We start from the raw sequence: 456,032 nt of genomic DNA on the forward strand, positions 1-456,032 counted from the left end.
CTTCATGAGCGGTTTCCGCGTGCTCGTGGGCATCGGCGCGCGTGAGGAGGCGGTGCGGCGCTACATCGCCGCGAGCGACACCTCACGCCGCGCCGCGACGGCGGCCGGTCGATCCCTCGCCTCGTACGAGGCGATCAGCAGCACGCTGGCCGCGGTCGCGACGACCGCGCTCGCGGGCATGTCGGCCTGGTTCGCTGCCGAGGGCCGCATCAGCATCGGCGAGCTGGTCACGGTGCTCGGCCTCGCCCAGTTCATCAGCGGCTACCTCGCCTACGCGGGCTCGTTCCCCTCGAACTGGATCCACAAGCTCGCCTCGGCCAAGCGGCTCGCCGAGGTCATCGATGCCGAAGACCTTCTCGGCGGCCCGGTCGCGCACGAGGGTCGCGCAGACCCGGCGGATGACGTCGTGCTGGCCTTCCGTGCGGGCGCGGCGTACGAGTCGCTCGTGGAGGTGCGGGAGGGGGAGCTGCTCGGCATCCGCCCCGCCGACAGCGACAGCGCACGGGCCCTCTCCCGGGTTCTCGGCCTGCGCACGCCGCCTGAGCGCGGCAGGGTCCAGCTCGCCGTCGACGGTGAGCGCCGGGATCTGACGGAGTGGGATCCGGTCGAGTACCGCCGCCGCGTCGTCGCCCCGCCCCACGGGCAGACGATCGTGAGCGGAACCCTGCGCGAGGCCGTGCGCGGGCACGGTATCGACGGATCGCCCCACCCCGCCCTCGTCGACATGGCAGCCCTTCAGGACACCGTCGTGCAGGTCGGCGGTTGGGAGTCGGAGGTGGGTGAAGCCGGCCGGCGCCTCTCGGGCGGACAGCGCCAGCGCATCGGGATCGCGCGGGCGCTGCACGCCGACGCCGACGTGCTCGTGCTGGATGAGCCGACCTCGGCGGTCGACGCCGTGACCGAGGCGCACATCGCCCGTTCGCTCGCGGAGCACACCGACACCGTCATCGTGATCACCACCTCCCCTGTTCTCCTCGGCGCCTGCGACCGTGTCATCGAACTCCCCTCCCCTGGATCGGATGCTCGCCATGAGTGACGCCATCGACACCACCACCCCCCTGTTGCCGATCGCCTCCGGTGCCCGCGTGCGCGCCGCGGTCGGGGCGCTGCTGCGGCAGCATCCGGGCAGGGCGATCGGGGTCGCCGTGCTGTTCCTCGCCGCATCCGCTCTGGGCATCGTGATGCCCGCGTGCCTGGGGCGCATCGTCGACGCCGTGTCGTCCGACGCGGGGTTCGCGACCATCACGGGCTGGGTCGTCGGCGCCGGGGCCGGCGCGATCGGCGCTGCCGTCGTGATGCTGTGGGCCGTGCGGGTACTCACCGGTCTCGTGCAGGACATGCTCGCCAGCCTGCGCGAAGACGTGTTCACCTCGGCCATGCGCCTGCCGGTGAGCGCGGTCGACGACGGGGAGAGCGCCGACCTGCTCTCCCGCGTCACAGGTGATGTCGACGCCGTGGCGGAGGCCGGAGGGAACGTCGCGCCGACCCTGTTGTCGGCCGCCTTCGCGATCGCCGTCTCGGTGGTCGCGCTGACCGCGCTCGACCCGTGGCTCGCGCTCGCGGGCATCGCCTCTGCCCCCTTCTACGTGCTCGGCACCCGCGCGTTCCTGCGGAGGTCGCGCGTGGTGTTCCGCGAGGTGCGCGTGCGCGAGGCGGCGCGCAGTCAGGCCGTGCTCGATGCGGTCGAGGGCATCGACACCCTCACCGCTTTCAACGAGCAGGACCACGCGCTCGCCCGCGTCTCCGCGCGCGCAGAGGCATCGATCCAGATGCAGATCGAAGGCGTGCGCGTGACGAACCGGCTGTTCCGGTGGATCAACGGCGGCGAACTGGTCGGTCTCGCCGCGATCCTCGGCACCGGCTTCCTGCTGCAGTCCGCCGGCGCGATCACCGTCGGCATGGTGACGACCGCCGCGCTGCTCTTCCACCGCCTGTTCGGCCCGGTCGGTCAGCTGATCTTCGGTCTCGACGACATCCAGCGCGCGGCGATCGGGCTCGCGCGCCTGGTGGGCGTCATCGACCTCGCCCCTGCGATCGCGAGCACACGGGGCGCGGATGCGGATGCGGCACCGACCGCATCTGCGGGCATCGAGGTGCGCGACCTGACGTTCTACTACCCGACGACCGGCCGCGGCATCAGCGACGTGAACCTGCGGGTCGCGGCCGGCACGACCACTGCGCTGGTCGGCACCTCGGGGTCGGGCAAGAGCACCCTCGCCCGGGTGATCGCCGGCCACCACCCGCCGACCTCGGGCGGCGTGCACCTGGCCGCGACCACGGATGCGCCCTACTACCTGTCGCAGGAGCTGCATCAGTTCCGCGGCACGATCGCCGACAACCTGCGACTGGTCGCGCCGGAGGCGAGCCACGACCAGATGGTCGCCGCACTGCGGGCGGTCGGCGCGGAGTGGGCCGTCGACGCGCTGAACCGCGGGGCCGGCGACGCAGACTCGTCAGACGAGCCCGCAGTGCCGATGGACGAAGGCCGCATCCAGCAGCTCGCGGTCGCTCGGGCGTTCCTGGCCGACCCCTCCGTGGTGATCCTCGACGAGGCGACCGCCGACGTCGGACTGCATCACCGCGACGCGGTGGAGGACGCCATCGCCGCACTGCGCAGAGGCCGCACGGCGCTGCTCATCGCGCATCGGCTAGAGCAGGCCGTCACGGCCGAGCAGATCGTCGTCTTCGCCGACGGTCGACCGACGCAGCGCGGCACGCACGAGGAGCTCCTCGCCGCCGAGGGTCTCTACCGCGACGCCTGGCTCGCCCAGACCGCGCACGCCCCGACCTCCCCCGCTCACTCCCCCACCCCGAACGAAGAGACGGAGATTCCGTGAACATCCACCGCGGCATCGTCAGCAGCACGGCCACCCTCACCCCGAATCTGGTACGCATCACCCTCGGCGGTGAGGGCGTCGCCGACTTCCTCAGCACCGGCGTCGGCGACGAGTACGTGCGCGTGTTCTTCCCGCACGGCGACGACCCCACCGACGTCTCACTGCCCGTGCCCGCGGGCGACTGGTGGGAGACCCCGGAGGGCGCGCCGGAGGCTCCGATGCGCACGTACACGATCAGCGGCGTGCGTCCGGATGCCGGTGAGCTCGACATCGACTTCGTGACGCATGAGGCGGGGGTCGCGGGCCCGTGGGCGCTCCGCGCCGAGCCCGGCCACGTGCTCGGGTTGAACGCGCCGACCGGTCTGTACGCACCCCCGGCCGACATCACCTGGCAGGTGCTCGTGGCCGACCTGACCGGCCTGCCCGCCGTCGCACGCATCGCCGCGGATGCCCCGGAGGGCGTGCGCACCCGCGTCGTGCTGGAGGTGCCCACCGCGCACGATCAGGTCGCGTTCGCGGTCGGCCCCGACGTCGAGGTCACCTGGGTCGTCGGCGGCAACGGGCACGGGCCGAGCGCTCTCGGTCAGCTGGTGCGCGGCATCGTCGATGAACGTCTCGCCCTCGATGAGGGATACGTCTGGGTGGCGGGCGAGACCGTGGCCCTGCGCGATGTGCGCAAGTACCTGCGCAAGGAGCTCGGCCTCCCCGCGACGCGCTTCAAGGTCGTCGGCTACTGGACCCCGATCGCCGCCTGGGATGAGAAGTTCGCCGCCCTGCCCGAGTCGGTGCAGAAGGAGCTCGACGCGATCTGGACCGAGATCGAAGACGACGAACCGGAAGACGTGCAGGTGCGGTTCGAGGAGAGGCTCGACCAGCTCGGGCTCTGACGGTGCGGGGGGTCCGCGCCGGCAACTGTTGCCGAGCGCGGAACCTTCGCCGTACGGTTGTCGCACACACGACAAGCCCCCTTGGAGATGACATGTCCCTCGTCCGCGTGCACAACTTCTCGGTCTCGCTGGACGGCTTCGGTGCCGGCGCAGGGCAGACCCTCGAGGCGCCGTTCGGCCACGCCGACATGCGCCTGATGCAGTGGGCGTTCGGCACGCGCACGTTCCGCGAGATGGGGCTGCCGGGTCCGACCCCGGGGTCCACCGGCGTCGACGATGCCTTCGCCCGCCAGTGGGGTCCCGGCATCGGTGCGGAGATCATGGGGCGCAACAAGTTCGGCCCGCAGCGCGGTGCCTGGGAGGCCGAGGAGTGGAAGGGGTGGTGGGGCGATGAGCCCGTCTTCCGCACCCCGGTCGTGGTGCTGACGCATCACCCGCGACCGACGCTCGAGATGGCCGGGGGCACCACGTTCCACTTCGTCGACGCCGACCCCGTCGACGCCCTGGCGCAGGCCCGCGCTCTGGCCGGCGATCGTGACATCCGCATCGGCGGCGGCGTGGACACGGTGCGGCAGTTCCTCGCCGCCGATCTGATCGACCACTTGCACATCGTGCTCGTGCCGATCGTGCTCGGCCGCGGCGAGCGCCTGTGGGACGGCTTGGAAGGGCTTGAGGAGCGCTTCGACATCGAGGCGACGCCGTCACCTTCCGGCGTGGTGCACCTGGTGTTCACACGGCGCGATGTGGAGTGACGACCTGACGACCGGGAGGGGTCGTCAGGTCGCGAGGCGTCACGCCACCCGTGGGTGGTCGCGGTGACGCTGCGACCACCCACGGAACGGGGTCGGGCCCGTTCGCGCGGGCCCCGCCGGGTCAGGCCGTCACAGCCTTGGAGCTGTGAGAGCCGACAGACTCGACCTGGATCTTGCGCGGCTTGGCACGCTCAGCGATCGGGATCACCACGCTGAGCACGCCGTTGTCATAAGCGGCGCTGATGCCCTGCGCGTCTACGTCGTCACCGATCGTGAAGCGGCGGACATAGGAACCGAACGGACGCTCCTGTGCCAGCCACCGCGAGTTGTCACGGTTCGCCTCGGTGCGTTCTGCGCGGATCGTCAGGAGGTGACCATCGACGTCGACATCGACCGATCCGGGGTCCACCCCGGGGAGGTCGGCGTTGAGGACGTAGCGGTCGCCTTCACGGAACAGGTCCACCGGCATCAGGCGCGGTTGCCGACTGGTGTCGAAGACGCTCTGGGCGATTCGGTCCAGCTGGCTGAAAGGATCAAATGACATCGACATGGTGAAAGATTCTCCTTCCAATGGAGGACGGCGTCAGGAGCCGTCCTGTCGTAGCGGGTGATGAGAACGGCCGCGCGCGGCGGCCCCACGCGGAGGCGCCCGCACACGTTCGGAGAGCGCTCGGACCCACAGGTCGACGAAAGGAACGGTCCGGGGGCTTCGGAGAACGCCGTGATCCGCGGCGGGACGCGGCACGGTGGCCGTTGCGGTGGACTCGGTCATGAGCACGGCCACGATCTGCGCGAACTCCGACGCGACCCACTCCGCATCCGCGGACACGATGTCCGCGAACTCCTCCTGCGCAGCATCCGCCTGCGAGCTATCCGCCTGGCACATCGCCGCCATCCGCGATCACCTCCATACCTGTCGTCGCCTGCTGTCGCGGTGCCGTGCGTCGTGGTACCGCGACCCGGAAAGATCTGGATCAACTGATGCATATTTTCTACACCCAGGTTTGACGAAATGCAAGCCCGTGGGGGAAGCTCTCTCCATGGACCCGACTTCCCGCACCGTGCCGGTGTACACCATGAGCGTTGCGGCCGAACTCCTCGACCTGCCTCCTGCGACGCTGCGGCTGTACGAGCGGAAGGGTCTGGTCCTCCCGGCGCGCACCGACGGCGGAACCCGGCGATACAGCGCTGATGACATCGACCGCATGCGCCGCATCGCCGATCACCAGACCGACGGCATCAATCTGGCCGGCATCAGAACGGTCATGGGCCTCGAGGACGAGAACGCGGAGCTCAGGGCGACGCTCGACCGGCGCGATCCCGACCCCGACACGTTCGAAAAGGACGACGCGGCACCCGAGGCTCACGGCCGGAGACGGTAGCCGGTCGATTCGTCAGGGCCGGATGGGCAACCGACGTCGCGCCGCCAGCGCGATCGCCACGATGCCCAGCACCACGGCGGCGATCAGGAGAGCCACCCCTCCTCCGAGCCGGTGAGCGGCGGCCCCCACCACCGCTCCGCCCGCGAGCGAGCCCCACAACAACAGGGGGCGCTGCCACGCAGTACGGGAGCGCCCGGTCACCAGTGCCGCGAGCGCCAGCCCGAGGCTCACCAGCGTGCCGGTGGCATAGGTGATCGCGACCCGCGCGCGCCCTTCCGAGAGGTACAGGGTGTTCAGCGCGCCCATCGCCGCCGCGAGCAGCAGAAACCGCCACGGTCCGTCGGGCTGCAGGAACGAGAGCCCCGCGCTGATCGCGACGGCAGCGGCGGATGCGGCAACGGCCCAGGCCCGCCGTTGCCCCTGCCGACCGAGAAGAGCCCCGGCGGTGACCCCGGCGACGAAGGCCGCGACGAGTGACAGCGGCAAGATCACCGCCGTCGCTCCCTGTTCGATGGCCTCGACACCGGCCTGGGTGGAGTTGCCGCTCATGAACGAGACGAACAGGCCGCCCGTCTCGATGAAGCCGATCGCGTCGACATAGCCGGCGACACCTCCGAGCAACAACGAGAGCAGCAGGCCGCGACGCGTCACGTCTCTCATGCCAGGAGCCTCATGCTGCGAGTCTAGGAGCGCGAGCCACCCGTCGACCCTGCTCGTAGGCTGTGTGACATGCAGTCCCAGACGCACGACCTCCGTTTCACCGACACGGAGGTGCGGAAGAGGTTCCTCAGCTGGGCTGACGGGGAGGCAGACCGCGAGTGGAGATGCCTCCGCGTCATCGCAGAACAGGCGCCGGGGATCGCGCCGCGACCGTTGCGGCAGGAGACCGCAGACGGCCACCCTGTCGTGGTCATGGAGCGGCTCGCCGGAGAGCCCCTCGGGGGCACGCCGCTCACGGCCGCGCAGACGGCATCCCTCGGACGCACGTTGCGACGCCTCTACGACATCCCTCACGAGCACATCACCGCGGCAGGGATCGGCGAGCGACGCTTCGGCCCGTCGACGCTTCCGCCCGCACTCAGCCACTGGCTGGACGAACCGCACGACCTGTCCCCCTGCCAGGACCCCGCGCAGGTGCGAGCCGCGATCGACGCGACGCGGGAGTGGCTGGCTCGGCCCGATGCGCTTCTGGCAACGCGACTCGTCGCGCTCGGGATAGCCGACCTCAACCCCGCGAACATCCTCTGGGATGGCCGGACGTGCCGGCTCGTGGATTTCGAGGACGGGGGCCTCACCGATCCGGCCTACGATCTGGCCGATCATGTCGAGCACCTCGCCGGTCGCCTCACCGGCGTCTTCGACCCCGCGGCGCTCTCCGCCGCCGTCGGACTGTCCGAAGACGAGCGGGAGCGGATGGATGCCTACCGCCCGCTCTGGGCGGCGTTCTGGCTCGTGATGCTCCTGCCAGGCAACGGCGGCTTCCGCCGAAACCCAGCCGGCACGACGGAGGCCCAAGCCGCACACCTGCTGACCCTCATCCGCTGAAGGTCGCGGCCCCCGGCGACCGTCACGTCGCTCCGCGCCTCGCGCCTCGCGCCGGGAAACGGCTCGGCTGAACGGCGAAGCCCCGCCGGCCCTGAACCATCAGGACGAGCGGGGCTTCCGAAGTGGACGCGACGGCGGGAGTCGAACCCGCAACGCCAACAGGTATGAGCTGAGGCCCGGGACCGCCCGGATCGCCGCGATGAGAACGACGTTACCGGGCCGTGATCTGCAAAGCCAGGGACGGCACCTGAAATAACGCCATGAGTCGACGGATGACACCAGGTGTCATCCGTCGGACCTCACTCGGCGACCGTGATCACGGTCTTGCCGCGGCTCCCTCCCCCGGCGAGCCCGGCCAGCGCTTCCGGCAGTCGCGCGAACGGATACGTCTGCGCGACCACCGGCCGCAGCGCGCCCTGATCGACGAGGGCGGCGATCTCTCCGAGTTGCGCACCGTCGGCCCGCATGAACAGGAACTCGTACGTCACCCCGAGCTTCTTCGCCTGCCGACGGATCCTGCGGCTGAGCGCGGCGATCGCCAGGCGCAGGAACGCGTTCATGCCCCGTGCGGCCGCGAACGCGGGATCGGGCGGACCGGAGATGCCGATCGCCGTACCGCCCGGCTTCAGCACGCGCAGCGACTTCTCGAGGTTCTCGCCACCGAGGCTGTCGAGCACGAGGTCGTAGCCCGACAGCTCCTCCGCGAAGTCCTGCGCGCGATAGTCGATCACGACGTCGGCGCCGAGCTCGCGCACGAAGTCGGCGTTCGCTGCACTCGCCGTGGTGGCCACCGTCGCCCCCAAGTGCGCGGCGAGCTGGATCGCGATCGAACCGACTCCCCCAGCGCCCGCGTGGATGAGCACCTTCTGCCCCGGCCCGATCTTGCCCCGCTCCACCAGCGCCTGCCATGCCGTGAGCGCGACCAAGGGCAGCGAGCCCGCCTCGACCATCGAGATGCTCGTGGGCATGAGGGCGAGGTCGGCCTCAGCGACCGCGATCCGCTCGGCGAACGCCCCGATGCGGGAGTCGTCGGGCCGCGCGAAGACACCGTCGCCCGGCTGGAAGCGCCGCACCAGCCGTCCGACACGGATCACTGTCCCTGCCACGTCGTTGCCCAGGATCAGAGGCAGCCCGTAGGGGAGGATCTGCGCGAACTCGCCGCTGCGGATCTTCTCGTCCAGCTGGTTGAGCCCCGCCGCTTCGATCCGCACCAGCACGTCCCGCTCCCCCACGACGGGTTCCGGAACGTCTCTGAGGACCAGCGGCTGCTTGTACTTCTCTACGACGAATGCGCGCATGACTCCGTGCTCTCCTGTGCTCGATCGACGTTCGCGGATCAGGCCGATGCAGCCCGAAGCTGCGGGTAGAGCGCCTCCAGCGGCGCACTCAGGCCCGCCTTGACCTGTACCGAGGTCTCGTCGGCGAGCACTTCGTACTCGCCGCGCTCGGTCGCGTCCAGGACGGCACGCACCAGATCGGCGGGGTCGGTCTTCGGGTCGTCGACGTGCGCGGCCATCGCGGTGTCGACGTAGCCGACGTGCACTCCGACGACGTGCACGCCCGCCGGCGCCAGCTCGAGCCGCAGCGAGTTCGTCACCGACCACAGCGCCGCCTTCGTGGCGCTGTAGATCCCGCCCACCGCGAACCACGAGAGCGCGGAGTGGATGTCGATGATCGTGGCACCGGGGCGACCGGCGAGGAGCGGGGCGTACGCACGAGCGAGGAACAGCGGGCCGAGGAAGTTGGTCTCGACGTTGCTGCGGATGTCGTCATCCGAATGGGTCAGGATGCCGGCCGTGGGCACGGATGCTCCCGCGTTGTTGATCAGCACGGTCACATCGGGCGCGGCCTCCACGACGGCGCTGATCGATGCGGGGTCGGTGACGTCGAGGACGAGAGGGACCACGCGCTCGTCATCCCAGGTCCGCGGCGTACGGGCCGTCGCGTAGACCTTGGCGGCACCGCGCGCGAGCACCTCGGCGACGAACTGCGTGCCGATGCCTCCGTTCGCTCCGGTGATGAGGACGACGGCTCCGGTGAGTGAAGGCATGGACTGTTCTCTCTTCTTTGCGACAATGGATATCTGAGTGCGCACGTAAGCGACTTCACTCATAACTGAGCGCACTCAGTTTCTATTCCCGGGGGTTCCATGTCGACTGCAGCAGCCGTCACACGCCGTGAGCGGAACAAGCAGCAGAAGCTCGAGCGGATCACCGCGGCAGCCGCCGAACTCTTCGCGGAGCGCGGCATCGACGATGTCACGACGCAGCAGATCGCCGAACGGGCGGATGTCGGCACCGGCACGCTGTTCCTCTACGCCAAGACCAAGGGCGAGCTCCTGCTGCTCGTGCAGAACGCCCACTACGCTGCCGCGCTCGAGTCGGGCATCGCGACGGCCGCGCGCATCTCGGACACTCTCGATGCGCTCATGGCGCTGCTGCGTCCGATCTTCGAGTGCAACCGCGTGCAGATCGACAACGGTCGCGTCTACGTGCGCGAGATGGTGTTCGGCGATCCCACGGATGCGCACCACGCCGAAGCGCTGCGCATAGTCGCGGAGACGGAGGAGGCGGCTGCCGCCATCCTGCATCGCGATCCCGCGATCGCCGAGGACGACGCCGCCTCGCTGGCGCGGATCGTCTCGGCGATCATGTTCCTGACGATGGGTGCGAGCATCAACGTCGGCCTGAGCATCGACGAACTCGCCGACGACGTGCGCCGACAGATCGGCGCCCTGCTCGCCCGCTAGTACCTACCGCCGGATCGAGTCCTGGAACGGGTTCGGCTCGAGCGTGTAGTCGGTTGAGGCGTCGGACCAGGTCCCCCCGTCGGCCGGCAGGCGTCGGCGGCGCAGCGCGGCGAGCGCTCCGGTGACCGGAACGCCGAGCACACTCGAAGGGTGCTGCTCGACGACTCTCCTGAGTGCAGACCATAACGTCCGTGACCCCGTGGACTGAGTCGCGCCGGACGCCCCGGAGCGCATCGACGGCCGACGGCTGCCACCCAGTCCGCGAGCACTAGTTGAGCGGGACCCGACTGCGATAGTCCTGGAATACTCTGTCCTCCTCCGGATACTTATCCGAGGCGTATCGAGCACTTGCGATAGCGAGGCCCGTACGAGCTAGACCTATAGGGGAAAACAAGTAGAGCCCATCGTCCTCACTTTGGCCAGGCGGGTACTCGGACTCATACTCGTATGCGAGAGCGAGGACGGGCGTAAGCAGATCATCGAGCTGCTCGACCGTCTCAACACCGAGCTCGCTGATCTCCTCTACAAGGTCAGATACCGCCCATTCCTCGACCGGCCTTATCGCTTGACGCTCTCGCATCTTCAAGACGAGATAGGCCTGCACAGTAGAGCGATCAATGGGCATGTCAATCCACAGAGAAGCAGAACTCGACGTCTCAGTGATGAGGATGGCCGCCTCCTCATCCGCGCGACGTGACCGTTCAGCGAGGATCTCGAAGTGCGAGTCGGCGATGTGGAACAACGCGGCCAACGCATGGAAATCGCGCTTCAATGCCCTCGGAATACTCGCTTCACCTTTATAGGCGAGATGGTGAGAGACATTCGCCCACGCATCCATCAAGATGGTCCGGCATTGTATTTCGAACGCAAGTCCGTGAAGTCCCTCATACCTCGGACCGGCGCTCGTCGCGGGTAGACGACAGACGTAGTGGACTGACATATAGCCGAACGCCTCGCTTGGCCCGGAGTTGACTTTGTCCTCATGTTCGATCACTTCGAACAGAGACTCTACGACTTCGCCAAGCTTCGGCAGATCGGAGGCATAAAGGCACACGATTCTCGCCCCGACGAGGTCTTGCACCTCGCTCTGCGGATCGTTGTAGTTCTTGCGAGCGATCTTCTCCAGATAACTGGTCTGATCCTTCACTCGGACGGTCACTCCGTGCAGCTTGATACCTGAACTGCTCAACGCGTGGGCCAGCGCGAATTGCACTTCTGTCGCAAGCCGCTCGAGCGATGGAAGCTGGTTTTTGTAGTGCTGCTCGGCGTCAAAGGGCACGCGTTCGCCTGCGCTTTTACCATTCGATGTCACCCCTGAACCCTATCGGGCGACGAGTGCGGGACGGGTTTGGTCGCAGCGCCCACGCGCGCTACCGCCGGATCGAGTCCTGGAACGGGTTCGGCTCGAGCGTGTAGTCGGTGGAGGCGTCGGACCAGGTCCCCCCGTCGGCCGGCTGGCGTCGCCGCCGCACCGCGGCGAGCGCACCCGTGAACGGAACACCGACCGCGAGCGCCGCCACTCCCTGCACCGTGCGATCTTCGGCGCCGAGCACGCTCGCGCGATGCCAGGCGTCATGCAGCGCGCCGCCGCGTGCCGCCGGTAGGCGCTTCGGCGGCAGCGCCCCGGCCCGGCGCAGGGCGACGAGCTGCTCGACTCGCTCCCACCACGTCGACTCGGATTCGGGGTGGAAGTAGTTGTCGCGCAGCCAGTCCGGATGCGGATGCCGGAACCGCCCGGCGACGACCTCGCTCCGCCCGCCGAGGAGCCCACTGCCGACGAACACGGTGTTCAGCAGGCTCTTGCTCACGCCGAACGAGTCGAGCGCGATCACAGGGATGCCGAGCGCAGTCGCCTCGATCGCCGCCGTGGAGCTCACGGTGACGAGCCCTGCCGCGCTGTCGAGTGCCGATGCCATCGACTCGTAGGAGAAGACCAGGTTCTCGGGCCGCCGCTCCGGCAGCAGCTCCGCATACGGCGCGCGCTCGAGGTGCGTCTCGGACTCGCCCGGCCGGGAGCGCAGCTTCACGACCACGCGCCTTCCCGGATCGGCCTCGGCCGCGCGCACCAGCATCGCCGCGATCTCGGCACGTTCCTCGCGCTCGACCGGGACGAGGGCCTGCGCGGCGAACACGATGTCGGTGGCCGGGGGTCGCACCGCGACCGGCGTCGGCGGACGTTCGGCCACCACGACCGCGCCCTGGCTCCGCGCCACGGCATCCACACGCACGTGCTCCGGCTTCAGCATCCGCTGTCGCCGCCGCGCAAAAGGCAGCGTCGCGAGCGCCGTGGGAAGGGGGACGCCGATGCGCCGCCCGAGCTCCGCGAAAGCACGCTCCTCGCGGTGGGAGTGCAGGATGAGCAGGTCGGTGTGCCGGCGATACTCCAGGGCGCCGCGCTGCGCGGGTACGGCCATGCCCGGCAGCCCGGAGATCGTGACGGGTCGGTGCGTGAGGGTGTCGATCACTCGACCCAGCAGCCGCACGAACGGCCCGCGTCCGGCGAGCAGCACGACATCAGGCCGCTGCCCTTCCAACCAGGCCTGCACCTCGGTGAAGCGCACCCGAGTGACCGCATCCGCCGCCAGGCCGGTGCCGGCGAGTGCCGTGCGCTGCTGATCGACGCTCGCCGTCAACGGTGTGCGCACCAGCAGCAGGTGCGCACGGATGCCCGGCACCGAGCCGAGCAAGGAGGCGGACCACTTCACGAAGGAGTCTGCGTCGGCGATCGCGACGACCCGCAGACCGTCGCGGTCCAGGCGGCCGCTCGTCATGGATTCCCCGCTCATGGATTCTCCGCTCATGCGGTGACGCGACGCAGCTTCGCCATGGGGGCGCGCTCGCTGTCGAAGACGCGCTTGACGCCGTCCCCCAGAGCGGTCTCGATGACCCGGATGTCGCGCACGAGGTGCTCGAGCCCCGTCGGCTCCAGCGAGGCCGCGTGATCGGAGCCCCACATCGTGCGGTCGAGCGTGATGTGCCGCTCGACCGCGACCGCGCCGATGGCCACGGCTGCCAGCGAGATCTGCAGTCCGCGCTCGTGCCCCGAGTAGCCGATCGGGATACCGGGGTAGCGGTCACGCAGCGTGGCGATCGCCCGGAGGTTCGCCTCCTCCGGCTCCAGCGGATACGTGGAGGTCGCGTGCATGAGCACCACCCGGTCGGTGCCGAGCGTCTCGAGCGCGCGGTCGATCTGCGCGATCGTCGACATGCCGGTGGAGAGGATCACGGGCTTGCCGGTCGCCCGCAGCGCCTGCAGCAGCTCGGTGTCGGTGAGGCTGGCCGAGGCGACCTTGTGAGCGACCACGTTCAGGTCTTCCAGGAAGTCGACGCTCGGCACGTCCCACGGCGAGGCGAACCAGTCGAGCCCCTGCAGCGTGGCGTGGTCGCCGATCGCGACATACTCGTCACGCCCGAATTCCACCCGGCGGCGGTAGTCCAGGTAGCTCATCGTGCCCCACGGCGTCTCGCGCGGCACGTCGCGCATGTGCTCCGGCGTGGAGATCTCGGGGGTGCGCTTCTGGAACTTCACCGCATCGGCGCCTGCACGCGCGGCGACGTCGATCAGACGCTTGGCGATGTCGACATCACCGTTGTGATTCAGTCCGATCTCGGCGATGACGTAGGCGGGATGACCGCCTCCGATGACGCGCGATCCGATGCTGACAGTCATGATTCCTCCGGTCGTCGAGCGGTCTGAAATCCCCGCCCCTCCTGGCTACGCCTCGCGGGTGAACACCATGCGACCGGGGAGTTACCGGCACCGGTCAGCTCGACAACACCCGCTCGATGAGCTCCCGCACGGCCCCATGCCCTCCGCGCCGGGTGAGCACCGCACGCGCTTCCTCGAGCACGAGCGGATGCGCGTCGGCGACGGCCACCGGCCACCCCACGATCCGCATCGCAGGAAGGTCGTTGACGTCGTTGCCGAGGTAGGCGATGTCGGCCAGCGCGACGCCGACCTCCTCGGCCCATCCGCGCAGCGCCGACTCCTTGTCGTCGATGCCGTGCAGCACGGGCACCCGCAGCTTCTCGGCCCGCGACCGCACCACCGGGTTCACCTCGGTGGAGAGGATCAGCATCGGCAGCCCGGCCCGGCGCAGCAGCGCGACCCCCATCCCGTCCTCGCGGCTCACCCGCACGCGCTCGCGCCCGTCCGCATCGACGAGGGCGGTGTCATCGGTGTGCACGCCATCGAAGTCGGTCACGACCGCCTGCACGTTCATCCGCTCGACCGCATCATGCCGCACAGCGAGCGCCCTGGCGATCCCGAGCTGCTGGTCATCGTCGATCTCGATCGCCGACCACTCCGGGACCTCGGCGATGCGGATCCGGCCGAAGAAACGATGCCGGCTCTGGCGGAATCCCGCGACACGGAACACATAGAACGCGCCGGTCTCGAGGTGGTGCGGCTCCCGATCCTGACGCCGGGGACGATGGGCGGCCTCGTGGTTGACCGCGACCGCCACCTCGTCCGCATCCTGACGCCAGAGGAAGCCGTAGGTCTCGTACGCCGAGAACACGCTGTCGGCACGATCCGCCGCGACCTCGGCGACGGCGGCGGCGAGCGCGTCGCTCGGGATGAACGGGGACGTCGCCTGCAGGAAGGCCACGATGTCGTAGTGCTCGCCGGCGCTCTCCAGCTCGTCGAGCGCGTGCAGGATCGCGCTCTCGGACGACGCCGTGTCACCCGAGAGCTCGGCGGGGCGGTGGATCACCCGTGCTCCCGCGGATGCCGCGACGCCTGCGATCTCGTCGTCGTCGGTCGACACGACGACCAGCTCGACGCCCGCCGCTGCAGCCGCTCTGACCGCGCGCGCGACCAGAGCCACGCCGCCCACGCGCTGCAGGTTCTTGCGCGGCACGCCCTTCGACCCTCCACGGGCCGGGATGATCGCCACGGTCCTCGGGGGTGCATCGGCCTGCGGGGACGCATCCGTCGTCACGTGCTCGTCGATCTCGGTCATCATCGTCCTCGCATCACTCGCCACACTCGTCCTGCGCGGTTGCGCGCTCCGAGAGCCGTCAGCCGCCACTGCTCCACCCGTCCCGCTCCCCCGGCGGAGCGCAGCATCCGTCGTACCGGGCCCTCCACCGGCGCACCGGGCAGACGCAGGAGCGACAGACGTTCGGGGGCGAAGTAGCGGTCGCGCTCAGACGCGTCCAGCGTGCGCAGCAGCAGTTCGGCACGCGGTCGCAGGTGTACCGCGATCTCCGGCTGCATCGTGTGACCGACCGCGTCGATCAGCAGCTGGAGGCGTGCGGGATCCGCGTGCGCAGAGTCGTCGCGGGTGAGCGCATCGACCAGGACCAGGGGCACGCGGTTGCTGTTCTCGAACGGCGCCAGACCCGCGAGGAGGCGCGCCGTCCCCGCCGACCCCACGGGAATGCCGAGGGTCGCGCGCACCGTCGGCAGCGCGGTCGAGAACCCCGCCACCACGGCCACCGCATCGATCCGCTCTGCGAGCACCTCGGCGGGCAGCGCTCCGCGGTATTCGGCGTACTCGAGCCCGAGCGAGAGCGCCCGTTCCCGCACGGCGTCGGACTGCAGCGGCGGCGCTGCGGGGTGCGGCTTGAACACGACCCTCTGCGGCGACCAGGTCATCGCGCGATCGATCAGGTCACGGTGCAGGGCCGCCTCCTCGCGCACGGTCAGCAGCCCGAGCGCCGACAGGTACTGGCCCAGCACGAGCGCGGTCGGCACCGTGTCGTCCAGCGCCGCACCCGAGGCATCGACCACCGGGGCGCCGGAATCGCTCTCGCGCAGCACCTGCTGGAAGCGCGCCGGCGGCACCGGGAGCGGGGTCGCGAAAGGCGATCCGACCAGCGGTCGCACTCCCGGCACCACGTCGGCGTAGACGACCTGCCCGATCCGCGCGGCGACCGATCGGCCGAGCGCGACCCGCATCGGCGAGTACGTCATCAGTCCGTCACCGATGATCGACAGCCGTGCGCGAGGGAAGATCGACATCAGGGTGCGCGCCGGCGCGACCTGGGGACTCTGCACGAACAGCTCCAGGTCGTCGGGGTCGATGCCCCAGGCCCGTATGAACAGTCTCTCCAGCAGGGGCAGATCCGCGTCGGCCGGCTGCCAGTCGCTCGGATGCAGGGCTCCCAGCAGCGCCCCGAGGTCTTCGACGCGGTCGAATCGCCCACGCAGCGACTCCAGTGACGGGTCGACACCGATGCCGACGACGGTCTCGGGCACCCGGGCCGACACGAAGGGCACGAGCACGCGGTCTGCGGAGTCGCCGAGGAGACCTTCGTCGATCGCCGCGGCGGCGGTCGCGAGTCCGTAGGCACTGTGCAGCGCGAACATCTGGGTCATCGCGTGTGCCCCGCTCTGCGGAGGCTGGAGGCCAGCACACGCCGACGAGGGCCATCGAGCCGAGCAACGGCGGCCACCACCTCCGCGTGCGGCAGACGCTCGAGCAGACCGCGGATGGCTGCGCGCATCTCGAGGCGCAGGGCGCGGGGCATCCGTCGCGATCTCACCAGGTGATGCGAGCTGAGGGCGAGCGCCGTCCACACCGCCTTGGGGAGGAACCGCTCGGCCTCCGGATCGATCTCGACGAGGTCGACGACCTCCGACATCGCCCGCGCGAAATCCAGCTGCCGTCGATCGCGCACCTGGGTGAGGGAGGTCGAGACACCGCGACGATAGAGCAGAGCCGGGGCGTCCACCACCGCGAAGGACTGTGCCTGCAGGTGCAGGCGCCAGATCCAGGGCCGGTCCTCCGCCGTGAACAGCCCTGGCGAGAACGCCGCCAGGCCATGGTCGATCATCCGGCGATGGAAGATCCCGGCCCAGGCGAAGGGGTAGTCGACCATCGTCGTCTCCGCATCCGGGAGGATCGCCTCGCGCGGCGGCACCACCTGCTCGCGCCACGGATGCGGGGCCCGCACGAGCGTGCGCGCCCCATCCCGCACCGTCACATGGTCGGTACGGAGGAAATCGGCGTCCAGCTCCCGCAACCGCGACGACAGCACCGGCAGTCGCCCCGGCTGCATCCAGTCGTCGCCGTCCACGAAGCAGAACGTCTCGGCCTCCACGAGCGCGAGGCCCTGGTTGCGCGCGCTCGCGAGCCCGCGCGGCGAAGCGTTGACGATCACGTCGGCGTTCGGGAACCGAGCGGCGTACCGGCGCATGAGGTCGCCGGTCCCGTCGCGGGAACCGTCGTCGATCGCGACCAGCTGCAGCGCCGAGGGGTCGTCGAACTGCCGCAACAGGGTCTCCAGCGTCGTCGCGATGTAGGCGCCGGCGTCCTTTGCGGGCAGGATGACGGTGACGAGCGGTCTGCGCACGGAACTCCCGAGGTGGACGGTGCCCGCATGATCGCAGCTGCGCATTGCCGGATGCCGACGCCGCGGTGAACGCGGGGTGTCCTGGTCACGGGACCCGCGCGGATCGGCGACGATGGACAGATGTTCTGGTCTCGGCACTCGCACGGACGCCCGATGCGCCGACGCGTGCGCGAGACGGACGAGTTCCGCTGGTTCACGGCCCGCGCCTGGACCACCCGCTGGTATCCGCAGGGCGTCGATGTCGGCTCCTGGCGCGGTCGGCGCACCCTCGCGGTGAGCTGGTTCCGGCAGGACAGGAGCGGCAGTCACCTCGCCTCGCGCGTCGTGCTGATCGATCTGCAGCGCTCCCGCCACATCGACATCGCCCTCGCGATCGAGGAGGACGGCGAACTGCAGCCCGCCCGCATCCACACCGGCGGGATCGCCTGGTTCGGCGATCGGCTGTTCGCCGCCGCGACGGGGCAGGGCATCTGGGAGTTCGACCTCGGCGAGGTGTGCGAGGTGCGCGGCGCCGTCGCCCGCCGCCTTCGCGGGATCTCCGGGCGTCGCCCCGGGGCGAGGTCGCTCGTGGCCGTGCGGACGCAGGTGCATCCGGTCGCCCTGCGCTGCTCGTTCCTTGGCCGCCTGTACGACGAGGACGGCACCCCCCTGCCGCGGGTGCTGATCGGCGAGTTCCGTGCCGACGACCGCGGCCGCATCGGCGAGTTCGCGCTGCCGGAGGGAGAGGGCGGCCGCTTCGAGGAGAGGGACCGCTTCGCGCCGGGCATCGGTCACATGCAGGGCGCCGTGCGCTGGGGCGACCGTGTCTTCGTGTCGCAGTCCGACGGCATGAGACCCGGCACGCTGTGGTCGGGTCCGGTCGGAGCTCTGGCCCCGCACCCGACTGCGCTGCCCGTCGGCTGCGAGGATCTGGCGCTCGACCCGGAGGCGAGGATGCTGTGGTCGCTCGGGGAGCATCCGCGGCGACGCGTGGTCCGGGGGATCCCCTTCGCGCGGATCGGGCTCGAAGGCTGAGCGGCGGCGGCGCGTTTAGACTGGTGGAGTGAAGCCTGCACCCCTCCTCGTCTACACCGTGTTGCGGCTGCTGGCGTTCCTCGTCCCCCTCGCGATCATGTGGTTCTTCTTCCCGATCTTCCGGGAGTTCTGGTGGCTCGCCGCGATCTTCGCCGCGCTCATCGGCACCAGCATCTCGATGCTCTTCCTGCGCGCGCCGCTCTCGAAGGCGTCCGCCGAGCTGCACGAGCGTCGTGAGGGACGCACCTCGGGCCGTCAGGCCGACGCCGAAGCGGAAGACGCCGCCGTGGAGGATGCGGCATCCGAAGGTGCGGCATCCGAAGGCGCGACCGCGCAGGATGGCGCCACCCCGCGCGACTGACTGGTCGCACATCGTCGCATCCGCACCCGCGAAGCGACAACATGCGCCCATCTGCGCGCCTCGGTGACGGAGGATGACGCCGCCACAACGCGCGTCAGCCGGCGAACGCCCAGAACAGTGCGCCGGCGTAGAGCAGCGACGTCAGCGAGGTCAGCGCGAGGGCGATCACGAGTTCGCGCGGCTGCCGGTACGTCCAGACGATCAGCACCGCGGGCAGTCCGGCGAGCAGCGCGAGCAGCGCGATCCACGCGATCGGGAACACGAGCGCGAGGAACACAGCGATCGCGAAGGGCACCAGCATGAACAGCGTGAACAGCACCTGGGTCGCGCGGCGGCCGATCAGCACGGTCAGGGTGCGCTTGCCGACCTCGCGGTCCTGATCGATGTCGCGCAGGTTGTTGGCCAGCAGCACGGCACAGGCGAACAGGCCGGCAGCGACCGCCCCGAGCCAGGCCTGCTGCGGCAGCTGGAACACCTGCACCCAGGTGGTGCCGAGTGTGGCGACGAGGCCGAAGAACACGAAGACGAAGACCTCGCCGAGGCCCGCGTAGCCATAGGGCCGCTTGCCGCCGGTGTAGAACCACGCGGCGACGATGCACACGGCGCCGACCGCCAGCATCCACCACTGCTCGGTGCGTACGACGATCGCGAGGCCGACGAGAGCCGCGAGCGCGAAGAAGCTCAGCCCGATGATCAGCACGGTGCGGGGCTTCACGCGCCCGGAAGCGGTCAGGCGCGCCGGCCCGACGCGCACGGCGTCGGTGCCGCGGATGCCGTCGCTGTAGTCGTTCGTGAAGTTCACGCCGATCTGCAGCAGCACCGCGACCGCCAGGCACGCGAGCGCGATCACCCAGTGGAACTCCGGGCCCGTGCTGCGGGCCGCGCCGGAGCCGATGATGACCGGAGCCGCGGCGAGCGGCAGCGTGCGCAGTCGTGCAGCGCCGATCCAGTCCCCCACCGTGACCGGGCCGGCCTCGACGATGGGGCGTCGGGCCGGGTTGCCGCTGGTGCGACTCGGGGTACGCGGGGTGCTCTTGGTGCGCGCAGAACTCTTGCGCTTCGACGATGCTGCCACGCTCGGAATCCTACTGGGCGCGCTGATGACGGCCGTCGACGCCGTCGGGGATTCGCGCGTGGAACTCGCGCGACGTCTCACGCGTCGGGGTTGGAGTCCTTGCCTTCGAGCCAGAGCGTGTCACTCTTGTCGCCGTGCGCACCGGGCTTGCCGACGTGCTTGTCGCCGATCTTCGGCCCCTTGGTGATGACGTGCACCAGTGCCATCGCGTGGCCCTGGCCCAGCTGGTACTCCTCTTTCAGCCACGCGACGATGGGGGTGGCCTTGGTCGTCTCGTCGAACCCCCTCTCCTTGGCGAGTTCGATGAACTGGCGCGGGGTGAGGCCGGTCTTGGTCTCGATGTTGTCGAGGTAAGCCTGGAAGGACATGAGGTCTCCTGTGTCGAGCGGTGCGAGAGCCATCATGGCCGAGCGCGCAGCGGATGACAATGCTGCAGGTCGACAACGCTGCCGGATCACGCGGAGCGGTCGTCAGCCCTCGATCGCGTCCTCCGTGCCCAGCGGCAGGATCGGCCGGTGCTCATAGTAGGTCTGCAGCACGACGGTCGTACGGGTGCTGACGGATGCCGCCGTGCGGATGTCGCGGACGAGTTCCTCCAGCGCGCGGGGCGAGGCCACACGCACGAAGAGCATGTAGCTGGCATCACCGGCGATGGAGTGGCAGGCCTCGATCGCGTCGAGGTGCTCCAGCAGCTCGGGGGCGTTGTCGGGCTGCGCGGGGTCGAGCGGGGTGATCTCGATGAAGGCGGAGAGGGGCGTGCCCACCAGCTCGGGGTCGAGGATCGCTCGGTAGCCGGTGATCACGCCGCGGGTCTCGAGCCGCCGGAGCCGCGACTGCACGGCCGACACCGAGAGGCCGACGGCATCCGAGAGCTGGGAGAGCGTCGCGCGTCCGTCACGAGCGATCTCCGCGACGATCGCGCGGTCGACAGAATCATCCACGGATGTAAGATTATCGTCAGTATCCCGTTATGACCGGAAAGTTTCCGGCATGCCGCATGATCGGAGGTCCCGATGTCCATCATTTCCGCCCACAGCTCTGCTGCACAGGCCATCGTCGGCGAACCCGAGGTCGTCGAGGATGGGTCCCTGAGCCTCCCCGATGGGTCCCTGAGCCTGTCGAAGGGCGTGGAGAACTCCCCTGCTTGGGCCCAGCTCAAGGATGCCGCGATCGCGATCCGTGAGTTCCAGATCAAGGACGGCTCGATCCCGGATGCCGCGCACCACGCCACCGCGCGTGACCTCGTGAGCGCCATCACCGGAGCGATCCGCGCTCTCGCTCCTGCCTTCCCTCACGACGCGGAGTACCTGGCCGCCTCGATCGTCGACTTCGACCGCTGGGTCGCCTCGGGCTTCGGCGTGCCGGACTTCCTCGACTCGCTCGTGGCCTTCCAGCCGCAGCAGCACCGTGTCGACGGCATCCGCCACCTCGTCGTCTTCCCGATGTACACGCAGAACGGCTCGAGCGATCGCCTGGTCGAGGCGCTGATCGTGGAGACGATCTGGCCGGAGTTCATCGCTGCGCTCGAGGCCGGCGACTACGGCAACAAGCTGTTCGTCTCGCTGCGCCTGGTCGACTTCACGCCCGGCTACGACACCAACTCCGCCGTGCTGTTCCCCGAGACCGTCGCGATGCGCGAGATCCCGACCTTCACGTGGGGCGCGATCTTCCAGGACCGCGAGGCCGCCCGGTACCGCCGCGTCACCCGCGCCGCTGCCGAGATCACCAACCTCGACCTGCCGGAGCGCGCCGCCGCGATGCTCGACGACCAGCAGGTGGCCGAGAAGACCTTCGTGATGTGGGACATCATCCACGACCGCACCCACATGCGCGGCGATCTGCCGTTCGACCCGTTCATGATCAAGCAGCGCATGCCGTTCTTCCTCTACTCGCTCGAGGAGATGCGCTGCGACATGACGGCGTTCCGCGAATCGGTGAAGATCGAGCGTGCCCTCGCCGCGCGCATCGCGGCCGGCGAAGTGCTCACCGACACCGAGCAGGAGATGCACGACTACGCGCACCTCGTGCAGTACGCGGTGATCTTCGACCGGATCTTCCGTTTCTCGATCACAGGCACCCGCACGCGCAACTACGACGCGGTCGGCGGTCAGCTGCTGTTCGCGTGGCTGCACCAGCGCGGTGTGCTGCACTGGACCGACACCGCTCTCGCCTTCGACTGGGACAACGTGCCGGATGCCGTCGTGGCACTGGGCGACGCGATCGACGACCTGTACTGGCACTCGATCGACCGCCCCAAGGTCGCGCACTGGCTGGCGGCGTACGAGCTCGTCCGCGGCACCCTCACCCCGCACCCGGCGTCGCAGTGGGCGCGCGGTCTGTCCGACGAGATCCTCGCCGGCGCGCCGAAGGGCTACACGGATGCGGTGATGGACGACGAATTCCCGCTGTCGATGTTCTTCGAGACCCTCGACAAGAAGATGAAGCCCGTCATCGAGTCGACGGTCGGCATCCGCGGCACCGACGACTGACCGGCACGCGCCTGAGGCGCGTACGGATACGGCGCTGGGGCGCATTGCTTCTGCGGCCAGAACCACTTTCTGCGGATCACTCCGCCGGTTCTGGCCGCAGAAGTGTCTTCCATCCGCGAAAGTGAGAGACATGACCGATCACCAGGACATCTCCGGCCGCACGGTTCTGCTCGCCGGAGCGACGAGCGCCGCAGGCCTCGCCGCGACCCGTACGCTGCGGTCTGCCGGCGCTCAGGTCATCGCGACCGGGCGCTCGACCGAACGGCTGCAGGAGTTGGCGGATGCCGGCGCGCAGATCGAGGTCGCCGATGCGACCTCCCTCGCCGAGATGACGGATCTGGCAGCCCGCATCGGCCGCGTGGATGCCGTCGTGCCCCTGGTCGGCGGATGGCGCGGTGGTGGCGGGCTCGCCGGGCAGAGCGACGAGGACTTCGCCGCGCTGCTCCCCGCGCTCGAGGCGGTGCGCGCGACCAGCCGCGCGTTCGACGCGGCACTGCAGGCGTCGGATGCCGGACGTTTCGCGATCGTGTCGTCCACCGCTGTCGCCCGCCCGCTCGCCGGTGGCGCGAACTATGCCGCGATCAAGGCCGCGAGCGAGGCGTGGGCCCGGGCGGTCGCGCAGGGCTTCGCGAAGGCAGCCCGCGAGTCCGGCGAACCGCTGCGCGCGGCATCCGTCGTGTACCGGGCGAAGTCCCTCGACCCGCAGAGTCTCGCCAGCCGCATCCGCGCCTTGTGGGACATGGATGCTGCGGACCTCAACGACCGTGTGATCGACCTCGCCTGACGCGCCCCCGGCGCACCCCGCAATCTTCAGGCGCCATCAACACGCGCCGTCATCCTGCGCCCTGCCATCACCAGACGTCGTCACCAGACGTCGTCACCAGACGTCGTCGCCGGCCGTCACCGTGCGTCAGGCGGCATCCCTGGAACGATCGGCGGGGCGTCAAACCTCCTGGCGCCGTCGCGCGACTCCCGGCCCGACGACACGGCATCCGGCAGCTCACCCTCTGCGGCGACCGACTCGGGGTCGTTCCCGGCATCCCTCTCGCCCTCTTGTTCAGGCACCGGATCCGGGGCGTTCGTGTACAGCTCGGTGAGCTGACGGTATGACTTCGTGAAGAACGCGAGCGTGCCGACCACGACCATGATCAGTCCCGCGAACAGGCAGATCAGCGCGATGCCGCGGGCCTCACCTTCACCGAGGAGCCACCCCCACTGCTGCTGCCCCTCCCGCGTCTTCATGTACGGGATGATCAGGAACTCGGCGATCGGCGCGATCAGGAATGCGGTGATCGGGGCTGCGGCCGCCTCCATCGCCGCAGCGACGCCGAACACGCGCCCCTGACGCTCGAACGGCACGACCTTCTGGATCACCGTCTGCTCCGCCGCCTCCACCGGGGGCACCAGCGCCATGTAGACCCACATGCCCAGCACATACAGCGGCCACCACTCGCGCAGCATGAAGACGGACCCCAGGAGCCCCATCGCGATCACGACGAGGAGCATCGTGCGCATCGGCTTCGCACCGAGACCGAACTTCGCCACCAGGAGTCCACCGATCAGGAACCCCGTCGAGGCGAAGGCCAGAGCGAAACCCCACATCTGCGCGTTGAACAGCGTGAGTCCGTAGGGATCCATGAGCGCCATGTAGACGCCGCCGATGAGGTTGTTGAAGGTCGAGAAGATGATCAGGGCGAACAGACCGGGCGCCAACCGGATCGCGCGCACGCTCCCGCGGAAGTCCAGGGCACTCTTCGCCTCGGGGTCGGCTTCGGGGGTGCCCTCGGGAATACGGATGAAGAGCAGGTGCACGAAGGTGAACCCCATCGCGACGATCGCGATCGCGAGGGTCCACCCCATGCCGAGGAACCCGATCGAGAGTCCCGAGAAGACGCTCGTCACCAGGAAGGCGAGACCCTGCACGGTGCCGACGAGACCGTTGGCGTTCGCACGCTTGTCTTCAGGCACGAGCAGCGTGACCGTGGTCGACAGGGCGATGTTGCGCAGCTGCTCGATCACGCCGCCGAAGAGGATGACCGCTGAGAACAGCCAGAACCACGGTCCGCCGAGGTCGAGCAGCGCGCTCTCGGGCTGCCACACGTACAGCACGCCGGCCAGCAGGAACGCGATGGCCGAGATGACGCTCGAGAGCAGCATGACGGTGTGTTTGCGGTGCCGATCGACGATCGTGCCGAAGAACATCGCGAAGAACGCGACCATCAACATGTACGCGCCGCCGATGATTCCGGTGGCCAGCACGGACTGCGTCTCGATGTACACCCAGAACGTGAGCGCGAACCACAGGAAGCTCGTCGTGACGTTGGCGATCAACGTGTTGACGAGGACATTCGCGAAGGCCGTCTTCGCTGCGGTGCGCTGCATGTTCCGAGGGTAGAGCGCACCTCCGACATCCGGAACCCCTCTCCCCCGGACCGACGGTTCACGGACCTGTCGGAGCCGACGGTTCACGGAGACCACGATGATCGGCGGAGGTTCTCCCGTCGATCGGTCCGTGTTCCGTCCATTCGTCCGTGATCCGTCGGCAGCTCGAAGAATCCGCCCCCTGGACAGGGGGAATCAGAGGCCCGCACGCCGGTCGCCGCGGGCCAGGGCCTTAGGCTGTATCGGTGAGCATCCAGCATGACCCCGCGATCCGGGGCTTCGCCAGCGACAACTATTCCGGCATCCACCCCGAGGTCCTCGCGGCCATCGCGGAGGCCAACGACGGGCACCAGGGTGCGTACGGCAGCGACGTCTACACGGCTCGGCTGCAGGAGGTCTTCCAGGAGCAGTTCGGCGACGGCGTCGAGGCGTTCCCCGTGTTCAACGGAACCGGAGCGAACGTCACAGGACTCCAGTCGATGCTGCCGCGCTGGGGCGCCGTGATCGCGGCCTCCACGGCCCACATCAACGTCGACGAGGGTGGCGCCCCCGAGAAGATCGGCGGCTTCAAGCTGCTCACGGTCCCGACCGAGGACGGCAAGCTCACCCCCGAGCTCATCGACCGCGAGGCGTGGGGCTGGGGCGACGAGCACCGGGCACAGCCGCTGGTCGTGTCGATCACGCAGTCGACCGAGCTCGGCACGCTGTACACCGCAGAAGAGATCCGTGCGATCGCCGACCACGCCCATGAGCGCGGTATGAAGCTGCACCTCGACGGTGCGCGACTGTCGAATGCCGCCGCCGCACTCGACCTGCCGCTGCGCGCCTTCACGCGCGACGCCGGCGTCGACGTGCTGAGCTTCGGCGGCACCAAGAACGGCGCCATGCTCGGCGAGGCGGTCGTGGTGCTGAACCCCGCGGCATCCGATGGACTCGTCTACTCCCGCAAGTTCAACATGCAGCTGTCGTCGAAGATGCGCTTCGTCTCGGCACAGCTGATCGCGCTGCTCGAGGGCGACCTGTGGCTGCGCAACGCCCGGCACGCGAACGCCATGGCCGCACGACTGCGCGGCGAGATCGAGGCCGGCATCGCGGCAGGCTCCATCAACGGCGTCTCGTTCACCCAGCCGACGCAGTCCAACGGCGTCTTCGCAACTGTCCCCGATGGTGTCGCCGATGCCCTGCGCGAGTCGTTCCGCTTCTACGACTGGGATGCGGCGCGCAATGAGGTGCGCTGGATGTGCAGCTTCGACACGCACGAGTCCGACGTCGACGCGTTCGTCACCGAGCTGTCGCGCCTCACCGCACCCTGACCCGCCCTCGGGCCGCGAATCGTGGGCGCCGAGTGCACGGCCTCGCGTCGAGTGCACGAGGTGCGTGCGTCACGACGTCGTGCACTCGGCAGCATCCCGTGCACTCGGCAGCAGCCACCGCGCACGGCGGGCCGTCAGCGCAGCAGGCCCAGGTTCGCGAGGGCCTGTCGGATCAGCGTGCCCCTGCCGCCCTCCATCTCGGCAGCGACCGCGTCGGATCCGGCGGCCTCCGGCGAGAACCAGGTGACCTCGAGAGCGTCCTGACGCGGCTCGCACGTGCCGGTGACGGGCACGACGAAGGCCAGCGAGACCGCGTGCTGACGGTCGTCGTGATAGGCGCTGACGCCGGGGATGGGGAAGTACTCGGCGACCGTGAAGGGAAGCGGCTGCGGCGGCAGCAGCGGGAACGCCATGGGTCCGAGGTCGTTCTCGACGTGGCGGAAGAGCGCATCGCGGATGGTCTCGCCGAAGCGCACGCGGCCGGAGACGATCGTCCGCGTCATCTCGCCCATCGGTGTGGACCGCAGCAGGATGCCGATCTCGATCACCTGACCCGAGCCGTCGGTGCGTACGGGGATCGCCTCGACGTAGAGCATCGGCAGGTGCCGACGCGCCTCCGCGAGTTCGAACTCGCTCAGCCAGCCGGGGTTGGAGTCTCGGGTGGGCTGCTGCCCGTCGCCGTAAGCTCCGAGGCCGTCGTCGGGCTCAGGATCGGGATCAGGTGTGCGAACGGCCATGCGTCCTTTCTACCAGCCGCACCTCTCCGTCGACACAGTGTGGACGTCGGAGGGCCCTGGCAGGATGAAGGAGTGAGCGAGAAACTGACGATCGACGACGCCGCGACGCGCTGGTCGACGCCCGACCGCGCCGGGATGCCGCTGGTGGTGCTGCTGCACGGCTACGGCGCCGACGAGCACGACCTGTTCGGGCTCGTCCCCCACCTGCCCGAGGGCATCGCCGCCGCATCCGTGGCCGCGCCGCTCACACCGCCATGGCCCATGCCCGGCCGCTCCTGGTACCCGATCGAGGGCCTCGACGGGCGCAGTGCAGATGCGGTGACCGCCGCCGCCGACGCCTTCCTCCGGTGGCTCGACACCGCGGCGACCGGGGCATCCTCCGTCGCCCTGCTGGGATTCTCGCAGGGTGCAGCAGTGGCGCTGCAGGCCCTACGGCTGGCTCCGGAGCGCTTCGGCGCCGTGGCAGCCCTCAGTGGCTATGCGGCGCCGGGTGAGCTGCCGCACGACGACGATCTGAAGGAGCTGCGGCCGCCGGTGTTCTGGGGACGCGGTTCGCACGACGACGTCATCCCTCCGGCACTGATCGATCACACCGCGCAGTGGCTGCCCGAGCACTCCGAGCTGTCCGGCCGTGTCTACATCGGCCTCACCCACAGCATCTCCGAGGAGGAGCTCGTCGACGTGCGGCTGTTCCTGACCAAGTGGGTCGAGGGCATCACGCCCTGAGACCCGCCGTCTCCGGTCAGGAACGAAACGACACGCCCGAGGGTTGCGAAGCGCGACACGCCCGGGTATCGTCGGGGAGTCCTGTCCGCCGTGTCTGGAAGTCCTTTGATCTGATCCGTCGCCTCCGCGCCTCTCTTTCCGCGCGCTGACCCGACGATCGCCGACTCACACGGCCCGCACCGCCCTTCGAGGGCGTCGACTCTCGACGACCCCGCCGGTGCTCCGGTGTCAGTGCACCCTCGCACTCGACAGGAGACCTCATGTCCACCCCTACCCTTCACGCCTCGGTCACTCTGGACCGACTCACCTTCACCTGGCCCGACGGCTCGATCGCGCTGGATCAGGTGTCCGGCTCATTCGGCGCCGGTCGCACGGGCCTCGTCGGCCGCAACGGCTCCGGCAAGTCCACGCTGCTGCGCCTGATGGCGGGCGAGCTGACACCGACCGCCGGCGCGCTCAGCAGCAGCGGAGAGGTCGCCTACCTGCCGCAGCGGCTCACGCTCGACGTCGATCGCCGGGTCGCCGATCTCCTCGGCGTCGCGCCGGCGCTCGATGCAGTGCGTGCGATCACCGCGGGCGACGTCGACCCTGTGCACTTCGACACGGTCGGCGACGACTGGGACATCGAGGCGCGCGCGGAGGTGTCGCTCGCCGAGGCCGGCCTCGCCCCGGACTTCCTCGACCGTCGTGTCGGCGAGCTCTCGGGCGGCGAGGCCGTGCTGGTGGCGATCGCCGGCATCCGCCTGCGTCGCGCACCCATCACGCTGCTCGATGAACCGACCAACAACCTCGACCGCGACGCGCGCGCGAAGCTCGCCGCCATGGTCGCGGCCTGGAAGGGCACCCTGATCGTGGTGAGCCACGATGTCTCGTTGCTGGAGCTGATGGACGACACCGCCGAGCTGTACGCGCACACGCTGAGCGTGTTCGGCGGACCGTACTCGCAGTGGCGCGCCTGGCTGGACGCCGAGCAGGATGCCGCGAAGCAGGCGGAGCGCGAAGCGGCGCAGTCCGTGCGCAAGGAGAAGCGGCAGCGCATCGAGGCCGAGACCAAGCTCGCGCATCGGGCACGCACGGCGAAGAAGGCCGAGCGGGAGAAGCGTGTGCCGAAGATCGTGGCGCATGGTCGCAAGATGGCCGCGGAGGTGTCGGCAGGCAAGCTGCGCACCGAGGTCGGGGCGAAGGAGGATGCCGCCCGTGCCGCACACGACGAGGCCGGCCGCCGCATCCGCTCCGACGCCTCGATGAAGATCGAGCTCCCGGACCCACAGGTGTCCCGCACCCGACGCATCGCGACGATCGGCGACGGCGAGCGGTCGTGGGTGGTCCAGGGACCGGAGCGGGTGGCGCTGGTCGGGCGCAACGGCGCAGGGAAGACGACGCTGTTGGAGCGCCTGGTGGCGAGTGCGGGTGTCGTCGCCGACGGCGCGCGCGTTCATGACTCAGGAGAAACGGGGCTTCCGAGCCTCGAAACACCCGATTCCGCCGAAGATGGCCTGGATTTCCTGAGCTGCGAACGGCCGCCGTTGCAGGCGCGCGCACACACCGCGCTGGTCGCCTACCTGCCGCAGCGCGTGGACGGGCTCGAGGAAGGCCGCTCGGTGTTCGAGAACATCGCCGCGGCGGCGCCGCACGTACCGGAGAAGGAGCTGCGCAACCGGCTCGCGCGGTTCCTGATCCGCGGCGCGACGGCCGATCGGCCGATCGACTCGCTGTCGGGAGGCGAGCGGTTCCGGGTGGCGCTGGCGACGCTGCTCCTCGCGGATCCGGCGCCGCACCTCGTGGTGCTCGACGAACCGACCAACAACCTCGACATCGACACGGTCGACCAGCTCATCGAGGCGCTGCGCGCCTATCGCGGAGCAGTGCTGATCGTGAGCCACGACGACGCGTTCCTCGCGCGGCTCGACCTGGATCTACGGCTGGAGATCGACGCCGACGGCGCGCTGCGGGAGGCGGACGCGAGCTGAGGTGGTCCGCACCGGGCGACGGTGTGGCGGGTCAGTACGGCGCCGGCGAAACTGCCGGCTCCCTGGTGACACCCGTCACACCGTCCCCCGCGTCAGTGCGGAGAGGGCGGCCCGATTCGAGTCGAACTCGACGACGCCGTCCAACAGATCGAACCGTGCGAACCGCTCTCGCAACCCCGGACGCAGACGCGACACAGCGATCGTGATGCCGGCACCACGCAGCGACCGCTCAATCCCCCGCAGCGCCTCCGCCCCTGTGACATCGACGTCCGTGATGCCCTCCGCGTCGATCACGACCGCGTGCAGACCGGGCCCCGCAGCGTGCACGATCTCGGCAACGCGGTCGACGAGCACGGCACCGTTCGCGAAGAACAGTGGCGCCGCGAAGCGGATCACGAGGACGCCGGCCACACCGGCCGTCGGCACTCCGACGACAGGTGTCTGCTGCGGATCCTCGGACGCGTGGAGCACGTCGATCTCCGGATTCGACGCTCTGCGCGCCAGGTTGACGAGCGCCAAGAAGAAGGCGAGGAACAGGCCGCCGAGCGGTCCGATGATCAGCACCCCGAGCAGGCAGGCCACGGCGATGCCGAACTCGTAGCGCGAGAGCCGGAAGAAAGCGCGCAGCTCTCCCAGCCCGATCAGCTTGATCACGGCCACGGCGACGACCGCACCGATCACCGGGGACGGTATCTGGGCGAGAAGTTCGGTGCCGACCAGCAGCAGTATCAGCGATCCACCCGCCAGGACAAGGCTCGGCAGCTGCGTGCGCGAGCCGAGTTGATCCATCGCCGCCGTCCGTGAGGTCGAGGACCCCATCGAGAAGGACATCGACATCCCCGCCGCGACATTCGCCGCGCCGAAGGCAAGCAGATCGCGATCGGCGGACACTGGATACCCGCGTTTGTCCGCATACGACCGCGATATCAGCACGCCCTCCGCCATCGTGATCATGGCCAGCGCAAGGGCAGAAGGGACGAGCGCCAGCCATTGCGCCCATCCCAGTGCGGGGAACGCGAACTCCGGCGGACCTCCGTCGATGACGCCGAGCACAGCGACTCCTGCCTCGTCGAGGCGCAGTGCGACGGTGAGGACCGTGGCTCCCACCAGTACGACGAGCGCACCGGGAACGGACGGCACGAACCGTCGTCCGAGAAGCAGCAACGTGACGGCCGCCGCGCTCATCGCCAGGGAGACCCATGACGTCTCCCCGATCCGTAGAGCCAGATCGAGCGCCTGCGCGAAGAACTCCTCGTCAGCCGCGAGACGGATGCCGAGCATCTTGGCGACCTGGCTGAGGAGCACCTCCAGCGCCAGACCCGAGACGAAACCGACCAGGATGGGCCGCGAGAGGAAGTTCGCGAGGAACCCCAGACGCAGCACCGACGCTGCGACCAGGAAGACGCCGCACAGGATCGCCTGTGCGGCCGCCATCGAGGCGAAGTCATCACCGGCGATGCCGAGCCCGGTCAAGGATGCGAATACGAGAGCGGCAGCCGCGGCGTCCGGCGATGCCACGACCTGTCTCGATGAGACCAGCAGGGCGTAGACGATCGTCGGGACGACGAGGGCGTAGAGCCCGGCGACCGGGGCCAGCCCGGCGATCTGTGCGTAGCCGATGTTCAACGGAACGGCGATCGCGAGCAACGTCACGCCCGCGAGCGCTTCTCGCACGAAGTTCTCTCGTGTCACACCGGGCAGGGGGGTCCGCATCGGCTGCGCCTCCTCAGAAAAACGACGGGCCGCCGGTCGCGTTCCCCCTCCACATTGCTCCGCGGGGACCGTGACCCGGAAGAATCGAGAGCCGATCTCATCACCTAAGGATGAGGGCATCGGTGTCGCGGCTCGTCCCCGTCCGCCCCTCGACCGACCGCACATCGATATCATGTGGCTCTATGGATGGCTACCCCGCGACCCTTCGGGCACCGTCTCCGTGGTTCCTCACCTCCCCACCGCAGACCACGGCGGGGACCATCGCGCGCACGCGGCTGCTTTCCCTGCTGTCCGATTCTCTCGCCACCAGTCAGGTCACTCTGCTGGCGGCACCCTCCGGATACGGAAAGACCGTCCTGCTCGCGGAATGGGCAAGCCACCACCCGTCCACGACGGCCTGGCTCACGCTGACCCCGCACGATCACGGGGATGACACGCTGGTGCTCTCCGGCATCCTGAGCGCGATGCGACGACTCGCCGAGCTCGCCCCCGACGCCGCCGTCCGAGGAATGCCGGCACCGGATGCGGATGCCCGCGCCATCATCGGTCGGATCGCAGAGACCATGGGCGCACTCGATGAGACGATCGTCGTCGTGATCGATGACGCACATCACGCCGGCCCCTCGCTCGCCGGCGGCGTGGTCGACGTGCTGACCGCACTGACGGCAGGACGGCTCCGATTCGCTCTCGCCGGCACGCCCGAACTGTCGAGCTGGTTCTCGCGGTCGCTCGTGAGCCGGGAGGCCGCTGTCCTGACCGGTGCCGACCTCGCCCTGACCGCGGCCGACATCGCGCAGGACGCCCCGTCTGCCATCGATGAGGCCGATGCGGAAGCCCTGCTCGACGCGACAGGAGGCTGGCCGATCGCGGTGCAGCTTCGCCGGCTCGCCGGCCACGCCGGCCCCGCTCTGATCGGTTCCGATGTGCTGCTGACCGACTACATCGCCGGGAACGTGCTACCCCGCCTGCGCCCGGACCTGGAACGGTTCGTGCTCGCCACGAGCGTATGCTCCCGGCTGACGCCCGCTCTCGCCCGCGCGCTCAGCGGTGTCGATGAGAGCGAGTCACTCCTCGAAGAATGCATCGCACAAGGGCTCTTCCTCGACCGCTACCTCGACCCCGACGGCGCCCGCGTGTACCGCTGGCATGATGAGTTCGCCGCGCGCTGCCGGGAGATCCTGACACGCGCGAGCGGGGCGCGTCGACGCGCTCTGGAGGTCATCGCGGCGCGCTGGATGGCACCGTATTATCCCGCGGAGGCTGTCGGCCACGCCCTGCGGGCTGACGAGCCCGCCCTGGCGATCGACATCATCCGTTCGTCCTGGCTCCGGGTGATCGTCGACGACGGGGCGAAGGCGCTGCGCACCCTGTGCGTCGCACTGCCACCGCATCTCGCCGAACATCCGGAGATCCTGCTGATCCGCGCCTGTTGCCTGGATCAGCTCGACGACCGGACCGGCGCTGCCCTGCTCGCCTCGAAAGCGGCCACGCTCGGGGCACTCGCTCCCGCCCATGAGGCGACCAACGCGTTCGCGGCGCTGTTCCTCGCACACGAGCACACCGCGCTGTCCGCGGCGGCCGACAGCGCCCGCGCAGTGCTCGAGCGCGGTGACATTCCGGCGTCGATGCAGGCGTACTCCCTGTTCCTCCTCGGCTGGGCCGAGTTGCGCCTGCGCCGCGACCCGCCGCGCGCCGTCCGACTGCTCGAATCCGCGAAGCAGGAGGCGATCGCCACCCGCCGCGCCGTCCTCGCCAGACGCGCATCGACCAATCTGCTCTTCTCCCTCAGCTACGGCGGCTCCCTCTCCGCCGCACGACGGCTGATCGAGGACCATCGCGCGCGCGACGACGATGCCGACGACTGGCAGTACTACGACGGCGGCATCGAGCTGTTCGCCCGTGCATTCACCGACTATTGGCAGGACCGGATGGCGGATGCCGAGGCCGGTTTCGGCGTGCTGGTCGCCGAGGGCGGGCACGACGCGTCGTACACCGCCCTCGCCCGGGTCTACCTCGCGTTCTGCGCCGCACGGGAGGGGAGCCCCGCAGCACTGAGCGCGGCACGAAAACTGATCTCGCGCGTGAGCACGCGGGAGACGCGCGGCGTGCCGTGGCCCGCCTACCGGAGCATCGCGAACGCCGCGCTGCTCGCGTCCGCCGGGGATTTCGACCGCGCGATGACGGCGATCGAACCCCTCCGTCCGCTGAAGAACATCCCCGGCGTTCGCATCGAGGCGGCCGAGATCGCTCGTCGTGCCGGCCGTATCGCCGATGCCACCGAATTGCTCGCCGCACTCACCGCTCCGGAACTGTCGATCTCGTATGTGGCCGCGTCGGCCCGGGTCACGGCCGCGCTCATCGCCGACGAGCGCGGCGACCCGCGTCAGGCGCACCGGCGGATCGAGAGCGCTCTCGACGCCGGTGCCGCCGACGGCGTGGTCCTGCCCTTCTCCCGGAACGACGGGCGCCTGAGGGAGCTCCTGGTCCGGCACGCCGCCACCGGCACCGCTCACGAGGCCTTCCTCGCCGCGCGTGTCGCCGAAGATGACCGGCGAGCGCCTGCGGCTCTCGATCTCGGGACCATGCTCTCGGCACGCGAGTGGGAGATCTACGCGTATCTGGGCACCACGATGACGGCGATCGAGATCGGTGCTGCGTTGTTCGTATCGGTCAACACGATCCGCACCCACCAGCGGTCGATCTACCGCAAGCTCGGGGTGGCGAACCGCCGTGAAGCCGTCCGTCTGCGACTGCGCGAGGGCATCACTGCGCGCGCAGCGGCACCCTGACGTCGCCGCCGGCCTCTTCGGTGATACGGGCCCCCATCTGCACGAACGTCGGCTCGGAGATGAACCCGCCGGCGAACAGCGCCTGCCCCTGCGCGAAACCGGAGGAGCGACGGATGGCTTCATCCGACGCGAACCCGAACACGTCGGCGATCTCCGCGAGGTCACGCGGCGCGTTCACCCGCATCAGGGCGAGGTTGTCGCACTGGGAGAGCACGTTCGGGTGGATCTTGGTCGGACGTTGGGTCGACAGGAGCAGCCAGAGGCCGAACTTCCGGCCCTCCGCGGCGATCTGCACGAGCTGCGCGGTGAGAGCGCGCTCGACAGCGGTCTGCGGGTTCGGCGAGCAGATGTTGTGGGCCTCGTCGATGACGATCAGCACGGGACGGCGCTCCTCACGGCGCGCCCAGAGGTGCTCGAGCACCGCGAGGGCAGCGACCTTCGGCTCGACGGGATGCGCGAACCCGCCCAGGTCGAGGACGGTGGCATGAGGACGTTCGTCGATGGCCTCGAGCACGGTCGACGCACCGCGGGCCCACAGATCCCACTCCAGCACCTGGAGATTCTCCATCCGGTTCGCGAGTCGCGCCTGCCCCGGATCACCCGAGGCGCGCAGTCGCGACAGCAGATGCCCGGGGTCGAAGTCCTGGGCGTCGGCGCCGGCGTGCAGCAGCACGTTGTACTCATCGGCATCCGCGATCGGGTCCAGCTGGAGCACCGCCGCCTTCGACGCCACGGAGAGCTCGGTGTAGCGCACGTGCAGGGGCTCGCCACCGGAAGGCCCGGAGCGGAACACGCGGATGTCCCGCTCGGAGATCGTCGATGCATCGTCGCCCTGCGCCGATGGACGTGTCTCGCGCAGCCGGGTGTAGTCGCCGTTCGGGTCGAGGATGAGCAGCGGCAGCTCCGTCTTCAGCAGGAGCTGTTCCAGCACGACGCCCAGCGCATATGTCTTGCCGCTGCCGCTCTGGCCGCACCAGAAGGTGTGCCGGTTGAATCGTCGGGCGTCGAGGTGGACGGGGATCTCGGGGTCGCCGAAGGCACTCCCGATCGTGAGATTCGTCATCGTGCGATGTGCCTTTCGTTCGCGCTGCGCACCCCAGTACATCCCGTGCGACTGCGCACTCACCAATTCTCCTGATCGAGATCATCCTCGTTTGATGATGCGCACGCCACTGCGGATACCCCAGGATGGTCGCACACCCGACGAAAGGCCGCCATGTCCGACTCCTCCGTCCACGTCACGTTCGAGAACTTCGTCCGCGTCGAGAGTGCCCGCATGTTCGCCGGCATCGCCGCCGCGGCCGGCGGATCGAACATCTGGAACCACTACCGGACGCCGACGCCGATCGACCAGCAGACCGTCATCCGCATGAATCGCGACACGCTCTACAGCGCGGCCATCATCGATGTGTCCCAGGGCGCGACCATCACGATCCCGGATGCCGGTGAGCGCTACATCTCGGTCATGTTCGTGAACGAGGACCACTACATCAACCTCGTGCTGCACTCCGGCGGCACGTACGACCTGACCGCCGACGCGCTCGGCAGCGACTTCGTGCTCGCGGCCGCGCGGGTGCTGGTCGACCCGGAGGATCCGGCGGATGTCGCGGCCGTGAACGCGCTGCAGGATCAGCTGGCGCTCTCCTCTGTCGCGGGCGGTCAGTTCGCCCCTGCCCCATATGACGAGGCCTCCTTCGCGGCGACGCGCGGCGCGATCCTCGAGCTCGCGAAGGGACTGGGAGGATTCGACCGCGCCTTCGGCAGGAAGGAGGACGTCGACCCGATCCGCCACCTCCTCGGTGCCGCGGCAGGATGGGGCGGCCTGCCGGAGACCGAGGCGTTCTACATCAACGTCAACCCGGAGCTGCCGGTCGGCGAGTACACGCTGACGATCGGAGATGTCCCGGTCGACGGCTTCTGGTCGATCTCGCTGTACAACGCCGACGGCTACTTCGAGGCGAACCCATCCGGCGCCTACAGCGTGAACAACATCACGGGGCAGCGCGAGGACGACGGCACGATCACGGTGCACTTCGGCGGCGATCCGTCGGCGCCCAATGCGCTGCCGATCACGGAGGGCTGGAACTACCTGGTGCGGTTGTATCGCCCGCGCCCCGAGGTGCTGAACGGCTCCTGGACCTTCCCTGGCATCGCGGGAGCCGGATCATGACGTCATCCGGGTTCGCCTATGGTCCGATCGAGGTGTATGTCGTGGAGTTCGAGGGAGAGGGCCTCGCCCCCGCCGTCCTCGATGCGCTCCTGACGCTGTCGGCATCCGGCACAGTACGCGTGGTCGACCTCGTCGTGGTCGCCCGGCGCGCGGACGGATCGGTCCACCTCACCGAACTCCGGGAGGATGCCGCGCACGCGCTCTCGGGGATAGGACTCGAGCTGGAGATCGAAGGCCTCATCGGCGAGGACGACATCGCGGAGTCCATCGCGCACACCGCGCCCGGTTTCGGTGTGGCCATCGCCGCGATCGAGATGCGCTGGGCAACGGAACTCGCCTCCCGACTCGCCTCCGAGGGCGGGCGAGTGGTGCGCACGGAGAGAGTGCCCGCGCCATTGGTGAACGAGCTCGTATCGGCCGCCCTGGTCGCCACCGGAGAGGACATCTGACATGCCATTGATGCGAAGAGGAGGCCGCCCCGGTCTCCTGGGGATGGCCGCACGGACAGCCGTGGTCGCCGGAACCGCGACAGCCGTGAGCGGTGCCGTCGCCCAGCGCCAGCACGCCAGAGCCGCCGAGCAGCAGGCACTCCAGCACCAGCAGCAGGCCGCATACGCACAGCAGGCGGCCGCCGCTCCCCTGGCCCCACCCGCACCGGCACCCGCTGCCGCAGCCGCTGCTCCGATCGACCTCGTCGCGCGGCTCCAGCAGCTCGCCGAACTCCAGCAGCAGGGCCTGCTGTCCGCGGACGAGTTCGCTCTGGCGAAGCGTCAGCTTCTCGGCTCCTGAGCAGAGCGGACAGAAGATGCTGGATGTCCTGGGCACTACGCTGCCCTCTGCGGTCGCGATCGCGATCAGCCCCCTCCCGATCATCGCCGTGATCCTGATGCTGATGTCCCCTCGGTCGAAGCAGCTGGGACTCGGCTTCCTGCTCGGCTGGATCGTCGGTGTACTCGTCGCGACGACGACGTTCGTGCTGCTCGCCGGCGCCGTGCCGGAGCCGGACGCATCGGGAGGATCGGAGCCGGTCATCGGGACGTTCCAGCTGGTCCTGGGCGCGCTGCTCCTCCTGCTCGCGGTGCGCCAGTGGCGGTCGCGTCCCGCTCCGGGCCTCACCGCGGAGCTGCCCTCGTGGATGTCGAAGATCGACTCGATGAAGCCGCTCGCCGCGATCGGTCTCGGCTTCGCGCTCGCCGCCGTGAATCCGAAGAACCTGATGATGGCGGCTGCAGCCGGAGCCACCATCGGACGAGGCTCGCTCGATGCCGGCGCGATGGCACTCACCACCGTGGTCTTCACGGTGATCGCCGCGCTCAGCGTGACCGTGCCCGTCCTCACCGCGGTCGCGGCTCCCGCACGAGCAGCCACCGTGCTCGCCGGCATCCGCATCTGGCTCACCGCGAACAACGCGACCATCATGACGATCCTGTTCATCGTGCTCGGCGCGCAGTTGCTGGGCAAGGGCATCGCCAGCTTCTGAGTCCCCGACCACCCGGATGTCGGTGGGAGGCGTGATGATGGAGGGATGAGCGACGTGCTCGACCGCTTCACCCCCGCCACGCAGGACTGGTTCCGGGGGGCGTTCCCCGCGCCCACTCCCGCGCAGGCCGGCGCATGGACGGCGATCTCGGCCGGCAAGCACGCCCTCGTGGTCGCTCCGACCGGTTCGGGAAAGACGCTCTCGGCGTTCCTCTGGGCGATCGACAGCGTGTTCCGCGAGCGCACGAGCGCGACAGAAGCTCCCGCGAAGAGCGAGCCCCGCACGCGCATCCTCTACATCTCGCCGCTGAAGGCACTGGGCGTCGACGTCGAGCGCAACCTGCGCTCTCCCCTGATCGGCATCGGTCAGTCCGCCCGTCGCCTGGGCATCCCTGCTCCTGCCGTCACGGTGGGGGTGCGCTCCGGCGACACGACATCGAGCGATCGGCGCAAGCTGGTCTCCGATCCGCCCGACATCCTGATCACCACGCCCGAATCGCTGTATCTGATGCTCACCAGCCGCGCCGGCGAGACCCTGCGCGGGGTGCACACCGTCATCATCGACGAGGTGCACGCCGTGGCTGCGACCAAGCGCGGTGCCCACCTGGCCGTGAGCCTGGAGCGTCTGGACGCGCTGCGTCGCTCACATGCCCTTCAACAGGCTCAGGAACCCAGCGAGTTCACGGCGGCCCAGCGCATCGGGCTGTCGGCGACGGTGCGCCCCATCGACGAGGTCGCCCGGTTCCTCGGCGGATCGGCGCCGGTCGAGATCGTCGCGCCGCCTGCGTCGAAGACCTTCGAGCTCTCGGTGGTCGTGCCGATGGACGACATGACCAATCCGCCTCCGCCTCCCGGCCCGTCGACGGGCTCAGGGACCCCACCGCATGCGGGAGACGCGGAGTACACCGAGGTCACCGGCTCGGTGTGGCCGCATGTCGAGGAGGCGATCGTCGACCGCATCCTGCAGAACAACTCGACCATCGTGTTCTCGAACTCGCGGCGCCTGGCCGAGCGATTGACCGGTCGCCTGAACGAGATCTACTCCGAGCGCATCGGCGCCCCGCTCCCCGAGACCACCGTGCCCGCACAGATGATGGCGCAGGCAGGGGCGACGGCCGGTGCCGACCCCGTGCTGGCGAAAGCCCACCACGGATCGGTGTCGAAGGAACAGCGCGCCCTCGTCGAGGAGGAGCTCAAATCGGGTGTGCTGCGGTGCGTGGTGGCGACCAGCAGCCTCGAGCTCGGCATCGACATGGGCGCGGTCGACCTCGTGATCCAGGTCGAGGCGCCGCCGTCGGCCGCATCAGGGCTGCAACGAGTGGGACGTGCCGGTCACCAGGTCGGCGAGATCAGCCGCGCCGCGCTGTTCCCCAAGCACCGCGGCGATGTGCTGCACACCGCGATCGTCACCGAGCGGATGCTGGCCGGCAAGATCGAGGCGATCCAGGTGCCGCGCAATCCGCTCGACATCCTCGCCCAGCAGACCGTGGCCGCCAGTGCTCTCGGGGCGATCAGCGTCGAGGAGTGGTTCGAGACGGTGCGCCGTTCTGCGCCTTTCCAGTCGCTGCCGCGCTCGGCGTATGAGGCCACGCTCGATCTGCTGGCCGGACGCTTCCCCTCCGACGAGTTCGCCGAACTCCGCCCCCGACTGGTGTGGGACCGCGACGCCGGAACGCTCACCGGCCGCCCCGGCGCCCAGCGCATCGCCGTGACGAGCGGTGGCACCATCCCCGACCGCGGTCTCTTCGGCGTCTTCGTGGCGGGCGAGACCACCGGCGCCCGGGTGGGCGAGCTCGACGAGGAGATGGTCTACGAATCGCGCGTGGGCGACGTGTTCACGCTCGGTACCACGAGCTGGCGGATCGCCGAGATCACGCACGACCGCGTCAACGTGATCCCCGCGTACGGCCAGCCGGGCAAGGTGCCGTTCTGGCACGGCGACGGCATCGGGCGTCCGTTCGAACTCGGAGAGGCGCTCGGCAGGTTCTCGCGCGAGGTCTCGACGGCGACCCCGGAGAAGGCCACGCAGCGCCTGATCGAGGCGGGACTGGACGAGCAGGCCCGCACGAACCTCCTGGCGCATCTGAGCGAGCAGCGCGAGGCCACTGGCACACTCCCCACCGACCGCACGCTGACGGTCGAGCGCGGGCGCGACGAGGTCGGCGACTGGCGTGTGATCCTGCATTCCCCCTACGGCATGAAGGTGCACGCACCGTGGGCGCTGGCGATCAACGCCCGGGTGCGCGAACGCCTCGGGGTCGAGGGGTCGGCGGTCGCGAGCGACGACGGCATCATCGTGCGCATCCCGGATGCCGAGGCCGAGCCTCCCGGCGCGGAGCTGTTCGTGTTCGACCCGGATGAGCTCGAACACCTCGTCACGGAGGAGGTCGGCGGGTCCGCGCTGTTCGCCTCGCGGTTCCGCGAGTGCGCCGCCCGCGCGCTGCTGATGCCGCGCACCAACCCGAACCGTCGATCCCCGCTGTGGCAGCAGCGGCAGCGCTCTGCGCAGTTGCTCGAGGTCGCGCGCCGGCATCCCACCTTCCCGGTCATCCTGGAGACGTTGCGCGAGGTGCTGCAAGACGTCTACGACCTCCCCTCCCTGCGGCGTCTGGCGACCTCGATCGCCGACCGCCGGGTGCGCCTGGTCGAGACGCAGCCCGCCCAGCCCTCCCCTTATGCGCGCGATCTGCTGTTCGGATACGTCGGCGCATTCATGTACGAGGGCGACTCTCCGCTGGCCGAACGGCGGGCGGCGGCGCTCTCAGTCGACCCCGCGCTGCTCGGCGAGCTGCTGGGCACCGTCGAGCTGCGTGAGCTGCTCGACCCCGAAGTGATCGCGCAGTTCGAGCGCGAGGCTCAGCGTCTGGACCCCGAGCGTCGCGCCAGAGGGCTGGAAGGCGTCGCGGACCTCCTGCGCATGCTCGGACCGCTCGACGCCGTCGAAGTCGCCGCCCGACTCTCCCCTGAGAACGAGGCCGATGCCGACGTCGTGCGCATCGAGACCGCCGCCGCGCACCTCGATGCGCTCATCGCCGCACGGCGAGCGATCCCCGTCACGATCGCGGGCACGACCCGCGTCGCGGCGATCGAGGATGCGGGGCGCCTGCGCGATGCGCTCGGGGTCGCGCTGCCCACCGGCATCCCCGTCGCCTTCCTCGAACCGCTCGCCGACCCGCTGGGCGATCTCGTCGCTCGGCACGCCCGCACGCACGGCCCCTTCACGACGGATGCCATCGCGACCCGCTTCGGCATCGGCGCGGCGGTCGCACGGCACACGTTGCAACGGCTCGAGGCCGCAGGGCGCCTGACGAGCGGGTACTTCCTGCCCGAAGCGGCCGGCTCCGGCTCCGACATCGAGTGGTGCGACACCGAGGTCCTGCGGCGACTGCGGATGCGGTCGCTCGCGGCGATCCGGGGCAGCGTCGAGCCGGTATCGCCGGAGGCGTATGCGCGCTTCCTGCCCGACTGGCAGCATCTGGGCCGTCCGCTCGACGGCCTCGACGGTGTGATCAGCGTGATTGAGCAGTTCGCCGGTGTGCCGATCCCCGCGAGCGCGTGGGAGTCGTTGGTGCTCCCTTCGCGCGTGCGCGACTACTCCCCCGCGATGCTCGACGAGCTCACCGCGGCCGGCGAGGTCATCTGGTCGGGGCACGGCACGCTGCCGGGACGTGACGGCTGGGTATCGCTGCACCCCGCCGACCTCGCTCCGTTCACCCTCCCCGAACCGGATGCCGAGGTCGCCGCCGACTCTCTCGAGGCACGACTGCTCACGGCGCTGCAGGCGGGAGGCGCGTACTTCGCCGCCCAGCTGAAGGAGATGGCGGCGGCCGAGAACGAGCAGTCCGTGCTGGAGGCGCTGTGGTCGCTGACCTGGTCGGGGCACGTCACGAACGACACCTTCGCACCGATCCGCTCGCTGCTCGCCGGGGGTTCCCAGGCGCATCGCGTGACCCGCAAGGCGCCGCGCACGCGCACGTACCGCGGCATGTCGCTGACGCGCACGGCCCCGCGCCCGACCTCGATCGGCGGCCGATGGTCGCTGCTGCCGACCGTCGAGACCGACGCCGCGCGGCGCGCCACCGTCACCGCAGGGCTGCTGCTCGACCGCTACGGCGTCGTCACCCGCGGCGCCGTGCAGGCGGAGGGCGTGCCGGGCGGTTTCGCTCAGGCCTATCGTGTGCTCGCGGGCTTCGAGGAAGCCGGCCACTGTCGCCGCGGCTACGTGATCGAGAAGCTGGGTGCTGCGCAGTTCGCGGCATCGGCCACGGTCGACCGTCTGCGCACCTTCGCCGGACTCGCCGACCCCGCACCCCGCACGGCAGTGACCCTCGCGGCCACCGACCCCGCGAACCCGTACGGCGCCGCGCTCGGGTGGCCCAAGCTCGACGAGGTGTCGCATCGCCCTGGGCGCAAGGCGGGTGGCCTGGTCGTGCTGGTCGACGGTGCCCTCGTGCTCTACCTCGAACGGGGCGGACGCACCGTGCTCTCGTTCAGTGACGATGGCGAGGTGCTGCGCGCCGCGGCCACCGACCTGGCCGCCACCGCTCGGGGTCGGCGCCTCGACACGCTCACGGTCGAGAAGGTCAACGGCGAAGGCGTCTACGGCACCGAACTCGCCCTCGCCCTGCAGGAAGCCGGATTCGTCGTCACTCCCCGCGGCTACACCCTGCGCAAGGCGGTCTGACCCTGCGCACTCCGATCCCGTCGGAGGCGCCGGCCACCGCGACGTCGGCCTCCCCGTCTCCTACGCTGAGAGTCATGATCCGAGAGTTCAGCACCGGCGTGCGTCTCCTGCTGCGCGGCTTCGGGCTCTGGCGTACGCGGCCGGGTCTGATGGCCCTCGGCCTGATCCCCGCAGTCATCGCGGTCATCGTGCTCGCCGCCGGGCTGGTGCCCCTCGTGCTCGGGACCGGGTCGATCTCGACCTGGATCACCCCGTTCGCCGACGGCTGGATCGAGCCGTGGCGCGGGCTGCTGCGCGGCGCGGTCAGTCTCGTCATCATCGCCGCGGGTCTCGCACTCGCCGGCGCCGTCTTCACCGCACTCACCCTCACGATCGGCGACCCGTTCTACCAGCGCATCTGGCATGCCGTGGAACGCGACCTCGGCGAGGCACCTCCAGCCGACGGCGGCAGCTTCTGGACGACGGTCGGCGAAGGCCTCCGGCTCGTGCTGCTGGGTCTGCTGATCGCGATCCTCGTGCTGTTCCTCGGGCTGGTCCCGCTGATCGGCGGCGCCCTCGGCCCCGTGGCCGGCATCGTGCTCTCCGGGCGGATGCTGGCACGCGAGCTCACCGGTCGCGCATTCGACGCCCGCGACTTCAGTCCTGCCGTCCGCGCTGCGCTGTTCGGCGGCAGCAGGGCGCGGGTGCTCGGCTTCGGCGTGGCGACCCAGCTGTGCTTCCTCATCCCCGGCGGCGCGGTCGCGGTGATGCCGGCTGCGGTCGCCGGCGCCACGATGCTCGCCCGCACCATGACGGAGCGCACGCCGGCCCCGGTCCCCACCACTTCGACAGGCTCAGGGACCCACCTCCCCGCCCCTTCGGCAGGCTCAGGGACCCACGAACCACCGACCGGACTCCGCTGATGCCCGAGGGCGACACCGTCTTCCGCACGGCCCGGCTTCTCGACGAAGCACTGGCCGGGGCGACGGCCACCCGCTTCGACCTGCGCGTCCCTCAGGCCGCCACGGTCGATCTGACCGGTCAGCCGATCCACGGCGTGGCGGCCCGCGGCAAGCACCTGCTGCTGCGGATCGGCGACAGCACTCTGCATTCGCACCTGCGCATGGACGGCGCCTGGTTCGTCTACCGGCCGGGCGAGAAATGGCGGCATCCGGCCTTCAAGGTGCGCGCGATCGTCGGCACCGCTGAGCGTGAGGCGGTCGGGGTCGACATCGCCGAGATCGAGGTCGTGCCCACGCGCGACGAGAGTCAGCTGGTGGGTCATCTGGGCCCCGATCCATTGGCTCCGGACTGGGACGCGGCCGAAGCGGTACGCCGTCTCAGCGCCGACACCCGCAGCATCCACGTGGCGCTCCTCGACCAGCGCAACGTCGCGGGCTTCGGCAACGAGTACGCCGCAGAACTCCTGTTCCTCCGCGGAATCCTGCCCACCACGCCGACGCCCGAGGTCGACACCGCGGCTCTGATCGACCTGGGCGTGCGCACCATCCGCGCCAACCGCGACCGCACAGGACGCACGTTCACCGGCATCGATCGCCCCGGCCAGGCCACGTGGGTCTACGGACGCGCCGGGCGGCCATGCCGGCGCTGCGGAACCCGTATCCGGCGAGGCGAGCAGGGCGCCGATCCGACGCGCGAACGGATCACTTTCTGGTGCCCCTCGTGCCAGCGGTGAACAGCATCCCTGCGAGGGAATGAATTCACCAGTCCCATGGTTGTGCATATATCCGGGGAATCTCCGGAGCACGGGAGGAATCGTGGGCAAGAACTACATCGACATCGAGAACGACCAGGGCGCCACGCTGCGATACCGCAAGCACGCGAACGGTCGAGGTCTCGTCGCGCACGGCGCGAAGGTGCACCCCAAGGCGCACATCGAAGCCGGCGCCTACATCGAACCGGGCGCGCGCATCGGCGCCGGTGCGACGATCGCACGAGGTGCGTGGATCGAACCGGATGCCGTGATCGGCGAAGGGGCGCACATCGAGGCGCACGCGCACATCGGTCAGGGCGCGGCGATCGGCGACAACGCGTATGTCGGAGTCCGCACCGAGGTCGGCGCTGGCGCACGCATCGTTCGAGGAGCCCGCATCGGCGACGACGAGACGGTCGCGGCCGGTCTCACGGTGGCCACGAACCCCAAGGGTCTCTGGCTCGCCGCCTGATCCGTTCCGGCACTGCCGTGGCGGCCTCACGGGCACGGCGCTCTAGAGCAGCCGTCGCTCCGAGGCCCACACCGTCAGCTCATGTCGTGAGGAGAGCTGCAGTTTGCGCAGCACGGCGGAGACGTGCGTCTCGACCGTCTTGATCGAGATGAACAGCTCTGCGGCGACCTCTTTGTAGGCGTACCCGCGGGCGATGAGCCGCATGACCTCCTGCTCGCGCGCCGAGAGGCGGTCCAGCTCGTCGTTCGCGGTCGCGGTCTCGCCCGACACCGCACCGAATGCGTCGAGGACGAACCCGGCCAGCCGCGGCGAGAACACCGCATCACCGCCGGCCACCGCATGCACGGCGCTGCTGACCTCGACGCCGGACGACCCCTTGGTGATATACCCGCGCGCCCCGGCCCGGATGACCCTGACCACGTCGGATGCCGCATCCGAGACACTCAGTGCCAGGAACTTCGACGTCGTGGGCGCGCTGCCGCGGATCACGGCCTCTCCGCCGCTCGCGTCATCACCGCCCCCACCCGGAAGGTGCACGTCGAGCAGCACGATGTCGGGCGCCGTCTCGCGGATCACAGCGATCGCTGAGGGCACGTCGGCCGCTTCCCCCACGACGTCGACGCTGTCGTCGAGATCGGCGCGGAGGCCGGAGCGGAAGATCGAATGATCGTCGACGATCACCACGCGCACGCGGTCAGACACGGTTCTCCCCCGTCGTCGTGAAGGTCAGGTGCACCTCGGTGCCTGTGGCGGTGCTGCGCACGGTGGCGCTGCCGCCGGCGCGGCGCATGCGCCCGATGATCGACTGCCTGACACCGAGCCGATCGCTCGGAACCGCGTCGAGGTCGAACCCGGTGCCGCGGTCGCGGATGAACACGTCGACTCCTGAGACGCTGCCCTCGATGTAGACCGAGATCTCACCACCCGCATGCCGCGCGGCGTTCACCATCGCCTCGCGTGCGGCAGCGGCCAGCTCCCCGCTCGCGCGCTCCGCAGACAGCCCGGCGGAGACCACATCGATCCGCACCGGATAGTCGAGCTCCAGCGCGCCTGCGTAGTCGCGCAGGTCGGTGGGCAGGTCGCTGTCGGCGGGCGCATCGCCGTCGTACAGCCAGGCGCGGAGCTCGCGCTCCTGCGCCCTGGCCAGGCGAGCCGCCTCGCTCGAGGCTCCGGCCCGGTTCTGGATGAGTGCGAGCGTCTGCAGCACCGAGTCATGCAGATGCGCGGCCATCTCGCTGCGCTGCTCCTCCCGGATGCGACGGGTGCGCTCTCCGGCGAGCTCCCGCCAGCGATGGATGAGCGTCGATGAGGCGACAGCCAGAATGCCGGCCAGCGGCAGCAGCGCGATCAGGAACTCGATACCCCCGGCGGCGCGGGACAGCAGCACGAAGAAGAGCACCACGAGCAGGGCGACGGAAAGTATGCGGACCACGGCGGTGTGGCGGGGGCCGCGGGCGGTGTCCGTACGGTCGATCAGCGTCGCCCACAGCCCTGCGGCCGTCGCGAGAGCCACCGATGCCGTCGCCGTCAGCACAGCCGGTGCCTGCGAGAGCACACTGTCGGTGGGACTCCCGCCCACCGACCACGATGCGAGGATCAGCACCCCGAGCGCGGCCGGCGCGAGCAGGATCCAGGCCACCGGCACCCGTCGAGACGGGGCGGATCCGCCGTCGGTGGCTGCCTCACCCGTGGGCTCGACCTCGGTCCACGGCGTGAACACCCAGCACCACGCGTAGAGCAGCACACCCGCACCGCCGCACAGCGTGAGCGCGACGAACAGCGCGCGGATCATCCAGACCGGCGCCCCCAGGTGACGAGCCAGGCCCGCGCTGACACCCGACACCAGGCACTCGCGGTCCCTGGTGAGCGCCGGACGCGGGGGCGCGGCGACTCGGGGAGGGCGCGCGGAGGCGGGCGGCGCGGAAGAGGACATGTCGCCCATCCAATCACCCGCCGCCGCCCTGAGGGGATTCCCGCGGACAAGATCAGGGGTCGCTCAGGGGTTCACCCCATGGCCGGAGCACCCCCGCGGCGGACAGTATCGAAGCATGACGATTCCGACAGCGCCCCCGCCTGCCGCCGACGCGACCGATCCGGCCGCCGACAGCCGCACGACGCACGCCACATCTCCCTCTGCCGAGCGCTTCTTCCTCTGGTGCGCCGGTCTCGGTATCGCGCGCTCCGACGGCTGGCTCGGCGGCATCGCAGCGGGCATCGCCGCCCGTCTGCGCATCGATCCGCTGATCGTCCGCGGCGTGCTGGTGATCGCCGCCCTCTTCGGGCTGCCGGTGATCTTCCTGTATGCGCTTGCCTGGGCGCTGCTGCCGGATGCCGACGGGCGGATCCACGCCCGCGATCTGCTCAACCGGGACTTCCAGCCCGTGCAGCTCGGCATCCTCGGCATGGCGGTCGTCGGTCTCATCCCGACGGCACCACTGAGCGGTCGCCTGTTCGGCCTCGGCTACGAGAGCTGGTCGGCCCTGTCGGTCTTCGGTTGGATCGCCGGACTGATCCTGGTCGGTGGCCTGCTCTTCCTGATCGTGCGCGCTGCGAGCCGCACCCCGGATGTCTCCGCGTCGAGTGGGCAGGCTTCGCCCGGCTCCGCGGCTCCGGGAGCATCCGCGACCCTCGGCGATTCGGGTACTGCCGAGGGCGCGGGTGCGACATCCCCGCTCCCCTTCGTGCCTTCTCCCGCGGCCGACGCCGCCGACGCCGCCGGAGGACACGCATTCCCCGCCGCCGGGCGACCGGCCGTACCCGTCCTCCTCGCCGAGAACGCGCAGAACCCGGAAGAGCTCGCTGCGTGGCGCACGCAGCATGCGGCCTGGCGAGAGCAGGATCAGGCCTGGCGCCGACAGCAGCAGGATGCCGAGCGTGCCGCCCGTGACCAGATGCGTCGGGAGCGCCAGGCGGCCGCCGCGACCTTCGCGACCGAAGCCTCGGAACGCCGCCGCATCCGCCGCGCATCGAACCCGCGGGCGAGCTTCGCTTTCGTCGCCTCCGCGATGGGGCTGGCCCTGGCGGTCGGCGCGGCCGTCGGACTCACCGGCGGCCCCACGGCAGGCGCACTGGGCCTGCTGTCCGCGGCACTCGTGCTCGCGGTAGGCATGATCGTCGCCGGCCTGTTCTGCCGTCGCAGCGGCTTCCTCGCCTTCCTCACCATGCTCACCCTGGCCGGAGGAGTGACGGCGGGGTCCGTCGCCACCTTCGACGACCTGACGCTCGGCTGGGCCTCGGTGTCGAACGTCGAGTCGACGCACGTGCGCCAGCCGTTCGGCGATCTGAACGTCACGCTCCTGCCTCATGACGATGCGCCGCGTCCGATCGTGATCGACAAGGGAACCGGTCAGACATGGATCGACGTGCAGCCAGGGGTGGAGCTCGAACTCAGCGCGACCTTCGGAACAGGAGACGTGTCCTGGGTGCGGGTCGACGCTGAAACCGGGGCGACCCTCGACCACGGCACCTGGCCCCTGGTCAGCCAGAACGACGGGACCTTCACCGCCTCCGAACGTGCGGCGGCAGAGAACACCCCCGTGGTCACCCGGCAGCCCGTCACGATCACCCAGACCTCCGGCAACGTCGAGGTCACCATCTACGAGAGCGCGGAGGAAGAACGATGAGCACCGAGAACACCCCGGACGCATCCGCGGACGACACGACGGCTGCGATGCCCGAGCCGATCGAGCATGCCTCAGCCTCCGCGTCCTCCACACGGGGCGACGACCAGGCGGAGTACACACCGCCTCTCCCCTCGCTGGAAGCGGCACCTCCCGTCCCCGTCGCCGCCACGGCGGCGGTGTCATCCGCTGCTGCCGAACCTGCCGCCGCATCCGCGGCTCCCGCAGAGCCGACAGCTCCCCGCACGCGCGGAGCCGCGATCGTGTGGGGACTGCTGTTCGCCGCGATCGCCGCGTTCGGGATCTGGACCCTCACCGATGACGACCGTCGCGAGAGCACGGCCGGATGGATCACCACCCTGACTCCGAACACGGTCTACTCGCTTGTGCTCCTGACGATCGGTGTGCTGATCCTGGTGAGCGGCGCGATCGGTCTGATCCGCCACGCCCAGCGCCGGGCTGCTCCACAGCGTTGACGCGGATGCGCCGCCCGGCGCCCGATACTCTGGATCGCATGGCGACTCAGGGACGGCGACCGGCGCGGCGCACCGGCGGAGCGACGCCTGCGCGTCGCGGCAAGGCGGGGGCCGCGCAGAAGCCCTCCTCGAAATCCCGCAAGGCGGCACAGGACAAGGTCGTGTTCGACGCGCCACGGAGCACTCCGGAGGAGCCGCGGATCTTCCGGCTCGGTGCCGTGCCCGGCGCGACGCCCGGCCGATGGATCGACGCGTGGAAGCAGCGAATGCCCCACGTGCGACTCGAGCTCGTCCCGATCTCGGCCGCGCAGCAGCGCGAGGCACTCGCAGATCTCGATGCGGCGCTGGTCCGGCTGCCGCTGGTCGACCCGACGCTGCACATCATCCCGCTCTACGACGAGGTTCCCGTAGTGGTCGCCGGCACGGACTCGCACCTCTTGGCGGTCGACGAGCTCTCCACGACCGATCTCTCCGGCGAGGTCGTGATCATCCCCGGCGACGACGTACTCGGCCTGCAGGAGCTCCCCGGCACCGTCACCCCGAACTTCCCCACCCTCGCGACCACGGCAGATGCCATCGCGACCGCGGCCTCGGGAGCCGGCATCGTGATCGTGCCGATGTCGCTGGCACGTCTGCACCACCGCAAGGACGCCGACCACCGCCCGCTGATCGACGGACCGACGTCGACCGTGGCCCTGGTCTGGCCGCGCGACCGGACGACCGACGACGTCGAGACCTTCGTGGGCATCGTCCGCGGCCGCACGGCGAACTCCTCGCGCTGACCGGGCGTTCGCAACTCGGCCATCCAGAACTCGGCCGTTCACCACTCAGGAGATCCGCGCCGGATCGGCGTCCGCACGGCAGGAAAGCGCCCCGAGCGCTCGGTTCTTCCTGAGCAATGGACGCGGTGCGGACGTCACCGCGTTCTCGGCAGCGCTCTCCGCTCGTTAGAATCGCCGGATGGCTTCGCTTCTCTATGTCTGCGTGCGTCCGGAGCGCGGGGCGGCGGATGCCGAACATGCGTCCTTCCGTCGTGCGCTCGGTGTCGAGGTGGTGGATCGGCTCGATCTGCTGGAAGAAGCCCTCGACCCTGCACGTCTGGCGCGCTACCGGGGCGTCGTCGTCGGCGGCTCTCCGTTCAACGTCACCGACTCCGACAAGGACGCCGTGCAGTTGCGGGTCGAGTCCGATCTGCGACGCATCGCGCATCGGGCGATCGACGGTGACGTCGCCGCGTTCTTCACGTGCTTCAGCATCGGTGTCGTGACGCAGATGCTGGGCGGCGAGGTGACCACCGCGACACCCGAGGCCGCGAGTGCCACGGTGATCCGCACAACGGCCGACGGCGCTGTCGATCCGGTCTTCGGTCCCAGCTCCCCTGCGCTCACCGTCTTCACCGCCCACAAGGAGAGCGCGGTCGCACTGCCCGCCGGCGCCACCCTGCTCGCGACGAACGAGTCCTGCCCCGTGCAGGCGTACCGCGTGGGAACGCACCTGTACACGGCGCAGTTCCACCCGGAGCCCACCCCGCGCGACTTCGCCGACCGGATGACGTTCTACCGCACGACCGGGTACTTCGACCCCGAGGAGTTCGACCGTGTGCAGGACCAGGTGCTGTCGGCATCCGTGACCGAAGGTGCCGCGCTGCTGCGCCGGTTCGCCGACACCTTCGCCTGAGACCGAGCCCCGGCTCCGTCCGCAGTCCCGGTCTCAGACCACGGGACCCCGCAGCAGCTCGACCCGTTCACGCAGGTATGCCTCCAGCGGCATGTACCCGCCTGCGGTGCTCCAACGCACCTTCGGCACACCGTCGATCAGCGCGAGCGGACCGGAGGATCCACCGGCGTCCACCGCGTCGACATCGATGATGCTCCAGCCGACGTGCACGACCTCGCCCTGGTCGAAGCCTCCCCGCAGCGCCTCCTCGCGACGTGCCGCGCGCTCCCGCGCCGACTCAGCGGTGTAACCCCGACGACCGGGGTCCGCTGCGCGCAGCACCTCTGCGGTCGCAAGGGCGTGCGTCTCGGTGAGCAGCAGCACGCCCAGGTGCCATGCCGCCCCGACGCGCACGATGCGGCGACCGCGCCACCGGGATTCGCGTTCTTCGCCCAGCCCTTCCTGCGGGGCGCCGGCGAGATCGTGGACTGCCTGCGTCAGCAGAGCGGATGCCGTCATCACAGTTCTCCTTGCGGAAGTTCATCGGCGGGACGCGGGCCGGCGATCCGGTCGCGGTCTCCGCGCAGCAGCATCCCGAGCACCGGGAAGAACAGCACCGACAGCATGCCGGCGCCGACGAGGGCGGCCGCGGTGCCCGTGTCGATCATCTTCTCATCCACGCCGATCGCGGTGACGGCGACGATGATCGGCAGACCGGTCGCGGTGAGCAGCCCGAGAGCGGCGCGGTCTCGACCGGTCGCGCCGGCCGGAGCCGAGAGCTGTGCGGCAGAGCCGCGAATGACCAGCAGCGCGATCAGGAACAGCGGCACCAGCGCCATCGAGGCCGGCGAGGTCAGCAGCGCCTGCAGATCGAAGTTCACGCCGGTGTACAGGAAGAAGATCGGCACGAGGAAGCCGAAGGCGATCCCTTCGAGCTTGCTCTCCACCGCCTCCGCGTCCTTCTTCGGGGCGCGTGCCATGATGATCCGCCACACGGCGCCGGCGACGAAGGCACCGAGCAGCATGTCGAGGTCGAGCATCACGCTGAGGCCGACGAGCGCCGCGATCAGCAGCAGCACGAACCGCACGCCGAACTGATCCGAGGTGTGCAGCGTGGCGCGCACGATCGCGTGCAGGCGTCCGTGTGACACCCGATGGGCAGCCACGACCGCCAGCACCGCGAGCAGCACGAAGGAGAGCAGGACGATGGCGGCGATCATCGTCGTGCGGGTGCTGAGGAAGATCGAGATCGCGATCAGCGGCAGGAACTCCCCGACGGCCCCGATGGCCGTGAGCGCCTTGCCGAACGGCGTGTCGAGCTCGCGGGCATCCCGCAGGATCGGCATCAAAGTGCCGAGTGCAGTGGAACTCAGCGCGATGCCGATCACCACCATGCCCTCGCCCGGGGCGAAGAAGAACCCGACACCGATGCCGAGCGCGACGCTCATCACCCAGCCGAGCGACGCGCGCACCACGGGTCGTCCGGCCACGGCCCGGAAGTCGATCTCGGAGCCGGCGATGAAGAACAGCATCGCCAGGCCGAAGTCGCTGAGCTTCTCGAGCAGGGCGTGCGGCTCGACCCAGCCGAGCACGGCGGGTCCGACGAGGATGCCGAGCACGAGCTCGAACACGATGATCGGGACCCGCACGATCGGTCTGACACCGCGTGCCAGCAGGGGTGCGGCGACCGCGAGCAAGGGAATCAGCACCAGTCCTACGTCGCCCGCGTTCACGGACTCAGAGTATCGACTCGGTCGCGATTCGCCCGGTGGCGCGCATCCACGGCAGAATCGAGGGACACCCCCGAGGAGCGTTCATGTCACAGCCCGATACCGCCCGCCTCCTGATCGCCTGCGACGACCAGCCCGGCATCGTCGCAGCCGTGGCCGGCGTGCTCTCCGCGCACGGCGCGAACATCATCTCGCTCGACCAGCACTCGACCGACTCCGAAGGCGGGCGCTTCTTCCAGCGCACCGTCATCCACCTCGAGGGCTTGTCGGCCGCGCGCCCCGCTCTCGAGGCGGACATCGCCCAGGTCGCCGAGCGCTTCGGCATGGAGTGGTCGCTGCACGACACCGCCCGTCGCAAGCGGGTGGCGATCTTCGTCTCGAAGTACGACCACTGCCTGATGGAGCTGCTGTGGCGCACGCAGCGGGGCCAGCTCGACATCGACATCACGATGGTGGTGTCCAACCACCCCGACCTCGCCGAGTCCGTGCGGTCGTTCGGGGTGCCGTTCGTGCACATCCCCTCGGGCGACAAGCAGTCCATGGAGCAGCGTCAGCTCGAGCTCCTGCGCGGCAACGTCGATCTGGTCGTGCTCGCGCGCTACATGCAGATCCTCACCGACGACTTCATCCGCGAGCTCGATGCCCCGGTCATCAACATCCACCACTCGTTCCTCCCCGCGTTCATCGGGGCGAACCCCTACGCACGGGCCAAGGAGCGCGGTGTCAAGCTGATCGGCGCCACCGCGCACTACGCGACCGCCGACCTCGACGAGGGGCCGATCATCGAGCAGGACGTGACGCGCGTCACGCACTCCGACTCGGCCGCCCAGCTGCAGAGCCGCGGCGCCGACGTCGAGCGTCTCGTGCTCGCCCGCGCCGTGCAGTGGCACGCGGAGGACCGCGTGATCGTGCACGGCAAATCGACCGTCATCCTCTGACGACGACCGACCCACACGGTCACCGGGCGGGAACGCCCTCCACGAGCTCGGCGAACGCCTCGGTAGCCGTGCCGTAGCGTGCGAGCGGCGCGGCCTGCCCCATCCACAGCGACTGCAGCTCGCCCAGGTTCTGCTGCCCCGCTGCGGCGCGGAACTTCCCGGTGAGCCAGTTCTGCATCGGGAACGGCGCGATCGTGCCGCTCGCCTCGATCGCCCGCACCGTGCGATTGCGAGCCCCGCGGGCGAGGCGTCCGCTCATCGCCCTGGTCAGCACCGTCTCATCGGCGGACGTGCGGCGGATCGCCTCGCGGTGCGCGTCGGTGATCGCGGACTCCGCGGTGGCGAGGAAGGCCGTGCCGACCTGAGCGCCCTGCGCACCGAGGGCGAAGGCCGCGGCCACACCGCGCCGGTCGGAGATGCCGCCGGCAGCGATGACCGGCACATCGACCGCGTCGGCCACCTGCGGTACGAGCGGGAAGGTGCCGACCAGCGATTCCTCGGCGGCGCGCAGGAACGAGACCCGATGACCGGCAGCCTCCGCGCCCGTGGCCACGACGGCATCCACTCCCCCCTCGGCGAGCGCCACCGCCTCTGCGACCGTGGTCGCCGTGCCGATGACCCGGATGCCGCGGTCATGCGCCTCCGCAATCAGGGCCTCGGACGGCACCCCGAACACCACGCTGAGCACGGCGGGCGCCACGTCCCAGATGGCCTCCAGCTGTTCGTCGAGCGAGGGCAGGTACGCCTCCGGCCGTGCGGGGAGCTCTTGCCCCACCGCCTCGAAGAACGGCTGCAGGGCCTGAGCGAAGATCGCGTGCTGCGCGTTCGGCGCGACCTCGTCACCCACCGGGAGCCAGATGTTCAGCGCGAAAGGCCGCGATGTCGCCGCCCGGAGCTCGGCTCCGGTCTGCCGGATGCGATCGCCGTCGTACCCGTACAGCCCGAAGGACCCCAGGCCGCCGGCCTCGCTCACGGCCGCCGTCAGCGACACGGAAGACAGGCCGCCGAAGGGGCCGAGGACGATCGGATGCTCGACACCGACCAGGGCACGCAGATCACTCATGCCTCGAGGCTACGCCGCGCTGTGCGCCGGGGCTCCGACTGCGGCACCTTCTGTGGCAGCGCGGCATCCCGCGCCGGCATCCCGCACCCGGTGCTACCCTCGCAGCAGAGGGGAGAGCGCACATGAGCGAGTGGTTCGGACAGATGCTGAGCATCGTCCTTACGGCGCTCGGCCTGGTCTCCGTTCCGGATGCCGCCGCTCTCGGCCTCGCGATCGCCCTCATCGCGGTGACCGCTCTCACGCTCGCCCTGGTGCTGAGCCTGCAGCAAGCCACGGGCCGCACCGCGCCGCACCCCTGGCGCGCCATCGACGTCTCCACCCTTCTCTCGCAGAGCGATCCGGATGCCGCGGGGCACCCGCGTCCGCGAGCGCCGGGAGTCGCGACCGCCGCGTAGTCCGTTCCGACCGGGACCGCGCGGCTTTCGCCGACCCTTCCCGACCTCTCGAACGGACACTTCATGGACTTCTTCGCCTTCCCACCTCTCGCTGCCCTCCTGGACGCCGCCTACGGTGCCCTCGCCGGGCTCTCCTCCCTGCTCGAACCCCTCGCCGGTGGCGCCGCATCCGCTGCCGCCGTGATCCTCGTCACCCTCCTGGTGCGCGCCCTGCTGATCCCCGTCGGCATCTCGCAGGCCAAGGCTGAGCAGACCAGGGCGCGCCTCGCGCCGAAGCTGCGCGAGATCCAGCGCCGCCACAAGAAGAACCCGGAACGGCTCCAGCGCGAGACGCTCGCGCTCTACCGCGCCGAGAACACCTCGCCGTTCGCGGGGATGCTGCCCGTGCTGGCGCAGGCCCCGGTGGTCGGCATCCTGTACACGCTGTTCATCCGCCCCGACATCGCGGGGCACCCGAACGAGCTCCTCACCCACGACCTGTTCGGTGCCCCGCTCGGCACGAGCCTGGTGTCCGCGATCTTCGGCGGCACCGCGACACCTGCCACGTTCCTGGTGTTCGGCGTGCTGCTGGCGATCATGATCGTGGTCGCCGAGGTCACCAGACGGGTCTTCCGTCCGGCGCCGGTCGAGGGCGACTCGCCGCTCAACTCCCCGGCGATGCTGCGGATGATGAGCGCGCTGCACTATCTGACCGCGGTGTTCGCGGCGTTCGTGCCGCTGGCGGCCGCGCTGTACCTCACGGTCACGGTCGTGTGGACGCTCACGCAGCGGGCGATCCTGCGTCGCCGCTACCCGCTCCCGGTGGCGACACAGAAGCTCAGTCGGGCAGGGGAATCGGCCCGGTGAAGACGGCGGGCGGATCGTCCTCACCACGGGACTCCGCGCGGGTCTCCTCGGCAGCCGCTCGGGTGCGCCGGCGGATGCCGAGGGTGGCCCCCGCACTCGCAGCGACGACCAGGGCGATGGCGAGCATCCGCAGCGGCGTCGCACTCTGGCCGAGGATCAACCATCCGGCGAGTGTCGCGAAGGCCGGCTCCAAGCTGAGCAGCACCCCGAACACGCGCTGCGGCAGCCGGCGCAGCGCCGCGAGCTCGAAGGTGTACGGGATCACCGAGGAGAGCACCGCCGTGACCGCGGCGAGAAGCAGCAGCTGCATGTCGCCCGACACCGTGACCGCGGCGGGAACGCCAACCGGCATGAGCAGCAACGCCGCGACGAGGAGCCCCATCGCCAGGCCGCCGCTGCCAGGGATCAGAGACCCCACGCGCGCGCTCATACGGATGTACATGGCCCAGAATCCGGCGGCGATCAGGATGAACACGACGCCGAGCGGGTCGAGCGGCTCTGCTCCGATCAGTCCATCGACACCGAGCAGCACCATCCCGACCAGCGCCACCCCGACCCAGGCGGCATCAGCGAGCCGACGGGTGAGGACGGCGGCGAGGATGAGCGGTCCGAGGAACTCGATCGCGACCGCCGGCCCGAGGGGGATGCGGTCGATCGCGGCATAGAAGAACCCGTTCATCGCGGCGAGCGAGACGCCGAAGAGGACGGCGGCCGTCCACTGCTGCCGCGTCCAGCGACGCGGGCGCGGACGCACGATGACGAGCAGCAGGAGTGCGGCGATCGCGACGCGCAGCGAGGTCACGCCCCACGGGCCGAGCACCGGGAAGAGCTGAGCGGCGACTGCCGCGCCGAAGGGCAGCGACAGGCAGGATCCGACGACGAGAGCGACGCCGACGAGAGGACGGGACGACGCTGACTGCTGCACGTACTCCAGCGTGGGGCATCGGCGTCGCCCGCGTCCACTCGACACTCAGAGGTGCTTGCCTCCTGTGACGGGGAGCACGGCGCCGGACACGTACATCGACTCGTCCGAGGCGAGGTAGACATAGGCTCCGGCGAGCTCGGCGGGCTGGCCCGCACGCCCCAGCGGGGTGTCCTGACCGAAGGTCGCCAGCCGCTCGGCATCCCATCCGGTGGCCGGGATCAACGGCGTCCAGATGGGCCCTGGGGCCACAGCGTTCACGCGGATGCCGCGCGGACCGGCCTCCTCGGCGAGCGCCTGCACGAAGGCCACCTGGGCGGCCTTTGTCATGGCGTAGTCGATGAGCCCCGGCGAGGGGTTGTAGGCCTGAACGGATGCCGTCACGATGATGCTCGCCCCTGCGGCGAGATCCGGATAAGCGGCGCGGGCGGTCTGCACGAGACCTGTGAGGTTGGTGTCGAAGACCCGCCGCATGTCCTCGGTCTTCAGAGTGCCGAAGCCGTCGATGTCGTGCTGGTAGCCGGCGTTGAGCACGAGGATGTCGAGCCCGCCGAGAGCAGCCCTGGTCTGCGCCACGATGCCGGTCGCGAAGCCTTCGTCTCGCAGGTCGCCCGACAGGCTGAGGGCTGTGCGCCCCGCGTCGCGGATGTGCGCGATCGTCTCGTCGGCGTCGTCCTGTTCCTCGGGCATGTGCGCGATCGCGACATCGGCACCCTCCCGCGCGAAGGCGATCGCGACGGCCCGTCCGATCCCGGAGTCTCCCCCGGTGATCAGTGCACGACGGCCGCTCAGCCGGTCGTGCCCGCGATACGTGGATTCGCCGTGGTCCGGCGTGGGACTGGTCTGTGCGGTGAGACCGGGCTGATCCTGGCGCTGATCGGGGAACCCGTCGGGGCGATGGGCATGGCGGGGGTCGATGGGGGTGTCGGTCATCGGGATCTCCTTCATCGAGGTGTCTTCCGACTCTCGACGAGGTCGCCGTCACCGCCCAGGGGGTTGACAGTCTCCGCTCATCCCGGCGACGATCGTCGCGCGCCCGACGTTCCGGTGCGTCAGCCGGGCAGGGAGACCGGGGTCTCGCTGGTCTTCGGCGCCTCGCCCGACTCGGACGGCTCCGGCACGAGGTAGAGGCCGGAAGGCGCGTTCGAGGTGAACGCGAGAGCTTCGATCCAGGCCCGGTTGATGGAGGGCTGGCGGCTGCCGAAGTACTTGAACACCAGGGAGCTGCCCGGATGGATCCACACCGTGGTGCGTCCGCCGCCGACGCTGGAGTCTTCTCGCCAGCTGAACGGGAACGGCTCTCCACGACGGAGCTTCGCCGTGATCACGAGCTGCAGATGCGTGAGGGCCCGATCTTCGATCTCGGTCTTCACGCCGCCTTCGTAGATGAACTTGCCCATGCGGAATGATCTCTTTCTCTGCCAGGACGGTCTCGGTCGGTCTGACACTTTCCCTCTGCGTAGCGTAAGTCCTCCTGGGCGATGCTGCACTACGCGCGGGGAACCGCGCGCGTCGCCCCCGCGCCGTGCCGGGGCAGCAATGGGCCTGCGACGCCACGAAGTCAACCCCCTCCATCCTTGTCTTCTCTGCGCCTAGAGTCGGTGATCCACCAGCCGAGGAGGCGATGAGGATGAGCGATCCGCAGACACCCGAGCAGGGTTACACCCCGACCACCACCCATGCGGAGTGGGGCGCAGGAGAACCGCGCCTGCGTATCTCCCGCGACGAGGAGCGCACCGAGTACCTGCTCGATGCGGATGTCGTGCGCATCGGCTCCGCCGAGGGCAACGAGCTGCGGCTCGCCGACACCGACCCGGTGCACGCGACCATCACCCACGACGAGCGCGACGAGTATGTGCTCACGCTGCACGGCGACGGCGAGACCAGCGCCAGCGCCGGCACGGACGGCACGCACCAGGGCAAGGACTCGCAGACGTTGCGCACCGGCGCACAGTTCAGCGCCGGCCCCTGGACGTTCGTGTTCGCCCGCGAGGAGTTCGCCGACCACGGCCGCCCGTTCGGCGGACGCAAGGGCGGCGAGTACGACGACCAGGAGTTGCAGCCGCCACGGCCCGACTACAGCGACGACGCGAACGCCTCGGCAGCGGACGACCGCACCACCTGAGTCGGACTCCGGGGTCTTCTTCCTGCCTACGACTCGTGGGAGGGGAAGACCGCCGGACGTCGCTCGGCGAACGCGGCGAGCCCCTCGCGGGCATCCGCACTCGTGAACGCCGCCTGGCCGAGAACGGCCTCCCGGCGGAACGCCTCGTCCTCGGGGAGGTCGGCGAGCGCGCGGACGGCGCTCTTGATGGTCGCCACCGCGGTCCAGCTGCGCGAGAGCAGGTCCTCAGCCACGGCGAGCGCGGAGGACTGCAGGTCACCTGCGGGAACGACCCGGTTGAGGATGCCGTAGCGCAGCGCCGTCGCGGCGTCGATCTTCGTGCCTCGGAGCATCAGATCCATGGCCCAGGCATAGGGGATCTGCCGGATCAGCCGCACGAGCGTTCCCCCCGCGGGGACCACCCCCACGCCGGTCTCGGGCAGCGCGAACTCCGCGTCCGCTGACGCGAGACGGATGTCGGTCGAGAGCAGGATCTCGAAGCCGCCCCCGAGGCACAGTCCGTTCACAGCGGCGACGACGGGCTTGTCGAGGGTCGTGTGCTTCTGATGTGCGGCATCCCACTCGCTGATGTCGAAGCGCCCCTCGGTGAGGGCGGGGATCGACTCTCCCAGGTCGGCGCCCACGCAGAACGCCCGCTCCCCTGCACCGGTGAGGATCGCCGCACCGATGCGGTCGTCGTCGCGCACCTCGGCGAACGCCTCGCCCAACTGCTCGTACATCGCGAGGGTGAGGGCGTTGAGCTTCTCGGGGCGGTCGATCGTGATGACCGCGAGCGCGCCGTCACGGTCGAGACGGATGCGGCCCATCAGATCGTCCCGGCGGCGCGGAGATCCTCGATCTCCTCGGGCGTGTAGCCCAGGAGGTCGCGGAAGATCGCGGCGGTGTGTTCGCCGGTGTCCGGGGCGATGCCCCGGGCGCGTGGTGGGGTGCGGTCGAGCTTGACCGGGGAACCGAAGGTGCGCAGCGACCCGTATCCCGCGTACTCGGCATCCACCACCATGTCCCTGGCGGCGATCTGCGGGTCTGCCACCACCTCGGCGATGTCCTTGACCCCGCTCAACGGCACGAGATCGCCGGCGAGCGCTTCGAGTTCCGCCTTGGTGCGTCCGGCGAACCAGCGCTCGACCATGGGCTTGACCCGTTCCGCGTAGACGGCCTCGTCGAACCGGACGCCCATCGTGTGCAGGTCGGGGTTGTCGTCGAACTCGCCGGGTGCTCCGAAGATCTCGCAGGAGATCTTCCAGAACTTGTCGGTGTATCCCCCGAAGAAGACGAACCCGTCCTGGCACGCGAACAGCTCGTATGGGCGCACGAACGGATGCTGGTTGCCCAGTGGCTCCGGCACGATCCCCTCTGTCGTGTAGGAGACGACGGCGTTCTCGGTGAGCGTCAGCACGGAGTCCTGCTGCGACACATCGACGAGCTGGCCTTCGCCGGTGCGCTCGGCATGCCGCACCGCCGCGAGCACCCCGATCACGCCGTACAGGCTCGCGGCGAGGTCGCCGATGATCGTGCCGACGCGGGTGGGTGGTCCGCCCGCCGGGCCGTTCATCGACCAGAGTCCCCCGGTGGCCTGCGCGCTGTTGTCGTAGGCGGGGCGGCCACGATAAGGGCCTGACTGCCCGTAGCCGCTGAGCGCCGCGTAGACGAGACGCGGATTGACCTCGCGCAGCCGCTCATGCCCCAGCCCGAGGCGGTCCATGGTGCCAGGACGGAAGTTCTCGACCAGCACATCGGCCTGCGCGACCAGTCGCTCCAGCGCGATCTTGCCTTCGGGGTGACGCAGGTTCAGCGTGACGCCGAGCTTGTTGCGGTTGTATTGCGCGAAGAAGCCGCTGAACGCGTCGGCACCGTCGCGCTCCAGCATCGGCGGGAAGGTGCGCGTGTAGTCGGGGTCGTCCGGGTGCTCGACCTTGATCACCGTGGCGCCCAGGTCGGCGAGGATCATCGAGCAGTACGGACCGGCGACCACGCGCGTCACGTCGATCACGACCACACCGGCGAGAGAACCCGGGCCGGCATCCAGCCCTCCGAGAGATTCCAGTCGTGCGCGGAGCTCGTCGTCGATCATCGTGTGGTCCCTTCTGCGACGCACGCTCCGGCCTCGACGGTGGAGCGGCGGGTACGGCCGTCCGCCCAGCTTCTCAGCGCGGCTACCGGAGGGATATGTGACAACCACACACAGCGCACCGCGACTTCCGGGTCGATGCGACCATATCGCGGCTCTGACGACGTCGGAACCGGCGCGCGCTCAGCGGCCGGGCACCAGTCCGATCCGCAGAGGTGCTCCCGGCGCCGCCGCCGCGAGCAGCGCCTCGTCGATCTCAGCGAGCGCGCGCACCGCTCCCACCGCATCGCCGAACGGGTAGGCGCGACCGCGGCCGGCCAGGAAGCCGACGGCGGCGGCCAACTCGGCGCCGGTGTAGTTGTGGACCCCGGCGATCGTGACCAGGCGTCGCACGATGCTCTCGGCGTCGAGAGGCACCGGATCGGTCGGGAAGACGCTGCCGACCAGGACCACGGTGCCGCCGACCGCGACGCCGGCGAGCGCCTCGGCGACGGCATGACCCGACGCCTCGATCACGACATCCGGCTCGCGATCGAGAGCGGTCGCCCCGAACCGGGTCGCCAGCGCGCGGCGCTCGGGATTCGGATCGAGCACCTCGACGAGCGCGCCCTGATCCGAAGCGATCGCCGCCGCCGAGAGACCGACCAACCCGGCGCCGTGGATCCGCACCGTCGCCCCCTCGAGCTCCCTGCCCTGCGCTGCCCTGGCCACCGCGGCCCAGGCGGTCGCCGTCGCGCACCCGGCGGGGGCGAGCACCGCGGCCGGCAATGCTTCAGGGACGCGCACGATCGCGGTTCCCGCGCGCAGCTGCATGTGACTGCCGAACGCCCCTGTCAGGTCGCCGTGCACGCCGATGCGGTCGTGGCCGTACTTGCCGAGTTCCCGGCACTTCTGCGGCACCCCGCGCAGGCACCGGTCGCAGCGGTTGCAGGAGATGGTCACCGACCACACCACGCGATCGCCGATGCGCAGCGGGGTGCCGTCGACCGCGAGGGCTCCCTCATCGCCGATCGCGATCACCCGCCCGACGCTCTCATGGCCGAGCACCAGCGGCGTCGGTGCGGAGCGACGGCCCTGCACGGTGTGCACATCCGACCCGCAGATCGTCGACATCTCCACCGCGACCAGCACGTCGGCATCGCCGAGCGCGACACCGGGCACCGCGATCATCTCGTGCCGGTGTCCCTCGCCGATCCACACCATCGCGGTGGCTGCGGGCCGCAGAGCCACGTCCCTGCGGTGTCCGGGTGGCCTGATCAGCAACGTGCCCATGGGATGCTCCCGCTCACGAGGTCGCGACGAGGGGCAGCAGACCACGCTCGGCAAGCGCTCCGCGGAGCCCGGTGACATCGCGGAGCACGGCATCCGCGCCGGCCGCGTCCAGTGCCACGCGGTCGTGTGCCCCCGTGAGCACCCCCGCGACGAACCCTGCACCGGCCCGGCGTCCTGATTCGACATCGCTCACGGTGTCTCCCGCCACGGCCACCGCCGCGACCGAGGAGGTCCGCGTGCGCAGCAGCGCGGCGAGGACCAGGTCGGGAGCAGGACGCCCGCGGCCCGCATCCACCGGTGAGAGGGCGAGATCGACCAGGCCGTTCCAGCCGAGACCGTCCAGCAACGCGTCACGCGTGACCGGGGCGAAACCGGTCGTCAGCACCACGCGCAGCCCCGCATCCTTGAGGGACTGGATCGCATCCGCAGCGCCGGGGATCTCGGTGACCCCCTGCTCCTCCACGATCTCGGCGTATGCACCTTCGAAGGCGGTGGTGGCGCGGGCGGCCGCGGCGACGTCGCCGCCGGCGAGGTGAGTGAAGACGTCGATCTTCGACTGGCCCATCGTCGCGCGCACATGGTCGAGGGCCTCGGCCCAGGGCATCCGTTCGGCGACGCCGGTGCGCTCGGCGGCGCGCTGGAACGCCTGCTCCACGACGCCGTCGTCGAGCACTGTGGTTCCGGCCATGTCGAGGACGACGAGTTCGAGAGGGGTGGTCATGATGTTCCTTCCATTGCAGGTGCCCACCCGAAGGCGGCGGTGAGATTCTCTTCAGCGAGCCCCAGCCCCGTGGTCATGCCGATACCGGTCGTCGCCGCGAGCACGAGTGCTCCCTCGTCGCCGCGTTCGATCAGGAACTCGGTCGGTCCCTTGGCATAGACGCCCTGCCAGCGCTCCAGCACGCGCGGCGTCGGCATGTCGAACAGTGCTTCGGCTTCGGCGAGGAATGCCGAGAACGCGGCCTCTGGCTGGAACGGCGCGGGCTGCACGGCCGAGGCGTGCGAGTCGCCGATGATCAGCGTGCCGTCGGGCAGCTGCGTGTACATCTGGTTCAGATCGAGCGCGGCGAGGTCGGGGCGCTCGGCGTGCAGCCGCTCACGGAGCCGATCCGCGTGCGGGGTGCCGGCGAACCTGCCGTACCGCACGAGCGACCAGCCGGTCAGGAGCGGGGCCGAGAGCGGATGCGGCACCGACACCGCCGCGCGCATCATGTCGAGGGCGCAGCGCTCGATCGCGTTCCGCTCGGCGATCTCGGGCAGCAGCTGATCGAGGTCGTGGTTCACGGCGACCACCACGTGCGCGGCCGTGATCGCCCCGCGAGTCGTGTCGACGCGTCCGCCGCCGAGCCCGGTGACCGCGGTGCGGAACCGGAAGTCCACGCCGAGGGTCGCGAGATGGCGGACGATGGCGTCCGCGGCCGCACGCGGGTCGGTCTGCAGGTCGGTCGCGATGTGCGCGCCGCCGATGATGGCCTCGCGACGCAGCGGTGCAAGGCGCAGCAGCTCCTTCGCATCCAGCATCCGGATGCCGTCGTCATCGTTCGCGGCAGCGGCGAGCACAGCGATCTCCTCCTCGTGGCGCGCCGCCACGAGCGTGCCCGACTCTCGCAGCCAGAATCCGGCGTCGCGGGACAGGCGCAGCCAGAGCTCACGCGAGGCATCCGCGTAGCGACGGGCCTCACCGCTCTGCGCTCCGATGCAGAGGTGTCCGAAGTTGCGGATCGTCGCACCGACGGGCGACCCCGTGCGGTCGATCACGATCACGCGCAGACCGCGACGCACCGCGGCATAGGCAGCGCCGAGTCCGACGATGCCGGAGCCCACGACCACGACGTCCGCACGGTTGTGGCCGGGAGTCATCGCCCCACCAGTCATCGGAACACCTTCCGCATCCACATCGCGAGCCCTTCGACGACCAGCACCGTGACCAGGATCATCAGCACGATCGCCGTCACGGTCTCGTAGCGCGACCCCTGGCTGGCGTTGAGCAGGTAGTAGCCCACGCCGCCGCCTCCGACGATGCCGAGGATGGTCGCGGCGCGGATGTTCGTGTCGAGCATGTAGAAGCTGTGCCCGATCAGAGCCTGCATCCCCTGCGGCACCGTGGCTGCGGTGTACGTCTGCATCCGTGTCGCGCCGACCGCACGCAGCGCGCGCTCGGGTCCGCGATCGACCTCTTCGAACGAGTCGGCGATCAGCTTGCCGAGCAGGCCGATGCCGCCGATCGCGAGCGCGATCACTCCGGCCTGCGGGCCGAGGCCGGTGATCACCACGAGCACGATCGCCAGGATCAGCTCGGGGATGCCCCGGATGCCCACGAGCAGGAACCGCGCGGTGCCGCGCACTCCCGCACCCGGGGCGACGTTGCGGGCCGCGAGCGACCCCAGCACGATGGAGGGCAGCAGCGTCAGAACGGTCGCGGCGAGGGCGATGGCGACCGTGTCGCGCATCGCATCGATCATGGCGGCGGCGTCGTAGCTGCCGAACGACGGCGGCCAGAACTTCGCCGCCACTTCCGGCAGCTTGGCCCAGAAGGTGACGAAGTCGAGCCAGTTGATGTCGCTGACGAGCACGCTGCCGAGCACGACGAGCACCGCGACCGCGCCGGCCGCCGTGTTGCGCACGCGCTCCGGCGTCCAGGGGCGGCGCACCGCCGTCTGCGGGCTCGCGGCCCACGCAGCACGACGGGTGGACGCCGCAGCCGTGGTCGCGCCGAGGCGGGGGTGGATGAGGCGGTCGATCCAGGAGCGGGTCTGGCGCTCCTGGCCGAGCATCGCCCCACGGACCAGGCTGGAGATGAGCTCCATCGCGACGCAGAGCAGGAAGATGACCAGCGCGATGCCGAGGCCCTTGCCGTAGTTGAGCGATTTGAAGGCGTACGACATCTCGAGCCCCAGCCCGGCGACGCCGACGTAGCCGAGCACGACGCTGCCGCGAAGATTGATGTCGTTGCGGTGCAGCACCGTGGCGACCCAGCTGGGCAGCACCTGCGGCAGGATGCCGGCACTGAACTCCTGCAGCTTCGACCCACCCGCGGCGCGGATCGCCAGCCGCGGCCCCTCGTCGATCTGCTCGATCGCATCCGCGAACATCTTCGAGATCATGCCGATCGAGTGGATGCCGATCGCGAGGATTCCGGGCAGTGTGCCCAGCGAGAACATCAGCACGAACGCCATCGCAAGCACCACATCGGGCAGCGCGCGCGTGAGCACGCCGACGAAGCGCGCCGCGGCACGCCATCCGTTGCCGGGTGTCGTGTTGGAGGCGGCGAGGTAGGCGATCGGCACCGAGAGGACGGCGGCCAGCAGGGTGCCGACCAGCACGAGGCCGACGGTCAGTGCGATCAACCAGAGGAGATCGCCGGGCTCAGGGAACGAGAGTCCGCCGACGCGCGCCATGAAGTCCTCGGCGTTGCCCCAGCTCTGCACCATCGCCGGGATCGAGATGCCGACCTCGTTCACCGCGAGGATGCCGAGCACGACCAGGGCGAGCAGCGTCAGCGAGGCCGCGACGCGCTCCGGGGAGATCGGGTTCTTGGGCGCGCGCTCCGCGACGGTGGACGCCGGGCCACCCCCGCGGGGCCCCGAGCCTCCACCCTGGGCCGCCGAGCCACCACCTTGGGCCGCTGAGCCACCGCCCTGGGCCGCCGAGCCACCACCCTGGGCCGCTGAGCCTGTCGAAGCGCCGCCGAGCAGGGTCATGAGACGGGCGCCTTCACGGGCGCATCCGCCGGTACCGACGCTGCATCGATCACGGCATCCGTCAGTTCCACCTGCACGGCCCTGAGCTCGGCGGTGGTGGTGGCGACGCGGCCGTAGATCTCCATGACCTCGGACTTGGTGAGGTCGGTCGTGGGGGTGTCGAGCACGATCTCGCCGTGGCGGAGGCCGACGATGCGGTCAGCCCAGTTGATGGCCAGATCCACCTGATGCAGGCTGCAGACGACGGTGAGCCCCTCGTCGGCGGCGATCTCGCGGATCAGCGCCATGACCTGGTCGCTGGATTCCGGGTCGAGGGAGGCGACCGGCTCGTCGGCGAGCAGGATGTCGGGCTTCTGCATCAGGGCGCGGGCGATCGCCACGCGCTGCTGCTGTCCGCCGGAGAGCGTGTCGCTGCGCTGGTACGCGCGGTCGAGGAGTCCGACCCGGTCGAGGTGCTCGAGTGCCTGGATCTTCGCGGCCTTCGAGTAGCCCCACAGTCCGAGGCGCGGTCCGCGCACCCGCGAGAGCGATCCGGTGAGCACGTTCTCGAGAACCGTGAGCGAGGGCACCAGCTCGAACTGCTGGAAGATGAAGCCCACCCGGCTGCGCAGTGCGCGCAGCGCCGTGCCACGCAAGCTCGGCACCTGAGCCCCCAGCACCTCGACATCGCCGGAAGTGGGAATCTCGAGGCCGTCGAGGTGCCGCAGCAGCGTCGACTTGCCGGACCCGGAGAGTCCGAGCAGCACGACGATCTCGCCGCGCGAGACCTGGAGCGAGGCATCCTTCAGTGCGGTGGTCGACCCGAAGGTCTTCGTCACACCGGTCAGGCGGATCAGCGCGTCGCGGGCGGGGCTGGTCGGGGCGGGGGCGATCGGGGCGGGGGCGGTCATGGCGCGGGGCTCCTGCGGGTCGAAGGTCGTGGATGTGGGATTCGCCCTTCGTCTCGCCGCGGCCCGCTCAGGATGCGGAGGTTCTCGGTTCCTGAGCGGGTGCAGCGAGACGAAGGGCGGCGGTATGCGGTGTCAGGCGGTCAGGCCTTGCACTGCTCCGCTTCGGTTTCCTTGCAGATGTCGCGGATCAGGTCGTAATACGCGTCGTCGACCGGCTTCGTGGCGTAGAAGACGCTGCGGAAGGAATCCGTGTCGGCGCCCTCGATGCCCGCGGCGATGATGTCGTCGATCGTGATCTCGGACAGGCCGTCGATGAGCTTCTTCGAGATGTCATCCGGGAGGGTGGACGAGTACACCAGCGGGGCGCCGGGGACCATCGTCTCGTCGATGACCTTCACCTTGTCGGACTTCTCGACCTCGGAGTCCTCTGCGAAGCCGACCTCGCACTCGACGCCTTCACCGGTCTTCTGCACGCTCACGTCGTGCTTGCCCGCGAAGACGGGGGTGATGTCGGTCTGGGGGTCGATGCCCGCCTCGAGCAGGTTGTACGACGGGAACAGGTAGCCCGAGGTCGACGACGGGTCGACGAAGCAGACCTTCTTGCCCTTGAAGTCGGCGATGCTCGAGATGTCGCTGTCCGTGGGGACGATCGCCTGCGAGAAGTAGCCCGGCTCCTGGCCTTCCTCGGTGACGATCGAGGAGATCGGGGTGAGCTTCGCGCCGTTGTTGGTCGCGGTCACGTAGGTGAAGCCGGAGAAGGAGGCGACGTCGACCTTGCCGGCGACGGCGGCCTCGATCAGTGCGGCGTAGTCGGTGGACTCGTGGTACTCGACGGTCTTGCCGGTGATCTCGGCGATGTAGTCCATGAGCGGCTGGTAGTTGGTCTCGGTGTCGACCGAGTCCGGCACGACACCGAAGACGAGGGTGTTCTCGTCGACGGCGAACCCGCTGCCGGCGGACGTCTCGTCAGCGCCGGGGGCGCCGGTCGCCTCGGCCGAACCGGAGCATGCAGCGAGACCGAACGCGAGTGCCGCGACACCGACGAGGGCGGGGAGAGCACGAAGCTTCATGAGGACCTTTCAAGGGTGGGAGGGGTGATCCACGGAAGACTCTCTCAGCCGGAGAGCCGAGAAATATACCTAACTCGGAAGAGTTCAACCCTCGTTCACCGAGCATTTCCCTGGATGAACTCTGCGCGAATGCCCCCGGCCGAGCGGAAGTGATCAAGTAATGTACCTATGTGACCGAAGCTGTGTACACCCAGATCGCCGAGGAGCTGCGCGCGCAGATCGCCGCCGGCGCGCTGCGCCCCGGAGACGACGTACCGACCGAAGCGGAGCTCGCCGCGCAGTGGCACACGTCACGCGGGCCGATCCGCAACGCCCTGGCCGCCCTGCGGAGTGAGGGACTCATCGAGACCAGCAGAGGCAGGCCCGCTCGCGTGGTCGCGCGAAAGGCGAATCAGGCCGTGGACGTGTCGGTGCCGTTCACGAGGTGGGCGCGGGATCTGGGCGTCACGCCCGGTGCGCAGACGCAGGAGTTGAGCCTGCGAAGGGCGGGCACGCACGCTGCGGCTTTGGGCGTGGATGCGGATGACACGATCGTGAGCGTGGTGCGGCTGCGGTTGCTCGACGGGCGCCCGACGATGCTGGAGCGACTGTTCTACACCGAGGCGGCGGGACGACGGCTGTTCGAGGTCGATCTCGATGAGGTGTCGATCACCGAGCACCTCGCCGCACAGGGGCATCCGATCGTGAGCCTGCAGCACGTGATCGACGCCGTGGCGGCGGATGACCAGGATGCCGCGCTGCTGCGGGTCCCACAGGGCACGCCGATCCTGCGACTCAGCCGCACGTCCCGCGATGCGGAGGGACGGGTCTTCGAGGCGTCGGAGGACCGGTATCTCAGCGAGGTCGTGCGTTTCACGGTCGCCGCGTCGGGCATCTCGACCGATGGCCACTACATGCGCGCGGTGGGCGGGTAGGCGGCTATGCTCCCCGGATGACGACGACGCGCAAGGACACCCGCAGCCGCGGTCGTGCTGTGGCACTGCTGATGGGTGCGCTCATCCTCGTCGCCGGCCTCTCGGCATTCTTCGTCTGGTTTCGCGCCATCAGCATCCCCCACTGCGGCCAACGATGCGACTTCACGACGCTGTACTGGACACCTCTCGCGTTCGCGATGTTCGCCGTCATCATCATCGCCACCACGATGGCCCTTTCGTGGGTGTTTTCCTCTCGTCGCCGCGTGTGGTGGATCCCACTCGGGGCGATCGTCGTGACTCTCGTGGGCGCGCAGATCGCCCAGATCGTGAGCGATCGCGCACTGCTGTTCTGATGCAGGGATCGAGACTGTTGTGGGGGGGGCGGCGTCCTCGCCGGAGACGTTCTGCGCTGCCGGCGTTTCGGCGTCGCATGCTCGACGTAGAGTCGAAGGGATTCGATACGCATTCGGAGGGACTCTGATGGGGATGCGCGCGGCCTACACACTCGTGGATGAACTGACGCTCGACCGGCTGGTGTCGTTGGCGCCCGAGGTGCTCGTGTCGACACTGGAGGATCTCGAATCGGGCGGCTCGCCGACGGTCTATCTCGACAAGATGTGGGACGGCTTGCACTTCCTGCTCACCGGCGTCTCGGCTGCTTCCCCGCGCGACGACGATCCGCTGAGCGAGTCGGTCGTGGGCGTGCACGTCTTCGGCGGCGAGGACTTCGTCGGCTGCACCGAGAACGACGAGCTGCAGACGATCATCGAGGCGCTGGATTCGCTGGACCGCGACGAGGTGATCGTTGCCGCCGACTTCACGGCATTCGCGAAAGCCGGTATCTACCCGAATATCTGGGACGACGATCCTGACACTCTCCGCCGCGAGCTCACGGCAGCGTGGGATGCCCTGGCTGGCGTGCACCGCAGAGCCGCCGACGAAGGTCATCATCTCGTGATCAGCATCTTCTGACGCGGCGCGGGCGGCAGCGTGCACCGCGGACCTCCACACACGACTGGCCTGCGAGAGCCACCACGCTCTCCGTCGCTGCAGTCGCACCTCGGCACTCGCCGTCTCTTCGTCTCTTCGCTGCAATCGCACGCCGGCACTCGCCGCCTCTTCCCCTCTTCGCTGCAATCGCACGCCGGCACTCACCGTCTCACCGCCTCTTCGCTGCAGTCCCACGCCGCCACTCACGCTCTCACCGGCTCTTCGCTGCGGTGAACGCGGCGGTGAGTGTGGGTCGTGGTGTGCGCCATCGTCGGTGTGGGTCCCACCAGGCGGGTCCGCGGACGGTGGGGAGACCGTTGTCCATGCGGATCTCCCACCCGGAAGTCTCCAAAGTGCGGTGGTGGTGCCAACACAACGCAACACCGTTGTCGGTGTGTGTCGGCCCGCCGCGGGAGTGCTCTTGCACGTGGTGGATCTCGCACCACGAGGCCGGGACGTGACACCCGGGGATCAGGCACTCGGTGTCGCGGAGGGCGATCGCTCGCCGTTGGTGGGTGGTGAAGATGCGGTCGGTGTTACCGATGCCGACGATGCGGCCGTCGGGGTCGAACAACACCCGTTGGATCGTGCCGCCGCAGGCGGTGTGTCGGGCTGCAGCGATCGTGGTCGGGGTATCGATCCCGTCCACCGACGCCCACCCGTGCCCGGTCGCATAGTCTTCCGCGGTCACGGACACGATCAGTGTCGGTGCCGCCCCACCGAGTTTCGGCATCTCGTCATGGCGGGCGGCGATCCCCAGCACCGCCGCCAACGCATCGTGCTGCTTCTGCGCCCGGGTGCGCGGGTCGACCTGCCCGCCCGGATCCCCGGACGGCAACACGTCACCATCCCGATCCGCACGATCCTGCGCATCCCGCGCATCCTCGTCGTCGGAGGGGACGAACTGCACCCCCGGCAGGGGTGGGCCGTCGACTTTCGGGTTCAGATACGCGTCCCAGATCCGCTGCAACTGTCCCGCGGTCTCCGGCAACAGGTCCCCGTGGATGGGGATGAGTCCGTTCTTCGCCCGGCCCAGGATCACCCCGCGACCCCGCATCGCCGCTTCTTCGGCGGGCTCGGCACCATCCGGATCGAGATACGCCGCGATCACTCGGGCGAACACCCGCAGATCTTCCGGAGTCGCCACCGGTGCCGCATCAACGAAGCTGTGGACCCCGGGTTCGTCGTCATCGATCGAGACGCCGCGAGCCAGACGTGCGAGTTCCGCATCGGCCCGCATCCGCACTTCGTCAGCGATTCGACGCCGCCCTTTCTCGAGCGGCCCGATCGCCGCGAGCAGCCCCGCTATTCCGATCGTCCCGTCGAGAAGTGCCTCCCTCAACGCCGGCCAACGCGCAGGCTGCATGCCTCCCGAGGAGATGTTGATCTCACGGTGGACGGCCCTTGCGGCGTGAACGACACGGCTCGCGCCCGTTGCGTCGACCCTCAGCACGCGTTGCAGGAGCTCATGCATCGTGCGGCATCCGAACGTGCCACAGAACGCCGGATCCCCCGACCCCGACGGCCGAGCGGCCACCGAGGCCACGGTCTCGACGACGATGGCTTCCGCCTTCCGGTGCGCCTCTCCTACGAGCCGCAGCAGTCGCATCTTGGCATCATCAGACAGTGCTACGAAGGACCCCTCACCGAGCACCTGTTCCAGGTCGCTGACGACCCGCTCCAGGATCTCCTCGGCGCTGTTCATACCCCTCATTCAATTCGAGGCCACCGACATTCACTGCCCTTTTACTCCTGTTCAGAGCAGTATTCCAGCATGCTCTCTTCATCGACTGCCACTCCACGAGAGTCCAGGAAAACGACTTCTCCGCAGGCACCGGAACTTACGGGCAAATGGGAGCCGGCCCTCGTCAGATGCGCGCACAGTCATCTGCATGCACCTGCACACAGCACCCGTCACCTGCCCTACACCGCCAGCAGCACGATCCCCCCGACCACGACGAGCGACGCCGCGATTCGCCACCCCGGCCGAGACTCCCGCAGCACGAACACCCCGAACAGGCTCACGAGCACGACACTCACCTCGCGCAGGGGAGCGACGAGCGCGACCGGCGCGATCTGGATCGCCGTCAGAACGAGGATGTACGACAGCGGCGAGAGTATCCCGAATGCGACGATGCGACGCCATTGCGCGCGCCCCAGCGCCCAGACCGCGCGCCAGCGACGACGCACTGCGATCGAGTAGAACGGCACCTGCAACAGCGTGGTACCGACCATGAACGCGACCGGAGACAGGTTCCACGTGCGGATGACATGCGCGTCCCAGATCGTGTAGATCGCGATCATCACGCCGGTCAGCAGGCCGAAGACGAGCCCGAGGTCGACGCCCCGTCGCGCGCCTGCCACCCCTCGACCACGGTCGACCAGCCCGATCGCGACCACTCCCGCGATCACGGCCGCGACGCCGACGAGCGCGACAGCCGATGGCCGCTCCCCGAGCACGACCATCGCGATGATGACCGAGAGGAACGGGCCGGTACCACGCGCAGTGGCGTAGACGGTGGAGAGGTTCCCCTCCTGATATCCGCGCTGCAGCACCGCCATGTAGCCGACGTGCAACAGGGCCGAGACGCCCACGCCGAGCGCGAAGGACCCGAGGTCTTCTGCGCCGAGCCCTCCCGTGAACGGGACGGCTCCCGCCCACACCACGGTGCTGCCGACGGCACCCCACCAGAGGAACGGAGCCCCCGCGCGACTGATGCCGTGGGCGACGATGTTCCATGCCGCGTGCGAGACCGCGGCGCCGATGACCAGGATGAAGGCGAGAGACGACATGACGAGACCCTTCCGTTCGGCGCGGGCGCGACGAACAGGGTCCTCCGGGCTTTTGTCCTGTCAGATGACGGTTCCCCTGCGGAGAGGAGCCGTGGCGCCGCTCGGACCAGTCGGGCGCGAACCCCGGAACCCTAGGCGCTATCGCGATCACCCTAACGCGGCCGGATGAACGCCCGGCAAACGACACAGCGCCCGGCCACAGATGCGAACCCGAAGCACTCCGGTCGAGGACCACCTCGCCACCGCGACTACGCTCGAAGAACGCCCGTCTTCAGGAAGGCACAACATGCCCGTCACCCCGGTCGCCCTCTCGCACGCCGAGGACCTCGCCGACTTCATCGCCGCCTCGCCGTCGAGCTACCACGCCGCGGCAGAGCTCGCTCGCCGCCTCGAAGCGGTCGGCTTCACCCGCCTGAACGAGGAGGACGTCTGGCCGTCGCAGGCCGGCGGACGCTACGTCGTCGTCCGCGATGGCGCGGCGATCGCCTGGGTCGTCCCGACCGACGCTGCCGCGACCACACCCGTGCAGATCTTCGGCGCACACACCGACTCGCCCGGCTTCAAGCTCAAGCCGCAGCCCACGACCGGAACCCGCGGCTGGCTGCAGGCCGCCGTCGAGGTGTACGGCGGACCGCTGCTGAACTCGTGGCTCGACCGCGAACTGCGCCTTGCCGGCCGACTGGCGCTCGCCGACGGCCGGGTCGTGCTCGCCGCCACCGGAGCGCTCCTGCGCCTGCCGCAGCTCGCGATCCACCTCGACCGCAGCGCGAACTCCGGGCTCGCTCTCGACAAGCAGGTCGAGACGCAGCCGGTGTGGGGACTCGGCGACCCGACCCAGGCCGACATCCTCGCCGAGCTCGCTCGGTCGGCGGATGTCGCGGCATCCGACATCCGCGGCTACGACGTTCTGATCGCCGACACAGCACGCGGCGCCGTGTTCGGCAAGGACGACGCGTTCTTCGCCGCCGGGCGACTCGACGACCTCGCCTCGGTGCACGCCGGCCTCGTCGCCCTCGAAACGTACGACCCGGCAGCCTGGGCGCCGATCGCCGTGCTCGCCGCCTTCGACCACGAGGAGCTCGGGTCGGCATCCCGCTCCGGTGCGGCCGGCCCGTTCCTGGAGGACGTGCTCGAGCGCGTCTACGCCGAGCTCGGCGCTGACTCCTCCGCACGACGCCAGGCCTACGCCTCGTCGTGGTGCCTGTCCAGCGATGTCGGACACTCGGTGCACCCGAACTATGTCGCCAAGCACGACCCTGTGGTGCAGCCGGTGCTCGGGTCCGGACCGATCCTCAAGCTCAACGCCAACCAGCGCTATGCGACGGATGCCGTCGGCACCGCATCCTGGCGCGCCTGGTGCGAGCGCGCGGGCGTGCACACACAGGAGTTCGTGTCGAACAACGCGGTGCCGTGCGGATCGACGATCGGGCCGATCACGGCAACGCGCCTCGGGATCCGCACGGTCGACGTGGGCATCCCGATCCTCTCGATGCACTCCGCCAGGGAGCTCGCAGGGGTCTCCGACCTGCACGACCTGACCCGCACGGCACAGGCCTTCTTCGCGGGCTGACCCTCCGCGCACGAAGAGCGAACAGCAAACGGACACCCGGACACCCGGACCCCCGGGCACCCGGGGACCCGGACACCGGACACCCGGCGATCACCGACCGGTCGGCGATTTCTGACGCATCACGCGCCGCAGATGCCCTCGGCAGTGCCAGGATGTTGCCATGACGGACATCAAGCCGGCCCTCATCGAGCGTGCGGGCATCGAGATCATCCCCGAATCCGACCGCACCGCCAAGCCCCGCGACCTCTTCTGGCCGTGGTTCGCGGCGAATGTGTCGGTGTTCGGCATGTCGTACGGATCGTTCGTGCTGGGCTTCGGCATCTCGTTCTGGCAGGCGACCATCGTGTCCGTCATCGGCATCGTGGTCTCCTTCCTGCTCTGCGGGCTGATCGCCATCGCCGGCAAGCGCGGTTCCGCACCGACCATGGTGCTCTCGCGCGCCGCGTTCGGGGTGCACGGACAGAAGGTGCCCGGCATCGTCTCCTGGCTGACATCGATCGGGTGGGAGACCTTCCTCGCGATCCTCGCCGTGCTCGCCACCGCGACCGTCATCACCCAACTCGGCGGCGACGGAGACAGCATCGCCCTGAAGATCACCGCCACCGTGATCGTCGCCGCACTCATCGTCGCGGCATCCGTGCTCGGCTACCACACGATCATGAAGCTGCAGTCGGTGCTCACCTGGGTCACCGGCGTCGTCACCGTGCTGTACATCGTGCTCGCCGCCCCCAGCATCGACATCGCCGCCGTGATGGCGCGGCCGGACGGCGGCATCGGCCAGGTCATCGGCGCCCTGGTCATGGTCATGACCGGTTTCGGGCTCGGCTGGATCAACATCGCCGCCGACTGGTCCCGCTACCAGAAGCGCACCGCATCCGACGGGGCGATCGTGGCGTGGAACACGATCGGCGGCTCGATCGCCCCGATCATCCTGGTCGTGTTCGGTCTGCTGCTCGCCGGGTCCAACGAAGACCTCTTCAACGCGGTTCAGGCCGACCCCGTCGGCGCGCTCGCGACGATCCTGCCCGTGTGGGTACTGGTGCCGTTCCTGTTGACCGCCGTCCTCGCGCTGGTCTCCGGTGCGGTACTGGGCATCTACTCGTCGGGCCTCACGCTGCTCAGCCTCGGCATCCGCATCCCGCGCCCCTCTGCTGCCGCGATCGACGGCGTGATCCTCACGATCGGCACGATCTTCGTCGTCTTCTTCGCGACGGACTTCCTCGGGCCCTTCCAGAGCTTCCTGATCACCCTCGGCGTCCCGCTCGCCTCGTGGGCCGGCATCCTGATCGCCGACATCCTGCGCCGTAAGAGGGACTACGACGACGAGGCCCTGTTCGACGAGAACGGTCGCTACGGCGCCTGGGACTGGACATCGATCGGCACCATGATCGTCACCAGCGTGATCGGCTGGGGCCTCGTCGTGAACAACTTCGCGGAGGACGCCGCCTGGAACAACTGGCAGGGGTATCTGCTGTTCCTGATCGGCGGGAAGGACGGCGAGTGGGCCTACGCGAACCTCGGCGTGTTCTTCGCACTCGTGCTGTCGTTCCTCGTGACCTACTTCGCGCGGGCGGGGAAGATCCGTCGGCAGGAGCGAGCGTGACGGACCCTTCGACAGGCTCAGGGACCCACGGCGAGCAGGAAGCGGATGCCTGGCTGATCGTGATCGATCCGCAGGCGATCTTCGCGTCGCCCGATTCCGCGTGGGGTTCTCCGTTCTTCGCCGAGGCGATGCCGCGCATCCGTGCGCTGGCCGCATCCTTCGGCGAGCGCGTGCTCGTGACGCGATGGATGCCGACCGCCGACCGCTCGACGTCGTGGGGCGACTACTTCGCCGCCTGGCCGTTCGCCGACCAGCCGTCGAGCGACGCGCTGTTCGCTCTCGTACCCGAGGCCGCTGCGCTGTCCGCGCATCCCACGCTCGACCTGCCGACCTTCGGCAAATGGGGCCCCGAGATCGAGGCAGTCGTCGGTCGCGGTGCGCACGTCGTGCTCACCGGGGTCTCGACAGACTGTTGCGTGATCTCGACGGCCCTGGCGGCAGCGGATGCCGGCGCGCACGTGACCGTCGCCGCCGACGCGTGCGCGGGGTCCACGGCCGAGAACCACGCCGCCGCCGTGCAGGTCATGGGCCTCTACCCGCCGCAGATCACGATCAGCGACTCCGCGACGGTGCTCGCGGCCCGTTGAATCCCGCGGCGGACCGATAGTCCACACCCGACGATTCGCGGAGCCCACGACGTTCTGCGGAGATTTCTCCGCGAGAAGCTCCGCGAATCGTCACTCGGTCCGTGAATCGTCCACCGGTCAGTCCGCCGCCCGCACGGCAGCGGCGATGTCGGCCGGCGTTCCGCGCCAGGGCGCACCGTGACCGGGCAGCACCCACGACGCCGCGACTCCGGCCAGTCGGTCGAGCGAGGCGCGCGCCTCGCTCGGCTCGTCGGTGAACGGCGCGGGCTGTGCTCCCGTGCGACCGGTGAGGACATGCCGCGTGGTCAGTGCGTCGCCCACGAACACCGCGTCGGCGAGGGGCACATGCACGGCGATGCTGCCCGGGGAGTGCCCCGGCATCCCGATCACGACCGGCGCTCCCGGCAGGTCGAGCACATCCCCGTCTGCCACTTCGGTGACCGCGGTCACGTGGTGGGTGCGCAGCGCGTTCTTGCGGATGCCGTAGGCGAAGAAGCCGAGCGTCGGGCCCAGACGCGCGGGGCCCATCGAGGTCTTGGGCTTCTCCCCTGTGCGCACGCGGTGGGCATCGGCGGCGTGGATGAACACCGGCACTCCGGTCTCTCGCCGCAGGCGCTCCGCGAAGCCGATGTGGTCGCCGTCGCCGTGGGTCAGGACGATGCCGCGGATGTCGGACAGCGGCCGCCCGATCTCGGCGAGTTCGCGCTGCAGATCGTGCCAATGTCCGGGAAGGCCGGCGTCGATCAGGGTGATGCCGTCCGGCAGGTCGACGAGGTAGGAGGCGACGATGTCGTTGCCGAGCCGGTGCAGATGCGGTGCGAGCTTCATGGCGGATCCTCTCAGGATGATTGCGATGGCTACGTTACGTAGCTATCATGGCTATTGTCAATAGCCATCGAGGAGTGCACATGCCGACACCCGAACGCACGTCAGCCGAGGCGATCGTCTCAGCCGGACGCGAGATCCTCGAGATCGCGGGCCCGACCGGGCTCACGATGCAGGCCGTGGCAGAGCGCGTCGGAGTGCGCGCCCCCTCGCTCTACAAGCGCGTGCGCGACCGTGATGCGCTGCATGCCGCCGTGGCCACGGCATCCATCGACGCGCTCACCGCCCGGCTCGACGCCGCGGGCGATGACCTGGCTGACCTCGCGAACACCTATCGCTCCTTCGCGCAGGAGCACCCCGAGGGCTTCCGGATCATGTTCACGGCGGCCTCCCCGCACGATGCGCTCGAGCGCTCGGCGGCACCGCTCATCCGCGCCGCATCCGCTCTGGTCGGCGAGGATGACGCGCTCGACGCCGCCCGCTTGTTCACCGCGTGGGCGACGGGCTTCCTGCAGATGGAACTCTCGGGCGCGTTCCGCCTCGGCGGCGACGTCGACCGCGCCTTCGACTACGGCTTGCAGCGCCTGATCGCCGGCCTGACGCGCTGAGACCGCACCCGGGACTCATCCGCTCGGGGTGACAGATCACGGAGTCGAGGACGTTCTGCGGACGGATCGCCGTCGATGGCTCCGGGATCCGTCATGAGTTCCGCGATCCGTCGGCCGCACACGATCACCAGTTCAGCGGCCGACCGGAATACTGGCACACTGATGCGCAAGGGGGTTCCATGACTACGCTGCCGCACGCCGAAGAGTCCGCCCGGCCCAAGAAGATCCGCCGGCCGTGGCACCGCACGAAAGTCGCCATCGCCTGCGTCGTTGGTGTCACCGCGGTCGTCGCCGTCGTCGGCTCGCTCACCCCGTGGCCCTCGGCGATGATCATCCGCGCGGTGTTCACCAAGGGCGGCGACGAGACGGCCGCCGAGATGGACCGCCACGTCCCCGACACGAAGCTCACCGAGACGCTCGATGTCGCGTACGGCGATGACGGTGCCGACACCACGATGGATGTCTTCACCCCGGCATCCGCCGACGGCCCCCTGCCGACGATCGTGTGGATCCACGGCGGTGCCTGGATCTCGGGCGCCAAGGAGAACGTCGACCCGTATCTGCGCATCCTCGCGGCCGAGGGATACACGACCATCGGCGTCAACTACACGATCGGCCCCGAGGGCGTGTACCCGCTCGCGGTGCACCAGCTGAACGATGCGCTCGCCTACATCGACGCGCACGCCGCGGAGCTGGGCGTCGACCCCACGCAGATCGTGCTCGCGGGAGACTCGGCCGGCGCGCAGCTCGCCAGCCAGATGGCGACCCTCATCACGAACCCCACGTACGCCGAGATCATGGACATCACGCCGTCGATCGACGCCGACCAGCTCACCGCGACCGTGCTCAACTGCGGTGTCTACGACCTCTCGGCCCTCGCGCAGCTCGACGGCATCGCCGGATGGGGCTTCAAATCGGCGATGTGGGCCTACTCGGGCACGAAGACCTGGGCGGAGGACTCGACAGGCGCGACCATGTCGACCGTGGACTGGGTGACGAAAGACTTCCCGACGACCTATATCTCAGGCGGCAACGGCGACGGCCTCACCTGGCTGCAGTCGATCCCGATGGCGCAGCGCCTGGAAGAGCTGGGGGTCGATGTGACCACCCAGTTCTGGCCCGCGCCGCACCAACCGGAGCTCCCCCACGAGTACCAGTTCCACCTCGACATGCCCGATGCGCAGACGGCTCTGCAGAAGACGATCGACTTCCTGGGCGCACACACCACGCGCTGACGACATCCGCTCGTCACCGCGCACCCGGGGGTAGGCGAAAACACGGACGTAGGCCGAATCCGGCTGAATCGCCCTACGCCCGATCCATCGCCGACGCTCGGTCGGTCCGCAGGAACCTGACTACTTCATGGTGTCGAGGATGCCGACCAGGTCGTCGAAGGTGGTGAGCGGGTTCAGGATGGCGAAGCGGGTGTTCGGGCGACCGCCGTGCGAACTGGGCACCACGAACGCCCGCTGCGAATCGAGCAGCGCGGCCGACCAGCGGTCGTAGTCCGCACGCTCCCAGCCGTCGCGCTCGAAGACGACGACCGACAGCTGCGGGTCGCGCACCAACCGCAGCTCGGGTCGACGCGAGATCTCGGCGGCGATCTTCTTGGTCAACGCGATCGTGGCGCTCACGGCATCGCGATACGCCGTCACACCGTACGTCGCGACCGAGAACCACATCGGCAGCCCGCGCGGACGTCGGGTGAGCTGGATCGAGTAGTCCGAGGGGCTGAACTCATCGGCGTCGGTCAGCGTGTCGAGGTATTCGGCGTGCTGCGTGTGCGCCCGGCGGCCGCTGTCGGGGTCGCGGTAGATGAGAGCGCAGCAGTCGAACGGAGCGAACAGCCACTTGTGCGGATCGACGATCACGGAATCAGCCCGCTCGACCCCGGCGAAGATGTGCCGGGCCTCGGGCGCGAGCATCGCGGTGAGGCCGTAGGCGCCGTCGATGTGCAGCCAGAAATCGAACTCATCCTTGAGTGCGGCGATGCTCTCGATGTCGTCGACGATGCCGAAGTTCGTCGAGCCGCCGGTCGCCACGACCGCGCAGATCTCATCGCCGTGCTCGCGCAGCGCCTCACGCACGCCGTCGGCGCGCAGCACGCCGTCGTCGCCCGCCGGGACCAGCAGCACATCGGCGTCCATGACCTTCGCCGCCGATTTGTTCGAGGAGTGCGCTTCGACACTGCAGACGATCTTCCACCGCCGCGGCAGCTCCTTGCCCTGGGCGATCAGTCGCGCCTTGGCGGCCTCGCGCGCCGCGACCAGCGCCGAGAGGTTGCCGATCGTGCCGCCCTGCACGAACACCCCGCCTGCGGTCTCCGGCAGCCCGAACTCGCGCGCGAGCCACGAGAGCACCTCGTTCTCGGCGTGCACGGCGCCCGCGCCTTCGAGCCAGCTGCCACCGTAGAGCCCGGATGCCGACACCACCAGGTCGAACGCGATCGCCGCCATGGTCGGCGCGGTCGGGATGAACGACAGGTACAGCGGGTGGCTCGTGGTCAGGCAGGCCGGCGCCAGGATGTGCTCGAACACGCTCAGCGCCCGCGGCGCACCGAGACCCGCATCCGTGATGGTGGGCCCGACCAGTCGGTGCAGCTCTGCTTCGGTCTGCGGCTTGTCGAGCGGCACGTCAGCGGCGAGCATGCGACGACGCGAGTAGTCGAGCACGGCATCGACGATCGCGGTGGATTCGGGCGAGGCCGCGTGCATGCGCACAGCATCCATGGACGTTTCCTTACTGTCGGGACGAGAGGGATGCGCGCTCCGGCGCACCGGGTGAAGGCAGACCGGGTGAAGGCAGACCGGGAGAAGGCAGACCGAGCGAAGACACACCGGGCGAAGGTGCGGGATCGTCGGGGTGATCGAGGGCGACCGACAGCACCCGTCGCGCGAGATCCGCGCGATCGTGCGGCGCCCACTTCACCAGCGAGTGGGCGTTCATCCCGTCGATCATGGCGAGCAGCATCCAGGCGGCGGTATCGGTGCGCGATGCGGCGATCTCGCCCGCGGCGACGGCACGCGAGAGGTGCTCCTCGATCGCGCTCTGCCAGAGATCCATCTCGGTACGCACCCGCGCGGCGAGCGTCTCGTTGCGCACACCGAGCGCCCACGCCTGCACCCAGACGAGCGTGACATCGTCGCGACTCCCGTCGAGCAGGGTCTCGACCATGCGGAACAGGTCGTCGCGCACCGCACGTTCCTGGCCGAACTCCGCCATGACCTCTTCGCGTTCCGCGCCGACGATCTCGCCGAACACCTCGGCGAGGAACGCGTCCATGACGGGCCGATAGTGCGCGACCAGTGCGGGAGTCACCCCGACGCGCTGGGCGACCGCGCGCACCGTCAGACTCTCGAGTCCGCTCTCGCGCGCGAGACCGACGGCTCCATCGAAGATCACGCGATCGCGCTCCTCCGGCGACATGCGCCGGGGAGTCGCACCTGTTGACGTGGTCTTCATCACGGGCTACCGTAACACCTGTTGATCGCATGTTCAATAGAGCCGACTCGGCAGCGAGGAGATCCCCATGAGCTGGCGCATGCCTGCGGAGACCGCACGTCACGAGCGCACCTGGATGGCGTTCCCCGCGGAGGGCGAGACCCTCGGCGGCACGGATGCCGCCCGCGAGGAGGGCTACGCGACCTGGACAGCCGTAGCCCATGCGGTCGCCGAGTTCGAGCCGGTCACGATGCTGGTCGATCCGAGCGAGATCGCCCGCGCCCGGCGCATGCTGAGCGGGAGCATCGAGATCATCGAAGCCCCCGTCGACGAGTTCTGGATGCGCGATGCCGGACCGACGTTCGTGCTCGACAACGAGCGCCCCGGCACGCTCGGCGCGGTCGACTGGATCTTCAACGGCTGGGGAGCGCCCGAGTGGGCCGAGTGGCGCAAGGCCGCCCAGCATGCGCGCATCATCGCCGACGCCGTCGGGGCCGAGCTCGTGAGCTCGACGCTCGTGAACGAGGGCGGCGGCATCCACGTCGACGGCGAGGGGACCGTGCTGCTCACCGAGACCGTGCAGCTCGATCCGCGCCGCAACCCCTACGCCGATCGACAGCGCGTCGAAGCAGAGATGGCACGCACGATCGGCGCGACGAAGGCCGTCTGGCTGCCCCGCGGACTCACCCGCGACTACGACGACTTCGGCACCAACGGCCACGTCGACATCGTCGCCACGATCGTGTCGCCGGGGCGACTGCTGCTCCACGACCAGCAGAACCCCGATCACCCCGACCACGCCGTCACCCGCGACCTGCGCGCGCTCCTGTCGGAGCAGACGGATGCCGCCGGCCGCCGCTTCGAGATCATCGACCTCCCCGCCCCGGCCACGCTGCGCGACGAGGAGGGGCCGGTGGACTGGAGCTACGTCAACCACCTCGTGACGAACGACGGCGTGGTGGCGTGCGGCTTCGGAGACGAGCAGGCGGATGCCGTGGCGCGAGAGATCCTCACCGGCGCCTACCCCGGGCGTCGCGTGGTGACGGTCGACGCCCGCCCGCTGTTCGACCGCGGCGGCGGCATCCACTGCATCACGCAGCAGCAGCCCGCGCTCTGATCACGACCGGACCGAACCGACCCTGCGACTCGAAGGAGACCCGATGTTCGAGGTGACCGAGGCGACCATCGCCGAGCTGCGCACGGCGCTCGAATCGGGCGCGGCGACGGCGGTCGAGCTGGTCGACGCATATCTCGCCCGCATCGCGGCCTACGACGCCCCCGGCACAGCGACCGCACTGAACGCCGTGATCGTCGCGAACCCGGAGGCCCGCGCCGAGGCGGCGGCATCGGATGCACGACGCGCGCGCGGCGAAACGCACGGCCCGCTCGACGGCATCCCGTACACCGCGAAGGACAGCTACCTGGTGCGCGGGCTCACCGCCGCGGCCGGCAGCCCTGCCTTCGCGGGGCTGGTCGCGCAGCGCGACGCCTTCACCATCGCACGACTGCGCGCGGGAGGGGCGATCTGCCTCGGCCTGACGAACATGCCCCCGATGGCGAACGGCGGCATGCAGCGCGGGGTCTACGGCAGGGCCGAGAGCCCGTACTCGGCCGACTGGCTGACGGCCCCGTTCGCCTCCGGTTCATCCAACGGCTCCGGCACGGCGACGGCCGCGAGCTTCGCGGCCTTCGGCCTCGGCGAGGAGACCTGGTCGTCTGGTCGCGGCCCCGCCACGAACAACGCCCTGTGCGCGTACACGCCCTCGCGCGGGGTGATCTCGGTGCGCGGCAACTGGCCGCTGGTGCCGACCATGGACGTGGTGGTGCCGCACGCCCGCAGCATGGCCGACCTGCTCGAAGTTCTCGATGTGATCGTGGCCGACGACGTCGAGACCCGCGGCGATTTCTGGCGCACGCAGCCCTGGGTCGCGCTGCCGACCGCCTCCTCGGTGCGGCCGGAGTCGTACCCGGCGCTCCAGACCGACGCGGCGAGCGCCCTCGCCGGAGCTCGCATCGGCATCCCTCGCATGTACATCAACGCGGATCCGGATGCGGGAACGGCGGAGCATCCCGGTATCGGCGGACCGACCGGGCAGCGCATCGAGACGCGGGCATCGATCGTGGAGCGCTGGGAGGCCGCGCGGCGCGACCTCGAAGCGGCCGGGGCGACCGTGGTGGAGATCGACTTCCCCGTGGTGTCGAACTACGAAGGCGACCGTCCAGGCGCTCCGACCATCGCGACCCGCGGACTCGTCTCGCCCGAGTACCTGCAACAGGAGATCGTCGACCTCTCGGCGTGGGGGTGGGAGGACTTCCTGCAGGCGAACGGCGACCCTGTGCTGCACACCCTCGCGGACGTGGACGGCGCGGCAATCTTCCCGCATCCGGCGGGCGCGCTGCCCGATCGCTACACCGGATTCGATGACGACATCGCCGAGTATCCGGATTGGGTGCGCAACCACCCCGGCACCGGCATCGAGGACATGCCCGAGCTCGCCGCCGGATTGCGGGGACTGGAGGAGACTCGTCGTCTCGACCTGGAGGCCTGGATGGACCAGCTCGCACTCGACGCAATCGTCTTCCCGGCCGTGGCGGACGTGGGGCCGGCCGACATGGACGTGAACGCGGCATCCGCCGACCTCGGCTGGCGCAACGGCGTCTGGATCGCGAACGGCAACCTCGCGATACGCCACCTCGGTATCCCGACCGTCACGGTGCCGATGGGCGTGATGCGCGACATCGGCATGCCGATCGGACTCACCTTCGCCGGACGGGCCTACGACGACTCCGCACTGCTGCGACTCGCTGCGGGCTTCGAGGCGATCGGTGCTCCGGGCGAGCGGCGCGTACCGCCACCGTGCACGCCGGCGTTGCCGTAGGCCCACTGCGGTCTTGAGCGCAGCGCCCCGGCGCATCGTGGAGGCACCGAGCCACGAACATTTCATACTTCTGACGCTCGACACGATCATGATATGTTCAACGCATGAGCACCGAGCAGCAGAACGAGCGCGCACTCGAAGACGGCATCGTCACCGACATGTCCGGCCGCATGACCTACGGCTCCTACCTGTCGCTCGACCAGCTGCTCACCGCGCAGAACCCGGTCAGCGTTCCCGAGCACCACGATGAGCTGCTGTTCATCATCCAGCACCAGACCACCGAGCTCTGGCTCAAGCAGCTCCTGCACGAGTTGTCCTCCGCCCGCGAGCTCCTGGCCAGTGACGATCTGCGCGAAGCCCTGAAGCGAGTCGCCCGCGTCAAGCGCATTCAGGACGTGATGACGCAGCAATGGGCGATCCTCGCGACCCTCACGCCCACCGAGTACGCGCAGTTCCGCGGTGCGCTCGGCAGCTCCTCCGGGTTCCAGTCGGTGCAGTATCGCGCGGTGGAGTTCGCCCTCGGAAACAAGAACGAGAAGATGCTGAGCGTCTTCCGCGACCACCCCGCCAACCTCGCACTGCTGACAGCCGAGTGGGAGAAGCCCACGCTGTACGACGAGTTCCTGCGCTACGCCTCGCGCCGCGGCCTCCCGATCCCCTCCGAGATCCTCGACCGCGACGTGCGCGAGCCCTATCGGGAGACACCCTCGCTCGTGCCCGCGATCCGTGAGATCTACCAGAACCACCAGGAGAACTGGGATCTCTACGAGGCGTGCGAGGACCTGGTCGACCTCGAGGACAACTTCCAGTTCTGGCGTTTCCGGCACCTGAAGACCGTGGCCCGCACGATCGGCATGAAGGTCGGCACCGGGGGCTCGAGCGGCGTCGGCTTCCTGCAGCGCGCCCTCGACCTCACGTTCTTCCCGGAGCTGTACACGGTGCGCACGGAGATCGGCGGCTGATGTTCGCGGCGACGTTCTTCGACGGCGAGGAATGGCGCGAGGGCGCCATCGGCCTCGTCGACGGGCGACTGCTGCTGCGCGACGAACCCGCCCCCGCCGACGCGCCTCGACTCGACGGCGTGATCGTCGGCGGATACACCGACCACCACGTGCACCTGCAGCTCGTCGACCACACGCTGTTGGCCGGCTCGGCGCTCGGCCGGGTGGTCGACCTCGGCGCGAATCCCGAGGTCGTGGCGCAGCTCGCGGTTCACAACTCCTCAATGAACTCGCCCCGCGCGGGTTCGGGGGCGACCTCCGCCCCCAGAGCCGCTGTTCTTGAGGAGTTACGAACACCACACCGACCAGAGATCGTCTTCGCCGGCGCCTTCCTCACCCCGCCCAGCGGCTACCCGTCCGACCGCGACTGGGCCCCTGGGGGCTCGGTGCGTGAGGTCGGCGACGCCGCGTCAGCCGCCCGAGCCGTGAGGGAGATGGCGGATGCCGGCGCCTCCTGCATCAAGGTCGCGAGCAACGCGCACGCGGGTCTGGTGTTCGACGACGCACTGTTCCGCCTGATCGTCGAGCTCGCTGCGGAGCGCGGCCTCGACGTCACAGCTCATGCCGAAGGCCAGGGCGAGGCGCAGCGCGTCGCCCGCCTGGGTGCCCGTCGCCTCGCGCACGCCCCGTTCACCGAACGCCTCAGCGACGACGAGATCGCCGAGCAGGCGGCATCCGTCTCCTGGATCTCGACGCTCGCGATCCACAGCGGCGCAGACCTGACCGTCGCCATCCACAACGTCCGACGCTTCCACACGGCGGGCGGCACCGTGCGCTACGGCACCGACATGGGCAACGGCCCCACGCCCGTCGGCCTGAACGGTGCCGAGCTCCGGGCACTCCGCGACGCCGGCCTCGATGACGCGGCGCTCCTGCGTGCGCTCGCGCCATGCGACCCCCGCGACGCGTCCGCGCTGCTGCTCCTCCTGCCCGGCCGCTCCCCCGCGACCGCCGACCCCTCGCTCGCCCGCCCGCTCACCCCCGCCGATCTGAAGGTGTGACATGACCGACTCCCTCGACACCCGCCTGCTCGACCGCGCCCGCGCCCTCGACGCCGCCGACCCGCTGCACGCGCATCTCGCGGCCTTCGCCGACGCCCCGGGCGTCACCGCGTACCTCGACGGCAACTCCCTCGGACGACCGCTGCGCGACACCCCCGAGAAGCTCGCCGCCTTCGTGCGCGAAGACTGGGGCACTCGGCTGATCCGCTCGTGGGACGAGCAGTGGATGGCACTGCCCATGGAGCTCGGCGACCGGATCGGCCGGGTCGCCCTCGGAGCCGCGCCCGGCCAGACCGTGGTCGCCGATTCGACCAGCGTGCTGATCTACAAGCTGCTGCGTGCGGCCCTTCGACAGGCTCAGGGACCCACCGGCAGAGCTCAGGGACCCACCGGCGAAGCTCAGGGACCCGACGTCGAGACCTCCCGCACCGAGATCGTGATGGAGGCCGGCAACTTCCCGACCGACCGCTTCCTGGTCGCCGGTGTCGCCGCCGAGACCGGCATGACCGTGCGCTGGCTCGAACCGGACCCGGTGCACGGCGTCACGGTCGACGATGTCGCGGCCGTCGTCTCCGAGCGCACCGCCCTGGTCTCGCTCAGTCACGTCGACTACCGCTCCGGCGCTCTCGCGGATATGCCGGCGATCACGGATGCTGTCCACGCGGCCGGAGCCCTGATGATGTGGGACCTGTGCCATTCCGCGGGCGTGATCCCGATGCAGCTCGACGACTGGGGTGTCGACATGGCCGTGGGCTGCACCTACAAGTATCTGAACGGCGGGCCCGGTTCCCCGGCCTTCGCGTATCTGCGCCGTGATCTGCAGGGCGTGCTGCGCCAGCCGATCCAGGGTTGGTGGAGCGCCGCCGACATCTTCGCCATGGGACCGGAGTACGTGCCGGCCGACGACATCCGTCAGCTGCTCAGCGGCACGCCGCCCGTGACGTCGATGCTCGCGATGCAGGGAATGCTCGACCTGATCGAGCAGTCGTCGATCGCGCAGATCCGCGCCAAATCGGTCTCCCTCACCGACCTCGCCGTCGAGGCCTACGACGAGGTGCTCTCACCGCTGGGCGTGCGGCTGCTGAGTCCTCGTGATGCAGCCCTCCGCGGCGGGCACGTCACGGTCGGGCATCCGGACTTCCGTGCGGTGACGCAGCGGCTGTGGGCGGACGGGATCATCCCCGACTTCCGTTTCCCCGATGGCATCCGACTCGGACTCTCACCCCTGAGCACCTCGCACGTCGAGACCGTGACGGGCGTGCTCGCCATCCGCGACGCTCTGCGCGCATGACCACCGAGGCGCACACGACAGTCGACGCACCGGCGGCACCCGGAGTGCTCGACGACATCGATGCGCGCCCCGGCAGCACCGCATCGCTGCTGCGCACACTCATCGGGCTGTTCCTGCGTCCGCTCGGCGGCTGGATCTCGGCGGCCGACCTCGTCGCGCTCGCGGACGATCTCGGCATCCCCACGGCGCAGGCGCGCACCGGCATCACACGCCTGAAGCAGAAGGGACTCCTGCTCGCGGAGCGCGAAGACGCGATCGGCTACCGCCTGAATCCCGCCGCCGTGCCGATGCTGGAGCGCGGCGACCGACGCATCTTCGCGATGCGCGAGATGCAGGACCAGGATCCGTGGTGCCTGATCTCGTTCTCGATCCCGGAGAGCGCACGCAGCGTGCGTCATCAGCTGCGCCGGCGGCTGCAGTGGATCGGGGCCGGTACCGTCTCGCCGGCGCTGTGGATGTGTCCCGGACACCTGCAGGGCGAGGTCGAGCTGCTCCTCGATGAGTTGGACGCGCGCCGGTGGGTCACGCTGTTCCAGGCCGGCGCTCCGCAGACAGCCGTTCCCCTGGTCGACGCAGCAGCCGAGTGGTGGGATCTGCAGGCGTTGCGCGCCGAGCACCACGTGTTCCAACGCTCACTCGAGGCCCTTCCCGCGGAACCGTTCGCCGCCTACGTGCAGCTGATCGACAGCTGGCGGGTGCTCCCCTACGTCGACCCCGGCCTTCCGCCGTCGATGCTGCCCGCCGACTGGCCGGGACGTCGCAGCTTCGACGAGTTCGCGCGGCTGTCGGCAGCGCTCGCCGCGCCCGCGCTCGCGCACGTGCACGCGGTCACCGACCGCTGAGCCCGCGGGCCTCGTACGACGCCTCGGCCTGCGACATCGCGGGCGAGGGACAGCAGCGTCACGCCGCGCCTGGGCTCGGCGCCGCCGTCGTCGCCCTCACGACCAGGCGCGTCGGCAATGTCACGTGCATCTCCTCGACGGGCTGCCCGGCGAGGAGCGTGAACACCATCTCGGCCGCGACACTCCCCAGCCGGCGCATCGGCTGCTGGATCGTCGTGAGAGGCAGGGCTCGGCGCGACGCTTCGGGCACGTCGTCGAAGCCGATCACGGAGAGGTCTTCCGGCACGCGCAACCCCAGCTCGTGCGCCACCTCGATCACGGCGATGGCCGACAGATCGTTCGCCGCGAAGACGGCCGTCGGGCGCGACGGTCCCGCCAGCAGCAACCGGGCCGAATCCCTCGTCGTCTCGAGCTCGTAACGCCCCGCGCGGATCAGGTCGGGGTCGACGGGGATGCCGGCGTCGGAGAGCGCGCGGCGATACCCGGCGTCACGGAGGCCGGCGGAGCGGAGGTCGGGTCTCCCGCCGAGGAAGCTGATCCGGCGGTGTCCGAGTTCGAGCAGATGCCGGGTCGCGGTCAGTGCACCGCCGAAGCTGTCGGATTCGACGGTCGGCAGATCCGCACGACCCGTGTGCGGATCGATCGCGACGACGGGGATCCCGGTCGACGCGCCGACGACGGTGGGTGTGACCATGATCGCCGCGTCGATGAGCGTGCCGGAGAGCCGGCTGAGCGATCTCCGCTCCCACCCCTCGCCCTGGCCGTGCCGTGACCCGCTGTACGCCAGCAGGTCGACGGCCGTGTCGTTCACCGCGGCTCCGACACCTTTGAGGATCTCGGCGCTGAACGGCTCGAAGCCGGCCAGGAGCACCCCGATGACACCCGTGCGGCGGGCCCTCATGCTGCTGGCGACCAGGCTCGATTCGTAGCCGAGCTCCTGCACGACGTCGAGCACGCGCTTGACCGTCGCATCCGCGATCCCGTAGCGCCCGTTGACGGCCTTCGAGACCGTCGACACCGAGACTCCTGCCGCCTGTGCGACGTCGTGGATCGTGGTTCTCCCGCTCATGATTGCTCAGCGTATCCGCGAGTGTCCTCACAATGGAAACTGTTTTCGAAAACGTTTGACGACTCTCGGCAACGGGATCAGACTGCATCCCGACGCGGTCTCACCTTGCTGCCGCGGCGCCTGCATCGATGCGGCGCACAACTCTCGATGAGGAGAACGATCACATGAACAGCACACGGCGTTCCTTGGTCTCCGCGGCCGCACTCGCAGCCGTCGGGGCACTCGCTCTGAGCGGGTGCACAGCCAGCACCCCGGAAGAGGGCGGGGATTCGGCGATGACCCTCTGGCACAACTCCACCACCGGCCCCGGGGTCAAGTTCTGGGAAGACACGGTCGCCGCCTTCGAGAAGGAGAACCCCGGGGTCACGATCGACATCCAGTCGATCCAGAACGAGGACCTCGACGGCAAGCTCCAGACGGCGCTCAACTCCGGCGACGCTCCCGACATCTTCCTGCAGCGCGGCGGCGGCAAGATGGCGGCCATGGTGAAGGCCGGTCAGCTCAAGGACCTGACCGACGTGATCAGCGGCCCCGCGGCGGAGGAGATCCCCGACGCGGCGTACTCCGCCAACAGCCTCGACGGCAAGCGATACGCGATGCCGGTGGCCGTGCTCCCCGGCGGCCTGTTCTACAGCCAGGATCTGTTCGATGAGGCGGGCATCACCGAGAACCCCGCCACGCTCGACGAGCTCGAGACGGCGACCGAGAAGCTGAAGGCAGCAGGAATCGCGCCGATCGCCCTGGGCGCGAAGGATGCCTGGCCCGCCGCGCACTGGTACTACTGGCTCGCGCTGCGCGAGTGCAGCGAAGACACCCTCGCCAAGGCCGCCGACGAGATGAACTTCGACGACGAGTGCTGGGTGCGCGCGGGAGAAGACCTGCAGGCGTTCGCCGACACCGAGCCGTTCAACGACGGCTTCCTCACCACCACCGCGCAGCAGGGTGCAGGCAGCTCGGCGGGACTCATCGCCAACCACCAGGCCGGCATGGAACTCATGGGCGCTTGGAACCCCGGTGTGATCGGATCGCTGACGCCCGACCAGAAGCCGCTGGCCGACCTGGCCTGGTTCCCGTTCCCCGAGGTCGAGGGCGGCGAAGGCCAGCCCGGATCGATGATGGGCGGCGTCGACGGATACTCGTGCTCGGTCGATGCGCCTGATGCCTGTGTCGACTTCCTGAACTACCTCGGCACGTCAGAGGTGCAGACGGCCTACTACAAGGCCTTCAACGCTCCCCCGGTCAACACCGTCGCGCAGGAGGCCGTGACCGAGCCGTACCTGCAGTCGATCCTCGAGGCGTACAACGCGGCACCGTACGCGTCGCAGTGGCTCGACACCGTCTACGGACAGAACGTGGGCAACGCGCTCAACGTCGCCGTGGTCAACATGCTCGCCGGTCAGGGAACCCCGGAGGACATCGTCAAGGCCGTCCAGGATGCCGCAGCCAAGGCATAAGGCGGCCGCCCGGCTGGAAGTCATCCTTCTGGCCGGGCCCGCCCTCCTGGTCTTCCTCGCCTTCGTCATCTTCCCGGTGCTGATGGCGGCCTACTACGGCTTCTTCAGCTGGCAGGGCTACGGTCCGCCGACGGACTTCGTGGGTCTGAAGAACTATCTGACGATCCTGCAGGATCCGCTGTTCCACGATGCGCTCGCGCACAATGGCTTCATCCTGGTCTTCTCCCTCGTGCTGCAGGGGCCGGCGGCGATCCTGCTGGCACTTCTCCTCAATCGGCGGATGCGCGGGCAGTCGCTCATCCGCGTGCTGATCTTCATCCCGTATGTGATCTCCGAAGTCGTGGTCGGCACGGGGTGGAGCCTGATGCTGCAGACGAGCGGGGCGTTCAACGACCTGCTGAAGAACATGGGACTCGGCTTCCTCGCGAACGACTGGCTGTCGAATCCCGACATCGCCATCTGGACGCTGATGGTGATCATCACCTGGAAGTACGTCGGCTTCGCCGTCATCCTCTTCCTCGCCGGCCTCCAGGGCATTCCCGAGGAGCTGCACGAGGCCGCGGCGATCGACGGCGCCTCATACTGGCAGATCCAGTGGCGCATCACGCTGCCGCTGCTCGCTCCGACGCTGCGCATCTGGGCGTTCCTGTCGATCATCGGCTCGCTGCAGCTGTTCGATCTCGTCTACATCATCTGGGGGCAGTACATCGCCTCCACCGCCGGCACCTCGACCATGGCGACCTACATGGTCTCCGAGGGGCGCAACGCCGGCAACTTCGGATACGGCAACGCGGTCGCGGTGGTGCTGTTCCTCATCTCGCTCGTGGTGGCGCTGATCTATCAGCGCGCTGTGCTCAAGCGCGACACCGACGGCGCTCTCACCGGCGCCCCCGCACGGAAGAAGAGGACCAGGGCATGACCGCCACCTCGCTACTCGTCACGCAACGGCCGGCGCGGCCTGGACGTCCGGACCGACCGGCACGGGCACGACTGCCCTGGGCCAACCCCACCGTGTACTTCGTGGCGCTGATCGTGGTCGGGCTCATGTTGGCCCCGATCGCGTACATCATCATCGGCGGGTTCCGCACGAACGCCCAGATCACGACCGACCCGTCTGGTCTGCCGCAGCCGTGGATCCTGTCGAACTACCTCGACGTCATCACCGGCGGGGTGTTCTGGCGGCAGGTGCTCAACTCCACGATCGTCGCACTCGCCACCACGATCGGCGTGGTCGCACTCGGGCTGATGGCCGCGTATGTGCTGGCCAGGTATCGGTTCGCGGGGCGTGGAGTGCTCTACGCGTTCTTCGCCGCCGGGCTCATGTTCCCGCTGACCGTCGCGATCACCCCGCTGTACATCGTGGTGCGCAACCTCGGCCTGATGAACTCGCTCGGCGGGGTCATCCTGCCGCAGATCGCGTTCGCGCTGCCGACCACGATCATCATCCTGGTGCCGTTCCTGCGCGCCATCCCCGACGAGATCCAGGAGGCGGCCTTCATCGACGGATGCAGCCGGATCGGCTTCTTCTGGCGGATGGTGCTGCCCCTGTCGATCCCCGGAGTGATCACGACCGGCATCCTGGCCTTCATCGGCAGCTGGAACGGGTACCTCCTGCCGCTGTTCGTGCTCAACGACGCCGCGGCGTTCACACTGCCGCTGGGCGTGCAGTCGTTCGCATCGCAGTACTCGGTCGACACGGCGAAGGTGCTGGCGTTCACCTCGCTGTCGATGATCCCTGCGCTGATCTTCTTCAGCCTGTTCGAGCGTCGCATCGTCGGCGGCCTGACCGGCGCCGTCAAGGGTTGAACATGTCGGTCGAATCCCCACAGAAAGAGATGGACGTGTCCTCCACATCCCGACCCCGATTCTCCGACCGCGTCGAGAACCTCCTCGAGCAGATGACGCTGGAGGAGAAGCAGGCGCAGCTGGTCGGCTTCTGGGTCGATCAGGGTGACGACCTCGTCGCCCCGATGGCCGGCGAGAAGAAGACGTCCACGCGCTACGAAGAGGCGACCGCCGACGGGATCGGGCATCTGACCCGCGTGTACGGCACCCGTCCGGTCGATCCGATCGAGCGCGCGCAGTGGCTCTGGAGCGAACAGGCGCGCCTGCAGCGGGAGACCCGCCTCGGCATCCCCGCCCTGGTGCACGAGGAGTGCCTGACCGGGCTCGCCGCGTGGAAGGCGGCCACGTTCCCCACTCCGCTGGCCTGGGGCGCGTCGTTCGATCCCGACCTGGTGGAAGAGGTGGGACGTGCGATCGGATCGTCGATGCGGGAGCTCGGAATCCATCAGGGACTCGCCCCGGTGCTCGACGTCGTCCGCGACCCGCGCTGGGGCCGCGTCGACGAGTGCATCTCGGAGGACCCGCTCGTGGTCGGCACCGTGGGCACCGCCTACGTGCGCGGCATGCAGTCGGAGGGCGTGCATGCGACCCTCAAGCACTTCGTCGGGTACTCGGCATCGCGCGCCGGTCGCAACCACGCCCCGGTGTCCGCGGGTCGCCGCGAGATCGAGGACGTGCTGCTGCCGCCGTTCGAGATGGCGGTGCGCGAAGGCGGGGTGCGCAGCGTCATGAACTCCTACACCGACATCGACGGAGTGCCCGTCGCCGCCGATCCGTACTACCTCGACGAGGTGCTGCGAGAGCGCTGGGGATTCGACGGGGTCGTGGTCTCGGACTACTTCGCCGTGGACTTCCTGCGCAGCATGCACCACGTCGCGGCGGACCCGGCGCAGGCCGCTGCTCTGGCGATCACGGCCGGGATCGACGTCGAACTGCCGTCACCCGACGCGTACACGACCCTCGCCGCGCAGGTGCGCGAGGGGTCGCTCGACCAGGGCATCCTCGACCGCGCCGTCGGACGCGTGCTCGCTCAGAAAGAGGAGCTGGGCCTGCTCGACACGGACTTCACGGCTGCAGACGTCACCGCACCCGATTCGATCGACCTGGACTCCCCCGCCCATCGCGCTCTCGCCCGCCGCCTGGCCGAGGAGTCGATCGTGCTGCTGAGCAACGACGGCGTGCTTCCGCTCGATCCGTCCGGGTCTTCGCGCATCGCCGTGATCGGACCGAACGCCGACAGCGCTGAGGCGCTCATGGGCTGCTACTCCTTCGTGAACCACGTGCTGGCGCACCATCCGGATGTGCCGGCCGGCATCGCACTGCCGAGCCTGCTCGACGGGCTGCGTGCCGAGCTCCCCCTGTCCACGATCACCCACAGCGTGGGGTGCGAGGTCGAGGGCGAGGACCGCAGCGGATTCCCGGCCGCGGTGGCGGATGCCGCTGCGGCCGATGTCGCGCTCGTCGTGATCGGCGACCGCGCGGGACTGTTCGGGCGCGGCACGGTGGGCGAGGGCAACGACGTCGACTCCCTGGAGCTTCCCGGCGTGCAACGCGAGCTGATCGAAGCGGTGGTCGCGACCGGAACGCCGGTCGTGGTCGTCACCCTCACCGGGCGGCCGTACGCCCTGGACTGGACGCTGCCGCACCGCGAGACCACAGCCGGTGCGACCGCGGGGCTCGGTTCGGTGAACTCCCCTGCCGCTGCCGTCGGCCCTGTGCGGACGGAGCGGCTCGTTCCCGCGGCGGTGCTCCAGTCGTTCTTCCCCGGCGAGGAGGGGGGACCGGCGATCGCCGCCGTGCTGAGCGGTCTCGTGTCGCCGTCGGGTCGCCTGCCGGTGTCGCTGCCGCGCTCGGCAGGGGCGCAGCCGTACTCGTACCTGCATCCCGCTCTGGGCGGGCGCACGGATGTGACCAGCGTCGATCCCACGCCGGCGCGGCCGTTCGGCTTCGGGCTCGGGTACACGAGCTTCACGCACGAACGGCTGACGGCCGATGCCTCGGTGCCGGCGGGAGGGGAGTTCCGCGCATCGGTGCTGGTGCGCAACTCCGGCTCGCGAGAGGGAACGGATGTCGTGCAGCTCTACGCCCACGACGAGGTCGCGAGCGTGGCGCGCCCGGTGGCGCAGCTGGTCGGATTCCGGCGCGTGCGCCTGGCGCCCGGCGAGGAACGGCGCGTCGAGTTCGCGGTTCCCACCGAGCGCCTCGCGTTCACCGGCACCGACGGCATCCGTCGAGTGGAGCCGGGGCGGATCCGGCTCTGGGTCGGCGAGGCGTGCGACCACGAGGAGACGGCGACCACCATCGAGATCGTGCCGACAGCCTGACTACTCTCCCTTCGACAGGCTCAGGGACCCAGGGGTTCGACAGGCTCAGCCCTTCGACAGGCTCAGGGACCCAGGGGTTCGACAGGCTCAGCCCTTCGACAGGCTCAGGGACCCCGGGGTTCGACAGGCTCAGCCCTTCGACAGGCTCAGGGACCCAGGGGTTGCTGAGCCCATCGGGGACCCGGAGCTCCTGTCTCAGGCGTCGAGCGCGTGGACGAACGCCCGCACGTGCTCGCCGAGGCGCAGGATGCGCTGGTCCCGCGCGGCCTCACGGTCGAAGCCGGGGTAGGCCAGCGGCGGCAGCCGACGCACGTTCACCGAGCATTCGAAGTTCGCGCACACGAGCGTGCCCACGGTGTCGCCCTTGCGACCGGCGGGACCGCTCTTGCGCGCGGTGAACAGCTGCACGTCGTTGCGCAGCGTCACGTCGTCGCACCACGAGCACTGGGCCCGGGCGATCACGCGCTGCTCCGCCTGCTGCAGCAGGACGCCGGTGAGGATGTCATCGACCTCGACGAGCACGTAGGCGCGTCGGGGCGACTTGGGATCGGACCAGCCGAGGTAGTCCAACCGGCTGAAGTCGATGTCGCGGAAGCCAGCGGGAAGGTTCAGGTCGGAGGCCTCTTTGCGGGAGGCGTTGCGGAAGGAGGCGCGGATGGCGCGCTCGTCGATGGGACGCATGGGATGAGTGCTTTCGTACGATGCTCGCCGAGAAAGGCGAGCGGGATGACAAGGAGAGGACGGCATCCGAACGGACACCGGGTACGACGCGGCTCCGGGGACGGGTGTTCCGCCTCCGGCTGGTCGTCAGCCTCTGCCGCCGGCGCGGGATGCGCCTGCAGCTCCCCTCTGCGCCACACGGGCACTCATCGAAAACAGCACCCGGCGAGTTTACACCCGAGGACACGCCCGGGATTTGTTTCGCCTCGTGTCACGGCGGGTTCCCTCCCGCGAGGAGCCGACCTACTCTTGCGGGAACATCCGCTCACGAAGGAGACCCCGTGTCCACGCCGCTGAATCGCCTCTCACCCACCTCGGTGCGCGAGCGTTCGGCCTGCATGTGCGCGCAGGGACACGGATGCTCGTCCTTCGCCCCCGGGCACGCACTGCACCTGATCCAGGCGCGGATCGCCTCGGCCACGCCGGCCGAGTGGGTGGACGGCATCGTCGAGTCGGCGGATGCCACAGGCGGCGAGCTCGTGGTGCGCACGCTCGACGGAGACGCCCACGCGCTCTGGAACAGCGCGGGCGCTGCTCTCGAGGCTGCCCCGGGCACACCTGTGGCGCTGCACCGCCGCTACGGCGTGCTGTCCGTCGGGCGCACGCAGTTCAACGTCGCCGCGCTCTGATCAGGAAGTGGTGATCGGCTCGGCTCAGGCCGACGCCATCATCATCGACCGCATCGCCATGCAGGCGTCCATGCACGCCTTGCACGCCTGAGCGCATATCCGGCAGACGTCGCTGTCGTCCGCGTGCATCATGCACTCGTCCATGCACGTCTGACACATCGCGATGCAGGCATCGAGCATCGCCATCATCGACGCGGGGGTCATCCCCTGCATCCGCATCATCGAGCGCATCATGGTGTTCGCCATGTCCGCGCAGTTCATGCAGGCCGGCGAGCAGTCCATCATCTGAGTCGAACACACCGTGCACGCCTGTTCGCACGCCGCGCAGGCATCCATGCAGGCCTGCATGACCGACATGTCCATCGCCGCCATGTCGGGCATCGCCTTCATGCTCTTCGACATCTCATCCATCATCATCGAGTCCATCGCACACCGCTTCCCTCGTGGCTTCCGCCTCATGATCGCGGGCCGGACCACCCGCCTGTCGCCAGGGTAGTCCGCTGCGCCACCCACGTCGATGGGCGGGATCACCGCGCTCCGACAGTGCCCCGTGCCCTCGCTGACGCGGGCCCTGTCAGCCGCGCGCGAGACGCCGCCAGGCGAGCTCGGCGAGCACCGTAGCCTGCAGGGCGAGCACGCCGTCGTCGAAGACCGCGTCGTCGGAGTGCAGCGGCACGGATCGCTCGCCGGCAGCGCCGAGGAACACCAGGGTGCCGGGCACCTCCTCCAGAACATAGGAGAAGTCCTCCGACGCCATGTACGGCGCCTCCCGCCGGATGACGCGCTCGACGCCGACGAGCTCGTCGAGCACGGCGATCACCTCGCGCGTCTCTGCGGGGTCGTTGTAGGTGACCGGATACGACGCGATGAAGGTCGTGTCGAGCGTGCAGCCGTTCGCCTCGGCGATGCCGCGCAACAGCGCCGGCAGCTCGTCACGCACGACATCGAGTGTCGCGGTCGAGAGCGTGCGGATGTTCGCTTCCAGGCTCACGCTCGCCGCCAGGATGTTGCTCGCCTCGGAGTCGCTCGACAGCCGCGTGATCGAGATCACGGCCTGGTCCGTGGCCGGAAGCCGCCGTGCGGCGAAGGTCTGCACCGCCAGGATGAGCTGCGCGGCCACGGGCACGGGGTCGATCGCGAGGTGCGGGAAGGCGGCATGGCCTCCGCTGCCGCGCACGACCATCTGCAGCGCGTTGGCGCTGGCCATCATCGCTCCTTCGCGCACCACGAGCTGCCCTGCCGGCACCGCGCTGTCGACGTGGATCGCATAGGCGGCGACCGGTCGCTCACCCGCGGCGTCGAGCACGCCCTCGTCGATCATGAGGCGCGCGCCCGCCTGCCCCTCCTCGCCGGGCTGGAACATGAACACCACCGTGCCGGGGAGCTCGTCACGCTGTGCCGCGAGCAGCCGCGCGGCGCCGAGCAGACCGGCCATGTGCAGGTCATGTCCGCACGCGTGCATCGCCGCGCCCTGCGCCGCGAAGTCGAGTCCGGATGCCTCCGTGATCGGCAGTCCGTCCATGTCCCCGCGCAGCAGCACGACGGGCCCCGGCAGACCGCCCCGGAGCACGGCGGTGACGGACGAGAGCGCGGTGCCGACCGAGATCTCCAGATCGAGGTCGGCGAGCTCCCGCAGGATGATCCGCTGCGTCCGGGGCAGATCGGTGCCGACCTCGACGGCCCCGTGCAGCTCTCGCCGCAATGCGATGAGACGATCCCGCAACGCCGCGGCCGCCGTATCGAACCGGGTCATGAGACACGCTCCCCGCGGATCCAGGTCTCGGCGACGCGCACCCCGGAGATCTCGTCGTCCGGCACCGTGAACACGTCGCGGTCGAGCACCGCGAAGCTGCCGTCGAATCCCGGCGCCAGCTGACCGACCCCCTCCAGCGGCGAGAGCAGTCGCGCGCGCCCCGTATACAACAGCAGAGCCTGCGGCACCGTGATCGCCGCCTCAGGACCGAAGTCGATGCCGTTGTAGGTGCGCCGCCGCACTGCGGCCTCGACCGAGAGCATCACGTCATCCGCTCCACTCCAGGCCGTGGCCGGCCGGTCGGACGACAGCGCGAGCGGGTCGAGACCCGCGTACAGGCGCGCGATCGGATACGCATCCGGCACCTGCTCGGCACGCAGCGCTTTCTCGTATCCGTCGTACTCGGCGAAGAAGAACACGGTGTGCGTGGCGATGCCGAAGCGCATGCGGGCGGAGCGGAGGCGGGCGAGGTAGTCGTCGCTCACGATCGTCGCGTGCTCGATGCGCACCGAGGGGATGCCGTCGAGCCACGGCTCCGCCTCGGCGAAGAGCTCGACCACGCGGTCGAGCGCGCGGTCGCCCATCGCGTGCACCGCGAGCTGCACGTGATTGCGGCGGGCCCAGTCGGCCGCGGCCAGCACGTCGGCGTCGTCGACCAGGCGCAGACCGTGATCGCAGGATTCCGGGTACGCCTCGTGCACCCACGCGGTGCGGTTGGAGTAGGCGCCGTCGAGCACCACCTTCACGCCGGCGACGCGGATCTGGCCTTCGCGATCGCCCTCGACGAGATCCGCGAGAGGTGCGGCGGGGTCCCACCCGGGGTACAGCGCGACGCGGGTGCGCAGGCCGCGCTCGACCGCCGCGCGGAACGTCGCCACCGGGTCGTCGATCCGGCTGGAGAGCAGATCGCACACGGCGACGATGCCGCGCGAGGCGAGCTCCTCGCCGAGGGCGACCACGGCATCGATCTGCGCGTCACGGGTGGGGGCGGGGATGAAGGCGGCCACCGCGCCGACCGCGGCGATCTCGGTGAGCACTCCGTTCGGCCGTCCTTCCGCGTCGCGCTCGAACCGCGACCCCTCCGGATCGACGGTGTCCGCCGTGATGCCGGCGATCTCGAGCGCACGGGTGTTGCACACCGCGGAGTGCGCGTCGCAGCGCCACACCAGCACCGGGCGTGTGGTGCTCACCCGGTCGAGATCCGCGGCGGTCGGCATACGGCGCCCGGGGAACTTGGTGTCGTCGAATCCGCGGCCGAGCACCCAGGCCTCGGGGTCGGCAAGGGCGTCGGCATGAGCGCGCAGCACAGCGACCAGATCGTCCGCCGACGTCACGGCGGGCGGGAAGCACTCCGCCGCCGGTGCGGTCCCGGCGATCAGAGCCGGATGCGTGTGGCTGTCGATGAGGCCGGGCAGCACCGTGCGCCCGCCCAGGTCGATGCCCGCTTCGTCCGAAACCTCACCCGCATCGCCGACCCAGTCGATCAGGCCATCGGTGATGCGGAACGCCGAGGCGAAGCTCGTCTCGGTCTCTCCCGTGAAGACCTTCGCGTTCGTGAACAGCGTGTGTGTCATGCCGGATCTCCCACCCGTTCGTGTCGTGCCAAGAGTGCGCTCCTCAGATCCGGCGCCAGGTGAAGCGCCCGGCGAGCAGCGTCGCCGCCACCGGCATCCCGCGCAGCGCGTCGCGGTCGGCGGCATACGGGTCTCCGTCGCTGAGCACGAGGTCTGCCGGCTGCCCGACCGAGAGGCTGCTGCGCACGGATGCCGCCAGTGCGACGTCCAGCGGCAGGCGCTGCTCCGGATGCCAGGCATCGCGGTCTCCACGGCTGCGCGCCGTCGCCGCGCTCAGCGAGACCCAGGGGTCGAGCGGGGCGACCGGGGCGTCGGAGCCGAGTCGCAGGGCGGCACCGGCCCGGTGCAGAGAGCCGAACGCGAACGCCCGCGCGGTGCGACCCGCCCAGTGGTGATCGGCGACGTCGCGGTCGTCCATCGCGTGCTCGGGCTGCACGCTGGCGATCAGCCCGAGGGCGGCGAAGCGGGCGAAGTCGTCCTCACGCACGAGCTGCGCGTGCTCGATCACCCCGCGCATGTCGAGCGCCTCGAAGGTGTCGAGCACCTCGGAGTTCGCCCGGTCGCCGATCGCGTGCACTGCGGCTTCGACTCCCCCGGCGCGGGCGATGCCGAGCAGACGCCGCAGCTCCTCGACCGGAACGCTCTCCAGGCCGCACGCGTGCGGGTGGCCCGGATCCATGCCGGGGTACGGGTCCCAGCACCACGCGGTACGGGTGTTGAGCGAGCCGTCGACGACGACCTTCAGACGACCGAACTCGATCAGCCCGCGCTCGTCGACGATGTCGCCCGTGCGCAGGCCCTGCGCGATCGCCCCCTCCAGCCGGTCGGGCCACACCGCGATGTCGACGCGGAGGGCGTCGAGGCCCTGCGCGGTGCGCTCGGACCACTCGGCGACGTTGTCGGTGTTCTCGTACTCGACCACGCCGACCACGCCGCGGGCCGCCGCGGCATCCGCCGCCTCCCGGTACGCCGACAGCGACAGCCCCCTGGCCTCGTCGAAGGAGTGCAGCAGCGCGATCCACGGCCCCTCGCGCAGCAGGCCTGTGTCGTCGAGCTCGATGCCGAAGCGCGACTGGGCGGCACGGTTCATCCATCCGCAGTGCAGGTCGCCGCTGACGAGGACCACCGGCACGTCCGACACGGCGGCGTCGAGGGCGGCGACCGAGGCGGGCACAGGCCAGAGCCCGTCGCGGAAGCCGTAGCCCATCAGCACGCCGTCGACGAGAGGCCACTCCTCGGCGCGCGCCCGACGCACGACCTCGAGCACATCGGCTGCGCTGCGCGTCTCGGTGAGATCGACGCGACGACGGCGGATGACGTGCTGCGTGAAGTGCACGTGCGCGTCCCAGAACCCCGGGCCGATCCAGCGGCCGGCGCCGTCGACCGCCTCCCCCTCGGCAGGGGTCCTGCCCGCCGGGGCGATCGCGGCGATCAGTCCGTCACGCACGACCACGTCGACGGGCTCGGCACCGTCGTACGGCCGGACGTTCTGCAGGGTCAGGGCGGAGGCGTGGCTCATGGTGCTCCGTTCAGGCGGCGGGGACGGGGACCGTGGTGAACCCGAACAGGTCCTTGGGGTCCTCGGGGGCGGCGACCAGGTCGATCTCGCGGGAGAGGTCGGTGCCGGCGACGCTGTCGCGCAGGTGCCGCAGCGCCGAGTAGTCCTCGATCGCGAAGCCCACCGAGTCGAAGATCGTGACCTGCTCCGCGGAGGTGCGACCGGGCGCGGCACCGGTGAGCACCCGCCAGAACTCCGTGACCGGGAAATCGGGAGCGACGTTCTGGATCTCGCCCTCCACACGCGTCTGCGGCGTGTACTCGACGAACACCGGCCCGCGCTCGAGGATCCGCGGATCGAGCTCGGTCTTGCCGGGACAGTCGCCGCCGATCGTGTTGATGTGCATGCCGGGGGCGACGTCGGCATCCGTCAGCACCTGCGCGACCGCCTTGTCGGCGGTGCACGTGGTGACGATGTCGGCGCCGGCCGTCGCCTCGGACGCCGAAGCGCACACGACGACCTCGAAGCCGCGCGGCACGAGGTTGCGCACCAGCTTGGCGGAGGCCGCCTCATCGACGTCGAACACACGCAGTCGCCGGATGCCGAGCACCGCGCGGAACGCGAGCGCCTGGAACTCCGCCTGACTGCCCGCGCCGATCATCGCCATCGTGGACGAGTCCGGACGTGCGAGCGCACGGGCGACCATCGCCGACGTGGCGGCGGTGCGCAGCGCGGTGAGCACCGTCATCTCGGCCAGGAACACCGGGTAGCCGTTGTGCACGTCGGCGAGCACCCCGAACGCCGTGACGGTCTGGAAGCCGCGCGCCGGGTTGAACGGATGCCCGTTGACGTACTTGAACGCGTAGAGGTCGGGATCGCTGATCGGCATCAGCTCGATCACGCCGAACGGGGTGTGGTTGGCCACCCGCTCGCTCTTGTCGAACGACTCCCAGCGACGGAAGTCGGACTCGATCGTGTCGGCCATCTCGGCCATGATCCGTTCGGCACCGTGCGTCGCGATCCAGGTCACCATGTCGGCGACGCCCACGAAGGCGGTCATGCCCGGGTCTCCCGTCCGTGCACGCGCACCATGCGCGCCGCGAGCTGCGGATTCTCGTACGGACCCGGTTCCCCGAGTGCGGCGATCACGCGGTCGACCACTTCGGCCGGCTTGTCCTGACTCATCTTCTCTTTCGCTTCGAATCGGTCGACCCGGAGTCGGAACCCGACCGTGCCGTGCACGATCCGCTCCGCGTAGGCGGTGTTCTCCAGTGTCTGGTGCATCAGATAGGGCTCCGGCAGCGGGCTCTCGAAGTGCGCGACCAGACGGTCCAGCACCCGCAGGTTCTCGTCGTCGGACAGGATCTCGGGGGTGCCGTGCAGGTGCGCGACCGCGAAGTTCCAGGTCGGCACGGCGGGCGAGGTGTCGTACCAGCTGGGCGAGACGTACCCCTGCGGCCCGTAGACGATCACCATCACCTCGTGCGCACCGAGCTCGTGCAGCCGCTCATCCGGACGACCGACATGGCTCACGAGCACGATGCCCTCGGCATCCTCCTCGAGCAGGAGCGGGTAGTGCGAGGCGACCAGTCCCTTGCCGGGCACGAAGCTGACGATCGTGCCCCACGGGTTCTCGCGCACCAGGGCACGGATGCCCTCGACGTCGTCGAACACGTAGTCCGGGGTGTGCCTCATGAGTCTCTCCAGGTGATGTCGGCCGTGGCGAGCACGACGTCGGCGGCATCCAACGCGGTGACCACGGTGCGATCCCCGTCGTCGCGCCCCACGACGCGGACGGATCGATCGACCAGGGTCGGGGCGATCGCACGCACATCGAGTCGCGCCGCCTCGCGCTGCGGGTGATGTCTGCGCGCGGCGTCCATGAGCAGGATACGGGTGAGCGGGCCGTGAACGAGCAGATCGGGCAGACCCTCGACGTCGCGCGCCCAGGCGCGGTCGTAGTGGATGAGGTGCGTGTTGAAGGTCAGCGCGGAGAATCGGAACAGCTGTCGCGCATCGAGTGCGACCTCGTCGGACCAGTCTGCAGCGGCGACGGCATCCGCATCCGTGCGCGGCGACCGCACCGGGGCATCGGGGTCGGCTGCCTCCAGGAACACGTCGTGCCACACGCTGCGGATCGCCGGCTCCCCGTCGACCGCATACTCGCGCTCGACATCGACGAAGACCAGTCGTCCGCGCGAGCCGTGCTTCTCGACCACAGACCCGAGCCGCGTGGTCTGCACCACCTCGTCGCCGACGCGCAACGGGCGCAGGAACTCCGTGGTCTCGCCCGCGTACATCCGCCGCGGCAGATCGATCTCGGGAATGATGCCGTCGCGGGCGGGAGTTCCGTCCGGGCGCAGGTCCGCCAGCGGCACCGCGAACGGGAAGAGCACGCCCTCCCAGGCAGCGGGCAGCACGGCGCCGACCTCACGGACCTCCTCCTGCGCGGCGAAGGTGCCGCGGTAGCCCTCGACCACCGAGACGAGCACGGTCTCGGTGCGCACGACACTCACGGCAGCACGCCCGCGCCGCGCAGCTCGGCGATGCGCGCGGCGTCGTAGCCGGCGAGATCGGCGAGCACCTGATCCGCATGCTCGGCCAGGCGGTTCGCGGTGCGGCCGGGAGTGGCGGGCGTCGCCGAGAGCTTGATCGGCTGCCCGAACATGCGCAGCACGCCCAGATCGCCGTAGTCGGCCGTCACGATCATGTCGCGCTCTGCGGTGCCGGGATCGTCGACGACCTCGGCGATCGTCTTCACCGCTGTCAGCGGCACGACGTCGCCGGCGAGCTCCTCCAGCTCGGCCTTGGTGCGATCGGCCAGCCAGGCCGCCACGATGGGCTTGACCCTGCGCTCGTAGACCTCGGCGTCGAACCGCTTGCGCATGGTGTCGATCTCGGGGTCTTCCTTGTGCTCGGGAGTTCCGAACAGATCGCAGCTCGCGTTCCAGAGCTTGTCGGTGTACGCGCCGAAGAACACCTGGCCGTCCGCACAGTCGAACAGCTCGTACGGGCGCACCCAGGCGTGCTCGTTGCCGGCCGGTGCGGCGACCTTGCCCGTCACCGTGTAGTCCACGACGGCGGTCTCGGTCAGGGCCAGGATGCTGTCGACCTGCGCGACGTCGACCAGCTGCCCCTCGCCGGTCGCCTCCGCATGGCGCAGCGCGGCGAGCGTGCCGATCACCGCGAACAGGGTCGCGGAGACGTCGCCGATCGTCACGCCCACGCGCACCGGCGGCTGGTCGGGGTAGCCGTTCATCGACCACAACCCGCCGGCGGCCTGCGCGGTGTTGTCGAAGGCCGGTCGGCGCGTGCGGGAGCCGGAGTGGCCGTAGCCGGAGATCGCCGTGTAGACCAGGCGCGGGTTGATCTCGTGCAGCACGTCCCACCCCACGCCGAGCTTCGCCATGGTGCCGGGGCGGAAGTTCTCCACCAGCACGTCGGCCGAGCGCACCAGGTCCTTGAGCACCTCCACGCCCTCCGGGCTCGCGAGGTCGAGGCCCACGCCGAGCTTCCCGCGGTTGTACTGCGCGTAGTAGGCGCTGAACTCCTCGTCGCCGTGCGTCAGGTACGGCGGGAACCCCCGCGAGACGTCGGGATCGCGCGGGTTCTCGATCTTGATGACCGTCGCGCCCAGGTCGGCGAGCATCTGAGCGGCGTAGGGGCCGGCCAGCACGCGCGACAGGTCGAGCACCGTGACTCCGGTGAGCGCGCCCGGCGCGGGGAGCGTGGGATCGGTCATGGTGTCGGAGCCTCCTGTGCGGTGTCGGGGGTGTCGAGTCCGGCGGCGGCGAGCGCCCGCGCCACGTTCGACGGCGCACGGATACCGCGGACCCGCGAGAGCCACTCGGTCGTCGCCGCGAGGGCGCCGAGGTCGAGGCCGGTCTCGATGCCCAGGCCGTGCAGCATCCACACCAGGTCCTCCGTCGCGAGGTTACCGGTTGCGCCCTTGGCGTAGGGGCAGCGACCCAGGCCGCCGACCGAGGCGTCGAACTCGGCGATGCCCAGCAGCAGCGCGGCATGCACGTTCGCGAGCGACTGGCCGTAGGTGTCATGCAGGTGCAGCGCGATGCCGGAGAGCGGGATGCCGGCGGCGAGGGCCTCGGTCACGACGCGGGTCGTGAGTCCGGGGGTGGCGACGCCGATCGTGTCGCCCAGCGCGATGGTCCTGGCGCCGGCGTCGTGCAGCGCGGTCGCCGCGGAGGTCACCGCTGCCGTGTCGACCTGCCCCTCCCAGGGGTCGCCGAACGCCATCGACACGTAGCCGCGCACGGGGATGCCCTCGGCCGTGGCCGCGGCGATGACCTCGGTCGCCCGGTCGATCGCCCCGCTCCTGGTGGTGTTGAGGTTCGCCTTCGCGAACGACTCCGTGGCGCTGACCACGACCGCGACCTCGCGGATGCCCGCATCGATCGCGCGCTGGAGTCCGCGCAGGTTCGGCACCAGGGCGACGGCACGCGCTCCCTCCGGCACCTCGACCGCCGCCACGACCTCCGCGGCATCCGCGAGCTGCGGAATCCACGTCGGCGGCACGAAGCTCGTCACCTCGAGATCGCGCGACCCCGCGGCGTACAGCCGGCGGCAGAGCTCGGCCTTGACGCCGGCGGGGATGATGTCGGTCTCGGCCTGCAGTCCGTCGCGCGGTCCGACCTCGTACACGGTGACGCGTGCGGGAAGTCCGGGTTGCGGCTGCACGCGCGGCGACGGCTTCGGAGTCATGCGCCGGTCTTCTCTGCCCGCAGCTCGGCCAGCACCTCTCGTGCGTACTCGACGCGGATGCGCCGCTCGGCCACGATGCGCGCCGCGACCTCGCCGATCTCGTCGACCTCGGCGCCGGCGCTCGCGGCGATCGTGCGCGCGTGCAGGGTCATGTGTCCGCGCTGGATGCCCTCGGCGGCGAGCGCCCGGCATGCGGCGAGGTTCTGTGCGAGGCCGACGGCCGCGACGATGCTCGCGAGCTCGCGCGCGGTCTCGACGCCCAGAAGGCGCACCGCGGCCTGCGCGGTGGGGTGCGCTCTGGTCGCTCCTCCCACGAGGCCCACGGCGAGCGGAACCTCGAGGGTGCCGACGAGGTTGCCTGCGGCATCCTGCTCGAACTGCGACAGCGCCGAGTATCCCCCCAGGCGCGCGGCGTGCGAGTGGCATCCGGACTCCACGGCTCTGGTGTCGTTGCCGGTCGCGAGCACGACGGCTGTGATGCCGTTCATGATGCCCTTGTTGTGCGTGGCCGCGCGGTACGGGTCGGCCTCGGCGAAGGCGCTGGCCGCGACGATGTCGGACACCACCTGCGCGCCGCCCAGGAGCTCGGCGTCGAACACGGCGCGGGCACGGGTGAGCCGCAGCTCGGCCTTGTTGGTGAGGATGCGCAGCAGCGTGCGGGTGTCGGCGAGCTCGGCGATGCGAGGAGCGATGGCCTCGGCCATGGTGTTCACGGCGTTCGCGCCCATCGCGTCGCGCACATCGACGTGCAGGTGGACGATCACCTGGGCGCCGACCCGGGTGGGGAGCACGCGCACCGAGATGTCGAAGGCGCCGCCGCCGAGGGAGACGAGCACCGGATCCTGCTCGTTGGCGAGGGCGAGGAGCTCCTCGCGGGCTTCCAGCAGGGCGAAGCGGGTGCCGTGCGGGTCGACCGCGTCGAGCACCTGGATCTGGGCGATCATCACATCGCCGGTGTAGGAGGTGGTGAACCCGCCGTGCACCCGCGCCATCCGGGCCGCGTTGGACGCGGCGGCCACGACGCTGGGCTCCTCGGTGGCCATCGGGATCAGCCGGTCGACACCGTCGACCGTGAAGTTGGTGGCGACGCCGACCGGGATGCCGATGAGCCCGACGACGTTCTCGATCATGTGATCGGCCTGCGCCAGCGACAGGCCGGCGTGCGGCTGCAGCGCTTCCAGGGCCGTCGCGTCGAGTCCCGCTCCGCCGGCGACGAGGGTCAGGCGCTCGTCCGGGGTGTGGTCGCGCAGACCTGAGATTCGGCTGTTGATCGTCATCGGCGACCTTCCTTGATGGGCGGTCGCCGGATCCTCGGCGCCGCGGTTCTAGGACGACACTAGAAGCGGCGTCCGTCGCCGACGATGGGCGGATCACTCAGCGAACGGGTGCCGGTGTATGCGATTGACACACCTGCGTGATCTCCCCCATGCTCGACACTGAAGACCTACGCTCTCCCGCGCCCCCGAACGCCGAAGGAGCTCTCATGAGCCGCGCATCCGACGCGATCTCCACCCTGCTCGATGCCGCCCACGACAGCGATCTGGTCGGCCCCACCGCGGTCAGTGATGCGCTCGCCCAGCTGGGCGCCTCGGAGGGGGATGCGGCCGAGATCGCCGAGCTCGTGCACCGCTCGCAACGTGAGCTCTCGCGGCTGCGTCGCCGCGAGCACGAGCTCTCGGCCCTGTTCTCCAGCGCCCGTGAGCTCGCGGAGCTGCGCGACAGCGATGCCGTGCTCGCCCGGCTCGTGCAGCGGGCCCACACCATGATGGGTGTCGACCTGGCCTACCTGTCGGAGTTCGACCCCGACACCCGCGAGCTGCGGGTGCGCGAGACCAGCGGTTCCGTCAGCGCGTCGTTCCAGACGCTGCGCGTGCCGCCAGGACGGGGGCTGGCGAGCGTGGTGGTCGAGTCGCGGATGCCGCAGTGGGTGTCGGACTACTCGGAGTACGCGAGGGAGCGCCACGACTCGGGAATCGACGACGCCGTATCGGCCGAGGGTCTGGTGTCGCTGCTCGGGGTACCCATGGTGACCTCCGACGACGTGCTCGGCGTGCTGTTCGTGGCCAACAGGGAGGCGCGCAGCTTCACCCCCGACCAGGTCGCGCTGCTCACGGCCGTGGCCGACCACGCGTCGATCATCCTGCAGACCACCCAGACGCTGCGCGACCTGCAGGAGTCGGAGGACGAGAGCCGCACCACTCTGGCCAGCCTCACTGCGCACCTCGTGGAGCGCGACCGCGCCAACACCGTGCACCAGGAGCTGGTGCAGGCCGTGCTCGCCGGCGGCGGATTCGGTCCTGTGGCCGAGACTCTCGCCTCGGCGCTCGGCCGGGCGGTCGCGATCATCGACGCGCAGGAGCAGATCATCGCCGCGGCCGGGCTACCCCTTGCCCCCAGCATGCTGACGCTGCCGGAGCCCGTGCGCGAAGCGATCGCCGAGAGCCGTCGCTCCGGATACTGCGTCGCGGTGCCGGAAGGGGGCGTGCGCGCCGTCGCCGCCCTGTCAGCCGGCAGTCGGCACTTCGGCGCACTGCTGCTCGGCGACGGCGACTTCGAGCTCGGTGCCGTGGATCTGCGCACGATCGAGCGGGCCGCGCAGGTGGGCGCCCTGCTCGAGCTGCAGCAGGAGGCCGCATCGGGAGCCGACCTGCGCATCCGGAGCGAACTGGTCGCCGATCTGCTCGACGACGTACCGGAGCGCCGCGCCGATGTCGAGCGGCGTGCCCGCCGGCTGGGCGTCGATCTGCAGGTGCTCGACTCGCTGATCCTCGTCTCGGTGCCGGGCGACCAGCACACGGCCGCGCTGCGGGAGCTGAGCAGACAGCTCGACGACCGCTCTCTCGTGGGCGAGTACCGCGGGTTCGTCGTCGCCGCGTACAGCGCCGAGCGCACTGTCGTCGAGGTCGAGCGCCTGCGCGCGCACGTCGCCTCCGCGATCCAGCATCCGGTCTCCGTCGTCGTGCCCCGCCCGGCATCCGGCGCCCTGCCGGAGGCCTTCCAGACCGCGATGCGCACGGCCCGACTGATCGCGGCGCTCGAGCTCACCGACATCACCGCACAGGTCGACGACTTCCTCCCGTACTCGGCGATCCTCGACACGGATGTGCGGGCGCTGAGCGCGTTCCTGCGCGACACGATCGGTGCCGTCCGCCGCTACGACGAAGAACGCGGGGCCGATCTGCTCGGCACACTGCGCGCCTTCGTGCGCAACAACGCCAGCCCCACGCGTACGGCCCGCGCACTGAACTTCCACACCAACACGATCCTGCAGCGACTCGACAGGCTCGACCACGTACTCGGCGCATCCTGGCGCGATGACGAGCGGATGTTCCGTATCGGCATCGCCGTGCGGCTCGACGAGCTGCGCGACCGCCTGCAGGCCCGCTGAGGCGCGGCATCCGCTGTTTCGTCCGTGGGAAAACAGAGATGACCCTGCGTCGCTGCGGCGGGTCGGCCCGCGACGCGCCGCACTCACCGCGAATGGTCTCCGTTCCCACCCGGATGCGAGAACGCCCTACGTGCGGTACAGCACCGGCATCGACTCCAGCAGTGTGCGGGTGTACGGATGCTGCGGCGCGTTCATGACCTGCTCGCCGGTACCTTCCTCGACGACCTTGCCCTGGTGCATCACGGCCACGCGGTGCGCGATGTGGTGCACGACCGCGAGGTTGTGGGTGATGAACAGGTAGGTCACGCCTGTGCGCTCCTGCAGACGTACGAGCAGGTTCAGCACCTGCGCCTGCACCGAGACGTCGAGAGCGGATGTCGGCTCGTCGAGCACGATGAACTCGGGGTCTGCGGCCATGGCCCGCGCGATGGCGATGCGCTGGCGTTGACCGCCCGAGAACTCATGCGGGTAGCGGTTCACGGCATCCGCCGGGATGCCCACCTGCTCGAGGGACTCGTACACGCGCATCGTGCGGTCCTTCGGCGGCATGCCCGCCGCGACCAACGGTTCGGCGACCGAGCGGCCGATCGCGAAGCGCGGGTCCAGCGAATCGTTGGGGTCCTGGAACACCATCTGCACGCGCCGCCGGTGGCGCCGCAGCGCCGAGCCACGAAGTCCGGTGACGTCGCCGCCGTCGAACTCGATCGCGCCGGAGGTGGGCTTGCGCATGAGCAGGATGGCCCTGGCGAGCGTGCTCTTGCCGGAGCCGGACTCCCCCACCAGCCCCAGAGTCTCGCCGCGGCGGACGTGCAGGCTCACGTCGTCCAGCGCGACCATGGCGTTGTCGCCGTGGCCGAATCGCTGCGTGACGTTCTTCACGCGCAGCACGTCATCCGGTGCGGCACCGGCCTTCACCGATACGTCACTCACGATGCCCTCACTCACGATGCCTCCTCCAGGACGGCCGGGACCGTGTCGAAGTCGTTGTCTGCCGGGATGACCGCGAGCGCGGAACGAACGGGCACCGACGGACGAGGGATGCTCTCCAGCAGCGCCTTCGTGTACGGATGCTGCGGATCCTCCAGCACGCGCTGCGTCGTGCCGGACTCCACGATGCGCCCGCGGTACATGACAGCGATCCGCTCGCAGAGCTGACCGATGACCCCCAGATCGTGGCTGATGAACAGCACGCCCATCCCGGTCTCGTCGCGCAGGGTACGGATCAGATCGAGGATCTGCGCTTGCACCGTCACATCCAGGGCCGTGGTCGGTTCGTCGGCGACCAACAGCGTCGGGTCTGCGGCCACCGCGATCGCGATGACCACGCGCTGCCGCTGACCCCCGGAGAGCTGGTGCGGGTAGTAGCCCATGCGGCGCTCCGGCTCGGGCATGCGCACGAGCTTGAGGATGTCGAGCGCCTTGGCGCGCGCCGCCTTCTTGTCGGCGAGGCCGTGGATGAGGAGCACCTCCGCGATCTGCGCGCCGATCCGCATGCACGGGTTCAACGCGGACATCGGCTCCTGGAAGACCATGGAGGCGCGGACGCCTCGCACCCCCGCCCAGTCGCGTTCGGCGGCATCCTTCATATCGGACCCCGCGACGGTCATCGTCTGCGCGGTGACCGTCGCGGAGTCGGGCAGCAGCCCCATCATCGCCAGGGCGACGCTGGACTTGCCGCTGCCCGACTCCCCGATGACGCCGACGATCTCCCCCGCGCGGACGCGGAGCGACACCTCGGACACCGAGGGGGCAGCACCCCCGTATGCGATGGACAGGTCTTCGACCCGGAGAGCGTCGACGTCGGTGCTCATTCGGTCAACCAGGCCGAGTCGAGCAGGGAACGGGAGTAGAACGCGTCGCTCTCGTAGCCGTGCAGCTTGTTCGCATCCCAGACCTCGAAGTACACCGGTACGGCGGCGGGCACGATCTCCAGCACCTGCTCCGCGGTCTCCTCGGCCAGCTGGTCGATGAGCTCGTTGTACTCCTCGGGTGTGGCCGCGGCCATGGCCTGCGTCAGCAGCTCACGGGCCTTGTCGGCATCGGGGTTGCCGTCCCAGTGGTTGTACACGCCGCCCTCCAGCAGCACGGGCTGGAGGTAGAAGGCGGCAGATGCGCGAGGGCTTCCCGGGATCGCGACCAGGTCGGTCCAGGACTCACCGGTGGTGAAGATCGGCGCGATCTCCGACAGCGGCGTCGCCTTGAGGTTCAGCGTGATGCCTGCCTCGGCCAGCTGCTGCTGCATCATCTCGTAGACCGGGTGGTGCGACTGCGCCACGTCGCCCATGTAGCTGAGGGTGATCTCGGGGTTCGGCTGTCCGGCCTCTTCGAGGAGCTTCTTGGCCTCGTCGACATCGCGCGTGTAGTAGGGCAGGTCGGCGGCGTCGGGGGCACCCGGGTCGCCGGCCGGCGGCACGAACGAGATACCCGCGTTGCCGAGCATCGCGGTGTCGACCAGCGCCTGGCGGTCGAGGGCGAGCGAGAACGCGCGACGCACGTTCACGTCGGCGAGGGGTCCCGCCTCCGGGTTGATGTAGATCGCGAGGTTCTGGCGGAAAGGCGGGTCGCCGAGCGTGAATCCGGAGGACTCGGCCTGGTTCGCCAGGCTGCCGTCGATGAACGACGCTGCCTGCACGCTGCCCTGCTGCACGGCGGCGAGCAGGGTGCTCTCGTCGGGGTACAGCTCGAAGACGATCGAGTCGAGGTTGGGAGCCTCACCCCAGTAGTTGTCGTTCTTGTCGAGTGTGACACTGACGCCCTGCGACCACTCGGTGACCTGGAAGGCGCCGGTGCCGAAGGTCTGCGTCTGGCGCTCCTCCTCCGTGGCCTTGCCGTAGCCCTCTTCGCTCACGATGAAGAAGGTCTGGCGCGCGGAGACGGCGTCGAGGAACGTGCCGTCGGGCTGAGTGAAGTGGAACGTCACCTCGTGGTCGCCGGTGGCTTCCACGCTCTCCATGTTGGCGAGGTAGGTGGCGTTCGAGCCCCCGTCCTTGCGCGTCTCGAACGAGTAGACGACGTCGGAGGCGTCGAACGGGCTGCCGTCGGCGAAGGTCACGTCGTCGCGGAGCTGGAACACCCAGGTGAGCTCGTCGGGCTGATCCCACTCGGTCGCCAGCGCCGGGTTCACGGTGCCGTCGTTGTCACGTGTGAGCAGGGTGTCGTAGGCGATCGCGTCGATGATCTCGGCCGCGACTGCGGTAGCGACCATCGGGTCGATACCACCGGCGGAGGGTTCTGCGGGGACGCCCCAGGTCAACGTGCCGCCGGCGACGGGCTCGCCCTCCGCGCCGTTGCTCGGGGTCTCGCCTCCGGACGTACAACCGGTGAGCGCCAGGGCGCCGGCGACGATGACCGCCGCGCCGTAGAGGTATGGCTTCTTCATAGCTGACTCTCTTCTGTGTGGGTGGTGCCTCGGGTAGTGCTGTTCTCTCGGGTGGAGCTGTTCTTCGGCGCCCGGCCGGCACGTTTCCGGCCGAGCGAGAAGGCGGGTTCCCGCCGGGGGGCGAGCCAGTCCTGCAGTCCGTCGGCGAGCAGGTTCCACGCGGCGGAGAGCAGGATGATGACCAGTGACGGCAGGATGATCAGGAGCGGCTGCACCTGCATGAATCGCGTGAACTCGCTGATCATGCGACCGGCGGAGGGCTCCGGCGCCTGCACGCCCTGGCCGAGGTAGCTGAGTGCGGCCTCGATCAACACGATCTGCGAGGCGACGGACGCGAACTGCACGAACAGCGGCGTCAGCACGTTCGGCAGCAGGTGCTCCATCACGATGCGCGGACCGCGTACGCCGGACAGACGCGCGGCGAGCACGAAGTCGCGGTCGCGCATGGCGATCACCGGCGCCCGCATGACCCGGGCGAAGCCGGGGGCGAACACCAGACCGAGGGCCAGGATCAGCGGGCCCGCTCCGTTGCCGATCACGACGCCGACGACCAGGGCGACCAGGATGGCCGGCAGCGCGAGCAGTGCGTCGACGATGCGCATGATGACCGCATCCACCCAGCCGCCGACATACCCGGCGATGAGCCCCAGCGTGGTTCCCACGATCGCGCCGAGCAGCGCACCGGCACCGGAGATGATCAGGCTGGTGCGTGCGGCCAGCGCGAGACGGGTGAACGTGTCGCGACCGAGGTTGTCCGTGCCGAGCCAGTTCGTCGCCGAAGGCCCTGACATCGGCGGACCGGCGGTGCCCAGTGGATCGTACGGCGGCCACAGGCTCATCCATCCCGCCAGCAGCAGGATGCCGGCGAGGATGCCGGCTCCGGCCCAGAACGACGGGCCGAGGTGCGGGCGGCGACGACGGCGGCCGGCGGTCGAGGCCAGGGCGAGTTCGCGGGTGACAGTCATCGCGTGTGAACCCTCACTCGGGGGTCGATCAGGGGGTAGATCAGATCGACGATGAAGTTGATGGCGACGTAGACCGCTCCGATCAGCAGAACGGTCGCCTGGATGATGGGGTAGTCCGAACTGCGGATGCCGGTGAGCAGCAGTTGCCCCATTCCGGGGAGTGAGAACACCTGCTCGATCACGACGGTGCCGCCGACCAGGGCGGCCAGCTCGATGCCGACGACCGTGGTCACGGGGATCAGGGCGTTGCGCAGCGCGTGCCGCCCCACCAGGCGCGAGGGCGATGCGCCTTTCGCCCTCGCCGTGCGCACGAAGTCCTGACCGAGCGTGTCGAGCAGTGTGCCGCGCGTGTAGCGGGCGATGATCGCCGCCAGCACGATCCCGATCAGCAGGGCAGGAAGAATCAGCACCCCGAACGCACGCAGCGGGTTGCCCGCCGCGCCCGAGTAGCCCACCAGCGGCAGCTTCAGGGTGAGCGAGTTCACCAGGATCAGCACGGCGCCGAGCACGAACGGCGGCGTCGCGAGGAGCACGAACGAGGTACCGCGCACGATGTGGTCGCTCGGGCGACGCCAGCGGGTCGCGGCGAGGATGCCGGCAGGCAGACCGAGGATGACGCCGAACAGCGTCGCCATCAGGGCGAGCGTGAGGCTGAGCGGCAGGCGGGTCGCGATCATGTCGGAGACCTGGCCGGGGACGGTGATCGCTGCACCGAAGTCCCCGCGCAGCACCCCGCTCAGCCACACGAAGTACTGGGTGATGGCGGGTTGGTCGAGCCCGAGTTCCTGGCGCAGCGCGTCGAGCGCGGCCGGGTCCGGGTTGGCCGGGTCCGCGAAAGACGCGAGCGGATCGCCGGGGATGATGCGGACCATCGAGAAGACGAGGACCGACAGCACGAACAGCACGAACAGGGACGACAGCACCCGCGTGAGTATGTAGCGCGCCATTCAGCAGCCCGTCTTCGGTGACATAGTCGTCACGGTATCGAGACGGCAGCCCGGCGATAACGGTGCTTCGACCCAGCGAACCAGGTGCGTCATGGGTGAAACCTCCATATCAGCGGCTGTCGGGGAGCCGTGGCGGATCAGCGGGTCAGGGCGGGAGGGGCGAACGCGGAGATGTCGTCCGACGTCTCGCCGTCGAGTGCGAGCTCGGACAGGATCCGCCCGAACGCCGGAGTGAACTTGAAGCCGTGTCCTGCCGACAGCGCGACGATGATGTCGGGGTGCGCAGAGAGCGGCCCCAGCACGAAGCGGCGGTCGGGTGTGAGCGCGTACTGGCAGGTCACGGTGCGCAGCTCGGATCCCGCATCGGGGATCAGTCCGCGCACGAATGCCCCCAGCTCGTCGGCGAGCTCCCGCGAGGGGACGAAGGTGCGCTCGGCCGGCGTCATCCGGTTCTCCGACACGTCGCGTGCGGCCTTGACCGTCGGCTCCCCGAAGGTCGGGAACCCGTAGAAGCACTCCTCGTCCTCCCAGATCCACACCGGGAACCGATCGGGTCCGAGCGGCTCCGGGTTCTCCGGGCGGAAGTACGTCACCTGCTCCTGCATGATGTCGAGCGGGATGGCGGCGCCGAGCGGTTCCAGCAGTGTGTTGGTCCACGCGTCGGCGGCGACGATGACCTTGTTCGCGCGGACCGCGCCGTTGGCCGTGCGGACGATCACGCCGTCGCCATCCGGCTCCAGCATCTCGACCGTCGTGCGATCGCGGATGTCGGCGCCGAGCGCCCTGGCCCGCAGCTGCAGCGTGGCGACCGTGCGGGAGGCATGCGCGATGCCGGAGTCGGGCGTATAGACGGTCTCGACGTTCTCGGGGATGCGGAACTGCGGCCAGCGCGCGTGCACCTCAGCGGGAGTGAGGAGTTCGTGCGGCACGTCGCACTCGGTGAGAGCGGAGGTGAAGTCGGAGGCGGAGTAAGGGCCGTCCGTCGGCAGGAAGATCACTCCCCCGGTGACGGTGAGCAGTCGCTCACCGGACTCCTGCTCGAGGTCGGCCCAGTCGCGGTAGGCGGACTGCGCGAGACGCACGTACTCGGGAGCGCCGTAGGAGGTGCGCACGATGCGCGAGGTGTCATGTGAGGCGCCGCGCACGTGCCCGAGCTCGTACTGCTCGAAGGCGACGACACGCGCTCCGCGGCGAGCCAGGTGATACGTGGCCGCGCTGCCCAGCGCGCCCATCCCCACCACTGCCACCTCAAAGGTCCCCATGACGCTCCGTCCTGTCGTGTTGTGTGCGATAGCTCAGTGTGGACAGTCCCGTCACCGCTCAGCCATGGGTCGACAACCCATGCCGGAGGGACATGAATGTGTGGTGCACACGGCAGCGACGACGCACAGGGGTCGGGCGTCGAGCGGCCGGACCGCCTTCGGGGGCGGTGGCTCCCAGTCTCGCGGAACATGAGGGCGGTCGCGCACGACGCACTGTCACGGCGCGCGCCGCTTGTCAATCCCGTGGCCGGGTTCGCGCGGGAATGCGAGGGTGGCAGTCCCATTGATCGTTCGAGGAGAGGAGCACGCCATGAGTGCTGCAGACGACATCAAGAACGCCGCCGAGAAGGCCGCGGGCAAGGTCAAGGAGAACGTCGGGAAGGTCACCGACAACGAGCAGCTCGAGGCCGAGGGCCGAGCAGATCAGGTCAAGGCCTCCGCGAAGCAGGCCGGCCAGGACGTGAAGGATGCCGCCGAGAAGGCCGGCGAGAACGTCCGAGACGCATTCAAGGAGTGAGACCTACGCCGATGGCGGGTCTCACTCCTTGAGTCTCGATTCAGGAGGGGGCCCGCCATCCGGCGGACCCACAGCTGAGGTCAGACCTTGCGGCTGCCGGAGATGCTCCGGATCAACCAAGCGATCACAGCGATCGCCAGCAGGACCAGTCCGACCCAGAGCAGGAACTGCAGCGACTGGACCAGTCCGCCGGTGATCGCGAGGATCACGGCGATGACGATGACGATGATGAGGAGGATGTTCATCGGTCTTCCCTTCTTCCGGGGCTGGGCACCCCGATTGCAGTTCACCACGCTAGGCCCGTCCGACCGATCCGGGGGAGGGGGTTGACGTGGACACCCCCGAGATGCCATTGAGAGGAATCAGAGCATGCCTGGACGTCGTAACAACTCGCTGAAAGACCCGGAGCTGTACGAAGAGCTTCGCGATGACGGTGCGTCGAAGGAGAAGGCCGCGCGCATCTCCAATGCCGCCGCAAGGGACGGACGCAGCACGGTCGGCCGCCGCGGCGGCGAGCACGGCGACTACGAGGACTGGACGGTCGCCGAACTGCGCAGCCGTGCGAAGGAGCTCGGTCTGACCGGGTACAGCCGCAAGCGCAAGGCGGAACTGATCTCCGCGCTCCGGAACCACTAGGCGCCCCTGATGGCGCGGTTCGGGATCGAAGAGGAGTTCGTCCTCCTAGATAGCGAGTCGCTCGTGCCGACCGCGATCACGGCGGAGGCGCGGCGGCGGATGGAGACCTCCCCGCTCGCGGGGCATGTGATGCCCGAGTACCTCACCTGTCAGGTCGAGTGCGCGACGGATCCGCTGAACACACGCGCCGAAGCTCTCGAGCAGTTGCGCGGCCTGCGCAGCGCGATCGCCCACCATGCCGCAACGAGCGGCGCCGTCGCCGCATCCACTGGCACGCCCTTCGCGACCACGGGGACCGTCGAGGTCTCGGCCTCACCGCACTACGACGAGGTCGCCGCGCTGCTGAAGCACATCACGCGAGGCCACGAGGTCAACGGCCTGCACGTGCACGTGGAGGTACCGGACGAGGCCGAACGGGTGCGTGTCCTCAACCGCATCCGCGGCTGGCTCCCTCTCCTTCTCGCTCTCAGCGGGAACAGCCCGTTCGCCGACGGCCTCGACTCGGGTTTCGACAGCTGGCGGAGCATCCTGATCCGACGCCTGCCGTCGTCGTGGTGCCCGCCGGTGTTCCGCGACATCGACGGCTACCGGGCGCACATCGACCAGCTCGTGGCCCTCGGCGCCATCGCCGAGCCCGCGTCGCTGTCGTGGGCCGTGCGGATCTCGGAGCGCTTCCCGACGGTCGAGGTGCGGGTCTTCGATGCGCAGCTCGATCCCGAGGACAGCCTGCTCGCGGCGGCGCTGGTGCGGGCGATCGCCCTCACCGACGACGCCCCATGGTCGAACGTCGACCTCGACGCCATCGACGCGTCACTGTGGACCGCAGCGCGTCACGGCAGGGACGCGCGCATCACGCACCCCGCCTCCGACGACGTCGTGGAAGCGGGAACAGCGGCTTCCCGGCTGCTCGATGCCATCGGGCCCGCGCTCGACGAGTCAGACGATCGGGCGTTCGTGGAGGAGCGGATGGCGCGCATCCGCACCGACGGCACCGGCGCTGCACGCCAGCGGCGGGCCTTCGCCAGAGCCGGGGTCGAGGGACTGCGGGAACTGTACCGTCAGGGCACAGCGGTCGCGCCCGAGTAGCCGACTCTTCATCTGCCCCTGAGGTCGTCGGCCGAGAGTAGGGTCGGGCTGTGGCCTCCTTCGCCCCTCTCCAGCGGCTCGTGATCTCGATCGCCGTGCTCGCCTCGTTCGTCACGTTCCTCGACGGCACGGTCGTCACCGTCGCCCTGCCCGCGATCAGCGAAGAGCTCGGCGGCGGCATCACGACCCAGCAGTGGGTCGTGGACTCGTACCTGATCACGCTGAGTGCGTTGATCCTGCTGGCCGGATCGGTCTCCGACGCCTACGGGCGGGTGGTCGTGATGCGCGTGGGACTGATCTCCTTCGGTATCGCCTCTGTCGCGGTGGCCGCCTCGATCGATCCCCTCATGCTGATCATCTCGCGCGCCGCGCAGGGCGCGGCCGGCGCCCTGCTGGTGCCGAGCTCGCTCGCCCTGATCACCGCGACCATGCGCGCCGGCGTGCAGGCCAGGGCGATCGGTGTGTGGACGGCCTTCACCACCGGCGCGCAACTGGTGGGCCCGCTCCTGGGCGGGCTGTTCGTCGACTACCTCTCCTGGCGCTTCGTCTTCCTGATCAACGTCATCCCGATCGGCATCACTCTGCTGCTGCTCGCCCGGCTGCGTCTGCCGGAGCATCCGCGCGGCGTCAAGGTGGACTGGTGGAGCGGCGCACTGTGCGCGGTCGGGCTGGGTGCGGTCGTGTTCGCGCTCATCGAGCAGCCCAACCTCGGGTGGGGCTCTCCCGCCATCTGGATCCCGGGCATCGGCGGCGCCGCCCTCTTCGTCTGGTTCCTGCTGCGCCAGCGGCGCTCCGCCGAACCGCTCATGCCGCTCTGGCTGTTCCGGGTGCGCGACTTCGGCTGGGGCAACCTGGCGACCCTGTTCGTGTATGCGGCGCTGTCGCTCAGCGGCTTCGTGATCGGCGTCTACCTGCAGCAGGGTGCGGGCCTCTCGGCGACCGCCGCCGGCCTCGCGAGCCTGCCGATGACGATCCTGATGATCCTGCTCAGCGCCCGTGCCGGACAGTGGGCCGGACGCTTCGGCCCCCGCATCTTCATGACCGTCGGCCCCCTGCTGATGGCGGCGGGCGCACTGCTCCTGCTGCTGGTCTCGACCGAGTTCTCTTACTGGTGGCAGGTGCTCCCCGCCATGATCGTGATGGGTCTCGGCCTCTCGCTCACGGTCGCCCCACTGACCGCCGCGATCCTCGGCGCGATCGACGAGTCGCACTCCGGCATCGCCTCGGCCGTGAACAACGCCGTCTCACGCGTCGCCGGCCTGCTCGTGGTCGCGATGCTGTCGACCATCGTCGGAGGCTCACTCGATCTGGACGGCTTCCACAACGCCGCCTGGGTCACCGCCGTGCTGCTCGTGCTCGGCGGCGTGGTGTCGTGGATCGGCATCCGCCGCAACCCCGCCGAAGCCGTCGACGCTCCCGCGACCGCCCCGGGAGGACCCGTACCCGCAGCCCGATGACGGTGCTCGACGCTGCATCCGACCTATGCTCGAGGGATGCTCGAACGAGATCGGCGAACGGGACGAGGCACCCTCGCGGCGCTCGTCACGGTGCTCGTCACCGTCCTCGCGCTCACGGGCTGCACGGTCGGCTCCGCCATGGACCCGCACTCCGAGCACTCCGGCGATGCCCCGGCGGGCGGAGACTGGTCGCTGCCGCCCGCCGGCGCCACACCCGACTACCAGCTCGGCGGAGCGTATGAGCCGGCGGCCGAGGTCGGCATCGTGGGGCGTGATCGGTCAGCGGATCCCGCGGCCGACGCCTACTCGATCTGTTATGTGAACGGCTTCCAGACGCAGCCCGGTGAGCTCGGCAGCTGGGACGCAGATCTGCTGCTGCAGCACGATGGCGCGACGGTGTTCGACCCGGACTGGCCCGACGAGGCCCTGCTCGACACGTCGACCGCCGACCGCCGTGAGCGCATCGCCGCGCAGATCATCCCCTGGATCGAAGGCTGCGCGGATGACGGCTTCGCGGCTGTCGAATTCGACAACCTCGACTCCTACACCCGGTCCGACGATACGCTCTCGCTCGACGACAACCTCGCCCTCGCCACCCTCTTCGTCGATGCCGCCCACGGCGCGGGCCTCGCGGCCGGCCAGAAGAACGCCGCCGAAGACGCCGCGGCACTCCGCGACCGGGCGGGCTTCGACTTCGCGGTGACGGAGGAGTGCGCCGTCTTCGAGGAGTGCGACGTGTACACCGCGGTGTACGGCGCGCACGTGATCGACATCGAGTACAGCGACGAGCTGCCGCGCAGCTTCGCGGAGATGTGCGCGGATGCGGAGTCGCCGGCGTCGATGGTGCTGCGCGACCGCGACCTGGTCACCCCCGACAACCCGGCGTATGTGTTCGAGACCTGCGGCGCGTGAGCGGAGCCAGCGCTCGACCGTGACCGGCGGGGCCGCGACCACGGGTCGCGCACATTGTCAACGGGTGCGCGCGGCGGCGCGGAGTGCGCGAGGCTGAGCATCCGATCGCCCCGATCCGGCGGCGCGGAGCATCCGACCAGAGAGGACAACCATGTCCGACCCCCGTTCATATCCCGAGGACCAGGGACCGTTCGACGCCGCCGCGGAGACGCCGGCCGGCGAGAAGGTCTTCACCGCCGACGACGACACCCACGATGACGACACCGACGACGACGCTGACGGCCTCGACCCGCTCGAACAGGGCGACGAGGCGAACGTCGACCCCGACATGGGGCTCAGCAACTCCACGGAGTGACCCTGACGGCCGCTTCCGGCGCGCGGGTTGCAGGAGGATTCGCGGGTTGCAGGATGACTCGCCGGGAATCCCTCCTGCGACCGGCGGATCTTCCTGCAGGTCGGGCGAGGCGGCCACAGGAGTCGACGGCCGAAAACCGCCGGTGACCCGCTCCGCCCCCTGAGGACGACAGCGGACCACCGGCGCGCGGAACTCACGCGGAGGCCGCACCCTCCCGAAGCCACCGCGGTTCCACGTTCCCGAACCTATGCGTGGGTGCTCGGGCACGACGAGGGGGTTGCCTCGCGGGGCACGGATGCAGTATCCCGCGTCCCCCTGGCTCCGAGTGCACGGTCTGGCGTCGAGTGCACGACATCGCCGCGCACGCACGCCGTGCACTCGGCAGCATCCCGTGCACTCGGCGAGCGCGGGAGCGCGGGAGCGCGGGAGCGCGGGAGAGAATGGATGCATGTCCCCGAAGTCCCCGCGGCGACTGCTCGCCTCCCTCCGCCGGATCGTGCACAGCGACCCCTCGGCCGTGGCCCTCACCGAAGTGATGCCCGTGATCGACGAGGGCATGGTGCCCAAGGTGCTCGACCTGTCGACCCGCATCGGCGAGTCGATGTTCGCCGTCGGGGCGTCGGCGCATGAGGTCACTCTCGCCATCACGCGCGTCTGCGATGCCTACGGACTCCGCGGCGTACAGGTCGATGTGACGTACAACTCGATCACGGTCTCCTTCCACCTCAGCGGCGAGGTGTGGCCGGAGACGCTGGTGCGCGTGGTGCGCGTGGCGGCGCCGGATCACGCCAAGCTCCAGCGCGTGCAGGCGCTGGTCTCCGACATCCGCGGCGGGCTGGACCTGGAGTCCGCGCGCACCGCGTTCCGGGTGATCCGTCGCGTGCCGTTCCGCTACCAGCAGCCCGTGGTCGTGGTCGCCCGCGCGATGCTCGCGGTCGGGGTGAGCATCCTGCTCGGCGCCTCGCCGCTCATCGTGGGCCTGACCTTCATCGCGGCCCTCGCCGCCGCCCTCACCCAGGCCGGACTCGCCCGCCTGCGCGTACCCCTGTTCTTCAGCCAGATCGCCGGAGGCTTCGTCACCACCGTCGTCGCCGTCGTGGTGTCGGCGCTCGGGGCCGCGGGGATCGAACCGTTCGTCGACATCCGGCCATCCATCATCGTCGCCTCGGGCATCGTGCTGATGCTCGCAGGCCTCACCGTCGTCGGTGCGGCGCAGGATGCGATCGATGGGTTCGCCCTGACCGCGGGCGGTCGCATCCTCGATCTCACGATGCAGACCCTGGGCGTCGTGATCGGCATCCTGGTGGGACTCGAACTCGGCACCGTGCTCGGCTTCACTATGGAGCTGCCCGACGACCCTGCGCCGTTCGGTCCGCTGCCGAGCGTGTTCGCGGGCGCGATCATCATCGCGGTCGCCGTGGCCGTGTTCAACGGGGCCGGGATCCGGATCATCCTCGTGAGCGCACTGCTGAGCGCCATCACGATCGCCGGGTACACGCTCGCGACCACCCTGAACGTGCACCCGGCTGCGGCGAGCGCGATCGGCGCCCTGCTCGCGAGCTTCGTCGGGGTGCTGATCGCGCACAACCTGCACGTGCCGTCGGTGGCCGTCACGACCGCGGCGATCGTGCCCCTGGTCCCCGGTGTCGCCGTGTTCCAGGGGCTGCTCGAGATGGTGCACACCGATGGTTCGGCATCGGATGTCGTCGGCGCCGGCGGCTCGCTCATCTACGCCGCGATCATCGGCGTCGGACTTGCCTCGGGCGCATCACTGGGCCTCTACCTGGGCACCCCCGTGCGCGCCACGCTCGGGAGCGTCACGAAGACCCGCGCCCGCGTGCGCCGCTGAGCGCTCAGGCCCCCGCGCGCACCGTCTCGAGCGACGGGTAGTCGGTGTACCCCTCGGCGGTGAAACCGTAGAACAGCTCGGGGCGGGGCTCGTTGAGCTCCGCGTCCTGCAACCAGCGCTCGACGAGGTCGGGGTTGGCGATGACCGGACGCCCGGCGGCGACCGCGTCCGCCCAGCCGTCCTCGACCAGCTCCTCGGCGTCGGTGCGGGTGGTCGGCACGGCGAAGCCGGTGTTGACGATCAGGGGTGCACCGGCAGTGCGGCGGATGTGCTGCACGAGCTCGCTGGTCGGCGCGGCCTGGAGCACGTCGACGAAGGCGAGCCCGAGCGGCGCGAGCCCTTCGGCGACCGCGGTGTAGGTCGCGCGCACATCCGCGTCGTCCTCTTCCAGCACGCCCTGGATGTTGTGCTGCGGCGAGAGCCGGATGCCCGTGCGGTCGGCGCCCACAGCCTCGGCGACCGCCGTGGTGACCTCGATCGCGAAGCGGGCGCGGTTCTCGGGCGATCCGCCGTACTGGTCTTCGCGGATGTTCGACACCGGCGACAGGAACTCGTGCACGAGGTAGCCGTTCGCACCGTGCACCTCGACGCCGTCGAGTCCGGCGGCGATCGCGTTGCGCGCGGCCTGCGCGAACTGCTCGACCACGGCCGGGATCTCCTCGGCGGTCAGGGCGTGCGCGACCGGCAGGTCGGCCTTGCCCTCGGGAGTGCGGGTCTGCCCCGGTGCGGCGAGCGCGCTGGGTGCGACAACCCTCGGCTCCCCCGAGATCGCCGGGTGCCCCACGCGTCCGCCGTGCATGAGCTGCATCACGATCGTGCCGCCGGCCTCATGCACGGCATCCGCGATGCGCCGCCATCCCTCGATCTGCGCGGGGGTGACGATGCCGGGCTGCCCCGGGTACGACTTGCCTTCGGCCGCCGGCCACGTTCCCTCGGTGATGATGAGGCCTACCCCGGCGCGCTGACGGTAGTACTCGACCATCACGTCGGTCGGCACACCGTCTGCGTCGGCACGCGTGCGGGTCAGCGGCGCCATGACGACGCGGTTGGACAGCTGCAGGGCGCCGAAGACGGCTGGCTCGTAAAGACTCACAGTGGGAGGTAAGGCGGGGGCGGGGCGCGGTATTCCCTCGTAGCGGTTACCCGGGTCACTCCCCGTCCAGCATCCGCTCCCTGACCTGCCTCCGCAGCACCTTGCCGATGAGCGAGCGCGGCAGATCATCGACCGCGACGATGCGCTTCGGCACCTTGTACGGGGTGAGCCTGGTGCGACAGAAGTCGCGCAGCGCACTCGCGTCGAGTTCGGCACCCTCGCGCAGCACGACCGCCGCGGCGACCTCTTCGCCGCCACTGGATCGCGGTAGCCCGACTACGGCTGCGGCGACCACATCGGGATGCGCCTCCAGCGCGTCCTCCACCTCGCTGGGCGACACGTTGAAACCGCCGGTGATGATGAGCTCCTTGAGCCGGTCGACGATCGTCACGAATCCATCCGCCGACACTTCGGCGATGTCGCCGGTGCGCAGCCATCCGTCGGAGAGCAGCACATCCGCTGTCTCGCCCCGGCGCCCCCAGTACCCCTGGAACACCTGCGGACCGCGGATGAGCAGCTCGCCGCGCTCGCCGGCCGGCAGATCGACGTCGGTGTCTGCGGGGTCCACGACGCGGATCTCCGTGCTCGGGAAGGGCACGCCGACGGTTCCGGGACGACGGGTCCTACCCATCGGATTGCCCAGCGCGACCGGTGAACTCTCGGTCATGCCGTATCCCTCGACCAGCAGGCCGCCCGTTGCCTCCTCCCAGCGCTGCACGGTCGCGACCGGCAGACTCATCGCGCCGGAGATCGCGAACCGCACCGTCGACAGATCGATGGTCCCGCGGGCGGCCGCGCGGGCGAGCTGATCGTAGATCGGCGGCACTGCGGGAAGGAACGTGGGCGGGCTCGTCCGCGCCGCCGCGGTCACCAGCCCGAGATCGAACGTGGGGAACAGTACAAGCTTCGCGCCGATGCTCATGGCGAAGGTGAGGCAAAGCGTCATGCCGTAGGCGTGGAACAGCGGCAGCACCCCGTAGAACGTCTCCTCGCCGTCGACGAGTCCCGGCACCCATGCACGCCCCTGCATCGCGTTGGCGCGCAGGTTCGCATGGGTCAGGATCGCGCCCTTGGGGACCCCGGTGGTTCCACTCGTGTACTGCAGCAGCGCGGTGTCGCTCAGCGTCGGCCCGGGGACGCGGCGCGACACGCGTCGGTGGTCGAGCAGCGACTTCCAGGAGATCAGGTGTCGCGCCTTCGGGGTGCCGGTCAGCTTCGCTCTCGACTCGCGGGCCTTCGGCACGGGGAGTCGCAGCAGCAGACGCTTCGACAGCGGCATCGCGGCCGTGAGGTCGACGCTCACGATGTGCTCGACGGTGAGGTCGGACGGGAAGCCGGCGACCGTGTCGGCGACCTTATCCCAGACGATCGCGACCCGCGCGCCGTGGTCCTCGAACTGATGCCGCAGTTCCCGCGCGGTGTAGAGCGGGTTGTGCTCGACCACGATGGCGCCGAGACGAAGCGTCGCATAGAACGCCACCACGTGTTGGGGGCAGTTGGGCAGCACGAGTGCGACGCGGTCACCCTTGCCGACGCCGAGCCGGCGCAATCCCTCGGCCGCGCGCTCGATCTGCACTCCGAGCTCTCGGTAGGTGGTGACGGCACCGAAGAACTCGAGCGCGGGGCGCCGCGCGAACGTCTGCACGCTCGCCGCCATCATCTCGGGCAGGGTCTGCGTCGGCTCGTCGATCTCCGCGGGAACGCCGTCCGCATAGGAGCTGAGCCACGGGCGGGAGTCGTACGGATGGGAGGTCATGCCTCCATCCTCCCTCGCGGAGCTATGACCAGCCAGGGGTCGCGTCATCGCCGCATCCGAACGGGGATGCGACTGTTCAGGACCTCTGAGGAAGCGCACCGTGCCGCAGCAGGCCCAGGCCCAGAGACTCAGAGACCCAGCCCTCAGTCACCGAAGGCGGCGAGCAGCTCCGCGAAGTGATCGAGGTCGTCCGCGGACCAGCGCCGGAGCCGTTCAGCCAGGCGCGCCTCGTACCGCGAGCGGGCGAGTGCCACCCGCTCCTGCGCCAGATCGGTGGCGACCAGCACGCGGGCCCGACGGTCCTCCGGGTCGCGGACGCTCTCCACCAGCCCCAGCTCCTCGAGCTGACGAACGTGGCGGCTGACGGCGGACTTGTCGGTCTGCAGTCGTTCGATGATGGCCCCTGCTGAGGTGGCCTTGCCCGTCGCGATCGACGTCAGCACCTGATAGCCCAGCGGCTGCAGATCGGGATGCACGGTGGCCGCGGCCTCGCGCCAACTCACGCGGATCCGGGCGAAGAGACGCCCCAACTCGTGCTCGACGCGGGCGACCGCCTGGTCGAGATCGGGCTTCTCAGCGGCGTCCGGCGCTGCGGATCGGGCGGGGTCGTCGGACGAGGCGCTCATGCTCGCCAGCTTACGGCGAAGCCCCCGCCGACGGAGAGACGGCGGGGGCTTCGATCAGACCTCGGAGAGCAGCCGGAAGACCTTCGACGCGGCATCGATCTCGTCCTGTGTCAGCCCCGCCACGACCGTGCGCAGGCGCGTGGCGTGGTCACGCCGCAGCTGGGCGAGTGCGTCATGTGCTGCGGGCGTCGCCGTCAGCACGCGCTGGCGGCCGTCGCGCTCGTCCGGGCGCGACTCGATCAGACCCAGTTCCTCCAGCATCCGCACCTGGCGGCTGATGACGGACTTGTCCATCTCGAATCGTTCCGCGAGCTCGTGGGCGTTCGCCGTGTCGGCTCGCTCGATGAACGTCAGCAGTTTGTAGCCGCCGACCTGCAATTCCGGATCGATGCGTGCCGCTGACTCCTTCCACAGCGTCCGCGTCCTCGCGAAGATGAGGTTCAGATGTGTCTGCAGGTCACTGAGGGCAGTGTCGACGTCCGAGGACATCGCCGCTTCCGAGGCGACCATGTCAGCGCCCCGACTCCCGGTCTTCGCGCTCAAGCACGGTCACCGATCCGGTGGTCGTCGGCGTGGACTCGGTGCCGGCGATCCGGATGGACCCGGTGGCCAGCGATGCACCGACCTCGGCCTCGGCGACCTCGATCACCGATTCCTCTGCCTGCTCGCGCAGCTGCTCGGCGGCATTCTTGGTCGACAGCGGCTTGTTCTTGATGAACGCGATCGCGATGATCGAGATCACCGCCAGCGGGATCGCGATGATGAAGGCGTCGGCGATGCCGTGACCGTATGCCCCTTCGACGATCGCGCGGATCGTGTCGGGGAGCTGTGCCACCTTCGGCACGTCACCCGAGGCGAGGTGCTGCAGCGCGTCGACCTCGTCCTGCGTGGTCGGGGTGAAGCCCTTGAGCGCGTCGGTCATGTAGGTGGCGACGCTGGTCGAGAGCATGGCGCCCATGACCGTGACGCCGATGGTGCCGGCGATCGTGCGGAAGAAGTTGACGTTCGACGAAGCCGCGCCGAGCTGCCGCGGGGGCGTGTCGTTCTGCACGATGAGGGTGAGGTTCTGCATGACCATGCCGAGACCGGCGCCGAGGACGAACATGTAGACGGCGACCAGCGGGAACGGGGTGTCGTAGCGCAGTGTCGACATCAGGCTGACGCCGATCGTGGTCAGCGTGGCGCCCGTGAGCATCCAGCCCTTCCACTTTCCGAACCGGCTGACGAGCTGGCCGATGATGATCGACGCCCCCATCTGGCCGATGATCATCGGGATCGTCATGAGACCCGACTCGGTGGGTGTGGCACCTCGCGCGAGCTGGAAGTACTGGGCGAGGAACACCGACGTGGCGAACATCGAGACGCCGATGGCGATCGACGCGATCACCGAGAGGGTGAAGGTGCGGTTCCGGAACAGCGACATCGGGACGATCGGTTCCTTGACGAAGAACTCGACCGCGATGAACCCTGCGATCGCGACGCCGGCGGTCGCGGCGAGCATGATGCTCGTCGAGGAGTCCCAGTCGAACTGGCTGCCGCCCATCGACACCCAGATGAGAAGCGTCGAGACGCCGACCGCGAGGAGGACGATGCCGAAGTAGTCGATCGACACCTTGGTGTCACGCTGGGGCTTCGGCAGATGCAGCGTGAACTGCAGCAGCACGAGGGCGAGGATCGCGAACGGCACGCCGACGAAGAAGTTGGAGCGCCAGCCCCACACGTCGGTGAGGAGTCCACCGAGCAGCGGGCCGCCGATGGTGCCGAGGGCCATGATGCCGCCGACGACGCCCATGTACTTGCCACGTTCACGCGGAGAGATGATGAGGGCCACGGCGATCATCACGAGCGACATCAGGCCACCGACGCCGATGCCCTGCACGACGCGCACGGCGATCAGCATGTTCGTGTCGGTCGAGAAGCCGGCGATCACGGTGCCGACCGTGAAGATGATGAGCGACAGCTGCACCAGGATCTTGCGGTCGACGAGGTCGGCGAGCTTGCCCCAGATGGGCGTGGAGACGGCGGTCGCCAGCAGGCTCGCCGTGATGACCCAGGTGTACTGGGACTGGGTGCCGCCGAGGTCGGCGATGATGACCGGCATCGAGGTCGAGACGACGGTGCCCGAGAGCACCGCGACGAACATGCCGACCACGAGGCCGGAGATCGCGGTGAAGACCTCACGAGGCGATCGTGTCGCCTCGGAGATCGAAGAAGAAGAGGGTGTTGTCACGGGGAAGAGCTCCTGCGTAGAAAGTTGATAAGAGTCAACTATACGCCTACTAGTTGCAGAAGTGCAACTATGGACCCCAAGCAACGATCCGGCGGATGCCGACCCTCAGGAAACTCTCAGCAAAAACTCGTGTCCCCCATTTGGGGGACACGGATTTTCGCGCTAGTCTCGATCAACGTAGCTGGGGCTACACGGGCTGAGCGTCTGGGGCGCTGAGCCAAAAAAGCAAGGAACAGAGGCGTCACCCCTTGGTGGCAGTGCCCCTCGAGAATCCGGCTGGGGAGCCGGAGAACTCGAGAGGGGCACCTGTTCCCCGCGACGGTCGGCGCGCACCCGAGCGACACCGATCTCCCATCGCGGAACTCCCCGTTGCGGGCCTCGTCACCCTGGACGAGGCCCGCAAGGGTCAGTCCACGGTGGTAGCGAGCATGCACACTCGCTGACGCCACCCCTCCGGTTCTACGCCTGAGCCCGCAGCGCGATCCAGGCGGCGGCCCGGTCGTCGGGGCTCGACATCGACAGCCCCGTGAGCTGTTCGATCCGGCGCACACGGGCGGCCAGCGTCTGCCGATGCACCCCCAGTCGAGCGGCAGCAGCGCCCCACGCACCGTTCTCGGCCAGGAACCCCCGCAGCGTGTCGATGAGGTCGTCGTCGCGGAGAGGTTCCAGCACCGATGCCAATCGCCGCGCATCGGGCGGAGACAGTCGGTCCAGCACGAGGTCGATGGTCGGCATGCCGCGATAGCGGACCACACCACGCCCCTCGGCTACGGCGACCTCATGGGCGCGACGCGACTCCTCGGCCGAGCCCGCGAGCGCGTCGATGGGGGCGGGCGAACCGAGGCCGAGGTGCAGCGGCACCGAGAACGCCGCCGCCCGCCGCGCGATCTCCTCGATGTGCTCCTCGCGCGCGAAGCCGGTCACCACGCCGTGCGAGGCGGACAGCAGGTGCGGAGCTCCGAGATCTTCCAGCCAATGGATGACGACGCGTTCGGCATCGACGTCGGATGACCGCGCGGAGAGCGCGAACGCCGCGAGGGTGCGATCGCGCACGCCCCATTCCTTCGCCAGCGCGAGGGCGGTGCGCCCGCCTTCTTCGAGGACGCGCATCATCGTGGCTCGACCGAGCCGCTCCGTGCGGCTGCCGTCGTGCGTGCGCAGCAGCAGGTCGAGCAGCGCCGCGGCCTGCGAACTCAGGTCGCGCGCCCGGCTCGTCGATCCGCTCCGCGCGGTCACGACCAGGAATGCCGACATGTCTTCATCCGTGCCCACGGGGTGCACCTGCAGCGCGCGACTGCGCACCCGCACCGGGCGGTTGAACGCCACCGCGACGGCATCCCCCACGTGCAGTGCGCCTGCCCCGGCGGAAGCTATCGGTTGCGCGTCGCGGTCGAGCAGCACCGCCCATCCGTCGAGTCTTCTGGCGAGTTCGGCGACGACGCCGGCGACGCCGCTGCGGCGCGCTGCCAACGCCAGCACCTTGGTGGCGGCCAGCACGGCTCGGTCCTCCGCCGCCGCGTCGGTCGCGAGCAGCGCCTGCAGGGTCGGCAACACCACCGCGGGCTCCATGGCGGGTTCGATGATCGCAGTCACCCCATCGGGCACGGGGTCGAGCACCCCCGTCACGACGACGACGGCGAGCCGGAGCGGAGTGCCGCGCTCGTCGCTGTCGAGGGCGGACACGACATCGGCGGGGTCGCCGACGACGAGGGTCGCGAACTGCGGATGCGGCACGACGGCGAAGTCCGCGAGGGGCACGACGCTCGATACTGCTGCGCGGGCCCCGAGTGCGCCTCCGTCGACAAGGGTCCCGCCCAGCAGGCGGGCGACCGACGCCAGGTCTCGTGCCATACCCGAAGTATAAGGAATGTCGATCACGCCCGCTGAAACTCATCATTTTGATGAATGACACGGAGGTGCGTGCGTTCCTACGATGGGGCCCGACCTACACGAACGAAGGGGGCCACATGCAGGCCATCGTATTCCGCGACACCGACAGCCCGATCGAGCACACCGAGGTGCAGCTCGCGCCCCCGGCTGCCGGCGAGGTGCGCGTGAAGATCGCCGCCGCAGGCGTCTGCCACTCCGACCTGCACGTCAAGCGCGGCGAGTGGACAGCCGCCGCCCCGATGGTCATGGGCCATGAGGGCTCTGGCGTGGTCGTGGAACTGGGCGAGGGCGTGACCTCGCTCGCTGTCGGTGACCACGTCGTGCTCAGCTGGGTGCCGCCGTGTGGCGAGTGCCGGTACTGCCGTTCCGGCCACGAAGCGCGCTGCCAGAAGGTGGCGACGGTCGTCGCCCCGCACGGCGTGCTGTTCGACGGCACCTCGCGCCTGAGCAAGGACGGCGAGACGATCCACCACTACCTCGGCGTCTCCTCGTTCGCAGAGGAAGTCGTGGTTCCCGCCTCCGGCGCCATCAAGGTGCGCGACGACGCCCCGCTCGACGTCATCGCCGTCGTCGGATGCGCGGTCGCGACGGGCGTCGGTGCCGTGATGAACACGGCTGGCGTCGAACCCGGTGCGCTCGTCGCCGTGATCGGATGTGGAGGCGTCGGCCTGAACGTCATCCAGGGCGCACGTCTCGCCGGTGCCGAACGGATCGTGGCGATCGACGTCCGCGAGGACAAGACGCGCCTGGCAGCCCAGTTCGGCGCCACGGACCAGATCGTCGCTCCCGACGGCGACGCGGTCGCGCAGCTGCGCGCACTCCTGCCCGACGGTGTCGACTACGCCTTCGACGCGATCGGCCGCACCATCACCACCGAGCAGTCCATCGAGATGCTCGGACTCGGCGGTGCCGCCGTGATCGTGGGCCTCCCGCCGACCGGCGCGCGGGCGTCGTTCGAGCCCCTCGTGCTGGCCGAGGCCGACCAGCGCATCCTCGGCTCGAACTACGGCTCGGTGCGTCCGGCCATCGACATCCCGGCGCTCGTCGACCGGTACATGGACGGCCAGCTGATCCTCGACCCGCTGATCTCCTCGCGCCGCCCGCTCGCCGAGGCTGCCGAGGCGTTCGCCGAGCTCGAATCCGGCCAGGCGCTGCGCACCCTCCTCATCCCCTGACCCGCACTCCCTACCCTCCCCTATCCGCACTCCGACAAGACCCGATGCGAAGGAGCACCCCTTGACCACGACAGCCCACCAGCAACCGCCCGGCACACCGACCGACGCGGGACTGCGCCGCGGTGTCATGAGCGGCCCGGAGCTGGCCGCCCAGGCGATCGCCAACATCGCCCCGAGTGCGGTGATCGCCTTCACCGCCGCCGCGATCTTCCTCGGCGCCGGCAACGGCACCATCTACGCGTTCGGACTCGCGACGATCGTGATCCTCTGCGTCGGCTACTGCGTGGTGGTGTTCGCCCGCAAGCACGCTTCTGCCGGCTCGCTCTACACCTACGTGTCGAAGGGACTCGGCCCCGCAGGCGCGTACCTGGCCGGTGCGACGCTGCTGATCGGATGCTTCGGCATCGCGGCGGCATCGCTCATGGGGTCGGTCTCGTACATGAGCCAGTTCCTCACCCTCCTCGGCGTGCCCGCGTCCGGCCTCGGCTGGAGCATCGGACTCGCGATCGTGCTCGGCGGTCTCGCGACGCTGTTCACCATCCGCGGCATCCGGCTCTCGGCGCGCGTGTCCCTCGTGCTCGAGCTGCTGTCGGTCGCGATCATCCTGGTGCTGCTGATCTCGGCGCTCGTGTGGGCAGGTCCCGGAGCCTGGGATCCGGCGCAGCTGCTGGCCGAGGGCTCGTCGTTCCAGGGCATCGCCGCCGGCATGGTGCTCGGAATCCTCGGCTTCGTCGGCTTCTCCTCGGCGGATGCGCTCGGACGCGAGGCGAAGAACCCTTACAAGGCCATCCCCCGCGCCATCATGTGGAGCGCCCTCACCGTCGGCATCCTCTACGTCTTCGCGGCGTACACCCAGATCGCCGTTCTCGGCGATGACCTGGCCACCGCGGCGAGCCCGCTGGAGAGCATGTCCGAGCTCATCGGCATGCCGGCCTGGTTCGCACCGGTGCTCACGTTCGGTGTCGCGGCATCGTTCTTCGCCGTGGTCGTCGCCCCGCTCAACGTCATCGGCCGCATCGTCTACGTGATGGGCAAGGAGGGCGTCGTGCACGAGCGGTTCGGCCGCACGCACGAACGTCACCTCACGCCGCACCGCGTACTGCTGGCCGCCGGCGCACTGGCCGTCGTGGTCGACATCGTCTTCCTGGTCGCGGGCGCAGATCCCATGGAGATCCTGGTGTGGGTCAACACCTGGGGCACCTACGGCTACATGGTCGCGTACGCGCTGGTCGCGATCGCGTGCGTGGTCTACACGCAGCGCGCCGGCATGCGGAACGGACTCGTCTGGGTCTGCGCGACGATCGCCGTCGCCACCATGGCATACGTCTTCTTCGCGAACGTGTTCCCGGTTCCGGCATTCCCGTTCAACGTGATCCCCTACGTGTTCATCGTCTGCGTGCTCGCGGCACTCACCCGGTACTGGTACCTCAAGGCCCGCCAGCCCGAAGTGATCGCCCGCATCGGCAACACCGAGACCTCGGCGATGGACGGAGTCGGCTGATACGGCATCCCCCCTCCGTATCAGCGGCTGCGAGACGTGACCCGAATCCTCGTCTCGCAGCGAAGAAGGCCCCGCCTCTCCGGTCCCGGAGCGGCGGGGCCTTCTGGGTGCGCACCGGTCTCTCAGACCGGCGCGGATTCCCCGAATTCACGAAGCTGCGACGTCATGTCTCCACCGGCATCGCCCGTGTTGACCGTGCCCTTCGGCTCGAACAGGATCGCGTGCACCTCTTCGTCTGCGCGGGGGCAGTGCTCGACGCCCCGCGGCACGACGAACACATCGTTCGGACCCAGCACGACGTCGCGATCGCGCAGTTGAATCGTCAGCACGCCTTCGAGGACCATGAAGAGCTCGTCGGTGTCGGGATGCGTGTGCCAGACGAACTCTCCGCGCACCTTGACGACCTTGACGTCGTAGTCGTTGATACTCACCAGCCGGTGCGGCTGCCAGTGCTCGGTGATCGTCCCCAGAGCCGCCTGCACGTTCCGCACATCATCAGTCATGTGCTCCACGATAGGCCGATGCAACCATGATGCGGGGCGCGCGTGCATCCCTCCGCGGGATGATCTCGACTACCCCCAGGGGCCGATGCGCACCGCCTGCGCCCCACCGTACCTTCGAGATCATGGCTTCACTCGCGCTTCCCCGTCGTCTGCTCCTGCCACTCATCACCGTCGGCGCACTCGCGCTCCTGGTGCTCATCGTGCCAGCGCCCGGCAGCCTCAGTGTCGTCGCCACCCGCTCGCTCGCGGGTCTGGGGGCCGGCTTCTCGCACATCGACCTCGTCTCCGAGGTCGGACTGGCGGCGCTGGCGCTCGTGACCGCCGGCGCCATCGTGCTCTCGTGGCTGCGGCATCCTGAGCGCCGGCTGGCGACGGGCGTGGCGGCGTTCGGCGTCGTCATCGCCTACGCCGCCAGCGAGGGGGCCAAGCTGCTCTTCGCCCAGGCCCGCCCGTGCGCCCGGTGGGCCATCGCCGGCGAATGCCCACCGGCGGGCGACTGGTCGCTTCCGTCGAATCACGCCACCCTCGCGTTCGGCGCGATGGTCGTCATCGCCCTCGCCGCAGGCCGATCGTGGATAGTCTGGACGGCTGCCGCTCTCGCTGCCCTCGTCGCCGCCGGCCGGGTCGCGCAGGGCGTGCACTATCTGCACGATGTCGCGCTCGGCGCGATCTTCGGCCTCGTGATCCCGACGGTGCTCGTCGCGATCGCCGTGACGTTCGTGCAGCGCGCGCAGCGCCGGAGCACCACGTAGGCACGCGGTATCCCCATCCGAACGACCCCAGAGGATTCATGAACGACCAGCTCACCACCCTGTCCGTCCTGACCGTACCCACGCTGTCGACCACGCGCCTACGGCTCGAACCGCTGGCCCTGGTCCACCTCGATCACGTGATGGAGGGCCTCACCGATGAGGAGACGCTCCGCCTGACCGGCACCCGCGCGGTGTTCGAACGGGACGCGGTGGCCCGTCATCTCGACTCGCTCCACGCGCGGGCGGATCGTGCGGACTGGGCGATCATCGATCTCGCGACCGGAGGCTACGTCGGCGAAGTCGTGCTGAACGAGCTCGACGAGGAGAACGCGGCGATGAACTTCCGTATCGCGTTGGCTCCGGGGTGGACCGGGCGCGGCTACGGAACGGAAGCCACCGGCGCCGTGCTCGAGCATGCCTTCGACGGCCTCGGGCTGCATCGGATCGCCCTCGACGTGTACTCGTTCAATCCTCGCGCCGCGCGCTCCTACGAGAAGGCCGGGTTCCGCTACGAGGGGCGCCAGCGGCACACCCTGTTCTGGGACGGCGAATGGGTGGACTCCATCCTCATGTCGGTCCTGAGCACGGACGACCGCCCCGGTCACTGACGCGGCCGGCTGAAGCGGATCATTCCGTCATCGACTCCCCCGTCGATCCAGCCGATGCTCTGGAAGAACTGCCGCGCAGCGTGGTTCTCCGGGTCGACGAACGCGCACCAGGAGGTCGTCGGAGGGTGACCGTCCCAGTCCAGTGCGGCGTCCACCGACCGCCGGCCGAGTCCTGAGCGCCGCCGACGGGGGTCCACCGCGATATCGCTGATCACATGCGCCGCGTTCGCCTCGTCCCACACGCAGCCCACGACGGCGATGGGGTGACCACGCTCATCCTGCACGATGAGCTCGACACCGCCGTCGTCGGCGAGCACGTGTGCGAACCACTCGGTGTCGATCGGCCCCAGACGTTGATCGAGCACCGGATCATCGGCCCACTCCGCCAGCCACGACCAATCTGCGTCGACGATCCTGCGTGCACGGTCCCGCATCGGCTCAGACTTCGTACGCGGCATCGGCCAGTCCTCTCAGTCGCGCCCCTCGACAGCGGTGGTCGCGGAACGGATGCTTCATACTCTACAGTGTAGAAATATGAACACGGCGAGGGAAGAACCACGGCTGGAGCTGCGCGGCATCCGCAGATCCTTCGGCGAGCGCGCGGTGCTGCGCGGCGTGGGTCTTCGGGTGGAGCCCGGACAGATCCTGGGCCTGCTCGGGCCCAACGGTGCAGGCAAGTCGACGCTGATCGCCATCGCCGACGGCTCGCTGACCCCCGAGGCCGGTTCGGTGACGGTCGACGGCATCGACCTGCTCGCACATCGGGAGGCCGCCGCATCCGTGATCGGCAGCGCGCCGCAGAGCCTCGGGATCTATCCGACACTGAGCCTGCAGGAGAACGTGTGGGCGTTCGCCCGGCTTCACGGCCTGCGGGGCCGCGGGTTGCGCGTGCGATGCACCGCGGTCATCGAGAGCCTCGGACTCGCATCGAGCGCCCGCCTCACCGCCGAGCATCTGAGCGGGGGCCAGAAGCGGCGCCTGCATCTCGCGATGGCGCTCACTCACGAACCCCGCCTGCTGTTCCTCGACGAGCCGACGGTCGGCGCAGATGTCGAATCGCGACAGCAGATCCTCGACCTCGTGCGCCGGATCGCCGCCGACGGTGCTGCCGTCGTCTACACGACGCACTACCTGAACGAGCTCGAACAGCTCCCCGCCCGCATCGCGCTCCTGCGCGGTGGCCTCCTCGAGGAACTCGGAGCAGTCGACGATGTGGTGCACGCCCAGGGCGGCACCGCACTGCGCGTGCGGGTGCCGGGTGACGAGCGACCTCCGGCCGGGTGGGTGCGCGAGGGTGAGTGGCTGGTCAGTGAGCCGGCACCGAGAACCACGGGAGAGCTCCTCGCCGGCCTCGTCACCGGACTCGGCGAGCGCGCGGACGGCATCACCGATGTGCAGCTCTCCCGTCCGACGCTGGAGAGCGCCTATCTGCGGATCCTCCAAGAAGGCGAGCCCCGATCGACCTCCACCGCGGAGGTGCACGATGCTGCGGCATAGCCTGGCCGTCGCCGCGATCGACGCGCGGATCCTCCTCCGCGACCCGTCGCCGGTCGTGGTCATGACCGTGATCCCCCTCGTCTTCGTTCCGTTCTTCACGCCGGGAGCGCGCGCCCAGCTCGTGGCCGCCGGCTATCCCTCGGCGTCGGGCGTCGAGTACGCCGTGCCCGGCCTGGCAGTGCTGTTCGCCCTGCTGTGCGTGCAGCAGGTCATCACGGCGTTCTTCCGCGAGCACCAGTGGTGCACGTGGGATCGGCTGCGCACATCTCCGGCGCGGGGCACCGACCTCCTGGTCGGGAAGTCCCTGACCGCGTTCGGCGCACAGCTGCTGCAGCTGGTCACGGTGCTCGTCGGAGGCGCACTGCTCTTCGGGTTCCGCCCGACCGGCTCCCTCCCCGCGCTCGCGCTCGTGCTCGTCGCCTTCTCCGCCGCCATGATCGGATTCGGGCTGCTGCTGGTCTCGATATCGCGTTCACTCGAGTTCGCACTGGTCATCGGCAACGTCGTCGCCATGCTCATGGCCGGTGTCGGCGGAGCGTTCGGACCGGTCGACGCCCTGCCGACCTGGATGCAGGCGATCGCGCCCGCGTCGCCGGCGTACTGGGCTCTGCGGGCGATGAGTGCGATCACCCTCGATCGTGCCGGCCTGCTCGAGGTCGTGGGGCCCGTGCTGGCGCTCCTGGCCTTCACCACCTGCTTCGCATTGCTCGCTGCGCTCGCCCTGGCGCTGCGCGCACGGAAAGGAACCTCATGATGACTCCCCGACCCGAGCGGGTGTCCCGCCACGACGTGCTCTCGTCCGCCCGTGAGATCGTCGACGCGCAGGGCCTGGAGCAACTGACGATGCGTCGCCTGGGCACGGCCCTCGGCGCGGACCCGATGACCGCCTACCGGCACTTCGCCGGCAAGGCCGAGATCGCGGCGGCTCTCGCCGACGAGTTCTGGGTGGGGCTCTCCCTCCCCGCAGCTGCGGAGTCCTCGGACTGGCGTGCCTATGCGCTGGCCCTCATGCGCGCGATCCGCTCCGAACTCGCGGCGCACCCCGGCCTCATCCCCATCGTCTCGACGCATCCGATCACCTCACCGGCAGCTCTGACGGTCGCCGACGAGGCCATCGGTGCCCTGCTGGACCTGGGAGCGCCGGTCGACCCGTCGCTCGGCGACCTCGTCAACGTGCTCGTCATGGTGACGGTCGCCTCGGCGATGGGAGAGTTCGCGGCGCCGGCCGGAACCGAGCCGACAGAAGCGGATGCCGCGCATGAGCACCCGGACGGGGACCGCGGGCACGACGATGCCGAGACGGAGCTCCTCGCCGCGCTCCCCCATCTCGGACGCGTGATCGCTGCCGGCTGGTCCCCCTCCCCCGAGCGCCAGTTCGAGGCGGGCGTCGCGGCGATCCTGCACGGGTGGCGCTTCGCGCCGCCGCCCGCACCATGATGGACCTCGCGAGCACGGGACGGATGACGGCCGCCCGCATCCGCCGCAACCCCCTCAGCAGCATCGCGCTGATGCTGCTGATCGCGATCAGCTCTGCGACAGCGGGGGCCGGCGTCTTCGCCCTGGCATCATCGGTCGGCGCGACCGAGCGGCTCTTCCGCCTCGCGCAGGCTCCGGATGCCGTGCAGATGCACGTCGGCGCGATCGACCCGGGAGCGCTGGACTCCTTCGCCGCGGCGAACCCCGACATCGTCCGCGACCATCAGGCCCAGGTCGCGCTGCAGCTCGACAACCTCGCCCTGCGCGTGAACGGGGCATCCGACGTCGCACGGGCGGGGGTCATGGATCTGCTGCTGGTCACGCAGAGCCCGCGGTTCGATCTCCTGCTGGACGCGGAGGGGCGTCCTGTGGCCGTGCGCGACGGCGAGATCGCGGTGCCGAGCTATTACGCCAGCGCGTACGAGCTCGCGCGCGGTGACACTCTCGAGCTCGTCATCGACGGGGCGGTCGAGCCGTTCGTCGTCTCGGACATCGTCCACGACGCACAGATGGGGCCGAGCCTGGTCAACTCCAAACGCTTCGTCATCTCCCCTGACGACTGGCAGCGGCTCTCCGGCAGCCTTTCCGAGGAGCACATCCTCACCTTCCGCCTGGTGGACGGGGCCGGTGAGCGGTTCACCGAGGCCTATCGCCTCGCGCAGCTTCCCGCGAACGGTGCCGCCGTCGACGGCGCTCTGCTGCGGCTGATCACCGCACTGTCCGACGGGCTGGTCGCGATCGTGACCATCCTGGTGGCGCTGATCCTGCTGTCGATCACGCTCCTCTGCCTCCGGATCATGGTGCTCACCGCGCTCGAGGAGGATGCCAGACGGATCGGCGTGCTCCGCGCTATCGGCTTCTCCCACCGCGACGTGCAGGGCACTCTGCTCGTCGGGTACGCCGTGCATGCCGCCGTCGGTCTGATCGTGGCGCTGTTCCTCGTCCGGCCGGTGTCCGCCCTCCTGACGAGCCCTGGGAGCACCACGCTGACGGCTCCGGGGGGCGGAGCCGCCACGGCGGCGATGACCGTCACCGTGGTGATCACCTCCGCCCTCTCGATCGCTCTCGCCGCGCAATTGCTGCGTGGCGTGCGCCGCATCAGCCCGCTGGCGGCGCTGACCCGGCCGCAGCTGTCACCGAAGCCCGGACGCCGCCCGCGACGACTTCGGTGGGATCTCCCGTTTCCGGTCGCCGTGCGCCTCGCCGCCCGTGGCCTGACATCTCGGCCCGGCGCCGCCGTGCTGCTGATCGCCATGGTCGCGTGCGCGGTCATGCTGTCCTCGCTGCCGCTGCGGGTGACCCAGACCATCGCGGCACCCGACTTCGTTGCGGTCATGGGCGTGGGGCAGAGCGACATTCGCGCGTTCGTCCGCGAGGGCTCGGATGAGAGCGCCGCAGGACGACTCGAGCGAGCGCTGACAGACGACACCGACATCGATCGGTTCGCGAGCGTGACGAGTTACCGGGTCGACCTGGTGACCGGGAGCGACCGTGAGAGCATCGCGCTGGAAGTGGGCGATACCTCTCTCTTCCCCGTCGCCTACGTGCAGGGCACAGCACCGAGCCGGCCCGGCGAGATCGCACTGTCGACGCTCGCCGCCGAGAAGGCCGGCGTCGAGGTGGGGCAGTCCGTCGAGGTGAGCTCAGGGGGAGCCACGCATCGCCATCGGGTCACGGCGATCTATCACGACATCACCAACGGCGGGCGGTCCGGAAAGACCGCGTCGTTCGACGAGGGCACGGGAGTGCCCCTGTGGCGGACGGTGCTGATCGACGTGCGCGAAGGAGTCGATCAGCACGCGAAGGCGACGGCGTTGTCGGGAGACCATCCCGCGGCGACCTTCACGGAGCTGGATCGTTTCGTGCAGTACACCCTCGGCGACACGGTCGAGCGGATGCAGGCGGCGTCGATCGTCGCCGGAGGTTCGGCGGCCGCGGTGATGCTCCTGGTGTTCGCGCTCCGGGGGCGACTCGAGTCCGCGCGTGATGCGACGGACCTGCGGCTGCTGCGGCTGCTCGGATGGTCAGGGGGCGCGGTGCGCGCCGTTCCGCTGATCCGTGCCGCGACCGTCGCCGCACTCGGACTCCTCCTCGGAGGGATCGCGACGGAAGCGCTCGGGCCGTCGGTGCTCGGCGCCATGCTCTCGTCGTTCGGCGGCGGGGCGACCGCGCTCACCCCGCCGAACGTCCTGCCCGCCGTGGCCGCGGCGAGCGTGGTGGCGGCCGTACTGGCCGGCACCGTGCTCGCCTCCCTCACCCTCCCGCCCCTCCGCAACGAAAGCTGAGCATCATGACCCGCTCCCCTCTCATCGACGCCCGAGGCGTCACCAAGCAGTTCCCCGCAGGCGGCGACGACAGCACGACGGTGCTGGACGGTGTCGATCTCGCGATCGACGACGGGGACTATGTCGCGCTCACCGGGCCGAGCGGATCGGGCAAGACCACGCTGCTGTCCTGCCTCAGCGGCCTCGACCAGCCCACGTCGGGCTCGGTGCGGCTCGACGGAACCGACCTGGCCACCCTCGACGACCGGCGCCTCGCGCGCACCCGACGCACCACGGTGGGGTTCGTCTTCCAGCGCACGGATCTGCTCGACGAACTGCTCGTGCTCGACAACATCCTGCTCCCCGCGCACCGGCGACGAGGACGGATCCCGGACGAGACGCGGGCGCACACCGCACGGCTGATGGAGCGTCTCGGGATCGGGCACCTCGGCGGCCGCCGCACGCATGAGCTGTCCGGCGGCCAGCGTCAGCGCATCGGCATCTGCCGTGCGCTCGTGAACCGCCCCCGCATCCTGTTCGCCGATGAGCCGACGGGCGCTCTGCACAGTGAGTCCGTCGAGGAGGTGCTCGCCGTGTTCGACGAGCTGAACGCCGAGGGGACGACCCTGGTCGTCGTCACACACGATCTCACCGTGGCGCGGCGCGCACGCAGCCGTTGCCATCTCGTCGACGGACGGATCGTCGACGTCCCGGCGATGGCGTCGGCCCGCTGAGTACCGACAACCCCGCGTCGAACGGAAGAGTCGAGCGAGAGAAGAGGAGTACATTCGGGCCATGTCGACCTCAGAGACGCTGCACGCCGAGCTGCGTGCGTTGGACCCTCAGCGCTGGCCGGAGTTCCTCACCGCCCGCTCGGGACTCCCCGGCCCGCGGGCGAACCTCACGCTGGTGGATGCGGTCGCCCGTATCGCGGATCCCCCGGCCATCGACGCTCTGCTGCGCGACGGCGGGGAGTACCCGATGATGTGCGCAGCTGCGGCGATCGCTCGACATGCGGCCGCGCCGGCCACCGCCGCACAGGCCCGCACGCTGGCGACGGATGAACAGTGGCGCGTGCGCGAGGGCGTCGTCATCGGCCTGCAGCTCCTCGGCGACGAGTCGCCCGACGCACTGATCGAGATCGTGCACGCATGGGCGGATGATCCCGACCTCTATGTGCAGCGCGTGGCCACCGCGGCGATCTGCGAACCGCGGCTGCTGCGCACCCGCGCGGCGGCGGCCACAGCGATCGACATCTGCCGCCGAGCCACTCAACATCTGACCGGCCTTCCCCGTGAGCGCAGGGCCGAGCCGGCGGCCCGGAACCTCCGACAGGCGCTCGGCTACTGCTGGAGCATCGCCGTCGCCGCCGACCCGATTCCGGGCCTCGCCGCCTTCCGCGAGCTCTCGACGGACGACCCCGATGTCGCGTGGATCGTGAAGGAGAATCTGCGCAAGAAGCGGCTGTCGTCGATCATCTGAGGATCGGCCCTTCCCGCCCCTCAGCGCACACGGGTGTACCGCCCCTCGTCGGCGGCGCTCTCCTCGACCGCGGCGAGCACGCGCTGCACCTGAAGAGCTTCCGCGAACGACGGCGACGCCCCGACGCCGTCCAACGATCCGACGAAGTCGACGACCTGGTGGATGAAGGTGTGCTCGTAGCCGAGACCGTGTCCGGTCGGCCACCATGCGGAGGCGTAGGGATGGGTCGGGTCCGTCGCCTGGATCCTGCGGAAGCCGCGCCGGTCAGGAGCGTCGTCTTCGCTGTAGAACTCGAGTTCGTTCATCCGCTCGAAGTCGAAGGCGATCGCGCCACGGTCCCCGTTGATCTCGATGCGGTTCGCGTTGCGCCGCCCGAGCGCCATCCGCGTCGCCTCGAACACCCCGAGGGCTCCGCCCGCGAAGCCGGCGATGAAGGCCGCAGCATCGTCGACGTCGACCGGCACCCGCGCACCGTCCAGATCACCCGTGCCGCCCAGTCCGACTTCCGCGCTGCGGCGAGGACGTGACGACACGAACGTGCGCAGGTGCGCTGATACGCCGTCGATCCGGTCGCCGGTGAGCCATTGCGCGGTGTCGATGCTGTGCGCCCCGATATCGCCGAGCGCGCCGGAACCGGCGGCCGCCCGGTCGAGACGCCAGGTATGCGGGGCATCGGCATCACTCAGCCAGTCCTGGAGGTACTGCGCGCGCACGTGCCGGATGGTGCCGAGCGCACCCTCGTCGATCAGCCTGCGGGCCAGGGCGAGCGCCGGGGTGCGCCGGTAGCTGTAGCCGCACATCGCGATGATCCCCCGTCGCTCTGCGAGCTCCGCCGCCGCGACCATGTCCGCAGCGTCGGCGGGATCGTTCGCGAGTGGCTTCTCGCACAGCACGTGCTTGCCCGCGCGCAGAGCGGCGATCGCGATCTCGGCGTGCGTGTCGCCCGGGGTGCAGATGTCGACCACGTCGATGTCTGCCCGGTCGATCACGGCCGCCCAGTCATCCGACCAACTCTCCCACCCCCAGGTGTGTGCCGCCTGTCGTCCCCGCTCAGCATCACGGGACACGAGCACGGCGAGTTGCGGCTCCCGCGACAGATCGAAGAAGCGGGGCGCCGTGCGCCAGGCATGGGAATGGGCGCGGGCCATGAATCCTGCACCGATCACGGCGACCCGCAGGGGCTGCTTCCGGGTGATCTCGGTCATCGTCATCGCTGCCTCCAGGAAGCCTGCGGGGTGAAGGGAACCAGGGGCGGCCGCCCTGGCGCGGTCGTCAGGTCGATGCGGCGACCGAGGTGCGCCGATTCGCCGAGCGCCGTCATGATCTCGAGCACATGCAGGGCGATCTCCCCGCTCGCTCTCCCGGCCCCGGTGGCGAGGTGATCGAGCACGCCGATACCCCGCCCGGCCTTCTCGTAGCCGGCCCGCTCGGCCACCGGCGACCATACATCGTCACCTGAGCGGCGCACACGCACCTCCCCGTCGAAGAGGTTGGGATCGGGCACGGAGAGCGTTCCCGATTCGCCGTGGATCTCGAGGGGCGACGCCTCGGTCGCGGCGCCGTCGAAGCTGAACGTGACCGTCGACACCGCGCCACCGACGTGTTCGAGCACGCCCGTCACGTGCGTGTCGATCTCCACCGGGATCGTCTCGCCGGCGCGAGGACCGGAGCCGATGGTGCGCGAGCTCCTCGGGCGCGAGGACGCGCCGACGACCCGCGCGACCGGCCCCAGCAGGTGGAACAGCGTCGTCAGATAGTAGGGCCCCATGTCGAGGAGCGGTCCGCCACCCTCTCGGTAGTAGAAGTCCGGATGCGGGTGCCACGACTCGTGCCCGGCCGACACCCAGGTCGCCGAGGCCGCGACGGGTGCGCCGATGCCGCCGGCGTCGATGACCGCCCGCGCCGTCTGCACCCCGGTGCCGAGCACGGTGTCCGGCGCACAGCCGACCCAGACCTGCCCCGCGGCGGCCATCACGCGTCGCGCATCCGGGAGCGTGGCCGCCAGCGGCTTCTCGCCGAAGACGCTCGCCCCCGCGGCAAGCGCGGCGAGAGCCACCTGGGCGTGCGCCGCCGGGATGGTGAGGTTGATCACGGTCTGCACCTCGGGGTCGGCAACCAGTTCGTCGACGCTCAGGGCACGGCATCCGGGGTGCTGTGCGGCGACGGCCTCGGCCCGGACCGCGTCGAGGTCGGCGGTCGCGGCGATCCGCACGCCGGGGTGTGCGCCGAGAGTCTCGAGGTACTGCGCCGAGATGACGCCTAGCCCGACTATTCCGATACCGTGCGGCTCGCCCACAGCATCCCCCTCTCGATGATCGTGCGTACGTTCGTGTCGCGGAGCACCTCGAGGCTGTGACCAGGAGTGGCGACGAAGATGCGCCCACGCCCCCAGAGCCGCGTCCACACCGCCGGGGAGGTGATGGGTCGATGCCAGGGGTGGTAGGGCTGCACCGGGTGGGTGGTCGTGGCCAGCACGTCGTTGAGATCGTCGCTGAGCACCCAGTACTGCTCCGTGCAGAGCGGGAAGTCGTCGATCCTCGCCATGATCTCGTGCGCACGGCCGAGGTCGGTGACTTCGACCGTGTAGCGCAGGAAGTTGTCGGCCTCCCCGCCCTCCCTCGCGTCGGGGTGCAGTGCCGGGTGCGTGGCGAACTGCCCGCCGATGAGTTGCAGGTAGTCGGAGCTGTTGCGGTACGAGTCGGCGATGCCTCCGTGCCAGCCGGCGAGCCCGGTGCCGCGTTCGACCGCACCCCGCAGGCCCTTCAGCGCGTCATCGGAGATCTCCGACATCGTCACGCTCTGCACGATCAGGTCGGTACGATCCATCTCGTCGCGGTCGGCGTAGATCTTCGGGGAGTCCTCCACGCGCACGTCGAATCCGCGTTCGGCGAGGAACGGGAGGAACAGCTCGGTCGCCTCGACGGGGTGGTGGCCTTCCCAGCCTCCGCGCACCACGAGCGCCGTGCGCGCCGTCATGATGAGGTCTCGCGCGAAGCGGGCCGGTGGCAGCCGGATCCTCGCGTGATCGAGGGTGTGAAAGGCATCGGATCTTCCCTCCGCGTCGATGAGCAGGTGCGAACGAGTGTCAGCTTGCCACCGACCTGCGGCACCCCTCCCGAACTTTGCGCAAAAATAGGTGGATGACCGACCGACCACGCGCCACGCTCAACGATGTCGCCGTGAGCGCCGGGGTCAGCGTGGCCACCGTGTCGCGGGCCCTGCGCGACCGGGGAGAGATGTCAGCCGACACCCGTTCACGCGTGCTCGCCGCTGCCGCCGAGCTGGGCTACAGCGCCGCCGGCCAGCGGCGAGGGCGTCCCCGTCGCGGCACCTCGCTCCTGATCGACCTGGTGCTCGGCCGCTTCCACGATCCCTATACCGAGGAGATCACCGTCGGCGCCCGCACCACGGCGTCGGAGCTCGGGTACGACCTGGTGCTGACCGCGGAGCGCGACGACCCCGCCGACGACTGGCCCGCGCGCATCCACTCCCGCGGGTCGGCCGGTGTGATCGTGGGCCTCATCATGCCCACTCGCCCGCAGCTCGCCCTGATGCGACGCGCGTCGATCCCCGTGGTGCTGATCGAGCCCCCGTCCGAAACCTCCCTTCTGCTCCCGAGCCTGCGCACCACCGACAGCGCCGGTGCTGCCGCCGCCGCGCGCCACCTGGTCGAGCGGGGCGCGCGCCGGTTCATCGTGATCGGCGGCGCCCCGTCGTACCGCTACGGACGCGCGCGGGTGGACGGGTTCCTGCGCACCATCGACGAGGTCGCCCCGCGCGCGCCCCGCGTACAGACCAGCGCCGAGTGGAGCGCGTGGGATGCCCGGCGGGCCTGCGCTCGGGCCCTCGCCGAACTCGACGGAGAGGGGCCTATCGGAGTGTTCGCCTGCACGGATGAGATGGCCGCCGGCGCCTATCGGGCCATCGCCGACAGCGGACGCACGATCCCCGCGGATGTGCTGGTCGTGGGCTTCGACGACGTACGAGGCGCACGGTGGCTGCGCCCCTCGCTGACCACGATCCGTCAACCGATCAGGGAGCTCGGTTCCGCCGCGGTGCGGATGCTCGCACAGGCGGCATCCGGAGGCGAGATCTCCACCGAGGCCGTCGTGCTGCCCACCGAGCTCGTCGAGCGCGGCTCGACACGCACGCTCATCGGGGGATGACGGATCGATCCGAGGGCGAGAGGCCGAGCAGGCCGAGCGCATCGCGATGGATGAGCGCATCGATCTCGTCGAGCGACAGCGGCTCGAATCCGCGCGTATCGACGCGAGCGATCCTCTGCAGACCAGCGATCGTATCGTCGACGGTCGTGAAGGGAAAATCGCTGCCGAAAAGCAGTTTGTGCCACACACCGTATTCCTGCACCAGCATGAGCGTGTTCCACAGCTGGAACGGCCGATAGTGCAAGGCGCTGATATCGGCGTAGACGTGCGGATGCTTGCGGATGACGGCGATGCACTCCCCCTCGTACGGGTGGCCCATGTGGGCGAGGATGAGCCGGAGCTCCGGGTGCCGCCTGGCGATGTCATCAGCGATGGCGGGACGCGCATAGGCGAGGACAGCCTGGCTCATGAACGTCGTGCCTGTGTGCATGAGCACGGGGAGCGCGTTGCGTTCTGCGTATTCCCAGAGAGGATCGAACTCTTCCGCCGCCGGATCGAATCCCGCGTACATCGGCATGAGCTTGATCCCGCGCAACCCGAGTTCCTGATGCGCGAACTCCAGTTCCTCTCGCCAGCCGCTCTGCGTCGGATCGAGCGAGAGGAAGCCGACCGCGCGCCCGTTCGTCGAGGAGACGAACTCTGCGACATCGCGATCATCGACCCAGATGCCCGACAGCCTCGCCTTGCCTCCGATGACGAGGGCCACCGTGTCATCCGGTGCCGATTCCCAGTATCCCGACCAGTGCGTTGAAAGATCCACCTCATGGCCGGCGGCTTTGCCCGCCTGGGTGACGAATGTCTCCCCGAGATGGCGGTGTTGATCGAACAGATGGGCGTGCACGTCGACGATCACAGGAGGCTCCTCTTCATCAGGATGATGCCACCACAGGCATCCGCTCAGCCAAAGCTTCGTTCGTCCACTCCGAACGCCGGGTTCACGTTGCCCAGCGCGAAGGAGAGGCGCTTCGCGTGGTCCGCTACTGCCCTCCCCACACGCACGATCTCCTCACTGCGGAGACCGGCCTTCAACCGGGTGACGCTGATCGCACCGGCGGCGCGCCCTGACCGGTCCAGGACCGGAGCCCCGATGCAGACGACGCCGTCTGCATCTTCCTCGTCGTCGATCGAGAATCCACGTTCCCGGACCTTCGCGAGATCCGCGAGCAGCGCGGGCACGGAGGGGATCGTCTGCGCCGTGCGGCGCACCATCGGCGTCAGTGCCACCGTGCGAGCGACCTCCTGATCCGAGAGCGTCGCCAGGATCGCCTTCCCGACTGCGGAGGAATGCAGATACTCCTTCTGCCCCATGTGCAGCTCGAACCGGATCCCGCTGGCACCCTCCACACGACCGACGACGACGACGTAGTTGTCGACGCGCGTCGCCACGCGCGAGGTGAGAGCGACCTCGTCCGTGAGCGCTCGCAGATGCGGCATGGCCAGATCTCTCAGCGTGACCCGCGACAGCGCGATCTCGCCGAGATAGGTCAGGCGCAGGCCGAGCCAGTATCGACGATCCATTCCGGTACCCGCTGAGCGCACGAGGCCCCGTGCGCACAGGGTCTGCAGCGTCGCGAACACCGCGCTCTTCGAGCCCCCTACGCTGGCAGCGACCTCCGTCACCGTTGCGCCACTGGCACAGGCGATCAGAGCGTCGAGGATATCGATGGCTCGTTCGACGCTCTGGACCCGCGAAGCCTTCTTCGGACCTGGTTCGGTCATCGTCTCCCCACCCCACCGTGCTGCTGGAGGCACCATTCGGTCTGACCGCACGGTTGTTGGCTCTGCCTTCCCCCTCTCCCTAGCGTGGCGAGCACCGAAGAGACGACTGTCCCAACGAACAGGAGCAACACGTGTCCGACCAGCTCAGCGGCGTCCTGCCCGTCATCGCCACCCCCTTCGACGAGGAGTGGGAGATCGATGCGACTCAGCTCGAAGAAGAGATCGACTGGCTGTTCGCGAACGGTGCGGACGGCATCGTCGTGGCCATGGTCTCGGAGATCCTGCGCCTGAGCACCCAGGAGCGGATGACGCTCAACGCTCTCGCGGTGAAGTTCGCGGCAGAACGCGGACCGGTCATCGCCAGTGTGGGCGCCGAGAGCACCAAGACCGCACGCGAGATCTCCGCCCACGCGCGGGATGTCGGCGCGACAGCCGTCATGGTCACGCCGCCGCTGCTCGCTGTCGTCAGTGCCGGGCAACTCGAAGAGTATCTCGGAGCAGTGATCGACTCGTGCGACCTGCCTGTGGTGTTGCAAGACGCGAGCGGCTACGTGGGAGCGTCCATCGATGTCGACCTGCAGGCGTCGCTGCTGCGCCGCTACGGCGCGGAACGGCTGCTCCTCAAGCCCGAGGCGGAGCCTCTGGGGCAGCGCGCATCCGAACTGCGCACCGCGACCCGCGACGAAGCGCGCATCTTCGACGGCTCGGGGGGCGTGGCGCTCATGGATACGTTCGCCCGCGGCATCGTCGGCACGATGCCAGGCCCCGATCTCGTCTGGGCGGTGCGAGCACTGTGGACGGCGCTCGAGAACGGCGACACCGCACGCGCTCTCACCATCAGCAACCCGCTGACCGCCCTGATCTCGATGGTGCCCGGCTTGGACGGTTACGTCGCGTTCGAGAAGCGGATGCTCGTCGCACAGGGCGTGTTCACCAGTGCGCGGATGCGGGGACCGGTCGCCTACGCGATCGACCCTCAGACGGAGTCCTTCCTCGATGCGCAGCTTGCGCTGCTGCGACGCGCGGTCGGCTGAGCCCGTCGGACGGCGGGGGCCTCCCCTCTCGAGGAGGGCCCCCGCATCTGCACCACGATCAGTCATCATCGAGCACCAGCACTGCGTCGAGCTCGATCAAGAACCCCAGAAGGTCCGACTGGATGGTGGTGCGAGCCGGATACGGCTGCGGCAGGTACTCGGCCGCGATGGCGTTGAACTCCGCGAAGTCGTCGAGCGAGTTCAGGTAGGCCCCCAGCCGCACGACGGCACCGAGGTCGGTCCCCGCCTCCGCAGCGACCGCCGCCAGGTTCTGGAACGTGCGGTGGGCCTGCTCGGCGAACGTCTCACCGACGAGCGCCCCGGTCTCGTCGAACGGCCCCTGCCCGGCCAGGAAGAGTAGTCCGCCCGCGGCGACGCCCTGCGAGTAGGGCCCGACGGGCGCGGGTGCCTGCGATGTGAAGAAGGTCTGCGTGGTCATGTGTTTCCTCTCTTGGATGCTGTTGTCAGAAGGTCGACGGCGGTCTGCAGCGCCGCGACCCGCGTGGAGATGTCGTCTCCTGCAGGGCGCCAGGATGTCTTGACTCCCCGGTAGGCAGCGCGCAGGACCGCCGGCGTGACCGCCTGCGCTGCCCGATCGCGCGTCAGGATCGAGACAGCCGGATCAGCCGCATCGACCACAGGAGTGTGAGCGTCTGTCCAGGCCGGGCCGTATGGTCCCGCCTCCGATGCGACTCCCGAGAGCATGTAGCCGATGAGGCGATCGCCGGCCATATCCACGTGTGCTGCCGCCCCGGAGGGATCACGCGACTCGATGGCAGATCGGCCCCAGTTGACCGTGATCCCGCACGGGGCATCGCCCACCCCGTCGCTGCGGGAGATCGCCGCGAGTTCGTCTTCGAGGCGCGTGTACCCCTTGTCCGGTCTCCCCGCGCCGGTGTGGGCGTCGCAATGCTCGACGGCGATCCGCACGCCGTTCCACTCCCATGAGCGGATCTCGCGCAGACTCTCGCCGAGGCGCGCATCGGCGTCGTCCCCGCCAGGCGTGCCGCTGGACAACGCGAGCGTCGTGATGTCGCGTCCCTCACCACGCCAGCGCGCGATCGCGTCGCGGAGCTGGGATACCATCTCGACAGCGTCCCGCCTTCCGCCCCGGTCCATCGACGCGAGACCGAACCCCGGCTGGGCGCGCGTACGGACGGCGAGCACAGGAACCGCCGTCACCACGTGTCCGCGTCCTTCAGCCGCCCACTGGAACCACGACGCGTCCGAGGCGAGTCCGAGCGGGATCTCCAACCCGTCGACGCCGTCCATTGCGAGCACGGCGCGCACGAAGGCAGCGGCCGTATCGGGGCCGTCCACGGCCGTGAGCGACGCATAGGCGCCGACGACGACATCACCGCCGGTCATCGACGTGCCTCGATGGGCCACTGGTCGACCACGCGACCTTCTCGTACGACCCAGGCCGAAGAGAACATGTTGACTGTGCCGCACGCATGGTTGGGGAGCACCACGATGCGATCTCCGAGGCGCACGTCCGCGGCACCGCGCAGGAACCCGTGCTCCTCATGCCCGGTGGCGAGGATGCCGGGGCCGTCGAGCCGCGTGCCGATGCGTCCGTCCTTGCGCGCACTGCCGTCGCTGCTCATCGCCTTGATCCCGGCATCGACGATGACGGTCTCGCCACGCTGCACGCTCACGACGGTCGAGTGGACCGTGAGCGCGCATTCGTCGTCATCGACCGCTCCCGTGAACCGCTGGTTGTCGTCTCCGAAGACATAGGTGCCTGGTCGCATCTCGGTGATGCCGTCGACCATCGGTGCGCTGTCTGCGCCCGGTGTCGATCCGACGGATACGGTCGTGAGGACCACTCCACGCGTGCGGGCGCTCTCCGCCACGGCAGCCATGAGCTCCCCCACAGCTCGTCCCGCGGCCCGGCGCGCCACGCGGTCGGTCCCATGCGCGGCAAGCTGTCCCTCGTGCGTGAAGATGCCGTCGATGTGGAGTGCATCGAGTCCGGCGATCTGCTCAAGAACGGCGGGAGCTTCGTTCGGCGTTGCCCCCGTCCGCCCCAGACCGGTGTCGATGTCGAGCCGCACCGTGACCTCCACGCCCCCGTCGACCGCGGCGCGGCTGAGTGCGCGTGCCGATTCGACCGAGTCGAGACCGACCATGAGACGCCCGCGCCTGGTCAGGTCGATCACGGCCTCCACTCGGGCGTCGCCGACGGGCGGGTACGCCCAGAAGACGTCGTACCCCGCGCTCACGAGCACGCGCGCCTCTCGCCCTGTCGCACAGGTGAACCCGACGGCACCTGCAGCAGCCTGGAGGCTCGCGATGTGCAGGCTCTTGCTCGTCTTCCAGTGCGGCCTCAAGGCGACGCCCGCCTCACTCGCGAACTCCGCCATGCGGTGGATGTTGTGTTGCAGAAGACCAAGGTCGATGACGAGCGCGGGCGTCGGGACATCCGCCATCATGATCCCCGCCGGAAGCTCCTCTACGTTCATGCCGATACTCCTTCATCGCTCGTGCTGTCAGGTCGTGTCTCCGGGAAGTGGCAGGCCACGCGCCGCAACGCACCGGCGGCCTTGAGAGCAGGCGTCTGCTCGGCGCAGATGTCCTGGGCTTTCCAGCAACGCGTGCGGAACCGGCACCCGCTCGGGGGACTCAGCGGCGACGGAAGCTCGCCGGACAGGACGATTCGCTCTCGAGCGCCCAGCGCAGAAGGAGTGGCTGACACCAGCGCCCGGGTGTACGGGTGCGCGGGATCGTCGAGGACTTCGGCCACCGGCCCCTCCTCCACGATGACGCCCAGGTACATCACGGCCACACGGTCGGCGGAGTGCTTCACGACCTCGAGATCATGCGTGATCATCAGGAACGCCGCATTCCGCTCGCGCCGGATCTCGCTCAACAGATTGAGCACCTGGGCTTGGACCGACACATCGAGACCCGAGACCGGCTCGTCGAGGATCAGCAGGTCAGGGTCGAGCGCCATCGCGCGCGCCAGACCGATGCGCTGGCGCTGACCACCGGAGAATTCGTGCGGATAGCGGTCGAGCGCGCTCTCGGGAAGGGCGACCAGGTCGAGCATTTGCACCAGGTCCTTGTCCGTCGCGGAGATCCGGTTCGCGATGAGCGGCTCCTTCAAGATCTCCCGCGTCGTGAAGCGCGGGTTCAGCGACGAGTGCGGGTCCTGGAACATGAACTGGATCTCCCGGCGCAGGCGGCGCAGACGCTCGCGATCAGGCGAGGTGACATCGTCCCCGCGCAGAAGGATGCGTCCAGAGGTCGGCTGGTTCACGTGCACGAGCGTCTTGCCCAGTGTCGACTTCCCACATCCGGATTCACCGATGATCCCCACGAATTCCGAGACCCCTACGACGAGGTCCAGTCCGTCGACCGCATGGATGACGCCCCGTCCGCGTCCACCTGCCCGGAAATGCACCTGAAGCTGGTCGACGACGAGCAGTGGATCCCTCATGAACCGACCTCCATCCGGGGATCGTCGCGGAAATGACACGCGCTGACTCTCCCGTCCTGCGAGGGGAGCAAGTGCGGGGTCTCCTCGCGACACCTCTCGGATCGGTGGACGTAACGGCACCGGGGTTCGAAGGGACAGCCGTGAGGGATGAGCCCCGGCTTCGCAGGCTGTCCCGGGATCGTGGGCAGGAGGGTACCCGGTGCTGACGACCCCGGACGACTCGCCAGAAGCGCCCTCGCGTACGGGTGCCTGCTGTCTTCGAAGATCTCGTCCGCCGCAGCGGCCTCCACGACGCGCCCGGCGTACATCACGACCGCGCGATCCGCGATCTGAGCGATGAGGCCAAGATCGTGGCTGATGAACAGCACCGAGACACCGAGCTCGTCCCTCGCGCGCACGAGCACGTCGACGACCTGGGCTTGGATCGTCGCGTCGAGCGCGGTCGTCGCTTCATCCGCGATCACCAGCTCGGGATCATTGGCCAGCGCAATCGCGATCACCGCGCGTTGTCGCATACCGCCGGACCACTGGTGCGGGTACTGCTGCGCGCGCCGCTCCGGCTCGGGAACTCCCACGAGCCGGAGCACCTCCAATGCACGGGCACGTGCCACCGCCCGCCCCTTGCGCGGGTGATGGATCAGATAGGCCTCAGCGATCTGATCCCCTACTCGGAAGAGCGGGTTGAGAGTCGTCATCGGGTCTTGGAAGACCATGCCCATACGGCCACCGCGCAGCGACCGCATCCGCCGCTCCGGCAGGCCCAGCAACTCCGCACCGTCGAAACGGATCGACCCCCTGTGCGTCGCATTTCCGGGCAGCAGACCCATGATCGCAAGCGCGGTGAGACTCTTTCCCGATCCGCTCTCGCCGGCAACACCCACGATCTCGCCACGACCGACGCGGAGATCGACGCCACCGAGCAGTGCGCGGGGGCCGTCGGCGGTGGGCAATGTGACGACCAGGTCGTCGACCCTCAGCAGTTCATCGGTCATCGTCATCGTGCCTTCCTCGGGTCGAGAGCGTCACGGACACCATCACCGATGACCATCGCGGCCAGAACGGTGACGGCGATAGCGAGCCCGGTCGGAATCCAGAGCCAGGGCATCGATGACAGCACGGTGATCGATTGGGCTTCTGTGAGCATGTTCCCCCAGCTGGGGGTGGGAGGCTGGACGCCGACGCCCAGGAACGAGAGCGCGGCTTCCAGCAGGATCGCCTCGGACACCAGGAGCGTGGCGGCGACCGTGACGTGCGGCAGCACGAACGGCACGAGATGGCGGCGAAGGATGAAGAGGTTCCGCGATCCCACGACCTCGGCGGCCTGCATGAACTCCTCCCGTCGCAGCCCGATCACGATGCTGCGGGCGATGCGCGCAGATGACGGCCAGGACAGCCCGGCGATCACACCGATCAGCATCGTGATGTTCGGCCCGAGCACTCCGGCGAGCACGATCGCGACGAGAACGGCCGGCATGACCAGGAACCCGTCGATCACGCGTGTGATGAGGTTGTCCACCCAGCCCCCGAACCAGCCCGCCACGACGCCGATGATGGTGCCCGCCGTCACTGCGATGACGGCGGCGGAGAGGCCGACGACGAGGGACACCCTTCCGCCATAGAGCAGCCGAGTGAGCACGTCGCGCCCGACCGAGTCGGTGCCCAGAAGGTGCTCCGGACCCGGCGCCTGCCGCACTGCCGTCAAGTCGATCTCCTCCGGCGCGTAGGGCGTCAGAAGAGGCGCGGCGATGACCGCGACCGCGATCAGCAAGAGCATCAGGAGACCTGCGACAGCCAAGACGTTCTTGCGGAACCGGCGCCTCGCAAGAGCACCCGGTGAAGTATCCTGCGGCCGTCGGCGGAGAATCCGCTCCACTCGGCGGGGCGAGTCCGCGATGGTCATCTTTGCCTCCGAACGCGGGGGTCGAGGATCACATAGGCGAGGTCGGCGAGGAGATTGCAGACCAGTACGAGCACCGCGACATACAGGCCGAAGCCGATGACGACGGGGTAATCGCGCGCCTGCACCGCCTGGATCGAGAGCTGCCCCATGCCCGGCCATGCGAAGACCTGCTCAACGGCGACTGCGCCTGCCAAGAACACCGGGATGTAGAGCATGAGGACCGTGATGAGCGAGAGCAACGTATTGCGCAGAGCATGTCCGATGGCGCGGATCTGCCCGCCGCCCTTCGCGATGACCGTCCGCACGTAGTCCTTGCTGAGCTCCTCGAGCATCCCTCCGCGCACGAATCTCGTGAACGGCGCCGCGACGGTCAACGACAGCAGAGACACCGGCAGGATGAGGTGGCGGAGCACATCGAGGGCGTCGCCGCCGCCTGACGACACCATTCCGGCGCTCGGGAGCGCACGCAGCTGCACCGCGAAGACGTAGATGCCGAGCATCGCGAGAAAGAACCCGGGGAAGCAGATCGCCAGCACGCTTCCCGTGCTGATCGCGTAGTCGATCGGGGTGTTGCGCTTCGTCGCCGCGAGGATTCCCGCCGGCACGGCGATGAGCGCACCGATGACGAGTGCACTGCCCATCAGCAGGAGTGTGGGACCCAGCCGGTCGGTCAGAACCTGACCGACCGGCTGGCCGGAGGAGTACGAGTAGCCCAGGTCCCCGGAGAACACGCCGGTCATCCACCGGAAGAACTGCACCATGACCGCTTGATCCAGGCCCAGCTCCTTCCGCCGCGCCGCGATGTACGCCTCCCGGTCAGCGCCCGCCAGCTCCGGGGGCACCGTCATCTCGACAGGGTCCCCGGGAGCAGCGTGGACGAGCGCGAACAAGCCGATCGCGATCGCGAGGAAGATCGCGATGCTCGAGAGGAGACGAACGCTCAGTGACCTGATCAACGTGTACTCTCCTACTCGCCCGAGATCGTCCAGTCGGCGGCGTTCCAGAAGCCGTTCGTCGCGTCGCCGTTGGGCACGAAGCCGGACACCCGATCGCTGACGGCCCAGATCGTGTCGGGACGGTTCAACCAGATGTAGGGAACCTCGGCGTTGTCGATGCGCGCGGCGTCGTGGTAGGCGAGGGCTCTGGCGTTCCGATCGCTCGTCGCCGCGCCCGCTGCCGCATGCGCGTCGAGCTGCTCGTCGCAGAAGAACGAGAGGTTGGACCCGGCCGGGAAGCGGGCATCGCACGAGAGCACAGGTGTGGAGCTGGCGGGATCCATCGAGTAGACACCACCGCCGAAGAGCAGCAGATCGAACGACTTCGAATCGAGCAGCGCGGACTGGCCCGCGGCATCCACGGGATTTGCGCTCGCGGCGATGCCGACGGCCTTCAGATTCTCGACGATGACATCGACGGCGAGGTCGCGATCACGCTGACCGTTGATCCACGTGATCTTGACGGGAGTCGTGCTGTCCCATCCGGCGTCCGCGAGCAGCGCCATCGCCCGATCGGGATCGTATGCGTAGTCGTCGAGCCCGTCGGGGAGCGCCCACTCCGAGAGGAACGTGCTGTTCAGTGCTGTCCCCGCTCCGCCCAAGATACCGTCGATGATGCCCTCACGGTCGATTGCCGTGACGATCGCCTGGCGCACGCGCGCATCGCCGAGAAGACCTTTCTCGGTGTTGACGGCCATCCTGGTGAAGCCAGGGGACGGCGCAGACTCGACACTCACGTCTGCGATGCCCTCGACCGCAGCGCGGTCACTCGGCGAGACCTGCACGATGTCGATCTCCCCCGTCGACAGCTGCGACGTGGCGACGTCGCTCGTGACGAGCTTGAGGTACAGCCGGTCGATACCGACCTCGGAGCGGTAGTTCTCATTCGCTGCCAGCACGACCTCCTGGTCTGTCCTGTACTCCTCGAGGGTGTACGGGCCCATGCCTGCTGTGGGAGCCGAGAAGAAGTCGTCCTCCATGATCCGATCTGCGGGCACGTCGCCGAGGATGTGCTCGGGGAGGATGAAGAAGACCGGTCCGTAGCCGATAAGAGAGAGGAACCCGGCGTTCGGGGCATCGAGCTCGATCTGCACCGTGGTGTCGTCGACGGCGCTGACCCCCGCCAGCTCATCAGCCGCGCCGTCCTGATACTCGGAGTATCCGACGACCTGGGACAACCGGGAGGACTGCGCACTCGCCACCGCTGGATCGGCGTAGAGGTTGTAGGTGAAGACGACGTCCTCGGCGTCGAACGGCTCGCCATCGCTCCATTTCAACCCCTCGCGGAGGTGGAACGTGTAGGTCGTCGCGTCATCGTCGACCTCCCAGGACTCGGCCAGGCGCGGGATGTACTCCGAGTCGGGATCCGTCGTGACGAGGTTGTCGTAGAGGAGCGACATCGCGAGCTGCTCGCCACCGGCGAACGGCTTCAGCGGGTTGAAGGACGTCGGTTCCTGGTAGAGATAGACGCTCGCGGAGGTCGGGTCGTTCGAATCGGAATCCGGGGGACTCCCGGCCGAGCAGCCGGCCAGCAGGACGGCGGTCGATGCCGCCAGCAGCATGATGGATTGCTTTCGCATGGGTACCTCTTCTCTCAGATGTCGGGTCGTGCGGGGTACAGGGCGGCGAGCGGCGACCGGGCGGTCAGCCCGCGATGACGGGGGTGCGCAACGGGCCCAGGCCGGCGACCTCGGCGACCATCACGTCGCCTGCCGCGAGGAAGTCGCCCGTCGCGGCGCCGACGCCGGCCGGCGTACCCGTCAGCAGCAGGTCGCCGGGTCGCAGCGTCATCAGTCGCGATGCGAACGACACGAGCTCCGCGACCGAGAAGATCATCGCGGCGGTCGATGAGTGCTGTCGGATCACTCCGTTGACCTCGAGCGTGAGGTCGAGATCCTGCGGATCCGGCACTTCGTCCGACGTGACGAGCCAGGGTCCGATCGGGGCTGATGCGTCGAGCCACTTCCCCGCGAGCCAGTCGAAGAAGACCGTCCATTGCTGGCCGTCCCGCTCGACCCCGAAATCGAAGGAGCGCGCTGAGATGTCGTTGGAGGTGACGTAGCCGAAGACATGCGCCAGAGCGTCGCTCTCCGAGACATCCCTGGCCTCGGTTCCGATCACGACTCCGAGTTCGGCCTCCCAATCGAGGGATGCGGTGATGCCGGGCAGCGGCACCGGGTCGCCGGGGCCCGCCAGAGTCGTGTCTGGTTTGAGGAACAGGCGCGGGGTGCTGAAGGCCTTGACCCGCTCCTCAGCCCCGCCTTCTCTGACGTGCTCCTGATAGTTCGCGGCAACGCCGATGATCTTCCCCGGCCTGGCCAGGGGAGCCCGCAGCCGCACGTCCGCGACCGCGACGTGACCGATGGGTCGGCCTCCGGGGGCGCCCGCGGCGAGATCGAGGTATCCGCGGCCGAGGACGACGATCTCTGCGCCGTCCAGATAGCCGTGGTGCTGTTCCCCGTCGTGATCGAAGCTGACGTATTTCACCGTTGTGTTCCTCGCATTCTCTCGATCTCCCTCACCACTGCGCTCCGACCACTTCGCCGGTCACCGCGCACTCGGATGCGACGTCAAGGAATCGAGAGAGCCCCGCGAGGTCCTGAAGACTCACCTCGAGCTCTGCGCGGGCGTCCGCGTCCGTGAGACCCGCGACGAGCATGTCGACCGATCCGGGACCGTACGGCCGGTCGGTGGAGCCACGTCCGCTACGCACCCGCACATGCGGTGCGGTGAGGTCGACCAGCAGGGAGCCGTGCGAGCCGAGGACGCGCACGCGGCTGGACAGCACCTCGGGGGCGCCATCTGCCGTTCGCGTCACGTGGATTCCTACGACGACCTCACGCTCGCTCTGCGCCAGCAGCGTCCAGCTCTGCTCGTCGCCCTCGGCGCCGTGGGACACGTCCGCGCTCACCCGCAGTTCGGCAGGCCCCACCAGACGCCGCATGAGATCGGTCGGATACACCACCAGGTTGCGCAATTCGCCGCCGTCGGCGGGGCCATCTCCTCGTGCGACGACGAGCTCCGCGTGTACGGCCCGAAGCAGACCGATCTCTCCTCCGCGCACCGCGCGCAGCGCGCGCAGGAACGAGGGGTGAGCGGCGAAGTGATGCCCCGCCAGCAGAGTCATGCCGGGCAGAGAGAGCGCGAGCGCATCGAGTGTGTCGGTGCTGTCGAGTGTCGGTTTGTCCAGCAGCACCGGCACGCCAGCGTCCCGCGCCGCCCGAAGCACGATCTCTCGCCGCGCGCCGCGCTGACAGCAGATGATGCCGTCCACGCCCCGCAGGTCGGGGACGGCATCGCGGACGAGCGCGATCTCCTCGGCAGCGGAGAGCCGCTCGACACGGTCGCTCTCCGCCGCCTCGGCAGCAGGATGAGCCCAGATCGAGACGATGTCGGCCCCGATGCGCCGCGCGGCGGGAAGCCACATGTCGCGCTGGTGGTCCTGGCTGGACAGCCCGTCGCTTCCCGCCAACAGAAGACGAGTCATCTTAGATCTCCGATCGTGACGGAGCAGCCCGTGGCGAGAGACTCCTCTGCGGCCTCTGCCCAGCGGATCACCTCGAGGCTGTCGCGCGCCGGCGGAAACGCCCGACTCGCATCCGCGATCGCGTCGATGAACCGCTCGATCTGCCCGGAGAAGGAACGCGCGACTGCGCCACCCGGCGACCACGCCCCTTGTGCCCGATCGGTCCATGCCAGAAGACCCTCCGAATCCCAGCGGCGTTCGATCGCTCCCGCAGACCCGACCACACGCATCTCGGTGAACGAGGAATCGCGGGGGATCTCCGCGCGACTGATCTCGCACCGCGCGACGGCACCGTTCGCGAAGCGCAGGTCGATGACGAGATAGTCGTGGATGGCCAGCGCGGCGCTCGTGACCTTCTGACCGACGGCACGGACCGCGATGGGACGGTCGTTCATCCACCACGCCGCGAGGTCCATCAGATGCACGCCGTTGTGGAGCGCATGGCCGCCGGACTGCGCCCTGTCGAGCACCCAGGAAGACCATCCGCCCCACAGCCAGCCCCCGTTCATCACGATGTGGATGTAGCGGATCTCGCCGATCTCCTCGCCATGCACCAACTCAGCGATCGCGCGCGCCTGATCGCTGTGCCGATGGGTGTGCCCGACCACGAGCACGCGCCCGAGATCTTCGGCCCGTCGCACGAGCAACTCGGCATCCGCCGATGTCAGCGCGAGCGGCTTCTCGAGGAGCAGGTGCTTGCCCGCCTCGATGATCGCCCGGCCCAGCGGAACGTGCGTGCGATTGGGCGTGCACAGGATTACCGCATCGACGTCCGCATCGGTCAGCACCTCCGAGAACTCCGTCTCCGGGCGCGCGCCGTGCGCGGCCGCCAGCTGCTCGGCTGCACGTGCGTTCGTGTCGCAGACGCTCACCAGGCGCCCCCGCGTCGAGCGTGCGAGCGCACCGGCATGCGAAAGCGCGATGCCGCCCGCTCCGACGATCGCGAATCCCGTCTGCTGCTGTTCACTGCCCACCGGCCGACCTCCTCCTGATGATGCGGCCCGGCCGGGCCGCGGTCTGCACTGCGTGTTCGATCACCGGCTGACCCCCCACGACGACATGAGCGATCCCCGACGACGGCGTCGCCGGAGCCGCATCCGTCGCATGGTCACGGAGCGCGGCCTCGTCGAAGACGACGAGGTCCGCCAGGGCGCCCTCCTCGATCACGGCCCGCGAACCCACCCGCATCGCGGGGTCGTGTGTGCATCGCCGCAGCGCCTGCGCGGGAGTCAGACCGACTTTGCGCATCAGCCGATACGCGCGAGGGAACGTGCCCCATGAACGCGGGTGCGCCGCAGTCGTGGTGTGGGTGGATGCGAGCGCCGCTCCATCGGATGCGATCGAGATCCACGGAGTGCGCATCGCTGTCTCGAGGTTCGCTTCGGTCGAGCCCACGACCGCGACGTCGACCGCGCCGTCGTTCTCCGCGAGGAGTCCGGCCAGCCACCTCCACGGATCGCAGGGGTCGGGTCGACGCCCGACCGCGTCCGGCGTCGACCTCGCCTTCATCACCGTGATGGCATCGGGAGCGAACCCGGAGCGCTCCAGCCCTTCGGCGACCTGCGCCACCGGCAGCACTGCGCATGCACGCTCCCCCGCTGCGCGCAACGCGGAAGGGAGCAGCTGCACGAGGTTGGTGTGGCCGGAGAGGTACGGGTATGCGTCGGCCGCCACGTCGAGATTGCGCCGCGCCGTCTCGATGCGCGTGAGAACGTCGTCGTAGCGTCCGACATCGTCGCCGATCATGCGCAGATGTGACAGCTGCAGGCGTACCCCCGTGGATTCGGCGAGCCCGAGTGCCTCATCGACCGCGCCGAGGAGCCCATCTTCGGAGTAGGAGCGCAAGTGCACCGAGAGCAGGGCGTCCGCTGTCCGCACAGTTTCCGCGACCGCGCGGAGCTCCTCGGGATCGGCTGCCTGGCCCGGTGCGTACATGAGGCCGAGGCTGACGCCCAGGCATCCCGCATCGAGTGCGCGGTGGACAGCTTCGATCAGATCGCGACGATCCACCGTCTCCCCCGATGCATCGTGTGCGACCGCGGCGCGAAGCGTCCCATGACCGATCAGGGCCCCGACGTGCGTGGCTCCCGAACTCCGCTCGAGGGCGTCGAGCCACGACCGCGCGTCCGTCCACTCCCACCGTCCCGCATCGACGACGTCGACGGGCCCGATGACCTCGCGCGTGCGCTCGGCCGTGCCGACCAGCGGCGCCGGAGTCATGCCGCAGTTCCCGACGATCTCTGTCGTGATCCCCTGCGTGATCCGGCTCTCCTGGCCCTCGTAGACGAGTCGGCTCAGGTCTGAGTGCGTGTGGATGTCGACGAACCCCGGGGACACCAGCAGGCCGGTGCAGTCGAGCGTCCTCCGTGCCTGCAGCGGCGATCCCGGTGGGACGATCGCGCTGATCCGTCCCCCGGCGAGCGCGATGTCGGCGGCGCGCAGACCGCCGTCGACGACATCGACGAGTGTCCCTCCATGCAGGAGGAGATCGGCTTCACTGCTCACATGTACTCCCTGGGATCTCGGGCGGTGCGATTCGACCATCAGCATTCGGCGCGGACAACTCAGGTTCGGCACTGCCGAACACGCTCAATAGGTGGCCCGTCCCCCGCTGATGTCGTAGATCGCGCCGGTCGAGAAGCTCACCGCGTCGGAGGCCAGCCAGGACACCAGCTCCGCGACCTCCTCGGGCCGGCCGACGCGCCGCATCGGGATGAGACTGGTGATGTGCGCGAGCACATCCGCTCCCGTGGTCGCGTTCATCGGCGTCGCGATCACCGCGGGGGCGATCGCGTTCACGAGCACACCGGTCGTCGCCAGCTCCTTCCCCGCCGCCTTGGTGAGAGCGATGACCGCGGCCTTGGATGCCGAGTAGACCGACAGCTGGGGGTTACCGTCCTTACCCGCGATGCTCGCGAGGTTGATCACCCTCCCCCAGGCGCGTTCCACCATGCCGGGGATGCATGCCCGCATCATCAGGACCGTGCCGAGCACGTTCACGTCGAACACCGCCCGCCATTGATCGGGCGTGGTCTGCACGAGCGGGAGGTTGGGCCCGACGACACCGGCCGAGTTGACGAGCACATCGACCGGCGGCAAGTGCTCCAGGGCGGCTGCCACGGCGTGGTCATCGGTGATGTCGAGGTGGACGTCGCAGGGTCCGACCACGTCGACCGTCGTCACCCGCATCCCGGCTGCGCGGAGACGCACTGCCGACGCGGCGCCCAGCCCGCTCGCACCTCCGGTCACGATCGCGTGCCGTCTGATCGCCTCACCCCGCGCGCTTCCCTCGGCGTTCATCGGGGTCCCACGACGTTCTGTCGCTGTGCGCCCAGACCGTCGATACCGAGTTCGATCACGTCGCCAGGCTGGAGCCACACCGCGGGCTCATGCCCCATGCCCACTCCCGGCGGTGTTCCGGTATTGATGAGGTCGCCGGGTTCCAGCACCATGAACTGGCTGATGTAATGCACGAGCTCCTCCGGCGGGAAGATCATCGTGGACGTCATGCCCGTCTGCCTGCGCACACCGTTGACGTCGAGCCACATGCGCAGCGCTCGCACATCGGCGAACTCATCCGGCGTGACCAACCAGGGACCCGCGGGGTTGAAGGTCTCAGCCGACTTGCCCTTGAGCCATTGCCCCGATCGCTCGAGCTGGAACGCACGCTCGCTCACGTCGTTGACGAGCACGTATCCGGCGATGTGCTCCCTCGCCTGCTCCGGCGACTCGATGTAGCTGGCGCGTCGTCCGATCACGATGCCGAGTTCGACCTCCCAGTCCGTCTTGGTGCCGCCTCGAGGTATGCGGACGTCGTCGAACGGGCCGATGAGAGTGTTCGGCGACTTGGTGAAGAGGATCGGTTCCTCCGGTATCGCCATGCCGCTCTCCGCCGCGTGGTCGGCGTAGTTCAAACCGACGCAGACGATCTGGTGCGGCCGGGCGATCGGCGCACCGATCCGCTGCTCCCCCAGCGGCAGCGTGCGCCTCTCCGCGAGGCGCTGCGCGACGATCTGCGCGAGAGTCCCGCTCCCACCCGACTCGAAGAACGTCGAGTCGATGTCATCGACGAGGTCGGACACGTCGACGTACTCCTTCTCCCCCACGAGCACAGCAGGGCGCTCCGCGCCCGGGGCGCCGATTCGAGCGATCCTCATCTTCTTCCTTTCCTCAGTGGCACCATCAGGCTTCACGTGTGCTCTGAACGAGTGCGCCGGCGAATACATACGGCACCGATCCTGTGCGGCGGGAGCGAGGGGGCCGAATGCTGTTCGCACCCACCGAATCCGCTCCTCTCCACCCGGAGACCTTGACCGATCAGGGGGTGATCGCGACCGACACGATCCCGGTCGTGTTCCTCGCGGTGTCGTACACGCGATACTGCACAGTCGTTCCGACCGGAACGTCGACGGAGACGCTGCTCACGCCCAACGGCGTCGGCAAGGTCGTCGTGACCCAGCTCGACGCGCCGGAAAGCAGGTAGCCGATCGTCTTGACTCCTGAGAGCGCATCAGAACCCGTGATCGTGAGGCGTCGAGTCGCAGGATCACCGGTCGCTACCATCGCGATGCTCGCCATGGGCGCCGTGCGGTCGACGTTGACGCTGACCGTCCGGACTGTGGAGCTGTTGAGCGCGTCGTCTCTTGTCCGGTAGACGAAGGAGTTGAGCCCCTCGGCGTACCCCGAGGTATCGACGGCGACCGAGGTCGTGCCGGGCTGCCAGCCGCTCCCCGTATCCACTTCCACCGTCGGTGCGGAATCGTGACGATCGTGCGCCGTCAGGACGATCTGCACGGGAACAGAGGAGAACCAGCCGGATGCGGGCTCCACCGGGCTGAGCTGGACGTACGGCGCGACGGTGTCTGTTCCCGGCGCTCTGCGATCGAATCCCGTCGCAGGAGCGCGCAAAGCGACGCCGGCCAGCCCTGCCCATCCCTCGCTCGCGGTGATGGTCACGCGGATCCCTGTCGCGTTCAGGTCGCGTCCGACGCCGAACCAGTCCAGCGCGTCGACCCGAGCATCCTGGTAATCGCGCACTGGCGTCCACACCTGCGCGCTGCCCACCCCTGTCGCCACCTCGATCACCGCGGACTCGCGGTATCCGGGTTTCAGCGCGACTCCGATCTCGCCGACTCTCAGTGGCTCGGCGAAATCGGCCTGCCACACGTGCGGTGTGCCGTGCGTGTTCACGCTGGTGTTCGCGACGGCCATCGTGCCGTAGTCCACGACGCCGTCCACCGGCCCAGACGGCGAGAACCCTGCGGCGGTGTGGTTCATCGTCGTGGTGATCGTGGCGTCGCCCTCCGCGACGAGCGCACCCAACGGGATGTCTTCGGCCTCCAGGTCGAGGAAGGTTCCCCCGATGGTGCCGGCCATCCGGTCGTAGTAGACCGTCAGCACGCCACCATCGGCCAATTGCACGGATCCCGAGTACGCCTGATCGCCGAAATCGCGGGGACCGCGGTAGATGAGTGTCTGCTCGGCACCAGCCCACCCGTGGGCGGGGTCGTAGATCAATCCCGCCGTGGGACGACCCTGCCCCCAGGCTCGCGACCGGTCGCCCCAGGTGAGGAGCACATTGCCGTCGCGCAGACGGAGCAGGTGCGGAGCGTCGCCCTTCAGCCCGGCGATGTCCACCGGCGATGTCCAGGTGTCGCCGTAGTCCGACGAATAGCTCACCCTCATGACGGCATCCTGAGGGTTATAGGACGTACGGGCCACCATCATGATCTCCCCGGCGCCGAGGTCTACCAGCGCAGGCTCGACGTACCAGGTCGCCGGGGTGGTGGTGCCCGGCACGTAGTAGTCGGGACCTGACCACATCACGGTCCGCTCGTCGGCGACATCCCAGGTCGCACCGCCGTCGAAGCTGCGAAGCACGTGCGCCGCGGGGGCGCCCTCGCGGCCCCGGCGATCACGCATCGCTGTGAAGGGCAACAGCAGGTCTCCGTTGTCCAGTTCGATGAGTTCGCCGTTCCCTGCCGCGTATCCGTAAGGGCTGGTGTAGGCCACGGTGGCGGGGACGAGCGGGGAGGACCAGGTCGCACCGTCATCCGTGCTGCGGATGAGGTTGATCGTCCGGTTGTTCGAGCGGTTCGGGTTGTTGAAGTCGTAGTACCAGAGCAGGACGTCGCCGTTGCGAAGCACCGTGACGTTCGGCTCCTTCTCGTCGGGCACGCCCGGAGTGTCGACGATCGTCGTCGCCGACGACCAGGTGCGGCCTTCGTCATCGGACGTCCGCATCGCGATGCGACTGTAGTTCGAATGGCTCGGCGAGTCGGAGTATGCGATCAGGAGCCGTCCGTCGGCGAGCCGTGCAATGGAGGGGAACCATCCGCAGTCCACGACCTCGTTGTCCTCACGGCTCTTCGTCATGTCCCAGGGAAGACAGTCGGAGTTCTCCGGCGACACGATCTCGACGTCCGGCTGTATCGGCAGGTCGACCTGGCTTGCGGCGACGGCCGGGTGTGCGGGCAGCAAGACCACCACAAGCAGCGCAGCGACGACCGCGGCGACGGATCTGACGGATCTACTCATCACTGAGCCTCTCTTCTGTAATGGTCGACGGAACTCACGGACGACGTCGTCCCGCAGTGAAGTACCGACAGGCAAGCACCCGGCGTCGGCGCCGGCCATTCGCGTTCGCACTGTCCGAACGGCAGATCTCCCGCCGACACGTCGGTGTGCGTGGGGAGAGCCTACGAGACGCGCCACCCATTGTCGACAATCGACGATAGAATCATCGAAGAGGTGCCTCGGCTTCGACCGCCACCACCGGAGACAGCGAAGCGGCGCATCCGCCACCTCAGGATCGGACGCATGCATGCAGACCTCCCCGCACCACTGGCATCACCTCGCGGAGCAGGCCGCACGCGGCGCATACTCCGCGGTTCTCTTCGATTGCGACGGAACCCTGGTGGACTCGGAACCGTTGTGCGAGCGGGCATGGAGATCCGTCGCAGACGATCTGGGCCTCCCCCGCACTCCCGACGTCTCGCCTGCGGGCTCCAGCTTCGAACAGAGGATTGGTGCGCTCCGCCGACACCACCCCGGGCTGCCCCCGTCAGCGGACCTCTACCGTGCCTACTGGTCCCGGCTGAGCCGGCTCTATCGAGCAGAGCTCCGGCCGATCGTGCCTGTGTACGACACTGCGGTGCGACTCCGACGATCCGGCGTCCCGGTGGCGGTCGTGAGCAACAGCGAACAGCTCCGGCTCGAGTTCACCATCCTGTGCGCGGCGCCGCGGCTGTCTGCCGAACCGCTGGTGGGGTGGAGCCAGGGTCGTCGCCCCAAGCCCGCGCCCGATCTGTACCTCCTTGCGGCGGATCTGCTCGAGGTGGCGCCGTCGCGGTGCCTTGCCGTGGAAGACAGCCCGATCGGCGCGGAGGCCGCCCTCGCAGCGGGCATGACGGCCACGCTCGTGCGCTGACCCTGGGCACCCGACGTCGATTCACTCCGCCGCTGCACGCCACTCGCCGGGAAGCAGCTCCGCTCCACCCGTCACCGGGTAGGTCGGCACGCTGCGGAAGCCTTCGACGAAATCCCATCGAGTATGCCCGGCTCGGACTTCCGCCTGCTTCCTGGCCTCCGCGATGTAGTCGTCCCCGTACGCGCGCTGCATCCATTCCACCTGGCTCGCGTGCAACCTCAACAGCTCTTCCTTGAGCGCCTGGTGTCGCGAGATGTCGACGAGGAACTCGGGTTCGAACGAGATCCCGCCGAGCGTGTCCATCACGAACAGATGCGGGATCCTGTCCAGCGCCGGGTACCGCGTGCGCACGTGGGGCACAGCGGCAGGGATACGGCTGTCGATCGCGATCTGGCCCGCGATGCGGTGATCGGGGTGGTAGTCGTCGGTGGAGTGCACGAAGACCACGTCGGCTCGCGCCTGACGATACGCGTCGATGAACGCCACTCGGCTCGCGCGGTCATTGAAGAGCATCTCGTCGGGGAAACCCATCCAGATCAAGTCCACCCCCAGACGTGAGGTGGAAGCCTCGGCCTCTTCGAAGCGTTGCGCGGCGATCTTCGCGGGGTCAGCGCCCCCTCCCCCGACTTCGCCGTTGGTGGCGATCGCGAACGTCACCTTCGCTCCCGCTTCGGCGTACAGCGCCATCGTGCCACCGCAGAGGATCTCGATGTCATCCGGGTGGGCCCCGATCGCGAGGACGGACAGGTCGGACAAGTCAGGGGTTCGCGTCGGCATGAGGGTTTCCTTCTCTGAGGAGGTGAACGGGGGCACGCCGAGCATCACTTGAGCCCACTGGAGGCGAAGCTCGCGACGATGTGACGGCGCAGGACGAGGAAGACCAGGATCACCGGGATCGCCGCGAGCATCGAGACGGCGAGCACCTGGCCGTAATCGGTGGCGTTGGACCCGCGGAACTGGGAGAGCCCGAGGGGCACCGTCGTCATCCGGGTGCTTCCCACCACGATGAGTGGCCAGAGGAAGTTGTTCCAGCTCGCGAGGAAGGTGAGCGCCCCCAGCGCAGCCAGCGGCCCCCGCGCCAGGGGCATGACGATCCGCAGGAAGATCCGCAGTTCACCGGCGCCGTCGATGCGTGCGGCCTCGAACAGCGCCTGCGGCAGTCCCGCGAGGAATTGCCGCATCAGGAAGACACCGAACGCACTGACCGCGCCGGGGATGATCAGCCCCGCGAAGCTGTCGAGCCACCCGAGCGTGCGCACCTGGACGAAGAGCGGGATCATGATGGCCTGGAACGGCATCATCATCGCGGCGAGCGTCAGGACGAACAGCACTCGTCTCCCCGGGAACGAGAAGCGCGCGAATCCGTAGCCCGCCGTCACGCTGCCCACCAGCGTGAGAGCCGTGACAGCGATCGCCACGAGGAAGCTGTTCGCGAAGTAGGTCACGAATGGGGACGACTGCCATCCGAGCACGTAGTTGTCGACGGTGAATCGAGTGGGCATCTGGAACAACCCCGTACTCATCACCTCTCCTGTGGGGGTGAAGGACGACTTCACCGCCCAGATCAGCGGCGTCGCGACGAGCAGGGCCGCCCCGACGAGTAGGACGTGCGGGCCGGATCGGCGCAGGATCCGGAGCGAACGGGGGTCAGTCGTCATGCGAACTCCTCAGTGCGCGGAACTGGACGATGGCGAAGAGGATGGCGATGACCAGCAGCACGACGGCCATCGCCGAGGCCTTGCCGACGTTTCCGAACGAGAATCCGACCTGGTAGATGTACAGCGACAGCGTCTGCGTCGCACCGCCGGGCCCTCCCTGAGTCAGCAGGTACGGCTGGACGAACAGTGTCAGGGCCTCCGTCGTCGCGATCACCAGCACGAAGAGGAGGACGGGGCGCAGCAGCGGCACGATGATGTGCACCAATCGCTGCAGGGGCCCAGCGCCGTCCATGCTGGCCGCTTCCAGGATCTCGGCGGGGATGTCCTGGAGACCGGCGAAGACGAGGATGGTGTAGTAGCCGACGTTCGTCCACACCATGAGCATGAGGATCGAGACGAGCGCCCACACCGGGTCCGCGAGCCATTTGATCTGCGTCCCGAGCAGCGTGTTGATCACGCCCTGCCCCAGGTACATGGCCCCCCAGATGATGGACGACACCACGCTCGGGATCACCAGGGGCAGGTAGAACACCGCCTGATAGGCCGCCCGACCCCGCGCGACGTTGCTCATCAGCAGAGCGAGAACCAGTGCCAGGACGGAACCGGGGAGCGCGACGCCGGCGGCGACCTGGAAGGTCACGATGAGCGCCTGCCCGAAGGCCGAATCCTCGAACAGAGCCAGGTAGTTGGCCGCGCCGACGAACTTCGGACTCCCCACGAGGAACCACTCGGTGAAGCTGAGCACGATCGCGGCGACCGACGGACCCAGCACGAAGAACGTGAGCCAGATGAAGGTCGGCGCCACGAACGCGATGCCGACACGTGCTTCGCGGCGAGGGAGAGAGGCGGGGCGTTCGCGTCGATGCGGTGTCACGATCGCCGAGGTTGAGTCATCCATGATTCTCCGTTCCGTCGGGGTGCGGTCGACGCATCGGCCGCACCCCGAGGCCTCAGTTGTCGAGCAGAGGCTCGATCGCGGCGTGCGCTGCGTCGAGTGCGCTCTGCGCGTCGTCGCCGTTGACGACCACTCGCTGGATGGCGCTCTCAAGGATCTGGCTGATCTCGTTGTACTGGCTCAGCGGCGGAAGGAAGTTGCCGCGAGCGAACCCTTCGACGAACACCTCCCAGCTCGGAACATCGGCGGTGGCCTCATCGGTCAACACATCGTTGTCTCCGAGCCAGATCCCGGCCTCCGCGAAGTAGGTCGGAGAGGCATCGGCCAGGTAGCGCGCGAACTCCCACGCCTCCTTCTGGTGAGCGCTCGTCGCCGGCACGTAGAGTCCGTAGCCGTACAGATCCGCTCCCACCGTCTCCCCACCGAACGTGGGGTACTGGCCGACCGTCCATGGGATGTCCGGATAGGTTCCCTCCAACGTCGGGATGAACCAGGAGCCGCCGGTGTTGACCATCGCCGCGGTCCCGTCGCCGAAGAGGGCCTCCGCATTGGTGGATGCGGTCGGCCCGAGCGCGGGGTCGTTGACGCCATGATCGTTCGCCAGGTCACCCCAGGTCTGCAGCGCCCTGACGGCCTCGGGCGAGTTGACGAACGACTCCGAGCCGTCAGGACCGAACAGCATTCCGCCCGCCTGCCTGGTCATGGCGTCGAGCACGAGCACATCCCGCACCTGGTTGTTCAATGACAGCGCGACACCTTCGGCCGGACCGCCCGGCGCATCCTGGATCAGCGCGCCCACGGTCGCCACGTCGGCCCACGTCTTCGGGAAGTCCTTCACCGGATCGAGGCCGGCGTTGGCGAAGTGCTGATCATTGACCCAGAACTGGTACGTGGAGATCTCGTGCGGGATGCCGATGAACTCTCCGTCCGCGGAGAATCCGGCCCCGATCGCCTCGGTGTACTGGGCGGCGAGCTCGTCGGCGGTCATTCCGTACGCCTCGTGGTCGACGGGGGCGAGGTAGCCCTTGGCGATCAGGCCGGCGGCATACGACTGGAAGTAGTTGACGAGGTCGGGTCCGCCGCCTGCCGCGATCGCGGCGTTGAGCTTGGCGGCCATGGTCCCGAACTCGATGGGCAGGTAGTCGATACGGACGCCCGGATGGTCTTTCTCGTACTGAGCGATCAGCTCGCGCTCGACCTCCTGCGCGGGAGCGTTGACGTGCGTCCAGTAGGTGATGGTCGTCGCGCCGTCCGCGGACGGTGATCCCTCCGCCGCGCACCCCGTGACAGCCAGCGCGGCGAGTGCCGCGACGGTGATGCTTGTTCCGCGCCGACCCCAGAGTCGTCGTTCCATAGTGTTCGCGCCTTCCGCCCATTCGGTAGCTGAATGCCGGCAACCCTGCCGACGGATCGGCTCTAGTCGATTGTCGACAATGATCCTCAGACCGTGATCCGTCCGTTATCGAAGGCGTCTCTCCGACCGTTCGAGGCGCCGAGCGGCACCCTCGAACGCGACTCAGAACGTGTTCGCGCTCTTGGCCAGCAGGCCCCCGTCGCACACCAGGTGACTGCCGGTGACATAGGCGCTCTCGTCGCTCAGAAGCCAGAGGACCGCATCCGCGATCTCCTCCGGTCGCGCCATCCGCCCGAGGGGGATCTGACGCTGCGCCGCCTGCGCCAGCTCGGTGCGACGGGCCAGCAGCGCCTCCCCTTCCAGTCCGAAGTAGAGGATGTCCGTATCGGTGGCCCCGGGTACGACCGCGTTCACGCGCACCCCGTCGGGGGCGCCGTCCAGAGCCGCTGCGCGCACGAATGCCGAGATGCCGCCTTTCGATGCACCGTATGCGGTGTTCGCACCTCCGGCGAAGCCCACGAACGCAGACGGCGACGAGACGCACACCAGCGATCCGCCCGATCCCCGCGCGCGCCAGTGGTTCACGGCCGCCCGAGACGTGAGGAATGTTCCGCGGAGGTTCACCGCCATCACACGGTCCCAGGACTCCACGGTGGCGGAGGCGAGAGGCTCGCTGACCTCGATGCCCGCATTGGCAACGACGCCCGAGATCTCGGGCAGCCGATCCACGACCGCCTCGAATGCGGCGTCCACCTCACGCTCATCGCTCACATCGCAGACGAGAGGAAGGGCCGATGCCGCGCCCGCAGCGAGCACAGCGGACGCCGCGTCGGCCAGCGCCCGCTCGTCGATGTCGAGCAGGGCGACGTGCCTTCCCCGCTTCGCCGCTCCGATCGCGATGCCTCGCCCGATCCCGGATGCGGCTCCCGTGACGACGACCGCGCTCACCGGTCGCTCTCCGACACAGCGTCGGAGGAGAAGTGCGTGCGGATGTGCTCCGTGATCGCCTGAAGGCCGTGGTCGCGGTCACCACTCCGCAGCGCACGGACGAGCTCTCGATGCTGCTCTGCCACGGCGTGCGAGTCGCCATAGTAGTTCGCGTCCCGGCGGAAGTACGCGCGGACGCGAGGCTGAATCGTGCGCCAGATCTGCAGGCAGTGCTGCTGGCCGGACAGGATGACGATGGCCTCATGGAACCGGATGTCGTCGTCGGCGAGACGGGTAAGGTCACCTGCGGAGGCAGCCGCGTCCATGCTGTCGATGATGCTCTCCAGACCGGCGATATCGTCGTCTGTCACCACCGACATCGCCTTGTCGAACGCGAAGCGCTCGAGCGCGACACGGATCGGCACGAGCACGTTCTCGATCTCCTCCTGCGAGACGCCGAGGACCTCGGTCCCGCGATACGGGTAGGACACGACAAGTCCTTCCTGCTCGAGCTGGCGCAGAGCCTCGCGGACCGGCGCACGACTCGTGCCCAGTTGCGCTGCCAGCTCCAGCTCGGTCAGCTTCTGCCCCACTTCCAGATCCCCGGTCGTGATGGCCTCGCGAAGAATCTCGGCGACGCGCTCACGACGGGACGCGGCAGGGACAGAGGGGAGGGAGGAGAGAGCGCTCATCATGTCATCGTACCCGCGAATCGGCGATTGTCGACAAAGTCCATTCGCATCTCAGGGAGGCATGGAAGCTCTGGCCGGCGCCCAGTCGTTCCACTGCGTCTGCAGCGATCGCGTCACCCACGCTCAGGCCGGCCGCTGTCGAGGGCTCCCATGCAAGCGTGTCTGCGCGCGGGAGCTCGGCGGCCGCGTAGTTGTACCAGTACAGCCAGTGCGGAAGCGTGCCAGCCTCGTCGCTCAGAGTGATCGTGAGGCTCCGGCCGACGACGGCAGCGGTCGCACCGGCGCTGCCGCGGGCAGCATGCCCTGCGGCGCGGTTCGCGTGTGCGGGCACCGACGCCACCGGCTCGCCGGCGAAGTAGGCGTGGCCCCCGGCGAAGAGGCCGCGCGAGAAGCAGGGATGCTCTCCCCAGGTGAACGATCGCACCTCCGAGCCGGCATTCCGTACGGTGCTCGACACCGTGAGGGCGTCGGGCTCGAGCTCGATGGTCCGAGTCACCTCCGCGACACCTCCGTCGAGGAACGGCCCCTTCGCAGTGCAGACCGCTCTCGTCGCGCTGCGCTCGACCACCGCCCATGCCACGCGGGGCGCCCAGCCGTGCTGTTGCGTCGTCGCGGTGGGAACGCCCGCGCTGGGGAACATCGGGAACCAGCCGCCGATGAGGACATCCTCGTCGAACTCGCGGGCCGACTCCTCACCGACCGTCCCCGACTGCTCGAGCACCCGTGGCCTACGCCCATCGACCCAGAGGAGGTTTCCCTCACCGTGGTCGATCTCCTGGATCACGCAGCCGTGGGCCGGCGCGATCGACACCCGAGCGCCACCCGCCCGCAGCATGAGCACGTGACCCGCGAGAGCCGGGAGGTCCGCACTGCCCGCTCGGCGCGATGAGGGAGTCATCGCGATGCCCCCTCCCCCTCACGCCGTCCTCCGCCCGCGTGCATCTCCTCGAGGGAGCGGCCGTTGGTCTCCCTGACGCAGAAGAACACGAGCAGGAACGACAGTGCCGCCATCACGGCGTACAGGGCGTAGCTGCCGGGAAGCGAGATGTCCCGCAGGCTCGGGAAGGAGAAGTTCAGCGCCACCCCCGCGAACCAGTTCGCCGAGGCGCATACCGACAGCGCGACTCCGCGGATGCGGTTCGGGAACATCTCACCCAGCAGCACCCAGACCACCGGCCCCCAGGAGACGGCGAACGCGACGACGAAGAGGTTCGCGCCGACCAGGGTGATCGGACCCCACACGCCATCCAGCTGCGGCGACCCGTCGACCATGCGCGCCGTCGAGAACCCGATGCTCACGATGACGAGGCTGATGAACATGCCCACCGATCCCGTGAGAAGCAGGGCGCGGCGCCCGACGCGGTCGATGAGCACGATGGCGACCACGGTCGCGGCCACGTTGATGAAGGAGCTGAGCACCGACAGGCCGAACGCCGCGGACTCCTCGAATCCGACCGACTCCCAGAGCGAGGTGGAGTAGTAAAAGATCACGTCGATGCCAACGAGCGCTTGCAGAGCGGCCACTCCGATGCCCACCCAGACCACGGGGAGGAGGCCACGACGCCTGTCCAGCAGATCACGGAACCGACCGGACTCCTTCTGCTGCAGCGTGTCCTCGATCCGGTCGGTGAGGATGCGCGCCTCGGCCGGATCGACCCGCTGCAGCCGGATGAGCACCCGACGGGCCGCCTCCACCCGCCCGCGCGCGACCAGGTACCTCGGGGACTCGGGGACGACCAGCGCGAGCACCAGATAGATCAGTGCGGGGATCACACCCGCGATGAACATCCAGCGCCACGCCGGGAGGCCGAGGAACAACTCGGCATCCGCGCCGCCCAGCGCCCACGCGATGCCGCTGTCGGAGAGGAGAGCCACGAAGATCCCCAGCACGATCGCCATCTGCTGCATCGAGGCCAATCGCCCGCGGGCATGTGCGGGGGCGATCTCCGAGATGTAGAGGGGGCCGAGCACCGTGGCGAACCCGACGGCGACGCCGGTCACGAGTCGCCACGCGGCGAGATCGAACACCCCGTGGGCCATGCCGCATCCGATCGCTGCGATGAAGAACACGATGCCGGCGGCGAGCATCGTGCGGGGGCGCCCGATGCGGTCCGCGATCCACCCCGCGCCGAGCGCACCCAGCGCTGCACCGAGCAGAGTCACCGCGACCACGACACCGAGTCCGACGGCGTCCAAGCCGAGATTGCCCTCGATCGCCGTGACCGCGCCGTTGATCACGGCAGTGTCGAATCCAAAGAGGAAGCCACCGACCGCGGCGGCGATCGCGAACCCGGTCACGGCCGGCGTGAGGCGCCCGCTCTCCCCGGGGCTGTCCGGTTTGTTTCCAGGCGAACGGCCGCTCCGGCGGGTCTGCGCTGGGCTGAGGGTGGGGGGTGCCGTTTCAGGAGACATCTGCTCGTTCCAATCGAGTTCCAGGTCGGTGCATGGTGCGGGCTCCGTTCGTGACCACCGGCGTGCCGTTCACCCAGACATGGCGGGCCGCCGTGGCGTAGCGCTCCGGCATGACGAAGGTGTCCGTGTCGCGCAGCAGTCGCTGATCCCAGAGCACCAGGTCGGCGAACGTCCCATCCACGATGCGTCCCCTGTCGCGGAGGCCGAAGTGCGCCGCGACCGCCCCCGTCATCTTGTGCACGGCGTTCTCGAGCGTCAGCGTCCCCGCCCGCAGAGCATGATGGCTCAGGAAGTGCTGGTATCCGTGGAAGAACAGCGGATGCGGGGTCCGCGCGCCCAGAATGCCGTCGCGGCGGGAGGTGAAACCGTCGACACCGAGCAAGAAGCGGTCATGGCCGACCGCCTCGGCGACGTGATCGGGTTCGAACAGCGCCCCCATGAACTGCACCGCTCCGAGATCGGCGCCGGACGCCACGATGACGTCGAAGTAGGCGTCCCACTCGTCCGTCCCGTTGGCGGCGGCGATCTCTGGGAACGTCAGGCCCTCCCATTCGGGTGTGGCGGGGCTCACCGCGAGACGGACCCGATCCCACTGGCCGCGGTGCACGAATCGCCAGTAGCGATCGGAGTCCGCGCGGACGCGCTCGCGCACTTCCGCATGCCGGAGGGCGTCGGCAGCCGACTGCTCCCCGTCGGAGAGCAGCCAATCGGGCAACAGCCCGGCGGCGAGCCCGATGCCGTCCGGATAGGGGGTCATGTCCGCCAGCACGTCGACGCCGGAACGACGCTCGCGCTCCAGCCGCGACACCGCCTCCGCCCAGGCGCCGTCCGATGCCCCCGTCCGGTGACGGACGTTCAGATGCGACAGCTGTGCGCGCAGCCCTCCGGCGTGCACGACCCGGAAGAACTCCTCCACGGCGTCGGAGAGTGCCGCATCTCGATTGCGGATGTGGCTGGCATACATCGCACCACGTCGGCCCGCCACTCGCGCGAGGGCCTCCAGCTCCGGGGTCTCCGCGTTCCGCCCGGCGCCGTACTCGAGTCCGGAGCTGAAGCCGAGCGCTCCTGCCTCCAACGCCTCCTCCAGGTGCCGCGCCATCGTGCCCACGAGATCACCCCCTTCGCGCTCGGCAGCCCGGCGCAGACCGGTATGGCCGACGAACCACGCCAGGTTCTGTGCGGTGCCTTCACCGTGCACGGCGCTCAGCAACTCGGCGAAGGAATGCCACCGCACCTCGCCCTCGTACCCGAACGCGGCCAGTGCACGACGGGCGGTGTCCTCGTCTCCCTCCGCGATCGGCGCATACGTCACGCCGCAGTTCCCGACGATCTCGGTGGTCACTCCTTGATGCACTGTGCTGAGCGCATCGCGGTTCCCGAGGATCGACCAGTCGCTGTGGCTGTGGGGATCGATCAGGCCGGGGGTGAGCAGGAGTCCCGCGGCATCGATCTCCTGGGCGGCTCTGGCGCCCGGGTCGCGACCGACGAACGCGATGCGCTCACCGGTGATCCCGATGTCCGCCGTGAACGGAGGGGCGCCAGACCCGTCGATCACGCTCGCACCACGGATGAGCACGTCGATCACGAGGTCAGAGCACCTTGCCGAGGAACGCGCGGGCACGCTCCGTCTTCGCGTGGGAGAGCAGCTCCTGCGGTGCGCCGCTCTCGACGATGCGCCCGTCGTCCATGTAGATCACCCGGTCGGCGACCTCGCGCGCGAACCCGATCTCGTGTGTGACGACCACCATCGTCATCCCCTCGGCCGCGAGGTCCTTCATGACCGCGAGAACCTCGCCGACGATCTCGGGGTCCAGCGCCGAAGTCGGCTCATCGAAGAGCATCACGCTCGGCTGCATCGCGAGCGCGCGTGCGATCGCTACTCGCTGCGCCTGTCCCCCCGACAGATTGCCGGGGAACGCGTTCGCCTTCGCGGCGAGCCCGACCTTGGCCAGGAGCCTGTCCGCACGTTCGTCGGCCTCCTGGGCTCCCAGCCCGAGCACCTTGCGTGGAGCGAGCGTGATGTTCTCCCGCGCCGTGAGGTGCGGGAACAGGTTGAACTGCTGGAACACCATGCCGACATCGCGGCGAACGGCGGCGAGATCTGATCGGCGCTCCTTCGAGGTGAGCAGGTGTCCGTTCACCTCGACGCTGCCGTGGCTGGGGGTCTCGAGGCCGTTCATGCAGCGCAGGAGCGTGCTCTTGCCCGAGCCGGACGCCCCGATGATGCAGACCACCTCGCCTTCCGCGACATCGCAGGTGATCCCGTGGAGGACTTCGGTGGAACCGAAGCTGAGTCGCAGGTCGGTGACAGTGATCATTTCGAGTCTCCTCGTGAGGGGGTGAGCGCGTCTTCCACTCGGGGTGCCCGCGCATGAATGGTCAGTCGCCGCTCGTACCGCCGTCCGGCGGTGGAGAGGGCGAAGCAGATGACGAAGTAGACCGCACCGACCACCACGTAGGCGAGGATCGGCTGTCCGGTCTGGGAAGCGACGATGTTGCCCGCTCGGGTGAGCTCGATGAGTCCGATCACCGCGACGAGCGAGCTGTCCTTGATCAGCACCACGAGGAACCCGATGCCCGGAGGCACCATGATGCGCGCGGCCTGCGGCATGACCACGTGGCGCAACTGCTTCGGCCACGACAGCCCCAGGGCCTGTGCCGCTTCGAACTGACCACGGGGAATCGCCTGGATGCTCCCCCGGACGATCTCGCTGATGTAGGCCGAGGCGAAGATCGTGAGGGCGAGCACTGCGGCCCAGTAGTCCGGGATGTTGCTCCCCGGCGACATCAGCGGCAGCGCGAAGTAGACGAAGAAGATGATGAGCAGCACCGGGACGCCCCGTATCGCTCCCACCCAGATCGCGCTGATCCAGCGCAGCGGAGCAGACGGACTCGCGGCGAGGATGCCGGACGCGATGCCCACCACGCCGCCGAGGATCACGGACAGGAAGCAGATCTGCAGCGTCACGAACGCGCCCTGCAGGATGAGCACGAGGTCGGAGAGATCGAAGGACGTGAACATCAGGCCACCTTCCAGCGGATGCCGCGCGTCTCGACGAGACGGGATGCCCCCGCGATGAGGAACGCGACGATGAAGTACAGGAGTCCGCCGACGACGAACGTCTCGATGGTGCGGAAGGTGCTCGTCGTGATGCCCATCATCACGTGCATCAACTCCGGCACGGCGACGATGGAGGCGATCGAGGAGGCGAGGAACAGCAGGATCACCTGGTTCGTCAGCGACGGCAGGACGTTCCGCAGCGCCGGCACCAGTCGGACATGGAAGAACGTGGCCCGCCGTGACAGCCCGAGCGCGTCCGCCGCCTCTATCTGCCCCTTGGGGATCGCCTCGAACCCGGCCCGGTAGATCTCCGCGAGATAGGCGGAATTGTTGACGCTCAGCGCGATGATCCCCGCCGTGATGGGATCGAAGTTGACCCCGACGGAGGGCAGCGCGAAGTAGATGAGGTAGAGCTGGAGCAGCAGCGGGGTGTTGCGGATGACCTCGACGTACGTGCTGCCGACGGCTCGCGCGACGGGATTGCCCGCCGCGCGCAACAGGTAGACGCCGACGCCGAGCGGTGAACCGATGAGCACGGCGGCGACGGTGATGAGCACGCTCACGCCGAGACCGGCGAGCAGCTCGGGAGCGTAAGGGATCAGGTCCCCGAAGAAGAGTTGCATGAAAGGTCCGTTCGGGCTGCCCCGCCATGACGGCGGGGCAGCCGAAAAAGGTCGTCGCTACTTGATCAGGTCGGGGACGTCGGTGCCGAGCCACTCGTTGTACGAGTCGTTCGCGGCGTCGCTGATGTTGTAGTTGAGGATGAAGTTGTCGACGTAGTTGAGCCAGAGCTGGTCGCCCTGCTTCAGCCCCATGGAGACGACGGACGGGCTCAACTGCGGCGCGTCGACGACGGTGAACTCGCCGTCGGAGTCGTCGAGGATCCCCTGTGCGACGGAGTTGCTCTCCATGAGCGCGTCGACCTTGCCGCTGCGCAGCGCCTGGATCGAGTCGGCGACCGCCTCGAACAGGCTCGCGTTCGCCTCAGGGAACCGCGTCTCGAGGATCGTGGCCGGCACGCTGCCGCGCGTGGCCGCCACGGTCCGCCCGGCAAGCGCGTCATACGAGGCGATGTCGCTGCCGGCGGGGACGAGTACGACCTGGCCTTCGGCGGCATACGGCCGCGACATCGCCACCTTCTGTGCGCGTTCGTTCAGGTTTGTGAGGGCCGCGACGATGATGTCGACCTTGCCCGTCTCCAGCAGCGGGATGCGGTTGGCGTTCGTGGTGGAGACGAACTCGATCTTCGCGCCGAGCGAGTCGGCGAGCGCCTGCGCGGCATCGATGTCGAAGCCCTCGTATTCGCCGGAACTGGCCATGACTCCGTACGGAGGCGCATCGGCGAAAACACCGACAACGAGCGTCTTCTTCTCGAGGACCTTCGTCAGGGTGCTCTCCTGCGCTGTCGCCCCTGGGCTCCCGCTCGAGGTGCACGCGGCGAGTGCGAGGGCGCTCGTCGCGGCTACTGCCACGCCGACAAGGATGCGCGTCAACTTCATTGTGATGCCTTTCGGGTTTCGGCCTCCGGCGCTGCCATCGTGCACAACGCTGTGGGTCTGTGGACGCACCGCTGAGGGGTGCAGGAACAGACAATACCTGGAGATTGCCCTGTTGTCGACAATCGACTATCTTCGAATTCTGGCAGCGGGGTTCTCCCGTCCTCATCACGGTTAGAAGGTCTTCATGCAAATCCTCCGAATCGACACGTGCGGCCTGCGGGGTGCGACGCCCGAGGGAGGGTGGTCGCACGAGCTGCAGCCCGACGACATCGTCCACACACTCGTCGCGGTCCACACCGACGACGGCAGGGTGGGCGTCGGCAGCGCGTTCACATCCGAGAGCCTGGTGCGGGGCGCCGTCGATCTGCTGTCCCCCCACCTGATCGGCGAGAACCCCCTCGAGGTGGAGCGCCTCACGGAGACACTGCACCAGACCGCCTTCTGGATGGGACGGGGCGGCTCACTCACACACGCGACCAGCGCGATCGACATCGCCCTGTGGGATATCGCCGGACAGGCATCGTCGCAACCCGTCGGCCGGCTCCTCGGCGGCCGCCACAGAGAACGAGTGCGCCCCTACGCGTCCGTGCTGATGGACGAAGCCGGGCCCATGACCGAGAACCTGGAAGAGCTCGTCGAGACCGGCTTCTCCGCATTCAAGATCGGCTGGTGGAAGTTCGGGCGCGTGGATGCGGCGACCGACGAGGCCACGGTCGCCGCAGCGCGGGCGGCGGTGGGCGACCGCCTGCTCGCCGTGGACGCCGGCGGCTCCGAGGCCTTCTTCCCGGGCGACCTGGCCTGGGCGAAACGCACCGCCCGCATGCTCGCCGACTACGACGTCGCCTGGTTCGAGGAGGCACTCGCCCCCGACGACATCGACGGATTCGCCGAACTCCGCGCATCATCCCCCGTCCGCATCTCCGGCGGCGAAGTGCTCACGCGACGCCAGAGCTTCCAGCCGTACCTCGACAGACATGCTTTCGACATCGTGCAACCGGACACCACGAAGGGCGGCGGGCTGAGCGAGTCGCGCCGGATCGGATGGGCGGCCCAGGACCGCGGCATCCGCCTCATCCCGCACGGGTGGAACACCGGTATCGGGCTCGCGGCGGACCTGCAGCTGGCTTCGGCTCTCGCATCGACCGACCTGGTCGAGTACAAGACCGGATCCGCGTACGTCGACGACCTGATCAGCGGGGGCTGGAGGCTGGATGCCGATGGCTTCCTCGACATCCCGTCGATGCCGGGTCTCGGGGTGACCCTCGACGAGGAAACGCTGGAACGTTACGGCACCCGGCCGGACTTCGCCGCGACCGGCCGATGATGATGAAGCGAGTCGCCGCCCTTTCTGCTCGATCGATATCGAGAGGCGTGACCGATGCGCTCCGTCCCTTCTGAAACACTCATGCGGACAGGGGTGATCGCGGTGCTTCGGGCCGCTGACGCACGGCTGTACGAGCCGGTGGTGAAGGCACTCGCCGAGTCCGGAGTGCTCTGCATCGAGCTCACGATGACCACACCGGGCACCATCGAGATCCTTCCGCAGGTGATCGCCGCGGTGCCGGAGGCGGAGATCGGCGTCGGAACGGTCCTGACGGCGCACGATGCCCGCGCGGCGCTGGGAGCAGGAGCACGCTTCCTCGTCTCACCGACCGTGTCACCCGAGGTCATCGACATCGCGGACTCGTTCGGCGCGGCGATCTATCCCGGTGCGCTCACTCCCACAGAGGTACACGCGGCGTGGGAACGTGGCGCGACGGCGGTGAAGGTCTTCCCCGCAATGTCAGTCGGCTCCGACTACGTGCGCCAGTTGGCCGGCCCTTTGCCGCATCTGCTCACGCTGCCTTCCGGCGGAGTCACGCTCGAAGAGATACCGGAGTGGATCAGGGCCGGATGCATCGCGGTGAGCCTCGGGGGGCCACTCATCGGCGATGCCTTCACCGGCGGAAGCCTCGACGCGTTGAAGGAGCGAGCACGGCGGGCACTCGCTGGCGTCGTGAAGGGCAAGGCCGTATGACGAGGGCACCGTTGCATGTCGTGACAGTCGGCGAGACGATGGGGCTGTTCGCCAACGACCGCCCTGGACCGTTGTCGACGGCACGCACGCATACACTCAGCTTCGGCGGCGCCGAGAGCAACGTGGCGATCGCCCTCGCCCGTCTGGGCGCACGAGCATCGTGGGTCAGCCGGCTCGGCGACGACCCGCTGGGGGAGCTGATCTCCCGCGAGCTGCGCGCGGAACGGGTGGATGTGCATGCATCCCGGCATGCCGAGCTGCCGACCGGGCTCATGCACAAGCACCGTCGCACGACCTCGACGGCCACCGTGCGCTTCTGGCGGACGGGGAGCGCGGCGTCGACGCTGCGTCCGTCGGATGTGCCGGACGAACTGCTGCGCAGCGCCGACATCGTGCACCTGACCGGAATCCTCCCCGGCCTCTCCGCTGACGCCCGCGCCTGCGCGCTGGTCACCGCTCAGCGGGCACGGGCGGCGGGGATCACGGTCTCGTTCGACATCAACCACCGCGAATCGGTGTGGCACGGACGCGACCCTCGTCCGGCGTATTCCGAACTCGTCGAATCGGCGGACCTCGTCTTCGCGGGCGAAGACGAGGCCGCCCTGCTCGTCGGAGACGGGGAACCGGCCGAGCTCGCCCAGCGGCTGCGGGACCTCGGTCCCCGCGAAGTCGTGATCAAGCGGGGTGAGCTCGGAGCCATCGGCCTGGACGGTCGCCAGCACTGTCTGCAGCCACCCTGCGCCGTGGACGTGGTGGACACCGTCGGGGCGGGCGACGCCTTCGTGGCCGGCTACCTGAGTCTCTGGGACGGAGAGTCGACGATGGAGGATCGGCTTCGGCGCGCCGCGGCCGCGGGCGCCTACGCGTGCACGGCGATCGGCGATTGGGAAGGAAGCCCGACGGTTTCAGAGCTCACGCGCATGAGCGCTCGGGAGGGCGTGACGCGCTGATGCCAGGGGCGCCGCCGGTCGCGGATGCGGTCGGCGGCGCCCGAGATCATGTCCTGATGCCGGGGCCCGCGGTTCAGACGCCGCCCGATCCGCTCGCGGCATCCGCGGCGGACGTAGCGAGAGCACTGAGGTGCTCATGCACGAGACGCCACCCGTCGTCTGTCTTCACGAAGGCGTTTGTCGCGCGACCCGATCCCTCGGCCGGAGAGCCCTGCACCGTGCCGCTCCACCGATAGGTGTAGATCGCGACGGCCGCATCATCCCCGTCGACGACCCACTCGATATCCTCGGCCCAGTAGCGCTCATCGGGGATCAGCGCCCAGGTGCGCTCGAAGTAGTCCTGCACGGCGGCCCGTCCGATGCAGGTGGCGTCGCCGAAGAAATAGACCGGTTCCGGCGCCAGGATGCGTGCGACCTGATCGAAGTCGTGCGAGTTCGTGGCGTCGAGGTACTGCTCGAGCGCGTCGACGGGACCGGTCATGGAATGTGTGCTCCTCTGTCTTCTCGGCAGGTGTCCAGAGCCGCGCTCATCTGCCAGATCTGCGGACCCTCCGCGGGCTCGGAATGGGACATGACGCGGAAGCCGTGCCTCTCGTAGAGACGGACGTTCCGCGGATCCGACGTCTCCAACCGCACCTCGCGCGCACCACGCTCGGCGATCGCGGCGAGCGCGAACTCGAGCAGCGCCGCAGCGATGCCCCTGCCCTGGCTCGCAGGCCGCACGCCCAGGGTCTCCAGCCTCCAGGCATCCGCCGGTGACGGGGTCTGATCGAGGCGATCGAGGCGATCGCCGTGCAGTGCGACGATCTGCTCCACCATGTCGTCGTCGGGCTCCGGCGCGTCCGGCGGGAGCAGCGCGATCACGCCATCACAGGCGTCGGTGACGGCCACGACCCCCTGCTCCTGGGCGTACCGCAGATACAGGAGCTGCAGCGCCCGCAGCCGCTCCTCGTAGTCGTCCTCCGGGAGCACGTGACGGGTCCACGCGTAATTCTCGAACGCCTCGGCGAGCGTCTCAGCACCCGCGTCCAGATCCGTCGCCGCGGCACATCTCACCAGAAGAACACCCACCCCAAAAGTCTAGAGCGCCAGCTCGTCAACTCCAGGGAAGAGGCACCTTCCGCAACGCCGCTTCGGCCGCGCGACGTCCTTCGGCGATGAGATGCGGCACGTCACGCATCGTCCACTGCGCGTGCTTCTGCATCTCGGGCTGGATGAGCAGCACCGACTCGTCGGCGGCGAGTGCAGCCGTCCGCGTCACGGTCCTCATCATGCGCACGTTCTCCCACTTGGCGTGCAGTCGCACCACGATGACGCGTTGCGCACCGAGGGCGCGCGCCGCCGCGACCGGCACGTTGTCGACCATCCCGCCGTCGGCGAGCAGCATCCCCTGGTGACGCACCGGCGGCAGCAGTCCCGGCACGGCGATCGTCGATCGCAGTGCCGTGCTCAACGGGCCGCGGTCGAGGATGACGCCCTCGCGTGTGCGCAGGTTCGTCGCGTAGGCGCCGAAGACGCGCGGGAGGTCCTCGATCAGCGGATCCACGCCGAAGATGCGATGCACCACCTCTCTCGTGGCCACGGTGTCGAGGAGCCCCCACCGCGCAGCGCCCGTCCACCGCGCGATGTGTCGCCAGCGGAACGCGCGAGCTGCACGATCGATCGCCTCGACGGAGAACCCGGCGGCATAGGCGGCGGCGACCAGGGCCCCGGAGCTCGCGCCGACGGCGATACCCGGACGGATGCCGCGCTCGGCGAGCACCTGCAGCACACCGACGTGCGCGGCACCGAACGCACCGCCACCGCTGAGCACGAGGCCCAGCCCCGCATCGTCTCCGGGCTCGCCGCGCGTGCCGTCGCGGCTCGCGGCAGATCCTTCCACTGACACCATGACGCTCACCCTACGGCGAGATCCTTGGGGGTTCCACAGAGCTGATCGCAGCAGTGCGGTGCGACGCAACCGGGTGAATGGCGGGTGGCACCCGGGTGACCGATGCGGGTGAATTCGCGCTCTTCCGATGTCGGCGTGCGCGCACTCGCCGAATAATTTCCCCAGAGCCCTTGCCCCGCCGGGGCGGGCGACTCATATCGACGATTGGAAGTACGGCGCTCATGTGCACAAGAGTTGTATGGCCCGATGCCAACGGTGCAGTCATCGTTGGTCGAAACATGGATTTCCACATGGACCTGCTCTCCAACCTCTGGAAGCTTCCGCGCGGTATCGAGCGATCCGACGGGGTCAACGGCAACCTGACCTGGAAGGCGAAATACGGGAGCATCGTCGCCACGGCGTTCGACCTCATCGCGACGGACGGCATGAATGAAGAGGGGTTCGCGGGCCATATCCTCTGGTTGGCGGAGTCCGACTACGGCAAGCCCGACGCCTCCGCGACGCAGCTGAGTCAGGCCATCTGGCTGCAGTACTACCTCGACAACTTCGCCACCGTCGAAGAGGCCGTCGCCTGGACGAACGAGTCGCAGGTGCAGATCGCTCAGCTCTTCGACCCCACCGGTCACCTCGTCCCCACGCTGCACCTGGCGATCAACGATGCGAGCGGTGATTCCGCGATCATCGAATACACCGATGGGAAGCCGAAGGTCTACCACGGCCGGGAGTACCAGGTGATGACCAACTCCCCGACCTTCGACAAGCAGCTCGAACTCGTGAAGGAGGTCGAGGGTCTCGGCGGCGACAAGCCGCTTCCCGGGTCCACGCTGGCCAGCGACCGCTTCGCACGCGCTTCCTTCTACGTCGCGCACCAGAAGCAGCCGAAGACGCAGATCGAGGCCATGGCGGCCATGTTCAGCATCATCCGCAACGCCGCGCAGCCGTTCCGCACACCTGAGGAGGGCAAGCCGGATGCGTCCCAGACCATCTGGCAGGTCGTGCTCGACCTCACGAACAAGCGCTACGCGTTCGAGTCGACCACACGGCCGAACATCGTCTGGGTCGACTTCGATGACATGAGCTTCCACGAGGGCACCAAGGTGCTCAAGCTCGACCTTGTCGGACGGCTGGCGCTGGAGGGTGGGCTGGTCGGCAACGCGAGCCACCACTTCGCCGACGTCGGAGAGCTCGGACAGGCGGTCCTGGCGACGGGTACGGAAGCGCTCGAGTTCGTGGCGCGCAAGCAAGACGAGTTCGCGGCTCTCACGAAAGCCGTCCAGAGCCTGGTCGGCAAGAAGAAATCGAAGCAGTCATGACCTCTGCGTCCTCCCCCACGAAGACGGCCTTCGACGGCATCCGTATCGCTGTCGGCGTCGGCGGGCTTCTGGCCCTCGTCGTCGGCGTGGTGATCCTCGTCTGGCCCGACAAGTCCGCGATGGTCGTCGCTGCGATCGTGGCCGTCTACGCCATCGTCGCCGGTCTCGTCTATGCGGCTATCGGCGGCCTGAGCAAGACGAAGGGCGGATGGGCTCGCATCGGGCACGTGCTGCTCGGTCTGGTCTTCATCGCCGCAGGCGTGATCGCGTTCGCGAACCTCGGTCAGACGGCGGTCTGGCTCGGGGCGTTCCTGGGTATCCTCGTCGGCGTCCTGTGGATCGTGGAGGGTGTCGTGGCGCTCAGCACCCTCTCGGGCACAGGATCCAAGGTGTGGTCGGCACTCTTCGCCATCGTCTCGATCCTGGCCGGCGTGGTGCTGCTGTTCGCGCCGCTGTGGGGCGCCATGGTGCTCTGGCTGCTCATGGGCATCTCGCTCGTCGTCCTCGGTGTGATCAACGTCGTGCGAGCGTTCGCATTCGGCCGTTCCCGCGGCTGATCCCCGACCGATCGCGAGGTCGCACACGCCTTCATCGACGGCGTGTACGACCTCGCGGTCTTCCGGCTCACATCAGGTCAATCGTGAGCGGCTCCGGCCAACAGACGCATCCGGGTCGCGATGCGGATGGCCTCCTCCCTCGTCGAGCATCCGAGCTTGCGATAGATCGATCGCAACTGCGACTTGACCGTGTTCGGCGACACATGGAACGTCGACGCCATGATGGCCGTCGAACGCTGCGCTGGTAGCGCGTTGAGAATCCGGAGCTCGCCCGAGGTGAGCGACGGACGCGCTTGAAGGTCGCCGAACGCGAGGTCCGAGGTCGCCGCCGCGAACTCGACTGCCGCTTCGGCATCGAGCGCATCCTTCACACGATCCACCAGTTGCCGTGGCATGATCTCGAGCAGTCGACGACGGTCGCCGCGCTGAGAGATCCGCGAGATCTGCCGTGCGGATTCCGCATCGATCTCCCCCGTGCGCGCGAGTTCGAGCCACCCGGAGAGCAGCGTGGCTTCCGCGCGCTGGGCAGGTCCGAGCGTCTGATCGGCCGAGAGTGCGCGCAGCTCCTGCGCGGCCGTGTCCAGCCGACCATCGTGCAGTGCCAGGTGAGCCGTCGCGAGCTGGGTGAGCACACCTACTTTGGGGTTGTCCTTGACGATCTGCCAGGCGTAGGCGGTCTCGCCCGTGGCGATGAGAGCTTCGATGGTCGAGGAGGCGACGATGTCGGCGGCGAAGGATCCGCGCTGCGGCGGATGGCCCTCCGACGCCAGCCGGATGGCCTCGAGCGCGTCCTCTGGCCGATGACGGGACAGGTAGGCACGACACCGGGCGAGCAAAGCGAACGGCCAGTTCAGTTCGATGGTGTCGGCAGGACACGCCCGACCCAACAGTTCATCGATCTCACCCGACCTGCGCTCGACAGCGATGAGCGCCTCAGCGATCATCTCCGACGATGACGTCGCGCTCGCGTGCATCGTCGTGACGGACGGCAGCTCCTTCGCCTCTGCGAGCGCCCGCTCGGCGTCGCCGAGGGTTCCGCGCACCGCATGGGCGAGCGCCGCTCGGGAAAGAGCCATGCGGGCGGCGTACGGCTGCGCCGAGAACTCGCCGAGCTGGCGCGCGGTCGCGAATTCCAGGAGCGCGTGACCCGTCTCGCCGGCGGCAAGCAGCGTGGAACCGATCTGATGATGGAGGAACCACAACGGCCCGTCGATGCGGTCTCGTCCCTCGGCGGAGGTCTCGAGCAGGCGATCCTCCAACCTGCGCGCGTAGACCATCGCGGCCGTGACATCGCCGTTGATGCGGAAAGAGACCATCTGCGCCAGCGTCAGGAAGTCGATCTCGTCAGCGCTCATCAGGCGCACATCCTGCGCGTGCGCCACCGGCTTGAACGATCGTGCCCTCCGGGCGAGCACGGGCGTCATCGGGTGAAGGATCCGGAGGATGGGGTGGCGGTCGAGCGAACTGCTCGGCAGTCCGACGATCGCCGCCTTGAGCTCATCCGGGTGCGAGGTGTAGAGCGGCCAGACATTCGTCACGACGGCGCGGGAGATGGTCTCGGGATGGCCGGCACGCACCGCCTTCGCGAGTTCGTCGCGTGCACGGCCCGTGTCGGTGAGATTCATGCCGGACCCACCCACGCCCACCCCGGGGAGCAGCGCGGGGGTCGCACCCCGACGCGGCTCCGAAGTGCTCGATGGACGACGCGCGTACGTACGCAGTCAACGGTGGACGGTCGGATCATCAGTTCCCCCTGATCTGCCGACGCTCTGGGGAAGCGTCCGCTACTCGAGCTCGGAACCCTCCCAGGTCCTCGCTGACTCCTTCCTAATATATTGGCGGCGCCGGGGCGCCGATCACCTCCCGACATCACCCGGGTGATCACCCTGGTGACACCCGGATCACCACCCGGCTGAGGAGGAGGACGCGGGGCCTGAGTCGGGCCGCCGCACTCGACGCCTGCGCTGCGCACCACGCTGCTGAGCGAGGAGCGCCGCGCGGGCCGCGGCAAGCTCCGCCGCGAGCGCACCGGACACGCCGGGAACGGTCTCGGGCTGCGTCGGGCGGCGCCCTGAGGCTGCCGCTTCGGCGAGGTCGCTCAGTGCCGCGCACACCCCGTCGGCATCTCTCCCGGGAGGACGCCTGCCGGATGAGACGGCGTCCGTGGACACCGCAGTGACCGCATCTGCAACCCTCTCGAGAGCGGTGATCTCCGGCAGCCACGAGGCGGTCGCCGCGCTGATCGTGGGCGGCTCGGCCAGCGACTGTGCGACCGTGGTGCGCAGATCGGAGATGCGACGATAGACCTCTCGGCGCATGCGGATGCGGTTCGGGTCGTCAGGACGGCGCAGCGCGAGATCCGCGTACGCTGCGATCGACCGGGCGATCACGGCCACCTGCGCGGCGAGATGCCGCGGCGCGTGCCAGGTCTGCGGCCAGGGCAGGTACCCCAGCGCCAGTACGATCGCGCACCCGAGAAGAGTGTCGAGCAGGCGCACGTCGAGGAGTCCCGCGCTGTCGCTCACGTGCAGCTCCACGAGCACCACGGCCAGCGGTGTCGTGATGATCGAGTACAGCCCGTAATTGCGCGGCATCACGACCGGGATTCCGGCCGCCAGGATCAGCACGACGAGGATCTGCCACTCCCCCCTCGGCACCACCGCCACAGCCAGCGACCCGACCGCGACACCGATCAGGGTGCCGGCTCCGCGCTGCACGGCCCTCCCGAAGATCGATCCGAAGTCGGGCTTCATCACCTGCGCCACCGTCAGCATCACCAGGTAGGGGCGGTCGAGCTGCCAGATGATGCACAACCCCTGAGCGACGGCGAGGCAGAGGATGAGGCGCAGGATCGACCCCCACAACTCCGTGCCGGAGGTGAGGGCTCTTCGCGCAGACCGCAACCGAGCGGCGATCGAGGGCTTCCCCGGCAGGGACACGTCCGCGGCACCGCCGCCCTCCGCATCCGCGGCGAGGCCGTCGATCACGTGGGACACATGACGCACCGCATCCACGAGGGCCCTGTCCGGCCCGCCCCCGGGCGGTGGTGGCGGGATGCGCGGGACGGGCCGCGAGGGGTCTGCCACCCAGGCCTGCACGGCCCGAAGCGAGGCGAGGACGTCAGGCGAGACGGCCCCGCGGTCCTCCGACGAGGCGATCGTGGCGTCGACCACCGGTGCGGAGGCGTTGAGGACGGCGACGAGGCTCTGCCAACGCTGGTCGTGCGCCGCCAGCTCTGTGCGGGCGGCGACCAGGACGTCGTACGCATCATTGAGCGCGCGCGTCAGAGCGACCCCCGCCCTCTCACGCTCGGCGACGCCGTCCGCCACCAGTTGATCGACGATCGCGGAGTAGACGCGGGCGACCGCGGCTCTCTCCGGGGCGAAGGCGCGCCCCTCGTAGGCGGCGGCGAGCACGGTCAGCAGCACCCTCCACGTCGCGCCGACGAAGAAGACGAGTGGCGCAGTCCACGCCGAAGCGAGACCGAAATCAGTGTTGGCCGCCATCACGACGAACATGAGGAAGTAGATCGCCGACTTCGACGCGGTCGCGCTGATCGCTCCCGAGAGTCCCGAGAGGAAGCCGGCAACGATCACCGCGATGAACGTCAGCACGGCATGGCCGTGCACCGCCGTGCCGAGCGCGAAGCCGATCGTGGCGGTGATCGAGACGAAGACCATCCGGTGGACGCGCTCGATGCCCGCGAGGCCGACATCCATCACCGATGCCGCCAGCGCCCCCATCGACGCCAACGCGCCCGCGCCGATCAGCGCATCGTCGTGCGGCGCGAGAGCCAGGCTCAGGGCGACAGGGGAGGTGATCCCCGCGGCGGTCAGGGCGACCCGATCCCATTGCACGCGCGCCGGCGTCGTGCGCGCGAGCGCTCGCGCCCAGGCCGCTACGGCGCTCGCGGCGGGGTGCGTGCGGGTCATTCCGTGCGGCTCTCCTCCTTCGACAGCGCGAACACGCCGCTGATCGCGACGGCACCGGCCGCGGCGAGCGCCAGGAATGCCCACGGCGCCGCGCCGCTCGCCTCTCCCAGGATCGCGATGCCCAGCACGACCGCGACCGCAGGGTCGATGACGGTGAGCCCTGCGACGACGACCTCAGGGCGGTTCGCGGCGTGCGCACGCTGCACGAAGTAGACCGAGAGCGCGCCGGCGACACCGATTCCGACGATGCAGGCGATCGTGAGCAGATGGGCGGCGTCCGGCCGGAAGCCGCCCGCTCGCAACGCCGACTGCACCCGCAGGATCACCGTTTTTCCGAGGGTTGCGACGAACGCGGAGTAGACGCCGCCGAGCAGCACCCAGAGCATCGGCGGCGTGTCGGCACGCCTGCCCAACAACCAGATGGCCCCGGTGGCGATGAGCAGCACGGCCAGCACCACGAGCACCGCGATGAGCTGCCCGTCGGTGATGGCGTGCTGGGTGCTCACGAGCGCCGCGACGGTGACGAACCCGGCAACGCCGATCACGCAGATGGCGATCGCCCGCACCACCGCCCGTGACGGTTTCCTCTTTGTGATCAGCGCGGTCAGCAGCGCCGTGAACACGAGCGCGGCAACGCCGATCGGCTGCACGACCATGAGCGGAGCGAAAGTCAGGCTTCCCATCTGGAGCAGCACGGTGACACCGAGCAGCAGCGCCCCGACGAGCCAGAAGCGGTTGTGGACGAGTCGCGCGGCCTTCGAGCCCTCGACTCCCCTCGCCGCCTCCGCCTCCATCGCCCGCACCCCGCGGGCCTGCAGCAGATTGCCCGCCGCCAGCGCCACCGCGGACCCGAGCGCGAGCGCGATTCCCACCAGAGGGGCTGATTCCAGTTCCATCGTCATCTCTCGCCTTCCAGGTGGAGTTTCACGCTGATCTCGTAGGCATCGAGTTCATCGAGGACATAGCGCAGGGCGGTCGTGCTGTGGCGGCCTGACCGTCCGAGTTCATGCAATCGCGTGCGCATGGCGAGGATCAGGGCGAGCTGGAACTCCAGCGCCTCCGGGGTGTCGGATCCGCCGGTCGGATCGAACGGGGCGATGAAGTTCGCCGCTGGCAAGGCGTAGATCTCCGCCGAGAAGGGCTTCCTATCGCCGTGCCTGAGCTCTCCGCCGGCGATCGCCGACTGCGCGGCCGCGCGCAGCTGCCCGTCGATCTCGCGGATCTCCTCGCGCGGTGGTCCGCTCGCCCCCGTGCGGCGGAGGCCGAGAGCCCTGGCGAGAACGGGAAGAGTCAGGCCCTGAAGGACCAGGCTGCCGGCCGCGACGAGGAAGGCGATGAACACGAGCAGGTCGCGCTGCGGCGTCTCCGGCGGGAGTGTCTGGGCAGCGGCGAGAGTGACCGCGCCGCGCATTCCGGCCCAGACCACGATCACATCGTGTTTCCAGGTCAGCGGTGACGCGTCGAAGTAGTCGATGTCGGCGCGCATCCTTCCGGCGCGCCGCCGATCCTTCGCGGTGTCCTCTTCACGGGCCGACAGCCGACTGCGCACCGATCTCTTCACGCGGCGGGCGTGGGCGCGCAGCATCGGGAAGACGTAGGCGGCACGGACGATCAGCAGGATGACGAGCGCGGAGAGCGCGATCACGGCTCCTTCGAGCAACCCGTTCTCCGCAGCGAGGTTGCTCTCGACGATCCCCCACAGTTCGAGCCCCATGATCAGGAAGACCGCACCCTCGAAGAGGAACTCGATCGTCCGCCAGTTGAGTTTGTCGGATATCCGCTGCTCCGGGGTGAGCCAGCGCACCGCTCCCTGCCCACAGACGACGCCAGCGACGACCGCCGCGACGAGGCCCGATCCGCCGAGCGCTTCGGTGGGCAGGTAGGCGATGTAGGGAACGGTCAGTCCGAGAGCGGTCGTCGCCGTCGCACTCTTCGCCCAGGCGCGCAGGCGCAGCGCCACCCACCCCGTGACAGCGCCGACGACAAGCGCCCACAGCACGGCCCAGGCGAAGGACCCCAGCGTCGTCAGGAAGGAGAACCCGGATGCCGCCGCGACGATCGCCGTACGCAGCAGGACGAGCGCGGTCGCATCGTTGAGAAGGGCCTCCCCCTCGAGCACCGTCACGACACGACGAGGAACCCCGAGCCGCCGGACGATCGTCGTCGCCACAGCATCCGTCGGGCTGAGGATCGCGCCCAGGGCGACCGCGAGCGGGAAGCCGAGCCCGGGGATGGCCCAGAAGAAGAACAGGCCCAGCACCAGGGAGCTCACGATCACGAGCAGCACCGACAGCCCGCCGATCGCGGCGAGATCCCGGCGGAACTCGATCGCCGGGGCCGAGACCGCCGCCGAGAAGAGCAGAGGAGGAAGCACGCCGACCAGGATCAGCTGCGGCGGCACCGACACAGCCCCCACCGCCGGGATGAGGCTGACCCCGACACCGATCGCGACCAGGATCAGCGGTCCCGCCACCCCGGTGCGCGTGGCGAGGGAGTTCGCGAAGACGATGACCAGGACGGCGGCGATGATGAGGGCGAGGAGCTCCACCGTCATCGTGTCTTCTCCCGCCGGAGCACCGGCCGCCTCATGCGAGGCTGCTCTCGGAAGGCGCTGCGGCGGCCGTCGGCTTCGACCCGCGGATCCTCATCGCGATCAACGGCAGCAGCAGTACCGACAGCATCCCGCCGGCGACCAGCACTGAGGCGATCGACGACGACAGCACCCCGCTGGCGACCCCGATCGCGGTCGCCGCGACGATGATCGGCAGCCCTGTCGCCCCGAGCAGGCCGAGCGCGACGCGGTCGCGCCAGGAGGAACCGGCGGGAGCGGCGAGCATCGACGGCACTCCGCGGACCAGCAGCAGCGCCAGCACCGTGACCGGAACGAAGGCGAACAGGATCGGCTGTGCCAGGAGCGCGGAGAGATCGAAGGTCAGCCCTGTGTACAGGAAGAAGACGGGAACGAGGAAGCCGAAGGCCACCGCTTCGACCTTGCTCTCGACGGCCTCGCGGTCGGCTTTCCGCGCGTCGCGCATGAGCAGGCGCCACACGACACCGGCGGTGAAGGCACCGAGCAGCATGTCGAGATCGAGCGCGATGCTCAACGCGAGCAGTGCCGTGAGCACGAAGAACACGATGCGCACGGCGAACTGGCCGGAGGTGTGCAGGGAGGAGCTGACGAAGCGGTACATGGCTCCGCGCGGGAGCGCGATCGACAGCCAGATCGCGATCGCCGCGATCACGCCGAAGAGCACCAGCACCAGCGTCGACGGCCCGGGATCACGCGAGCCGAGGAAGACCGAGACGGCGATCAGCGGCCCGAACTCCCCGACCGCCCCGACAGCCCCCGCCGCGAGTCCGAACGGAGTGCGCAACTCCCCCGCATCCCGCAGGATCGGCAGCAGCGTTCCGAGCGCGGTCGAGCACAGGGCGATGCCGATGATCACGGCCGCATCACCCGGCGCGAACAGCCACCCGATCGCCAGTCCCGCCGCGATGCTGATCATCCAGCCCACGACCGCGCCACGCCCGGTGCGACCGCGGAAAACGCCGAACTCGATCTCGCTCCCGGCGAGGAAGAACAGCATCGCGAGCCCGAGAGCAGCGAGAGTGCTCATGAACGCCGACGGGCCGGCCCAGCCCAGCACACTCGGTCCGACGAGGATACCGAGCAGCAGCTCGAACACGACGATGGGAATGCGGATCCACCGCGAGACCCCGCGCGCGAAGAGCGGAGCGAGCACGGCCAGGGCCGGGATGACGAACAGGACGGGTTCCACCGTTCACCCCGCCAGGTCGGCGACGCCCGCGCCGATGAGCTTGAACCCGAGGATGACGAACAGCACCGTCATGATCACGGCATGGTTGGTGACGAGCCAGGTGCGCATCCCCGAGAGCCGCACCTCGACCTTGCTCGGCGAGACGACGCTGATGAACCACGGGACCGCGATGGCCGTGACACCGATCGCGCCGAAGATCAGGATCACCGCGATCACTTCACCGACCGGGAGGAAGGCCTGCGAGATGCGTCCGCTCGCGGCGACCAGCAGGGGCAGATCCTTGGGTGAGGCTGGACCGGCGAGCAGGATGCCGACGAGGAACGCCTTCCAGACCGTCAACCCGTCCAGGCTCGCCATCCACTTCGGCGGTTCATGCGAGTTGCGACTCTGCCACTGCCGCAATGCGAGGAAGAGCATTGCCAGACCGAGGATGATCTCGATGACGTCGATCGTGATGTGCGGGCCCGAATCGGGTTCGTCCGCGCCCGCGGCCCGCCCGAGGAGCACCAGGATGCCCACGAAGACGATCCCCCACGTGTAGCAGCCGATCAGGAATGCCGTTCCGTTCGTGCGCCCTTTGCCCGAGGTCGCCATCAGGATCACGGCGACGATCGAGAGAGGGCTGATCGCGACGGCGACTCCGAGGGTCAGCAGATCTGCCAGCAGCACGATCATGATCGACCGCCCGTTTGCTCCTCGCGCCCGTGCGGCACGTTCTGCACGTTGCGCAGGAAGAGGATGATCCAGCTGAAGATGAGCAGCGCCGAGACGAGTTCGACGGCGGTGAGGTTGTAGATGCCGGCGGCGAAGAGCAACGACAGCACGACGATGACTCCGACGTAGACGAAGCCCAGCACGGTGAACGCCGTCGGCATGGTCGGCACCAGCCAGGGCAGACCGATCACGAGTACCGCGAAGGCGACGCACATGCCGGTGGCGACCGTGTTGTGCAGCAGGAAGAACCGGTCGACCGGGAAGATCCCCACGCACGCCAGCAGCACCCCGAGGAGGATGAAGAACGCGCGCACCACTGCACGTCTGCGCCGCTCCGTGGTGGTCCAGGCCGGGAGCGACGCTGTACCGAACCGGGCGATCGTGGTGACGATGACGCCCGACACGATGAGTGTCAGGTTGAACGTCAACGCCGAGATGTCATGCGTGATGCCCAGTGCCGACAGGTTCATCTGCCACCACTGCGGATCCGCCGAGCTCAGCATCGCGGTCACCATGCCGACGACCAGGAACACGGCCAGGACGAGCGACAGATGCCGAGGCGAGAGGCCGGCCCCGCTCACGAATGCGAGGTAGGCGCTGAGTGCCGTCGCGGCCGCAGCCAGCACCACCGCGGGAGTGGCGAACACCGTCGCTCCGAGGAAGCTGTGGTTGAGGATCGTCGCGACGCCGATCCACCCGAGCAGCGCGATCGTCCCATACGCTGCCGAGAGCGCGACGAGATCGATCCACCAGAATCTGGTCGCCGTCGCGTGCGGAGCCGATCCCTCGCTGTCGGGGCGCGGTCGGAGCCGCGAGAGGGCGAAGCTGAGGGCGGCTGCCACAGCGCCGGCGATGGCCGTGAAGTCGCCCAGCGACTGCCGCCCGTCGATGGGGACCTCGCGCCCCCAGAACACGAAGACGGCGACGATCGCGCACACCACGAACGCGACCGAGCCGATCAGCAGCGCGAACGACTCGTCGTCCAGAGAGCGCCGAGCAGTGCGGGCGACCGCGGGTGCCGTCACTCCGGGCACGGGTGCCCAGGCCGGGTCGGATTCAGATGTCGTGGTGCTCATGGGCGGACAGTCTCGTCGCCGGCGTCAGCGACGGTCCGGCTCTGCGGGCGCGACCGGGCCCAGAACGGGAGCACGATGAGCGAAGCCAACAGGAAGCAGAGCGCGCCGATGAACGTGCCGTTGTTCGCGAGCGCCCCGTTCATCGCGTCGCCGTTGGGCAGGATGTAGGCACCGACCGCGGAGGCCGCGAATGCGACGCACCCCACGAAGTTGATGAACACCGACCACCACGCGCGGCGTCCGAGATTCCAGCGCCCTGACACGTGGGCGTAGGCGATGAATGCCACGACACCGCTCAGGAGGAACGCGACGGAGCCACCGGCATCCGGGTTCCAGACGAACTTCTCCTGCGCGGTGACAGAGCGCGCATGCAGAGCGCTGGTGGTGCTGACGTTGAACATGATCGTGCCGAACGACTGCGTGGCGGCCGTGAGCCATTCGGCCCGCACCATCCGCCCCGGCGCGTACGACACCGGCACCGACACGGCGCCGCTGAGGAAGAGCTGGATGAGCCCTGCCGTCGTGAAGAACCAGGCGCCGATGAAGAACAGCAGGTTGGATCCGCTGGATCCCAGCACCTCGCTCAGGCCGGGGGCGGATCCGACCGCGAAGAAGGCGGAGCCGATCATGAAACCCCAGCACTGCTTCGTCACACTGGGAACGAAGAGTCTCCGAGGCGGATCGATGCTGATCTCAGCGGCGGTCATGCGCGCTCCTTATGTGTGGGGCTCTGGTTTGTCGGACTCTGCGGAGAGCCGCGGGGAGGACGCGCACGCGCGCCCTCCCCGCGTTCGTCGACTCAGTGGTGGAAGTGCGATCCGTTGGCGCTGTCGGGCAACGGCGTGGTCAACGCGTCGAGGAACTCCACCTCGCCCTTGATGTCGGCCAACAGCGCCGAGGCGAGGTCGCGGCTGAGCCCGACCTTGACCACGATGCGCTGCAGGATGACATCGGCCATGTCGTCGGCCATCGGGTAGGCGGGCACGAGCCAGCCCTTCATGCGCAGACGGTCGGCGAGGTCGTAGAGGGTCCACGTGTCGGTGTGGCCCTCCTTGAGCACCCACGCGAACACCGGGATCGTGTCGCCCTTGCTCACGAGCTCGAACGGACCGATCTTCGCGATCTCGCTCGAGAGGTAGGTCGCGACGTCGATCGAGTTCTGCTGCACCTCGCGGTAGCCCTCGAACCCGAGGCGCAGGAACTGGTAGTACTGCAGCAGCACCTGGGCACCAGGACGCGAGAAGTTCAGCGCGAGCGTCGGCATGTCGCCGCCGAGGTAGCTGACGTGGAAGATCATGCTCTCGGGCAGAACCGCGGTGTTGCGCCAGACGACCCAGCCCACCCCCGGGTAGACCAGGCCGTACTTGTGTCCGGAGGTCGAGATCGAGTTGACCCGGTCGAGCTGGAAGTCCCAGACGAGATCGGGCTGGCAGAACGGCGCCACCATCGCTCCGGATGCGCCGTCGATGTGGATCTTGACGTCGAGGCCGGTCTTCGCCTGGATCTCGTCGAGCTTCTTGGAGATAGCCACCGTGTCGTCGTACAGGCCGGTGAACGTCTGACCGAGGATCGAGACGACGCCGATCGTGTTCTCGTCGACGTAGTCCTCGAGGTTGTAGCCGTCGAGGACGATGTGGTCGGGTGACACCGGCACGTAGCGCGGCTCGACATCCCAGTAGTTGCAGAACTTCTCCCACACGACCTGCACGGCCGCCGACATGATGAGGTTCGGCTTCTCGGTCGACTTGCCCTCCGCCCTGCGCTTCTCCTGCCACAGACGCTTGAGCGCGAGGCCGCCGAGCATGCAGGCCTCCGACGATCCGATCGTCGAGGTGCCGATCGTGTCGTTCTTGTCCGGGATGTTCCACAGGTCGGCGAGGATGCGCCAGCAGCGGTCCTCGATCGCCGCAGTCGCCGGGTACTCGTCCTTGTCGATCATGTTCTTGTCGGCGGCTTCGAGGTACAGCTTCTTGGCCTCGTCATCCATCCAGGTGCCGACGAAGGTCGCGAGGTTGAGACGCGAGTTGCCGTCGAGGATCGACTCGTCGTGCACGATCTGGTACGCGGTCTCCGGCAGGCTCGGACCCGCCGGCAGCGTGAACTTGTCGAACTCGGTCGCTTCGCCAGGACGGACGAAGACGGGGTTGATGCTCAGAGTGGAGTCGAGGTTGTTCGACTGGCGGGCTTTGCTGGTGTTGGTGGTCACTTTTCGCTCCTACGAATGGATCGGACAGATGCAGCGGAGTGGATGTGGGACGTATCGTGCGGCTGACGCCTCCTAGACCTCGACCGGCGGGTAGAGGCGGTCCATGTTGTACTGACGGTTTCGTCGGGCGGCCCAGGTGGAGATCGCGAGGAACACCACCGTGAGCAACGCGATCGTTCCGATCGCCACCCAGAGTCGATAGTCCGCGCCGCCCAGGATCATGAAGCGCAACCCGGTCACGGTCGCCGTCATCGGATCGATCCAGTGGATGTACTGGAACGGCAGGGTCGTCACGGCGACGGGGTATACCCCGCCGGCCGATGTGAGCTGGACCATGAGGAAGGCGAGTGTCAGCACACGTCCGACGGCCGGGCCGAGGACCGCATTGAACATCTGGATCATCGCCATGAACATCGCGACCATGAGCAACATGAACCCGAAGGTGCCCCAGGGATTCGCGTACTCCATCCCGAGACCGAAGCGCACGACCAGGTACAGGATCGTCGCCTGCAGGAAGCCGATCGCGAGAGTCGGCGCGTACGATGCCAGGACCGTGCGGAAGGATCCGAGCCCCTGGGCCAACGGCCGTGCCTGCAGAGGCGTGAAGAGCATCCAGGCGATGATGCCGCCGACGAACAGGGCGAGTCCGAAGAAGAATGGGGCGAATCCGTAGGCGAAGGTCTTCGCCTCGTTGTTCGTGACCTGCTTCATCACTACAGGGTCGGCCAGAGTCTTGATGAAGCTCGACTGCTGATCGCTGTTCCACGTCGGGATCAGCTTCATTCCCGCTTCGACTCCGGTCGCGAGTTCCGCGGTTCCGGCGACGAGACGGGGCATGTTCGCGGTGATCTCGTTCGCTCCGTCGCTGAGCTGCACCAACCCGCTGGCGAGCTGGTCCGCACCGGAGCGAAGCTCGTTCGCCTTCGCGGTGACCTCGTTGAGCGTGCTGTTGATGCCGCCGGACTCGACGGCGCGCAGGATCACGTTCACGCGACTGCTCGGGTTGTCGAACTCGCTGGCGAGGGCGTCGACGTCGCTGCGGAGGCGATCGAAGGCGATCGAGACCTCCTGGCCGACGGCGCTCTGTCTGATCGAACTCTGGACACCTTCCAGCCGGTCGGCGAGCTCCTCGTCTCCAGAGGCTCGCACATCGTCGATCACGACCTGCAGATCGGCCTGCGCCCGCGCGTTCGCGTCGGCGATGCCGCTGAGTGCCCCGTCGACCGCGTCCGTGTTGCTCCGGATCGACGATGCGAACTGCTGCAACTCGGCGGTGGTGAGTCCGTTCGCGTTCACGGCACGTTCGACCTGTCCGACCGCACCGTCCACGGCACCGACGAGCTCGTCGAGCGCACCGGACAGCGTGCCCGCTCCGCCCTTCGCCGTCACGAGTCCGGCGGCGAGCTGATCGGCGCCGGTGCTGAGCTCGTCGACTCCGCTGTTGAGCTGCTCGACGCCCGCAGCAGCCTGGCGGATCTTGGGCAGCTCGCCTTTGATGCCGGTCACGACGGCGAGGAAGACCTGCTCCCCCACCTGCGCCGTGACGTCGTTGATGACCTCGGCGGCGGCATCCTGACCGATCACGGTCGAGAGGTAGTTGTTCGCGTCGTTGTACGTGAAGATGAGATCCGCCTGGCGCGGATCACCGGTGGCTGCCGACGCGATCGACTCGCTGAAGTCCGCAGGGATCGTGATGGTGAACGCGTAGCGTCCGTGAGCCAGGCCTGCGGTGCCTTCCTCCTCGTCCACGACGTGCGTCTCGAGCTGACCCGAGGCGACGATCCCCTTCACGACCTGCGTACCGGCGTCGATGGGCTCTCCCATCGATTCGGTGCCCTCGTCGAGGTTGACGATCGCGACGGGGAGATGGTTCACATTGCCGAAGGGATTCCAGAACGCCCACAGGTACAGCGCGCCGTACAGCAGAGGCATGAGGATGATCACGACGACGGCGAGGCGCGGCATACGCCCGCGGTAGTAGCGCTTGAAGTCACTGCCCGGTGAGAATGCGGCGATCATCGGCCCGTCACCTCTCGCTCCAGGATCGCGAACTCCTGATCAGTGAGGTTCGGGACCTCGATCACGTCGGTGATGCCGTCCTGTTTCTCCACCCCGTTGATGTCCGCCATGATGACGGTCTGCTCGGAGCCGAGCGCGATGAGACGTTCGCGGAGGCGCTGGGATGCTTCGATGCTGGCGAGCGTGTCCACCCCGCCGACGACGAGCAGCGGAGGTTTGCGGATGTTGGCGACCGCGATGCGGAACAACGCCGCGGTGAACTCCGGGAGCTCCTCGACCATCGCATCCATCGTCGGCAACGAGTACTCCCCGAAGACCGGACGGCAGATGCGTTCGAGGTCCTCATCGGTCGACTGCGGCACCCACTGATACCACTTGGCTGCCCAGCGCACCTGTTCCGTCACGATGTCGTGCACACGGATCGTCTGGGGGATGCCGTCGACCTCGTCGATGTTGGCGATCGCCGCTCGATCGAAGAGGTGGTGCGGCTTGTCGACGCGCCCGAAGGCCTCCAGCGTCCCCGTCGTCGGCTTCATCCGGCCGCCCAAGGTCAGCAGGAGCGCTTGGCGTCCTCGTCCTCCTGCGGCCACCAGCACCGTCACCCCGCCGGCACGTATGGTCAGGTCCACCGGTCCATAGATGTGGCCCCACGACGCATCGACGCCGATTCCGGTGGCTGTGATGAGCACCTCACCGAACGCGGCGCGGCGCCCGGCACGGGTGCCGACCTCGCTCTCGGTCAGAATCTCGGTCACGCTCTCGTCCGTCATGACGGCCACGGCCCTTCTCTTCGGTTCATGCGGAGACTTCCGATCCGGCACGCATGTGCTCACAGCGAGTTCTTGATGATCTGGCCGCCCTTGACGATGACCTTGAAGTTCGTGTCGGGGTCGGCGATGAGCGAGATGTCTGCGAGCGGGTCGCCGTCGACGAGGATCAGATCGGCCCACCCGCCCTCGGCGATCACGCCGAGCTTCGCTGCACGGTAGGTATTGCGCTCACCGGCGAGCTCGAAGAGCGCGGCATTGCCCGAGGTGAGCATCTTCAGAGCGTCGACGTTGCTGTAGAACTCCCCGAGTCGCGCAGCCATGGTGCTCTGGCGCGCTGCCGACTGGGGTTCGAGAAGCAGGTCGGTGCCCCACGCAGTCTTGACGCCGTGCTGCTTCGCCCAGCCGTACACCTCATCCGTGCCCTGGCAGATCTCGGTGTTCTTGGCCGCACGAACAGGGTCGGGGTAGTGGTGATCGTCCTCCGCGAACGGCTGCATCGAGAGCCACGCGCCCTTCTCACCGATGAGGCGGACGGTGGCCTCGTCGGCGAGGTGACCGTGCTCGATCGAGCTGACGCCGGCGTCGAGCGCCCGCGCGATCCCGGCCGGCGTGTACACATGCGTCGCGACGTAGGTTCCATAGTCGGTCGCCGCCTGCACGGCGGCGCGGATCTCGTCGGGCGTGTACTGCAGCGTGTTGAGCGGGTCATACATCGACGCCGCTCCCCCACCGAGGGTGAGCTTGATCTGGCTGGCCCCCATCTTGAGCTGCTCCCTGACCGCGGCGAGCACCCGCGGCACCCCGTCTGCCACACGCGTGAAGTGGATGTCCTCCGTGCGGCTGGGCTTGCCCCCGAACTCCTCAGGCACGTCGTAGACGAACGAGAAGTCGGCGTGCCCCGAGGTCTGCGAGATCATCGCTTGGCTGGGGAAGATGCGAGGCCCGTCGAAGACGCCGCGGTCGATGAGCGACTTCACGGGAGCGGTGTCGCCACCCATGTCGCGCACCGTCGTGAAGCCGCGCAGCAGCATCCTCTTGGCCTCGGCGATCGTGTTGCCGTACAGCGCACCCGTCGGCCCCTGCAGGAACTCCACCATGCTGTTCGCGTTGCCCATCAGATGCACGTGCGCGTCGGTGAGACCGGGCATCAGGAAGCGGCCCTTGCCGTCGATCTCCACGACGCCGTCTGAGGCGTCCCCCGCGACCGGGGAGGAGGAGACCGCGACGACATGTGGACCTTCGATCAGGACATCGACATGGTCCTGCGTCTTGTCGCTGACGCCGTCGAACACGCGAACGTCGCGAATGATCATCCTCTGCGGAGCATGTGTTCCTGGGGTCATGGCCGCGAGACTATGCCGACGGCGGAGCCCCTCGACCACGCCCACCGGAGATTTCCCCCGGGGCGTCACTCGGGTGATGATCTGCCCCGTCATCTGTGTTTCACCCGCCTCTCACCCTCTCGTTTTCGAGCCTCCGAAGTGAGTAATGTCCTTGCTGTGACGCCCGCGGCCCCGCGGATGCACGAGGAGGAGAGAGATGTCCAAGACGGAACGCACGGCCGCCGACGGTGTTGATCCGAACGCCACACGCAACGGCGCCAAGGCGATCGTCGCGATCATCATCGCGATCGCCGCCCTGTCCTTCGTGTTCTCGAACGTCGCTCCCGCGACGTTGCGGTTCCTGTTCCTGGAGTTCACGATGCCCGCATGGGGATGGTTCCTCGCCGTCCTGGCCGCGGGAGTCGTGATCGGGTCGCTGTTCCCCTGGTTCCGCCCCCGGAAGAAGTAGCGTCTTCCATGCCTCGGCAGGCATAGAAGACGGACGGGGCCTCCGCCTCCGCGACCGAGCTACGAGAGAGAAGATGCGACGATGTGCACACGAGTGGTCTGGCCCGACGCCGCAGGCGCGGTTCTCGTCGGACGGAACATGGATTACCACCGCGACCTGGGGACCAATCTCTGGATTCAGCCACGGGGGACGCGACGCGACGACGGAGTCGATGGGGTACTCGCGTGGAGCGCGCAGTACGGCAGCATCGTCGCCACCGCGTTCGACATGATCTCGGTCGACGGCATGAACGAGGCGGGACTGGCCGGACACGTGCTCTGGTTGGCGGAGTCGTCGTACGGAGAACACGATCCTTCTCGCCCTGCGCTCAGTCAGGCCGTCTGGCTGCAGTACTTCCTCGACAACTTCGCCACGGTGGCTGCGGCCGTCGAGTGGATCGAGTCGAATCGCGTGCAGGTGGTGCAGCTGACCGATCCCGCGACCGGCGAGGTCCCCACCATCCACCTCGCGCTTGACGACGCCTCCGGCGACTCGGCGATCATCGAATACATCGGCGGCGAGATGACGGTGCACCACAGCCCCGAGTATCACGTGATGACGAACTCCCCTGCATACGATCAGCAACTCGCCCTCCTGGCGCGGATCGACGGCTTCGGCGGCGACGCCCCTCTGCCCGGAACGACCCTCGCCACTGACCGGTTCGCGCGCGCGGCGCACTATGTGCGACGTCTGCCGCAGCCGTCGACACCGCTCGAGGCCATCGCGTCGATGTTCAGCGTGATCCGCAACGCCGCCCAGCCGTTCCGCCTGCCCGATGCCGGAAAACCGGATGCGTCGCAGACGATCTGGCAGGTCGTCGCCGACCTCACCCGGCTGCGCTACGTGTTCGAGTCGACCACGCGCCCCAACATCGTGTGGGTCGATCTCGCGGATGTCGATCTCTCGGAGGGGGCGCCTCAGCTCGTCCTCGACCTCGGCAGCCGGCTCGCGCTCGAGGGCGGCCTCGCGGGAAACGTCTCCACCAAGTTCGAGGATCGCGGCGACCTCCACCTGCTCACTCTCAGCGATCTCCGCCGACTCGCCGCGCACTCGGGCGAAGGCTGAACCGGCGATGCCCTCCGGCTCGCGCACCTCTTCAGAGCGCTCGCAGACTCTGAATCTGACGGATGCCGACAGCGCGATCCAAGAGCTCCGCGACGCTGTGATCGCCGGCCGGTCCGAAGCCATCGCCCGTGCGGCGATGCGCAACATCTGGCCGCTCTACAACGCCCATTTCGACGAACTGACCGCGGCCGTGGAGTCGCTACCAGGTCCGCTCCTGAAGGAGTACCCCGTCCTGCGCATCCTGCACCGCATGACTCCGGTGCTGGCGAGGACGACCGCCCCCTTCAAGCCGCTCGTGAACCCTGCGGACGCGCGCGGAATGAGTCCGGACGAGCTCGACATCCTCCTGCTGGTGCAGATGGTCGCCTTCCGCCTGAGCGGTGATGTCGCGGCGGCCATGATCCACGCGCGCAGACTCCAGGAGCGCATTCTGGAAGACCGCGGCAGATCACACGAGCAGCTCGATGGTCCGCTCTGGTTCTACCACCAGCAGATCGGCACGACCCTGCTCGCCGCAGGCGAATCGTCTCCCGCATTGCGGGAGTTCGCCACGGCCAGGGAGCTGGGGATGCTCTCGCGCCAGCCCGACGCGGCGCGCATGATCCTCGGCCGCACCGCGCTCGCCCACGCGGTCCGAGGATCTCTCGACGAGGCGGAGCGGGCCCTCGACGAGCTCTCGCTGCTCCCGGCGCCGGCTGCCGCACATCGCGCCTCGACGACGATGACGGAACGCAGCGCGCGCGCACTGGTCGATGTGGAGAAGATGGCTCCGGATGTCGAGGCGCTCCTCCCCCAGCTCGAGACCTACGACAGCATCGAGTTGACCTGGCCTTTCGCGCTTCTGGCGCGGACTCGTCATCTGCTCGCACGGCAGCAGGCCGACGAAGCACTCGAGGTCGTCAGACTGGCGAGCGATGCGCATCCGGATCAGCACGGATCGTTCGCCTCCGACGTCATCAACTCACTCTCGGTCGAGGCTCTCTGGGCCTTGGGGGAGCGGAGCGCCGCTCGGCGGTTCGGTGAGTCGACCATTCGTTCCGGACATCTGACGCGATTGGCGATGATCCGCCTGGAGCTTCTCGAGTCGCACCTCGAGGATGCTGCACTCGGTCTCCGCGCACTCGCCGGTGACCGTTCGCTGGGCCCGGGCCCGCGCGCCGAACGGAGCCTGCTGTCGGCATGGTTGGAGTGCGCGCTGACCGACACCGTCGGTGCCGCGACGGCGCTGCAGGTCGCGCGTCTCACGGAGCGCACGGGCACGCGCCGGCTTCTCTCCACGATGCCGCTCCAGCTCATGCGGCACGTGCAGCAGCGCCTCCCTGAGCGGGACGCGGCGATGTTCGAGGCGACAGCAGTCGGCCTCGCCACAGTGGATCGTCCCCGGCCGCCCGCACTCACATCGAGTGAGATCCGCGTGCTCAACGCCCTTCCGCACCACCGGACGACGGCGGAGATCGCCGCATCGCTGTACGTGTCGCCGAACACGATCAAGTCCCAGCTGAGATCCCTGTACCGCAAACTCGACTGTTCCACCCGGGAGGATGCGATCGTCGCCGCATCTCGGCTGCATCTGCTGTCGGGCGACATCGTGCAGGGACCGTGATGCGTCCGATCAGTCGCGCGGGAAAGACTCGCCCCGGCGTCATCGTCCGCGCGCAGAGCGCCCTCCAGGCATTGCGGCCTCACGCCGCATCCGAGCTCCTCCCTTCGGTCGATGCCGGAATACCCACGATGCTCGGGCTTCTCGGGGCCTCTCTGCTGGACTCGTCACAGGCGACCAACGACGTCGAGGAAACGCTCGACGGGCTCGCCGAGCGCTACGACCGCAGCGATCTGCGGGTGTTCGTGCTGCCGACGCTGATCCTGGTCGAGGATCCTCGGAACGCGTCGTCGCAGACCTCCGTCTTCGCCGCGGGCGGTGACGCTCTCCGGCTGGATCAGGTCGACGCCGTGGAGAGACTGGTGCGCAGGGCACGTGAGAACGTGACCTCACCGGATGACGTCGTCGCCCGGCTCGAGGAGATCCGCTCGAGGCGCCCGCGCTTCGGCCCCGTGCTCACGGTCTTCGGGTACACGCTGCTCACGGTCGGTTTCGGCCTCGTACTCAATCCGACCGTCACCGCCCTGCCCGTCTATCTGGTGCTGGGGGTGATCGTCGGATCGATCGTGCTGATCGGCAACCGGATCGCCACGCTCTCGTTGATCCTGCCGGTGCTCACCGCGTTCTCCGTGACCCTGCTGATCTCATTGCTCGTCCGCCCGCTCGTGCACGACGACGTGCTTCGGCTCGTGGCGCCGTCGCTCGTGTCGTTCCTGCCCGGGCTCACGCTCACCATCGCAGCCGTCGAACTCACCTCAGGACAGATGATGGCAGGTGCCAGCCGTCTCGTGTCCGGCATCGCACGGCTCGGTCTGCTCGCCTTCGGTGTGTACGCGGGCATCTCGATCGCGGGTCAGCCGCCTGCACCGACGACCGCGCCGACGCAGCTCGGCAGTTGGGCGCCGTGGGTCGGGATCGCCTTCGTCAGCCTCGGCTACTACCTGTACTCCTCGGCGCCCCGCCGCTCCCTGGTGTGGATCCTCTACGCCCTGGTGGTCGCGTACTCCGCGCAACTGCTGGGCGACGCGCTGGTCGGCGCCGAGATGTCGGGGCTCATCGGCGCGATGATCGTCATCCCCGCAGTCATGCTCGCCGGTCGCCTCCCATCGGCGCCGGCGACCGCGGTGATGCTCACCTGCGCCTACTGGCTCCTGGTTCCTGGGGCCATGGGATTCATCGGTCTGAGCGAGGCCGCATCGGGTACCTCAGGCGCGACGAGCACCATCCTGCGCACCTTCGGCTCGCTCACCGCGATCGCGATCGGCATGCTGCTCGGCGCGGGTTTGAGTCGCGATGTCACGGCCATGTCGCGCGGGTGGCGGCAGGGGCGCTCAGGTTCCCGGGGCGAGCAGACCTGACTCGTATGCCAGGATCACCAGCTGTGCCCGGTCGTGCGCCTGGACTTTGACCATGATCCGGTTCACGTGCGTCTTCGCGGTGTGCGGCGAGATGACGAGCTCATCTGCGATGTCCTGGTTGGAGCGCCCCTGCGCCACCATGAGGAGCACCTCTCGCTCGCGCTCGGTGAGGTGATCCAGCTCCGGACCTACCCGGCGCCGCGGTGCGGGTGCCGACACGAAACGATCGATCAGTGCCCGCGTGGCCACGGGCGAGAGGAGCGCGTCGCCCGCATGGATCGCTCGCACGGCGCGGACGATCTCCTGGGGCTCAGCGCCCTTGCCGACGAACCCGCTCGCGCCCGCACGCAGGGCGGCGACCAGGTTCTCGTCCTCCTCGAAAGTGGTCAGGATCAATACCTTCGTGTCATGCAGTTCCGGCGTGGCGCAGATCTTCTCCGTCGCGGCGATTCCGCCCAGGCCCGGCATCCGGATGTCCATGACGATCACATCGGGCCGGAGCACCGCTGCCACATCGACCGCCTCTTGCCCATCTCCCGCCAGGCCGACGACATCCATATCCTCGTGCGCCGACAGGATGTCTGCCACGGCGTGACGGACCAGCGGTTGATCGTCGACCACGAGCACGGTGGTCATGACGTCTCCCGTGTGAGCGGCATCCTGGCCACCACCTTCCATCCCCCGGGTGCAGGCCCTGCCTCCACTGTTCCACGCACGGATGCCACCCGCTCGCGCACCCCGATCAGGCCCAGCCCTGAGCTCGTCGGCCGGAGCGCAACGGAGCGTTCGGGGCGCAACGGGTTGGTCACGCTGATGGTCAGATCGCTGCCTCCCACTTCGATGAGGACATGCGCACGGCTTCCCGATCCGTGCTTGTGCGCGTTGGTCAACGCCTCCTGAGTGACCCGATAGGCGACGAGTCCGATCGCGCCCGGTATTCGATCGACGTCACCCTCGACACGGGTGGTGACGTCGAGTCCCGCATCCGCGAACTGCGCGACCAGGTCATCCATGTTGTCCACACCGGCCTGCGGTATCGGGGAGTCGTCGTCAGAGTCATCGGCGCGCAGGATCGCGAGCAGGTCGCCGATCTCGCTGAGCACCGTTCGTGCCGCCGTACGGATCGTCGCCATCGACTCCTTCGCCTTGTCGGGGAGCGTGTCGATCGTCGACGACGCCACACCGGCGCTCAGACTGATCACGGCGATCTGGTGGGCGACGGTGTCGTGCAGATCTCGTGCGATACGCAGGCGCTCCTCACTCACACGCCGTCGCGCCTCGGCCTCCCGCGTCTGGACGGCACGCTCAGCGCGATCGTTGATCGCCGTGATGTATGCGATCCGCGACCGTGCCCCGTCGCCGGCTGCCGTGGCGAACGCCACGATCAACCCGAACTGGAAGATTCGCGGATCGATCACGCTCCCGATGGCGGCCGGCAGCGTCAGCAACGGGATCGCCACCACCGCGCAGGCCCCGATGATGAAGCCTCTCCTCCGCGGCCCCCGGAAGGAGACCTGGAACATCGCGACGCCCACGGCGACCGCCACTCCGATCGCGAGGGTCCCCGCGATCGCCGCGAGCCCGAAGATGACGAGAAGCACGATGAGCACGGCAACCGGCCAGCGGTGCCTCCAGGGCAGCACGATGATCGGCGCGAGCATCAGCGCTGTCGTCAGCAGCCCGGTCGATTGGAATCCTGCGAACGGCGGATGGGCGAACGCGAGCACGAGTACGGCGGCACCGACGATGATCTCCGTCACCCATCGGGGGACTTTCGGATGCGGATCCGCAGGGGCATCCGGGAGATCGGTCAGGGTGGCCACTCCCCCAGTGTGCTCCTCTCCGTGTGGCGGTGTCATCCGGTGGGCGTGGTACCTGCAGATACCACGAGCGCAGTACGCAGGTGTCCATGCCTGTGGGATGTGACGGGACCGGTCCGGCGCGATCGTTGAAGGACCAGCCACCACGAACGGAGCATTCCGATGCCGACACCTATCCTCCAGGTCAGGGACGTGCGCAAGTCGTACGGCCGCGGCCAGAACCGGTTCGACGCGCTGAAGGGCGTGTCCTTCGACATCCGTGAGGGCGAATCCGTCGCGATCATCGGCAAGAGTGGCTCCGGGAAGTCGACGCTGATGCACCTGCTCGCGCTTCTGGACGTCGCCGATTCCGGCACCATCGCCTTGGCGGGTGCCGATACGGCAGGTCTACGCGGTTCGCGCTTGAACAGGACTCGCAACAAGACCTTCGGATTCGTCTTCCAACAGTTCTTCCTCACCGGCAACACCAGCGTCCTCGACAACGTGATCCTGCCCCTCAAGATCGCCGGCGTCCCCCGCGGCGAGCGCAGGCGCCGAGGCATGGCCGCTCTCGAGCAGCTCGGGCTCGCCGAGAAGGCGAAGAACAAGGCTGCCAACCTCTCCGGCGGGCAGAAGCAGCGTGTGGTGATCGCCCGCGCGCTCGTGAACGACCCGCGCCTGATCTTCGCCGACGAGCCCACCGGAAATCTCGACACCCAGACCGGCGCCACGGTCGAAGACATCCTGTTCACCCTGAACCGAGAACACGGCATCACCCTCATCGTCGTCACCCACGATGAAGATCTCGCGGCGCGCTGCGATCGCCGCATCGTGATCCGCGACGGCCAGATCATCGAAGACACCACGAAGGAGATCGCCGCATGAGGACCTCAGATCTGATCGCTTCGGCGGTATCGAACACCTTCCGTTCCAAGACACGGATGATCCTCACGATCCTCGCCATCTTCGTCGGTGCATTCACTCTCACCCTGACCAGCGGACTGGGCACAGGCATCAACAACTACATCGATGACACCGTCTCCGGCGTCGGCGCATCCGATGCGATGACTGTCACGAAGAGCAGTGAGAGCGGAACGCTCGCACCGGGCCAACCCAGCACCGAACCCCGCGAGTATGACCCGAATGCCGTCTCCAGCGGCATCCCCGGGATGACCGTCAGCGCGCTGACCCCCGACGACGTCGAAACGATCAAGAGCATCGACGGCGTTCTCCAGGTCGATCCCGTTCGCACCATCACTCCGGACTACATCCAGGCAGGTGACGGCACCCGGCTCGTCGCGTCGATCGGCAGCCTGATCCCGGGGCAGAGCGCCGTCTTCGCCGTAGGAACCGAACCGGACGCCGATTCCGATTCCTTCGAGGTCGCCCTCCCCGCCGCCTACGTCGAGCCCCTCGGGTTCGCAGACCAGGATGACGCGATCGGACAGAGCGTCACCATCGCGATCACCGATGCCGACCGCACCTCGCACACGGTGGAGGCCACCATCGTCGGCATCACCGAAGAAGGTCTGGCCAGCGCAACAGGCTCCAGCATCCTCGTCAACACCTCACTCGACGATGCGCTGTTCGATGCGCAGAGCACCGGTCTCTCCGCAGAGCAGGCCGACCTCTACGCCAGCGCCACGGTCTGGTTCGACCCCGACGCATCCGACGAGGAGATCGCGACGCTGAAGGAGTCGCTGGCCGACGAGGGCTACACCGGCACGACCATCGCCGATCAGCTCGGAATGGTCACCACCGTCATCGACGGCATCGTGCTCGTGCTCAACGCCTTCGCGATCATCGCGCTCCTCGCCGCGGCCTTCGGCATCGTGAACACGCTCTACATGTCCGTGCAAGAACGCACCCGAGAGATCGGGCTCATGAAGGCGATGGGAATGGGGTCAGGTCGCGTCTTCACCCTGTTCAGTCTCGAGGCGGCGTTCCTCGGATTCCTCGGCAGCGCCATCGGCGCCGGCATCGCCATGCTCGCCGGTACCGCGATCAGCAGCGCCCTCGCCGAGGGCTTCCTGGCAGACCTACCAGGGCTCACGCTCATCGCCTTCGACCCTGCGTCGATCGGCGCGATCATCGTGCTCGTCATGGTCATCGCCTTCCTGGCCGGCACGCTCCCGGCAGCCCGGGCAGCCAAGGCCGACCCCGTCGAGTCGCTCCGCTACGAATAGCGGCGCCTGAGACGAGAGCCGCTGCCGCAGCTGATCGTCTCCGCGCCCGGCTAGCTGTGCAACCGCCGCAGCGTGGCGCGGAGACGGCCGCGGACGAACCGTCGAGACATCGCCGCGCCCATGCCCCGATAGCCGCGGGGAACGGCTTCCGCGAGCATGAGCATGCACACGTAGGCGTCGTACAGCGCCAAGCGAGTGCGCTGGTCCTCGTCGAAGGCCCACTCCCGCCCACCGGCGCGGGCGTAGGCGACGTTGAACGCGACGTCCTTCGCCGGGTCGCGGAACAGCGACGTCGACACCAGCTCGGCCAGGGGGTCGCCCCAGAACATCCGCTCGCCGTCGATCAGCCCCGTCAGGCGTGCCGAGTCGCCGTCCTGAGCGGCGAACACATTGCCATCCCAGAGATCGAAGTGCACCAACGCCGGCGCGGACACCTCGTCGAGCAGGGCGCGGTGGCGCCGGACCGTCGAGCGGAGCAGCTCTTCGGTCGGTCCGATGCGCACCCGGTACCGCATGACGTCCGATACGACCGCATCCCACATGCGACCGAACGCCTCACCCCAGGTATCGCCCTGCAGAGAATCGCGATCATCAGGACGGTCGTAGCCGAAGAACTCGCCCCGCACCTCGTGCAGACGCGCGACGGCGGTGCCCAGCTCGGCTCGCACCGTCGCGCGTCCCAGGTCCGTCAGGTCGCGCCCGATGCGCTGGAGCGGTGCGCCGTCGAGGAACGACAGGAAGATCACATCGCGATCGATCAGACGGCGGGTGAAGTCCTCGGCGAGCACCGCCGGAACCGGTGCTCGCCCCGCCGCGTGGGCGTAGTACGACACTTCGGAGCGCATCAGGGCGTCTTCGTAGCCGAGGCGCGGGAGATCATCCGGGGGCGCCACCTTGACCACGACCTGCCCTCCGTTCTGGAGACCGACGCGATAGGCCGCGTTGTACATGCCGTCCGCCAGCTCGTCGACGCCCGCGGCGGACACACCGAGGTGCTGCTCCACCAACGTGGCGACGACGGGGGTCGGGACGGGCACCTTCGTCCTGCTGTGCATGTGGGTGTCCTCCAGATACGTGAGCTGCGGCCCGGCTTCTGTCACTCCGGCGACGAGGCGACGGCTCCGGTGTACCAGGATGTCATCGTCGACGGTCCGCTGCGCTCCCTGGAGACCACGGACGGCGTCGACATCGGAGCAGGGTCACATGTGGGCGCCGCCGTCGATCCGGATCTCGGTTCCGGTGAGGAACGCCCCATCATCGGAGACGAGAGTCGCCACGACGGCCGCGACATCCGCCGGAGTGCCGAACTCTCCCGCCGGCTTGAGCGCCGACGACAGCTTCGCGAACAGGGTCCAGTCGGCATCCGCCGGCAGTAGACCAGGCGTGGCGCCGGTGATCCCGCTCTCGATCCCACCGGGGACGATGTTGACCGCCCGCAGTCCTCTCATCGCGTATTCCAGCGCGATGCTGTGCGTGAAGGAGGCGATCGCGCCCTTGCTCGCCGCATAGGCGGCCATGTACGGATGGGCGAAGAAGGCGGAGGTCGAGCTGAAGTTCACGACCCGCCCTCCGTGCGGCGACTCCAGCAGCGGAGCCAGCGACTCACGGACCATCAGGAAGGTGCCGGTGAGGTTGATCCGCAGGATGCGATTCCACGAGTCGAGTGAGGTCTCGTGCGTGTGGGAGGCGGTGAGGATCCCCGCAGCGTTGACGAGAGCATCCAGTCGGCCCGCGTCTCCGACGATCTCCGCGACACCCTCGACGACGGAGGTCTCGTCGCCGATATCGATCACCCGGGTGCGGAGCCTGTCGGCCGTGTCTGCGGGCGCCTCGGTGGCAAGCCCCTCCAGCGCCTCCCGGTTCACATCGACGGCGTAGACGGATGCCCCCTCCTCCAGCAAGCGGAGGGCTGTGCCCCGTCCGATGCCGGAGGCGGCGCCGGTGACCAGTGCCACGCGGTGGGAGAGTCGGTTCATGGTGTGTTCCTTTCCGGGAGCGGTGCGAGGCTGAGCTCGATCAGCTGCTGCAGTGCCTCGTCGGGGATCTCGACTCCCGGGAATCGCGCGAACTGCCCCATCGGCATAGATTCGACCATGCGCAGCATGTTGCCGTTCTCCTCCGCCGCCGCCTGCTGTTCGGGGGTGGCGTTCGCGGTCATCGCGCCCATGAGCGCCGGGCCGACCACCGGGTGGGCGAACCACTCGCCGACCGTGGAGTCGAGACCGAGCGGCTCGGGTCGATCGACATCGCCGTCCAGCGCGGCATCCGAGGTCGAGATCACATCGGCGGATGAGCGGGCGATCTCGATCCGGTAGGTGCCGGGCTGCACCCACCAGCGCGCCTTCGGGGCATCCCAGAACGCGAACGCGCGGCGTCCGAGCGCGAACTCGACGGTCTGCTCCTCCCCCGGCTCGAGGTGGATCTTGCGGAAGGCCGCGAGCTCTCGCACCGGTCGGCGCACCGATGATGCGGCGGGCGATACGTACACCTGCACGACCTCTGCACCCGCGACGTTCCCGTCGTTGCGGACCGTGACGTGGACGATCGCGGTATCGGCACCCGTCACGACCACCCGCGTGGGTTCGTAACCGAACCGGGTGTAGCTCAGACCATGCCCGAAGGGGTAGCGGACGGGCGCATTCGTCGTGGCGTAGTACCGATATCCGACGAAGATGCCCTCGCCGTAGCGGACCACTTCGTTCTCTCCCGGGAAGGTGAGGAACGACGGGGTGTCCTCCAGCCGATACGGAATCGACTCGGCGAGACGCCCGGACGGAGTGACGGCACCGGTGAGGATGTCAGCGAGAGCCCCGCCGACGGCCTGACCGAGCGCCCACCCCTCCACGATCGCGTCGACGGAGTCGTGCCACGGCTCGAGGGTGACCACACCACCGTTCGAGAGCACGACCACGGTGCGGTTCGCGCGTCCGGCGACGGCATGGATCAGGGCGACCTGGTCGGCGGGGAGGTCGAGCGTCGTCCGGTCGAAGCCCTCGGACTGGTCCTCCTCGTGCAGGCCGACGAAGACCACAGCGACATCGGCTGCGGCCGCCAGGCTCACGGCGTCGGCGCACAGCTCCTCGGCGCGGCCGTCCTCCCCGTAGCCGGGAGCGTAGGTGACGGCCTCCGCCCCCAGCTGCGCACGGAGCTCATCCAACGGAACATCCAGTCTGGTCGGGTTGACGTGCGAACTGCCGCCGCCCTGGTACTGCGGTTCGACGGCCAGCGTTCCGAGCACCGCGACCTTCTGCCCCGCGCGCAGCGGCAGTGCCGCGTTCTCGTTGCGCAGCAGCACGATCGATCCCGCCGCGGCGCGACGGGCCAGCGCGTGGTGCGCGTCCTCGTCGAACGGCTCCGGCTCGGCGGGGAGGGCGGTGCGCTCGACCAGCCGGGCCACGCGCGCGAAGGCCTGCTCCACCACGGCGCGATCGAGGCTCCCGTCGCGAACCGCCGAGAGGATCGCCTGGGTGCCCTCGTCACCTGTTCCGGGCATCTCCAGGTCCAGCCCTGCGCGCAGCGCCTCGACCCGGTCCTTGATCGCACCCCAGTCGGAGACCACGAGACCGTCGAACCCCCATTCGCCGCGGAGCAGATCCGTGAGCAGCCATCTGTTCTCCGACGCGAACACGCCGTTGATCGCGTTGTAGGCGCTCATGACGCTGGTCGGGTCTGCTTCCGTCACGACCCGCTCGAACGCCGGCAGGTAGATCTCGCGAAGGGCACGGTCGTCGACCTCGGCGCTGACGCGCATCCGCTCGGTCTCCTGACTGTTCACCGCGAAGTGCTTGACCGAGGTTCCCACCCCGGTCGACTGCACGCCCTGCACGTATTCGGTCGCGAGCGCCCCGGTCAGATACGGGTCCTCGGAGAAGTATTCGAAGCCGCGCCCACCCAGCGGCGAGCGCTTGATGTTGATCGCCGGCCCGAGGAGCATGTTGACGTTCAGGGCTCTGGCCTCCTCGCCCAGCGCCACACCGACCTCGCGCACGAGATCGGTGTCCCAGCTGGAGCCGAGCGCGACGCCGGGAGGGAAGCAGGTCGAGGGCAGCGACTCGTGGAAGCCGAGGTTGTCGGCGGTTCCGTCCTGACGGCGCACCCCGTGCGGCCCGTCGACCATGACCATCGAGGCGATGTCGCTCGTCACGCGCGTCGACCAGAAGTCGCGGCCGGACAGCAGTGCCGCGCGCTCTTCGAAACCCGGATCCTCCTCCGTCTGCGCGGGGGCGAAGATGTCTGCGGGGATCTCCTCCCCCGCGGACAGGGCGGCGAATCCACGCTCGAGGTCCGCGAGCACGGCGCCGGGATCCGGGAGCATGCCTGTGACCTCCCGCGGTGTCACGTCATCCCGTCCCTGAAGGCCGCCGGACATGTGCTCTGCCGCCCCTGGGATCCACTTGTCGATCACGCCGGTGAGCACCGCGGTCGCTTCGGCGTCGTCGATGATGTCGGCCATGCGCGAGTCGACCGAGAAGGTGCGCTGCGAGATCTCGTCCACCTCGAACGGCTCCGACCACGTGTGCTCACCCGCGCCCACCGGGAAGGATGCGCCAGAAGGGAGCACGACGTCGGCGGTCGCACCGGTGGGCACGGTCGCGTGGATGTGCACCTCACCGTCGGCGAGCACCCAGCCGGCTGCGGCGAGGCCGTACGGCGTGCGCAGCGTCGCCGAGGCCGAATCGAGCCCGCGGCGCGGCGGCTGCGGAGCGATGCGCAGCGTGCGGTACCCCGGAGCGGCAGGCGCGAGACCCGCCACCACACGATGCATCCAGTCACCCACGGCGCCGAAGGCGTAGTGGTTGAACGAGGTCATGCCGCTCGGGTTGACGGTGCCGTCAGGGAGCAGGGAGTCCCAGCGTTCCCAGATGGTCGTGGCCCCCTGCGAGACCGCGTAGAGCCACGAGGGCGCCTCGGTCTGCAGCAGCAGCCGGTAGGCGACGTCCGCATGACCATGCGCACTGAGGGCATCCGTGATGATCGGCGTACCGATGAAGCCGGTGGAGATGCGGTAGCCGTTGCCGGCGACGATCCTGGCCAGTCGGTCGGCGGCGTGCTGCTTCTCGTCGTCGCCGTCGAGGAGGTCGAAGGTCAGCGCGAGGGCGTATGCGGTCGCGGAGTCGGAGAGCACTCGGCCTGTCTTGGACACGTATTCGTCGTGGAAGGCGCGCGCGACCTCCTGCGCGAGCGCGCCGTACCGGGCGGCGTCGTCGGAGCGACCGAGGAGTGCGGCCGAATCGGCGACGATGCGCGCGGACCGGGCGAAGTACGCGGTCGCGACGATCTCGGGGTAGGTCTGCGCCTGCTCCGGACGCTCGGGCGGAGCGGTGGGGTCGAGCCAGTCCCCGAACTGGAAGCCGGCGCTCCAGATCCGGTCCTCCCCTGCCGCCGCCGTGACCTCGTCGACCCAGGCCGTCATGCTGTCGAACTGACGCTCCAGCACACCGAGATCGCCGTAGGCCTGGTACAGCGCCCAGGGCACGACGGTCGCAGCATCGGCCCACCCCGCGGTCGGTCCGGTGTACCCGGTGACGACGGCGGGGACGACCATCGGCGTACCGCCGTACTTCTTCTGCTCGGCGGCCAGGTCCTTCAGCCATGAGGCGAGGAACCCCGCGGAGTCGAACAGGTAGCTCGCGGTGGGGGCGAAGACCTGCAGGTCGCCGGTCCACCCGAGTCGCTCGTCGCGCTGCGGGCAGTCGGTCGGAACGTCGACGAAGTTGCCGCGCATGCCCCAGACCACGTTCTCGTGCAGCCGGTCAACGAGCGGGTGGCTCGTCTCGAACCATCCGGTGCGCTCCATGTCGGAGTGCATCACCTCGGCGACCACGGCCGACGGATCGACGCCGCCCGGCCATCCGGTCACCTCCGCGTACCGGAATCCGTGGAATGTGAACCGCGGTGCCCAGGTCTCCTCACCGTGCCCGGCGAGGACGTAGGTGTCTGTCGCCTTGGCGGCGCGCAACGGCTCGGTGGCGAGTTCCCCGTTCTCGAGGACCTCGGCGTGACGGAGGGTGATCGTCGTGCCGGCCTCACCCGAGACGCGGATGCGCAACCGTCCCACGAGGTTCTGCCCGAAGTCGAGAATCGTCGCGCCGGTGGGAGTGGTCGAGACCTCGCGCACGGGGAGGCTTTCGACGACACGCACCGGGGGACCGTCGGGTGCCACCAGCTCGACATCGCCCAGGGACCGCACGACGACCGGAGACCAGTCCTGGTCGTCGAAGGCGCTCGTGGACCATGCCGGGTCGAAGGCGCGGGCGTCGTAATCCTCGCCGTTGTAGATGTCTGCGGCGATGATCGGGCCGCGGCCCGAGTGCCAATCCGGTCCGGATGCCACGGTCTGAACACTGCCGTCCGCGTACTCGATCTCTATCTGCACGAGCACGCTCAGCGCGGAGCCGTACAGCGCCTTCTTGTCTCCCCACCCGAGGTATCCGCGCCACCAGCCGTCGCCGAGCCAGGCACCGACCACGTTCTGCTCGGCCTGGAGCAGAGCGGTGATGTCGTAGGTGTTGTAGCGCAGACGCGACTCGTAGGCGGTCCATCCCGGTGCGAGCTCGTCGTCGCCGACGCGCTGGCCGTTGACCTCGAGCTGGTAGAGACCGTGTCCGCTCGCATACGCCCGCGCACGGACGATGTCGGTGCCCTTCACCGTGAACGCGCCTCGCACGAGCGGCGAGGCGATCGCGTCATCCGACGGTCCGACGAGATCGGCGACCCACTGGTCGGGCTCGATCAGACCGGCCTCGACGGCCGCCCACTCGCTCCATCCGCTCTCCGCGCCGTTCCCACCATCACCGATCACGCGCACCCGCACCTCCGTGCGCTCTCGCGACGCCAGGTCGGCGAACGGCCACGGCACGAGGACGGAATCCGGGCCCACGACCCGCACCGACTCTCCCCCGCGTCGTTCGAGTTCGTACGCCCCCTGCACCCACCCGTCCGGCGCCTGCGTGGTGATCCACGACAGGCGGGGGCGGGTCTCACCGATGCCGAGGGCGTGGCGGTGGTGCTCGAAGCGGACGGGGGTGACGTGAAGAGACATCGGCGAAGGCGCTTTCGTGTGGCGGTGGTCAGCGGACGGAACGGATGCGCAGGATGAGGCACCCCGCGAGGAGGACGGCAGCGGCGGCGACGATGAAAAGCAACGGGTAGTTGCGGTCCTCTCCGGTGACACCGATCAGGAGGATGCCGGATGCCATGAGCGGCGCCACGGACTGCGGGATCGATGTCGCGAACCCGGTGATGCCCATGAAGCGCCCGGCGTCGGTCTCCCGCTCGGGAAGCACGTCGAGCAGCAGCGCCTGGTCGACCGCGGCGAAGAGTCCAAGGCCCACCGAGGTGGTCAGCGACCCGGCGATGAGGAGAGCGAGGTCCGGGGCGAAGGCCTGCCCGACCATGCCGACGGCCATGATGACCCCGCCGAGCAGCACGAACAGACGACGTCGCTTGAGCCTGTCGGACAGGAAGCCTCCGCCGATCGCCCCTGCCGTGATGGCGAGGATGCCGCCCAGGCTGAGCGACGCGATGATGCCGGTCACGGCCTCGACGGTGATGCCCAGACGGTCGGCGAAGAAGAAGCCCGTGTAGGTCGTGTTGAGGGTGATACCGGTGTAGAAGAGGAAGCGAGCGAGCCAGTTCCAGGAGAAGTCCGGGTACTTGCGCGGGTTGTACAGGTACTTGGAGAGCAGCTGCAGAACCGTCATCGGGTCCTTCGGGAGGGCACGCGAGTCGGCCTCATGCACCAGGGTCACGAAGAGGGTCACGAACAGGACGCCCACCGCACCGGGGACCAGGAACAGCAGCAGCGCATCTCCGGTGAAGAACTGCGCGATGACCACACCGAATACCGGCGCGATCTGGGTGGCGAAGCTGGTGAGCCCCGCGACCTTGCCGCGCTGAGATTCCGGGAGACGATCGGCGGTCGAGATCTGCAGGTTCGAGAGCACGGTGCCCCATCCCCACTGCGCGAGCACCCACCCCGCGCCGACCACGACGACGTTCGGTGCGGTCGCCATGATGATGAGCGAGACGACGCCGATGAGCATCCCTCCGATCATGAAGGGACGACGGCGGCCGATGCGCGTGCGCGTCCGGTCGCTCCAGACCCCCATGAACGGAGAGGTGAGCATCACGAACAATGCACCGGCACCCACGATCAGGCCGAGGTACTCGGGGTGACCGGGGGCGAGGGTGTTCACGCGGATCGTGAGCGAGATCGCGAGAGGGGTGATGAAGGCCATGAAGACGCCGAACTGGGCCAGCACCATGAACCAGATGTAGCGGCTGTTCACCTTGGGCAGCTCCGGCGGAACCTGTGCCGCGTCATCGAGCTGGGTCGCGTTCGCGACGGGGGCGGGGATGTTCGCAGGAAGCGGAGCGATGACCGGTTCGTCGTTGGTCGGCGTCATTCGAGGACTCCATCGTCATGATCGGGTTACTAGCGCGTGCTAGTGCTGTGTCTGGATGCTACGTTACTTCTACTAGCACGCGCAAGTGGTCAGGGGGATCATGTCGAAGGCGAACACCAGAAGAGTGACCGCCTCCGACGTCGCGCGTGCTGTGGGGCTGTCCCGCGCCACGGTCGGATTCGTCCTCAACGACACCCCGGGGCAGACCATCCCCGAAGCGACCCGTGCCCGCGTGCTCGCGGAGGCGAAGCGGCTCGGCTACCGCGCGAACACATCGGCCCGCGCCCTGGCCAGCGGCCGCACCCGCATCATCCTGCTCGTGCTGCCGGACTGGCCGCTCGACTACAGCATGCGCACGCACCTCGACGAGGCCTCGCTGGCGCTGGATGAAGCCGGCTACTCGCTCGTCACCATGACCCCTCACCCCGGCGGCCAGGCGCGACCGCTGTGGGAGACCCTTCGGCCCGACGTCGTCCTGGGCATGGCGTACTTCACGCCGGAGCAGCTCGACGAGATGCGCGCGAGCGGCATCGAGCACATCTTCCCTCCCACACCCGCCGACGAGCAGGAGCCCGCGCAGGAGCTGGGCTTCGTCGAGGGTCCCCGACTGCAGGTGGAGCACCTCCTCTCGCAGAGCCGGCGACGCCTGGCCTTCGCCAGCTCTCCCGACCCGCGCCTCGCCGATCTCGCTCAGCAGCGGCTGGCGCTCGCCTCGGATACGCTCCGCACCGCCACCGGTGCGGACTTCGCGCACGTGGGCGCGATCGACGAGTCCACGGCGGCGCAGCAGGTCGAGAAGTGGCTCGGCGACGGCGTCGATGCGGTGGTGGCCTACAACGACGACATCGCCGCGCTCGTGCTGCAGGCGGCGCTGCGCGCGGGGACGAAGGTGCCACAGGACCTGGCCATCGTCGGGCACGACGACACGCCGCTGGCCCGACTGCTCGTCCCCTCACTCTCCACCATCCGCATCGACAACGCCGGACTCGGCCGGTACCTCGCCGCCCTGGCGCTGAGCGCGGTGAACGGCGAGGACGCTCCCGCAGCGGGGCCGGAGACCGGCGCCACCCTGGTGGTGCGCGAGACGTCGTGATCGCAGCGGGCTCCGACCCGCTGCTCCCTTCAGGACCCCTCGCGCCCGGCGATCCTGCGCAGCATCGGCACGTCGACCTCGGTGAGCGACGCGACCCGATGGACCCCGGGCGGCAGGCTCCGCGCGAGGTCTCCCACGACCACGGTCACGCACCCGGCCGACACGGCCGACCAGGCACCGACGAGGGAGTCCTCGATGGCGACGCAGCGTGCAGCGGGGAGCCCGAGCGCCGCCGCCCCGTCGAGGTACGGATCGGGCGCCGGTTTGGTGCGGGCTGTGTCGTCGGCGGTCACCACAGCGCGGAACGCCGAGAGGTCGACGCGCTGAGCGAATCCGTCGACCCAGTGCCGCGGCGATGAGGTGACGAGGGCGAGTGGCACATCGGCGTCGACGAGAGCACGCAGCAGTTCCGGAGCACCCGGTGTCCAGCTGACCGCATCGGCGTACGCGGCGAGCGCGCGACGGTCGAGATCGGCGGCGATGTCCGCCGGGGCGGCGACGAGGTCGAGCCGCTCGCGCAGCAGCACGGCCGCGCGGTCGAGGTCCAGGCCTTCGGAGGCGGCGGCGAGGCCTGCGGCATCCGTTCCGTCATGATGGAAGACGAACCGTTCCACCACCCGCAACCAGGTGCTCTCGGTGTCGAGCAGGGTGCCGTCCATGTCACTGAGAACTCCCCAGGGGAGCGAGGGGGCATGCGTCATGGTGTCCTCCGGTCACGTCGATCTCGAACGGACCGCTGCCTCCATCACGCCGGGGCGAGGCGGACGGCACCCGGCCCGCGCGCGAACGGCCGGTGAACGCCGGAGGGCCGGCCGGGGAAACCCCGCGGACAGGTGCGTGCAGATGTGCAGGATGCCGGAGACCGCGCGATCAATGGCGCGGGGCCGCGGATACGCTGACGGCGGACCGACCTCACCTCCACCCTGAGGAGGCGCCGCAGAAGGGAACCGCCGCCATGCACCGCTACCGGGAGATCGCCCGCGACCTCACGATCCAGATCGCCGAAGGCGCGTTCGACGCCACAGGGATGCTGCCGCCAGAGGCGCAGCTCGCGATCGCGTTCGAGGTGTCGCGCGGCACGGTCCGCAACGCGCTGGTGCTCATGGCGCGGCAGGGTGCGATCGCTCCTCGGCGCGGTTCGGGCTGGCTGGTGCGGACGACCGTGCAGAGCCAGCGCTTCTCGGAGATGCGCTCGTTCGCGCAGTGGGCGTGGAGTCGCGGTCTGGAGCCGGGCGGGCGCGTCATCGCACAGCAGCGCCGCGCGGCGAGCGCGAGCGAGGTGCGGCTGTTCCGTGGCGGTCGGGGTATCGGGGAAGTGCTGGAGGTCGTCCGCCTGCGGCTCCTCAACGGACGCATCATGATGCTGGAGCGCACCGCGTACCCGTCCTGGATCGCTCCCCTGGTCGAAGCCCTGCCACCCGAGGAGCCGTCCGTCGTCGGCGCTCTGGAGTCCCGCGGCGTGCGCATGGTGCACGGTGAGCACTCGATCGATGCCATCGCAGCCCCCAGCGAGGACGCCCGCCTGCTCGATGTACGGCGATCGAGCCCACTGCTGCGGGTGAAGCGGGTCAGCTATGCCTCGGATGGCCGCGCGATCGAGACGGGCGACGACCGCTACCTCCCCGATGTCATGTCCTTCCAGGTGCAGGCATCGCTGCAGGGGATGTCACTCACACGCCAGACCGGCTGACCTGCGCGAAGGCACGCTTCTGGACAGGTGTGCGTCGTGGGCCCCGGTATTCGGCCCGGTTCGGCTCGACGCCGCCGTTCGGACCTGCCACGTTCACCCTGCGGTCACCTTCCGGCTGTTCTGTCGCGTCGAGGAAGGGCATTCGCGCCTTCCGCCGGCCCCCGGACGGGGCGCCGACCTCGTCTCTGGAAGGAACACCGCAGACATGTCTTCGTCCCCCGCTCTCGGGATGCGCCGGCGCCGGCGCATCCCCCTGCTCACGGCGCTCATCGCCACGGGAGCGCTCATCGCCGCACCCCTGATGCTCGCCTCCCCCGCGGCCGCCGCTGCCGCGGCGTCCGAGATCACCCTCGCCGACGCCGAGGTCTCCGTCGGTGACACGATCGCCGTCGACTTCGCCACGGATCGCCCCAGCGCCAAGAACTGGGTCGCGATCTACCCGGAGTCGAAGCCTGAACCCTGCGACGCCTGCGGCATGGCCTGGGCCTACGCCCCCGGCGCGAGCGGGTCGGTGCAGCTCCCCACGAACGACCGAGCGGGCAACCCGCTTCCCGCGGGGAGCTACCGGGTCGAGTACCTCTACAACGACGGCTACACGCGTGTCAGCGCGCCGGCCGCGTTCACCATCGACGGAGAGCCGGCGGGCGAGGACCCCTACGAGGGACCGGATGTCGACCCGACGAAGCCCATCGACCTTTCGGTCGTGCAGCTGAACGTCTGGGGCAAGACGACCGACGCGGCGATGCTCGAGGAGATCGGCGCCGATCTGATCTTCGTCGAGGAGGCGCAGCGTGCTGCGACCGCCGTGGCGAAGGACCTCAGCTTCGACCACCACTCCACCGGTGGCAGCGCCGGCATCATCTCGCGGTATCCGATCGTCGATGCAGGCGTCGTCACGGTGCCAGGAACGCAGGGCGGCTGGATGAAGGCCATCGTGCAGGTGGGCGACACACAGATCGCCGCGTACAGCGGCCACCTGGAGTACCGCTACTACGCCACCTACCTGCCGCGCGGCTACGCGGGTGACGTGCTCGCCCCTGGCTTCCCGATCGAGTGGCGCGGATGGAACAAGCTGAACGCCCCGGTGACCGATGTGCCGCAGATCCTCGCGGCCAACGAGGCCTCCGGCCGACCCGCTGCCGCGGCGGCGCTGACCGCCGATATGGCCGAGGAGCGCGCGGCCGGGCGTCTCACGATGATGGGCGCTGACATGAACGAGCCGTCGGTGCTGGACTGGACCGAGAGCACCGCGCACCTCTACGACCACAACGGCGTCGTCGCCCCCTGGCAGACGACGAGCATCCTGCGCGACGGCGGACTCGTCGACGCGTACCGGGCGATGTACCCCGATCCCGTGACCCACCCCGGCTTCACCTGGCCGGCGGCCACCCCGAACGTCGATGTCTCGCAGCTCGCCTGGGCGCCGGAGGCGGACGAGCGGGACCGGATCGACTACGTGTTCTTCGCCCCGGACGACCGGCTGAGCCTGACCGGCACGCGGATCGTCGGACCGGTGGGCGACGTCGTGCGCGGCGCCAAGGCTCCTCCGGTCTCCGACGAGGAGATCTTCACCCCGCTCACGCTGTGGACCAGCGACCACAAGGGTCTGCAGGCCGAGTTCGTCGTCTGCGGCGAGGCCTGCCAGGCCGCGCAGGAGCCGGGTGAGCTCGTGGTCGGCACCCCGTCGATCACCGGCACGGCGAAGGCCGGGGAGACGGTCACCGCCGCACCCGGCGAGTGGACGGCCGGCACCGCGTTCACCTTCCAGTGGCTCGCCGACGGGCAGCCCATCGACGGCGCGACGTCCGCCACACTGTCGATCCCGTCGACACTCGCCGGCCACGCGCTCTCCGTGCGAGTCGACGGCGCCCTCGACGGCTACGCGCCGGGGTCGGCGACCAGTGCCGCCGTGACCGTCGCCGGCGACGAGCCCGTGGTGACGGAGCCGACCGTGACGCTCGGAGCGACCACGGTCGTCGCGGGCGGAACTCTGGACGTCAGCGGCACCGGTTTCGCCGCAGGCACCGAGCTACGGCTGGAGCTGCACTCCACCCCCGTGGTCCTCGGCACCGCGACGACCTCGGCGGCGGGCGAGTTCTCCACCACCGTCCGGATCCCGGCATCCGTCTCGGCCGGCGCGCACACGCTCGTCGTGGTCAGCCCGGACGGAACGCCGCTGCGCGTCGCGCTCACCGTGACCGCCGCGCAGGGCGCGGGCGCGGGCGCCGACGACCTGGCGCAGACGGGTGGCGAGCTCCTCGTGCCGGCCGTCTGGATCGCGCTGGCAGCGCTGACGCTCGGAGGGCTCCTGCTCACCCGACGCCGCATGCGTCAGCGGTAACCGCAGCACGAAGGCCCCGACTCCCCCGTCCTCCGGGGAGCCGGGGCCTTCGTCATGCGGCGTACGCCGGCGCACCGAGAACCCCGCCGCTCACATCCGTGCGTAGCGCGCACGCGCGAAGCAGAACACCCCATAGAGAGCGAGCCCGGCGCCCACTGTCCAGAGGATGATCCCGCCGAAGGGCAGCCCGGCCAGACTGCGCAGCGCCGCATCCAGTCCGCCGGCCTTCTCCGGGTCGTGCGTGACGGCGGCGATGACGAAGAGCACCCCGGCCACTGCGACCGCGATCCCCTTCGCGATGTAGCCGGCGACGCCGAAGGCGACGATCCCGGAACTCGCGGCCCCGGCCGGCAGCGCGAGACTCTTCCTGAAGGCGCGGGTGATCCCCCGCACGATGAACGCGACGCCGACGGCGACCACGCCGAGGCCGACCACCACCAGCAGCACGACGCCGGCCGGCACCGCCAGCAGACGCGCACTGAACGACTGCGACGATTCGGATGACTGCGACTGACCGCCGAGGGCGTAGACGAGGGCGGTCGCGCCGATCGCGAGATAGGCGGCGGCAGTGCCGAGGAACTTCGCTCGGTGACCCCACTTCTTCGTGGAGTCCGGGTCGCGCTCAGCCACCGCTTCGGCGATCTGCCAGATCGCGAGCGCCAGCAGTCCGAGCACGATGACCCAGAGCAGGAGCACTCCCGCCGGCGCCTGCTGGATCTGCGCCAGCGCCCCGCCCTGATCGGCGTTGCCTCCGCCCCCGCCGATCGCGATCGAGATGGCGATCGCGCCGATCAGGATGTGCAGGATGCCGAGGACGACGTAGCCGATGCGGGCGAGGGTGCGGAATGCCCGGGAATCCTGGGCAGCCGCGGCGGTGGAGGAAGCCGACGAGGAGATGTTCATGAGGGGCTCACGCTTTCGTTCGAGTGTTCGGGGGACGGGGTGCCGACCGCGCGGAGCGCACGACGGTCGCGGACGGCCTCGACGCAGACCCAGACCACTGTCGCGACGGCGATCCCCTCCAGCAGTCCGGCGACGACGTCGCTCAGCCAGTGCGCGTGCAGGAAAGTGCGGCTCCACATCATCGCGACGACCCACACCGCCCCCACCACCCAGACGTACCAGCGGCGGAGCACGATGCCGAGGACGACGGCCACCGTCGTGGCGACAGCCGTATGACCGGAGGGGAAGGAGGTCGCCACGCTCTCGGCGAGCGAATCCGCAGGGCGCGTACGACCGATGACGGCGGCCATGGTCGCGCCGACGGCGACGACGACCACCATCGCGATCGCCAGCGTCGCGGCATCCGCTCTCCGGCCACGCCACAGCAGGCACGCGATCAGCACGACGCCCACGACGATCATGCCGATCATGCCGCCGACGACGGCCGGCACCCAGGCGACGATGATCCCCACGTCGCCGGTCGTCGCCCGCATGAGGTCGTTCCACCACACGTCGATCCCGAGCGGCTCGTGCCCACCGACCGCGACGATGCCGCGCAGGGCGACGAACGCGACGGTGGCGGCGATGCCCACGAGGAGCGCCGTGTGGCGACGGGCGACGTCGGACACGCGGAGCTCAGGCGAGAGGATCGCTGTTGCGGATGCTCCGGCGCGTGACGCGCTCACCCGTGGCGGGGTCGACCGCGGTGCGCGCGACCGACTCGGTGCGACGGCTGCGCATCACCAGGACGAGACTGATCAGGAAGACCAGGACGCCGGCGCCCATGAGGATGTACCCGATCAGATCGAGGTCGACGAACCCTCCGGTGTCGATGTTGAGCGCGAAGACGAGGATCGCTCCGATGACGATGAGCGCGATGCCGGTTCCGATACCCATGATGCTGCTTCCTCTCCGGGGCCGCGTCTGCGGCCCGCACGGGACACCATAAGGTCAATCGGCGTTGAGTCAATCCTCATGGACATAGGTGCTGCGAGGTGGTAGGGATGGAGTCGATGACCAATCTGGAACGCCGCGCGGGGATCTTCGCCGCACTCGCCGATCAGACGCGCCTGCGCATCGTCGACCTGCTCACGCTCGGCGATCTGTCGTCCTCCGAGATCGGCGCGACCCTCGATCTGCGCTCGAATCTGATCGCGCATCACCTCGGCGTCCTGGAGTCCGCCCAGATCGTCGCCCGCACCCGGTCGGAGTTCGACCGGCGACGCACGTATATCGGGCTGCGCCCCGAGGTCTTCGACACCCTCGCTCCTCCGAGCGTGATCCCCCCGCGGCGCGTCCTCTTCGTCTGCACGGCCAACTCCGCGCGATCCCAGCTCGCCGAGACGATCTGGCGCGATGCGAGCGCGGTCGATGTCGCCTCCGCCGGCACCCGTCCCGCCGAGGAGGTGAACCCCGAGGCCATCGCCGCGGCAGCCCGGCACGGACTCGCCATGCGCCCCGCCCACCCGCCGCAGCACATCGACGACGTCCGCGCGGATGGCGACCTGGTGATCACGGTCTGCGACGACGCCCACGAGCGACTGCGCGACGGAGACGACCTGCACTGGTCGATCCGCGACCCCGCACGCGTCGGCACCGCCGCCTTCGATGCCGCCTTCGACGCCCTCTGCCTGCGCATCCGGGCCTTGTCCTCGCGCCTCGTCGCCGCCTGAGCGCGGCGACGCCCCCGACCATTCTGGTCGGCTTCACAGCCGAATCGGTCGGACCTCGATATAGGCTCACTCGTGGCCGCCCCACGTTGCGGCACGAGTGAGGAGACCGAGATGACGACCGACACCCCGTCCCCCCGAAGCCGCTGGTGGGCCCTCGGCATCCTCACCCTCAGCCAGTTGATGGTCGTGCTCGACGTGACCATCGTGAACATCGCGCTGCCCTCCGCCCAGACCGAGCTCGGATTCGCCGACGAGGGCCGCCACTGGCTGGTCACCGGCTACGCGCTGGCGTTCGGCAGCCTGCTGCTGATCGGCGGTCGCCTGAGCGACTACTTCGGGCGCCGGCGGATGCTGGTGATCGGGCTCGTCGGCTTCGCCCTCGCATCCGCTCTCGGCGGCTTCGCCGACGGACTCCCCGCCCTGCTCTCGGCGCGCGTCCTGCAAGGCGCGTTCGGTGCGCTGCTCGCGCCGGCCGCACTGTCCTTGGTCTCCACGACCTTCGAAGACCGCAGGAGCCGCCTCCGCGCCTTCGCTGTCTTCGGCGCCGTGTCTTCGGCGGGCGGCGCGGTCGGCCTTCTCCTCGGCGGGCTGCTGACCGAGTACCTGTCGTGGCGCTGGTGCATGTGGGTGAACCTCCCGATCGCCGCAGCCGCCCTCGCCGGGATGTGGCTCATCCGCACGCAGCCCGTGCTCGATCGCACCAGGCTCGACCTGCCGGGGGCCGCCACCTCCGTGCTCGGCATGGTCGCGCTCGTCTTCGGCCTGGCGATGGCCGAGCACAACGGATGGGGCAGCATCGCGACGCTCGGCCCGCTGCTCGCCGGGGTGATCCTGATCGCCGTGTTCGTGCTCATCGAGCGGCGGGCCGCGCATCCGCTCCTCCCCCTCCGCGTCATCCTCGACCGCGATCGGGGTGCCGCGAACCTCGTGGGTCTCCTCGTCAACGGCGGACTCTTCGCGGTGTTCCTGTTCAGCACGTACTACCTGACGGAGGGTCTCGGATACTCCCCACTGCAGACGGGGTTGAGCTTCATCCCGGTCGTCGCGGGGATCATCGCGACCTCGACACTCGCCGGGTCCGCTGTCGCCGCCCGGTTCGGCCCCCGATCCGTCATCACGACCGGCAGCGTCATCGCGGCGCTCGGCCTCGTCTGGCAGACGACCGCGGGGCTGGACAGCGCGTTCGTCCCCGACCTGCTTCCGGGGCTGACCCTGTACGGACTCGGACTCGGCCTCGTGTTCGGTCGACTTCAGGAGGCCGCGACCGCCCGCGCCGAGCGCCGCGATGTCGGCGTGGCATCCGCGATGATCAACGCCAGCCAGGAGGTGGGTGGCGCGGCCGGAACAGCGCTCGTCAGCTCGCTCGCCGCCGCCGCAGCCGCCGCATTCGTCGCGACGGCGCCGCCGTCCGCCACACTCAGCGCCTCGGCTACGGTGGAGAGCTACCAGGCCGCACTGTGGGCCGCGTTCGCGCTCTACGTGGTCGCCGCGACCGTCTCGGTGCTCCTGTTCCGCCGGGGCGTGGTCGAGATCGACCCCACCGCCGAACCGATCGCGCACTAGGAAGGACGGATGACGATGATGACCGCGCCCCTGTCAGGACCGATCGACGCCGCAGCTTCGCTGTTCGCACGGCACGGCTTCGCGCGCACCAGCGTGCAGGCCGTGGCCGACGCCGCCGGGTACTCCAAGGCGGGATTGCTCCACCACTTCCCCACCAAGCTCGCCCTCCACGCGGCCGTCGTCGACGCCTGCAGAACGGAGACCGCCCGCGTCCGCGACCGCGTCGCCGAGCTCCCGATCGGCGCGGAACGGGACAGACGGGCGATCGAGCTGCTCGTCGACCTCTCGCTGGCCCGCCCCGGACTCGTCAGCCTCCTCCTCAGCACGATCGTGCCGATGGGCGACGACGACACCGCCCCGCTCGACGACCTCGGAGACCTGCTCTTCGAGGCCTTCGACGACGCTCCCCCTTCGGAGGCCCGCCGCATCCGCGTCACCGGAGCGCTCGTCGCCCTCGGCATCCTCTCCCTCGAAGCCCGCCGGTGCGACAACGCCTCCCCGTGGCGGAACGAGATCATCGCGACGAGCGTCGACGCACTCGGGCACGCGGAGCCGGGGCGCTGAGGAACTCCGGCTTGCCGTCGCGCAGGACCGTCGCAGTCCCGAGGTTGGCGACCGTTCCGTCCGCCGCATAGTCCTCGGCGACGAAGTGGATGTACACCTCGGGTGCTGTCATCTGGCGAGCGTTGCAGAAGCTGAGGACAACTCGGGGACTCTGCTGCGCGACGGCCGTGCCGATGGTCCCGATGGGCGCCCCGACCACAGCAGCCGAGTGAACAACGTGCGCCGCCTGACCGGGCGCGGCCACGGCAGAGCGAGACGAAGCGCCCACCGACACGCTTCGTCCGCATTCGCCCGCTTAGGAACGGATAGCGAAACCACCGGTCCAGGGCACCTCTTCGCGCACCGCGAGGACGAGCTGGAGGAATCCGAGAGCCTCGAGTTCCCGCGCCCGCTTCAACGACCCTGCGTCGGCCACTGAGACGCCGCCGGCCGAGATGATCCCGGTCAACTGCGCTTTGGCCTGGTCGTCGTCACTCGCGACGATCACGGTCGTGGGGACGCCGCCCACCTCGCGCGACCCGAGAGTGGCGGCAAAATTGGTGTTGAAGGCCTTGACGACCTTCGCATCGGGAACCGCTCGCTGGAACTCAGCAGCAGCGGAGGAGTCAGCGGGCACCGTGAGTGCGTCGAACGTGTCGAAATCGACCGGATTGGTGACATCGATGACGATCTTCCCCTGCAGCTGCTCGGCGTACGTCTCGATGACGTCTGCGACCGCAGGGTAAGGAATTGCGAGCACGACGATCTCACCTGCCAGCGCCTCCCCGAAGGCGGCCGCCGTGCCTCCGACTTGCTCTGCCAGGGCGGCAGCTTTCGCCGAGTCCCTCGCGACAGCCTGCACCGACGCGCCACCCTTCGCGACGATGCCCGCGATCGCCGTGCCCATGTTCCCCGTTCCGATGATGGAGATGCTTGCCACGTTTCGTCCTCCTGCTCAATTAGGTTGCAACTACAACTACTTCTGACAATCTACTCTCGACCTCAGCTGTTCCTCTAGGGTTGGTGCGATATGTCCTACAAAGTCCCGCGAATGACCGAGGAGCAATCTCGCGCCTGGTTGGCGCTCGTCTGGACGGCAGAACTGCTCCCCGCAGCGCTCGACGCGCAACTGCAGACGGACTCCGGCCTGACGCACTTCGAGTTCATGGTCATCGGCACACTCCAGCAGGCGAAGAACAGCACTCTGCGCACGAAGGACCTCGCCTCCGCGACGAACTCGACGCTGCCTCGACTGTCGAGAGTCGTCGGCAAGCTCGCGGTTCGCGACCTGGTGGAACGCATCGGAGCAGATGACGACGCCCGCGTCGTGAACGTCAGGCTCACCGCAGCGGGGCGACGTGAACTCATCCGCGCGGTACCCGATCACATCGCTCTCGCCAAGTCGGTCGTCATCGACCGACTGTCCGATGACGACCTCCGAGCATTGACCCGCATTCTTGCACCGCTCGTCGAGCGTCTCGATCCGCTCCACCGCGTCGGGTTCGCTGCGGCCGAGAAATCCTCCTCCCGCTGAGCGGATTCCCGTCTCGACGGCCGTCAGCCCTGTCGGCGTGTGATCTCCGCCATCGCCGACCAGTCGAGCCTGGCGAGCTCTTCATCCTGGAGTGTCTGCTCGAAGATGTCAGTGAGAACCGACGCGGTCGGCAGGGCTGCGCGGAACTCCTGCGCAGCCGACCGTGCCAGATTGAGATCTTTGAGCCCCAACTCCGCCGAGAACCCGACGGGCAGATACCCACGTTCGGCGATCATCTTGCCGTATCCGGTGTAGGCGCTGCCGGTGTAGGCGGCATCGGTCAGGATCTCGACGAAGACCGACCCGTCGACGCCTCCTCGTTCGATCAGGTTGACCGATTCGGCCAGCGCCTGCAGCGTGTGGATGAGGTTGTAGTTGACCCCGATCTTGACCAGATTCGCACGCTCGGGCTGATCTCCCAGGCGCCAGGTGCGCTTGCCGAGAACGCTCAGGAACTCCTCGGCGCGATCCAGGGCCGCCTCGGGGCCGGCGGCGACGATGTTCAGACCGCCGCTGGCCGCCAGGTGCGGACGTCCCAACACGGGGGCCGCGACGTAGTCGACCCCGGCCGCATTGTGCCGCTCGACCAGCTTGCGCACGGTGTCAAGGCTCAGCGTCGACATGTTCACGTGCACCGAGCCGGCCGCAGCGCGGAGCGACTCATCCGTGAAGACCGCGTTGGCGGCCGCATCGTTCGCGAGCATGGAGATCGCGACCCCGGCGCGAAGGGCCTCGGCTGGTGTCTCCGCCGCGCGAGCCCCGGCGGCGACGAGTGGCTCCAGTGGACCGCTCGAGCGGTTCCACACGAGCACGTCATGCCCGGCATCGATGAGCCGGTGAGCCATGCCTGCACCCATGGTGCCGAGGCCGAGGAAACCAACAGTGGTCACGAGAAACTCCGTTCGGTGGTGAGGGGAGAGAGAACAAGCTCAGGGTGAGTATGCGGTCGTCGAGCCGCGCTCGATGAACTCGGGGTCAAGCGTCTGACGGACTTCGGTCGGCCGCACTCCTTCTAGGAGATCGAATGCGATGCGCGCACTGCGACGCCCCAGCTCGAAACCGGGCATACGCACCGTCGTGAGCGGCGGGTTGAGATGGTCGACGAGCGGCGCGTCGTTGTAGCCGACCACCGAGATGTCCTCAGGACAACGCAATCTAGCGGCTCGAATCGCATCGATGGCGCCGATCGCCATCAGGTCGTTGTGCGCGAAGATCGCCGTCGGCCGCCTATCGGGCGGCTGCCGAAGAAGCATCTCGGCCTGACGTCGCCCTTCCTCGACGTTGCTGTCCGGCGCGTGGGCACCGGTCGACACGTCCGCAGCTTCTGGATGCTCACGGAGAGCCTCCTCGAACCCCCGCGCGCGCTCGACGAACGAAGAGATCTGGAACGTACCGGGAATCTGGGCGATGCGCCGGTGGCCCAGGGACAGGAGATGGTCGACCGCCACCCTGGCACCGACGAAGTCATCAGGCAACACTTCGAGATGGCGTCGTTCGATGCCGGACTGCGCCGAGGAACTGAATCCTCGCACCGCCAGCACCACCGGAACACGCCGCTCGAGGTCTGCGACGAAGTCCTCATCGTCGACCTGCGCGGCGCTCAGGATGATGCAGTCCACCTGATTGCGCAGCAGCCGTGTCACGACGCTGCGGAGTATCGCCGGGTCATCGTGGGTTTCGGCGACGAGCGGCGTGTATGTGCCAGTGCGGGCTTCGTGCTCGATCCCCCGCAGCAGGGAGACCACGAAGGAGTTGGCCAAGTCGGCGACGACGACACCGATGGTGCCCGTCCTTCCCCGGCGAAGACTCTGTGCGACCGCGTTGGTGCGGTAGCCGAGCCCCTCGGCGATGGCGACCACCCTCGCCTTGGTCGCATCGCTCACGAGGTGGGACTGGTCATCGCTCAGTGCTCGCGACGCAGTGGCGACATGGACGCCGGCCTCACGGGCGACGTCCTTCAGATTCGGTACTCGAGATTCGGCCATCTTCGCACTGTAACGCCCGTTGATTCGTCCCCGGCGCAGGGAGTCCGCGCTCCGCGTCATGCGGACCGATCCCCTGGGGTCTCGGTCCGCACGATCGACGCCGTCACTCTGACCCACGCTCTCGTGAGATGTTTTCCCTCGCTCAGTACGGGTTGGCGACCATGAGTTCTTCGGCAGGGTACTTCGTGAGGATCACCGGGCCGTCCTCCGTGACGACGACCTCTTCTTCGATGCGCGCGGCAGAGTAACCGTCGCTCGCAGGGCAGTAGGTCTCGACCGCGAACACCATTCCGGTCTTGATCTCGACGGGTTCGCGGTAGCTGTTCAGTCTCGAGATGACCGGTCGTTCGTGGAGTCCGAGCCCGAGGCCGTGGCAGAACTGCAGCCCGAAGGCCGACAACTCGTCATCGAAACCGAGGGACTCCGCCGTGGGGAACAAGGACGCGATCTCGTCCGAGCCCACGCCCGGCTTGATGGCGGCGATGGCGTTGTCCATCCACTCCCTCGCGCGGGAGTAGGCGCTCTTCTGCGCGCCCGTGGCGCGGCCCACGCTGAACGTGCGGTAGTAGCACGTGCGATAGCCGTTGAACGAGTGGATGATGTCGAAGAACGCCTGGTCTCCCGGACGGATGATCCGATCGGTGAAGTTGTGCGGGTGCGGGTTGCATCGCTCGCCGGAGATCGCGTTGATCGCTTCCACCTGGTCAGACCCGTACTCGTAGAGCTTCTTCGCGGCCATGGCGACGATGTCGCTCTCGCGCACGCCAGGCTTCAGCGCCTCGACGATGTCGGTGTACACACCGTCGACCATCGCCGCCGCCTGGTTCAGCAACATGATCTCGTCGGAGCTCTTGATCTCGCGAGCATCGAGCATGTGCTGCTGGGCATCGACCACCGTGAGACCCTGGCGCTGCATCTCGAACAGGAAGGGAGGCTCGACGATGTCGATCCCGACGGGTGCATTGTGCAGACCCATGTCCTTCAAGATGCCCTTGATCTCGGTCACCGCGTCGACCATGAGACCCGCCGTGGGAGCTACCGCGCCTCGGAAGCCGAGGAAACCGGGGTGGTTGTGATCCTGCTTCAACCACGGCGAATAGAGCTGGTGGTGCTTCACCGCGGAACCGAAGTCCCACAGGTGCGGCTCGCCACCTCGTGTGAGCAGGGCGTACCGGATCATCTTGTCGCCCAGAGCGCCGCCCACCCAGGACGACGTGGTGTAGCGGATGTTGTAGAAGTCGAACAACAGGAACGCCCCGCATTCGCTCGCTTCCAGGGCCGCTTGCGCGCGCTGGAGGCGGTAATCCCGCAGGCGGGAGAAGTCGACCCGCATCTCGTAGTCGACACCCATCTGCCCGGGCGTCAGGAGCGGTCGGGGAGTGTTGGCGGCTTCGGCCATCAGTGGCGGCCTCTCTGTCGGGACGGTTGTCGTAATTGACGTTACCGCAAATTCAAACGATTGCATTCATGTGTGGAAGCCGATTCCGGAGGGGGGATCGCCACCGCTTCCTCACGGAGATCACGGGGAAGCCATCTGGCGTCCGACTCGCCACCCGACCGCCGAACGAGGTGGGCTGGACAATGCTGTGACGCGTGGAGCGCAGACAGCGAGCCGCAGGGTGGGCTTCCTTGCTCATGGAGCGAGGAAGCCCACCCTGTCGGCCGTCAGCGCACCGCGGCGATGCCGTCGATCTCGATCGTGGCACCGTTGTAGAGCGAGTGGACACCGATGACGGTGCTCGCGGACGGCGTCGTTGTGTTGATGATACGGTTGCGCGTCTCGCGCCAGGTGTAGAGCTTCTCCTGGTCCAGCTCCGTGATGTACACGTTCACGCGAACCAGGTCGTCGTACGTCACGCCGGCGGCGTTCAGAGCGCGCTCGAACTCGCCGTACGTGAGCTCGATGGCACGGACGAAGTCGGTGGGAACGGACCCGTCCTCTTCGAAGCCGACCTGGCCCGAGATGAAGACCAGCTCGCCCGCGGTGACGCGAGTGCTGTCCGAGATACCGGGAACCACGGGCGCCGGGATGCGGGAGATGCGTTCGTTGGTCATATTCATTGCTCCTTTATATTGCGGATGGCCTGACGGGCTTTACTCGTCGCGTCCGTAGACGACGCAGAACGGGACGGAGGACGCAGGAAGCGAGGATCGATCCGAGAGTGTGTGCCACCGGCGATTGTGATAAACGAGCGGCACGGGCTCCTTGTCGACATCGTCGCCATGCTTCTTGGACTCGATCGCCTCGACGAGGATCAGGGTCGAGCCGTTCGCATCCACACGCTGCACGACCCGGCCGCGCAGCCAGTGCGCCCCCGGATAGTACGGCTCACCGGTGGGGAGCCGTCCCCACTCGACGTCCGGGCCGAATCGGTCGACACCGCGCTGCGCCCCCAGCTTGGCCAGCGCGACCTGATCCGCGGCGAGCATGTGCACGACGACCGTCTCAGCTTTGAGGATCGTCGGCGTGCTCGACGAGAGGGCCGACGCGGAAAACACGAGAGTCGGCGGATCGATGGACACGGACGCGACAGAGCTGACGGTCATCGCGACCGGCCCGTCGCCGGCGTCGGCGGTGACGATCGCGACGCCGGCCGGATGCGACCGGAAGGCGAAGCGGAAGTCGTCGGCGGAGATGGCGGAAGGCGTCTCAGTCATGGTCATTTTCATACCGTTCACTTGGTTGGTTTCGAAGTCGGGTACAGATGGGGACTCATACGACGGGCAAGACGAAACGGGCATCGCCTTCACGGCCCACCATGACCCTGCCCAGAGCCTCGTAGCCGCTCGCAGAGAGGGTGTGCCCGTGTCGGGCCGCCGCTGCCTGGTCGCGCCAGATCCGCTGAAGAACCGACGAATCGGCGAACCCTGCGGAACCGTGCGCCGTCACGAGGTCGCTGATGAGCTGAGTGATCGTATCGATGACCCAGCCCGCCTTCGCGCGCAGGGCGATCCGGTCGGCATACGGCGCATAGTCTCCCCGCTCTGCCGTGCGGTAGATCTCGTCGGCGACCTGTTCTGCCAGCGCTTCGGCCGCGGCAAGCTGCACGGCGGCCTTCGCGAGCGTGTACTGGAAGATCGTGGAATCCGCCTGACGGTCATACCCCGTGAAGGCGATCGACTTCGTTTCCGCCGCCGCTACGACGAAGTCCAATGCCGCGCGTCCCATTCCGAGGTGTGGCCCCACCAGGTTCATGAAGAGAGAGGGCACGAACATCGTCCGGTACGAGGTCCCGTGGTTGCTGCTGATGTACTCGCCCTCGATCGCGGCAGTCAACCGGAAGATGCGATGACTCGGCACGAAGACATCGGTCGCGAGCTGAGTCACGCTCGCGGTCGACTTCATTCCGGCGACGAACCAGTCATCTTCGAACGTGAGGTCCTCGCGCGGGATCAACGCGACACCGGCGTCGACGATCTCGCCCGCACCGTTCTTGAGTGGCACACCGAGGAGCGACCAATCCGCCTCGCGGCTACCCGTGCCGTACGTCCATCGACCGGTGATACGGAATCCCCCGTCGACGGCGACGGCTTCTGACGTGGTGGCCAGCACGATGGAGACGAGGGCGCCCACCTTTCCGCGCTCACCCCAGACGTCTTCCTGTGCCTGATCGCTCATGAGGCTCAGCACCCACGCGCCGGTGTTGTAGATGCCAGCCATCCAGGCGAGACTGCCGTCGCCTGCGCCGATCGCGCTGGTCACAGCCTGCACGTCGCGGGTACTGGCTGCGAGCCCGCCGAACTTCTCCGGTGCAGACACATTGAAGGCACCCGTGGCGCGCACGGCTTCGAAGACACGCTCCGGAACGCGTCGAGAGAGATCTCCTTCACGCCCGCCTTCCGCGAGCTCCGGGCGGAGCCTCGTAACCTGGTCGACGATGTCGGCGGTCGATGGTCGAACAAGTGTGTCAGACATGGGTGTTCCTCCTCGGGGCGGTTGATCGTTTGGAGCGAATGGCGGAGTGCAAACGATTGCTATCGCCTGATGGTAAGCCGAGATTGTTGCGGTGATGTTTCGCGGTCATGGGTGGTCGGCGGCGTCGCTCGCGTTGGGATGCCGCCTTCTGCGCGCTATGCATCGAAGACCTCCGGGTGTCGAGCAAGTTCCAATCGACTGCGGCGGATGTGCCGTCGGAGCACCTGCTCAGCCTCTTCGACATCTCGCCGACGAAGAGCCGTGACGAGCAGATGATGGTCGTGGTGGACCGCATCGTCGCCCTCACGATAGAAGAGACGTGTCGCGGTCCGCCGATAGTGCTGTGTCCGATTCCACAGCCGGAAGACCGTCTCGCCGAGCACGGTGGTCTGCACCGCCTGCAGGCTCGAGTGATGGAACTCGCGGTCCAGGAGCAGGAAGCGCTCGACATCCGACGTGCTCGCCATCGCATCAGCGAGGGCATCCATGCTGTCGATCACCGAGTCCGGGAGGAGGGGGACGTTCAAGCCCAGAAGCAGCGGCTCCAGGCTCTCCCTCATGCGATACATCTCTTCACAGTCCGACACCGTGAGCCTCGACACCCAGGCCCCGGTGTTCGCGACGATCGTCACGAGGCCCTCTGCCTCCAGCATCCGCAACGCCTCGCGGACGGGCAGCCGACTGGCGCCGAGCTGATCGGCGAGTTGGCCCTGACGGATACGCTCGCCCGGCGCGTACTCGCCCAGCAGGATGGCATCGCGCAACGTCGCCGCGATGCGAGCGCCGGTCGCGCCATGAATGAGAGTGCTGTTCGCTATCGACATGCGGGGCTCATCGTTCGGGGTGGGCCGGGTGCCAGAGCAGCCGGTCGGATGACTGTTCGTATGCCTTGCCTTCAGGGAAGCTCACGAGCTCGAACTGCAGACCCCACGGGCTGGTGAAGTAGACCCAGCGCTGGCCTTCCGCGGCCTGGGCGCTGGATGTCGGCGAACCCATGACGTCGACGCCGTTGTCCTTCAGGTAGCGCACCGCCTCGTCGAGCTCATCGACGTAGAACGCGATGTGATATCCGCCGAGGTCACTGTTGCGCGGGTGGGGGGCCTGACCATCGGCAGCCTCGTACAGGAACACCTCGAAGTTGGCCCCGTTGCCCAGGCGGAAGAAGCGGATCTCGCTGATGACGGTGCGCGGATGCACTCCCAGATGGGTGTGCATCCAGTCATCGTCGGACTGCTTCGACCCGAGGGTGTAGACGCGGTCGCAACCGAGGATGTCGACAAGGAAGCGCTCGGCTTCTTCCAGATCCGGGACGGTGAATCCGATGTGATCGGTCCCGCGGATGCCGGGGATACCCCGACTCACGGCGTCAGCCATAGTGGACTCCTCTGTCACTGCAAAATTGGATACACCGTACCCACATCCGGAGTCTACGACGGAGTATCCACTTATGCAATCGTTTGTATTGTATCCGATACTCCGCTACCGTCGACTCAGCGGTCTAGGTGATCGCGCGAGAGGAATGGGCGAAGATGCCGAAGATGAAGCGACTCCAGACCGGCGTCGACTGGTTCCAGCTGACCACCACCGACGCGGATTGGAATGCAGCCGATCCCGCACTTCTGGGGACCATGCTGAGTGAGCTGCATCTGATCCGCGCCTTCGAGGAGACCGTCCTCGAGATCGCCGGCGAGGGTCTCGTCCATGGCCCCGCGCACTCGAGCATCGGACAGGAAGGCGGCGCCGTCGGCTCGATCGTCGGGCTGCGCTCGACGGACGGCGTCAACGGCTCTCACCGCGGGCACCATCAGTTCCTCGCCAAGGCCCTCACTCACGTCAGTGCCGGCACGATCGATCCCGCCGAGCCGGTGAACGATGCCATCCAGACCGTCCTCCAGCGCACACTCGCCGAGATCCTCGGCCTCGCACAGGGGTACTGCCGCGGCCGCGGCGGGTCGATGCACCTGCAGTGGTTCGAAGCCGGCGCACTCGGCACCAACGCGATCGTCGGCGGTGGCGCACCGATGGCCACCGGCAATGCCTGGGCGCAGAAGCACTCGGGCACGACGGATCTCTCCATCAACTACTTCGGTGACGGAGCGGCACAGATCGGTTCCGTCCTGGAGTCGATGAACCTCGCTGCCGCATGGAAGCTGCCCGTCTGTTTCTTCGTCGAGAACAACCTGTATGCCGTGTCGACCCGCGCGGACGAGATCACCGCGGACCCCCGGTTCTCTGTCCGCGGCCAGGGCTTCGGCATTCCCTCGTGGCGCGTCGACGGCATGGACCCGCTCGCGGTGCACCTGGCAACTCTTGAGGCATCCGAGCGGATGCGCTCGGGCGAAGGTCCGACCGTCATCGAGGCCGAGGTCTACCGGTTCTTCCACCAGAACGGCGCGTACCCCGGCAGTGCTTTCGGGTATCGCACAAAGGAAGAGGAGGCGCACTGGCTTGCCCGTGACCCTCTGGACCTCGTTGCCCGGCACATGATCCGCCGTGGACTCATCGACGATGCCGGTGTCACAGCCCTTCGCGAGCGTGTTCAGGCCGCGATGACCGAGGCCACCGCTCAGCTTCTCGAGCCGGACCCGGACCGTCCCGGAAAGCGCCGCATCCGACCGGAGCTGTGGCCGGAGACGAGCTTCGTCAACGTGGGCGTCCGCGGCGACGGCACCGAGTTGCAGGGTCTCCCCGCGCTCGACGAGTCCACTCCCCTACGCCCGGTGAAGTTCATCGACGCCGTCTCCCAGGTGATGGACCGCCGCATGGAGACGGACCCGCGCATCGTCGTGATGGGCGAGGACGTGCACCGCCTCAACGGAGGCACCAACGGCGCCACCAAGGGGCTGCCGAAGAAGTACGGCGAGGAGCGCATCCTGGGCACCCCGATCAGCGAGAACGCGTTCGTCGGCCTCGCCGGTGGCCTCGCCCTGGACGGTCGCTTCCGCCCGGTCGTCGAGTTCATGTACCCCGACTTCATGTGGGTGGCCGCCGACCAGGTCTTCAACCAGATCGGTAAGGCGCGTCACATGTTCGGCGGGGACAATGATGTACCCCTGGTGCTGCGCACCAAGGTCGCGATGGGGTCCGGCTACGGGTCGCAGCACCTGATGGACCCCGCGGGCATCTTCGCGACCAGCCCCGGCTGGCGCATCGTCGCCCCCTCGAACGCGAGGGACTACGTCGGTCTGATGAATGCGGCTCTCGCACTGCAGGACCCCGTGCTCGTGATCGAGCACGTCGACCTCTACGGCACCGCCGACGAGATCCCGGAGGGCGATCTCGACTACATCATCGAGCCAGGCTCGGCCGCGGTGCTTCGCGAAGGCTCCGACGTCACGGTCCTCACCTACCTGTCCATGGTCGCCCACTCCAAGGAGGCCATCGAGCAGACCGGGATCGATGCCGAACTCATCGACCTGCGTTGGCTCGACCGGGCATCCATCGACTGGGACACGATCGGTGAGAGCATCCGCAAGACGAATGCCGTGCTGATCGTCGAACAGGGTTCGCAGGGCACGTCCTACGGCGCATGGCTGTCCGACGAGATCCAGCGGCGGTTCTTCGACTGGCTCGATCAGCCGATCGCCCGCGTCACCGGCGAAGAGGCATCGCCCAGCATCTCTCGCGTGTTGGAGCGGGCAGCCATCGCCCGCACGGAAGAAGTGGTCGCGGGGCTCGAAGCCGTCCGCGCCGGATTCGGATCCTGATCATGGTGGAAATCATCCGTATGCCCGCGATCCTCGCCGGCGCCGAGGAAGCGGCCGTTCAGGCGTGGCTCGTCGCCGCGGGCGAGACCATCGCACAGAATCAGCCGATCGCCGAGATCGAGACCGACAAGGCGAGCGTGGAGATGCTCTCGGAAGTCGCCGGAGTGGTCGGACGACTCCTCGTGCCCCAGGGCGACAGCGTCGCGGTGGGCGATCCGATCTTCGTGATGCTCGCCCCCGGCGACACCGAGAAGGACATCGACACCGCGCTCGCCGCGATCGGGCTGGGGGCGCCGGCATCGCCCCCGCCATCAGAGCCGGAACCGGCGAGCGCCGTCCCGACGGTTGCATCGACGGCATCGTCGGATAAGACGAGCGCGCTCGCCGAGGAGCGGAGCGACGAGCTCGAGACACGCCGGCTCTTCGCAACCCCCATCGTTCGCCGGCTCGCCGCTCAGCACGGCGTGGCGTTGAGCGATGTGCGGGGAACCGGCCCGCACGGCCGGATCGTGCGTCGCGACTTCGAGGCTCATCTTGCACAGCTGACGGCGGCTCCCTCCGCCGCTCCAGCACAGGAACTCTCCGACGCGAACCCCGCAGCGGCAGCGCCGAGCAGTGGAGCGGCTTACGAGGATATCCCCCTCGATCGGATGCGCAAGGCGATCGCCCGCCGCCTCACCGAGAGCAAGTCCACGGTGCCGCACTTCTACCTCGTGGCCGACTGCCGCGTGGACGCGTTGATGGCCCTGCGTGCGACGGTGAATGAGACGGCGAGCCGCAAGATCTCCGTCAACGACTTCGTGGTGAAGGCCGTCGGTGCGGCTCTCATGGAGGTCACGCAGGCGAACGCGACGTGGAACGGCGACAGCATCCGCCAGTTCTCGTCCGCTGATGTGTCGGTCGCGGTCGCCACGGAAGGCGGCCTGACGACCCCGGTCCTGCGCGGCATCGAACGCATGTCCCTGACGGAGGTGAGCGCGACCATCGCCGAGATGGCCGAGCGCGCACGCGCAGGGCGGCTCAAGCAGCACGAGCTTGAAGGAGGCAGCTTCTCCGTCTCCAACCTCGGGATGTACGGCACGTCGCAGTTCACCGCCATCCTCAACCCGCCGCAGGCGGGAATCCTCGCGGTCGGGGCCGCGCGGTCGGTGCCGGTGATCGACGCGGACGGGGCGCTCGCGACCGGGAAGGTCATGACCGTGACCCTCTCGGCTGACCATCGCGTGCTCGACGGGGCGGTCGCGGCCCAGTGGCTCGCCGCCTTCCAGCGACGCATCGAGAACCCTCTCACCATCCTGATCTGATCTGAGGAAAGAAGACAACCATGGCAATCATGCGAAGTGTCAACCCCACCACCGGGGAGGAGCTGGCGACGTTCGAGCACGACAGCGACGATGTCGTCGAGCAGAAGCTGGCCGCCGCCAGCGCCGCCGTGCCCCAGCTCAAAGCGGCAGGGTGGGCACGACGAGCCGAACTCATGAACGCCGCCGCCGATCTACTGGAAGCAGACCTCGAGCAGGTCGCCGCGATGATCACCGACGAGATGGGCAAGCCCATCGCACAATCGCGTGGGGAGGTGACGAAGTCCGTCTACGCCATGCGCTACTACGCGGAGAATGCCGAAGCCTTCCTCAGCGGACGCACCCTCGACGACCCCTCCGCCGTCGGGGCGACCCGGGCCGGAACGCGCTTCGACCCGCTCGGCGTCGTCCTCGCCGTCATGCCGTGGAACTACCCCATCTGGCAGGTCGTCCGCTTCGCCGCACCGGCTCTGATGGCGGGGAACGCCGGCGTCCTGAAGCACGCCTCGAATGTGCCGCAGGCCGCGGTATACCTCGGCCGCCTCTTCACCCGGGCGGGGTTCCCCGAAGGATCCTTCTCGACCCTGCTCATCGGCGCCGGACGGGTTGAGGGCGTGATACGGGACCCGCGCGTGTCCGCCGTCACCCTGACCGGTTCGGAGCCGGCAGGGCGTTCGGTCGCGTCGATCGCGGGAGACGTGTTGAAGAAGGTCGTGCTCGAACTCGGCGGATCCGACCCATTCATCGTGATGCCCTCCGCCGACCTCGATGCCGCCGCGGAGATGGCCGTGAAGGCCCGCACCACCAACAACGGCCAGGCCTGTATCAACGCGAAGCGCTTCATCGTGCACACCGACGCATACGCCGGGTTCTCCGAGAAGTTCGCCCAGAAGATGGCACAGCTGCGGATCGGCGACCCGCAGGACGAGAGCACGGACATTGGCCCCCTGGCCACTTCCTCGGGCCGCAACGACATCGTCGAGCTCGTCGACGATGCCCGGGAGAAGGGCGCGAGCATCATCGTGGGCGGCTCCTTCGACGACAGCGCCGACGGCTGGTTCTACCCGCCGACGGTGATCGCGGGGATCACCCCCGAGATGCGCCTGTTCGAGGAGGAGGCCTTCGGACCGGTCGCGAGCCTGTATGAGGCGGCTTCGCTCGAAGACGCCCTGGCGATCGCCAACAGTCTGGACTTCGGCCTGGGTTCGGCGTTCTGGAGTTCGGACGAAGCGGAGATCGACCACGCCATCAAGACGATCGAGTCCGGCGCCGTCTTCGTCAACGGCATGACGATCTCCTATCCCGAGCTGCCCTTCGGAGGCATCAAGCGCTCCGGGTACGGCCGCGAGCTGTCCGCCGAGGGTATCCGGGAGTTCTGCAATCTCAAGACCGTGTGGGTCGCTTGACCCACCACGCGGCGTAAGGAGCTCACCAGCGAGCGCCCACGCCGCAAGACGGCCCCGTGGAGAAATCCACGGGGCCGTCTTGCGTGTCCCGGACGAAGCATCTCGGCGACACGAGAAGGGCCCTCGCGGCGGTCGACGTCTCCGTCACCGCCCCGAGGGCCTTCCCCTGACGATCAGAAGGGTTGGACGTTGTCCTCGATGCCGAAGAGGAACTTGCCGTAGACCTCGGCGCCGATCTCCGGGTGCACCAGAGCGTGACGGCTCGCCGTCTCGCTGTTGCGCCAGAAACGCTGCAGAGGGTTGATCTCGGCGAAGCTGAAAGCCCCGGCGATGCTGAGGCAGCGGTTGATCGACTTGCGCACGAGCGCTGCCGCCTGGCCGTTGTCCATGCGAGTCCTGGCACGCTCCTCCACCGTCATCGGACGACGGTCGCGGGCGGCGGAATCGATGGTCGCGACACTGCGAGTGACGAGCAGGTACGCCTGGTCGGCCTCGGACTGTGCCTTGGCCAGCTCGATCTGGTGCACGACCGAGTTCTTCGCGTGCTGGTACACGGAGTACGTGATCGGCTTCTCACCGACGCCGCGGGCGATCTCGATGGCTCCGCGCGCCATGCCGATCTGCGCAGCGCTCAGCACGATCTCCGCGACGGGAACGAAGGAGGCGTTGTAGTTGTCCTCCTCGGCCCACTCCCGCGGGTACTGCTCGGTTGCCAGGTCGCCGATCGGCACGATCCGGTGCTCGGGGATGAAGATGTCCTCGACGAAGACAGTGTTCGAGCCCGTTGCGCGCATGCCCGCCACGTACCAGGTGTCCCTGATGTTCGAGTCCGCCCGCGGGATCAGGACGAGCGAGTTCACGGGGAGCCCGTTCTCGTCCTCGCTGGTGCGTACCGGAACGATCGACCAGTCCGCGTGCAGCGAACCGGTGGAGTAGCCCCACTCACCCGTGAGGCGAATGCCGCCTTCGACGTGCTCGACCTTCTTGGTGGAGTTCGCCTGCATGAAGGGGCCGCCGGGCGAGAGGACTGCGGCGACGGATGCGCGGGGGTTCGAACCGAAGACGTCTTCCTGAGCCTGTTCGGGGAAAAGAGTGGCGAACCACGTGGACGAGTTCAGCAGCGCTGAAACCCAACCAGTCGCTCCGTCCGCCTGCCCGACAGCCGCGACGGTGTCGATGAAGGTGCGGAAGTTTCCGCCGAGACCGCCCCAGCGCTTCGGGATCGAGATGTGCAGAAGCCCTGCATCCCGCATCGCCGTGATGACCTCATCCGAGACACGACGGTTCTCCTCACCCTGCTGGGCGTACTCGCGAATCAGAGGCTGCAGTGCCTGCGCCTTCGCGATGATGTCGTAGTCGGGGCCGGGGGCGCCGAAGAAGGCGTCCATGGCCGGTGCTTCTTGTACTGAACTGCTCACTGTCGCTCTCCTTAGGTGACGCTGGCTCGGGTCCTGCGTACGATTGCAATCGTTTGCTTCTGATCCTGATGCTATACGCCCGGCGGCCACTTTTGTGTTTCGGTTTTGAAAACTTCTCCACGAAAGGCACCGGGGCGATGGGAATCTTCTTCAGCGCGGGCGGCCGGATTCTTGTGGACGCCTCCCGCAGGCGCCGCCCCCCTGGGCCCGCATTGCGAATTTAACTTCCATGTAACGAATTCGATACATGCAATCGATTGTATTGACGAGTTGTTCAACCACACCATACGTTGGCGCCGCACGTTCACACCGAATCCGGAACCTCGGCTGTACGCGATCCCTGATGCGAGTGCGACGTCATGCGTCACAAAGCTGTGCCGGCCTGTCGAGCACCCGCTCGAGCCCAGATGTGCTGGCCCGTCCAACGGATCGAGAAAAGCCATGCAATCGTTCTCCGCGTCACGTCGTCTCGCGATCATGACAACCACCGCCATCGCCATCGCCCTGGTTGCGACGGCGTGTTCCCCCGCCGGCTCCGGCGGCTCAGCCAGCTCTTCGTGCGAAGAGGAATACACCATCGGATTCAGCCATCCCGCGAGCGAAGCCTCCGCCGTCAAGGTCGTGAAGGAGGCCGCAGTGGCGCACGCGAAAGAGCTCGGATGCGTGACGGTGCTGCTCGACAACACGAGCGGAATGAACCTCGAAACTCAGCGCTCGACTCTCGAAAGCTGGGTCACACAGAAGGTCGACGCCATCGTCGTACTCCCCGTAGACCCTGCGGCGCTCGAGAACCTGCGCGAGAAGGCGCAGGGCCAGGGCACCAAGTGGCTGACGTACGTGGCCGGCAACCCCGAAGAAGACGGCACAGTCGGGTTCGACAATCAGTCCGCCGGCGAGGACATGGCCGCCTACCTCGAACAGTGGATCGCCGAGAAGCACCCTGAGGGCGACATCTCCGCTGCCGTGACGACAGCCACGCCGCTGCCGTCGATCCAACCGCGCGTGCTGCCGGCGATCGACCTGTTGGAGAAGGCTGGCATCGACGTCGTCTCGCAGCAGGACTGCGCCGCACAAGACTGTGGCCTGCAGCTTGCCGAGGATGCCCTCCGCGCGCACCCCGACCTGCGCGTGTTCATCGGGCTGAACGACGATGCAGCGCTCGGGGCACTACGTGCTTTCCAGAACGCGAAGATCGACCTCGATGAGACGTTCATCGCAGGATTCGACGGAGCTGAAGAAGCCCTCGTCTCACTCCAGGACAAGACCGGCTACACCGCGTCGTCGGCGATCCCGTCGGTCGAACTGGGCGCGTCGGTCGTCGACAACGCCCTCGCTGCGATCACCGGCGACGGCGATGCAGGCAAGCAGACGCCGATGTTCCTCGTCACGCCCGCCGACAGCGACGAGATCGCTGAACTGCTCAAGGCCTACACCACGTTCGGCGGTTGATCGGCGGATCGAGGAAGAGGCGAGAGGAGCGGTCGATGGTTGTCGCGCTGGAGACGAGGAATCTGGAGAAGAGCTTCGGCTCGAACCGAGTACTCAAGGGAATAAGCCTGGAGTTTCGCTCCGGAGAGGTAACGGCGCTGCTAGGAGCGAACGGGGCGGGAAAGTCGACTTTCCTCGGCTGCATCAGCGGCGCCGAGGTGCCCTCGTCCGGGCAGATCCTGATCCACGGGGAGGAACACTCGGGATCAAGCCCCCGGGAGTCGATCGAGGCCGGGGTCGGAATGATCTATCAGCATTTTCAGCTGATCGCTTCTCTCAGCATCGCTGACAACGTCTTCCTCGGTTCCGAAGTGCGCACCGCTCTGGGCGCGACTGATCGTCGCGCCCAGGAGCGGGAGACGCTGAGGTTGTTGTTGTCGCTCGGGCTGACGCTGAATCCCGCTGCAACGGTCGGGAGCCTCAGCGTGGGCCAGCAGCAGGTGGTCGAGATCGTGCGCGCGCTGCGACGTGATCCGAAGGTGCTGATTCTGGACGAACCGACGGCGGCACTCAGCCACAGCGAGGTGACGGCCCTGCTGGAACTGATCTCCACGCTCACACGCACGCGGGATATCGCCGTCATCTACGTCAGTCACATCTTGTCCGAGATCGTTCAGGTTGCCGACCGTGCTGTCGTGTTGCGGGACGGCACCGTCTACGAGGACCGGGTGCGCGGCGAGTTCGAGGTGTCGGATCTCGTCGACTTCATCTCGCCCGACAAACGGTCGTCCTCGGTGCGAGACAGGGGTGATGCGAGTGGCGAGATTGCGTTGCGGCTCTCCTCATTCGGCGGTTCAGCCAGCGGCCCGGTCGATCTCGGAGTGCGCGAAGGCGAGATCATCGGCGTCTTCGGGCTACTGGGATCGGGCCGGACGAACCTGGTCGAGACGTTGGCAGGTGTTCGCCCCACCTACACCGGCACGGCAACGGTGAACGGCACAATTCTAAAGGCACGGACTCCCCGCCATGCCGCTGCGCAAGGAGTCGTGCTCGTGCCCTCAGACCGCAAACTCCAAGCTCTGTTCCCCGACATGACGGCTGTCGACAACGTCGTACTTCCGCACATGAGGAAGCTGGGGAGGTTCGGCGTTCGATCGAAGCGAGCGGAACGCGCCGCTTTCGGCGCCATCGCCGACGCACTTGCCGTGCGCCCACGCGAGCCGGATCACGCAGGCGGTGCTTTCTCCGGCGGCAATGCGCAGAAGCTGATGATCGGGCGATGGACCAATCCGGCCAGCGAGGCCAAGGTGCTGCTCTTCGACGAGCCAACCCAGGGCGTGGATGTCGGCGCCCGAGAGGACATCTACGCCTTCGTCAGGACCTTCGTGGCCGAGCCCGGTCGGTGCGCGATGTTCACGACCAGCGACTACGAAGAGGCTGCCACCCTCGCCGATCGAATCGTGGTGCTGCACGAGGGCGAGGTTCAAGCGATCATCGACTCCTCCGCGAGCGAGGCGGAACTCATGTCACTCGCCTTCGGCGAAGACACGGTTCTCAGCCCCCGATGAACTCCCACACTTCACGTTCCCACAAAGGATCCACCGCATGATGACGACGACAGCAGTAGACACATCGAACGAACAGGCACCATCGCCTGCCACACCGCGCCGGAGCACATGGCAACGGTTCCGCCAAGCCATGGATCTCCAGCTGGTGATCCTGATCATCGCGACTGTGCTGCTGATGGGCTTCTTCGCCGCTGCCTCCCCCATGTTCTTCACAGCGGATAACCTGCTCAACATCGCGAACCAGAATGCCTCGACGTTCATCGTCGCTGCCGCAGCCGGCATGCTTCTCATGGCCGGATACGTCGACATGTCGGTGGGATCGGTCATGGCGCTCGCCGGCGTCTGCGCTGCTTTCGTGTCGATCGACTACGGAACGGTTGCCGGCATCATCTGCGCCGTGCTGGTGGGGACGCTGGTCGGCACGCTCAACGGCATCTTGATCGGCCAGATCGGCATGTCCCCGATCGTCGTGACGCTCGGCGTGCTCGCCGCCGCACGTGGACTCGCACAATTGCTCTCCCCCGGATCGCTTTACGGGCTACCTGAGGATCTCATCGGCATGGGATCCGGTTCCTTCCTCGGAGTCCCCATCCTGGTGTGGATCGCAGGAGTGATCTGCGCGATCTTCTGGTTCGTGTCCGCGCGGATGCCTGCAGGCAAGCACACGCTCGCTGTCGGTGCCAATCCACGCGCAGCGTTCTTGACCGGCATCCCGGTCAAGAAGTTCGTCATGGTGCTGTACATCGTCGTCGGAGTCAGCGTGGGCATCGCGGCGATCATGCAGGTCGCCCGACTCGGCAGCGCCCCCTCCGGCACGCTCGGCCTGGGATTCGAAGTGGTTGTCCTGACCGCGGTGCTCCTGGGAGGCGTGCCCTTCACAGGTGGACGAGGCAGCGTCATCGGGGTGCTCATCGGCGTGTGGCTGATCGCCGTGCTCGGGAACGGACTCACGTTGCTCAACGTTCCGACTGAGATTTCCGGAATCGTCACCGGCGTCGTTCTCGTCCTCGCCGCTGCAAGCTCGTTGAGCGGATTTCAGCGCCGCCGGAGGCGCCCACGCCGGGTGCAGTTGAGCGCCCGAACCGCTGCAGTACGCGTGTCCAAATAGCCGCCATCCCCCCGGCGGACGTGCGTCGTTCGCTTCACCAGAGGAGAATCACATGAACTCACAAGCACCGGTAACCGCAGACGCAGGCGCGTTCCTTGCGATAGTCAAAGACGCCCCGCCTCTTGACACTCAGAGCGCGGCGCAGAACCGTGCCGACCTCGAGCAGGCACTCCCATTGACCGGCGTCGGGGCAGAGGTCGCGCACGTCGAAGATACGGAGATCGCCGGAGTGAAGGTGCGTATCCACGCATACTCCGACGAGCCGAACCAACCGTGCATCGTGTATTTCCACGGCGGCGGCTGGGTCATCGGCGATCCGGACCTCGCGGACTCCACCACTCGTGACCTCGCCGTTCATGCCCAGGCGACGGTCGTCAGCGTCGACTACCGGCGCGCGCCCGAGAATCCGTTCCCCGCCGCGCATGAGGACGCCCTCGCCGTAACGCAGGCGCTGCTCTCAGGCAGCACCGCGCTGCCGATCAATCCGGACGCCGTGGCGGTCGCGGGAGACAGTGCCGGTGGCAATCTGGCAGCAGGCGTAGCGCTGAAGCTACGCCATGCCGACCGCCGACCGGTTCATCAGGTGTTGATCTACCCGAACCTGGATTGGGACATGATCCGCGAGTCCGAGGCGTGGCGCCTCTACGGCGAGGGATACTTCCTCACCGCTCGTGATCTCGAGTACTTCTACGCCAACTACGCGCCGAATGCGGATGGTGCGGATGGTGGTGATCTGCGCCTGAACCCGGGGAAGGCCACAGACCTCGCCGGGCTCCCGAAAGCACTCGTCATCACCGCAGAGTGCGATCCGATCCGCGACAGTGGGGAAGACTACGCGCGACGGCTGAGCGACGCCGGCGTCGAGACGACATGCGTACGTTTTCAGGGACAGGTGCACCCGTTCTTCTTCATGGGCGGGATCATCAAGGATGCGCTTGCCGCACGGCGGTTCGTAGGAGCGGAGCTCCGGGCCACGTTCACCGAGGTGGCGGCGACCACCGGCGCGAAGAGTTGAGCGCGCGCGACGCCGGCCGCCCCCGCCCGCGAGATCGGGCATGAGGAAGGTCGATCGGAAGTTCCCCGTGTGGTTCGCCCTGCTCGGTTCCGGTGTCGCCGGCGTTCTCGTCGCGGTGCAGTCACAGTCCAACGCCGCGTTGAGCGGGGAGATCGGCGACGGCTATCTGGCGTCGTCGATCTCCTTCTGCTCCGGGATGCTCGTCATGCTCACGCTCCTGCTGTTCTCCGCGCGCAGCCGGCAGAGTCTGCGACGCGTTCACGCGCAGGTGAGGGCGGGCGTCCTCCCCGTGTGGACGCTCACCGGCGGGGCATGCGGCGCCTTCTTCGTCCTCGGGCAAGGACTCGCAGCGCCGGCGACGGGACTTGCGCTCTTCACCGTCGGCATCGTCGGCGGACAGGTGCTGGGTGGTTTGCTGATCGACAGGATCGGTATCGGTCCGGGCGGCGTCGTCATGCCGAGCCTTCAGCGAATCATCGGAATGGTCCTGGCCGTCGGCGCAGTAGCCATATCGGTACTGACTGACCCTGGCTCCTTCGATGCTGTCGGCCGACAGGCATGGTTGATTCTCATCCCTATCGCAGCGGGAATCGCCGTCGCGTGGCAGTCAGCGGTCAACGGTCGTTTGCGCATAGCTGCAGATAGCGCTACGACGGCGACGACCGTCAACTTCGCCGTCGGCTCGGCCGTGCTGCTCATCGCGGCCATCGTCTCGGTCAGCCTCCACGGGTGGCCTCAGCATTGGCCGGGCAGCCCGGCTTACTACATCGGCGGGTTCGTCGGCACCCTGTTCATCGGCCTCGCGGCCATCTTCGTACGAACTGTCGGTGTTCTGCTGCTGAGCATGTCGAACGTGGCCGGGCAGCTGTTGGCCGCAATCGTGTTCGAGTCCGCTCTTCCCCTGGCCGGCGGGTCGACACCAGGGCTGCTCGGCGGAGTCGCCGTCGCGCTGTGCGCGGTCACGATCGCCGCGCTGCCCCGCAGAACTGCACGGTGAGCGAGCACTCTGTCTCCGCTGGCGGCGAGGGTGTACCCGTCTTCCTTTCACGGACGTGCAAGGAAGACGGGGCTCAGGCCTGGTCCCGTCCCCAAATCGTGTTCAGGTGCGACTGCGAGTCCCGCTCATTCTTCAACGGTCCACCGACAGCGATGTATCGCGGGCCCGCGATGAGCAACTCTTCGGCCGGGAACTTCGTGATGACCTCGCACCCGGCCGCAGTGACGACGACCTCCTCCTCGATGCGCGCGGCACCCCATCCATCCGCAGATGGCCAGTACGTCTCCAGCGCGAAGACCATGCCCTCCTTCAACTCTTCCGGGTGGTCGAAAGAAGTGAGGCGCGAGAAGATCGGCTTCTCCCAGATCGACAAGCCCACGCCATGGCCGTACTGCAGAGCAAAAGCAGCCTCCTCATCTGCGAATCCGAACTCCTGCGCGGTCGGCCACACCGCGCAGATGTCGGCCGTCGTCGCCCCCGGCTTCACCAGCGCGATCGCGCGATCCATGTACTCCCTCGCGCGCGAATACGCGTCTTTCTGCTGCCTCGAAGCCGACCCGACGGCGAATGTGCGGTAGTAGCAGGTCCGGTAGCCGTTCCAACTGTGCAGGATGTCGAAGAACGCGGGGTCGCCAGGGCGGATGAGACGGTCGCTGAACACGTGGGGATGCGGCGAGCAACGCTCTCCGGAGATCGCGTTCACACCTTCTACGTACTCGGAGCCGAGATCGTACAAGGTCTTGGCGACGAGACCGACGGCCTCGTTCTCGCGCACACCCGGACGAAGGAACCGATAGAGCTCCTCGTAGGCGGCATCCACCATCGAGGCGGCCTGCGTGAGCAACCGGATCTCGTCGTGGGTCTTGATGCGCCGGGCTTCCATGAAGACCTGCTGGCCATCGACGACCGTGATCCCTTCCTTCTGCAGCGCGAAGAGGATAGGTAGCTCGATGACGTCGACTCCCAGCGGCTCGTGAGCAACGCCGAACTTCTCCAACTCCCGCTTGATCTTGCGGGCGACCTCCTCGGCGATTCCCGCATCGGGTGGGAAAGCGCCGCGAAGCGTCGAGATTCCCGCCCTCGCTCCCGATTCCAGGCGCGGCCGCTTCGTGCCCTCATGCGGCGCGTGCGGGTCGGCATCCATCTCAGACGAAGTCACATCGAGCCACGGGTTGTAGAGAGCGTGGTGCTTCGCTGCGCTACCGAAGTCCCACGAGATGGGGTCGGTGTTGCGAGTGAGGAGGCTGAACCGGATCAGCTTGTCCATCGCCCAGGTTCCGATGTGCGTCGATGTCATGTACCGGATATTGGAGAAATCGAATGCCAGCACGGCTCCGAGATCCGAGGACGACAGTTGCTGCTTGAGCCGCCCGAGGCGCTCGTCCCGCAGGCGATCGAAGTCGACGCGCGCCTCCCAGTCGACGCCGTTGGTGCCGGTCGTGCCTGTGCTCTTCATCGAATTTCCTTTTGCGTAGTCGCGATATGCACCACGACCGTGGTTAACCGTAAGTAGACGCGGTTGAGGCCGTCAGACGATCGGAAGGACGAAGCGTGCGTCTTCCTCCCGACCGAAGATCACCTTTCCGAACGCCTCATAGCCGCTCGCTCCGAGGGTGTGACCGTGGCGCGACGCCGTGGCCTGGTCGCGCCAGATCCTCTGGAGCGGAGACACATCAGCGAAGCCGCCAGACCCATGCGCCGTCATGAGGTCGTGGATCATGTCGGTGATGGTCTCGACCACCCACGCGGCCTTGGCGCGCATCTCGATGCGCTCGGCGTACGGTGCGTAGTACCCCGTCTCCGTCGCCTTGTAGATCTCGTCCGCGACCTGCGCGGCGACGAGCTCGGCGGCGACGAGGTCGACCGTCGCCTTGGCGATCGCAGTCTGGAAGAGGACGGAATCCGCCTGCTTCGCGTAGCCCGTGTAGGCGATCGGCTTGGTCTCGGCCTTCTCGATCACGAGGTCGAGAGCCGCGCGCCCCATTCCCAGGTGCGGGCCGATGAGCTTCATGAACAGCGAAGGCACGAAGATCGTCTTGTAGGTGGGCTCCGGATTGTCACCGAGATACCCGCCCTCGACGGCTGCCGTCAGCGGGAAGACCCGGTGCGCGGGAACGAACACGTCGTCGGCGATCTGCATCACGCTCGCCGTCGACTTCATACCGGCGACGAACCAGTTGTCGTCGTAGGTGAGTTCCGACGTCGGGATCAGCGCGAGTCCGGCATCGACGACTTCACCCGCGTCGTTCTTCAGCGGGATGCCGAGCAGCGACCACGTGGCGTGCATGCTGCCGGTGCCGTAGCCCCACTTGCCGGTGACACGGTATCCGCCTTCGACGGGCTCCGCCTCAGAGGTGGTGGCGAGCACGATCGAGATGAACGAATCGAGACCGTCGCCCCATACGTCCTGCTGCGCGCGCTCGTCCATCAGGCTGAGCACCCAGGCACCGGAGTCCAGGATGCCGTCCACCCAGGCCAGGCTTCCGTCACCACGACCGATGGCTCTGGCCACGGCGTGGGCCTCGCGCGTGTTCGCTGCGAGTCCGCCGAACTTCGTCGGCGCCGAGATGCTGAAGGCACCCGTCGCGGCGATTGCCTCGAACACCTCGGGCGAGATGCGGCGGGTCTGATCAGCCTCGCGCCCGCCTGCGACGAGCTGAGGTCGCAACTGGTCGATCTTCTCGACGATCGCTGCGATTTCGGGCCTGATTGCTGTCGTTGCCATGGAGCTCTCCTCGTGGCGTCGCGGTCGGCTGTTCCGGCCTGGCTGATGCGTTCACCAACAATGACCTAAGAGTATTCACATGTCAAGTGTCACTGAACACTTGACAGGTGTCGACCATCCGCCAACGCAATCAACCCGAACACGCAGGGCGCGGCATGAAGGCCGACACCTCGGGCCGCCCTCTTCCTTCGCATTCACGGCCGAGCACGGCACGGGCATCGAGACCGGAGGGGGGTCGGCTGATCGACGATCATGAGCATGGGAGACCCCGCAACCGCATGAGCCCGAGCCGCTCAGCGAACGTGCGAGAGCGATGTGCAGCTCGAAGGCGGGCTCAGACGCTGGTGGTCTCGTGTCTTCCGAGGACGAACCAGACGCCGCGCGCCGTGACCGCCCCCCGGTTGGCCAACAAGTGAGGACGCGAAGATTCGAAGTGAAGCGAGTCGCCGGGCGAGAGCTCGTAGGTGTCGAAATCGAGCTGAAGCGTCAAGACACCTTCCAGCATGTATCCGAATTCGACTCCGGCATGCCGCATCAGCTTTCCCTCGACCGAACTGGCCGCCCCGGGCTCATAAGTGATGAGCAACGCCTCAACCGCGCCCCCCTGTGGCATCGCGAGACGCTCCCAGCGCACGCCGTTCTCCATCTCGATCACCGCGCCATCACCGGCTCGCTGCACATCCAGGCGGGCGAGAGAGGAGGACGCATCTCGCGAATGCCCAGAATTCATGCCGAGCAGCTCATCGGCTGACACTTCGAGCAGATTGGCGAGCGCATACAGCGTTGCCACCGAGGGCTGAGACTTGCCGGTCTCGACCTGTGAGATGAGGCTGGGCGACACTCCGAGAGACTGCGCGACACTTCGGAGGCTCAGACGCCGCGACTGTCGAGCTTGTCGCAGGCGCGTGCCCAGTTCATCGGCAGCCACAATAGATCTCCGTTGCCTCGTTCGTGCGATGAGGCCACACTATCGCCATACGTCTCACAGTCGTGCAACGCCACTGCACAGACTTTCCGTCGATGCAGCCGAGATCTTCGGACTGCCGAGTTCACACGGCAGCTATTGCGTCGATCTCGATCACCGCTCCGCCGTAGAGCGAATGCACACCGACCGCAGTGCTCGCAGGAAGCTGATCCGGATCGAGGATCGAATCACGGACACGTCGGTAGGCCTGCAGCTTCTCCTCGTCGAGATGCTTGATGTAGACGTTCACACGCACCAGGTCCGCAAAGGTCGCGCCGCCTCGGTGCAGAGCCTCTTCCAGCGCTCCGAAGGTCAGCCTGATGGAATGCTCGTCATCTTCGGGATACGGGGCATACACCCCCGACACATACAGGAGCCCCGTGGCCGTGTCCAGAACGCTGTCGGATATCCCCGGGACCACAGGGGCGGGAATCCGTACAAGCCGATCAGTAGGCATCTTCTCTCCACATCCTCAGGGCGACGGCAAGGTCGGGAGGACTCGGCGATTCGGCCCTCTCCTGCGCCGCTGCGTCGACGTTACCGTCTGATTAAAACTATTGCAATCGTTTGTAATTCTGGGTACACCTAGGGGGACTGCTCAATCCGTGCAGCATCGCCCACTCTCGCACGAAGCCCGAACCCGCGAAGGACCCCCATCATGAGCGAACGCAAGACCGACTATTCGATCTACTCCCTCGAGTTCTGCCAGGGCACCATGCCCCACGACTTCTTCGGAGGCTCCGGCCTCTACAGCAACGCGGGAACAGTTCGGATCCCGATGCTCTACACCCTCCTCATCGGCGGAGAGGTCGGCGGCAAGCAGCACGTCGCACTCGTGGACTGCGGCTTCCGCAACGACTACTGGCTCGACCGCTACCCGTTCCAGAGCTGGGAGAGCCCCGCCGAAGTCCTCGCGAAAGTCGACCTCACCCCCGAAGACATCGACGTCATCCTCGTCTCCCACATGCACTTCGACCACATGGGCAACTTCGAAGCATTCCCCAACGCCCAGCTCTACGTCCAGTTCGACGAATACGTCGGCTGGTCCGAAGCCGTGGACCTGGCTAACCAGATGCCGACCGACGCCGACCGTGCATGGATCTTCTCCTCATTCGACCCCACCGACCTGACCCGCGCAGCCAAAGGAATCGCCGACGGACGCATCCGCTTCGTCAACGGCGACGAGGAACTCCTCCCCGGCGTCACCGCACGCCTGGCCCGTGACTCCCACACCTTCGGATCCCAATGGTTCAAGGTCGAGACCCAGAGCGGCCCCTTCGTCGTCGCCGGAGACACCGTCTACTGGTACTCGAACGTCGAGAAGATGTGGACCCCCGGCTACGGCCAGGGCAACGACTTCAACCTCATCAGGCTCTACAAGACCCTCAAAGAAGAACTCAAAGACGAAACCAGCCGCATCATTCCCGGCCACGATATCGACATCGTCCAGCGCTACAAGTCCTGGACCACCGACAGCGGCAACTACGTCATCGAAGTCAACACACGCGAGAACGAAGCCTCCCGCGCACCCGCCAACGCCGGCATCCTCCTGACCTGATCCGACAGATGAGGTAGTCCGCGCTTGCACCCGACAACGTGTGCAAGCGCGGTTCCGTCTTCAGCGTCGAGAGCGTTGCTGAACGCGCGACGCCGCTTTCGATCCGAGGTTTCGGATCAGGTATCCGGAAGAACTTCTCGGCGACATCGATGCGATCCACCCGATGCTCGACACGCTCGACCGCGCCTCAGTCCGACGTGAAGTGCGCGACCTCGTCGGTGAGGCGGTGTCCGCGCTTGGCTGCGTCGCGTCGAGCCTTGATGACGCTCGCCATAGTCGATACTGCCATGGCTGCGACGATGACACCGAGAGATGTCCAGGTGTTGATCTCAGGCGCCCAGTCGATGTGCTCGCCGCCGTTGAGGAATGGGAGCTCGTTGACGTGCATGGCGTGGAAGACGAGCTTGACGCCGATGAAGGCGAGGATGAACGCGATGCCGTATTTGAGGTACTCAAGCCGTTCGAGCAGACCTCCGAGGAGGAAGTACAGCTGGCGCAGACCCATGAGCGCGAAGACGTTGGCGGTGAAGACGATGAACGGGCTCTGCGTGATCCCGAAGATCGCGGGGATGGAATCGAGCGCGAAGAGGAGGTCCGTGGTGCCGATGGCGATGAGGACGATGAGCATCGGCGTGAAGTGCTTGTGGCCGTTCTCGGTCACCTTCAGCTTGATGCCGTTGTACGTGTCGGTGATGCGGATGCGCTTGCGCAGCGCGCGGACGATGAAGCTGTCGGAGTCGTCGTCTTCGTGGTCACGCAACTGCTGGATAGCAGTCCAGACGAGCCATGCGCCGAAGATGTAGAAGATCCAGGAGAAGTTCTCGATGAGCTGTGCGCCGAGGAGGATGAAGATGCCTCGCAGGAGCAGCGCGATGATGATCCCAATCATCAGCACTTCCTGCTGGATCTTCTTCGGTACGGAGAAGCGGGCCATGATGATGACGAAAACGAACAGGTTGTCGATGGAGAGGCTGTACTCGGTCAGCCATCCTGCGAGGAACTGCCCTGCCCACTCCCCGCCCGCGAAGTTGAGCATCAGCAGGGCGAACACGAGCGCAAGACCGACGTAGAGGCTCACCCACAGCGTGGCTTCCTTCATGGAGGGTACGTGCGGGCGTCGAACGACGATGAGCAGGTCGATGATGAGGATCGCGACGAGGGCGACCATCGAACCAATCTCGAAGAGAGGGGGCAGTTCAGGCATCGGAATGCTCCTTGTCTGGTCCGCGCCTATGCGGGGAGGGTCTCGGCCAGCACGCGCTCGCGTGCGGGGATGACGATGGGGTGGATGCCGGCCATGCGTTCGAGGACGCGCACGACCTGGCAGCTGTAGCCGTACTCGTTGTCGTACCAGACGTAGAGGGTGAGGTTGACTCCGTCAGCGATGGTCGCGAGCCCGTCGACGATGCCGGCGCGGTGGGAGCCGACGAAGTCGGTCGACACGATCTCCGGTGATTCGACGTAGTCGATCTGCTGGCGCAAGGGCGAGTGCAATGACACTCGGCGCAGATAGTCGTTGACCTCGTCGCGAGTGACCTCACGCTGCAGGGTGAGGTTGAGGATGGCGAGGGACACATCCGGGGTGGGCACGCGGATGCTGGATCCGGTGAGTTTTCCTTCCAGCTGAGGAAGTGCTTTCGCGGCGGCCTTCGCGGCGCCCGTCCCGGTGATGACCATGTTCAGGACCGCGGAACGTCCTCGTCGGTCGCCCTTATGGAAGTTGTCGATGAGGTTCTGGTCATTGGTGAACGAGTGGACGGTCTCGACGTGTCCCCGTGCGACGCCATAGGCATCGTCGAGTGCTTTCAGCACAGGAGTAATGGCGTTCGTCGTACAGGACGCCGCGGAAAGGATCCGATCCGCAGGCTGAATCGTGTCGTCGTTGATGCCGTGGACGATGTTCTTCAGCGGCGTCTTGCCGGGCGCCGTGAGGAGAACGCGAGACGCGCCGGGACTGGAGAGATGCTGCGCCAGGCCCTCGTCATCACGCCAGCGGCCAGTGTTGTCCACGACGACCGCGTCGTGGATGCCGTAGCTGGTGTAGTCGATGGCGGCGGGGTCGTCGGAGTAGATGACCTGCACGCGCACACCGTTGGCGATGAGGACGCTGGCCTCGTGGTCCACCGAGACGGACCCGGCGAACGGGCCGTGGACGGAGTCGCGCAAGAGGAGGCTGGCGCGCTTGTCGAGGTCGTTGTCCGATCCGCGGCGCACGACGATGGCGCGAAGCCGCAGTCCGTGCCCGTTGCCGGCCTGGGCGATGAGGATGCGAGCGAGCAGTCTGCCGATTCGGCCGAATCCGTAGAGGACAACGTCCGTGCTTCCGGTTTCGGTGGCAGGGATCTCAGCAAACAGCGCACTGAGGACGTCAGTCTCAGACGCCGCGACTGCGGCGGCGACGCGGGCGGTGTCGACCGAGGATGGCGCCGGCGCTGCGGCAAGGAGAGCCTCGAGGACGGAGGCGCTCTGCTCCAGAGCGATGGCGGGGTGCCCCATGCCGGTCGCTCGGTCGTGTGCGGCGATGACGCCAGTCGCCGAGAGGTTGATGAGGTGATGTCCGTGGATGGATGTCACCACTCCGTGGTCCCGGTAGAGCTTGCCGATGAGAGGGATGAGGTTCTCGGCGACCTCTTCGCGACGGACCCAGCTGTTGCGGTGGGATTCGAAGGCGGATTCGGTCACGGCTGTTCTCTCGGTCTGGCGTCAGTCGATGCTGAGGCGGAAGGCGTGTGCGAGTTCGGTGATGCGTTGCGCGCGTCCGAGGCGCGGAAGGTCGCTGCCGTCGCGGACGACACCGCCCCGGCTCTCGAAGTCGGCGAGGAAGCCGCGAGCCCAGACGACATCGGACCGAGATGGGCTGAAGGACTCGTTGACGACGGTGGGCTGTTCATCGAAAAGACAGAGCTTTCCCGTCATCCCCAAGGACACTCCGACGGCGGACTGGTCTCGCAAGAGCGCATGCCCCGGCATGACGGTCGGGCCGTCGATGGGTCCGGGCAATCCGCCGATGCGGGAAGCGACGACCAGGCGAGACCTCGGGTACGCCATAGCGAGGTCGTCGGCACTTGCTCTTGTAGCTGACGGCGATGTCGAAGGCGCTCGTCGGATGGCCTTCCAGCACGTGATTGACGCGCGGGACGAGGCGCTGCGCGCTATCGGCGCGAATCTGGATCGATGAAGCCGTTCGGGCGTCTGTCGCTCGCGTCGCTTCTGCTGCATTCGGCGCTGATCCAGGCCGCCATCTTCCTCATCCGTCCTACCGCTTCGTATCGAGCACTGGAGCTGGGGGCGCCGCCAGCGGCGCTCGGCGCGATCGGGGCAGCGTTCGCCGTGCTCCCTCTCCTCTTCGCCGTACCCGCGGGCCTTCTCGCTGACCGCATCGGCTCTCGGCCGATGATCCTCATGGGATCCGTCGTCACACTTGGTGCGGCAGTGACATTCCTCTTCTGGGGCGGCGACCTCGTTGGCCTGATAGTCGCGACAGCGGTCCTCGGCGCCGGACACCTGGCGTGTATCGTCGGCCAGCAGAGCGCGGTTGCCAACACCTCGCGAGGTGGGCGGCTGGACTCGATGTTCGGCTACTACACGTTCATGGCTTCGCTTGGTCAGGCCGCCGGACCGTTGCTGATCCCGCTTGTCGGGGGCCACGGGCTTACGCCTTCGACGAACGCCCTGCAGCGCGGGAGTGTGCATCGCGGGTGCGCTCGTCGTCTTCGGTGCGCTGATGCGTAACGCGAAGTCCGAGAAGTCCTTGAACCGCGCCACCGACGGCAACACGTGGTCGATCCTCCGAACCCCAGGCGTCGCCCGGGCTATCGGCACGAGCGCGCTCATCGTCGCAGCCGTGGACCTCACCGTGGTCTACATCCCGGCGCTGGGCATCGAACGGGAGATGACCGCCGCATCCGTCGGCGCGTTGCTCACCATCCGGGCGGTCGCGTCGATGCTGTCCAGGCTGTTCCTCGGTCGTGCCGCCGCGCGCATCGGGCGAGCCCGGCTGATGGGGGTGAGCATCGCCATGGCCGCTATCTCGTTCCTGATCCTCGCCACCCCCGTGCCCGAGTGGGCGATCTTCGCCACGATGGTCACTGTCGGCCTCGGCCTCGGGGTCGGACAGCCGCTGACCATGTCCTGGGTGACGGAGCAGGTCCCACCCGGGCGTCGGGGAACAGCCCTTGCGGTGCGCCTGGCCGGGAACCGGTTGAGCCAGGTCGTGCTCCCGTCCGCAGTCGGATCTCTCGGCAGCATCGCGAGCGCCGGCGCCGTGCTGGGAGTGACGGGCCTGCTGTTGGTCGGCACTTTGGTGCTGATCGGGACCGTGCGTTTCGATGAAGACCCCTAGCTCCGCCAGCGTGATGCGTATGCCGCCGGTCAGGGGACCAGGTTGGCCCTTACCCACTCGCGGAGCGTCGTCGTCCTGATTTCCTGACGGGCATTGTAGGTAGTTGCCTTATCCCAGGCAACACCGCGCCCCTGCGCGAAGGCGGCACGATACTTCCGCGTCATATCATGAGGGTCGTCGGCGAGTTCCTCCATGAGCTGAGATTCCGACCACACCCTCAGCGCGAACGGATGTCCGAGCGCGTCCCCGAGCGTCTCGGCGACCTCTCCGTAGGTTACGGTGTCGCCGGCGATGTAGACGATCTCATTCTGAATTCGAGGTTCAGCGAAGAGGATCTCTGCGGTGAGCGCACCGATATCCTCCGGCGTCGTCACGGTGACGGCGGTCTCTGCTGACCCGAGTGCGTTGACGGTGCGACTGGGCAGATCAACCATCCCCGAGCCGGGTTCAAAGAGGTAGTTCATGAACATGCCGGTCGAAATGATCACCCACTCGGTCTCTTCCTGCGACCGCAGGAGGTCTCGGACATCGAGTTGCGAGTCGAAGATATCCTGGGGGCTTCCGCGACCGATGACATCGAAGTCCACGCCGAACTGCCAAGGGAAGTACCGGGGTACTTTCGCCGCCAGTGCCGCGTGGGCGACCTTCATGGGAGCGTCGAGGCCCGCGGTGATCCCCGTGCATCCGATGACGGTGTCGTACCGGGTGAAGATGCTCACAAGCTCGTCGATCGTGTTCTGCACCAGGTCGCCGGGAACAATACCTATCCCCAGATCGCGAATCTCGGCGAGATCGCGCTGCTTCGCCGGTGCCCCGGAATCGATTGTGGCGGGGCGGAGCAGAACGTCCACCGAGGAGCCTGGGACATCGATGGCGCGGCGCATGACGTTCCGCAGCACGGGCATGCCTAGCTCTCCTGCTCCGATTACGAGAATTTTCCTGGACTGGCCGTCCCACTCATGTCCTGACATCAGTGCTCCTTTCCTTGCGTCTCGCGTGTCGAGGCGCCTGCATCCAAAGAGCGTAAACTTTGACACTAGTGTCAAGGTCAAATCGGGATCGGTAGAGGAGAGTGAGCATGAAGATCAGCGAAGCCGCGGCCAAGGTCGGGGCGCCTGCAAGGATGCTCCGCTACTACGAGCAGCAAGGCCTCATCGCGGCCTCGCGCTCAGGGAATGGATATCGCGACTACTCGGAGGAGCAGGTCGAGCATGCCCGCCACGTCCGGGCTCTGGTTGAAGCCGGTCTTTCGACACGCATGATCAAGATCGTCCTGGATATCGAGGCACCGCTCGAACGACAGCAGGCGGTTTCGTGCAGCCGTGCGTCAGCCGAGGACCTGGCCCGGGAGTTGCGTGTGGTCGAGAACCGCATCTCGTGCTTGGAGAAGAGCCGCGATGCCGTGATCCGCTACCTTCGAAGCTCGGAACATTCTGACGTGCTAGCCTCCTTCGCGCGATGAAGGAGATCATCCTGCAGATGCGAGCCGCATGATGCTCTCAGCAGATGTACACCTTGCGCAGGGTCTCGGTGACCGTCCACACGGTGCGTTGCCCTTCGGTCAGATACACGATCGATCCAGGACCGACTTCGATCGCGGTGAGCGGAGGCTCGACGAAGTCGATGCGCGCATGACCGGCCAGCACGACGAAAACTTCGTCGACCTCGATGTCCGATGCCGTGCCGGGCGTCATCTCCCAGATGCCGACCTCGATCTCACCGAGGGCAGCCAGCGCACGCGTGGCGGTCGTCGGCTGACCGAGCACCACCTCGTCGACAGGCAGCGGCTCGTGCACGAGCGGTAGTGCCGCGGCATCCACTCCCGCCCCGGCGGCGAGCAGGCTCACGAGTCGAATCCCATGCCGACGGCGTCGAGCGTCCGGAGGAAGAGGTTGCGCTTTCCCTCGTTGTGATCGGCGCGGTCCATCGCGGCGCGCACGAGGTTGATGCCGATCGCGGCGGCGGGCTCCGGCGGGAACGGGATGGGCTTCTCGCGCACCATCGCCAGCTCCGTGCGTTCGGTCTGCTCTCCCGAGAGTTCGTCGAGCATGACGTCGGCGGCGAACCGGGCGGCGCCGACGCCGAGCCCCGTGAAGCCGGTCGCGTAGGCGACCCGTCCCCGGCGGGCGGTGCCGAAGAAAGCGCAGAACCGGCTCGACGAGTCGATGGCGCCCGCCCAGCGGTGCGTGAAGCGCAGCCCTTCGAGCTGCGGGAACGTCGTGAAGAAGTGCGAGGCGAGTCTGCGGTGGCTCTCCATCCGGTCCTCGTACTCGGGGCGCACCTTGCCGCCGAAGTGATACACGGCGTCGTAGCCGCCGAAGAGGATCCGGTTGTCGGCGGTGAGGCGGTAGTAGTGGAACTGGTTGGCGCTGTCTGCGAGGCCCTGGCGGTTCGACCAGCCGATCGACGTGAGCTGTTCGTCGCTCAGCGGTTCGCTCATCAGCACGTAGTCGTACACGGGGACGGTCATGAGCCGATTGCGCCTGAGGAGCGACGGGAAGACGTTCGTGGCGAGCGCGACGTCGTCGGCGATCACGCGTCCGCCGTCGCGGGTGACGACGGTCATCGGTCCCGTGCCGTCGCCCTCGATGCCTCGCACGAGCGAGTGCTCGAAGATCTCGACGCCCAGGTCGGCGGCGACCCGCGCGAGCTCGAGGCCGAGCTTCGCGGGATGCACGAGCGCCGTGGCATCGCGGTCCCACGCGCCGGCGAGGAAGGTCGGCGAATGCACTTCGGCCTGCACGGCCTCGCGGTCGAGGAAGCCGTCCTCCTCGCGGAGCCAGTCGACCTGATGACGTTCGACGGCGAGCGTGATCGCGCCGGTGCGTTCGAAGTCGGCATCCATCCCGTATCGCTCCACGGTCCGGGCGATGCCGTCGAGGTTCTCGAGTCCGAGCTCCTCGAGTCGGTCAATCTCCTGCGGCCAGCGGGTCAGTCCGTTCTCGTGGCCGTGCGTGAGGCTCGCCTCGCAGAAGCCGCCGTTGCGGCCGGAGGCCGCCCACGCGATGCGCGACGCCTCGAGCAGCACGACCCGGCGCTGCGGGTCGCGCTCCTTCGCACGCACCGCGGTCCACAGTCCTGCGTACCCGCCGCCGACGATCACGAGATCGGCGGACACCGGGCCGGTGAGCGCCGGATGCGTCGGCCGCTCGACGTCGTCGAGCCAGAAGACGCTCAGCGCCGTCCCCTGCAGAGACGCGTCGATGACGGCATCCGAGGGGCGCTGGCGTTCGAAGACGGTGGTTCCCATGAATCTCTCCTTGTTTCCGGGCCGCGCGGTCAGCGCGTACCCCAGTTGTAGAGGTCTTTGTAGAGGCCGGCGTAGAGCAGGCTCTCGGTGTGGATGACGCCGGGGATGGTGCGGATGCGGGTGGCGATGAGGTCGAGCAGATGGGCGTCGCTCTCGCACACCGCTTCGACGAGGATGTCGTAGGTGCCGAGGGTCACGACCACGTAGGCGAGTTCGGTGATCTCGGTCAGCTGCTCCGCGACCGCACGGGGGTCGCCGGTGACGCGGATGCCGATCATCGACATGCGCTTGAAGCCGAGCTGCATCGGGTCGGTGACGGCGACGATCTGGATGATGCCCGCCTCCGTCATCCGCTGCACGCGCTGCCGGGCCGCGGCCTCGCTGAGCCCGACCTCGCGGCCGATCTCGGCGTAGGGGCGCCGGCCGTCCTCCTGCAGCAGCTCGACGATCCGCTTCGAGATGTCATCAAGGACTGGCTGTTTCGTTGCGGCACTCATGTGATGATATTGACAGCATCTTCCAACATTCGCAACCGATTCCATTGCGTAGCCCCCGTAGAACTTCCGTATTCGCAATATTGTGGCTACTATGACCGTCATGACCACAGAATCCCTGCAGAACTTCATCGGCGGTCGACGCGTTCCCGTGAACGGAGCAGGGCGGATGCCGCTGATCGACCCGGCGACGGAGGAGACGTACGGCGAGCTGCCGGTGTCGGACGCCTCCGACGTCGACGCCGCGTACGCCGCGGCCGCCGCCGCGTTCCCCGTCTGGCGCGACACGACCCCGGCCGACCGGCAGCTGGCACTGTTCCGCATCGCCGACGAGATGCAGGCCCGCGCCGAGGAGTTCGCCGACCTGGAGTCGAAGGACACGGGCAAGCCGCGGGCCAGCCTCGTCGCCGACGAGATCCTGCAGTCCATCGACCAGCTGCGGTTCTTCGCCGGCGCCGCCCGCAGCCTCGAGGGTCGCGCCGCCGCCGAGTACCTCGCCGGCCACACCTCGTTCGTGCGCCGCGAGCCGATCGGCGTCATCGGACAGGTCACGCCGTGGAACTACCCGCTCAACATGGCGGTGTGGAAGATCGCACCGGCGCTCGCCGCCGGCAACACCGTGGTGCTGAAGCCCGCCGAGTCGACCCCGCTGACCACGCTGCTGCTCGCCGAGATCGTGGCCGTGCACACGCCCGCCGGCACTCTGAACGTCGTGCTCGGCGACCGCGACACCGGGGTGGCGCTCGTCGAGCATCCGACGCCGCAGATGGTCGCGATCACCGGGTCGGTGCGGGCGGGCATGGCGGTGGCCCGCTCGGCCGCCGCCGACGTGAAGCGCGTGCACCTCGAACTCGGCGGCAAAGCGCCGGCGATCGTCTTCCCCGACGCCGACCTCGACAGGGCGGCCTCGGGCATCGTCACCGGCGCGTTCTTCAACGCCGGGCAGGACTGCACGGCCGCCACCCGCGTGCTCGTGCACTCCTCTGTGCACGACGAGTTCGTCGCGGCGCTGGTCGAGAAGACGAAAACGGATGCCCGCACCGGTGCACCGCATGAGGAGGGAGTCCTGTACGGGCCCCTCAGCAGCGCGGCCCAGCTCGCCCAGGTGCAGGGCTTCGTCGACCGGCTGCCGCCTCACGCCACGATCGAGACCGGCGGGCGTCACCAGGGAGACGCGGGCTACTTCTTCGAGGCCACCATCGTCTCGGGTCTGCACCAGGACGACGAGGCCGTGCAGAGCGAGATCTTCGGACCGGTGCTCACCGTGCAGGCCTTCGACACCGACGAGGAGGCGCTGGCGATGGCGAACGACGTCCCCTACGCTCTGGCCTCGTCGGTGTGGACGCGTGACCACACCAGGGCGATGCGCTTCTCCCGCGACCTCGACTTCGGGTGCGTGTGGATCAACACCCACATCCCGTTCGTGTCCGACATGCCGCACGGCGGCTTCAAGCACTCGGGCTACGGCAAGGACCTCTCACAATACGGCTTCGACGACTACACCCGCATCAAGCACGTCATGACCGCGCTCGACTGAGCGCGACCCGCCGCCAGACGATCATGATTCGTTACGAGCCAGCCATCGACCTCGAGACGATCTCCGCGATCGACGTGCATGTGCACATCGAGGTCGACAGACACGGACGCACCTCGCTGCCTGATGACCTCTCGAGTGCCGCATCGGAGTACTTCTCTATTGACGGCCCGCGCCCGGACCTCGACTCGGTTGCGAAGTATTATCGGGAGCGCCGAATGGCAGCGGTCGTGTTCACGGTCGGCGCGACGACGCAGTTGGGACACACAGGCATCTTCAGCGAGGAAATCGCCGAGGGCGCAGCGCACAACAACGACGTCCTCATCCCTTTCGGATCGGTCGATCCACGCCTCGGCGCCGCGGCTGTGGATCGCGCACGCCGTTTGATCGACGACTACGGTGTGCGCGGCTTCAAGTTCCACCCCCCTCTGCAGGGATTCGATCCGAGCGACGAAACGCATCACGCGCTTTACGGGCTCCTTGAGGGTGCCGGAGTGATCGCCCTCTTCCACACGGGACAAACCGGCATCGGCGCCGGACTCCGAGGAGGGCGCGGTCTGCGCCTGGGGCTCTCGAACCCGATGCTGCTCGACCCGGTGGCTGCGGACTTCCCCGACCTACAGATCATCATGGCCCACCCGTCCGTGCCCTGGCAGGACGAGGCGCTGTCTGTAACGACCCACAAGCCCAACACCTGGATCGACCTGTCCGGTTGGAGCCCCAAGTACTTCCCCGAGAACCTCGTGAGTCATGCCAACTCGCTTCTCCGTTCCCGCATCCTGTTCGGATCGGACTTCCCGCTCCTCACCCCCGAACGCTGGATGAGGGACGCCGAGAAGACCTCGCTCAAGCCCGAGGTGATGCCGGGGATTCTCAAGGACAACGCGGCGCGACTACTCGGTCTCGCAGACTGACCCCATCGGAAGGAGCACCATGACCACCACCGTCGCCTCCTGCTCTCCCTCGTCATCGGATTCCAGGCCTTCATCAAGCTGATGGCGAATTCTTCGACTGGCGATTCCGTCGTCGCCCGCGTACTCCGTGTCTTGGACACGTTCACACCCACTCGCACGGTCCAGACGCGCAGTGAGATCGGCCGTCGAGCGGGCCTCCCGAGCTCGACCGCCCATCGCATCGTGAACGACCTGGTCGAGAGCGGTGTGCTGGAACGCGACGAGCACAACGGCATGCGGGTGGGTGTGCGCCTGTGGGAGCTGGCGACTCGGTCGTCCGACGCGCTCCGTCTGCGTCAAGCTGCGTTGCCCTCGATGGAGCGGGTGCAGGCGCGGATCGGGGAGCACACCCAACTCGCCGTCAGGGAGGCCGACGAGGCGCTGTTCCTGGAACGCCTCAGTAGCCCCGAGTCCGGAGCGAACATCACCAAGATCGCCGGCCGCCTTCCCCTGCACGCATCATCCTCGGGATTGGTTCTGCTCGCGTTTGCAGATCGCGCGACTCGGGAGCGGGTTCTGAGCCTACCGATGAAGCGTCTGACGAAAAGCACGATCACGGAGAGTTCCGACCTGCGGAGGAAGCTCAACGAGGTCCGCAGTGTCGGGTTCAGCATCGCTCCCGGTTACGTCGAAGAGGTCTCCACAGGTGTCGCAGTGCCCATCCGCGGCGAGCGCGGTGTCATCGCTGCGCTTTCGGTGGTCCTGCCCCGCGACTCCCCTACGGAAGGCCCGTTGGTGGCGATCATTCAAGCCGCGCGAGACATCGAACGCGCGCTCGGCGCTCATCGGCAGCGATCGATCGGATCCCCATTGAATGGGAATCTCGGTGGTGTAGCGCCCCGCTGATTGGAGACTGAGACGGGCCCGCAGGCCTCGAGAATCACGTCAGAGGAGACGACATGCCCGCTCCCAGCCGCACCCGGGTCGCCATCATCGGCGCAGGCCCCGCAGGCCTCCTTCTCTCGCACCTGCTCTCGAGCGCCGGGATCGAGTCGATCGTCATCGATTCCCGCACCCGCGAGGAGATCGAGTCGACCATTCGCGCGGGGATCCTCGAGCAGGGCACTGTCGAGCTTTTCGAGCAGACCGGCGCCTCGACGCGGGCGCGCGCCGAGGGGCACCGTCACGAGGGCATCGAGCTCCGCTTCGCGGGCGAAGGACACCGCATCGACTTCGCGGGGCTGACCGGACGTGCCGTATGGCTGTATCCGCAGCACGAGGCACTGAAGGACCTCATCGCCGCGCGCCTCGCCGACGGTCAGGACCTCCGCTTCGGGGTCACGGCGAAGTCGGTGGAGGATGCCGAGGGCGACCGCCCTCGTGTCGTCGCCACGGACGCGGCCGGCGAGCGGTTCGAGATCGAGGCCGATTTCGTCGTGGGCGCGGATGGCTCGCGCAGCGTCGCACGCGCAGCCGTCACCGGCTCGCGCTCGGGCGGATACTTCCGCGAGTACCCGTTCGCCTGGTTCGGCATTCTCTGCGAGGCACCGCCGAGCGCGGACGAGCTGATCTACTCCAACTCCCCCGACGGCTTCGCGCTCATCAGCCAGCGCAGCGACACGGTGCAGCGCATGTACTTCCAGTGCGATCCCGACGACGACCCCACGGCCTACAGCGAAGCGCAGCTGTGGGAGGAGCTGCAGAAGCGGGTGCCCGGCACCACCCTCATCGAGGGCCGCATCTTCCAGCGCGACATCCTGCGGTTCCGCAGCTTCGTGGCACACCACCTGCTGAGGGGGCGCGTCGCCCTCATCGGCGACGCCGCCCACACCGTGCCGCCCAGCGGGGCGAAGGGCATGAACCTCGCGGTCGCCGACGTGGTCATCCTCGCGAAGGCGCTCCGCGCCCTGCTTCTCGAGAACGACTCCCGTCTCATCGAGGCGTTCCCCGAGACCGCGCGACAGCGCATCTGGAAAGCGCAGCAGTTCTCGTGGTGGATGACGAGCCTGCTGCATGTCGCCCCGGACGCGACCGACTTCGACCGCCTGCGCCAACTCGGCGAACTGCGCACGGTCGTGGAGTCCGAGGCCGGACGCACCTACCTCGCCGAGGCGTATACGGGATGGCCGCTCGCCGGTCTCTGAGCGGGTGCCTCTGCTGCGCCGGCCTCGGCCGGCGCAGCAGGCGGCGTCGTCACGAGGCGGATGCCGCGTGGAAGCTGTGCGCGATCGCGATCGCCGAGGCCTCCGGCGAGGCGAAGAACTCGAGGACCGCACGGGCCGCCCCCGGATCATTAGAGCTCCGCGAGACGGCACCCGAGAACACGGTGTCGATCGCGCAGTCGTCGGGGAGCACCCCGGTCACCCGGATGCCCGGCTGGCCCACGAGCTCGCTGAGCTGCTGGAAGCCCAGATCGACAGATCCCTGCGCCAGCAGCTGCGCCACCGGCACGCCGGGGTGGGCCTGCAGGAGCTTGGGGCCGACGGCATCCGTGAGACCCCATGCCCGGATCATCTCGAGCAGCGCCGTACCGCTCGGCCCTGTCGAGTACCCGACCCTCGCCGCTGAGCGCAGCGCGTCGCGCACGCCGGCCGCATCCGCGAAGGCGGCTTCGTCCGGCCGCTCGGCTCGACCGGCGCCGCCTGCGGGCACGGCGACCGCCACCTGCGAGATCACGAGCGGTGTGAGCGAGTCGTCGTCGACATGCCCCTGGGCGGCGAGGGCGGAAAGGGCTCCGGCGGCGAGGAAGACGAGGTCGAATCCCTCGCCCTCGGCGACGCGTCGGGCGGCCTCGACCCCTCCCGTCGACTCGATGTGCACGCGCGGGAGACCCACCTCGGCCGCGGCGACCGTGAGATCGGCGAGCAGATGCCGGGTGGCCATCGACGACACGGCTCTCATGCGGCCTCGAAGGTCTCGGTGTCGACGTCCGCAGCGGGACCCGGCGCGTACCGCGGTCCGGAGACGGTGTCGGTGCCGATGAGCCGTCCCGCCCTGCGCAGGATCTCCGGCGGCACCTCGACGTCGACGGCGGCGAGATCCTCGCGCAGATGCGTCGGATCCGTCGTGCCGGGGATCGCGACGACGTGCTCTCCGCGCGAGAGCACCCACGCGAGGGCGAGCTGCGCGGGAGTGCACCCGGCCTCGTCGGCGAGCGCGTGCCAGTCCGGAAGCAGCGCGGCGTTGATGGGCCAGTGCTCGGGCTGGAAGCGGGGCATGGAGCGACGGATGTCGTTCGACGCCAGGTGCGCCGGGTCCGACACCCCGCGGCTCAGGAAGCCGCGGGCGACGGGCGAGAAGGCGACGAACGCCACGCCGGACTCGCGGGTGGCGTCGAGCATGCCGAGTTCGGGGTTCCGACTCCAGAGCGAGTACTCGTTCTGCACGGCGGCGATCGGAGCAGTCCGCTGCGCCTCTCGAAGACGCGCGACCGACACCTCCGAGAGCCCGATCGCGCCGATCCTGCCGTCATCGACGAGCTCCGCCAGCGCGCCGACGCTCTCGCCGATCGGCACCGAGCGGTCCCAGCGGTGCAGATAGTAGAGGTCGATGCGGTCCACGCCGAGGCGACGCAGCGATTCGTCGACCTGGGTGCGCAGGGTGTCGGGGCGTCCGTCGATCGTGCGCACGCCGTCAACGAGCGCCATCCCGCCCTTGCTCGCGAGCAGCACCTCGTCGCGCCGACCGGCGACCGCCCTCCCGACGAGCTCCTCGTTGCGACCGCCGCCGTACAGGGTCGCGGTGTCGAGCATCCCCACTCCCGCGTCGAGCGCCGCACACAGCAGAGCCAGGCCGTCCGCGTCCGACGGGGGCACTCCGTAGGCGTGGCTCAGCGACATGCAGCCGAGGCCGATGCGGGGCAGGATCACGCGAGCTGCTCCTCCAGCGCGCCGAGCACGCGGTAGCAGTCGATGACCTGACGCAGCGACGAGTTCGGCTCGCGTCCTTCGCGGATCGCGGCGACGAACTCGCGGTCCTGCAGCTCGATGCCGTTGAAGCTCACGGCCACCTGCGACACGTCGATCTGCTGATCCCTGCCGTCGTAGAGGTCGTCGTAGCGGGCGACGTACGTGGCGGTGTCTCCGATGTAGCGGAAGAACGTGCCGAAGGGCCCGTCGTTGTTGAACGACAGCGACAGCGTGCAGATTGCCCCGGTCTCGCTCTTCAGCTGGATCGACATGTCCATCGCGATGCCGAGCTCGGGGTGGATCGGGCCCTGGATCGCGTGCGCCTGCACGATGCGCCCCGCCTGGTAAGCGAAGAGGTCGACGGTGTGGGCCGCGTGATGCCAGAGGAGGTGGTCGGTCCACGAGCGCGCCTCGCCCTTGGCGTTCGTGTTCGTGCGGCGGAAGAAGTACGTCTGCACGTCCATCTGCTGCACGGCGAACTCGCCGGCGGCGATGCGCTCGTGCACCAGCTGGTGGGAGGGGTTGAACCGCCGCGTGTGGCCGACCATTGCGACGCGGTCCGAGGCCTCGGCCACGGCGAGGGTGGCCTCGGCGTCGGCCAGCGAGTCCGCGAGCGGGATCTCGACCTGCACGTGCTTGCCGGCCGCGAGCACCGCCTGGGTCTGTGCGGCGTGCAGTCCGGTGGGAGTCGCGAGGATCACGGCGTCCACGTCGTCGCGCTCGAGCACGGCATCCAGCCCCACGACGGCGGTCGCGACGCCGTACTGCGCGGCGACGGCATCCGCCTTCTCCTGCGAAGTCGCGCTGACGACCGTCACCTCCGCGTCCTCGATGTTCGCGAGGCCGTCGAGGTGCTTCATGCCGAAGGCGCCGTTGGCGCCGACAACCGCGATTCGGATCTTGTCTGTCATGCGGGTTTCCTCCCGGGGCTCCGGTTCAGGACGTCAGGCGTTCGACAGCGCTGCCGTCGCCTCGGGCTCGCTCGAGCCCTCGGGCGCGGAGCTGCGCGTCGGCACGGCCGCATCGGCGTCGTCTTCGGCGAGGGCGGGCGTGCGGACCGGGTTCGACAGGACGAGGTGTCCGACCGCGGTGTTCGACGCGGGGACGTGATAGAACCGGTGGCCCACCTCGGGAGCCTCGCCGCCGAACTGGTCGTCCATCGCGCCGCGGGCGATGAGCCAGTCGACGAGCTCGATCCCCTCAGAGCCCGCCTCGTCGACGTACTCCATGTGAGGCCACTCCGTGAGTCCGAGCGGGTCGGCGATCAGGTGGTCGAGGAACGCGTTGTCCCACTCCTTGTTGATGAGTCCGGCGCGCGGTCCCTGCAGCTGGTGGCTCATGCCGCCGGTTCCCCAGATCTGCACGTTCAGCTCTTCGCCGTCCCACTTGTCGATCGCGCGGCGCAGAGCCTTGCCCAGCTCGTAGCAGCGTCGGCCGGACGGCACCGGGTACTGCACGACGTTCACGGCGAGCGGGATGACTCGGACCGGCCACTCCTCGACCTCGCCGTACACGAGGGACAGCGGCACGGTCAGGCCGTGGTCGACGACCATCTCGTTGACGAGGGTGAGGTCGAAGTCGTCCTGGATGATCGACTGCGCGAGGTGCGCGGCGAACTCCGGGTAGCCCTTCACATCCGGAACGGGACGAGGACCATAACCCTCGTCGGCGACCGGGTACTCGGCACCCGTGCCGAGGACGAAGGTGGGGATGATCGAGGCGTCGAAGGCCGTGGCGTGGTCGTTGTACACGAGGATCACGACATCGGGGGTGTTCTCCTTCGCCCATGTGCGGGTCCACCGGTAGCCGTCGAAGACCTTCTTCCAGTACGGCTCCTCCGTCTTGCCGAGATCCATCGCCGCACCGATCGCCGGGACGTGCGACGTGAACAGCGCCGAGGTGTAGCGGGCGGGGGCGTCCGGCCGGACGGCGGTCGCCTTCTCGGTCGACCGGGGCGTCCATCCGTCGAGGTCCTTCAGGCGGTTGCCCTCGGGGCGACGGCCGCCGGCGACCATCATGTCCCGGTACGCGGCCTCCGACATCCCGGTCATCGAGCCCGCCATCTGCTGGAAGCTGAGTCCGTGGGTCGCGCCGATCTTGCTGAGGAAGTAGATGTTCCCTCCCTCGGCGATCATGGTGTTGAGGTCCATGTCGAGCACCGCCTGGCGCTGCACCGGGTTCAGCGGCCACTCGTCGAGGTACGCCTCCTGATCCGCGAGGAACCGCTCCCGGTTCTCGGGCTTCATCAGCGACATCGAGAACTGGTTGAGGTGGTATCCCTTGCGCGCCTGCTCGGCGTCGTAGATCGTCGTGCCGGGGACGTCCTTGTACGGCTTGTCGAGTGCCATGGTCATTCTCCTTCTGGCCAGTACAGCCGCCGCGGGTTGTCGACGAGCAGCTGCCGCTGCAGGTCGGCGGTCGGGGCGATCTGCGGGATGTAGTCGACCAGGAGCCCGTCGTCGGGCATGTGGTCCTTGAGATTGGGGTGGGGCCAGTCGGTGCCCCACAGCACGCGGTCGGGGAACTCCTCGACCACGCGACGGGCGAAGGGCACGACGTCGGTGTACGCGTGCTGCTCGCCGTGCAGAGCGCGTGGACCGTCGATGCTGAGCCGCTCGGGGCACGACACCTTGGTCCACACGCGGGGGTTCTCGCGCAGGAAGCTCAGGAACAGCTCGAACTCCGGGCCGTCCGGATCCTTCGAGACATCGGGGCGACCCATGTGGTCGACGACGATATCCGTCGGGATGCCGGAGAAGAAGTCGTACAGCTCGGGGAGGTCGTCGGCTTCGAAGTAGATCACGACGTGCCAGCCGAGCGGCGCGACCTTCGCGACGATCTCTTCGAGCGAGTCGGTCGGCACCCGGTCGACCAGGCGCTTGACGAAGTTGAAGCGCACGCCGCGCACACCCGCCTCGTGCAGCTCGGCGAGCTCTTCGTCGGTCACATCGCGCCGCACGGTCGCGACGCCCCGGGCGCGGCCCTCGCTGCGGCGGAGGGCATCGAGGAGTGCGCTGTTGTCGGCGCCGTGGCAGGTGGCCTGCACGATCACGTTGCGGTCGAAGCCGAGGTGGTCCCGCAGGGCGAACAGCTGCTCCGCCGACGCATCGCACGGTGTGTACTTGCGTTCCGGCGCGTAGGGGAACTCAGCCCCCGGCCCGAACACATGGCAATGCGCGTCCACCGCACCCTCCGGCACCTGGAACATCGGGGTGCTGGGGCCGTCGTACCAGTCCAGCCATCCGGCGGTCTTCTCGAAGCCGCCGCTCGTGTCTCCGTGCGACACGTCAGTCCTCCCGGTACTCGAGGCCGGCGGCGGCGAGCTTCTCGCGCATGCCGTAGATGTCGAGGCCGAGCATGCCCTCGCGGAACTTCTCGCGCTTGGCCTCTTCGTTGTCCTCGCGTGCGCGGCTCGCGTCGGCGACCGCTCCGACCAGCGCGCGCGGCACCACGACGACGCCGTCGACGTCGGCCACGACGACATCACCCGGGTTGACCAGGGCATTGGCGACCACCACCGGGACGTTCACCGAGCCGAGCGTCGCCTTGACCGTCCCCTTGGAGTGGATCGCCCGCGAGAACACGGGGAAGTTCATCCGCTCAAGGTCGGCGACGTCTCGAACTCCGCCGTCGATCACGAGCCCCTTGCACCCGCGCGCGGTGAGCGAGGTTGCGAGCAGCTCGCCGAAGAAGCCGTCCTCGCTCTCCGTCGTACAGCCCGCGACGAGGACATCACCCGCGCTCACATGCTCCGCCGCGACGTGGAACATCCAGTTGTCACCTGGCTGCAGGAGCACGGTCACCGCGACGCCGCACAGCTTCGCTTCGGGATATACCGGACGGATGTAGGGGCGGAGAAGCCCGACCCTGCCCATCGCCTCATGAATGGTGGCGACGCCGAACTGGGAGATCCGCTCGACGTCGTCAGGATCGGGTCGCTCGATGTTCGTGTGGACGATACCGAGGTCGTTCAGGCGCATGGCGTACCTTTCAGAGCCCGCGGGCGGTCAGTGCTCGGTCGAGCCGCGGGTACACCCGGCGGGCGTTGCCCTCGAAGACGGCGAAGCGCTCGATATCGGTCAGGTTCGGCGTCGCGTCGACATAGCGCCTCGTGTCATCGAAATAATGCCCGGTGCGCGGGTCGATGTCGCGCACGGCACCGATCATCTCGCTGGCGAACAGGATGTTCCTCGTCGGAATGACTTCGGCCAGCAGATCGATCCCCGACTGGTGGTAGACACACGTGTCGAAGAACACGTTGCCCAGAAGATGCTCCTCGAGCTCCGGCTTCCCCAGTGCCATGGCCAGTCCACGAAAGCGACCCCAGTGATACGGGACCGCTCCGCCGCCGTGCGGGATCACGAACTTGAGGTCGGGGAAGTCGCGGAACAGATCGCCTTTGAGTAGTTGCATGAAGGCAGTGGTATCGGCACCGAGATAGTGGTCGCCGGTTGTGTGGAATACCGGCTTGCAAGACGTGCTGACGTGGATCATGGCCGGCAGCTCGTACTCCACGAGCTTCTCGTAGATCGGGTACCAGGATCGATCCGTGAGCGCGGGAGCCGTCCACAGCCCGCCGGCCGGGTCGGGGTTGAGATTGACCGTGACGACGCCGAGCTCTTCGACCGCACGCGTAATCTCGGCGACGCTCGTCGCGGGATCAGCCCCTGGGGATTGCGGGAGCATCGCGCCGGGGAGGAACCGGTCAGGGAAAAGCTCGCTCACCCGGGCGCACAGGTCATTGCAGATGCGCGCCCAGGTCTCGCTCACATTCAGATCGCCGATGTGGTGCGCCATGAAGGACGCGCGAGGGCTGAACAGGGTGAGGTCGCTGCCGCGGTCGTTCATCAGGCGAAGCTGGTTCGCCTCGATCGTCTCGCGGATATCGTCGTCGTCGATGCGGAGAGCAGCCGGATCGGGGGATTCTCCGTCGCCGTTCGTGAATGCGATCTGCAGATCCCGCCACGCACCGAGTTGAGCGGGGGCTGTCGTGTAGTGCCCGTGTACATCGATGATCACGGCGTGTCGTCCTTCTCACTGGAGGTGTGAATACTTCGAACGTAGATCGCCGCCGCTCAGCAGTCCAATAGATGCGTGCCGCCACCCGCATAGATAGGGTCTATTCGTGGACATCGTCGATCTGAACCAGCTACGCACCTTCGTCGTGCTCTACGAAATGCGCAGCGTGACCGCCGCGGCCGCGCGGCTTCATGTGACGCAGCCGACGGTGAGCTATACGCTGCGCCGTCTGCGGGAGCGCTTCGAGGATGACCTCTTCCGACGCGAGGGGCACGACATGGTCCCGACAGCCAGGGCGACAGCCCTCTTCGTGCCGTTGCACGAAGCACTCGCGCAGATCGACTCCGCGGTGGGCGACCCCCGTACGTTCGAGCCCGCAGGCTTTCGCGGAGAGCTCGTCATGGGGCTCACGTCCATCGGCGAACAGACGTTTCTCCCGCCGGTGATGGCCGCCCTGGCTCGACAAGGGTCTCGCCCCCACCTGAAGGTCGAACGACTAGACGCGGACCACGTGGAAGATGGACTCACCCGAGGCAAGATCGACCTCGCCATGACCGTCTCGATGGTCGGCAGCCCACGGCTGTGGCGCACGCACGTGCGCGCCGTGGAGTACGTCGCGCTCTCCTCGACGCGCCACCCCTTACCACCGACTGCTCCTGACATGTTCGACGGCCGACACTTCATCCGAGTGTCCGCCCGCGGGGGTCATGTCTTCCCGCTGCAGGCGTTGATCGAGCACGGACTGATGTCGCAGGTATCGCTCACCGTGGAGGAATACGCCACCGTACCCGCCGTGGTTCAGACAACCGACCTGGTGGTTTTGCTGCCGCGGCACGTCGCCGAGGTCTTCCGCGGATGGTTCCCTGACCTCGACATCACTGACCTCCCGTGGCCAGGACAGAGCACACCGGTTTCGCTGTACACCAGACGGGAGGCAGCACTATCCCCCGCGCAGAAATGGTTCCGGGAGCTCGTACGCGAGGCAGTGAGCACAGAGGAGTATCGACGCGCGTCGGCGGACGCCCTCTAAGGCTGCCGCTTTCGATCCCAACTCGCCTTCGCGGGGGCGAACGGACTCCGCTCGTGGATCGACCAGGTCGAGTGCGGGTGTATCGAGAGAATCGCCTGCTCGTACCACGCGCGGGCATCCGGGTCGAGAGCAGCCAGGACGGCGTCCTTATCCACGTCATCCTCTGGTCGTGGTCGAAGCGCCTTCCACACGAGCTGCACCTCGGGAGCACCGGTGGGAACGCCGCCGATGTCGCGGACGGCACGATCCCACGGCAGCTGGAGCCGGGGGTCGCGCTTGTATACCCAAGCACGCTCCCCGCCGTCCTCGACGTTCACCTGGAGCACCCATTCCGTCGAAGAGTCATTCAAGATCTTCACACGATGAACGTCAGCGTCTTCGGGGACATCCCGGAAGAGGAGATGATCACAGTCATCGCCGATCGCCGCCCACGCGCTGAAGCGATCCGGCAGAGCTCGCACCAAAGCGGGCAGATCGTCACGGATAACGCTGATGTCGACGTCACCGCGCTTTCTGATCTCGCGCCCGACCCACCGGTCGAGAGCCACCCCTCCTGACAGCCACCACCGGATTCCCGCCGCGGACAGCAGATCGACGATCTCGCCCGCTGCGAGCGGTCGCCAAGGGGCGTCGGAGTGCGGGGTGGAGTCAGCCATGCGTCGAGAATAGGGCAAGAGCGGTGCCTTGTGATGAGCGGTCGGCGTCTATTCTCGGCAGGTGGTCAGCGACCGGACACCCTGCCGAAGAGCTGCGCGATCCCCGCGATCACCACGGGTCGAGCGGCGACAACGCCACCGCCCATCACCGCGAGCGACGCCAAGAACAGCCCGAGGCCGAGCCAGCTCGCCGAGTCGTCGGCTGCGTAGATGTGGTTGAGGTTGCGCAGAGCCCCTGTCGCGAGGACGAGATCCCCGGGAATGATCTCGATTTCGAGGGCCCGGATCTCGGCGATGTCCTTCTGCTTCGACGACGATGCGGAACCGATGGCGGCTGGACGAAGCAGCACATTCACGGAGGCCCCGGGCACATCAGCCGCCCGGCGGGCGACGTTGCGCAGAACCGGCATCCCCAACTCCCCCGCTCCGATAACGAGGATCTTCCGCGATGATCCTTCCCGGTCTTGCGTGGTCATGTGCGTTCCATCCTCGGCGTCCCGCAGGTCGGTGCCGAGTTCAGATACGAGCGTAAACCTTGACATCATTGTCAAGGTTTAATCTCGTCGATGGAGCGCTTGTGGGGTTCTCGGGAGAGCGACGGCGAACCCCGCGCATCAGCCCGGGTGCAGCTCAGTCACCACTAGCTCCGTAGGCGCAGCGTCACGGTCCCAGAGGCCTGCGAAGGACTCCGCCAGAATGCCTTCGATGCCGGCTAGGGATCTGACGCGGAACACCGCGCCGAACGACCTGACCTCGCCGTGATCATTCAACCCGTGCGCTCGAAGACCATGGTCGACAGCAAGCATCCAGGTCTCCGCTGCCGACTTGAGGGCGGCGTAGTTCGCAGAGCTGCCAGTCGGGCGGGAGACGACGACGGAAGAGACGATCGCCGTGCGACCGGCCGAGGACAGTCTCAGATCAGTGTCGAACGCTCGCGACACATGCCTCAGGGCACTGAGACTCGACTCCAACGATCTGTACGCCTCGTCGGTCTGCCCGGCAAGACCACCGCCCCCGCTCCAACCGCCGACGAGATGGAGCACCCCGTCGACCGGCCCCCACGTGTCGAAGACTCGCTTGCGTAGCTCTGCGACCGATTCCTCGTTCGTGAGGTCAGCCCGCTGTACGTGCGCGTGCGGGAGTTCGTCTCGGCATCGAGCCAGCTTCCCCGCATCCCGACCAACGATGATCACTTGTGCGCCGCGGTCGAGAAGCGCCTTCGCGGAGGCGAATCCCGAAGCGGAGGTGCCCCCGGCAAGCAGCACGAGCCTGCCGGAAACGGGATGCTCGAGAGTGGTCTTCATCTGAGTTCCTCGTTCATTCATTCCGACCCGCTTCTGCGGAGCGTTCTAGGAATCAGCCGCGGCGCCTTGCCGAAGCGCAGGAACGCCATCTCCGCTCCGCTCCTGCGCGACCAGCAACGCATCGACCACGAACGCGGCTCCCGTGGCCGGTTCGATGATCAGTGGGTTGAGGTCGCCCGCAGCGAGGGTGTCTTTCAGATCGTCTGCCATCCACGAGAGCTTCACGAGGAGGTTGACGACGGATCCGACGTCAACGACGGGATGAAGGTTCCGGAACCCATCAAGGAGCTGTGAGAGTCGAGTACCGTCGAGTAGTCGGTGCGCTGACTCCGGCGAGAGGGGCGCGATCGCGTACTCCACGTCGTCGAGTAGCTCGACCAGCACTCCGCCTATGCCGATTCCTACAGCCACGCCGATGTCAGGGTCCGAGACGAAGCCGAGGAACGCTTCGATGCCCGCAGGGATCTGTCTCTGCACCTCGATGCCGCGAATATCAGCATCGGGTCGATGGCGATGCACGGATTCGAGAATCGCCGCCCACGCATCGCGCAGTTGCCCCTCGTCCTGCAGGCCCAGCGCCACGCCACCGACATCTGAACGATGGGTGATGTCGGGAGAGTCGATCTTGGCCACGACCGGGTATCCGTTGCGCTCGCACCACCGGACCGCCTCGTCCACATCGCCGAACGAGTGCGAACTGACGGGACTGATCCCGTAGGCACCGAGAACCCGTCGCATGGAGTCCCGGTCGAGCACGCCCGAGGTGCGGGCGAGAGAGTCGCGGATCTCTTCAACGATCGCAATGCTGGGAACCGACGATGGGCGGTCGAGCAGGCGCGGGCCTTGTCCCGAAACCCGAGCGGCTGCGCGGACGGCCGTCAAGGCGTTGCGGAGACCCCGGAGCACCGGGATGCTCGCGTCGGTCGCCGGCACCCGCACTGGATGCACCGTCATCGAGGAGCTGGAGGCGAGGAGCACGGGCACGTCGGCCTCAGCATTCAGAAGCGTGAAGGCGTCGACGATGTCGTCTTCGTACTCCAACTCGATCGCAGACAGGCTCGACTGCGCGTCGATGACGCCGAGTACGACGTCCACGCCATCGTCCTCACTGACGATCTGCAGGGTACGGCGGAACGTCTCGTCGTCCGCGTCCGCGCTCCCCCACGCATCGAGCGGGTTGATCGCGTGCATGTCCGGAAGGACTTCCTCGAGTCGCCGCTGCGTCTCCGGCGAGAACCGCGCCAAAGTCGCGCCCACCTGTTCCGCCAGATCGGCTGCCAGGGCCGCCTGCCCCCCGGAGAGAGTGACAATCGCGGTCCGCCCTGCTCCGATGGCTTGCCAGTCGACGCGGGCGAGCAGATCGATTGCGGCTGCCAACTCGTCATAGTCCGCCAGGAGGGGCACGCCGATCTGCTCCATGTAGGCGTCGATGACCGTTCGGTTGCTGAGCATCGCTCCGGTGTGCGCGAGAGTCGCCGCCCGCCCTGAGTCGGACGAACCCACCTTCAACGCCACGACCGGCTTACCGGCCTCCCGTGCGGCTTCGACGGCCCGCGCCAGGCCGTCGGAGTCGTACACCGACTCCAGGATGAGTGCGATGACGCCTGTTCTGGAGTCCTCTGCGAGATATCGCACGTAGTCGGCGGTGGTCAGGGCCGCTTCGTTTCCGGTCGACACGATGTGGGAGAAGCCGACGCCGCTCGTCGACCGCGCGACGAAGATCGCCCCCGACCCCGACTGCGAGACGATGGCGACGTTTCCGGCGGGAAGGTCAGCCAGGATCCCCTCGTCCGCCCACAGCATCGTACGGTCGTGCACGTTGATCAGTCCCATGCAGTTCGGCCCATGGATGTGCATGCCGGAGTCGCGCGAGAAGTCTTTGATCGCCCGGATCTCGTCGGGGGTGAAGCCCACACTCATCACGAGTCCTGCCGTGACACCGACAGCGGCGAGGTCATGCAACGCAGGGAGCACGGCGCCTGCGCGAAGAGTCACGACGGCGAGGTCGGCGCCGGCCGCCTCGCTCACGTCTGAAAGCGCCTCGATCCCCTCGATCGTGCCACCAGTCCGGCTGAGGACATCGATCCGGCCCGTGAACCCCCCATTACGGAGGTTGCGGAGCACCTGGTTCCCGGTCGCGTCGGTCCGGGTCGAAGACGCGCCGACGACAACGACTCGCCTCGGGGAGACGAGTGTGATCAGCGGGATGAGATCGGCGAGCGACATGAGAACTCCTTTTATGTAGCACTAACTATATAAAAAACGCGAGGACGCGTCCAGCGACGGTGCCAAAGACCGAGCGGTGGTCAGCCCGGAGCGGCCGGGCCGACCACCGCTCAACTCACAGGCGCCTAGTCGGCGCTCCCGATGAAGGACAGTGAAGGAAGGTTGACGTACACCGAAGAGGTGATGACCCCGCCCAGACGGTCACTGACGAAGTTCACCTGGTATGGATTGACGATGGAGATCGTCGCGGCACGCTCCTCGAAGAGATCCTGGATGTCGAGAGTGAGCTCGGTGCGGCGATCCTCGTCAAGCTCGGCGACAGCCTCGCCGAAGAGCCCCTCGAGTTGCTCGTCCACGTAGCCGTCCCAGTTGTAGAGGCCGTCGGGCAGGTAGTAATAGCGGATCGAGGCGAGCGGCTCCTGCACGACGTCGCCGCTGCTGCTCAGGAGCAGATCGCTGTCGCCGCGCACGGCCGGGTCGTACATCGCCTGGGCGTACTCAAGCGGCTGGAGCGCCCTGATCGAGACGCTAAGGCCCGCAGCCTCCGCCTGGGCCTGAACGAGCTGGCCGAGCTGAGAAGCCGTCTCGTCTCCGCTCGCCACGATCAGCTCGATCTTCTGCCCCTCGGCTCCGGCCTCCTGCACCAGCCGCTTCGCCTTCTCCGGGTCGTAGCCGCGTTCGTCCGCGATCACGGACGTCCGCTTCTGCGTGCTCTCACGCACGGAGGCCGGCCACGAGTTGGGACTGATCGCGGTGCTCCACGGCCGGGCGGCACCGTGGAAGACCGTCTTCGCGATCGCGTCCCTGTCGATCATCTGCTGGAACGCCTGCCGCAGCGTGGCGTCGGTCGCGAGGATGCTGTCGGGGCTCGCGACACGGAGAGACCAGATCGTCGTGGTGTCGCCGTAGTACAGAGACCCGGTGTCGACGGCCTCCAAGGCAGGGATCGACGACGCGGGAATCTCCCATCCGCCATCGACTTCGCCGGTCGCCATCGCCTGAGTGAGCGCACTCGTATCGGTGATGAAGGTGAGGCGGACGTCGTCCACCTTTGCCGCTCGTTCTTCGTTCCAGTAGTTCTCATTCTTGACGAGCTGGATGTCGGTGCCGACGTTCCACTGGGAGATCTCGAACGGGCCGGAACACATCAAGCCGCCGTCGGGGGTGCCGAGCGCCTCCCCGGCCTTCTCGCTGAACGCCTTCTCCATGACGACACCCCCGACGCCGACCATCGTTGGCAGGAAGGTGGCATCGGGGGCACTGAAGTCGATCGCGACCTCCGTGTCGGAGATGGCCGAGATCGACGCCACGTTGGCGAACGTCGGCGCGAGGTAGGACGGCGGCGACGCCGCCCGGTTGAGGCTGTAAGCGATGTCCTCGGTCGTCAGCGGCGTCCCATCCCAGAACGTCGCGTCCGCACGGAGGGTGAACACCGCCCTCAGCGGGGACTCCTGGGTCACGGACGCGAGGCCGGGCACGATCGCCCCCGACTCGTCCACCGAGAGCAGGGAGTCGCAGACACTGGTGACGACGGCCATCGCCGAGTAGGTCGGGACGTTCGGCGGGTCCAGAGTGGCGGGTTCTCCGGACCCGAGGTTCCAGGTGATCGAGTCGACAGGCCCGTCCCCTCCCGGAGATCCGAGCACCGTCTTCACAGCGGCGTCCGGCGTCGTGTCCGGCGTCACCGCCGTACATCCGACCACCGAGCTTGCGGTCGCGATGCTGACGGCGGCGACGAGTGCGGCCCTGCGCAGGGTCCGGCGCGATCGGTTCATATCGTGCGTCCTCTCGACGTTCATCGCAGAGCCCTCGGGACGGACTCCGGTTCCGTCATTGAACCGCAGATCGACCTTAATGTGGTGACTTTTATATAACGATCGCTCCATCACGCGCATCCATGGGAATTTGAATAATCTTCTTGCAAATGTCTATCTATTGATACACACTGTGACTACTCGTACCTATTATGTGACAGGAGATGTTGTGAACACCATCGTCAGCACTGCAGAGACCACCCTCCTCGAGCGCGTGACCGAGATCTTCCCCCTGGTCCGCGATGCCGAGGAGATCATCGAGAACGAGCGGAGGATGCCTGCAGAGATCACCGACGCCCTCTACGAGTGCGGGATGTACCGCGCGTTCCTCCCGAAAGAGCTGGGTGGGTTGGAAGCGCACCCCGTCGAATGGCTCGAAGCCGTCGAGGCTCTCTCCCACGTGAACGGCTCCGCCGGTTGGCTCTGCATGCTGCACACGGGGCAGACCTGGGCCGGGAAGGATGCGATGCGACGCATCCTCGAGGACGAACGATGGATCATCGCAGGCAACGGAGGCCGCGCCGGCGGGGTTGCGCGCGCCGTGGAAGGAGGCTACTGGGTATCAGGACGCTGGCCGTTCTCGAGTGGTTCCCCGGAAGCTACCCATCTCTTCGGCCTGTGCGTGCTCCACGACGACAACGGCGAGGTCGTGCTCTCTCCGAAGGACGGCACTCCGTGGTTCGTCGTTCCCTACTTCCGCAGGGAGGACGTGACTCTTCACGACACCTGGGACGGTCTGGGTCTGCGCGGAACAGGAAGTGGCGACTTCTCGGTCGACGAAGAGGTCTTCGTTCCCGCCGACATGGTGGACGAGCGCGGCATCTGGGGGATCACCTACGGCACGCCGCATGAGAAGGGGCCATTCATCCAGGCCGCACACTCCGCCCATGCGCTCGGACTGGCAACCGCCGCGCTGGAGGAGCTGATCAAGCAGACACACCTCAAAGCCCGTCGCGGCTCCTACCGTCAGCTTCGCTTCGCGACCGACGAGAACCTGCACATCGCCATCGCCCGGTCGGACGCGCGGATCCGCGCATCGCGGCTGCTGCAGAACGATGTGATCTCCCGCGCGTTCGAGAGTGCACAGAACAACCGCTTCATCGACTACGAGCTCCGCGTGCTCATGGCGGAGATCAACACGTTCATCGTTCACGAGTGCCGAGACATCGTGAACACCCTGTTCGTCGAGAGCGGCGTGGGCGGTGTCGGGGCGAAGTCCCGTCTCGCACGGATCTTCCGCGACATGGCGGTGGCAGCGAACCACATCATCATCGCCCAGAACCAGCTTCCCTCCGTCGGCGCCTACTGGATGACGCGCGACATGGAAGACGGACCCTTCATCGACAACATCGAGATGTCCGCCATCTACCCCCCTCACCCGCAGTTCGCCGATCGCGCGAACATCCGGGTCGACCTCCCCACCCGGAAGCGGTCGTGATGAGCGCGCCGACACTGTCTGCCCTGCCCCTACTCGATGCGCAGGCACTGCGTGGCGCGTTCTCGCGTTTCGCCACGGGCGTCACGATCGTCGGCTTCGAGGACCAGGACGGCATCCACGGACTCACCGTCAACGCCTTCACCTCTGTGTCACTGGATCCCCCTCTCCTTCTCGTGTCGATCCAGAAGACGTCTCGGTCACACGAGCGGCTCCTGCAGCAGTCGTTCTCTGTGAGCATCCTCGCGGACACGCACGCGGCGGCTGCGCGGTCCTTCGCCTCGAAGGACCGCGCAGGGGCACCGGACTGGGATCGTTCCGGTCGAGTGCCTCGAATCGCTGACGCGATCGGATGGTTCGAATGCGAGCACTGGGCGCAGTACGATGCCGGCGATCACACCCTCGTGATCGGGAAGATCACGGCCTTCGGGACGACCGAAGGAGAGCCGTTGCTATTCTTCAATGGTGCGCTCACCGGACTCAACTGACGACCATGGCTATGCCGGCCTTCTTCGTCATGTCCCGCGGGAAGCGACACGCTGAGTTGGCGACATCCGATTCTTCGACGACCGTGGAGCGGTCGATCGCCCTGCTCTGGGAGCTCTACGCGAATCCAGAGGGGCTCTCCGCATCCGACCTCGCGCGCCGGCTCGACACGCAGCGCACGGCTCTCTACCGTCTCTTGCGACCGTTCCTGCGGACGCAGTTCATCCGCAGGGACGATCGCAAGCGCTACTACCTCGGGTTCGGCATCACTGCGCTTGCTCGAGCGGTCGCCGAGCCCATCGAGAACCTCGTCCGAGATTCGCTCCAGAAGCTCGCTGATGACACGGACTGCTCGGCGATGATCATCGCCGACACGGACGGCATCCTGGTCACCGTCGCGAGCGCCGGACCGCAGCGTCCCGGCATGCATGTCGCCGCGCCGCCAGGATTCGTGCATGAGAACAACGACGTCGCTCTCAGAGCGATCGACGCAGGCAGGGGGGTGGCGGCGACCGAACCGCTCGCGGATGCCGCAGGATTCAGCAATGCGATCGGTGGACTGGCGACGACGATCGCGCTCCCCCTTCACGTGCCGATCATCGGATCGGACGCGTGCATACTACTGGCCTCCGTCACTCCTTTCCGGCTCGACGACGTGCTCCCCCTTCTCTCACGAGCCGTCGAAGAGGTCGCTCGCTCACAGCGTTCCTGATCTCTCTCACCGACGTTTGCGCTGCGGCGGTGTCCAGCCCGGTACCGGCACGGACTCTATGAGCCTGCGGGTATAGGCGGCCTGAGGATCGTCCAGCACCTTGTCGATGGGGCCTTCCTCGACCACGGTTCCGTCCCGCATCACCAGAACGCGATCGCAGATCTGACGGACGACGGCCAGGTCGTGCGAGACGAACAGATACGCCAGCTGAGTCTCCTCGCGGAGGTCACTGAGCAATCTGAGCACCTGCGCCTGGACGCTGACGTCGAGCGCCGACACCGCCTCGTCCAGGATCAGCAGGTGCGGCTGCGGCGCCAAGGCCCGCGCGATCGCGAATCGCTGCCGCTGACCTCCGGACAGATGCCGGGGATAGGAATCGGCGTGGTGCCCCTCCAGCCCGACACGCTCCAGCAGCGTGCGTGCGAACTCGTTCGTCGATTGACCAGCCGGTGTGCCATGGATGGCGAAGATCTCCGCGAGACACGCTCCGAGCTTCTGGCGAGGGTCCAAGGATCCGAACGGGTCCTGGAAGACCATCTGCACTCGTCGGGCCTGGGCGCGGCGAGCGACCGCTGTCCGGGCGGGTCTCGTCTGCTCGCCCCAGAAGGTGATCCGCCCCTCTGTGGTCCGCTCGAGTCCCGCGATCATTCGCGCGGTGGTGGACTTCCCCGAACCCGACTCACCGACGATTCCGACGGATTCACCGGGCATCAGGTCGAAACTCACGTCGTCCACGGCTCGAAACTCACCCCCGGGGGAGGGGAAGACCTTCGTCACGTGTTCCAGTGAGACAAGAGATGCGGTCACTGTGCGGTCCTCTCCAGCAGGGTACGAATCTCTTGAGTCCGCACGCACGCCGACACGCTGTCTTCACCCACCGGCCGCAAGCGCGGTTCGCTCTCGACGCATTCGGGCTCGACGAAGCGGCATCGATCCGCGAAGGCGCAGCGATCATGCACGGATGATGCGAGCGTCGGGACTCCCGGGATGCTGGCGGGGAGCTCGCGTCTCGTCAGGGAGGGGCGCGCGGCCAGCAACGCCGAGGTGTAGGGGTGGGTCGGAGTGCTCGTCACCGAGCGCGCCGGCCCCGCCTCGATGATGCGCCCCGCGTACATCACCACCAGTCGATCGGTCGTGGCCGCGGCGAGATCGAGATCATGGGTCACGAAGAGGAGCCCGACATCGTGAGCCCGGATCACATCTCCGAAGATAGACATGACCTCCGCCTGAACGGTGACGTCGAGCGCCGTGGTCGGCTCGTCGGCGAGCAGGAGCTGAGGTTCGGGCATCAGGGCGGCGACGATCATCACGCGCTGCAGCAGACCCCCCGAGAGCTGCGCGGGGTACTGCTTCATCTGCCGCGCGGGATCGCGGAATCCCACCTCTTCGAGAAGTCGCGCCGCGCGATCCCGCGCCTCGCGGCGGGACAGGCGGCGATCGGCCACGACCGCCTCCGTAAGGAAGTCGCCGATGGTCCACAGCGGGTTGATGTGCGCTCGAGGGTCCTGGTAGATCATCCCCACCCGACGAGACCGAAACCTCGCGAGGTGCGAAGGTCGCATCGAGAGGATGTCCTCGCCGTCGAACTCGATGCGGCCCTCACTGCTGAACCCCTTGGGCAGTTGTCCCATCACCGCTCGCAACGTCATCGACTTGCCCGAGCCGGACTCGCCGACGACGCCGACGGCTTCGCCAGGGCGCACGTCGAGGTCGACTCCGCTGAGGACCGGGACGAGCTCACGTCCGATCCGATTGCGCACGTGCAGGCCCCGGATCGAGAGCAGTGGCGGCCGAGATGCTTCTGTGTGTGTCATCGACTCGCTCCCAGCATCCTCTGCAGACGTTCCCCCAAGAGAGTGAAAGAGATCACGGTGAGGACGATCATGACTCCGGCCGCGGTCGTCTGTTGGGGGTTCCCCGCGAGGAGCTCGGTACGGCCGGCGATGACCATGGCCCCCCACTCCGCGGTCGGCGGCTGGACTCCAAGTCCGATGAACGACAGCGCACCGAACTCGAGCAGCGCGACACTGAAGCCGAAAGTGGCCTGAGCGAGCACGATCGGCAGGACACCGCGCAGAATATGCGCATTGATTCGCACGGTGGACACTCCGGAGAGCGCAAGCGCCTCGACGTAGGGGCGGTGACGCTCCTGCAGCGCGGTTCCCCTGATCACTCGCGCTACGTAGGGCGAGCTCGCGAATGCCATGGCCAGCACAGGCGCCCAGAATCCGGCACCGAGAACCGTGACCGCGATGATCGCCACGATCATCCCGGGTATGGCGATGAACACGTTGAGAACCGAGGACGTCGCACTGTCCACGAACCCGCCGTACCAGGACGACAGCAGAGCGAGGAAGGTGCCGATGACGACGCTGATGCAGACGATGAGCACCGCTGCCGCGTAGCTGATCTGTGCGCCCCAGAGAATCCGGGAGAGCAGGTCTCGTCCGAGCGAATCCGTGCCGAGGAGGTGCGCCGGACTCGGACCTTGGTTGGCGGCGAGGAGATCAGTGGAATCCGGGGCGTACGGTGCGACCAGCGGCCCGATCGCGGCCATCACGATCAGCGCCCCGCAGAGGACGATGAGGAAGATCGTGTACGGATCCAGGGTACGCAGGCGTGTCCGGCTCCATCGAGGAATGCGCAGAGCTGAGGTGATCCCGGCGAGTGTCATGCTTTCTCCTTTCGGGATCGGAGCGACGGATCCAGGAGCACATGGATCACATCGACCAGTGCCATGACGATCACGTACACGGCGACGACGATGACGGAGACCGCCGCGACCACAGGGACATCCTTGGTCCCCACGCTGCGGACGAGCAGGGATCCGATCCCGTCGAGGGTGAAGGCCGTCTCGACGATCACGCTGCCCGCGACGAGTGCGGCGAGAGTGAGACCTGTCGCTGTGACGATCGGGACCCCGGCATTGCGCAGCACATGCTTCCCGATCACCAGATGCCGCGGCAGTCCCCTGCCGACCGCCGTACGGACATGCTCCTTCGACCGCTGATCGTCGATGGACGCCATCGAGATCTGCGCCATGTAAGCGATCCACGACACCGAGAGCGCGATCGCCGGGAGAGTCAGATGCCAGAGCCGATCCACGCCAGGCGCGCCCGCGCCGAAGCTCGGAAACCACCGCAGGTTCACTGCGAAGAGCCCGAGGAGCGCCGTCGCCGCAACATAGCTCGGTATCGAGATCAACAGGGCGATCAGTCCTGCGATCGCAGGTCTGATGCGCTCGGTGAGCCCGCCGATCAGACCGAGCGCGATACCGAGCAGCACGATCAGGACGGCGGCGTAGAGGACGAGCTGCAGAGTGACCTCTGCGCGAGGCGCGAGCACGGAGATGACAGAGTCCCGGTAGGTGTACGAGGTGCCGAGGTCTCCACGCAGCAGACCTCCGATCCACTCGACATAGCGCACGATCAGCGGCTTGTCCAGGCCCAGCTGCTCTCGCATGGCCGCGCGGGCCTCCTCGGTCGCCTTCCCTCCGAGGATCTGAGCGATCGGGTCTCCCGGCGTGAGGGACAGCGCCGAGAAGACGAGGAACGACGTCACGAGTATCGTCGCCACGGGGAGCACGATCCAGCGCACGAGCCGTTGGCGCACTCTGGTCGCCGCAGAGGCGCGCCTTCCGATCGCCCGCACGCTCACGGTCGATGGCCCCAGATCGATCCCCGCCGTCACTGCCGGAACTCCGGGCGCAGGTGAGCCCACGGTTGCAGAGTCTCCCAGACGGCGGCCATCTGCAGAAGCCGCGCGTCGTGATGCTGAGGCATGTGCAGCTGCATGCCGACGGGCATCCCGTCGGAATCGAACCCCGCCGGCACCGTGATCGCGGGGATCCCGGCATGAGATGCGGGTTCGGTGTACCGATGAAAGTCGATCGCCGGGTGCGCGACGGGCACCCCGTCTATCTCGGTGTTGCCCCCTGCTGCGCCCGGATGCGGGAACGCCGCCACCGGGCTCGTGGGAGTGATGAGCAGATCGAACTCCTCGAACACGCGGTTGTAGGTCCGGGTGATCTCGGCTCGAGTCTCGGAAGCCGTGTGAAGGTATCTCTCCAGCGTGAGACGCTGCGCTGCCTCGCTGACGCTGCGCATGGCGGGATGCGGCAGCGGGGCGTTCGGATCGAGGAAGGCGGGCCCCCAGAAATCGATGAAGTACTCCACCGGGTCCGGCAGAGGCAGCTCGATGAGATTGACCTCGGCTCCTGCACCTGCCAGCACGTCGATGGCCCGACGGACGACGGCGGCCACCTCCGCACTCGGGGCCGCACCGGACGGGCTCTGCGCGTAGGCGATGCGGACACCGGCGAGGTCGGCGGGAAGGGCGCGCACGACGCTGACGAAGTCTCGGGCGGGCAGCGGCGTCGAGAACGGAGCCGATGGGTGATGCCCTGCCGTGACCTCCAGCAGAAGAGCCTGATCGACGACGGTACGGGTGAGCGGACCGTCGGTCACCGCCGAGTCCCAGGGGTGCTCACCCGGGATCCAACGCAGCGAGGCCTTGAGTCCGACCACACCGCAGTAGGACGCGGGGATGCGCACCGACCCGCCGCCGTCTGAGCCCCAGGCGAGCTGTCCCATGCCGGATGCGCTCGCCACTGCTGCACCGCCGCTGGATCCGCCGGCGGTGCGCGACAGCCGCCAAGGGTTGTTGGTGACTCCGGTGAGCGCGCTCTCGGTGACTCCGAGCATCCCGAACTCCGGGGTGGTCGTCTTGCCGATGAGGATAGCCCCAGCGCCTCGAAGACGGCCCACTGCGAGAGAATCCGCATCGGGGACGTGCTCGGCGAACTGCGTGCTGCCGAAGGTCGTTCTGATCCCCGCTGTGGCCGAGAGGTCCTTGACGGTGAGCGGCACGCCGAACAGCGGAGGCAGGTCTGCGGGATCTGCTCGCATCACCTCGTCGTCCGCACGCGCCGCGTGCTCCATGGCCTGCTCTGCGAGAACAGTGACGAAGGCGTTCGTCGCCTCCTCGTGCGCATCGATCTGACGAAGCGCCGCAGCCACCGCTTCGGATGGCTTGACGCTGCGAGAGCGGATGAGGGACGCCACGTCTGCACCGGACATCCAGGCCAGCTCGTCGGAGGGCGGGGTCGTCAGCATCACGCCTCGTCCTCCTCGTCCACGCTCCACAGCGCCTTCCACGTCGCGACCATCGCCGGTCGCTCGGCTCCCTCGAGCTCCATGACGCAGTCGTACGTGACGAGGTAGCCATCGGTCCGCGGCTGCAGCTGCGTGATCTCGCCCGCGACTCGCACACGGTCGGAGCTGGTCACCGGAGAGGTGAATCGAACTCGATCGAGTCCGTAGTTCCACCCCGTCCACGCGTCCGCCTCGACGTAAGACACCTGGCCGACGAGGTGATCCAGGAGCGCGAGCAGATGGAACCCCTCGACCAGGCCTTCCGGATACCCCGCAGGATCGAAAGGGCTCTCGGTGTGATCCAGGTAGGACGCCTTATCGAAATGGGTTCTGGCTTCGTCGGATATCTCGAGCCACTCGCTGACGAACCGTCGTCCTACGAGACTTTCGATCTCGTTCCACGGTGCCACGGCGCTCTCGGCGCCGGATGGGATAGTGCTCACGGTGCTCCTCGGGTACTCGCACTCAAGGTCGGGTGAAAGCACTCTACGAAAAAACCCGCCGTTTGTATAGAGCTCGTCACAAAATAAAAATCGTCAGCCGTTCGCGCTCTGCGCGCTCACCAAGCCAAGCGCCGCCAAGCCGCGCTCCACTGTCCTTCGCTGACGCTCTTCCGTCCAGTACTGCGGGTGCTCGACCGCGGAGAGCACGGCGCCGTTGACCAGCATGCGAAGGAAATCGACCGCCTCCTCCATCACGTCCTCATCGATCAGACCGTCGAGTCTCGTCCGGAACGCCGAGCGGGCCCTGCCCTCCATCGAGTCGAAGAAGCTCGCGATCGTGCTGTTCTCCGCAGAGTGGACGAGCGCCACCCTGCAGCGCTCGATATCGATCTCCTCAGGTGTCAGCGGAACCATCCACAGCAGGTATGCACGCAGGTCGTCGACGCGATCGCCGGTCAGGGGGAGCGTCGCGAGATCGTCGTCGTAGTTCGTGGACAACTCATCGATGATGCCGGCCAGAAGCGTCTGACGATCCGCATAGAAGTGCGTCACCAACGTGATGGAGCCGTTGAGTTCGCGCGCCAGCGCCCGAAGGGTCAGCCCGTCTGGGCCGCTGCGCGCGAGCACGCGCATCGCCGCCACACTGATCTCGTGCCTGCGCTCCGCGTGGTCGACGATCTTCGGCATGATTACTCCTCTGCGTACGGGCCACCGCCCCGTCAGAGCAGCTGGAAGACGCGGATCCGGATCCGCTCGCCCTCATCGCTTGCCACCCCGATGAACTGATTCTCGGCCAACCATCGGTACGTGGGCGAATCCGTGCGGAAGGTGAAGGCCGTACGGAAATAGTACGAGCCATCCTCGACGGGCCCCCCCGCTTCGAGGAGCTCTTCGACCTCGAGAGTCGCGCGGAAGTAGCCGACGTTGGTCACATCCACCACGACGCCATCGCTCGTCTTGATGAGGTATCGCGCCTCGACGCGCGTCGTGTCCTGGCGCTTCACCGACCAGTCGCCGCCGCCCGGGAGCACCTCGCCGACGAGCCGTGGCCCTTCGAGGCTCCCTCCCGTGATGGGGGTGAACCACAGCTTCTCGTCTTCTCCGACGCCGATGTGCCACCCCTCGGCGATATCCACGAGGAGGTCGAAGGCAAACTCGAAGGTCGGCATGGTCGGGTCGGGCATGGGGGTTCCTTTTGTCGTGGTCCTTCAGGTGTGTTCCTCGGCGGTCATGCGCAGACCCGAGCGGAATCATCGGGGCGCCGGCAGATGTCCCGACACGACCGCCCCCCGGTAGACGACCGCGGACGGACGAACGGCGGCGAGATCCTGACCGGGAGTCGTGAACGGGTCGACGTTGAGCACGACGAGGTTCGCGAGCTTTCCCGGCGACACGTTGCCGTAGTCCTTCTCGATGCGCAGCTGGACCGCGGCATCGATCGTGTATCCCCGGAGCAGCCTGGACAGCGACAGCGACGCTGCGGCGGCAGGGCGCCTGCTCTCGACGAACCGTTCAGCATCCAGCGGCACCTCCGGATCGATCCGGGTGACGGCGATCTGCATGCCGAAGAAGGGCGCCGCCCGGTGCAGTTCAGCGGCCGACACCACATCACTCGAGAACGTGACCCGCGCACCGGCGTCGGCGATCGCGGCCACGTCGTACATACGCTCCCAGCGATGCGTACCGAGATGGCGCGCGGCCTCCTCCCCGAAGTATCCGCCGGACCAATGATTGGTCCAGTTGACGATCACTCCGAGCTCAGCGGGTCGAGCCAGATCGGCCGGATCCACGAGCTCGCAGTGAGCGAATGTGACCTGGACGTTCCATGCGATGCCCTCTGCCTCCACCTGAGACCGTGCACGCTCTACCGCGTCGCACGCCGTGCGGAAGGCCCTGTCGCCGACCATGTGGATGTGAAGGTCCACGGCTGCTCCGTTGCACAGACGCAGGCACTCGACGAGATCGTCGAGCTCCATCTGGATCGCCCCCAGCGGGCCCGCATTGTCTTCGCTGAGCAGCGGATCGATGACGGCCCCGCTGCCGAGTTCGTTCGTGCCGTCGAGGAACAGCTTGACGGTGCGCACCCGCACCTTGCTCGAGTCGGAGTCATCATCGAGCGCAGCCACCATCTCGAGCGCCTCTGGCAGATCGTCCAGGGTGCGGAACCGAATCGCTCCCTCGTAGTGCATGTGGAGGTCTCCGCGGCTGTCGAGCTCTCGCATCGCAGTGATGACCTCCGGCGACTCGATGAGCGCGTCGAACACGGCCACCACTCCGGTGCTCCCGAGGAAGTCCAGGACCGGCCGGATGATCTCCGGCGTCGGCCGCTCCGGCGGTGTCCAGCCCAACGCTTCATACATTCGCGGAAGGAACCCCGCGTGCGCATTCTCGAAGATGTACCCGGTCGGGCGTCCACCGGCATCCCTCGCGAATCGCTCAAGTCCTGGCACAGGGTCCGGAGTGTTCTCGTCGACACCGAGGAGCTCGAGCATCCGGGTGTTGACCCAGCTCGCATGATCGCCGGAGTCCTGTACGAGCACCGGACGATCGGAGATAGCGCTATCGAGCAGCTCCTTCGTCGCGCCGGCTTCGCCGAGGAGCGCAGTCGGGAAGTACTCGAAATACAGGTACGGTGCCTCCTCTTTCGGATGCGCTGCGCCGTGGTCGCGAATGGCATCGAGGACCTCGTCCACACTGTGCGTCTCCGGCAGCTGTACATGCCATCTGCTCATCGCCACGAGGGCGGGGTGGGAGTGGGCATCGATCAGACCGGGGATCACCGTCCTCCCATCGAGATCCACCGTCGGGAGATCGTGATCCACGGGGAGATCGGAGGCACGACCCACCCACTCGAAGCGGCCGTCTCGGATCACGACGGTGTCCGCCACGGGACACTGGTCGTCGGAGGTGTGGATCACCGCATTCGTCAGGATCATGCCGGACATCACCCTTTCGCGGGGCAGGACTCCCCGATTCATTCACCACCACCGGTGCCGCCGAGGTAGGCGACGGAGGGCATCGACATGTACGCGAAAGAAGTGATCGCGCCGCCGAGACGGCTGTTGAGGAACGTCGTGGTGTGCAGGCTCAGCAGCGGGATCGCGGCCGACGTCGCCTCCCCGATCTCCTGCGCCTGGATCACGAGGCGCGCACGGTCCTCCGGATCGACGGCCGCTCGCGCCCGCTCGAGGAGAGTGGCGAGCTCGGGATCGGCGATCTGCGTGTAGTTGTAAGGGGCGCCTTCCGTCAGGGTGAATCCGAGGGGCTCCAGCGGCTCCGCCGTCGCGTTGAAGGACTCGCCGAGCAGCAGGTCCAAGCCGAAGCGCTCCCTGGTCACCGTGTCGTAGGAGGCGGTCGAATAGTCGAGGGGCTGGAGATCCTTGATCTCGATCTGCACACCGACCGTCTCTGCCTGCTGCTGCACCAGCTGCGCCACCCTCGAGAGGGTGGCCTGCCCCGCGGGCACGCCCAGCACCAGCGTCTCGCCGCCATAGCCTGAACCTTCGACGAGCTTCTTCGCGGCCTCGGGATCGAACGTCCGCTCAGCCGCCCACTTCTCATATGCGTCCTGGTACAGCTCGCGCTGCGCGGTCGGCCACGTGCGCGGGGTCACCGTGGCGTAGAGAGGGGCCGCCGCTCCGGAGTAGACGGTCGTCGCGAGCGCTTCTCTGTCGATGGCCTTCTGCAAGCCATCCCGGAGGGCGACGTCGGCCAGCGGCCCGTCCGCCCTGGCCACATACAGCTGCAGGCTCTCCATCGACGGACCGAAGAAGAGCTGCCCGTTCGAGGCTGCCCCGAGAGTAGGCACTGCGGAGGGATCGATGCGGTATGCGCCGTCGATCTCGCCGGTCGACAGCGCCTGGGATGCGGCCGTGCTGTCCGTGATGAAGGTGAACTTCGCGCGCTCGACGAGCAGAGGGAGCTCCTTGTTCCAGTAGTCGGGGTTGCGCTCGATGGTGATGTCGCTTCCCGGGCGCCACTGGTCGAGCGTGTACGGCCCGCTGCACATGATCCCTCCTGCCGCAGTTCCGAACGACGCACCGGCCGTCTCGGCGAAGGAGCGTTCCACGACGGCACCGGCGAAAGTCGCCATCTGCGCGTTGAACATCGCGTCAGGCTGGGCGAACCGAACCGTCACCGTGTCATCATCCGTCTTCTCGACGTCGGCGACGTTCGCGAACAGGAACGCGGTGATCGCAGCCGGGTCCGCGGCACGGTCCAGGCTGTAGACGATGTCGTCGGCGGTCACCGGCTGACCGTCCCAGAATGCCGCCTTCGCTTCGATCGTGTAGACGAGCGTCAGCGGATCCGGCATCTCGAAGCTGACGAGGTTCGGGTGCAGGTTGTATTCCTCATCGATCGCCAGGAGCGGGTCGCAGAGGTTCGCGACCACCGTCGCGCTCGAGTACGTCGCGGACTCCCTGGGATCGAGTGTCGCAGGCTCACCATCGGGGAGGTTCCAGGTGATCTCCGACACCGGCGCTGCACCAGACGGTGCGCGGTCGGTCAGCTCGACCTCGATCTCGGCTGATCCTGTCGAGGGAGAGCATGCGGTCACCGCCAGGAGAGCGACGATGACCCCCGCGGTCATCGAAGCCTTGCGGCGCTGAGGGGACGTGCGTTCTGCCATGGAGTCCTCCAGGTGAGCAACTGTTCAGACTTTTATAGAACAGTTGCTATTAAAAAAGCAAGGAACGATCCGGGAAGAGACCCCCGACTTCGAGAGCACGCGCATCAGCCGCGCGGCGAGAAGGCGACCTCACGCAGAATCTCGGCCAGCCGACCTTGCGCCTCCTCGTCGAGCACCGAGTACAACCGCTCTTCCGCCGCGCGCGCCGCGTGGTGGGCGACCCGGTGCAGGCGCACTCCGGCATCCGTCGCGACGACGACGTTCGCCCGGCGATCTCGAGGGTCAGGCTGCCGCTCGACAAGACCATCGGCCTGCAGTTCGTCGATGAGCGCCACGACCTGACTGGGATCGAGCCGGAGGAAGTCGGCGAGCTCGCGCTGCGACGGACGCTCGCCGGAGACGGCGAGTGCGAGCACCGAATAGGACCTCACACGCAGTCCGTGCGCCGCGAGCGCCACGTTTCCTGCGGCGAGCGACAGCGCGTTCGTCCGGGCGAGCAGGAAACTGAGCTCGTCGGCGAGGTCGCTCTCGCGCAGCCGGTCCACAGCCACGCTCACATCGTCGGTCGGAATCGGGGAGGTCACGACGCAACGATAACAAATGATGAGATAAGACAATGATTGACTTTCTCAATCATTGTGTGATTCGATCATCGTGATTCGAAAGGACATCATGTCGCTCAACGGAAAAGTCGCCATCGTCACCGGCTCCGGCCGCGGACTGGGCCTCGCCTACGCGCAGGAACTCGCACGCCAGGGAGCCTCCGTCGTGATCAACGACGTCGACGCCGCCATCGCAGACTCAGCGGTCGACAGCATCCGCGCCACCGGTGGAGAGGCCGTCGCCGTCGCGGCGCCGGTCGGGTCGTCCGACACCGCGCAGGCTCTGGTCGACGCCGCCGTCTCCAGTTTCGGACGCCTCGACATCCTTGTGACGAATGCGGGAGTCCTGCGCGACACAGTGCTCTGGAAGATGAGCGACGACGACTTCGACACCGTGATCGACGTCCACCTGCGCGGAACGTTCACGACGGTCCGCGCCGCCGCGACCTACATGCGTGAGAACGAGATCGCCGGCCGCATCGTCTGCATCGGATCGCCGACCGGACAGCGCGGCAACTTCGGTCAGACCAACTATGCCGCCGCGAAGGCTGGAATCGTCGGGATGGTGCGCACGTGGGCGCTCGAGCTCCGTCGCGCGGGGATCACTGCCAACGCGGTCATCCCCGTCGCCGCCACCGCCATGACCGCGACGGTGCCGTACTTCGCCGCCGCCGTCGAGGCGGATGCCGCAGGAAAGCCGATGCCCGACTTCTTCCGGCACGACCTCGGCTTCGGCACCGCTGACGACGTCAGCGGGCTCATCGCCTATTTGGCTTCGGACGACGCGTCCGGCGTGACCGGACAGGCGATCGGCATCGGCGGCGACCGCATCCAGCTCTGGTCCCACCCCGAGCCCGTGGTCACCGAGTACCGCACAGGCGGTTGGACGACCGCCGACCTCGAGGAGCGTTTCCCCGCTCTCATCGGCGAGAGGTTGCAGGAGGTCGGCGAGAAATTCCCGGCGCTTCCCGCAGAGCTCCAGCGCCCTGCACCCCAGGACCAATGAGCGTGGCACGGTACGAATCGGCCATCGATCTCGCGTCGATCACCGCCATCGACATGCACGTGCACATCGAGGTCGACGAACACGGACACACCTCGTTGCCGTCCGACCTCGCTGACGCTGCCTCCGCCTACTTCTCGACAGAGGGGCCGCGCCCCGATCTCGACTCGGTGGCGGCCTACTATCGCGCTCACCGCATGGCCGCGGTCGTCTTCACGGTCGACGCGTCGACGCAGCTGGGCCACAGGGGCATCGCGAGCGAGGAAGTCGCCGAAGGCGCGGCGCGCAACAACGACGTGCTCATCCCCTTCGGTTCGGTGGACCCGCGCCTCGGGGACGAGGCTGTCGATCGCGCACGGCGCCTCATCGACCGGCACGGCGTTCTCGGTTTCAAGTTCCACCCCACCGTGCAGGGGTTCGATCCCAGCGATCAGACCCACTACCCGCTCTACGAGGTGCTGCAGGATGCCGGGGTGGTCGCGCTCTTCCACACAGGCCAGACGGGCATCGGCGCCGGGCTCCCGGGCGGGCGTGGCCTGCGTCTCGGACTGTCGAACCCGATCCTGCTCGACCCGGTGGCCGCGGACTTCCCCGACCTGCAGATCGTCATGGCACACCCGTCGGTGCCCTGGCAGGACGAGGCACTGTCCGTGGCCACCCATAAGCACAACACCTGGATCGACCTGTCGGGCTGGAGCCCGAAGTACTTCCCCGAGAACCTCGTCCGACACGCGAACACGCTCCTCCGATCGCGCGTGCTCTTCGGCTCCGACTTCCCCCTCCTCACCCCCGAACGCTGGATGAGAGACGTCGAAACGACGGCGCTCAAGCCTGAGGTGATGCCAGGCATCCTCAAGGACAACGCCGCACGCCTGCTCGGACTCGCACGCTGAACCCATCGAAAGGAACATCATGACCACCACCGTCGCCTATGCCGACGTCAACGGCCTCGCCGGCACCGATCTCGGCTGGTCCGAGTGGCTCGAGGTCACGCAGGACCGTGTGAACCTCTTCGCCGACGCCACCGACGACCACCAGTGGATCCACACCGACCCCGAGCGCGCGAAGGACGGCCCCTTCGGAGGACCGATCGCGCATGGCTTCCTGTCCCTCTCGCTCGTCATCAAGTTCTGGACCGAGCTGTTCGACGTCGACGGCGTCTCCACCAAAGTCAACTACGGCCTCGACAAGGTCCGCTTCATCTCCCCCGTGACCGTCGGCGCTCAGGTCCGCGGCAATGCCGTGATCGCCGAGGTCACCGAGATCCCCGGTGGCTACCAGCTCGCCGTCGATCACGCCATCGAGATCCAGGGCGCGGCCAAGCCAGCCGTCGCCGCGAGGAGCCTCTATCGCTTCTACGCGTGACACCCCGGCGCCCGGCATCCGCCGGGCGCCGACATCACTTCGGGCGCATCGATGCGCCCCGCCTCAATGAAGAGAATGATGCACACACAAGGACTGGGAGCCTGGCTCCCTCGACGCCGTCTGCGCAACCCCAGCAAGGCGGCGATCGTCTTCGGAGACGGTCAGCAGCTCTCCTATGCGCAGCTCGCACACTCGGCGGAGCGCATGTCCGCGGTTCTCGTCGAACGCGGCGTGCGCCAGGGCGACAGCGTCGCCTACCTCGGCGAGAACAGCCCGGACTTCCTCATCACGCTGTTCGCCACGGCGCGGATCGGCGCCGTGTTCGTCCCCGTCAACACCCGCCTCGCGGTACCCGAGATCGCGCATGTCCTCACGGACAGCAGCGCTCGCATGCTGATCCACGATCCGGATTTCGCCCATCGGCTCGAGCGCATGCTCGCCTCGCCCGGCGCCCCGGCCCTTGCCATCCGCACCGGATCGTCACGACGCGACGGCTCCCTCGGGCTCACCCGTCTGATCGATCAGGCCACGGACGTCCCGCCATTGCAGGCGGCCGACGACGACACTCCTGCGGCCATCGTCTACACCTCGGGGACCACGGGTCGGGCCAAGGGCGCCGTCCTCACGCACGCGAACCTGACCGCGGTGGCTGTCAACAACCTCATCGACTATGACATCTGCTCCGACGACGTCGCACTGATGATCTCCCCCCTGTTCCACGTCGCGGCTCTGGGCATGGGAGCGCTGCCGGTGCTCCTCAAGGGCGGCACCCTCGTTCTCGAGAGGGGCTTCGATGCCGGCACAGCGCTGGATCTGATCGAACGCCACCGCGTAACCATGCTCTCCGGCGTCCCCACCACATTCCAGCTGCTTGCCGATCACCCGGCGTGGGCTTCGACCGACCTGTCGAGTCTCCGCACACTGACCTGCGGAGGGTCCGCGGTGCCCTCGCGTATCCTTGCAGCCTACGAGGAACGCGGGATGTCGTTCTCCCAGGGGTATGGGATGACCGAAACATCGCCTGGCGCGACCTCGCTATCCCCCGAGATGACCGTGCACAAGCACGGCAGCGTCGGCCTTCCGCACTTCTTCACCGATGTCCGCGTGGCCGATGAGCACGGCAGGGAGGTCACGGCGGGAACCGTCGGCGAGATCCAGATCACGGGGCCCAACGTCTTCGCGGGCTATCACGGCCTTCCCGATGCGACGGCCGCTTCGCTCACTTCGGATGGCTGGTTCCGCTCGGGTGACCTCGGATACGTCGACGACCACGGCTACCTCTACATCGCCGACCGGTTGAAGGACATGATCATCTCCGGCGGGGAGAACATCTATCCCGCCGAGGTCGAATCACTCATCGCGGACATCGACGGGGTGACCGGAGCCGCCGTGATCGGCGTCCCCGACGATCGGTGGGGCGAGGTGCCGATCGCGGTCCTCACGGTTCGAGACGGCTTCGAGATCACGCTCGAAACCGTTCGCGGCGCGCTGGAAGGACGTATCGCCCGCTACAAGCTGCCCACCCGCGTTGAGATCGTGGACTCGCTGCCGCGAACCGCCTCGGGCAAAGTTCGCAAACACGGAGTGCGGGAACTGTTCCCGCGTTGACGGCAGGAGCTCCGGACCCGACTCATCGAGGCGTAGGAGCGCGCCAGTCTCAGCCGGACATGGAAGCGGGAGGAGACCTATAAGCCCCCAGAACTACCGACGCAAAAACGGCTGAACCCCCGGAAACCGGGGGTTCAGCCGTTCACGATGTCCTGAAACATCACATGGCGGTGACGGTGGGATTTGAACCCACGGTAGGGGGTTACCCTACACAACTTTTCGAGAGTTGCACCTTCGGCCGCTCGGACACGTCACCGCGGAACAGCTTACGCGAGACGGGGCGAGCGCGCGAATCGAGTCGTCGACCGGTTCAGGAGGCCGTGCCTCCGCGACGGGCGAGCAGGGCGAGGTGGAGCGCGGCGAGCGTCTCGCCGTCGTCGAGATCGGCGTCGAGCAGGTCGCCGATCAGGGTGAGACGCTGGTAGAACACCGAGCGCGAGAGATGGCTCGCGGCGGCCGCGGCCGAGCGGTTGCCGGGGTGGGTGACCAGCGCGGTGAGCACGTCGAGCAGGTCGCCGCGGCGCTCGCGGTCGTAGGCGACGACGGGCGCCAGCATCCGCTCGCTGTGCGCGAGCAGGCGGTGGTCGTCGCGCAGCGAGGCGACGAAGCGCTCCAGCGGGCGGTCGTCCACTCGTCGCACGCGCGGACCGACATCCGAGCGGTCGCTGGCGGCCAGGTCGAGCGCAGCCCGCAGCGAGGCGAGCAGGCCGAGCACGTCATCTGCAGGCGGCCCGACGAAGACCGTCCGGTCGGGGCCGGAGACGCGCGCGGCGATCGCATCCGAGAGCGGGACGGATGCCGGCAGCGACAGCAGCGCGACGTCGTCATCCCCCACCCGCGCGGCGACCACCGCCGCGCCGGCCTGCCGTGCGCGATACGCGAGCTGCGCCGCGGACTGGGCGCCGCGTGCCACGATGCCGTGGCAATGCCGCCCTTGCAGCATGAAGCCGCTGGTCGCGAGACGGGCCTCGATGTCATCCGGACTCGCGAAGCGCGCGCCGAGCAGGTCGTCGATGAGGCCGCGCTGAGCGAGCAGCGACCACTCGGAATCACCGCCGTCCGCCAGGCATCCGAAGGCGAGGGCCGTGGCTCCCTGCTCGAGCACCGTGAGGCGCCCGGCCGGGTGGGCGGGACCGGGCAGCGCGAGCAGGGTCCCCCACCGCACGCCGCGCGCCTGCACCGGCACGCGATCCGCGGAGCGCAGCTGTGTCAGCGCCTCGGCCACCGGCATCCGCAGGGTCTCGTGGGCGATCACCTCGCGCGCCAGGTTCTCGAGCACGACCGGAGCGCCGAGCGCGCGGGCCGTCTCGGCGACGACGACGTCGGCCGGGGCTCCCCGCAGGCTCAGGGCGGTGAACAGCTCGTGCAGGTGCTGCCGTTCGTGCAGCGCCATGGTCTGCGCGGCGATCAGCGCCCGGTGCACGGCCTCGGTGACGGCGACGAACTTGACCTCGCTGGTCAGGGCGATCAGGGCGAGCCCGCGCTCCGTACACGCCTCGACGACGGCATCCGGGATGCGCGCCTGACCGGACCCGAGCTCGATCACGATGCCGGCGACCCCGGCGTCGTGCAGCCCCCGCGCGAAGTCGCGCAGTTCCTCGGCAGCGGTCGGCCACCCCGCTCCGGTGCTGAGCAGGAGCTCCCCGCCGTCGAGCAGACGGGCGACCCCGGCGCTGTCCGACACGTGCACCCAGCGCACGGCGGCATCGAGAGCACGACCGCCGACGATCACCTCGGGGGCCCCGGCCTGCACTACGGGCTCGGCCAGAACATCGGCGACCGTCAGGAGCGCGCCCTCGCGACTCGGACGATCTGTCCGGATGGAGCGGAAGTCCTGACGATCTGACATCACGATCGACTCCTTCGCTCTGTGATCATTGAGGAGCACAAGCCTATCGAACACCGGTCAGAGTGTTCGAGCCCGCATTCTTCAGCAGTCGGAGGAACATCGTGGACATCGTCCGTCACGTCATCAACGGAGTGGAGACCGCCGAGGCGGCTCGCGCCGGCCAGGTCTTCGATCCCGCCACCGGCCAGGTGTCGAAGCAGGTCGCCTTCGCGTCTACCGCCGAGGTCGACTCCGCGATCGCCGCCGCCGCAGCCGCGGCACCCGCGTGGCGCGAGACCAGCCTGATCAAGCGCGCCGACGTCTTCTTCCGCCTGCGCCAGCTGCTCAAGGACCGCACCCCCGAGCTTGCCGCGATCGTCACCTCCGAGCACGGCAAGGTGCTCTCGGATGCGGCAGGCGAGGTGTCGCGCGGCATCGAGAACGTCGAGTTCGCGGCCGGCCTCGTGCACCTGCTCAAGGGCGAGCGCAGCGAGCAGGTCTCGCGCGGCGTCGACGTGCACTCGGTCAAGCAGCCGGTCGGCGTGGTCGCGGCGATCACCCCCTTCAACTTCCCCGTGATGGTGCCGCTGTGGATGGTGGCGTCGGCCATCGCCTGCGGCAACACGGTGGTGCTCAAGCCCAGCGAGAAGGACCCGTCCGCCGCGGTCTGGATCGCCAAGCTGTTCTCCGAGGCCGGGCTGCCCGACGGTGTGCTGAACGTCGTGCACGGCGACAAGGAGGCCGTCGATGCGCTGCTCGAGTCGCCGCAGGTCTCGGCGGTGAGCTTCGTCGGCTCCACCCCGATCGCCCGCTCGATCTACCAGCGCGCCTCGGCCGCCGGCAAGCGCGTGCAGGCCCTCGGCGGCGCCAAGAACCACATGGTCGTGATGCCGGATGCCGACATCGACGGCGCCGCCGACGCCGCGGTCTCCGCCGCCTACGGCTCCGCCGGCGAGCGCTGCATGGCCGTCTCGGTGTTGGTGGCCGTGGGCGACATCGCCGACGAGCTGGTCTCGGCGATCGCCTCCCGCATCGACGGACTGAAGATCGGCCCCGGCACGGATGCCGCCAGCGAGATGGGTCCGCTCATCACGCGCGAGCACCGTGACCGTGTGGCCTCCTACGTCACCGGCGCCGAGGCCGAGGGCGCGAAGGTCGTCGTCGACGGCACGCAGAAGCAGTTCGACTCCGAGGGCTTCTTCCTCGGCGTCAGCCTGATCGACCAGGTCGCCCCCGGCATGAAGGTCTACGACGACGAGATCTTCGGCCCCGTGCTCACGGTGGTCCGCGTCGAGACCTACGCCGAGGCGGTGGCGCTCGTCAACGCCAACGCGTACGGCAACGGCACCGCGATCTTCACGCGCGACGGCGGCACGGCCCGGCAGTACGAGTTCGATATCGAGGTCGGCATGGTCGGCGTGAACGTGCCGATCCCGGTGCCGATCGGCGCCTACTCGTTCGGCGGATGGAAGGACTCGCTGTTCGGCGACTCGCACATCTACGGCCCCGAGTCCGTGCACTTCTACACGCGGTCCAAGGTCGTCACCACCCGCTGGCCCGACCACACGCCGTCGCAGATCGACCTCGGCTTCCCGAGCAACCACTGACCCGGCATCCGCAGAGACAGGGACCGAGCATGACGAACTTCACCGACCGCCACGGCGTCTCCCACCCGCTCCCCGCCCCCGAGGCGGAGGCGCAGGTGCGTGCCGACGACCGCGGCCACGTGTTCCACTCCTGGAGCGCGCAGGGCCTGATCGATCCGCTGCCCGTCGCCGCGGGCGAGGGCTCCACGTTCTGGGATTACCAGGGCAACGCGTACCTCGACTTCTCGAGCCAGCTGGTGAACCTGAACCTGGGGCACCAGCATCCCGATCTGGTCACGGCGATCCAGCAGCAGGCCGGACGACTCGCGACGATCCAGCCGTCGATCGCGAACGATGTGCGCGGCGAGCTCGCCCGCCTGATCGCCGAGGTCGCACCGGACGGACTCGAGAAGGTCTTCTTCACCAACGGCGGCGCCGAGGCGAACGAGTATGCCGTGCGCATGGCCCGACAGTTCACGGGACGCCGCAAGGTGCTGTCGATGTACCGCAGCTACCACGGCTCCACCTCGACAGCGATCTCACTGACCGGCGACCCGCGCCGCTGGGCGAACGACGGCGTCGACAACGGGGCCGTGCGCTTCTTCGGGCCGTATCTGTACCGCTCGCCGTTCCACGCCGAGACCCCCGAGCAGGAGTCCGAGCGCGCCCTCGCGCACCTCGAGCAGACCATCCAGCTCGAGGGCCCGCACACGATCGCGGCGATCATCATCGAGACCGTGGTCGGAACGAACGGCGTGCTCGTGCCGCCGCCCGGGTACCTGCAGGGTGTGCGCGAGCTGTGCGACCGCTACGGCATCGTGTACATCGCCGATGAGGTCATGGTCGGTTTCGGCCGCCTGGGCGAGTGGTTCGGCGTCGACGCGTTCGACGGACAGCCCGACCTGATCACCTTCGCGAAGGGCGTCAACTCCGGATACGTGCCGCTCGGCGGCGTCGTGATCTCGGAGCGGATCGCCGCGGCCTTCGACACCCTGCCGTTCGCCGGCGGGCTGACCTACTCGGGCCACCCGCTCGCCTGCGCCGCGGGTGTGGCGACGTTCGAGGTGTTCCGCCGCGACGGCATCCTGGAGCGCGTGCGCGACCTCGGCGAGCGCATCGTCGAGCCGACCCTGCGCGCCTGGGCCGAGTCGCACCCGAGCGTGGGCGAGGTCCGCGGCCGCGGGTTGTTCTGGGCGATCGAGCTCGTGCGCAACCGCGAGACCCGCGAGCCGCTGGTGCCGTTCAACGCCTCCGGAGCGGATGCCGCGCCGATGGGTGCGTTCGCGGCGGCGGCGAAGAAGGCGGGCGTCTGGCCGTTCACGCACTTCAACCGCGTGCACGTCGCTCCTCCGCTGATCATCAGTGAGGACGACCTGGTGCGCGGCCTGACCGCGATCGACGGCGCACTGGCCGTGGCCGACGAGGCCGCCGCCGGCTGAGCATCCGTGCCGAAGGGCCCGTTCTCGCCCTCACGAGGGCGGGCCCTTCTGCATCCGCCGTGTCCACCCGACGGATCGCGGAGGCCGTGACGAATCGCGGACCGATTCACGTCGAACACTCCGCGATCCGTCACCACCTCCGCGAATCGTCACCGGCCGCGCCGCCGCGCCACCGGCCGCGCCGCCCACCTCACTCCCCGGAGTCGTACACCCGCACACCGTCGACCCAGGTGCCGCGCACCTCGGTGAGGCCGATCTCCTCGGCCGGATGCTCGAACGGATCCCGGTCGAGCAGGGCGAGGTCGGCGCGCATCCCCACCGCGATCGTGCCGGTGTCGTCGAGGTGGTTCACGCGCGCGGAACCGGCCGTGTACGCGGCGAGCGCGGTCGCGAGATCGATCGACTGCTCGGGCAGGAACGGGTCATAGTCGCCCTCCCACTCGGTGGGCGCTGAGCGGCGGTTCACGGCGACATGGATCGCGGCCATCGGGTTCGGCGTGCTCACCGACCAGTCGCTCCCCGCGGCGAGCGCGGCGCCGGAGCGCAGCAGGTCGCCGAACGGATACTGCCACCCGGTGCGCCTTTCGCCGAGGAACGGGATGGTCAGGTCGACCATCTGCGGCTCCAGGGTCGCCCACAGCATCTGCATGTTCGCGGTGACGTCGAGCGCACGGAAGCGGGGGAGGTCGTCGGGGTGCACGACCTGGATGTGCGAGATGTGGTGCCGGTTCCCCCGCGGGCCGTTGTGCACGAGCGCAGCCTCGACCGCGTCCAGGCACTCGCGCACGGCGCGGTCGCCGATCGCATGGAAGTGCAGCGTGAAGCCGAGGGCGTCGAGCCGGGTCGCCGCCTCCTTGAGCAGCTCGGGTTCGACGAACGAGATGCCGGAGTCCTCGCGCGGAAGCCCGTGGCCGTCGCAGTACGGCTCGAGCATCGCGGCGGTGAAGTTCTCGGCCACACCGTCCTGCATGATCTTCACGCTGCGCGCGCGGAACCGCCCGACCGTGCCGGCGTCGCGGCGGGCCACGATCTCGTCGATCTGCTCCAGCCCGCGCGAACGGTCCCACCACAGCGAGCCGACGACCCTGCCGGTCAGTGCACCGGATGCGGCGGCGCTGAGGTAGGCGGGCAGCGGATCTCCCGCATCGCCGTACTCGGTGCCGATGATTGCATCCTGCCAGGCGGTCACGCCGTAGGAGTGCAGGTGCCGCTGACCCTGCAGCAGCGCCTCGACCAGCCGCTCGGGCGCTTCGACCGGGAGGAGCCGGTTGACCAGCCCCATCGCACCCTCGTGCAGCGTGCCGCTCGGAGCGCCGTCGGCGTCGCGTTCGATCCGACCGTCCGCGGGGTCGGCGGTGTCGCGGGTGATGCCGGCGAGTTCGAGCGCGCGCGAGTTGACCCAGGCGCCGTGCCCGTCGCGGTTGGGCAGGAACGCCGGGCGATCGGGCAGCACGGAGTCCAGGTCGGCCGCGGTCGGCGTGCCGCCGGGGAACGCCGACATCTGCCAGCCGCCGCCGAGGATCCACTCGTCATCCGGATGCTCCGCGGCGTACTCCGCGATCCGCGCCAGATACTCCTCGCGCGTCGCCAGCGCCGACAAGTCGCAGCGCAGCATGTCGAGCCCACCCCACACCGGATGCACGTGCGCGTCCTGGAACCCCGGCACCAGCAGCCCGCCGGCCAGGTCCACGACCTCGGTGTCGGGGCCGATCAGCGCCGAGACGTCATGACCGACCGCCGTGATGATCCCGTCCGTCACGGCGACGGCCCGCGCGGTCGCGCGCGCTCCGTCCGACAGGAACACCCGACCACCCTGCGCGCCACCCGCGAACACCAGATCGGCGAAGACCATCGTCATCCTCCCGCCATCGTGCGGGCGATCTCGGTGGCCGAGTCCCCCGCTCTCTTCAGAACCACCGCGACCAGCGCGAGCGCCAACAGCGTGAGCACCAGCATGATCGTCGACACCGCCGCGATCTCCGGGCGCAGTCCGCTGCGGAGCGCGCTGAGCACATACACCGGCCACGGCGTGGTGCCCGAGACCTGTACGAACGCCGAGACGACCGTGTTGTCGAGGCTGAGCGTGAACGACAGCAGGAACCCGGCGAGCACGGCCGGCATCGCGAGCGGCAGCGTGACCTTCAGGAAGGTCCGCACCGGCGGGGCATAGAGGTCGGCGGATGCCTCCTCCAGCCGCGCATCGAGTCCGACCAGGCGGGCCCGCACGATGTACGACACGATCGCGATCGAGAACAGCGACTGCCCGACCACGAGTCTCATGGTGCCGTCGTTGAACAGCCCGAGTCCGACATCCTGCCCGAGGAAGACGAGCCAGGGCAGCAGGGCGACGGCATCCACGATCTCGGGTGTGACCGAGACCAGCAGCAGCAGGCCGAGGAACCACCACACCCACTTGCCGGGGTTGCGAGCCATCGCGATGCCGGCCAGCGTGCCCAGGGCTGTGGCGAGCAGAGCCGCGAGGAGTCCTGTGCGCACCGACACCAGCACGGCGTCGCGGATCGCCGGCTTCTCGACGATCGCCAGGAACGACTCGAAGCCGAAGTGGTCCCACGACACCAGCAGACGGCCGACGTTGAACGAGTAGGCGATGATCACGAGGATCGGCAGGAACAGGAACACGAACACGATCGCGGCCCAGATCGGCAGCACGAATCGGCCGGCACCCCGGCGAACCCGCGGCGCATCGGATTTCTGCGGAGCATCCGTGATGGCGGTCATGATCCCTCCCCCAGGACGAGTCGATTTCTTTGTCGCAGCGGCAGCGTCACGAGCCAGAGCAACCCGGCGGCCACGGCGATCGAGAGCATGATGACGATGATCAGCAGCACGGCCATCGCGGATCCCAGCGCCCAGTTCTGCGCGGTCTGGAACTGGCTCGCCACGACCTGACCGATCATGTTTCCCTTCGCGCCGCCGAGCACTGTGGCGGTGATGTAGTCGCCCATGAGCGGGATGTACACCAGCAGCACGCCGGCGATGATGCCTGGTCGGGCCAGCGGCACCGTCACGCGCAGGAAGGTCGACACGCTCCCCGCCCCGAGGTCCTTGCTGGCCTCTCGCAGGGGACCGGATACGCGGTCGAACGCGACGAACAGCGGCAGGATCATGAGCGGCAGGTAGTTGTAGACCACCCCCAGCAGTACGGCGCCGCGCGAGTAGAGCAGATCGAGTGGACCGGGGATCACCCCGATGCCCTGCAGCAGCTGCGACAGCCACCCCTCCGGCGCCAGGATCACCTGCCAGCCGATCGTGCGCACCAGGAAGTTCGTCCAGAACGGCACCATCACCAGAGCGAGCAGCAGCCCGCGCTTCGACGGAGGAGCCTTCACGGCGATCCAGTACGCCACCGGGGCACCGATCACCAGACACAGCACGGTGCCGAGGATGCCGATCCACAGCGTGTTCAGGAACGTGCTGAAGAACGTCGGCGACAACGCCTCGAGGTACCGGTCGAACGACAGCTGGTCGAGGGCGTGCGTGGCGAAGATGCTGGGCTTGTAGCCGAAGCTGAACACCGCGACCATGAAGATCGGGGCGACGAAGAAGATGAGCAGCCACGCCCAGGCAGGGATGGCGAGACCGAACTTGAGCTTAGGCACCGGCGGCCGCCTTCATCGAGTTCCAGATCGAGACGACGCGGTCCTGTGCATCCGTCAGTTTGCCCTCGTGCATGGTCTCCACCTGCTTCTCGTCGAAGAACACCATGTCGAGCCGCTCCAGCCCCGCAGCCTCCGCCTCTTCGCGGATGCCGCTGATCCCGGTGTCGTAGCCGATGTAGTCGACCTGCGCGAGCTGCACGTCGGGCTGCAGCACGAAGTTGATGAACGCGTGCGCGGCCTCCGGATGCGGAGCTCCGGCGGCGATGGCCCAGTTATCCATCCACAGCTCCGTCGCCGGGCTGCCGAGCACCCACTGCCAGCGGTCGGGATCGCCGGACTCGAAGATGCCCAGACGCGCGTCGCCGTTGTACGACTGCAGCAGCGCATGCGAGCCCTGCGGGATCGACGAGCCACCGGGGTACGAGTCGAACGCCGAGACGTGCGGAGCGAGATCCTTCACTAGGAACTTCTCGACCGCATCGAGGTCGCCGGGGTCCGTGGTCGTCCAGTCGATGCCGTTCGCCCAGAAGTAGATGCCGAGCAGCGGGGCCGGATCGTCGAGCACCGACGTCGACCCTGAGGCCTCGTTCTGGGCGGCGTCGATGAAGTCGCTCCAGGTCGTGAGGTCGCGCGAGATGACCGACTTGTCGTAGACGAAGCCCGTCGTGCCCCACGCCTTGCACACCGAGTACTCGTTGCCGGGGTCCCAGGAGCGCCCGCGGAACTCCGGCGCCACGTGCGACATGTTCGGGATCAGATCGAGGTTGAACTTCTGCAGCAGCCCGTTCTCGGCCATGGGCCCGACGAAGACGCCGGTGGGTACGACGATGTCGTAGCCGGAGGTGCCGCGCGCGGCGACCAGCTTGGCGATCAGCTCCTCGTTCGAGTTGAACGCGTCGAGCACGATGCGGGGGCCGCTCTCGGCCGTGAACTGCTCGAGCACTTCGGGAGCGTCGTAGTCACCCCAGCTGTAGATCGAGAGCCGATCCTCCAGCGGTCCGCCCTTGGCGTGCACCGCGGCGGCGTTCTGGCCCGGCGTGCAGGCCGTGAGCAGCACGGCCCCGCCCGCGGCGAGCGCGGTCGCCAGGAATCCGCGGCGGGTGAGCTCGGTGCGGATCACCCGCGCGGCGCTCCGGTGCGCGAGGACGCGGACCGGAGGCGCACCCGTCACCGGCCGTCCTCCTTCGGCAGCGCGATCACGTGCGTGGCGGTGGTGGGGATGCCGTCGGCGGCGAAGAGTCGGGCGTCGGCCGGATCCCACAGGCAGCGCACCTCATCGTCGACCTCGACGCTCGGAGCGGTGGGCGCCGGCATCCGCGACAGGAAGGTGGCGTCTCCGGCGACGCGCACCGCGACCTGCAGGGTCTCGCCGAGGTGCGAGACGCCGAGCACACGGCCAGGAACTCCCGCACCATCGCCGTGCTCCAGTCGCACGTACTCCGGGCGGACGGCGGCGACGGCCGGCTGCCCGGCCGCGACGCGCTCCCCACCCCAGCGGCCGGCGATCGCACCGATCGCGGTGTCGACCGCATCGCCGTCTGCGAGCACCGTGCCGTGCACGAAGTTCTGCTGCCCGATGAACGAGGCGACGTAGGCGGATGCCGGTTCGGCGTAGATCGCGGCCGGGGCGTCGAGCTGCTCGATCCGGCCCGCACGCATCACCGCGATCCGGTCGCTCATCGACAGGGCCTCGGCCTGGTCGTGCGTGACGAACACGAACGTGGTGCCCAGCCGCGCCTGCAGCAGCTTGAGTTCGAGCTGCATCTCTTCGCGCAGCTGGCGGTCGAGGGCGGCGAGCGGCTCGTCGAGCAGCAGCACGCTCGGCCGGTTGATCAGGGCGCGGGAGAGTGCGATGCGCTGCTGCTGGCCGCCCGAGAGCTGGGTCGGCTTGCGGTCGGCGAAGCTGCGCAGCTGCACCATGTCGAGCGCTTCGCTCACCCGCTCGCGCTGTTCGGCCTTCGGAACACGGCGCTGCTGCAGCCCGTATGCCACGTTCTCGGCGACCGTGAGGTGCGGGAACAGGGCATAGGCCTGGAAGACCGTGTTGACCTCGCGCCGATACGGCGGCAGGTTCAGCACGCTGCGTCCCGAGATGCGGATGTCACCGGCATCCGGGTACTCGAAGCCGGCGATCATGCGCAGCGTCGTGGTCTTGCCGCAGCCGGACGGACCGAGCAGCGACAGGAACTCCCCCGGTTGCACGTGAAGGGTCAGATCGTCGACCGCGACGGCCGATCCGTAACGCTTGGTGACGCCGTCGATGTGGACGGCGCCGGTGGTGGCGGGCGCCTCGGGCGTCGCCGTCGAAGCAGGCAGGGTGCCGGGCATGAAACCTCCCCATTGAGAATCACTTGCGGCGAGTCTGTCATAGGAACGGCGTCAGGTATAGCGAAATCAGAAGTCTCTTGATCGAATCGCAACGATATCCGTTGCCGATCGCTGAACGCGCTACCGATTGGTCGGTTCAGACCAGGAAGCCGCGGAGCAGCGCCTCGGAGCCTGCGAGGTGGTCGCGCATCGCGTCGTCGGCGGCCTCGGGCTGCCCGGCGAGGATCGCCGTGACGATGCGCTCGTGCTGCTCGCCGGAGTGCTGGATGTTGCGGGGCATGAGGGGGAAGGTGTCGAGCCAGGCGTTCACGTCGGCACGGTTCTCGGCGGCGAGCGCGACCAGCGACGGGATGCCGGCGGCCTCGGCGATCGCGAGATGGAAGAGCGTGTCCAGGCGGCGGTACTCCTCGGGCCCGGCCGGAAGTGCGGCTTCGTGGCGCGCCCAGAGGTCCGCCCTGGTCGCCGCATCCAGAGAGCGGCTCGCGGCAGCCCGCGCGGCGCCGGTCTCGAGCACACGCCGGAGCCCGAGCACGTCGTCCAGTTCCGCCGCCGTCACCCCGGCCGCCTCCGCGGGCTGCGGCAGCGGATCAGCCACGAACGTGCCGCCGTAGCGGCCGCGCCGTGCGATCAGGTAGCCGGCGTCGGCGAGCTCCTTGATCGCCTCGCGCACGGTGTCGCGGCTCACCTCGAACGAGGCGGCGAGCTCGCGCTCCGGCGGCAGCGACTCCCCCGGAGCCACCACTCCGAGACGGATCGTCTGCACGAGGCGAGCCACCGTGTCCTCGAGGGCGTTGCCCCGACGGAGCGGCCGATAGACCGCGCGACGGACCTCGACCAGGTCGCCGTCCGCGGGGTGCTCGCTCATGCTTTCACCTTGTCACAGCGAGGTGTGCGGATCTCACAGCGGGGTGACGTAGGCGTTGGTGATGCCGCCGTCGACGACGAAGGCGCTCGCGGTGATGAACGAGGAGTCGTCCGAGGCGAGGAAGGCCACGGCTGCGGCGAGCTCCTCCGGCTCCGCGAAGCGGCCCATCGGCACGTGCACCAGGCGGCGCTGCGCACGTTCAGGGTCCTTCGCGAAGAGCTCCTGCAGCAGCGGGGTGTTCACCGGTCCGGGGCACAGCGCGTTCACCCGCACACCCTGCCGGGCGAACTGCACCCCGAGCTCGCGCGACATGGCCAGCACTCCGCCCTTCGAGGCGGTGTAGCTGATCTGCGAGGTCGCCGAACCGAGCAGTGCCACGAATGAGGCGGTGTTGATGATCGAGCCTCGACCGGCGGGCACCATGTGGCGCAGCGCTGCCCTGCTGCACAGGTACACGCTCTTCAGGTTCACGTCCTGCACCCGGTCCCAGGCGGGCAGCTCGGTCGTCTCGATCGAGTCGTCGTCGGCCGGGGAGATGCCGGCGTTGTTGAAGGCGATGTCGATACGTCCGAACTCGGCGGCGACGCCGTCGAACAGCGCGTTCACCTTGGCCTCGTCGGCGACGTCGACGGGGCGGAACACCCCGCCGACCTGGGCCGCCGCTGCCTCGCCGGATGTCGGATCTACGTCGGCGATCACGACGAACGCGCCTTCGGCGGCGAAGCGCTGCGCGGTCGCGAAGCCGATGCCGCTCGCCCCGCCGGTGATGATGGCGACCTTGTCACGCAGTCGCTGGGTCAGATCGATGCTCATGGGTTCCTCCGAGTGGGGATCAATGGGGGTCGGGGATCAATGGGGGTCGGTGGCGAAGAAGACGTTCTTGGTCTCGGTGAAATGCTCGGCCGCGTCAGGTCCGAGCTCGCGCCCGAGGCCGGAGGCCTTCATCCCGCCGAACGGGGTCGCGTAGCGTACCGAGGAGTGCGAGTTCACCGACAGCACTCCGCTGCGCACACCGCGCGCCACGCGCACGGCGCGACCGAGGTTCTCGGTCCACAGCGAGCCCGCGAGACCGTAGATGGTGTCGTTGGCGAGACGGATCGCATCCGCCTCGTCGTCGAACGGCATCACGGCCACGACGGGACCGAAGATCTCCTGCTGCGCGATCCGGTCTCCCGGCTGCGCGAGCACGACGGCCGGCGCGAACCAGAAGCCGTCGCCCTGAGGTGCCGTGCCGCGGAACGCGATGTCGGCGCCGTCGAGGAAGCCGGCGACGGTGTCACGATGACCGGCAGAGATGAGCGGCCCCATATCGGTGTCATCGGAGGCCGGATCGCCGACGCGCCAGGCGGCGACCGCCGGTTCCAGCAGCTCGAGGAACCGGTCGTAGACAGAGCGCTGCACCAGCAGGCGGCTGCGGGCGCAGCAGTCCTGACCGGCGTTGTCGAACACGGAGCCTGGCACCGCCGCGGCGGCCCGCTCGAGATCTGCATCCTCGAACACGATGTTGGCGCTCTTGCCACCGAGCTCCAGGGTCACGGGCTTCAGCGCCCGCGCGCACCCGGCCGCGACCTCGATGCCCACCTCTGTGGAGCCGGTGAAGACGACCTTGCGCACGTCGGGGTGATCCACCAGGCGCTGGCCCACGACCGAGCCGGATCCGGTGACGACCTCGAACAGCCCCTCCGGCAGACCTGCCTCGAGAGCGAGCTCTCCGAGCCGGATGGCCGTCAACGGCGTCAGCTCTGCGGGCTTGAGCACCACCGCGTTGCCCGCGGCGAGCGCCGGCGCGAACGCCCACGCGGCAATCGTCATCGGGAAGTTCCACGGCACGATCACACCCACCACACCGTAGGGGTCGTGGAAGGTCACATCGAGCCCGCCGGACACCGGGATCTGGCGGCCGGACAGCCGCTCCGGGTCGGCGGAGTAGTAGTTGAGCACCTGGGCGACGTGCCCGGCCTCCCAGCGCGCCGACCCGATCGGATGCCCGGAGTTGAGCACCTCGAGCTGCGCGAGTTCCTCCGCCGCACCCTCGACCGTGCGCGCGAACGAGCGCAGCGCATCGGCACGCGCCACCGGGGCGAGCGCCGCCCAGCGCCGCTGTGCCGCGACGGCCCTGGCGATCGCGGCATCCGTCTCCGCCACTCCCGCACGGGCCACCTCGCGGATGGAAGCTCCCGTCGACGGGTTGATCACCGTGAACGCGCTCATGACGTGCCTTCCTTCTGCCGTGCGAACGCACGGGCCTGTGTGACGAGATCCTCGAAGAGCCGACGGTCCTCGGCGTCCTCCTCCGGGTGCCATTGGATGCCGACCACGTGACTGCCGCCCTCGGTGTCGACCAAGGCCTGCACGAGTCCGTCATCCGAGTGCGCGGCGGCGACGAGCCCCTCGCCCAGCCGGTCGATGCCCTGGTGGTGGTAGCTGCGCACCGAGACCGAGTCCTCTCCGAGCACGGCGGCGAGTGCGGTGTCTCGGGCGACCGCGACCTGGTTCTCGGCGAAGACGCCTCCGCCGATCCGATAGCGCTCGGTGCCCAGAGACTCCGGCAGGTGCTGCTGCAGGGTTCCGCCGCGCGCGACGTTGACCAGCTGCAGTCCGCGGCAGATCGCGAGCACCGGGATGCGCCGGCGCTCCGCCGCACGGAACAGTGCGAGCTCCCACGCGTCTCTGTCGACGCGGGCGGCGTCGGTCGTCGGATGCCGCTCCGCTCCGTACAGCTCGGGCGCCACATCCGCGCCGCCCGACAGGATCAGCCCGTCGAGCCCGGCGATCGCGGCATCCGCGGAGTCGGGATCCTGCGGCGGCAGCAGCAGCGCGATGCCGCCGGCCGAGGTCACCCCGGTCAGGTACTGCTCGGGCAGGAATGCGGCCCGCACATCCCAGACGCCCTGCTGCGCCCGCTCGAGGTAGGTGGTGACGCCGATCAGCGGCGCGGTCTCAGAGCCTCTCGAAGCCACGGACGCGCTCCCAGTCGGTCACGGCGGCATCGTAGGCTTCCAGCTCGATGCGCGCCTGGTTCAGATAGTGGTCGACGACGTCGTCGCCGAACGCTTCTCTGGCGATGCGCGACGAGCTGAACAGCTGCGCCGCCTCGCGCAAGGTCGTCGGCAGGTGCTCGACGCCTGCCTCGTACGCGTTGCCCTCGAAACGCTCGGGCAGGGCCAGCTCGTTCTCGATGCCGTACAGACCGCCCGCGATGATCGCCGAGATGCCCATGTACGGATTCACGTCGCCGCCGGGCACCCGGTTCTCGACGCGCAGCCCCGATCCGCTGCCGATCACGCGCAGGGCGCAGGTGCGGTTGTCGATGCCCCAGGCCACGCCGGTCGGGGCGAAGCTGCCCTTCGCGAAGCGCTTGTAGGAGTTGATGTTGGGCGCATACAGCAGCGTGAACTCGCGCAGGGTGGCGAGGATGCCGGCGATCCAGTGCTCCATCACAGGGCTGAACCCGTGCTCGCCGTCGCCCGCCATGACCGGGGTCCCGTCTTCGGCCCGCAGCGAGAGGTGGATGTGGCAGCTGTTGCCCTCGCGCTCGTTGAACTTCGCCATGAAGGTGAGCGACTGCCCGTGCTGGGCGGCGATCTCCTTCGCCCCGTTCTTGTAGATCACGTGCTGATCGGCCGTCTCGCGCACCTCGGCGTAGCGGAACGCGATCTCCTGCTGGCCGAGGTTGCACTCGCCCTTCACGCCTTCGCAGTAGAGGCCCGCGCCGTCCATCCCGAGGCGGATGTCGCGCAGCAGCGGCTCCATGCGTGTCGAGGCCTGCAGGTTGTAGTCGACGTTGTAGTCGGTGGCCGGGGTCAGCCCCTCGTACTTGCGCGCCCAGGCGTCGCGGTAGGTGTTCTCGAACACGATGAACTCGAGCTCTGTCCCCGAGAACGCCGTCCATCCGCGTGCGGCGAGCCGGTCGCGCTGCCGGTCGAGGATGGCCCGCGGCGAAGGCCCGACGGGTTCGCCGTTCTGCCAGACCAGGTCGGCCATGATCAGCACGCTGCCCTCGAGCCACGGCATCCGCCGCAGGGTCGCGACATCGGGGCGCAGCACCATGTCGCCGTAGCCGCGGTTCCATCCCGACATCGCGTAGCCGTCGACCGTGTTCATGTCGACATCGACCGACAGCAGGTAGTCGCAGGCCTCGGCGCCGTGATGCAGGATGTCCTCCTGGAACAGGCGCGCGGAGACCCTCTTGCCCACCAGCCGTCCCTGCGCATCGGCGAAGGCCACGATCACCGTGTCGATCTCGCCGGCGGCGATGCCGGCATCCAGCTGCTCGATGCTGAGGTTTCCCGACATCTTCTCGCTCCCGTCGTCGTGGTGAAGCGATCGACCGACCGGCTTCGCCATCAGAGTAGATCACTGTCGCGTTTAAAGGTAGACGAAACCACCATTGAATGTCACAATCATGCCCAAGGTGCACCCGGCGCCTGTACTTCAGCGAGCGGAGAACGGATGTCTGGACAGAACAGCGGTGCCCGCAAGGTTGCAGGAGCGACCTATACACGCGCCGGCAACGAGTACTTCGAGAAACGGACGCTCAAGCGATCGGCCGGAGTATGGGGCCTGTGGGGCCTCGCCGTCGCCGCCGTGATCTCCGGCGACTTCTCCGGATGGAACTTCGGTATCGAATTCGCCGGCTTCGGCGGCATGCTGATCGCCTTCGTGATCCTCGTGCTCATGTACTACGGCATGATCTTCGCGATCGGCGAGATGGCCGCCATGATGCCGCACACAGGCGGGGCGTACTCGTTCGCCCGATCCGCGATGGGCCCCTGGGGCGGCCTGGTGACGGGAGCAGCCGAGACCATCGAGTACGTCGCGACCACGGCGGTGATCGTCTACTTCTCGGCGTCGTATGCCAACGGCATCACGAGCGAGCTGCTCGGCCTCGAGCTGCCGGGATGGGCGTGGTACCTCATCCTCTACATCGTCTTCATCGCCCTGAACTCGGCGGGAGCGGCGATCTCGTTCCGCTTCGCGATCGTCGTGTCGATCATCTCGATCGGCATCATCCTGGTGTTCTCGGTGATGGCCATCTTCTCCGGCGCGTTCAGCTGGGATGCCCTGTGGGACATCGCCCCCGATGAGGGCCAGACGACGTTCCTGCCGCACGGCGTGCTGCCGATCCTGTTCGCGCTGCCCTTCGCCATGTGGTTCTTCCTCGGCATCGAGGAGCTGCCGCTCGCGGCAGAGGAGTCGCACAACCCGACGCGCGACATCCCGAAGGCCGGGTTCTGGGCGCGTGGCACGCTGATCGTCACCGGACTCCTGGTGCTGTTCCTCAACACCGGTGTGATCGGCGCCGACGCGACCGGCAAGGCCGGAGAACCACTGCTCGACGGCTTCCGCGCCATCGTCGGAGACCAGCTCGCCGCCGTGCTCGCGCTGTTCGCGCTGATCGGACTGCTCGCGTCGCTGCAGGGCATCATGTTCGCCTACGGCCGCAACATGTACTCGCTGTCGCGCGCCGGCTACTACCCGCGCTTCCTGTCGCTGACCGGCAAGCGCCAGACTCCGTGGGTCGCCCTCGTGGTGGGTGCCGCGATCGGCTTCGTCGCCCTCATCGTGCTCGACGTGCTCGCCGCGGTCGATGCGGAGGGGGCCGGAACCGTCGCCGGTGCGATCGTGCTGAACATCGCCGTCTGGGGCGCCGTGCTCGCCTACGGCCTCCAGCTGATCTCGTTCATGATCCTGCGCAAGAAGTACCCGAACGTCGACCGCCCGTACCGCAGCCCGTGGGGCATCCCCGGTGCGGCCGTCGCGCTGGTGATCGCCGCGCTGATCTTCGTGGGCTTCCTGCTCAACCCGACGTTCGGACCGGCGATCGTCGCGATCGCGATCGTCTACGTGGTCATCCTGCTCGGGTTCGCGCTGTTCTTCCGCCACCGTCTCGTGCTCTCCCCCGAAGAGGAGTACGCACTCTCGGGCGGATCGCACGGCGACCCGCAGGCCGAGGGGTACGACGCCATGGAGGGCGAGGTCTTCGGCACGGAGAAGTGACGCGAGGAGCGGGGCGGGGCGCTACTTCGAATCGAAGTCGAAGGCCTTGAGCAGTTCGAGGACCGCCTTGTCCCGCTCCTCCCCGCCCTCGTCGAACATGTGCGTGACGTGCGTGCGCAGATGGTTCTCGAGCAGCAGGCGGTTGAGGGATTCCAGGGAGCGCTGGATGGCACGCGACTGCGTGATGATGTCCATGCAGTACTCCTCGTTCTCGATCATCCGCGCGACGCCGCGCATCTGACCCTCGAGGATGCTGGTGCGGTGCAGCGCGCGCTTCTTGATGTCTTCGATCACCCTCCGAGGGTACTCCGCGCAGCACGACCTGGATCGGTGGCGCCTCCGTCGTCCACAACTCAGGACCTGCGCCCACAGATCCTGCACACAACGGCCGACAGGCCCCTCCACTCCCTTCTCTCCTGAGTTGTGTATACGTCTCGCCGACGAGACTCCGCCTCGCGGACGCCGGCCGCAACCGCCGGGCTCCGTGCGAGGATGGCGACATGCCGCGAACACCGATGGCGATGCTGTCTCCCTCCGACCAGGTCCGACTGCGCGCGCTGCGCCGCATGAAGGCGGTGGCGCTCGGCGCCCTGATCTTCATGGCGCTCGCGTTCGTGATCGCGTTCATGTTCCAGGAGCGCCAGCCGTGGCTGGCGTACGTCCGCGCCGCGGCCGAGGGTGGCATGGTCGGCGCGCTGGCCGACTGGTTCGCCGTCACCGCGCTGTTCCGCCGTCCGCTCGGACTCCCGATCCCGCACACCGCGATCATCCCGAACCGTAAGGACGAGATCGGCCGCACGCTCGGTGAGTTCGTCGAGACGAACTTCCTGGCCGCCGACGTGGTGCGCACCAAGCTGTCGAGCACGGCGATCGCCCAGCGCGCCGGCGAGTGGCTGCGCGAGACCCCGCACGCCGAACGTGTCGGCGCCGAGGGCGCGACCATCGCGACCGCGGTGCTGAACGCCCTGAGCGACGACGATGTGCGCGACCTGATCTCCGACCTCGCCCGCGAGCACCTCGTCACCCCGGAGTGGGGCCCGCCCGCCGGCGCCTGGCTGGAGAAGATCGTGGAGGCCGATGCCCATCACGGCGCGGTCGACCTCGCCGCCGACAGCATCGCCCGGTGGCTGGAGGCCAACGCCGAGTCGTTCAGCGGACTGGTGTCGCGCCGCCTGCCCTCCTGGGTACCGCGCCTCGCACACCGGTTCGTCGACGACACGGTCTACAACGAGGCCGTGAAGTTCGTGCATGCCGTGCAGGCCGATCCGCACCACCCCGCTCGGCTCGCGGTCGACGGATACCTGGCACGTCTGGCAGACAGCCTGCAGAACGACCCCGCCACCCGCGCCAAGCTCGAGAACGCGAAGGCGTCGCTGTTCGACAGCCCCCGCGTCGGAGCCCTCGCCGCGGAGGCGTGGAACACCGCGAAGAACGGCCTGCTCACCGCCCTCGCCGACCCCGAGAGCGGTCTGCGCCGCCGGGCCGTGCAGGCGCTCCAGGAGGTGGGCGAGCGTCTCACCACGGATGCCGCGCTGCAGACCCGCGTCGACACCTGGGTCTCGGATGCGGCGGTCTTCCTGGTCGACCGCTACCGCCACGACATCGCCTCGATCATCACCGACACCGTCGAGCGCTGGGACCCCGCAGAGACGACCGAGAAGATCGAGCTCATGGTCGGTCGCGACCTGCAGTACATCCGCCTGAACGGCACGTTCGTGGGTGCCCTCGCCGGCCTCGCGATCTTCACCATCGCCCACGCTTTGATCCCCGGAGTCTGACATGGCCCTCTCGCACGATCCGCTCTGGCCGCGCGCCGGCGCCTGGCCCGCGTTCGACGGCGCGGCAGACGCCGTGTTGCTGGGAGTGCCCACGTGGCGCACCTCGCTCTCGCCGACCGGAGCACACGCGACCCCCGCGGCGATCCGCGATGCGCTCCCCCGCTACGGCAGCACCCTGATGGGTCCGCCGATCGTCGACGTGAACGAGCGCCTGCGCATCACGGACGCCGGCGACATCGCCGAGCCGGACGGAGACGCGGGCGAGGCCGAGGTCATCGAGCGGGTGCGCGAGCTCTCGGCCGCGACCGGGCTCGTGATCGCACTCGGCGGCGACAATTCGCTCACCTACCCCGTCGCACTCGGCGCGCGGGCGACCGGGCTCATCACCTTCGACGCGCACTTCGACCTGCGCGACGGCGTCTCCAACGGCACCCCCGTGCGGCGCCTGGTCGAAGACGTCCCGGTGGCCTCGAGGCTCGACACCGCGCGCATCGACCCGACGCGCATCGTGCAGATCGGCATCGCGGACTTCGCCAACTCCGCCGCCTACGCCCAGCGCGCGGCGGACTGGGGCATCCGCGTGATCACGCTCGACGAACTGCGACGCCGCGGCATCGACGACGTGGTGGCCGAGGCCCTCGAGATCGCCGGCGCGGGCCCCGACCCGCGCGTTCATCTCGACATCGACGTCGACGTGTGCGACCGCGCGGTCGCTCCCGGCTGCCCGGCCAGCGTGCCCGGCGGCCTGCAGGCGTGGGAGCTGCGCACGCTCACCCGCGCCGTGGCCTCCGATCCGCGCCTCGTCAGCGCCGACCTGGCCGAGGTCGACGCGACCGCCGACGCCGACGATGCCCGCACCATCCGCCTCGCGGCACTCTGCGTGCTGGAACTCCTGGCCGGACAGGCCGCGCGGTCATGAGGATCGTCGTCTCGGGCACGCACGGGAGCGGCAAGAGCACCCTCATCGCGGACTTCGTCGCGCGGCGTCCGGAGTACCTCGCCCTCGGCGATCCGTTCGAGGACCTCGACCTCGACGACCCCTCAGGGGAGGCGAGTTTCGCCGCGCAGCTGCGGGTGACGGCGTCGCGTGTGCGCGAGACGGCGGGGGAACCCGCCGTGATCTCCGAGCGCGGACCTCTTGACTTCGTCGCCTACCTGACCGCATTGGAGCAGTTGGGGCGCAGCGACGGCGAGCTCATCGCCCGCGCGACGACCATCGCCGATGCCTCGTTGACCGATGTCGACCTGGTGGTGATCCTGCCCTTGGACGACCGGCACCCCATCCGGGTCCCCGTCGACGAGGACCCCGCCTTGCGCGAGGCGATGGATGCGGCGCTCCTCGACCTCGCCGATGAGCGCGAGGATTCCGGGGGCACCCGCTTCCTCACGCTGGGCGGGGATCCAGCATCGCGGCTGCGCGATCTGCTCTCCGCCACGAACGAGTGAGCGCCGGTCAGCCGACGGCGACGCCGTCCTTCCAGACCGTGCGCACGAGCGGAACTCCCGGCCGGTAGGCGAGGTGGATGCGCGTCGGCGCATCCAGCAGCACCAGGTCGGCACGGGCTCCCGGGGCGATCACGCCCACATCGTCGCGGCGGAGCGCCCTGGCCCCGCCCGCAGTCGCCGCCCACACAGCTTCGGCCGGCGTCATCCCCATGTCGCGTACCGCGATCGCGATGCAGAACGGCATGGATGACGTGAAGCTCGACCCCGGGTTCGTGTCGCACGCCAGCGCCACCGTGACGCCGGCATCGACCAACCGGCGTGCATCGGGATACGGCTGACGCGTCGAGAACTCGACCCCGGGCAGCAGCGTCAGCACGGTGTCGGAGGCGGCGAGCGCCGCGATGTCATCGTCGGTCAGGTAGGTGCCGTGATCGATCGAGGCCGCGCCGAGCTCGACCGCGAGCTGCACGCCCTCGCCGGGTCCGAGCTGGCTGGCATGCACGCGCGGAGCGAGGCCGCGGGCGATCCCCGCCTCGAGCACCCGCCGAGACTGCGGCACCGTGAAGGCGCCGGTCTCGCAGAACACGTCGATCCACCGGGAGTGCGGGGCGCAGGCGTCGAGCATCGGTCCCGTCACCAGGTCGACATAGTCATCGGGGCGGTCGGCGTACTCAGCCGGCACCACGTGCGCGCCGAGGAAGGTGACCTCGGGCGTGACCTCGGCGGCCAGGCGCACGAGCCGTTCCTCATCGACGACGCTCAGACCGTAGCCGCTCTTGATCTCGACGGTCGTGGTGCCCTGCGCGAGCATCTCGTCGAGGAAACCGCGCAGTCGCGCGCGCAGCTCATCGTCGCTCGCGGCCCGCGTCGCGGCGACGGTGGAACGGATGCCGCCGGCGGCGTACTTCTGCCCCGCCATGCGCGCCTCGAACTCCGCCGCACGGTCGCCGCCGAACACCAGGTGGCTGTGGCTGTCGACGAACCCGGGGATCATGGCTGCACCGCCGGCGTCCACCACCTCGTCCGCCGCCGGGGCGTCCGCCGCGGCGCCGACCCAGGCGATGCGCCCGCCGTCGATCAGCACGGCTGCATCGCGCAGGGTCCCGCACGGGTCGCCGTCACCGCGGACGTTGGTCGTCAGCTCGCCGATGTTCGTGATGAGCGTGGTCATGGCGTTTCCTCCTGTTGAGGGGTCAAGACACGCCCTGTCCGGAGCGGATGCTGCGGCGTGTCTTGACCCCTCGCCGCTGTGTCGAGTGTGTCAGAGCATCGGGATCTTGAGGCCGCGGTCACGCGCGACCTCACGGGCGTGCTCATATCCGGCATCGACGTGGCGCATGACGCCAGTACCGGGGTCGTTCGTGAGCACGCGCTCGAGCTTCTCCGCCGCGAGCGCGGTGCCGTCGGCGACCGTGACCTGACCCGCGTGGATCGAGCGGCCGATCCCGACGCCGCCACCGTGGTGCAGCGAGACCCACGACGCACCGGACGACGTGTTCAGCAGTGCGTTCAGCAGCGGCCAGTCGGCGATCGCGTCGGAGCCGTCCTTCATGGCCTCGGTCTCACGGTACGGCGAGGCAACGGAGCCGGAGTCCAGATGGTCGCGACCGATCACGATCGGCGCCGACAGCTCGCCCGACGCCACCATCTCGTTGAACTTGAGGCCGGCGAGGTGACGCTCCTTGTAGCCGAGCCAGCAGATGCGCGCGGGCAGCCCCTCGAAGTGCACCTTCTCGCCCGCCTTCTCCAGCCAGCGGTGCAGCGCGGCGTCTTCGGGGAACAGCTCGGCGATCGCACGGTCGGTCTTGTAGATGTCCTCGGGGTCGCCCGACAGCGCGGCCCACCGGAACGGCCCACGCCCCTCCTCGAACTGCGGACGGATGTACGCCGGCACGAAGCCGGGGAACTCGAAGGCCCGCGCGAAGCCGCCCAGCTCCGCCTCGCGACGGATCGAGTTGCCGTAGTCGAACACTGCGGCTCCGGCATCCTGGAAGGCCACCATCGCTGCGACGTGCGCGGCCATCGACTCGCGTGCCCGGCGGGTGAACTCCTCAGGGTCGCGCTCCGCCTCGGCTTTCCAGTCCGCGACGGTGATGCCGACCGGGAGATACGCGAGCGGGTCGTGCGCACTGGTCTGGTCGGTCACGACGTCGATGGGCACGCCACGGCGCAGCAGCTCGGGGAAGACCTCGGCGGCGTTGCCGACGACGCCCACCGAGAGCGCCTCACCGGCATCCTTGGCAGCGATCACGCGGGCCACGGCCGCGTCGAGGTCGGTCGTGTACTCGTCGAGGTAGCCGTGCTCCACGCGACGCGCCAGGCGCGACTCGTCGACGTCGACGATCAGCACCGCCCCGTCGTTGAGGGTCACTGCCAGCGGCTGCGCGCCGCCCATGCCGCCGGCCCCACCGGTGAGGGTGAGGGTGCCGCGCAGGGAGTCACGTCCGAGCGAGCGCGCCACCGCGGCGAACGTCTCGTACGTGCCCTGCAGGATGCCCTGGGTGCCGATGTAGATCCAGGAGCCGGCGGTCATCTGCCCGTACATGATGAGTCCGAGCTCTTCGAGCTTGCGGAACTCCGGCCATGTCGCCCAGTCGCCGACGAGGTTCGAGTTGGCGATCAGCACGCGCGGCGCCCACTCGTGGGTGCGGAACACTCCGACCGGCTTGCCGGACTGCACGAGCAGCGTCTCGTCCGGCTCGAGCTCGTCGAGCGTGCGCACGATCGCGTCGTAGGCCTCCCAGCTGCGCGCCGCCTTCCCGGTACCGCCGTAGACGACCAGGTCTTCGGGGTGCTCGGCGACTTCGGGGTCGAGGTTGTTCATGAGCATGCGCTTGGCGGCCTCGGCACCCCAGCTCTTGGCTGTGCGCTGGTTGCCTCGGGCTGCACGGACGACGCGGGGACCGGATGCGGGGGACTCAACTGCGGCGGATTCAACCATGAGTGTGCTCCTTTGCGATGCGGGCGACGGCGCCCGACTGGACGAGTACGGCGACGGCTTCCATCTCGGGTGAGAGGAAGCGGTCAGGGCCAGGGCCGGCGGCCACGGTACGGACGAGGTCGCGCACGGCGCCGGTGGCGGGACCGGCCTCCAGCGGTGCGCGCAGATCGAGGGCGCGTGCGCCGGTGAGGATCTCGATCGCCAGCACGCGACCCAGTCCGTCGATCGCGCGGCGGAGCTTGCGGGCAGCCGCCCACCCCATCGAGACGTGGTCCTCCTGCATCGCCGACGACGGGATCGAGTCGACGGATGCCGGCACGGCGAGGCGCTTGAGCTCCGAGACGATGCCGGCGGAGGCGTACTGCGCGATCATGAGCCCGGAGTCGACGCCTACCTCATCGGCCAGGAACGGCGGTAGTCCGTGGCTGCGCGCGGGGTCGAGGGCGCGGTCCGTGCGGCGCTCGGAGACCGAGGCGACATCCGCCACCGAGATGGCGAGGAAGTCGAGCACCGCGGCGACGGGCGCGCCGTGGAAGTTGCCATTGGACTCGATGCGGCCGTCGAGGGTGATCACCGGGTTGTCGATCACACTCGCGAGCTCGCGTCCGGCGATCATGGCGGCATGGGCCATGGTGTCGCGCGCGGCGCCGTGCACCTGCGGCGAGCAGCGCAGCGAGTACGCATCCTGCACGCGTCCGTCATCCGCTCCCTTGTGGCTCGCCACCATCGGGGAGTCGCCGAGGAACGCGCGCAGGTTCGCGGCTGATTCCGTCTGCCCGGTCTGCGGGCGCAGGGCCATCAGATCGGCGGCGAACACGGCGTCGGTGCCGAGCTGCGACTCGATCGACATGGCCGCGGCGATGTCTGCGGTGAGGAGCAGCTCCTCCAGGTCGTGCAACGCGAGCACCAGCGTGCCGAGCATCCCGTCGGTGCCGTTGATGAGGGCGAGGCCCTCCTTCTCGACGAGGGTGAGCGGCTCGATGCCGGCGGCCGCCAGCGCGTCAGCGGCGGGTATCACCTCGGAGCTGGGTTGCTGAGCCGCGGAGCTGGGCTGCTGAGCCTGTCGAAGCACGCGGACATCCCCTTCACCCATCGCCGCGAGTGCGATGTGGGCGAGAGGGGCGAGGTCGCCGGAGCATCCGAGCGAGCCGTACTCGCGCACGATCGGGGTGATGCCGGAGTTGAGCATCGCGGCGTAGGTCTCGACGACGACAGGCCGCACCCCGGTGCGACCAGAGGTGAGGGTCTGCAGGCGCAGCAGCTGCAGCCCGCGCGTGACCTCGCGCTCGATCTCCGGACCGGTGCCGGCCGCGTGCGAACGGATCAGGCTGGCCTGCAGCTGCAGGCGACGGTCCGGAGCGATGAACGTGGTCGCGAGCGCGCCGAACCCGGTGGAGACTCCATAGTGCGGATGAGGATCTGCGGCGAGGCCGTCGATCACGCTGCGGGTCTCGGCGACGCGGACGAGAGCTGCGGGATCGATGACGACCGGCGCACCCAGTCGTGCGACGGCGACGACATCTGCGGGCGCGAGGGGCGCCGCACCGACGAGAACAGGGGCAAGATCAGTCATGTTCTGATTCCACACCCGCGGTGTCGACGGCGACAGCGGATCATGACATCCTGTGTCTGTGATCCCAGACAAGGCGCCCACGTCTCGTACAGCCGAGCCTCAGGTGCCGGCGGCCGAGAACACACTGCGCATCCTCAGCTACCTGGCAGGGCGTCCGGCGCCGGTGGCGGCATCCGCGATCGCTCGCGAACTCGACCTGCCGCGCTCCACGGTCTACCACCTGCTCACCACGCTGTCGGCCCACGGCTTCGTGCTGCACTTCCGTGAGGACCAGCGGTGGGGACTCGGCACCTCGGCCTTCGAGCTCGCCGGCGGCTACACCCGCCAGCAACCACTGGCACGGCTCGGGAGGCCGTTGATCGCCGCCCTGTCCGACCGCCTCGGTGAGAGCGCGCACCTCGCCGTGATGAGCGGTGGCGACGTGCTCTACATCGTCGAAGAGCGCGCACCCCGCCGTCCCGCCCTCGTGACGGACGTCGGTGTACGCCTTCCTGCACACCTCACGGCGAGCGGTCGGGCAATGCTCGCCGCCCTCCCCCGCGAGCAGGTGCGCGCGCTGTATCCAAGCGCCTCGGCCTTCCCCGACCGCACCGGGCTTGGCCCTCGGCGCCCCACCGAACTGCGGGAACTGCTGCGTGAGGTGCGCGCACGCGGCTACGCGGTCGAAGACAGCGAGGTGGCAGACGGTCTGCGGTCGGTCGGGGCCGTCGTGCGCGATCACGCCGGGTGGCCGGCCGCCGCAGTCGCGGTCACGTGGGGCGGCGAAGGGCTCGAGGAACGGGAACTCGCGGATGCCGTGATCGAGACCGCAAGGGTGCTGGAGTCGCGCGTGAAACGCTGATCGTCGCCCCCTGTCCTTGCACGTCGCCTTAACGCAGAAAAGCCACCCCGCAAGGGATGGCTCTTCTGCTGTTTCGTTGCACTTCTGCGCTAACGCGAAATGGCCACCCATCGATGGGTGGCCATTTGCTTAAAAGAAGTCCGGCGGTGTCCTACTCTCCCACAGGGTCCCCCCTGCAGTACCATCGGCGCTGTGAGGCTTAGCTTCCGGGTTCGGAATGTAACCGGGCGTTTCCCTCACGCTATGGCCGCCGAAACACTATTGATGTTTCAATCAAACACATAACAAAGTCATTGTTGTTATGCGGTTCTCGACCGTACATCGAGAACCACTCAGTGGACGCGTAGCACCAACAAACGGTGTGTTATCAAGTCATCGGCTTATTAGTACCAGTCAGCTGCATGCATTGCTGCACTTCCACATCTGGCCTATCAACCCAGTAGTCTGGCTGGGAGCCTCTCACCCGAAGGTATGGAAATCTCATCTTGAGGCCGGCTTCCCGCTTAGATGCTTTCAGCGGTTATCCATCCCGAACGTAGCTAATCAGCGGTGCTCCTGGCGGAACAACTGACACACCAGAGGTTCGTCCAACCCGGTCCTCTCGTACTAGGGTCAGATCCTCTCAAATTTCCTACGCGCGCAGCGGATAGGGACCGAACTGTCTCACGACGTTCTAAACCCAGCTCGCGTACCGCTTTAATGGGCGAACAGCCCAACCCTTGGGACCTACTCCAGCCCCAGGATGCGACGAGCCGACATCGAGGTGCCAAACCATGCCGTCGATATGGACTCTTGGGCAAGATCAGCCTGTTATCCCCGAGGTACCTTTTATCCGTTGAGCGACAGCGCTTCCACAAGCCACTGCCGGATCACTAGTCCCGACTTTCGTCCCTGCTCGACCTGTCAGTCTCACAGTCAAGCTCCCTTGTGCACTTACACTCGACACCTGATTGCCAACCAGGTTGAGGGAACCTTTGGGCGCCTCCGTTACTTTTTGGGAGGCAACCGCCCCAGTTAAACTACCCACCAGGCACTGTCCCTGAACCGGATTACGGTTCGAAGTTAGATATCCAGAGTGACCAGAGTGGTATTTCAACAATGACTCCACACGAACTGGCGTCCATGCTTCAAAGTCTCCCACCTATCCTACACAAGCCACACCGAACACCAATACCAAGCTGTAGTAAAGGTCACGGGGTCTTTCCGTCCTGCTGCGCGTAACGAGCATCTTTACTCGTAATGCAATTTCGCCGAGTTCGCGGTTGAGACAGTTGGGAAGTCGTTACGCCATTCGTGCAGGTCGGAACTTACCCGACAAGGAATTTCGCTACCTTAGGATGGTTATAGTTACCACCGCCGTTTACTGGGGCTTAAATTCTCAGCTTCGCCTTGCGGCTAACCGGTCCTCTTAACCTTCCAGCACCGGGCAGGCGTCAGTCCGTATACATCGTCTTGCGACTTGGCACGGACCTGTGTTTTTAGTAAACAGTCGCTACCCACTAGTCTCTGCGGCCTCCAAACGCTTTCGGGAGTAAATCCCTATACGCCGAAGGCCCCCCTTCTCCCGAAGTTACGGGGGCATTTTGCCGAGTTCCTTAACCACGATTCTCTCGATCTCCTTGGTATTCTCTACCTGACCACCTGAGTCGGTTTGGGGTACGGGCGGCTAGAACCTCGCGTCGATGCTTTTCTTGGCAGCATAGGATCACCCACTTTTTATCCGCATCGTGTCTCAGCCTATGTGAGAGACGGATTTGCCTATCTCTCGGCCTACGCACTTGCACCAGGACAACCATCGCCTGGCTTGGGCTACCTTCCTGCGTCACACCTGTTAATACGCTAACCGCACCAGAATGGGGTCGTGCGCTAGGCCCAGAGCGTCACCCCGAAGGGATCAGTCACTGGGATTCAGACACTTAGCACTACTGGATTAGCTTGGGCGGTTCTTCGCCGGTACGGGAATATCAACCCGTTGTCCATCGACTACGCCTGTCGGCCTCGCCTTAGGTCCCGACTTACCCAGGGAAGATTAGCTTGACCCTGGAACCCTTGGTCTTTCGGAGGACGTGTTTCTCACACGTCATTCGCTACTCATGCCTGCATTCTCACTCGTGTAGCCTCCACGGCTGGTTTACACCGCCGCTTCGCTGGCCACACGACGCTCTCCTACCCATCAATACGGCTGGACCACGAAGGCCTACCAAAAATATCAATGCCACAACTTCGGTGGCGTGCTTGAGCCCCGTTACATTGTCGGCGCGGAATCACTTGACCAGTGAGCTATTACGCACTCTTTCAAGGGTGGCTGCTTCTAAGCCAACCTCCTGGTTGTCAAAGCAACTCCACATCCTTTCCCACTTAGCACGCGCTTTGGGACCTTAGTTGGTGGTCTGGGTTGTTTCCCTCTCGACTATGAAGCTTATCCCCCACAGTCTCACTGCTGCGCTCTCACTTACCGGCATTCGGAGTTTGGCTGACGTCAGTAACCTTGTAGGGCCCATCGGCCATCCAGTAGCTCTACCTCCGGCAAGAAACACGCAACGCTGCACCTAAATGCATTTCGGAGAGAACCAGCTATCACGAAGTTTGATTGGCCTTTCACCCCTATCCACAGCTCATCCCCTCAGTTTTCAACCTAAGTGGGTTCGGTCCTCCACGACGTCTTACCGTCGCTTCAACCTGGCCATGGATAGATCACTTCGCTTCGGGTCTAGGACATGCGACTGAATCGCCCTATTCAGACTCGCTTTCGCTACGGCTACCCCACACGGGTTAACCTCGCCACATATCGCTAACTCGCAGGCTCATTCTTCAAAAGGCACGCTGTCACCCCTACTAAGGAGGCTCCAACGGTTTGTAAGCAAACGGTTTCAGGTACTATTTCACTCCCCTCCCGGGGTACTTTTCACCTTTCCCTCACGGTACTTGTCCGCTATCGGTCATCTGGGAGTATTTAGGCTTATCAGGTGGTCCTGACAGATTCACACGGGATTTCACGGGCCCCGTGCTACTTGGGATACTCTTCGCGCCAAGAGAGGCATTTCGACTACGGGGTTGGCACCCTCTATGACCGGCCTTTCAAGACCGTTCGTCTATACCTTCTTGTAACGCCGCCATCTCGGCAGAGATGACTGAAAAGTCCCACAACCCCCAACGTGCAACGCCTGCCGGCTATCACACACGCTAGGTTTAGCCTGTTCCGGTTTCGCTCGCCACTACTAACGGAATCGCGGTTGCTTTCTCTTCCTGTGGGTACTGAGATGTTTCACTTCCCCACGTTCCCTCTACCCGCCCTATATATTCAGGCGGGAGTCACTAGGTCGGCACGCCGCCCAGCGGGGTTTCCCCATTCGGACACCCTCGGATCAAAACTTGCTTATCAGTTCCCCGAGGCTTATCGCAGATTGCTACGTCCTTCTTCGGCTCCAGATGCCAAGGCATCCACCGTTTGCTCTTAAAGACTTGAAATCACATGAGTTTGAATCAGAATCGACACCAGACCCCGAAAGGTCCGGCATGAAATTGACTAATGATCTTTAAGATCATCTTGTGCAACAACCCGAAGGCTGTTGCAAGATGCTCGCGTCCACTGTGTAGTTCTCAAAGTACGGGCGGTACCCCAACCAGCACCCAGACAAAAGCCCAGAAACCAGAAGAGGTCCAGAGGTACAGACTCGAATCCCGAAAGATCCGCATCCGGTCCCTCAGGACCCAACAGCGTGCAGACACCGACCCCCTCACCCAGAACCTTCCAACCGCAAGCGGCGTACTAGTTCCGAGATCAGATCTCGATGCCATGTCAAATGTTCCACCCATGAGCTCCCAGCGAAGAACGTATGCCTTCGATCTGGGTTCTGGACTCCGAAGAGTCAGATGCTCCTTAGAAAGGAGGTGATCCAGCCGCACCTTCCGGTACGGCTACCTTGTTACGACTTAGTCCTAATTACCGATCCCACCTTCGACGGCTCCCTCCACAAGGGTTAGGCCACCGGCTTCAGGTGTTACCGACTTTCATGACTTGACGGGCGGTGTGTACAAGACCCGGGAACGTATTCACCGCAGCGTTGCTGATCTGCGATTACTAGCGACTCCGACTTCATGAGGTCGAGTTGCAGACCTCAATCCGAACTGGGACCGGCTTTTTGGGATTCGCTCCACCTCGCGGTATTGCAGCCCTTTGTACCGGCCATTGTAGCATGCGTGAAGCCCAAGACATAAGGGGCATGATGATTTGACGTCATCCCCACCTTCCTCCGAGTTGACCCCGGCAGTATCCCATGAGTTCCCACCATTACGTGCTGGCAACATAGAACGAGGGTTGCGCTCGTTGCGGGACTTAACCCAACATCTCACGACACGAGCTGACGACAACCATGCACCACCTGTTTACGAGTGTCCAAAGAGTTGACCATTTCTGGCCCGTTCTCGTATATGTCAAGCCTTGGTAAGGTTCTTCGCGTTGCATCGAATTAATCCGCATGCTCCGCCGCTTGTGCGGGTCCCCGTCAATTCCTTTGAGTTTTAGCCTTGCGGCCGTACTCCCCAGGCGGGGAACTTAATGCGTTAGCTGCGTCACGGAATCCGTGGAATGGACCCCACAACTAGTTCCCAACGTTTACGGGGTGGACTACCAGGGTATCTAAGCCTGTTTGCTCCCCACCCTTTCGCTCCTCAGCGTCAGTTACGGCCCAGAGATCTGCCTTCGCCATCGGTGTTCCTCCTGATATCTGCGCATTCCACCGCTACACCAGGAATTCCAATCTCCCCTACCGCACTCTAGTCTGCCCGTACCCACTGCAGGCCGGAGGTTGAGCCTCCGGATTTCACAGCAGACGCGACAAACCGCCTACGAGCTCTTTACGCCCAATAATTCCGGATAACGCTTGCGCCCTACGTATTACCGCGGCTGCTGGCACGTAGTTAGCCGGCGCTTTTTCTGCAGGTACCGTCACTTTCGCTTCTTCCCTGCTAAAAGAGGTTTACAACCCGAAGGCCGTCATCCCTCACGCGGCGTTGCTGCATCAGGCTTGCGCCCATTGTGCAATATTCCCCACTGCTGCCTCCCGTAGGAGTCTGGGCCGTGTCTCAGTCCCAGTGTGGCCGGTCACCCTCTCAGGCCGGCTACCCGTCGACGCCTTGGTGAGCCATTACCTCACCAACAAGCTGATAGGCCGCGAGCCCATCCCCAACCGAAATTCTTTCCAGACGCAGACCATGCGGTCACGTCACATATCCAGTATTAGACGCCGTTTCCAGCGCTTATCCCAGAGTCAGGGGCAGGTTGCTCACGTGTTACTCACCCGTTCGCCACTGATCCCACAGAGCAAGCTCCGTGTTCACCGTTCGACTTGCATGTGTTAAGCACGCCGCCAGCGTTCATCCTGAGCCAGGATCAAACTCTCCGTAAAAAAGAAATGCATACCCCACCGGGAAAACGGTGACGCAGCGAGTTTGATGCTGACCAAAGAGACAAATTCATTGCTGACTTCATCCATTGCCAACCCCCCGGAAGGGATTGGTCTTTGATCCAAAGGAATTCTCACCCAGCCGAAGCTAGACGAGGATAATTTGGCATTTGACAAGTGCACGCTGTTGAGTTCTCAAGGATCGGATGCTCCCACGACCCAGTCATCACAACCAGGCCCGAAGGGCAACTTCTCTATCTTATCCGTGTCTTCCAGGCTGTCAAATCGACACGCCGGAAGGCTCAGAACCAGATCTGCAGCTCGGGGCTCAAGGCCTCCGAGGCAACTTCACTAGCTTATCCGTTCCGGCCTCGCTGTCAAACTGGCAGCTGATCCGGTGTGGATGCCCCAGGTCAGACAGAAGTGTGTCTGCGATCTTCTCCGAGGAGCTGATCGAGTGGGGGTGGTTCTCCGCTTGAGGGGGGTGAAGCTCTCGGCCTCTCCGCTTCCCTGTGGGGCGAACAAGTAATAAGTTACGCGGATCCCGGGGATCGGGCAAATCCCGCCCGCCTGCCGGGCGTGTCGCCCGGTTTTCCGGGCTCTCCTTCACCCGCCTCCGCGCCCACCCGCGCGTACGGACAGCGCGCACGCGCCCTGGCCCCCTCACGGACCCGCTCCGTCCGCTCCCGCATACGGGAGACCTCTTCCCGATGGTTATCCACGGCCTCGCACCCCTGGGCACCCCCGGGCCTCGCGGTTAGGATGGCCTAAGCACCCGAAGGAAGGATGCGCACCATGGGCTTCATCACCTCCGCAGCGCTGGCAGAGACCGGCTACGTCGTCCTGGATGACCACGACCAGGCGGCCGACCCCGCAGAGTGGCTCGATCTGGAGTACGTCGGTTGGCGGTCCTCCGGCATCACCCGCTTCGCGCCCCTGGCCAGCTACGCGGGTGACATCGAGTGCAACGGGTTCTGGAACCACACCCCGCCGCGCACCGACAAGGACGGCGTCTGGGTTCCCTCCCAGGTCGCGATCGCTCCGGTCCTCCACGCGCGCGCACTGGAGCCCGGGGCCACGGTCGGGCGCTGCCGCGTGATCGAGCTGCAGCCGAACGACTACGCGGACGCCATCTACAACCTCCACCAGGACGACAACAACCGTCTGAACGATGAGGGCACCGGGTGGGTGGTGCGCGGGTACTACAACCTGACCGATGATCCCGACTCCATGCTCATCCTTCGTTCCGATCGGTTCGACCCGGCGACCGAGATCCGGCTGGCGCTGCGAGCGGGCACGCGCATCATCGTCGACACGCAGCGCTTCTGGCATGCGGTGTGGCACCGAGGGGTGGCTCCCCGATACGCGCTCATCACGTCCTGGACCTCCGGCCCCGAGCTCGACGCGTACATCGCCGCGAACCACGGCGACCCGCATCCGCCGACCGTCGAACTCGACGCCCAGTTCGTCGACGACGCCCAGGTCGAGCTGCACCGCCGTATCGAGGAGCGCCGCCGCGCGTTCGAGGCGCAGGGCATCGTGATGCAGCCGCCCACCCCGCTCTACGGCTGAGCGCCCGCGCGCGCTCCTCTTTCCCGTCACGCGCACCTGCACACGGCGAGGGGTCACGACACGCCCCACCCGGCAACACGCCCGCGGCGTGTCTTGACCCCTCACGCACGTACGAAGCGAGCGGCTCAGACCGTACGGCCGGCCTCGATCCGCACGACGCGGTCGACGGTCCCGATCGGAGGGGCGACGTGCGAGATGAGCAGCACCGACTGCTCTCCTGCGGCCTCCAGCAGGTCGCCCAGCAGGGCATCGGATGCCGCGGGGTCGACTCCCGCGGTCGGCTCATCGAGCACCAGCACCGGGAATCCGCGCAGCAGCGCCCGCGCCAACGCGATGCGCTGCGCCTGCCCGCCCGACACCAGCGCTCCCCGGTCTCCGACGCGTGCGTCCAACCCGCCCCGCTCGCGCACCCAGTCTCCGAGCCCGACCCGGGCGAGCACGGCGTCCAGCTCGCCATCGCTCGCGGTCTCGCGCGCGAACAGCAGGTTCTGACGGATGTCCTCGTCGAACAGCTGAGGGCTCTGCTCGCACAGGCCGATCGTGCGCCGCAGCTGCGGCCCCGACAGCTCAGCCGCGCTCACGCCGTCGAGCGTGTACTCGCCCTCCACCCGCAGGAAGCCGACGAGCGCCGCCGCGAGCGAGCTCTTGCCGGCACCGCTGGGACCGGAGACGAGCACCCGTTCGCCCGGACGCAGGTCGAGATCGACACCCCGCAGCCCCGGTGCTCCCCCGGGCCAGGTGACGTGCACATCGCGCAACCGCAGCGTCGGCGTTCCCTCGAGAGCTGCATCCGCGCCCCGGTCGTCGCGGAGCTGTTCCGGCATCCGCTCCGGGAGCACATCGACGATGCGCTCGGCGCTGGCGCGCACGCTCCGCCACGATGCGGCTGCGATCGGCACGGCCCCGAACACCTCGAACACGACCATCGGCACCAGCACGGCCACCGCCAGCCAGGGGCCGTCGATCGCCCCTGTCACCAATCCGGGGGCGGCACCGGCCAGTGCCCAGACCGACGCCGCGCCCGCGACCGCCGAGACGACGCCGGCGGCCACGGCCTGCGCGAGCGACGCTCGGCCCACGACCCGGCGCAGGGCGGCATCCGCCGCGGTGATCCGGGCGCGGGCTTGCTCCTCGGCACCGTAGGCCAGCAGCACGTCGAGGCTTCCGAGGTAGTCGACGAGCGCGGCGGACAGCTCGGCCCGGCGCGCGGAGACGAGTGCCTCAGCCCTGGACCCGAACAGCCACCCCATCCCCACGGCCGCCGCCGCGGCGACCAGCAGGCATACGGCGAGGGTCAGCGCGGCGGTCGGCGAGACGAAGGCGATGAACCCGACAGCTCCGACGGCGACCAGGCCCGACACCGCGAGCGGCTGCACCACCCGCAACGGGAGGTTCTGCAGATTGTCGACGTCATCGACCAGAGCCGACAGCACGTGACCGCGATCGGTCGCGCCGAGCCCGGCCGGCGAGAGCGGGATGAGCCGGCGCACCATGTCGGCGCGGGTCGTGGCCAGCTGACGCAGTGCGGCGTCGTGTCCGCTCAGCCGCTCGAGGTAGCGCAGCACGGCGCGCGAGACAGCGAAGAAGCGCACGCCCACGACCGCGATCGACAGCGGCACGAGCGAGTCGACGATCGAGGCGCTCACGATCAGCCACCCGCTCACCGCGAGCAGGCTGACCGCCGCTCCGGCCGACAGTGCGCCCCATAGCAACCCGGGCAGGAAGCGGCGCAGCGGTGGCTGGGCGAGCTGCAGCACGGAGCGCACCCGTGCGCGACGGGATTCGACGACGCTCATACGCTCACCCCCAGCGCGATGACCTGGTCGGCGATCTCCCGCGCGGACCGGCGGTGCGAGACCAGCACGATCGTAGCGCCGGCATCCGCTCGCTCCCGCAGCGTCGTCCACAGCCGCGCCTCGGTCTCGGGGTCGAGAGCGCTGGAGGGTTCGTCGAGCGCGAGCACACGTCGGAGATCCCGCGCGTGCCGGTAGAGCGCCCTGGCCACGGCGACCCGCTGGGCCTGTCCGCCCGAGAGCCCCGCTCCCTGCACGCCGAGCTCGAGAGCAGGATCGATGGTCTCCGCGCACGCGGCGTCGAGCGCCGTGCGGATACCGACGGCATCCGGGGCAGGGTCACCGAGCGCGACATTGGCTCCGACCGTTCCGCGCAGGAGCCCCGGTGCTTGTCCGGCCCAGGCGAGCCAGGCGGCCGGGTCGAGCTGCCGCACGTCGCGGCCGCGGGAGAGGGCGGAACCCTCGAATGCCGCCGCACCCCGCAGCGCCGCGAGCAGACTCGACTTCCCCGCCCCGCTGGGACCCTCGATCAGCGTGATCGTTCCCTGCTCGGCGGTGAAGGAGACGCGAGGCAGGTCACGGACGCGCAGTCCCTCGACGACGAGCGCCGCACCGGCATCCGCCGCGGCATCCGCATCCGCCGTCTGCAGGATCGATGGCCGAGTGCAGGAGGAATCACCGGTGTTTGCTCCTGCAGATGGCGGATGCTCCTGCAGATAGGCACCCCCACCGGACCCACCGGACCCACCGGCGCCACCGGACGCACCGACAACCGGTGCCGACGACACCTCCCCTGCCTCATCCAGCACGGCGAAGATGTCCTCGGTCGCGGCGACGCCCTCAGCGGCGGCGTGGAACTGCACGCCGACCTGCCGGATCGGGAGGAAGGCCTCGGGCGCGAGCAGCAGCACGAACAGCCCCACCTCGAGCGACAGGTCACCGGACAGCAGCCGGAACCCGACGGACACCGCGATCAGCGCGACCGCGAGCGAGGCGAGCAGCTCCATCGCGAAGCCGGACAGGAACGAGAACCGCAGCACCTTCATGGTCTCGCGGCGGTACTCGTCGGCCGTCGACTCGATCCGGTCGGCGGCGCGCTGCTCGCGTCCGAACAGCCGCAGCGTCGCGAGGCCCTGCACCGTGTCGGCGAATCGCACGGCGAGCCGCTGCAGCGTGTGCCACTGCTTCTGCTGCACGGTGCGGGTCGCGATGCCGATCAGGATCAGGAACAGCGGGATCAGCGGCAGTGTGATGGCCGCGGTCAGTCCGCTCGGCCAGTCCTGCCACCACATCACCGCGAGCACCACGGGCGTCGCGATCACGGTCAGCACCAGTTGCGGGATGTAGCGCGCGAAGTAGGAGTCGAGCGCCTCCAGCCCGTGCCCCGCGGTGACGGCCAGAGCCGTGCGGTTGCGCTGCGCGAGCCAGCCGGGGCCGAGGCGGCCGACGGCGCGGATCAACGCGGCACGCAGCTGCATCCCGGTCTTCGCGGCCGCGCGGGTGCCCGCCGCATCCGACGCCGCGATCAGCAGTCCGCGCAGCAGCGCCACCGCGAGCAGCCACAGCAGGGATGCCGTGACATCGCGCCCCGCGAGCGCGCCGGTGACGGCATCCGTCAGCAGCCAGGCGAACACGATGACGACCGCGGTCTGGGCCACGCCGATCAGCGCGGATGCCACGAGGAACCCCCTCGCGGCACCCGCGTAGCGCAGCAGTCTCGGATCGACGGGTTTCACGCGTGCGCCGGAGCCCCCTCGATGGAGCTGCGGCTGACGCGCTTGCGGAAGACCCAGTACGTCCAGGTCTGGTAGGCGATCACGAGCGGCAGCGCGATCAGCGCGGTCCAGCTCATGATCTGCAGCGTGTACGGAGTGCTCGACGCGTTCGCGATCGTGAGGCTGTAGGCCGGGTCGATGGTCGAGGGCATCACGAACGGGAACAGCGCGGAGAACAGCATGACCACCGCGAACAGCACTGTGAGCATCCCGGAGAAGAACGCCCAGCCGTCGCGCCGAGCGAGCGAGAACCCGACAGCGGTGATGAGGCTGACCGCCGCGAGCGTCCCGGTGCCGATGACCAGCCAGAGCAGTGGAGCTTCCCGGCCCATCGCGATCGCGACCGTCCAGATCACGGTGGCCGCTGCGGCGAGGATCGTCGGGATCGCGGCCTTCTTCGCCAGCTTCTGCGCGTCCTCGTGCACCTGACCGTCGGTCTTGAGCGCGACGAACAGCACCCCGTGCAGGAAGAACAGCAGCAGCGTGGTGACGCCGACCACCAGCGCGTACGGGTTCAGCAGCGCGAAGAAGCCGCCCACGTAGATGTGGTTCTCATCCAGCGCGACCCCCTGCACGATGTTGCCGAAGGCGACGCCCCACAGCAGCGCCGGCACGGCGGAGCCGATGACGATCATCCGGTCGAAGCCCGCCTTCCACTTCGCGCTCTCGCGCTGGTGGCGGTACTCGAACGAGACGCCGCGCAGGATCAGCGCGAGCAGGATCAACAGCAGCGGCAGGTAGAAGCCGCTGAACAGCGTCGCATACCACTCGGGGAACGACGCGAACAGGCATGCGCCCGCCACGATGACCCAGGTCTCGTTGAGGTCCCAGACCGGACCGATCGTGTTGATGACCTGTCGGCGCGACACGTCGTTCTTGCCGAGGAACGGCAACGACATCCCGACGCCGAAGTCGAACCCGTCGAGTACGAAGTAGCCCACGAAGAGGAAGGCGACGATCCAGAACCAGAGTGTTGCGAGATCCATGATGTCCCTTCCTCTCAGTACACGACCGACGGCAGCTGGGCCGTCTCGTCGTGGGGTTGCTCGGTGGTGTCCGGGCCCTTCTGCGCGGCCTTGATGATGAGGCGGATCTCGACCACGGCCAGCGCGGCGTAGATCGCGGTGAACGCGATCAGCGAGATCAGCGCCTCGAGGCCGGAGACTCCCGGCGAGACGCCGTCCTGCGTGGTCATGAGGCCGAACACGATCCAGGGCTGCCTGCCCATCTCGGTGAAGACCCAGCCCATGATGTTGGCGACGAGTGCGAGCGGGAACGACCAGATCGCGAGCTTCCACATCCACTGCGCCGGGGGCTTCTTGGCGCCCTTGCGGGTGAGCCACAGGCCGACCACGGCGACCAGCGCTGCGGCCATTCCCAGGCCGATCATCCAGCGGAACGCCCAGTACGTGATCCACAGCACCGGTGCGAAGTCGGTGAGCCCGGTGGCTGCGTAGGTCTGGCTGTACTCGGCGTTCAGGTCGTTGATGCCGTGCACACACGCGTCGAGCGTGTGCGTCGACAACAGCGACAGCAGATACGGCACGCGGATCGAGAAGAGTTCGGAGCTGCCGTCAGGCGTGCCGAGCGTGAAGAGGCTGAAGGAGGCGTCGGGTCCGCAGACCGTGTTGAACGTGGCCTCGGCTGCGGCCATCTTCATGGGTTGCGCGTCGTACATCGCGAGACCGAGCTGGTCGCCCGTCAGCACGACGCCGGCGGTCGAGACGATCATCGCCCAGAGCCCGAACTTCAGCGAGATGCGCATGGTGTCGAAGTGCTGGCCACGCGAGAGGTGCCAGGCGGAGACCGAGATGACGACACCGGCGGCGAACATCAGCGCGCCGAAGATCGTGTGCGGGAACGCGGCGAGGGCGACAGGGTTGGTCAGCAGCGCCCAGAAGTCGGTGAGCTCGGCACGGTTGGTCACGGGGTTGTACGTGTAGCCGACCGGGTTCTGCATGAACGCGTTGGCGGCGATGATGAAGTACGCCGAGAGGATGCTGCCGATCGAGACGCACCAGATCGTGGCGAGGTGCAGCTTCTGCGGGAGCTTGTCCCATCCGAAGATCCACAGACCGATGAAGGTCGCCTCGAAGAAGAAGGCGAGCAGTCCCTCGAACGCGAGCGGGGCACCGAACACGTCGCCAACGAAGCGGGAGTAGTCCGACCAGTTCATGCCGAACTGGAACTCCTGCACGATGCCGGTGACGACACCCATCGCGAAGTTGATCAGGAAGATCTTGCCGAAGAAGCGGGTCAGGTGCAGGTACTGCACCTTGCCGGTGCGCACCCACGCCGTCTGGAAGATCGCGGCGACCAGCGCCATCCCGATCGTCAGCGGCACGAACAGGTAGTGGTACACGGTCGTCAACCCGAATTGCCATCGGGAAAGGACCAGGGGGTCGAGCCATTCCATGGGCCACTCCTCTTTCTCAGCCTGCAGCCACGCTAACGGCGAGCCCGCCGCCGCCGTGGGGCTGCGGGCCGTGAATAAGACAGATGTCGCCTAGGCGGCGGTCATCTCCGTCAGTCGCAGCTGCACGGTGCAATCCGCCGGGAGGGCGGAGGTGCGTACGGCCTCGGCAGCGAGCGGCCCACCGGCTTCGGTGAGCACCCCCTGCATGAGACCGAGGTGCACGGTGCACAGCATCGGACGGTCTTCGGCGCGGCCCGCGGCATGCGGGCAGGGGCTGAGGTCGACTGTGAGCTGCTCGTCATCGACGACGGGCTCGAAGCCGCTCTCCTCCAAGTGTTCGATCAGGGCATCCAGCTGATAGGTCGCGTCACGACCCAGAGCGGATGCCGACGCGGGCAGCACCCGGCGCAGCAGGTCTCCGCGGCGCGCAGCCGCCGTGACCTTGTCGCGGGCGATGGGACTCGAGGCATCGGCGGCACCGGTCGCCGCGCTGTACAGCGTGCGCGGGCGGCCGCGGGTGGTGCGATGCTCGGTGGCCTGGATGACGTAGCCGCCCTCGATCAGACGCTGCAGGTGCTCGCGGATCGTGTTGGGGTGCAGTCCCGTCGCCTCGCAGAGCTCGCCGATCGTGCGCTCGGGTCGCGTCTGCGCTGCGCTCGCTTCGAAGAGCAGGTGCAGGAGCTGCACACGCGAGAACGTCGAGATCGGCCCGCAGATGGGCCCGGCATTGGCCATGACTCCATTATGGCCAGGGCTTCGTCGCGTGCAGAGCCATTCGGCCGTGAATAATGCCTCGGCCGATAGGGATGTCAGATGCCGCCGATAGCCTGGGAGCATGGCCACCCGAAAACCCGCTCCCCCGGCGTACGTCTGCACCGAATGCGGGTGGACGACCGCCAAGTGGGTCGGCCGTTGCGGCGAGTGCCAGCAGTGGGGAACCGTGCAGGAGCAGGCCGCCAAGACCGGGATCCTGCAGCGCGTCACGGCGCTCGCCCCGACCTCCGACCGTGCGGCGCGACCGATCACGCAGATCACCACGCTCGACGCCCCTCGGCGCACGAGCGGCGTCGGAGAGTTCGACCGCGTGCTCGGCGGCGGCATCGTGCCCGGTGCGGCGATCCTGCTCAGCGGCGAACCCGGCGTGGGCAAGTCGACGCTGCTGCTCGAGGTCGCAGCGCAAGCGGCGCGCGCCGGTCGGCGCGTGCTCTATGCGAGCGCCGAGGAGTCCCAGGCCCAGGTGCGGCTGCGCGGAGAGCGCACCGGAGCGCTGCACGACGAGCTCTATCTGGCCAGCGAGACCGACCTCGCCACGATCCTGGGGCACATCGACGAGGTGCAGCCCCAGCTCGTGATCGTCGACTCGGTGCAGACCGTGTCGTCCTCGTTGATCGACGGCGCCGCCGGGCAGCCCAGTCAGGTCCGCGAAGTGGCATCGGCCCTGATCCGGGTCGCGAAGGAACGCGGACTCCCCGTCATCCTCGTCGGCCACGTCACGAAGGACGGGCAGGTCGCCGGCCCCCGGGTGCTGGAGCATCTGGTCGACGTCGTGTGCCACTTCGAGGGTGATCGTCAGACGTCACTGCGCTTCATCCGCGCGCTCAAGAACCGCTACGGCCCCACCGACGAGGTCGGCTGCTTCGAGATGGCGGGCGACGGCATCTCCGAGGTCCCGGATCCGTCGGGCCTCTTCCTTTCGCAGGGTGCCACAGAGCCTGGCACATGCGTGGCGATATCGCTCGAGGGTCGGCGTGCGCTCCCGGTCGAGGTACAGGCGCTCACGGTTCCGAGCACCTCCCCGAACCCGCGCCGCATCGTGCACGGCGTCGACTCCTCCCGCGTGGCGATGGTCCTCGCGATCCTCGAGAAGCGGGCACGCATCCCCACGGGACAGCTCGACGTCTACGTCTCCACCGTCGGCGGCGTGCGATTCACCGAGCCTGCGGCCGACCTCGCCATCGCGGTCGCGGTCGCGGGGTCGATCCAGCAGTTCTCGGTGCCACGCTCGGTCGCCGCGGTCGGCGAGCTGAGCCTCGCCGGCGAGATCCGCCCCGTGACGCAGGCGGCGCAGCGGCGTTCGGAGGCGGCACGTCTGGGCTACGAACGCGTCGTCGACGACCGCTCGAAGTCGCTGCGCGCCGCGCTCGATGATGTACGTGCGCACAAGCCGGGGCTGCGGGCCGTCCCCGATCTCCCACCGTTCTGAGCAGAACCCTCGGTCCCTGAGCTGACCCCTCGGTCCCTGAGCCGACCCCTGGGTCCCTGAGCCGACCCCTGGGTCCCTGAGCTTGTCGAAGGGCTAAGCGTCGAGGGCCTGCAGCAGGTCAGCGGGAGCCGCCTGCATCGGATGCGGCCCTGCGATGTCGAGGAACACCGTGGTGATCGGATGCGCGGCGAGGAACTTGCGCAGCCAGGCGGCGTCGTAGATCCCCACACCCGGAGGCAGATTGGCCGGCTTGTTCACGGCGTCGCTGAACAGCAGCAGTGCGAGGTCACCGGTCTCACGATCGCGATACGTCCACACCTCGCCGCTGTCGAGCGGATTGTCGCGGGCACCGGGCGCGATGAGCGGAACCACGGTGGTGCCGTTGCGGAGTGCCAGCGCGACCGCGGCGATGTCCTGCTTCTCGAGCGCCTGCGCGAGCGCCTCGGAGCGGAACTCCTCGGGGGCGGGCTTCTTCTTCGCGGACTTCGCCTTCTTCGCTGCCATGCCTCCAGCTTAGGCACCGGAAAGGGCACGCACGCCGGATGGGAGCGGAGACGATTGGGGCCCTCTCGAGTCCCACATTGGGGACTGGGGTACTCGAGAGGGCCCTCGGACTCTCGAGCGGCGATGTCGAAGCGCTGGGGACGCTGTAGTTCGACGCCACTGGGGATGGCATGTGCCGCATGATCCCGAGAGCCATCCCAATGGTATCCCAAAGAATGGGAACTGTCAGCCCCCCTCTGCCCAATAGCAGTAAAATCAGACCCTTCCGAACAGAAAACCGGCGTACGCACCGATATTCGAAGGTATGACAGTAGATTCGCTTCGAACTGTCCCAGAATCTTCGAGGTCAGTACAGCAGTATCTGCTTCGTGGTGAGACCCGTGAAGCCGCCGATCGCCACTTCGACGTGATACGAGGCCCCGCCACCAGGGGCTCGCTGGCGATTCTCCTGCGCGCAGGTCTCGACGCTCGAGCGCGTGCGATCCCACGTCACCGGGTCCTTGCTCGTGACCGTGGTTCCAGCTTTGAGCGTCACGATCATGCTGCTCGGGTTCTCCTGGCAGTCCGTCGAGCGCCACCAGACGTCGGTTCCACTCATCACCGTAAACGTCTGCGTGGTCGACCCGACATCCATCGTGCAGTCGGTCGCGCTCTTGTTCGTCAGCGAGATCGACAGCTTCGGCAGCACCCCGGCCGCGTAGGTGTCGGCATCGGTGACCGCGGCGACCTCGACGTCCTTCGCCGTGCACGCGACGATCGCGGGAGTCGCCGGCGCCGTGGGATCCGGCGAGGGCGACTCGGCGTCGGAGGACGGCGTCTCAGACGGAGTCCCGCTCGCCGAGGTGGTCGGCGCCGATGTGGGCTGATCGGCTCCCTGCGCCCACGGCTGGGCGATCACGAGCCACACCCCGATGCCGATCGCGGCGAGGAGCAGGATGAGTCCGCCGAGAAGGACCACCCGACGCCGGCGGTAGACAGCTGCAGAGGGGCGGACCATCCCTCCAGGTTAGTTGAGCTGCCTGATCATCCGGGTGTTGCCGAGCGTGTTCGGCTTCACATGGGCGAGGTCGAGGAACTCCTCGACACCCGCGTCACCGCTGCGCAGCAGTTGCGAGTACACGTCGGGGTCGACGACCTGCTCCCCGATCGGCGTGTATCCGCGGCGCCCGAAGAAGTCGACCTCGAAAGTCAGGCAGAACAACCGCGACAGTCCGAGAGTCGCGGCATTGGTCTCGAGCCGGTCCACGATCGCGCGGCCGACTCCATGGTGCAGCCAGTCGTCGCGCACCAGGAGCGTGCGCACCTCGCCGAGGTCCTCCCAGATCACGTGCAGGGCACCGCAGCCGATCAACTCGCCGTCGGCCTCCGCGACCACGAACTCCTGCACGGAGCCGTAGAGCACGGCCAGGTCCTTGCCGAGCAGGATGCGCTGCTCGACCATCGGCTGCAGAAGGTTCCGGATCCCGATGATGTCGGCGCTGCGCGCCGGTCGGACGATGTACTCGCTCACCCCTCCACCCTAGAACCCGCAGCTGGTAGATCGACGAAGGGCGGATGCCGCAGCATCCGCCCTTCGTGTGATCCTGGTCTGTCGACCGGCTCAGGTCACTCTCCGCTGGCGACCGCCAGGTCGGGAGTGGCCGTGATCTCGCCACCGGTGTTCACGCCGACGGAGACCTGCTCGCCACGCGGACCGTGCTCGAACTGGAACTCGCCGTCCTGGAGGTCCACCTTGACGTGGTCTCCCGCGTTCAGCTCGCCGTGCAGGATCTTCTCGGACAGGCGGTCCTCGACCTCGTGCTGCATCGCGCGACGCAGCGGTCGGGCACCGAGTGCCGGGTCGAAGCCGATCTCGATCAGACGCTCCTTGGCAGCCTGCGACAGCTCGATCGTCATGTCACGGTCGAGCAGACGCTCGCTGAGGCGCTTCGTGAACAGGTCCACGATCTGCACCAGCTCGTCCTTCGACAGCTGCGGGAAAACGATGATGTCGTCGACACGGTTCAGGAACTCGGGCTTGAAGTTGCGCTTGAGCTCCTCGTTGACCTTGCCCTTCATCCGCTCGTAGGTCGTGGAGTTGCTGCCCTCGACCTGGAAGCCGACCGGACCACCGGCGATGTCACGCGCACCGAGGTTGGTCGTCATGATGATGACGGTGTTCTTGAAGTCGATCACGCGACCCTGGCCGTCGGTCAGACGACCCTCTTCCAGGATCTGCAGGAGCGAGTTGAAGATGTCCGGGTGCGCCTTCTCGATCTCATCGAAGAGCACGACACTGAACGGCTTGCGGCGCACCTTCTCGGTGAGCTGGCCGCCCTCTTCGAATCCGACGAATCCGGGAGGGGCACCGAACAGACGCGAGACGGTGTGCTTCTCACCGAACTCGCTCATGTCGAGCGAGATGAGCGCGGCCTCGTCGTCGAACAGGAACTCGGCGAGCGCCTTGGCCAGCTCGGTCTTTCCGACACCCGTGGGGCCGGCGAAGATGAACGAGCCCGATGGACGCTTCGGGTCCTTCAGACCGGCACGCTGGCGACGGATCGTCTTGGAGAGGGCGGCGATCGCCTCCTCCTGACCGATGACGCGCTGGTGCAGGGCCTTCTCCATGAAGACGAGTCGGCTGGACTCCTCCTCCGTGAGCTTGAAGACCGGGATACCGGTGGCCTGTGCGAGCACCTCGGCGATCAGGCCCTCGTCGACGACCGCTGCGGTCGCGACGTCACCCGAGCGCCACTGCTTCTCGAGGCGCAGGCGCTCGGCGAGGAGGTTCTTCTCCTCGTCGCGCAGCGATGCGGCCTTCTCGAAGTCCTGCTCCTCGGAGGCGATCTCCTTCTGCTCGCGGACCTTGGCGATCTTCTCGTCGAACTCGCGCAGCTCCGGCGGGCTCGACAGGATCGACAGACGCAGGCGGGCGCCGGCCTCGTCGATCAGGTCGATGGCCTTGTCGGGCAGGAAGCGGTCCGAGACGTACCGGTCGGCGAGGTTCGCCGCCGCCACGATCGCGCCGTCCGTGATCTGCACCTTGTGGTGAGCCTCGTAGCGGTCGCGCAGCCCCTTGAGGATGTTGATCGCGTGGGGCAGGCTCGGCTCTGCGACCTGGATCGGCTGGAAGCGGCGCTCGAGCGCAGCATCCTTCTCGAAGTGCTTGCGGTACTCGTCGAGCGTGGTCGCGCCGATCGTCTGCAGCTCGCCACGGGCGAGGAGCGGCTTCAGGATGCTGGCGGCGTCGATCGCGCCTTCGGCGGCACCCGCACCCACGAGGGTGTGGATCTCGTCGATGAAGACGATGATGTCGCCACGCGTGCGGATCTCCTTGGTGACCTTCTTCAGGCGCTCCTCGAAGTCACCGCGGTAGCGGGAACCGGCGATGAGCGAGCCGAGGTCGAGCGAGTAGAGCTGCTTGTCCTTCAGCGTCTCGGGCACATCGCCCTTGACGATGGCCTGCGCGAGACCCTCGACGACGGCGGTCTTGCCGACGCCGGGCTCACCGATCAGGACGGGGTTGTTCTTGGAGCGGCGAGACAGGATCTGCATGACTCGCTCGATCTCCTTCTCGCGACCGATGACCGGGTCGAGCTTGTTGTCGCGCGCGGCCTGCGTCAGGTTGCGCCCGAACTGGTCGAGCACCGCGGAGCCGCCCTGCGTTCCGGCGGGCGAGTCGTTGCTCTGCGCGCCGACGGCGGCGGGCTCGCGGCCCGGAGCACCGGAGAGCAGCTGGATGACCTGCTGGCGGACCTTGTTCAGGTCGGCGCCGAGCTTGACCAGGACCTGCGCGGCGACACCCTCACCCTCGCGGATGAGACCGAGCAGGATGTGCTCGGTGCCGATGTAGTTGTGGCCGAGCTGCAGTGCCTCGCGGAGGCTGAGCTCGAGCACCTTCTTGGCGCGGGGGGTGAAGGGGATGTGGCCGGTCGGCTGCTGCTGACCCTGGCCGATGATGTCCTGCACCTGCTCGCGCACGGCGTCGAGCGAGATGCCGAGGGACTCGAGCGCCTTGGCTGCGACACCCTCGCCCTCGTGAATGAGGCCGAGCAGGATGTGCTCGGTACCGATGTAGTTGTGGTTGAGCATCTTCGCCTCTTCTTGGGCGAGGACGACCACACGACGGGCTCGGTCCGTGAATCTCTCGAACATGCTGTGACTCCTTATTCGCACGGGGCGAAGCGCTGACGCCGATGACGTTCTCTGCGCCTGTACATCGAGAGTAACCACCGCGCAGGGCAGGTATGCCCGTGTTCGCCGTCGGCGGAGTGGGGCCACCGCGGGCGGGCTGACGGGGCCCGCGCGGCGTCGGGGGTTGACGGACTTATCGATTGTCGTTACCTTATCGTTTATCGCTAATAACGATCATCGATAAGGAGCGATCATGACCTCGACGAAACAGGGCACGCTGTCCCGCGGCGACGCCAGCGCGCTCATCGCCTTCTGCATCGCCGGAGTGGCGATCGCGGCGTACATCACAGTCTTCTCGATCATCCGCATCCTCGAACTCGCCAGTGGCACGATGATCCCGGTGATGGTCGAGTTCGTCGACCAGCCGGTCGAGGCCCCGCTCGGCGCGGGCGGTGCGAACATCACCCTCGCGCTGGACTCGGCGATCCTCACCGCCCCCTCACTGCCGGGGGTCGCGATCGGAGCGGGCATCCTCGGACAGCTCGCCCAGATCGTCACGATCGTGGTGGTGATCGGATGCCTGATGCTGCTGGCACGCGGCATCCTGACCGGCACCGTGTTCAGCCGACGCAACACGTGGCTCGTGATGGTCGCCGGCATCGTCGGACTGGTCGGCTTCGCTGCCGTGCGGTTCTTCGAGAACATGCTGGCCAACGCTGCCGTCTCGGCGGTGACCGACAACGCGCTGAACAACGCGGTGATGAGCGTCGAGCCGTTCACGTTCATCCTGGCCGCCTTCATCATCTCGGTCATCGGCACCGCGTTCGTGATCGGTGACCGACTGCAGCGCGAGACGGAAGGACTCGTCTGATGCCTTCCACTCCCACCAGGACCGCCCGTTCGCAGACCGCGGATGCCATCACGGTGCTGCTGTTCGGCGCCGCCGCGCTGGTCGTCGTCGCGATCAGTACCGTCCTGCGCACCCTCGGCACCTTCCGCGACCAGGGGATCGCGTGGTACGTCCCGATCGACGAGCAGCCGATCAGCGCCACTGCGGACTCCGGAGCCATCACGGTCGACGGCATCGCCCAGCAGGTGATGGTGTTCGCGACCGACGTGGACCCGCTCTCGACCGCGGCGATCATCGGCTCCCTCATTCTGTGGACGCTCGCCCCGCTCATCGTGATCCTCGGCGTCATGCTCGTGGCATGGAACCTCCTCCGCGGCCGCTTCTTCGTGCGGGGGAACGCGCGGGCCTTCGACGCGATCGGTTGGACGCTCGTACTCGCGCCGATGCTGATCGTGATGCTCGAGAACAGAAGATTGAACGGTGTCACCGGGGCGATCGGACTCGGCCCCGGTGAGCCCGTGCATCCCCTCGAGTTCTGGTCGATCGTGCCCGTCTTCGCGACCGGTGTGGCGGTCGGACTGATCGCCAACGCGTTCCGCCAGGGCATCCGGCTGCAACAGGAGAAGAACGTGCTCGAGAAGGAAACGGAAGGACTCGTCTGATGCTCGGATTCACCGCAGACGACGTGTGGACGCCACTGCTGCAGATCGGAGTCGGCCTGGCGGTCATCGCCGCGATCATCGGGATCGTCGTGTGGCGCGGACGGCGTCGAGGCAGCAAGACCCTGGCGATCGACGCAGCGCTCACGGTCTCCGGATGGTGGGTCACCCTGTCGGTGCTCAGCGCGATCTTCATCGTCGTGAAGATCTTCGGAACGGACTGGGCGGAGATCGCCTCCGGATCGATCTGGGTTCCCTGGCCCTCCGAACTGCCGTGCAGCGACACGGACGAGGTGACCGCGGCAGTCCTGCAGTGCGGTGGAGGCTCGATCACGAACATCACCGTGGCCAACGCCTCGCTCGGGCTCAGGGCGCTGGCGGCAGCGGCCCAGCTCGCCACTCTCGCGTTCACCACGATGCCCGCCGCGATGATCATGGTCATCTGCTTCCAGACGCTGCGCGGGCGCACTTTCTCCCACACCGTGACCCGCGCGCTCACGGTCGGCGCCGTCGCCGTGCTCGTGTTCGGCGTCGCGTCGGACCTGCTGGGTGCGATCGCGGCGGCAGCCGGACTACGCGAGGTATTCCCGTCCGACAGCGAGTGGTACCCCGGCTTCTCCCTCAGCGTCACACCGCTGCCGTTCGCCTGCGCACTGGGCCTGATCGCCCTGGCTGCGGTGTTCCGCCAGGGACTCCGTCTGCAGCAGGAGAAGGAAGCACTGCTCAAGGACACGGAGGGCCTGGTGTGAGCCCTGCCGAGAACGACGACGAGCTCACCGGCATCCACTGCCGTCTCGACGAGCTGCTCGCCGAGCGCGGCATGACGCTGACCGAGCTGAGCGCCCGTGTCGGCGTCAGCATCGTGAACCTCTCGGTGCTCAAGAACGACCGTGCGCGCGCCATCCGCTACTCCACGCTGCGGGCGATCTGCGACGCGCTGGACTGCGAGGTCGGCGAGCTCCTGGTGCTCTCCGACCGCTGAAACCCGTCAGACGGCGTGAGGCGGCGGGGTCGGTGCAGCGGGGGCCGGCGCGAGCGGCTCCACGACGACCGCCGTGCCGTACGCGCAGATCTCGGTGAAGTTCTGGATCGAACCGGCATCGAACCGCATCGCGACGATCGCGTTGCCGCCGCGCTGCTGCGCCTGATCCCACATGCGCGCCATCACGACCTGCCGCGCCTCGTACATCACCTGCGTGTACTCGGGGATCTCGCCTCCCCCCAGAGAGCGGAAGCCCGCGGCGAAGCCCTGTCCGAAATCGGTCGAGCGCACCGTGAGACCCATCACCTCTCCCAGCACCTGGGTGATGCGGTAACCGGGGATGTCGTTCGTCGTCACCATGAACATGAGGCCATCGTGCCAGACACTCCCGCGACCGGCAGTCGTCATGGTTCGTCATCTCAGTCGCCGGAATGAAAACGCCCTCATAGCGTTGAGCGTTATGGCGTGCACTCGGCACGTCGCGATTCTGGAGTCCCCCACCATGAGCACTACCGTCCGCGCCCAGAAGGCGCCCGACACCCGCGGACCGATCCGGAAGCTGCTGACCTCGTTCGGCTTCCAGATCCTCGCAGCCCTCGTCCTCGGCGTCGCCGCCGGTCTCATCGGCCGCCAGCTCGGCGCCACCGCCGAGAACCCGAACGGACTGTCCGCGACCCTCGACACGATCGGCAGCTCCTACGTGACGCTGCTGCGCGCGGCCGTCGTCCCGCTGATCTTCACCGCGATCGTCGCGAGCATCTCGAACCTCCGCCGCGTGCAGAACGCTGCCCGCCTGGCCGGACAGACCCTGCTGTGGTTCGCGATCACCGCGTTCATCGCCGTGGTCATCGGCATCACGCTCGGCCTCGTCATCCAGCCGGGCTCCCGTGCGGGTGAAGGCCTGCAGACGGGCGACCCGTACACGGTCGGCACGTGGTGGAACTTCCTCCTCGGGCTCATCCCTCAGAACTTCCTCGGCCTCAGCGTCGGTACGCAGGTCGATCTCGAAGCCGGCACCGCAGCATCGAGCGTCAGCTTCAACATCCTGCAGGTCATCGTCGTCGCCGCGGCCGTGGGCATCGCCGCCCTCAAGGCCGGCAAGAAGGCGGAGCCGTTCCTGGCCTTCACCGAGTCGCTGCTCAAGGTCATCCAGCGGGTGCTGTGGTGGATCATCCGCATCGCACCGATCGGCACCTTCGGCCTGATCGGTGCCGCGGTCATCAAGTACGGCTGGGAGAAGCTCGCCGCGCTCGGCTGGTTCGCGATCGCGATCTACATCGGTCTCGCGCTGGTGCTGTTCGTCGTCTACCCGATCCTGGTCAAGACGCATGGACTGTCGATCAAGCAGTACTTCTCCGGTGTGTGGCCGGCCGTGCAGCTCGCCTTCGTCAGCCGCTCGTCGATCGGCACCCTGCCGCTCACGGAGCGCGTGACCGAGCGCAACCTGGGCGTGCCCCGCTCCTACGCCTCGTTCGCCGTGCCGTTCGGTGCGACCACGAAGATGGACGGCTGCGCCGCGATCTACCCGGCCATCGCCGCGATCTTCGTCGCGCAGTTCTTCGGCATCGAACTGAACTTCGTGCAGTACCTGCTGATCGTCATCGTCTCGGTCGTCGGTTCCGCCGCCACCGCCGGCACCACCGGCGCGATCGTGATGCTCACGCTCACGCTGTCGACCCTGGGTCTGCCGCTCGAGGGCGTCGGACTGCTGCTCGCGATCGACCCGATCCTCGACATGGGCCGCACCGCGGTCAACGTCGCGGGCCAGGCACTCGTGCCGACCATCGTCGCCAAGCGCGAGGGCATCCTGAACGAGGAGCTCTACAACGCTCCCCGCGAGGGCCTGCCGTTCGCGGATGACGCCGACGACGACACGGATGACGACGCCACCGCGGCCGCGGAGCCCGCAGCCGCGCGCTGACCCCGCACCCTCCTCCACGCGAGCGCCTCGCCCCCTCCCGGGGCGGGGCGCTCTCGCGTATGCCCGGGCCCGGCTCGCACGTGCGCCGAGACCCACCGGCCCCGCCGAGACCCACCGTCGCAGGCGTCTGGGGCGATGGGCCTCGGCGACGGTGATGGGTCTCGGCGGCGGTGGGCAGGTGCTGCGGATGCTGCGGCGGCGGCAGAGGCGGCGGTGCGCGGGGCTATGCCCGACCGGGCTGGCGGGTCGCGCCGCGGGTGTCGAGGGCGAGCTCCTCGGCATCCATCGCGGCGATCAGCTCGCGCATCAGCTCCTCGTCGAGCTCACCGGCGTCGCGCTCCTGCAGCAGGATCTCGCGCCGCACCTGCAGCCACCCCTTGGTCAACGCCACGAGGTCTTCGTACGACGGCCGAGGCACCGTGTCCTCGACCTCCTGGGCGGCATCGGTGTCCTTCTCCACACGACTCATGCGCTTCGTGAACGCATCGAACACGCTGAGGTCGACCGCCCCGTACTTCTCTTCCCACTCCACGCGCTTCTCGGCGAGATAGGCCTTGCCGGCCTCCCTGCTCTTCTCCCTCACCGCAGCGAGAGCACGCTCGTCGTCTTCGTGGTCGACGTCACCCTCGATGCCCAGGCTGCGGATGAGGAGCGGCAGCGTCAGCCCCTGAAACAGGAGCGTCCCGACCGTCACGATGAAGGCGACCACCACGATCGCGTGCGAGGCCTCGGTGTCGAGAGTCGCGAGGTCGGCCGCCGCGAGCGCGATGGCCAGGGTGACCACCCCTCGCATGCCGGCCCAGGAGATGACCGCACTGTCCTTCCACGTGAGCTGCAGTCCCGCCATCTGCTCCCGCACGATGTGGGTGCGCAGCTCATCCGCCGTGTACTTTCCCCACCGGCGGCTCCGGCGATGCCGCTTCTCGAACTCCCCCGACTCGACGCCACGGTCCCAGCGCTCGAGCCGCTTGCGGTCCTGGAAGTTCGCCCATGCGCTCGTGGGGTAGATGTAGAGGGGCCGCACGATCAGCACGACCAGCAGCACCGCGCCGGACAGCATCAGAATCTGCTCGACCGACTCGCTGCCCAGGTCACGCAGCACGCGCGGGAACTGCAGTCCGATGTATGCGAACACGAAGCTCTCCAGCAGCAGATCCGCCGAGAGCCACAGCGGCTTCTCCTGCTGTCGGGTCGTGTAGTCCGTGCGCGGGGAGTTGAATCCGACGTAGAGTCCCATCGCGACGACCGCGAGCACGCCCGAGCCGAGGAGGTGCTCCGCGATCGCGTAGGCGCCGAACGGGGCGAGCAGTCCGAAGGTGCCGATCACCACCGGGTCGCTGATGCGCATGCGCAGCTGGTGCAGCACGATGCCGAACACCAGGCCGATCACGACGCCGATCACCACGGCCAGCAGGAACTGTCCGACACCGCCCCAGACCGAGACCGTCGCACCGGCGAGGATCGCCGCGAACACCCGGTACAGCGTGAGCGAGGTCGCGTCGTTGATCAGGCTCTCTCCCGAGAGCACGGTCATGATGCGGCGGGGCAGCCCGAGCTTGCGTCCGATCGCCGCGGCTGACACCGCGTCGGGTGGTGCGACGATCGCGCCGAGCAGCATCGCACCGGGGAGCCCCAGCGAGGGCATGATCCACCACGCGGCGAAACCCACCGCGACAGCGGTGATCAGCACGAGCCAGATGCCCAGCCGACGGATCTGCGGCAGGCTGCGCTTGAAGCCGACGAACGAGACGTCGAGCGCGGCGGAGTAGAGCAGCGGCGGCAGCACCAGGCTGAGGAGCACGTGGCCATCGATGTCGAGATCAGGCACGAAGGGGAGGAAGGATGCCGCGAGCGCGACGACCGTCACCAGCAGAGGAGCCGGCCACCCGCGCCAGCGCGCGAACGCGGCGACGGCTACTGCTCCGACGAGGACGTAGAAGATCCCGGCTTCCATGCCTCCACGGTAGTGGGGAATGCGGCGCCCGGAACGTGCGTTGCAGAGGGGGATGTCCGATACAGCTCTCTCCGTCCTCGACCTCGTGCCGGTGCGCACCGGTCAGACCAGCACGGAGGCCATCGCCGCCTCCCTCGACCTCGCCGAGACCGCCGACCTTCTCGGCTATCGCCGCTACTGGTTCGCCGAGCACCACAACATGCCCGCCGTGGCATCCACCACTCCTCCGGTGCTGATCGCCGCTGCGGCGACCCGCACGAGCCGGATCCGTCTGGGTTCCGGCGGCGTCATGCTGCCCAACCACGCACCGCTGATCGTGGCGGAGCAGTTCGCGGCCCTCGAGGCCATCGCCCCCGGACGCATCGACCTCGGTCTCGGCCGCGCGCCCGGCAGCGACCCCGTCATCACGCAGCTGCTGCGCGGCTCCGGCACGACCAGCGACGTCGAGCAGTTCCCGCGGCACGTGCAGGACATCGCGGCCCTGCTCTCGGGTGACGGCGCGACCTTGCGCTTCACGTCGGGCGGCGAGTACATCGTGCGCGCGACCCCGTCCGCGACCGGGGTGCCCGAGGTCTGGCTGCTCGGATCCAGCGACTACTCCGCGCAGCTCGCGGCATCCCACGGCCTGCCGTACGTGTTCGCGAATCATTTCTCCGGCCAGGGTCTGGAGCGCGCGCTCGACCTGTATCGCACCGGCTACCAGCCGAGCGAGGAGCACCCGGAGCCGCGTACCTTCCTCACCGTCAATGTGGTGGCGTCGCCGACCGCCGAGGAGGCGGAGGCCCGCGCGCTCCCCCAGCTGCGGATGATGGCGCGGCTGCGCCTGAACAAGCCGCTCACCGCGCTGGAGACCGTGGAGGAGGCGATCGCCGCCGGCATCGCCGAAGCGGATGCCGCCACCGATCAGGTCGTGCAGGGCGCGCGGTCGCGCTGGTTCGTCGGCACCGGAGAGTCGGTCGCCGCCGAGGTACGCGACTTCGCCACGCGCTACGGGGTGGACGAGGTCATGGTCTCCCCCGTCGCCGGTGCGTACGAGGCCGAGCCGAAGTCATCCGCTGCGGGCCGCGCGCAGACGCTCGAACTCATCGCCGCCGCCCTCTAGCCCCGCCGCGCTGCGCCTGCGCCGCCGCCGCGCTGCGGCGCTGCCGCTGCGGCGCCGAGTGCACGACCTGGCGTCGAGTGCACGACCTGCTCACGTCGACATCCCGTGCACTCGGCGCGAAGCCGTGCACTCGGCGTCGACAGAGAGCGCTCGGCACCGCTGTCAAGGGGGCTGGTCATCGGGTCGGGACGGGCGTAGCCTCGGGACCGAGAGAGGGGTTCGACGATGAGCACCACCAAGACACTCGCACTCTGGGTCGCCTACGGCACGAACGGCGTGGTCGGCAGCATCCGCCACGATGACGAGGGGTATCAGGTCACGATGGCGGGAGCGGACGGGCCCGCGGGCACATACCCCAGCCTCGCCTCCGCGAAGGGGGCATTGCACGCGCGGATGCTTCCGGGCAGCGCCTGGCCGCTGTTCCAGGAGCACTGAGCTCCCGAGCGCTACCGGCGCGCGGTCACTCCGCGGGTTCGCCGCTGAGGATGCCGCGCAGCCAGTCGCGCGCCTCGACGAACACGTCGTCGGCGTAGCGCTCCGGGTAGTGCACGATCTGGCGGTCGGCGCGCGGGTAGGAACCGAGGAAGACCACGCGCGGGCTGAAGCGGCGGATGCCGAGCATGGCATCCGCCATCCGCTCGTGCTCGATGTGCCCGTCAGCGTCGATCACGAACCGGTACCGACCCAGCTCGTCGCCGATCGGCCGCGACTCGATGAGCGAGAGGTTGATGCCGCGGGTCGAGAACTGCTCGAGCATCTCGAGCAGCGACCCTGGGTGGTCGTGCGGGAGCTCGACGATCAGCGAGGTCTTGTCTGCCCCCGTCGGCGCTGGCGGCGTGGTCGTGCGGGTCACGAGCACGAAGCGCGTGACGGCCTGCGCGTTGTCGCCGATGTCGGAGGCGAGCACCTCGACGTCGTAGTGGTTCACGATTCCGGGGGCCGCGATCGCGGCCTGCGCGGGGAGCGTGCCGTCGAGCACCCCGATGGCCGAGGCCACGTTGCTCGCCGCCGGCACGTGCGAATGCGAGGGCACGTGCGCACCGAGCCAGCCGTGGCACTGGGCGTAGGCGACCGGATGCGCCGCGATGACCTGCACCTGATCGAGCGTGGTGCCGCGGGGTGCGACCAGCACGAAGTTGACCGGCACCAGGTACTCGCCGATGATGCGCAGGCCCGGGAGCGTCGCGAGAGCATCCTGCGTGGTGGAGACGCCACCCTCGATGGAGTTCTCGATCGCGATCATGGCCGCGAAACTGCGGCCCTCGAGCACATCGGCCAGCGCCTCGCCGACGTTGTGCACGGGACGCCACTGCTGACCCCGAGCCTCTGCGACCTGGTCGAGTGCCGCTTCCGTGAAGGTTCCGGCGGGGCCGAGATAGCTGTAGGTGCGGCGTTCAGTCACGCGTTTCACCTTAGCCCTCCCCGCGATGGAGGAAACCGAAGTTTCGCCTGCAGCGGGATCGGGGGCAGACTGTCTGCATGACGAGCCGTGCCGGCCTCCCTGCGGAGGACTCTGACCTCATCGATGTCGACGAACTGATCGCCGCCTACTACGACCGCATCCCGAAGCCCGATGTCGCCTCCGAGCGCGTGGCCTTCGGCACCAGCGGCCACCGCGGCTCATCGCTGTCGGGCAGCTTCAACGAGAACCACATCCTCGCCACGACACAGGCGATCGTGGACTACCGAGCGGGGCAGGGCATCACCGGTCCGCTGTTCCTCGGCAGGGACACCCACGCGCTCTCGCTTCCCGCCGAGCGCACGGCGATCGAAGTGCTGCTCGCGAACGGCGTGGACGTGCGGGTCGACTCCCGCGACTCCTGGGTACCGACCCCCGCGCTCAGCCACGCGATCCTCACCTACAACCGTGCCCTTCGACAGGCTCAGGGACCGGGAGAGGGGAACACCGGCCGCGCCGACGGCATCGTGGTGACGCCCTCCCACAACCCGCCGCGCGACGGCGGGTTCAAGTACAACCCCCCGCACGGCGGACCTGCCGACACGGATGCCACGGGCTGGATCGCCGACCGCGCGAACGAGCTCATCGCTAACGGCCTCGAGGGCGTCAAGCGCGAGCGCTTCGGCGACGTCGACTGGGATGCGATCACGGGCTACGACTTCCGTGACGCCTACGTGCGCGATCTCGCCACGATCATCGACGTCGACGCGATCCGTCGCGCGGGGGTGCGCATCGGCGCGGACCCGCTGGGCGGAGCATCCGTCGAGTACTGGGCTCTCATCAAGGAGGTCTACGACCTCGACCTCACGGTCGTGAACCCCGAAGTCGACCCGACGTGGCGCTTCATGACGCTCGACTGGGACGAGAAGATCCGCATGGATCCGTCCTCCCCGTCGGCGATGGCATCCCTGGTCGCGAAGAAGGGCGACTTCGACGTGCTCACGGGCAACGACGCCGACGCCGACCGGCACGGCATCGTCACGCCGGATGCGGGCCTCATGAACCCCAACCACTACCTGGCCGTCGCGATCGACTACCTCTTCTCGCACCGCGCCGAGTGGCCGCGCGACGCCGCGATCGGCAAGACGCTGGTGTCGTCGATGATCATCGACCGCGTCGCCGAGTCGCTCGGTCGCCGTCTGCTCGAGGTGCCTGTCGGGTTCAAGTGGTTCGTCCCCGGACTGCTCGACGGCTCGGTCGCGTTCGGCGGCGAGGAGTCCGCCGGAGCCTCGTTCCTGCGCAAGGACGGCTCGGTCTGGTCGACCGACAAGGACGGCATCCTGCTCTGCCTGCTGGCCGCCGAGATCATCGCGGTGACGGGCAAGACCCCGTCGGAGCGGTACGCCGAGCTCGAGTCGGCCTTCGGCTCGTCGGCGTATCAGCGCGTGGATGCCCCGGCGACGCCCGAGCAGAAGGCGACACTCGGCAAGCTCGCACCCGAGTCGGTGTCGGCGACGACACTGGCCGGCGAGCAGATCACCGCCAAGCTCTCGCACGCACCGGGCAACGGCGCGGCGATCGGCGGTCTGAAGGTGCAGACCGAGCACGCGTGGTTCGCCGCGCGCCCCTCCGGCACCGAAGACGTGTACAAGCTCTACGCCGAGAGCCTGCGTGGCCCCGAGCATCTCGCCGAGGTGCAGGCCGAGGCCCGCGCCGTGGTGTCGGCTGCACTCGGCGGCTGAGTCCGAGACGGTCGTCAGCCCGCTGCCCGGGCCAACGCAGCACCGGCTGCGCGCAGCCACTGTGCGGGCTCCGCGAGGGCGGCGGCGGATGACCCGGCGAGTTCGGTGAGCGAGGCGGATGCCGCGAACAGCGAGGTGTCGGAATCCGCCGTGATGCGACCGGCCGCCAGCATCGCCCGCGCCCCTGCATCGGCCGTGAGGGATGCGAGGAACGAGGGCACCTTGCCGTCGCCGGACTGCCCGTCGTACGACCCTTCGCCCGTGATGACGACATCCGCGTCGGCGATGGCAGCGGCGAGGCCGATGAGCTCCGCGACCTCTGCAGCACCGGGTGCGAGCACTCCACCCCACACCACCAGCGCGCCTCCTGTCCCGCCCGCGGCGCCGGAGCCGGGGAGCGCGGCGTCGAGGCCGAGCAGTGCCGCGAGTCGGTCGAGACCGGCGTCGAGCCGCACGACATCGGCCTCGGCCACGAGCCCCTTCTGAGGGCCGAACACGGCAGCGGCACCTCTCGGACCCGTCAGCGGGTTCGTGACATCGGTGAGCACTCGCACAGGGGGCGCCGAGCGCAGGGCGCTGAGGTCGACGGTCGCGATGCGCTCGAGTCCGCGCGCACCACGCACGACCGACGTGCCGGCCGCATCGAGGAACCGGGCGCCGAGAGCGGCGAGCATCCCGGTGCCGCCGTCGGTCGAGGCGCTCGATCCGAGGCCGAGCACGAGGCGCGAGACACCATGGTCGAGGGCTGCGGCGATGGCCTGACCGAAGCCGAAGGTGTCGGCGTCCCAGGGTCGCAGCTCATCGAGCAGTTCGATCCCCGAGGTGGAGCCGAGATCGACCACCGCCGTCCCGCGCGGCGCATGGTCCGTCGGCGGCAGCAGCAGCCAGGAGGCCTCGACCGGGACTCCCGCAGGGCCGTCGACCGTCACCGGCATGCGCAGGGACCCCGCCACGGCGGCCTCGAACGCGGCGACCGTGCCCTCACCGCCGTCCGCCATCGGCCGGTGCACGAACTCCGCGCCCGGCTCGACCGCCGCCCACCCCTCGGCAAGTGCGCGCGCGGCGTCTGCTGCCGTGATGGTTCCCTTGAAACTGTCCGGAGCCAGCACCACCCGTGTCATCGTGTCCTCCTGGACCCGAGCTTAGCGACGTCGCCCACGGGCGCCGTCCCGGTGCGGACGAGCGCCCGAATCGCCTGGTGTACGTGCTGTGGCGCGACCGGAAGGATGTCGGTGAATCGTCGCGGTCAGCTCCGGCGGGTGCTGGCGCGCTCGACCAGTGCGGTGGGGACGAGCGACGCCGACGATGCCCCGGCACCCGCGCCGCCGGTGTCGCCGTCGGTGTCGCCCTCGATGTCGCCCTCGATGTCGGCGACCAGGGCCGCGACGGCGCGATGCGCGAGCGCCGTGAAGTCCTGCCGGATCGTGGTGAGCGGAGGACGGTAGTTCGCCGCCTCAGGCACATCGTCGAAGCCGACGACGCTGACATCTCCCGGCACCGCGCGCCCGCTGTCGGCGATGGCGCGGAGCAGCCCGAGCGCCATCTGGTCATTCGCGCAGAAGACTGCGGAGGCGGCGGAGAGCTGCGCGCCTCCCGCGAAACCGGACTGCGCGCTCCAGTCACCGCGCACCACGGCGGGAGGGCGGATGCCGGCGGCGTCGAGCGCCTCCCGCCATCCTCGCTCGCGCTCTGTCGCGGCGAAGGAGTCCGCAGGACCGGCGAGATGGTGCACGACCTCATGGCCGAGGGCGAGCAGATGACGTGTCGCCGCCGCGGCTCCCCCGGCGTGGTCGCTGTGCACGGCGTGGAATCCGGCATCGGCCACAGCATCGACCACGACGAGGCGGAGCCCGGTCGGACGGTCGGCGGTCGGCACGAGGGCCGAGGCCTCGTTCAGCACGATCGCGCCGTCGACCTCCTGCTCGGCGAGCCGTTCGAACGCATCGGCCAGGCTCGATCCCGCAGTGACGAGGGTGAGCGCGTAGCCCCGCTCCGCGGCGGCCTCGGCGGTCGCCTGCAGCATGCGGGAGTTGCCGACCGTGGCCAGGGTGGTGACGACGAGTCCGATGGTCTGCGAGCGACCGGTGCGCAGGGCTCGCGCCGCGCGGTGCGGGCGGTAACCGAGTGCGGACATCGCCTGCTCGACACGGGCACGTGTGGCGGGATCCACGCGCGGACTGTCGTTCACCACGCGCGAGACCGTCTGACCGGACACGCCGGCGCGCGCGGCGACGGCGGCCATCGAGACCCGGCCGGTGGCGGGGCGGCGGCGGCGCGGCTCACGGTCGAGCACGGCGCCGAGATCGTCGTCGGTCACTGCCATCCCTCTCCACAACTCCCGAAACGTGTTCACAACTCCGGAATGTTGACGTTATCACGCCGGAAGTCGTACCATGTTTACGTGAACACGCCTGAACTTCCTGAGTTGCACAGCGAGACCCTCGGCGGCGGCGTCGTCAAGCGCGCGACAGTGCTGGCCGACGGCCGCGACATCATCTACTACGACGACCGCGACTCGACGCTCGGCCCCGACCGCGCTGTCGATGCCCGCGCGCTCGACCCCCGCCCCGACACCGCCACGATGCGCCTCGACGTGCTCACCGGCGACTGGATCACGGTCGCGGCGAACCGCCAGAACCGCGTCATGATGCCCGGCGCCGACGCCGACCCGCTCGCACCGCAGACCCCGACGAACCCCTCCGAGGTGCCGTCGCTGTACGACGTCGCCGTGTTCGAGAACCGCTCCCCCGCGTTCGGCCCCGCGCTGGCCGAGGCGATCGGCGCAGCCCCCGCCGCGAGCAACCCGCCCCGCGGGCTCGACGATCTCGCCGCACTCGGCCTCGGCCGCACCCGCACCTCGGTCGGACGCTGCGAGGTCGTGTGCTTCAGCCCCGAGCACTCCGGATCCTTCGGCACCCAGTCCGTCACCCGCGCCCGCACGGTGATCGAGGCGTGGGCCGACCGCACCGCCGCCCTGTCGCAACTGCCAGGCATCGAGCAGGTGTTCCCGTTCGAGAACCGCGGCGAGGCGATCGGCGTGACCCTGCCGCATCCGCACGGCCAGCTCTACGCCTACCCGTACGTGACCCCGCGCACCACCCGACTGCTCGACGCGATCGACCGTACGGCGCCCGACCTGTTCGCCCGCGTGCTGGAGTTCGAGCAGGCCTCCGAGCGCGTCGTGTTCCGCGGTGAGCACTGGACCGCGTTCGTGCCGTTCGCTGCCCGCTGGCCCCTGGAGGTGCACCTGATGCCGCACCGCCACGTGCCCGACTTCGCCGCGACCTCCGAGGCCGAACGCGACGAGCTCGCGCCGCTCTACCTGCGCCTGCTGCGCGGCGTCGATGCGCTCTACGACACTCCGACGCCGTACATCGCCGCGTGGCACCAGGCACCGGTGAACGTGGGTCGCGACACCGTGCGCCTGCACCTGCAGCTCACGAGCCCGCGTCGCGCTGCCGACAAGCTCAAGTTCCTCGCCGGATCCGAGGCCGCGATGTGGGCCTGGGCCGCCGAAGTCACCCCGGAGCAGGGCGCCGCCCGCATCCGCGAAGCCATCGCCCGCGCCGAGGAGGCCTCCGCATGACCGCCGCACAGGACAGCGCCCGCGCGCTCTTCGCCGCACTCACCGGACACGAGCCGGACGGACTGTGGTCGGCCCCCGGCCGGGTCAACCTGATCGGCGAGCACACCGACTACAACGAGGGCTTCGTGCTGCCGTTCGCGATCCCGCACCGCACGGTCGCCGCGGTCGGCACACGCGACGACGGACGCATCCGCGTGGCCTCGACCTTCGCCGACGACGCGGTCGAGGTCGGACTCGACGAGCTGGATTCTCTGTTCCCGACCCCCACGGGCTCGCACCCCGCCGTCCCCGAGTGGGCCGCGTATCCGCTCGGCGTCGCCTGGGCGCTGCAGCTGACAGGAGCCGCGGGTCGCGGGGTCGACATCGCGATCGCCTCCGACGTGCCCGTCGGCGCCGGGCTGTCCTCGTCGGCCGCGATCGAGGGAGCGACGGCATCCGCTCTGAACGACCTGTGGAATGCCGGACTCGACCGCGTGGCGCTCGCCCGCGTCGGACGCCGTGCCGAGAACCAGGCCGTCGGAGCGCCGACCGGGATCATGGACCAGATGGCATCGATGCTGGGCGAGCCGGATGAGGCGATCTTCCTCGACTGCCGCTCGCTGGAGGCGCAGACCGTGCCGGTCGGTGCCGCGGCATCCGGTCTGGCGATCCTCGTGATGGACACACGGGTGAAGCACGCGCACTCCACGGGAGGCTACGGCGAGCGCCGGGCGTCCTGCGAGAAGGGCGCAGCGATCATGGGCGTGTCGAGCCTGCGGGATGTGTCGGTGGCCGACCTCCCCCGCGCCGAAGAGCTCATGGACGACGTCACCTTCCGCCGCGTGCGGCACATCGTGACCGAGAACCAGCGCGTGCTCGACACCGTGCGGGTGCTGCGCGAGCAGGGAGCGCGGGCGATCGGTGGGCTGCTCATCGCCTCGCATGCCTCGATGCGCGACGACTTCGAGATCTCGGTGCCGGAGCTCGACACCGCGGTGGAGGCTGCCCTGGCTGCGGGTGCGATCGGCGCCCGGATGACCGGCGGCGGCTTCGGCGGTGCCGCGATCGCGCTCATCGAGCAGAGCGCGGTGGAGACGGTGACGACCGCGGTCGAGGCGGCCTTCGCAGACGCCGGCTTCACCGCTCCGCACCTGTTCACGGTGGTCCCGTCCGCGGGCGCGCACCGCGACGCCTGAGAGAATGGACCTGGAGCCGTCCCAGTGCGGCAGGAGAGGAACGCAATGTCCTGGATCGTCACCGGCGGCGCCGGCTACATCGGTGCGCACGTGGTTCGCGCTCTCGCGGATGCCGGGCTCACCCCGGTCGTGCTCGACGACCTCTCCAGCGGGGTGGCGTCGTTCGTACCGGAGGGCGTGGCGTTCGTGCAGGGCAGCATCCTGGATCGCGAGCTCGTCGAGAAGGCGCTGCGCGACCATGACGCGGAGGGCGTGATCCACGTCGCCGGCTACAAGTACGCCGGAGTGTCGGTGCAGCGCCCGCTGCACACCTACGCGCAGAACGTCGAAGGCACCCGCGTGATCCTCGAGGCCATGCAGGCCGCGGGCGTCGCGAACATCGTGTTCTCGTCATCCGCCGCCGTGTTCGGCACTCCGGATGTCGCACTCGTGGTGGAGGACACCGCGAAGAGGCCCGCCAGCCCCTACGGCGAGTCGAAGCTGATCGGCGAGTGGCTGCTGCGCGACCAGGCGATCGCGACCGCCGACTCCGAGACGCCGCTGCGCCACACCTCGCTGCGTTACTTCAACGTGGTCGGCTCCGCGGATCCGACGGTGTACGACGTCAGCCCGCACAACCTCTTCCCGATCGTGTTCGAGGCGCTGATCGCGGGTCGGACCCCGAAGATCTTCGGCGACGACTACGCGACCGAGGACGGCACGAACGTGCGCGATTACGTGCACGTCGGCGACATCGCCGCGGCCCACGTCGCCGCGGCCAAGCGCCTGTCGGCCGGTGAGCCCATCGAGCCCGCGTACAACCTCGGCTCCGGTGACGGCCTGAGCGTGAAGCAGATCATGGATGCCGTCGCTCGCGTGACCGGCATCGATTTCACGCCCGAGATCGGCCAGCGCCGGCCCGGAGACCCCGACCGGATCGTGGCCACCGGAGAGCTCGCCGCCCGCGACCTCGAGTGGACCATGCGGTACACGGTCGACGAGATGGTGCGCACCGGCTGGGAGGCCCGCCGCAACGCCGGCTGAGCCTCAGAGATCGCGGCGGCGGATCGGGTAGATCCAGAAGCAGAGCCACGCGAGCGCAGTGAACAGCAGCGGGATCACGGCGAGCATGAGCCGGATGCCACCGTCGACCGTTGCGGGCTGCGCATCCTCCAGCGCCGCATCGAACCCGGATGACGTGAGCACGACCGCCGCGACGATCGCCTGGAGTACGACCGAGCCGCGCACCACGAAGCCGTTCACGCCGAAGTACGCGCCCTCACGGCGATGCCCGGTGCGCACGGCATCCTCATCGATGATCTGCGCGAGCATCACCTCGAGCAGCTGCAGCAGACCGCCGACGCCCACGCCGACTCCGACGCCCACCAGCGCCGCGCCGAGCACGGTCGACGGCACCAGGTAGCCGAGCACGGTGATGCCGAACACGGCCACGCTCCACAGCAGCGCGGTACGCGGGTTCGTGCGGCGGACGACCGCGCTCCACAGCACGATCGAGGGGATCGCGGTGACGAAGATCGCTCCGAGCAGCAGACTGCTCTCGCCCTCCGGCGCGTGCAGCGAGTAGCGCACATAGAACGGGACGGCCGCGAGGATGATCGCGATCGACGTCTGCACGAACAGCGACCCGAGCACGTAGGGGACGAACGCCCTGTTCGCGAACGTGTAGGTCAGCTGGTCGCGGAAGCGCATCGCCTCGGATGCCGCTTCGGGCACGCGGCGTTCGACCATGCCGCCGAGGAACGACCAGACCAGCAACACCAGGCACACCGCGCCCAGCACGAGCGCCATGCCCGGCCATCCGATCGAGTCGTACAGCAGCGGTGCCCCCGCGGTGCCGAGCACCATGCCGATGATCGCGAAGATCTGCCGGGGCACGTTGCCCCGCGCCCGCTCATCCGTGGTGCGGAAGATCTCGGGGAAGAGCGCCGAGATGTTGAGCACCACGACCACGAACGCGATGTCGTAGACCGCGACGACGATGAGGAACCAGGCGATCAGTCCGCCGGTCGGCAACTCCGGCGGCATCCACACCAGCACGAAGGCGACGACCAGCGGCACGATGCCGAAGCCGATCCACGGGATGCGGCGGCCCCACGGGGTGCGGATGCGGTCGGACAGCGCGCCGACCACCGGGTTCAGCAGGGCGTTGAGGATGCCGTGGGCGATCAACGCCACGGCCACCCACCCGGCGGGCACGGCGAGGTGCGAGACGTAGAAGTAGACGACGAACGCCGAGAACGTCTGCGCCATGAGCTGAGTGGGGAAGCCGGAGAGCCCGAAGGCGATCGACTGCGCCCTGGTCGGTGCCGCGTCGAGACGCCGATCGCGCAGGCGTGTGACGAGCGACGTCATCGCGTGCCCCGCTGCAGATCGCGCAGCGCACGCCAGCCGATGCGCACGAGGCCTTCGTCGGCGATCGCCTGTGTCACGACCGGGTCGGAGAGCAGACGCAGCTCGTAGCCCCGCTTGACGGCGGCGAAGTCGACCGCGGAGCGCAGCTCCTCGGTGTCGGTCATCGGATGCAGGTAGATCTCGGTGACGCCGGCGGGCACGGCGCGCAGCAGCGTGACGAAGCCGTCGCGCACCTGCTCGTAGGTCTCGGCGTCGTCCGTGCCCTCACCGACCAGCTCGAACGGATGCGACCAGAGCCGGTCGATGATCTCGACCCCGAGCGCGTCAGCCGCGCCGGCCGCCCTGGCGAGGGTGTCGGCGCTGACGCCGTCCATGCTGCGCGGCAGGCGGAACGGCAGCCCGTGCTGCGCGGCCAGCGCGAAGACCTCGCCGAGGAAGTCGCGGCCGGTCGCGAGCCCGTAGACGGATCCCATGTGGTTGTCGAGGTGCGTGACGTCGACGCCGGCGTCGAGAGCGGCCTGCAGCTGCGCGGCGAGCTCAACCGCGACATCGTCGGCCGCGGCGCGCTGCTCGACCGCGACCACATCGGCCGGGAAGAAGCCGTCGGCGTCGACCAGGCTGCTCGCGGAGCCCGTGAGAGGACGCCACCGGTAGCGGGACCACTCGCTCGTCAGCACCAGGTGCACACCGACGTCGAGGTCGGTGCGCCCGGCGGCGAACGACAGTGCTTCCGGCGCCCAGGAGCACGGGACCATCAGCGTCGTGGAGTCGATGCGACCGGCATCCAGCAGCTCGACGATCGCGGTGTTCGCCGCATGGCACATGCCGAAGTCGTCGGCGTTGAGGATGATCGCCCTGGCGCCGGGGACGAGTCCGAGACGTTCGGCGAGATCGGAGGGGGCAGTCATCGTCGACTCCTGTCGGGTGGGGTCAGCGCACGGTCTTGTCGGCCGGCGTGAGGATACGGGTGAACAGTGCGGCACGAAGAGCGGATGCCGCCTCTCCTGTCGCGCCGACCAGGGGCGCCTCTACGCCGAAGGACGACACCCGGAAGCCCACGGGCAGCAGCGGCGAGTACTCCTCCGCGATCCGGGCTACCGCCTCGGCGAGAACAGGGTGCGCGGCACTCCCGCTCAGGATGAAGGCCTCGGGGTCGAGCACGAGGGTGATGGTGCCGGCGATCAGCACCAGACGTCTGGCGACCTCGGTGACCAGCTGCAGCGCGGCCTCGTCGCCGTCGGCCGCGGCTTCGAGGTGCACGCCGAGCAGTGCGTCGGGGTCGAGGTCGTACACGCGGGCGAGGTCGCTGACCACGGCGTCGTTCACGACCGGAGCACCGATCGGCAGCGGGCTCTGCGGCAGGTACATGATCTCGCCGGCGACGCCGGAGGAGCCGCGGTGCAGGGCGCCGTCGATCACGATCCCTGCACCCAGACCGTCATCGACGAGAAGCAGCAGCGCGAAGCTGGAGAGGTCGGCGACGGCACCGACGGAGAGCTCGGCGAGGGCGGCGAGGTTGACGTCGTTCTCTATGCGGACTTCACAGCCGAGAGCCGCTGCGAGCGCGCAGCGGAACGCGCCGCCGTCGGGGCCCTCGTCGTTGCGGATGCCACCGTCGGCGGTGACGATTCCAGGCACGCCGACGACCGCCGCGTGCACCGGTCCTTTCACGGCCCGTCGCCCGCGATCGACCAGGCGCGCGATGTGGGCGACGCGGTCGTCGGCGCGGGGGAAGTCCTCGTGCAGTTCGGCACGCACGGCGCCGGTCGGGTCGACGAGCACGACGTGCGCGGCATGGTGGTCGGCGTGGATCGCGGCGGCGAATCCGAGATGCGGGTGCAGGGCGACCCGACCGGCGGCAGGACCGCGGGTGTCACGGTCGACGCCCGCCGGCGCCACGGCACCGGCGCCCTCGAGCATGCGGAGCACCTGAGTGACAGCGGTGCGGGACAACCCGGTGGCCGCCATCAGCTCTGCGCGCGTGCGTGGGCCGGTGCGCGCGAGTGCTTCGAGAATCGCGCGGCCGTTGAGTGCGCGGAGCAGGGTCTGGGGCCCTGCGAGTGGCCTGGTCATGACGATCCCCCCGGGTCAGCTCCGCCCAGCCTCCCACATCGCGCCGCGCCGCCGGGCCGCCACCCGGAAACATGACGCCGAGGACCTCAGTCCAGCGCCGACATCACGTGCTTGATGCGCGTGTAGTCGTCGAAACCGTATTGCGAGAGGTCCTTGCCGTAGCCGGAGTGCTTGAACCCGCCATGGGGCATGTCAGAGACGAACGGGATGTGGGTGTTGATCCACACGCACCCGAAGTCGAGGTCGCGCGAGAACCGCATGGCACGAGCGTGATCCGTGGTCCACACCGATGAGGCCAGCGCGTACGGCACATCGTTCGCCATCGCCAGCGCCTCTGCATCCTCGGAGAAGGACTGCACGGTGAGCACAGGGCCGAAGATCTCGCCCTGGACGGCCTCGTCGTCCTGATGCAGACCCGACACGATCGTGGCCTCCCAGAAGTATCCGCGGTCGCCCTGCCGCGCGCCACCGGTCTCGATCGTCGCGTGCGCGGGCAGTCGTTCGATGAAGCCGGACACCTGGGCGAGCTGCGCCGCGCTGCTCAGCGGGCCGTACAGCACACCCTCTTCATGCGGCCCACCGGTGCGGGCGTGGGTGCGAGCGCGAGCGACGAGCGCCGCAACCAGTTCGTCGTGGATCGAGGCGTGCACCAGCACCCGCGTCGCCGCGGTGCAGTCCTGACCGGCGTTGAAGAACGCGCCGGTGATGATGCCCTCGACGGCCTTCTCGATCGACGCATCCGCGAACACGATCGCCGGGGCTTTGCCTCCGAGCTCCAGGTGCACGCGCTTCACATCGTTCGCGGCCGAGCGGGCCACGGCCATGCCGGCGCGCACCGAACCGGTGATCGCGACCATCTGCGGCGTCGGGTGCTCCACCAGCGCCACTCCGGTGTCACGGTCTCCGAGCACGACGTTCAGCGTTCCTGCGGGAGTGTGCGCCGCGACGATCTCGGCCAGCAGCAGCGTCGTGAGCGGCGTCGACTCCGCCGGCTTCAGCACGACGGTGTTGCCGGCGGCGAGCGCCGGCGCGATCTTCCACACCGCCATGTTGAGCGGGTAGTTCCACGGGGTGACCTGACCGATCACCCCGATCGGCTCTCGGCGGACGAAGGAGGTGTGTCCGGCGAGGTACTCCCCCGCGGAGCGGCCCTCCAGGCTGCGGGCGGCGCCGGCGAAGAAGCGCAGCTGGTCGACGGACTGCATGATCTCGTCGGCGACGAGCGTGGCGCGCGGCTTGCCGGTGTCGCGCGACTCCAGATCGGCGAACTCCTCGGCGCGGGCGAGCATGGCGTCCGCGATGCGGAACAGCGCCAGCTGCCGGTCGGCGGGGGTGGTGTCGCGCCAGAGCGGGAAGGCAGCGGATGCCGCGGCGTAGGCGTCGTCGACGTCGCTGCCGTCCGACACGGGGAGCACGCCGTACTCCTCCTCGGTCGCCGGATCGATGAGCGGCAGGCTGCCCGCTCCGCGCACGGGAACGTAGCGACCGCCGATGAAGTTGTGCAACGTCTCTGAAGGCATGCCCTCATGGTAGCGAGGAGTGTGCGAAATCTGAAGCACTTTCCTGGGCAAACAACTGAATCAGTTGCCAGGGCATGATCAACCTGTCAATATCGACACATGAGCACTACGCCGAAGCAGCCTGCCCTGGACGACATCTCCAAGCGGATCGTCGAGCTCCTCCAGGAGGACGGCCGCCGCCCCTATGCCGAGATCGGTCGCGAGGTCGGCCTCAGCGAGGCAGCCGCCCGCCAGCGCGTCCAGCGGATGACAGAAGCGGGCATCATCCAGATCGTCGCGGTGACCGACCCGATGCAGCTCGGCTTCCACCGGATGTCGATGATCGGCATCCGCGTCACGGGCGACCCGCGCACGATCGCCGAGGAGCTCACGAAGATCCCCGAGCTCGCCTACGTCGTCGTCACCCTCGGCACGTTCGACATCCTCGTCGAAGCCGTGTGCGAGGACGACGAGCACCTGCTCGACCTCATCGCGACCCGCATCCGCACCATCGACGGCATCGCGCAGACCGAGAGCCTGCTCTATGCCGGCCTCTACAAAGACCTCTACAACTGGGGCACGCGCTGAGGCGCGCCCCCTCATCCAACGGAGTGATCATGGGAACCACTGTCTTCGAGCGTCAGCAGCCGCCGCAGTCCGTCATCGACGACTCCCTGCGCTCCACCGCCTTCGGGGTGTTCTGGCTCGATGACGTCGAGCGACCGGTGCATCCGCCGCTGAAGGGCTCCGTGCACGCCGACCTCGCGATCGTCGGCGGCGGTTACACGGGACTGTGGACCGCGATCCGCGCCAAGGAGCGCAACCCCGAGCGCCGGGTCGTACTGCTCGAGGCGTCCCGCGTGGCCTGGGCCGCGTCCGGGCGCAACGGCGGGTTCTGCGAGGCGAGCCTCACGCATGGCCACGAGAACGGCGTGAACCGCTGGCCCGACGAGATCGACCGACTCGAGGAGCTGGGCCTCGCGAACCTCGACGGCATCGAGCAGACCATCGCGCGCTACGGCATGGACACCGACTTCGAGCGCACCGGGCAGATGGCGGTCGCCGTCGAACCGCACCAGGTCGAGTGGCTCCGCGCCGAGGACGACTTCCTCGACAAGGACGCCGTGCAGGCCGAAGTGCACTCGGAGACCTTCCTCGCAGGCTCCTGGGACCGCGAGGGGTGCGCGATGGTGCACCCGGCGAAACTGGGGCTGGAGCTGGCCCGTGTCGCGGCCGAGCTGGGCGTCGAGATCCACGAGCGCACCCTGGTGCGCGGCATCGAGGGAGACGGCTCCTCGGCGATCACGCTGGTGACCGACGGCGGACGCGTGACAGCGGATGCCGTGGCACTCGGCACCAACGTCTTCCCGTCGTTGCTGAAGCGCAACCGCCTTATGACCGTGCCGGTGTACGACTACGTGCTGATGACCGAGCCGCTCTCGGACGCGCAGCTCACGTCGATCGGATGGTCGAACCGTCAGGGCCTCGCCGACAGTGCGAACCAGTTCCACTACTACCGGCTCACCGCCGACAACCGCATCCTGTTCGGCGGCTATGACGCGATCTACCACTACGGCGGCAAGGTGCGCCCGGAGTATGAGGACCGCATGGAGAGCCACCGGCGCCTCGCCTCGCACTTCTTCACGACGTTCCCGCAGCTCGCGGGGCTCACGTTCACGCACCGGTGGGCCGGAGCGATCGACTCGTCCAGCCGCTTCTGCGCGTTCTTCGGCACCGCCCGCAAGGGCCGCGTCGCCTATGCGACCGGGTTCACCGGGCTCGGCGTCGGCGCAGCCCGCTTCGCCGCCGACGTCATGCTCGACAAGCTCGCGGGAGAGGAGACCGAGCGCACGGTGCTGAAGATGGTGCGTGAGAAGCCGGTGCCGTTCCCGCCGGAGCCCGCCGCCGCGATCGGCATCAACCTGGTGCGGGCGGCCATGAACCAGGCCGACCACCGCGACGGCAAGCGCAACCTGTTCCTCAAGACGCTCGACGCGCTCGGCATGGGCTTCGACTCGTGAGCGGGCTCGACGCGGGAACCGGCGTGGATGCCACGGCCCTCGCCCTCACGCATGACCCCCTCCCGGCCGGCGAGGTGCGCGCGGGCACCCCGACGACGGGCACGCAGGCGTTGGCGACACTGGACGGCATCGAGATCGGCATCTGGGAGATGACCCCGGGCACAGCCACCGACACCGAGGTCGACGAAGTGTTCGTGGTGCTCTCCGGACACGCCACGATCGCCTTCGACGATCCCGCACTGCCCGCTCTCACGGTCGGCCCCGGTTCGGTGGTGCGCCTTGCTGCGGGACAGCGCACCACGTGGACCGTCACCGAGACGCTCCGGAAGATCTACATCGCCTGAGAGCGGGCGCCAAGCGCGTGTGAACCGCGCGGCGCCTCAGTCCAGCGCGGTCACCTCGGCATGGGGCATCCGCTCGCGCATCACGCGGACCGCTTCTGGATTGTCGTCGACGAGCACGGCATCCCGCCCCAGAGCCGACGCCACCGCGCCGGTCGTGCCACTGCCCGCGAAGAGGTCGAGCACGCGGTCGCCCGGGCGGCTGGAGGCACGGATGATGCGGCGGAGGATACCCTCGGGCTTCTGCGTGGGGTATCCGGTCTTCTCGCGACCCGTGGTCGGAACGATCGTGTGCCACCAGACGTCGGTCGGGAGCTTGCCGCGCGCCGCCTTCTCGGGCGTGACGAGGCCGGGCGCCATGTACGGCTCCCGGTCGATCTCGTCGGCGTTGAAGACGTACGACCGCGGGTTCTTCACGTACACCAGGATCGTGTCGTGCTTGGTGGGCCAGCGCCGACGCGACTTCGCCCCGTAGTCGTAGGCCCAGATGAGTTCGTTGAGGAACGAGTCGCGCCCGAACACGGCGTCGAGCATGACCTTGGCGTAGTGCGCCTCGCGGTAGTCGAGGTGCAGGTACAGGGTGCCGTCGTCGGCGAGCAGCCGCCACGCCTCCTCGAGCCGCGGCATCAGGAACGTGCCGTAGTCGTCGAAGCGGTCATCGTAGGTGCGCAGCATCCCCCGCACCCGCTCGTAGGCGTGGCCGTGGAAGCCATGGCGGATCTCGGTCTCGGCGGCCGGCCGTTCATAACTCAGGAGATCTGCGGCGGATTCGGCAGGTTCGGCCCCGCCAGCCGCCGCCGCGGCCGGTTCTTCCTGAGTTGTGGACGCCCGCCGCGCCGTCACCACCTGGCGCTCCTGCGTGCGTCCGGTGTTGAACGGCGGATCGAGGTAGATCAGGGTGAAGGAGGCCTCGGGCAGGGTCGCCGCGGCGGCGAGGTTGTCACCCTCGATGATCGTGACGGCACCGGGCGTCACTTCTGTCGGAGAGTTGCACGTTCTTCGGCCGGATTCGGCGGATGCGGCCGAAAAAGGCGCGTTCTCCCGAATTTCGGATGCGCCACCCTCGGCCCCTGTCGAAGGGTCGGTCACGGGACCCGGTGCAGCCATGCGTCGGTGGCGAACTTCGACTCCACGAGTGCCTCCGCGGCGGCGTACTCCTCGACGCTGATCGCCCCGGTCTCGGCATCGGTGAGCGAGCGGAAGGTGCCGATGAACCGGTCGATGATCTCGGCACGCGTGAGTCCGGTCTGGCTGCGCAGCGGATCGACCCGCTTGGCCGCAGACGTGGTGCCCTTGTCGCTCAGCTTCTCGCGCCCGATGCGCAGCACCTCGGTCATCATCTGACCGTCGATGTCGTACGACAGCGTCGCGTGGTGCAGCACTCCCCCGTTCGCGAGGCGCTTCTGCGCTGCGCCACCGATCTTGCCGGTGGGGCTCGCGATGTCGTTCAGCGGCTGGTAGACCGCGTCGATCCCGAGGGAGCGCAGCGCCTGCAGCACCCAGTCGTCGAGGAAGGCGTAGGAGTCGGCGAAGGTCATGCCGGCCACCAGCGACGCCGGCACGTACAACGAGTACGTGATGATCTGGCCCGCGGCCATGAGCATCGCCCCGCCACCGGAGATCCGGCGCACGACGTCGAATCCGTGACGGGCGGCGCCCTCCGGGTCGACCTCGTTGCGGTACGACTGGAAGGACCCGATGACCACGGCGGACTCGTCCCATTCCCAGATGCGCAGGGTGGGGCGGCGGCGACCCTCGCCCACGCGGGCGGTGAGCACCTCGTCGAGCGCGAGGTTCATGCGGGGCGAGACGGCCTTGTCGTGCACGATCTCCCAGTCGAAGTCGCGCCAGCCCGGTGCGGTCACGAGCGCGCGGCGCACGGCCGTGCCGACCGCATCCGGGGTGAATCCGAGCAGCTGCGCGCCCGCGGGCAGCGCCTCGCGCACGGCAGCGGCGATCGCGGTGGCATCCGTCTCGACCGGCAGCCCCGTCACCGCGGCGTTGATGTCTTCGAGCGCGGAGTCCGGTTCGAGGAAGAAGTCGCCGGCGAGGCGGAATCGCGCGATCCTGCCGTCCTCGACATCCAGGTCGACGACGACGAGCTTTCCCCCTGGGACCTTGTATTCACCGTGCACGGTTCCAGCTTAAGTCCGCGCGGCCCCGGTGGCCCGGTCCGGCGTCAGCGTCCCAGCACCACGGCACGCTCTCCGGCACGGATCGGCACCGTGTAGCGGTTGCCCTCCGGGGGTAGCGGGCACACGAACTGGTCGGAGAACGCGCACGGCGGCAGGTATGCGCGGTTGAAGTCGACCACCGCGGTGCCGTCGGCCGCGGGCTCGTCGACGGGCAGGAACCGGAACCGATAGGTCTCACGCCCGTTGGTCCCGTCTCCGAACACGGCGCTCAGCGCGCCCTGCGCGTTGCGAGTGACCGTCAGGTCATACTCCTTCTCGCGCAGGGTGAAGCGCAGGCGTCCGGCGAGCGGAGACTCGTGCGTCGCACCGTCGACCGTGGTGATCGTGACCTGCTCGTGAGGCGTCGGCTCGAAGTTCGCGGCCACCCGCCAGGCCCGGTCGGGTCGATAGGCGTCGATGCCGCTGAACCGCTCCCGCTCCAACCGGCCGGGATTGTAGACACGCAGCGCGACGGTGCCGTTGCGCGTGAACCGTCGCAGCTCCCGCCTGCCGAGTCGCAGCGTCTGCACTCCGTGCAGAGCCACGCTCTCGCCGGCCTGCCCGAGGTCGGTGCCTCGGATGCCGCCGTCCGCAGTGAGCGCCCAGAGCCCGGGGATGCCGTCGACGGCGGCCGGCTCGGTGATGAGCCAGTTGGTCGACTCGAGCGCCGCTGGTCCGTACTCCGCGCCCGCATAGCGCTCACGCGATGCGTGCCAGTCCTGCCAGTCCTTCTCGAAACTCATCGCAGCAGTTCCCTCCCCTGCGAGGGCACCGCTGGGGGACCTCACCTCGCTCGTCCGCGGAATGATGCCCTGAATCTATGCGGCGGCCGAGCGCGGCTTCGAGGAGCGCGTCATGCGGCTTCACCGGCTGTCATCCGCGTTCATCGTGCGTAACACGGCGACGCCGAAAACCGGATCAGTCGCGCGGCGGGAAGTGCTTGTCGAGCCAGGAGAGCACGTCGGCGCGCACCTCGCCCTGCTGCAGTTCGTTGAAGATCTCGTGCCGCGCATCCGGGTAGACCAGCGTCGTGACATCCGTGAAGCCGGAACGGGTGCGGTACTCCTCGGCCAGCTTGTGCACGCTGCGGGGTCCGCCGACCGGGTCGTCGCGTCCGACCATGAGCAGCAGCGGGATGTCGTGCCCCTTCGCCGCGAGGGCTTTCGCCGGGCGTCCGTAGAGCTTCGCGGCCTCGACAGGGCCGAACAGCTTGAGCAGCGGCACGTCGGTGGTCAGCGGGTCGTTCTCGAAGGAATCCCACACCGCGGGGTCGCGGCTGAGCCACTCGAACCCGGTCGCGTCCGGACCCGCCCATCGGGCGTTCAGAGGTGCCGCGTTCAGCGATCCGGGCATGCGCAGCGCCGAGCCGGAGAGGATGACGGCGTCCCAGGCCTCGGGGTGGTCGTTCACGAGCATCTGCGCGAGGAAGGATCCCCACGAGTGACCGAGCAGCACGAGCGGCAGCTCGGGGTTCTCGTCGCGGATGATGCCGGTCAGCTGCCACACGGCGTCCTCCGCCGCGCGCAGCCCGCCCTTGCCGAGACGGCCGAGCCCTGCCGGGCCCTCATGCTGGCGGATGCCGGTGCGCCCGTGCCCGCGGTGGTCATCGGCGTAGACCATGAAGCCCGCACCGGTGAGCGCGGCGATCAGCGCGCCGTAGCGTCCCGCATGCTCGCCGACGCCGTGCAGCAGCTGCACGACTCCGCGCGGCATGCCCTCCGCCGAGTGGACGTCATAGACGATGGCGATGCCGTGGGCATCCGTGAACTCTCGCGTATCCGTCACGCTGAGAGCCTACCCATGGCGGCGAGGACCGGCTACAGGCCGAGCGCTGCCCGCACCCCGAGGGCGATGTCGCGATCCGTGACCTCGTAGCCACCGACGCCGTCGGATGCCGACCCCATGCGCACCCCGCCGTCTTCGCGCACCGCGCGCTTGGCCGAGAAGTGCAGGGCGTCGACGCCGATCGCGGCGAGCGCCGGCGCGGTGGCGGCATCCACGCCGCTGCCGGCCATGATCTCGATCTCGCCCTCGGCTGCGGCGACGAGGGCGCGCAGCATGTCGATGCCGTCGATGGCTGCGGAGGCACCGCCCGAGGTGAGCACACGTCGCAGTCCGAGGCTCCGCGCGGCCGAGAGCGTGGCCACCGGGTCGGCGGTCACGTCGATGGCGCGGTGCAGGGTCACCGATGCTCCCCCGGCGGCGTCGCGCAGGCGGGTCATCGCATCGATGTCGAGGCGCCCCTCGTCATCGAGCGTGCCGATGACGACCCCGGTGGCGCCGGAGGCGAGCGCCAGGCGCACGTCGCGCTCGGCGACGGCGAGCTCGTCGGCGTCGTAGTGGAACCCTCCGGCGCGCGGCCGGATCAGCACGTGCACCTCGGGGCCGGTGTCACCGGCGGTCTCGACCGCGAGTTCCACCGCCGCCTGCGACGGAGTGAGCCCGCCCAGCGCGAGGGCGGTGGCGAGCTCGACGCGCGCGGCGCCGACCTCCGTGGCGATGCGCACACCGGCGGGGTCCTGTACGGCGAGTTCCATGGCGAGAGTTCGGGTCACGCCTCCATTCTGCCGGGTGCGCGCGGCGGCGACGGCATAGGCCCTTCCGCCTTCTCAAAAGATTAGATAGGCTATCTAAGTAATGTCTGCGTCTGAAGAATCCCTCCACCTCACCGCCACAGACCTGCGCATGGCCACCTTCCGCTTGGCCCGCCGGCTCCGGTGCGCCCGCGCCGCCGACTCCATGAGCGACGCGCAGCTCGCCGTGCTCGCGACCCTGCGGATGCACGGCCGCCGCACGATCTCCGCCCTCGCCGAGCACGAGCGCGTGACAGCACCCTCGATGACGAGCACGGTCGACGGGCTCGAGAAGCAGGGGTTCGTGGTGCGCACGCCCGACGAGGACGACCGCCGCCGCGTGCAGGTCGACATCACCGCGGCCGGAACCGAGATCGTGGTCGAGACCATCCGCCGCCGCGACGAGCTGCTCGCCGACATGCTCCGCGAGCTCGACTACACCGAGGACGAGCTCGCGACGCTCCGCGCGGCGAGCGAGCTGATGCGGCGGGTGACCGACCGATGAGCGCCATGTTCCGTTCGTTCGCGAACATCAACTACCGCATCTGGTTCGCCGGGGCTCTGGTCTCCAACGTCGGCGGGTGGATGCAGGCGACCGCCCAGGACTGGGTCGTGCTCACCGAGCTGACCGACAACGACGCGACAGCCATGGGCGTGACGATGGCGCTGCAGTTCGGTCCGCCGCTCGTGCTCGTCAGTCTCACCGGCTGGGTGGCCGACCGGTTCGAGCGCCGCCGCATCCTGCTCACGACGCAGACCGCACTGCTCGGTCTCGCGATCGCCGTGGGTGTGCTGCTGCTCAACGGCCTGATGACGCTGCCGATGATGTTCTGCTTCGCGCTCGGCTTCGGCGTCGTGAACGCCTTCGATGCACCCGCACGCCAGGCGTTTGTGTCCGACATGGTCTCCACGGGCGACACCTCCAACGCGGTCGCACTGAACTCGGCATCCTTCAACCTGGCCCGCATGATCGGACCGGCCGTCGGCGGGCTGCTGATCGTGGCGATCGGCTCCGGCTGGGTGTTCATCGTCAATGCGGCCACGTTCCTCGCGATGATCCTGGCCCTGGCGATGCTGCGCACGAGCCTGCTCGCCCCCCGCCCCAAGCACCGCAACCGTGGCGGTCTCGCCGCCGGCTTCCGCTACGTCTGGGGGCGCAGCGACCTGCGTGTCGTGTTCGTGACGGTGTTCCTGATCGGGGCCTTCGGCATGAACTTCCCGATCTTCGCCTCGACCATGGCGATCGAGTTCGGCTCCGGCGCGGACGGGTACGGCGTGCTCAGCTCGATCCTCGCGATCGGCTCGCTGGCCGGCGCCCTGCTGGCCGCACGCCGCGACCGCGCCAGGGTGCGCGTCGTGATCTTCGCGGCCGGCGGATTCGGCATCGCCGCCTTCGTGTCGTCCGCGATGCCGAGCTACGCCGCGTACGCCGTGACCCTGATGTTCACCGGCTTCATGATCGTGACCCTGCTGACGACGGCCAACGGCTACGTGCAGATGACCACAGACCCCGCGCTCCGGGGCCGCGTACTCGCCCTCTACATGGCCGTGATCATGGGCTCGACACCGGTCGGGGCCCCGATCGCCGGATGGGTGGCCGACGCATTCGGCCCCCGCGCCGCGATCATGCTCGGCGGGACGGCGGGTCTCATCGCCTGCGCGATCGGCGCGATCTGGGTGTTCACCTCCGGTCGGCTGCACCGCGACGAGAACCGCCGGTTCCTGCTCACCCTCGACGAGACGCGGCCGCTCAGCATCATCGACGAGGTCGACCCGGTGGAGTTCAGCGACGAGGCGGCCGTGACCACCCCGATCCGCTCCGCACGGCCGAAGGACTGACCGCCGGAGCGTCAGCGATATACCGTTGAGGGATGAGCGGACCGGAGAGCACGCCCCAGCCGTCGGAGACCACACCCTCGGATCCGGTCTCCACCGACACCGCGGAAGGCGCAGCGGCCCGCCGTGCACTGCCACCCTTGCAGCGCTGGGTGTTCTGGCCCGCAACGGTGATCATCGTCGCCTTCGTCGCGTTCACGCTCGCCGCCCCGCATCTCGCCGAGGCCATGTTCGGCGCGATCCAGACGACGATCGTGAACGCCTTCAACTGGTACTACGTGCTGATCGCCGCGTTCTTCGTGGCCTTCAGCCTCTACCTGGGCTTCAGCCGCTTCGGCGACATCAAGCTCGGCCGGGATGACGATGAGCCGGAGTTCTCGCTCATGTCGTGGTTCTCGCTGCTGTTCGCCGCCGGCATGGGCATCGGCCTGGTGTTCTACGGCGTGAGCGAGCCCCTCACGCACTTCGCGACGCCGCGGCCGGGCGTCACCGGCACGCCCGAGCAGCTCGCGCAGGCCGCACTCGGCCAGACCTACCTGCACTGGGGCGTGCACGCCTGGTCGATCTACGTCGTGATCGGTCTCGCGCTCGCCTACGCCATCCATCGCCGCAAGCGCCCGATCTCGATCCGCTGGACCCTGGAGCCGCTGCTCGGAAAGCGCGTCGAAGGAGGGTGGGGACACGCGATCGACGTGATCGCCCTGGTCGGCACGCTGTTCGGCGTCGCGACCTCGCTCGGTCTCGGCGTGATCCAGATCAGCGCCGGCCTCAGCGCCGCAGGGCTCGCGAAGCCCGACGAGACCACGCAGGTCATCATCATCCTGATCATCTCGGTCTTCGTACTGATGTCGGTGCTGTCCGGCGTCACCAAGGGCATGAAGTGGCTGTCGAACGCCAACCTCATCATGGCCGGGCTGCTCGTGCTCTATCTGCTGGCCGTCGGTCCGACCGAGTTCCTGCTCCGCGAGTTCGTGCAGTCGATCGGCTACTACGTGCAGAACTTCGTGAGCCTGTCGTTCAACGTCAGCGCGTTCCAGGGAACCGCCGGCGAGGAGTGGCAGGCGCAGTGGACCTCGTTCTACTGGGGCTGGTGGATCTCGTGGGCGCCGTTCGTCGGCATCTTCATCGCCCGCATCTCCAAGGGCCGCACGGTGCGCGAGTTCGTCACCGGTGTCATCCTGGTGCCGACCCTGCTCGGCATCCTGTGGTTCGCAGTGCTGGGCGGATCCGCACTCGCGCTCGAGCTGCAGTCCCCCGGCACGCTCACGGGCCCCGACGGCACGGTCGACGTGCAGGGCGCGCTGTTCGAACTGCTCGCCCACGTCCCCGGCACCACGGTCGTGACGCTCGGCGCCCTGCTGCTGATCACGATCTTCTTCGTGACCTCTGCCGACTCCGGCGCTCTCGTGATGGGCATGATCGCCACCGGAGGACAGCAGAACCCGAAGCGCTGGATCCGCACCTTCTTCGTGGTCGTCACCGCGGCACTCGCGATCGCGCTGCTGCTGGCGGGCGGCCTCACCGCGCTGCAGACCGCCGCGATCACGATCGCGCTGCCGTTCAGCGTCGTACTGCTGTTGATCTGCTGGTCGACGGTCGTCGCCTTCACGCGCGAGCGGCGCGCCTACGCCCGAGCGGAGCGCGCGCAGCTGATCGACAAGATCGGCGACTACTACGGTCTCGAGGTGGAGTCCCGCGATGAGCGTGGGGTGCTGGGTGCCCAGCCGCGGTGGATGCGCTCGCTGCAGCGCAGGCTCGGACTGCCGGTCGCACCGACCACGCCGATCCGCATCCCCGCGCAGCTGCTCAGCACCGAATCGAAGGCGGATGCCGGGCCGGCCACGCTCGACGTGGATGACCTGGTGTCGTCCGACGAGCTCTCGGGGTACGACGATCCGGATGTGCCGTCGCACGGTGAAGACGAGTCGCCCCAGTATCCGCGCTGACCGCTTTCTGCGCGGTGTCAAGGGGGTGCTCGGCCCCGGCCTCACGGACGTACGTTCGCGTCATGACTGAGAACACCGACACCACACCGCACCCCCAGGACCCCGCCGAAGGGGCATCCGACGTCGACGGCACCGAGGAGCACGACCCGCAGGGCGGCAGCCAGGGCGGCGCGATCCAAGGCGACAGCTCGCACGGCGACTCCCCGCACGGCGCGATCCAGGGCGACGCGAGCCACGGCCACTCCCCCGACGGCGCCATCCAGGGCGACGCGAGCCGCGACGACGACACCCCGGCTCCGCTCGGCGGTGACGAGACGACCGAGCAGCAGCTGCAGGCCGACAACCCCGCCGAGGAGGAGACGCTCAAGCTGCTCGACCCCGACAACCCGCCGGCCTGAGTCCCTGCGCCGGCCTGCCCCCTGAACCGGCCTTCCTCCTGAACCGGCCTTCCTCCTGAACCGGCCTCCCGCTTTTCGGAGAATGTGAAGAATCGCGGAGGAATCCTCACGATTCGTCCGCGATTCTTGATCAGGGCCGAAAAAAGTTCAGCCGCCGGATGCCGGATGCCGGAACTACGCCCCGAGAACCACCCGCAGCTGTTCCACAGCCCAGTCGAGCTCGGTCGCGCGGATCACGAGCGGCGGCGCGATGCGGATGGTCTGCCCGTGCGTGTCCTTCACCAGGACCCCGCGGGCGAGCAGCTTCTCCGCGATCTCGCGGCCTGTCCCCTTCGCGGGGTCGATGTCGACGCCCGCCCAGAGTCCGGCGATGCGCACCGCCGTGACGCCGTGTCCGATGAGCGGCTGCAGCCCCTGGTCGAGGTGGGCGCCGAGGGCCCGGGCGCGCTCCTGGAACTCGCCCGACTCCAGCATCTCCACGACGCGCAGTCCGACGGCCGCGCCGAGCGGGTTGCCGCCGAAGGTCGAACCGTGCTCGCCGGGGCGGATGACCCCGAGCACATCCTCGTCGCCGACGACAGCCGACACCGGCAGGATGCCGCCGCCGAGGGCCTTGCCGAGCAGGTACAGGTCGGGCACCACGCCCTCGCGGTCGCACGCGAAGGTCTCGCCGACGCGGCCGAGTCCTGACTGGATCTCATCGGCGATGAACAGCACGTTCTTCTCGTCGCAGATCTCGCGGATGCGGCGCAGGTACCCCTCCGGCGGGATCACGACCCCGGCCTCGCCCTGGATCGGCTCGATCAGCACCGCGGCCGTGTCATCGGTGATGGCGGCGGCGATGGCATCCGCATCCCCGTAGGGCACGATGTCGAAACCGGGCGTGTAGGGGCCGAAGCCGTCACGCGCGGACTCGTCGTCGCTGAAGCTGATGATCGTGGTGGTGCGGCCGTGGAAGTTGCCGGCCGCGACGATGATGCGCGCGCGGCCGTCGGCGATGCCCTTGACCCGATAACCCCAGGCGCGCGCGACCTTGATGCCGGTCTCGACAGCCTCGGCCCCCGTGTTCATGGGCAGCACCAGATCCTTGCCGCAGAGCTTCGCGAGCGCGGCCGCGAACGGCTCGAGCCGGTCGCTCTCGAACGCACGGCTGGTGAGCGTGACCCGGCCGAGCTGCTCGGTGAGCGCGGCGACGAGCGCGGGATGCCGGTGCCCGAAGTTCACCGCGGAGTACGCGGCGAGCAGGTCGAGGTAGCGCTTGCCCTCGACATCCGTCACCCAGGCACCCTCACCGCGGGCGATGTTGACGCGCAGCGGGTGGTAGTTGTGCGCGACATGCGTCACGGCCGACCCGCCCTGGGTCGCTGAGCCTGTCGAAGCGCCCCCCACGCCGCTCACTCGGCGCCCCGCAGCTCGAGCGTGCAGCACTTGATGCCGCCGCCGCCGAGCAGCAGCTCGGAGAGGTCGACCATGATCGGGTTGTAGCCGCGCTCGCGCAGCTGCGCCTCGAAGCCCTTCGCGCGAGGAGAGATGACCACGTTGTAGCCGTCGCTCGCGGAGTTCAGCCCGAACACCGAGCCGTCCTCATCCGACACCAGGATCGCGTCGGGGAAGCGCTCCTCGAGGATCGCACGGCTCGCGTCGTCGAAGGCACCGGGGAGGTAGGCGATGTTGGCGCGCTCCGGACCGCCGTTCTCGACGCCCTGCACCGGGTCGAGCACGGCGATCGCGGTGTCGAGGTGGTAGAAGCGCGGGTCGACCAGGTTCAGTGACACGACCTCGCGGCCGAAGACCTCACCCACCTCACGGTGGCTGTCGCCGGTCGAGCGGAACCCGGTGCCGGCGAGGATGACATCGCCGACGAGCAGGAAATCGCCCTCGCCCTCGTTGACCTCTTCCGGGATGACGGTGTCGTAGCCGGCGCCGCGGAACCAGTCGGCGAACGCGGGGGCCTCACCGGCGCGCTCGACGAAACGGAACTTCGGCACGTAGGCGCGACCGTCGATCAGGAACCCGCCGTTGGCGGTGTAGACCATGTCGGGGTAGTCGGCCAGCGGCTCGATCAGCTCGACCTCGTGACCCAGCTCGAGGTACAGGTCGTGGAGCTTCTGCCACTGCGCGACCGCCTTGGCGGTGTCGGTCGGCTTCGTCGGCTCCATCCACGGGTTGATCGTGTAGCTGACGGTGAAGTGCTCGGGGCGGCACATCAGATAGCGGCGGTGGTGCGCGGTGCGGGTGGGTGCTGATGTGACGGTGGTCTCAGGCATCGACATGGGTGCTCCTCGAGGAACTGTTCCGGCGGACGCTGTCCAGGGGCCCGACGGTCCTTCGACCCGCCGCTCGTTCAGAGCCGGCTGCGGGGAAGATGCGACTCGGGCACGCCACGCTCCATTGTGTCATCCGCCCGCTGTGCGACGCCAGGGTGCCGCGGCTATGCGGCGCGCACGACGACCTTGCCGACCGTGTGACCGGCCTCGATGTGGGCGAGGGCGGCGGATGCCTCGTCGAACGCGTACTCGCGCTCGATCACCGGCACGATGCGCCCCTCGGCCGTCAGCTCGAGCAGGGTGCGCAGCACCTCGGGCCTGGTCGTGGCGGCGAGCGGACGGATGCGGCGGCGCGACCCGATCGACAGGAACGCGGCCTTCAACATCCGCGGCACGGGCCCGAGCACGTGTCCCCCGTCGCCGGTCGCCAGCGCAACGGTGCCACCGGGAGCTGTCAGGCGTTGCAGTTCGCGCAGCGGCATCCCTCCGGCGATATCGATGACTGCGTCGAAGTGCGCGGTGGGAAGCTCCGTGAGCGGATGCGTGCGGTGGTCGAGCGTGCGCACGGCGCCGAGCCGCTCGACCAGCGGGGCGTTGCGCGCGCCGCACGTGGCCCACACCTCGGCCCCTCGGAGCGCGGCCAGCTGCACGGCGAACGTGCCGACACCACCGGATGCCCCGATGATCAGCACGCGGGGCGCGGTCGCAGCTGTCAGTCCGACGCCGGCCAGGTCGAGCGCCTGCCACGCGGTGCCACCGGCGATCGGCAGGCAGGCGGCGGGCTCGGGGGCGACGTCGGTCGGCCGCGGCACCAGTCGGGATGCGGCGACCGTGGCGTAGGGCGCAAGCCCTCCGCCACCCGAGAGCTCGCCGATGACCTCTTCGCCGACCTCGGCGCCAACCACATCCGGCCCGACCGCGACGACCGTGCCGGCGACATCCATCCCCCGCACGGGGTACTTCGGACGCGTGAACCCGTAGATCGGACGCACGAGCAGGGGGTCGCCGAGCATCAGGCGCACATCCCCCGCATTCAGGGCGGTGGCGCGGATCTTCAGCAGCACCTCGCCGCGACGAGGGACGGGGACGGGGATCTGGGCGAGCGTCGTGCCGGCGGAGGGCCCGTAGGCCTCACCGCGCCAGGCGGACATCATCTCGGTCATGTCAGTGCTCTCGGTCTCTCAATGCTCGGGATACTGGAAGAGGTCGTCGAGTCCCACGCCGAAGGCGCGGGCGATCTGGAACGCGAGCTCGAGTGTCGGAGAGTACTTCTCCTGCTCGATCGCGATGAGGGTCTGCCTGGTCACCCCGACGGTGCGGGCGAGTTCAGCCTGCGTGAGGCCGGCAGCCTCCCGATGCTGGCGGATGCTGTTGGAGACGAGCGTGGGCTTGACCATCACACCAGGCCCCGGCGGTAGGCGATGACGCGGGCGATGCTGCCGACGAGGGCGGCGACCGCGAATCCGGCGTACATGGTGTTCGCGATCCAGAACACGTCGGCGCCCACCGCGCACAGCACGATCACCCCGAGCCCCGCGATCACCAGGAACGCCTGTTCGACACGTCCGCCCATGCGGCTGATGTCGCGGTCGCGGATGTCGGAGCGGCCCGCATCCTCGGGGTCTTTCGCCCGCGCGATGAGGCCCCAGACGATGCTCAGCACGATGGTCGCGACGATGCTCACGCCGATGACCCACAGCATGAGCGGGAACCAGTCGACGTCGGTCAGCGGCCCTCCGCCGGCCAGCTGGAACACCAGCACGACGTAGACGACCAACGAGATCGGGGTCAGGATGACTCCCGCCCAGGCGTTGCGCTCCTCGTAGACCATGACGACCTCCGTGTAAAGAATTATTGACACGCTCACTGTACGTCGCCGCAGTGATGCGTGTCAAGAATTCTTTACACGCGCCGCAACCTTCTTCCTGAGGGGTCAAGACACGCCGCGCGCCCGCCACGAGGCACGGCGTGTTCTGACCCCTCACGGCGGATGCGGGCGCGGGGGGCGGGGGCGGGGGCTCAGATCACGTCGCTGAAGGTGCGGTCGGGGTTGCCGTAGCGGTGCGCAGTGATGCTGATGGACTGCTCGTGCACGAACGGCAGCAGCTCGATGCGTCCGGCCGCCGTCACCTCGCCGTCGTACACGGCGAGGTCGGGGTCACCCTCGACCACGGCGGCGAGCACCGAGTGCAGCGCAGCGACCGTGGCCCGCGGGCCGACCAGACGCACCCGGTTCACCCGCGGCGCCGGAGCCGCGCCCGGCTCGACGGACTCCTCGCGGCGCAGCATCCGCTGCATCCACTCGTCGTCGCTCTCCAGGTGCACCGCGGCGTCGAGGTCTCCGAGCGCGTGGCGCACCCCGGCGGGGAGCCCGACCGGTGTCGACAGTGTGAAGCCGGCACCGGCTCGCACCGCGGCGATGACCGCGCGCAGCACGTCCTGTAGCGGGGCATCGGCGGCGGCGCGGATCTCGACGGGCAGCGGCCGATACCGGAACAGGTTCCGCTCGATCCCGAGCCGGGAGACGTCGCGCACCTGTCCGAACTCGCGGTCCCAGGCGAGGGCATCCGACAGAGCGGCGCGGCGCAGCCACTCGAACGACTCGTACTCCAGCGACGGCTGGGCGGACTCGATGAGCGCCGTGATCCGCGAGTCCAGACCGCGCAGGTGCAGGGTGCTGGATGCCGCGGCTCCGGGTTGCGAACGCCAGGTGCCCAGACCCATCAGGTAGTTCGGACCACCGGCCTTGGCACCGGGGCCGACCGACGAGCGCTTCCACCCGCCGAACGGCTGCCGCTGCACGATCGCGCCGGTGATGCCGCGGTTCACGTAGAGGTTGCCGGCCTGTACCCGATCGAGCCAGAACGCCAGCTCATCGGGGTTCTGCGTGTGCAGCCCCGCGGTCAGTCCGTAGGCGACCGCGTTCTGCATCTCGACAGCCCGCGCGAGGGTCGGCGCGTGCATGATCCCGAGCACCGGCCCGAAGAACTCCTCGGTGTGGAAACGCGATCCTGCCTGCACGCCGACGCGGATGCCCGGCCGCCACAGCCGCCCGCTCTCATCGTCGGCCGCCACGGCCGGTTCGATGAGCCACTGCTCGTCGCCCTCGAGGTCGTTCAGCGCCCAGGCCAGCTTGCCCTGCGGCTTCTCGATCACGGGTCCCACCTCGGCGAGGGGGTCGCTCGGCCAGCCCACGTGCAGCGAGCGCACGGCATCCGCGAGCTGTCGAGCGAACCGCTGCGACCGGCCGACCGGGCCGACGAGGATCGCGAGCGACGCCGCCGAGCACTTCTGCCCCGCGTGCCCGAACGCGCTCTTCACGAGATCGGCGACCGCCAGGTCGAGGTCGGCCGACGGAGTGATGATGATCGCGTTCTTGCCGCTGGTCTCGGCCAGCAGCGGCAGATCGGGGCGCCACGAGCGGAACAGCGCTGCGGTGTCCCACGAGCCGGTGAGGATGACGCGGTCGACGGCCTCATGCGTGATGAGCGCCTGGCCGAGGTCGCCCTCCTCGATATCGACGAGTGCCAGCACGTCACGCGGCACGCCGGCCTGCCACAGCGCCTCGGCGACGACGGCCGCACAGCGACGCGCCTGCGGTGCGGGCTTGAACACGACGCCGGATCCCGCGGCGAGCGCCGCCAGCACTCCACCCGCAGGGATCGCCACGGGGAAGTTCCACGGAGGGGCGACCACGGTCACCGCCGCCGGCACGAAGGCTGCCCCCGAGATCGCATCGAGCTCGCGGGCCTTGGCGGCGTAGTACCGGGCGAAGTCGACGGCCTCGCTGACTTCGACGTCGGCTTCGGCGAAGACCTTGCCGGTCTCGGATGCCGCGACCTCGATCAGCTCTCCACGGTGCGACTCGAGCGCGGCCGCCGCACGCAACAGCACTTCGGCACGCTCGACCGCGGGGCGCGAACCCCAGCTCGGTGCCGCATCCCGCACCTGGCGGACGAGCTCGTCCAACGTCTCGGGGTCGTCGATGCGGGAGAGCGCGAGGGTGTCGACGCCCGCGGTCGAGTCCGCGATGCGTGCGCGCACGTCCGCCGCCCACTCGCGGTTCGCCGCCAGGGCAGGGTCGGTGTCCGGCGCGTTCACGAAGCCGGGAGCGCCGCCGGCATCCGCATCCAGCTCGCGCGCCGAGTAGACCGCCGTCTCGAGGAAGGCTTCGCCGTCGGACCCACGCGAGATGCCGAGTACGGCCTTGGTGAGGTCCACCTCCGGTACAGGGGCGGCAGGCACAGGGCGCACCGCCTCGTGCATCGGGGCGAGACGGTTCTGGGTGCGCCGCGGCCCGCGCCAGAACGTCGGCTCCGTCGAGCGGTCCAGCGCGTCGAGGAAGCGGTCACGTTCCCGCACGAAGAGCGACTCGTCGTCGCCCAACCGGAGCGCGGCCGACAGGAAGTTGTCGGGCGACGCGCTCTCCTCGAGCCGCCGCACCAGGTAGCTGATGGCCACGTCGAACTCGGCCGGCGCGACCACCGGCACGTACAGCAGCACAGCCCCGACCTCTCGAGAGACCGCCTGCACCTGCCCCTGCGCCATGCCGAGCAGCATCTCGAATTCGATCCGGTCGCGCACACCGCGCTCGCCGGCGAGCAGCCAGGAGTAGGCGATGCCGAACAGGTTGTGGCCGGCGATGCCGAGGCGTACGGCAGCAGTGTTCTCGGGCTGCAGCGCCCAGTCGAGGCAGCGCAGGTAGTTCGCGTCGGTGTCGAGCTTGGTGTCGTAGGTCGCCGGCGTCCACCCGTGGAGCTTCGCCTCGACCTGCTCCATGGCGAGGTTCGCGCCCTTGACCAGACGCACCTTGATGGGGGCGCCGCCGTACTCGACGCGCTCGCGCGCCCACGCGGTGAGCTCCTGCAGTGCGGGCAACGCATCGGGCAGGTACGCCTGCAGCACGATGCCCGCCTCGAGCCCCTGCAACCTCGGATCCTCGAGGAGGCGCGTGAACACCGCGATCGTCAGGTCGAGGTCGCGGTACTCCTCCATGTCGAGATTGATGAACGTGGGCCCGCTCCCTGAGCCTGCTCCCCCCTGGGTCCCTGAGCCCGCTCCCCCCTGGGTCCCTGAGCCCGTCGAAGGGCCCGCCGCCGTCAGATACAGCGGCAGCAGGCGTGCGACGACCTGCTCGACGACCTCGTCGAACGCCCACATCGAGATGTGGCTCATGATCGCCGAGACCTTGACCGAGACGTAGTCGACGTCCGGACGTCGGATCAGTTCGTGGATGCCGTCGAGCCGGCGCTTCGCCTCGGCCTCGCCCAGCACGGCCTCGCCGAGCAGATTGAGGTTGAGGCGGACTCGGGCTCCCGAGCCGGTCGAAGGGTCGCGGAGCTTCGCGAGGGCAGGACCGAGCTTCGCCGGTCGCGCATCCACCACGAGGTGACCGACCATCTCGCGCAGCATCCTGCGGGCGATCGGCACGACGGGCGAGGGCAGCAGGGGCGCGACGCCGCCGCCGAGACGTACGGCTCCGCGCAGGTACCAGGGCAGGAAACCTGGCACGTCCGGGGCGATCCGGTGCAGCTGCGACGCTGCGGCGCCGAGGCTCTCTGGGCGCATCACACCGTCGACGAAGCCGAGGGTGAACGGCAGCCCTCCGGCATCCTGCAGGACTCCGGCCAGCCGCTCGGCGGCGGGGTCGACCTCGACGGCGCCGGCCTCGATCACCCAGCGACGAGCGAGATCGACGGCGCGCTCCGCGAGGGGTTCGGATGCCCCGGCATCAGAGGAGGATGACGACGACTCGACCATGGGCCCAGCCTAGGACTCGAACCGCTCCGGATCCGCGAGCGGAGCCGCGTATCGAGCGGATGACGAGAACAGTGCCGGTCGACGGATATCCCCACCCCTAGGGATACCGCGGTGATCCGCGGGTTCGTAGCCTTTTCTGAGACGCCGGAGAGTCCGTTCAGGCGGCGACAACCCCTCCGCTGCACAGCCCTCCATTGCGGTTCGGCGAGTCACGATGACGCGATCACAGGGGAACCATGACTGACGGCACGAGCAGACGGATGACAGGCGAGACAGACGACTCCGCAGGGGCGGCGCCCGGACTCCGCAGACGCACGACTGTCCGCGCCGCAGCCTGGTCGCTACCCATCATCGCCGCGGCAGTCGCGATGTCGCAGAACGAGGAGAGCGCCGACGAGGACGTCTGGATCGTCCCCCGCGCGCTCTGACGGAGCTCGCGCGGCCTCGATCTTGCGGTAGGCGCCGCTCTAAGCTGTTGCCGTGACCACGACACCGCCGGAGAGCAGCGCCCCCTCCGGCGACTCCGCTGCGGTGACCGCCGCCAACGCCGGGGCGCGCGCCAGGGTGCTCGGCTGGGCGCGACGCAGCATCGACCTGATCCCTACGTCCTGGCTCCTCACCGCAGGCGGCGCAGTGCTCCTGGCGACCACGGCGCTCTTCGGGGGCCTGGAAGCCGCGGCCGTCGATCCGCTGCCGGAGCTCGCGGCCGGCGACACGTTCGCCGGGTCGGACCTCGAGATGACGGTCGTGGGGGTCGAGCTACGTGGCGACCATGGCAACACCTCCCTGTACCCCGACGAGGAGAAGGACGAGCGAGTTCTCGTGGTGACCGTCGACGTGGTCAACACCTTCCCGACCCCGCGAATGTCGGTCTCCGGCGGCACGCCGTCGCCGATGCTCAACGGCATCCACGTCGAGGGCATCGACGAGCCGGCATCGGTCTCGCGCGCCGACGACGGCCGCGGCTCCCCCGTGCTCCAACCCGACGTGCCCGCCCGCCTCCTCGTCGCCTGGATCGTCGGCCCCGACGACTTCCGTGACGGCGAGGAGGTCACCCTGACCCTGCCCGCTTCCACGCACTACGTCGGGCAGAGCGTGATGCGCGGCGACTACTGGGATGACGTCCGCGTCGGTGCGACCGTGACGACGACGATCCAGGAGGTGACCGCGCCATGAGGAAGCACGTCCTGGTATGGCTTCTCACGGTCGCGCTCCTCGTCGTCGCGTGGGGCGTATCCAAGGTGACACTGCCGGACGACTCGACGATCGCGAACTTCCCCGTCGCGGCGACGCTCGGTGAGCAGGCCGCCACCCGCAACCTCGCCGCCACCGTCACCGACGTGCGGTTCGCTCATCGGGTGACGGATGCCAAGGGATGGAGTGCGGAGGGATCCTGGCTCGTCGTCGATCTCGAGGCCGCATCCGTCGTCACGCAGGAGCTGAGCACGCTCACCTTCGCACAACTGGTCATCGGCGACCGCACCTTCAGCGCCACCGACCGGGGCACCACGTTCCTCGCGCAGCGACTGATCACGGGTGTCCCCCGCTCCGGGAGCCTCGCATTCGAATTGCCGGACGACGCCCTCACCGGCAGCGCCACGCTCCGCCTGGGCGTGCCGAGCGGAGCACCAGGGGCCGAGGTGCTGCTCGACGGCGTGATCGAGCTCCCCGTTCTGCTCGATGACCTGCCCGTCGACGCCGAGGTGCTCTTGGATGAGAACGGCTGGGCCCGCTGATGACGATTCCCGTGCCACCTGCACCGCCCACACCCCCGGCGCCCGCCGACGAGCCCGCGAAGCCTGCCTCCTGGTGGCGCAGCAACCGGCTGGCACTGGTCGCTCTCGCCGTGCTCGCCCCGGCGACCGTGCTGGGCGTCGGCTGGCACGAGTGGTACCAGTACTACGGGTACGGCGCGCGTCCGTTCATCCCCGTCACTGTCGCCGAAGACGAGTCCGCCGAGCTGGCCGGAGCCACCTGGGGTCCGGTGCGCGGCGGCGAGCTGGACGACATCACCGGCCTCGACGTGCCGGCCGGCGCCACGGTGATCGCGGTCGGCGTTCCGGTCGACCCCGAGGCGGAGGGCGTCGGCTGCATGAGTCCGGTGCTGGTCGATCAGCAGACGGGACGGGAGTGGCAGCCGGCGCGCACCGAGATCGGGTTGTCCTCGCATCCGGACGAACCGGAGATCTGCGTATCGGGCACCGCGGCTCCCTACGAGCTGATCCTGCCGTTCGTCGTGCCGGATGACGTCGAGGGCCCGTTCTGGGTCGACATCGCCCCCTATAGGGCCGGCGGGTCCTTCGTGAGATTCTCGCTCGAGCGCTGACCGCCGACGACATCCCTCGGCGGAGCTGAGACGACAGCCGCAGCGACGGCATCGACCGACGACGGCAGCAGGCCGGCAGCATCCGCCACGGCGCGCACCTCGGCCTCAGCGGGCGAGAGGCCGGCGTCGTCGGAACGCACCTGCTGCTTGCGGCGCAGCCGACCGAGGGTCGCGTCGTAGGCCCCACTGATCACGGCGATGCGCACCGGCTCCATCAGCAGCAGCGGCACGAGCGAGACGAGGGGCGTGGCGATGGCCCAGAAGAAGTAGTCCTGCGGGCCGATCCAGCGTGTGACGCCGAAGGCGAGGTACGACTCCGCCGCTTTCACGATCACGTAGAGCAGCGCATACGAGGCGACCAGCAGAGGGCCGGCGCGCCACATCAGCAGCAGTGCGCGTCCGATCGGGCGGAAGCGGGCGCCGAGCTCGTCGCCGAGGTCCTTCAACCGCCGCACCAGGGGGTTCGGGATCACTGCTGCATGCTCACGGATGCGGGCGACCAGTTCGCTCTCCACCCGGAGCTTCTCGGCGACGATCGCCTGTCCGAACACGACTCCGGCGATGGTGAGCCAGGCGAGGGGTGCGATCAGCACGGGCCCGGCCTCCGAGAGCACCCATCCGATGCCGTCCCACAGCCAGCGCAGCGGCGCGATCGCGTCGAGGACCTGTTCGCGCACCGTCTCGAGGAACGCCATCGCGGCACGACTGTCGACCCACGCCTTGATCGTGTCGAAGATGTCGCCCAGCAGGAGCACCGAGAAGAAGACCCAGACGACCTCGAAGTAGACCGCGACCGGCGACAGCCAGGAGGCCAGTTTCGACGACCATTTCGACCACGCCCACCGGCCGGCGAACGCGAGCACGATGATCGCGACGGTCCAGACGTTCAGAGGCAGGTTGAGCACCGTGTCCTGATCGCTGAGCGGAGGCTCTCCGTTGACACCGGCCACCTGGCTGAGGCTGCGCCGCACGTCGAGTGCGCGCGACGAGTACGCCCGCACGTCCTCGCCCAGGAGCCCCTGCGCCCAGTAGACCGCGAAGAACGGGAGGATGCCGGTGAGCAGCGCCGAGAGGAACGTGCGCCGCCGATCGACGGCTGATTCCGGGAGCGGAGCCACCTCCTGCAGATTGCGGAGCCCGTCGCGCAGCACCAGGAACATCGCGACGAGGCTGACCAGTCGCGCGAGGATGGCGAGCGGGAGCACCAGGAACCCGAGTGTGGCAGAGGTCGCGCCGATGGTTCCGGCGACCTGGGTGATCGCGTAGTGCACCAGCACACCGGCCAGGTACCACGCCATCAGCGCAGGCCAGTGCCGCCACAGCACTCGACCCGCGGTCGTCAGGATTGCCAGCACTCGCCTAAGTTATCGCGCCGGATGACTTCGTGCGGATCAGTTCCAGACGCTCGGCGCCGCGCTGCGCGTCGGCGGGAGGGCGGATGCCGCCGCCCAGTCGTGGATCCACTCGTCGATCTCCGGCAGCCCCTCCGGCTTGCCGAGCGCGCCGAACAGCTCGTCGTGCGACACCGTGCCGCCGGTGCGGCGCAGCATCCGCGCCCGCACGATGACCTTGGCGTAGACCTCGCCGTCCACGACGGCTCGGTGCTCCAGGAACAGCGCCTTCTCGTCATGACCGACGAATCGCGACTGCACGTCGAAGCGCTGCCACAGCTCGAGAGATTTGCGGAAGGTGACGGTCTCACTGGAGACGACCGCGTACCATCCCCGCTCGTTCATCGCGTCGAACAGGCCGGTGCGGATCAGCAGGTCCCAGCGCCCGAGGTCGAACAGCGAGAGATAGCGGCCGTTGTTCATGTGGCGCAGGATGTCGATGTCGGTCGGGAGGGTCGTCAGACGGATGCTGCCGACGGCGTTCGGATCGAGGGTCTTGCCCCGTCGTACGCGGCGCCGAGCGCCGAGGATCACCAGGAGAGTGCGCCAGATCACGTTCACGAGGATCGATCGTAGCCAGAAGCGCATGGTTCGCGAGTACCGTTGTCGGAAACCTCCAGCACGCACAAGAGCGGGTCATACGGCATCCGCTCGATTTCCTGATCGCGGAAGCCACGCGTAGAGTCGCCGCATGAGCGCCGAAGCCCAGTCTGAAGTCATCGTCCGCCCGGTCCGTGATGTGGATGCGGAAGCCCTTGGTCGCGTGCACGCCCAGTGCTGGCACGAGACCTACGACCACCTGATCAGCAAGGCCGCGCTCGAGAAGGTGTCCCCCCGCCGCATGGCGGAGTTGTGGACGCACTGGGCTTCTCAGGGCCCGGACTTCAAGATGAACGCCGCGCTCGTCGACGGCGAGATCGTCGGCTTCGCCGGCTCCGGTCCCGCCCGCGACAAGGATGCTCCCGCGCTCCGCGAGCTGTACTTCATCTACCTGCTCGACGCCTGGCACTCCACGGGTATCGGCCAGAAGCTGTTCGACGCCACGGTCGAGAAGGACGAGCCGCTGTACCTGTGGGTCGCCGAGGACAACCCCCGCGCGCACCGCTTCTACACGCGCAACGGCTTCACCCTCGACGGTGCGCAGCACACCGAGCCGTTCCTGGGCGAGACGCTGACCGAGGTGCGCTTCACCCGCTGACCCGCTTCGCGGGGTCCGTGTCACCGAGACCCACCCGTAACGCCGAGACCCACCACCGCAGACGTCTGCGGTGGTGGGTCTCGGCGTTGGTAGTGGGTCTCGGCGCGTGGCTGACGCGCAGGGCTCAGCGGCCGGAGACGGTGCCCATGGTCTTGGCGATCGGCGCGAGCACGAGTGGCCGCGCGGCGAACCATGCACCGGCGATCACCACAAGGGATGCCACGAACACCCAGAACCCGGTCCACGTGACGGCATCCTGCGAGGCGTACATGTGGTTGAGGTTGCGCAGGAACCCGGTCAGCATCACCAGCGCCACGTGGGCGATGATGAACGCCACGAAGTACAGCATCACCGGGAAGTGCAGGGCGCGAGCCCACTCCACCGGGTACGCCTTCGACAAGCGCTCGGCCTTCTTGGGCCACATGCCCGACATGCGGAAACCGGTGACCGCCGCGAGCGGGGCGGCCACGAACACGGTCGTGAAGTACGCGAGCTGCTGCAGGCTGTTGTAGTTGTTCCAGCCGTTCTCATGCGGCCAGTCGAACGACACGTACTGCAGCGCCGCCGACAGCGCGTTCGGGAAGACCTCCCAGCTGGTCGGCACGATGCGCACCCAGTGCCCGGTGACGATCAGCAGCACCACGAAGATCACTCCGTTGACGAGCCACAGGATGTCGAGCGCCTGGTGGAACCACAGCGTCAGGCTGATCTTGCCCTTGGGGTTGTTCCGCGGCGACCAGAAGACGGTCGGCCGCTTCTCACTGCGCACCCGCAGACCGGAGCGGATGATCAACACCATCAGGAACACGTTGAAGAAGTGCTGCCAGCCGACCCACGGAGCGAACCCGGGAGCCACTGCGATCGCCGGCTCGTACTCGCCGGGGAAGGCCGCGAGGAAGTCCTGCATGAACGGGAAGCTCAGCAGCGTGCGCACGAACGCGATCGCGGCCCCGGCGAGCACGCCGAGAGCGGCGGCCCCCATGAGCACGGCGATCGCCTGCGGCCACGTCGGACGACGACGAGCGGATGCCGGTGCCTGCGCCGGCACGACAGGGAGATGCCGCGGAGCACTGCCGTTCCACACGGTGCGCGCGCCGCGCAACGGGGTGTCGATGTCGGCAGCGAGCACGCTCGTGCGGGCTGCGGGGACGGTCGCGATCTCGGTCGAAGGGCCGTCGACCACAGGCTGGGTCCCTGAGACGGTCTCCCCCTGGGTCTCTGACCTTGTCTCCCCCTGGGTCCCTGAGCCTGTCTCCCCCTGGGTCCCTGAGCCTGTCTCCCCCTGGGTCCCTGAGCCTGTCTCCCCCTGGGTCCCTGAGACTGTCGAAGGGCCGTCCACGGATGCGGACACGGCGGGCAGCGTTCCGGCTGGAGGCCACGGGTCGCCGCCCACCACACGAGGGAGCCCGCGGCGCACCGCGAAAGCACCGGCAGCAGCCGGCGGCATCGCCGATGCGGCTGCAGACCGCTCGGGTTCGGCCTGAGCGACCACCGCGTCGGGGGCTGCGTCCGAAACCGTCGCTGATGTCGAGGTCGAACCTGCAGTCGAGGCGGACGCAGCGGCCGCCGCAACGGGCACGGCTTTCGCCGTGGCTCCGGCGGGTGGCCACGCGTCACCTCCGGGAACCCGCGGGAGGCCTCGGCGGATGTGCGCGCTGACGTGCGGGGATGCGGACGCTTCGACAGGCTCAGCGACCCACTCAGACTCAGCGACCCGCTCAGGCTCGGCAGCCGACACAGACTCAACGGCCACCCCGGGCTCGGCGGCCGACACGGGCTCGGCGACAGAGACCTGGGTCCCTGAGCTTGTCGAAGGGCCCGCGACCGCGACATCGGCGGCCGCGTCCTCGACCTCCACGGCAGGGGGCCACGGATCCCCGCCCGCCACGCGCGGTAGCCCGCGCCTCAGCATCCGCGACGCCATGTCTACTTCTTCCGCGCCTCGAGGGCGGCGATCACCTGGGGCACGACCGTGAACAGGTCACCGACGATGCCGAAGTCGGCCACGTCGAAGATCGGCGCCTCGCCGTCCTTGTTGATCGCGACGATGGTCTTGGAGGTCTGCATGCCCGCGCGGTGCTGGATCGCGCCGGAGATGCCGAGGGCGACATACAGCTGCGGCGACACCGAGACGCCGGTCTGCCCGACCTGGTGCGACTGGGGGATGTAGCCCGCATCGACCGCGGCACGGGAGGCTCCGACCGCGGCGCCGAGCGCATCGGCGAGTTCCTCGACCAGCACGAACTTCTCCTTCGAGGCGAGGCCGCGACCGCCCGAGACGACCCGGGTCGCTCCGCGCAGCTCTGGTCGCGAGGAGGCGACCTCGACCGCTTCGACCGCACCGGCCGTGGCGGCGACGGCTCCGGACGGGGTGACCTCGATCGCCTCGACGGTCGGAGAGTCGACGGCATCCGCCCTGGCATCCACCGCACCCTGGCGCACCGTGATCACGGGCACACCGAAGGTCGGCGCGGAGTCCACGAGGTAGGCGCCGCCGTACACCGAGTGGTGGGCGACGATGCCCTCGTCGTCGCGCGAGAGTCCGATCGCGTCGACCGAGAGCGCGTTCTTCGTGCGCACGGCGAAGCGTCCGGCGACGTCGCGACCGGAGATCGAGTTCGAGATCAGCACGGCATCCGGTCCGACGCGGTCGAACGCCGCCTGCAGGGCATCGACGATCGGCACGGTCAGCGCCGTCTCATCACCCTCGGCGGTGAGCACCAGTGCAGCGCCCGCGGCCGCGGCCTGATCCACAGCGGCCTGCGTGCCGCCGACGATGAGCGCGACCGGGGAGCCGACCGTGGAGGCGGCACCGATCAGCGCAACCGTGCTGCTCGCGGCATTCCCAGCGGGGTCGACATCGACCAGCACCAGGATCGGGTTCTCGGGAGTCGTCATCTCACACCAGCCTGTTCTGCACGAGGTACTCGACCAGCTTCGTGCCGGCGTCGCCCTCATCGGTGATCTTCACGCCCGCGGCGCGCGGGGGCTTCTCCGCCACCGCGGTCATGATCGTGCGGGGGGCGGCCGCCGGGTCGGCGGAGACACCGAGGTCGGCGAGCGACAGCACCTCCAGCGGCTTCTTCTTCGCCGCCATGATGCCCTTGAAGTTGGGGAAGCGCGCGTCGGGGAGCGCCTCGGTGATCGAGATCACTGCGGGCAGCGCCGCAGAGACCTGCTGGGCGCCGGCATCGGCGGCACGGCTGCCGGAGACGGCATCCGCGGCGATCTCGACGGAGGAGAGCGCCGTAGCCTGCGCGTATCCGAGGTGCTCGGCGAGCATCGCCGGCAGCACGCCGCCCGAGCCGTCCGTCGACAGGTTGCCGGTGATCACGAGGTCGGGTTCGGCGCGGCGGATGGCGGCCGCCAGCACCTCGGCCGTGAGACCGAGATCGGCACCGGCGAGTTCAGGATCGGCGATGTGCACGGCGGATGCCGCACCGATCGCGAGCGCCCGACGGATCGACGCGGTCGACGTCTCCGGAGCCATCGAGAGCGCCACCACCTCGACGCCCTCGTTCTTATCGGCATGACTCAGCGCGACCTCGAGCGCCCGCTCCGTGATCTCGTCGAGCACCACGTCTCCGGCCGCCCGATCGGCGAGCCCGGTCTCGAGATTCAGCTTGCGATCGCCATAGGTGTCCGGCACCTCTTTGACCAGGACGAAGATCTTCATCGATTGCTCCTCACGACTGCTCTGATTCTAGTCCTGCGACACTGAGTGCCACCTCTACTGCGACGCAGACCCACGCTTCGGCTGATCCGCTTCCGTCGCGCCGCGGCCATGGTTGCCGCACCCGCCGGTAGCGTAGGGGCGTGGTCCGATCCCGCCCGCTGCCCGTTGATCCGCTCGCCGAGGCGAAGCGGCAGTGGATCGCGCACGGATGGTCGGATGCCGCCGACGGCATGGCCGTCGTCACCTCGGTCATGCGCGCACAGCAGCTGCTGTTGGCCCGGGTCGATTCCGCCCTCAAGCCGTTCGCGCTCAGCTTCGCCCGCTACGAGGTGCTGCGACTGCTGGCGTTCAGCCGCGCCGGGCGCCTGCCGTTGTCGAGCGTGGTCGCTCGCCTCCAGGTGCACGCGACCACGGTGACCAGCACGGCCGACCGTCTGGTGCGCGACGGACTGATCGTGCGCGAACCGCATCCGCACGACGGCCGGGCCGCCCTGCTCGCACTGACGGATGACGGGCGCGCTCTGGTCGAGCGCGCGACCGCAGCACTCAACGCCGACGTGTTCGCCGACCCGGGCATCAGCTCTACCGACGCCGCCGAGCTCGTCGCGATCGTGGCGCGGCTGCGCAAGGACGCCGGCGACTTCACCGAGCCGCGCCCCCTCCCCGAACCCCTCTGACATGGCGCGGTTCGCTCGCGTCCTGTTCGGGCCCGGGCGTACCCTGTCGCCATGAGCGAACTGCGCCTGCACACCGTCCTCACCGGCCGTGGTCCTGCCGCGGCGATCCTGCTCAGCGATGAGCAGGTCGCGTCCCTCGGCGGAGGCAAGACCTTCCCGGTGGTCGTCACGATCGCAGGCCGTACCGCTCGGCTGCGACTGGCGCGCATGGGCGGCGAGAACATGATCGGCTTCAACAAGGCCGTCCGTGCCGACCTGGGACTCGAGATCGGGCAGGAGATCGACGCCGTGATCCGGGTGGATGCCGCCGAGCGCACCGTCGAGGTGCCGGCTGCTCTGGCCGAGACCCTCGACACCGACCCCGCGCTCCGTGCCGCCTTCGACGCGCTGAGCTACTCGGCACGCAAGGAGCACGCCCGCACCGTCGCCGAGGCCAAGCAGCACGAGACGCGCGACCGGCGCATCGCCAAGATCGTCGAGTCGCTGCGCAGCTGAGCGTTCACAACTCCTCAAGATCGCGGCTGACCCGGGGATGTGCCCCACCGGACGCCGTGATCCGCGCATTTCTTGAGGAGTTGTGAACGACACGTCAGCGGTTCTCGAACCGGGGAGCACGCTTCTCGCGGAAGGCCGACATGCCCTCCTCCTGGTCGGCGGTGTCGAACAGCGCCGCGAATGCACGCTTCTCATGCGCGAGACCGTCGGCGAGCGTGGTCTCCATCGCGGCATCCAGCGCGGCCTTCGCGGCGTACAACGACGGCAGGGACTTCGAGGCGATGGTCTCGGCGAGCGTGGTCGCCTCAGCCAGCAGCTCGGCCGCCGGAACCACGCGCGACACCAGTCCGGCCCGCTCCGCCTCCTCCGCGCCCATGAACCGGCCGGAGAGCACCAACTCTGCCGCCTTGTAGTAGCCGACGGCGCGGATCAGTCGCTGCGTGCCGCCCATGCCGGGGATGACTCCGAGGTTGATCTCCGGCTGTCCGAACTTCGCCGTGTCGGCCGCGAGGATGATGTCACACATCATCGCGAGCTCGCACCCGCCACCGAGCGCGAAGCCGGAGACGGCGGCGATCACCGGGGTACGCACGGCCGCGAACGCATGCCAGACGCCGAAGTGGTCGGTCTCGAGCATCTCCGCGCCCGACATCCCCTCCATCTCCTTGATGTCGGCACCCGCCGCGAACGCCTTCTCGGATCCGGTGACGACGATCGCGCCCACACCATCGTGGGCGTCGAACGCGAGAGCGGCTGCGGTGACCTCGTCGGCCAGCCGACTGTTCAGCGCGTTCAGCGCTTCGGGGCGGTTGAGGGTGATCCACCCCACGCGCCCGCGCTGCTCGACCAGGATCGTCTCGTACTCGGTCATGTTCTTCCCGCCTCCACGTCGTCGTCTCTTCAGTATCGTCGCGACCGACCGCCAGGCACGATCACACCCGGTCTTCGCGGATGTCGGTGATGATGCCGGAGAAGTCCCGACCCGCACCGTCACCGGCCGCGAACGCCGCGTAGATCCGCTGGGCGAGCCGGCCCATCTGCGCATCCGTCGCGGTCTGCTCGATCGCCTGCAGCGCGAGGCCGAGGTCCTTGGCCATCAGCGCTCCGGCGAATCCGGGCTGGTAGTCGCGGTTCGCCGGACTCGTGGGTACAGGGCCGGGAACCGGGCAGTTCGTCGTGATCGACCAGCACTGGCCCGAGGCCTGAGAGACCACGTCGAACAGCGCCTGGTGCTCGAGCCCGAGCCGCTCGCCGAGCACGAAGGCTTCGGCGACGGCGATCTGCGAGACCGCGAGCACCATGTTGTTGCACACCTTCGCGGCCTGGCCGAGGCCCGGCCCTCCGCAGTGCACGATTCGCTTTCCCATGGCCTCCAGCAGGGGCAACGCCGCGGCGAAGTCCTCATCAGCCCCGCCGACCATGAAGGCCAGAGTGCCGTTCTCGGCGCCGACCACTCCCCCCGACACAGGAGCATCGACGTTGCGGTGACCGGCGGCGATGGCGAGCGCGTGCGCGGCCCTGGCCTCGTCGACGGCGATCGTCGAGGACTCGATGAAGAGGGTCCCCGGACGCGCTGCAGCGAGCAGCTCTCCCCGGTACGCGTCGATCACGTGCTTCCCCGCAGGGAACATCGTGATCACCACATCCGCGTCGGCCACGGCATCCGCTCCGCTCGCCGCGATCGGGATGCCGGCTTCGCCTGCGGCGGCGATCGCTGCAGGCACGAGGTCGAAGCCGTGCACCTCATGCCCGGCGACGACGAGGTTCTTCGCCATAGGCAGCCCCATGTGGCCGAGCCCGAGGAACGCGATGCGGGTCATGATGCGCTCCGCGCCGAGGCCGATCCGGCGGGCCGCAGCATTTCGCGTCCGACGATCAGCCGCATGATCTCGTTCGTCCCCTCCAGGATCTGATGCACCCTCAGATCGCGCACCACCCGCTCGATGCCGTAGTCCTGCAGATAGCCGTAGCCGCCGTGCAGCTGCAGCGCCCGGTTGGCGACATCGAAGCCGGCGTCGGTCGCGAAGCGCTTGGCCATCGCGCAGCGCATCGTGGCGTCGGGGGCATGCGCGTCGACCGCTTCGGCGCCGTCGCGGACCATGAGCCGCGCGGCCTGCAGATCGGTGCGCATGTCGGCGATCGCGAACAGGATCGACTGCTTCTCGGCGAGGACCTCACCGAACGCCACCCGCTCGTGCACGTACTGCACGGCGCGGTCGAGGGCCCACTGCGCGCCCCCGAGCGAGCAGGCGGCGATGTTGAGTCGGCCGCCGTTCAACGCCGACATCGCGATGGCGAAGCCGCGTCCTTCCTCGCCGAGCAGCGCGGATGCCGGCACTCGCACGCCGTCGAGCACGACCTGCCGCGTGGGCTGGGCATGCCACCCCATCTTCTTCTCGGGAGCGCCGAAGCTCAGACCCTCGGCATCACCCGCCACCAGGAAGGCGCTGATGCCACGCGCGCCCGGCTCCCCGGTCCGCGCCATCACGACGTAGACCGCAGCCTCGCCTGCTCCGGAGATGAACTGCTTGACCCCGGTCAGCACGTAGTCGTCACCGTCGCGGACCGCGCTCGTCGCGATGTTCGCGGCATCGGACCCCGCACCGGGCTCGGTGAGGCAGTACCCGCCGAACTCCGACATCGCGGTCAGATCGGGCAGCCACCGAGCGATCTGCTCGTCGGTGCCGTACGTGTCGATCATCCAGACCACCATGTTGTGGATCGAGATGTACGCCGCGACCGCGGGGTCGCCCTTGGCGAGCTCCTCGAAGATCGCGACGGTGTCGACGCGGGAGAGGCCAGTGCCGCCCGATTCTTCGCGCACATAGATGCCGCCGAGCCCCAGCTCTCCGCCCTTGCCCAGCGATTCGCGCGGGAAGATGTGCTTCTCGTCGCGCTCAGCGGCGAACGGGGCGAGCTCGGTCTCCGCGAACTCGCGAACGGCCCCGAGGATCGCCTCGCGTTCCTCAGCGGTGGTGGCGGTGGTGGTCATGGTCATCGTGATTCCTTAGGAAGTGGGTCCGTGAGCCTGTCGGAGGGATGAACGCGTCGACGACGTCAGTGCATGGTGGGGATGACGAAGCTGGCGCCGTCGCGGATCCCCGACGGCCAGCGGCTCGTCACGGTCTTGGTCTTGGTGTAGAAGCGGAAGGCGTCGGTGCCGTGCTGGTTCAGGTCACCGAAGCCACTGCGCTTCCATCCACCGAACGTGTAGTACGCGATCGGCACGGGGATCGGCACGTTGACCCCGACCATCCCGACCTCGACTCGGGCGGCGAAGTCCCTGGCGGCGTCGCCGTCGCGGGTGAAGATCGCCACGCCGTTCCCGTACTCGTGCTCGGAGGCCATCCGCAACGCCTCTTCGTAGTCGGCGGCGCGGGCGATCACCAGCACCGGTCCGAAGATCTCCTCGCGGTAGATCGCCATCTCGGTGGTGACGTGGTCGAACAGGGTCGGGCCGAGGTAGAAACCCTCCTCGTGCCCCGGCACGGAGAACCCTCGACCGTCGGCGAGCAGCGTCGCCCCCTCGTCGACTCCCTGCTGGATGTATCCTTCGACCCGCTGCACCGCCGCACGCGTCACGAGCGGGCCGTAATCGACGTCGGCGGCGAGCGAGGGTCCGACGCGCAGCTGCGCGACGCGTTCGGTGAGTTTCGCCGCCAGTGCATCCGCCGTCTGCTGGCCGACGGGGACGGCGACCGAGATCGCCATGCAGCGCTCTCCCGCCGAGCCGTAGCCCGCGCCGATCAGGGCGTCCGCCGCCTGGTCGAGGTCGGCATCCGGCATCACGATCATGTGGTTCTTGGCCCCGCCGAAGCACTGCGCGCGCTTGCCGTGCGCCGCGGCGGTGGCGTAGATGTACTCCGCGATGGGCGTCGAACCGACGAAGCCGACCGCACGGATCCGGTCGTCGGTGAGGAGCGTGTCGACGGCCTCCTTGTCGCCGTGCACGACGTTGAGGATGCCGGCGGGGAGTCCCGCCTCGAGGAACAGCTCGGCCAGGCGCACCGGCACCGAGGGGTCGCGCTCGCTGGGCTTCAGCACGACGGCGTTGCCGGCGGCGAGCGCGGGGCCGGCCTTCCACAGCGGGATCATCGCAGGGAAGTTGAACGGGGTGATCGCGGCGACGACCCCGAGCGGCTGCCGCATCGAGTAGACGTCGATCCCGGCACCCGCGCCGGTCGAGTACTCCCCCTTCAGCAGGTGCGGGGCTCCCGCGGAGAACTCGATGACCTCGAGACCGCGCTGGATATCGCCCTTCGCGTCATCGACGGTCTTGCCGTGCTCGCTGGCGAGGAGCTCGGCCAGCGGAGTCATCTCACGCTGCACGAGATCGAGGAAGCGCAGCAGCACGCGGGCCCGCTTCTGCGGGTTGGTCGCGGCCCAGGCGGGCTGGGCGGCTTCGGCGTCGGCGATCACGGCGCGGACCTCGTCGGCCGAGGCGAGCGGCACCTGGGCCTGCACGGCGCCCGTGCTGGGGTCGAACACGTCGGCGAAGCGTCCGTCATCCGGCGTGAGATGCGATCCGCCCACGAAGTGCGGGATAGTACGAGTCATTTTGTGACGTCCCTCCGTGCCGTCATTGGCACTATGACGATTTTACTCTGACATCCGGAGATTTACTAGGACGTCCATGTATTTAACGAATCGAGGGTGTTCTCCACGCGTTCACCCCGCGTCCACATCGATCGATTACAACTGCAGATGCGCGGAGAGACTCAGACCGGATCGGGTAGTCACAGGTTTCCGCGCCGCGGTGAGCGGATCACGCTCCCGCAGCGGTCCCGCACCGCAAAGACCCCCGCCGAATCGGGTCGGCGGGGGTCTTCTCTGCGTGGAGTCAGGCGCGGATGCCGTCGCTCACAGCCGCTCGATGATCGTGGCGTTCGCCATTCCGCCACCCTCGCACATGGTCTGGAGACCGAATCGGCCGCCGGTCGCCTCGAGGTGGTCGATGAGGGTGCCGAGGAGCCGCGTCCCGGAGGAGCCCAGCGCGTGACCGAGTGCGATCGCACCCCCGCGCGGGTTGAGCCTCGTCTCGTCGGCGCCGAGCTCGGCTGCCCAGGCCAGCGGCACAGAGGCGAATGCCTCGTTGACCTCGTACGCGTCGAGATCGTCGATCGTGAGTCCGGCGCGCTCCAGGATCCGCCGAGTCGCCGGAATGGGGCCGGTGAGCATCATGAGGGGATCGTCGCCCACGACGGAGAAGGCGTGGAACCGGGCGCGGGGCGTGAGCCCGAGAGCCGCGGCGCGCTCAGCGCTCATCAGCAGCGCCGCGGACGCCCCGTCGGTCAGCGGAGAGGAGTTGCCCGGGGTGATGCGCCAGTCCAGGTCGGGGAAGCGCGTCGCCAGGGCGTCGGTGCGGAACGCGGGCGAGAGTGCGGCGAGCCCCTCCGCGGTGGTTCCCGCGCGGACGGTCTCATCCGACACCGCCTCCGGCGCCTCCGGCACGGCGATCGTCGTCCTGTCGAAGAACCCCTCGGCCCACGCCGCAGCCGAGCGGCGATGCGACTCCGTGGCATAGGTGTCGAGCTGCTCTCGGCTGAGCCCCCAGCGCTGGGCGATCAGCTCGGCGGAGACTCCCTGGTTCACGAGACCGTCGGGGTATCGGGCCCGCAGCCGCGGTGAAATCGGAGTTCCCCCTGCCGCGGACGACCCCAGCGGGACGCGACTCATCGACTCGACCCCTCCGGCGATCACGATGTCATACGCGCCGGCGATGATCCCCTGGGCGGCGATGTGCACCGCCTGCTGGCTCGATCCGCACTGCCGATCGATCGTCGATGCGGGCACGCTCTCATCGAAGCCCGCCGCGAGCACCGCCTGCCGCCCGATGTTCATCGACTGCTCGCCGACCTGGCTCACGCATCCCAGCAGCACGTCGTCGATCTGCCTCGACTCCAGACCGTTCCGTTCGAGGAGCGCCGTGAGCACCCCCGCGGCGAGGTCGATCGGATGCACGCCGGAGAGCGCACCCCCCACCTTCCCTCGCCCGACCGGTGTGCGGACGACATCGACCAGGACCGCTTCACTGCGTGTGCTCATCTCCCCATTCTGCGCCCGCGCACCGGCACGGGCGCAGAAGTCAGGAGTCCTGCTGGACGAAGCCGTCTTCGACGGCCCGGCGGAACAGGTCGACCTTGGTGAGGGCAGGACGGCCGACGGCGGCGTACTTCACCCGGATGCGCCGAATGTGATCGAGTACGGTCTCCCGTGACACGAACAGCGTCTGGGCCACCCGCTCCGCCGTCTCGCCCGCGGCGTACAGGGCGAGCACCTCGCCCTCCCTCGTCGACAGATTGACGCGCGCGACCGCTGACTCTCCTCTGCCGATCCGCGCGGCCCAGTCCGCGCCGGCGGCGAGCTGACCGCGCGCCGCCGCCCGCAGGGTGGCGACGAGCTGCGGCGCCTCGTCCGACTTCTTGACCATCCCGACGGCCCCTGCTCTGGCCGCCTCGCGGATGAGCCCGATCTGCTCATCCGCGGCATACGCCAGCACCCGCGCTCCGGTCCAGGACAGCGCCGCGATATTCTGCGCCGGTGTCGATCCGTCCGACAGCGTCAGTCCGAGCAGGATGACATCCATCCGCTGCCGGAATGCGACGAGTTCGGCCACCGTCTTGCCCACGGCGACCACGTGTAGACCGGGATGACCGTTGACGATCGCCGTCGTGCCCAGCAGCATCGCCCGATGGTCATCGATGATCCCGACGCACACGACCATACGACTTTCGTTCCCCAAATTGCTCCTACTTCCTCCGGCATTCTTCGCCGCGTGCGTCCCACGATCTCCCCCTGCACGCGCCTCCCCTCAACGACAGAGGGCTGCGAGGAGATGCCTTCCCCGCAGCCCTGAGGCCCCCCGGGGAGGAAGGGTCCCTCATGGCGGTCGTGACCGCCACCATCGGGTCTACCCGCCGTCAGGACACCCCCGCAAGGAACGCGGCAGCAATCCCCCGCAAGTAGGGGTCACTGCTCAGACATACGGCACGTATCCCTCCGATCTGGGTCGTCAGCATCAGCTCTCGACCGCGCGCTCGATGCCGAGCTCCGCCAGGCGTACACACCGATCAGCAGCAGAGCGCCGCCGTACGCGGGGAGCCACCAGGGGAAGCCCGCTCCTCCCGCTCCCTCCTCGGCGGCACGCGCGGATGCCGGCGGCGTCGGCGTGACTCGCTCTCCGGTGACGAGTATCCGATGCGAGTTGATCCCGAGCGGCGTGCACGTCACCAGCGTGACCAGATCCCGGTCGGCCTCCTGCCGCAGGGCCAGCGTGTCGGACGGCGCGACGACGGCGACATCCACCACCTCGTAGGTGAGTGCTTCGCCGAAGGTCGTGACCGTGAATCGGTCGCCGGCACGCAGCCGGTCGAGATCGGTGAACATCACGGCGTCGGCGAGCCCGCGGTGCGCCGTGATCACGGCATGCGTGCTCGCACCCCCGACCGGGAGCGATGTGCCTTCCAGATGCCCGGCTCCGCGCAGCAGCGTCGCATCATCCGTGCCGTGGAACACCGGCAGGTCCACAGCGATGGAGGGGATCTGGATGCGCGACATCACCCCGTTGCGGGTGCGCAGGATCTGGTCGTACTCGAAGCCGGCCGCCGACGCCGAGTCGCTCGTGGGCACGTTCTCGCCCGCTCCGACCAGCGCGCCGGCAGACAGCGCCGCGTTGTACCGGCGGGCTTCGGCGAGCTGCTCCGCGGCACCAGGGTCGGCGTCATCCACGTCACCCTGGTATTCATCGACGATCAACGCCTGGTTGTACGCCGAGAGCCAGGTCGCGGCGGGCGAGTAGACCAGAACGGTCGCGCCCACCACCGCTGCCGCGACGATGACGAGCAGGAGAGGGTCCGCGCGCCGACGCGCCGCAGCCCGCCCGGCCGAGCCATCGCGCTGCGACGGCGGGCCCGGAGCGCGTGCACTGCGCCTCATCTTCCCTGACCCCGCAGGGGTGCCGGAGACACAGCATTGTGTTCCGGCACCCTGGTGCGCGCCACACCCCAGGAGCGGCGACCCGACACCGCTCTGCGGCGCGCACCGGGACCGGAGCGATGGCTCGACGCCACCGGCTCCGGCGTTCGGGGACTCAGGTCGGTGCCGATCAGGACTCGACCGACCGACGCCGACGAACCATCAGCACCCCGCCCAGCGCGATCGCGAGGAGCGCGATCCCACCGATCGTCAGCGCGAGCTGGCCATCGGCTCCCGTGAACGGCAGCGTGGGCACGCCCTGCTGCGTGTTGGCGATACTCAGGAGCGCGACGGTGCCGTTGTCTCCTGCAGCGACGATGACTTCGGTCAATGCCGCCGCGCCCACAGGGAGCACGAAGCCGGCGGGGGCTGTGATCTCCTTCAGCACGTAGCAGCGCTGCGTGACGTCATGACCCGGCTGATTCACATCGGTGACCGTGCCGTCGGCAGCGACCTCGAGCTCGGTGTCGCCGATCCAGAGGCCGGGGAACACGACAGAGCCATCCGCTCCGGAGGTGACGACGAGAGGGGTCGTGGTGCCTGCGGCGGTGACGGCGGTCAGCGTGTCGATGTCGGCGATGCACCCGGCACCATCCGTCTCACCGCGGTAGATCTCGAACTCGGCGCCGGCGAGACCGTCGTTCGCATCGGATGCGTTCACCTTGTCGACGACCAGGCTGCCCCAGCGCGTGGTCATCTGGTTCGTGGGCGATCCTCCGGGACCGTTCGGGGTGCCCGGCGTGAGGGTGAGTCCGTTGAGGTTGACGTAGGCGACGTTGCTGATCTCGCCGACAGCGTTCGCGGCGGCCTCGAACGATACGACGATGTTCTGCCCGGCCAGCAGCTTGGCCAGTCCCGCCGAGGCGAAGGTGACGGTCAGCGTCTGACCTGACCACACCGGGGTGTAGTCGGTGCCCTGCACGAAGGTCGTGCCACCCGCCACCGCCACGCTCACGGTGTCGAGCGCGGTGTTCGGCGTCAGCGCCGCGTCGAGCGTGTCGGTGAGCGAGAAGGTCTCGTAGACCTCTCCTTCGCCGAGCGCCGGGATCTTCGTGGTCACCTGGTAATCGATCGGAGCGCCGAGGGCGGCCCCGTTCTGCTCCTGACCCACGATGTTCTTGCGAGGCCCCTCGGCGACCGTGTTCTTGGGGTAGACGTGCACGTCGTAGACCCACTCGCCGTCGAGCGGAGCCCCGGCGACGCCCTGGTTGACCGCGGGCGTCGGGATCGTGACGAGGAACGGCGTGGCAGGGGCCACGACATTGTCCGGCGCGTCGATCTCCCGCACGAAGTAGGCGCCGGTGGCGAGAGTCGTCGTGGTCACCGTGCCGTCGGCGCCCGTGGTGACCGTCTGGCATCCGGTCAGGTCGAAACCAGCGAGGGTCGATCCGGTCTGCGCCGCGATCTTCTGCGCCGACGTGATCGCGTTCAGCGCGTCCCATCCGGCATTGCCGCCGTCGAGCAGATCGATGCCGTCGACCAGGCAGTATTCGAACACCACTCCGGCGATGGGATCGGTGTCGGGCTGGGTGCCGGTGCCGTCGGGAATCGCCGCGCCGTTGCCGGGGTTGGCGTACTTGTGGATGGTGATCGACCCTGTCGCGTCCGGGTCGATGGCCGCCGCGCTCGCCGCCGCGCCGGTGGCGAGAACGCTGAACGCCCCGAGGGAGAGCACGGCCGTGAGCGCGGCTGCGCGTCGTCCGCGTGCCTGCAGGAGTGCGGTCATGGTGTGTGTCCTTTCATGCATCGCTGGTGCGATGAGGGTGGTCCGGCGTCGAAGCTCGAGCCGAGCATGGGTCCGAGGCGGGCGGGAATGGGAGGCGCCCGCCCCGGAGTCAGGAAGGATGGCGGCGGGTGCGCCGCCATCCGGCCAGGCCGGCGGTGAGGAGCAGGAGCACCGCGCCGATGGCCAGGAGGTGGTCGGTGCCGATACCGCCGGTGAAGGGCAGCACGGGTGCCGGCTGCTGCCGGTTCACGATGTCGTCGAGCACCGTCACCTGGGTGTCGCCGTGCACGAGCACCGTGCGCGGGGTGGTGTCGAGCACGAATCCGATCGGGGCCTTCGTCTCGATCAGCTGGTACCCGCCGGGGACCAGCCCCGGCACCAGGAACCGCCCACCGTCGGCATCCTCATCCGGTCCGCCGCAGGGCGCCTGCGTGCAGTCCACGACGGTCAGCGTGGCGCCCGCCGGCAGCCCGTTCCCGTCGAGCCTCTGCAGCGTCCACTCGGCACCGGCGAGCAGGCGCGCATCGGCGGAGTCGTCGACCTTGTCCCAGCGCAGGGATCCCGAGATCGGATGCTCGACGGCGATGTCGGGTTCGACCAGGAGGTTCCGCAGCGTTCCGGATGCGTCGTCGGCCACGCGCACCGTGTAGGTGATCGTCGCGACGGTGTTGCCGGCGAGCGGGTCGGCGGCGGTCGATCGCCACGTGAACTCCGTGTCTCCCGACGAGTAGTCGACGCGGCCGCACGAGTTCGTGATCGGTGCGCAGCTGACGGCGGGAGGAGTCACGAGGGTCGCCTTGTCGAGCACCTCGGACATGTCATCCGTGACCTCTCCCGTGGTCGACGTGCCCGCGGTCCCGTTCGTCACCGTCACGGCATAGGTGACCGTGTCTCCTGGTTTGACGATCGAGCCCGCCGCGGGCGTGGCCGTCTTCGCGAAGGTCAAGGGCACCGTGGGCACCTCCGTCGTGGCGCAGGATTCCTCGGCGGTGTTCGGTTCGGGGCAGGGATGGAGCGGCGTCACCGGTGTCGTGCCGTCGACGCCCCAACGGTTGACGAGCGTCGCCCCCTCCTGCGCCACCCTCGCCGTCACGGTGAACGTGAACAGCTGCCCCAGCGGCATGTCGGCAAGCTGCCAGGTGATGACGCCGCCCGCGTGCACTCCGCCTCCCGAGGCGGACACGAACGTCACTCCGGCGGGCAGTGTGTCGCGCAGGGTGATGTCGTCGAGGTCGCGCCCGCCGTCGTTCACGGCGGTCACGGTGTAGGTCAGGGTGTCGCCGACGCCGGCCAGTTTCTTGTCGACGACCTTGTCGATCGTGATGTGGCTGTAGTCCTGCCGGGCGATGCCGACCTTCGCCGACTCGACCGGCGGCATCGGTTGGCCGGTGACGAGGTTCGTCTGCGCGGTCGCGAAGGTGTTCCAGGCGACCTCGTCGGGGCTGGTCAGCGGCGGCGTGGTCATCGAGAGTTCGATCGTGAACCCCTGGTCGAAGGCGTAGGTCGCGGTCGACGTGAAGCGCAGCGCCGTCACGCTCTGCAGCAGCGGCGCGGAGGGGGATGCGGGCAGCGTGGTCCAGTCATCGACGCAGCCCGGGTTCTGCGCATTCGGGAGCACCTGCGGTCGGCAGGGATTGACCGCCGTGGAGTAAGAGGCGGTGATGCCCGCGGGCAGCGTCGCGAGTCCGGTGAGGATCGGACGGAAAGTGCTGCCGCGCTGCTGATTCACGGTGCCGGCGACGGTCCCGGTGTCACTCACCCGCGGGAGCAGGTCGTAGGCGACCACACCACCCACGTTCTGCGCGCTCTTGTTCGTCCAACTGAGCCGATAGCTCGCGTTCCCGCCGCCAGGGGCGACGTAGCCGATAGCGGGGAAGGTCTTGAACGACGTGTCGAGGCTGCCGCGCACGGACTTCGAGACGCGGACCGCGTCGGACGACGGATTCGGGTTGATCGTGAATGTCACGGGTGCCGCGCACTGGTGTGCAGCACCCACGGTGCCCGCGACCTTCGTGCCGGTGATGCACATCCGGTCGTCCACCGCCGGGTCGGAGAGGGTGACGGCGGCCGTGTTCGTGTAAGTCCCGGGAGTCGTGACCGACACGGGCAGGTACAACTCGAACCGCAGACGATCGCCGACCCCCGGGGCCAGCCGCGCATTGATCGCGGCTGCCGTGACGACGACCGTGACGACGGTCTCGCCGGTCTGCGGATCGATGCTGTTCGTCACCGTCGCCGGGATCGCGAAGACGAATCCGGAGTCGCTGTAGCGGTATGCCTGCACCGTGACGGGTCCAGTGAACGTGACGCCGGCGGGAAACCGGTCGACGAAGGTCAGATCGCCCGTCGTCGGCTCCGGGAAGAAGGTCTCCGCCGTGAACAGGAAGCGGGAGGTCGCCGAGGACCACGCCTTCTGCATGCCGATCTGGGGGCCGTCGAGGATGAAGACCCGGCCGGACGGAGTAGTGGTGGCGTAGGGGGCGCTCTCACCGACCTCATAAGAGCTGACCACGGCCTGGTTGCGCAGGATGTCGCCCTCGACACGATCCTCGTCGGCGTAGCCGCCGATCATGACCGTCATCCGTGCGTTCGTCATGCCGTCGGTGCGAGGCAGGATGATCTCGGCGACCTGGCCGATGGCCGCGGCGGGCACGAAGTAGCTGCGAAACGACGGACCGCTGGCGAGCATCGTCGACCCCGTGGGAACCGGCCCCACTGTGAGAGGCAGGGTGGTGCCGTCGGTGAGTCGCACCAGTGGAGCGAACGCCGTCGGGATGCCGACGTTCTGGGCGTTCTCGCTGGTGCCCGCCCGCACGGTGACCATCGTGGCGTGGAAGGCGGGGTCCGTGCACACGGTGCCGGGGGCGTAGCTGCTGTACGTCGCCCCTGTCACGTTCGTCGTGCAGGGCATCGGATCGACGACGCTCGACTGCAGCCCCGAGGTCGGCATCACGACATCGAGGGTGTACATCGCCTCGATGCGGAAGTCGAGTGGCGAGCTGTTCGTCAGGTTCGATGTGAGGGTGTTCGCGATACCCCGTCCGAGCCACGGGCCGGCAGCCGTCGCCGACCGATAGCCGTTCGTGCCGGCGCTGCTCGAATCGCCGACGGTGTTGACCAGGGGTCCGTAGCCGCGCTTGGTCGCTGTGGCACCGGGAAGACTCTGGACGACCGTGAGGTCGACCCCTGCGCTCGGGGTGCGGATCGCGCCGCTGATCGACGTGGCGGTGGCTGCCACGGTGTTGCGCAGCACGGTGTTGTCAGCCACTCCGGCGTTCACGGTCGCGACCACTGTCACCGTCGGTGGAGTGGGCGCACCCGCGACGCAGGGCGTACCGACCTGCGCGGACGTGAGGTCGAAGGTGACGGTCTGCCCCGACACCGACGAGGCTGCAGGGGTGCTGGAGACGAAGGTGAGACCGGCGGGCAGGGTGTCGACGAGTCGCAGCGTGCTCGTGTTCTCGTGGCCCGTCGAGGTCGCGTTCGAACAGGACCACCGCAGCGTGTAGCGCACGGTGTCGCCGGGCGTGTAGAAGGCGTGCTCGACGGTCTTCGACACGGTGAGCGGAGCCGTCGCGGTCGCCGTGGAGGTCACCCCGGGAGCGGTGGCGGTGGGAGTGCCGTCGGGGAAGGTCATCGTCGGCACGAGCGTCCAGGTGGTGCCGTTCGGCGTCGTGTGGTTCGGCGGCGTGATCGTGATGCCGATCGTGCCGGCGACGCCCTCGGTGAGGTCGGCGAGCTGCACGACGAGGTCTCCCCCGGTCACCGACCAGGAGGTGATGAGCGGATTGGCGCCGACCGCGACCGTCCAGCTCGGGTCTGATGCGGCGCCCAGCGGGATCGTTACCGTCGGCGACTCGGCGCACGGCGAGGCGTTGATGTTGCTGCACGTGTACGACACCCGATAGCCGAATGCCGTGCCGGAGGGCTGCGACGCCGGCGAGAGCGCGGTGATGGTGATCGACGGGTTCGATGTCGGATCCGCGCTCGCGGACAACGGGGTCTGCATGCCCACCGCAATCGCGATGATCGCGAGGATCGCCGTCGCAGCGCACAGCATCCGTGGCACGCGCCGTGCGCCGCCGACAGACGTCTCCCCTTGCTTCGGCACTCTCGCACTCGCCTTCTGTCCGCGTCCAGGAGCGCACGCAGAAAAGCGCGCCCTTCTAGGAGACGCCACTCGTGGGGCATCGCTCACTCAGTTCTGCGCAAATCCCCTAGGTCTGGGGAACGATCGGTGAGCTCGCCCGGCGCGGCCTTCCGCGCGTGAGGCGCATAGAATCGACGACGCGCCCGCACCCCGGCGCATCACCGCTCGGCGGTCCGCGACCCGGATCGCCTGTCTCCGAGGACCCGCCATGTCCAGCGAACCCATCACCGTCTCCATCCGCCGCGAGGTCGATCCCGCACGCATCGCCGAGGCGACCGCGTGGGTGCAGACCGGTGTGAACATGGCGCACAAGTACCCCGGCTTCCTGGGCTCCGGGTGGGTGCGCGCGGGCGAGGACTCGCAGGTGTGGCATATGCTCTACCGCTTCGCGAACGAGGACACCCTCGTCGCCTGGGAGGGGTCAGGAGAACGCGCCTGGTGGCTGTCGATGGGCGAGGGGTTCATCCGCAGCGAACGATCGCGGCGCCGCAGCGGCATCGAAGGGTGGTTCGACGAGCCCGCCACCGGCACGATCACGCTCCCGACAGCGGAGGGCACAGCGACCGTCGCCGTCGTGAACGCCCCGCCGCGCTGGAAGCAGGCCGTCACCATCTGGCTCGGGTTCTTCCCGGTGAACCTCGCCTTCACGTACGCGATGAGCCCCGTGCCGGGGTGGGACGCGCTGCCGATCTGGCTCCGCGTGCTGTGCACCACCCTGGTACTGACCCCGATCATGACCTACTGGGTGCTGCCCTGGGTCACGCGCTCCCTGCGGAGTTGGCTCGCCCGCTGACCGTGCTCAGATCACGCCGACCGAGGTGAATGCGAGCTCGGCCGCACCCAGCAGCAGTCGATCGGCGGCGAGCGATGCCGAGAGGATGCGCAGACCCTCGACGTTCTCGGCCATCGCCCCGGTCGCGACGTCGGCGGCGAAGCCCTCCTGATCGCCCTCGACGAGCATCGCGAGGAACCCGCCGAGCACGACGACCGAGGGGTTGAGGATGTTCACGGCATCCGCGATCGCCTGCGCGAGCACCGCGCGCTGGCGTCGGCACTCATCCTGCGCCTCGCCGGGGTCAACGGATGCGGCAGCCAGCGCGTCCGCGAGCGTGGGGTCGTCCGCCGCCGGGAGACCGAGCACGGCGAGCAGCCGGGCGCGACTGACCGTGTCTTCGAGCACGACAGCGGCGCTGTCCTCCTCCGCGTCGGCGCGCACACGGTTCTGTCCGAACTCTCCGGCGTATCCGCCGACCCCTCCGACCGGCAGCCCGTGCACGATGATCCCGCCACCGATGCCCGAGGGGCCGCCGTTCAGATAGATGACGTCGTCCGCGCCCTCCGCGGCTCCGAAGAGATGCTCGGCGAGGGCGCCGAGGCTCGCGTCGTTGCCCACGGCGACCGGCAGCCCGGTGCGCGCGGCGACCAGAGCGCGCAGCGGCGCATCGACCCAGCCGAGGTGCGGCGCGTTGCGCACCAGCCCGTCGGCGGCACGCACGAGACCCGGCACCGCGATCCCGACACCGACGAGGCGAAAGTCGCGCAGAGCTCCTGTGCGCCAGCGCCCGATGACCTCGGCGATGAGCTCGGTGGTCGCCGAGGCGCTCAGCACCGCGTCGGACTCGATCCGCTCGCGCAGCGCGATCCCCCGCGCGAGATCCACCGCGGCGATCTCGACCGCGTCGACCTCGGGGTTCACCGCGATGACGACGCTCCTCGGCGAGGCCTCGACCACCGGCGACGGGCGACCGACCCTGCCGACAGGGTCGGGTTCGCGTTCCACGACCCAGCCGTCTCCGACCAGCTCGCCGACGAGATCGGCGACCGTCGACCTGTTCAGCCCGGTCGCCGTCGTCAGCTGGGCGCGCGACTGCGGGCCTCCCAGATGCACCAGCCGCAGGATGCGGGCGAGATTGCGGGCGCGCACCCCGTCGCCGTTGTCCTTCGGCGCAGCATCCGTCGTCACATCGTCCTCCGTCGGGGTTCGGCGTCTCAGTCTAGAAGGCTGGACATCGGCATCCTCAGGTTATATGTTGTTGCTCACAACAATTTACGGGAAGCCGCCGTGCGGCACCATGCGAAGGAGCATCATGAGCCTCACCCCCACCCGCGCCGACAAGTTCTCGTTCGGCCTGTGGACCGTCGGCTATAACGGGGCCGACCCGTTCGGCGGCCCCACCCGCCCGGCGCTCGACGTCGTGCACGCGGTCGAGAAGCTCTCGGAGCTGGGCGCCTACGGACTCACGTTCCACGACGACGACCTGTTCGCGTTCGGATCCACCGACGCCGAGCGTCAGACCCAGATCGATCGTCTGAAGGTCGCGCTCGCCGACACCGGTCTGATCGTGCCCATGGTCACGACGAACCTCTTCTCGGCTCCGGTGTTCAAAGACGGCGGCTTCACCTCCAACGACCGCCAGGTGCGCCGCTTCGCGCTGCGCAAGGTGCTGCGCAACCTCGACCTCGCCGCAGAGCTCGGGGCGAAGACGTTCGTGATGTGGGGCGGACGCGAAGGGGCAGAATACGACTCCGCGAAGGATGTCCGCAGCGCGCTCGAGCGCTACCGCGAGGCCGTCAACCTGCTCGGCGACTACGTGACCGACAAGGGCTACGACATCCGCTTCGCCATCGAGCCGAAGCCGAACGAGCCGCGCGGCGACATCCTGCTGCCCACGCTCGGCCACGCGATCGCGTTCATCGACTCGCTCGAGCGCCCCGAACTCGTCGGTGTGAACCCCGAGGTCGGTCATGAGCAGATGGCCGGACTCAACTTCACCGCCGGCATCGCGCAGGCCCTGTTCCACGGCAAGCTGTTCCACATCGACCTCAACGGCCAGCGCGGCATCAAGTACGACCAGGACCTGGTGTTCGGCCACGGCGACCTGCACAACGCCTTCTCACTCGTCGACCTTCTCGAGAACGGCGGCCCTTCGACAGGCTCAGGGTCCCAGCTGGTCCCCGCGTACGACGGCCCCCGCCACTTCGACTACAAGCCGAGCCGCACCGAGGACGAGACCGGAGTCTGGGACTCGGCCGCCGCCAACATGCGCACCTACCTGCTGCTGAAGGAGCGGGCCGCGGCATTCCGCGCCGACCCCGAGGTGCAGGAGGCCCTGGCCGCCGCGCGCGTGATCGAGCTCGCCGCCCCCACTCTCGGCGAGGGCGAGTCGTACGACGACCTGCTCGCGGACCGCAGCGCCTACGAGGACTTCGACGCCCACGCCTACTTCGGGGGCAAGGGCTTCGGATTCGTGCGGCTGCAGCAGCTCGCCACCGAGCACCTGCTCGGCGCCCGCTGAGTCCGACGATGGCACTCGCGCTCGGGGTCGACTCCTCGACCCAGTCCTGCAAGGTGGTCGTGACGGATGCGACGACCGGCGCCGTCGTGCGCACCGGTCGCGCCGCGCATCCGGACGGCACCGCGGTCGACCCCGAGTCGTGGTGGACGGCGCTCAATGCCGCGATCGCCGCGGCCGGAGGGCTCTCCGGCGTCGAAGCGTGGGCCATCGGCGGACAGCAGCACGGGATGGTGGCACTCGATGCCTCCGGCGCCGTCATCCGCGACGCACTGCTGTGGAACGACACCCGCTCCGCCGACGCCGCGACCGACCTCGTGACCGAGTTCGGCGCCCAGGACCTGGTCGCGCGCACCGGCGTCGTGCCCGTGGCATCGTTCACGATCTCGAAACTGCGCTGGCTGCGCGACCACGAGCCCGAGAACGCGGCGCGGGTCGCGGCGGTCGCCCTGCCGCACGACTGGCTGACCTGGCGCCTGCGCGGCTACGGGCCCGCCGGCGCGGAGGCGGCACCCCTCGGGCCTGTGCTGGAGGAGCTCGTCACCGACCGCTCCGACGCCTCGGGCACGGGGTACTGGAACCCCACCACCGGGGAGTACGACCGGGCGCTGCTCGTCGCCGCGCTGGGTCACGACGCGGTGCTGCCGCGCGTGCTCGGCGCGGAGGAGTCGGTGCAGGATGCCGCCGGGCGGCGCGTCGGCCCCGGAGCAGGTGATAACGCCGCCGCCGCGTTCGGGCTCGGCGCCGGTCCCGGCGATGTGGTGGTGTCGATCGGCACCAGCGGCACGGTCTTCGCCGTGAGCGAGCATCCGTCCGCCGACCCCTCCGGGATCATCGCGGGCTTCGCCTCGGCCGACGGCCACTTCCTTCCGCTGGTGTGCACGCTCAACGCGGCGCGGGTGCTCGATGTGACCGCGGCGCTGCTCGGCGTCGACCACGACGAGCTGAGCCGTCTCGCACTGGCGGCCCCGGCGGGTGCGACCGGACTCACCCTGGTCCCCTACTTCGAGGGTGAGCGCACGCCGAACCTGCCCGACGCGACCGCGACGCTCAGCGGCATGACCCTCGCCTCGACGACGCGAGAGAACCTGGCGCGCGCCGCGGTGGAGGGGATGCTGTCGGGACTCGGCGCCGGTCTCGACGCATTGCGGGAGGCCGGAGTGCCCCTGCGGCGCGCGCTGCTGATCGGCGGCGGCGCGCAGTCCGCCGCGGTACGGGCCATCGCGCCGGAGGTGTTCGGCATCCCGGTGGAGGTCCCGTCGGCGGACGAGTACGTCGCGCTCGGCGCCGCCCGTCAGGCCGCCGCGCTGCTGCGGTAGCCGGGGTGTGGGCGCGGGCGCGCCACCTGCAGGAAGATCGGCCGGATGCAGGAGCATCCGCCGGCGATTCCTCCTGCCGATGGCGAAATCTCCTGCAGATGGCGCGGATACCGGGGGGGATGCCGCGGGCGTCTGACCCGGTCGTCTGACCGTCGGGGTGCGCCATCGGGTCGTGCCGCGAGGTCACGCCGCCGCCACCTGCAGGAGGATCGGCCGGATGCAGGAGCATCCGCCGGCATTTCCTCCTGCCGATGGCGAGATCTCCTGCAGATGGCGCGGATGCCGGGGGGCGGATGCCGGGGCGCGGATGCCGCGAGGCCGGGGCCGGGGCCGGGGCCGGGGACGAGGATCCCCGGGCCCGGACAGACCTAGACGGCGAAGATCCGCCAGGACGCGGCGTGCGTCGCGCCGGGCGCCAGGGTCACCAGGTCGACGCCGGAGTTGAAGGCGTCGGGCGGACACGTCATCGGCTCGACCGCGAGGCCGATGCGGTGCGTCGTCGGAACTGCAGGGGTGTCGGCGGTGTGCACCTGCACCCACGGGCATCCCTCGTCCCACGCGAGTCCGACTCCGGTACCGGCAGCGGTCACCAGACGCACTTCGGCGATGCCATCCGTGCGGGCGAGCTCGGCGAAGGCGTGGTCGATGAACACGTCGCCGATCGGCCGCGCGTCGCGGAAGTCCCACTCCGGATGCTCCGTCACCGGTTCCACCGCCACCGGGCTCAGCCGGTCCGGCGTCACGGTCAGCACCTCGGATGCCGGGAGCGTGAGCGTCCAGTCGTCGACGCGTCCGGGACCGGCGACCAGGTACGGATGCGGTCCGGTGCCCCAGGGTGCAGCATCCGCGCCGATGTTGCGCGCGGTCACGGTCTGGCGCAGCCCGTCGGCCTCCAGACGGTACTCGACCTCGACCTCGATGCGGAACGGGTACCCGGTCTGCGGCTCGATCACCGCGGCGAGCGCGACGCGGTCGTCGAGCACGAGGCGATCCTCGAACTCGGCCCAGACGAGGAGTCCATGCAGCGCCTGAGCGCGCGCGGGCTCGGTGAGCGCCAGCTGGTGCTCGACCCCGGCGAAGCGATAACGCCCGTCGACGATGCGGTTGGGCCACGGCGCGAGGGTCGCACCGCGGTAGCCCGGCCGCACCTCATCCGCGCCGAACGGCACGACCAGGTCGCGACCGTCGAACGTCAGCGCCCGCAGGGACGCTCCGACGCTCGCGATGTCGGCGTCATAGCCGTGGCCCGTGATGCGCAGCTGCCGTCCGGAGCGCGGAGCCATCAGAGGCCCCTCGCCAGGCTCAGGGACCCAGCGCTCAGGCGGGGCGTTCCCATCAGAGTCCCTGCGCCAGGCGGTAATACGCCTGGTTCCAACGGACCTGCTTCTGGAACTCCGGCAGTGTGGTGCTGTCGTCGATCACCAGCAGTTCGACCTCGGCCATCTCGGCGAAGTCGCGGAACGCCTCGATGCCGACCGCGGTCGACATGACGGTGTGGTGCGCGGCGCCTGCCGTCAGCCAGGCGGCGGCGCTGGTGGTGAAGTCCGGCTGCGGCTTCCACACCGCGCGGCCGACCGGGAGCTTCGGCAGCGATGCGCGCGGCGGCACGTTCTCGACCACGTTCGCGGTGAGCCGGAAGCGGTCGCGCATGTCGCTGAGCGCGACGACGACGGCGGGGCCGGGGTCGGCTGTGAACACCAGGCGCACCGGGTCGTCCTTGCCGCCGATGCCGAGCGGGTGGATCTCGAGCGTGGGCTTCGCGGTGGTCAGCGACGGCGACACCTCGAGCATGTGCGCGCCGAGGATCAGCTCATCGCCCGGGGTCATGTCGTAGGTGTAGTCCTCCATGAGGCTCGCGCCGCCGGGCAGCCCTGCGCCCATGACGTTGGCGATGCGCACGAGCACGGCGGTCTTCCAGTCGCCCTCGGCGCCGAAGCCGTAGCCCTCGGCCATGAGGCGCTGCACCGCGAGACCGGGCAGCTGCTTCAGCGCACCCAGGTCCTCGAACGAGGTCGTGAAGGCGCCGAAGCCGCCCTCCTCCAGGAAGGAGCGCAGCCCGACCTCGATCGCGGCGCCGTCGCGCAGCGAGGAGTGCCGGTCGCCGCCGCGGCGCAGTTCAGGGGCGACCTCGTACAGCTCCTCGTACTCCGCGACCAGGGCGTCGATCGCCGAATCGGATGCCGCAGCCACGGCCTCCGCCAGCTCGTTCACGCCCCACGTGTTGACCTGCACGCCGAAGCGCAGCTCGGCCTCGGTCTTGTCGCCCTCGGTGACGGCGACGAAGCGCATGTTGTCACCGAAGCGCGCGAGCTTCAGGTCGCGAGACGCGGCGAGGCCGGCCGCCGCCCGCTGCCAGGTGCCGAGCTCGCGGCGCAGGCGCGGGTCGGACGCGTGGCCGACGATGGTCTTGCGCGGCACACCGAGACGGGTCTGGATGTACCCGAACTCGCGGTCGCCGTGCGCGGCCTGGTTCAGGTTCATGAAGTCGAAGTCGATGTCGGCCCAGGGCAGCTCCACGTTCGCCTGCGTGTGCAGGTGCGCGAGCGGCTTCTGCAGCGCGTCGAGCCCGGCGATCCACATCTTCGCGGGGCTGAAGGTGTGCATCCAGGCGACGAGCCCGATCACGCGGTCGTCAGCGTTGGCCTCCAGCGCGGTGCGCTTGATGGCGGCGGCATCCGTCAGCACGGGCTTCCAGACGATCTTCACCGGCACCTCGGCCGACTCGTCGAGCAGCCGCGCGATCTGCTGCGACTGCTCAGCCACCTGGGCGAGCGTCTCGGGACCGTAGAGGTGTTGGCTGCCGGTCAGGAACCAGACCTCGTAGCCGTCGAGGGAGGTGGTGAGTGCCATGGAGATGCCTTTCAGGTGGTATTCGCTGCGCTTGTCGAAGCGTCAGAGCGATGCGACGGCGGCGGCCTCGACGGCCAGACCCGCCCGGTAACGATCGAGGTAGGAGGCGAAGCCGGCGACATCCGCCGGATCGGGGTCGGCGACCGTGACGGATGCCGCAGCGAAGACCTGCTCGTCGAGGTACGCGCCCAGGACGAGGTCGTCGGAATGCGCGAGGTAGGAGGCGAGCACCGCAATGCCCCATGCCCCACCCTCGGAGGCGAGTTCACCGACCGCGACCGGCGCGGCGAGCGCACCCGCGAGGAAGCGCTGGGCGACACCCGCGGTGCGGAACATGCCGCCGTGCGCGAACATCCGGTCCAGCCCGACGCCCTCCGCGGTCAGCGTCTGCATGCCGAGGGCGAGCGTGCCGAAGACGCCGTACAGCTGCGCGCGGACGAAGTTGGCGAGGCTGAACTCGCTGTCGGGCGTGCGCACGAACAGCGGACGTCCTGCCGTGAGCCCGGCGATGGGCTCCCCCGCGAGGTAGTTGTAGGCGAGCAGGCCGCCGGCATCCGCCTCGCCCGCGAGGGCCTCACGGAACAGCACGTCGAACACGGCGTCGTCGTCGAGCGGCTGCCCGGCGGCAGCGGAGAAGCGCGTGAAGAGCCCAGCCCACGCCGCGAGCTCGCTGGCCCCGTTGTTGCAGTGCACCATGGCGACGGCATCTCCCGCCGGCGTGGTGACGAGATCCAGCTCGTCGTGCGCCTCGGACAGCGGATGCTCGAGCACCACCATCGCGAAGATGCTCGTCCCCGCGCTCACGTTGCCGGTGCGCGGTGCGACGGCGTTCGTTGCCACCATCCCGGTACCTGCATCACCCTCGGGCGGGCAGAGCGGGATGCCGGGGCGCAGCGCTCCGGTGGGATCGAGCAGTGCGGCGCCGGCGGCCGTGAGGGCCCCGGCACCCGCGCCCGCCACCTTCACGGCCGGGAGCAGTGCGGTCAGCGGCGCGGGCAGCCGGTCGCCCGCGAGCGCGGCGTAGGCCTCCAGCATTCCCGCGTCGTAGTCGGCCGTCGCCGAATCGATCGGGAACATGCCGGAGGCATCGCCGACGCCGAGCACCCGCTCGCCGGTGAGCTGCGTGTGCACGTAGCCGGCGAGAGTGGTGACGAAATCGAGCTGCGGCACATGAGGCTCCGCGTCGACGACGGCCTGGTGCAGATGCGCGATCGACCAGCGCAGCGGGATGTTCACACCGAGGGTCTCGCTGAGCTCTGCCGCCGCGACGCCGGTGTTCGTGTTGCGCCAGGTGCGGAACGGCACCAGCAGTTCGCCCTGCTCGTCGAAGGCGAGGTAGCCGTGCATCATCGCCGAGATGCCGATGGCCCCGAACGTGTCGGGGCGGATGCCGTGCTGCTGCTCGGCATCGGCGACGAGGTCGGCGAATGCGGCCTGCAGGCCCGTCCAGACCTCATCGAGGGCGTACGTCCACAGCCCGCCTTCGAGCCGGTTCTCCCAGGCGAAGGAGCCGGTCGCGAGCACCTCGGTCGCGTCGGAGCCGATCAGGCAGGCCTTGATGCGGGTGGACCCCAGCTCGATGCCGAGGCTGGTGCGACCGGCGGCGATGTCGTCGCGAGCCGCTGAGTCCTGTCGAGCGGTCATCGACGGGCATCCGCACTCTGGCCGTACACGTTCTGGTACCGGTCGTACAGGCGGTCGATGGACTCCTGCGGGATCGGGATCAGCGGACCGGCCTCGCGGGCGATATGCACCGTGCGGGCGACGTCCTCGACCATGACCGCGGCCTTCACGGCATCCTTCGCATCGGCGCCGATCGTGAACGGGCCGTGGTTCTGCATCAGGACGGCCCGCGAGCGGTGCCCGCGGAGGGTCTCGACGATGCCGCGTCCGATCGAGTCGTCGCCGATGATCGCGAACGGACCGATCGGCACCGGACCACCGAACTCGTCGGCCATCGCGGTGATCACGCAGGGGATCTCCTCGCCCCGCGCGGCCCAGGCCACCGCGTAGGTCGAGTGCGTGTGCACGACCCCGCCGACCTCGGGCATGTTCCGGTAGACGTAGGCGTGCGCCGCGGTGTCGCTGGAGGGCGAGCGGTCGCTGCCGGGAGTGCCGGGGATCACGGCGCCGTCGAGATCGCACAGGATCATGTTCTCGGGCGTGAGGTCGTCGTAGGAGACGCCGGACGGCTTGATCACGAACAGGTCGGCGCCAGGCACCCTGCCCGAGACGTTGCCTCCCGTCCAGACGATGAGGCCGTAGCGCACGAGCTCGCTGTGCAGCCGGGCGACATCGGCGCGGACGGAGGCGATCGCGCTCTCGACGGCAGGATCGAACGTGGGGGCGGCGTTGCTCACAGGTACCTCTGGGGGTTCACGGCCGATCACTGTGACCGGTCACAGAAGTGTGTCACGGGGGCCTCGGGTGCGTCAAGCACGCGCTCGGGCAGAGGCGGCGTGTTCACAACTCCGCAGATTCGCAACACACAATCCGCCTCGCTTGCGTCGTTGCGGGCCGCCGCGCGGCCGCAGTGTGATCCTCCGTGATCAATTGAGGAGTTATGGACGACAGCCGGGCAGCCGCCGCTAGCGGGGCGGAGCCACCGAGGCGCGGGCGATCAGCTCGGGGGCGACCGGGGCCAGAGTCTCGGTGCCCGCACCGCCGATCGCGGCGGCGACGGCCCGGCGCGCGAGCTCGTCGAAGTCCTGCCGCACGGTGGTGAGCTGCGGCCAGTAGTAGGCGGCATCCGGGATGTCGTCGAACCCGACCACGCTGATGTCGCCGGGCACCGCGAGCCCGGCCTCGTGGAGTCCGCCGAGCAGACCGAGCGCCATCTGGTCGTTGGCCGCGAACACCGCCGTGACCCCGGACGCCCGCACCGCGGCGACGGCTGCGTAGCCCGATCCGGCCGACCAGTCACCCTCGATCACGGGCCCGGCGTCCAGGCCACGGGCGGCGAGTTCGGCCGCGAAGCCCTCCGTCCGCGACTCGGCCTCGAGCCAGTCGGCCGGGCCGGCGAGGTGCGCGATGCGCGTGTGGCCGGCGTCAGCCAGAGCGGCGACGGCCAAGCGGGCGCCCGCGGCCTGATCGACCGACAATCCAGGGGCACCACGCCCCGCGGAGTGCAGCGTGATCACCGGCACGTCGATGCGCAGGTCGTCGAGGGCGGCCAGGGTGCGGGCGTGCGGAGCCACCACCACGATGCCCTCGACACCCTGCGCGACCAGGTGGTCGACGGCGGCGACGACAGCCGCGGCATCCCCGGCATCAGCGAACGCGGCGCTGACCCAGTACCCCGCATCACGCGCCGAGGCCTCGAGGGCGGCGATGCTGCGCGAAGGCCCGTACTGCAGCGCGTCAGAGGCGAGCACGCCGAGCGTGCGGGAGCGGCGGGTACCCAGCGCACGGGCCGCGTTGTTCATGCGGTAGCCGAGCTCCGCCATGGCAGCGCGCACGCGCTCCTGCGTCTCGGGAGCGACATCGGGGTGGTCGTTCAGCACCCGCGACACGGTCTGCCGAGAGACCCCGGCACGGGCGGCGACGTCACGCACGCCGACGGTTCGGCGGGGCTCGCTGCTCGTGTCACTCACGCCGATGAGTGTACGGCGTGCGGGACAAGCCGACGGCGCAGCTCCGTCCGTCACAGAGAGGACGGACGGAGCCGACGCGTCACCGCACGGAACCCAGATGCTCCATCAGGGCGCCGATGCCGAACTCCCAGCGGGGGATCTCCTCCGACCGACCGACGACGTTGGACAGGGTCCCCAGGTGAGGACTACTGATCTCGACGAGGTCACCGAGCTTGTGCGTGAACCCCTCCCCCGTGCGTCCACGGTCAACCGTGGGCGTGAACAGCGTTCCCGTGAACAGCGCGAAGCCATCGGGGTACTGGTGGTGCGCTCCGTGCACCGCACGCACGAGCTCTTCGAAGGAACGACTGATCTGCCCCATGTTGCTGGTGTCCATGAGGGAGAATCCATCATCGCCGTGAATCGCGAGATGGATGACCTCCTCCCTCAGCGAATCGATCGTGAAATCACCTTCGAACAGTCGCACGAATGGACCTATCGCGGTGGATCCGTTGTTGTCTTTCGCCACCCCCAGGAGCAACGCGCTCCGGCCCTCGACATCGCGCAGATTGACGTCATTCCCCAGCGTGGCGCCGCGCGGAGTTCCCGACGAATCCACGATGAGCACCAGCTCCGGCTCGGGGTTGCTCCAGTCAGAGAACCGCGGCACCCCGATCGGTTGACCGAACCCGACGGCAGAGAGTACGGGGCCTTTCGTGAAGACCTCCGGATCGGGACCGATGCCCACCTCCAGATACTGCGACCACAGGCCGCGCCCTACGAGCAGGGACTTGACGCGCTGCGCATCGGCGCTCCCCGGTCGTACCGTGAGCGCATCGGGCCCGATCGCCGCCAGCAGCGCCTCACGAACCTCATCCGAGCGTGCGGCGTCACCCCTGGTCTGCTCCTCGATCAGGCGCTCGACCAGACTCCCGGCGAAGGTCACCCCGCACGCCTTGATCACCTGGAGATCGATTGGCGCGAGGAGTCGCGCGCCCTCCCGATCGTCCGAGTGCGACGCGCGCACCAGCAGGTCCACGTCCCAGTCGGATCCCGCGCATGCTGACACCACGATTTCTGCCGCGTCCTGTCGTTCGAGGAGCTGCGACACGGTCTGCACATGAGCGCTGAGGTCCGCGACCCGGCCTCTATGCACCCCGACGACGCAAGGACCACCTGTTGCAGGGTCGAAGATTCGCCCCACGAGGATGGCATCATCATTCGGAAGCACAGTCATCCCGGTCATTCGCCTGCTCCATCCGCGCGAAGGGGCAGTTCGCCGTCGATCCTCTGCGGCACGCCGTCCGGGTTCTCGTCTCGGAGCTCAGGCGGCAGAAGGCGCGCCGGGACGTCTTGGAAGGTGACGGTGCGTTGGAACCGGTCGATCGCCGCGGTTCCGACCGACGTCGTGCTGCTGGTGGCTGCCGGATATGGCCCTCCATGATGCTGTGCGAAGGTGACGGCGACGCCCGTCGGCCATCCGTTCCACACGATCCGACCGCTGTGGTCCGCGAGCACCCCGAGCAACGCCTCGACGTCATCTTCGTCCTCCGCGTGCACGGTGGATGTGAGCTGTCCCCCGACCAGAGGGGCGAGCTGGGCGAGCTGCTCGGCATCGCGGTACTCGACCACCACGCTGGCGGGCCCGAACATCTCGCGTTCGAGAAGTTCCGGTCGTTCGAACAACGTGTCTGCCGAGATGCGCAGGAGCGTGAGCGGCGGCGCTGCCTCCTGCGAGGGACCTCCATGCAGCAGATCGACGCCGGCAAGTGCGGCGAAGTCGTCGAGCGACTCCTCGAAGCCGCGACGGATGCCGGAGGTGAGCAGCAACGACGGCACGCTCTCTTCCGCCTCCGCCGCAGCGACGATGACCTCAGCAGCGCCCATCGGGACAACCAAGAATCCGGGCTTCGTGCAGAACTGGCCGCGACCGAGCGCCACCGACCCGAGATAGCCCTGCGCGATCGTCGATGCTCGACGCTCCCATGCGGCCTGCGTGACGAACACCGGGTTCGTGCTTCCCAGCTCGCCGAAGAACGGGATCGGTTCGGGACGCGCGGCGGCGATGTCGAACAGGGCACGACCGGCTGCTGTTGAGCCCGTGAAGGCGACCGCCTTGACCAGCGGATGCCGCACGAGCTCGACACCTTCTTGGTGCCCCTCCACGAGCGCGAAGCTGCCCGGCGGCAATCCAGCGGATTCCAGCGCCTCGACGACGATCTGCGCCGTCCGGCGCGCGAGACGCGGATGCGCGGGGTGGGCCTTGTGGACAACCGGACATCCGGCTGCCAGGGCCGACGCGGTATCTCCCCCCGCGACGCTGAAGGCGAATGGGAAGTTGGAGGCGCCGAAGACGGCGACGACGCCGACCGGCCGAGCCGTGGACCGAAGATCTGGACGAGGCCCCATCGACCATGCGTCATCCGCATGGTCGATCGTCGCCCCGAGGCGCACCCCACGTGCGCTTTCATCGCCGAGAAGTCGCAGCTGGAAGATCGTGCGTGTCAGCTCACCCTCCAGGCGCGCCGCCGCGAGATGGGTCTCTTCATGCGCGAGTTCGACCAGCTCGCGTCGGCCCGATTCGAGACCCGCAGCGATTGCGTGCAGTCCGCGTCTGCGGAGCGTCGGCGACGAGGCCCCGCGAGTTCGATGGGCTCTGTCAGCAGCCAGGACCGCTTCGTCGACGTCGATCATTTTTCCGGGCCTCCGCATCCATGTGGCATCCACGGAGCGTCAACGCCACATACGCATTAATTCTGATTAAAGCAGTATGCCCTATGCGTGACCCAAGTCAAACGGCGGTTCTCCGCTCGTCAGATCCTGGTCGGATTCCCGCAGTGCGTAGCGCATCGCGGCCTCGGCGATCGGAACCGATCCCTGGCGGATCGCCTCGAGCACGGCCCGGTGGTCGGGGACGGGGTCGTGCCATCGCGCTCCGGGGTGGTGCTGGATGCGATTACGAGCGCTCAACGCGTGGATGACGACCGTATCGAGGCGCACGAACAGCTCGTTGTGCGTGGCACTGAGGATCAGGAGATGGAAGTCGAGGTCCGCCTCCGCCAGACGGTCGACGTTCTCTCCGGCCGCCTGGAATGCGGCAAAGGCACCGTCCAGCCTGGCCAGGTCCTCCGCGGTGCGGTGAGAGGCCGCGAGCCCCGCAGCGGCGGGCTCGATCGCATCGCGCAGTTGGGAGAGATCGACCAGGAGCTGGTCATCGTCACGCTGCGCCTCCCGGCGCCACATCATCACATCCGTGTCGAGCAGCTTCCAGGACTCACGACTGGTCACGAAGGTGCCGCGCTTCTGCCAGGAGTCGATGAGCCCCTTCTCGCGGATCACGCGCAGAGCCTCACGGACGACGGACTTGCTCACGCCGAGTTCCGGCTCCAGAGCCTCGACATCGATGCGCGTTCCGGGAGGGTAGTCCCCCCGCACGATACGCAGGCCGAGTCGCTCCACGACCTCGCCGTGCAGTCCACGCCCCGGATACTCAGCCATGGAGATCGACTCTAGCGGTCGAGGTTTGCCTTTGCGGACTCGTGCTTGTATTTTCCATATTAATCATTATTATTCTACTGGGCGGGAACCCTCCGCCTCCCCCGCACTGATTTACAAAGGAGTAAATGATGTCTTCTCGTGCCGCACGACGCCTGCTCACCACCGCAGGTGCGCTGGCCGCCGCGACGACCGTGATCGCCGGCTGCTCGTCTGGTGGTTCTCCCACCGAAGGCAGCGCCGGCCCCGTCACCATCACACTCGCCGCCTCGACTCTGGGAGACCCCGGCCGCGGTCCCGGGTTGCAGGCATTGATCGATGATTTCAACGCCGACCAGGATGAGGTCAAGGTCGAACCGGCGTCGGTGCCGTACCCGACGTTCGGTCAGACCGTCCTCACCCAGCTCGGTGGCGGCGAAGGCCCCGACCTCATCCGATTCGACATGCCGGAGTTCGAAGCCGCGGCATCCGCCGGGCTCCTCGAACCACTCGACGAGCGGCTCGATGTCGACGCGCTGGATCTGCTGCCCGGTCCCGACAAGTACATGACGGTCGACGACCACCGCTACGGCGTGATCTTCGAGGCTGCCAACTACGGCCTGTTCTACAACGCGGATCTCATCCCGAACCCGCCGACCACATTCGACGAGTTCGTGCAGGTCGCCACCTCTACGACCTCCGGTGACGTCTATGGCCTGGCGTTCCGTCAGACGCAGGCCGAGGAGGCCGGGGTGTGGCAGGACATCTTCAACTATGTCTACGGATTCGGAGGCGAGTGGTCTGACGGCGAGAAGCTCACGCTGAACTCACCAAAGGTAGTCGCCGGCCTGGAGGCGTTCCAGCAGCTCTACGACGCCAACGTGATCCCCAAGGGCGCTGATGCCGCCACGTTCCGGAAGATGTTCGCGCAGGGCAAGGTCGGCATGGAGCTCAACAACGGCGGGTACGCGACCGCGACCGTCAACGCGAACCCGGATCTCAACTTCGACGTCGTCCGCATCCCGTTTCCCGTGGAGAAGCAAGGAGCACTCCTTGCCCCGATCGTCATCAACGGCAACAGCGCACACAAGGATGCGGCGATGACGTTCATCAACTGGCTCCTCGAGCCAGAGCAGCAGCAGCAACTGCAGAGCGTCCTCGGCGCGAGCAGCGTCGCAACGGTGACTGAGCGCAGCGCTGAGAGCCTGGCGGAGGCCCCGTACCTAGCCGTGCTCGATGAACTCACCGAGACCGGCGTCCCGCAGGTCGTGCTGGGGTTCGGCGCGGAGACTCCGGACATCCGCCGGATCGTGGTGACCGAGGTGCTCGCCGCGCTTCAGGGCACGCAGGACATGAAGACCGCGATGGATAAAGCCCAGGAGCAGGCGACAGCCCTCGTCGGCGGCTGACCGCGATGGTGGCGCGCCTCGCACGGCGCGCCACCATCATCCGCACACCCGAACCCTTCGAGAGTGAGAACGAAATGAGCCAGGGGATCGCTCACAGACGCCGTCGTCGGCGCAGCCCGCTCGGCAGTCGGTGGACGCCGTACATCTTCCTTGCGCCGGCTGCGGCGTACATCATCCTGTTCCAGCTGGTTCCGTTGGTGCAGGAGATCTATCTGAGCTTCACCAAGACGAGCCTCCTCAACCCGTCCCACAGCGTGTGGGTGGGATTCGACAACTACGTCGCCGCCTTCCAGAGCGACACCTTCCAGCAGACGCTCCTGGTGACACTGGTGTACGTCGTGGTGTGCGTGCTCGGCAGCGTCGGCATCGGGCTGCTGGTCGCCCTGTTGCTGAACTCCCGCTTCCCCGGGCGCGGTATCGCCCGGGCATTGGTGACGATCCCCTGGGCGGCCCCCGGTATTGCGATCGCCCTCATCGCGGTGTGGATGCTCAACGCGCAGTACGGCGTTCTGACACGCCTCTTGACGTCGTGGGGTATCGATGTCGGAGACAGCGGGGTTCTGAACAACCCCGACCTGGCGCTCCCGGCGATCCTGATCACCACGATCTGGCAGCTGTTTCCCTTCACCGCGGTGGTGCTGCTCTCCGCCCTGCAGTCGGTACCGGAGGAACTCGTCGAGGCCGCACACATGGACGGCGCGAATCGATGGTGGAGCTTCCGAGTGGTGACCTGGCCGGTGATCAAGCCGACGGTCGGGCTCATCGCCGTGCTCATGGCCATCTGGTCGATCCGTCGTTTCGAACTGATCTGGTTGATGACCAGGGGTGGTCCTCTCGGGTCCACGCGCACTCTCGTGATCGATCTGTACTCCCAAGCCTTCGATTCGAAACAGCTCGGTATGGCCGCCGCGATCGGAATGGTTGGGATCGTCATCTCGCTCATCATCGTCGTCGGTGCGCGACTGATCACCACCGCTGCGGAGAGGAACTCATGAAAACCCGTGCCCGTTTCGGCGTCACGTTCCGGATGCTTGCCGTCCTGGTCGTCCTCGGCGTGGTGGCCTTCCCGCTCTACTGGATGTTCGTCACGGCGCTGACCGGCGATGAAGCCCTCTTCAGCGGAACACCGCAGTTCCTCCCTGACCTTTCGCGCATCGGCGTGTTCGCCGATGCGCTCGCACAGGGCGACGTGCTGCGCTGGCTGCTGAACAGCTTCATCGTCGCGACCGGCACCATGGTCGTCGCGATCGCCTTCGGCATCCCACTGGCCTACGCGCTCTCCCGTTTCAGCTTCGCGGGGAAGTTCCTCGTCGCACTGGCACTCTTCTTCACGCAGATGCTGCCGGAGGCGCTGCTCGTCGTTCCACTCTTCGCGATCTTCCGCGAGACCGGCCTTCTCAACTCACTGCTGGGATTGATCCTCGCCGATGCGGCGTTCGTGCTGCCGGTCGTCGCACTCATCTTGATGGGGGCGTTCAACGGCATCCCTCGCGAGGTCGATGAGGCGGCTCGAGTGGACGGCGCTCGCCCTGCCGGTGTGCTGTTCAGGATTCTCGTCCCGTTGATCACCCCCGCGATCGCAGCGGGCGCGGTCATCGCGTTCTTCACCGCCTGGAACGAGTACGTCTTCGCGGTGACGTTCATCTACGACAAGGAGCTTCAGCCGGCATCCGTCGGCGTCGCCGGCTACATCGGCGAACAGGACACGTCCATTCAGACCATCATGGCGGTCGCGCTGATCTTCACGCTTCCTGCCGTCGCGTTCTACCTGTTCGCGCAGAAGTACGTCGTCGCCGGCATGACCGCCGGCGCTGTCAAGGGATAAGGAATCACACTTCCATGAAGATCACGCATCTCGATGCGCTCACCGTCGACTTCTACCGCACGAACCTCATCATCGTGCGCCTGCATACCGACGAGGGACTGGTAGGGATCGCGGAAGCCACCCTCGAAGGGCAGGAGCTCGCCGTTCAAGGGGCGATCGCGATCCTCGGCGAAGCTGTGAAGGGTAAAGATCCGACACGTATCTCGCAGACGATCTACGAGCTTCAGCGCAACGCCTATTGGCGCGGTGGCCCTGTGACGATGACTGCGCTCAGCGCTCTCGAGATGGCGATGTGGGATGTCACTGCCAGGTCGTTGGGCGTTCCGGTCTATGCCCTTCTCGGCGGTCAGACCCGTGACCGGGTGCGCGCATACGCCAACGGGTGGTACTCGGGCGCCGTCACGCCGGAGGACTTCGCCGAGGCAGCGCTGCGAACGCTGGAGACAGGGTTCCGCGGCCTCAAATGGGACCCATTCGAAGCCGCCGATCTGACAGTCTCGGATCGCGACCTCGACCGGATGCTCGAGCCGGTGGCTGCGGTGCGGGAAGCTGTCGGCGATGACATCGAACTCTTCATCGAAGGACACGGACGGTTCGACGTACCTTCGGCGATCAAGGTGGCGCGCAGGATCGAGAGGTTCAACCCTGTGTTCTTCGAGGAACCGTGCCCGCCGGACGGGATCGATGCGTTGATGGAGATCCGTTCGAAGTCCCCCGTGCCGATCGCGGCAGGGGAACGCTGGTTCGGTCGCCGGGAGTTCGTCCCCGTGCTCGCACGCCAGGCGGTGGACTTCATCCAGCCTGATGTGACGCACGCGGGCGGCCTTCTCGAACTGAGCTTCATCTCCACCCTCGCCGCGACGTACTACGTGCCGTTCGCACCGCACAACCCGAGCGGTCCCTTGAGCACAGCAGCGACCCTGCAGCTGGGCGCAACGCTCCCGAACTTCCGCTACCTCGAGATCATGGCGACGGACGTCCCCTGGCGGACGGAGATCTCGAACGAGCGTGTGACACTCACCGACGAAGGCGACATCATGATCCCCGATGGTGCGGGCTTCGGCATCGAGCTGAACCTGGAGGCGATCGCCGAGCACCCCTACACCCCGCATCCGATGAGGATCTTCGACGACGCCGTCGCCGATATCCGCCCCGACGATGCGCGCTCCTATTTCGTGAAGCCGGGCGAGTAGCCTCGCAGCCGTGCCACTCTGGTGACATGCGCATCGCTCTCACTGGTTCATCCGGCAAGCTCGGCAGCGTCGTCGCTCGGGAACTCCGCGCCAACGGCTACGAGGTCATCGGCATGGATGTCGCTGGCACCCGCGGCCCCGATTTCGTGCAGGTCGACCTCACCGATTACGGCCAGGTCATCGACGCTTTCACGGCCGTGGGCGACCGGCATGACGGCATCGACGCCGTCGTGCATCTGGGGGCGATCCCGGCCCCCGGCATCCGCAGCGACGTCGCGACCTTCCACAACAACATGCCCGCCACGTTCAACGTGTTCTGGGCCGCGGTGCGGCTCGGCATCCGCCGTATCGTCTACGCCTCCAGCGAGACCGTGCTCGGCCTGCCGTTCGACGTGCCGCCGCCCTACGTCCCGGTCGACGAGGACTACCCCGCACGCCCTGAGTCGGTGTACTCGCTCGTGAAGACGCTCGAGGAGCAGCTGGCGAGCGAGCTGGTGCGCTGGCATCCCGACGTGTCGATCACGGCCCTGCGGTTCTCGAACGTCATGAACCCCGAGGACTACGCCGAGTTCCCGGAGTTCGACGCCGACGCCCTGCGCCGCAAGTGGAACCTCTGGGGCTACATCGACGCCCGCGACGGCGCGCAGGCCGTGCAGCGTGCGCTCGAGGTCGCCGCCCCGGGGTTCGACCGGTTCATCATCGCGGCCGCCGACACCGTGATGTCGCGTCCGAACGCGGAACTGCTCGCCGAGGTCTTCCCCGACGTGCCGCTGACGCGCGAGGTCGGGCCGAACGAGACCCTGCTGTCGATCGACAGGGCGCGCCGCGTGCTGGGGTTCGCCCCGCAGCATTCGTGGCGCGACCACGTCTGACCGCGCCCCTTCCCTCACGGGACCACGGTTTTCTCCCGGTCACACGGCCCACCGCCGCGCAACCCGCAGCGCTACCGTGGAGCCATGCGCTCGACTCCGCGCCCGCCGCGCACCATCCGATTCGGCCTGATCGGCATCGCAGCCTTCACTCTGCTCTCGGCACTGGCCGGGATGGTGGGCCTGACCGTCGGTGGCGGGATGGGACTCCCGCTCGAGTGGATCGAGGGGAGCATCTTCAGCTCGTACTTCTGGCCCGGCGTGATCCTCGGCGTCGTGGTCGGCGGAGTGCAGGCGCTCGCGCTCATCGCCCAGTCCCGCGGCTACCGCGTCGCCTGGGGCGTGCACGCCGCCGCGGGTCTGACGATGATGATCTGGATCTTCGTGGAGATCGCGATCATGCTCGTGTGGTCGCCTCTGCACGGCATCTACTTCGTCAGCGGGCTGGTCCAGACGATCCTCGCGGTGCTCGCCCTCGGCGCCTGGCCCCGGCCGTTCCTGTCCAGGAACCCGCCGACGGCGTGAGGCCACGACGATGACGATCCCCACCTCCCAGGCCGAGCTGCGCGATGCCATCGTCACCGAGTTCGCACGGCTGGATGCCGACCTCGACCGCGTACCTCCGGCATCCGCACGCGAATCGGTGCTGCCCGGCCACGCGAAGGGCACGACCATGAGTCCGGCCGACCTGGTCGCGTACCTGGTGGGCTGGGGCGAGCAGGTGCTGACCTGGCAGGAGCGCCGCGCTGCCGGTCTGCCGGACGAGTTCCCCGCCGCTGGGCATTCCTGGGGCGATCTCGGCTCGCTCGCGCAGCAGTTCTACCGGGAGCACGAGGACGAATCGTGGGAGCACCTGCGCGCCCGGCTCACCGATGCGAAGGACCGCATCCTCGCGCTCGTCGACACCCGGTCCGACACCGAACTCTACGGATCGCCCTGGTACCGCACCTGGACGATGGGGCGGATGATCTCCCTCAACACCTCGTCGCCGTATCGGAACGCACGTGCCCGCATCCGGCGCTGGCTGCGCACGCTCTGAGCACGGCGACGTCTGGCCCGACCGCCCCGTTCCGGCGGCAGAAAGGCACCCCTGTTCCTCGACAGGGGTGCCTTTCTGCGACCGGAATGACCGGGCGCCCGTAGCACTGACCGGGCGGTAGCTACTCCTTCTTACGGGTCACCACGCGCTGCAGCAGCACGAAGATCAACAGGATGCCGCCGGTGATGATGGTGGTCATCTCAGGAGGGATGCCGCCGTCGCGCGTGATGAGCACGGTCATGAGACCGAGCACGAGCGCTCCGACGACCGAGCCGAGCACGTATCCGTACGCTCCGGTGAGCACCGTGCCACCGATGACCGCGGCGGCGATCGCGTCGAGCTCCCACCCGATTCCGGTGATGTTCTGCGCCGTCCCGAGCCTGGCAGTGTAGAGCACGGCGGCGAGTCCGGCGAGCGAGCCGCTGATCACGTAGACGAGGACCTTGGTGCGCGGCACGGGGAGGCCCATCAGCAGCGCGGAGTTCTCGGATCCACCGATCGCGTAGACCGTGCGCCCTGTGCGTGTGCGGTGCAGCACGAAGAAGGCGACGAGCACGACGACGATCGCGATCATCACCGCCGGGGTGATGACGAGGTCGTTCACCTTCGGTCCGTCGATGATCTTGATCTTCTCGGCGATCAGGCGGATCGGCGAGTCCGCAGGGAGCTGCTCCGGCTTGGTGCTCAGCAGCGATGCGAGGCCGCGTCCCAGGAACATCATGGCGAGAGTCGCGATGAACGGCTGCACGTTGAAGTACCGGATCAGCACACCCGAGACGAGTCCGAAGAGCCCTCCGATGACGATCATGAGCACGATGACGATGAGCGGATGCCACCCGGCGTTCGAGAGCATGACCCCCGCCACGGACGAGACCGCGATGACGGAGCCGACCGACAGGTCGATACCGCCGGTGAGGATGACGAACGTGAGCGCGACCGCGAGCACGATGAGGTGCGCGTTGTTGATGAGCAGGTTCGACAGGGTGCTCGCCTGCACGATCTTCCCGTAGGCGACCTCGCCGTAGACGATCATGCCGACGAAGATGATCACCGAGGCGATGGTCGGGACGACCGACGGGTTCGCCCTCAGCTGTCGACGGACACGGTCGACGAAGCTCGTACGGACGCTCTGGACTGGTGCTGCTGCGATGACGCTCATGCTGCAGCCTCCTTCACGATCTCGACTCGCGGAGAGGGCGTCTGCGCCTTCTTGCGACGTTGGAACCAGCTGCGCACCCGCTCGGACTGCAGCAGGCAGATGGCGACGATCACGATCGCCTTGAATGCCGGGGTGGCCGAGGACGAGACGCCGAGGAACAGCACGGTCTTGTCGAGCGTCGCGATCAGGAGCGCACCGACGAAGGCGCCGCTGAGCGAGAACTTGCCACCGGCGAGCGAGGCGCCGCCGATGACCACGGCGAGAATCGCGTCCAGCTCGAGCTGGTAGCCGGTGCGGGAGATGTCGACGGTCATGACGCTGCCGACCGACATCACCCCGGCGATACCCGCGAGGATGCCGCTGAGCACGTACGTCGTCAGCAGGAGCCCCTTCGGCTTGATGCCGGCCATCCGGCTCGCCTTCGGGTTGATGCCGATCGCTTCGATCATGAGCCCGAGGGCGCTGCGACGCACCACCCACGCGACGAGCAGCACGATCACCACGGCGAGGATGAACACCACGGGGATGCCGATCACGAAGCCGTTCGCGATCCAGCGGAACGGGTCGCTCGACGCCGCCGTGTTCTGGCCGCCGGTGATGACCTTGGCGATACCTCGCCCCGCGAGCATCAGCACGAGCGTCGCGATGAAGGGTTGGAGTCCGACGTAGGCGACGAGGATGCCGTTCACCGCGCCGAGGATGGCCGTGACGAGCAGCGCGAGGCCGACCGCCGCGAGGGCGACGCCGACCGAGCCGGAATCGTTCGCCGCGGCGAGGAACTCCATCGACACGGCTCCGGCGACGGCCATCAGCGAGCCGACCGAGAGATCGATGCCGCCGGTCGCGATCACGAGCGACATGCCGATCGCGATCATCATGATGGGTGCCGCCTGGCGGAGGATGTCGACCAGGTTGCCGACGAGGTTGCCGTTGTTCGGGTTGATCGAGATCGCCAGGTAGGTCGGGTCCTTGAGGACGTTCAGTGCGAGCAACGCGACGATCGCGACGATCCCCCAGAAGAACGGCTTGCGGATCAGGTCGCGCCACACGGACGCACGAGCGGATGCGCTCATCGGGTCTCCCCCTCGAGGGTCTCGGGCTGCACATCGGACGCGGCGGCGGATGCGACGGGGGCGACCTCGATCGTGTCGAGCTCCTCCTCGAGGGTCGCGGCCGCGGCCTCCACGCCGTGGGCGGCGATCACGTCGACGATCTCCTGCGCTGTGACGTCGGGACCGTTCTGGATCTCACCGATCTTGCTGTGGTCCTTGAGCACGACGATCCTCTCGGAGAGGCGCACGACCTCTTCGAGCTCGGACGAGACGAAGACCACGGCGACTCCCTGGTCTGCGAGCTCCGCGACGGCCTCCTGGATCTCGGCCTTCGCGCCGACATCGATGCCCCGGGTCGGCTCATCCAGGATCAGCAGCTCCGGCTCGGTGGCGAGCCACCGTCCGAGGAGCACCTTCTGCTGGTTGCCGCCCGAGAGGTTCTTGATCATCCGCTCCGGATCGGCCGGACGCACGTTGAGTGCGGCGATGTACTTGTCGACGATCGCGTCCTGCTCCTTGCGCGGCATCGGCCGTGCCCATCCGCGCTTGGCCTGGACGGCGAGGATCATGTTCTCGCGGATCGTGAGATCGCCGATGATGCCCTCGTCACGACGGTTCTCGGTGGAGAACGCGATGCGCTGCGAGAGCGCGGCGGACGGCGAGGAGAGGTCGGCTTTGCGCCCCTTGATGGAGATCTGTCCGGACTCGCTGCGGTCGGCGCCGTAGAGCAGACGCGCGAGCTCCGTGCGTCCGGAGCCGAGGAGCCCGGCGAAGCCGACGACCTCCCCCGGACGGATGTCGAGGTCGGTGGCGTGCACGGCACCGGAGCGGGAGATGCCGGATGCCGAGAGGAACGGAGCTTCGTCGGCGTCGCGCGGGGTGGTGCGGCGGTTGCCGCCGAGCGACTTCAGCGTGTCGAGGTCCTTGCCGATCATCCGGGAGATGAGGGCGTGCCTGTCGAGCTCACGCGTGAGGTACTCGCCCTCGTACTGCCCGTTGCGCAGGACCGTGAGACGGTCGCTGATCGCATAGATCTGGTCGAGGAAGTGCGAGACGAAGAGGATCGCGACTCCCTGATCGCGCAGGGTGCGCATCACGGTGAAGAGGCCTTCGACCTCCGCGGCGTCGAGGCTGGATGTCGGCTCGTCGAGGATGAGGACCTTGGCCTTGATCGCCATGGCCCGGCTGATCGCGACGAGCTGCTGCATCGCGATCGACAGCGTCGAGAGCGGCTGGCGGGTGTCGAGGTGGTCGAGTCCGAGCCGGGCGAGCGCCTCGGTGGCCGCGCGATGCGTGGCTCGCCAGTTGACACCGAAGGCTCCGCGCACCTCATGCCCGAGCATGACGTTCTCACCGATGGTGAGGTTGGGGGCGAGGTTCACCTCCTGGTAGACGGTCGAGATCCCGGCGGCCTGTGCGTCGCCCGTGCCACCGAAGCTGCGCTCCTGGCCGGCGACGACGATCGACCCGGCGTCGATGCGGTAGACACCGGTGAGGGCTTTGATCAGCGTCGACTTGCCGGCGCCGTTCTCGCCCATGAGTGCGTGCACCTCACCCTGGAAGAGGCGGAAGTCGACTCCGTCGAGCGCCTTCACTCCGGGGAATTCGATGGTGATCCCGCGCATCTCGACGATGGGCAGTTCTTCGTTCATCGTTGTCTCTCCGTCTATCCGGTCTCGGGGGCGGCGCGGTCGGCGCCGCCCCCGAGATCACGGGGTGGTGCTCAGTACTTGCGGTCCGCCAGAACGGCCTTGGCCGCCTCCGCCGAGTCGAACGCCTCGCTCGGAACGATGATGTACGACTCGACCGACTCGCCGGCGAGAGCCTTCTCGACGACCTCGAGTGCGGTCTCACCGAACAGCGGGTTGTACTCGTGCACGTAGCTGAGCTGACCGTCGGCGAGCGCCTGCATGGCGTTCTTGGTGCCGTCGATCGTGGCGATCTTCACATCGGTACCGATGACGAGACCGGCTTCCTCCGCAGCCTGGGCTGCACCGAGACCCATCTCGTCGTTCTGAGCGAAGACGAACTGGATGTCGTTGTTGTTGGCCTTGAGCATGGTCTCGAAGACGCTCTTGCCCTCTTCCGCCGACCAGTTGGCGGTCTGCGCGTCGACCTTGTTCAGCGTGGAGTCGCCGAGGCCTTCGTCGAAGCCCTGGTTGCGCTCGTTCACGACGCCGACACCGGCAGGACCCTCGAGGACCACGTAGTTGCCGCCGTCGGGGAACTCGGCCGCTGCCCAGGTCCCGACCTCCTTGGCGACCTCGATGTTGTCGGGCGCGATGCGGGTGACGTACAGGCTGGTGTCGTTGGGCTCGATGCCGCGGTCGAGCAGGATCACCGGGATCTCGGCCTCCTGGGCGAGCTTGAGGGAGTCCTCCCAGCCGCTGGCCTCGGTCGCCGACAGGAGGATCACGTCGACGTCCTCGTCGACGAACGACGTGAACGCGTCGATCTGCGACTTCTGGTCGAGGTTCGTGGCGGGCGCGTACTTCAGGTTGAAGCCGGCCTCTTCCGTGAACGTGTCCTGGATGTTGCTCTCGTTGGCCTGGCGCCATGCACCCTCGGGGCCGACGGCGACGAAACCGACCGTGGTGAGTTCTCCCGAGTCGCCGGAGTCACCGGCGTCGTCGGTTCCTCCGTTCGAGCATGCGGCCAGTCCGAGCGCGAGCGCGCCGACGGCGACGAGCCCCAGAACTGTACGAGTGCGCTTCATTGCAGACATTTGATCTCCTCCTCGAGATTCCGGGTCGTTTCCCGGGGGTGGACCGTGCCGGTCCGGATGTGATGACAGGACGCCGGGAGGGCGTCGCGTGGATCATGTTACCGGGAACAATTTTGGGAACACAAGCACTTCTGGAGTTTCGGGGGCGGTTCGTGATGAATTCGTTGTTACCGGACACACTTCAGTCGTCCAGCGGATCCAGTTCCGCGGCGATCAGCTCCACGACACTGTCGACCGTCACCGCGGGACCGTTGCTGAGCTCACCGATCTTGTCGCGGTCCTTGAGCACGACGATCCGGTCGCTGAGGCGCACGACCTCTTCGAGCTCTGAGGAGATGAAGACCACTCCGACACCGTCGCCGGCGAGCTGGCTGACCCGTCGCTGAATGTCGAGCTTCGCCGCGATGTCGATGCCGCGGGTGGGCTCGTCGAGGATCAGCACATGGGGCCTGGTGGCCAGCGCGCGCGCCAGCAGCAGCTTCTGCTGCGTACCCCCGGAGAGGTGGCCGGCCGGTCGCCCGAGGTCCGCGGGGTCCAGATGCAGGGTCTCGACGTAGGTGTCGGCGAGCGCCGCGATCTCCGACGGCGACAGCGGTCGCGTCCATCCGCGCATCGCCTGCAGCGAGAGCACGATGTTCTCGCGCGCGCTGAGGTCGGCGATGATGCCGTCCGTCCTTCTGTTCTCCACCGACATCGCGATACGGCTCTTCAGCGCAGCCGATGGGCTCCGCAGCTGCACACGCTCGCCGTCGACCCTGAGCTGACCGCTGTCCGCGCGGACCGACCCGCCCAGCAGCGAGGCCAGCTCGGTACGCCCTGAACCGCGCAGACCTGCGAGCCCGACGATCTCTCCCCGATACACGTCGATGTCGGTGGGATCCAGTTCCCCGCGACGACCGACGCCTGTGGCCCGCAGCGCGGGTTCCCCGTCGGCCGCGTAGTGGTGCGCCTTGCGCTCCGAACCGAGCGCACGCAGCGCCTCGAGATCCTTGCCCAGCATCTGCGAGATGAGATCGGCGCGCTCGAGCTCGCGGGTCGGCGTCTCGGCGATCCGACGCCCGCCGCGCAGCACCGTCATCCGGTCGCTGATCGCGAAGGCCTGTTCGAGGAAGTGCGAGACGAACAGGATCGCGACCCCGCGATCGCGGAGCCCTCTGATCACCCTCATCAGCAGATCGACCTCGGCACGGTCCAGGCTCGACGTCGGCTCGTCGAGGACGAGGATCCGCGGGTCGTCGACCATCGAGCGGGCGAGCGCGACCAGCTGCTTCTGGGCGGGCGACAGCATCGCCATCGGCGTACGCGGATCCATGTCGTCCAGACCGAGTCGGGACAGCGCGTCTGCGGCATCCGCCCTGGTGCGCTTCCAGTCGATGCCGAAGCGTCCTCGGCGCTCTCGACCGAGCATGACGTTCTCTGCGACGCTCAGCGTCGGACCGAGCTGGGTCTCCTGGAACACCGTCGCGATGCCCGCAGCCCGCGCATCGGCGACCCCGGAGAATCGGCGCTCCTCCCCCGCGACGACGACGGTTCCGGCGACCGGGGTATGGGTCCCGGTGAGCACGCCGATCAGCGTCGATTTGCCGGCACCGTTCTCGCCCATCAGCGCGTGCACCTCACCGGGGAACAGGCGGAAGTCGATGTCGTCGAGCGCGACGACATCCGAGAACTCGACACGGATGCCGGTGAGTTCGACGATCGGGTCCTGAGCGCGCGGTGCCATCATCGCTCCGGCCGGGGAGCGGCACTCGAGCCGCGGGCGACGAGTTCGGTCGGGATGCGGGTCAGCTTCGGCAGCTCGCGCTCCTCGAGAGCCGCACGGAGCATCTCGACGACGGCAGCACCGAGCGCGGCGAAGTCCTGCCTGACCGTGGTCAGGGGCGGCAGGAAGTGACGGGCGAGCGGCACGTCGTCGAAGCCGACCACGCTGAGGTCCTTCGGAACCTCGAACCCCCGGTCGTGCAGTCCGTGGATGAGACCGATCGCCATGTCGTCGTTCGCGACGAACACCGCGGTGTAGTCGGGCAGCCGGGTGAGTCCCTTCGCGAAGTCGTACGCGAAGTCGGCGGTCCAGTCGCCCACCACGATCGGGCGCTCCCGGATGCCCCAGGACTTGGCCCTGGTGTGGAACGCGCGCTCGCGGGCCCTGGCGTCGAGCCAGTCGAGCGGACCGGCGATGTGGAGGATGTCGCGATGCCCGAGCGCGACGAGATGATCGACCACGAGCGAGGTGCCCGCGTGCTGATCGATCGAGACCGTGAGGAAGGTGGGGTCGGCGTCCGCCTTGACGACGAGCATGGGCACACTCAGCGAGATGCGCCGGAGCGCCGCGACGGACGATGACCGGGGAGCGATCACGCACAGCGCGTCGACCCCCTGGGTGGTGAGGTTGTCGACCGCGTCCTGCGGCGTGAGGGTGTCGCCCTCATGCAGGGCGACGGCGCTGACCGAGTAGCCCGAGGTGCGCGCGGCCATCTCGACGGCGCGGAGGATGCTGGTGGGCCCGAACGACACGGCGCTCTCGATGATGACGCCGATGCGGTGGGTGCGCTGGGTCGCGAGAGCCCTGGCCACCATGTTCGGGCGGTAGTCGAGCTCTTCGATCGCCTCGAGCACGCGCCGACGCGTGTCGGGCTTGATGTTCGGATGACCGTTGAGCACCCGCGACACCGTCATGTGCGAGACGCCGGCGAGATCTGCCACGTGGCGGATGCCGGGCTTGTCGGAGCCGAGGCTGGCCATGAGCACCTCCGTCGGTCCCGCCTGGAGAGATGTTACCGAGAACAGCGCCCACGGTGCAATCGGCGCAGGAGTCGTCCCTGGCCCCGCCGTGCGTGTCGGCGGGGCCAGGGCGTCAGGTGCGCTCGCTCAGCCGCAGGAAGCGGCCGCGACCGTCGCCGTGACGGAAGCGTCCGTGGCCCCCTCCGCGGTCGCGTCGACCGTGACAGCGCCGGTCGGGATCGCCGCGAGCCGCGTCGAGAACGTCGCCGAGGCCGTCCTGCCGGCCGCGATCGTGACGGCCTTGCTCCCATAGGCGCTGCCGATCGAGGCCGTGACCGCGCGGTCCGAACCGTTCGCGACCGTGACCACGAGCGTGAGCTTGCCCGCCACACACCGCGTGGCGGCCGTGGCGGTGACGTCCAACCGCGCGCCGACGGTCTGCGCCGCGACACCCGTGAGGGTCGGCTGCACGGTCTGGAAGAGGCCGTCGGCGCCGATCGTCACACGATCGATGGCCGTTTCACGGTTCTGCCCGTCTCCACCCAGCATCGCGAAGCGGTGATAGGCGATGTACCAGTCATCGGTGCCCGGCACGTTGATGATCGAGCTGTGCCCCGTGGCCAGGATCCCCAGAGAGGGGTCCTTCTGCAGGATCACACCGCGATACGTCCACGGCCCGTTGATGCTCGTCGCCGTCGCGTAGCCGACGCGATAGTTCTCTGATCCGGTGTCGTCGATCGAGTACGTCAGGTGGTACAGGCCCTTGCGGTAGTTGAGGAAGACGCCCTCGCGGAAGTCGGTCAGACCGGTGATCCGCTGGTAGGTGCCCGCCTTGATCGAGACCATGTCGTCGTTCAGCTCGGCGATGACCGGGCTGCCGTTACCCCACGAGAGGTAGTACTTCCCCGTGACCGGATCGTGGAACGCCGCAGGGTCGATCGCCTGACCCGAGGTGACGGCCTCGTTGTTGACGATCATCGCCGTCGGCTGGGCGACGAAGGGACCGACCGGGCTGTCGGCGACAGCCACTCCGATGGTCTTGCGGTCGTAGGTGGGGTTGTGACCGGAGAAGTAGAAGTAGTACTTGCCTCCGCGTTCGATGATGGTCGGCGCCCAGGCGTTCCCCGTCGCCCACGGGACGTTGCCGTTCGCCCCGTCGAGGGTCAGGAAGGGCTCCTCCGAACGGGTCCAGTCCACGAGGTCCTTCGACGACCAGACGTAGAAGTCCTTCCCGCCCCAGCCCGCATATCCGTCGGTCGTGGCGTAGATGTAATAGGTGTCGCCGAAGACGGCGATGTTCGGATCGGCGTACAGCCCCTCGAGCACGGGGGAGTTCACGATCTGGGCCGTGAGCGTCCAGATCGCCTCCGATCCGTCCGGTGCGGTGAGCGTGTACTCCACCGGCGAGGACAGGTCGACGACGGTCCCGGATGCCGGCGAGACCGTCACACCCTCGGCGGCGGTGAATGTCGGGGCGAGCGCCGAGACATCCGTGCCCTTGACGAGCGGCAGCACTGCTGTGCGGTCCATCCCGTCGGCGATCGGGGAGAGCTTCAGCGCGGCCGCGTCTGCGAGCGAGATGCCGGTGAGCTGGTCGAACGCCCCGGCCTGGGTGAGGATCTCGGATGCAGTGAGCGCCCGGTTGTAGACCTTCACATCGTCGAAGGCACCCTGGAAGTAGCCATCGGCGCCGTACATCGACTTGCCGAGGTAGCCGAGGAGGTTCGCCCCGAGACCGTCGACCGTGGTGTTCAGCGCGGCGTTCTCGCCGAGCCGCACTCCGTCGACGTACACCGTCATCCGCGCGCCGTCGAACACGAGGTCGTAGTGGTGCCACTCCCCCGAGGAGACCGAACCGGTCACCGCCGACTCGTTCTGGTACGACGCCTTCGTGATGGCGCTGCGCACGTCGGTGCCCCGCACCCGGAGGAAGTAGTACGCGTTCGAGTCCTTGCCGAACGCGAAGGTGAAGAAGTTGCCATTCGACTTCTCGCTCTTCACGTCCATGGACACCGTCATGGTGCTGCGACCGTCGAAGAAGCCCTGCGGGAACGACGCGAAGCCGTTGGTTGATCCGTCGAGGCGGAGCACCCTGCCCCGCTCCGCGTCCGTGACCACGGCCGCGCTGCCCGATGCGGTCAGATCCGCCGCCCCCGCCGAGTCCTGGAGCGTGCCGTCGTCGAAGGTGTACGCGGCGATCGGCTCCTCGGACGGCTCCTCCGGTTCGACCGGGTCGTCGCCATAGGCGGCCAGCAGTCGCTCCTGCTCCTGCTCCGAGAGCCGGAGCACCGACCCGTGCCGGAACGCCCTGTCGAAGGAGTACTGGTCGGCCCCGGTGCCGACCGCCAGCTGGGTGAAGTCGAGGCTCGCCAGCGAATCGGCGACGTGCGCGTAGTAGCCGCTCTGATCACCCATCACCGCCCAGCGCCCGTCGGGCAGCTGATACACGGTCAGCCCCTCCATCGAGGCCTTGAGCCCGTGGGCTTCGGCCTCACCGCGATCGATCACGCGGGTCCAGGGGCCGTCGAGGCTCGTGGCCGTGTCGACCACGGTCTGCCAGTCGGAGGTCGAGAACCGGTAGAAGATGCCGTCCTCCTCGGCGATCGTGGTGTCGATGATGTTCGCGCCGCCGGCGCCGTCGCCCTGCTCGTTGAGCGAGAGCCAGACCTCCGGCTCCGAGAACGTGACGAAGTCGCGTGTCTTGGTCAGATACACCCGCAGCGCCCAGTCATCGGTGCCGTTCTCGCTGCGATCGCGCGCCGACCAGTACACGTAGTACTCGCCGGTCGCCTCGTTGTAGGTCGCCTCCGGCGCCCACACGCATCCCGCCTGGTCGAAACCGGCGAAGACGATGCGCTGGTCGCTCCAGTTCACGAGGTCGGTCGATTCCCAGACCACGATGTTCTGGCTGGCGTTGAGCTGGTCCCAGCCGGAGCCTCCGGCTCCGCCGCCCTCCGCGTGCAGGTCGGTGCCGATGATCCAGTACTTGTCCCCCTCGGGGGCGCGCACCAGGTGCGGGTCGCGCACGCCGAGGTCGCCGGCCAGGTTCGCGAGGATCGCGGCGTCGTCGTTGAGCTTCGACCACTGGAGGCCGTCCTGGCTGTACCCGAGGAAGATCTTCTCGTATCCGCCCTCGGTCGCGAAGTGGGTCCAGACGTACCCGGCGGTGTAGTCGGTGTCGAGGCCCTCCGGCGCCGCGGTCACCGTCACGGGGAAGCTGCGGGTCGCGCTGGTTCCCGCCACGGTCGCGGTGAGCACGACCTGCTGGTCGGCGGCGCCTCGGGTGACCACACCCGCGGCCTTGTCGCCCTGCACGTCCGTCGTGATGATGCCATCGGGGGAAGCGCTCCAGGCGACGGACGAGCCGTTCACCGCACCGTCGGTCGGCAGGGTGATGTTGCCGCGGATGTCGGCAGCGCCGGGGATCACGATCGCATCGAGGTCGGCCTGCGCCCGGGCATCCGCTCCTGGCAGGGCCCTCACGGTGACGGCGAACTCCTTCGTGCTCGACGATCCACCACGGGTCAGGGTCGCCGTGAGGGTCACCGTCGCATCGACCTCGCCCGCGGCGGGGCGGGTGACGATGCCCGCATCCGAGACGACATCGGCGTCGCTCGACGACCAGGTCACTGTCGCACCGTTGGCCCCGGCAGCGGGCAGCGCGAGGTCAGCGGTCACCGCGCCGGTGTCGCCGAGGCTCAGCGCGGAGCCGTCGCGCTGCACCCGCACGGCGTCGTCGGCGACCAGCGCCGCGACCTCGCCGGACGAGAGCGCGACGTCGTAGATGCGGAAGTCGCGCACGTTGCCGAGCAGGTATCGGTCAGCGGAGTAGACCGAACGCCCGATGTAGTTGGCCGCGGTGACGCCGGAGCCGATCTGGGCGGGTGTGGTCGTGACGCCGGTGTTCTGGGCGACCTGCACCCCGTCGAGGTAGAGCCTGCTCGTGTCGGTGGCGTCGTCGAGCGTGTAGGTGAGGGTCTTCCACGACCCGCGAGCGAGGTTCGCCCCGCTGTTCATCCCCTGCTCGGTCGACCAGTTCCCCGATGCGATCGCGGCCCGGTAGGCGTCGCCGGTCGCGAACAGATAGCCGTTGCCGACACCCGCGGCGTCGGTGTTGCCCATCGCCCAGATCATGTACGCGGTCTTCTGAGCCGGAGCGACCAGCACCTCGGTGCTGACCGTGATCGAGGTGAGCCCGGCGAGCGTGTTCGACGGCAGTGCCACGTGATCGTCGACGCCGTCCAGGGAGATGCCCTCGCCGCCGGTGAGAACCGCCCCGCCCGCGATGACACCGTCGCGGCCGTTTCCGGAGCTGTCGTGCGCCGTCGTGCCGGCCGTCTCGTCGAAGGCGTACCTGAGCTGCAGATGTTCGTCCTCCGCCGCGGAGGCCGGGACCGCCACGGCGAGCGGGGCGGCGATGACCGCGCTCAGGGCGACCCCGGCGACGAGGGAGCGGCGCGCACCGGTGCGGCGTGTGCGCGAAGGGGCAAGGGGGGCGGGAGGCAGCGTCATCGATGAGTCCTCGGTTGATGTGTGAGCCGCATCAGCGCGACTCCACCAGAATGTTAGCGGAAACATTCGGCGACGTCGATGCCCTTCTCCGCCCACCCCCAGACGCCGGAAAGGCCCCACGGACCGCGTCCGCAGGGCCTTCCCTTCCCGATGATCAGCGGCAGGAACCGGGCAGGTACGCCACCTGCACGCTCTCGGTGAGGCGGGTGCCGCCGACGGTCGCGGCCAGGTCCACCTGCACGCTGCCCGCAGGGAACGATGCGAGCCTGGTGGCCTGTGCGATCGCCGCAGGACGGGCACCGGGTTCCACGCCGACGAGCGACTTCGTGCCGTACGGAGTCGTCACGGTGATGTCGGTGACGACATCACCCGTGTTGACGACCGAGAGCACCAGCTGCGCCTTGCCGGCGACGCAGCGCACGGTGGTCGCGACGGTCGCGCTGAGCGAGGGCTCCGCCGCCTCCACGAAGGTGAGCGTGTAGGTGCGCGTCGCACCCGACGGCGCCGTGACGACGATCACGGACTCCCCCGCGGCATCCGGCTGCGAGACATCCACCGATGCCGCGCGATCGACGGCGACGGCACGCACGACGGGTCGCTCGTCCGCCGCCCACGGCACCTCGTACTCGGTGGTCTCGGACGAGAAGCCGGCCAGCCGCGTGCCGTCGAGCGACACGGCAGCGAGCGCGGCGACCGAAGAGACGCCGGGCGCCGAGGCGGAGAGCTCGACCTCGGACACGACCAGGTGAGTCGCGGAGCGTGCGTTCATCACGACGCGCACCGCATCCGCCTGCACGCCCTTCATCGGCACCTCGACGATCGGTGCCGAGCCGTCTGCCGGCACGGGCACGTCGACCGACCCGAGCGACGTCCACGAACCGGTCCCCAGACGGTACTCGACCGAGAGCGACTGGGGCCACGTGTTCGACGAGCCGTCCTTGTAGAAGAAGACCTTCGCGTTCTGCATGGTCGAGCCCGCGGCGAGCGTGTAGGTCAGCGTGTCCTGCGCGTTCTTGGTGCCGGACTTCCAGTTCGACCAGCCCTTGTCGGTCGTCACGCCGTTCTTGGTGCGGTCGACGCTGTAGCTGGAACTCTCGGTGAACGTGGCGGATGCCGTGCTCGCCGGCGCCACGTTCGCCGCGGCCGGCTCGGTGACGATCACCGACAGCGTCGCCGTCAGCGCGGTGCCGCCGGGCGCCTGCGCGCTGCCGGGAACCGTGACGACCCCCGGGCTCGCGAACGACGCCGTCGAGATGCCGCCCCAGTTCCAGGTGACGGGCGTGTCGATCCGCTGATCGGTCGCGCCGACCAGCGCGGGCACCGCGCCGGGAACGGATGCCTGCACGGTGGCGAGCGGCGCTCCTGCATAGGTCGTGACGGACACGGGCTCGGTGAAGCCGACGCTGCCGATCTCGATCGTCGCGGTCGCCTGGAAGGACGCGCCGAACAGGTCGGTGCCGGAGCCGACCACGGTGCGGGTGCCGGGCGACGACCAGTCGACGCCGGTCGTGGCCCACGAGACCGCGGCCGTGCGCTCGATGCCGCCGCGGTACACCAGCGTGACGGTGGCGGGGAGAGTGGGAGCGACGCCGGTCGCTGTCCCTGTCGCGATGTCCGTCACCGAGAGCATCTCGGTGTCGGCGAGGGTCCACCGCTGATTCGATCCGTCGTTCGACGTCCACAGTCCCACGCTCGCGCCATCGGCGCTGCTCTGACCGTTGACGTCGAGCACCCTCTCGTTCGAGACGCTGAGGATCGAGAAGGTCGTGCCGTCGGTCGTCGACGAGATCCACTGCAGGGCCGGGTCGGATGCCGCATCCTCAGCACTCGCGCTGACGACGGTCACCGCACCGCCGGACTCGGCGAGATAGCGGCCGTCGCCCGAGCGCAGGGCGAACCGATGACGGTCGGTGCCCTCGCCCGCGAGGCTCTGCACTGTCCAGGTCTGTGCGGTGGCGGCATCCGCGGTGGTGGCGGAGGTGCGGATGACCGCAGCCGCGCCGTTCGCGGCCAAGGCCTTGCCGCTCTGCGCGCCGAAGAGCTGGTAGCTGTGCCCGTCGCGCAGCGCGGTGGCGGAGTCCGCGACGCCCGAGACGTCCGAGACGAGGAGCGTGGTGACCGACTTCGCGGGCACCGTGATCGTCGCGGTGCGGCTCGCGGCGTCGACCGCCACGGCGGCACCCTGCACGAGCGCGTTGCTCTCGGGGTCCTCCGTCGTGGACTGCGTGGTCACGATCGGCGTCACCGTCGCACCGGCCCCCACGGAGCCGAAGCGCGAGAGGTCGATCGTGATCCGGCGCTCTGTGGGCTCGGAGTTCACGTGTACGAGGGTGAGACCGTCGCCATCCGCGTCGACCGCCGCGGTGGTCTGCGTGTTGTCGGTCGGGATCAGCGCGGCACCGGGCTGGATGTAGTGCGTGAAGTTGCGCACGGTGTTGTACTTCGCGTTGGTCTGCACCTGGCAGCTCGGATCGGCCTCGCCGTCGGCGATGCGCCGCTCCGAGTCGCCATCCGCGTTGCAGTCGAAGTCGACGAACACGGAACCCCAGTTCTTGTTCTCGACCTTCTCCATGTTGTACGTGTCCTCGACCGGCTGCCAGAAGACCCAGGCGCTCGGCTCGAGCTCGCGCAGGTCGTCGACGATCCGCCCGGCCATGCCGAGGCCGTTCTCGATGTTGGTGAGGTTGTACCCGGTACCGTCCCAGTCGCCCTCGACCTCGCTCATCCACAGCGGCTTGCCGGCGCTCTTCGCGATGTCGCGCACCACGAGCCTGCCCGAGGTGCCGTAGGTGTGCACGTTGAGCTGCGCGACCTCTGACTTGGCCTCGTCACTCCAGGCGTTCCAGTTCGTCGCGAAGATTCCCGGGTTGGTCTCGTCCATGGCCGAGATGGGGACGTCGGTGGTGGTGCCGGCTTCGGCAAGCCGCGCGGCGAGGACCTTGATCATCTGGTCCTGCGCGGCCGGGCCGACATGGGCACCCTCCTGGCGGCTTGCCGACGTCGGCCAGCCGTTGCCGCCCAGCGTCGTGGACCAGTAGTTCGTGTTCGGCTCGTTGAACGGGTCGAGGCTCTCGAAGTCGATCCCGTGCTCCTGCTCGATGCGTTCGACCACCGTCACGAGATAGTCCGCGAATGCCTCCATATCGGCGGGGGCCAGCTGCTCGCTGGTCGCGTTGCCGATGCCGCCCGACACGTAGCCGCTCTGGGTGAGGAAGTAGGGCGGGGAGTTGCTGAACGCCTCCCAGTGCGTGATCTTGTCCTTGAGCGCGTCGATCCACCACCGCTGGGTCGCATCCGCCTCGAAGTCGTAGCTCGCCGGGTCGTCGCCATCCCAGGCCGCGCGGTAGTCGGCACGGTCGGCGTAGGTCGAGCTGGCCAGATCGGGGTTCCACCAGCCGTCGACCGCTCCGCCGGGGCGCAGGTAGCCGGGCACATCGGTCGCGTTGCCCCCGCCGATGTTGTATCGGGCGATGTTGAGGTTGAGTCCGTCCTCACCGAACACCTTGTCGAGGAGGTCCTGGCGGACGTCATCCGGATAGCCGCCAGTGGCATTGGCGAACCAGACCAGGCTGGTCCCCCACCCCTCGAACGGCTCGGAGGCGTAGGCCGGGTTGGGCGTGATCGTGAGCGGGACGGCGGCCGCGACGGCCGCGGGGCTCCCTGTGACGAGCATGCCGGCGGCGATGACGCCGATCCCGAACGCGGAAATGATTCTCTTCGACTTCATCGTCTGTCCTCAGAGTGTGTTGACGTCAACAGTGAGCGGTAACAATGAGCATAGGGAAAGCCCTGTGTCGACGTCAACAGTCTCGCTCGTCCGGCCGCAGCATCCGCCACCGCAGCTCAGCGGGGCAGCACCCTCAGGCGCGAGGCGCAGCGGTCGAGGAGCGGACGCGGAGCTCGGGCTGGATCAGCTCGCGCTCCTCGGTCTCCTCACCCTCGATCGCGGCGAGCAGCTCGCCGATGACGACCTCGCCCAGCAGTGCGAAGTGCTGACGCACCGTGGTGAGCGGGGGCTGATAGTGCCGCGCGTCCGGCACGTCATCGAACCCGACGACGCTCACATCCTCCGGCACGCGGATGCCGCGCTCCGCCAGACCATGCATGAGCCCGAGCGCCATCTGGTCGTTGGCGACGAAGACCGCGGTCGCCTCGCCGAGCTCGAGCTCCCGCCCGAAGGCGTATCCGGAGTCGGAGGACCAATCGCCGATGAGCGGCGGCACGACAGGCAACCCCTCCTTCTCGAGCACGGCCTGCCAGGCCTCGGTGCGCGCCTTCGCATCGAACCAGTCGGGTGGGCCCGCGATATGCAGGATCGTGCGATGCCCGAGGTCGATCAGATGACGCACCGCCGCCGTCGCCCCTGCCCGCTGGTCGACGGATGCCGTGTGCATCTGCTCGTCCGGCTCCTCCTTGACCACCAGTGTGGGGAGCGAGATCGCCTGCTGGCGCAGAAGGTCGAGTGAAGAGGCGCGCGGCGCGATCACGCACAGGGCGTCGACGCCCTGGGTCACGAGTTCGACGACACCGGCATCGACCCGACGACCGTCGGCATCGCCCACCGAGAAGCTGCTCACGGCATAGCCGTTCTGCCTGGCGGCGACCTCGATCGCCCGCAAGACGCTGCTCGGGCCGTAGAAGCCGGGGTTGTCGACGATCACGCCGATACGCATCGCCCGGTTGGTCGCGAGGGCGCGCGCGATCGAGCTGCGCGTGTAGTGCATCTCGTCGATCGCGGTCATCACCTTGTCCCTGGTGGACGCGCGGATGTTCGGGTGGCCGTTGAGCACGCGCGACACCGTCATGTGCGAGACGCCCGCGCGATCGGCGACGTCGTAGATGCTCGGCTTGCGTGACCCGCCGGCGGATGCGGAATCGGTGGTCATGGAAGCCCCCCTTCGCACGATGACCGCGAACGGTACAACGATAGTGCGCGAGGGGCGCGTTCGGCGGATGCCATCCGCCGAGATTTTCGGCGGATGGCATCCGACGGGGAGAGGTCAGCTCGCGGATCGCCTCCTGACCCGTCGCAGGACGACGATCGCCCCGATGACGAGCAGTGCGACACCGGCGGCGATCAGCAGCATCGGCAGATCCGCACCGGTGCCGGCGAGGCCATCGATGGGTGGCGGAGTGCTGAGTGGCGCGATCTCGACATGGATCTTCACGCCGCCGATGACATCGGCATCCGTATCGTCGATGAGCGCGAGGGGGAACGTCACGAGGCGACCTTCTCTCGTCCGTGGTCAGGGCGAGACAGGGCTTCTTCGCGCCCGCGTTCGACGGCCTGGGAGATCAGGTCCTCGACCCGGCGACGGGAGCGGATGCGGTTCCAGAGCAGTGCGCACGCGAGCAACGCGATCCCTGCGGCGACGAGCAGCTGCGGCCAGGGCATCGCCCACACCGTGACCTGCGTCGTCGAGGCCTCCACGGCGAGCGCCTCTCCGTCGAGCGATGCGGCGGTCGGCGCGACCGTCAGATCACCCGAGAGGAAGACGAGGGGCCAGACGCCCGTCAGCGTGAGCGTGAAAGAGCGCGTCTCGCCAGGGAGCAGCACCTGCGGACGCTGTCCTTCCGCGGGGAACGCGACCTGCTGACCGGCGATCTGCAGGGTGCCGACGGCGTCCATCCGTGCGTTCCCGGTGTTCTCCACGTCGAAGGTGACCGTGAGCTCCCCCGCCTCGAAGGGGTTCGCGTCGACCCGGAAGTCGGTCTGCACGTCGCCGACGGCGAAGGCCGGTGTGATCGCACCGGCGACGCGTGTGATGACCTTCACGCCGACGCGACTCTCGACACCGACGCCCGTCGCCCCCGAGTCGTCGGTCTTGACCGAGATGACGGATGCCGCGACTCCGGCCGCGTGATCGCCGGGCTCCGCATTCTCTGGCACGGTGATCGTGAACGGGATGACAGCCGAGCCGCCCGCTGGGATCTCGACGTCGTCGGGGATGCCGATCCAGGTACCGGCCCCCGTCGACTCCTGGTCGGAGGCGAGCATGTCGAACCTGCCCGCCTCCGTGTAGAAGCCGTCAGCGGCCGAGAGCGAGAAGACGACGTCACTCGCCCCGAGATTGCGGACGATGACGTGCTCCTCGACGCTCGCGCCGGGGTCCAACTCGCGCTCGATCGCGACGCGACCGTCCTCACCTGTCGCGTCCGCCGGAGACACCGACCACGAGACCGCGTCGGCCTGCGTGTCTTCGGCGAGCGCGCTCGAGGGGAGCGTCAGGCTTCCGAGCACCGCGAGCAGAGCGGCGGTGCTCAGCGCGATCCGGGTACGGGGGCGGGTGATCATGATGGCTCCGGCGGACGAGGGGTGCTCAGTACGAGTCTTCGAACAGCGACAGCGTCAGCGTCGAGGTGTATGAGCCGGGCGCGACGGTGACAGGAGTCTTCAGCACGAGGTTCGCCGTCGCGGTCCACTGCCCGGATGCCGCCTGCGCGTCAGCCGAGTCGAGGGCGAGTGCGAGCAGCTCCTGGCCGACCAGTCCGACGCCGTTCGCGCCGCCGTCGATCGAGGTGCCGACCGTGTCACCCTCGGCGACCTCGCCGTCGTTGGCGGTCACGATGCTCGGCGTCCAGCCGAGGTGGTCGGGCGTGATGCTCGCCTGTCCTGCAGCGCCGACGAAGTCGCTCGCCTGCCCGGTGACGTACCAGAAGACGCCGGGGTCGACATCCTCGCGGGTGTCGGTCACGGTGACGTTCGGCAGGGCGCCGGTGAACTGACGGAACGACGCGGTCGACCCGGTCTCCGTGAGGGATGTCTCGGTTCCGGCGACCGTGAGGCTCAGTGCGCCGGTCTCGGTGGACGCGATGTCGACCGTGACATCGACGTCGCCGGTTCCGTTCTCGCTCGGGTCAGCGAAGGCGGCGACGCCCACACCGGCGAGCATCAGGCCGCCGACGACTCCGGCGGCGCAGCGCGCTGCCAGGCTCTTCTTGCTCATGTTGGTCTCTCCAGTTCCTCGGCCGGCGGGTACCGTGCCGAATCGATGATCAGCCTGCTGGCTGTCGGGTTCGCTTCAGGCATCGGGCAGGAACTGCGTGGGCGCCCTTGCCCGGCGCACTCCCCCAGTAGAGTGCAGCCGTCCCCAGATTGTTAGCGGGAACATCGATACCCTACGATCCCGGTCATCCGCACGTCAAGTGGCGACGCACAGCCCGAGCTCTCGACTCTGCGGTTTTCGGACCACCCCTGTATTTCCGGCAATGTGTCCGCTAACATTCCGGAGAGCCCGCCCGAAGGGCCCCCGGATGACCGCGTCAGCGCTGGGCATCCAGTCAACGACGACAGGAGATCCCGCTGTGAGCGCATCCCGCACCTCCCCACCCCCGCGCACGCGCCGACGGCTGACGGCCGCAGGCGTCGTCGGGGCCCTCGCCGCATCGCTGTGCACGTTCGCCCCCTCCGCGGCGTTCGCCGCCGACGTGCCGACACCCAGCGCGCATTACGACATGTCCCACTCGGGCACCTCTCTGCTCGACGTCTCGGGCAACGGACGCAACGCGACCCTGACCGGCTTCACGGACGCCTCGTTCGTCGACGCGGGCGGCGACGATGTGCTGCGCTTCAAGAAGGACGGCTATGCGGCGCTCCCCCAGGGCCTCGTCACCGGTGCGGACAACGACTTCACGGTCGAGTACACCGTCGCCACGCAGACCGCCGGGAATCAGTTCGGCTGGGTGATCGGCAACGGCATCGGCGCCTGGAACACCACCGCACTCGGCAACCACGTCTTCGTGAACCCGCGCTCCGGCGAGGGCGGGTACAGCAACCAGGTGCTCTCCGGCATCCGGGTCAAGACCCCCACGGGCAACGGCGAGGTACGCCTGCCCGCGGGCGGCGGACTCAACCCCGGCTTCACGACCCTCACCATGGTCGGCAGCGGAAACACTCTGACGCTGTATCGCGACGGCGAGGTCATCTCGACGACCACCCACTCCTCCAGCCTCAGCTCCATCGTGCCGGCGAGCGGCACCCTCGGCTACCTGGGCCGCTCGCTCTACACGGGCGACGCGCTGCTCGCCGCCGACGTCACCGACGTGCGGTTCTGGGACACGTCGCTGACCGCCGACCAGGTGTCGGCGAGCATGCCGGCCTCGTCGGAGAAGTCCGCCACCACGCAGGCGCTGCTCCGCGGCGATCTGCTCCCCATCGTCCAGGGAGCCAACGCGTCCCTCGACTCGGTGCGCAGCAATCTCACCTTCCCCGCGTCCTCGAACGGCGTGGCCCTCACCTGGTCGTCGTCCGACACCTCCGTGATCTCGAACACGGGAGTCGTCTCGCGCGCGATCTCGACCGACACCACGGTGACGATCACCGCGACACCGGCCTCCGGATCGCCGATCACCTTCACCGTGACCGTCGTCGCGGCATCCGCGTCGGCAGATCTCGACGCGATCGATCTGCCCGAGCGCACCACCGAGAACCTCGCGCTGGTGACGAAGGGCGCGGTCGACGGCTCGACCATCACCTGGTCGTCCTCGGACGAGGACCTGGTCACGGCCACGGACGCCGCCTACGTCGCTCCCCTCGTCGGCGGCGCCGACGCCTACCGCGGCGGCGGCATCGTGGAGCGCCCGGCATACGGCACGGGCGACCGCGATGTCACCCTCACCGCGCACGCCACGCTGAACGGCACGACGCTCTCGCGCGAGTTCACCGTGACGGTCGCCGAGCACGCCCGCACCGCCCCGGATGCCGGCTATGCCAGCGCGTACTTCAAGTCGGACGGCGACGAGAAGATCTATCAGGCCGCGACGAGCGGCAACGACTTCTTCACGTTCTCCCCGGTGAACGACGGCAAGGCGGTGATCACGTCGACCGCCGACACCACCGGTCTGCGCGACCCGTACATCCTGCGCTCGCACGACGGCGACAAGTACTACATGATCGCCACCGATCTCTGCATCAGCTGCGGCACCGGCTGGGGTCCTGCGCAGTCGCAGGGGAGCCTCAAGGTCGAGGTCTGGGAGTCGACCGACATGGTCTCCTGGACGCGCACCAACGGCGAGAACAGCGGCATCACGATCAACCAGCCGGAGGCGGGCATGACCTGGGCGCCTGAAGCGTACTGGGACGATGACCTGGAGTCGTACGTGGTGTTCTTCGCCTCGCGGAAGTACTCCGACGCCAGCCACACGAACAGCGACAACCTGTACGCCCGGATGTTCTACGTGACCACCCGTGACTTCAAGACGTTCACCTACCCGCCCACCAGCTGGCAGGACACCGGCTACGCGCGCATCGACTCGACCGTCACGAAGATCGGCGACTACTACTACCGCTTCACCAAGAACGAGGAGTCCGGAGCCGCCGGCACCCTCGAGGCCGGCAAGGACATCTTCCTCGAGCGCTCCACCGTGCTGACCGCACCGACGACCTCGTCGAACTGGAACGCCGACCCGACGAAGACCTGGCAGCTCACCGACACGCGGATGACGACGCTCGAGACCGGCCAGGCGGGTGAGGGCCCCGAGATCATCAAGCTCAACGAGGGAGACCCGAACAACACCTCGGGTGACGGCTACGTCTTCCTCGTCGACAACTACAGCGCTGGCGGCTACCGCGCGTTCCTCACCACGGGTGCGGAGATCGCGTCGAGCAGTCAGGCCGACCGCCTCTCGCAGCGCTCGACCTGGAACGTCCGCCCCGCGGGTGGGCTCCCGGCGAGCCCGCGTCACGGGGCCTTCGTCAGCGTCCCCCAGACCGTGCTCACCGCGATGCACGACTGGACGTCGATCGCGGCGGTCTCCTCGACCACCGCGCTCGAGGTCGACGGCGGCCGCGCCACGGCAACCGTCACCGCGGCCGACGATGGCGATGTGGCGGGAACCGTCACCTTCACCGGCGGCGACTGGAGCGCGACGGTACCCCTCTCCGGCGGCACGGCGGCGGTCGACATCCCCACCGAGGTCACCGCCGTCACCGCGACGTACGACGGGTACCGCGACGGCCTGGTCGCCACGTCGGCCTCGGAAGAGGTCCCCGTCAGCACTCTGACCATCACCACCACGACGAGCCTGCGCTGCGTGCTCGGCAAGGCGCAGGTCGTGGTCAACGTGCGCAACACGGCGGCGGTCGCGGCATCCGTGAAGGTCACGACTCCCTACGGCTCGAAGACGCTGTCGCTCGCCGCGGGGGCGTCGTCCTCGGCGTCGTTCGCCACCCGCCTCGCCGCCGTTCCCGCCGGCACCATCACGGTGACGGCGACCGGCACCGAGGGGCAGACCTTCACGGGATCCGCTCCGCTCGCCGCCGGCACCTGCAACTGATCGGAGACATGACCATGACGAGTCTGCTCACCCGGAGCATCCGGAAGGTGACGGCCGTTGCCGCCGCCGCAGCGACCGTGGTGGCGATCGGAGCCGTGTCGACGCACACGGCCTCGGTCGCCGCCGAGGGGCCGACGCCCCTCATCCACTACACGTTCGATGCCGCCGCCGGCACGACGGTCGGTGACGCCAGCGGAAACGGCTACGACGCCACGATCAGGCAGAACGGCGCCAAGGTCGAGAACGGGCAGCTCTCGCTACCCGGCGGCGGCGCGTCGAGCGCAGGCTACCTCGAGATCCCGACCTCAGGACTCGTCGGCAAGAAGACGCTGACGATCTCGACCTGGCTGAGCGGACGCACCGGTCCGGCCAACACCGCGGCCGCGTTCCTCGGGGCTCCCGTCGCCTCCGGTGCGAGCTACTCGAGCGGCTACTGGCTGCTCAACCCGGCCAACCCGAGCGGGTATGTGAAGTCCGTCGTGACGAACGCCACGAACGCGGGAGCCCCGTGGGGCACCGAGGTGGGTGCCGGCGCGACGAACGCCGCGACCGCCGGGGCGCGCACACCCTCCGGGATGTCGCTGTACACGAGCGTGATCGACGGCACTGCAGGCACCCTGACGACGTACGTCAACGGCGCGCAGATCTCGTCGGTCGCGATCGCGCGCGACGTGTCGTCGTTCGGCTCGACCCTGGTGGGCTATCTCGGACGCTCGACCTACAACGACGCCGGCTGGGCGGGTGACGTCGACGACTTCGCCGTCTACGAGAGCGCGCTCAGCGCCACGCAGGTGCAGCAGATCTTCGCGGATCAGGCGCTCGAACGGGCCGTGGCCTCCGTCACTGTGCCGACGACCGCGACCGAGGCGTTCACGCTGCCGACCACGACCAGTGGCGTCGCGATCTCCTGGGCCTCCGACAGCCCCGCCGTGCAGATCACGGGCGGTGCCGCCGCTGTACAACGCCCCGCCCCCGGGTCGACGGATGCCGTGGCCACCCTCACCGCGACGTTCACGGTCGGCGGAGCGCTGACCACCCGGACGTTCACGGTGACCGTGCCCGCCGCGCTCTCCGACCAGGCCAAGGCCGATGCCGATCTGGCTGCCGTGACAGTGGCCGATTCCGACGACCTCAGGGCGTCGTTCTCGGTTCCCACGACCGGCGCGAACGGGTCGACTCTGACCTGGACCGTCACGAGCGGTTCCGCCTCCGCTGCGCTCCGCGCTGGTGTGCGTGACGGATCGGCGACCGTGTCGATCACCCGCCCGGCCACCGGTGCGGCGTCGGCATCCGCGACGCTCTCAGTCACGGCATCCAGCGGGGAGGCCACGGCGACGCGCACGTTCGCGCTGACGGTACGGCCGCAGCCGGCGGATGACGCCGACCCGGAGGCCTACGTCTGGGCCTTCTTCACGGGTGAGGGTGCCGGCGCGGAACGCGTGAGCCTCGCGGCCTCGAAGGGCGACGACGCGCTGCGCTGGAACACACTGAACGGCGGCGAGCCGATCTTCTCCTCCACGCAGGGCACGCAGGGTCTGCGCGATCCGTTCATCATCCGCTCGCACGAGGGCGACAAGTTCTACATGCTCGCGACCGACCTGAAGATCGACGGTCTGGCCGGCGGCTTCTCGACCGCGCAGATCTCGGGATCGCAGTACATCGAGGTGTGGGAGTCCACCGACCTCGTGAACTGGTCCGCCCAGCGCCATGTGAAGGTGTCGTCGGCATACGCGGGCAACACCTGGGCGCCGGAGGCGTACTGGGACGAGGAGATCCAGCGGTACGTCGTCTTCTGGGCGTCGAACCTCTACCCGACGACGGATGCGTCCACCCGCACCGCCGTGACCTACAACCGCATGATGTACGCGACGACCGATGACTTCGTGACGTTCTCGGAGCCACAGATCTGGTCGGACGTGCGGCGCGGAACGGGCCTCGGCCTGATCGACTCGACCGTCGCCGAGGAGGACGGCGTCTACTACCGCTTCACCAAGGACGAGGCGTCGATGACGATCCGCGAGGAGAAGTCGACCGACCTGCTCGCCACGATCAGCGGTGCGCTGCCCGGCACGAGCGGCAGCGCCGACGAGTGGACCCTCGTGAAGGAGCGGATCGCCACCGGGCTGCCGAACGGCGAACCGGGCGGCACGTACTCCAGCGGCGAGGGACCGAACATCTTCGCGGCGAACCCCGGAGATGTGAACGGCCTGTCCTGGTATCTGTTCATCGATCAGCCGTCGTACCACGGCGGACCGAACCACTACATCCCGTTCGGCTCCGACGACATCACCGACGGCTCGTCGTGGCAGGCGCTGGGCTCGACCCTGCGCGCGAACCTGCCGCAGAACAGCGACGGCGGCAAGCCGCGGCACGGCACGGTGATCCCGGTGACGCGCGCCGAGTACCAGACGGTGCTGGAGGGCTTCGCGCCCGAGATCGCGGTGACCGACGTCGCCCCGATCGCCGCATCCACCCGCGCGGGCACCTCGCCCGTGCTGCCGCGAGCGACGCTGACGACGGCGAGCGGTGCCACCGCGACGGTCGATGTCGCGTGGGAGGGCGTCGACCCTGCCGACTACGCGAGCCCCGGCACCTTCACGGTGCGCGGAGTCGCACAGGACGCCTCTCGCATGCCGGTCACGGCGACGATCACCGTCACCCCCGGCATCGGACTCGATCTGTCGACGCGCTGCGTGGCGGGCAAGGTCGTGGTCACGGCGAAGGTCGCCAATGCCGGCACGGACGCCGCACGCGTCACGGTGTCGTCCGTTTACGGCACGCAGGTGGTCGACCTCGCCGGGGGCCAGACCAAGACAGTGAGCTTCAGCACGCGTGCCGCCGCCGTGGCCGCGGGCGAGGTACAGGCGACGGTCTCGGGCTCGACGGTCACGGAGGCGTTCGCCGCCAAGACCTGCTGACCCTCCTCCGGCGCCCCGCGCACCCCGCTCCCGTCGCGATAGAGCACCCGAACCCTCGGATTCGGTTGCGATACCGCGACGGGAGCGGGGTCTTTACGCGCCACGCGGGGGACGGCATCCGTCGGCGCCGATCACGTGAGGTGGTGCGGGGCCGCCGCGGTGGACGCGACGCTGGGTGGTGCGGGGCCCGCCGCGGTGGATACGACGCTGGGGCGCCTGTCACGCAGCCGCGGACATGATCCACGCGCCGGTCCCGTCGCACGTGGTGTCGGATGGCATGTCGGCGGATGGCACGTGGTGACGGATGGCACATGGTGACGGATGGGCGGGCCGCCACCTGTCGTCGTTCACGAGCACGCGAAAAGCCCGCCTCTTCCTGCTGTGGGGGCAGCAGGAAGAGGCGGGCCGTGGGAGAGGTCGGTCACCGCAGGGAGGCGGCGACCTCACCTCACTCCGTCTCGGTCTCCAGAACCGAGCGGCCTCGGCGACGCAGGATCCAGAACCCGGATCCGAGCGCCAGCAGCAGCGCACCGACCCACGCCGCCGTCAGCGACGCACTCGCGTCACCTCCGGTGTTCGCGAGGGAGCCGTCGGTACCTCCGGTTCCACCGCCGGTGGAGGGACCACCGTCGGTGCCGCCATCGGTGCTGCCACCGGTACCCGCCCGGGTGACCGTGAGCGGCAGCCGCGCGAGTTCCGTCTCACCGTCACGCAGCACGATGTGGTGCGCACCCGCCGTCGTATCGGTGGGGATCGTGACTGTCGCCTCGATCCGGCCGTCCGCGGTGGTCGCGGTCGCGAGCGCACGGTAGGTGCTCTCGATGCCGATCTCGACCTCGTCGACCGTCACGCCGGTGGCGGTCACGGTGACCTTGCCTCCCGCGGCGACGGTAGAGACGGACAGCTGCGCACTCAGCTCGGCGCCAGGGCTGTCGTCGATCGCGGTGAACGCCCAGTTGTCGACCTCGAACAGGTCGGTCTCGGCATCCGTGCCCTCGGCGCCGGCGAACACGAAGAACACATCGTGCTCTCCGGTGGCGCCGGTGACCTCGGCCTCGACCGTGGTCCACTCTCCGACCGTTCCGTCGACGGGGATCTCCGCCACGACGGGGCCGTCGACATCATCCAGGCGCACCTGGATGCTGCTTCCGGCGACCAGCGGCTTCACCTTCGCCGACACCTTCTGCGCGCCGGAGCCGAAGTCGACACCGGAGATTCCGGAGAAGTCCCCGTCATCGACGCCCGAGAGCACCATGTTGCCGGAACCGTTGTGCTCGGGGAACTCGACCGAGACGGCATCCGTCTTGGCGGTGGTGATGCCGAGCTGCCAGGCCAGGGTCTCCGCTTCGAAGGTGCGGTACGGGTCGAAGCTCTCGACCTGCTCCACGCCCGCCTTGGTTCCGACGATCGGCTTGATGGTGCCGTCCTCGTTGAACTCGAGCTTGTCGATGTGCACCGAGCGGTAGCCCTGCGTCGCACCGGGGGTTCCGAGAGCCGCCGCCCACGCCGCCCCGCGCGTCTGCGCGTGGTAGGTGAAGTAGGTCTCGCCCTTGTAGGTGAACATGTCGGAGTGGTTGTTGCCGCCGTTGCCCGCTCCGAAGAACGTGCCCTGGTTCTGGAACGCCACACCCGCGTACTCCGAGGAGCCGAGCTTCATCGGGTCATCGGTCATCATGTACGCGATCGCACCGCGCGACGGGTACAGCCCCGGCGCCTCGTTCACCTGGAAGTTCGACGAGTACGAGTAGTAGTACTTGCCGTCCCGCTTGAACATGCTCGACGCTTCGAACATGCCGGGGGCGTCGATCTCGACCGGGTCGCCGTCGAGGGTGACCATGTCATCCTTCAGCTTCACGACGCGCGTCGACTTCGGGTTCTGCGGTCCCTGCACGTTCGGCGAGGTGCCGATCTGCGAGTTGCCGCCGAAGTACAGGTAGCCCTGGCCGTCGTCGTCGATGAAGACCTCGGGGTCGAAGAGCCACATGCCTGCGGGGAAGCCGCCTTCGGCGATGTAGTCGCGAGACACCGTGTCGGGGATGATCTTCTTGCCCAGCGGGTCCTCCCACGGGCCCAGCGGCGAGCCGCCGACGACGACCGCCGTGCCGGTTCCGCTGTCGCAGAAGTAGAGGTAGACCTTGCCGTCCTTCTCGATCGCGGCCGGAGCCCAGGAGTTGCGGGCCCAGGGTGC

At 68.5% G+C, this 456,032-nt stretch carries 408 protein-coding genes, 2 tRNA genes, 3 rRNA genes and 3 pseudogenes (2 of these 416 cut by a window edge); 160 read left to right on the forward strand and 256 right to left on the reverse strand.

What is annotated here, in order from left to right; all coding sequences use genetic code 11:
• The 4 genes from MRBLWO12_RS11135 to MRBLWO12_RS11150 all read left to right on the forward strand — a co-directional run.
• Positions 1-1,036: the 3' portion of an ABC transporter ATP-binding protein gene (locus tag MRBLWO12_RS11135; protein WP_363555427.1), read on the forward strand. It extends 605 nt beyond the left edge of the window; the window shows 1,036 of its 1,641 coding nt (coding positions 606-1,641); the start codon falls outside the window, past its left edge; the stop codon is at positions 1,034-1,036.
• Positions 1,029-2,837, forward strand: coding sequence for an ABC transporter ATP-binding protein (locus tag MRBLWO12_RS11140; RefSeq protein ID WP_363555429.1), 1,809 nt, complete (start codon positions 1,029-1,031; stop codon positions 2,835-2,837). The genes MRBLWO12_RS11135 and MRBLWO12_RS11140 overlap by 8 nt, the downstream gene beginning before the upstream one ends.
• Positions 2,834-3,724 (forward strand): siderophore-interacting protein, encoded by an 891-nt coding sequence (locus MRBLWO12_RS11145; RefSeq protein ID WP_363555431.1) that lies wholly within the window; start codon positions 2,834-2,836, stop codon positions 3,722-3,724. The genes MRBLWO12_RS11140 and MRBLWO12_RS11145 overlap by 4 nt, the downstream gene beginning before the upstream one ends.
• 92 nt (positions 3,725-3,816) lie before the next feature.
• Complete coding sequence (locus tag MRBLWO12_RS11150; RefSeq protein ID WP_363555433.1) at positions 3,817-4,476, forward strand: dihydrofolate reductase family protein; 660 nt, start codon at positions 3,817-3,819, stop codon at positions 4,474-4,476.
• 121 nt (positions 4,477-4,597) lie between these two features.
• Here MRBLWO12_RS11150 and MRBLWO12_RS11155 read toward each other — a convergent pair whose 3' ends face one another.
• Entirely contained in the window at positions 4,598-5,026 is a 429-nt protein-coding gene (locus tag MRBLWO12_RS11155; RefSeq protein WP_363555435.1) for an Hsp20/alpha crystallin family protein, read from the reverse strand.
• Between the two features lie 33 nt (positions 5,027-5,059).
• Positions 5,060-5,371 (reverse strand): hypothetical protein, encoded by a 312-nt coding sequence (locus MRBLWO12_RS11160; RefSeq protein ID WP_363555437.1) that lies wholly within the window; start codon positions 5,369-5,371, stop codon positions 5,060-5,062.
• A gap of 145 nt (positions 5,372-5,516) precedes the next feature.
• On the opposite strand from MRBLWO12_RS11160, the gene MRBLWO12_RS11165 reads away from it, so the two are divergent.
• Positions 5,517-5,858 (forward strand): MerR family transcriptional regulator, encoded by a 342-nt coding sequence (locus tag MRBLWO12_RS11165; protein WP_363555439.1) that lies wholly within the window; start codon positions 5,517-5,519, stop codon positions 5,856-5,858.
• Between the two features lie 12 nt (positions 5,859-5,870).
• On the opposite strand, the gene MRBLWO12_RS11170 is transcribed toward MRBLWO12_RS11165, so the two are convergent.
• A complete protein-coding gene (locus MRBLWO12_RS11170) occupies positions 5,871-6,518 on the reverse strand; it encodes a YoaK family protein (protein ID WP_363555441.1) in 648 nt (215 codons plus the stop codon).
• Between the two features lie 69 nt (positions 6,519-6,587).
• Here MRBLWO12_RS11170 and MRBLWO12_RS11175 point away from each other — a divergent pair, with 69 nt between their 5' ends.
• Positions 6,588-7,403 carry an aminoglycoside phosphotransferase family protein gene (locus MRBLWO12_RS11175; protein ID WP_363555443.1) on the forward strand — a complete coding sequence of 272 codons (816 nt, stop codon included), beginning with the start codon at positions 6,588-6,590 and terminating at the stop codon, positions 7,401-7,403.
• A gap of 123 nt (positions 7,404-7,526) precedes the next feature.
• On the opposite strand, the gene MRBLWO12_RS11180 is transcribed toward MRBLWO12_RS11175, so the two are convergent.
• The 3 genes from MRBLWO12_RS11180 to MRBLWO12_RS11190 form a co-directional block, all read right to left on the reverse strand.
• Positions 7,527-7,602: transfer RNA gene (locus tag MRBLWO12_RS11180), tRNA-Met, on the reverse strand.
• 100 nt (positions 7,603-7,702) lie between these two features.
• Positions 7,703-8,701: an NADP-dependent oxidoreductase gene (locus MRBLWO12_RS11185; protein WP_363555445.1), complete on the reverse strand. Its 999-nt coding sequence runs from the start codon at positions 8,699-8,701 to the stop codon at positions 7,703-7,705.
• A 38-nt stretch (positions 8,702-8,739) separates the two neighbouring features.
• Positions 8,740-9,453, reverse strand: coding sequence for an SDR family oxidoreductase (locus MRBLWO12_RS11190; RefSeq protein ID WP_363555447.1), 714 nt, complete (start codon positions 9,451-9,453; stop codon positions 8,740-8,742).
• 99 nt (positions 9,454-9,552) lie between these two features.
• Between MRBLWO12_RS11190 and MRBLWO12_RS11195 the strand changes: the two genes are divergently transcribed.
• Complete coding sequence (locus MRBLWO12_RS11195; RefSeq protein WP_363555449.1) at positions 9,553-10,152, forward strand: TetR/AcrR family transcriptional regulator; 600 nt, start codon at positions 9,553-9,555, stop codon at positions 10,150-10,152.
• A gap of 3 nt (positions 10,153-10,155) precedes the next feature.
• On the opposite strand, the gene MRBLWO12_RS11200 is transcribed toward MRBLWO12_RS11195, so the two are convergent.
• The 7 genes from MRBLWO12_RS11200 to MRBLWO12_RS11230 form a co-directional block, all read right to left on the reverse strand.
• Positions 10,156-10,293 carry a hypothetical protein gene (locus MRBLWO12_RS11200; protein ID WP_363555451.1) on the reverse strand — a complete coding sequence of 46 codons (138 nt, stop codon included), beginning with the start codon at positions 10,291-10,293 and terminating at the stop codon, positions 10,156-10,158.
• Positions 10,294-10,420: 127 nt separating this feature from the next.
• Positions 10,421-11,464, reverse strand: coding sequence for a GTP pyrophosphokinase (locus tag MRBLWO12_RS11205; protein WP_363555453.1), 1,044 nt, complete (start codon positions 11,462-11,464; stop codon positions 10,421-10,423).
• Positions 11,465-11,522: 58 nt separating this feature from the next.
• On the reverse strand, positions 11,523-12,938 hold the full coding sequence (locus MRBLWO12_RS11210) for a DUF6716 putative glycosyltransferase (protein ID WP_363555455.1): 1,416 nt from the start codon (positions 12,936-12,938) through the stop codon (positions 11,523-11,525).
• An 11-nt stretch (positions 12,939-12,949) separates the two neighbouring features.
• On the reverse strand, positions 12,950-13,822 hold the full coding sequence (locus tag MRBLWO12_RS11215; protein WP_363555457.1) for an N-acetylneuraminate synthase family protein: 873 nt from the start codon (positions 13,820-13,822) through the stop codon (positions 12,950-12,952).
• Positions 13,823-13,916: 94 nt separating this feature from the next.
• A complete protein-coding gene (locus MRBLWO12_RS11220; RefSeq protein WP_414685477.1) occupies positions 13,917-15,185 on the reverse strand; it encodes a cytidylyltransferase domain-containing protein in 1,269 nt (422 codons plus the stop codon).
• Positions 15,116-16,477: a polysialyltransferase family glycosyltransferase gene (locus MRBLWO12_RS11225; protein WP_363555459.1), complete on the reverse strand. Its 1,362-nt coding sequence runs from the start codon at positions 16,475-16,477 to the stop codon at positions 15,116-15,118. Before MRBLWO12_RS11225 ends, MRBLWO12_RS11220 begins: the two co-directional genes overlap by 70 nt.
• Positions 16,474-17,454: a glycosyltransferase family 2 protein gene (locus MRBLWO12_RS11230; RefSeq protein WP_363555461.1), complete on the reverse strand. Its 981-nt coding sequence runs from the start codon at positions 17,452-17,454 to the stop codon at positions 16,474-16,476. Before MRBLWO12_RS11230 ends, MRBLWO12_RS11225 begins: the two co-directional genes overlap by 4 nt.
• 120 nt (positions 17,455-17,574) lie before the next feature.
• Here MRBLWO12_RS11230 and MRBLWO12_RS11235 point away from each other — a divergent pair, with 120 nt between their 5' ends.
• The gene (locus MRBLWO12_RS11235) at positions 17,575-18,468 is read left to right on the forward strand and encodes a hypothetical protein (RefSeq protein ID WP_363555463.1); all 894 of its coding nucleotides are present in this window, start codon (positions 17,575-17,577) and stop codon (positions 18,466-18,468) included.
• A 28-nt stretch (positions 18,469-18,496) separates the two neighbouring features.
• Positions 18,497-18,829, forward strand: a complete 333-nt coding sequence (locus tag MRBLWO12_RS11240) for a DUF4229 domain-containing protein (RefSeq protein ID WP_363555465.1) — start codon at positions 18,497-18,499, stop codon at positions 18,827-18,829.
• Positions 18,830-18,923: 94 nt separating this feature from the next.
• Here the strand turns inward: MRBLWO12_RS11240 and MRBLWO12_RS11245 are convergent, their stop codons facing one another.
• The 3 genes from MRBLWO12_RS11245 to MRBLWO12_RS11255 all read right to left on the reverse strand — a co-directional run bounded on the left by MRBLWO12_RS11245 (position 18,924) and on the right by MRBLWO12_RS11255 (position 20,845).
• The gene (locus tag MRBLWO12_RS11245; protein WP_363555467.1) at positions 18,924-19,904 is read right to left on the reverse strand and encodes a 1,4-dihydroxy-2-naphthoate polyprenyltransferase; all 981 of its coding nucleotides are present in this window, start codon (positions 19,902-19,904) and stop codon (positions 18,924-18,926) included.
• Between the two features lie 77 nt (positions 19,905-19,981).
• Positions 19,982-20,272, reverse strand: a complete 291-nt coding sequence (locus MRBLWO12_RS11250; RefSeq protein ID WP_363555469.1) for a DUF4287 domain-containing protein — start codon at positions 20,270-20,272, stop codon at positions 19,982-19,984.
• 102 nt (positions 20,273-20,374) lie between these two features.
• Positions 20,375-20,845: an Lrp/AsnC family transcriptional regulator gene (locus tag MRBLWO12_RS11255; RefSeq protein WP_363555471.1), complete on the reverse strand. Its 471-nt coding sequence runs from the start codon at positions 20,843-20,845 to the stop codon at positions 20,375-20,377.
• 72 nt (positions 20,846-20,917) lie between these two features.
• On the opposite strand from MRBLWO12_RS11255, the gene MRBLWO12_RS11260 reads away from it, so the two are divergent.
• Both MRBLWO12_RS11260 and MRBLWO12_RS11265 read left to right on the forward strand, forming a co-directional pair.
• Entirely contained in the window at positions 20,918-22,393 is a 1,476-nt protein-coding gene (locus tag MRBLWO12_RS11260; protein WP_363555473.1) for a DUF6421 family protein, read from the forward strand.
• A 130-nt stretch (positions 22,394-22,523) separates the two neighbouring features.
• Complete coding sequence (locus tag MRBLWO12_RS11265) at positions 22,524-23,177, forward strand: SDR family oxidoreductase (RefSeq protein ID WP_363555475.1); 654 nt, start codon at positions 22,524-22,526, stop codon at positions 23,175-23,177.
• 116 nt (positions 23,178-23,293) lie between these two features.
• Here the strand turns inward: MRBLWO12_RS11265 and MRBLWO12_RS11270 are convergent, their stop codons facing one another.
• Positions 23,294-24,775, reverse strand: a complete 1,482-nt coding sequence (locus tag MRBLWO12_RS11270; RefSeq protein WP_363555477.1) for an MFS transporter — start codon at positions 24,773-24,775, stop codon at positions 23,294-23,296.
• Positions 24,776-25,020: 245 nt separating this feature from the next.
• Between MRBLWO12_RS11270 and MRBLWO12_RS11275 the strand changes: the two genes are divergently transcribed.
• The gene (locus MRBLWO12_RS11275) at positions 25,021-26,088 is read left to right on the forward strand and encodes a threonine aldolase family protein (protein ID WP_363555479.1); all 1,068 of its coding nucleotides are present in this window, start codon (positions 25,021-25,023) and stop codon (positions 26,086-26,088) included.
• A gap of 134 nt (positions 26,089-26,222) precedes the next feature.
• Here MRBLWO12_RS11275 and MRBLWO12_RS11280 read toward each other — a convergent pair whose 3' ends face one another.
• Entirely contained in the window at positions 26,223-26,825 is a 603-nt protein-coding gene (locus MRBLWO12_RS11280; RefSeq protein WP_363555481.1) for an NUDIX hydrolase family protein, read from the reverse strand.
• A gap of 72 nt (positions 26,826-26,897) precedes the next feature.
• On the opposite strand from MRBLWO12_RS11280, the gene MRBLWO12_RS11285 reads away from it, so the two are divergent.
• Complete coding sequence (locus MRBLWO12_RS11285; RefSeq protein ID WP_363555483.1) at positions 26,898-27,551, forward strand: alpha/beta hydrolase; 654 nt, start codon at positions 26,898-26,900, stop codon at positions 27,549-27,551.
• A 260-nt stretch (positions 27,552-27,811) separates the two neighbouring features.
• Positions 27,812-29,521 carry an ABC-F family ATP-binding cassette domain-containing protein gene (locus tag MRBLWO12_RS11290; RefSeq protein ID WP_363555485.1) on the forward strand — a complete coding sequence of 570 codons (1,710 nt, stop codon included), beginning with the start codon at positions 27,812-27,814 and terminating at the stop codon, positions 29,519-29,521.
• A 75-nt stretch (positions 29,522-29,596) separates the two neighbouring features.
• Here the strand turns inward: MRBLWO12_RS11290 and MRBLWO12_RS11295 are convergent, their stop codons facing one another.
• Complete coding sequence (locus MRBLWO12_RS11295; protein ID WP_363555487.1) at positions 29,597-31,234, reverse strand: SulP family inorganic anion transporter; 1,638 nt, start codon at positions 31,232-31,234, stop codon at positions 29,597-29,599.
• 182 nt (positions 31,235-31,416) lie between these two features.
• Here MRBLWO12_RS11295 and MRBLWO12_RS11300 point away from each other — a divergent pair, with 182 nt between their 5' ends.
• Positions 31,417-34,023, forward strand: coding sequence for a LuxR C-terminal-related transcriptional regulator (locus MRBLWO12_RS11300; RefSeq protein WP_363555489.1), 2,607 nt, complete (start codon positions 31,417-31,419; stop codon positions 34,021-34,023).
• On the opposite strand, the gene MRBLWO12_RS11305 is transcribed toward MRBLWO12_RS11300, so the two are convergent.
• On the reverse strand, positions 33,998-35,086 hold the full coding sequence (locus MRBLWO12_RS11305) for an ATP-binding protein (protein ID WP_363555491.1): 1,089 nt from the start codon (positions 35,084-35,086) through the stop codon (positions 33,998-34,000). The two genes, MRBLWO12_RS11300 and MRBLWO12_RS11305, sit on opposite strands and share 26 nt — an antisense overlap.
• A 153-nt stretch (positions 35,087-35,239) precedes the next feature.
• On the opposite strand from MRBLWO12_RS11305, the gene MRBLWO12_RS11310 reads away from it, so the two are divergent.
• From MRBLWO12_RS11310 to MRBLWO12_RS11345, 8 genes are all read left to right on the forward strand, one after another.
• The gene (locus MRBLWO12_RS11310; protein WP_363555493.1) at positions 35,240-36,193 is read left to right on the forward strand and encodes a DUF1214 domain-containing protein; all 954 of its coding nucleotides are present in this window, start codon (positions 35,240-35,242) and stop codon (positions 36,191-36,193) included.
• Entirely contained in the window at positions 36,190-36,642 is a 453-nt protein-coding gene (locus tag MRBLWO12_RS11315) for a DUF6325 family protein (protein ID WP_363555495.1), read from the forward strand. Before MRBLWO12_RS11310 ends, MRBLWO12_RS11315 begins: the two co-directional genes overlap by 4 nt.
• A gap of 1 nt (position 36,643) precedes the next feature.
• A complete protein-coding gene (locus MRBLWO12_RS11320) occupies positions 36,644-36,982 on the forward strand; it encodes an SHOCT domain-containing protein (protein WP_363555497.1) in 339 nt (112 codons plus the stop codon).
• A gap of 16 nt (positions 36,983-36,998) precedes the next feature.
• Positions 36,999-37,673, forward strand: coding sequence for a GAP family protein (locus MRBLWO12_RS11325; RefSeq protein ID WP_363555499.1), 675 nt, complete (start codon positions 36,999-37,001; stop codon positions 37,671-37,673).
• 45 nt (positions 37,674-37,718) lie between these two features.
• Complete coding sequence (locus tag MRBLWO12_RS11330; RefSeq protein WP_363555501.1) at positions 37,719-42,356, forward strand: ATP-dependent helicase; 4,638 nt, start codon at positions 37,719-37,721, stop codon at positions 42,354-42,356.
• A 74-nt stretch (positions 42,357-42,430) separates the two neighbouring features.
• The gene (locus MRBLWO12_RS11335; protein WP_363555503.1) at positions 42,431-43,258 is read left to right on the forward strand and encodes an EI24 domain-containing protein; all 828 of its coding nucleotides are present in this window, start codon (positions 42,431-42,433) and stop codon (positions 43,256-43,258) included.
• Positions 43,258-44,031 carry a DNA-formamidopyrimidine glycosylase family protein gene (locus MRBLWO12_RS11340; RefSeq protein WP_363555505.1) on the forward strand — a complete coding sequence of 258 codons (774 nt, stop codon included), beginning with the start codon at positions 43,258-43,260 and terminating at the stop codon, positions 44,029-44,031. Before MRBLWO12_RS11335 ends, MRBLWO12_RS11340 begins: the two co-directional genes overlap by 1 nt.
• Positions 44,032-44,113: 82 nt before the next feature.
• Complete coding sequence (locus MRBLWO12_RS11345) at positions 44,114-44,521, forward strand: DapH/DapD/GlmU-related protein (RefSeq protein WP_141870873.1); 408 nt, start codon at positions 44,114-44,116, stop codon at positions 44,519-44,521.
• A gap of 42 nt (positions 44,522-44,563) precedes the next feature.
• Here the strand turns inward: MRBLWO12_RS11345 and MRBLWO12_RS11350 are convergent, their stop codons facing one another.
• Together MRBLWO12_RS11350 and MRBLWO12_RS11355 are read right to left on the reverse strand one after the other, a co-directional pair.
• Complete coding sequence (locus tag MRBLWO12_RS11350) at positions 44,564-45,223, reverse strand: response regulator transcription factor (protein ID WP_363555507.1); 660 nt, start codon at positions 45,221-45,223, stop codon at positions 44,564-44,566.
• Positions 45,216-46,454 carry a PspC domain-containing protein gene (locus MRBLWO12_RS11355; RefSeq protein WP_363555509.1) on the reverse strand — a complete coding sequence of 413 codons (1,239 nt, stop codon included), beginning with the start codon at positions 46,452-46,454 and terminating at the stop codon, positions 45,216-45,218. Before MRBLWO12_RS11355 ends, MRBLWO12_RS11350 begins: the two co-directional genes overlap by 8 nt.
• A gap of 115 nt (positions 46,455-46,569) precedes the next feature.
• Here MRBLWO12_RS11355 and MRBLWO12_RS11360 point away from each other — a divergent pair, with 115 nt between their 5' ends.
• The 4 genes from MRBLWO12_RS11360 (at position 46,570) to MRBLWO12_RS11375 (ending at position 50,294) form a co-directional block, all read left to right on the forward strand.
• Positions 46,570-48,144 carry a PspC domain-containing protein gene (locus MRBLWO12_RS11360; protein ID WP_363555511.1) on the forward strand — a complete coding sequence of 525 codons (1,575 nt, stop codon included), beginning with the start codon at positions 46,570-46,572 and terminating at the stop codon, positions 48,142-48,144.
• The gene (locus MRBLWO12_RS11365) at positions 48,141-48,617 is read left to right on the forward strand and encodes a hypothetical protein (RefSeq protein WP_363555513.1); all 477 of its coding nucleotides are present in this window, start codon (positions 48,141-48,143) and stop codon (positions 48,615-48,617) included. Before MRBLWO12_RS11360 ends, MRBLWO12_RS11365 begins: the two co-directional genes overlap by 4 nt.
• A 38-nt stretch (positions 48,618-48,655) precedes the next feature.
• The gene (locus tag MRBLWO12_RS11370; protein ID WP_363555515.1) at positions 48,656-49,399 is read left to right on the forward strand and encodes a LysR substrate-binding domain-containing protein; all 744 of its coding nucleotides are present in this window, start codon (positions 48,656-48,658) and stop codon (positions 49,397-49,399) included.
• 178 nt (positions 49,400-49,577) lie between these two features.
• A complete protein-coding gene (locus MRBLWO12_RS11375; protein ID WP_363555517.1) occupies positions 49,578-50,294 on the forward strand; it encodes a glutamine amidotransferase-related protein in 717 nt (238 codons plus the stop codon).
• Positions 50,295-50,327: 33 nt separating this feature from the next.
• Here MRBLWO12_RS11375 and MRBLWO12_RS11380 read toward each other — a convergent pair whose 3' ends face one another.
• Both MRBLWO12_RS11380 and MRBLWO12_RS11385 read right to left on the reverse strand, forming a co-directional pair.
• Complete coding sequence (locus tag MRBLWO12_RS11380; protein WP_363555519.1) at positions 50,328-50,792, reverse strand: glutaminase; 465 nt, start codon at positions 50,790-50,792, stop codon at positions 50,328-50,330.
• The gene (locus tag MRBLWO12_RS11385; protein WP_363555520.1) at positions 50,792-52,006 is read right to left on the reverse strand and encodes a cation:proton antiporter; all 1,215 of its coding nucleotides are present in this window, start codon (positions 52,004-52,006) and stop codon (positions 50,792-50,794) included. Before MRBLWO12_RS11385 ends, MRBLWO12_RS11380 begins: the two co-directional genes overlap by 1 nt.
• An 83-nt stretch (positions 52,007-52,089) precedes the next feature.
• On the opposite strand from MRBLWO12_RS11385, the gene purU reads away from it, so the two are divergent.
• A complete protein-coding gene (gene purU / locus MRBLWO12_RS11390; protein WP_363555522.1) occupies positions 52,090-52,941 on the forward strand; it encodes a formyltetrahydrofolate deformylase in 852 nt (283 codons plus the stop codon).
• A gap of 19 nt (positions 52,942-52,960) precedes the next feature.
• Here purU and MRBLWO12_RS11395 read toward each other — a convergent pair whose 3' ends face one another.
• Positions 52,961-54,004 carry an NAD(P)H-dependent flavin oxidoreductase gene (locus MRBLWO12_RS11395; protein WP_363555524.1) on the reverse strand — a complete coding sequence of 348 codons (1,044 nt, stop codon included), beginning with the start codon at positions 54,002-54,004 and terminating at the stop codon, positions 52,961-52,963.
• A 122-nt stretch (positions 54,005-54,126) separates the two neighbouring features.
• Between MRBLWO12_RS11395 and MRBLWO12_RS11400 the strand changes: the two genes are divergently transcribed.
• Positions 54,127-54,399 carry a DUF6412 domain-containing protein gene (locus tag MRBLWO12_RS11400; protein WP_363555526.1) on the forward strand — a complete coding sequence of 91 codons (273 nt, stop codon included), beginning with the start codon at positions 54,127-54,129 and terminating at the stop codon, positions 54,397-54,399.
• Between the two features lie 63 nt (positions 54,400-54,462).
• Complete coding sequence (locus MRBLWO12_RS11405) at positions 54,463-55,245, forward strand: YidC/Oxa1 family membrane protein insertase (RefSeq protein WP_363555528.1); 783 nt, start codon at positions 54,463-54,465, stop codon at positions 55,243-55,245.
• Here MRBLWO12_RS11405 and MRBLWO12_RS11410 read toward each other — a convergent pair.
• The 3 genes from MRBLWO12_RS11410 to MRBLWO12_RS11420 form a co-directional block, all read right to left on the reverse strand.
• The gene (locus MRBLWO12_RS11410; RefSeq protein WP_363555530.1) at positions 55,217-56,170 is read right to left on the reverse strand and encodes an EamA family transporter; all 954 of its coding nucleotides are present in this window, start codon (positions 56,168-56,170) and stop codon (positions 55,217-55,219) included. The two genes, MRBLWO12_RS11405 and MRBLWO12_RS11410, sit on opposite strands and share 29 nt — an antisense overlap.
• 45 nt (positions 56,171-56,215) lie before the next feature.
• Entirely contained in the window at positions 56,216-57,100 is an 885-nt protein-coding gene (locus MRBLWO12_RS11415) for an SDR family oxidoreductase (protein WP_363555532.1), read from the reverse strand.
• A 119-nt stretch (positions 57,101-57,219) separates the two neighbouring features.
• Positions 57,220-57,567: an ATP-dependent DNA ligase gene (locus tag MRBLWO12_RS11420; protein WP_363555534.1), complete on the reverse strand. Its 348-nt coding sequence runs from the start codon at positions 57,565-57,567 to the stop codon at positions 57,220-57,222.
• Between the two features lie 230 nt (positions 57,568-57,797).
• Between MRBLWO12_RS11420 and MRBLWO12_RS11425 the strand changes: the two genes are divergently transcribed.
• Positions 57,798-58,292: an FHA domain-containing protein gene (locus MRBLWO12_RS11425; RefSeq protein WP_363555536.1), complete on the forward strand. Its 495-nt coding sequence runs from the start codon at positions 57,798-57,800 to the stop codon at positions 58,290-58,292.
• A gap of 26 nt (positions 58,293-58,318) precedes the next feature.
• Here the strand turns inward: MRBLWO12_RS11425 and MRBLWO12_RS11430 are convergent, their stop codons facing one another.
• The 8 genes from MRBLWO12_RS11430 to phnD form a co-directional block, all read right to left on the reverse strand.
• Positions 58,319-59,098 (reverse strand): enoyl-CoA hydratase/isomerase family protein, encoded by a 780-nt coding sequence (locus tag MRBLWO12_RS11430; RefSeq protein ID WP_363555538.1) that lies wholly within the window; start codon positions 59,096-59,098, stop codon positions 58,319-58,321.
• A complete protein-coding gene (locus MRBLWO12_RS11435; RefSeq protein ID WP_363555540.1) occupies positions 59,098-60,363 on the reverse strand; it encodes a CaiB/BaiF CoA transferase family protein in 1,266 nt (421 codons plus the stop codon). Before MRBLWO12_RS11435 ends, MRBLWO12_RS11430 begins: the two co-directional genes overlap by 1 nt.
• Before the next feature lie 180 nt (positions 60,364-60,543).
• Complete coding sequence (locus MRBLWO12_RS11440; protein ID WP_363555542.1) at positions 60,544-61,632, reverse strand: alcohol dehydrogenase catalytic domain-containing protein; 1,089 nt, start codon at positions 61,630-61,632, stop codon at positions 60,544-60,546.
• 13 nt (positions 61,633-61,645) lie between these two features.
• Positions 61,646-62,353: an HAD family hydrolase gene (locus MRBLWO12_RS11445; RefSeq protein WP_363555544.1), complete on the reverse strand. Its 708-nt coding sequence runs from the start codon at positions 62,351-62,353 to the stop codon at positions 61,646-61,648.
• Positions 62,350-63,507 (reverse strand): TIGR03364 family FAD-dependent oxidoreductase, encoded by a 1,158-nt coding sequence (locus MRBLWO12_RS11450; protein WP_363555546.1) that lies wholly within the window; start codon positions 63,505-63,507, stop codon positions 62,350-62,352. Before MRBLWO12_RS11450 ends, MRBLWO12_RS11445 begins: the two co-directional genes overlap by 4 nt.
• Complete coding sequence (gene phnE / locus MRBLWO12_RS11455; RefSeq protein WP_363555548.1) at positions 63,504-65,333, reverse strand: phosphonate ABC transporter, permease protein PhnE; 1,830 nt, start codon at positions 65,331-65,333, stop codon at positions 63,504-63,506. Before phnE ends, MRBLWO12_RS11450 begins: the two co-directional genes overlap by 4 nt.
• Positions 65,330-66,223 (reverse strand): phosphonate ABC transporter ATP-binding protein, encoded by an 894-nt coding sequence (gene phnC / locus MRBLWO12_RS11460; protein ID WP_363555550.1) that lies wholly within the window; start codon positions 66,221-66,223, stop codon positions 65,330-65,332. Before phnC ends, phnE begins: the two co-directional genes overlap by 4 nt.
• A 140-nt stretch (positions 66,224-66,363) precedes the next feature.
• A complete protein-coding gene (phnD, locus tag MRBLWO12_RS11465) occupies positions 66,364-67,293 on the reverse strand; it encodes a phosphate/phosphite/phosphonate ABC transporter substrate-binding protein (RefSeq protein ID WP_363555552.1) in 930 nt (309 codons plus the stop codon).
• Between the two features lie 170 nt (positions 67,294-67,463).
• Here phnD and MRBLWO12_RS11470 point away from each other — a divergent pair, with 170 nt between their 5' ends.
• From MRBLWO12_RS11470 to MRBLWO12_RS11480, 3 genes are all read left to right on the forward strand, one after another.
• Entirely contained in the window at positions 67,464-68,207 is a 744-nt protein-coding gene (locus MRBLWO12_RS11470; protein WP_363555554.1) for a GntR family transcriptional regulator, read from the forward strand.
• Positions 68,208-68,224: 17 nt separating this feature from the next.
• Entirely contained in the window at positions 68,225-68,560 is a 336-nt protein-coding gene (locus MRBLWO12_RS11475; protein ID WP_363555556.1) for a hypothetical protein, read from the forward strand.
• Positions 68,561-68,687: 127 nt separating this feature from the next.
• Positions 68,688-69,179: a YfbM family protein gene (locus tag MRBLWO12_RS11480; protein ID WP_363555558.1), complete on the forward strand. Its 492-nt coding sequence runs from the start codon at positions 68,688-68,690 to the stop codon at positions 69,177-69,179.
• A gap of 229 nt (positions 69,180-69,408) precedes the next feature.
• On the opposite strand, the gene MRBLWO12_RS11485 is transcribed toward MRBLWO12_RS11480, so the two are convergent.
• Both MRBLWO12_RS11485 and MRBLWO12_RS11490 read right to left on the reverse strand, forming a co-directional pair.
• Positions 69,409-70,902 carry an HNH endonuclease signature motif containing protein gene (locus tag MRBLWO12_RS11485; RefSeq protein ID WP_363555560.1) on the reverse strand — a complete coding sequence of 498 codons (1,494 nt, stop codon included), beginning with the start codon at positions 70,900-70,902 and terminating at the stop codon, positions 69,409-69,411.
• Positions 70,903-71,120: 218 nt separating this feature from the next.
• Complete coding sequence (locus tag MRBLWO12_RS11490; protein ID WP_363555562.1) at positions 71,121-71,990, reverse strand: EamA family transporter; 870 nt, start codon at positions 71,988-71,990, stop codon at positions 71,121-71,123.
• Between the two features lie 286 nt (positions 71,991-72,276).
• Here MRBLWO12_RS11490 and MRBLWO12_RS11495 point away from each other — a divergent pair, with 286 nt between their 5' ends.
• The 3 genes from MRBLWO12_RS11495 (at position 72,277) to MRBLWO12_RS11505 (ending at position 75,750) form a co-directional block, all read left to right on the forward strand.
• Positions 72,277-73,560, forward strand: coding sequence for a M18 family aminopeptidase (locus MRBLWO12_RS11495; protein ID WP_363555564.1), 1,284 nt, complete (start codon positions 72,277-72,279; stop codon positions 73,558-73,560).
• A gap of 160 nt (positions 73,561-73,720) precedes the next feature.
• Positions 73,721-75,163: a purine-cytosine permease family protein gene (locus MRBLWO12_RS11500; protein WP_363555566.1), complete on the forward strand. Its 1,443-nt coding sequence runs from the start codon at positions 73,721-73,723 to the stop codon at positions 75,161-75,163.
• Positions 75,160-75,750 carry a cysteine hydrolase family protein gene (locus MRBLWO12_RS11505; RefSeq protein ID WP_363555568.1) on the forward strand — a complete coding sequence of 197 codons (591 nt, stop codon included), beginning with the start codon at positions 75,160-75,162 and terminating at the stop codon, positions 75,748-75,750. The genes MRBLWO12_RS11500 and MRBLWO12_RS11505 overlap by 4 nt, the downstream gene beginning before the upstream one ends.
• Positions 75,751-75,867: 117 nt before the next feature.
• Here MRBLWO12_RS11505 and MRBLWO12_RS11510 read toward each other — a convergent pair whose 3' ends face one another.
• Positions 75,868-76,578 (reverse strand): MBL fold metallo-hydrolase, encoded by a 711-nt coding sequence (locus MRBLWO12_RS11510; protein WP_363555570.1) that lies wholly within the window; start codon positions 76,576-76,578, stop codon positions 75,868-75,870.
• An 80-nt stretch (positions 76,579-76,658) separates the two neighbouring features.
• On the opposite strand from MRBLWO12_RS11510, the gene MRBLWO12_RS11515 reads away from it, so the two are divergent.
• Both MRBLWO12_RS11515 and MRBLWO12_RS11520 read left to right on the forward strand, forming a co-directional pair.
• Positions 76,659-77,183 carry a TetR/AcrR family transcriptional regulator gene (locus tag MRBLWO12_RS11515; protein WP_363555572.1) on the forward strand — a complete coding sequence of 175 codons (525 nt, stop codon included), beginning with the start codon at positions 76,659-76,661 and terminating at the stop codon, positions 77,181-77,183.
• 179 nt (positions 77,184-77,362) lie between these two features.
• Positions 77,363-78,418, forward strand: a complete 1,056-nt coding sequence (locus MRBLWO12_RS11520) for an alpha/beta hydrolase (RefSeq protein WP_363555574.1) — start codon at positions 77,363-77,365, stop codon at positions 78,416-78,418.
• A gap of 120 nt (positions 78,419-78,538) precedes the next feature.
• On the opposite strand, the gene MRBLWO12_RS11525 is transcribed toward MRBLWO12_RS11520, so the two are convergent.
• Positions 78,539-79,912 (reverse strand): pyridoxal phosphate-dependent decarboxylase family protein, encoded by a 1,374-nt coding sequence (locus MRBLWO12_RS11525; RefSeq protein WP_363555576.1) that lies wholly within the window; start codon positions 79,910-79,912, stop codon positions 78,539-78,541.
• Between the two features lie 10 nt (positions 79,913-79,922).
• A complete protein-coding gene (locus MRBLWO12_RS11530; RefSeq protein WP_363555578.1) occupies positions 79,923-80,645 on the reverse strand; it encodes a TetR family transcriptional regulator C-terminal domain-containing protein in 723 nt (240 codons plus the stop codon).
• Positions 80,646-80,712: 67 nt separating this feature from the next.
• Between MRBLWO12_RS11530 and MRBLWO12_RS11535 the strand changes: the two genes are divergently transcribed.
• From MRBLWO12_RS11535 to MRBLWO12_RS11560, 6 genes are all read left to right on the forward strand, one after another.
• Positions 80,713-81,741 carry an agmatine deiminase family protein gene (locus MRBLWO12_RS11535; protein ID WP_363555580.1) on the forward strand — a complete coding sequence of 343 codons (1,029 nt, stop codon included), beginning with the start codon at positions 80,713-80,715 and terminating at the stop codon, positions 81,739-81,741.
• 43 nt (positions 81,742-81,784) lie between these two features.
• Entirely contained in the window at positions 81,785-83,503 is a 1,719-nt protein-coding gene (locus MRBLWO12_RS11540) for an amidase (protein ID WP_363555582.1), read from the forward strand.
• Between the two features lie 104 nt (positions 83,504-83,607).
• Complete coding sequence (locus MRBLWO12_RS11545) at positions 83,608-84,465, forward strand: tryptophan 2,3-dioxygenase (protein WP_363555584.1); 858 nt, start codon at positions 83,608-83,610, stop codon at positions 84,463-84,465.
• A complete protein-coding gene (locus MRBLWO12_RS11550; protein WP_363555586.1) occupies positions 84,465-85,505 on the forward strand; it encodes an amidohydrolase family protein in 1,041 nt (346 codons plus the stop codon). Before MRBLWO12_RS11545 ends, MRBLWO12_RS11550 begins: the two co-directional genes overlap by 1 nt.
• Before the next feature lies 1 nt (position 85,506).
• Positions 85,507-86,796 (forward strand): kynureninase, encoded by a 1,290-nt coding sequence (locus MRBLWO12_RS11555; RefSeq protein ID WP_363555588.1) that lies wholly within the window; start codon positions 85,507-85,509, stop codon positions 86,794-86,796.
• The gene (locus MRBLWO12_RS11560; protein WP_363555590.1) at positions 86,793-87,638 is read left to right on the forward strand and encodes a PaaX family transcriptional regulator C-terminal domain-containing protein; all 846 of its coding nucleotides are present in this window, start codon (positions 86,793-86,795) and stop codon (positions 87,636-87,638) included. Before MRBLWO12_RS11555 ends, MRBLWO12_RS11560 begins: the two co-directional genes overlap by 4 nt.
• A gap of 58 nt (positions 87,639-87,696) precedes the next feature.
• Here the strand turns inward: MRBLWO12_RS11560 and MRBLWO12_RS11565 are convergent, their stop codons facing one another.
• Positions 87,697-88,707, reverse strand: a complete 1,011-nt coding sequence (locus MRBLWO12_RS11565; RefSeq protein WP_363555592.1) for a LacI family DNA-binding transcriptional regulator — start codon at positions 88,705-88,707, stop codon at positions 87,697-87,699.
• 164 nt (positions 88,708-88,871) lie between these two features.
• On the opposite strand from MRBLWO12_RS11565, the gene MRBLWO12_RS11570 reads away from it, so the two are divergent.
• The 4 genes from MRBLWO12_RS11570 to MRBLWO12_RS11585 are packed head-to-tail and all read left to right on the forward strand — an operon-like array spanning position 88,872 to position 94,330.
• Positions 88,872-90,161: an extracellular solute-binding protein gene (locus MRBLWO12_RS11570; protein ID WP_363555594.1), complete on the forward strand. Its 1,290-nt coding sequence runs from the start codon at positions 88,872-88,874 to the stop codon at positions 90,159-90,161.
• Complete coding sequence (locus MRBLWO12_RS11575) at positions 90,142-91,080, forward strand: carbohydrate ABC transporter permease (protein ID WP_247631202.1); 939 nt, start codon at positions 90,142-90,144, stop codon at positions 91,078-91,080. The genes MRBLWO12_RS11570 and MRBLWO12_RS11575 overlap by 20 nt, the downstream gene beginning before the upstream one ends.
• The gene (locus MRBLWO12_RS11580; RefSeq protein ID WP_363555596.1) at positions 91,077-91,967 is read left to right on the forward strand and encodes a carbohydrate ABC transporter permease; all 891 of its coding nucleotides are present in this window, start codon (positions 91,077-91,079) and stop codon (positions 91,965-91,967) included. Before MRBLWO12_RS11575 ends, MRBLWO12_RS11580 begins: the two co-directional genes overlap by 4 nt.
• Positions 91,968-91,996: 29 nt before the next feature.
• Positions 91,997-94,330, forward strand: a complete 2,334-nt coding sequence (locus MRBLWO12_RS11585; RefSeq protein WP_363558593.1) for a glycoside hydrolase family 3 protein — start codon at positions 91,997-91,999, stop codon at positions 94,328-94,330.
• 195 nt (positions 94,331-94,525) lie between these two features.
• On the opposite strand, the gene MRBLWO12_RS11590 is transcribed toward MRBLWO12_RS11585, so the two are convergent.
• Complete coding sequence (locus MRBLWO12_RS11590) at positions 94,526-95,011, reverse strand: FBP domain-containing protein (RefSeq protein ID WP_363555598.1); 486 nt, start codon at positions 95,009-95,011, stop codon at positions 94,526-94,528.
• A 320-nt stretch (positions 95,012-95,331) separates the two neighbouring features.
• Here MRBLWO12_RS11590 and MRBLWO12_RS11595 point away from each other — a divergent pair, with 320 nt between their 5' ends.
• A complete protein-coding gene (locus tag MRBLWO12_RS11595) occupies positions 95,332-95,679 on the forward strand; it encodes a hypothetical protein (protein WP_363555600.1) in 348 nt (115 codons plus the stop codon).
• Positions 95,680-95,703: 24 nt separating this feature from the next.
• Here MRBLWO12_RS11595 and MRBLWO12_RS11600 read toward each other — a convergent pair whose 3' ends face one another.
• The 10 genes and pseudogenes from MRBLWO12_RS11600 to MRBLWO12_RS11645 all read right to left on the reverse strand — a co-directional run.
• Positions 95,704-96,105 carry a hypothetical protein gene (locus MRBLWO12_RS11600; protein WP_363555602.1) on the reverse strand — a complete coding sequence of 134 codons (402 nt, stop codon included), beginning with the start codon at positions 96,103-96,105 and terminating at the stop codon, positions 95,704-95,706.
• Positions 96,106-96,253: 148 nt separating this feature from the next.
• A complete protein-coding gene (locus MRBLWO12_RS11605; protein WP_363555604.1) occupies positions 96,254-97,432 on the reverse strand; it encodes a M20 metallopeptidase family protein in 1,179 nt (392 codons plus the stop codon).
• Positions 97,429-99,006: an amidohydrolase gene (locus MRBLWO12_RS11610; protein ID WP_363555606.1), complete on the reverse strand. Its 1,578-nt coding sequence runs from the start codon at positions 99,004-99,006 to the stop codon at positions 97,429-97,431. Before MRBLWO12_RS11610 ends, MRBLWO12_RS11605 begins: the two co-directional genes overlap by 4 nt.
• Before the next feature lie 43 nt (positions 99,007-99,049).
• Positions 99,050-100,525 carry an amidohydrolase gene (locus MRBLWO12_RS11615; RefSeq protein ID WP_363555608.1) on the reverse strand — a complete coding sequence of 492 codons (1,476 nt, stop codon included), beginning with the start codon at positions 100,523-100,525 and terminating at the stop codon, positions 99,050-99,052.
• 10 nt (positions 100,526-100,535) lie between these two features.
• Positions 100,536-101,564 carry an ornithine cyclodeaminase gene (locus MRBLWO12_RS11620; RefSeq protein WP_414685479.1) on the reverse strand — a complete coding sequence of 343 codons (1,029 nt, stop codon included), beginning with the start codon at positions 101,562-101,564 and terminating at the stop codon, positions 100,536-100,538.
• A complete protein-coding gene (locus tag MRBLWO12_RS11625) occupies positions 101,561-102,199 on the reverse strand; it encodes an FMN-binding negative transcriptional regulator (RefSeq protein ID WP_363555610.1) in 639 nt (212 codons plus the stop codon). The genes MRBLWO12_RS11620 and MRBLWO12_RS11625 overlap by 4 nt, the downstream gene beginning before the upstream one ends.
• Positions 102,196-103,020, reverse strand: a complete 825-nt coding sequence (locus MRBLWO12_RS11630) for an FAS1-like dehydratase domain-containing protein (protein WP_363555612.1) — start codon at positions 103,018-103,020, stop codon at positions 102,196-102,198. Before MRBLWO12_RS11630 ends, MRBLWO12_RS11625 begins: the two co-directional genes overlap by 4 nt.
• A complete protein-coding gene (locus MRBLWO12_RS11635) occupies positions 103,017-104,246 on the reverse strand; it encodes a CaiB/BaiF CoA transferase family protein (protein WP_363555614.1) in 1,230 nt (409 codons plus the stop codon). Before MRBLWO12_RS11635 ends, MRBLWO12_RS11630 begins: the two co-directional genes overlap by 4 nt.
• Positions 104,243-105,223, reverse strand: a complete 981-nt coding sequence (locus MRBLWO12_RS11640; RefSeq protein ID WP_363555616.1) for a hydroxymethylglutaryl-CoA lyase — start codon at positions 105,221-105,223, stop codon at positions 104,243-104,245. The genes MRBLWO12_RS11635 and MRBLWO12_RS11640 overlap by 4 nt, the downstream gene beginning before the upstream one ends.
• Positions 105,220-106,506 (reverse strand): annotated as a pseudogene (locus MRBLWO12_RS11645) (hydroxymethylglutaryl-CoA reductase, degradative); the annotation flags it as partial. The pseudogene MRBLWO12_RS11645 and the gene MRBLWO12_RS11640, both read right to left, overlap by 4 nt.
• A 200-nt stretch (positions 106,507-106,706) precedes the next feature.
• Between MRBLWO12_RS11645 and MRBLWO12_RS11650 the strand changes: the two are divergent.
• A complete protein-coding gene (locus tag MRBLWO12_RS11650) occupies positions 106,707-108,611 on the forward strand; it encodes a GAF domain-containing protein (RefSeq protein ID WP_363555618.1) in 1,905 nt (634 codons plus the stop codon).
• Between the two features lie 126 nt (positions 108,612-108,737).
• On the opposite strand, the gene MRBLWO12_RS11655 is transcribed toward MRBLWO12_RS11650, so the two are convergent.
• The 6 genes from MRBLWO12_RS11655 to solA all read right to left on the reverse strand — a co-directional run bounded on the left by MRBLWO12_RS11655 (position 108,738) and on the right by solA (position 115,164).
• Entirely contained in the window at positions 108,738-109,556 is an 819-nt protein-coding gene (locus MRBLWO12_RS11655; RefSeq protein ID WP_363555620.1) for an ATP-binding cassette domain-containing protein, read from the reverse strand.
• On the reverse strand, positions 109,553-110,422 hold the full coding sequence (locus MRBLWO12_RS11660) for an ABC transporter ATP-binding protein (RefSeq protein ID WP_363555622.1): 870 nt from the start codon (positions 110,420-110,422) through the stop codon (positions 109,553-109,555). Before MRBLWO12_RS11660 ends, MRBLWO12_RS11655 begins: the two co-directional genes overlap by 4 nt.
• Positions 110,419-111,990 (reverse strand): ABC transporter substrate-binding protein, encoded by a 1,572-nt coding sequence (locus tag MRBLWO12_RS11665; RefSeq protein ID WP_363555624.1) that lies wholly within the window; start codon positions 111,988-111,990, stop codon positions 110,419-110,421. Before MRBLWO12_RS11665 ends, MRBLWO12_RS11660 begins: the two co-directional genes overlap by 4 nt.
• Complete coding sequence (locus tag MRBLWO12_RS11670; RefSeq protein WP_363555626.1) at positions 111,987-112,955, reverse strand: ABC transporter permease; 969 nt, start codon at positions 112,953-112,955, stop codon at positions 111,987-111,989. The genes MRBLWO12_RS11665 and MRBLWO12_RS11670 overlap by 4 nt, the downstream gene beginning before the upstream one ends.
• The gene (locus tag MRBLWO12_RS11675) at positions 112,952-113,902 is read right to left on the reverse strand and encodes an ABC transporter permease (protein WP_363555628.1); all 951 of its coding nucleotides are present in this window, start codon (positions 113,900-113,902) and stop codon (positions 112,952-112,954) included. Before MRBLWO12_RS11675 ends, MRBLWO12_RS11670 begins: the two co-directional genes overlap by 4 nt.
• 137 nt (positions 113,903-114,039) lie before the next feature.
• Positions 114,040-115,164, reverse strand: a complete 1,125-nt coding sequence (solA, locus tag MRBLWO12_RS11680) for an N-methyl-L-tryptophan oxidase (protein WP_363555630.1) — start codon at positions 115,162-115,164, stop codon at positions 114,040-114,042.
• Positions 115,165-115,474: 310 nt separating this feature from the next.
• Between solA and MRBLWO12_RS11685 the strand changes: the two genes are divergently transcribed.
• Positions 115,475-115,681, forward strand: coding sequence for a CsbD family protein (locus MRBLWO12_RS11685; protein WP_363555632.1), 207 nt, complete (start codon positions 115,475-115,477; stop codon positions 115,679-115,681).
• A gap of 80 nt (positions 115,682-115,761) precedes the next feature.
• Here the strand turns inward: MRBLWO12_RS11685 and MRBLWO12_RS11690 are convergent, their stop codons facing one another.
• A complete protein-coding gene (locus MRBLWO12_RS11690) occupies positions 115,762-115,926 on the reverse strand; it encodes a hypothetical protein (protein ID WP_170198021.1) in 165 nt (54 codons plus the stop codon).
• 124 nt (positions 115,927-116,050) lie between these two features.
• On the opposite strand from MRBLWO12_RS11690, the gene MRBLWO12_RS11695 reads away from it, so the two are divergent.
• The 6 genes from MRBLWO12_RS11695 (at position 116,051) to MRBLWO12_RS11720 (ending at position 121,976) form a co-directional block, all read left to right on the forward strand.
• Positions 116,051-116,317, forward strand: coding sequence for a DUF7218 family protein (locus MRBLWO12_RS11695; protein WP_363555634.1), 267 nt, complete (start codon positions 116,051-116,053; stop codon positions 116,315-116,317).
• Between the two features lie 9 nt (positions 116,318-116,326).
• A complete protein-coding gene (locus tag MRBLWO12_RS11700; RefSeq protein WP_363555636.1) occupies positions 116,327-117,403 on the forward strand; it encodes a carboxylate-amine ligase in 1,077 nt (358 codons plus the stop codon).
• A 50-nt stretch (positions 117,404-117,453) separates the two neighbouring features.
• Complete coding sequence (locus MRBLWO12_RS11705) at positions 117,454-118,860, forward strand: MFS transporter (RefSeq protein WP_363555638.1); 1,407 nt, start codon at positions 117,454-117,456, stop codon at positions 118,858-118,860.
• A gap of 36 nt (positions 118,861-118,896) precedes the next feature.
• Positions 118,897-119,772, forward strand: coding sequence for an endo alpha-1,4 polygalactosaminidase (locus tag MRBLWO12_RS11710; protein WP_363555640.1), 876 nt, complete (start codon positions 118,897-118,899; stop codon positions 119,770-119,772).
• 151 nt (positions 119,773-119,923) lie between these two features.
• Positions 119,924-120,127, forward strand: coding sequence for a hypothetical protein (locus MRBLWO12_RS11715; RefSeq protein ID WP_363555642.1), 204 nt, complete (start codon positions 119,924-119,926; stop codon positions 120,125-120,127).
• A 448-nt stretch (positions 120,128-120,575) separates the two neighbouring features.
• Positions 120,576-121,976, forward strand: a complete 1,401-nt coding sequence (locus MRBLWO12_RS11720) for a threonine/serine ThrE exporter family protein (protein ID WP_363555644.1) — start codon at positions 120,576-120,578, stop codon at positions 121,974-121,976.
• Between the two features lie 4 nt (positions 121,977-121,980).
• On the opposite strand, the gene MRBLWO12_RS11725 is transcribed toward MRBLWO12_RS11720, so the two are convergent.
• From MRBLWO12_RS11725 to MRBLWO12_RS11750, 6 genes are all read right to left on the reverse strand, one after another.
• Positions 121,981-123,069, reverse strand: coding sequence for an alkene reductase (locus MRBLWO12_RS11725; protein ID WP_363555646.1), 1,089 nt, complete (start codon positions 123,067-123,069; stop codon positions 121,981-121,983).
• Between the two features lie 55 nt (positions 123,070-123,124).
• Complete coding sequence (locus MRBLWO12_RS11730) at positions 123,125-124,825, reverse strand: long-chain-fatty-acid--CoA ligase (protein WP_363555648.1); 1,701 nt, start codon at positions 124,823-124,825, stop codon at positions 123,125-123,127.
• A gap of 143 nt (positions 124,826-124,968) precedes the next feature.
• Positions 124,969-125,451: a MarR family winged helix-turn-helix transcriptional regulator gene (locus MRBLWO12_RS11735; protein WP_363555650.1), complete on the reverse strand. Its 483-nt coding sequence runs from the start codon at positions 125,449-125,451 to the stop codon at positions 124,969-124,971.
• A gap of 54 nt (positions 125,452-125,505) precedes the next feature.
• On the reverse strand, positions 125,506-125,940 hold the full coding sequence (locus tag MRBLWO12_RS11740) for a MarR family winged helix-turn-helix transcriptional regulator (protein ID WP_363555652.1): 435 nt from the start codon (positions 125,938-125,940) through the stop codon (positions 125,506-125,508).
• A gap of 22 nt (positions 125,941-125,962) precedes the next feature.
• Positions 125,963-127,681 carry a DHA2 family efflux MFS transporter permease subunit gene (locus MRBLWO12_RS11745; RefSeq protein ID WP_363555654.1) on the reverse strand — a complete coding sequence of 573 codons (1,719 nt, stop codon included), beginning with the start codon at positions 127,679-127,681 and terminating at the stop codon, positions 125,963-125,965.
• Positions 127,682-128,140: 459 nt separating this feature from the next.
• Entirely contained in the window at positions 128,141-129,532 is a 1,392-nt protein-coding gene (locus tag MRBLWO12_RS11750; RefSeq protein WP_363555656.1) for a helix-turn-helix domain-containing protein, read from the reverse strand.
• Between the two features lie 116 nt (positions 129,533-129,648).
• Here MRBLWO12_RS11750 and MRBLWO12_RS11755 point away from each other — a divergent pair, with 116 nt between their 5' ends.
• Both MRBLWO12_RS11755 and MRBLWO12_RS11760 read left to right on the forward strand, forming a co-directional pair.
• On the forward strand, positions 129,649-130,746 hold the full coding sequence (locus MRBLWO12_RS11755) for a Zn-dependent alcohol dehydrogenase (protein ID WP_363555658.1): 1,098 nt from the start codon (positions 129,649-129,651) through the stop codon (positions 130,744-130,746).
• A 127-nt stretch (positions 130,747-130,873) separates the two neighbouring features.
• Complete coding sequence (locus MRBLWO12_RS11760) at positions 130,874-132,247, forward strand: APC family permease (protein ID WP_363558597.1); 1,374 nt, start codon at positions 130,874-130,876, stop codon at positions 132,245-132,247.
• Between the two features lie 122 nt (positions 132,248-132,369).
• On the opposite strand, the gene MRBLWO12_RS11765 is transcribed toward MRBLWO12_RS11760, so the two are convergent.
• A complete protein-coding gene (locus MRBLWO12_RS11765; RefSeq protein WP_363555660.1) occupies positions 132,370-132,750 on the reverse strand; it encodes a cupin domain-containing protein in 381 nt (126 codons plus the stop codon).
• Between the two features lie 122 nt (positions 132,751-132,872).
• On the opposite strand from MRBLWO12_RS11765, the gene MRBLWO12_RS11770 reads away from it, so the two are divergent.
• Positions 132,873-133,502, forward strand: a complete 630-nt coding sequence (locus MRBLWO12_RS11770) for a phosphatase PAP2 family protein (RefSeq protein WP_363555662.1) — start codon at positions 132,873-132,875, stop codon at positions 133,500-133,502.
• A gap of 38 nt (positions 133,503-133,540) precedes the next feature.
• On the forward strand, positions 133,541-134,110 hold the full coding sequence (locus MRBLWO12_RS11775; RefSeq protein WP_363555664.1) for a GNAT family N-acetyltransferase: 570 nt from the start codon (positions 133,541-133,543) through the stop codon (positions 134,108-134,110).
• On the opposite strand, the gene MRBLWO12_RS11780 is transcribed toward MRBLWO12_RS11775, so the two are convergent.
• Positions 134,104-134,568: a GNAT family N-acetyltransferase gene (locus tag MRBLWO12_RS11780; RefSeq protein ID WP_363555666.1), complete on the reverse strand. Its 465-nt coding sequence runs from the start codon at positions 134,566-134,568 to the stop codon at positions 134,104-134,106. The two genes, MRBLWO12_RS11775 and MRBLWO12_RS11780, sit on opposite strands and share 7 nt — an antisense overlap.
• A 76-nt stretch (positions 134,569-134,644) precedes the next feature.
• Here MRBLWO12_RS11780 and MRBLWO12_RS11785 point away from each other — a divergent pair, with 76 nt between their 5' ends.
• From MRBLWO12_RS11785 to MRBLWO12_RS11810, 6 genes are all read left to right on the forward strand, one after another.
• Positions 134,645-135,607, forward strand: coding sequence for an ABC transporter ATP-binding protein (locus MRBLWO12_RS11785; RefSeq protein WP_363555668.1), 963 nt, complete (start codon positions 134,645-134,647; stop codon positions 135,605-135,607).
• On the forward strand, positions 135,594-136,361 hold the full coding sequence (locus MRBLWO12_RS11790) for an ABC transporter permease (RefSeq protein ID WP_363555670.1): 768 nt from the start codon (positions 135,594-135,596) through the stop codon (positions 136,359-136,361). Before MRBLWO12_RS11785 ends, MRBLWO12_RS11790 begins: the two co-directional genes overlap by 14 nt.
• Complete coding sequence (locus MRBLWO12_RS11795) at positions 136,358-137,044, forward strand: TetR/AcrR family transcriptional regulator (protein ID WP_363555672.1); 687 nt, start codon at positions 136,358-136,360, stop codon at positions 137,042-137,044. Before MRBLWO12_RS11790 ends, MRBLWO12_RS11795 begins: the two co-directional genes overlap by 4 nt.
• Positions 137,014-139,368 (forward strand): FtsX-like permease family protein, encoded by a 2,355-nt coding sequence (locus tag MRBLWO12_RS11800; protein ID WP_363555674.1) that lies wholly within the window; start codon positions 137,014-137,016, stop codon positions 139,366-139,368. Before MRBLWO12_RS11795 ends, MRBLWO12_RS11800 begins: the two co-directional genes overlap by 31 nt.
• A 5-nt stretch (positions 139,369-139,373) precedes the next feature.
• Positions 139,374-140,081 carry an ABC transporter ATP-binding protein gene (locus MRBLWO12_RS11805; protein WP_363555676.1) on the forward strand — a complete coding sequence of 236 codons (708 nt, stop codon included), beginning with the start codon at positions 139,374-139,376 and terminating at the stop codon, positions 140,079-140,081.
• 61 nt (positions 140,082-140,142) lie between these two features.
• Positions 140,143-140,829 (forward strand): HEAT repeat domain-containing protein, encoded by a 687-nt coding sequence (locus MRBLWO12_RS11810; RefSeq protein WP_363555678.1) that lies wholly within the window; start codon positions 140,143-140,145, stop codon positions 140,827-140,829.
• 20 nt (positions 140,830-140,849) lie between these two features.
• Here the strand turns inward: MRBLWO12_RS11810 and MRBLWO12_RS11815 are convergent, their stop codons facing one another.
• From MRBLWO12_RS11815 to MRBLWO12_RS11825, 3 genes are read right to left on the reverse strand one after another with little or no spacing between them, the layout of a single operon-like run.
• Entirely contained in the window at positions 140,850-142,040 is a 1,191-nt protein-coding gene (locus MRBLWO12_RS11815) for a Gfo/Idh/MocA family protein (protein WP_363555680.1), read from the reverse strand.
• Complete coding sequence (locus tag MRBLWO12_RS11820; protein WP_363555682.1) at positions 142,037-143,125, reverse strand: Gfo/Idh/MocA family protein; 1,089 nt, start codon at positions 143,123-143,125, stop codon at positions 142,037-142,039. The genes MRBLWO12_RS11815 and MRBLWO12_RS11820 overlap by 4 nt, the downstream gene beginning before the upstream one ends.
• Complete coding sequence (locus tag MRBLWO12_RS11825; RefSeq protein ID WP_363555684.1) at positions 143,098-143,805, reverse strand: ThuA domain-containing protein; 708 nt, start codon at positions 143,803-143,805, stop codon at positions 143,098-143,100. The genes MRBLWO12_RS11820 and MRBLWO12_RS11825 overlap by 28 nt, the downstream gene beginning before the upstream one ends.
• Before the next feature lie 164 nt (positions 143,806-143,969).
• Between MRBLWO12_RS11825 and MRBLWO12_RS11830 the strand changes: the two genes are divergently transcribed.
• Positions 143,970-144,995, forward strand: coding sequence for a LacI family DNA-binding transcriptional regulator (locus MRBLWO12_RS11830; RefSeq protein WP_363555686.1), 1,026 nt, complete (start codon positions 143,970-143,972; stop codon positions 144,993-144,995).
• On the opposite strand, the gene MRBLWO12_RS11835 is transcribed toward MRBLWO12_RS11830, so the two are convergent.
• Positions 144,982-145,848: an amidohydrolase family protein gene (locus tag MRBLWO12_RS11835; RefSeq protein WP_363555688.1), complete on the reverse strand. Its 867-nt coding sequence runs from the start codon at positions 145,846-145,848 to the stop codon at positions 144,982-144,984. The two genes, MRBLWO12_RS11830 and MRBLWO12_RS11835, sit on opposite strands and share 14 nt — an antisense overlap.
• Before the next feature lie 44 nt (positions 145,849-145,892).
• Entirely contained in the window at positions 145,893-146,714 is an 822-nt protein-coding gene (locus MRBLWO12_RS11840; RefSeq protein WP_363555690.1) for an IclR family transcriptional regulator, read from the reverse strand.
• 131 nt (positions 146,715-146,845) lie between these two features.
• Between MRBLWO12_RS11840 and MRBLWO12_RS11845 the strand changes: the two genes are divergently transcribed.
• Positions 146,846-147,748: a dihydrodipicolinate synthase family protein gene (locus MRBLWO12_RS11845; RefSeq protein WP_363555692.1), complete on the forward strand. Its 903-nt coding sequence runs from the start codon at positions 146,846-146,848 to the stop codon at positions 147,746-147,748.
• A gap of 58 nt (positions 147,749-147,806) precedes the next feature.
• Here the strand turns inward: MRBLWO12_RS11845 and MRBLWO12_RS11850 are convergent, their stop codons facing one another.
• The 15 genes from MRBLWO12_RS11850 to MRBLWO12_RS11920 all read right to left on the reverse strand — a co-directional run bounded on the left by MRBLWO12_RS11850 (position 147,807) and on the right by MRBLWO12_RS11920 (position 164,148).
• Positions 147,807-148,187, reverse strand: coding sequence for a RidA family protein (locus MRBLWO12_RS11850; RefSeq protein ID WP_363555694.1), 381 nt, complete (start codon positions 148,185-148,187; stop codon positions 147,807-147,809).
• Positions 148,184-149,116 (reverse strand): DUF4862 family protein, encoded by a 933-nt coding sequence (locus MRBLWO12_RS11855; RefSeq protein WP_363555696.1) that lies wholly within the window; start codon positions 149,114-149,116, stop codon positions 148,184-148,186. Before MRBLWO12_RS11855 ends, MRBLWO12_RS11850 begins: the two co-directional genes overlap by 4 nt.
• Complete coding sequence (locus tag MRBLWO12_RS11860) at positions 149,113-150,213, reverse strand: alanine racemase (RefSeq protein WP_363555698.1); 1,101 nt, start codon at positions 150,211-150,213, stop codon at positions 149,113-149,115. The genes MRBLWO12_RS11855 and MRBLWO12_RS11860 overlap by 4 nt, the downstream gene beginning before the upstream one ends.
• Positions 150,210-151,190 (reverse strand): ABC transporter ATP-binding protein, encoded by a 981-nt coding sequence (locus MRBLWO12_RS11865; protein ID WP_363555700.1) that lies wholly within the window; start codon positions 151,188-151,190, stop codon positions 150,210-150,212. The genes MRBLWO12_RS11860 and MRBLWO12_RS11865 overlap by 4 nt, the downstream gene beginning before the upstream one ends.
• Entirely contained in the window at positions 151,187-152,188 is a 1,002-nt protein-coding gene (locus MRBLWO12_RS11870; protein ID WP_363555702.1) for an ABC transporter ATP-binding protein, read from the reverse strand. The genes MRBLWO12_RS11865 and MRBLWO12_RS11870 overlap by 4 nt, the downstream gene beginning before the upstream one ends.
• A complete protein-coding gene (locus MRBLWO12_RS11875; protein ID WP_363555704.1) occupies positions 152,185-153,090 on the reverse strand; it encodes an ABC transporter permease in 906 nt (301 codons plus the stop codon). The genes MRBLWO12_RS11870 and MRBLWO12_RS11875 overlap by 4 nt, the downstream gene beginning before the upstream one ends.
• Positions 153,087-154,046 carry an ABC transporter permease gene (locus MRBLWO12_RS11880; RefSeq protein ID WP_363555706.1) on the reverse strand — a complete coding sequence of 320 codons (960 nt, stop codon included), beginning with the start codon at positions 154,044-154,046 and terminating at the stop codon, positions 153,087-153,089. The genes MRBLWO12_RS11875 and MRBLWO12_RS11880 overlap by 4 nt, the downstream gene beginning before the upstream one ends.
• A gap of 11 nt (positions 154,047-154,057) precedes the next feature.
• Complete coding sequence (locus tag MRBLWO12_RS11885; protein WP_363555708.1) at positions 154,058-155,665, reverse strand: ABC transporter substrate-binding protein; 1,608 nt, start codon at positions 155,663-155,665, stop codon at positions 154,058-154,060.
• A gap of 64 nt (positions 155,666-155,729) precedes the next feature.
• The gene (locus MRBLWO12_RS11890) at positions 155,730-156,572 is read right to left on the reverse strand and encodes a fumarylacetoacetate hydrolase family protein (protein ID WP_363555710.1); all 843 of its coding nucleotides are present in this window, start codon (positions 156,570-156,572) and stop codon (positions 155,730-155,732) included.
• 31 nt (positions 156,573-156,603) lie between these two features.
• Complete coding sequence (locus tag MRBLWO12_RS11895; protein ID WP_363555712.1) at positions 156,604-157,572, reverse strand: Gfo/Idh/MocA family protein; 969 nt, start codon at positions 157,570-157,572, stop codon at positions 156,604-156,606.
• Positions 157,569-158,585, reverse strand: coding sequence for a Gfo/Idh/MocA family protein (locus tag MRBLWO12_RS11900; RefSeq protein ID WP_363555714.1), 1,017 nt, complete (start codon positions 158,583-158,585; stop codon positions 157,569-157,571). The genes MRBLWO12_RS11895 and MRBLWO12_RS11900 overlap by 4 nt, the downstream gene beginning before the upstream one ends.
• Positions 158,575-160,116: an N-acyl-D-amino-acid deacylase family protein gene (locus MRBLWO12_RS11905; RefSeq protein ID WP_363555716.1), complete on the reverse strand. Its 1,542-nt coding sequence runs from the start codon at positions 160,114-160,116 to the stop codon at positions 158,575-158,577. The genes MRBLWO12_RS11900 and MRBLWO12_RS11905 overlap by 11 nt, the downstream gene beginning before the upstream one ends.
• A gap of 84 nt (positions 160,117-160,200) precedes the next feature.
• Positions 160,201-160,911 carry an SDR family NAD(P)-dependent oxidoreductase gene (locus tag MRBLWO12_RS11910; protein WP_363555718.1) on the reverse strand — a complete coding sequence of 237 codons (711 nt, stop codon included), beginning with the start codon at positions 160,909-160,911 and terminating at the stop codon, positions 160,201-160,203.
• The gene (locus tag MRBLWO12_RS11915; protein ID WP_363555720.1) at positions 160,908-161,768 is read right to left on the reverse strand and encodes a fumarylacetoacetate hydrolase family protein; all 861 of its coding nucleotides are present in this window, start codon (positions 161,766-161,768) and stop codon (positions 160,908-160,910) included. Before MRBLWO12_RS11915 ends, MRBLWO12_RS11910 begins: the two co-directional genes overlap by 4 nt.
• A 160-nt stretch (positions 161,769-161,928) precedes the next feature.
• Positions 161,929-164,148: a sialidase family protein gene (locus tag MRBLWO12_RS11920; protein ID WP_363555722.1), complete on the reverse strand. Its 2,220-nt coding sequence runs from the start codon at positions 164,146-164,148 to the stop codon at positions 161,929-161,931.
• A 286-nt stretch (positions 164,149-164,434) separates the two neighbouring features.
• On the opposite strand from MRBLWO12_RS11920, the gene MRBLWO12_RS11925 reads away from it, so the two are divergent.
• On the forward strand, positions 164,435-165,040 hold the full coding sequence (locus tag MRBLWO12_RS11925; protein WP_363555724.1) for an HAD family hydrolase: 606 nt from the start codon (positions 164,435-164,437) through the stop codon (positions 165,038-165,040).
• Positions 165,041-165,061: 21 nt separating this feature from the next.
• On the opposite strand, the gene MRBLWO12_RS11930 is transcribed toward MRBLWO12_RS11925, so the two are convergent.
• From MRBLWO12_RS11930 to MRBLWO12_RS11990, 13 genes are all read right to left on the reverse strand, one after another.
• On the reverse strand, positions 165,062-165,817 hold the full coding sequence (locus tag MRBLWO12_RS11930) for a PIG-L deacetylase family protein (RefSeq protein WP_363555726.1): 756 nt from the start codon (positions 165,815-165,817) through the stop codon (positions 165,062-165,064).
• A gap of 44 nt (positions 165,818-165,861) precedes the next feature.
• Positions 165,862-166,698, reverse strand: coding sequence for a carbohydrate ABC transporter permease (locus MRBLWO12_RS11935; RefSeq protein ID WP_363555728.1), 837 nt, complete (start codon positions 166,696-166,698; stop codon positions 165,862-165,864).
• Positions 166,688-167,596, reverse strand: coding sequence for a carbohydrate ABC transporter permease (locus MRBLWO12_RS11940; RefSeq protein WP_363555730.1), 909 nt, complete (start codon positions 167,594-167,596; stop codon positions 166,688-166,690). Before MRBLWO12_RS11940 ends, MRBLWO12_RS11935 begins: the two co-directional genes overlap by 11 nt.
• A gap of 52 nt (positions 167,597-167,648) precedes the next feature.
• Positions 167,649-168,947: an extracellular solute-binding protein gene (locus MRBLWO12_RS11945; RefSeq protein WP_363555732.1), complete on the reverse strand. Its 1,299-nt coding sequence runs from the start codon at positions 168,945-168,947 to the stop codon at positions 167,649-167,651.
• 162 nt (positions 168,948-169,109) lie between these two features.
• The gene (locus tag MRBLWO12_RS11950; protein WP_363555734.1) at positions 169,110-169,895 is read right to left on the reverse strand and encodes an SDR family NAD(P)-dependent oxidoreductase; all 786 of its coding nucleotides are present in this window, start codon (positions 169,893-169,895) and stop codon (positions 169,110-169,112) included.
• On the reverse strand, positions 169,892-170,566 hold the full coding sequence (locus MRBLWO12_RS11955) for a GntR family transcriptional regulator (protein WP_363555736.1): 675 nt from the start codon (positions 170,564-170,566) through the stop codon (positions 169,892-169,894). The genes MRBLWO12_RS11950 and MRBLWO12_RS11955 overlap by 4 nt, the downstream gene beginning before the upstream one ends.
• Positions 170,567-170,570: 4 nt before the next feature.
• Positions 170,571-171,464 (reverse strand): hypothetical protein, encoded by an 894-nt coding sequence (locus MRBLWO12_RS11960; RefSeq protein WP_363555738.1) that lies wholly within the window; start codon positions 171,462-171,464, stop codon positions 170,571-170,573.
• A complete protein-coding gene (locus MRBLWO12_RS11965; RefSeq protein ID WP_363555740.1) occupies positions 171,461-172,978 on the reverse strand; it encodes a sugar porter family MFS transporter in 1,518 nt (505 codons plus the stop codon). The genes MRBLWO12_RS11960 and MRBLWO12_RS11965 overlap by 4 nt, the downstream gene beginning before the upstream one ends.
• Positions 172,968-174,563 carry an N-acyl-D-amino-acid deacylase family protein gene (locus tag MRBLWO12_RS11970; protein WP_363555742.1) on the reverse strand — a complete coding sequence of 532 codons (1,596 nt, stop codon included), beginning with the start codon at positions 174,561-174,563 and terminating at the stop codon, positions 172,968-172,970. Before MRBLWO12_RS11970 ends, MRBLWO12_RS11965 begins: the two co-directional genes overlap by 11 nt.
• A gap of 4 nt (positions 174,564-174,567) precedes the next feature.
• Complete coding sequence (locus MRBLWO12_RS11975; RefSeq protein WP_363555744.1) at positions 174,568-175,296, reverse strand: amino acid ABC transporter ATP-binding protein; 729 nt, start codon at positions 175,294-175,296, stop codon at positions 174,568-174,570.
• The gene (locus tag MRBLWO12_RS11980) at positions 175,293-176,000 is read right to left on the reverse strand and encodes an amino acid ABC transporter permease (RefSeq protein WP_363555746.1); all 708 of its coding nucleotides are present in this window, start codon (positions 175,998-176,000) and stop codon (positions 175,293-175,295) included. The genes MRBLWO12_RS11975 and MRBLWO12_RS11980 overlap by 4 nt, the downstream gene beginning before the upstream one ends.
• A complete protein-coding gene (locus tag MRBLWO12_RS11985; RefSeq protein WP_363555748.1) occupies positions 176,000-176,662 on the reverse strand; it encodes an amino acid ABC transporter permease in 663 nt (220 codons plus the stop codon). Before MRBLWO12_RS11985 ends, MRBLWO12_RS11980 begins: the two co-directional genes overlap by 1 nt.
• 57 nt (positions 176,663-176,719) lie before the next feature.
• Positions 176,720-177,538 carry a transporter substrate-binding domain-containing protein gene (locus MRBLWO12_RS11990; protein WP_363555750.1) on the reverse strand — a complete coding sequence of 273 codons (819 nt, stop codon included), beginning with the start codon at positions 177,536-177,538 and terminating at the stop codon, positions 176,720-176,722.
• Between the two features lie 184 nt (positions 177,539-177,722).
• Between MRBLWO12_RS11990 and MRBLWO12_RS11995 the strand changes: the two genes are divergently transcribed.
• From MRBLWO12_RS11995 to MRBLWO12_RS12005, 3 genes are all read left to right on the forward strand, one after another.
• The gene (locus tag MRBLWO12_RS11995) at positions 177,723-178,862 is read left to right on the forward strand and encodes a mandelate racemase/muconate lactonizing enzyme family protein (RefSeq protein WP_363555752.1); all 1,140 of its coding nucleotides are present in this window, start codon (positions 177,723-177,725) and stop codon (positions 178,860-178,862) included.
• An 81-nt stretch (positions 178,863-178,943) separates the two neighbouring features.
• A complete protein-coding gene (locus tag MRBLWO12_RS12000; RefSeq protein ID WP_363558599.1) occupies positions 178,944-179,555 on the forward strand; it encodes a bifunctional 4-hydroxy-2-oxoglutarate aldolase/2-dehydro-3-deoxy-phosphogluconate aldolase in 612 nt (203 codons plus the stop codon).
• On the forward strand, positions 179,552-180,505 hold the full coding sequence (locus MRBLWO12_RS12005; RefSeq protein WP_363555754.1) for a sugar kinase: 954 nt from the start codon (positions 179,552-179,554) through the stop codon (positions 180,503-180,505). Before MRBLWO12_RS12000 ends, MRBLWO12_RS12005 begins: the two co-directional genes overlap by 4 nt.
• Before the next feature lie 73 nt (positions 180,506-180,578).
• Here the strand turns inward: MRBLWO12_RS12005 and MRBLWO12_RS12010 are convergent, their stop codons facing one another.
• Genes MRBLWO12_RS12010 through MRBLWO12_RS12020 form a run of 3 tightly spaced genes read right to left on the reverse strand, consistent with a single transcriptional unit; the run spans position 180,579 to position 182,396 of the window.
• Positions 180,579-180,986: a YybH family protein gene (locus MRBLWO12_RS12010; protein ID WP_363555755.1), complete on the reverse strand. Its 408-nt coding sequence runs from the start codon at positions 180,984-180,986 to the stop codon at positions 180,579-180,581.
• Positions 180,983-181,576 carry a GNAT family N-acetyltransferase gene (locus MRBLWO12_RS12015; RefSeq protein ID WP_363555757.1) on the reverse strand — a complete coding sequence of 198 codons (594 nt, stop codon included), beginning with the start codon at positions 181,574-181,576 and terminating at the stop codon, positions 180,983-180,985. Before MRBLWO12_RS12015 ends, MRBLWO12_RS12010 begins: the two co-directional genes overlap by 4 nt.
• 25 nt (positions 181,577-181,601) lie before the next feature.
• Entirely contained in the window at positions 181,602-182,396 is a 795-nt protein-coding gene (locus MRBLWO12_RS12020) for a patatin-like phospholipase family protein (RefSeq protein ID WP_363555759.1), read from the reverse strand.
• Positions 182,397-182,617: 221 nt separating this feature from the next.
• Here MRBLWO12_RS12020 and MRBLWO12_RS12025 point away from each other — a divergent pair, with 221 nt between their 5' ends.
• Together MRBLWO12_RS12025 and MRBLWO12_RS12030 are read left to right on the forward strand one after the other, a co-directional pair.
• Positions 182,618-183,709 carry a linear amide C-N hydrolase gene (locus MRBLWO12_RS12025; protein ID WP_363555761.1) on the forward strand — a complete coding sequence of 364 codons (1,092 nt, stop codon included), beginning with the start codon at positions 182,618-182,620 and terminating at the stop codon, positions 183,707-183,709.
• Positions 183,706-184,266 (forward strand): HdeD family acid-resistance protein, encoded by a 561-nt coding sequence (locus MRBLWO12_RS12030; RefSeq protein ID WP_363555763.1) that lies wholly within the window; start codon positions 183,706-183,708, stop codon positions 184,264-184,266. The genes MRBLWO12_RS12025 and MRBLWO12_RS12030 overlap by 4 nt, the downstream gene beginning before the upstream one ends.
• 77 nt (positions 184,267-184,343) lie before the next feature.
• Here the strand turns inward: MRBLWO12_RS12030 and MRBLWO12_RS12035 are convergent, their stop codons facing one another.
• The 12 genes from MRBLWO12_RS12035 to MRBLWO12_RS12090 form a co-directional block, all read right to left on the reverse strand.
• On the reverse strand, positions 184,344-185,891 hold the full coding sequence (locus MRBLWO12_RS12035; protein WP_363555765.1) for a helix-turn-helix transcriptional regulator: 1,548 nt from the start codon (positions 185,889-185,891) through the stop codon (positions 184,344-184,346).
• 276 nt (positions 185,892-186,167) lie between these two features.
• Positions 186,168-188,198 carry an FUSC family protein gene (locus tag MRBLWO12_RS12040; protein WP_363555767.1) on the reverse strand — a complete coding sequence of 677 codons (2,031 nt, stop codon included), beginning with the start codon at positions 188,196-188,198 and terminating at the stop codon, positions 186,168-186,170.
• Positions 188,195-189,100: a multidrug DMT transporter permease gene (locus MRBLWO12_RS12045; protein WP_363555769.1), complete on the reverse strand. Its 906-nt coding sequence runs from the start codon at positions 189,098-189,100 to the stop codon at positions 188,195-188,197. The genes MRBLWO12_RS12040 and MRBLWO12_RS12045 overlap by 4 nt, the downstream gene beginning before the upstream one ends.
• On the reverse strand, positions 189,097-190,752 hold the full coding sequence (locus tag MRBLWO12_RS12050; RefSeq protein ID WP_363555771.1) for a cation:proton antiporter: 1,656 nt from the start codon (positions 190,750-190,752) through the stop codon (positions 189,097-189,099). Before MRBLWO12_RS12050 ends, MRBLWO12_RS12045 begins: the two co-directional genes overlap by 4 nt.
• Positions 190,753-190,783: 31 nt before the next feature.
• Positions 190,784-191,977 carry a cation:proton antiporter gene (locus MRBLWO12_RS12055; protein ID WP_363555773.1) on the reverse strand — a complete coding sequence of 398 codons (1,194 nt, stop codon included), beginning with the start codon at positions 191,975-191,977 and terminating at the stop codon, positions 190,784-190,786.
• Positions 191,978-191,980: 3 nt separating this feature from the next.
• Complete coding sequence (locus tag MRBLWO12_RS12060) at positions 191,981-192,652, reverse strand: GAP family protein (protein WP_363555775.1); 672 nt, start codon at positions 192,650-192,652, stop codon at positions 191,981-191,983.
• A complete protein-coding gene (locus MRBLWO12_RS12065; protein ID WP_363555777.1) occupies positions 192,649-193,767 on the reverse strand; it encodes a hypothetical protein in 1,119 nt (372 codons plus the stop codon). The genes MRBLWO12_RS12060 and MRBLWO12_RS12065 overlap by 4 nt, the downstream gene beginning before the upstream one ends.
• On the reverse strand, positions 193,764-194,474 hold the full coding sequence (locus MRBLWO12_RS12070; RefSeq protein ID WP_363555779.1) for a hypothetical protein: 711 nt from the start codon (positions 194,472-194,474) through the stop codon (positions 193,764-193,766). The genes MRBLWO12_RS12065 and MRBLWO12_RS12070 overlap by 4 nt, the downstream gene beginning before the upstream one ends.
• Positions 194,475-194,566: 92 nt before the next feature.
• Positions 194,567-195,973, reverse strand: coding sequence for a glutamate decarboxylase (locus tag MRBLWO12_RS12075; protein ID WP_363555781.1), 1,407 nt, complete (start codon positions 195,971-195,973; stop codon positions 194,567-194,569).
• A 72-nt stretch (positions 195,974-196,045) separates the two neighbouring features.
• The gene (locus MRBLWO12_RS12080; protein WP_363555783.1) at positions 196,046-197,992 is read right to left on the reverse strand and encodes a YhgE/Pip domain-containing protein; all 1,947 of its coding nucleotides are present in this window, start codon (positions 197,990-197,992) and stop codon (positions 196,046-196,048) included.
• Complete coding sequence (locus MRBLWO12_RS12085; RefSeq protein ID WP_363555785.1) at positions 197,989-198,771, reverse strand: hypothetical protein; 783 nt, start codon at positions 198,769-198,771, stop codon at positions 197,989-197,991. Before MRBLWO12_RS12085 ends, MRBLWO12_RS12080 begins: the two co-directional genes overlap by 4 nt.
• A gap of 50 nt (positions 198,772-198,821) precedes the next feature.
• On the reverse strand, positions 198,822-200,075 hold the full coding sequence (locus MRBLWO12_RS12090) for a metal-dependent hydrolase family protein (protein ID WP_363555787.1): 1,254 nt from the start codon (positions 200,073-200,075) through the stop codon (positions 198,822-198,824).
• A 226-nt stretch (positions 200,076-200,301) separates the two neighbouring features.
• On the opposite strand from MRBLWO12_RS12090, the gene MRBLWO12_RS12095 reads away from it, so the two are divergent.
• From MRBLWO12_RS12095 to MRBLWO12_RS12110, 4 genes are all read left to right on the forward strand, one after another.
• On the forward strand, positions 200,302-200,553 hold the full coding sequence (locus MRBLWO12_RS12095; RefSeq protein WP_363555789.1) for a LapA family protein: 252 nt from the start codon (positions 200,302-200,304) through the stop codon (positions 200,551-200,553).
• 81 nt (positions 200,554-200,634) lie between these two features.
• Complete coding sequence (locus MRBLWO12_RS12100; RefSeq protein ID WP_363555791.1) at positions 200,635-201,657, forward strand: linear amide C-N hydrolase; 1,023 nt, start codon at positions 200,635-200,637, stop codon at positions 201,655-201,657.
• 7 nt (positions 201,658-201,664) lie between these two features.
• Complete coding sequence (locus MRBLWO12_RS12105; protein WP_363555793.1) at positions 201,665-203,260, forward strand: LuxR C-terminal-related transcriptional regulator; 1,596 nt, start codon at positions 201,665-201,667, stop codon at positions 203,258-203,260.
• On the forward strand, positions 203,260-204,615 hold the full coding sequence (locus tag MRBLWO12_RS12110; protein WP_363555795.1) for a threonine/serine ThrE exporter family protein: 1,356 nt from the start codon (positions 203,260-203,262) through the stop codon (positions 204,613-204,615). The genes MRBLWO12_RS12105 and MRBLWO12_RS12110 overlap by 1 nt, the downstream gene beginning before the upstream one ends.
• On the opposite strand, the gene MRBLWO12_RS12115 is transcribed toward MRBLWO12_RS12110, so the two are convergent.
• Together MRBLWO12_RS12115 and MRBLWO12_RS12120 are read right to left on the reverse strand one after the other, a co-directional pair.
• Positions 204,589-205,251 (reverse strand): response regulator transcription factor, encoded by a 663-nt coding sequence (locus MRBLWO12_RS12115; protein WP_363555797.1) that lies wholly within the window; start codon positions 205,249-205,251, stop codon positions 204,589-204,591. The genes MRBLWO12_RS12110 and MRBLWO12_RS12115 overlap by 27 nt on opposite strands.
• Positions 205,248-206,438, reverse strand: a complete 1,191-nt coding sequence (locus MRBLWO12_RS12120; RefSeq protein ID WP_363555799.1) for a sensor histidine kinase — start codon at positions 206,436-206,438, stop codon at positions 205,248-205,250. Before MRBLWO12_RS12120 ends, MRBLWO12_RS12115 begins: the two co-directional genes overlap by 4 nt.
• 159 nt (positions 206,439-206,597) lie before the next feature.
• On the opposite strand from MRBLWO12_RS12120, the gene MRBLWO12_RS12125 reads away from it, so the two are divergent.
• Both MRBLWO12_RS12125 and MRBLWO12_RS12130 read left to right on the forward strand, forming a co-directional pair.
• Positions 206,598-207,299, forward strand: coding sequence for an ABC transporter ATP-binding protein (locus MRBLWO12_RS12125; protein WP_363555801.1), 702 nt, complete (start codon positions 206,598-206,600; stop codon positions 207,297-207,299).
• A complete protein-coding gene (locus tag MRBLWO12_RS12130) occupies positions 207,296-208,600 on the forward strand; it encodes an ABC transporter permease (RefSeq protein ID WP_363555803.1) in 1,305 nt (434 codons plus the stop codon). Before MRBLWO12_RS12125 ends, MRBLWO12_RS12130 begins: the two co-directional genes overlap by 4 nt.
• Before the next feature lie 50 nt (positions 208,601-208,650).
• Here MRBLWO12_RS12130 and MRBLWO12_RS12135 read toward each other — a convergent pair whose 3' ends face one another.
• The 4 genes from MRBLWO12_RS12135 to MRBLWO12_RS12150 all read right to left on the reverse strand — a co-directional run bounded on the left by MRBLWO12_RS12135 (position 208,651) and on the right by MRBLWO12_RS12150 (position 217,008).
• A complete protein-coding gene (locus MRBLWO12_RS12135) occupies positions 208,651-209,655 on the reverse strand; it encodes a phosphotransferase family protein (protein WP_363555805.1) in 1,005 nt (334 codons plus the stop codon).
• A 144-nt stretch (positions 209,656-209,799) separates the two neighbouring features.
• A complete protein-coding gene (locus MRBLWO12_RS12140) occupies positions 209,800-210,576 on the reverse strand; it encodes an SDR family NAD(P)-dependent oxidoreductase (RefSeq protein ID WP_363555807.1) in 777 nt (258 codons plus the stop codon).
• On the reverse strand, positions 210,573-215,642 hold the full coding sequence (locus MRBLWO12_RS12145; RefSeq protein WP_363555809.1) for a family 78 glycoside hydrolase catalytic domain: 5,070 nt from the start codon (positions 215,640-215,642) through the stop codon (positions 210,573-210,575). The genes MRBLWO12_RS12140 and MRBLWO12_RS12145 overlap by 4 nt, the downstream gene beginning before the upstream one ends.
• Before the next feature lie 28 nt (positions 215,643-215,670).
• A complete protein-coding gene (locus MRBLWO12_RS12150; protein WP_363555811.1) occupies positions 215,671-217,008 on the reverse strand; it encodes an MFS transporter in 1,338 nt (445 codons plus the stop codon).
• A 100-nt stretch (positions 217,009-217,108) separates the two neighbouring features.
• Here MRBLWO12_RS12150 and MRBLWO12_RS12155 point away from each other — a divergent pair, with 100 nt between their 5' ends.
• Positions 217,109-218,101, forward strand: a complete 993-nt coding sequence (locus tag MRBLWO12_RS12155; RefSeq protein WP_363555813.1) for a LacI family DNA-binding transcriptional regulator — start codon at positions 217,109-217,111, stop codon at positions 218,099-218,101.
• Between the two features lie 29 nt (positions 218,102-218,130).
• Here the strand turns inward: MRBLWO12_RS12155 and MRBLWO12_RS12160 are convergent, their stop codons facing one another.
• The gene (locus MRBLWO12_RS12160; protein ID WP_363555815.1) at positions 218,131-218,802 is read right to left on the reverse strand and encodes an HAD family hydrolase; all 672 of its coding nucleotides are present in this window, start codon (positions 218,800-218,802) and stop codon (positions 218,131-218,133) included.
• Positions 218,803-219,056: 254 nt separating this feature from the next.
• On the opposite strand from MRBLWO12_RS12160, the gene MRBLWO12_RS12165 reads away from it, so the two are divergent.
• A complete protein-coding gene (locus tag MRBLWO12_RS12165; protein WP_363555817.1) occupies positions 219,057-219,791 on the forward strand; it encodes a GntR family transcriptional regulator in 735 nt (244 codons plus the stop codon).
• Between the two features lie 205 nt (positions 219,792-219,996).
• A complete protein-coding gene (locus MRBLWO12_RS12170) occupies positions 219,997-222,132 on the forward strand; it encodes an endonuclease/exonuclease/phosphatase family protein (protein WP_363555819.1) in 2,136 nt (711 codons plus the stop codon).
• Positions 222,133-222,222: 90 nt separating this feature from the next.
• Here the strand turns inward: MRBLWO12_RS12170 and MRBLWO12_RS12175 are convergent, their stop codons facing one another.
• The 3 genes from MRBLWO12_RS12175 to MRBLWO12_RS12185 are packed head-to-tail and all read right to left on the reverse strand — an operon-like array spanning position 222,223 to position 223,971.
• The gene (locus MRBLWO12_RS12175; RefSeq protein WP_363555821.1) at positions 222,223-223,035 is read right to left on the reverse strand and encodes a DUF1206 domain-containing protein; all 813 of its coding nucleotides are present in this window, start codon (positions 223,033-223,035) and stop codon (positions 222,223-222,225) included.
• Positions 223,032-223,703, reverse strand: a complete 672-nt coding sequence (locus MRBLWO12_RS12180; RefSeq protein WP_363555822.1) for a phosphatase PAP2 family protein — start codon at positions 223,701-223,703, stop codon at positions 223,032-223,034. The genes MRBLWO12_RS12175 and MRBLWO12_RS12180 overlap by 4 nt, the downstream gene beginning before the upstream one ends.
• Positions 223,704-223,710: 7 nt before the next feature.
• The gene (locus tag MRBLWO12_RS12185; protein WP_247631252.1) at positions 223,711-223,971 is read right to left on the reverse strand and encodes a DUF6458 family protein; all 261 of its coding nucleotides are present in this window, start codon (positions 223,969-223,971) and stop codon (positions 223,711-223,713) included.
• Positions 223,972-224,087: 116 nt separating this feature from the next.
• On the opposite strand from MRBLWO12_RS12185, the gene MRBLWO12_RS12190 reads away from it, so the two are divergent.
• The 3 genes from MRBLWO12_RS12190 to MRBLWO12_RS12200 all read left to right on the forward strand — a co-directional run bounded on the left by MRBLWO12_RS12190 (position 224,088) and on the right by MRBLWO12_RS12200 (position 226,874).
• Complete coding sequence (locus tag MRBLWO12_RS12190; RefSeq protein ID WP_363555825.1) at positions 224,088-224,747, forward strand: ArsR family transcriptional regulator; 660 nt, start codon at positions 224,088-224,090, stop codon at positions 224,745-224,747.
• Between the two features lie 111 nt (positions 224,748-224,858).
• Positions 224,859-226,310, forward strand: coding sequence for an MFS transporter (locus tag MRBLWO12_RS12195; RefSeq protein ID WP_363555827.1), 1,452 nt, complete (start codon positions 224,859-224,861; stop codon positions 226,308-226,310).
• A gap of 9 nt (positions 226,311-226,319) precedes the next feature.
• Positions 226,320-226,874: a TetR/AcrR family transcriptional regulator gene (locus MRBLWO12_RS12200; protein ID WP_363555829.1), complete on the forward strand. Its 555-nt coding sequence runs from the start codon at positions 226,320-226,322 to the stop codon at positions 226,872-226,874.
• Here MRBLWO12_RS12200 and MRBLWO12_RS12205 read toward each other — a convergent pair.
• Both MRBLWO12_RS12205 and MRBLWO12_RS12210 read right to left on the reverse strand, forming a co-directional pair.
• The gene (locus MRBLWO12_RS12205; protein WP_363555831.1) at positions 226,825-226,986 is read right to left on the reverse strand and encodes a hypothetical protein; all 162 of its coding nucleotides are present in this window, start codon (positions 226,984-226,986) and stop codon (positions 226,825-226,827) included. The two genes, MRBLWO12_RS12200 and MRBLWO12_RS12205, sit on opposite strands and share 50 nt — an antisense overlap.
• Positions 226,987-227,169: 183 nt before the next feature.
• Positions 227,170-227,793, reverse strand: coding sequence for an NADPH-dependent F420 reductase (locus MRBLWO12_RS12210; protein WP_363555833.1), 624 nt, complete (start codon positions 227,791-227,793; stop codon positions 227,170-227,172).
• 111 nt (positions 227,794-227,904) lie between these two features.
• Here MRBLWO12_RS12210 and MRBLWO12_RS12215 point away from each other — a divergent pair, with 111 nt between their 5' ends.
• Positions 227,905-228,387 (forward strand): MarR family winged helix-turn-helix transcriptional regulator, encoded by a 483-nt coding sequence (locus MRBLWO12_RS12215; RefSeq protein WP_363555835.1) that lies wholly within the window; start codon positions 227,905-227,907, stop codon positions 228,385-228,387.
• 23 nt (positions 228,388-228,410) lie between these two features.
• On the opposite strand, the gene MRBLWO12_RS12220 is transcribed toward MRBLWO12_RS12215, so the two are convergent.
• The 8 genes from MRBLWO12_RS12220 to MRBLWO12_RS12255 all read right to left on the reverse strand — a co-directional run bounded on the left by MRBLWO12_RS12220 (position 228,411) and on the right by MRBLWO12_RS12255 (position 235,662).
• Positions 228,411-229,277: an NAD(P)-dependent oxidoreductase gene (locus MRBLWO12_RS12220; RefSeq protein WP_363555837.1), complete on the reverse strand. Its 867-nt coding sequence runs from the start codon at positions 229,275-229,277 to the stop codon at positions 228,411-228,413.
• 39 nt (positions 229,278-229,316) lie between these two features.
• Positions 229,317-230,372 (reverse strand): LacI family DNA-binding transcriptional regulator, encoded by a 1,056-nt coding sequence (locus MRBLWO12_RS12225; RefSeq protein ID WP_363555839.1) that lies wholly within the window; start codon positions 230,370-230,372, stop codon positions 229,317-229,319.
• 142 nt (positions 230,373-230,514) lie between these two features.
• Complete coding sequence (locus MRBLWO12_RS12230) at positions 230,515-231,771, reverse strand: M24 family metallopeptidase (RefSeq protein ID WP_341955349.1); 1,257 nt, start codon at positions 231,769-231,771, stop codon at positions 230,515-230,517.
• Between the two features lie 266 nt (positions 231,772-232,037).
• Complete coding sequence (locus MRBLWO12_RS12235) at positions 232,038-232,427, reverse strand: RidA family protein (RefSeq protein ID WP_341933440.1); 390 nt, start codon at positions 232,425-232,427, stop codon at positions 232,038-232,040.
• A gap of 39 nt (positions 232,428-232,466) precedes the next feature.
• A complete protein-coding gene (locus tag MRBLWO12_RS12240) occupies positions 232,467-233,030 on the reverse strand; it encodes a flavin reductase family protein (protein ID WP_363555841.1) in 564 nt (187 codons plus the stop codon).
• 55 nt (positions 233,031-233,085) lie between these two features.
• Positions 233,086-234,288, reverse strand: a complete 1,203-nt coding sequence (locus MRBLWO12_RS12245; RefSeq protein WP_363555843.1) for an acyl-CoA dehydrogenase family protein — start codon at positions 234,286-234,288, stop codon at positions 233,086-233,088.
• Positions 234,289-234,443: 155 nt separating this feature from the next.
• Positions 234,444-235,112, reverse strand: coding sequence for a GntR family transcriptional regulator (locus MRBLWO12_RS12250; RefSeq protein WP_341955352.1), 669 nt, complete (start codon positions 235,110-235,112; stop codon positions 234,444-234,446).
• 7 nt (positions 235,113-235,119) lie between these two features.
• Complete coding sequence (locus tag MRBLWO12_RS12255) at positions 235,120-235,662, reverse strand: VOC family protein (RefSeq protein WP_363555845.1); 543 nt, start codon at positions 235,660-235,662, stop codon at positions 235,120-235,122.
• A 155-nt stretch (positions 235,663-235,817) separates the two neighbouring features.
• Between MRBLWO12_RS12255 and MRBLWO12_RS12260 the strand changes: the two genes are divergently transcribed.
• Genes MRBLWO12_RS12260 through MRBLWO12_RS12270 form a run of 3 tightly spaced genes read left to right on the forward strand, consistent with a single transcriptional unit; the run spans position 235,818 to position 240,702 of the window.
• Positions 235,818-237,995, forward strand: coding sequence for an alpha-ketoacid dehydrogenase subunit alpha/beta (locus MRBLWO12_RS12260; RefSeq protein WP_363555847.1), 2,178 nt, complete (start codon positions 235,818-235,820; stop codon positions 237,993-237,995).
• A gap of 2 nt (positions 237,996-237,997) precedes the next feature.
• A complete protein-coding gene (locus MRBLWO12_RS12265; RefSeq protein WP_363555849.1) occupies positions 237,998-239,299 on the forward strand; it encodes a dihydrolipoamide acetyltransferase family protein in 1,302 nt (433 codons plus the stop codon).
• A 20-nt stretch (positions 239,300-239,319) separates the two neighbouring features.
• Positions 239,320-240,702 carry an aldehyde dehydrogenase family protein gene (locus MRBLWO12_RS12270; protein ID WP_363555851.1) on the forward strand — a complete coding sequence of 461 codons (1,383 nt, stop codon included), beginning with the start codon at positions 239,320-239,322 and terminating at the stop codon, positions 240,700-240,702.
• A gap of 173 nt (positions 240,703-240,875) precedes the next feature.
• On the opposite strand, the gene MRBLWO12_RS12275 is transcribed toward MRBLWO12_RS12270, so the two are convergent.
• A complete protein-coding gene (locus MRBLWO12_RS12275; RefSeq protein ID WP_363555853.1) occupies positions 240,876-242,120 on the reverse strand; it encodes an acyl-CoA dehydrogenase family protein in 1,245 nt (414 codons plus the stop codon).
• Between the two features lie 477 nt (positions 242,121-242,597).
• Here MRBLWO12_RS12275 and MRBLWO12_RS12280 point away from each other — a divergent pair, with 477 nt between their 5' ends.
• The 5 genes from MRBLWO12_RS12280 to MRBLWO12_RS12300 all read left to right on the forward strand — a co-directional run bounded on the left by MRBLWO12_RS12280 (position 242,598) and on the right by MRBLWO12_RS12300 (position 248,236).
• Positions 242,598-243,569 (forward strand): sugar ABC transporter substrate-binding protein, encoded by a 972-nt coding sequence (locus MRBLWO12_RS12280; RefSeq protein WP_363555855.1) that lies wholly within the window; start codon positions 242,598-242,600, stop codon positions 243,567-243,569.
• Positions 243,570-243,604: 35 nt separating this feature from the next.
• Complete coding sequence (locus tag MRBLWO12_RS12285) at positions 243,605-245,116, forward strand: sugar ABC transporter ATP-binding protein (protein WP_363555857.1); 1,512 nt, start codon at positions 243,605-243,607, stop codon at positions 245,114-245,116.
• Between the two features lie 130 nt (positions 245,117-245,246).
• Positions 245,247-246,224: an ABC transporter permease gene (locus tag MRBLWO12_RS12290; protein ID WP_363555859.1), complete on the forward strand. Its 978-nt coding sequence runs from the start codon at positions 245,247-245,249 to the stop codon at positions 246,222-246,224.
• Between the two features lie 52 nt (positions 246,225-246,276).
• Positions 246,277-247,239: an alpha/beta hydrolase gene (locus MRBLWO12_RS12295; protein WP_363555861.1), complete on the forward strand. Its 963-nt coding sequence runs from the start codon at positions 246,277-246,279 to the stop codon at positions 247,237-247,239.
• 40 nt (positions 247,240-247,279) lie between these two features.
• Entirely contained in the window at positions 247,280-248,236 is a 957-nt protein-coding gene (locus MRBLWO12_RS12300) for a DMT family transporter (protein WP_363555863.1), read from the forward strand.
• Positions 248,237-248,309: 73 nt separating this feature from the next.
• Here MRBLWO12_RS12300 and MRBLWO12_RS12305 read toward each other — a convergent pair whose 3' ends face one another.
• The 4 genes from MRBLWO12_RS12305 to MRBLWO12_RS12320 form a co-directional block, all read right to left on the reverse strand.
• A complete protein-coding gene (locus MRBLWO12_RS12305; RefSeq protein ID WP_363555865.1) occupies positions 248,310-249,692 on the reverse strand; it encodes a M24 family metallopeptidase in 1,383 nt (460 codons plus the stop codon).
• Between the two features lie 72 nt (positions 249,693-249,764).
• The gene (locus tag MRBLWO12_RS12310) at positions 249,765-250,961 is read right to left on the reverse strand and encodes an acyl-CoA dehydrogenase family protein (RefSeq protein WP_363555867.1); all 1,197 of its coding nucleotides are present in this window, start codon (positions 250,959-250,961) and stop codon (positions 249,765-249,767) included.
• Positions 250,962-251,295: 334 nt separating this feature from the next.
• Positions 251,296-251,889, reverse strand: coding sequence for a helix-turn-helix domain-containing protein (locus tag MRBLWO12_RS12315; RefSeq protein WP_363555869.1), 594 nt, complete (start codon positions 251,887-251,889; stop codon positions 251,296-251,298).
• A gap of 121 nt (positions 251,890-252,010) precedes the next feature.
• Positions 252,011-252,382, reverse strand: a complete 372-nt coding sequence (locus MRBLWO12_RS12320; RefSeq protein WP_363555871.1) for a RidA family protein — start codon at positions 252,380-252,382, stop codon at positions 252,011-252,013.
• 201 nt (positions 252,383-252,583) lie between these two features.
• Between MRBLWO12_RS12320 and MRBLWO12_RS12325 the strand changes: the two genes are divergently transcribed.
• Positions 252,584-253,483, forward strand: coding sequence for an N-acyl homoserine lactonase family protein (locus MRBLWO12_RS12325; protein ID WP_363555873.1), 900 nt, complete (start codon positions 252,584-252,586; stop codon positions 253,481-253,483).
• A gap of 187 nt (positions 253,484-253,670) precedes the next feature.
• Here MRBLWO12_RS12325 and MRBLWO12_RS12330 read toward each other — a convergent pair whose 3' ends face one another.
• The 3 genes and pseudogenes from MRBLWO12_RS12330 to MRBLWO12_RS12340 all read right to left on the reverse strand — a co-directional run.
• On the reverse strand, positions 253,671-254,687 hold the full coding sequence (locus tag MRBLWO12_RS12330; protein ID WP_363555875.1) for a TerC family protein: 1,017 nt from the start codon (positions 254,685-254,687) through the stop codon (positions 253,671-253,673).
• 26 nt (positions 254,688-254,713) lie between these two features.
• Positions 254,714-256,165 (reverse strand): glyceraldehyde-3-phosphate dehydrogenase, encoded by a 1,452-nt coding sequence (locus tag MRBLWO12_RS12335; RefSeq protein ID WP_363555877.1) that lies wholly within the window; start codon positions 256,163-256,165, stop codon positions 254,714-254,716.
• A 21-nt stretch (positions 256,166-256,186) separates the two neighbouring features.
• Positions 256,187-256,558 (reverse strand): annotated as a pseudogene (locus MRBLWO12_RS12340) (CoA ester lyase); the annotation flags it as partial.
• A 99-nt stretch (positions 256,559-256,657) separates the two neighbouring features.
• On the opposite strand from MRBLWO12_RS12340, the gene MRBLWO12_RS12345 reads away from it, so the two are divergent.
• Both MRBLWO12_RS12345 and MRBLWO12_RS12350 read left to right on the forward strand, forming a co-directional pair.
• The gene (locus MRBLWO12_RS12345) at positions 256,658-257,215 is read left to right on the forward strand and encodes an MFS transporter (RefSeq protein ID WP_363555879.1); all 558 of its coding nucleotides are present in this window, start codon (positions 256,658-256,660) and stop codon (positions 257,213-257,215) included.
• On the forward strand, positions 257,208-257,825 hold the full coding sequence (locus MRBLWO12_RS12350; RefSeq protein ID WP_363555881.1) for an MFS transporter: 618 nt from the start codon (positions 257,208-257,210) through the stop codon (positions 257,823-257,825). The genes MRBLWO12_RS12345 and MRBLWO12_RS12350 overlap by 8 nt, the downstream gene beginning before the upstream one ends.
• A gap of 29 nt (positions 257,826-257,854) precedes the next feature.
• Here MRBLWO12_RS12350 and MRBLWO12_RS12355 read toward each other — a convergent pair whose 3' ends face one another.
• Positions 257,855-258,796 carry an aromatic alcohol reductase gene (locus MRBLWO12_RS12355; protein WP_363555883.1) on the reverse strand — a complete coding sequence of 314 codons (942 nt, stop codon included), beginning with the start codon at positions 258,794-258,796 and terminating at the stop codon, positions 257,855-257,857.
• 107 nt (positions 258,797-258,903) lie between these two features.
• Here MRBLWO12_RS12355 and MRBLWO12_RS12360 point away from each other — a divergent pair, with 107 nt between their 5' ends.
• Positions 258,904-259,287, forward strand: a complete 384-nt coding sequence (locus tag MRBLWO12_RS12360; RefSeq protein ID WP_341933413.1) for a MerR family transcriptional regulator — start codon at positions 258,904-258,906, stop codon at positions 259,285-259,287.
• 37 nt (positions 259,288-259,324) lie between these two features.
• Here the strand turns inward: MRBLWO12_RS12360 and MRBLWO12_RS12365 are convergent, their stop codons facing one another.
• The 3 genes from MRBLWO12_RS12365 to MRBLWO12_RS12375 are packed head-to-tail and all read right to left on the reverse strand — an operon-like array spanning position 259,325 to position 261,572.
• Entirely contained in the window at positions 259,325-259,672 is a 348-nt protein-coding gene (locus MRBLWO12_RS12365) for a cupin domain-containing protein (protein ID WP_341933412.1), read from the reverse strand.
• Positions 259,669-261,075, reverse strand: coding sequence for an NAD(P)/FAD-dependent oxidoreductase (locus tag MRBLWO12_RS12370; protein WP_363555885.1), 1,407 nt, complete (start codon positions 261,073-261,075; stop codon positions 259,669-259,671). Before MRBLWO12_RS12370 ends, MRBLWO12_RS12365 begins: the two co-directional genes overlap by 4 nt.
• 29 nt (positions 261,076-261,104) lie before the next feature.
• A complete protein-coding gene (locus MRBLWO12_RS12375) occupies positions 261,105-261,572 on the reverse strand; it encodes an Lrp/AsnC family transcriptional regulator (RefSeq protein ID WP_341933410.1) in 468 nt (155 codons plus the stop codon).
• 100 nt (positions 261,573-261,672) lie between these two features.
• Here MRBLWO12_RS12375 and MRBLWO12_RS12380 point away from each other — a divergent pair, with 100 nt between their 5' ends.
• The 4 genes from MRBLWO12_RS12380 to MRBLWO12_RS12395 all read left to right on the forward strand — a co-directional run bounded on the left by MRBLWO12_RS12380 (position 261,673) and on the right by MRBLWO12_RS12395 (position 266,140).
• A complete protein-coding gene (locus MRBLWO12_RS12380) occupies positions 261,673-263,106 on the forward strand; it encodes a gamma-aminobutyraldehyde dehydrogenase (RefSeq protein WP_363555887.1) in 1,434 nt (477 codons plus the stop codon).
• A 23-nt stretch (positions 263,107-263,129) separates the two neighbouring features.
• Positions 263,130-264,017, forward strand: coding sequence for an amidohydrolase family protein (locus tag MRBLWO12_RS12385; protein ID WP_363555889.1), 888 nt, complete (start codon positions 263,130-263,132; stop codon positions 264,015-264,017).
• Positions 264,018-264,098: 81 nt separating this feature from the next.
• On the forward strand, positions 264,099-264,902 hold the full coding sequence (locus MRBLWO12_RS12390; protein WP_341933408.1) for an IclR family transcriptional regulator: 804 nt from the start codon (positions 264,099-264,101) through the stop codon (positions 264,900-264,902).
• A gap of 53 nt (positions 264,903-264,955) precedes the next feature.
• A complete protein-coding gene (locus MRBLWO12_RS12395; protein WP_363555891.1) occupies positions 264,956-266,140 on the forward strand; it encodes a 4-hydroxybenzoate 3-monooxygenase in 1,185 nt (394 codons plus the stop codon).
• A 49-nt stretch (positions 266,141-266,189) separates the two neighbouring features.
• Here the strand turns inward: MRBLWO12_RS12395 and MRBLWO12_RS12400 are convergent, their stop codons facing one another.
• Genes MRBLWO12_RS12400 through MRBLWO12_RS12430 form a run of 7 tightly spaced genes read right to left on the reverse strand, consistent with a single transcriptional unit; the run spans position 266,190 to position 272,923 of the window.
• Positions 266,190-266,879: a substrate-binding domain-containing protein gene (locus MRBLWO12_RS12400; RefSeq protein ID WP_363555893.1), complete on the reverse strand. Its 690-nt coding sequence runs from the start codon at positions 266,877-266,879 to the stop codon at positions 266,190-266,192.
• Between the two features lie 14 nt (positions 266,880-266,893).
• Positions 266,894-267,865, reverse strand: coding sequence for an aldo/keto reductase (locus MRBLWO12_RS12405; protein WP_341933405.1), 972 nt, complete (start codon positions 267,863-267,865; stop codon positions 266,894-266,896).
• Positions 267,862-268,815, reverse strand: coding sequence for a Gfo/Idh/MocA family oxidoreductase (locus tag MRBLWO12_RS12410; RefSeq protein WP_363555895.1), 954 nt, complete (start codon positions 268,813-268,815; stop codon positions 267,862-267,864). Before MRBLWO12_RS12410 ends, MRBLWO12_RS12405 begins: the two co-directional genes overlap by 4 nt.
• A gap of 33 nt (positions 268,816-268,848) precedes the next feature.
• On the reverse strand, positions 268,849-270,252 hold the full coding sequence (locus tag MRBLWO12_RS12415) for a protocatechuate 4,5-dioxygenase subunit alpha/beta (protein ID WP_363555897.1): 1,404 nt from the start codon (positions 270,250-270,252) through the stop codon (positions 268,849-268,851).
• A gap of 2 nt (positions 270,253-270,254) precedes the next feature.
• Positions 270,255-271,190: an amidohydrolase family protein gene (locus MRBLWO12_RS12420; RefSeq protein WP_363555899.1), complete on the reverse strand. Its 936-nt coding sequence runs from the start codon at positions 271,188-271,190 to the stop codon at positions 270,255-270,257.
• A 1-nt stretch (position 271,191) separates the two neighbouring features.
• Positions 271,192-271,884, reverse strand: coding sequence for a 4-carboxy-4-hydroxy-2-oxoadipate aldolase/oxaloacetate decarboxylase (ligK, locus tag MRBLWO12_RS12425; protein ID WP_341933401.1), 693 nt, complete (start codon positions 271,882-271,884; stop codon positions 271,192-271,194).
• A 10-nt stretch (positions 271,885-271,894) separates the two neighbouring features.
• The gene (locus MRBLWO12_RS12430) at positions 271,895-272,923 is read right to left on the reverse strand and encodes an amidohydrolase family protein (protein WP_341933400.1); all 1,029 of its coding nucleotides are present in this window, start codon (positions 272,921-272,923) and stop codon (positions 271,895-271,897) included.
• A gap of 106 nt (positions 272,924-273,029) precedes the next feature.
• Between MRBLWO12_RS12430 and MRBLWO12_RS12435 the strand changes: the two genes are divergently transcribed.
• The gene (locus MRBLWO12_RS12435; RefSeq protein WP_363555901.1) at positions 273,030-273,953 is read left to right on the forward strand and encodes a LysR family transcriptional regulator; all 924 of its coding nucleotides are present in this window, start codon (positions 273,030-273,032) and stop codon (positions 273,951-273,953) included.
• Here the strand turns inward: MRBLWO12_RS12435 and MRBLWO12_RS12440 are convergent.
• Complete coding sequence (locus tag MRBLWO12_RS12440) at positions 273,950-274,312, reverse strand: hypothetical protein (protein WP_363555903.1); 363 nt, start codon at positions 274,310-274,312, stop codon at positions 273,950-273,952. The two genes, MRBLWO12_RS12435 and MRBLWO12_RS12440, sit on opposite strands and share 4 nt — an antisense overlap.
• 3 nt (positions 274,313-274,315) lie before the next feature.
• On the opposite strand from MRBLWO12_RS12440, the gene MRBLWO12_RS12445 reads away from it, so the two are divergent.
• Entirely contained in the window at positions 274,316-274,510 is a 195-nt protein-coding gene (locus MRBLWO12_RS12445) for a hypothetical protein (RefSeq protein ID WP_341955361.1), read from the forward strand.
• Here the strand turns inward: MRBLWO12_RS12445 and MRBLWO12_RS19600 are convergent.
• The 5 genes and pseudogenes from MRBLWO12_RS19600 to MRBLWO12_RS12465 all read right to left on the reverse strand — a co-directional run.
• A pseudogene (locus MRBLWO12_RS19600) lies at positions 274,454-274,609 on the reverse strand (nucleotidyltransferase domain-containing protein); the annotation flags it as partial. The gene MRBLWO12_RS12445 and the pseudogene MRBLWO12_RS19600 sit on opposite strands and share 57 nt — an antisense overlap.
• A 65-nt stretch (positions 274,610-274,674) precedes the next feature.
• Complete coding sequence (locus MRBLWO12_RS12450) at positions 274,675-275,085, reverse strand: hypothetical protein (protein ID WP_341955362.1); 411 nt, start codon at positions 275,083-275,085, stop codon at positions 274,675-274,677.
• Between the two features lie 138 nt (positions 275,086-275,223).
• Positions 275,224-275,913 (reverse strand): SDR family NAD(P)-dependent oxidoreductase, encoded by a 690-nt coding sequence (locus MRBLWO12_RS12455; RefSeq protein WP_363555905.1) that lies wholly within the window; start codon positions 275,911-275,913, stop codon positions 275,224-275,226.
• Positions 275,914-275,958: 45 nt separating this feature from the next.
• Complete coding sequence (locus MRBLWO12_RS12460) at positions 275,959-278,139, reverse strand: acetate--CoA ligase family protein (RefSeq protein ID WP_363555907.1); 2,181 nt, start codon at positions 278,137-278,139, stop codon at positions 275,959-275,961.
• A gap of 125 nt (positions 278,140-278,264) precedes the next feature.
• Complete coding sequence (locus MRBLWO12_RS12465; RefSeq protein WP_363555909.1) at positions 278,265-279,914, reverse strand: ABC transporter substrate-binding protein; 1,650 nt, start codon at positions 279,912-279,914, stop codon at positions 278,265-278,267.
• A 208-nt stretch (positions 279,915-280,122) separates the two neighbouring features.
• On the opposite strand from MRBLWO12_RS12465, the gene MRBLWO12_RS12470 reads away from it, so the two are divergent.
• The 3 genes from MRBLWO12_RS12470 to MRBLWO12_RS12480 are packed head-to-tail and all read left to right on the forward strand — an operon-like array spanning position 280,123 to position 282,586.
• Positions 280,123-281,391, forward strand: coding sequence for an acyl-CoA dehydrogenase family protein (locus MRBLWO12_RS12470; RefSeq protein ID WP_363555911.1), 1,269 nt, complete (start codon positions 280,123-280,125; stop codon positions 281,389-281,391).
• Positions 281,391-281,876: a flavin reductase family protein gene (locus tag MRBLWO12_RS12475; RefSeq protein ID WP_341955367.1), complete on the forward strand. Its 486-nt coding sequence runs from the start codon at positions 281,391-281,393 to the stop codon at positions 281,874-281,876. The genes MRBLWO12_RS12470 and MRBLWO12_RS12475 overlap by 1 nt, the downstream gene beginning before the upstream one ends.
• A gap of 5 nt (positions 281,877-281,881) precedes the next feature.
• Entirely contained in the window at positions 281,882-282,586 is a 705-nt protein-coding gene (locus MRBLWO12_RS12480; RefSeq protein WP_363555914.1) for a helix-turn-helix domain-containing protein, read from the forward strand.
• Between the two features lie 6 nt (positions 282,587-282,592).
• On the opposite strand, the gene MRBLWO12_RS12485 is transcribed toward MRBLWO12_RS12480, so the two are convergent.
• The 11 genes from MRBLWO12_RS12485 to MRBLWO12_RS12535 form a co-directional block, all read right to left on the reverse strand.
• Positions 282,593-283,393, reverse strand: coding sequence for an ABC transporter ATP-binding protein (locus tag MRBLWO12_RS12485; protein ID WP_363555916.1), 801 nt, complete (start codon positions 283,391-283,393; stop codon positions 282,593-282,595).
• Complete coding sequence (locus tag MRBLWO12_RS12490) at positions 283,390-284,400, reverse strand: ABC transporter ATP-binding protein (protein ID WP_363555918.1); 1,011 nt, start codon at positions 284,398-284,400, stop codon at positions 283,390-283,392. The genes MRBLWO12_RS12485 and MRBLWO12_RS12490 overlap by 4 nt, the downstream gene beginning before the upstream one ends.
• Positions 284,397-285,260 carry an ABC transporter permease gene (locus tag MRBLWO12_RS12495; protein WP_341955370.1) on the reverse strand — a complete coding sequence of 288 codons (864 nt, stop codon included), beginning with the start codon at positions 285,258-285,260 and terminating at the stop codon, positions 284,397-284,399. Before MRBLWO12_RS12495 ends, MRBLWO12_RS12490 begins: the two co-directional genes overlap by 4 nt.
• Complete coding sequence (locus MRBLWO12_RS12500; RefSeq protein WP_341955371.1) at positions 285,257-286,306, reverse strand: ABC transporter permease; 1,050 nt, start codon at positions 286,304-286,306, stop codon at positions 285,257-285,259. The genes MRBLWO12_RS12495 and MRBLWO12_RS12500 overlap by 4 nt, the downstream gene beginning before the upstream one ends.
• Entirely contained in the window at positions 286,273-287,700 is a 1,428-nt protein-coding gene (locus tag MRBLWO12_RS12505; protein ID WP_341958313.1) for an amidase, read from the reverse strand. Before MRBLWO12_RS12505 ends, MRBLWO12_RS12500 begins: the two co-directional genes overlap by 34 nt.
• Positions 287,700-288,182 carry a hypothetical protein gene (locus MRBLWO12_RS12510; RefSeq protein ID WP_363555921.1) on the reverse strand — a complete coding sequence of 161 codons (483 nt, stop codon included), beginning with the start codon at positions 288,180-288,182 and terminating at the stop codon, positions 287,700-287,702. Before MRBLWO12_RS12510 ends, MRBLWO12_RS12505 begins: the two co-directional genes overlap by 1 nt.
• A 93-nt stretch (positions 288,183-288,275) precedes the next feature.
• Positions 288,276-288,869: a TetR/AcrR family transcriptional regulator gene (locus MRBLWO12_RS12515; protein ID WP_363555923.1), complete on the reverse strand. Its 594-nt coding sequence runs from the start codon at positions 288,867-288,869 to the stop codon at positions 288,276-288,278.
• A 32-nt stretch (positions 288,870-288,901) separates the two neighbouring features.
• Positions 288,902-289,366 (reverse strand): DUF3237 domain-containing protein, encoded by a 465-nt coding sequence (locus tag MRBLWO12_RS12520; RefSeq protein WP_363555925.1) that lies wholly within the window; start codon positions 289,364-289,366, stop codon positions 288,902-288,904.
• Between the two features lie 66 nt (positions 289,367-289,432).
• A complete protein-coding gene (locus MRBLWO12_RS12525) occupies positions 289,433-291,118 on the reverse strand; it encodes an amidohydrolase (RefSeq protein ID WP_341955375.1) in 1,686 nt (561 codons plus the stop codon).
• A 38-nt stretch (positions 291,119-291,156) separates the two neighbouring features.
• Positions 291,157-292,812, reverse strand: a complete 1,656-nt coding sequence (locus tag MRBLWO12_RS12530; protein ID WP_363555927.1) for an ABC transporter substrate-binding protein — start codon at positions 292,810-292,812, stop codon at positions 291,157-291,159.
• 104 nt (positions 292,813-292,916) lie between these two features.
• Complete coding sequence (locus tag MRBLWO12_RS12535) at positions 292,917-293,396, reverse strand: MarR family winged helix-turn-helix transcriptional regulator (RefSeq protein ID WP_341955377.1); 480 nt, start codon at positions 293,394-293,396, stop codon at positions 292,917-292,919.
• Positions 293,397-293,484: 88 nt separating this feature from the next.
• On the opposite strand from MRBLWO12_RS12535, the gene MRBLWO12_RS12540 reads away from it, so the two are divergent.
• From MRBLWO12_RS12540 to MRBLWO12_RS12555, 4 genes are all read left to right on the forward strand, one after another.
• Positions 293,485-294,420, forward strand: a complete 936-nt coding sequence (locus tag MRBLWO12_RS12540; RefSeq protein ID WP_341955378.1) for an SDR family NAD(P)-dependent oxidoreductase — start codon at positions 293,485-293,487, stop codon at positions 294,418-294,420.
• Positions 294,417-295,310: an amidohydrolase family protein gene (locus MRBLWO12_RS12545; RefSeq protein WP_341955379.1), complete on the forward strand. Its 894-nt coding sequence runs from the start codon at positions 294,417-294,419 to the stop codon at positions 295,308-295,310. The genes MRBLWO12_RS12540 and MRBLWO12_RS12545 overlap by 4 nt, the downstream gene beginning before the upstream one ends.
• 19 nt (positions 295,311-295,329) lie before the next feature.
• Positions 295,330-295,782, forward strand: a complete 453-nt coding sequence (locus tag MRBLWO12_RS12550) for a MaoC family dehydratase (protein WP_341955380.1) — start codon at positions 295,330-295,332, stop codon at positions 295,780-295,782.
• 78 nt (positions 295,783-295,860) lie between these two features.
• Positions 295,861-297,390: an acyl-CoA synthetase gene (locus MRBLWO12_RS12555; protein WP_363558602.1), complete on the forward strand. Its 1,530-nt coding sequence runs from the start codon at positions 295,861-295,863 to the stop codon at positions 297,388-297,390.
• Between the two features lie 165 nt (positions 297,391-297,555).
• Here MRBLWO12_RS12555 and MRBLWO12_RS12560 read toward each other — a convergent pair.
• Positions 297,556-297,646: transfer RNA gene (locus MRBLWO12_RS12560), tRNA-Ser, on the reverse strand.
• A 54-nt stretch (positions 297,647-297,700) separates the two neighbouring features.
• Positions 297,701-299,239 carry a PucR family transcriptional regulator gene (locus MRBLWO12_RS12565; protein ID WP_363558604.1) on the reverse strand — a complete coding sequence of 513 codons (1,539 nt, stop codon included), beginning with the start codon at positions 299,237-299,239 and terminating at the stop codon, positions 297,701-297,703.
• A gap of 101 nt (positions 299,240-299,340) precedes the next feature.
• On the opposite strand from MRBLWO12_RS12565, the gene MRBLWO12_RS12570 reads away from it, so the two are divergent.
• A complete protein-coding gene (locus MRBLWO12_RS12570) occupies positions 299,341-300,825 on the forward strand; it encodes a CoA-acylating methylmalonate-semialdehyde dehydrogenase (protein WP_363555930.1) in 1,485 nt (494 codons plus the stop codon).
• Between the two features lie 29 nt (positions 300,826-300,854).
• On the forward strand, positions 300,855-302,243 hold the full coding sequence (locus MRBLWO12_RS12575; protein ID WP_363555932.1) for an aspartate aminotransferase family protein: 1,389 nt from the start codon (positions 300,855-300,857) through the stop codon (positions 302,241-302,243).
• 190 nt (positions 302,244-302,433) lie between these two features.
• On the opposite strand, the gene MRBLWO12_RS12580 is transcribed toward MRBLWO12_RS12575, so the two are convergent.
• The 10 genes from MRBLWO12_RS12580 to MRBLWO12_RS12625 form a co-directional block, all read right to left on the reverse strand.
• Complete coding sequence (locus MRBLWO12_RS12580; RefSeq protein WP_363555934.1) at positions 302,434-304,095, reverse strand: amidohydrolase; 1,662 nt, start codon at positions 304,093-304,095, stop codon at positions 302,434-302,436.
• Positions 304,096-304,097: 2 nt separating this feature from the next.
• The gene (locus tag MRBLWO12_RS12585; protein WP_363555936.1) at positions 304,098-304,982 is read right to left on the reverse strand and encodes an ABC transporter permease; all 885 of its coding nucleotides are present in this window, start codon (positions 304,980-304,982) and stop codon (positions 304,098-304,100) included.
• Positions 304,979-305,863, reverse strand: a complete 885-nt coding sequence (locus tag MRBLWO12_RS12590) for an ABC transporter permease (protein WP_363555938.1) — start codon at positions 305,861-305,863, stop codon at positions 304,979-304,981. The genes MRBLWO12_RS12585 and MRBLWO12_RS12590 overlap by 4 nt, the downstream gene beginning before the upstream one ends.
• Positions 305,856-307,034, reverse strand: a complete 1,179-nt coding sequence (locus MRBLWO12_RS12595; RefSeq protein ID WP_363555940.1) for a polyamine ABC transporter substrate-binding protein — start codon at positions 307,032-307,034, stop codon at positions 305,856-305,858. Before MRBLWO12_RS12595 ends, MRBLWO12_RS12590 begins: the two co-directional genes overlap by 8 nt.
• The gene (locus tag MRBLWO12_RS12600) at positions 307,031-308,191 is read right to left on the reverse strand and encodes an ABC transporter ATP-binding protein (RefSeq protein WP_363555942.1); all 1,161 of its coding nucleotides are present in this window, start codon (positions 308,189-308,191) and stop codon (positions 307,031-307,033) included. Before MRBLWO12_RS12600 ends, MRBLWO12_RS12595 begins: the two co-directional genes overlap by 4 nt.
• A 136-nt stretch (positions 308,192-308,327) precedes the next feature.
• Positions 308,328-309,056 carry a FadR/GntR family transcriptional regulator gene (locus MRBLWO12_RS12605; protein WP_363555944.1) on the reverse strand — a complete coding sequence of 243 codons (729 nt, stop codon included), beginning with the start codon at positions 309,054-309,056 and terminating at the stop codon, positions 308,328-308,330.
• 33 nt (positions 309,057-309,089) lie between these two features.
• Positions 309,090-309,869: a 3-oxoacyl-ACP reductase gene (locus MRBLWO12_RS12610; RefSeq protein ID WP_141870705.1), complete on the reverse strand. Its 780-nt coding sequence runs from the start codon at positions 309,867-309,869 to the stop codon at positions 309,090-309,092.
• Between the two features lie 36 nt (positions 309,870-309,905).
• Complete coding sequence (locus MRBLWO12_RS12615) at positions 309,906-311,267, reverse strand: aldehyde dehydrogenase family protein (protein WP_363555946.1); 1,362 nt, start codon at positions 311,265-311,267, stop codon at positions 309,906-309,908.
• Positions 311,264-312,016, reverse strand: coding sequence for a gamma-glutamyl-gamma-aminobutyrate hydrolase family protein (locus MRBLWO12_RS12620; RefSeq protein WP_363555948.1), 753 nt, complete (start codon positions 312,014-312,016; stop codon positions 311,264-311,266). The genes MRBLWO12_RS12615 and MRBLWO12_RS12620 overlap by 4 nt, the downstream gene beginning before the upstream one ends.
• Positions 311,997-313,403, reverse strand: a complete 1,407-nt coding sequence (locus MRBLWO12_RS12625; RefSeq protein ID WP_363555950.1) for a glutamine synthetase family protein — start codon at positions 313,401-313,403, stop codon at positions 311,997-311,999. Before MRBLWO12_RS12625 ends, MRBLWO12_RS12620 begins: the two co-directional genes overlap by 20 nt.
• Before the next feature lie 105 nt (positions 313,404-313,508).
• On the opposite strand from MRBLWO12_RS12625, the gene MRBLWO12_RS12630 reads away from it, so the two are divergent.
• Positions 313,509-315,056 carry an amino acid permease gene (locus tag MRBLWO12_RS12630; protein ID WP_363555952.1) on the forward strand — a complete coding sequence of 516 codons (1,548 nt, stop codon included), beginning with the start codon at positions 313,509-313,511 and terminating at the stop codon, positions 315,054-315,056.
• A gap of 21 nt (positions 315,057-315,077) precedes the next feature.
• Here the strand turns inward: MRBLWO12_RS12630 and MRBLWO12_RS12635 are convergent, their stop codons facing one another.
• Complete coding sequence (locus MRBLWO12_RS12635; RefSeq protein WP_363555954.1) at positions 315,078-315,350, reverse strand: metal-sensitive transcriptional regulator; 273 nt, start codon at positions 315,348-315,350, stop codon at positions 315,078-315,080.
• 206 nt (positions 315,351-315,556) lie between these two features.
• Between MRBLWO12_RS12635 and MRBLWO12_RS12640 the strand changes: the two genes are divergently transcribed.
• The 3 genes from MRBLWO12_RS12640 to MRBLWO12_RS12650 are packed head-to-tail and all read left to right on the forward strand — an operon-like array spanning position 315,557 to position 318,280.
• Positions 315,557-316,834, forward strand: coding sequence for a DUF445 domain-containing protein (locus MRBLWO12_RS12640; RefSeq protein ID WP_363555956.1), 1,278 nt, complete (start codon positions 315,557-315,559; stop codon positions 316,832-316,834).
• Between the two features lies 1 nt (position 316,835).
• Positions 316,836-317,753, forward strand: coding sequence for an arginase family protein (locus MRBLWO12_RS12645; RefSeq protein WP_363555958.1), 918 nt, complete (start codon positions 316,836-316,838; stop codon positions 317,751-317,753).
• Entirely contained in the window at positions 317,750-318,280 is a 531-nt protein-coding gene (locus MRBLWO12_RS12650; RefSeq protein ID WP_363555960.1) for an AAA family ATPase, read from the forward strand. The genes MRBLWO12_RS12645 and MRBLWO12_RS12650 overlap by 4 nt, the downstream gene beginning before the upstream one ends.
• Positions 318,281-318,287: 7 nt before the next feature.
• On the opposite strand, the gene hutI is transcribed toward MRBLWO12_RS12650, so the two are convergent.
• The 3 genes from hutI to hutH all read right to left on the reverse strand — a co-directional run bounded on the left by hutI (position 318,288) and on the right by hutH (position 322,794).
• Positions 318,288-319,451, reverse strand: coding sequence for an imidazolonepropionase (gene hutI / locus MRBLWO12_RS12655; protein WP_363555962.1), 1,164 nt, complete (start codon positions 319,449-319,451; stop codon positions 318,288-318,290).
• Positions 319,452-319,541: 90 nt separating this feature from the next.
• Entirely contained in the window at positions 319,542-321,221 is a 1,680-nt protein-coding gene (gene hutU, locus MRBLWO12_RS12660) for a urocanate hydratase (RefSeq protein WP_363555964.1), read from the reverse strand.
• Positions 321,214-322,794 (reverse strand): histidine ammonia-lyase, encoded by a 1,581-nt coding sequence (gene hutH / locus MRBLWO12_RS12665; RefSeq protein WP_363555966.1) that lies wholly within the window; start codon positions 322,792-322,794, stop codon positions 321,214-321,216. The genes hutU and hutH overlap by 8 nt, the downstream gene beginning before the upstream one ends.
• 58 nt (positions 322,795-322,852) lie before the next feature.
• On the opposite strand from hutH, the gene MRBLWO12_RS12670 reads away from it, so the two are divergent.
• The gene (locus MRBLWO12_RS12670) at positions 322,853-323,635 is read left to right on the forward strand and encodes an IclR family transcriptional regulator (protein WP_363555968.1); all 783 of its coding nucleotides are present in this window, start codon (positions 322,853-322,855) and stop codon (positions 323,633-323,635) included.
• Positions 323,636-323,773: 138 nt separating this feature from the next.
• Here the strand turns inward: MRBLWO12_RS12670 and rrf are convergent.
• From rrf to MRBLWO12_RS12685, 3 genes are all read right to left on the reverse strand, one after another.
• Positions 323,774-323,890: ribosomal RNA gene (gene rrf, locus MRBLWO12_RS12675) — 5S ribosomal RNA — on the reverse strand.
• 108 nt (positions 323,891-323,998) lie between these two features.
• A 23S ribosomal RNA gene (locus tag MRBLWO12_RS12680) occupies positions 323,999-327,103 on the reverse strand.
• Between the two features lie 416 nt (positions 327,104-327,519).
• Positions 327,520-329,043 (reverse strand): 16S ribosomal RNA (locus tag MRBLWO12_RS12685).
• Together the 16S, 23S and 5S rRNA genes form the textbook arrangement of a ribosomal RNA operon.
• Before the next feature lie 792 nt (positions 329,044-329,835).
• On the opposite strand from MRBLWO12_RS12685, the gene MRBLWO12_RS12690 reads away from it, so the two are divergent.
• Positions 329,836-330,612: a hypothetical protein gene (locus MRBLWO12_RS12690; RefSeq protein WP_363555970.1), complete on the forward strand. Its 777-nt coding sequence runs from the start codon at positions 329,836-329,838 to the stop codon at positions 330,610-330,612.
• A 125-nt stretch (positions 330,613-330,737) separates the two neighbouring features.
• Here the strand turns inward: MRBLWO12_RS12690 and cydC are convergent, their stop codons facing one another.
• The 5 genes from cydC to MRBLWO12_RS12715 form a co-directional block, all read right to left on the reverse strand.
• The gene (gene cydC, locus MRBLWO12_RS12695) at positions 330,738-332,408 is read right to left on the reverse strand and encodes a thiol reductant ABC exporter subunit CydC (RefSeq protein ID WP_363555972.1); all 1,671 of its coding nucleotides are present in this window, start codon (positions 332,406-332,408) and stop codon (positions 330,738-330,740) included.
• Positions 332,405-334,141, reverse strand: coding sequence for a thiol reductant ABC exporter subunit CydD (gene cydD, locus MRBLWO12_RS12700; RefSeq protein ID WP_363555974.1), 1,737 nt, complete (start codon positions 334,139-334,141; stop codon positions 332,405-332,407). The genes cydC and cydD overlap by 4 nt, the downstream gene beginning before the upstream one ends.
• The gene (gene cydB / locus MRBLWO12_RS12705) at positions 334,138-335,166 is read right to left on the reverse strand and encodes a cytochrome d ubiquinol oxidase subunit II (protein ID WP_363555976.1); all 1,029 of its coding nucleotides are present in this window, start codon (positions 335,164-335,166) and stop codon (positions 334,138-334,140) included. The genes cydD and cydB overlap by 4 nt, the downstream gene beginning before the upstream one ends.
• 14 nt (positions 335,167-335,180) lie before the next feature.
• Positions 335,181-336,596, reverse strand: coding sequence for a cytochrome ubiquinol oxidase subunit I (locus MRBLWO12_RS12710; protein ID WP_363555978.1), 1,416 nt, complete (start codon positions 336,594-336,596; stop codon positions 335,181-335,183).
• A gap of 90 nt (positions 336,597-336,686) precedes the next feature.
• The gene (locus tag MRBLWO12_RS12715; RefSeq protein ID WP_363555980.1) at positions 336,687-337,331 is read right to left on the reverse strand and encodes a helix-turn-helix transcriptional regulator; all 645 of its coding nucleotides are present in this window, start codon (positions 337,329-337,331) and stop codon (positions 336,687-336,689) included.
• 100 nt (positions 337,332-337,431) lie between these two features.
• Between MRBLWO12_RS12715 and radA the strand changes: the two genes are divergently transcribed.
• The gene (gene radA / locus MRBLWO12_RS12720) at positions 337,432-338,799 is read left to right on the forward strand and encodes a DNA repair protein RadA (RefSeq protein WP_363555982.1); all 1,368 of its coding nucleotides are present in this window, start codon (positions 337,432-337,434) and stop codon (positions 338,797-338,799) included.
• Between the two features lie 93 nt (positions 338,800-338,892).
• Here radA and MRBLWO12_RS12725 read toward each other — a convergent pair whose 3' ends face one another.
• The 4 genes from MRBLWO12_RS12725 to MRBLWO12_RS12740 all read right to left on the reverse strand — a co-directional run bounded on the left by MRBLWO12_RS12725 (position 338,893) and on the right by MRBLWO12_RS12740 (position 343,437).
• Positions 338,893-339,303, reverse strand: coding sequence for a dehydrogenase (locus MRBLWO12_RS12725; protein WP_363555984.1), 411 nt, complete (start codon positions 339,301-339,303; stop codon positions 338,893-338,895).
• 346 nt (positions 339,304-339,649) lie between these two features.
• Positions 339,650-340,300 (reverse strand): hypothetical protein, encoded by a 651-nt coding sequence (locus MRBLWO12_RS12730; protein ID WP_363555985.1) that lies wholly within the window; start codon positions 340,298-340,300, stop codon positions 339,650-339,652.
• A gap of 9 nt (positions 340,301-340,309) precedes the next feature.
• Positions 340,310-340,813 (reverse strand): amino-acid N-acetyltransferase, encoded by a 504-nt coding sequence (locus tag MRBLWO12_RS12735; RefSeq protein WP_363555987.1) that lies wholly within the window; start codon positions 340,811-340,813, stop codon positions 340,310-340,312.
• 95 nt (positions 340,814-340,908) lie between these two features.
• Positions 340,909-343,437 carry an ATP-dependent Clp protease ATP-binding subunit gene (locus MRBLWO12_RS12740; RefSeq protein WP_363555989.1) on the reverse strand — a complete coding sequence of 843 codons (2,529 nt, stop codon included), beginning with the start codon at positions 343,435-343,437 and terminating at the stop codon, positions 340,909-340,911.
• A 232-nt stretch (positions 343,438-343,669) separates the two neighbouring features.
• Here MRBLWO12_RS12740 and MRBLWO12_RS12745 point away from each other — a divergent pair, with 232 nt between their 5' ends.
• From MRBLWO12_RS12745 to MRBLWO12_RS12760, 4 genes are read left to right on the forward strand one after another with little or no spacing between them, the layout of a single operon-like run.
• Positions 343,670-344,287, forward strand: coding sequence for a hypothetical protein (locus MRBLWO12_RS12745; RefSeq protein ID WP_363555990.1), 618 nt, complete (start codon positions 343,670-343,672; stop codon positions 344,285-344,287).
• A complete protein-coding gene (locus tag MRBLWO12_RS12750) occupies positions 344,287-344,928 on the forward strand; it encodes a hypothetical protein (protein ID WP_363555992.1) in 642 nt (213 codons plus the stop codon). The genes MRBLWO12_RS12745 and MRBLWO12_RS12750 overlap by 1 nt, the downstream gene beginning before the upstream one ends.
• On the forward strand, positions 344,928-345,674 hold the full coding sequence (locus MRBLWO12_RS12755; RefSeq protein WP_363555993.1) for a hypothetical protein: 747 nt from the start codon (positions 344,928-344,930) through the stop codon (positions 345,672-345,674). Before MRBLWO12_RS12750 ends, MRBLWO12_RS12755 begins: the two co-directional genes overlap by 1 nt.
• The gene (locus tag MRBLWO12_RS12760) at positions 345,671-345,907 is read left to right on the forward strand and encodes a helix-turn-helix domain-containing protein (protein WP_141870679.1); all 237 of its coding nucleotides are present in this window, start codon (positions 345,671-345,673) and stop codon (positions 345,905-345,907) included. Before MRBLWO12_RS12755 ends, MRBLWO12_RS12760 begins: the two co-directional genes overlap by 4 nt.
• A 6-nt stretch (positions 345,908-345,913) precedes the next feature.
• On the opposite strand, the gene MRBLWO12_RS12765 is transcribed toward MRBLWO12_RS12760, so the two are convergent.
• Positions 345,914-346,315, reverse strand: coding sequence for a YbjQ family protein (locus tag MRBLWO12_RS12765; RefSeq protein ID WP_363555995.1), 402 nt, complete (start codon positions 346,313-346,315; stop codon positions 345,914-345,916).
• 94 nt (positions 346,316-346,409) lie between these two features.
• On the opposite strand from MRBLWO12_RS12765, the gene MRBLWO12_RS12770 reads away from it, so the two are divergent.
• Positions 346,410-347,828 carry a dicarboxylate/amino acid:cation symporter gene (locus MRBLWO12_RS12770; RefSeq protein WP_363555997.1) on the forward strand — a complete coding sequence of 473 codons (1,419 nt, stop codon included), beginning with the start codon at positions 346,410-346,412 and terminating at the stop codon, positions 347,826-347,828.
• Between the two features lie 223 nt (positions 347,829-348,051).
• Here the strand turns inward: MRBLWO12_RS12770 and MRBLWO12_RS12775 are convergent, their stop codons facing one another.
• Positions 348,052-349,782, reverse strand: coding sequence for a cation:proton antiporter (locus MRBLWO12_RS12775; protein ID WP_363555999.1), 1,731 nt, complete (start codon positions 349,780-349,782; stop codon positions 348,052-348,054).
• 52 nt (positions 349,783-349,834) lie between these two features.
• On the opposite strand from MRBLWO12_RS12775, the gene MRBLWO12_RS12780 reads away from it, so the two are divergent.
• A complete protein-coding gene (locus MRBLWO12_RS12780; RefSeq protein WP_363556001.1) occupies positions 349,835-350,884 on the forward strand; it encodes an LLM class flavin-dependent oxidoreductase in 1,050 nt (349 codons plus the stop codon).
• A gap of 225 nt (positions 350,885-351,109) precedes the next feature.
• Entirely contained in the window at positions 351,110-351,319 is a 210-nt protein-coding gene (locus tag MRBLWO12_RS12785) for a methyltransferase (protein ID WP_363556003.1), read from the forward strand.
• A gap of 25 nt (positions 351,320-351,344) precedes the next feature.
• Here MRBLWO12_RS12785 and pheA read toward each other — a convergent pair whose 3' ends face one another.
• Positions 351,345-352,295 carry a prephenate dehydratase gene (gene pheA / locus MRBLWO12_RS12790; protein ID WP_363556005.1) on the reverse strand — a complete coding sequence of 317 codons (951 nt, stop codon included), beginning with the start codon at positions 352,293-352,295 and terminating at the stop codon, positions 351,345-351,347.
• A gap of 68 nt (positions 352,296-352,363) precedes the next feature.
• On the opposite strand from pheA, the gene pgm reads away from it, so the two are divergent.
• The gene (gene pgm, locus MRBLWO12_RS12795; protein ID WP_363556007.1) at positions 352,364-354,025 is read left to right on the forward strand and encodes a phosphoglucomutase (alpha-D-glucose-1,6-bisphosphate-dependent); all 1,662 of its coding nucleotides are present in this window, start codon (positions 352,364-352,366) and stop codon (positions 354,023-354,025) included.
• 14 nt (positions 354,026-354,039) lie between these two features.
• Here pgm and MRBLWO12_RS12800 read toward each other — a convergent pair whose 3' ends face one another.
• Positions 354,040-355,146, reverse strand: coding sequence for a glycerate kinase (locus MRBLWO12_RS12800; protein ID WP_363556009.1), 1,107 nt, complete (start codon positions 355,144-355,146; stop codon positions 354,040-354,042).
• 125 nt (positions 355,147-355,271) lie between these two features.
• Entirely contained in the window at positions 355,272-356,267 is a 996-nt protein-coding gene (locus tag MRBLWO12_RS12805; protein WP_363558606.1) for a LacI family DNA-binding transcriptional regulator, read from the reverse strand.
• A 159-nt stretch (positions 356,268-356,426) separates the two neighbouring features.
• Here MRBLWO12_RS12805 and galT point away from each other — a divergent pair, with 159 nt between their 5' ends.
• From galT to galE, 3 genes are read left to right on the forward strand one after another with little or no spacing between them, the layout of a single operon-like run.
• On the forward strand, positions 356,427-357,611 hold the full coding sequence (gene galT, locus MRBLWO12_RS12810; RefSeq protein WP_363556011.1) for a galactose-1-phosphate uridylyltransferase: 1,185 nt from the start codon (positions 356,427-356,429) through the stop codon (positions 357,609-357,611).
• Positions 357,608-358,786 (forward strand): galactokinase, encoded by a 1,179-nt coding sequence (galK, locus tag MRBLWO12_RS12815; protein WP_363556013.1) that lies wholly within the window; start codon positions 357,608-357,610, stop codon positions 358,784-358,786. The genes galT and galK overlap by 4 nt, the downstream gene beginning before the upstream one ends.
• A 45-nt stretch (positions 358,787-358,831) precedes the next feature.
• Complete coding sequence (gene galE, locus MRBLWO12_RS12820) at positions 358,832-359,809, forward strand: UDP-glucose 4-epimerase GalE (RefSeq protein WP_363556015.1); 978 nt, start codon at positions 358,832-358,834, stop codon at positions 359,807-359,809.
• 3 nt (positions 359,810-359,812) lie between these two features.
• On the opposite strand, the gene MRBLWO12_RS12825 is transcribed toward galE, so the two are convergent.
• The 4 genes from MRBLWO12_RS12825 to MRBLWO12_RS12840 all read right to left on the reverse strand — a co-directional run bounded on the left by MRBLWO12_RS12825 (position 359,813) and on the right by MRBLWO12_RS12840 (position 364,731).
• Positions 359,813-361,138 (reverse strand): MFS transporter, encoded by a 1,326-nt coding sequence (locus MRBLWO12_RS12825; RefSeq protein WP_363556017.1) that lies wholly within the window; start codon positions 361,136-361,138, stop codon positions 359,813-359,815.
• A complete protein-coding gene (locus MRBLWO12_RS12830; RefSeq protein WP_363556019.1) occupies positions 361,135-362,046 on the reverse strand; it encodes a polysaccharide deacetylase family protein in 912 nt (303 codons plus the stop codon). Before MRBLWO12_RS12830 ends, MRBLWO12_RS12825 begins: the two co-directional genes overlap by 4 nt.
• A 22-nt stretch (positions 362,047-362,068) precedes the next feature.
• Positions 362,069-363,211, reverse strand: a complete 1,143-nt coding sequence (locus tag MRBLWO12_RS12835; protein WP_363556021.1) for an ROK family transcriptional regulator — start codon at positions 363,209-363,211, stop codon at positions 362,069-362,071.
• A gap of 86 nt (positions 363,212-363,297) precedes the next feature.
• Entirely contained in the window at positions 363,298-364,731 is a 1,434-nt protein-coding gene (locus MRBLWO12_RS12840; protein WP_363556023.1) for a gamma-aminobutyraldehyde dehydrogenase, read from the reverse strand.
• A gap of 99 nt (positions 364,732-364,830) precedes the next feature.
• Here MRBLWO12_RS12840 and MRBLWO12_RS12845 point away from each other — a divergent pair, with 99 nt between their 5' ends.
• From MRBLWO12_RS12845 to MRBLWO12_RS12855, 3 genes are read left to right on the forward strand one after another with little or no spacing between them, the layout of a single operon-like run.
• Complete coding sequence (locus tag MRBLWO12_RS12845; protein WP_247628000.1) at positions 364,831-365,298, forward strand: Lrp/AsnC family transcriptional regulator; 468 nt, start codon at positions 364,831-364,833, stop codon at positions 365,296-365,298.
• Positions 365,299-365,327: 29 nt separating this feature from the next.
• Positions 365,328-366,731 (forward strand): NAD(P)/FAD-dependent oxidoreductase, encoded by a 1,404-nt coding sequence (locus MRBLWO12_RS12850; protein ID WP_363556025.1) that lies wholly within the window; start codon positions 365,328-365,330, stop codon positions 366,729-366,731.
• Positions 366,728-367,075, forward strand: coding sequence for a cupin domain-containing protein (locus tag MRBLWO12_RS12855; RefSeq protein ID WP_363556027.1), 348 nt, complete (start codon positions 366,728-366,730; stop codon positions 367,073-367,075). The genes MRBLWO12_RS12850 and MRBLWO12_RS12855 overlap by 4 nt, the downstream gene beginning before the upstream one ends.
• Positions 367,076-367,111: 36 nt before the next feature.
• Here MRBLWO12_RS12855 and MRBLWO12_RS12860 read toward each other — a convergent pair whose 3' ends face one another.
• From MRBLWO12_RS12860 to MRBLWO12_RS12880, 5 genes are all read right to left on the reverse strand, one after another.
• Positions 367,112-368,047, reverse strand: coding sequence for a DNA-methyltransferase (locus MRBLWO12_RS12860; protein ID WP_363556029.1), 936 nt, complete (start codon positions 368,045-368,047; stop codon positions 367,112-367,114).
• Between the two features lie 110 nt (positions 368,048-368,157).
• Positions 368,158-369,207 (reverse strand): lipoyl protein ligase domain-containing protein, encoded by a 1,050-nt coding sequence (locus MRBLWO12_RS12865; RefSeq protein WP_363556031.1) that lies wholly within the window; start codon positions 369,205-369,207, stop codon positions 368,158-368,160.
• Positions 369,208-369,251: 44 nt separating this feature from the next.
• On the reverse strand, positions 369,252-369,989 hold the full coding sequence (locus MRBLWO12_RS12870; RefSeq protein WP_363556033.1) for a DUF1684 domain-containing protein: 738 nt from the start codon (positions 369,987-369,989) through the stop codon (positions 369,252-369,254).
• Between the two features lie 175 nt (positions 369,990-370,164).
• Positions 370,165-371,031 carry an alpha/beta fold hydrolase gene (locus tag MRBLWO12_RS12875; protein WP_363556035.1) on the reverse strand — a complete coding sequence of 289 codons (867 nt, stop codon included), beginning with the start codon at positions 371,029-371,031 and terminating at the stop codon, positions 370,165-370,167.
• Positions 371,032-371,063: 32 nt separating this feature from the next.
• Positions 371,064-371,801 (reverse strand): copper homeostasis protein CutC, encoded by a 738-nt coding sequence (locus tag MRBLWO12_RS12880; protein WP_363556037.1) that lies wholly within the window; start codon positions 371,799-371,801, stop codon positions 371,064-371,066.
• Positions 371,802-371,883: 82 nt separating this feature from the next.
• Here MRBLWO12_RS12880 and MRBLWO12_RS12885 point away from each other — a divergent pair, with 82 nt between their 5' ends.
• The 4 genes from MRBLWO12_RS12885 (at position 371,884) to MRBLWO12_RS12900 (ending at position 375,999) form a co-directional block, all read left to right on the forward strand.
• Positions 371,884-372,324 (forward strand): MarR family winged helix-turn-helix transcriptional regulator, encoded by a 441-nt coding sequence (locus MRBLWO12_RS12885; protein ID WP_363556039.1) that lies wholly within the window; start codon positions 371,884-371,886, stop codon positions 372,322-372,324.
• A 5-nt stretch (positions 372,325-372,329) separates the two neighbouring features.
• Positions 372,330-373,658, forward strand: a complete 1,329-nt coding sequence (locus tag MRBLWO12_RS12890; RefSeq protein WP_363556041.1) for an MFS transporter — start codon at positions 372,330-372,332, stop codon at positions 373,656-373,658.
• A 32-nt stretch (positions 373,659-373,690) separates the two neighbouring features.
• Positions 373,691-375,601, forward strand: coding sequence for a BCCT family transporter (locus tag MRBLWO12_RS12895; protein ID WP_363556043.1), 1,911 nt, complete (start codon positions 373,691-373,693; stop codon positions 375,599-375,601).
• A 62-nt stretch (positions 375,602-375,663) separates the two neighbouring features.
• Positions 375,664-375,999 (forward strand): hypothetical protein, encoded by a 336-nt coding sequence (locus MRBLWO12_RS12900; protein WP_363556045.1) that lies wholly within the window; start codon positions 375,664-375,666, stop codon positions 375,997-375,999.
• 174 nt (positions 376,000-376,173) lie between these two features.
• On the opposite strand, the gene rocD is transcribed toward MRBLWO12_RS12900, so the two are convergent.
• From rocD to MRBLWO12_RS12930, 6 genes are all read right to left on the reverse strand, one after another.
• Entirely contained in the window at positions 376,174-377,343 is a 1,170-nt protein-coding gene (gene rocD / locus MRBLWO12_RS12905; protein ID WP_363556047.1) for an ornithine--oxo-acid transaminase, read from the reverse strand.
• A 50-nt stretch (positions 377,344-377,393) separates the two neighbouring features.
• Positions 377,394-378,272 (reverse strand): dimethylargininase, encoded by an 879-nt coding sequence (gene ddaH / locus MRBLWO12_RS12910; protein ID WP_363556049.1) that lies wholly within the window; start codon positions 378,270-378,272, stop codon positions 377,394-377,396.
• Between the two features lie 158 nt (positions 378,273-378,430).
• Complete coding sequence (locus MRBLWO12_RS12915; RefSeq protein WP_363556051.1) at positions 378,431-379,429, reverse strand: NAD(P)-dependent alcohol dehydrogenase; 999 nt, start codon at positions 379,427-379,429, stop codon at positions 378,431-378,433.
• Between the two features lie 18 nt (positions 379,430-379,447).
• Positions 379,448-379,663 carry a helix-turn-helix transcriptional regulator gene (locus tag MRBLWO12_RS12920; RefSeq protein ID WP_363556053.1) on the reverse strand — a complete coding sequence of 72 codons (216 nt, stop codon included), beginning with the start codon at positions 379,661-379,663 and terminating at the stop codon, positions 379,448-379,450.
• The gene (locus MRBLWO12_RS12925; protein WP_363556055.1) at positions 379,663-380,097 is read right to left on the reverse strand and encodes a hypothetical protein; all 435 of its coding nucleotides are present in this window, start codon (positions 380,095-380,097) and stop codon (positions 379,663-379,665) included. The genes MRBLWO12_RS12920 and MRBLWO12_RS12925 overlap by 1 nt, the downstream gene beginning before the upstream one ends.
• Before the next feature lie 188 nt (positions 380,098-380,285).
• Positions 380,286-384,026, reverse strand: a complete 3,741-nt coding sequence (locus MRBLWO12_RS12930; RefSeq protein ID WP_363556057.1) for a proline dehydrogenase family protein — start codon at positions 384,024-384,026, stop codon at positions 380,286-380,288.
• A 236-nt stretch (positions 384,027-384,262) separates the two neighbouring features.
• Between MRBLWO12_RS12930 and MRBLWO12_RS12935 the strand changes: the two genes are divergently transcribed.
• From MRBLWO12_RS12935 to MRBLWO12_RS12950, 4 genes are read left to right on the forward strand one after another with little or no spacing between them, the layout of a single operon-like run.
• Entirely contained in the window at positions 384,263-384,454 is a 192-nt protein-coding gene (locus tag MRBLWO12_RS12935) for a hypothetical protein (RefSeq protein ID WP_363556059.1), read from the forward strand.
• Between the two features lie 52 nt (positions 384,455-384,506).
• A complete protein-coding gene (locus MRBLWO12_RS12940) occupies positions 384,507-385,202 on the forward strand; it encodes a hypothetical protein (RefSeq protein WP_363556061.1) in 696 nt (231 codons plus the stop codon).
• Positions 385,199-385,762, forward strand: coding sequence for a hypothetical protein (locus tag MRBLWO12_RS12945; protein ID WP_363556063.1), 564 nt, complete (start codon positions 385,199-385,201; stop codon positions 385,760-385,762). The genes MRBLWO12_RS12940 and MRBLWO12_RS12945 overlap by 4 nt, the downstream gene beginning before the upstream one ends.
• Positions 385,762-386,352 (forward strand): hypothetical protein, encoded by a 591-nt coding sequence (locus tag MRBLWO12_RS12950; protein ID WP_363556065.1) that lies wholly within the window; start codon positions 385,762-385,764, stop codon positions 386,350-386,352. The genes MRBLWO12_RS12945 and MRBLWO12_RS12950 overlap by 1 nt, the downstream gene beginning before the upstream one ends.
• Here MRBLWO12_RS12950 and MRBLWO12_RS12955 read toward each other — a convergent pair.
• Positions 386,307-387,707: a hypothetical protein gene (locus MRBLWO12_RS12955; protein WP_363556067.1), complete on the reverse strand. Its 1,401-nt coding sequence runs from the start codon at positions 387,705-387,707 to the stop codon at positions 386,307-386,309. The genes MRBLWO12_RS12950 and MRBLWO12_RS12955 overlap by 46 nt on opposite strands.
• Before the next feature lie 36 nt (positions 387,708-387,743).
• Positions 387,744-388,304 carry an acyl-CoA thioesterase gene (locus MRBLWO12_RS12960; RefSeq protein ID WP_363556069.1) on the reverse strand — a complete coding sequence of 187 codons (561 nt, stop codon included), beginning with the start codon at positions 388,302-388,304 and terminating at the stop codon, positions 387,744-387,746.
• Positions 388,305-388,434: 130 nt separating this feature from the next.
• Between MRBLWO12_RS12960 and MRBLWO12_RS12965 the strand changes: the two genes are divergently transcribed.
• On the forward strand, positions 388,435-388,941 hold the full coding sequence (locus MRBLWO12_RS12965; protein WP_363556071.1) for a GNAT family N-acetyltransferase: 507 nt from the start codon (positions 388,435-388,437) through the stop codon (positions 388,939-388,941).
• A 124-nt stretch (positions 388,942-389,065) separates the two neighbouring features.
• Here the strand turns inward: MRBLWO12_RS12965 and MRBLWO12_RS12970 are convergent, their stop codons facing one another.
• The 3 genes from MRBLWO12_RS12970 to MRBLWO12_RS12980 are packed head-to-tail and all read right to left on the reverse strand — an operon-like array spanning position 389,066 to position 392,617.
• Positions 389,066-390,865 carry a cytochrome b/b6 domain-containing protein gene (locus tag MRBLWO12_RS12970; RefSeq protein ID WP_363556073.1) on the reverse strand — a complete coding sequence of 600 codons (1,800 nt, stop codon included), beginning with the start codon at positions 390,863-390,865 and terminating at the stop codon, positions 389,066-389,068.
• A gap of 2 nt (positions 390,866-390,867) precedes the next feature.
• Entirely contained in the window at positions 390,868-391,839 is a 972-nt protein-coding gene (locus MRBLWO12_RS12975; RefSeq protein ID WP_363556075.1) for an electron transfer flavoprotein subunit alpha/FixB family protein, read from the reverse strand.
• Position 391,840: 1 nt separating this feature from the next.
• Positions 391,841-392,617, reverse strand: coding sequence for an electron transfer flavoprotein subunit beta/FixA family protein (locus MRBLWO12_RS12980; protein WP_363556077.1), 777 nt, complete (start codon positions 392,615-392,617; stop codon positions 391,841-391,843).
• Between the two features lie 140 nt (positions 392,618-392,757).
• Here MRBLWO12_RS12980 and MRBLWO12_RS12985 point away from each other — a divergent pair, with 140 nt between their 5' ends.
• Together MRBLWO12_RS12985 and MRBLWO12_RS12990 are read left to right on the forward strand one after the other, a co-directional pair.
• Positions 392,758-393,294 carry a MarR family winged helix-turn-helix transcriptional regulator gene (locus MRBLWO12_RS12985; RefSeq protein ID WP_363556079.1) on the forward strand — a complete coding sequence of 179 codons (537 nt, stop codon included), beginning with the start codon at positions 392,758-392,760 and terminating at the stop codon, positions 393,292-393,294.
• Positions 393,295-393,345: 51 nt separating this feature from the next.
• Positions 393,346-393,789: a YdeI/OmpD-associated family protein gene (locus MRBLWO12_RS12990; protein WP_363556081.1), complete on the forward strand. Its 444-nt coding sequence runs from the start codon at positions 393,346-393,348 to the stop codon at positions 393,787-393,789.
• Between the two features lie 94 nt (positions 393,790-393,883).
• Here the strand turns inward: MRBLWO12_RS12990 and MRBLWO12_RS12995 are convergent, their stop codons facing one another.
• The 9 genes from MRBLWO12_RS12995 to MRBLWO12_RS13035 form a co-directional block, all read right to left on the reverse strand.
• Positions 393,884-394,660: an enoyl-CoA hydratase-related protein gene (locus tag MRBLWO12_RS12995; protein ID WP_363556083.1), complete on the reverse strand. Its 777-nt coding sequence runs from the start codon at positions 394,658-394,660 to the stop codon at positions 393,884-393,886.
• A 61-nt stretch (positions 394,661-394,721) separates the two neighbouring features.
• Entirely contained in the window at positions 394,722-395,609 is an 888-nt protein-coding gene (gene mmsB, locus MRBLWO12_RS13000) for a 3-hydroxyisobutyrate dehydrogenase (protein WP_363556085.1), read from the reverse strand.
• Positions 395,606-396,787, reverse strand: coding sequence for an acyl-CoA dehydrogenase family protein (locus MRBLWO12_RS13005; protein ID WP_363556087.1), 1,182 nt, complete (start codon positions 396,785-396,787; stop codon positions 395,606-395,608). The genes mmsB and MRBLWO12_RS13005 overlap by 4 nt, the downstream gene beginning before the upstream one ends.
• 59 nt (positions 396,788-396,846) lie before the next feature.
• Positions 396,847-398,346: a CoA-acylating methylmalonate-semialdehyde dehydrogenase gene (locus MRBLWO12_RS13010; RefSeq protein ID WP_363556089.1), complete on the reverse strand. Its 1,500-nt coding sequence runs from the start codon at positions 398,344-398,346 to the stop codon at positions 396,847-396,849.
• A 303-nt stretch (positions 398,347-398,649) separates the two neighbouring features.
• Positions 398,650-399,834, reverse strand: coding sequence for a thiolase family protein (locus MRBLWO12_RS13015; protein WP_363556091.1), 1,185 nt, complete (start codon positions 399,832-399,834; stop codon positions 398,650-398,652).
• Between the two features lie 40 nt (positions 399,835-399,874).
• Positions 399,875-400,513, reverse strand: coding sequence for a LuxR C-terminal-related transcriptional regulator (locus MRBLWO12_RS13020; protein WP_363556093.1), 639 nt, complete (start codon positions 400,511-400,513; stop codon positions 399,875-399,877).
• Between the two features lie 245 nt (positions 400,514-400,758).
• A complete protein-coding gene (locus MRBLWO12_RS13025) occupies positions 400,759-401,724 on the reverse strand; it encodes a class C sortase (protein ID WP_363556095.1) in 966 nt (321 codons plus the stop codon).
• A 169-nt stretch (positions 401,725-401,893) separates the two neighbouring features.
• Positions 401,894-403,489: a SpaH/EbpB family LPXTG-anchored major pilin gene (locus tag MRBLWO12_RS13030; RefSeq protein WP_363556097.1), complete on the reverse strand. Its 1,596-nt coding sequence runs from the start codon at positions 403,487-403,489 to the stop codon at positions 401,894-401,896.
• A 109-nt stretch (positions 403,490-403,598) separates the two neighbouring features.
• A complete protein-coding gene (locus tag MRBLWO12_RS13035) occupies positions 403,599-407,600 on the reverse strand; it encodes a SpaA isopeptide-forming pilin-related protein (RefSeq protein WP_363556099.1) in 4,002 nt (1,333 codons plus the stop codon).
• Between the two features lie 247 nt (positions 407,601-407,847).
• On the opposite strand from MRBLWO12_RS13035, the gene MRBLWO12_RS13040 reads away from it, so the two are divergent.
• Positions 407,848-408,432: an antibiotic biosynthesis monooxygenase gene (locus MRBLWO12_RS13040; RefSeq protein ID WP_363556101.1), complete on the forward strand. Its 585-nt coding sequence runs from the start codon at positions 407,848-407,850 to the stop codon at positions 408,430-408,432.
• Between the two features lie 6 nt (positions 408,433-408,438).
• Here the strand turns inward: MRBLWO12_RS13040 and MRBLWO12_RS13045 are convergent, their stop codons facing one another.
• Entirely contained in the window at positions 408,439-409,602 is a 1,164-nt protein-coding gene (locus MRBLWO12_RS13045; RefSeq protein ID WP_363556103.1) for an ROK family transcriptional regulator, read from the reverse strand.
• Positions 409,603-409,726: 124 nt separating this feature from the next.
• Between MRBLWO12_RS13045 and xylA the strand changes: the two genes are divergently transcribed.
• Together xylA and xylB are read left to right on the forward strand one after the other, a co-directional pair.
• On the forward strand, positions 409,727-410,935 hold the full coding sequence (xylA, locus tag MRBLWO12_RS13050; RefSeq protein ID WP_363556105.1) for a xylose isomerase: 1,209 nt from the start codon (positions 409,727-409,729) through the stop codon (positions 410,933-410,935).
• An 8-nt stretch (positions 410,936-410,943) separates the two neighbouring features.
• Entirely contained in the window at positions 410,944-412,251 is a 1,308-nt protein-coding gene (gene xylB / locus MRBLWO12_RS13055) for a xylulokinase (RefSeq protein ID WP_363556107.1), read from the forward strand.
• 368 nt (positions 412,252-412,619) lie between these two features.
• Here the strand turns inward: xylB and MRBLWO12_RS13060 are convergent, their stop codons facing one another.
• From MRBLWO12_RS13060 to MRBLWO12_RS13095, 8 genes are all read right to left on the reverse strand, one after another.
• Entirely contained in the window at positions 412,620-413,534 is a 915-nt protein-coding gene (locus tag MRBLWO12_RS13060) for an aldose 1-epimerase family protein (RefSeq protein WP_363556108.1), read from the reverse strand.
• Positions 413,535-413,586: 52 nt separating this feature from the next.
• The gene (gene araA / locus MRBLWO12_RS13065; RefSeq protein WP_363556110.1) at positions 413,587-415,101 is read right to left on the reverse strand and encodes an L-arabinose isomerase; all 1,515 of its coding nucleotides are present in this window, start codon (positions 415,099-415,101) and stop codon (positions 413,587-413,589) included.
• Between the two features lie 42 nt (positions 415,102-415,143).
• Complete coding sequence (locus tag MRBLWO12_RS13070) at positions 415,144-416,745, reverse strand: xylulokinase (RefSeq protein WP_363556112.1); 1,602 nt, start codon at positions 416,743-416,745, stop codon at positions 415,144-415,146.
• Positions 416,742-417,461, reverse strand: a complete 720-nt coding sequence (locus MRBLWO12_RS13075) for an L-ribulose-5-phosphate 4-epimerase (RefSeq protein ID WP_363556114.1) — start codon at positions 417,459-417,461, stop codon at positions 416,742-416,744. The genes MRBLWO12_RS13070 and MRBLWO12_RS13075 overlap by 4 nt, the downstream gene beginning before the upstream one ends.
• 228 nt (positions 417,462-417,689) lie before the next feature.
• Positions 417,690-418,694: a LacI family DNA-binding transcriptional regulator gene (locus MRBLWO12_RS13080; RefSeq protein ID WP_363556116.1), complete on the reverse strand. Its 1,005-nt coding sequence runs from the start codon at positions 418,692-418,694 to the stop codon at positions 417,690-417,692.
• Between the two features lie 79 nt (positions 418,695-418,773).
• Positions 418,774-419,619: a fumarylacetoacetate hydrolase family protein gene (locus tag MRBLWO12_RS13085; RefSeq protein ID WP_363556118.1), complete on the reverse strand. Its 846-nt coding sequence runs from the start codon at positions 419,617-419,619 to the stop codon at positions 418,774-418,776.
• A gap of 296 nt (positions 419,620-419,915) precedes the next feature.
• Positions 419,916-421,367, reverse strand: coding sequence for an aldehyde dehydrogenase (NADP(+)) (locus tag MRBLWO12_RS13090; RefSeq protein WP_363556120.1), 1,452 nt, complete (start codon positions 421,365-421,367; stop codon positions 419,916-419,918).
• 81 nt (positions 421,368-421,448) lie between these two features.
• Positions 421,449-422,171, reverse strand: coding sequence for a FadR/GntR family transcriptional regulator (locus MRBLWO12_RS13095; RefSeq protein WP_363556122.1), 723 nt, complete (start codon positions 422,169-422,171; stop codon positions 421,449-421,451).
• 128 nt (positions 422,172-422,299) lie between these two features.
• Between MRBLWO12_RS13095 and MRBLWO12_RS13100 the strand changes: the two genes are divergently transcribed.
• From MRBLWO12_RS13100 to MRBLWO12_RS13130, 7 genes are all read left to right on the forward strand, one after another.
• Entirely contained in the window at positions 422,300-423,556 is a 1,257-nt protein-coding gene (locus MRBLWO12_RS13100; RefSeq protein ID WP_363556124.1) for an ABC transporter substrate-binding protein, read from the forward strand.
• A 74-nt stretch (positions 423,557-423,630) separates the two neighbouring features.
• Entirely contained in the window at positions 423,631-424,551 is a 921-nt protein-coding gene (locus MRBLWO12_RS13105; protein WP_363556126.1) for a carbohydrate ABC transporter permease, read from the forward strand.
• Complete coding sequence (locus MRBLWO12_RS13110; protein WP_363556128.1) at positions 424,548-425,381, forward strand: carbohydrate ABC transporter permease; 834 nt, start codon at positions 424,548-424,550, stop codon at positions 425,379-425,381. The genes MRBLWO12_RS13105 and MRBLWO12_RS13110 overlap by 4 nt, the downstream gene beginning before the upstream one ends.
• A gap of 14 nt (positions 425,382-425,395) precedes the next feature.
• The gene (locus MRBLWO12_RS13115; protein WP_363556130.1) at positions 425,396-426,574 is read left to right on the forward strand and encodes a mandelate racemase/muconate lactonizing enzyme family protein; all 1,179 of its coding nucleotides are present in this window, start codon (positions 425,396-425,398) and stop codon (positions 426,572-426,574) included.
• Between the two features lie 26 nt (positions 426,575-426,600).
• On the forward strand, positions 426,601-427,446 hold the full coding sequence (locus MRBLWO12_RS13120) for an NAD-dependent epimerase/dehydratase family protein (RefSeq protein ID WP_363556132.1): 846 nt from the start codon (positions 426,601-426,603) through the stop codon (positions 427,444-427,446).
• An 84-nt stretch (positions 427,447-427,530) separates the two neighbouring features.
• Positions 427,531-427,968, forward strand: coding sequence for a hypothetical protein (locus tag MRBLWO12_RS13125; RefSeq protein WP_363556134.1), 438 nt, complete (start codon positions 427,531-427,533; stop codon positions 427,966-427,968).
• 10 nt (positions 427,969-427,978) lie between these two features.
• A complete protein-coding gene (locus MRBLWO12_RS13130; RefSeq protein ID WP_363556136.1) occupies positions 427,979-428,482 on the forward strand; it encodes a ClbS/DfsB family four-helix bundle protein in 504 nt (167 codons plus the stop codon).
• 121 nt (positions 428,483-428,603) lie between these two features.
• Here the strand turns inward: MRBLWO12_RS13130 and MRBLWO12_RS13135 are convergent, their stop codons facing one another.
• The 12 genes from MRBLWO12_RS13135 to MRBLWO12_RS13190 form a co-directional block, all read right to left on the reverse strand.
• Positions 428,604-429,641, reverse strand: coding sequence for an ABC transporter permease subunit (locus MRBLWO12_RS13135; RefSeq protein WP_363556138.1), 1,038 nt, complete (start codon positions 429,639-429,641; stop codon positions 428,604-428,606).
• Positions 429,638-430,714 carry an ABC transporter permease gene (locus MRBLWO12_RS13140; protein ID WP_247628043.1) on the reverse strand — a complete coding sequence of 359 codons (1,077 nt, stop codon included), beginning with the start codon at positions 430,712-430,714 and terminating at the stop codon, positions 429,638-429,640. The genes MRBLWO12_RS13135 and MRBLWO12_RS13140 overlap by 4 nt, the downstream gene beginning before the upstream one ends.
• Positions 430,711-432,345 (reverse strand): sugar ABC transporter ATP-binding protein, encoded by a 1,635-nt coding sequence (locus tag MRBLWO12_RS13145; protein WP_363556140.1) that lies wholly within the window; start codon positions 432,343-432,345, stop codon positions 430,711-430,713. The genes MRBLWO12_RS13140 and MRBLWO12_RS13145 overlap by 4 nt, the downstream gene beginning before the upstream one ends.
• Before the next feature lie 71 nt (positions 432,346-432,416).
• The gene (locus MRBLWO12_RS13150) at positions 432,417-433,418 is read right to left on the reverse strand and encodes a substrate-binding domain-containing protein (RefSeq protein ID WP_363556142.1); all 1,002 of its coding nucleotides are present in this window, start codon (positions 433,416-433,418) and stop codon (positions 432,417-432,419) included.
• A gap of 181 nt (positions 433,419-433,599) precedes the next feature.
• Positions 433,600-435,141 (reverse strand): sugar ABC transporter ATP-binding protein, encoded by a 1,542-nt coding sequence (locus MRBLWO12_RS13155; protein WP_363556144.1) that lies wholly within the window; start codon positions 435,139-435,141, stop codon positions 433,600-433,602.
• Positions 435,141-436,160, reverse strand: a complete 1,020-nt coding sequence (locus MRBLWO12_RS13160; protein WP_363556146.1) for a LacI family DNA-binding transcriptional regulator — start codon at positions 436,158-436,160, stop codon at positions 435,141-435,143. Before MRBLWO12_RS13160 ends, MRBLWO12_RS13155 begins: the two co-directional genes overlap by 1 nt.
• Before the next feature lie 126 nt (positions 436,161-436,286).
• Positions 436,287-440,651 carry a family 43 glycosylhydrolase gene (locus tag MRBLWO12_RS13165; protein WP_363556148.1) on the reverse strand — a complete coding sequence of 1,455 codons (4,365 nt, stop codon included), beginning with the start codon at positions 440,649-440,651 and terminating at the stop codon, positions 436,287-436,289.
• A gap of 154 nt (positions 440,652-440,805) precedes the next feature.
• Positions 440,806-444,378: a glycoside hydrolase gene (locus MRBLWO12_RS13170; protein ID WP_363556150.1), complete on the reverse strand. Its 3,573-nt coding sequence runs from the start codon at positions 444,376-444,378 to the stop codon at positions 440,806-440,808.
• Positions 444,379-444,511: 133 nt separating this feature from the next.
• On the reverse strand, positions 444,512-445,537 hold the full coding sequence (locus tag MRBLWO12_RS13175; RefSeq protein WP_363556152.1) for a LacI family DNA-binding transcriptional regulator: 1,026 nt from the start codon (positions 445,535-445,537) through the stop codon (positions 444,512-444,514).
• A 114-nt stretch (positions 445,538-445,651) separates the two neighbouring features.
• Entirely contained in the window at positions 445,652-445,873 is a 222-nt protein-coding gene (locus MRBLWO12_RS13180) for an LPXTG cell wall anchor domain-containing protein (protein WP_363556154.1), read from the reverse strand.
• On the reverse strand, positions 445,870-446,946 hold the full coding sequence (locus MRBLWO12_RS13185) for a hypothetical protein (RefSeq protein WP_363556156.1): 1,077 nt from the start codon (positions 446,944-446,946) through the stop codon (positions 445,870-445,872). The genes MRBLWO12_RS13180 and MRBLWO12_RS13185 overlap by 4 nt, the downstream gene beginning before the upstream one ends.
• A 25-nt stretch (positions 446,947-446,971) precedes the next feature.
• Positions 446,972-447,598, reverse strand: a complete 627-nt coding sequence (locus tag MRBLWO12_RS13190; RefSeq protein WP_363556158.1) for a hypothetical protein — start codon at positions 447,596-447,598, stop codon at positions 446,972-446,974.
• A 307-nt stretch (positions 447,599-447,905) separates the two neighbouring features.
• Between MRBLWO12_RS13190 and MRBLWO12_RS13195 the strand changes: the two genes are divergently transcribed.
• A complete protein-coding gene (locus tag MRBLWO12_RS13195; protein WP_363556160.1) occupies positions 447,906-450,926 on the forward strand; it encodes an immunoglobulin-like domain-containing protein in 3,021 nt (1,006 codons plus the stop codon).
• A gap of 8 nt (positions 450,927-450,934) precedes the next feature.
• Entirely contained in the window at positions 450,935-453,844 is a 2,910-nt protein-coding gene (locus MRBLWO12_RS13200; RefSeq protein WP_363556162.1) for an immunoglobulin-like domain-containing protein, read from the forward strand.
• 448 nt (positions 453,845-454,292) lie between these two features.
• Here MRBLWO12_RS13200 and MRBLWO12_RS13205 read toward each other — a convergent pair whose 3' ends face one another.
• Positions 454,293-456,032: the 3' portion of a carbohydrate binding domain-containing protein gene (locus MRBLWO12_RS13205; RefSeq protein ID WP_363556164.1), read on the reverse strand. The gene runs 1,362 nt beyond the window's last position; 1,740 of the gene's 3,102 nt are visible here — the last part of the coding sequence; the start codon falls outside the window, past its right edge — the gene reads right to left on this strand; it ends in the stop codon at positions 454,293-454,295.

Origin of the sequence: Microbacterium sp. LWO12-1.2 (assembly GCF_040675875.1) — a bacterium.
Lineage (GTDB): Bacteria > Actinomycetota > Actinomycetes > Actinomycetales > Microbacteriaceae > Microbacterium.

Coding starts and splice junctions, on each gene's coding strand:
- MRBLWO12_RS11405 (WP_363555528.1), top strand. CDS start 54,463: ATGGACTTCTTCGCCTTCCCACCTCTCGCTGCCCTCCTGGACGCCGCC.
- MRBLWO12_RS13120 (WP_363556132.1), top strand. CDS start 426,601: ATGCGCATCGCTCTCACTGGTTCATCCGGCAAGCTCGGCAGCGTCGTC.
- MRBLWO12_RS11770 (WP_363555662.1), top strand. CDS start 132,873: ATGGCTTCACTCGCGCTTCCCCGTCGTCTGCTCCTGCCACTCATCACC.
- MRBLWO12_RS11870 (WP_363555702.1), bottom strand. CDS start 152,188: ATGACGATGACCGATGAACTGCTGAGGGTCGACGACCTGGTCGTCACA.
- MRBLWO12_RS11815 (WP_363555680.1), bottom strand. CDS start 142,040: ATGACGATGACCGAGATCACCCGGAAGCAGCCCCTGCGGGTCGCCGTG.
- MRBLWO12_RS11295 (WP_363555487.1), bottom strand. CDS start 31,234: ATGCGGACCCCCCTGCCCGGTGTGACACGAGAGAACTTCGTGCGAGAA.
- MRBLWO12_RS11210 (WP_363555455.1), bottom strand. CDS start 12,938: ATGAGCGGGGAATCCATGACGAGCGGCCGCCTGGACCGCGACGGTCTG.
- MRBLWO12_RS12935 (WP_363556059.1), top strand. CDS start 384,263: ATGACTGACGGCACGAGCAGACGGATGACAGGCGAGACAGACGACTCC.
- MRBLWO12_RS11665 (WP_363555624.1), bottom strand. CDS start 111,990: ATGAAGAAGCCATACCTCTACGGCGCGGCGGTCATCGTCGCCGGCGCC.
- MRBLWO12_RS11555 (WP_363555588.1), top strand. CDS start 85,507: ATGACCGACTCCCTCGACACCCGCCTGCTCGACCGCGCCCGCGCCCTC.
- MRBLWO12_RS12770 (WP_363555997.1), top strand. CDS start 346,410: ATGAGCACTACCGTCCGCGCCCAGAAGGCGCCCGACACCCGCGGACCG.
- MRBLWO12_RS11480 (WP_363555558.1), top strand. CDS start 68,688: ATGGGGATGCGCGCGGCCTACACACTCGTGGATGAACTGACGCTCGAC.
- MRBLWO12_RS13175 (WP_363556152.1), bottom strand. CDS start 445,537: ATGACCACCGATTCCGCATCCGCCGGCGGGTCACGCAAGCCGAGCATC.
- MRBLWO12_RS11485 (WP_363555560.1), bottom strand. CDS start 70,902: ATGAACAGCGCCGAGGAGATCCTGGAGCGGGTCGTCAGCGACCTGGAA.
- MRBLWO12_RS11920 (WP_363555722.1), bottom strand. CDS start 164,148: ATGAGTAGATCCGTCAGATCCGTCGCCGCGGTCGTCGCTGCGCTGCTT.
- MRBLWO12_RS12800 (WP_363556009.1), bottom strand. CDS start 355,146: ATGACACGGGTGGTGCTGGCTCCGGACAGTTTCAAGGGAACCATCACG.
- MRBLWO12_RS12445 (WP_341955361.1), top strand. CDS start 274,316: ATGAACGTCAGCGTCTTCGGGGACATCCCGGAAGAGGAGATGATCACA.
- MRBLWO12_RS11895 (WP_363555712.1), bottom strand. CDS start 157,572: ATGACTCGTCTTCTGTTGGCGGGAAGCGACGGGCTGTCCAGCCAGGAC.
- MRBLWO12_RS11490 (WP_363555562.1), bottom strand. CDS start 71,990: ATGTCGTCTCTCGCCTTCATCCTGGTCATCGGCGCCGCGGTCTCGCAC.
- MRBLWO12_RS11575 (WP_247631202.1), top strand. CDS start 90,142: ATGCCGCAGCCAAGGCATAAGGCGGCCGCCCGGCTGGAAGTCATCCTT.
- MRBLWO12_RS11325 (WP_363555499.1), top strand. CDS start 36,999: ATGCTGGATGTCCTGGGCACTACGCTGCCCTCTGCGGTCGCGATCGCG.
- MRBLWO12_RS11395 (WP_363555524.1), bottom strand. CDS start 54,004: ATGAGTGATCTGCGTGCCCTGGTCGGTGTCGAGCATCCGATCGTCCTC.
- MRBLWO12_RS11825 (WP_363555684.1), bottom strand. CDS start 143,805: ATGACGGCGCGCACGGCGCTCGTGGTGCGCGGAGGCTGGGAAGGCCAC.
- MRBLWO12_RS11400 (WP_363555526.1), top strand. CDS start 54,127: ATGAGCGAGTGGTTCGGACAGATGCTGAGCATCGTCCTTACGGCGCTC.
- MRBLWO12_RS12000 (WP_363558599.1), top strand. CDS start 178,944: ATGCGGACAGGGGTGATCGCGGTGCTTCGGGCCGCTGACGCACGGCTG.
- MRBLWO12_RS11790 (WP_363555670.1), top strand. CDS start 135,594: ATGCTGCGGCATAGCCTGGCCGTCGCCGCGATCGACGCGCGGATCCTC.
- MRBLWO12_RS11995 (WP_363555752.1), top strand. CDS start 177,723: ATGCAAATCCTCCGAATCGACACGTGCGGCCTGCGGGGTGCGACGCCC.
- MRBLWO12_RS12350 (WP_363555881.1), top strand. CDS start 257,208: ATGCGTAACGCGAAGTCCGAGAAGTCCTTGAACCGCGCCACCGACGGC.
- MRBLWO12_RS11420 (WP_363555534.1), bottom strand. CDS start 57,567: ATGGGCAAGTTCATCTACGAAGGCGGCGTGAAGACCGAGATCGAAGAT.
- galE (WP_363556015.1), top strand. CDS start 358,832: ATGTCCTGGATCGTCACCGGCGGCGCCGGCTACATCGGTGCGCACGTG.
- MRBLWO12_RS11715 (WP_363555642.1), top strand. CDS start 119,924: ATGTCCGACCCCCGTTCATATCCCGAGGACCAGGGACCGTTCGACGCC.
- MRBLWO12_RS12725 (WP_363555984.1), bottom strand. CDS start 339,303: ATGGCAGCGAAGAAGGCGAAGTCCGCGAAGAAGAAGCCCGCCCCCGAG.
- MRBLWO12_RS11535 (WP_363555580.1), top strand. CDS start 80,713: ATGAGCTGGCGCATGCCTGCGGAGACCGCACGTCACGAGCGCACCTGG.
- MRBLWO12_RS12265 (WP_363555849.1), top strand. CDS start 237,998: ATGGTGGAAATCATCCGTATGCCCGCGATCCTCGCCGGCGCCGAGGAA.
- MRBLWO12_RS12745 (WP_363555990.1), top strand. CDS start 343,670: ATGACCTCGACGAAACAGGGCACGCTGTCCCGCGGCGACGCCAGCGCG.
- MRBLWO12_RS12480 (WP_363555914.1), top strand. CDS start 281,882: ATGGCTATGCCGGCCTTCTTCGTCATGTCCCGCGGGAAGCGACACGCT.
- MRBLWO12_RS13135 (WP_363556138.1), bottom strand. CDS start 429,641: ATGAGCGTCATCGCAGCAGCACCAGTCCAGAGCGTCCGTACGAGCTTC.
- MRBLWO12_RS12530 (WP_363555927.1), bottom strand. CDS start 292,812: ATGGCAGAACGCACGTCCCCTCAGCGCCGCAAGGCTTCGATGACCGCG.
- MRBLWO12_RS11515 (WP_363555572.1), top strand. CDS start 76,659: ATGCCGACACCCGAACGCACGTCAGCCGAGGCGATCGTCTCAGCCGGA.
- phnD (WP_363555552.1), bottom strand. CDS start 67,293: ATGAAGCTTCGTGCTCTCCCCGCCCTCGTCGGTGTCGCGGCACTCGCG.
- MRBLWO12_RS12125 (WP_363555801.1), top strand. CDS start 206,598: ATGCCGACACCTATCCTCCAGGTCAGGGACGTGCGCAAGTCGTACGGC.
- MRBLWO12_RS11955 (WP_363555736.1), bottom strand. CDS start 170,566: ATGAGCGCTCTCTCCTCCCTCCCCTCTGTCCCTGCCGCGTCCCGTCGT.
- MRBLWO12_RS12450 (WP_341955362.1), bottom strand. CDS start 275,085: ATGACCACGCAAGACCGGGAAGGATCATCGCGGAAGATCCTCGTTATC.
- MRBLWO12_RS13020 (WP_363556093.1), bottom strand. CDS start 400,513: ATGGTCGTGTGCGTCGGGATCATCGATGACCATCGGGCGATGCTGCTG.
- araA (WP_363556110.1), bottom strand. CDS start 415,101: ATGGCACTCACCACCTCCCTCGACGGCTACGAGGTCTGGTTCCTGACC.
- MRBLWO12_RS12380 (WP_363555887.1), top strand. CDS start 261,673: ATGACCACAGAATCCCTGCAGAACTTCATCGGCGGTCGACGCGTTCCC.
- MRBLWO12_RS12545 (WP_341955379.1), top strand. CDS start 294,417: ATGAGCGTGGCACGGTACGAATCGGCCATCGATCTCGCGTCGATCACC.
- MRBLWO12_RS11160 (WP_363555437.1), bottom strand. CDS start 5,371: ATGGCGGCGATGTGCCAGGCGGATAGCTCGCAGGCGGATGCTGCGCAG.
- MRBLWO12_RS11475 (WP_363555556.1), top strand. CDS start 68,225: ATGACGACGACGCGCAAGGACACCCGCAGCCGCGGTCGTGCTGTGGCA.
- MRBLWO12_RS12135 (WP_363555805.1), bottom strand. CDS start 209,655: ATGCACAGCAGGACGAAGGTGCCCGTCCCGACCCCCGTCGTCGCCACG.
- MRBLWO12_RS12825 (WP_363556017.1), bottom strand. CDS start 361,138: ATGACGTCGCTCGTCACACGCCTGCGCGATCGGCGTCTCGACGCGGCA.
- MRBLWO12_RS11315 (WP_363555495.1), top strand. CDS start 36,190: ATGACGTCATCCGGGTTCGCCTATGGTCCGATCGAGGTGTATGTCGTG.
- MRBLWO12_RS12250 (WP_341955352.1), bottom strand. CDS start 235,112: ATGTCGATAGCGAACAGCACTCTCATTCATGGCGCGACCGGCGCTCGC.
- MRBLWO12_RS12730 (WP_363555985.1), bottom strand. CDS start 340,300: ATGGTCCGCCCCTCTGCAGCTGTCTACCGCCGGCGTCGGGTGGTCCTT.
- MRBLWO12_RS11195 (WP_363555449.1), top strand. CDS start 9,553: ATGTCGACTGCAGCAGCCGTCACACGCCGTGAGCGGAACAAGCAGCAG.
- MRBLWO12_RS11415 (WP_363555532.1), bottom strand. CDS start 57,100: ATGACCGACACCCCCATCGACCCCCGCCATGCCCATCGCCCCGACGGG.
- MRBLWO12_RS12145 (WP_363555809.1), bottom strand. CDS start 215,642: ATGTCTCTTCACGTCACCCCCGTCCGCTTCGAGCACCACCGCCACGCC.
- galK (WP_363556013.1), top strand. CDS start 357,608: ATGACCGCCGCACAGGACAGCGCCCGCGCGCTCTTCGCCGCACTCACC.
- MRBLWO12_RS12505 (WP_341958313.1), bottom strand. CDS start 287,700: ATGCTGACGACCCCGCCCTCCGACGAGCTGGCCTGGATGTCCGGTGCA.
- MRBLWO12_RS12110 (WP_363555795.1), top strand. CDS start 203,260: ATGCGTCCGATCAGTCGCGCGGGAAAGACTCGCCCCGGCGTCATCGTC.
- MRBLWO12_RS11875 (WP_363555704.1), bottom strand. CDS start 153,090: ATGACCATCGCGGACTCGCCCCGCCGAGTGGAGCGGATTCTCCGCCGA.
- MRBLWO12_RS11550 (WP_363555586.1), top strand. CDS start 84,465: ATGTTCGCGGCGACGTTCTTCGACGGCGAGGAATGGCGCGAGGGCGCC.
- MRBLWO12_RS13145 (WP_363556140.1), bottom strand. CDS start 432,345: ATGAACGAAGAACTGCCCATCGTCGAGATGCGCGGGATCACCATCGAA.
- MRBLWO12_RS12155 (WP_363555813.1), top strand. CDS start 217,109: ATGTCGAAGGCGAACACCAGAAGAGTGACCGCCTCCGACGTCGCGCGT.
- MRBLWO12_RS11430 (WP_363555538.1), bottom strand. CDS start 59,098: ATGGGCCGCATCCGTCTCGACCGTGACGGCGCGCTCGCGGTCATCACG.
- MRBLWO12_RS12615 (WP_363555946.1), bottom strand. CDS start 311,267: ATGAGCGCGTTCACGGTGATCAACCCGTCGACGGGAGCTTCCATCCGC.
- MRBLWO12_RS12920 (WP_363556053.1), bottom strand. CDS start 379,663: ATGGTCAAGCCCACGCTCGTCTCCAACAGCATCCGCCAGCATCGGGAG.
- cydB (WP_363555976.1), bottom strand. CDS start 335,166: ATGGATCTCGCAACACTCTGGTTCTGGATCGTCGCCTTCCTCTTCGTG.
- MRBLWO12_RS12950 (WP_363556065.1), top strand. CDS start 385,762: ATGACGATTCCCGTGCCACCTGCACCGCCCACACCCCCGGCGCCCGCC.
- MRBLWO12_RS12945 (WP_363556063.1), top strand. CDS start 385,199: ATGAGGAAGCACGTCCTGGTATGGCTTCTCACGGTCGCGCTCCTCGTC.
- MRBLWO12_RS11260 (WP_363555473.1), top strand. CDS start 20,918: ATGTCCATCATTTCCGCCCACAGCTCTGCTGCACAGGCCATCGTCGGC.
- MRBLWO12_RS12475 (WP_341955367.1), top strand. CDS start 281,391: ATGAGCGCGCCGACACTGTCTGCCCTGCCCCTACTCGATGCGCAGGCA.
- MRBLWO12_RS11960 (WP_363555738.1), bottom strand. CDS start 171,464: ATGACTCCCTCATCGCGCCGAGCGGGCAGTGCGGACCTCCCGGCTCTC.
- MRBLWO12_RS11620 (WP_414685479.1), bottom strand. CDS start 101,564: ATGACCGCCTTCGTGGGCGTCGCCGACATGGTGACCTGGATCGCGACG.
- MRBLWO12_RS12200 (WP_363555829.1), top strand. CDS start 226,320: ATGACGATGATGACCGCGCCCCTGTCAGGACCGATCGACGCCGCAGCT.
- MRBLWO12_RS11360 (WP_363555511.1), top strand. CDS start 46,570: ATGACGATTCCGACAGCGCCCCCGCCTGCCGCCGACGCGACCGATCCG.
- MRBLWO12_RS11695 (WP_363555634.1), top strand. CDS start 116,051: ATGCCTGGACGTCGTAACAACTCGCTGAAAGACCCGGAGCTGTACGAA.
- MRBLWO12_RS11435 (WP_363555540.1), bottom strand. CDS start 60,363: ATGATCGACGACGAGCTCCGCGCACGACTGGAATCTCTCGGAGGGCTG.
- hutU (WP_363555964.1), bottom strand. CDS start 321,221: ATGGTTGAATCCGCCGCAGTTGAGTCCCCCGCATCCGGTCCCCGCGTC.
- MRBLWO12_RS12900 (WP_363556045.1), top strand. CDS start 375,664: ATGACTGAGAACACCGACACCACACCGCACCCCCAGGACCCCGCCGAA.
- MRBLWO12_RS11140 (WP_363555429.1), top strand. CDS start 1,029: ATGAGTGACGCCATCGACACCACCACCCCCCTGTTGCCGATCGCCTCC.
- MRBLWO12_RS11775 (WP_363555664.1), top strand. CDS start 133,541: ATGAACGACCAGCTCACCACCCTGTCCGTCCTGACCGTACCCACGCTG.
- MRBLWO12_RS11330 (WP_363555501.1), top strand. CDS start 37,719: ATGAGCGACGTGCTCGACCGCTTCACCCCCGCCACGCAGGACTGGTTC.
- MRBLWO12_RS13060 (WP_363556108.1), bottom strand. CDS start 413,534: ATGGCTCCGCGCTCCGGACGGCAGCTGCGCATCACGGGCCACGGCTAT.
- MRBLWO12_RS11765 (WP_363555660.1), bottom strand. CDS start 132,750: ATGACTGATGATGTGCGGAACGTGCAGGCGGCTCTGGGGACGATCACC.
- MRBLWO12_RS12270 (WP_363555851.1), top strand. CDS start 239,320: ATGGCAATCATGCGAAGTGTCAACCCCACCACCGGGGAGGAGCTGGCG.
- MRBLWO12_RS12965 (WP_363556071.1), top strand. CDS start 388,435: ATGAGCGCCGAAGCCCAGTCTGAAGTCATCGTCCGCCCGGTCCGTGAT.
- MRBLWO12_RS11225 (WP_363555459.1), bottom strand. CDS start 16,477: ATGACCCAGATGTTCGCGCTGCACAGTGCCTACGGACTCGCGACCGCC.
- xylB (WP_363556107.1), top strand. CDS start 410,944: ATGGCACTCGCGCTCGGGGTCGACTCCTCGACCCAGTCCTGCAAGGTG.
- MRBLWO12_RS12495 (WP_341955370.1), bottom strand. CDS start 285,260: ATGACACTCGCCGGGATCACCTCAGCTCTGCGCATTCCTCGATGGAGC.
- MRBLWO12_RS11935 (WP_363555728.1), bottom strand. CDS start 166,698: ATGACGACTGACCCCCGTTCGCTCCGGATCCTGCGCCGATCCGGCCCG.
- MRBLWO12_RS12830 (WP_363556019.1), bottom strand. CDS start 362,046: ATGACTGCCCCCTCCGATCTCGCCGAACGTCTCGGACTCGTCCCCGGC.
- MRBLWO12_RS12300 (WP_363555863.1), top strand. CDS start 247,280: ATGAGGAAGGTCGATCGGAAGTTCCCCGTGTGGTTCGCCCTGCTCGGT.
- MRBLWO12_RS12115 (WP_363555797.1), bottom strand. CDS start 205,251: ATGACCACCGTGCTCGTGGTCGACGATCAACCGCTGGTCCGTCACGCC.
- phnE (WP_363555548.1), bottom strand. CDS start 65,333: ATGACCCTGCTCGGCGGCGCTTCGACAGGCTCAGCGGCCCAGGGTGGT.
- MRBLWO12_RS11985 (WP_363555748.1), bottom strand. CDS start 176,662: ATGCAACTCTTCTTCGGGGACCTGATCCCTTACGCTCCCGAGCTGCTC.
- MRBLWO12_RS12890 (WP_363556041.1), top strand. CDS start 372,330: ATGTTCCGTTCGTTCGCGAACATCAACTACCGCATCTGGTTCGCCGGG.
- MRBLWO12_RS11685 (WP_363555632.1), top strand. CDS start 115,475: ATGAGTGCTGCAGACGACATCAAGAACGCCGCCGAGAAGGCCGCGGGC.
- MRBLWO12_RS12010 (WP_363555755.1), bottom strand. CDS start 180,986: ATGACCGGTCCCGTCGACGCGCTCGAGCAGTACCTCGACGCCACGAAC.
- MRBLWO12_RS11310 (WP_363555493.1), top strand. CDS start 35,240: ATGTCCGACTCCTCCGTCCACGTCACGTTCGAGAACTTCGTCCGCGTC.
- MRBLWO12_RS11735 (WP_363555650.1), bottom strand. CDS start 125,451: ATGAGCGCCTCGTCCGACGACCCCGCCCGATCCGCAGCGCCGGACGCC.
- MRBLWO12_RS11320 (WP_363555497.1), top strand. CDS start 36,644: ATGCCATTGATGCGAAGAGGAGGCCGCCCCGGTCTCCTGGGGATGGCC.
- MRBLWO12_RS12235 (WP_341933440.1), bottom strand. CDS start 232,427: ATGACCAACGAACGCATCTCCCGCATCCCGGCGCCCGTGGTTCCCGGT.
- MRBLWO12_RS12650 (WP_363555960.1), top strand. CDS start 317,750: ATGAGGATCGTCGTCTCGGGCACGCACGGGAGCGGCAAGAGCACCCTC.
- cydC (WP_363555972.1), bottom strand. CDS start 332,408: ATGAGCGTCGTCGAATCCCGTCGCGCACGGGTGCGCTCCGTGCTGCAG.
- MRBLWO12_RS11600 (WP_363555602.1), bottom strand. CDS start 96,105: ATGGACTCGATGATGATGGATGAGATGTCGAAGAGCATGAAGGCGATG.
- solA (WP_363555630.1), bottom strand. CDS start 115,164: ATGGGGACCTTTGAGGTGGCAGTGGTGGGGATGGGCGCGCTGGGCAGC.
- MRBLWO12_RS12755 (WP_363555993.1), top strand. CDS start 344,928: ATGCTCGGATTCACCGCAGACGACGTGTGGACGCCACTGCTGCAGATC.
- MRBLWO12_RS11625 (WP_363555610.1), bottom strand. CDS start 102,199: ATGAGGCACACCCCGGACTACGTGTTCGACGACGTCGAGGGCATCCGT.
- MRBLWO12_RS12465 (WP_363555909.1), bottom strand. CDS start 279,914: ATGAACCGATCGCGCCGGACCCTGCGCAGGGCCGCACTCGTCGCCGCC.
- MRBLWO12_RS13100 (WP_363556124.1), top strand. CDS start 422,300: ATGTCTTCTCGTGCCGCACGACGCCTGCTCACCACCGCAGGTGCGCTG.
- MRBLWO12_RS12415 (WP_363555897.1), bottom strand. CDS start 270,252: ATGGCACTCGACAAGCCGTACAAGGACGTCCCCGGCACGACGATCTAC.
- MRBLWO12_RS12305 (WP_363555865.1), bottom strand. CDS start 249,692: ATGAAGAGCACAGGCACGACCGGCACCAACGGCGTCGACTGGGAGGCG.
- MRBLWO12_RS12750 (WP_363555992.1), top strand. CDS start 344,287: ATGCCTTCCACTCCCACCAGGACCGCCCGTTCGCAGACCGCGGATGCC.
- MRBLWO12_RS11150 (WP_363555433.1), top strand. CDS start 3,817: ATGTCCCTCGTCCGCGTGCACAACTTCTCGGTCTCGCTGGACGGCTTC.
- MRBLWO12_RS12870 (WP_363556033.1), bottom strand. CDS start 369,989: ATGAGTTTCGAGAAGGACTGGCAGGACTGGCACGCATCGCGTGAGCGC.
- MRBLWO12_RS11700 (WP_363555636.1), top strand. CDS start 116,327: ATGGCGCGGTTCGGGATCGAAGAGGAGTTCGTCCTCCTAGATAGCGAG.
- MRBLWO12_RS11250 (WP_363555469.1), bottom strand. CDS start 20,272: ATGTCCTTCCAGGCTTACCTCGACAACATCGAGACCAAGACCGGCCTC.
- MRBLWO12_RS12260 (WP_363555847.1), top strand. CDS start 235,818: ATGCCGAAGATGAAGCGACTCCAGACCGGCGTCGACTGGTTCCAGCTG.
- MRBLWO12_RS12565 (WP_363558604.1), bottom strand. CDS start 299,239: ATGTCAGATCGTCAGGACTTCCGCTCCATCCGGACAGATCGTCCGAGT.
- MRBLWO12_RS12395 (WP_363555891.1), top strand. CDS start 264,956: ATGCCCGCTCCCAGCCGCACCCGGGTCGCCATCATCGGCGCAGGCCCC.
- MRBLWO12_RS12005 (WP_363555754.1), top strand. CDS start 179,552: ATGACGAGGGCACCGTTGCATGTCGTGACAGTCGGCGAGACGATGGGG.
- MRBLWO12_RS12805 (WP_363558606.1), bottom strand. CDS start 356,267: ATGGCCGCCGTCGCCGCGCGCGCCGGCGTGTCCGGTCAGACGGTCTCG.
- MRBLWO12_RS12195 (WP_363555827.1), top strand. CDS start 224,859: ATGACGACCGACACCCCGTCCCCCCGAAGCCGCTGGTGGGCCCTCGGC.
- MRBLWO12_RS12780 (WP_363556001.1), top strand. CDS start 349,835: ATGTCCGATACAGCTCTCTCCGTCCTCGACCTCGTGCCGGTGCGCACC.
- MRBLWO12_RS13150 (WP_363556142.1), bottom strand. CDS start 433,418: ATGTCTGCAATGAAGCGCACTCGTACAGTTCTGGGGCTCGTCGCCGTC.
- MRBLWO12_RS12690 (WP_363555970.1), top strand. CDS start 329,836: ATGGGCTTCATCACCTCCGCAGCGCTGGCAGAGACCGGCTACGTCGTC.
- MRBLWO12_RS13005 (WP_363556087.1), bottom strand. CDS start 396,787: ATGACCATGACCACCACCGCCACCACCGCTGAGGAACGCGAGGCGATC.
- MRBLWO12_RS11810 (WP_363555678.1), top strand. CDS start 140,143: ATGTCGACCTCAGAGACGCTGCACGCCGAGCTGCGTGCGTTGGACCCT.
- MRBLWO12_RS11855 (WP_363555696.1), bottom strand. CDS start 149,116: ATGACCGGCGGTGATGTCGTCGTCGGCGCCTATGCGTCGCTCACGGCC.
- MRBLWO12_RS13030 (WP_363556097.1), bottom strand. CDS start 403,489: ATGACCGCACTCCTGCAGGCACGCGGACGACGCGCAGCCGCGCTCACG.
- MRBLWO12_RS12060 (WP_363555775.1), bottom strand. CDS start 192,652: ATGATCGTGCTGCTGGCAGATCTGCTGACCCTCGGAGTCGCCGTCGCG.
- MRBLWO12_RS12630 (WP_363555952.1), top strand. CDS start 313,509: ATGTCTGGACAGAACAGCGGTGCCCGCAAGGTTGCAGGAGCGACCTAT.
- MRBLWO12_RS11710 (WP_363555640.1), top strand. CDS start 118,897: ATGCTCGAACGAGATCGGCGAACGGGACGAGGCACCCTCGCGGCGCTC.
- MRBLWO12_RS12050 (WP_363555771.1), bottom strand. CDS start 190,752: ATGACGGTGGAGCTCCTCGCCCTCATCATCGCCGCCGTCCTGGTCATC.
- MRBLWO12_RS12295 (WP_363555861.1), top strand. CDS start 246,277: ATGAACTCACAAGCACCGGTAACCGCAGACGCAGGCGCGTTCCTTGCG.
- MRBLWO12_RS12040 (WP_363555767.1), bottom strand. CDS start 188,198: ATGACCCGCACGCACCCCGCCGCGAGCGCCGTAGCGGCCTGGGCGCGA.
- MRBLWO12_RS12255 (WP_363555845.1), bottom strand. CDS start 235,662: ATGGCTGACGCCGTGAGTCGGGGTATCCCCGGCATCCGCGGGACCGAT.
- MRBLWO12_RS11540 (WP_363555582.1), top strand. CDS start 81,785: ATGTTCGAGGTGACCGAGGCGACCATCGCCGAGCTGCGCACGGCGCTC.
- MRBLWO12_RS11730 (WP_363555648.1), bottom strand. CDS start 124,825: ATGACCTCCCATCCGTACGACTCCCGCCCGTGGCTCAGCTCCTATGCG.
- MRBLWO12_RS12205 (WP_363555831.1), bottom strand. CDS start 226,986: ATGACAGCACCCGAGGTGTACATCCACTTCGTCGCCGAGGACTATGCG.
- MRBLWO12_RS12215 (WP_363555835.1), top strand. CDS start 227,905: ATGACCGAGGAGCAATCTCGCGCCTGGTTGGCGCTCGTCTGGACGGCA.
- MRBLWO12_RS12740 (WP_363555989.1), bottom strand. CDS start 343,437: ATGTTCGAGAGATTCACGGACCGAGCCCGTCGTGTGGTCGTCCTCGCC.
- MRBLWO12_RS11780 (WP_363555666.1), bottom strand. CDS start 134,568: ATGCCGCGTACGAAGTCTGAGCCGATGCGGGACCGTGCACGCAGGATC.
- MRBLWO12_RS13070 (WP_363556112.1), bottom strand. CDS start 416,745: ATGACCGCTCGACAGGACTCAGCGGCTCGCGACGACATCGCCGCCGGT.
- MRBLWO12_RS12930 (WP_363556057.1), bottom strand. CDS start 384,026: ATGGTCGAGTCGTCGTCATCCTCCTCTGATGCCGGGGCATCCGAACCC.
- MRBLWO12_RS12130 (WP_363555803.1), top strand. CDS start 207,296: ATGAGGACCTCAGATCTGATCGCTTCGGCGGTATCGAACACCTTCCGT.
- MRBLWO12_RS13170 (WP_363556150.1), bottom strand. CDS start 444,378: ATGAAGTCGAAGAGAATCATTTCCGCGTTCGGGATCGGCGTCATCGCC.
- MRBLWO12_RS12490 (WP_363555918.1), bottom strand. CDS start 284,400: ATGACACACACAGAAGCATCTCGGCCGCCACTGCTCTCGATCCGGGGC.
- MRBLWO12_RS11850 (WP_363555694.1), bottom strand. CDS start 148,187: ATGACCACGCAGACCTTCTTCACATCGCAGGCACCCGCGCCCGTCGGG.
- MRBLWO12_RS12515 (WP_363555923.1), bottom strand. CDS start 288,869: ATGCCGAAGATCGTCGACCACGCGGAGCGCAGGCACGAGATCAGTGTG.
- MRBLWO12_RS11440 (WP_363555542.1), bottom strand. CDS start 61,632: ATGGGCACGTTGCTGATCAGGCCACCCGGACACCGCAGGGACGTGGCT.
- MRBLWO12_RS12065 (WP_363555777.1), bottom strand. CDS start 193,767: ATGAGCACCACGACATCTGAATCCGACCCGGCCTGGGCACCCGTGCCC.
- MRBLWO12_RS11305 (WP_363555491.1), bottom strand. CDS start 35,086: ATGACGAATCTCACGATCGGGAGTGCCTTCGGCGACCCCGAGATCCCC.
- MRBLWO12_RS12980 (WP_363556077.1), bottom strand. CDS start 392,617: ATGAAGATCTTCGTCCTGGTCAAAGAGGTGCCGGACACCTATGGCGAT.
- MRBLWO12_RS11990 (WP_363555750.1), bottom strand. CDS start 177,538: ATGAAGTTGACGCGCATCCTTGTCGGCGTGGCAGTAGCCGCGACGAGC.
- MRBLWO12_RS11720 (WP_363555644.1), top strand. CDS start 120,576: ATGTCCCCGAAGTCCCCGCGGCGACTGCTCGCCTCCCTCCGCCGGATC.
- MRBLWO12_RS12190 (WP_363555825.1), top strand. CDS start 224,088: ATGACCAATCTGGAACGCCGCGCGGGGATCTTCGCCGCACTCGCCGAT.
- MRBLWO12_RS12995 (WP_363556083.1), bottom strand. CDS start 394,660: ATGACCGAGTACGAGACGATCCTGGTCGAGCAGCGCGGGCGCGTGGGG.
- MRBLWO12_RS12325 (WP_363555873.1), top strand. CDS start 252,584: ATGAGCGAACGCAAGACCGACTATTCGATCTACTCCCTCGAGTTCTGC.
- MRBLWO12_RS12160 (WP_363555815.1), bottom strand. CDS start 218,802: ATGACGCATGCCCCCTCGCTCCCCTGGGGAGTTCTCAGTGACATGGAC.
- radA (WP_363555982.1), top strand. CDS start 337,432: ATGGCCACCCGAAAACCCGCTCCCCCGGCGTACGTCTGCACCGAATGC.
- MRBLWO12_RS11500 (WP_363555566.1), top strand. CDS start 73,721: ATGACGGACATCAAGCCGGCCCTCATCGAGCGTGCGGGCATCGAGATC.
- MRBLWO12_RS12605 (WP_363555944.1), bottom strand. CDS start 309,056: ATGAGCGAGCACCCCGCGGACGGCGACCTGGTCGAGGTCCGTCGCGCG.
- MRBLWO12_RS11930 (WP_363555726.1), bottom strand. CDS start 165,817: ATGCCGACGCGAACCCCTGACTTGTCCGACCTGTCCGTCCTCGCGATC.
- MRBLWO12_RS11945 (WP_363555732.1), bottom strand. CDS start 168,947: ATGGAACGACGACTCTGGGGTCGGCGCGGAACAAGCATCACCGTCGCG.
- MRBLWO12_RS12360 (WP_341933413.1), top strand. CDS start 258,904: ATGAAGATCAGCGAAGCCGCGGCCAAGGTCGGGGCGCCTGCAAGGATG.
- MRBLWO12_RS12020 (WP_363555759.1), bottom strand. CDS start 182,396: ATGGTGTCAGTGGAAGGATCTGCCGCGAGCCGCGACGGCACGCGCGGC.
- MRBLWO12_RS13185 (WP_363556156.1), bottom strand. CDS start 446,946: ATGATCACCCGCCCCCGTACCCGGATCGCGCTGAGCACCGCCGCTCTG.
- MRBLWO12_RS11280 (WP_363555481.1), bottom strand. CDS start 26,825: ATGGCCGTTCGCACACCTGATCCCGATCCTGAGCCCGACGACGGCCTC.
- MRBLWO12_RS12550 (WP_341955380.1), top strand. CDS start 295,330: ATGACCACCACCGTCGCCTATGCCGACGTCAACGGCCTCGCCGGCACC.
- MRBLWO12_RS11640 (WP_363555616.1), bottom strand. CDS start 105,223: ATGACTCCGAAGCCGTCGCCGCGCGTGCAGCCGCAACCCGGACTTCCC.
- MRBLWO12_RS12845 (WP_247628000.1), top strand. CDS start 364,831: ATGAGCACTACGCCGAAGCAGCCTGCCCTGGACGACATCTCCAAGCGG.
- MRBLWO12_RS11740 (WP_363555652.1), bottom strand. CDS start 125,940: ATGTCCTCGGACGTCGACACTGCCCTCAGTGACCTGCAGACACATCTG.
- MRBLWO12_RS12390 (WP_341933408.1), top strand. CDS start 264,099: ATGGCGAATTCTTCGACTGGCGATTCCGTCGTCGCCCGCGTACTCCGT.
- MRBLWO12_RS12165 (WP_363555817.1), top strand. CDS start 219,057: ATGCACCGCTACCGGGAGATCGCCCGCGACCTCACGATCCAGATCGCC.
- MRBLWO12_RS11760 (WP_363558597.1), top strand. CDS start 130,874: ATGAGCGGCCCGGAGCTGGCCGCCCAGGCGATCGCCAACATCGCCCCG.
- MRBLWO12_RS12105 (WP_363555793.1), top strand. CDS start 201,665: ATGCCCTCCGGCTCGCGCACCTCTTCAGAGCGCTCGCAGACTCTGAAT.
- MRBLWO12_RS12580 (WP_363555934.1), bottom strand. CDS start 304,095: ATGGTCTTCGCCGATCTGGTGTTCGCGGGTGGCGCGCAGGGTGGTCGG.
- MRBLWO12_RS11940 (WP_363555730.1), bottom strand. CDS start 167,596: ATGGATGACTCAACCTCGGCGATCGTGACACCGCATCGACGCGAACGC.
- MRBLWO12_RS11270 (WP_363555477.1), bottom strand. CDS start 24,775: ATGCAGCGCACCGCAGCGAAGACGGCCTTCGCGAATGTCCTCGTCAAC.
- phnC (WP_363555550.1), bottom strand. CDS start 66,223: ATGACCGCCCCCGCCCCGATCGCCCCCGCCCCGACCAGCCCCGCCCGC.
- MRBLWO12_RS11975 (WP_363555744.1), bottom strand. CDS start 175,296: ATGATCACTGTCACCGACCTGCGACTCAGCTTCGGTTCCACCGAAGTC.
- MRBLWO12_RS13095 (WP_363556122.1), bottom strand. CDS start 422,171: ATGGCTGAGTATCCGGGGCGTGGACTGCACGGCGAGGTCGTGGAGCGA.
- MRBLWO12_RS12375 (WP_341933410.1), bottom strand. CDS start 261,572: ATGAGTGCCGCAACGAAACAGCCAGTCCTTGATGACATCTCGAAGCGG.
- MRBLWO12_RS12310 (WP_363555867.1), bottom strand. CDS start 250,961: ATGGCAACGACAGCAATCAGGCCCGAAATCGCAGCGATCGTCGAGAAG.
- MRBLWO12_RS11290 (WP_363555485.1), top strand. CDS start 27,812: ATGTCCACCCCTACCCTTCACGCCTCGGTCACTCTGGACCGACTCACC.
- MRBLWO12_RS11560 (WP_363555590.1), top strand. CDS start 86,793: ATGACCACCGAGGCGCACACGACAGTCGACGCACCGGCGGCACCCGGA.
- MRBLWO12_RS12170 (WP_363555819.1), top strand. CDS start 219,997: ATGTCTTCGTCCCCCGCTCTCGGGATGCGCCGGCGCCGGCGCATCCCC.
- MRBLWO12_RS12785 (WP_363556003.1), top strand. CDS start 351,110: ATGAGCACCACCAAGACACTCGCACTCTGGGTCGCCTACGGCACGAAC.
- MRBLWO12_RS11365 (WP_363555513.1), top strand. CDS start 48,141: ATGAGCACCGAGAACACCCCGGACGCATCCGCGGACGACACGACGGCT.
- MRBLWO12_RS13115 (WP_363556130.1), top strand. CDS start 425,396: ATGAAGATCACGCATCTCGATGCGCTCACCGTCGACTTCTACCGCACG.
- MRBLWO12_RS13105 (WP_363556126.1), top strand. CDS start 423,631: ATGAGCCAGGGGATCGCTCACAGACGCCGTCGTCGGCGCAGCCCGCTC.
- MRBLWO12_RS13130 (WP_363556136.1), top strand. CDS start 427,979: ATGACGATCCCCACCTCCCAGGCCGAGCTGCGCGATGCCATCGTCACC.
- MRBLWO12_RS13160 (WP_363556146.1), bottom strand. CDS start 436,160: ATGGCCAGCCTCGGCTCCGACAAGCCCGGCATCCGCCACGTGGCAGAT.
- MRBLWO12_RS12025 (WP_363555761.1), top strand. CDS start 182,618: ATGTGCACAAGAGTTGTATGGCCCGATGCCAACGGTGCAGTCATCGTT.
- MRBLWO12_RS11300 (WP_363555489.1), top strand. CDS start 31,417: ATGGATGGCTACCCCGCGACCCTTCGGGCACCGTCTCCGTGGTTCCTC.
- MRBLWO12_RS12460 (WP_363555907.1), bottom strand. CDS start 278,139: ATGTCGCTCGCCGATCTCATCCCGCTGATCACACTCGTCTCCCCGAGG.
- MRBLWO12_RS12895 (WP_363556043.1), top strand. CDS start 373,691: ATGAGCGGACCGGAGAGCACGCCCCAGCCGTCGGAGACCACACCCTCG.
- MRBLWO12_RS13010 (WP_363556089.1), bottom strand. CDS start 398,346: ATGACTCGTACTATCCCGCACTTCGTGGGCGGATCGCATCTCACGCCG.
- MRBLWO12_RS11495 (WP_363555564.1), top strand. CDS start 72,277: ATGCCCGTCACCCCGGTCGCCCTCTCGCACGCCGAGGACCTCGCCGAC.
- MRBLWO12_RS11755 (WP_363555658.1), top strand. CDS start 129,649: ATGCAGGCCATCGTATTCCGCGACACCGACAGCCCGATCGAGCACACC.
- MRBLWO12_RS12540 (WP_341955378.1), top strand. CDS start 293,485: ATGTCGCTCAACGGAAAAGTCGCCATCGTCACCGGCTCCGGCCGCGGA.
- MRBLWO12_RS13125 (WP_363556134.1), top strand. CDS start 427,531: ATGCGCTCGACTCCGCGCCCGCCGCGCACCATCCGATTCGGCCTGATC.
- MRBLWO12_RS12225 (WP_363555839.1), bottom strand. CDS start 230,372: ATGGCCGAATCTCGAGTACCGAATCTGAAGGACGTCGCCCGTGAGGCC.
- MRBLWO12_RS12045 (WP_363555769.1), bottom strand. CDS start 189,100: ATGACGATGGAACTGGAATCAGCCCCTCTGGTGGGAATCGCGCTCGCG.
- MRBLWO12_RS11605 (WP_363555604.1), bottom strand. CDS start 97,432: ATGACCCGGTTCGATACGGCGGCCGCGGCGTTGCGGGATCGTCTCATC.
- ligK (WP_341933401.1), bottom strand. CDS start 271,884: ATGCGCCTGAACGACCTCGGTATCGTCCACACGAACATCGAGCGACCC.
- MRBLWO12_RS12585 (WP_363555936.1), bottom strand. CDS start 304,982: ATGACCGCCATCACGGATGCTCCGCAGAAATCCGATGCGCCGCGGGTT.
- MRBLWO12_RS11585 (WP_363558593.1), top strand. CDS start 91,997: ATGGACGTGTCCTCCACATCCCGACCCCGATTCTCCGACCGCGTCGAG.
- MRBLWO12_RS12285 (WP_363555857.1), top strand. CDS start 243,605: ATGGTTGTCGCGCTGGAGACGAGGAATCTGGAGAAGAGCTTCGGCTCG.
- MRBLWO12_RS11570 (WP_363555594.1), top strand. CDS start 88,872: ATGAACAGCACACGGCGTTCCTTGGTCTCCGCGGCCGCACTCGCAGCC.
- MRBLWO12_RS13195 (WP_363556160.1), top strand. CDS start 447,906: ATGACCGCGTCAGCGCTGGGCATCCAGTCAACGACGACAGGAGATCCC.
- MRBLWO12_RS11215 (WP_363555457.1), bottom strand. CDS start 13,822: ATGACTGTCAGCATCGGATCGCGCGTCATCGGAGGCGGTCATCCCGCC.
- MRBLWO12_RS12140 (WP_363555807.1), bottom strand. CDS start 210,576: ATGAACCGACTCTCCCACCGCGTGGCACTGGTCACCGGCGCCGCCTCC.
- MRBLWO12_RS11690 (WP_170198021.1), bottom strand. CDS start 115,926: ATGAACATCCTCCTCATCATCGTCATCGTCATCGCCGTGATCCTCGCG.
- MRBLWO12_RS11170 (WP_363555441.1), bottom strand. CDS start 6,518: ATGAGAGACGTGACGCGTCGCGGCCTGCTGCTCTCGTTGTTGCTCGGA.
- MRBLWO12_RS13090 (WP_363556120.1), bottom strand. CDS start 421,367: ATGATCGACGTCGACGAAGCGGTCCTGGCTGCTGACAGAGCCCATCGA.
- MRBLWO12_RS11830 (WP_363555686.1), top strand. CDS start 143,970: ATGACCGACCGACCACGCGCCACGCTCAACGATGTCGCCGTGAGCGCC.
- MRBLWO12_RS12525 (WP_341955375.1), bottom strand. CDS start 291,118: ATGATCCTGACGAATGCGGTGATCCACACCTCCGACGACCAGTGTCCC.
- purU (WP_363555522.1), top strand. CDS start 52,090: ATGTCACAGCCCGATACCGCCCGCCTCCTGATCGCCTGCGACGACCAG.
- MRBLWO12_RS11370 (WP_363555515.1), top strand. CDS start 48,656: ATGGCGACTCAGGGACGGCGACCGGCGCGGCGCACCGGCGGAGCGACG.
- MRBLWO12_RS11670 (WP_363555626.1), bottom strand. CDS start 112,955: ATGACTGTCACCCGCGAACTCGCCCTGGCCTCGACCGCCGGCCGCCGT.
- MRBLWO12_RS12290 (WP_363555859.1), top strand. CDS start 245,247: ATGGATCTCCAGCTGGTGATCCTGATCATCGCGACTGTGCTGCTGATG.
- MRBLWO12_RS12345 (WP_363555879.1), top strand. CDS start 256,658: ATGAAGCCGTTCGGGCGTCTGTCGCTCGCGTCGCTTCTGCTGCATTCG.
- MRBLWO12_RS12885 (WP_363556039.1), top strand. CDS start 371,884: ATGTCTGCGTCTGAAGAATCCCTCCACCTCACCGCCACAGACCTGCGC.
- MRBLWO12_RS11335 (WP_363555503.1), top strand. CDS start 42,431: ATGATCCGAGAGTTCAGCACCGGCGTGCGTCTCCTGCTGCGCGGCTTC.
- MRBLWO12_RS12645 (WP_363555958.1), top strand. CDS start 316,836: ATGGCCCTCTCGCACGATCCGCTCTGGCCGCGCGCCGGCGCCTGGCCC.
- MRBLWO12_RS12150 (WP_363555811.1), bottom strand. CDS start 217,008: ATGACGCCGACCAACGACGAACCGGTCATCGCTCCGCTTCCTGCGAAC.
- MRBLWO12_RS12090 (WP_363555787.1), bottom strand. CDS start 200,075: ATGATCATTCGCGACGTTCGCGTGTTCGACGGCGTCAGCGACAAGACG.
- MRBLWO12_RS12455 (WP_363555905.1), bottom strand. CDS start 275,913: ATGAAGACCACTCTCGAGCATCCCGTTTCCGGCAGGCTCGTGCTGCTT.
- MRBLWO12_RS12915 (WP_363556051.1), bottom strand. CDS start 379,429: ATGACCGAGATGATGTCCGCCTGGCGCGGTGAGGCCTACGGGCCCTCC.
- MRBLWO12_RS12320 (WP_363555871.1), bottom strand. CDS start 252,382: ATGCCTACTGATCGGCTTGTACGGATTCCCGCCCCTGTGGTCCCGGGG.
- MRBLWO12_RS11165 (WP_363555439.1), top strand. CDS start 5,517: ATGGACCCGACTTCCCGCACCGTGCCGGTGTACACCATGAGCGTTGCG.
- MRBLWO12_RS11450 (WP_363555546.1), bottom strand. CDS start 63,507: ATGACTGGTGGGGCGATGACTCCCGGCCACAACCGTGCGGACGTCGTG.
- MRBLWO12_RS11840 (WP_363555690.1), bottom strand. CDS start 146,714: ATGACCGAACCAGGTCCGAAGAAGGCTTCGCGGGTCCAGAGCGTCGAA.
- MRBLWO12_RS11750 (WP_363555656.1), bottom strand. CDS start 129,532: ATGGCACGAGACCTGGCGTCGGTCGCCCGCCTGCTGGGCGGGACCCTT.
- MRBLWO12_RS12070 (WP_363555779.1), bottom strand. CDS start 194,474: ATGACCGCCGCTGAGATCAGCATCGATCCGCCTCGGAGACTCTTCGTT.
- MRBLWO12_RS12765 (WP_363555995.1), bottom strand. CDS start 346,315: ATGACGACTGCCGGTCGCGGGAGTGTCTGGCACGATGGCCTCATGTTC.
- MRBLWO12_RS12625 (WP_363555950.1), bottom strand. CDS start 313,403: ATGGCGAAGCCGGTCGGTCGATCGCTTCACCACGACGACGGGAGCGAG.
- MRBLWO12_RS12355 (WP_363555883.1), bottom strand. CDS start 258,796: ATGTCAGGACATGAGTGGGACGGCCAGTCCAGGAAAATTCTCGTAATC.
- MRBLWO12_RS11650 (WP_363555618.1), top strand. CDS start 106,707: ATGAGCCGCGCATCCGACGCGATCTCCACCCTGCTCGATGCCGCCCAC.
- MRBLWO12_RS11175 (WP_363555443.1), top strand. CDS start 6,588: ATGCAGTCCCAGACGCACGACCTCCGTTTCACCGACACGGAGGTGCGG.
- MRBLWO12_RS13015 (WP_363556091.1), bottom strand. CDS start 399,834: ATGAGCACACGCAGTGAAGCGGTCCTGGTCGATGTCGTCCGCACACCG.
- MRBLWO12_RS11580 (WP_363555596.1), top strand. CDS start 91,077: ATGACCGCCACCTCGCTACTCGTCACGCAACGGCCGGCGCGGCCTGGA.
- MRBLWO12_RS12280 (WP_363555855.1), top strand. CDS start 242,598: ATGACAACCACCGCCATCGCCATCGCCCTGGTTGCGACGGCGTGTTCC.
- MRBLWO12_RS12925 (WP_363556055.1), bottom strand. CDS start 380,097: ATGGTCTACGAGGAGCGCAACGCCTGGGCGGGAGTCATCCTGACCCCG.
- MRBLWO12_RS12715 (WP_363555980.1), bottom strand. CDS start 337,331: ATGGCCAATGCCGGGCCCATCTGCGGGCCGATCTCGACGTTCTCGCGT.
- MRBLWO12_RS11340 (WP_363555505.1), top strand. CDS start 43,258: ATGCCCGAGGGCGACACCGTCTTCCGCACGGCCCGGCTTCTCGACGAA.
- MRBLWO12_RS11805 (WP_363555676.1), top strand. CDS start 139,374: ATGACCCGCTCCCCTCTCATCGACGCCCGAGGCGTCACCAAGCAGTTC.
- MRBLWO12_RS12835 (WP_363556021.1), bottom strand. CDS start 363,211: ATGACCAGGCCACTCGCAGGGCCCCAGACCCTGCTCCGCGCACTCAAC.
- MRBLWO12_RS12095 (WP_363555789.1), top strand. CDS start 200,302: ATGTCCAAGACGGAACGCACGGCCGCCGACGGTGTTGATCCGAACGCC.
- MRBLWO12_RS11785 (WP_363555668.1), top strand. CDS start 134,645: ATGAACACGGCGAGGGAAGAACCACGGCTGGAGCTGCGCGGCATCCGC.
- MRBLWO12_RS12400 (WP_363555893.1), bottom strand. CDS start 266,879: ATGGCCACCCGGCATCTGCTCGCCGATCTCACGGTCGCCGCGGCCGAG.
- MRBLWO12_RS12330 (WP_363555875.1), bottom strand. CDS start 254,687: ATGCCTGAACTGCCCCCTCTCTTCGAGATTGGTTCGATGGTCGCCCTC.
- MRBLWO12_RS11795 (WP_363555672.1), top strand. CDS start 136,358: ATGATGACTCCCCGACCCGAGCGGGTGTCCCGCCACGACGTGCTCTCG.
- ddaH (WP_363556049.1), bottom strand. CDS start 378,272: ATGTCGATGCCTGAGACCACCGTCACATCAGCACCCACCCGCACCGCG.
- MRBLWO12_RS11615 (WP_363555608.1), bottom strand. CDS start 100,525: ATGAGCCACGCCTCCGCCCTGACCCTGCAGAACGTCCGGCCGTACGAC.
- MRBLWO12_RS11910 (WP_363555718.1), bottom strand. CDS start 160,911: ATGAACGCCGAGGGAAGCGCGCGGGGTGAGGCGATCAGACGGCACGCG.
- MRBLWO12_RS11525 (WP_363555576.1), bottom strand. CDS start 79,912: ATGGATGCTGTGCGCATGCACGCGGCCTCGCCCGAATCCACCGCGATC.
- MRBLWO12_RS13040 (WP_363556101.1), top strand. CDS start 407,848: ATGTCCAGCGAACCCATCACCGTCTCCATCCGCCGCGAGGTCGATCCC.
- MRBLWO12_RS11510 (WP_363555570.1), bottom strand. CDS start 76,578: ATGAAGCTCGCACCGCATCTGCACCGGCTCGGCAACGACATCGTCGCC.
- MRBLWO12_RS11915 (WP_363555720.1), bottom strand. CDS start 161,768: ATGAGGATCGCTCGAATCGGCGCCCCGGGCGCGGAGCGCCCTGCTGTG.
- MRBLWO12_RS11675 (WP_363555628.1), bottom strand. CDS start 113,902: ATGGCGCGCTACATACTCACGCGGGTGCTGTCGTCCCTGTTCGTGCTG.
- MRBLWO12_RS11445 (WP_363555544.1), bottom strand. CDS start 62,353: ATGACCACCCCTCTCGAACTCGTCGTCCTCGACATGGCCGGAACCACA.
- MRBLWO12_RS12175 (WP_363555821.1), bottom strand. CDS start 223,035: ATGAACATCTCCTCGTCGGCTTCCTCCACCGCCGCGGCTGCCCAGGAT.
- MRBLWO12_RS13110 (WP_363556128.1), top strand. CDS start 424,548: ATGAAAACCCGTGCCCGTTTCGGCGTCACGTTCCGGATGCTTGCCGTC.
- MRBLWO12_RS11235 (WP_363555463.1), top strand. CDS start 17,575: ATGTTCTGGTCTCGGCACTCGCACGGACGCCCGATGCGCCGACGCGTG.
- xylA (WP_363556105.1), top strand. CDS start 409,727: ATGAGCCTCACCCCCACCCGCGCCGACAAGTTCTCGTTCGGCCTGTGG.
- MRBLWO12_RS12555 (WP_363558602.1), top strand. CDS start 295,861: ATGCACACACAAGGACTGGGAGCCTGGCTCCCTCGACGCCGTCTGCGC.
- MRBLWO12_RS11375 (WP_363555517.1), top strand. CDS start 49,578: ATGGCTTCGCTTCTCTATGTCTGCGTGCGTCCGGAGCGCGGGGCGGCG.
- MRBLWO12_RS12410 (WP_363555895.1), bottom strand. CDS start 268,815: ATGACAGACAAGATCCGAATCGCGGTTGTCGGCGCCAACGGCGCCTTC.
- MRBLWO12_RS11185 (WP_363555445.1), bottom strand. CDS start 8,701: ATGCGCGCATTCGTCGTAGAGAAGTACAAGCAGCCGCTGGTCCTCAGA.
- MRBLWO12_RS11635 (WP_363555614.1), bottom strand. CDS start 104,246: ATGACCGATCCCACGCTCCCCGCGCCGGGCGCGCTCACCGGAGTCACG.
- MRBLWO12_RS12840 (WP_363556023.1), bottom strand. CDS start 364,731: ATGCCTTCAGAGACGTTGCACAACTTCATCGGCGGTCGCTACGTTCCC.
- MRBLWO12_RS13025 (WP_363556095.1), bottom strand. CDS start 401,724: ATGAGGCGCAGTGCACGCGCTCCGGGCCCGCCGTCGCAGCGCGATGGC.
- MRBLWO12_RS12975 (WP_363556075.1), bottom strand. CDS start 391,839: ATGACGACTCCCGAGAACCCGATCCTGGTGCTGGTCGATGTCGACCCC.
- MRBLWO12_RS12370 (WP_363555885.1), bottom strand. CDS start 261,075: ATGGGAACCACCGTCTTCGAACGCCAGCGCCCCTCGGATGCCGTCATC.
- MRBLWO12_RS11380 (WP_363555519.1), bottom strand. CDS start 50,792: ATGACGGCATCCGCTCTGCTGACGCAGGCAGTCCACGATCTCGCCGGC.
- MRBLWO12_RS11355 (WP_363555509.1), bottom strand. CDS start 46,454: ATGTCCTCTTCCGCGCCGCCCGCCTCCGCGCGCCCTCCCCGAGTCGCC.
- hutH (WP_363555966.1), bottom strand. CDS start 322,794: ATGACTGATCTTGCCCCTGTTCTCGTCGGTGCGGCGCCCCTCGCGCCC.
- MRBLWO12_RS12640 (WP_363555956.1), top strand. CDS start 315,557: ATGCCGCGAACACCGATGGCGATGCTGTCTCCCTCCGACCAGGTCCGA.
- MRBLWO12_RS11565 (WP_363555592.1), bottom strand. CDS start 88,707: ATGAGCGGGAGAACCACGATCCACGACGTCGCACAGGCGGCAGGAGTC.
- MRBLWO12_RS12385 (WP_363555889.1), top strand. CDS start 263,130: ATGATTCGTTACGAGCCAGCCATCGACCTCGAGACGATCTCCGCGATC.
- MRBLWO12_RS11520 (WP_363555574.1), top strand. CDS start 77,363: ATGACTACGCTGCCGCACGCCGAAGAGTCCGCCCGGCCCAAGAAGATC.
- MRBLWO12_RS11660 (WP_363555622.1), bottom strand. CDS start 110,422: ATGAGCACCGACGTCGACGCTCTCCGGGTCGAAGACCTGTCCATCGCA.
- MRBLWO12_RS11865 (WP_363555700.1), bottom strand. CDS start 151,190: ATGAGGGATCCACTGCTCGTCGTCGACCAGCTTCAGGTGCATTTCCGG.
- MRBLWO12_RS12185 (WP_247631252.1), bottom strand. CDS start 223,971: ATGGGTATCGGAACCGGCATCGCGCTCATCGTCATCGGAGCGATCCTC.
- MRBLWO12_RS12240 (WP_363555841.1), bottom strand. CDS start 233,030: ATGACTGAGACGCCTTCCGCCATCTCCGCCGACGACTTCCGCTTCGCC.
- MRBLWO12_RS13200 (WP_363556162.1), top strand. CDS start 450,935: ATGACCATGACGAGTCTGCTCACCCGGAGCATCCGGAAGGTGACGGCC.
- pgm (WP_363556007.1), top strand. CDS start 352,364: ATGACGAGCCGTGCCGGCCTCCCTGCGGAGGACTCTGACCTCATCGAT.
- MRBLWO12_RS11265 (WP_363555475.1), top strand. CDS start 22,524: ATGACCGATCACCAGGACATCTCCGGCCGCACGGTTCTGCTCGCCGGA.
- MRBLWO12_RS11530 (WP_363555578.1), bottom strand. CDS start 80,645: ATGAAGACCACGTCAACAGGTGCGACTCCCCGGCGCATGTCGCCGGAG.
- MRBLWO12_RS12990 (WP_363556081.1), top strand. CDS start 393,346: ATGAGCGAACTGCGCCTGCACACCGTCCTCACCGGCCGTGGTCCTGCC.
- MRBLWO12_RS12575 (WP_363555932.1), top strand. CDS start 300,855: ATGACGAACTTCACCGACCGCCACGGCGTCTCCCACCCGCTCCCCGCC.
- MRBLWO12_RS13165 (WP_363556148.1), bottom strand. CDS start 440,651: ATGACGCTGCCTCCCGCCCCCCTTGCCCCTTCGCGCACACGCCGCACC.
- MRBLWO12_RS12850 (WP_363556025.1), top strand. CDS start 365,328: ATGGGAACCACTGTCTTCGAGCGTCAGCAGCCGCCGCAGTCCGTCATC.
- MRBLWO12_RS11980 (WP_363555746.1), bottom strand. CDS start 176,000: ATGTTCACGTCCTTCGATCTCTCCGACCTCGTGCTCATCCTGCAGGGC.
- MRBLWO12_RS11545 (WP_363555584.1), top strand. CDS start 83,608: ATGAGCACCGAGCAGCAGAACGAGCGCGCACTCGAAGACGGCATCGTC.
- MRBLWO12_RS11155 (WP_363555435.1), bottom strand. CDS start 5,026: ATGTCGATGTCATTTGATCCTTTCAGCCAGCTGGACCGAATCGCCCAG.
- mmsB (WP_363556085.1), bottom strand. CDS start 395,609: ATGACCCGCATCGCGTTCCTCGGGCTCGGCCACATGGGGCTGCCTATG.
- MRBLWO12_RS12035 (WP_363555765.1), bottom strand. CDS start 185,891: ATGAATCTCACCGACACGGGCCGTGCACGCGACGAACTCGCGAAGGCG.
- MRBLWO12_RS11860 (WP_363555698.1), bottom strand. CDS start 150,213: ATGAACGTAGAGGAGCTTCCGGCGGGGATCATGATGGCGGATGTCCCG.
- MRBLWO12_RS12100 (WP_363555791.1), top strand. CDS start 200,635: ATGTGCACACGAGTGGTCTGGCCCGACGCCGCAGGCGCGGTTCTCGTC.
- MRBLWO12_RS12775 (WP_363555999.1), bottom strand. CDS start 349,782: ATGGAAGCCGGGATCTTCTACGTCCTCGTCGGAGCAGTAGCCGTCGCC.
- MRBLWO12_RS11590 (WP_363555598.1), bottom strand. CDS start 95,011: ATGCGTCCCATCGACGAGCGCGCCATCCGCGCCTCCTTCCGCAACGCC.
- MRBLWO12_RS12520 (WP_363555925.1), bottom strand. CDS start 289,366: ATGCCCGACCCGACCATGCCGACCTTCGAGTTTGCCTTCGACCTCCTC.
- MRBLWO12_RS11610 (WP_363555606.1), bottom strand. CDS start 99,006: ATGACACACACGCTGTTCACGAACGCGAAGGTCTTCACGGGAGAGACC.
- MRBLWO12_RS12600 (WP_363555942.1), bottom strand. CDS start 308,191: ATGCCCGGCACCCTGCCTGCTTCGACGGCGACGCCCGAGGCGCCCGCC.
- MRBLWO12_RS11885 (WP_363555708.1), bottom strand. CDS start 155,665: ATGCGAAAGCAATCCATCATGCTGCTGGCGGCATCGACCGCCGTCCTG.
- MRBLWO12_RS11425 (WP_363555536.1), top strand. CDS start 57,798: ATGAGCGATCCGCAGACACCCGAGCAGGGTTACACCCCGACCACCACC.
- MRBLWO12_RS12245 (WP_363555843.1), bottom strand. CDS start 234,288: ATGTCTGACACACTTGTTCGACCATCGACCGCCGACATCGTCGACCAG.
- MRBLWO12_RS12080 (WP_363555783.1), bottom strand. CDS start 197,992: ATGATCGCCGCATTCTCACCGGGCAGTGACTTCAAGCGCTACTACCGC.
- hutI (WP_363555962.1), bottom strand. CDS start 319,451: ATGACCACGCTCATCACGAACATCGGCGAGCTGACGACCAACGTCCGC.
- MRBLWO12_RS11965 (WP_363555740.1), bottom strand. CDS start 172,978: ATGTCTCCTGAAACGGCACCCCCCACCCTCAGCCCAGCGCAGACCCGC.
- MRBLWO12_RS12610 (WP_141870705.1), bottom strand. CDS start 309,869: ATGAGCATCGATCTGACCCAGCGACTGCGTGACAAGGTCGCCATCATC.
- MRBLWO12_RS12230 (WP_341955349.1), bottom strand. CDS start 231,771: ATGGCCGAAGCCGCCAACACTCCCCGACCGCTCCTGACGCCCGGGCAG.
- MRBLWO12_RS13140 (WP_247628043.1), bottom strand. CDS start 430,714: ATGAGCGCATCCGCTCGTGCGTCCGTGTGGCGCGACCTGATCCGCAAG.
- MRBLWO12_RS11925 (WP_363555724.1), top strand. CDS start 164,435: ATGCAGACCTCCCCGCACCACTGGCATCACCTCGCGGAGCAGGCCGCA.
- MRBLWO12_RS11190 (WP_363555447.1), bottom strand. CDS start 9,453: ATGCCTTCACTCACCGGAGCCGTCGTCCTCATCACCGGAGCGAACGGA.
- MRBLWO12_RS13155 (WP_363556144.1), bottom strand. CDS start 435,141: ATGGCACCGCGCGCTCAGGACCCGATCGTCGAACTCACCGGCATCCGT.
- MRBLWO12_RS12710 (WP_363555978.1), bottom strand. CDS start 336,596: ATGGAATGGCTCGACCCCCTGGTCCTTTCCCGATGGCAATTCGGGTTG.
- MRBLWO12_RS12970 (WP_363556073.1), bottom strand. CDS start 390,865: ATGGCGTCGCGGATGCTGAGGCGCGGGCTACCGCGCGTGGCGGGCGGG.
- MRBLWO12_RS13190 (WP_363556158.1), bottom strand. CDS start 447,598: ATGAGCAAGAAGAGCCTGGCAGCGCGCTGCGCCGCCGGAGTCGTCGGC.
- MRBLWO12_RS12030 (WP_363555763.1), top strand. CDS start 183,706: ATGACCTCTGCGTCCTCCCCCACGAAGACGGCCTTCGACGGCATCCGT.